Raw genomic sequence first — 367,415 nt, 5'->3', positions numbered from 1 at the left:
TTACCTCACCAACTAGCTAATGCGCCGCGGGCCCATCTCACAGTGTTAGGATAAATCCCAACTTTTACAAGAAGATCATGTGACCTTCTTGATTATCCGGTATTAGCCCCGGTTTCCCGGGGTTATCCCAGTCTGTAAGGCAGGTTGCCCACGTGTTACTCACCCGTCCGCCGCTCATTCCACAAGCTTTGCCCCGAAGGGCACAGCTTGTTTCCTGCGCTCGACTTGCATGTATTAGGCACGCCGCCAGCGTTCGTCCTGAGCCAGGATCAAACTCTCCGATAAAATGAAGATGTTTGAAACTAACTTAACTTACTTTAATAGAAATTAACTGACGTTTGACTTTCATTCGATTTTCAAAGGACAACTTGTCCGCCGTTTTTTTGGCGACTTACTCATGATAACATATCGCTAATACCAAGTCAACAAGTTTTTTTAATTCGTTTTTGGTGACTCGCTGTTCTTAAGCGACAATTAACAATTTATCATGCGCTCACTTAGCTGTCAATACCCTTTTGTAAAAGGATTTTCCTGACTTGCTTGCTTTTAAGCGCGGATTAACAATGTAACATGCTGTCACGAAACAGTCAACAAGTTTTTTTATTATTTTTAGAAAAGAAATCGCCGCTGCGAATCAGCGACGTTTAATAATATATCACCTATGTAACCTAGCGTCAATCATAAATTGTTATCTTTCTTGCAAATGATAGTTTAAGTAAGAGACACCCGGTGTGCTGGAATCTTTCTCAAACTTCTCAATCACCCCCTGGTCAGCCAGGTAAGCAATCACCACTTCCAAATCGATAATATACTCCTGTACTTCTCTTTGCCCGGCTAATTCTTCAAAAGTCCATGAACCTGTCCGCTTTTCCATAACAGTCAACAAATGTACGCTTCCTATTTTCAGGTTAGATCGTATCGCAAACTCAATAGCAATCATTAATAATTCCAGTCTTTTTTCAAGAGGCTCTTCACCCAGCACTAATTCCTGATACAATTTATACGTTTCCGGCTCAATATCCCTCACCTGTTCCCAGACAGTAATTTCCGGATATCTCCCTTGTTCTATAATATTCAGACGAGCTAAATGCTGGAGAGCTCGCATGAAATGATGAAAAGCATCAAGGAAATTCAAACCGTTATATAGAGATTTCCCATCCTCGAAGTATCGGATAAGCTTAGCAAATTCCACACCTATTTTCTGCTCCTGATCAACAGCATGGAAATTATTTAACCTTTCTCTTAAGGAAGTAACTGCTTCATTTCTATTGAAAAGTATTCTTCCTTTAAAAACCCATTCAATGACTTTTCTATTTGCTCCGGTAATCATCCAATGAAAGATTTCCTTTTCCGTAACGAGATGAAGTGCGACTGATCGGCCGTCACAATCATAGTGCTTTACATTCGTCTGGGTTTCCATTTTCACAATGACAACCACTATTACATCAAAGAAGTCTGTAAAAGATTCTTGTGTTTCTTTTTTTCTTACTGACAAGATCCCGAGGGTATCCGGGCTGTTTTCGAATTCTTTATATATATGTTGAAACTTCTCTTTCATCTTTTGCTCCCTCCCTTTTCCCCTCTCCTTCTTTCTTCTGCCATCACTTTGTACATAATTCTCTTCATGTACTTCTAAAACAAAAGTTCGACACCAATTCACTAATCCCTTTTTCGTTGTAAAGGAATGTTTTCTGATCTGTCATGTTCTTGTCATTTCTCCCTTTCCCTGATTATGGTATACTAACTTTTCAGGAGGGTATAAATATGGCAGCAAAAACAACCAGTAAGATTAATAAGATAAGGACATTCGCTCTTGTTCTTGTCTTTGTAGGTATACTCGTGATGTATATTGGCATCTTCTTTCGTACCTCACCCGTTATTATGTCTGTAACAATGATCCTTGGTTTTATATTTATCCTTGCAAGCAGCGGGGTGTATTTCTGGATTGGCATGATGTCCACCAAAACTGTAACAGTCCAATGCCCTAATTGCGGAAAGACCACAAAAATTCTAGGGCGCGTAGATGCCTGTATGGCTTGTAACGAACCATTAACTCTTGACGCAGAGCTTGAAGGCAAAGAATTCGATTTAAAATATAACAGAAAAAAAAGCTGAGCGCTTACTTCAAGCGCCCAGCTTTTTTTAATGCTTCTTTTTCTCCAAACATTCATCACATGTACCATAGATCTCCATTCTATGGCTTTCAATCTGGAATCCTGTTACATGCTCAGCCAGAGTTTCCACTTCATCTAGCCCTGGATAATGAAAATCAACTATTTTTTCGCACTCTTCACAAATAACATGGTAATGTTCAGTGGTTACACAGTCAAACCTGCTGGAAGAGTCTCCATAAGTTAATTCCTTTACGATTCCTACATCTTTAAAGACACGAAGGTTATTATACACTGTAGCTACGCTCATATTTGGAAATTTACCTTCAAGAGCTTTATATATTTCGTCAGCTGTTGGGTGACTCATAGATTCAAATAAATATTCCAATATGGCATGACGTTGCGGGGTCATGCGAACCCTGGTAGTCTTTAATGCATTAACCGCTTGTTGAATGCGTTCAGTTGCCATCGTCATGCACCTCACTTCCATAAAGCAATTCTTTCTTAATAATGGTTATAATTTATTGTATAAGAGATAGACATTTATTGTCAACAAGTACGCTCCCCTTTTCTTCTATTTCCCATGCAATGAAGCAAGGAAATGTGCGCCTTCTGAAGCATCGAGCAAAAAGGAGGTAAAGCGGTGTGAATCCGGAGAACACTTGCCTTTTTTCTGTTCATAAGCTGTGCATATATCCTTCAAGGAAGATTTCAGCTCTACAACTCCGCTGTCTCTAACTCCAAAGAGAAAGGTTGTGTTCCCACGTTTTAAAAATCCCCCGCTGCTTGATAATTCTGTCATTCGGTATCCTTTTTCCTTCATTTTTGTTTCAATCTCATCCCGGTAAAAACTTTCCACAATACAAATAAACAGTTTCAACAAGCATCCCCCCTAAAGCTTACACTCCTCATTTCACAATCTCTCCGTCTACATTATAACATTTCTAATTAGATGTTTTCCTACATTATTATAATTATTATATAAGGAAGAGGCGCTGTTCGTAAGGCCGTTTAATACCCTTTAGACGTATCTACACTGTTAATATATTCTTCTCCCCCGGCAAGAAAGACTTCAAGATTCCTTTTAAAAATTTCCAGAGCCCGGGGGTGGTATTGTGGTGAAATTCCCGAAAGATGCGGCGTCACTGTAACCTTTTCCATCTCCCAGAACGGATGATCTTCAGGAAGGGGCTCTTCTTTAAAAACATCAAGGATTGCATGTGCAAGCTCTCCATTATCAAGCGCATGAATTAATTCCTCTTCCTTCACCGTACTGCCTCGTCCAATATTAATAAAAACGCCTGATGAATTCATCTTTTGAAAGAATGAACGGTCTGCCATGTTATGTGTTTCCTCTGTAGCCGGCAGAACAGAAACAACGTAATCCGACACACTTAAAAGCTGGTCCAACTGGTGATCTGAATAGATATGATCCACATGTTCTACAGGACGTCCGCTGCGGTTATATCCCATAGTTTTCATACCAAACGCTTTCGCAAGCCTGGCTATTTCTCCGCCGATTGCTCCGGGACCCAGGATACCAATAGACTGCTGATTGATCTCGGTCATTGTAACTTTTCGATCCCATCTTCTTCTCTCTTCATTTTTTCTTACAATAGAGGCTTGTCGTGCGTATTGAAGAATCATAGCCATCGTGTATTCTGCCATAGGCTTTTTATGTATCCCCCTGGCATTTGTAACCATAATACCTTTATCCTCAATCGCTTCAAAAGGCATGAGGTCCATCCCTGCTGAAATTACCATAATCCATTTAAGATTCTTTGCTTCTTTAATCTCTCTGTCAGTAAGATCCTCTCCATAGGTTAGGAGTACATCTGCTTCCGGCAAAGAAGACCTGGCTTCATCTATATCACCGAAAAAACGAAATTCTGCATGTTGAAAGGACTCTTCAAGATCCTCCTGCAATGCTGTTTTTATCTTTGCTGAAGAAACGATTCTCACGATGAAAATCCTCCTTACCGATTTTTATCTTAAACGAGATGAGAGTTTTTCATTCAATCTCACGCCAGATTTTCTTTAACGTAATTCATCACTTCCTCAACATGCTCCTTGACTCTTACCTTTCGCCATTCTTTCACGATTTTCCCTTGTTTATCAATCACAAAGGTTGAACGTTCAATTCCCATGTATTCTTTACCAAAATTCTTTTTTAACTTCCAGACTTCATATGCTTCCGCGGCCTTTTTGTCTTCGTCAGCTAAAAGTAAAAAGGATAGCCCGTGCTTTTCAATAAATTTCTTGTGTCTCTCCATAGGATCCGGACTAATTCCAATGACTACAGTATCTGTCTTTTCAAATTCTTCACTGAAGTCTCTAAAGTCACAGGCTTGTGTGGTGCAGCCCGGTGTCATGTCTTTAGGGTAAAAATATAACACTACATTCTTCCCTTTAAATTCTGAAAGAGAAACGGTTTCTCCATTACTTGCCGGAAGAGAAAAATCCGGTGCCTGCTGCCCTTCTTTTACAGTCATGATCACATTCCCCCTGTTTCATTTTCTTACGTATTAGAGTAACCAAAGCAAGGAAATTTCACAACTTAAAAGGCCCCCTGCCTTTTATGCTAGAATGTACAAAGAGTATACATAAGGAGTGACATAAATGAATTTCACTAACTCAGAAAAGCTATATAAAGAAGCCTGCGAACATATTGTCGGCGGGGTAAACAGCCCCTCTCGCTCTTTTAAAGGTGTAGGCGGCGGGATACCTGTATTTATGGAAAAAGGAAAAGGAGCTTATTTTTATGATGTTGACGGAAACCGGTACATAGATTATTTAGGCGCCTACGGACCTATTATTACCGGACACGCTCACCCCCACATCACACAAGCCATCACAAAAGCTGCCGAAAACGGGACTTTATACGGGACACCTACGAAGCTTGAAAACCAGTTTGCCAAAATGCTTAAAGAGGCGGTTCCTTCTCTTGAAAAAGTACGTTTTGTAAACTCGGGAACAGAGGCAGTCATGACCACGATAAGGGTTGCCAGAGCCTATACAGGCAGAGATAAGATTATTAAGTTTGCAGGATGCTACCACGGTCATTCTGACCTGGTGCTTGTTGCTGCGGGCTCCGGTCCTTCTACTCTAGGTTCACCTGATTCGGCGGGTGTGACAAAGAACATTGCAGAAGAAGTGATCACGGTTCCTTTTAATGATATCGAAGCTTATAAAGAGGCTTTACAGCATTGGGGAGACGAGATCGCGGCTGTGCTTGTAGAGCCAATCGTCGGCAACTTTGGAATTGTTGAACCGAAAGAAGGCTTTCTTCAACAGGTAAATGACCTCACCCACGAAGCAGGGGGTCTCGTTATCTATGATGAAGTTATAACCGCCTTCCGCTTCATGTATGGCGGAGCGCAAAATTATCTTGGAATAGAACCGGATATGACAGCTATGGGCAAAATTATCGGCGGCGGGCTCCCTATAGGGGCATACGGCGGCCGTGTTGATATTATGGAGGAAGTAGCACCACTTGGACCGGCTTATCAGGCTGGGACCATGTCGGGAAACCCGGCTTCTATGAGCGCTGGTATTGCCTGCTTAGAGGTACTCCGCGAGGAGGGAATTTACGAGCGGCTCGACAAGCTTGGCTCCCTGTTGGAAGAAGGGATTCTAAATGCGGCTGAAAAGCACAATATATGTATACAAATTAACCGGTTAAAGGGCGCCTTAACGGTGTATTTCACAGACAAAAAAGTAACAAACTATGAAGGCGCAGAAAACAGCGACGGGGAATTGTTTGCTTCCTTCTTCAAAGCATTACTCAACCAGGGCATAAACCTTGCACCATCAAAGTATGAAGCATGGTTCCTGACAACAGAACACACAAAAGAAGATATAGAAGAAACAATAGCAGCAGTAGATCAAGCTTTTGAAAAACTCTCTGCTCTATGAGAGCAATCTATTCATTAATCTTTGCTGCTCTGCCCTCCTAAGCAGAGCAGTTTTTTTGTAACGTAAATGAAAGTCTTTTAAAAATGCTTTCAAGTATCCTTTTAGGGGTGGCTTCCCCTCATCCTCTTTTTTCCTAATAGAAAAATACATATTTCTTACCTAAAAAGGGAAAGGGTAAGGAGCATTCTAAAAAGGAGGAGAAATATGCCCTCTATTGAAAGAGAAAATTTAGAACAGCCTATTGAGCTGATTAAAGAAAAATTAATGCCCAGGCTTCCCGGGCCTTTACGTAATAAAGTAGACGAAGAAGTATATCGGCTGGAAGAGCTTTTTCTGCGATCCCGCCCTCCCAGGTTTGCAGTTGTAGGCCGGAGAGGGTCAGGAAAATCGACGCTGCTAAATGCGGTATTCAGTTCCCCAGTAGCAGAGATAGGATCCGTTAAAGCTCAGACAGGCCAAGGAAGCTGGCATATGTACCATCATGAAGAGAAGGATTCAGAAATGGAGGTCCTCGATACAAGAGGGCTTGGGGAAGGATCTGCCCCTGTGGAAGATGTGCAGGAGGAAGATGCGTTAGAAGAAGTCAAATACTCTCTTTTAGAAAAATATCCAGATGCCTTTCTCTTTTTAGTAAAAGCAAAAGAAGTAGATGCAAGGATACAAGAGGATATTGCCCAGCTGGAAGAGCTAAGAAACTTTGTCCATGCTCATCATGATTACTCTCCCCCTATTATTGGGATTGTAACTCAGGTCGATGAATTAGACCCTATATATGATGCTGAACCTCCTTTCGGTGAGGAAAAAGAAGAACATATCCAAGAAGCTGTAACTCATTTAGACACTCATTTAAAAAACTCCCTTCCACAGATTGCGGGCACCATTCCCGTATGCGCCTATCTTGCCTTTAAGGATGAAGAAATAGTATATGACCGACGATGGAATATAGATCTGCTGCTTGATTTTTTATTAGATCATTTGCCTGACAGCACTTGGATGTCCTGGGCAAAAATTACCCAGGCAGCTGAAATCCAAAAAAAAATTGCTCGTTCTATAGGCAAAAGTGCCTCTGCACTGACTGGTGGAATAGGAGCCCAGCCTATCCCCTGGGGGGACCTTCCTATCATTACCAGCATTCAGATATCTATGATTTCTGCAATCGCCTATGTTTCTGGAAGGGATTTAAGCAGAAAAACAATTGTTGAATTCCTGACAGCAATCGGTGTAAATATCGGTTCAGCTTTAGCACTCCGGCAAATGGCCCGTTCCCTGAGTAAATACGTCTTTCCTGCTGTAGGACATGCTATTTCTGGAACCATTGCAGCTACCGCAACGTGGGGTCTTTGCCAGGCTTCAATAGCTTACTTTATTGAAAACAAAAGCGCAGAAGAAGCCAAAGAAATATACGAACAAGGAAATGCAGACGCTGTAAAGGCACAAATCGATGAAAACATTGAAAACGAAATGGCCGAGGAAGAAATTGATTATCATAGACTTGAGGAAGACAATGAGCAAGATATAGCTGAAGAACAATAAATGTAAAAGGAGGGTTTCGTTAATAATATTAGCGGAGCCCTTTGTTAGTGGCTCTTTGTCTTCTTTCCCTCCTTTTTTGTTCTTGATGAAACCTTCCAAAAGGTGTATAGTACCGAATTGGACATAACTGCTGCAAGAAATCTTAATCTACAATAAGGTTTTTAAACCATCAAGAAAGGACTCGTTACACTAGATGAAACTAGGGGCAAGAATTTTCAAGACAGGCCTGGCCATTGTTCTCGCTCTATATACAGCCTCCTGGCTGGGGCTCGAACCGGCAATGTATGGAGCACTTGCTGCCACATTTGCGATTCAGCCTTCTATTTACCGGACGTATCAAACAATTCTCGATCAGGTGCAAGGAAATATAATTGGGGCCGTTCTTGCTGTGGCTTTTGCCATGACCTTTGGCCATGAACCAGTCATTATCGGTGTCACTGTTGTTGTTGCGATTGCTATCCTGATTAAGCTAAAGCTGGATGAATCAACTATTCCTCTTGCACTTGTCACGATTATTATCATTATGGGCAATCCGACAGATGATTTTATTGCCTTTGCCGCTTCTAGATTCTTCCTTATTATGGTGGGGGTTTTTGCTGCCTTTATAGTAAATTTATTGTTTATTCCGCCTAAGTATGAAACGCGCCTTTATCGAAAGCTTGTGTATAACACAGAAGAAGTTATTCGCTGGATCCGTCTGGTTACCAGACATGAAACCAACCAGCAGTCGTTAAAGAAAGACATCCCAAGAATTAACGAAAATATCATTAAAATGGATAACCTCTATCTTTTATACAAAGAAGAAAGAACTTATTTCACCAAAAGCAAGCTTGGAAAAGCAAGAAAGATTGTGCTTTTTAAACACATGCTTTTCACCTTGAAAAAATCGTTTATGATCCTTCGTACACTCGATAAATATGGAAATGACCTTCAACACATGCCCGACCGGCTCCAAAAGCTGGTAAGAGACCAGCTCGACCACTTAACGAATTATCACGACCGGATTCTTTTGCGGTATGTTGGCAAAGTCAATACAAAGCTCACTGATGAGATGGCTGAGGAAGTAGACGAAGGAAAAGAGTCTCTTACTGATTTATTTATGGATTTATATGATCACCATGAGATTAATCGTGATGAATGGCTGCACATTCTCCCTATCGTCTCGCACATTGTTGAATACAACGAGCAGCTGGAGCATTTAGATCGCCTTGTCGAAAGCTTCTTTAACTATCACACCAATGTGAACCAAGTCGAAATAAGGGATGAAGATTGATAGTAAGACAGGGGGCAACTGGCTGTCTAGTCAGGCATGGATTCTCCTTGTCCTTACTGCAACTTTTAAGGATAAATCTGTCTCCATAACAAAAGAACCTCGCTCGACAGAGCAAGGTTCTTTTTATTCATTCAGGAAAGCTGTTGCACATTAAACAGTTTTTGATAAGCGCCCTTCTTTTGGATGAGCTCATGATGGCTCCCGCTTTCAATTACTTTTCCATTTTCTATAACTATAATCCGATCAGAGTGAGTGATAGTAGAAAGACGATGCGCCACTATAAAAGTAGTGCGGTCCTTGGCCAGTTCTTGCATCGCTTCTTGAATTAAATGCTCACTTTCTAAATCCAATGCTGACGTAGCCTCATCAAAAATAAGCAAAGGAGGGTTCTTTAAAAAGACTCTTGCAATTGCAATACGCTGCTTTTGTCCTCCTGAAAGCTTCACTCCTCTTTCTCCTACCTCTGTATCATACCCATCCGGCAGGTTCAGGATAAAATCATGAGCATTTGCTGCTTTAGCAGCTCGAATGACTTCCTCTTCACTAGCTTCAGGATTTCCCATCAAGATGTTCAACCGAACCGAATCACTAAACAAAATATTATCCTGCAAAACCATGCCAATATTATCACGCAGACTTCTGACCTGATATTCTCTAATATCTCTTCCGTCGAGCAATATTCTGCCATGAGTCACGTCATAAAATCTTGGGATTAAGCTTACAAGTGTACTTTTCCCCCCGCCGCTCATCCCCACAAGTGCTACCGTTTCTCCCGGTCGTACATCAAGGTTAATATCATTCAGGACCCATTCATTCTCGTCAGAATATTGAAAGCTGACATGGTCAAAGTAAACAGAGCCTTGAGCATTTTTTACAGGGACTGCTCCCTTTTGATCCTCAATATCATATTTCTCATCTACAAATTCAAACACCCTGTCCATAGAAGCAATAGACTGAGTTAAAGTGGTTGAAGAATTAATTAACCGCCGTAAAGGATTATATAGCCGTTCCATGTATGCAACAAAGGCTACCATTTCCCCAACCTGCAGCCCTGCCGTCAAAACAAAATATCCAGCGGCTAATATCACTATTAAAGGAGCTATATCAGTAATGGTGTTAACAACTGCAAATGTTTTGGCATTCCATTTCGTATGGTCAATTGCTTTATCTAAAAAATGGCTGTTTCTTCTGTCAAACTGCTTCTGTTCATATTCCTCCAAAGCAAAACTTCGAATAACGCTCATTCCCTGAACCCTTTCATGAAGGTGACCCTGTACTTCTGCGAGTGCTTGCGACCGCACACGAGTAAGCATACGAAGCCTGCTGTAAAAGTACTTAATTGATATAACATAAAGAGGGAATAACGCAATAGCCACTAAAGTCAGCCAGGCATTCATGGTGAGCATAATAACAAGAACAATAAGTATCGTAAACATATCCAGCCATATATTCATCAATCCAGTGATCACAAAATTCTTTGTCTGTTCAACATCATGAATAACCCGGGATATAATCTCCCCTGCTTTTCTATTTGAATAAAAACGCAGACTCAGCTTTTGGATGTGGCTAAACAATTGGTCGCGGATGTCATACAATACTTTGCTTCCCGTCCACTGGGCAAAATATTGTCTATAATACTCCACGGGCGGCCTGATAACAAGAAATACAGCAATCGCGATTCCTAACAGCCAAAATAACGTGCTCACTCTCTCAGAAGTGGGAATTCCTTCAGCCAATATAATATCGTCAATTACATAAGCCAGAATGAGCGGTGTAAGCAATGGTATTCCGAATTTGAGCAATCCTATTAAAATTGTAAAGAAAATTATTTTTTTGTATGGCATTACAAATTTCAGGTATCTCTTTATACTGTCCAGATTTCTCCCCCCTTTTTCAATACATATTTTGTTTATGTTCAAACAAGAAGCCGTTATTTATGTTTTATATGAATGTCAGGAGTACCACCCTGCGAGATCTTCTTCCATGCGATTACCAAAATCGCACGTTTATCATACAACCGAAAGACTTTTATAAAACAATATTACCCTTTAACAGAAACCAGAAGCCAAAAAGAAAAAGACAAGGACCTATAAGGTAACCACCCTCCAGGTCCTTCTCACTGACTTTTTTTGAACTTGGGAAACTCCATAGCCACCATCATCAGGACATGTTGTTTCTCCCTTAATTTCTAACACGAAGTCATTATCGATATGATAAATACCTCTCATACCACTGTTCAACGAATTGCGGGGCAAAAGGCCCTTTTCGTTGATGAATCCAGCTCTGCAGTTCTTTGACCCCGTGCCTTATTTTCCGGTCAACTTTTCTGGGATATTCCATTTCCCTTTTGTGCTGGAGATATTCATCCTCATCTAACAGTGTATAGGTCATATCAGGAAAGATCTTAATATCCAAGTCGTAGTCAATATATTTCAATGCTTCTTCATCCCATAGAAAAGGAGTGCCAAGGTTACAATAATAATAGATCCCGTCTGCTCTTACCATGCCAATAACATTGAACCACTTATCACCGTGAAAATAGCAAATGGCGGGTTCTCTCGTTCTCCATTTTCTTCCGTCTGCTTCTTGAACAAGAATACGGTCATTTCCACCGATAATTTCTTTAGATGTGCCTTTTAAAACTAGTGTTTCTTCCCAAACTCGATGAAGTGTTCCGTTGTGCTTATAACTTTGCACTTCAATCGTGCTGCCTGTCTGCGGAAATTCCATAACTGACTCCTTCCTACTTTTCACCATTTGGCTCTAACATTACCAGGTGATCCTTTTCATCAAGGTATAAATCAAAGGATGGTTTCACCCGCAGGTAATCTTTAATGAGAAAGTAGGAGACTTTGTGGGTTGGATCTCCCTGAACCACAGGCAACTCTCCATTTGCCTTAATATATTGGTCCACTGCCAGTTGTACTTGATCCATTGTCTTTGGTGTTTCAGCATCCTCAAATACTTCAAATGTTTCTTTGGACATGTAGAACTTTCTGTCTGGAACAGCCTTTAATACTGGCTTTAACAACTCAAAGTCAACAGAATGATCATGTTTAATAAAGGATCGGATACTGACTCCCATTGGAAGACTGTTTGCCAGGTTCTGTATTCCCCGGCGGACTTCCTCTACAGACACAGGCCGAACTGGATATTCCTCCTCCACTTTATTCTCCTTGTTTCCCTTAAAAAGCTTCTGCAACTTCCCTGAGAGGTTGTCCATAATGATCAACCTTTCTTATTCCTTTTTATCTTCTCTCTTCCATTATACAACTTGTGTGTTTATTTTGAAACGAAGGAGAATGGACTTTCGGATAAACATACACAAGGGTATGGAAATATGTACATAGGTGAAAAAATCCTGACGGTTGACCTTTACCATACGCATGCTTCATAAGGACTGTCTTTAAACTGAGAAATACACCTTCCCCTTTACAATCATAAAAGAGTCATTTGCATTTAAAGGTACAAGTTCTTCACCCATTCTTGCTTCATTACAGTCGCATTCACGGTGCTTTTTTCAGTCTGTGTCTTACCTTACGCCATGCCAATTACGAATGGCGTCTCCCACGTTTATCTACAATCTAAATCATCATTGGGAGCTCATAGAAAAAGAGGAACCTCTGACTGGAGAGGTTCCTCTGTGAAGGGCTGTTATTGCTGTTGGTTTTGCTGCTTACGCTGCTGAGACTGCTGGTTTTGCTGACGTACTTCTTGAGCGTTTGTTTCACTCGCAAATTCAGTTTTAAAACCTTGGTTTTGGGCAGCTTGAGCATTTTGTTTTCTTACTTGCTGAGCGTTAGTTTTAGACGCTTGGTTTTGTTGTTGGTTTTTCATCTTATTTCACCTCCACATGGCTTAAGATGCCCGTGAAGGGTAGAGGTTATTCGACAGTTACACTGCCTAATTTTGTTAGGTTAGAAGGGAAATACCACCATCAATAATTAACGTTTGTCCCCTGACCATATACGCTTCTTCTGACAATAAAAACATCACGCCATTTGCAAGGTCTTCTGTTTCCACCATTCTTCCAGCCGGAGTTCTGTTTGCTGCATCCTCCAGTAATTCCTCCCTGTTAGGGAAATGGGTCAGTGCATCCGTGTCTACTGCTCCTCCTGAAACAGCGTTAACCACAATATTCTTAGAGGCCAATTCAACAGCTAAATAACGAGTAAGCGCCTCAACGGCGGCTTTTGAAACCCCGACGGCTGTATAGTTTGGAAGAACACGCTGGGAGCCAAGTGAGCTCAAACTGACTATTTTTCCTCCATCGTTCTTCTCCATGAGCTTTGCTGCTTCTTGAGCACAAAATAACAAGGCCTTGCTGTTGATGTCCATCGTCCAGTTCCAATGGCTTTCTTCAAGTTCCATGGCTGGACGCAGGACGCCTGAAGCGGCGTTGTTCACAAAAACATCCAGGCGTCCAAATGTGTCATTAATTTCCTGGAACATTTCTTTGATTTTTTCAGGCTTTCCAACATTAGCCTTAATGGTAAGAGCCTTAACCCCTCTTTCTTCTATCTCCGCAGCTGTTTGTTCTGCAGCTTTTTTGCTCCGAGCATAATTAATGACTACATGATAACCTTGATCAGCTAATTTAAGGGCAATATTTTTGCCGATCCCTCTGCTGCTTCCAGTGACCAGAGCAACCTTTTCATTCATATGTATTCCCTCCATCGTAATACGTCTCGTCTCATTATAACGTATAGAAAGTCTCCTTCACAGAAAAACTAAAGGTGAGGTGAGAGCATGTATGTAGGCAGAGATTTCACTGAACTTTCCATGACTCCTAAAACAAAGTGGAGTAACAAAGAACTTCTTCACTTTCATCACAGCTTCCAGCAAATCATGCCTTACTTAAATCCGGAAGGCGCAACTATTTACCGCGAAATATTAGAGGAAATAGGTAACAGGGATGATATCAAAAGGAATGAAGCGAGCTGGGAGCACGGAACACGAATTAACTATGATTAAACTAGGATGGCGGCTGTCCCCCACTGGGACGGCCGCTTTCTTCTTTACCTCTCTTTATGGATAGTGATAAGGTAAAAGAAAGATTGCCTTTGTTATAATACATACCCATTATTTTCTGAGAAAGGATGAACCTACTTGATACAGCCTGCAACCAGGATGAATGACCTTACTGCCAGTGTATTTAGTGAATTAGCAGCCAAGAAGGCTGAAAAAGCGACCCAGGGTCATGACATTATTGACTTAAGTATAGGAAGCCCGGATCTTCCTCCTCCCCAGGAAATTCGTGACAGCCTTGCAGAAAACGCCAGGGAGGAAGGCCAGTACGGCTATACCTTAAAAGGAACATCTGATTTCCAAGAAGCAGTCTGCCACTATTACAAAGAGAGATTCGGCGTGTCTATTCTCCCTGATGAAGTGCTTCAGTTAATGGGGTCCCAGGATGGATTGGCTCACTTGGCACTGGCTTATTTAGACCCTGGTGACATTATTATTGCTCCTGATCCTGGGTATCCAATCTATTCAGCATGTGCCCGACTCGCCGGTGCTGACTTATACACTGTGCCTGTCAATGAAGATAATAATTTTATGCCTGATTTATCCTTGATACCTCTTGATATATTGCGAAGAGCTAAAATGATGATTTTTAACTACCCTGGTAACCCTACAGCAGCCTTAGCTACTAAAGAATATTTTAAAGAAATGATTTCCTTCGGCTTAAAGCACAACATACTAATTGTCCATGACTTTGCTTACTCTGAACTTATCTTTGACAACAATGAACCCATCAGTATCTTTCACATCCCTGATGCCAAGAAAATAGCAGTGGAGTTTAATTCTCTTTCTAAGAGCTTTAACATGGCGGGAGCAAGAATTGGCTACCTCATTGGCTATCCATCACTACTTAAGCCATTGGCTTCATTGAAATCTCACATAGATTACGGAGTGTTCCTTCCGATCCAAAACGCTGCTATAAAAGCTTTAACAAGTGACTACTCTTTTTTGCAAGCACACAAAGAAACATACCAGGCAAGAAGAGATGTATTGTTTGACTCACTCACTGAAAATGGCTGGAATGTACGAAAGCCTGATGGCGGCATGTTTATCTGGGCAATGATCCCACCTCATTATACCTCTTTGTCCTTTTCATTAGAGGCTATTGAGCAGGGGGTAGTAGTTACGCCAGGAAATGCTTTTGGAATGGGAGGAGAAGGATATGTCCGCATCGCTCTAGTACAATCAGATGAACGTTTACGAGAGGCAGGCTTGCGCTTAACTTCTCTTATATAAAATTCGCTTTTTCACTAAACATTCTAAGGAGGAATAACCATGAAAGCAGCAGCTTTTAGAGAATACGGAGGACCTGAAGTATTAAAGCTGGAAGATCTGAACCGCCCTGAAATAAAGGAAGATAACGAAATACTGATTAAAGTAGAAGCAAGTGGCGTAAATCCTGTGGACACCTATTTTAGAGCAGGCATTCGCGAAGTCCCACAGTTTCCTCACATTCCTCATTTTGATCTGGCCGGAACCATTGAGGAAACAGGAGAAGGGGTTTCTTCTTTTAAGAAAGGAGACCGTGTGTGGGGTACAAATGTATCTGGGACGGCTGCAGAATATGCTGTTGCCAGTGAGGACCACATTTTCCCACTTCCTGATAACATCAGTTTTGAAGAAGGGGCATCACTAGGTATCCCGGTGTTAACAGCACATCTGTCCTTGTTTCACCGTGCCGGGCTTAAAGAGGGAGAAACCGTGCTGATTTACGGAGCTTCCGGAGCCGTAGGGCACGCGGCTGTCCAAATGGCCCGCTTAAAAAAAGCAAAGGTCATTGCTACAGCCGGAAATGAAGAAAAGGAACAATTCGTGAGGCAGCTCGGCGCAGACCATGTAGTGAATTATAAAGATTCAGCTTTTCCAGAAAAGATTAAAGAAATAACAGGTAATCAGGGTGTCGATGTGATTCTGGATGTTTCCTTAAGTGAAAACATTGAAAATGATTTAGAGATCATAAAAGTTGGGGGCAGAATTGTAACGATCGGTTCACCCAAAAACAATTCACCTGAGCTTCCCTGGCGTCTCCTAAATCAAAAACAGGCATCTCTTCTTGGCATTCTTCTCTTTACAACGCCTGTTGAGTCCATACAAAAAGCCGGACAGGAAGTCACTAAAATGCTTAGAGAAGAAACGTTAGTTCCACACTTAGGAAAGACTTTTCCTCTTTCAGAAGCGAGCAAAGCCCATCTGGAGCTCGAAGGAAATAAAGTCATGGGGAACATTGTTCTTACTCTTTAACTCCCTCTTCTTTTTTATATGTGTGAAGATCTTCTCCTAAGGGTATATCACTCAATAAAAGAAGCCAGTCAAAGGAGAGGATCTCATGGAAAAAGAAACTTATTACGTTGCACTTGATCAGGCCATGCTCGGCCTTTACAACATTAGAACCGATGAAAATACAATTCAATATGAGGTAAGGGTGACTCCTGATGAAAGAAAAGAACTTGAAGACCTTCTTTCTACGTTAAAAGACCATGATGTCGAGCCTCACCAAATCGGTCAGCCCTTTCATGAAACAAAAGCAGACAATGAGAAAAAGGAATTTCAAGAAAGAGACGCCAAGCTTTATCAAAAGATTTACGATTATGGTACCGAGGAAACCAAACAAGTTATCGGAGAACTTCGAGAAGATATTATTAAAAAGTAAAGAGCATAAAATTGCTCTTTACTTTTTTTGTATACACTCTTCTCTTCATACACAAGCTATGGCTAGGACGTATTACAGTATGGAGTTGAGAAATGTGGAAAAGCAAAAGTATTATGTAAACCTAAACCCTATCAGTATGGATGATATCAGCCCTGTTAAGATTGAGGACTCGGATTTAATACAATATGAAGTGGAATGTACGCCTGATGAATTACAAGATTTGCAAAAGCTGTTGTCAGAAACCCAGTCTCATGATTTTGACACGAAGAATTTAATGCCTAACCGCAGCTTAAACGAAAAGATACCTGAAAGTGACCGGAAGGAATTTCAACATGACCTGGATAAAGTATTTGAAGTGATTTATCAATACGGATCACCAATTACGAGGCAGCAGATTGAGGAAATCCACCTTGTAAACGATGAGCCTAAACGAAACATGCGCCATGGAACCAAGACTCAATTTCAACAAAAATAACAGCCCAGAATGATGGGCTGTTATTTTTTGTATTTTTACCAGGCGGCAACAGAGCCGTCAGTTCTTGCTTCGGTTCCCGCTGCGTATACTCCTGTTTCCTGGTTTCTCCATATAATCTGTCCTCTTCCAAATACACCAGGATGAGAAGCGACTTGCACCTCATGACCTCTTCTTGCAAGCGCCTGAACCAAATGGTTAGGAAAAGAGTGTTCTAACACTATTTTTTTCCCGGACATCCACTGCCACCTAGGAGCATCCAGAGCCGCCTGTGGATTTAAGCCGAGATCTATTGTGTTTAAGACTACCTGCAAATGACCTTGAGGCTGCATAAATGCTCCCATCACACCAAATGGTCCCACTGCTTGTCCATCCTTGGTCATGAACCCTGGAATAATGGTATGGAACGTTCTTTTTCCTCCTGCAAGTGAATTATCATGAGCTGGATCCATTGAGAAGTTATGACCTCTGTTTTGAAGAGCAATTCCTGTTTCAGGAACAACCAGTCCAGAGCCAAATCCCATATAATTACTTTGAATGAAAGACACCATATTTCCCTCTTCATCGGCGGCAGCCAAATAAACGGTTCCTCCTTTTGGAGGCTCCCCTGCTGCCGGCGTAAGAGCTTTCTCTCCTATCAATTGACTTCTTTCCTTTGCGTATTTCTCACTTAATAAGTCCTTAGCAGATGCTTTCATCTCACTCTCTTCTGTAATATACTGAAGCCCGTCTGAAAAAGCGAGCTTCATTGCTTCAATCTGGTTATGAAGCCCTTTTTCTTCCTCCCGATGAACGGAAGGTAAATTCTTGGCGATATTCAGGGCTTCAAGAGCAATCAATCCTTGTCCATTGGGTGGTATTTCCCATATGTCGTAGCCTTTATAGTTGACACTTATAGGATCTACCCACTCTGGTGTAAAGTCTTGTAAATCCTCTTTTCGAAGAAAGCCTCCATACTTTTTGGAGAAGGCATCCATTTTATCTGCCAGTTCTCCTTCATAAAAATCCTTTGATTTCGTTTCAGCAATTCTTCTGAGAGTATCTGCATGGTTCTGTGACTTCCATACATCGCCTGCCTTTGGCACACGGCCTCCAGGGGTAAACGTGTCAAACCATGCGGTAAATTCCTCACCCTTTAATGAACTTTGATAGACAGACGCCCCTCGTTCCCAAAAGTAAGCAAGCACTGGAGAAAGAGGGTAGCCCTCTTCTGCATACTTGATTGCTGGTTCCATTAATTCTTTAAAAGGAAGCTTTCCAAACCTTTCAGATAATTCCGCCCATGCTGCCGGAACGCCGGGAACGGTAACAGGAATAAAACCAAACTTTGGGATCTCCTCATGGCCTTGCTCCTTTACCTTTTCAATAGAAATAGAAGCCGGTGAAGGACCGCTAGCGTTTAAGCCATGGAGCTTATCCTTTATCCATACAAGGGCAAAAGCGTCACCGCCAATGCCATTTGAAGTAGGCTCTACCACAGTCAGACACGCAGCCGTTGCAATCGCTGCATCAACTGCATTCCCCCCTTTTTTCAACATCTCAAGGCCAGCTTGTGCAGCCAGAGGCTGAGAGGTTGCAACTACTCCTTTTTTCGCGTATGTTGTCATCCTTTGGGATTGGTAAGGGTAAAAATGAGGGTCAAATGATAACATAATAAAAATCCTCCAATGTCGTTTTCAAAGTTTTAATAAAAGACGTACTTAAATGTTTTCACTTACATATACTACATATTCATTCTCGATTGTCCGCCATCTACATTTAAACTGGCTCCTACCACCCATGATGCTTTGTCACTGGCTAAAAAGACAACCACATTAGCTACTTCCTCCACATTTCCAAAGCGACCTCCTGGAATTTCATCCTTTATAAACTTGTTGATTTTATCCGGGTTTTCTTCAAGTCTTTTTTGCCAGTTTCCTGTAGGATGTAAAATGGACCCCGGGGCTACACTGTTTACACGTATACCATCTTTAATGGCCTCGTTGGCAAAGGATTTTGTAAAAGAGATCATGGCCGCCTTAGCATTGTTATATGTAACCTTACCCCCACTTTCCCGGCCAAAGATGGAAGAAATATTAATAATACTGCCTGAGTAATTTTTTTTCATTTCTGCATGGGCAAGCTTGGATAAATGGACCGCTGAAAAATGGTTCAGCTGCATTGCCTGCTCAAATTCGGCCATTTCAGTTTCAGCAGTGGTTGAACCTTGGGAGCCTCCTGCATTATTAACTAATACGTCTATTCGTTTATGGTCACTAATAAATTCCTGGAATATTCTTCTTCTGTCTTCTGCCTTTGACACATCACCCTGGTAAATAAACACATTCCCCAGCTCTCTTTTGGCCTGTTCTAACGCCTCTATGCCTCTTCCAACAATCCCTACTTCTGCACCTTCTTCAAGAAAAGCTTTGGCAATCCCTTTTCCAATCCCTTTGGAGCCGCCTGTTATTAACACTTTATTATTTTCAAGCTCAAGGTTCATGCCTCTTCCTCCTCTATTGTTTTTAGTATTTTTTGATGTGATACAGGAAAAGCCAGGTTTCTTGCTTCCTCCATACTAACCCACTTGCAGTTACCCTTTATTTCATCTGCATTTTTTAATGTGCCTTCGTATACTGTAATATCCCAGACGAGGTGGGAAAAGACATGCTGTACGTTTTGAACAGAATCTCCTGCTGCAGCTTCCACGCCATATTCTTCCTTTAAGAAAGTTTCTAAATCAACCTTCTGGCTGGAAGTCGCTTCAGCTTCTGTATTTGGAAACTCCCATAACCTGGCCAGCAGACCTTTGCTGCCCCGTTGGTTTATGAGAAATTTCCCCTTTGAATCTTTAATAATAATAGCTGCCATTTCTTTTAAAGCGGGAGCCTTCTTTTTACCTTTAACCGGAAGTTCCTGCTGCACTCCCTGTTTTCTCGCCTCACATTGACTTTGGACCGGACACAACAAACACCCCGGGGATTTGGGCGTACAGACAAGGGCTCCTAATTCCATCAAAGCTTGATTAAATTCCGAAGGGGGAGTGCCTCCCATTAAAGTAGGTATCACTTCCTCAAACTGCTTTCGTGTCTTTCCTTTAGAAATGTCATCTGTCACAAGCAGCACTCGAGAAAGGACTCTCATTACGTTTCCATCAACAGCTGGCTCCGGCTGTTCATAAGCTATGCTGAGTACTGCACCAGCTGTATAGGGTCCTACTCCTTTTAATGAAGAAAAATCTTTTTTGTTATCTGGCACCTTTCCGCCATATCTTTCTACTACTTCTTTTACTGCAGTATGTAAATTTCTTACACGAGAATAATACCCAAGACCTTCCCATGCTTTCATCACTTTTTCTTCTTCTGCCTTTGCAAAATCCTCCGGTGTAGGAAACCATTCCATAAAGCGCTCATAGTAGGGAATGACCGTTTCTACTCTTGTTTGCTGTAGCATGACCTCTGAAACCCAAACCCGGTAAGGGTCCTGGTTTATCCGCCAAGGCAGCTCTCTTTGATTTTCCCTATACCAGGTAAGCAGGTTGTCTTGAAATGCATTCACATCAACGCCCTCACGGTAATAACTCACACCTGCACCTCCTTTCTTCTCAAGTAAAACGCTTATTCCTTCAGCTCATCTGTACGTGCTTGAAAGGCCCAGCAATTAAGCTTTTCCAGCCCCCCATCAATGACAGGATCCAACTTTCCAAACAAAGGGTGCTCTTTAGATTTCCGCCATTTTTTTAATGTGTGGTAATGAGATTTAGTTGGCACTTTAAAAAGCTCTACATATAAATTAGGCTGGTCTTCAGCAGCATACCACTGAAACTTCTCAGCTCCATATTCTGATAGGGAAGCGGCAATATTTTCAATTAAAGCTTCATATTCTTTAACGTGCTCCTCTTTAATCCGATATTCAATAAAAATATGAAGAGTTGCTTCCATATTATTTTCCCCCTTTTTAATCTTTCCTTTATCGGGTATAACTAAAATATACATACAGGACTTTGTCTGTGAAAAACAGTCTTTTCCTTATTATAAAAGGCTCCCTCTATAACAGGTGAGCTGGATGAAAACACCAGGCAGACCTATCGTTTGAAGGAGGACAAGCAGTATGGATACCGGTACCCACGTAGTAATGGGAGTCGGTCTTGGCGGTTTAGCCACATTGGACCCAAATGTCACACAGGACCCTGTCATGATGCAGGCAGTGATGATAGCTACTATCGTTGGCTCCCAGGCTCCAGACTTTGATACAGTCCTAAAATTCAAAAATAACGCCGTTTATATCCGGAACCACCGGGGACCCACACATTCCATACCAGCAGTGTTAATGTGGCCTATTTTAATTTCAGCTGTCATATACGGATTTGTACCGGATATTAACTTACTCCACCTTTGGCTGTGGACTTTTTTGGCAGTTTTTCTCCATGTGTTTGTCGATATATTTAACGCTTATGGGACCCAGGCGCTTTCACCTTTTAACAAACGGTGGATTGCTCTGGGGGTTATTAACATATTTGACCCGCTAATTTTCCTAAGCCATATCGCTGCATTTATTCTATGGAGATACGGAGCTCACCCAGGATGGACCTTCTTGATTCTTTATATCCTTTTGATCTTTTACTATGTGTGGAGGATTAGAGCGAGAAACAAAGTAGTAAATCATGCCCGAAGGCTGCATCCTTCAACAACGCACGTTTTTATTTCTCCGACCTTCCAATGGAACAAATGGCACCTGGTTATCCGGACCCCAGAAATGCTTCACGTAGCTGAGTCCAAAGATCACCATATTCGTTATTTTGAAAGCTACGAATTTGAACCTATACCAGGCGACGAGATTACTCAGGCTGCCATAAAAGACGATAATTTATCGGCTTTTCTATCCTTCTCTCCTACCTATCGGTGGATTATGAGGAAAACGGAGGACGGATACGAAGTGAAATTCATTGATTTAAGATACCGAACAAAAGGTTATTATCCTTTTGTGGCTGTGGTACGACTGAATCAGGACTTAGAAATTCTTACCTCGTATACTGGCTGGATATACAGCGATGAAACCTTGGAAAAAAAATTAAAACAAGGAAGGGTTTCCACCTAAAAGTGGGAACCCTTTTAGTGTTTTAGATGATCATCTTCTGTTAAATGATTAAATTTCTGATTTGTCGCTTCGTATTTATGAAGATAGGCTCCGTATTGCTCAAGCCATTTCATAACAATCTGCTCTGTCATTTCTTTTCCCTGGTATTTCCGACCCGCTCTTGCTCTAGTCGTTTCAAAATCCTCCCACAAGTGTTCCACCCATGTTCTTGCCTGTGCAGAAGAAATATTATCGTTTTTTTCAAGCAAATAATTTGTTAATCGTTCATATGTCTCCTTCATAATCCTTTCCTCCTTTACCACTTTTATCTCAGCATATTGACGCTTCTTTAACACAAAATAGTAAAGAGCTGGACTGACATTTCATTCAGTTTCCGGCCTCGTCTCTTTCATTGTTAATAAAGGGGCGGCTTTGCTTTCCGGAAGGAGTGCTTTTTCATGAGAAATAAAGAAAAAGGTTTCCCGCCGCGGATATCCTTAGACGGAGAACCAAGAGCAAAACCGGAGTATTCCTCCAAGAGAGCTGACGGCACAATTAAAGACCACCCACAAGAAAGAATGTTTAAAAGCAACCAGGATCGAGACCGCTAGAAAGGAGCCAGTGAGAATGAAGCATAAAAACATGCAGACTCATTATCAAAGCCCATTTCAATCTCCACGGTCAAATCCAAAGCACGCTTTTAACCAGGTTAATGGAGAAACTGAACAAAGTCTTCATAACAAAGTATTAGAAATACAGGCTCGGAAGAGAGCTTAACTGCAGAAGAAGAGAAGTGATCCGCTTCTCTTCTTCTTTCCAATCTCAAGACTATTTGTTAGCTGTTTTTAATAAAGAGATAGGCAGCGCTTCCAACTCGTCATTGCCATCTCTGTATCCCCAGGCAAAGACTCCATTCATATATGAGATGACAAAAACACCGCCTTCACCTTTGATATTGTAGCTTTCTTCAGGCTTATAGTCCTGTGGATTTAATAAATAGGCCTCTGCCATAACCTTCTTTCTTTCATACACTGCAAACTCACTGACCATCCCCATTTGTTCTGCCTTTTTTGCTTTTTCATTTAAATTTGCAATCTCTTGTCTAATCTCATGTTCGCTCATTTCACTGAATCGTCGTTCCATATTTGTCCCACCCTGTCTGGTAATAGTTAGACTACTATTTCTCTTCTTCCGTATTCTTTATATACTGGTCAATTAAAGAAAGAGAAAATCCCTTTCGATATAAGTTTTCCTTCAGCTTCACCCGAAAAGTACTGCCTTCATACTTTTTATTCAGCTTCCTCCTTACCTTTTCACCCTGGCTGCATAATGCCAGCCATTCATCTTCCTCATTGTGGCTCAGGTCAGCTTCTTTCAAAGCTGTGTCGATGATAGACAGAGAGTAGCCTTTGCGAAGAAGTCCCTCTGTCAGTCTTTTTTTCAATAAAGAAGCAGATTCATTTTTCTTTCTTTTTCCCTTCTTTTCAATAATACGTATAGCCTGAGCCAGCTGTTTATCCTCGCTATACTGCTGAAGAGCTAGATCGGCTACAGAAAGCTGAACCCCTTTATTTTTCAATTCCTCTTTAATGATTGCCGGGCCTTTGTCGGAGGTGTTCATTTTAGTTCTTACAAAGGCATCCGCAAACTCTTTATCATTAATGTATCCAAACGACCTGATTTTTTCTACAGCATCATTAATTGCATCTTCTGGAAATTCCTTTTGAAATAAATAGTCTTTAATCTGGTACTCTGTCTTCATTCCATGTGCTAAGTACTGAAGTCCCTTATTTAAAGCGTCCTTTTTAAAATCACTAGCTTTAATTTCTTCTTCCTGCTCCTGAGTAAGAAACATCCCTTTTTTTAGCTGCCATTCTATTAGAACCCCTTCATCTACACTAAAGGCATATTCTTCCCCATTCCCTCGATCGAGAAAAATGTTATATCTATCTTTTCTTTTTTTCTGTACAGTTATCTTAGTTATTTTCATAGGGTTCACCATAATTTATTTATTTGCCATTCAAGGCGTGATTATTTCCCTCTCTTACAGGGTAAAGCGGAATAACACTACTTTTGGTTTCGTTTTTATCTATTAGGAACATGAGTAATCATGTAACAAAAACTATAATAAGCTTCCACCCTTCAAAAGCTAGAAAGGAGCGATAGATGTGAATATAGCCATTACTGGCGGTACTGGTTTTTTAGGATCATTATTAACAGAGCATTTATTGAGTAAAGGGCATTATGTATATATTTTAACAAGAAATAGTGAAGGCAGACAGAATAAAGATCGGCTTGAGCATGTTGAATGGCTGACGGAAAATGCTCATCCTGAAAAAGAACTTCAAAATATAGACGCATTTATAAACTTAGCCGGTGCTTCGATCAACCAAAGGTGGACGCCCTCTGCTAAAAGAAAGATTCTTCAAAGCAGAATTGAGGCTACTCAGGAAACTTACCGTATAATGAATGCCCTGGATCCAACGCCTTCTGTCTTGATAAATGCATCAGCCGTTGGCTATTATGGCACCTCAAAAACGGAGGTTTTCACAGAAGAGAATGGTCCTGCAGAGCAAAATTTTTTACAGAAAGTATGTGACCGCTGGGAACAAGAAGCAATAAAAGCAGAGAATTTAGGAGTTAGAACCGTCAGAGCTCGATTCGGGATTATTCTATCAACAGAAGAAGGAGCTCTTCCTCGGATGATGCTTCCCTATAAACTTTTTGCCGGTGGTCCCGTTGGTTCAGGAAAACAATGGTTCTCCTGGATACACGTAAAGGATGTAATTAACATGATTGAGTTTGCTCTTGAAAACAATCATGCGTCAGGTCCTATGAACGTGACAGCCCCCCATCCTTATCGCATGAAAGATTTCGGAAAAGAGCTTGGCAAAGTAATGAACCGGCCCCACTGGGCCCCGGCTCCTGCTTTTGCCTTAAAGACTGCATTAGGAGAAATGAGTGTCTTGATTTTAGAAGGGCAAAAGGTACTCCCAAAGCAAGCTGAAGCCTGGGGCTATTCCTTTTCGTACCCTGAACTTCGCCCTGCCCTTGAGGATATAGTAGGAAAATAACTGAATCTAAATATAGATCCCCTCATTCTCACATTAGAGCCCCCTCCGGTACCAAGAACGGAGGGGGCTCTATTAGAAGAATCAATTTTAATCATCTTAAAATAGTTTTCCATGCCTGTATAAAAGTAAAGTCATTCTTTGTACAGCAAGCATATAACAGGCAAAACGCATTGTATTTTGCTCTGAGGTGAAATATGTGTCATACACTTTTTTGAAGGTTTGTTTCATTTGTCCGGCCATCTCTGCCAGTATCTCTTCCTTCGTAAACACTTCTGTAATTTGGCTTTGCTTCCATTCAAGGTAAGACACAAGAACCCCGCCCGCATTAGCCAGGATATCCGGGATAATTATGACTCCTTTATCCTGAAGAAAATAATCAGCTTCCGCTGTTACTGGAGCATTTGCCCCTTCGACGAGTACATCCGCTTTCACTTTCTTCATATTTTCCTTTGTAATCTGATTGCCTATCGCCGCAAAAACTAATACATTTGTTTCATATTGTAAAATGTCTTCTGGAGGATGAATAGCGGCTTCAACTTTTAAGTCTTTCAATTCTTTTTCTTTTTGAGGAAGCTCTTTGTGCTTTTTTACATATTCAATGAGCTTATCAATATTTAGGCCGTGTTTGTTTTCCAGCATGACATGCTGATCAGAGACAGCAGTTACAATATGCTTCATATCTCTTTGATTATATGCTTCTAATGCTGCCACCCCGCCTACATTTCCAAAGCCTTGTACACTTACTTCAATGGGATCCGCATTCTTGTGTTTTTCATATAACTTCTGCAATGTCTTCCACTGAGCACCTCTCGTTAATACTTCCCCTTTTTCCTGTCGATTATCTTCGGCCGGATACCATTCATCCAGCAAGTAATAATAGCTCAGAAAAGTCCCCACACCTGTTGACTCTCTCCTGCCTTCTGCTCCTCCGTTTTCCTTGCTTTTTCCAGTGAAAGAACCAAGGTAGGACTTTCCAGGGTTAATCGTTTTGTATTCCCCTACCATCCAATCTATGATACGTGCATCTGTTCCTAGGTCAGGAGCCGGTACATCATGGGTTGGACCTAAATCAGGTGAAAACCTTTGAACATACTTTTTACTGATTAAATTGAGTTCCCTGTCCGTGAAGTCTTTAGGGTTAATGTGAACTCCGCCCTTCGCCCCTCCAAAAGGGAGCTCGTGAAGCGCATTTTTAATACTCATTAATATTGCCAGATTCTCCACTTCTTCTTCACTAACATCTTCACTAAATCTAATCCCGCCCTTATAGACACCACTGATGTTATTATGTTGAATTCTATATGCTGGAATTCTTTTAATACCATTTCGTTCAGTGGATACTCGGATATAGCTTTTAATAATCTTATCAGTTGTTTTTAGAATTTCCTCTGAGGATTGAAGGATTTTTGTCCGTTCTTTTTGTTCATCAGGCAGGAACGTGTTGTCTTTAACCAGCTCTTGAAAAACTTCTGCTATCAATTGTTTTGTATGCTTACTGCCCATAGTAGCCTCCTTTATCAGTTCCATAGTCTTTTTATTATAGGATCTATTCTGCCTGTTCCCTGCTTCCTTAACGTTTAGGCATATTATTTAGTAAATCCTGCTTTTTAATTGAATTTAATGCCTTGCTTTTCTACGGCTATGCTATCGTTTCTTCACGTTTTACAAATGAAAAGACTAATTATCTTTTGTTGTTTGATTTCCTTTAAAAGGTGATCGGTATCACCTGAAGGTGCTGGCGCGCCATCCATTCATTCTTCACTTTTGTTCGCATTTACGAGGTCTTCTATGTCATTGCCTGTCCTCAGCTTCCTTTGGAGCTTCCTTTGGAGCTTCCTTTGGAGCTTCCTTTGGAGCTTCCCTGCTGTTTTCCCTTTGCTTCGGGTGATTCTCCAGCACGTCAATCAACTGACTAAAAAAAATCAGCATTCCCCTTAGGCAAAAAAAAAGCACCTATCGGCGCCCGGGTACTGTTACGGAATATTCCTAAAATTAAATCACCCTTTTTTCTCTTCCTGCCTCTTTTTTTCTTCACCTTACAAAAACCTTGTCATTAAGCAGTTTATCAGACTTTTTAGTCTATTTAGTTTTCACTGTTTTTTTCAAATCCTTTGCATTCGTCACTATTTGGAAGCATTCTGTAAGTGGGGCGTTCGTTAGTGGAGACTATCCTTATTAAGAACTATTAACTGGAATTAATCAGTAAAAAGCACATTTGATCTTTATACAGGCGCACCGTATGATAATCTTATGATCATCTGGTAACAACTTCAGGAGAGCAGAAATTTATTTAAAATGTGGTTTAAGTTTGGAAATGGGGAGGAATAGGTTATTAAGACCCTTACTAAAAAAAATGAAGGTGATGTAAGCATGAACCCTGACACTACGGCAACAAAGGCGCAATCAGTCGACACTTTAACGTTCGAGAAGCCAGCAGTTGAAGATGGCGCAGCTATGTATGAGCTAGTAAAAAACTCAACCTTGGATTTGAATTCATCTTACAAATATATAATGATGTGCGAGTTTTTTGCGGAGACATGTATTGTAGTTAAAGAAGATGAGAAAGTCGTCGGATTTGTCACTGCGTTCATTCCGCCGGAAAAACAGGACACTGTTTTCGTGTGGCAAATTGGAGTGGATCCATCCCAACGCGGGAAAGGTCTTGCTTCCAGAATATTAAACAACCTAATGGAAAGAGAAGCTTGTAAAGATGTACATTATTTGGAGGCTACAGTTACCCCTTCAAATGAAGCATCCCAGGCACTATTCCGCAAACTTGCACGTTCACATGATACTGAGTGCACTGTGTCTGAGTGTTTTGCTGAAGATCTCTTCCCTGGTGAAGGGCATGAAGCTGAACTTACTTTCCGAATTGGACCATTTAAAAAATAATAATTTAAAAGCGTAGTTTATTAATTTTAAAATTAAAAAGGATTGTTACTTAAGGAGGAGCTATTTAAAGCATGCAAAACGACTTAAAGGTATTTGACCAACATGAATCAGAAGTTCGGAGTTATGTCCGGGGCTTCCCTACCGTTTTTCATAAAGCAAAAGGCCATAAGATCTGGGATCTCGATGGTAAGGAATATATCGACTTCTTTGCAGGCGCCGGTGCTTTGAACTATGGTCACAATGATGAAAAAATGAAGCAAAAGCTTATTGATTATATAACTGAAGATGGGATTACCCACTCTCTAGATAAAGCAACTAAAGCTAAAGGCGAATTTCTTGAAAAGTTTCATGAAGTTATTTTAAAACCACGAAACCTTGACTACAAAGTGATGTTCCCAGGACCGACTGGAACAAACACAGTAGAAAGTGCCCTGAAACTTGCCCGTAAAGTAACTGGAAGAACAAACGTTGTAAGCTTTACAAATGGCTTTCATGGTATGACAATTGGTGCTCTAGCCGTAACGGGGAACGCATTTAAACGTAAAGGGGCCGGTATGCCACTGACAAATACCGTTACTATGCCATTTGATAACTTCCTTGATAAAGATACTTCAAGTGACCTTGAATACATTGAGCGTTTCCTTGACAATAACGGAAGCGGAGTCGATACTCCAGCTGCCTTTATTCTTGAAACAGTTCAAGGTGAGGGCGGATTGAATGCTGCCCGTATGGAATGGCTAAAAGGCATTGAAAAAATCTGTCGTGACCGTGGAATCCTGCTTATCGTTGATGACGTTCAAGCTGGTGTGGGTCGTACTGGCACATTCTTTAGCTTTGAACCGGCTGGTATTAAACCAGATATCGTTTGTCTTTCTAAATCAATTGGCGGATACGGTTCTCCATTAGCACTTACATTGATCGCTCCTAAGTACGACACCTTTGCTCCTGGGGAACATAATGGTACATTCCGTGGAAATAACCATGCATTTATCACTGCTACTGAAGCATTAAATTATTGGACAGACGACGCTCTTGAGAAGAGTGTACAAGAAAAATCTAAAAAAATCACTAGTTTTCTTGAAGATTTATTAAAAAAGTTTCCTGAACTTAAAGGAAGCCTGCGAGGCCGCGGCTTCATGCAAGGTATTTCTTCAGAAGTCGAAGGCTTAGCTGATGAAATTGCCGGAAAATGTTTTGAAAATGGCTTAATTATGGAAACAGCAGGTCCAGACGATGAAGTATTTAAGCTCTTCCCTCCTATTACTATTGATGACGAGGGATTAGAGAAAGGACTTTCCATTATTGAGAAATCAGTAACACAAGTTCTTGAAGCAAAAGAATTAGTTACTTCCTAAATAATATCCTTTGGGGTGTCCCAAACTAATGGTGACCGACACCAATTGGGACACCTCTTTTCTTTATAAAATACTACAACATACTGATATGGAGGATTACTACTATGAAAGTTGTGAAACTTGAAGACATCATTGGGACAGAACAAGAGGTTGATAACGGGAACTGGGTTAGCCGCCGCCTTGTTTTAAAGAAAGACAATATGGGTTATTCTGTGCATGATACAATTATTCGTGCTGGTACAGAAACTCATATCCACTATAAAAATCACCTTGAAACTGTTTATTGTATTGAAGGAAAAGGTGAAGTGGAAACATTAGCTGATAATAAGATCTGGCCAATAGAAGCAGGCAGTGTATATGTTCTTGACAAGCACGATGAGCACCTTCTTCGTGCCGAGCAGGACATGAGAATGGTTTGCGTGTTCAATCCACCAATCAGCGGCAGAGAAGTACACGACGAAAATGGTGTATACCCTGCTGATATTGATACTGTAGATTACGCAGATTAATAAACCAAATAAAAAAGCTTTCACATTTATAAAATGTGGAAGCTTTTTTATGCGAAACTCTATACAGTGATCTTCCTATAGAATAATATAGATAATAAAGTTTCAATGATATAAAAAAGGAGAACACTTACTATGGAAATTATAGGTGCTTTCAGTGCTGTCTTTCTAGTATTCTTGTTTTTTACTGTCGGCGTTTTTTTACTTAATATTTTAACAAGCGTATGGGCATATCGTGATGCTGTCCGGAAAGGAAACAGCAAGGAATATGCTTTGCTTGTTCTAATAGGAACGCTTTTCTTCCCTGTCATTGGCCTTCTCGTTTATCTGCTTATACGAAATGCATAATGCCGTCCTACTCAGACCTGAAAATTTCATGTTCCCAGAAATAATCAGCTATGTCCTCGAAATCTTCTACTTCAAATTCTTCCCAGTTTACTGAAGCTGCTGTTTCTTCATCCATGATAATGTGATAGACCTGCTCGAAATCTTCTTCAACAGCATCTTCTTCTATGGGAAAATACCAATGCATGTTTACTTCTCTGATTTCATCACCTTTTAAAAGTTCATTGAATAATTTAGCTGAATCAGTAAGAATACCTGTTTGGATTAAATTTGTAGTAATGTTATCACTTGCATTTAAGCTTGTCTCCAAGGTGCCGTCTTCTATACAGAGCTCTCTTATCACTTCATCATAAAAAGAGCTTCTTTCCCCTGCCACAGTATGGATGATCCATTCAGCCTCTTCCTCTGCTGTCGCAAATGTTGGACGATCCGCTGTTTCTAAATCACTCCCTGCCGGCTCTCCTACTGCTAGAAAAAACAGGAATGAGCAAACAGTAACTATTATGGCTGCTCCTGTAACTTTAGCCTGTTTGTAGCCGTTTTCTTTCTGCTGTCGCCATGTGATCAGGAGTAAAAAAGTCGAAATAACTGACAACACACCAGCTACAAAAAATATGGATAGGGCGATCATAGCCATAACTGTCCGCTCCTCCTTTCTGTATAAGTTTCTCTTCACCATATTACAGTTTACACTATTTCTTTTCTAAACCATAGTGTTTGCTTAGTGACGGCTTTTTTACGTTTTTCAGGCAAATAAAAACCGCTGCAGAAAGACAGCGGTTTGTGATATTTAAATGGATTCTAATACTTTTTGGACCGATACATAATCGTAACCGAGATCTCTTGCTACAGCTTCATAGGTAACTTTCCCCCCCGCAGCGTTTAACCCCTTTTGTAATGCCATGTTTTCGCTAAGGGCTGTTTTCACACCCTTATTTGCAATTTGCAGAGCAAATGGGATCGTCACATTTGTTAAAGCAATCGTTGATGTCCGAGGGACTGCGCCTGGCATGTTCGCAACTGCATAGTGAACGACATCATGCTTAATATACGTCGGCTGGTCGTGAGTGGTAATCCTATCAGCCGTAGCAATAATACCGCCTTGGTCAACCGCTACATCAACTACTACCGAACCAGGTGACATCCCTTCGATCATTTCTTCTGTGACAAGCTTAGGAGCTCTTGCGCCCGGTATAAGAACAGCCCCTATCACAAGGTCTGACTCTTTTACGGCTTCAGATATATTCATCGGGTTTGACATGAGAGTATTTATCTCACTCCCAAAGATATCATCTAACTGTCTTAGCCTGTCTGGGCTTAAATCAATAATAGTGACATCTGCGCCGAGTCCAATAGCTATTTTTGCAGCATTGGTCCCAACTACGCCGCCTCCTATAATTGTTACTTTTCCGCGCTTAACCCCTGGAACCCCTGAGAGGAGAATTCCTTTCCCTTCCTTCGGTTTTTCAAGGAACTGTGCACCAATCTGAGAAGCCATTCTGCCTGCTACCTCGCTCATTGGTGTCAACAAAGGAAGAGCCCCATTAACTTCTACTGTTTCATACGCAAGCGCTGTTACACCTTTCTCAGTCAAAGCCTTAGCCAGCTCAGGCTCGGCAGCCAAATGAAGATACGTAAATAAAATTAACCCTTCCCGAAAGTATTCATATTCACTTTCCAGTGGCTCTTTTACTTTCATTACCATTTCAGCCGAGTTCCACACTTCTTTCGCACTAGGAAAAATTTTGGCCCCGGCTTCTCTATAGGCTTCATCTTCAAATCCGCTTCCTACTCCAGCATTACTTTCCACAATCACTTCATGTCCTGCTTTTGTTAAGGAAAGGACGCCAGCTGGAGTGATGGCTACACGATTCTCATTATTTTTCACTTCTGTCGGGATTCCAATTTTCATGTTTTTTCCCTCCTGCGCTCTTTTATAAGGTATTTTCATTATAAATCAGCAATCATAATGAAAGCTTCGTGGAAGAAAAACAAATGACCAGCAGTGATTTGTGGAATTTCACAAGTTATGCTTTGCGTCCAGTTTCTCAAGTTTGATTTCCAGATATAAAGAAAGCTTATAATGAGGATTTTTCACATCAATTTGGGCTATCTCACAAATTCGTTTCACCCTATAGTTTAAGGTATTCACGTGAACATGAAGGTCCTTGGCTGCCTCATTTATATTTCCATCTCTATTTAAATACTTTTCTAACGTATCGTAGAGTTCAGTATTGTTTTTAGAATCATATTCCCTCAGTTTTCTTAAACCGGGATGCGTATGGTTTTCATCTATTCTTTGTTCTAAAAGACCATTTAAATACCTAAATACCCCTAAATCGTGGTAAAAAACTATATCATTAGTTTCTTCTGGAAATTGCTGTTTTATACTTAATGCGGAAAGAGCTTCCTGATAGGCAAAAGCGGTTTTCGTCAAGTCTCCTTCTTGTATGGAACTACAGGCAGCTCTCACGTTCTCTATCCTAAATCGTTCTTTGAGCTGCTCTAAAAATAGTAAGGCAAAGTTATTTATTGAAGAGAGGGAATTGCTTTCCTCAGAAGTCGATGCCAAAAGAAGGAGCAAGCGGTCATCTAGTGTGTGGAGCAGTACCTTTACTTGCTGCTGAGTATTTATTAAATACGTAATTTTTTTATGTATAGAGTCATCCAGCTTTCCTTGTATTTGAAAAGCCATCACCGAAAAACATGGAGGTATACTGGGGGTTATGCTGCTGAGCCTGTCAACTGCTTCATCATGAGAATGAATATTTCCAGTAAGGAGTTCCCAAAAGAGTTCTTGGTAATCCTTTTCCCGTTTTACTTTTTGCCTGCTCACATGAAGTAGGAGTTTCTTAGCTTTTTCAGCGGCCAAAGTAATCAAGTTACGATCGACCTGATTCACCTTGTGTGCTGCTTCCACAATCCAAATGTATCCAAGGACTTCTGACCCTTTGCGTATGGCCACAGCTACTCTGTCTCCCAATCCAATATCGTCGATTTCAGGTATTATAACCGGCTCATCCTGCTTATTTAACGCAGGGATGACTCCATCTTTCCAAAGTCTGTTAATCACTTTCTCCGGAACTCTTCTGCCAATGATGGTAGCTACACGTGCAGCGTCTGTTTTATTATCATGGGAGCTGTACGCAAGCAGACGATGATTTGCATCCTCTATTGTTACCGGACAGTGAATAATCTCACTCAAAAAATCAGCAAACTGTTCTAAGTTATCAAACTTTCTTTGAAAAGGGTTCGCTTTATTTAATGAATTCATCCCTATCGCCCCTTCCTTTTACACATTCTACCAATGTAGCGGCCACCTGCTTTTTAATATATTTTATCATTGTTATTATATTGCCTGTACCTTCACTCTGCTTCCCCCTAACAAAAAAGCAGCAGGGTTTATTTATCAACTGCTGCCAAGTTTATCGTGTACTAAAAAATGTAATATAGGGACTGCACATTTGCTTTAACTCTTCTTTCATCTTCAAGGCAAAGGATATTATTACACAGGTAGCGGGGCCTGCTGACGAAAACTGGTCAAATGGGCTGTCAGAAACTGATAAAGGCTTCAAAGAGTTCATTTGACATAAGATGTCTAGTTCAAATTGAATTCCCTTTGAACCTACAGGTATTATTTCATAAACCCCAGGGTGGTCGACTAGAGAACGAAAAAGAGAAAGAGGAAGAACTTTATCCTTTTGCGCTAACACGCTGTCCCCCCATAGTGGTGTACCTACGACGGCAAAGCCGGCATTTTTGGGAGTTTTTTCTGTCTTCTTTGCTTCAGGTGAAACGGTACCGATTGCGGTAACGCCAAAGGCAGACTGAACCATATTCATGTTGCTCTCAGTACTTCCTGTTAGAGGAAGGTGAGGATACCCTGCCTCAGTCAAAACTTCTTGTACGCCCTTTACCAGCCTCGGCCATTCCTCTTGCCCGCAAAAATTCTGAAGAGAGATCCCTGTTAGAGAAGCTCCGACACTTAACGCTTCCATAACTGCTACTCTGGCGCTGTACTTCCCTACGAGTTCATAAGACGCCTCTACCTCATCAGATGCTTTCTCACCAACTCCTCCGCTGCAATCAGCTGCTATGACCAGTTCTTTGTCCTCGCTTAAAGGGTAATAAGCCACATCTCTCATTTAGAACCCCTCTGCTTTTTCACAAAGCTTACGACTGCCTCTACCTGGGCTGTTTGAGGAAACATATCAACCGGCTGTACATATTCAATGTCATAGCCGTTTCTCAAAAGAAAGGATGAATCCTTGGCCAAAGTAGAAGGGTTGCAGGAAACATATACGAATCTGCTGGGAGAGGTTTTCTTTATTGTATGAAGGAGAGCCTGATCACATCCGCTTCTCGGCGGGTCCACTATGATCACATCCGGTCCCCATCCCTCTTTTACCCACCGGGGAAGAACTTCTTCTGCTTTTCCTGTTTCAAAACTTGCATGACTGTATCCATGATCAGCTGCATTTTGGTTTGCATCCTCTACACTTGCCTTGATTGTATCCATGCCTCGAACCTCTTTGGCATGATCAGCCATCCAAAGTCCAATCGTTCCTGTCCCGCAATAAGCATCTACTACTTTTTCTTTCCCTGTTAAATGTGCTGCCTTTTTTGCTTCATCATAAAGAACAGCTGCCTGAATAGGATTAAGCTGAAAAAAAGCTTGCGGTGATAAATGAAACGACTTTCCTTGAAGCTCTTCAAGCAGTGTTTCTTTCCCCCATAAGTGGATAGTTTTTTTTCCAAAAACGGCTGAAGAAGAGGTTGGCTGGATATTTTGGTATACAGAATTCACTTCTGGGAGCCTTCTATTTATCTCATTTATTATAATTTTTTCTCTAGGAAGCTCAGCCTTTGCTGTAATAAGCGTTACTTGCACCTCACCGCTTGAAAAACCTGTGCGAACAACGATAGTACGTACCACGCCGGTTTTCTTTTTCTCATTGTAAATTGGTATGTTAAAGTCTCTGAAGATACGTGTTATTTCAATGCTGACTTTATTTAACACAGGATGCTGTACCATGCATCCAGGCTTTGTTAAATCGATCAAACGATGGGAATCCATAGCGTATAGTCCTGCAATAACCTCGCCCTTTTCAGTGCCCAGCTGCCATTGGCTTTTATTTCGGTAATGCCAGGGGTCATCCATGCCCAACGTATCTTTCACCTTGATGTCCAGTCCTTTATTATATTTTTCGAATGCTTGAACAACAAGGTCCTTCTTCTCTGTTAACTGCCTTTCATAGGTAAGGTGCTGTACTTGGCATCCCCCACATTTTTCGAAAACAGGACAGGGTGCGTCCGTTCGGTGTGGAGAGGGCTTGCGGATTGAACGGACAACCGCTTCTGCGTGATTACGGTGTACTTTTTTCACTTCGCATACTACCTCTTCACCAGGCAGTGCTCCTTCAACAAATACTACTTGTCTTTTAAAAAAACCGACACCCTCTCCGTTTATCCCTAACCGTTTTATAGTAAGTGGAAAACGCTGGCCTTTTTTAATGCTGATTTGAGAGGCTGATTTTTGTTTATTCATTGATTTTCACTCTACTTTCATTTTCAATGCTTAACCACAGGTATAATGCCGCGTAGCTTTTATATGGAGACCATGCTGTACTCCATTCAATCACTTCTTCTTTGGATGGCTTTTTAGGAAGCTCCAGCAATTTTTTTATCGCATTTTGAATTCCGATGTCTGCAGCAGGGAGATGGTCCGCTCTGCCTAAACCGAAAAGGAGAAAGCACTCAGCTGTCCAGGTCCCTACTCCCCGAATGGCGGTTAATATACTAATGATCTCGTTATCTTCTTTTGCGCGCAAACCTTCTAAGTCAAGCTTTCCATCCGCTATTAACCGTGAGGTATCAATTACATACTCTGCTTTTCTTCTGCTAAACTGGAGGCATGTTAAGTCCTCTGTTTCTAGTTCTGCAATCATCTCCGGAGAAGGATAAAACCAGGCCCCATTCACTTTCTCACCGAACTGGAAAACAAATCGGGATGAAAGCTGATAGGCAAATGTCATATTTAATTGCTGGTGAATAATGGTTTTCATTAAACAGCCATATAAATCAAAATCACACACAAGTGGGACACCTTTGAAGCGATCTATAATTGGAGCAAGCGTTGTTGATTTCAGAAAAGCTGATATTTCCCCAGCATCCCTATGCCATAAAAATATATCGTTAAGATATGGCAGCGCAACTTCTTTTTCTATCTGGCTCCCTTTAACAGCAACTTTGTGATCGCTGACAAATTGAACGAGAAGACTCTCTTTAGCATGATTTTTTTCTATGGGGACCCTTACTGTTCTTTTGTCTTCATCAACTGAATGGACAGGATCTATGTGCAGCCGTTTAAGCATTACAGGTACACTAATAGGAGCAGGAAGCATGATTTCTTCTTTCCACATGGTTTCTCCTCTCTTTCCAGAAAAGGGAATTCTATAACAACTTATCTTACCATGTTTTCTTCCACTTCCTAAACTTTCTAGAACAGTTACGGCTTGTCCTTTGCTAAAATGGATGTGACTAAACAAAAAGCAGCTATGGCTTTTTTTGTTTTATTTATTCAGCTCTGGCAATACTCTTACAGCACAGCTGGCCCTTTGAAGGTGAAACGAATGCCGGCTGCATGTGAAGATAAATAAAAAAAATTAACAGAGCTGCCAATTTAAAAGGGGGATCATTGATTTGTCAATTGCCACGGATGTTGCTTCCATACATATTATGGCGGCTGTGTACAAAAAAGACAAACCGGCCGAAATCTTTAAAGAAACCGTTGAACGTCTCGTAGAACATGTGCCTTACATTGACTGGTGCGGGGTTTATGTAGGAGAGAACGAACAATGGCGGCTGATGGCCAGTGCTTCAGAGGAAAATAATAACAGCTGGGAGCATAACGGACAGCTCAGCTTTTCGCTTAAAGATCTGAACGGAAAAGAAGTAGGTATACTTGTAGTAAAAAGCAAAGAACCAATCGCCTTTGATGTGACTGACGTTTCTACCCTGGAGACGGTGGCGGACGCTTTAAGCCAGCAAATCACTATGAATTAACAGAGGAGCTCATTCTGGTTATCCAATAACCAGAGTGAGCTCCTTTTTTCACTTTACATTTCGAAACACATTAATGACAAACAACACGACCCCTATGGCTAATGTAATTCCCCCAATACCTATAATCGGGCCAAATGCTTCATATCCGCGGATGACCATAAATAAAGAACCAAGCATAATAGGGAGGGAAATATTATGCAGCCAGAAATGCCATTTTCCCAGATTACTCTTTTCTGCCCGCGGAAAAAGGTGGTAAATAAGACCGGCAAGCGTCATTGAAGTCCATCCCAGCAGCGCTAAATGGGCATGAACTCCGGTGTACTGAAATTCATAAGTCATTGACATAAATAGACCAAACAATACCGCGGCAAAGAAATAAATAACAGATATTTTAATCAGCTTAACCCCTATAACAACCCACTCCCTTCTCTTCATTGCATATTTATGCTCATTCTCTTTCCTATATGTAGAAATAGTAAAAAAGCTGTCTCAGCAGCCCAAAGGGAGGCAGAAACAGCTTTATCATGGATTAGGGGTGAAACTTCCTCATTGTTTTTTTCATCATTAAATCGTCCAGACTCTTAAATTCATAGCCCTGCTTTCTGCATTCATCAATGACACGTCCTAAGGCTTCCGCATTGTCTTTGGAAACGGAATGAAGCAGCATAATAGCCCCTGGGTGGATACGATTCATAATTTGTTCATAGGCATAATCTGCCCCTTTTTGGTTATCTGTTTCCCAATCTTTATAAGCAAGTGACCAGAACACGTTTATATATCCTAAGTCCCTGCTTAACGAAAGGCTCTCTTCACTGAACTTACCTTGCGGGGGACGCAAGTAAGGCATGTATTCCTCACCAGTTATTTCTTTGTATTCTTCTTTTAGTTTCGTCAGCTCTCTCTTTACTCTTTCTTCACTTACTTCCGGCAAACTGGGATGATGGTATGAATGATTGCCAACAATATGCCCTTCTTTAATCATTCTATTAATTAAGTCTGTTTCTGTCGTTAAGTAATGTCCCGTAATAAAAAAGGCTGCAGGCACTTCTTTCTCTTTGAGTACGTCTAACACCTGCTTTGTATACCCATTTTCATACCCGTTATCAAAAGTAAGGTACAAGCTTTTATCCTGGGGACACCCCATAAATACCCCATCGTATTCCTTTAATAATTCTTTATAATGAGGATCAGCATCAGCTGGCTGCTGATCCTTTGCCGGTTTGAAATTCCAGTTTAATACTTCACTGCTGATTTGTTTTGCATCTGTCACTGAGTGTTGAATAAAAAACAATCCTGTTCCTAGCAGCACTACTGCCATAACCCATACTGCCCAATGCCTCATAAGCCCATGGCCCCTTTTTTTACCTTAGTGTGGCTCAGTACGTATAAATTATCCCGCCTCCACAAAAAGGAAATGATTAGGAATTCAGTTTTGTCAAAACCATGAAAGCAGAGCTTGAGGAGTTTAACGTACAGGTGGCAACAATAAACCCAGGACCTTTTGAAACAGGCTTTAATGACCGCATGTTTGAAGAAAAATGGAAATGGTATGATCAAAATGAAGGTTTCACCAGCAGAGATTCTATCGCAGAAACGGAAAAAGTACTTGAAGAGCAGTACGATCCGGAAGATATGATTGCAAAAATGGTTGAAGTCATAGAGGCAGATTCTCACCACTTCCGTACTGCCTTCCCACAAGAAACGGAAAATAATATGAAAAGCTTTGAACAGGAAACGTGGGAAGAAAAAGTATAACAGAAATGAGGGTATCCCAAGTCTGCAATTGGGATACCCTCATTTTACATTTATTAAATCTATTTTAGCTGAACACAGGTTCTTTAAATTGGCCAAGTTTTTCAAGAGAAGACTTGTCCACATCGGCATGAAGACTGTTTCCATGAGAGTCCATCGTAACAATTGCAGCAAAGCCTTCCACTTCCAAATGCCACATTGCTTCAGGTATGCCGAATTCCATTAAATCTACTCCTTTTACATCTTTAATACAGTCAGCATAGTACTGAGCAGCACCTCCGATGGCGTTGAGGTACACACCTCCATGTTCTTCAAGAGCTTTCAACGTTTTTGGTCCCATGCCACCTTTACCAATTACTGCACGAATACCGAATTTCTTCATAATGTCACCTTGGTATGGTTCTTCCCGGATACTCGTGGTCGGGCCCGCTGCTTTGACCTGCCAGCCCTTTTCTTTATCGTTTAGCATAACCGGGCCGCAATGATAGATGATTTGGCCATTAAGGTCTATTGGAGCATCATGGCTCATCAAATGGTGGTGAATAGCATCTCTTCCGGTATGAAGATCTCCGTTAATAACGACAACGTCTCCTACCTTAAGCTCGCGAATTTGTTCTTCAGTTACAGGAGCTTGCAATACTACTTGCTTTACTTCCTCTTCTCCAGTAGCTTCCTGTGCTTCTTTTTTCGCCTCTTCGGCGAAATCAATTTTTTCACCCTCCTGGTAGTACCAGTCAGTAATTTCACCATTTTGAGGATCAATGGCTACTCCAAGACGGCGGAAAGCCCAGCAGTTATAGGCTACAGAAACGAAAAAGCTTGCAGGTAAACGGTTCATAGTACCCACTTTACAGCCAAGAAGAGTGGCTTCCCCTCCAAATCCCATTGTTCCAATCCCAAGCTTGTTCGCATTTTCAAGGACATACTCTTCAAGCTTCTTTAATTCCTGATTTGGATTTACATCGTCTACTGAACGAAACAGCTGATCTTTTGCCAATGAATAACTGGACGTACGGTCACCGCCGATGCCGACACCAATAAAACCTGCACTGCAGCCTTGTCCTTGCGCTTGGTAGACTGAATGCATAATACACTTTCTTATGCCGTCCAAATCACGTCCCGCTCTTCCCAGTCCTTCAAGCTCAGCGGGCAGACTGTATTGAATATTTTTGTTTTCACAGCCGCCGCCTTTTAAGACTAACCTTACATCTATGTAATCTTTTTCCCACTGTTCAAAGTACATGGCAGGAGTACCAGGGCCAAGATTATCTCCACTGTTTTTTCCAGTCAATGAATCAACGGAGTTAGGACGAAGCTTACCATCTTCCGTGGCCTGTACAAGAGCCTCTTCAATTTCCCTTTTTATTTCAATTTGGTTTGCTCCTATAGGAACTTTAATCTTAAATGTCGGCATGCCGGTATCCTGACAGATTGGAGAAACTTCTTCATCAGCCATTGATATGTTTTCCGTAATCGTTGACAATGACAAAGCTGCTCTGGTTCCTGCATTTTCCTGTGCCTTTGCCTGCTTTATCGCTTTCCGCACATCATACGGCAGGTTCGTAGAAGTTTCTACAATTAACTGGTACATACTTTCTTTGAAATTGTTCACAATCTCCCTCTCCTTTATTATCTTTTCCCTTTCATTATAAGCGTTTTCACAACATTTAGAAAGAAGCACATAAAAAGGTGTTTAACTAACAGATCCAAGGGGTATAATCATTTGTTTGATTTATTGATATTTTACCAAGATTAAGACTTTGCCTAAAACTCTTTTAAAAATCTTATCCTATACTTATAATGTTACTTTGTTCGAATTGATGTCTGCCGTAAAAGCCTGTGGTATAAATTTTTACATTATTTAGAAAGGAGTCTACTTATGGCTAAAAACAGAAAATTTACACAAGCAGCTCTCGACCGGGTTGAGGTTGTTGGGAACAAGCTCCCTCATCCTATAACACTCTTCGCTATTTTAGCTGTTGTCGTTATCTTCGTATCAGCCATTCTTTCTGCTGTAGGTATTACTGTAGATGATCCTGCTGAGCCGGGTGAGACAGTAGAAGTCACTAACCTGTTATCAGCTGACGGTATCGAGTATTTATTTACCAGCATGGTTGATAACTTTATTGGGTTTGCTCCTCTCGGCGTAGTACTTGCCACGATGATCGGGATTGGGGTTGCTGAAAGGTCCGGACTAATCAGTGCGGCTCTTAGGGGCTTCGTACTTTCAGTTCCAAAAAGTCTGATCACTTTCGGCCTTGTGTTTGCCGGTATTATGTCCAGCGTAGCATCAGATGCTGGATATGTAGTTCTTCCTCCGTTAGGAGCAGTAATATTTGCAGCATTAGGACGTCACCCATTAGCTGGGCTGGCTGCTGCATTTGCGGGGGTTTCTGCAGGGTTCAGTGCGAATTTATTCTTGTCTGCAACAGATCCAATGCTCGGTGAATTAACTATTCAGGCTGCTGCAACCATAGACCCTGCTTACGCAGAGACTATGAATATCGCAATGAACTACTACTTTATTTTTGCCTCAGTATTTGTTCTTTCTATTGTAGGAAGTATAGTTACTGAAAAAGTCGTAGAACCACGTTTAGGAGAATACAAAGGGGAATACAGAGAATCACTTAATGGCCTTGAAACTTCAGAAAAAAAAGGACTAATATGGGCTGTCATTTCCTTTGTCATCACTAGTATCCTAATGGCACTTCTAATTGTACCTGAGTGGGGACCTATGCGCGGAGAAGACCCTCAGCCTATTATCCAGTCGCCATTTATGCAGTCGTTAGTACCTGTTATTCTTATTCTGTTCCTTGTTCCAGGTCTTGTGTATGGCATGGTAACAAGAACCATTAAAAATGATAAAGACGTAGCAAATCAAATGTCTGACACAATGGCTGCAATGGGAATGTTCATTGTTCTTGCCTTTACAGCCGGTCAATTTGTTGCTTACTTTAATGAAACAAACATGGGACTAGTCCTAGGAGTGTATGGTGCTGAGTTCCTTCAAAGTGTAAACTTTACGGGAATACCACTAGTAATAGCCTTCATTATTGTAGCGGGCTTTATCAACTTATTTATAGGAAGCGCCTCTGCAAAATGGGCAATTATGGCTCCCGTCTTTGTCCCAATCATGATGCAGCTAGGCTACTCTCCAGAGCTTACACAAATGGCCTATCGTATTGCTGACTCAACAACTAACATCATTACGCCATTGATGACGTACTTTGCGATTATTATTGCGTTTGCTCAAAAATATGATAAGAAAATGGGAATTGGAACCCTTGTTTCAGTTATGCTTCCATATTCCATCATATTTACGATTGTTTGGACCATTATGCTGATCGTATGGATGCTCTTTGGAATTGACCTTGGACCAGGATCTCCTATCGAGTATGCACCAGCGGACTAATAACTAAAAGACTGAAACCAATCAGTCCTAAAAAAACACCCTACATGTTAGAGCAAAATTCTAACATGTGGGGTGTTTGTCTTTTGTGGAATATAGTCCCTCTGGAATCAGTATTTAGAAGCCAGATGCGTATCCCGATTAATATAATGAATCACTGGATTCCCTTCATGTTTTACTGTGATCTTTGTTACACCAGTGTTTCCAAGACGAAAAGGTCTGTGGAATTGGTACCAGTCATCACCAAGCATCAGAAACATTAAAAAGATGGAAAGAAACCCTCCGTGAGAAACAAGTGCAATTGTTTTCTCCTGGTGCTTCTCACTCAGCCCGTTTAAAAGCTGCTGACATCTTTCAGTTATTACCCCTACCTGTTCTGTTCCTTCTATTCCTGATGTCAGAAGGTTTTTGTTTCTCATGTCAGGAAATTCCTTATAAATTTCTTCTCTTGTTTTTCCTTCAAAAGGTCCCAGGTGAATTTCCCGGTAGGCTTCTGAAGCTATAATCGGTACATCCTGATACTTTTCAATTGCTTTTGCTGTTTCATAAGCCCTTGACAGGTCACTGCTATATAAAGCATCAAGTTTTGTTGACTTAAGAAACTGTCCAAGCAGCAAAGCCTGCTTTTTCCCTTCAACCGAAAGGGGGAAGTCCTGGCATCCTTGTAATTTCCCCGCTCTGTTCCCTTCTGATTCTCCGTGTCGTATTAGAAATAAATCCATTGTCTCTCTACTCCCAGTTCTTTTGAAATTGGTTGGTCTTAATTTTAACCTGATCAAGCATTTCTTGAAACCTGTTTAAGTCATTTATATCAGCTTCAGATGGATCCAGCGCCTCAAGCATATGACTCATTAGCTCAACTCTTTTCTGCAAATATTCCAATTGTCTTACTTTGTCGTAAACAGGACTTCCCATACACAACAATCCTTCTTTTTGAAGTTACCATATCAAAGGCCGCACGAAAGAACAAGAGAGGAGCCTTATTACGTCTTTCTCTTTTTCTTGTTTTAAGGTAAGATAAGGATTGTCTTTATTCAGGCAATTAACATTTGGAAAGAACGGAACTATGAAGAAAAGGAGCATCTTTGATGCGAATAAATACTTATGAACCACAGGCCCCAGCAACGGATGCATGGGAAGCCTATAAGGATATAGAAGAGTTTGGTTCTCTTCAGCTATCTAATATAGAATTTACGACAACCACTTTATGTAACATGCGATGTGAACATTGTGCCGTAGGCTACATGCTCCAGCCCAAAGACCCTGAGCCCCTGCCGCTGGATTTACTGATCAAACGCCTGGACGAAATTCCAAATTTGAGAGCTTTCAGCATTACAGGTGGAGAGCCTATGCTCTCTATGAAATCTGTAAAAAACTATGTAGTGCCTTTGCTGAAATATGCCCATGAGCGAGGGGCCAAGACACAGATAAATTCAAATCTCACGCTTGATATTAATCGTTATGAACTAATTGTTCCTTATTTAGATGTCCTTCATATTTCACATAATTATGGAAGTAAAGAGGACTTTGTTGACATCGGATTTTCCATGATGAACAAAAAACCATCTCAAAAGCAAGCTGAAGCTTATTTTGACCGAATGGTTGAAAATGCTAAAATTCTCTCATCTCAAGGTGTGATGGTATCTGCTGAAACCATGCTCAATAAACGAACTCTTCCACATCTCGAGGACATTCATGATCAAATTATTTCGATGGGATGCGGACGTCATGAAGTTCACCCAATGTACCCAAGTGATTTTGCGAGCTCCCTCAAGCCTGCTTCCTTGCAAGAGATTCGAGAAGGAATTCATCGTTTGCTTGACCACCGAAATAAGGATACATGGATGCTTTTTGGGACGCTTCCATTTTACGCCTGCAGCTCTAGTGATGAAGATTTAGCATTACTTACACGTTTATACAATGAAGAAGGTGTCACGGTAAGAAACGACCCTGACGGACGGTCACGCTTAAACGTTAACATATTTGACGGGGAGATTATTGTTACTGACTTTGGTGATGAACCTTCTTTAGGCAATATAAAGCATACCACCTTACCTGATGCTTATAATTCCTGGTTAGATAGTAACCTTGCTCGCTCTTTAAATTGTCATTGTCCTGCAGTGAAATGCCTTGGCCCAAATGTTCTTGTGAAAAACGCCTATTACAAAAACAAAGATTTCACAAAGCTATCCTCTAATATTACCTTGTAAAAAAAGGTGCCTCCAACACCGTGCTGCTCTCTTACGCTGATGGGGGCACCTTTTTTAATTTCCTGGGATAAACTTTAATGAAAGATGGTTTTGGACAGGGAGCCAGGCCTGCACATCCTGTTGCGTCACATTTTTAACTTCAATCATTTGCTTTCCGCCTTTCAGGACTAAATACACTTCCCCATAGGTGACGCTTCCTTTTTCTTTGACAGCTGGAACATACCCATGCAAAGACCCTGACTGCCCCCCGTTTACACGGTAAGCATGATCAAGCTCTGTTCCATTCCAAATTGTTGTCTCCATTGCGACGGGAAGCTTTGTTTCTTTAGCCGCATGCAGGACCATCATTTTTTTTACTTCATCTCCATCAGGAATGTCCGCTGTTATTTCCCCTTTTACTCGGTTTGACTGATTTTGTTTATACTTTAAAGCAAAGGTTTCGTTCCCGCCCCGATTATCAAAGGAATTTGTGTTTACCTTTTCATACTCCCAATTTGCTTCAGAGCTTTCCCCTTCGTAGCATAACGCCCACTCGCCAAGGAATATGGAGGCTTTGAAGCCAAAAGCAAACTTTGAACCATCAATGGTTGTTTCATTTAAAATTCGTATTAACTCTGGGTTCATTACAGGAACATTTGATGTTTCAATTAACTCCTTCGAAAGAGAGCTTGGATACAGAAATGGCTCATCTTTAGTACTGCTTGAAAATGTATTCTCTTTTGAAATATCAAAGACATAATCTGGTTTATCGTCTGCTTTTTCACTTTCTTCAGCTAATGCTGCTCCAGAAACCGGAAGTATTAGTATTAGCAAAACGACGATTAATCGCAGCATCCATATTTTCATCGGAGATATCCTCCTTCTTTGTTTTTTTCTATTGTTTTCAGGGAGCAGGAAAAATATCCGACAATTAGAGAAATATTCTAGAAATGAATCTTCCATAAGAAAAGAGCCCCTCCTTATGTCATATCAGGCTTACTTGCCGCCTTAAGACTTTTGGAAGGGCTCTTTTTTTCACTAATTATGATCTTTGTTCAAAGAGATCTATTTTTCTCCATTTGCCAAATCTGTAATAACCAACAGCGAAGAGGCTGCTTATAATAAAGCTCACACCTATTCCTAACGCAATCCCTTCTGCTCCAAGCCAGGATGAAAAAAACCAGGCCAGGGGAAAACGCAGGATCCAAAAGGAAAGGATATTTAACACTAGTACTTGAAACATTGCTCCAGCCGCTCTCACAATACCGTTCAGAACAAAATTTATGCCGAGAAATGGATAGAAAAAAGCAACCCACTGTAAATAAACCGTTCCAAATTCTATGGTTGCCTGATCATCCACAAACATTCTCATTAAGTATTCTGCCGAAAGAAAGACAAACAAGCTTATCGTGATGGTTACTACAAGAATGAGAATCATTCCGCTTTTTGCAATGTCTCCTACACGCTCCCACTTCCTTGCTCCAATGTTCTGTCCTGCCATGCTGTTAATGGCCGATCCGAGTGTTAAAGCTGGGAGCATAATAAGGCTGTCTATTCGCTGGGCTGCACCATATCCCGCTACAACGGTATCACCAAATGCTGTCACTACCGTCATAATTGCAAGAACCCCTGCGGAAATGGCCATCATAGAAAGGCCTGATGGAAGGCCGAGCTTGAAGACTCGTTTAAACTCTTCCAAAGGGGGCAAGAAGGGTATTGAAAAGGGCACTCCTCTTTTAAGAATGGAATACAGGAGGCCAAATATGAATGCAGATCCCTGAGAAACAATCGTTGCATACGCAGCACCATTGATCCCTAAATCCAGGACATAAATAAACAAGGGATCCAACACAGCATTTAAAGCAACAGCCATCATGATAAAACGAAGGGGAGTTTTACTATCGCCCAGAGCTCTTAAAACCGTCCCGATAAAATTGTATCCAAACAGTAAAACAATGCCAATCAAATTGATTTGCAAATAAGATAGAGCCATCGGCATAATGGTGTCTGGGGTACCCATAAAACGTAAAATATAGGGTGCTAAGAAAAAACCAACAACACCCATAATTATCGCGAGGCTTCCTAATACAAAGACAAAGGTGTTTAATGAAGCCTTAAGTCCTTCTTCGTCTTTTTGACCTTTTCGCTGAGAAAGCACTGTTAACGTAGCGCCATTAATTCCAATAATAAAAGAAAGGACCGTAAAAATTACGGTACTGGATATGGCGATGGCTCCAAGTGCTTCAGCACCAAGCAAGTTTCCTACCCATAAGCTATCTATGATCTGATACGAGCTTTGTAGTAGATTACCGAAGAAAATAGGCCATGAGAAAAAAATCATTTTCTTCATAATGCTTCCTTCGGTAAAATCCAGTTCATGTATTTTTTGCTTCTCCTTCAACCTCTTCACCCTCATTTCTTGCCAGAGCCCGCTCTCTCATATCCTATGTTGGAAGGTAATCGTTATTATACTTTTCCTTAATTGACTTCTCATAAGTTCTTACAGTCACATTTATTAAAGAGGAGCTAATCCACTGGGTAAGCAAAGCTACGACAAACACCCAAACATCGATCACAATAGCTAATAGTAAAAATATAGACATATTCATCCAGAACAATGGACGTCCCGGCAGCACTCCGCTAAAACGATAAATGATATGAGCCAGTATTGCGAACCCACCAGAAGAAGCTCCTTTGCAATACAATAAGCCTACACCTAAACCAAAAAGGAAAGCTCCAGCCGGAATAGAGATCATTCCCGGGAAAGAGTCAAACCTTATAAAGGAAGATAAAAGAAATATAGAGAAGGAAGCAGCTGATACCGTATATAAAGTTTTGAGAGCACTTTTTACACCTATCCAGCGACAAGCACCAGCCAGCATAACCGCATTCATTCCCCATAACGTATATTCATGAGGAAAAGAAAACCAGTGGTGAAATAATATTGTCACGCCCGCTGCTCCTCCTGACGGTATATCATAGGGAAACAAAAATAAAGCCATGGCTGTCCCCTGCAGAACTGCCCCTCCTGTCAGCCATAAAGCTGTTACAAGGAGAATTTTCATACTAGTTCAAATGATTCTGTAATATGTATACTTTCTTGAACAGATTGAACCATAGAACAATTCTTTCTTGTCACTTCCAAGCTTTTCTTTATTTGCTCATTGTTTGCATTAGGAGCATTAATGACGAAATGCAGGTGGACTTTTTGAATCTCTTGAGCCCCTTCATTATTACGCGTAACGGCAGCATCAACTGTAATATCTCTTACTTCTATTCGTTTTTTTTCAAGCACCTTTCTTAGTACGCCTCCGCTGCAGACTGCAATCGAAGAAACGAGCAGTTGATACGGACGGAAACCAAATTTTTCGTTGCCTGAAATTTGTAAAGAACCAAACTCAGTCTCTGTGCTAAAACCCTGCTCCTGCATAATAAATTTCAATCTTGCCCTCTCCTTTTTTGACTGTATTTCTTACTTATTGTAAAGCGTGATATAAGGAAAGTCGAATGGTTGGATTCTTCCTTCACTTATGGCAGTAGCTGGCAGGGAGAGGGGGTTTTTACAGGGAGGATGCAAATGTCTGAGTCTCTAAAAAGAAAACAATGGAAAGATTCCTTGAACCAGAAAAAACGATGAAACAAGCTCCCAACAGATTGGGAGCTTGTCCATATATTTATCGAACTGATTCGCCGTACACCTCATTTAAAATCTCATGTGCTGGCTTAGAGTACAGGTTTTTTGGAATTACATCTAATATTTCTTTATTCAAGTGTTGTTCTAGGTCTTTAACGTATTCTTTATTTCCTATTAAATAAACCCCTTTTAAATTTCTATTTTTCACTTGCTTATCAATGATTGGTCCAAGCTGTTTATACCACCGTAGACGGTTTTCCTCAAATCTGTGCTGGAACTCATCCACCTGGGTTGAGCCAGATGCCAGCCTGTCACTTGATGCATTCCCTTTATATTCTCTCCAGTCTTCTGTCTCAAATTCCCAGCTGTATTTCACTTCATCTCTTATCTCACCCATTGCAGAGTCGATTAAGATAACATCTCTTTGCTGGATAAGAAGAAGCCCTGCTGGAGGATAGGTAGACTCCAGTTTTTCTAAAGGCTCGACTACCGGGGATTTCTCCCAATGAAACTCACTCTCAAGGGATACCTGCACCTTTGTTTCTTCCCAAAAACCGCCATCAGCAGAAGCGAAAACAACAATGCCTTTTTGCATATCTGTCTGCTGTGACAGGATGTGCTCGTGAACCTTTTTGCTGATATTTTTAAATGCTTTTAGTTCTTCGTCAGAACCGCTTTTTTCCACATATTCCTGAAGCCTCTTCAACCCGTTTTTCAGACGGATTTTCCACTCTCCATTGTGCTGTGTCCCTTCACCAAAATCGGTATTCAGGTAAACTGAAAGAACTCCATGATCATCTTTCTTTTCTTTATATTTTAGTAATTCTTCTGCTAGTGCCATGTGTAATTCTCCTTTCTAAGTGACGATAACCTAACTGTTTCGTTATAGGATATATTGCCTTTACGCTTTAGCAGTAAACATAGAAAATCCTCCACTGTAACAGAACAGGAATCAACATCGTTTTTGAGAAGTAAAAAAAAGAGCTCTCACCGATTGGTGAGGGCTCTTCTCAATAGCCGGGTTTTGTACCAGCCTCTTTACTATTGTCTGAATTAATGTGTTCGATCCAGTGGTTCTTCTCCTTCTTCAGGAAGCTTTTCTACCGCTTCCACGTCTCCAGGAATTGTGCCTGCTATTTTGTTTTGTTCAAATTCTTTTTCCACTTCACTTTTGAGCTCGCGGATTTCTTGGGCTGATTCCTTTGTTACTTCTTTAAATTCAACTGTTGTTTCTTTTAAATCCAACGCCTTATCAGAAATATACTGTAAATCTTCACTGGCCTTTTTCAGTAACTCTGAAAATCTCTGGGATGTATTTTTCAACTGCTGCATAATATCATCTCGATTTTGAGAGACAAAACGTGTAGCCTCGTTTACAGTACTAACGGTTTGTTTAGTTGCATTAAACACATTTTCTCTGGTTTTTTTATTTGCCACTACGAGTCCAATACCAATGATTCCACCAAGAGCCATACCAATTTGAAGACCCGATTTCCCCTTCTTTTCTTGAGGTTCCATAATTATCCGCCTTCCTTTCAGAGTATAGACAGTTTGCTTGTTATCATCTTACCATAACGTCTGCACTGTAATGTACTCTATACCCATCTAAAGAGGTTTTTTTAACCTGAAAATATTCTTCAGCAAGGCTCCTCTACTATGAGTGAATACTCATTCATAATTAGAGTAAGTAACTTGATCTCCAAAACAATCTTCTTTGATTCTTCCATGTATAAGAAGCAGGTCCAGATGTCCAATAACCTCAGATAGCGTAAGGTCAGGCTGCTTTTGGTATACCTTTGGAAAAAGCTCTTTTGAAACAGCAAAAGCAGTTTTTCCGGGGTTTTCCTTGATCATTTGGTATATATACTCGGCTCTGTTGTTTTGTTCGTTTAGTCGTTTCTCTATCAAGGAATGTGGTTTATCAAAAAAGTCCCCGTGACCAGGATATACCATCGAAACGGTTAGTTCAGTACAAAGCAATAAAGACTCCCGGTACTGAAGTAAGGTTCTTGGTCTTGACTCTTTATTATAGGGCGCCTCTATAATAGCATTTGAAGAGATGTGAGCCAACAAATGATCCCCACCAATTATTATACCAGTCTGTTCTTCATACAGAATAATATGACTCTGAGCATGTCCTGGAACTTCATAGGATCTCCACCCTGGCAATCCAGGAACAATGTCTCCATTTTTTAGACGGTAAGTAAGAGATGCCGTGCTTATATATTTTTGGTAAGCTGCCTGATTTTGAATGATCTTTTCAGTCAATACATCCGGCACTCCAGCTGTCCGAGATAAAGATTGAAAGAAACTTCTCACCTCTGCCAAAAAATGCTGATCTTTTTGCAGCCAGGGTTCATTTTTCCAATGACCGAGAATTCTAGCCTTCCGAAAGAATTTGTGGACCATTCCAGTATGATCAGGGTGGTGATGAGTTATGATTACCTGTTCGATATCTTCCGGGTCTAAACCAAGGCTGGTTAGCTCTTTTTTCAGGACGGCCCAGGCTTCATCAGTGCCCGGGCCCGTATCCACCAAAGTCAGTGTGTCGCCTTTAATAATATACACGTTAACAGGGCCGACAAGAAATGGGGTTGGTAATGTGATCCTGTAGATCCCTTTTTCAGAAGCAAGTTTAACCATACCAATCTCCCCTCTTTTATAAAGAGTCGCATTGCTGTCTGAGCACTTGTTCACTTTTGAGAAAAAAAATAAAACCTTTCTTCATTACCGATTATTTTATCTGGAATTTCAAAGAAAACAAACGAATGTATATTAGTTATATACTTCAGTTAAAAAGCTGTCAGTATCTAGATTCTCAAAATCATTTCTGTTGTGATACTTCAGCTCTCTTAACTCTACAGTTAATTCTTCAATTTTTCTTTGCATATCTTCCATAGCTTTCTTTTCTGATACAGTCATTCCTCTCTCCTCCTAATAAAAATATTTATATATAAATATATTCACTAACTCTTTAACTTTATCAATTTAAAGTTGTAAATATTCTATCAATTTACTGTACCTTTGTAAATGTTTTTTTCATTATAAAATAATTTGACAATATTCAAAAAAAATTAACATTTTTCTTATACTTTATTGCATTTATGCGGTAAAATAAGGGTACATAACTGTATATACATGTTCCTGTCATTGACAATTTTAAATAAAGGAATGATTATCTGTGAGAAAACCTCTTAGACACACATTCGAAGAACTTGTTGCTGAAAACAAGCGTGAACTGTTGGAAGATATGTCTGCATTAGACAAAATTGAAGAGCGTTTGGAAGAACGCCAGTCTAGAGAAGTACAAGTAAAAGTTAAGCCTCGGGAGAAGCAAGTACAGAATTAATAAAAAGGGAAAAAGAACGTTACCCAGGACTCCCATATTTTTCAAAAACATGGGAGTCTCTTTCTTATATTCTTTTTGATGCTTCCGTTAAAGAAAATCGCCCCCTCCACCATATGGCGAGGGAGGCGATTTTCTTTATACTCTGTTCAATGTATTGCCTTTTATGCCCCTTGTACAACAGCAAAACATGTTGACAGTTTCATTTGCAAACTACACACAGCCAGCCACTATTTCGCTCATTGTTAGATAACCTAGCCAAAGCTGTGTATCTCTTAAGAAGGCAGACTTAATGAATGAGTAATCATTCAATTGTACGCCCCAAGAATTTTTTGCAGCTTCAGTGCATTTCCCATACCGCCCTCAATCTTCAACTTCCCTGTCATAAATGCTGTCGTAGGATTTAACTCTCCCTGAACCAGTTTCAGAAAATTATTGTCTTTCATTTTTAGCGTGCAATCTGGGGTCTCAAGCTTTCCCTTTTGATAATAGACCTGCCCATCCGTAAATTGAATCTGAAAAACCCCTTCTTCTTCCCCCGTTAAATCAAATTGATATGTTTTTTCTACCCCTTCAATTTCTTTCGGGTCTTCATTCATTTTTCTGGACAGGCTTTCCAATGTTTCCATCACTCTCATAACTGTCTTCTCCTTTGTATCTTTTTTACCTGTAAAGAGGTATACAACCCTGCTGCTCTCCCTTTATTTATTTGACATGTTGTTTGTTAATTCCTCTGCTTTGCTGATTATTTTTTTTGTTATGAGTGAAAAAACCATATGCTTAATGCTGTCTCTTTCATTTAGCAAGTGGTGTCCTCCTTGGTCCACTAAGTAAAAGAAAGCATTAGGAAATTTTTTTTCTAAAAACCTAAGGTTGTATTTCCAATCCACAGTTTTGTCCATATTACCCTGGATAATATGAACAGGAAATTGACTTGGCTCAAGAGCCCTCATTTCTTTTTCCCACTCAAACATTGCTTCGAGCCAGCATAGAGGAATGGCAGGGCCATGCAAAGGGTCCTCTTTAATCCTTTCAGATAGCTCTGGATTTTCTTTATCGGTCCGTATTTTCCTTGGCACCTCTTTGACTAAAGGGGATATTAACGAATGCCCTGCTTTCGATAAATGCCATTTACTGGACCGCGCCAGAGGAGCAATAAGAGTAAGACTTTCAAACTGATGATCTGGTTTGGTGAGTACATGCTGGACACTGATCCCGCCTCCCGTACTGTGGCCGATAACATGATATTTTCCTGCCCCGTATTGTTTCATTTGCTCATCCATCGCATACAGGACCTTTTGGTAATATGTAAAATCCTCAATCACATATTGCTCACCGGTTGACAACCCGTGTCCCGGCAGGTCAATAATAAATACGCGTCCTTTACTTTCTGTCAGGTAACGAATAAATTCTGAAAGCATTCCTGCATGGTCGAAATATCCATGCAAAATCAGTATATTATATTGGTAAGATTCAGGAGTAAAGCATTGAAAAAAAAGAAAATCATTGTTTACAGGCAAGAATTCGTAATCTGCTTTTACCCGTTCTTTTTCTCCAGGAAAGTTATATATCTCATGGTACTTTTTAATATTAGCTTTTAGTTTATCTTTGCGAAACTTTCCCATGTCCTATGTCCTCCAGTCCTTGAAAACGCTTATTCTAAAGGCTTTTTATGTAAGTTTATGACTTCTTCTGTCAAAAGGGTAGAGAAAAATCCAATTGTTGTTATACTTTTTGATAACTATATTATAAGAAGGGAAAACTATGTCCTTATTAGAAAATATTGAGGAAAAGCGTACAGAAATGTTAGAGACTGCTGAAAAATTTGGGCTTAGTTCTGAAGAAACTCTCTCCTGTAGTCAAGAGCTGGATCATTTAATTTCCGAAGTCCAGCATTGGCAAACCTGATCAAGTCATAATCCATAGCTCATTCGTTATCTGCTTTAGGAATAGTCTTAAAAGCTCCCTGTCACATTGACAGGGAGCTTTTTGTGGTTTTGCTACTGTTATTGAAGCCGAGGATCGTCTAACAGCCGATCCAATTCTTCCATGTGTCCTGTTTCATCAGCAATTAAATCTTCCAGTTTAATTTGAAGTTCCACAAAACCAAGCTCTTCTGCCAGCTTAACTCTTTTCTTATATCTTTCAATCGTATCAATCTCAGACTGGCGTGCATTTTGGAGCATTTCATAAACGTCACTTGTTTGTTTTACCTCTGCAGCTCTCGTAGTTGGAGTACCGCCTAGAGTTTTGATTTTTTCTGCCAGATAAAGAGCATGACCTTGTTCATCTGATATTTCACTTTCAAAAAACGGCTTCAACACTTGGCGGTATAAACCTGAAACCACTGCTGCATAGTTAGAGTACATAATAGAAGCTGCATACTCGTTAGCCAAATCCTCATTCAAACCGTCAATTAATTCTTGTAGCTTCGGATCCATATAATCTCCTCCTTAAACGATCAACATGATTTTTAGCTATTTCTGTTAGGGATCTTGTTGTAGTGTCATCATTATTTTACCCATTCTTCTGCTCCACTTAAACTTTTCCCTTTTCTCCATCAATTAAACAGATTCTTATATTCTTCATAGCCATGCTCTTCCAATTGATCCTTTGGAATAAAATTAATTGCCGCAGAATTAATACAATAACGAAGCCCTGTCGGCTTTGGACCGTCAGTAAAAACGTGACCCAAATGAGAATCGGCGTCTTTGCTTCTTACCTCCACTCTTCTCATACCAAAACTAAAATCCGCTTTTTCTACTATCTGTTCCTCATTTAGAGGTTTTGTAAAACTAGGCCAGCCACAATTAGAATCGAATTTATCATGAGAGCTAAAAAGCGGCGTTCCTGAAACAATGTCAACATATAAACCCTCTTCTTTATGGTCCCAATATTCATTTTCAAATGGCCGCTCTGTTCCATTGTTTTGTGTCACTTCAAATTGTATAGGAGTGAGCTTTTTCTTTAACTCTTCTTTATTTTTCATTTCCGTCCCCCCAGTGTGCTTTAATAAAACCTTCTCTTCCTGATCCTTTTTTATATAAAAGATAGTGAAAACGATTCTTTTCATGATAGTCCTGATGATGCTCTTCAGCTTTATAGAATGGCTTTGCCCGTAGAATCTTTGTGACAATAGGAGCGTTAAACGGTCCGTGAGCGTTCAGGTCCCTCCTTGATTCTTTTGCTACTTCAAGCTGGTAATCATTATGCACAAAGATTGCAGTTTGATAAGACTCCCCCCGGTCATTAAACTGTCCTCCCGGATCAGTGGGATCAATTTGCCTCCAAAAAATATCCAGTAGTTCTTTATAGGAGATTATTTCAGAGTCGTACTCTATTTGAACGGCTTCTACGTGGCCTGTTGTATTGGAGCACACCTCTTCATAGCTAGGATTTTCTGTTTCACCGCCTGTATAGCCAGATGTCACAGTGATTACGCCTTCTTTTTCTGCAAATGGTCCGACCATACACCAAAAGCATCCTCCCGCAAAAGTTGCTAGTGCCATTCTATTCTCTCCTTTTTCTTCGATTCTCATAAAGTATCTTTATATAATATGTACCATGAATAATAACTTTTTTCATTGATTTTGCTTATTGTTAAGTGAAGATATAGAAAAGGCTCCCGAAATCGGGAGCACTTTTTTCGTTGTAAACTACGATTGAAGCTGCTTTAAGGATTCTCTATTAAACGCCGGAAGGTCATCTGGTTCCCGGCTTGTTACAAGGTTATGGCAAACAACTACCTCTTCATCATGAACTTTCGCTTTGGCGTATTCAAGGTCTACCTGGATAGATTTAAAACCTGTCACATTGCGGCCTTCTAGTGCTTTAGCGGTTATCAATAACTGAGGCCCATGGCATATAGCAAAAACCGGTTTGTTTTCATCGATAAAGTGTTTTGAAAACGTAACAAACTGTTCGTCAGCACGAAGTAAATCTGGTGAAAATCCTCCTGGGATAAACAAAGCATCGAAATCAGAAGGGCTTACTTCATCAACAGCTGCATCAACGGTTACTTTTGCCTCTCCCTGCTTTCCTTCAAGGGTTTTTCCTTTTTCCTTTTCTATAACTGTGAGTTCGTGACCTTCTTTTTCAAACTCCTTTTTAGGGTCAGTGTACTCCACGTCTTCAAACATACTTGTCATTAGGACAGCAACTTTCTTACTCATAAGAGAAACACTCCTTTAAAGAAATGTAAGTATATTACATCGTATGTGTACCCTTTGAGTTATCATTTTTAAACCTTCTTTCGAATGATCCACTGCCTTATATCAAACTGTCTGATGAGACGCTTGCAGCATTTTTCTTACCTATCCGTCTTAAGATTTCCTTCCATAATCTGCTTTAATCTCGCCCCATTCTTTTGTGTTCCATTTTAAAATAGGGTTTGTATACGTATTTTGTTTCAACCATAATTCTGCTCTTTCAACCAGGGACCACATTTCTTCCGTTTCCTTATCTCTTTTTAAAGTGGATTTTACTTTTTTTTCTTTCACCCACTTCATGGCCGTTTGAGAATCAGAATAAACAGGGATATTGCTTTCTTTATCCTTTAAAAAAGCAAGGGCATGAACAATAGCTAAGAATTCCCCCATGTTGTTTGTTCCTTTCTCAATTCCTTCATGAAAGAAAACTACCTTACCAGTTTTTGTATGTACCCCTTTGTATTCTACTAAACCAGGGTTCCCATGGGACCCGACATCTACTGATATACTATCTTCTATATAGGGATGGGAGGTTTTCCCCTTTTCCAAGATTACAGCTCTATTACCGGTACTGCTTTTTTCTTCTCCAAATGCTTTTTGTGCTTCTCCCTTTGAAGGATAGGACTTAAATCTGGCACCCGAAAACCCTTGTACTTGTTTTTGGCAATCAGCCCAAGACTCATAAATCCCTGGCTTCCGTCCTTCCCAAACTACATAATATTTTTTCTTTGTCACTGGTAAAACTCCTTTCATCCCTTGTCTATCCTGTTACCTTTATAGAGTCTTTTCTTCAGGTAAACAATGTTACTATCTTCACTTTCGATATAAGGTAGCATATATTTTTCAAACATTGGAGCTATCAGCATGTACGTAATAATAAGAAATGGGAGTGGGAACACGTATGCATAGAGAAAAGCAGTTCCCCAGCCATTTTCACTGATCCCTCCCCTGACCACACCGCTTATAGAAAGAGAAATCGTTCCAAATGTCATAAGGGTAAATATAACATTAAACAAGTGAAAAGCAAAAACAGGCTGTTTATTATTTACCTCTCTCTCTAGCATCCATTTCATTTTTAAAGCAATAATCATTGTAATCAAAGCTCCTGAAAATGGCAGTAAAATTAGAAAAAGCAAGTTTCCCATGATCCTAACCACCACCTTATTTTCGTTGCTCTAATAATAGAAGAAGCCACCTGCCATTAAAAAAGTTAGTGTACTCTTATTATATATAATTCTTCTTTACTAAAAAGCATACCTTTGTTTCTTGTTAATACATATTTTCTATTTTCCATATTATTTTCAACGAAAAAGAGCTCTCAGAAATTGAGAGCTCTCATACTACTATTCAAATATTATTCTTCCTCGTCCTCTTCGTCCTCTTCGTCCTCTTCGTCTTCTTCATCTTCATCTAAGCCTTCTTCTGTGCCTTCACCATCTTGATCAACATCAAAACCATCTTCATCTTCATCTAAGCCTTCTTCTGTACCCTCATCTTCCTGGTCAACATCAAAGCCGTCGTCGCCTTCTTCACCATCTAGAAAGTCTTCATCATCTTCTTCGTCCTCTTCATCACCATCTAGAAGGTCATCATCTTCATCTTCTTCATCGTCTAGCTCAGCGTCGTCATCCTCGTCTAGATCAGCATCGTCGTCATCATCTAGACCACCGTCATCCAAACCATTTTCGTCTGCTTCTCCGTTATCTTCTACTCCTGGATCATCTTCCATTCCGCCATTGTCATCTCCATCATCTTCACCACATGCTCCCAGCATACTTACTGCTAACGCACCAGATAAAGCAGAATATAAAACTTTCTTATTCATAATATATTCCTCCTTTTAATAATCTATTTTTTAAATCTCGTAAACAATGATTCTTTCTTTGAACCCTTTATTCATCATCATCTAAAATTTCAGGTTCCTCATCTTCATCTTCTTCGCCTAACCCCGCATCATCACCGTCATGTTCTGCGTCCTCGTCCAAGGCGTCTCCTTCACCTTCGTCTTCTTGCATCCCATGATCGTCAGTTTCTTGCATTCCATCCCCATCTAACCCTTCTTCATCTTCCAAATCTCCATTTTCATCCATACCATTTTCCTCCAGGGTACCTTCGTCCTCTTCCATCCCTGGATCATCATCTATACCGTTGTCAGCCTCTTCTCCTCCATCTTCACCGCATGCTCCTAAAACACCTATCGTTACCATACCAGACAATGCTGAATATAATAATTTTTTATTCATCATGTCCCCTCCTGAGGAGTTTCAAGTTTATGAAAATACAATAAATAAGTTCAAAATCATTATTCGGATAAAAAGAGGGCGATCAATTGATAGCCCTCTTTATTTAAAAATTAAATTGTCATTCTATTAAGCATCATCGTCGTCATCATCGTCATCGTCGTCGCCTAGAACATCATCGTCGTCATCGTCATCATCGTCGCCTAGCATATCATCATCGTCGTCATCGTCATCGTCATCGTCGCCTAGCATATCATCATCATCGTCGTCATCATCGTCGCCTAGCATATCATCATCATCGTCGTCATCATCGTCGCCTAGCATATCATCATCATCGTCGTCATCATCGTCGCCTAGCATATCATCATCGTCGTCATCGTCATCGTCGCCTAGCATATCATCATCGTCGTCATCGTCCATGCCATCGTCATCCATGCCGTCGTCTTCCACTCCGCCATCATCTTCCATGCCTGGATCGTCTTCCATTCCGCCATTGTCACCGCCATCGTCGTCGCCGCATGCTCCTAGCATCCCTACTGCTAACATTCCAGAAAGCGCTGAGTATAATACTTTTTTATTCATTGTTATATTCCTCCTTACAACGTTGTCTAAGGAGTGTTTTTCCACAATGACACGAAATAAAACGAATAAAATAAAATTCACATGTTTTCACAAATTTCTGCCAAACTCACACATATTATTTTTCATCAGGCATAAACTGCTGAAAAATAGTATCTTCTTGAATAGCGTACCTTTCATAACCTGCAATTTTATTTATGATGCGCTGATTTCTATAAACTGATAAAGCGAGATTTGTCGCTCCAGTTCCGTGGGATTGGTCCAAATTAGTAAGAGTAAACAAATGATTAGGCCGCTCTTTTTTAAACAGAAGTTCATAATCTTTTCCAACCACCATGGTGTTTTCATCTTCCCGGTAAATTTTATCATTATACTTTTTTAACCATTTTGGCACATTTGGTTTATATCCTGTTGCGACAATCACTTTGCTTGTTACGTGGGAATAGGACATGTTTTTTTGCCATTGATGCATAGTGAGCTCATAAGTCCCTACAGAAAGCGAGCGAATCCCTCTAAGCTCAGTCATAGGCTGAAGAAGGACGTCAGGATCCTTTCGCTCAATGGAGCGATGATACAGCTCATTATAAATGTTCTCTAACACCCCAGGCTCTATTTGCTTTCTTGCCTGGTCAAGATAGGGAAGAGCACTTGTCCTGCTATCAAAGCTTAAGGACTGAAAATAATCAACAAAATCAGGGGAAAAGATTTCTCTCCCTACTTTCGCATCCTCGGTTTGAAAAAACTGGGGTGATCTCGTAAGCCAGGAAAGCTTATAACCATAATGCTTTTGATCCTGAAGCAAATCATAAAAGACCTCTGCCGCACTTTGACCAGAGCCTATCACCGATACATGGCTTCCTCTTTTAATATTTTTTTCATTATAAAGATAAGAGCTGGTGTGGCAAATATCTTCATTCATTTCATCTTTAATGTCTTCAGGAATCATCGGAGTGCTTCCTGTACCGATGACCACATGCCTGGCCCTGTATGAGTGATTTTCTCCTGTTTCAATATTAAAAACAGTCACTTCATACCAGTCACCAGTGCCATCTTCTACATTTGTGACCTGTCTCCCAAATTTACAATCACCGAGTTGGGAAGCAACCCACTTTGCATAACTGTTATACTCTTTTCTTGGAATGTTAAATTTTTGATAAAAAAAGAATTGGTACATTCGATTATGCTTATGTAAGTAGTTCAGAAATGAATAGGGATTTGTTGGATCTGCAAAAGTAACAAGATCGGATAAAAAGCTTGAATTGAGCACAGATTTGTCTATGAGCATACCAGGGTGCCACTCAAAGGAAGTATTCTGTTCAAAGAACAAGCTGTCTATTTCTTCTATTGGATCCAGAAGGGCTGCTAAACCCAAATTAGAGGGACCTATACCTATTCCAATTACGTCATATAACTTACCAGCATCCATTCTTATGCCACCGCCTTGTATATATTTCATCTTTATTTTTCAAAAGAATATGAACTAAACTTATTCCCTTATAAAACCCTTCATAAGACAGGTTTTCGGATGTTTCAATAAGCTTGCTGCATCGAACCGCTTATCCATCAAACCAGACTAGTTACCGGTTATTATTTTATACAAAAAAGCACTGTTTTCCTAATGAAAAAAACAGTGCTTTTTTGTATCGTTTACGTCTCGTTATCATTTTAGGCTATGTTACAGATGATTTTCGTTAAAAGACGAAGCTCAATCAAATTACTTATAGTATTCAACATTATTCTTTTACAGAGCCAGCTTTTAAAATATCATTACCGCAAGCAGACCAAAAATAAACAAAGGTATGTTGTAATGTAGGAACGTAGGGACACAAGTGTCCCATATATGATGATGGCCGCCGTCAGCATTAAGACCTGAAGTTGGTCCAAGTGTGCTGTCTGAAGCAGGAGAACCAGCATCCCCCATTGCTCCTGCTGTTCCTATTAAGGCAGCAGTCGCCAGAGGAGAAAAACCAATCGTTAAAGCAAATGGCACAAACAGTGCAGCCAGAATAGGTATCGTACCAAAAGAAGTCCCAATCCCCATAGTAATTAACAGGCCTACCAACAGCATGATTGCAGCAGTAAGAAGGTTTGCTTCTCCGCCAGTTGCTATAGCAGAGGTAACGAGAGCATCTACTGCACCTGTTTCTTGCAGGACGGTTGAAAAGCCAGAAGCTATGAGCATAACAAAAGCAATCATACCCATCATTTTAATCCCGTCATTTACCATTTCATCACCTTTGGTGAATGGAATAACTGTCAGCATAAACATGATTATTATTCCTGTTAACGCGCCAAAAATTAAGGATTCTGTTAGCAACTGTACGACCAACGCTATTACAATGGCAAACAAAGTAAAGATATGCTTTCTCCTAAATTGTGCTTCCTCGTTGGGGATAACAGCATTTTCTTGATTTTCTTGATTTGTGACCTTGCTGTCCTTTGGCTTTCGATAAGTAATAAAGACAGCGATAAGCAATCCAACAATCATGCCGATTCCCGGAGCAAGCATAGCTCTCCATATTTCCCCAACCGCAAGCTCCATGCCATTAGCACTCATTTCAGTTGAAATGATGTTATGGAAAATAAATCCGTATCCAAGGGGAAGCATCACATATGGTGCTTTTAACCCGAAGGTCAATGCTGCTGCAACTCCCCTTCTGTCAACCCTCATTCGGTCAAATAACTGAAGGAGAGGAGGAATTAAAATTGGAATAAAAGCAATATGCACGGGCACTGCATTTTGGGACAAACAAGCAATCCCCGCTATTGTCATTAGCAAGAAGCCTCTTTTGCCTTTTAATACTTTAATCAGCCTTTTAACTAGTACCCCTGTAATTCCAGAATAAGCAATCATCATGGCAAATACCCCAAGCAGAATATAGCTAAGTGCTGTTTCTGCCTGGCCGCCCATGCCAGAGATGAGGAGCTCCAAAGTTTCATTTAAATTTAAGCCGGCAACCAGACCGGCTGTTAATCCAGCAAATAAGATGGCCAAAACGACATTTACTTTCAATAGACTCAAAACTATCATCACAAGAACAGAGATAATTACAGCATTCATTTATACTAAACTCCTCTTCATCTATTTAGCTCTCTACCAAAGTAAAGTATACAAGCTGCCTGTAAGGACTTCAATTCAATTTAAAAAGCTTTAATAGTTTGATAATTTTCTAAGTATAAAAATAAAACTGCCTTCAGCAGGGAAGGCAGTAGCACTACAGTCTATAACGGATCTCTTCTTGACAGATCTTTTCCAGCTATTTCATCATTTACGCTATTTTCGCTTTCAAAATATACTTCCTGGTCTCTTAAACCGTCAACTTCCTTCATCGACATTTCATCCTGCTCTTCTACTTCTTTCATTTCACGGATAAGTGTATATACCTCTTCTAATTGATCAGGTGACAGATGATCTATAAGCTGACGGACTTCTTCTTTTGTTACAGCCATTTCCGTTCCCTCCTAATGGTGTTTCCTATTAATTACCTTGTTTTTCACTACCCGGTAGCCAGAAATATTAATCGTAAGTTTTTCTGTTAAAGAAACCATGCCGGACAATATTCACCACTGTAAGGATAAGCAGAACCATGGCAGCGAACCAGGCAGTATACGTAATAGAAATAAATTCATCAATTCTTTCAATTCCTATTCCAAAAAAAGCCCAGACAAACACCAAAGGATACACAGGATTTTGCTTTATTAGGACCATAACAAGTGCAATCCCTAAAGCAAGAACCAAAGCTGTATTTGTCCAAAAGACATCTGAAAACAGCAATTGGTTCGCATCATTTACAGTAAATAAAATACCAACATTCACAATGGTTGCAACAGAAATCCAGCCTAAGTAGAGGGAAAATGGTATCGTGTGTACAGCATTTTCTTTTGTAAAAGAACCTATTTTCGTGTAGATCATAATCAAGCTTATTAACAGCCCGCCCATAGCAGCCATGGTTAAGTTAAAGAAATTATAATGAAAGAATAGAAGCCAGGCCACATTAAACACGCAGCTTAAAACAAACCAGTACCCAATGTTTTCGAATATTTCCTCTTCTTTAGGCTTTGAAAAAAACTGCTTAAAGACCCAAATCGCCAGCAGAATGTAAATTACACTCCAGATAGAAAAGACATAACCTGCAGGGGTGAAAAGAATGTTCAGCGCTTCAGCAATTTCTCCGGTTGTCTGATTATTCAGCGGAAGTGAGTTTGCCAATGCGTTCATAATTACGACGATAAACAAGGCAATAACATTCACCCATTTTATTAAAGAAGGTTGTCTTTTAAACATAATCTACACCCCTAACTGAAAATGCCCTGCCTTCTTCACTGTTACCCTATTAAACAAAAACATATTACCTTGGAACTTTACATTTTGTTTACAAACCTTATAAACTGAGAGACCTTATAGTGAAATCCCTGATAATCCTGGGCAGTTGTTCGAAAGTATAAGGTTTGTAAACCCTCTCTGTTCTTTTGTGAGCATCTTTTCCATAGGTCCCTATGTTTATAGCAGGAATATTTAACGACCGAATGTGATCAATAGGCAAGGGAAATATTTCATCCATAGCAGGAAAATTACTTCTCAGGTGATTTACGTCCTCTGTGTTACCAGGAAATGACAAAAAACTGCTATCTGATAAGAAAGGGAAAAACTTCTTAACAAGAAACCTTTCTCCACTTTTGTTCTCTTCTTCGCTTACGATCTCCAGCAATTGTTTCTTTATCATCTTGCCACTGTTTTCTTGCAAATAATTACATGGAAGAAATGGGGGGGCAAAGAAAATAATTACCTTTGCACGGTCATCCGGGTCTTTCTCAACCAGCATTTCCGTAATTTTAAAACACAGCTCACGCTTATCTAGATCACTATAAGTGTCAACTGTCTTCTTCACGATATCATCAACTGAAATTCCTTTTTGAACCAGGTTCTCTTTGTACTCGTCAAAAGACAATACATCAACTTTCCACTCGAGATGCTGCGAAAAAGGCATTTGGGTTGTGGACAAAAATACATGATGCTGCTTCTCCATCTGCTTCTTCACCACACGGCAAGCTTCCCTTGTTTCTCTTATCAATAGTTTCATCACATCTTTAGGTGTCGTTTCATACATAAAATAATTAAAGTACATCCGGCTTGACGGGGGGGTCTGTACATTATAAGTGTCTTTATTATCTCTTTGATATAAACATGTAGGAGGAAGAACCAATTCCCCTTCAATTTGTTCTGTTAAATCCATGTTACAGCTTATTCGCCTATTAATTTCAGAGGAAATAAACGTTGGGTCAATCCCTCTCAATATTTCTCCAACATGGGCCTCTCTGCCATGAATTGAAAAACAGGGCAAAACCTTTCCGGCTGACCCGGTATATATATACCGGTGACTATCTCCCTCATACAGTGAAGTTGTATAATCATTGTTTACTGCCACCGAGAAATGTAATCCCTCACTTTTCAAACGTGAAAACTCCTTGGATGCTTCAATGATACCGGCATGATCATTTTCCTCAGCCGGATTCAAAAGCAAAAGAATGTTACCATTTAATTTTTCCAGGTGTTCAGTAAAATAAAGAAGGTTAACAAGATGTATCGCTGCCCCGCTTTTCATATCTACTGAACCTCTTCCAAAAAGCCATTTCCCGCTTTGGGCTGCCTCTCTTACCTCTGGATCATAGTGAGCAGAGTAGTATTCTTCCAATCGATCAGGGTCATAAGCGTACTCTTTTAAAGATCCAAAGTCATGAATACCTACTGTGTCGATATGGGCGTGAAAGATCACCGTATTAGGTGATGAACCTGAACCTTGGACAAAAGCAAATATATTCTTTCTGCCTAAATTATCATTACTTAGGGGCTGCTCCCATACTTTATCGGAATTCTCTTTAAAGTAAGGAAATTCTTTTAAAAATTCAAACAGAAAATCAGCAATTTCCCTTTCCCCTTTCGTATCGGTCACACTAGGCAGTCTCATTAACCGTCTTGTTATCAGTTCAATTCTTTCACCAAGCGGCTTATTAGAAATGGAATCTAAAAGCTGCTTTGGATCTTTACAAGTATTCTCTTTGGTATTTCCCATAAACGCCCCGTTCCTTTCTCTACCTTCTATTTAAAAGCCTCTGTTACAGTTACTTACATTATGTTGTGATATGTAAAGTGTGATAAGAATTGCAGGCCACGTACAAAACAAGGATAACACGCCAAAGGCTGTCTCCTGGATAGTTCCTTGAAGACAGCCTCTTGGTATTATTTTTCCTCTTTATTAAGAATCTTTTGCAGCTTGTGTTTCATTCTCTTGGCTAAAGACGGGTCTTTTCCTAACGTAGAAATTGAGATCATACAATCTTCATGTTCAATGGTTGCTGTAAATGCCACATTACCAATAGCAGGATTATCTGCTCCATTGATCAGCTGCCCAGGCTGTGCTGATCGCTGGATAATACTTTGAGCTTCCTTTGATCCAGAAGCAGAAATAATCATGAATGCGTCCACCAAGTATGACGGCCTGCAAATATCATTAACCCACTTAATTTTTCCTTCATTTGATAAATGCTCTAATTGGGCAGTAATCTGTGGAGCTACTACAGTAACCAGTCCTCCGGCATTCAGGACTTTTTCTGTCTTTCTTGCTGCTATGGGGCCCCCTCCCACAACTACGATTGTCTTCTGTGAAATATCAAGTGAAAGAGGCAATAACCGCATGAGATTCCAGCTTCCCTTCTTGAGCTTTTTTACACTCAAGAACCCTTTCCTTTAATATATCTGCCAGTTCGTGGTCATAGCCCAAAAAGGAGCAAAGACGAAATGGAACATTGGTTTCCATTGAGGAGATTTCCTCTTCCATTTCTTGTATTAATACGCCAGTAAATAATAAATAAGGAAGTACATAGACCGTTTTTGCTTTCGTCTTTTTCATGACTTCTAACCCTTCCGGAAAGCTAGGAGAAGCTGCTGCTAAAAATGATGCCTCTACTCGTGAAAGTCCGGCAAATTCTTTGAATTTATGACAGATGGTATGAAAGTCCTCGATAGCCTCCGGGTCACTGCTTCCCCGTCCGACAAGAAGCACGTCAGCCTCGTCTCCCGGCTTCCAGCCTTCACTTCGCAACCGTTCTTCTAATACATTAAAAATCTTTTCTTCAATTCCAAATGGCCGGCCATAGGATACCTCTAGTTCAGGATACGGTACTAAGGCTTTTCTTAGCTCCTCTGGTATATCCTGCTTCGCGTGGCCCGCAGTCAAAAGAAGAACCGGAATGACAAGAAGCTTTGTTACACCTTTCTCTTTACAGCGCTGGACACCTTCAGCAATACCAGGGTCAGCCAGTTCTAAGAAACACGTTTCCTGTACTGGAATATCGATCATTGACATGGTGTCTTTTACAAAGTTTTCAAACTGCCTATTCCCTTCCTGAACACGGCTTCCATGTCCGATATATAATACGCCTTGCATATTTATCACCTGCTAACTGTACGTAATTTGTGTGGCAGCTAAAGAAGCTATTAAATGATCGACATCAGGCTGTTCTAACTCTATACAGTTCTCATAACCTTTTTCTTCTGCCTTCATGCGGCTCTTTGGTCCGTAACATATAAACAGCTTATCTTCTTTCCACTCTGTAAAGGAAATGCCGGCTTCTTCCACTTCCCTTGTTACTGTTTCTACTGATTCAGCACAAGGAAAGACAACGGTTGTCAACCTCTTATCCTGATGCAGCCTTACAAGCGTAATATTGCTTTTTTCATTAGTCACGGCCCTGTGACTGATCCAGCCATCCTCACTAAGAGGAGCTACCTGCTCTTCCTTTCCGATATAAAGTACTCCTTCTTCTTCCTGTATAAACGAGTCTATTTCAGAAAAAATTCCATGTTCCTCTAAATACACAGCTCCCCTTTTTGTCGTTGCAGTGATTTCAGAGGGTAAGCTCCTTACGTCTATTCTTCTTCTTTTAATTTCTTTAAAAAACGGAGTTACGCTTTCAGAAGCAAGGAAAACGATCTTAGAAAAAGATTTTAGATTTTCAGGAAAAGATTCGGATTCCGGAGTCTCTCGAAATGAAGGAAATTCAAACACTTCTGCCCCGTTTTCACGAAGCTTTGCAGCGATGGAGCTTTGTTTACTATTTGTTTGTCCTACAAGAATGGTTTGGTCTGTGAGTTTTTTCTTTTCAAACCAGTGCAGACTTTTTCGAAGTCCTACTACGTCACCAACTAAAGTAAGCGCTGGGTTTTTTATATTTTCTCTTTCTACGACTTCCGTAATATTCTCAAGTGTCCCCTCTACCGTTCTTTGCCTGCTGGTCGTCGCCCATTCTACAAGCATAATAGGAGTATCTTTGCTTTTTCCATGCTTTATTAAGTTTTCAGCGATGAAAGACAAATTCTTCACTCCCATATAAAAAGCGATGGTATCGATGCTAGTTGCAAGACCTTCCCAGTTCGGAGAGGGTTCTCCTGTCTGGGCATGACCTGTCACAATAGCAAAGCTGCTCGCATGCTCTCTATGAGTGACTGGCACTCCTGCATACGCCGGGGCTGCGATGCCAGCTGTTATACCAGGAATGATTTCATAGGGTACCTCGGCTTCTGCCAATGCAGCTGCCTCCTCGCCTACCCTTCCAAAAACACCAGGATCTCCACCTTTTAAACGAATGACATGAAGACCTGCTTTTGCTTTTTCTATCATAACTTCCTGAATGGCTTCTTGCCGCAAGTGATGACGGTCAGGAAGTTTCCCACAATAGATCAGCTCGGCTTTTGGTTTTGCTTCGTCCAAAAGCAGGGGGTTTACCAGACGATCATACAGGACTACATCTGCAGTCCGCAGATATTCAAACCCTCGTACTGTAATTAACTTTGAATCACCAGGCCCTGCACCTACAAGGTAGACCGTTCCAACTCCCATACTTATCTCTCCCTTTCTTCCTGAGTTCGCCATCTTTCCGCTCTTTTCCATGGGCCGCCACTCTTCAATATCGTCTCAGCTGTTTCAATTCCTTCTTCCATGGAGGACGCTTGTTTTACTAAGTATAACCTAAGTGCTGCGTTAAAAAGAACTTGAGCGTAAAGAGGTTCTGTTACATCGTCAATATTGTTTTGCAGAATGTTATTTATCCATCCTGCTTGTTCTTGAACAGACGGGTATTCAGGAAACAATTCTTTAGATCTGTTGAGCCCGTAATCGGCTGGCCGAAACGTTAAGGGTTCAACTGAACCTTTTTGCACATGGTACACAAAGGTTGAATTCCTGAATACAGGTACATCCTCTGATCCTTCAATTCCTTGCACCACAAAAGCTTCTTCATATGGAAGGTTTTGTATCAAAGGAATGATGGTCTCTGCTGCTTTTTTATGAAATACTCCGAAAAAAAGGATGTCTGTTTCAATTAAATGAAGGAGTTTTTCTACTGTATTAATAAATGTTCTGATTCCAATTTCATCACGTATTCGATATAAACGGTCTAAAGCTTCCGAACGTTGGTATGTATCTGAAAAAACAACTCCCCGTTCAACATCTTTTTCACGTACAGCGGAAACTGCTTTGCAAGGGTTCCCGATAAATTGAGAAAATAGCTCTGGCATGCTTGTTCCGTACTTCGGGGGCAGAGACCTTCCGCCGTGTATGTAAGTTTTGATGCCTGCTTCTGCTAAAATAAATGCAACAGGGATAGTAGCCGGAAACGTCTTTCTGCCGTCATAAGGACCTGCAGAATCAATGGATAGTGACTCGCCTTTCATTGACCCGCCCAGTTGTGATTTTTCCCTGATTGCGTCCACAAAAGCCTTCATCTCTTCCCAAGACTCCCCATTCAACCGTTTTGAAGCAAGGAAAGCACCAATTTGTGCATCTGTAGCTTGATTAGAAGTAATTGCTGTTGCCGCTTGATATGCTTCGTCATACGTTAAGTTTCTAGAACCTTTTTCACCTCTTGCTACTTCCTTCAGCCACTCCTTCATCTTTTTTCCTCCTTTGCTGCCCACTTGCATTTCTCTTTTTCCTAAAGGATTGTTTACTTTTTTTAAGACGCCCTCTTACACCTCTATATCCATTCATGTTTCCCTTCAATCACTTTCACGGTATCCATGCCTCGGGCCTTAGTTCAGCTTCCTAGGGAAAACCACCCTGTTGTGAGGGCTCTTTGCCGGTGAGATCTTGCTTTTTATCTACAATCAAATGACTGATTAAAATCAACCTGTATCTTTAACAAAACCTTTCTAAAAAAAGACTTGGCTAATGCCAAGTCTTTTTGCCGGACTCCGCCAAGAATCCCTTTGATCGTGCCGTTTAATAATCGGTGCTCATCCCCTCTTAGATGAGGTCTCTTTTTTTCAACTCACGTAATAGTTGTTCAACAGACTCTTCCACATTCTGTGAGTCACTTTCTACTACAATTTCCGGATTTTCCGGTTCTTCGTATGGAGAATCAATTCCAGTGAAATTAGGAATTTCGCCTTTTCTTGCTTTTTTGTAAAGCCCCTTAGGGTCACGTTGCTCACAAGTATCCAAGTTACACTTTACGTAGACTTCCAGGAACTCACTTTCTCCTAAAAGCTCTCTGACCGTATCACGATCCTCACGAAAAGGAGAAATAAATGCGGTACTTACAACATGGCCTGCATCTACAAATAATTTGGCAACCTCGCCAATTCGGCGGATGTTCTCCTTACGATCATCGTCATTAAAGCCGAGATCTTTATTTAAACCATGACGGATGTTGTCTCCGTCCAACACATAGACCTTTTTATCGTTTTCAAACAGTTTACGTGTAAGAGCATTCGCTAACGTAGATTTCCCTGAACCAGACAATCCTGTAAACCAAAGGACAAAACTCTTATGGCCATTTCTTTCCTGTTGCTCTTCTTTGCTTACTGAGGCGTCATGCCAGACAATATTTCGATCAGAAGCCATGTTTATCCCTCCACTATTTTATACGCGTATCGATTAACGTGTTATATTCCGCTTCCTTCATCATGAAAGCTTCTCTTTTCTTTTTTTATCGTTTGCATTAAATGAATTGAACCTATCGTAGCTAAAAATACACTTACAATAATAATAAATGTATAGATATCTCTGTGAATAAAAAGCATCATAAGGGAATATGAAACGACAAGAGCCACAATCGGCGATAATATCCACACATTAGCAATTTGCTTTAAGATAGATTTCTGCCACAGCCGAAATCCATGCTCAGCTGTTCCAATTCCTACAATGGCAGAGGTAGTAACCTGGGTAAGGGGAACAGGAATCCCTAGTAAGGAAGCTATAATTACAAGTGTTCCTCCTGTTGTAGACACAGCAGTCCCCTGAAGTAAAGACAGTCTCGTAATTTTCTTCCCGTTTGTTTCTAAAACTTTCCCGCCCAATAAAACACAGCCTGCCGCTAAAAAGAATCCGCCAATCAAAACAGCAGATGGGATCGAAATCAACCCGGCGCCTACCAGCGGCCCTACCGCATTTGCTACATTGTTCATACCGGCAGCGAAAGCTTCCATCATCCCGGCTAGAATAAGTAAAATTGCTAATCCTTTACGCCATTTGCCAGTCCCTTTCAAGTGAGGCCATTTCTTCTCTGCCTTGAGAATAAGAACCCCCGCTGCTAAAGCAAGAAAAAACGAGACAAATGGTACAATAATCCAAAAGGATATGATATACAAGAGGTTATTAACAAGCAAAGCCTGAAAAGCAATTCCTACACCGACAATGGCCCCAACGACCACCTCGCTTGTCGACAAAGGGATTCCTATTAGGTTTGCGATAAATAAGGTTAAACATGCTCCGGTTAATATAATAACTGCTATCTCAACATTTATCAGGGATTCGGAGATAATTCCTCCCCCGATGGTCTTCACTACTTCTCCGCCAGCTAAAGCTCCCAAAAAAGCACTGACAGCGACTAACAGCATAGCAGTTTTTTTGCTGCTCACTGCGCCGCTGCCATATGCTGGTCCCATTGCAGCAGCAGTTCCGCTTGCCCCAATATTCATGGCGAAAAAGAAAGCTATAATATAAGCTACAATGGTCCAATCCATTTTTTCACCTTCCTACGCCCTTAAACCGTTTCCTTTACTCCAGCTATAAGGACTTTTACAACTTCCGGCCGGCTGAATTCTGCAGGAGGCATTTCACCGTTCTTAAGCATTTCTCTAACCTTTGTTCCTGAAAGAATTACATGATGTTCCTTATCATGAGGACATGTTTTTGCAGAAGCCATATTTTCACACTTCTTGCAGTAAAAACTATGCTCAAAGAATAGTGGCGTAATTCCCAGCTCATCAATATCAAAATTACGGAATATCAACTGGGCGTCATAAGTGCCGTAATAGTCGCCTACCCCAGCATGGTCACGTCCGACAATAAAATGAGTACAACCGTAGTTCTTTCTTACCATTGCATGGAAAATTGCTTCACGTGGACCTGCGTATCTCATTGCAGCAGGGAAGACGGCCAAGAAGGTCCGGTCTTGAGGGTAGTAATTTTCCAGGATTACCTCATAGCTCTCCATCCGTACATCAGCAGGAATATCTCCGGCTTTGGTTGCTCCAACTAACGGGTTCAAGAATAAACCGTCTACTGTTTCAAGGGCTGTTTTTTGGATATATTCATGAGCACGGTGAACAGGGTTTCTAGTCTGGAAGCCAACAACTGTTTCCCAGCCTCTTCTTTTAAATTCTTCCCTTGTTTCTGCCGGCTCTAAATAATAAGATTCAAAGCGATCGTGTGAAACTGGCTCAGTAAGCGTAATTGGACCCGCTACGTAAACGTCTGGACGATCAAACACTTTCTTTACACCTGGGTGCTCAAGGTCTGTCGTATGATACACCTTCTCCGCTTCCCGAGTTTTATCAGGAGTGTACGTTTCCTCGACAACGATATAGCCGTAGTCCTTTCCTTCAAACGAAAGCCTTGCTTTCTGCCCAATCTGTAATTGCTCTGCAGCTTCCTCAGTCACAGGCAAAGTAATAGGGATACTCCAAATGGCTCCGTTTTTCAGCCTCATGTTTTCTACAACAGATTCATAATCCTCTTTTGATAAAAAGCCTTCAAGAGGACTGAATGCTCCATTTGCAATAAGCTCCACATCAGATAATGCTACGTCGTCAAGTTCAATTGCTGCTTTGATGGATGATACATCTTCACCAAATTGTCTTCTGTCAATTAGAGTACCGCCATGAGGTTTGCTAGCTGTCATTTTTTCCACTCCTTGGATTTAGTATATTCTGCTTACTTATGAAGTCCGCATTCTGTTTTGCCAGATCCGCTCCATCTGCCGCTGCGGGAATCCTGACCGTCTAAAACAGCAGATGTGCAATGAAAACAGCCTATGCTGGGAAAGTTCTGGTCGTGAAGAATGTTATAGGGAAGGTTGTTGCTTTTAATGTGCTCCCACACGTCATCCCAGGTCCAATGAATTAATGGACATATTTTAATGGAATTAAATCGGTTATCGATATTCACATATTGAGTATTTTTCCTTGTAGGTGACTGCTCGCGCCGAAGCCCTGACATCCAGGCTTTGTGTTTAGCCAGTTCATTTTCAAGTGGTTCCAGTTTTCGCAGAGCACAGCATTTATCAGGGTCTGTTTCCCATAGTTTATCTCCGTGCTGTTCGGCTTGTTCTTTTACAGTAAGCTCTGGCTTAACTGCTTTGATCTCTAAATCAGGAAAAAACTCCCGTACCTTTTTTAAGAGGTCATAAGTCTGCTTAAAATGAAAATCCGTATCAAGAAAAATAACTTTCGCACCAGGTTGGACTTTGTTTATTAAATCAAGCAGAACCATTCCTTCAGCCCCAAGACTGCATGCATAAACTAAATCATCACCATAGGTTTTATATCCCCATTCAATTACTTCAGATGCATTTTTACCTGTTAATTCTTTGTTAATATTATCTACTTCTTTCGGAGTAGTTGTTTGATATTCCAAAAGCATCCGGTCACCTCCACTTTCCATTCCCCTAAAAAATGTAAAACTGAGCTGCTTATTTTACAGTCTCATTTTAATCCCTACTATTTTTATATACTTTATATGGTTAGTCGTTAAGTGTATTTTAGAAAGGATAGGAAGAAAAGTCAAACCTTTTTTGGGGAATTCTGATATTTTTACTATGCTTTATATATTAAATGAAGCAGGAAGCTCCGTTGTTCGAAAAATTCCTCTCTCCTTCAGTCTTTCCTGCACCACTTCTCGTAAAATAGCCAGTCCAGCTGCCGATATCTCCGTCCTAGTGGGGATTTCTTTTCGTTTTGCCCCTTTGTTACTGCAGATGACTATTCCTGCATGTGCCGGTTTGCACCAGCCGATGAAACATTGAGAACCTGCCGTGCTGCCGGAAATAAAATGAATCGGATACTTTTCTCCAAAAGGAAAAACAATCATCCAGCCACGAGAAACTCCTTCCGCTCCTTTGATCCCTTTTCTGCTTTTTTCTTTTATGCCATGGGTATCTGCAAAGTAAGCAAATGCCGGGGAAGGGGAAAGGTGCGCTTCAAGATAATATAGTAAATCCGCAGTTGATGAAATCCATCCTCCTGCGCCCTGAAAGGTTGATGGCCTGTCCAAGTGTGTCTTTTTAAGCTGGTATGTGTATGGAGGAGCCATTCTCTTCAATTTTTCAGCGGGAAAGGTCAGGGTGGTATCCTCCAGACCGAGGGGGGCCATGACCAGCTTTTTTGCCAGGATTTCAAAAGGCTCCTCCCATACTCTTTCTAAAAACCTGCCTAAAACCGCATAACCAGTGTGGGAATAATGCAAATCATCGACTTTGCTCTTCTGCTTTGTTCTATATTTGCGTAAGTAAACAATCCAGTCTTCATCATTGTAGTAATGGTGGGGATTCTTATAATTCCTTAACAAGTAACGTTTTATATTCGTAGGCATAAACGGCATTCCTGACGTGTGAGTGACCAGGGTGTAGGGCGTGATTTCATCAGGAAGATTAGTAAATTCCCATCTGAATGAAGAGATAGGTTCATGGTAGGACGCCTTCCCCTCCCTGATCGTCTTTGCAAGTAAGGCTGCAGTTACTGTTTTACCGATATCTCCCGTTTCAAATAAAGTATATAAATCAGGAGGGGTTTTGTTATCATCTGACAACCTGCCAAACCCTTGGTAGGAATGCTTTCCCTCCAGAGTGATTCCGACATGAATACTCTTGCTTTTCTTTGTTAAAGGTGTAATGACGGAATGAATCAGCTCCTGCAATGTTTTAGCCCCCTTTATAACAAGCTGGGTAAAAAAACAAATCTAGGTAAAAAAAGCGATAAAAAAGCTCTCAAAAGAGACGTTTTTTTACCGCTCCACTATACGTGTGGTAAGCTTTGGAGTTTTTAAATTTACGTTGCTCTGCAAGCTGATGAAAACGAAGGGATTTTTGGCTCAGCTTCTCTTTCAGCTCTGTTTGTTCATTCTCATCGGCACAGCAAGAAAGAAGCTCTTCCAGCGTAATCATTTCTTTTTTCAACTGAAGCTCTTCTGGAAGAAATCCAGCATTCTTCATGATTTTGTATCCCATTCTCAGCTCGTCGGGAATCATAGAATCATTTTCAATCACAAGAGGTTTCCCTGCCCCTCGCAAATTACTAAACTCCCCCTTCTCTATGGATGCTTTGATACGCTCCTCCGACAGCCTAGTCGAGAACTCCATAAACTGCCGCCCCCTTTTCCCCTTACTGTTTCTTCTGTGCAAAATACCTTCTCACTCTTGTTACAGCTAGATATATATGAAAATACAAAACTGCTCCGACTGCTCCAAAAACACCATATCCTATAAGGTCAGTAAGAAATGTAAGAACATGCCCACCTGAAATAATGACAACAGCTGCACACATCACTACAAAGCCGGCAGCGCTGTATAATAATAAACGATACACATAAGAAGCCCCTTGCGAAGCCCTGATTTTTCTCACAGTTTTTTCGAGGAGTATGGCTGATGGAATCCCTCCGATAAAATAAACTGGGAACGCATACACAAGTGAAAATAACAGCAACTCTTGAAAGGAAAAATAATATACTTCGTCCACTTGCCGGGAAGCCGGCTCAGAACCGGCTAAGGCAAAACCGGCTGAGTAAATAAAGGCGGAAAAAAACGCAGTTATCACATGTGTCATATAAAAACCTTCCTTTTACGTGTAACTCCTATAACATCTTCTATCATACCATGCAACCGTCATCCTAATTAATGAAAAAACAAAAAATCCAGGTGTAATAAGAAAGAACCGGCCTTGAGAAAAGCACTCAAGGCCGGACCTTTCTTATTATATTTAATTGTGAAAAAAGACGGGGCCTTCACTTCAAACGGAAGCTTTCCCGCGGGATTGCCTTCAGCTGAATTTTTTCTTGCTGCCGTCTTCGCAAAATCGGATCTTCAGACTGCGCTTCATCCTCCGGGAATAGCAAGAGCTGAAGTACCACAGGGCGGTGTTCCCGAAGGTAGCTGAAGCCTTGCCCGCGGAAAGTGTCCGCCTGCAGTGGAACAATCGTCAGATTGTATACTTTCTTATCTTTTTAAACAAGCGTGCAAGCATTAAATCACGCTTCACGCTCTTTTCCTTTAAACATATGCAAAAGTTTATCCACTAAAGAATAAACCGCAAATAATACAATAGTACTTGAAACGAAACCCATGTAAAACCCTACGAAATTGTCTCTGGCAGCAATAATTGTAGTAAAATAAGCTCCTACGGCAGCAGAAATTATTAGTATGAGTAAAACAATGCTGTACTCAACTTTCCGGGCTTTTACGTCAGCGATCCATTTCTTCATTGCTATCACCTGCTTCGTTATATTCCAGGAACAAGTTAACGAACAAACATGTTCTTGTATTAAGGATCTCTTTTTGTTATTTTATTATACCACAGGGCTGGTAAACCAGCATTTCCCACGAAAAAAGCATTCCTCTCTAAAAAGAAGAATGCCCCTTATGTATTCAATTTACTTTTTCTACCACAACTTCTTCATGGACTGAGGGACCCTCTTCAATCATTACTTCTTCCAGCTCTAAGCCGACTGAATTTGCTTTTATAAAGAAGCCAAAATATACAAAGTGGTATGAGAAGCGCTCGCTTCTTTTCTCCAAACTTTCCGAATTATAGTCACATCCGGTAAGTAAGCAACCGCGGTATTCGAGGAATAAATACCTATCCTCATTATGCTTAGGTAAGATATTGCTTTAGGAACCCTTTTTCTTTTTTTCTGCTAGTAAACTCTTCTTTCAGTGCGATTATGAATAGGAGCACAAGCTTCAATTTATAAATAAAACAAAGTCACAGCAATTATTATTGGGAGAGCCAACAAACTAAAAATGACACTTACTATGACTCCAACCACACCTAAATCTTCAGACCCGTTATAACGGCCAAATAAAACACTTGCCAAAAGAAAAGTAGGCATTGCTGCCTGGATTACAATTACCATACCTAATGTATTATCAATGGGTAAAAATAAGAGTCCTGTTAAAGCTGTTAATGGCATTAAAAAAGTCTTGATTAAAGTTGAAGAAGCGATAAAAGATTTATACCCTTTTTTCACCTTGTCCCATCTCTCCTTGGAAATGGTTGGTATAAGAAGTCCGATATAAATCATAGCTAATGGGGCTGCTAAACTAGAAAGCATTGCAGAGAGTTCAAAAATAAAAGGAAAAATACCATAACCAAAAGTAGCAATAGATAAACTTACAACAAGAGTAATAAGAGGCATATTTAACATGGATTTAAATGTGGAGATAGAAAAGCGCCCTCGCTGTAATAGCATGATTCCAATTGTAAAAACCGTGAACATAGTACCTGCGTCATAAATTGCAGCATATGCAGCTGCAGTAGGGCCTAATAGCATATGAGCGAGGGGGATGCCCATAAACCCAGTATTTCCACACCCAGCCATAATAGCCATTTGTCTAGATTCCACTTCTGTGTATTTGCATATTTTACCAGTATAATAACCAACAGCCATTCCTGTTGCGTTTAACACAATAGCACAAATAAATATAATGCTGAAGTTAAACAAAAGACTAGAGGTAATTTCAGATTGAAATATACTCTGTATTACTACACTCGGAAGCGCTACATTAATTACTGTAAAAGAAATAAAATGTCTGACCTGTGACGTAACTTCTACATTTTTTGATATTATATAACCAATAATAACCATTACAGCAAGAATCATTATGGGATTTAATATTCCAATAAAACTCACCTAAACATCCTCCAACAAAACGGTTTAAAGGTCTACTTCAACGTGGAAAACATGAGAAAGCCATTTCTTCTTTTTTATTCTTAAATAACTTTTTATCCTGTTTGTTCGCACTAGCTTATGCCGTCTCCACTTTCACAAAACCTGTCGAAAGTGACAAGGCAGAATATATGGCCAGAAACCTTTACACACCCTCATTACGAGTCATAATAGAACAATGCTTCATAAGCCTCTTCTTTAACACCATCTCTTTGTTTAAAGGATAAGTAAGCACCCTGGTCCATGATACTCTCCAAATTCTCCATATCTTTAAGCTAGTATAATATAAATTTCACATTTATTATTAAGTTACTTAGACTTCATTGCGACTTTTAGGGAACAATGTTTACAGTTCTTAACTTCAATTCAAAGAAATAAAGTAAGATTGAATGGGGGCATTCAAATCTTACTTCTCAGTCAAAAGTATATTAATTATTTTTAAGAAGGTTTTTTAGTATTTTCCCACCCGGGTTCTTAGGTAATTCTTTTACTATTTCTATATACTCTGGGACTTTATAGTCAGCTAAGTAACGAGAAGAATAATCTCTTAGCTCATCTATATCCAATGATTCTTTTAATGGAACAACAAACGCCTTAACTACTTCCCCAAATAACTGATGGGGCACACCTACCACTGCTGCTTCTTCCACAGCTTCATGCCGGTTTAACACATTTTCTATTTCAATAGAATATATATTCTCTCCCCCCCTATTAATCATGTCTTTTTTCCTGTCTTTGATATAAACATAACCATCAATATCTATAGTGCCATAATCCCCAGAGAACCAAAATCCATTTTGAAAGTTCTTTTTATTAGCTTCATCAAAGTTCCAATACTTTTTGATGACCATTGGTCCTTTAATGATTAATTCACCAATTTCTCCCTCAGGAAGTTCTTCTCCGTTTTCACCAATTACTTTCACTTCTGCTTGGGGTATTGGGACCCCGACCGCATCCTGCTTTGAGGAGGGATAGTTTTTTGGCATGATTGTGGTTGGCGAACATGTTTCAGTTGCTCCATAACAATTGTGAAGGCTTGCCTTAGGGAATTGTTGCTCTAACTTCTTTAATAAAGAAGGTGACATAGGAGCCCCTCCAAAGGCAATAGTTTCAACAAAATTAAATGGGGACTCATTCGTTTTATCAAAGGTTGATAACAGCATAGTAAAGATTGTCGGAACATTAAATAAAAAATTAGCCTTTTCATCGAGAAGTTTATCAATATACGGTCTGGTCTGGTAGCGTTTTAATATCACTGATGTCCCGCCTACATAGGCTACGTGTAGTAATTGACCTATTAGACCAGTTACATGAAACATAGGTACCGCGATAATCGTTTTGGTTAAACTTGATGTTTCAAAAAACATTTGATAACTCAAAACTGTGTGAATAACTCCACCATGGTGAAGAAGGGCACCTTTAGGACGTCCAGTAGTTCCTGAAGTATAAATAAGAAAAGCCGGATCATCCTTAGTAACAGTTTCTTCCTCCAAAGGAGGTTTATCATCCTTATAAAAGTTATTTATAAGGATTTCATTACTTAAAAACAAGGGGCACTGATATTCCAACCTCTTAATTTCTTCAAAAAAGCCTTCATCCCCTACACAAACTTTTGGTTGGGCATCTTCTAAAATAAAGTCTATTTCGTCTTTTTGAAGTCTAATGTTTAATGGCAACAATACCGCACCTATTTTCATACAAGCAAAAACCAGGCAGCCATACTCCATAGAATTCATCATAAATGCAGCTACTCGGTCCCCTTTTTTAATGTTGTAGTGAGACCTTAAATAATTAGCCAGTTGAATAGAATAATATTCAACTTCTTTATATGTTAAGTGCCTTTCATCCTGGATTAAAGCAATCCCATCTCTTTTCTTTTTTACTCCTCTGAGAAATAAATCATATAAATGCGAAAGATTGTGTTTTCCAAACTCATTTTCTTCCTTAAAGTTAGAAACCATTGAATTCAAAAATTACACCTTCTCTCTGCTTATTCTTTCCATATCTTTTTTCATCCACCTTATTAACTCTTTATCGCGGTTTTTACTCATACTTAAATGAAAATCCTTATCCCACCTATAGTATCCTTTGCCACTTTTTTGACCATAGGAACCTTCACTTACTAATTTCTGAAGGTTAGGCAAGGATTTCTTATCTTTTGATAAGTCAGGGAAGACATAATCAGAGATTGCTGAAAAAACATCTAATCCCCCCATATCAGCGGTTAAGAACGGGCCTGTTTCTCCTAACCTCCGGCCTATACTTGTGTGTACTGCTGTATCAATGTCCTCAATGGAGGCTACACCTTCTTCGTATAAATATTGCGCTTCTCGAAAAAGTGCATATTGTAGCCTATTCCCAACAAATCCCAAAACTTCTTTTTCTACTCTGATTGCTTTTTTACCGATGTAATCCAGTAAACTCATCGCTCTTTCGACTGTCTGCTCGGTAGTATGTTCTCCTTTTACTACCTCTACCAAAGGAAGTAAGTGAGCTGGATTCCAAAAGTGGACGACAACCATACGATCGGGAAATTCTAACTTTTGTGAAATATCTGTTGGTTTTAAACTTGAAGTATTACTAGCCAAAATCACTTCTTCACTGCATATTATTTCCATATCTCTAAATAAGTCTTGTTTGAATTCTAATTGTTCTGGTGCAGCTTCAATAACAAAGGTGGTATCCTGCAATGCTTCTCTCAACTCGGTGGAAGGGGTGATATTTCTTATAATTTGCTCCCCACCTTCCTCTGAAAGCAGGTCATTTTCTATTAATAAGGTTACCTTTTCTTCAATGCTTTTCATCCCTTTTTCGATATCATCTCTGTTGACTCCATACATAGTTACTGGCATTGAAGCCCAAGCGATGCTCAGTGCAATAGAGTGACCCATCGTTCCTGTCCCAATTACTGTTACACGTTCCTTTATATCTCTATTTACCATGCTGTCCACCCCCCATCTACACGCAATGAGGTACCAGTTACCAGATTTGACATATCTGAAGCTAAGTATAGAATGGCACCCGCCACGTCTTCTGCTTTTCCAATTTTATTTAATGGTATATTCCTTTCTACCTCTTTTTTAAAGCTTTCGTCTTCAAAGTAATCCTTTGTTAAAGGGGTTTCGATGAAAGTGGGAGCCACTGTGTTTACTAACACATGTGGAGCTAATTCGACTGCAAGCACCTTGTTTAAAAGCTCAAGTCCACCTTTACTTGCACAATAAGCGGCCCGCCCATAATATCCAACGTGTCCCATTTGTGATGAAAGATTAATTATTTTGCCTCTTTTTTGTTCAAACATCCTCTTTCCAGCTTCCTGCGAAAGAAAAAAGGCACCCTTTAAATTTATGTCTATTATTTGGTCCCAATCTTCTTCGGTAATTTCTAAAACACTTTTAGGATTATTTATACCCGCGCTATTTACTAGGACATCAATGCCTCTAAACTCCTCATCCATTCGGGACATTATTTTTTTTATATCTGAAATGCTGGATACGTCACCTCTTATGCCTATGGCCTGTCCTTCTCCAGAAGAATTTAATTCCCTTACAGTATCCTCTAAATCTCTTTCATTTCTAGCAACCACTGCAACTTTTGCTCCTAACTCAACAAAGGTTGAAGCGACTGACTTCCCTATTCCTTTAGAGCCTCCCGTAACCATGACTCTCTTGTTTTTAAGTTGCTCTCTATAATTCGTATTCATCTTTTTCATCCTTCCGTTTACATTGTTATCTAAACGACGGCAACCATGTTGATAAAAATGGCAGAAAACTAATCAGTAATACATTTATTAATACAACAGCTACAAAAGGAAGTATGGCTTTAGATAGCCTGGAAATACCAACGTTTGAAATTTGAGAAGCCACAAACAAATTTAACCCTACTGGCGGGGTAAACATTCCCATAGCTAAGTTAACAACCATGATTATTCCAAAATGAACTGGATCCATTCCAAACTCAAGCGCAATAGGTAAGAGAATTGGTACAAAAATTAATATCGCAGCTGCAGCTTCAATAAACATTCCAGAAATCAAGAGAATTACGTTTACCAGCAAAATAAATATAATTGGACTTTCTATTGTTCCAACTACAGCATCTGAAAGCATAGCCGGCACTCTAAGATTTTGCATGATATAGCTATATAATCCTGCAGTCCCAATAATGCTTAGAATTACTGCCGTTGTAACAGCTGACTTTTGTAATATCCCCATGATAGCGGAAAATTTTATTTCTCTGTAAACAACAAAACCAACAATAAAAGAATAAACTACAGCAACCACAGCAGCTTCTGTTGGAGTGAAAATCCCTCCGTAAATACCGCCTAGTACGATCACAGGCATAAAAATAGCAAGAATTGCTTTTCGACCTGCCACAAGTATTTCTTTAGGACTGCTCTTTTCTGTGCCTGTATATCCTTGTTTCTTTGAATAAATATAGGCATATAATATAAGAGAAATCGTGATCACAAGCCCTGGGAGAATCCCTGCAAAGAACATGTCTCCCACTGATACCCCGGCTGCAATACCATATAAGATTAATGGTATACTGGGTGGGATAATTACCCCTAATGCCCCAGCTGCAGCTTGGTTGGAAGCAGCAAACTTAACATCGTATCCCTTCGCCAACATAGCCGGGATCAAAATAGACCCAATGGCAGCAGTTGTAGCAGCTCCTGAACCAGAAATAGCCGCAAAAAACAACGAAGTAAGGATAGCTACTATCGCTAACCCACCTGACATACTACCAACGAGAGTGTTTGAGAAATCAACCAGCCTGTTTGAAATACCCCCTTCTTGCATTAAGTAACCAGCTAACATAAAGAAAGGAATAGCCATTAATGGGAAGGAGTTAATAGAGTTGAAAATTTGTTGTACGACAACAACCATTTGGGTAAGGTCACCTTGCCATACTGTGATAGCTGAAGCCAAACCGAGTGAAAATGCTATAGGAACCCCCAATAGGAAAAAGAGCCCTAATAATATAAATAGTAAAGCTATCATAGACTATTCCTCTCCTTTCTTCATAAACTCATCAATAATTAAGGCAATAGAGTTTAAGAAGATTAATATCCCAGCTACCGGTATAGCTAAGTTAGGCCAAAACATTGATAATCTTGTAGCCGGGGCTGTTTGAGCGGAAACTCTATCAAGCAACTCAAAGCCGTAATATACTAAAATAAGTGAAAATCCAGCACAAAGAAGGAATGCGATAATACTTATTAACTTACTAATCTTCTTGCCCGCATACTCCAGGACAACATCCACTGAGATTAGCGATCCTTTCCTGAATGCATAGGCAGCACCCACCATTGTCAACCAAATCATTGAAAATCTCGCTATTTCCTCTGAAAACCGTAGAGGGCTTCCCATCACAAACCGAGCAAAAACTTGCCAGGAGATTAATACGGTCATGACTAGTAATAAAATTGCTATAAACCAACCACTAATTTTATTGATGTAATGAACAAAAGAGTTATATCCTGTTAAAATATTTCTCATGGAGTCCCCCCCTTTTTTTTCTCTTTATTGTAAAGAGAGCAGCTTTTCACTGCTCTCCCACTAAGTTATTCTTCTACTTAGTAATCAAAATTGATAGCGGCTTCAACAAGGTCTTCCCCAACTGTAGGAGCCCATTCATCGATTACTGGTTGTACAGCTTCTTGGAATGGCTCAAGATCAGGATGTGTAACTTCCATTCCTTCCTCTTCTAGTGCTACAAGGTATTCTTCTTCTAGTTCTTGGCTTGCTTCACGTTGGACAGGGAGTGCAATTTGTGCTGCTTCAAGAATTGCTTCTTGATCCTCTTCCGAGAAAGAATTAAACAAGTCAAGACCCATCATTAGAGGGGCTGGAGAATATACATGTTGTGTCATGTTCAAGTAGTCTTGTACTTCGTAAAAATTCACGTCATAGATGGTTGGAAGGGGGTTCTCTTGGCTATCCATTACCCCTTGTTGTAATGCTGTATAAACTTCATCCCATGCCATTGGGGTAGCATTAGCACCAAGTGCTGACCACGTGTCTACTTGTACTTGACTTTCTTGCGTTCTATGGTCAATTCCTTGCAAATCATCAGGGTGCTCTAACGGACGTACATCATTTGTGTTATGGCGGAATCCATTTTCCATCCAAGCCAATACTTTCACATTTGCATCTTCTTCAATTCTTTCTGCCAAAAAATCTCCATGTTCACTGTCTAGGAAAGCATATGCGTGGTCATGGTTTTCAAAAATGTAGGGGAGGTCAAAGAGCAGAATCTCATCCACAAAACCGCCCATTGGTCCTGTTGAAGAAATACCAGCATCTACTGTACCAACACCCATACCCTCAACGACTTCTCTTTCTGCACCAAGAGCGTTATCATAAGCTGGATCTATCGTCAAGCGACCATCAGTCAATCTTTCCAGTTCTTCTCCAAACTTAAGAACACCAACACCCTGCTGTGAATCTGGTCCTAGTGGCAAGCTGACATCAATGACCATTTCTTCTTGGCCACCGTTACTCTCATCGCCGCCGTCACCTTGTGCTTCTTCTGCCCCGTTACCATTTCCGCATGCAGCAACAATTACCATTGATGAAGCAGCCATAGTAGTGAGCAATGTATTTTTTTTAAACGTTTTCATTTTTAGTCCCCCTAGAGATACTTTAAATTTATTCTTCCGAATATTTGAAAAATTCTTCTTTGAACATCATCTCACCCTCTTGAAAGATAGAAGGATCCATTTGTTTTAAGTTATCACTAACTATAAAATCACAATCCATGTTTGCTCTGATGTCTTTTTCAATGTCTATCCCAGGAGCTACTTCAGCAAGTATAAGCCCTTGTGCCCCAAGTGTGAATACAGCTCTTTCTGTAACATATACCACTTCTTGATTGTTCTCCTGAGCGTATTTCCCACTGAAGGTGATTTGGCCCAGCGTGTTAGTAAACTTCTTAACCTTTCCTTCCTGCTTGATAACAAGTTTCCCTTTTTCTATTTCTGCTTTTAATCCACCTGCGGTAAAAGTAGAACAGAATACTACTTTGTGAGCGTTTTGCGTAATATCTATGAAACCACCACACCCGGTGGTCTTTGTACCAAACCTACTAACGTTTACGTTTCCTTCCCCATCAATTTCTGCTCCACCCATGTATGTAATATCCACCCCTCTTCCGGTGTAATAATCAAATTGGTATGGGTGTTCTATAATCGCATCAGCATTTTTAGTTATCCCAAAGTCTGTCCCTCCCATAGGAATTCCACCTATGGCTCCTGATTCTACTGTTAAGTTGATGTGTTCCAGTATTCCCTCTTCACTAGATACAGGACCTACCATGTCACCAGGAATACCGGTTCCTAAATTCACAACTGCTTCAGGAAATAATTCTCTCACAGCTCTTCTGCCAACAATTTTTCTCACATTTAATGGTAATGGCTCAAAGGCTGAAATTGGGGCTTTGGCTTCACCAGTGTATACTGGATCAAATGGAGTACTTGACGTTTGACGGTGAGTTTTTACGTGGTCTTCGACCACTACCACATGGTCAACACAAGTACCTGGAACTACAACTTGTTTCGAGGACAAAGTCCCTCTCTTAACATAATTTTTAACCTGAACAATCACTGTTCCATTAAACCGTTTAGTTGCTTGGGCTAATGATAAGGCTTCCAGCTTAAGTGCTTCTTCTTCCATTGTTATATTCCCAAATTCATCTGCTGTGGTTCCCCGGATTACGCAGACATCAATAGGAACCTGGTTGTAAAATAAATACTCTTCACCTTTTATTTCAATCAAATCTACAAGGCTATCGTTCTCCTTAGCCTTATCATTAATTCTTCCTCCCTCTAAACGGGGATCAAGAAAGGTTCCTAAGCCAACTTTTGAATAGGTTCCGGGCTTGCCACCTGCCATATCACGGAAGAGATGAGTCAACTGTCCTTGAGATAAACAGTGTGCTTCTACCTTGTTTTCTGTAATTAGGTCTATCCATGAAGGAGACAACCCCCAATGGGATCCAATAATTCTTTTTACTAGCCCTGGGTAAGCCAAGTGTTCAATCCCATTTTCTCTGTCACTATGTCCTGCCGCGTGCAATAAAGTTAAATTTTTTGGGTTTTCTGATTCTAAATATCTGGTCTCAATTTCAGTTAGGACTTCTTCACAAGCCCCCATAAGGGTAAAGCCACATAGCGCTAAAGTATCCCCATTTTTTATAACGTCAACCGCTTCTGAAACAGCAACTTTTTTTCCTTTCACAAAATCACCTCCCTGCTACTTATCGAATAGCTACGTCTTGCTGATTCCCATTTTCATCATACTTATAAAAACCCTGACCAGTCTTGACACCATAATTACCTGATTCCACAACTTTTTTAAGTAGAGGGCAGGGACGATACTTTGAGTCGTTGAAACCTTCATAAAGACCCTCCATAGTGGCAAGAAGAACATCTAGTCCCACGAAATCTGCAAGGGTAATTGGACCCATACGATGATTTGCTCCAAGCTTCATCGCATTGTCCACATCTTTAGGGTCCGCCCCCTCCATAACACAGTAAACCGCTTCATTTACCATAGGGATAAGAAGCCTGTTAACTAAGAAACCAGGGTAGTCTTGACAGCGAACTGGCTGTTTTCCAATGCTTTCAGCAAATTGGTACATTTTATCCACTGTCTCTTGAGAAGTTATAATAGAAGGGATGACCTCTACTAATTTCATTACAGGGACAGGATAAAAGTAGTGAAGTCCAATTACTTTTTCTGGCCTTTTTGTCACGGATCCAATCGCTGCAATGGACAGGCCAGAAGTATTGGAAGCTAGTACTGCTTCTGGATTAGCTGACTCATCAAGTTGTTTAAAGACCTTTTTCTTTATTTCCAATTTCTCTGGCACAGCTTCAATGACAAGTTCTGCATTACTTAAAAATTTATAATCTGTTTTCGTCTGGATTTTATTTAATGTTTCTTCAGCCTGAGTTGCCGTAATTCTCTCTTTTTTCACTTTGTTGTCCAATTGTTTTTTTATTCTCTGAATAGCTTTTTCAGCTTGTTCTTCATCCACTTCTATTAATGTTACTTCTTTGCCAGATTCAGCAGCGTTTTGGGCAATTCCAGCCCCCATGAGCCCGCCTCCGACAACTGCTATTTTATTAAAAGACATAATAACCTCCTAGACTCTGCACAGTTTAATTTACAACACCATTCCTCCGCCTACATTGATAACTTCACCAGTAATGTAACTGGCTTGCTCAGATGCTAAAAATCCAATGCAGTTTGCTACATCCTCAGGCTGGCCAGCTCTTCCCATTGCTACTTTGGAGACCATTAAATCCCATACATGATCAGGAACAGCTCTTGTCATATCAGTTTCAATAAAACCTGGACAAATGGCATTAACTGTCACATTCTTTTTACCAAGCTCCCTGGCAGCTGTTTTAGTTAATCCCACCACTCCTGCCTTAGCAGCTGCATAATTGGCCTGACCTACATTACCAAGCCAGCTGGCAGAAGAAATATTAATAATACGTCCGCTTTCGTTTTCACGCATGTGTACTGCAGCTGGCTGCATGACGTTATACACACCGGTTAAGTTAACATCTAAGACTTGTTGCCAGTCTGTCATATTCATCTTATGGAGCATTTTATCTTTATTAATCCCAGCATTGTTCACTACAATGTCTATTTTCCCATGCTTTTCAATTGTTTCTTGGACTAGTTTTGCGGCTGACTCAGCGTCAGCCACATTACATACTATCGCTTCAGCGCTTCCGCCTTTTTCTTTAATCTTTTTCACCGCGGATTCAGCTCCATCAGTGTTAAGATCACTCACAATTACATGTGCGTTTAATTCTGCTAACTTTTCAGCTATTCCCAGCCCTAAACCACGTGCTGCTCCTGTCACAATTGCAGTTTTCCCTTCTAGATTAATCATGAGTTCACCTATCCTTTTTATTTATTAATTATTAGTTCATTTCAAATAGAGTGGCTATTCCTTGTCCTCCGCCGATACACATTGTAGAAACCCCTCTTTTTAGGCCTCTTCTTTTCATCTCATGGAGCAATTTAACAGTAATTATAGAACCTGATGCTCCAATAGGATGTCCAAGTGCAATAGCACCACCATTAACATTTACTTTATCCTGGCTAATTCCCAGATCTTTGATTACAGCTACTGATTGAGAAGCGAAAGCTTCATTTAGTTCCATTAAGTCGATGTCATTTATAGATAGCTGAGCCTTATCAAGAAGCTTTTGAACTGCGGGTGCAGGAGCATATCCCATGATTTCCGGGTCAACTCCGGCAATTGCTTGTTGTTTTACTGTAGCTAATGGTGTTAGGCCAAGTTCATTAGCTTTTTCTTTAGACATCAAAACTAGTGCAGCGGCGCCATTATTAATCCCTGATGCATTTCCTGGCGTCACTGTTCCGTCCTTTTTGAAAGGTGTCTTTAATTTAGCAAGCTTTTCAGCCGTAACCCCCCGTCGAGGATGTTCATCTGTGTCCACTACTGTTACATTCCCTTTTCTGTCTTTAATCTCAATTGGCGTGATTTCTTCTTGAAATAGACCTTCATCAATAGCATTAATAGCTTTTTGCTGGCTTAATGCAGCAAACTCATCTTGCTCTTCTCTTGTGATGTTATATCTTTCTGCTACATTTTCAGCTGTAACACCCATATGATAATTACCAAAAGGATCGGTAAGGGCAGTTATAAGACCATCTTCCAATTGATCATGCCCCATTCTGTAACCGTATCTAGCTTTTCTGATGTAGTAAGGAAGCATGTCCATATTTTCTGTTCCGCCAGCGACTACTACATCAGCTTCCTGTGTTTGAATTTGTTGTACAGCACTGTTAATAGCTTGAAGACCTGATCCACAAAGACGATTTACTGTAAAAGCTGTAGAATTTGTAGGTAATCCTGCTCTAAGAGAACACATCCTTGCTATAAACGCATTTTCCGCTACTTGACCAACACAGCCCATGATGACTTCTTGGATTAGTTCTTTATCTATATTAGCTCTTTCTACCGCTGCTTCAATTGCTCTAGCTCCAAGATCTGCAGCATGGTAATCTTTTAATGCTCCACCCATAGTTCCAATAGCTGTTCTGGCAGCGCTTACAATTACAACATCTTTCATAATAAAAAACCTCTTTCATTCTTAGTTTTGTTAGTCAACAGAGCAGTACTTTCCCTTACCACTATTTTTGGCTCTAACCAAACCTGTTGTGGCTCAACTTCATTTTTAAATCTTATATTTTTTCTTAAAATCTCAAGCCCTTTCTTACCCATTTGATATGTTTGTACATCTACTGTAGTAAGGGAGACTTTGAAATCTTCGGAAAACTTAACGTTGTCTGAACCTATAATTGAAACATCACCTGGCACCGATAAACCAGCATCCAAACATGCTTTAATGACACCAAAAGCCATAATGTCACTAGCCGCGTATACGCCCGTAGGATTAGAATGCTCTATTAAACTTCTCATTTTTTTATAGGATATACTGCTGTCGTATTCTCCGTTAAGAATAAATTCCTCGCTTACCTCCAGATTGTTCCTTGCCATAGTGTCCCGAAAACCTTTTTCTCGTTCATAACTATTTTGCCTTTCACCTCCAAAGAAAGCTATACTGCTGTGTCCCAAATCAATTAAGTGCTGAGTTGCTACCTGTCCCACTTTATAGGAATCCACACACACTAAATTACCTTTGTATCCCTTAGGAGCCCGATTGATCAGTACTAAAGGGATTTGAGCCTTCACTGCTAAAGCTAAGGGTTTTGAATCAGCTTTATCTACTGTTGATAATATGACCCCATCCACTCCCTGATCTAACATAGACTCTAGTAATTTAATTTCTTTGCTTTCATTATCGCCTGTAGTACTTAGTAAAACGTTATATCCATATTCGTGTGAGGCATCTTCGACTCCCTTAATCATTAACGGGTAGAACGGATTGGTGACTTCTGTTACAGTCACTCCAACTAGGTTTGTTGCCTTCCCTTTCAAACTTCTGGCATTCCTGTTTGGTCGATACCCCACTTCTTCAATAACGTTTTCTATTCGCTCCCTCAGTTCATCACTAACGTATTTTGTCTTGTTTACTACTGCAGAAACAGTGGCTATAGAGACCCCTGCCTTTTCGGCTACCTCTTTCATGCTGGTCAACTTTTGACACCTCTTGTCTAATCCAACTGATAAAAGACCAAATAACCAGGTCTTTTATCTTTTTTCAAATAATTTAATAGAAAATTAGAATAATATTTTGTATATTATTTCTAATTCCATCTCAGTTAAACGATTAGCTAAACGTTTAACTAAAGTATAAAAGCGCTTTCTTCATTTGTCTACCCATTTTTACAAAAAAATTATAATTTTTTAACAATTAATACAATTCATATCTAATTCTAAGGGAGGAGGTATAAATCCCTAAGGGAACACGAACTCCAAGCATATTGTTAACCCATCACCTTCCATCACAAAACTCTTTTAATGTTAAGTGGAGCGACTCTTCTGAACATTTTGCGCAAGGAAGATACCAGCCAATATAAGAATAGACCCAATAGCCAGTTGAAAAGTAAATTCTTCACCTAAGATGATTACAGAGAATAACATACCAAAGACAGGTACGAGCAAAGACGACATGGTAGCTGTGAAAGTAGAAACTACAGTTAATAAGTAAAACCATATAGCAAATGATAGCGCCGATGCTACTACCCCAGTGAAAAACAAAGCATAGATACTTTCTCTATTTATTATTATAATATTATCTCTTTCCAGTATCAGGGCTATTGCACCTAACAACAGAGATCCGAAAAACATTTGAAAACAATTTATAGAAAGTTGATCTCCTCCTGCTAACTGCTTTTTGTAAAATATATTTGAAACCGACCATACTAAAGAAGCTACCAGTATTATTACGATACCTAAGGTAGATTCGAGACTTATTGAGTGAATAAGGTCACTAACAATAATAAACACTAAACCAACTATACCTAGTAACAAACCCTGAATTTTCCTTACATTTAATGATTCTTGTAAAAAGTATACAGCTAAAAAGCTACTCCAAATTGGCATGGTATATAAAAGAATAGAAGATTTCCCGGCCTCTACAAACTGCATTCCATACATTACTAAACCAAAAACTAGTGCAGTTTGCAAAAAACCAAGGATCATTACCTTAGAAAGTGGTTTCTTCTTTTGTTCAACTCCCTTTGCTTTAAGAAAAAATAGAATAATCATTAAAGTGAGGGAACCGATAAAAAAACGTAAACCAGAAAAAGTAAAGGGCTCCATATACTCTAATCCAATTTTCATAAGTACCCATGAATACCCCCAACTCATGGTGAGAACCAGAATTAATAAAGCAATGGTCATTTTTCCTTGAAACATCTTTCTCCTCCAATTAACCTATGTTCTGACATTTGCAGCCGTAAAACAAGTTAGCACTCTTCTATGTTAGCTAAGCTGCAGTGTAAAAGTGGACCTCTCATGTGTAATAGCTATCACATAAGAGGTTTGCATTTCAATCGTTTTATTTCAAACACTTTTTAGGTCGTGTTGCTTTCTCGATAATCAGAATAATGTAGGAAGTAAAGACAATCGTGAGTGTGAGTGATAACCAATTAAATTCTCTATACTCTACTAACTGATAGATAAAGTTTGCTAAATGAAAAAACAACATAAAAATGACTATCCCGTTGATGATAAGCTTTAACACTCAATTTCCCTCTCCTTCTCGGTTCGTACTATGCAGCATTTTTAGAACTTCGTAAATCAGAAACAATCATAAATACCATTAAGAACATTGAGATAACAGCCATGACAGCTATCAAACCAGGGAGAGCAGCCCCCTCCTGCCTTGTGGCAAGGTACGTAGTAATAGCAAGCATCATCAATATATTCATGCTATTCTTCCGCTGAAACCCTATTTCCTCTTCCTTATCCGTAAATTTTTGGATATACTGTTTATATAGAAATAAGACGTTATAAAGAACAATAAGGGCTCCTATTGCATATTCCACTGGATGAAAAGTCCGCAGGCTGAGTGTGAAGATCATAATGATTAACGTCACCCAGACAAGCAGATTTAATATCAAAGAACGATTCATTCTATTCCCACCTTTTTGTTAACACTCTCACAACTTCTAATCCTGATTTTATCAAAGAAAACCTCCCATATATATAATAACTCTTGAAATCTATGTTTCAATTACAACTAAAGAAGTGGAATAAGATATGAATATTTGCCTGCATTTTCTTTTTATTCCGTAGATAACTTGGACAATATGTGCTAAACGCCTCTTTCTATCTAAAACGATAAGCATTAGAATGAGCGCTAAGGTGAGACTAATCTAGTATAAAGGGTGAAGAAATTAATGTTTGCTACCTCCGAAATTGGAATTGACCTTGGTACTGCCAATATTCTGGTATACACCAAAGAAAAAGGAATTATACTTAATGAGCCTTCTGTTGTAGCGATTAATACAGAAACTGGTGATGTACTGGCTGTTGGAACTGACGCTAAAGACATGGTAGGAAAGACTCCTGGGAAGATTATAGCCATGCGTCCGTTAAAGGAAGGAGTTATCGCGGACTACCAAATTACTTCTACTATGCTCAAACATATTATGAAAAGTATTCAGAAAAACATAGGATCCATGAGGAAGCCCAAAGTAGTAGTCTGTACACCATCAGGCTCTACCTCGGTAGAACGAAGAGCAATACGGGATGCGGTGATGAGTTGTGGAGCAAAATACGTAAGCTTAATTGAAGAGCCTATCGCGGCTGCTCTGGGAGCCGGACTGCCAGTTGATGAGCCAGTGGCAAATGTTGTAGTAGATATCGGTGGGGGTACCACAGAGGTAGGAATCATTTCCTACGGAGGTGTCGTTTCTTCTGATTCGATCAGAGTGGGCGGAGATAAAATAGATGAGGATATTATCCAATACGTACGTAAAGAATATAACATGCTTATTGGGGAGCGGACTGCTGAAAATATCAAAATTAATTTAGGCCATGCTTTACCTGACCATGAAGAAGAAACATTGGAAGTTTTTGGGCGTGATCTAGTAACTGGCTTGCCAAAACCATTAACTTTAAACTCTAAAGAGATTCACGAAGCTATTAAAGATACACTTCAAAACATTTTTGAGATTATTCGTAACACACTGGAAAACTGCCCGCCAGAATTAAGCGGGGATGTTGTGGATCATGGAATTACTCTGACAGGCGGCGGATCATTATTAAATGGAATGCAGGCATGGCTTGGTAATGAAATAGATGTCCCTGTCATTCTAGCGGACACACCTTTAGAATGTGTTGCAAAAGGAACCGGAAAGTCCCTGGGTATTATAAGTAAACTTCAAAAAGCGGGTGTTTAATAGCGCTGAAGCATGAATGGCTATCTCATTTGCGCCTTTATATGCAGTTGAGTGTCTTTTACCGAAGATCACAAATCCAATACAAAAGGTGCTGGGGCAAAACTGTCTCACATACGTAAATAAGGCTCCAATTATCAAAAAAAGATAATTGGAGCCTTATTTTTATTCAAAAGTTATCCGCCATCAGGTCAAACTCTATTTCATTTTTCATCTCCGTTTTTGTTGAGGGTGAGGACTCTTCTCTTTTGGTTTTGTCCCAGTCATTGTTTTATTTCCCTTCATAAAATAGTCTTCACGATAGTCTTCACGTTTTAAAGCTTCATGTTTCTTCCATTTCATGGTTTAGATTATCTATTTCTGGGAAGCATACAACAGGGAATAAAATGAATTTTATAATTTTCACCGTTTCTATTGACCAATTTGTATATACAAGTTAATATTATCCCGAAAGATAAGTTGTATATACAAGTAAAAATGTAAGCGGATTAACACCCGTTACTTCTTTACTTCTTTCAATTAAACTAGGGTTTTAAATGAAACCGTTTACCAGGAGGGTGAAAAGATGGCGAAAGTTACAAAGGAAGCAGTCGAAAGGATCATTGAGGCCATCGGCGGGAAAGACAACATTGCTTCTGCCACTCATTGTGTAACCCGCTTACGCTTTGCTTTACATGATGAAAGCAAGGTTGACAAAGAAGCTCTGGAAAATCACGAGCTTGTCCGCGGATCTTTTTCTACCAGCGGCCAATTCCAGGTAATTATTGGTCAAGGTACAGTTGAAAAAGTGTATAAGGAAATGATGGCTATTACAGGTATGGAGGATTCTTCAAAGGAAGAAACGAAAGCTGCCGCTGAGAAAAATTTGAATATCATTCAAAGGCTCGTAAAAACACTTGCCGATATCTTTATTCCGATCATTCCGGCGATTGTTACTGCAGGTTTACTTATGGGTATTAATAACCTTCTTACCGCTCCGGACATTTTCTTTACCGGACAATCTGTTATTGATGTGTATCCCCAGTGGGCAGATCTCGCTGATATTATTCATCTAATAGCTAATACAGCCTTTGTGTTTTTACCCGGATTAATAGGCTGGTCGGCAGTGAAAAAGTTTGGCGGGAGTCCTCTACTCGGTATAGTATTAGGTTTGATGCTCGTACACCCTGATTTATTAAACGCATGGGCATACGGAGAGGCTCAAGAGGCTGGAGAAATTCCAACCTGGAACATTTTTGGGTTAGAAATTCAGCAAATTGGTTATCAGGGACAAGTACTTCCTATACTTTTTGCATCTTATATATTAGCTCAAATCGAAATCTTCTTAAGAAAACGAGTTCATGATTCTATTCAAATGCTCGTAGTTGCTCCTGTTGCGCTGTTGATCACAGGTTTTCTTGCTTTTATTGCGATTGGACCAATTATGTTTACTATTGGTGATGCGGTCACTTCCGTATTTGTAGGAGTATTTGATCAGGCTGCTGCAATTGGCGGTTTACTATATGGGCTTATTTACGCCCCGCTTGTTATTACAGGATTGCACCATACCTTCCTGGCTGTAGACTTACAGTTAATTGGAAGCACAGGTGTTACATTCCTGTGGCCAATCCTTGCATTGTCAAATATTGCACAGGGAGCTGCTTGTCTGGCTATTATGTTTGTTACAAGAAATGAAAACACCAAAGGCTTGTCTGTTTCTTCTTCCATATCAGCGTTCCTGGGTGTCACAGAGCCAGCGATGTTTGGTGTAAACTTGCGTTTCCGCTTCCCATTTATATGTGCAATCATTGGTTCTGGAATTGCGGGAATGTTTATTACTATCAATAACGTAGTGGCTCCGGCAATTGGTGTCGGCGGATTGCCTGGTATCTTTTCAATTCAGGCAGGCGGTTGGCTGGCGTTTGCAATCGGAATGGTTATAGCCCTTGTTGTTCCGTTTGTCTTAACTTATCTTTGGGCTAAATTTAAAAAAGTGGAAGTGTAAACAGAATAAACAACAATACCATTGTTCTTATGGAATCATCCTGCAGACAATGGTATTGTTTCATTTCACATACTTTAACTATTATATGATGGTGGTGTCTTAATGAACGAATGGTGGAGAAATTCAGTCGTTTATCAAATTTATCCAAAAAGCTTTAACGATACAACAGGCAATGGTGTTGGAGACCTCCCTGGTATTATTGAAAAGCTAGACTATTTGAAAAAGCTAGGAGTGGATGTCGTTTGGCTGACTCCTCCGTACAAATCCCCACAAAACGATAATGGGTATGATATTAGTGATTATTATTCAATCCATGAAGAATATGGAACAATGAAAGACTTTGACCGACTGTTAGAAGAAGCACATAAACGAGATATTAAGATCATTATGGACATCGTTGTAAATCATACTTCAACAGATCATGAATGGTTTATTGAATCGAAACAATCAAAGGACAACCCATATCGGGACTTTTATATTTGGAAAGACCCCATTGATGGGACGGAACCAAATAACTGGGAGTCTAAGTTTGGGGGATCTGCCTGGAAGTACGATGAAAATACTGGTCAATACTATCTTCACCTCTTTGATGTCACACAAGCAGATTTAAATTGGGAAAATGATGAAGTTAGAAAAAAAGTTTACGAAATGATGCATTATTGGTTTGAAAAGGGAGTAGACGGCTTCCGCCTGGATGTCATTAACCTTATTTCCAAAGACCAGGATTTCCCAAATGATGATGGCTCAAAAGCGCCGGGAGATGGACGAAAATTTTATACTGACGGTCCTCGCGTCCATGAATTTATGCAGGAGATGAATCACGAAGTCTTTTCTAAATACGATATAATGACTGTTGGGGAAATGTCTTCCACAACGATTGACCACTGTATAAAGTATACTCGCCCAGACAGAAATGAACTAAGTATGACCTTTAATTTTCACCACCTGAAGGTTGATTACCCAAACGGAGAAAAATGGGCGCTGGCTGATTTTGACTTTCATGCGTTGAAAGATATTTTATCAACCTGGCAAGTTCGCATGCATGAGGGCGGCGGATGGAATGCGTTGTTTTGGTGCAACCATGATCAGCCAAGAGTTGTAACTCGTTACGGAAATGACAAGGAATACCATGAAAAATCAGCTAAGATGCTGGCTGCTGCCATTCACATGATGCAAGGTACCCCTTACATCTATCAAGGGGAAGAATTTGGCATGACTGACCCTAAATTTAACCACATTGATGAGTATCGAGACGTAGAAACTCATAATTACTATAAGATCATGAAAGAAAAAGGCATGTCAGAAGAGGCTATCATGGAAATTATTAAGGCTAAATCTCGCGACAACTCAAGGACTCCTGTCCAATGGGATAACAGCAAAAACGCTGGTTTTACAACAGGTACTCCATGGATAAATGTAGCTGACAATTATAAAACCATAAATGCACAAGCTGCCTTGGAAGATGAGAATTCCATCTTTTACTTTTATCAAGCTTTAATTAAACTTAGGAAGGATTATGAGATTATTACAACAGGAGATTATACTCTCCTTACGCCAGATCATGACCAAGTGTTTGCTTATCTTCGTACTTCCGGGGATGAAAAACTGCTTGTTGTAAACAATTTTTATGGGAAAGAAACAACCTATTCGTATAAAGAGGAGCTTTCGAACGAGGAAGTTAATGTACTTCTTTCGAATTACGATGAACCCTCTCGTAATTTATCTGAGCTTTCTCTTCGTCCTTATGAATCGATTGTCTTTCACATTACTGGAAAGTGATTATTTAATCTTTGGTGATGCCTGATGAAAAGAAAATATGATTTAATATACGATGAACTGGCAAAGCAGATACAAGAGGGTGTTATAAAGCCAGGTACTCTCCTCCCTTCTGAAAAAGAATTAACAGAGCAATTCGAGACATCAAGAGAGACTATTCGAAAAGCCTTAAACCTTTTATCTACTCATGGGTATATTCAAAAGGTTCAAGGAAAGGGCTCCATAGTACTTGATATAAACAAATTAAATTTCCCGATATCAGGTCTGGTCAGTTTTAAAGAGCTTTCTGAAAAAATGGGCCAGCGAGCGAAAAGTCATGTAGAAAGCCTTGAACTCCTGGCCCCTGGTCCTCACCTTCAAGAGCAGTTGAAAGTTCATGAGGAAGAGGCTATTTGGGAAGTAATCCGGGTAAGAGAAATTGACAAAGAACACATTATTTTGGATAAAGATTACCTTCTTCAATCTAAAATTCCCGACTTACCCTTGGAGAAATGCAAGAATTCTTTATATGAATATATTGAAGGGGAATTGGGGTTATCGATTGCTTTTGCCAAGAAAGAAATTACCGTTGAAGAGCCAACCGATGAAGACAGAAAATTTCTTGATCTTAACGGCTTTTCAAACGTCGTCGTTGTAAAAAACTTTGTTTATTTAGAAGATGCCTCCCTTTTTCAATACACAGAGTCCAGACACCGTCCAGATAAATTCAGGTTTATTGACTTTGCCAGACGGAATAAATAAACCCGCCATTTTGGCGGGTTTTCACTATATCAAAAGACCTTCCTGTGCTCTCAGCAGAAGAGATGGTCACGCAAAACTTGTATCCTGAATGATGCCCATGAACTGCTTCCTTCCCCAAAAGGTTATAACCCCGCAGCAAAATAAATTATATCAATGACAAGCACTATAAAGGTGCCTGTTACTGGGCACCTTTATAGCTTACAACGCGCGAAACGATTGCAGCCGCTCTGGCAGCAAGCAGACCAATGCTGACGGCTTTTCACCTACCTTTCGCTTTTATTCAATTTTTTTATCTCCTCTTCTATCTCCAACGTTATTTGATCTATTATTTTAAAATCCATTGCCTTTATATATACTTTCTCCAGTTGATCATGTATTTGTTTTGCCTGTTGTAGATAGAAGGTTCCTAGTTTCATGTTTTCCTTATACTTGTTTTCTATTTGTTTAATAGAGTCAGCGTACTTTTCATCAGTGCCTTCTGTAATTGTGTTTACATACATATCCACTACTTCATCTGTTTCCCGTTCTGGGAAATATTCATGAGGAGAGGTACTATCAAAGATAGCGATCCCAATTTCCCTGACAATGACCATGTCAACACTCATCGGGTCAAAGCCGCAGTGGTAAACTTCTGTATCAGCCCCGCTCTCTTGCGCAGCCGCCGCAATTTTCTTTAACATGGTTGATTTTCCCGATCCAGGCCTTCCTTTTATAAAATACCGTTTTTGAACGTCCCCGGTTAAATTTTGTATAAAATCTTTTGGGCCTTCAGGAGTAGCCGCCCCAAGAAACCGGTGAACCACCCTGCTCTCTTTATTAAGTTGAATATGGGAAAACATTGTTTCAATCAACTGACTGGACAGCTTATTAGCTTTAGCAAAATCCATATTATCTATATAAATTTTTTCCCAGTCATCATGGATGGTAAGAGCCTGGGCATATGCCTCATGTGCTTTGAGGTAAAAATCCTTACTTTGCTTGTTTAAAAGCAGGATATCATCTCTACTTCCTGCTAATTTTTTTGAATCCCAGCCCTTCCCCAGGTTTACATATTCTTCAATAGCTCCTGGTGCTTTTGGTTCTATGACATGAGGAGCAGTACCATCAAAAATTCCTGCTTTTAAATGGGGGAAAATCACACCGTCAAGAGAGCCGGGTGCTGAGGCACAGTGAATTAATTCAATATCTTCTCCAGTTTGGTTTAATGAAGATGCCACTTTTTTTAGTAAAGTAGATTTTCCTGTCCCCGGTCCTCCTTTTAGAATAAATACTTTTTCTAAGCCCTCGGTAATGGAATCAAATAAATCATAAAACCCTCTTGCTGTATTGCCTCCTGCATAATAGTTCAAAACCTTCCCCGCCACCCCGAACACTCCCTTCGCTAGTATAGAGCTTCATTGGCATTCACCTCTCATACTTTATGCAAAACATGCCGCCTGGGTGATTACCCACCCTCCGTGCAAAAATTTATCATTTTCTTTCTTCAACTCCACTTCTCTTTTATTCTTTGGTAGGATAATAGAAGAAAGTAGGTGTATCTTAAACTATGTTTGAAATAAAAGATTACCCAGAATTTTCATGGTCTTTGTCCAGGCATAAAACATTAATGGAATGTCCAAGACAATATGCTTATCAATACTACACTTCTCACAATGGCTGGCTGAAAAATGCCGAACCGGTTTCAAGACATGCCTACCGGCTGAAAAAGCTCACGAGTTTGGAAATGCTGTTTGGGAGTGAAGTCCACGATATTATAGAAGAAGTCATCACCTACTACTTAAAGACAGAAAGAGTTCCATCAGAAGAGCAGCTTACTGAGCGAGTAAAAGATAGAATGAACAGAGCTTTTATTCATTCTACAAGACACCTTGATGATTGGCTTAACAAGCCGAAGCACTGGGATATGCTGCACGAAATATACTACGGGGAAAGCAGGCTGCCCTCTGATAAAGTCAGTAAAATGAAAAGCCGCCTTGAGGTTGTTATTGCCCACTTTCTATCAAGCAGAACATTTCAAGATATTTTAAACAAAGAGAAAATGCAATTTATTGAAGCAGAGAATTTCCGACATTTAATGGTGGGTCAATTAAAAGTATTTGTTGTTCTTGATTTAGTTTATAAGGACAAAGAACAAAATAAATGGATCATTATAGATTGGAAAACTGGAAAAAAATCAGAGGAAGACCCTTACCAGCTGGCTCTTTACGCTCTTTACCTTCAAGAAGCTTTTTCTATCAAAGATCTTGATAATATCGTCATTCGTAATGAATATTTGCTTGAAGGAACATATGAAGAACACCAGCTTAGCCCTGTTACCTTGGAAAAAGTCCAAGAACTAATGGGGATGAGCGTTGATCGAATGTTCGATTATCTGGAAGAAGCCGGAATTAACCGTCCTCTTTCAATTGAATCATTTGAACAAACAACGGATACAAGAAAGTGTTCTCGCTGCAACTTTTTGGAGTTTTGTTTTCCTTCAAAAGAACCTCGCTCGTAGGCTTTGTGGGATTTTTGTATCTGGTTAATCAGGGAGATGAAATGGAAAAACCTCGTTCCTTTTGAAAATGCAAGAGAATAAAACCAAAATCCTCCTTGATTGGGAGGTTTTTTGATAGAGGTGAAGTTGTTTTACATACGCAAAATATCTGCAATAAACAAAAAAAGTTTTCCATAATGGAAAACTTTAGATTCATAATTTCTTATAAAACTTCAGCCCCTAACACATTTGAAAAATGGGTTAACGCCCAATCATGTCCTCTCTGGTCAAAGCTTGCTACTCCATTCTTATAAATAACAGTATTAAAACCTTTATTATATGCATCAACAGCTGTATGCAAAATACAGATATCAGTGCACACTCCAACTAAGTGCACCTCATTTATGCTTCTTTCCCTTAGCCGTACTTCCAGATCTGTGCCTGCAAATGCACTATATCTCGTCTTGTCCATCCACTTTACGTTAGTATAATCTTTGTAAAGGTCATAAACCTTGTTTAAGCTTCCATATAATTCTCTTCCTCTTGTTCCTTTAATATTGTGGGGTGGAAAAAGCTTTGTTTCCGGGTGGTAAGCATCTTTTTCATTGTGCAGGTCGATGGCAAAGACTACGTAATCACCTTGTTCAACAAACTGATTGGTGGTTTCCGTAATAAACCCTTCAATTGCCTGCCCAGGCTCCCCACAAGTCAAAGCTCCATCATCAGCAACAAAATCGACTGTGTAATCAATAACCAGCAAAGCTTTCATCTTACGCTGCCCCTCTCTATAATTTCCTCTTACTATGCCAGCTTATAAAAGGGTTGTAAAGGGTCTGGAACATCAGAGGAGTAAGCTTATTTTATTAAGGTCAGATGAAATGCCGGCCGATTTAATCGGAAGATTCAGCACTTACAGATCCCAGCGTGAGCGGTCATTGCTTCCGTTGGAAAATAAAGTGATGCCTGCTGCATAATTATTAATATACAGGTAAACCATGATACAAAAGCGAAAGTATATAAAAAAGACGAGGCTGAGACCTCGTCTTTTCACTCACTCCTCATACATTAAGGAGTTGGACCATTTATATCGTTGTCATTCTTATTCTCAGGTTCAGAATGATTTGTGTCTCTTTCCATTTTTCTCTCAAACTTATCAAGGTTCCGCTTGGCAAATTCTCTTCCGCCGATTCCAAAGGAGATGGCGAATGCAACAGATAAGCCGCCAAGAATAAGCAAGAACCCGATGTTTACTATTGTTGAAGCAAAGCCTAATTGATCCAATGTCATAAAGACAGCAAAGATAATAATGATATATTTTACAATCGCTGCTGAAAATGAACTGTTAGTATATTTTTTCATGACGTTCTGGATTAAGTTTCCGCCAAACAGCCCAAGACCCAGGATAATTAAAGCACTAATAAGCATTGGAAGATACACAATAATGGCATTTCCAATTTGGTTTAATACGTCAAGCTGCAGCACATTAAGGGCTTCAACTGTGAAAAACAGGATAATGATAACCTTTGTAATTTGACCAAGAATAGAAGCTAAGTCAAACTTAGAATCTGCTGCCGGTCTTCTGTCCCAACCTAAATAATCATACACTGAATTAATCCCTGTCCGTTGCAGCAAGCTTGTCAGCAGCTCAGATACAAATTTAGCAAGATAGTACCCGGCAAGCAATAGAATAATAGCAACAAAAATATTCGGGATAATATTAAGCACTGTATTGAGAACAGATACAATAGGTTCTGTAATTGTATCAATATTTAACGTTTCAAGGGCAATTGTAATAATTGGTATTAAAATTACAATAAGAACAATATTGGATAAGATATTGGCAAGGTTCTGTTTATCCTTAGTGCCCGCTTCTTCACTCTGATCAGCTTTTGTTATACGGTTAAACCAGCCATCAATGTTAGCACTCTGTAATAAATTCCTTACTAAATCTCGAACAAATCTCGCAATAAACCAGCCAACAATGATAATGACAGCTGCTGCGAATACGTTGGGCAGAAAAGCAAGGAATACTTCAACCATATTAGATATTGGCTGAGCTACGGTCTGCATATTCAAAGCATCTACTATGCTCGGCAAGAAAAGAATAAATACAAGGAAATACAGGATTTTACCTATAGACTGAAGTACATCCTTTCCTTGTTCCTCTGTTTTTACCAGGCGTGCTTTTGAAAGCCCGCGAGCTGCTCCTAATTTTGTAAGCAGCTTTGTAAAGATTCCTTTTACAACAACCGCGACTACCCAGGCAAGCAATAATAAAAGTAAAGCTCCGATTACATTGGGTATAGCCATGATAATTGCATTAAACATGTCTTGAAGACTATTACCTACGTATTCAAAAGTTATCACTCCTTTGCTAAGAATATTAATCAATAACCAAAATCTAAGTATGTTAAACAAATTTTAAATTTTTTTATAAGTTTTGTTACACCTTTAACCTTCAATAATCAAAGTCCATACCTTTATTACAGGTTTGTTACATTCATTTATGGTGCCAGGCACCAGGTGTAATTGTAACTTCATTAGGGGAAAGGAAAGTTGAGCCTGTTTTTGTGTTAGGAGGGAAAGAATGACAAAAGAACAGGGATGGATGATCTTTAGATTTGCAGGATCAGCACTAACAATCGTTATACTCATATGGCTTATATCGCAAATTTTCTCGCTTACATACCCTTTTTGGATTGCGGCATTTATTACATGGATGCTCATGCCTTTAGTCCGTATTCTCCAGGAAAAATTACGGTTTCCTGCTGGTTTGGCCTCACTAATTGGATTACTAACAGGCATCAGCTTAATAGGCGGTGTTATTACTGGCATTACCTTTCTCATCATTTATGGCGTGAGAAATTTTTCTGAACAGCTTCCTCAATGGTTTGCAACAGCTTCCATTAACATTCAGCAGTTTTTTAATGAAGTAGTGCTCCCTTTTTGGCACCAGCTGACAGGGTTGTTGGATAATATGAACAGCCAGGAGAGACAAACGCTTGAAGAAGGCATTGTCCAATTAGGTGCACAGCTTGGAAATATATTAGGAACACTGGGACAAGGACTAGCTGATTGGCTCACCTCTGTAGCAGTCGCCCTGCCGACTCTACTCGTTGTATTCTTTTTCGTTCTTCTTTCTGTTTTCTTCTTAGGGAAAGATTGGAAAAAGATAACGAAGTGGGTAACAATAAAGGTTCCTGAATCCATAAGAATGAGAGGACTGTCTTTTGGAAGAGCAATGAGAATTAGGGTCTTCGGTTTCCTAAAAGCTCAATTTATATTGATGACAATTACATTTATAATTGTTCTCTTGGGGCTCGCCATTTTAGACATAGAGCATGCCCTTACAATTGCGGTTGTGGTTGGTGTTGCCGAACTTCTCCCTTATCTGGGAACCGGAACCATCCTTATCCCCTGGTTTGTTTATTTATTTATTACCGGCCAAATTGGTCTTGGAATTACTCTGGCCATTTTGTACGGGATCATTGTAATCGTCAGACAGCTTGTTGAACCAAAGGTGCTGTCATCAAGCATGAATCTTCATCCTCTGGCAGTATTGATTTCGCTATTTGCAGGACTGCAGCTATTTGGAGCCATTGGCTTGTTTTTAGGCCCATTGCTTTTAGTTATCATCGTTATCCTCATTGACATAGGAGTAGTAGAAGATATTAAGAATTTTATCCTTTTTGGTTGGGCGCCATCAAAAAAGGAATGAAAATGTAAAAAAGACAGCCTCTTCAAAGATAGGCTGCCTTTTTTACGTGTGTTTTAGTAGACAAGAATCCTAAACCTATTGGTTAGAGAAGCAAATAACCCATGATTACGCCGACTGCACCATAAGTTAGCGCGAATGGCAGGTTTCTCAACGTGATCCGATAGGGGTTTTGCTTAGTGTTCATAGAAGTCATCGTGACGGTAATACCATACGTGCCCGCACAAGCGGTCGCTAAGGCCCCAGTGACGAGGACAATTCCTATGCTCATCGGGTTGATAATTTCATAGAGGGGAGGCAGCACTTCAATCAGTACACCAACTGTAGCTACCGGGTGTACTCCAATCATGCTCATGGCCAAATAAGTGAACTGAATAAGAAACAATATGATTAAAGGGTACTCCGCTGCTCCCAGAAAAGGCTGCTGAATCAGATCAAGGAAAGGTGTTTCATTTAAGCTGCTTGAAAAAAAAGCTAATGATAAAAATAATACTACGAAATTCTGCATTCCGTTTGTCCGTTCTTTCCATGTCACCCAGCCAATAACCTTAAAAGTCTTCCAACGTTTCATTAAAAGCGACCAGCCGATGGCAAATGGCAGAATAACAAGGGTTACCGTTAATATGAAATCAAGCCCGGTTACATTTCCAATTGACACCACTAGAGCCAAAAAGATAGATAATGCTAAGAACAGTTTCATAATTTGAACAGCTACCTGTATAGGATGAAAGAGTTGTTCACTTTCAATCGCAGGCTGATATCCGTGTTTTCGAAAAGCCATATACCCCCATAATAAATCAATGAAGAGTGCAATAAGAGAACATAATAGCAGCCAAGGTAAGTAAGTTAAGTAACTAACACCGGTAGCGTCTACGGTTATAGCAACCATAATTTCCATAGGGCTCCAGGCTAACGCAACAGCAAAAGCCCTTAAGGTTGTCCTGCTGACAAATGAGTCCCGCAGCTGCTTTTTCATAGTAGACAGGTTTTTTAACAACACTCCTTGTGCAAGGGGAAGAGCTGACAAATTGATAAAGGCCACAAGAATATATGATGTAAAAGAGCTTCGTGTATAGAGCTTTCCCAAATCTGAAACATTGGCTTTCATCAATTGATTAATGCGGCGATCAAAACGACCAGCACGAACTACTCCATTCATCCAAGGAAGAATGGTTAAAAAAGCAAGAAGCGGCATTGTAGAAGTCATGTAAAATGGAAGTTCCGCGACTGGCAGCCCCGCATAAATGAACATCCCGGCCCCTGCACTTATGAATAAAAAACCTAAGATACGAAAAAGATTTGCAGCTCCGAGGAACGATATGAAAAGCAGGGGAATCGCAAGGGTACCTACAATGTACGCTAATGCCCGACTTTCAATAAATACATTGCTGATATATAAAAGCAGAACTAAAGAATAAAAAATATATAAATGCCCACTTATTCGTTTCATCGTGTTGCTGCTCCTTTTTTATTGTTAAATGTTTAGTAGCTTCCTTCTCTTTTATACCCATTTACTTTACGCTTATTAATCTACCGTTTCAATTACCCGGCCTTCTCCCCTAAATAAGCAGGGGCCTTACCAACTACAAAAGAAGTTCTTCCAACTCCTTCTAATCTAATGTCTGGTAATTTCCTTTAATTTGCTTTTTTGTTTGCTTATAATATTTCATAGTTTAACTGACTGCTAAAAAGAGAATAGTATTAATTATTATTTTTTTATAATTTACTCTTTCACTATCTTCTTATATCTATTACACTTAATGTATACTAGTAATTTCGACATTTTGTTTTACATGTTCCCCTATATTTCTTCTTTTTTTATCCCTTTTTCAAAGAAAAACCTCGTCCCATACTTTTTGAGATTTTCGATTATTTTCTCATTATCCCTAATATTATTTCCAATTTGTATTAACACAGCATTTCCAATGTTACATAAACATTTCAATTCATTTAAATAGCTTAGAAATCTATTGTCTCTCCTGGAAAGTCTTGATACGATTCAAAGCGTCGAACAAATCATGACTTCTCTATTGGAGGTTTTCACACATGAAGGTAAAAGAATCAACATTAAACAAATTAAAGCCGCAAATGAAATGGATCGGTGCGCCGGCTTTAGCAGCAGCAGTATTTTTAGGATTACCAAATGATGATGCAGCAGGAGCAGAACTTGGATCTAAGCTTCTTTATGAAGGCAAGGATCACGTTCATGTAGAAGAGCTCCAGTCAATGTTAAACGAAAATAACCTTTTAAAAGATAAGCACATAACTGGAACATATGATGCTAAAACTACACAAGCAGTAACAACATATCAGGAAAAAAATGGTCTGATTGTAGATGGCTTAGCAGGCGTTCAAACCATCAGCTCCCTCTCCATTCTTGAACAAGGGGATGAAGGAGCAACAGTAAGCTCTCTGCAAGAAGATTTAAACACTCTTGGCTTTTATGAATATAAAATAGATGGGATCTTTGGTCCTATTACTCACCAGGCAGTAGTAGATTTCCAAAAATCTCAAGGTATTACTGTTGATGGCTTAGCAGGCCCAGAAACATTCTCAGCTCTCCATGAAGCAGTTAACGGAAGCGATGCTTCAACCGTAGGCACTGCAACAGTTGAAGAAACAACTGTTGCAGTAGCTGAGGAGCCTGTAGAAGAGGAAGCTCCAGCTGAAGAACCTGTAGAAGAGGAAGCTCCGGCTGAAGAGCCTGTAGAAGAGGAAGCTCCGGCTGAAGAACCTGTAGAAGAGGAAGCTCCGGCTGAAGAGCCTGCAGAAGAGGAAGCTCCGGCTGAAGAGCCTGCAGAAGAGGAAGCTCCGGCTGAAGAGCCTGCAGAAGAAGAAGCTCCGGCTGAAGAGCCTGCAGAAGAAGAAGCTCCGGCTGAAGAGCCTGCAGAAGAAGAAGCTCCGGCTGAAGAGCCTGTAGAAGAGGAAGCTCCGGCTGAAGAGCCTGTAGAAGAGGAAGCTCCGGCTGAAGAGCCTGCAGAAGAAACTCCAACTGCAACAGAGGAGCCTGCAGCTGAAACTCCAGTTGAAGAAGACACAGCTGACGTAAGCGAAGCTGAAGGACAAACTATGACTATGGAAGCTACTGCATATACTGCTAACTGCGCAGGATGCACTGGTGTAACAGCTACTGGTATTGACCTTAATGCTAATCCGAATCAAAGTGTAGTCGCAGTTGACCCTAACGTTATTCCACTTGGTTCTACTGTATATGTAGAAGGTTACGGTGAAGCTGTGGCCGGAGATACTGGCGGGAACATCCAAGGAAACCGCATCGACCTTTACATGCAAGAGCGTGGAGATGCCGTGAACTTTGGCCGCCAAAATGTACAAGTAACTGTCATTGACTAATAATATAAGAAGATCCCCGGCTATCCTGCTTTAGGAAAAATCCGGGGATCTTTTACTACCAAGGCTTTCTGATACCGTACTGCTGTTGAAAGGATAACGCTGCCTTTTCTCTCTCTTGTTTCGTGAGTTTAGGACAGGTAAAACAATACTCCTTTCGTCTGCCTGTTTTGTACATTAAACAACAGGTAGCCTTTAAAGAGAGTTTTTCGACTGGTTCCCACCAGCTATCTACATATCTGCGCTTAACATCAAATGGATTACGCACAGCTCCAAAGACTTCAGGCGGCAGACGTTTTAATCCCAGTCTACCTTCTTCTACTCTTGCTCGTTCGTGTAGAGTTAATCGAAAAAGAGAAGAAGCACTTAAGAATCCATGATCATATAACGCCCAGCATTGATTAAATGGAAGGCTGCTTAGTACAGAAAGTGTGTGTATTACTCTTTGCTGGCTGTGAAATAACTTTCCTGCAATCTTGAGACTTACTTCTTCTGTTATTTCCACCCTGGAAAACTCTAAATCTTGTAGAAAAACAGATAATGTTAACGGCCTTTCCATACTTTCTCCAATCATAGAATCTCCCCAGATAAACGAGGGAAAGACTTTATTCTTTAATGAAAAATAATAAAGGCCAGCGGTCGCAAGAGCTATATATGTGATGGTATTCGCTGCAGCTGCCTTCCTGTCTTCTCCCTGGATGACTTTTATTCTATGAGCCAGGAAATCAGCAGCAACGCTGTCTCTTTCTAACTCTGCAAAAGAGACAGCTTTTTTCAAATGTGCAGTACTACTTTTTATCCCGCATATTGCTAATTCTCTAGTATTTACCTCAACCACTGTATTACTCTCCTTTTTTCTTTACTCTCATTTGGTACAAGAGACCTAGCTTAGGAAAATTTCCTTCTATAGACTTGTAAGGATATTACAATGTCCTTTTTATCTGAGGTAAGGAAGTCCTACACCTTAACTATGATTACCGTTGAATGATTATAGGGTTGACGCAATAAAAATGAATCCTGAAGGTAGTCTTATACTAAAGGCCATTATAACTTTCACAACATTGTACTCTTTGTATATGTGCTCTTTACTCTTTTATTATTTTTTATACTTATTAAGGTAATTAGTAATAAACTAACAAAACGTCTGTTGTTGATAAGTTTTATTTTATAAGACACTGCTGTAAATGAAAACAAAAAACCTAAAGAAGACCAGCTACTAAAAACGTAGCCATGTTCGGTCTAACTTTAGGTGTAATACGCGTTTATCCTCTATTGAATATTCCTTGGTGCTAATTCTACCCCTTGACGAATAGCTTCTTTAAGGCTTGCCTCATCAGCAATGCCTTTCCCTGAAATATCAAAAGCCGTTCCATGATCTACACTTGTTCTTAAAATTGGCAGTCCCACAGTAATATTAACCCCAGATTCTAAACCTAATACCTTAATAGGGCCGTGTCCCTGATCATGATACATAGCTACTACCACATCAAAGTCTCCTCTAACTGCACGGAAAAAAAGAGTGTCAGCTGGAAGAGGGTTTGTAGCATTAATCCCTTCTTCTTGCGCTTTCTTTACTCCAGGGAGTACTTTCTCTTCTTCTTCACCATAGCCGAATAAACCATTTTCACCTGCATGTGGATTAATCCCACAGACAGCAATCCGTGGTTCATTTATTCCAGCTTTAACTAAGGTATCATTTGCCATCTTTATAACGTTATAAACCCTTTCAGGCTTTATACTATTAACAGCATCTATTAAACCAATATGGGTGGTTACATGAATTACCTTCAGTTTAGGTGAAGAAAGAAACATTGCAAATTCCTTTGTATCTGTTAAATGAGCTAATAACTCGGTGTGTCCTGGATATTTGTGACCACCTTTTTGTAGAGCTTCCTTGTTTAAAGGAGCAGTACAAATGACGTCTATTTCTTTATTCTTAGCTAGTTCAACCGCTTTTTCAATGTAACGATAAGCTGCGTCACCAGCCTTTGAAGAAACTTCTCCAAAAGGAAGATCCTCTGGTAGCAAATCTAAATCTACACAATCAACCTTCCCTACTTCAAATCTAGCCTCATTAACAGAGTGAATTGAATTTATAGGCATATTAGAACCTACTATTTCTCCAGCGCGTTGTAATATTTTAGCATCTCCCACGACAAGAGGATGACACCATTCGTAAACTTCCGAGTCTGTAAGAACCTTCATAATGATTTCCGGTCCGACACCTGCCGCATCTCCCATAGTCATGCAAATTACTGGCTTAGTCATAGGAACCCTCTCTTTCTACAATGCATTCTTTAATAACGTTTTAAAGCTTTCAACTGTTGGTACTCTAGGATTATTTCTGATCAGTCTTTCGATTTTTAGTGCTTTTTCAGCAATGGTATCAATATCTTCATCTTTTACACCAATCTCAGATAGACGAGCCGGTAAATTAATATCAACTAATAACTGTTCGATACGTGAAATAAACGAATCAGCGGCCTCATTCTTATTAAGGTCTGCTTTTGTAGAATCTACCATTCTTTCTGCAAAAGCTAGTTTATCAGTTATTACCGCTTTATTGTGTTTCAATACATGAGGCAGTAATAAACCAGTTAGTTCACCATGGGGAGACTTTACGATTCCTCCAATAGGATATGCAAGTGCATGCGCAGCCGCAGTGCCAGCGTTTGAAAATGCCTGGCCGGCAAGTAGGCTTCCTAGTAACATATAATAACGAGCCTCTTTATTAGTCCCTTGGTTAACGGCTAATGGCAGGTATTCAACAATGTAACGAATAGCCTGCAGTGCAAGCGAATCACTCATAGGATTTGCACCCTGAAATAAAAGCTCTCCTTCAGCGTCAATGTACTGTGACTCTTTTGCTGTATAAGCTTCCACAGCGTGACTTAATGCATCTATTCCAGAACATGCAGTCACATAAGCAGGCAACTTCAGCGTTAATTCCGGATCAAGTAAAGCAGCTTTTGGTCTTAAGTTGTTATCTGAAATGCCAGTTTTTATTTTATTTTCATTATCAGTTAAGACAGTCACTGAAGTAACTTCAGATCCCGTACCTGCAGTAGTAGGAATAGCAATTAATGGGGCTATCGCTCCAGGCACTTGGTTTTCGCCAAAATAGTCCTTAGGCTCGCCTCCGTGTTCTAATAAAAGCGCCACAACTTTTGCTAAATCAATGCTGCTTCCGCCGCCTAAACCAATAATGACATCGACCAGCATTTGTTTCTTCGCTTCTTCCAAACATTCTACGGCACTTTCTACTGGTGGTTCTGGCACAGCTTTATCGTAGACTTCTACATTAAAATCAGATAGTACCTCTAAGATCACCTCGACTAAGCCCGCATTCCTAATGCCTTGGTCAGTCACAATTAATACGTTCTTAGCATCAAATTTTCTGCAAAGCTTCGGTAGTTCCTGAATAGCTCCATTGCCAAAAACCATCGTTTCAGTTGAGTGTACTGTCCATGTATTCCTCATACTATCCCTCCGCTACTTATTATTTAAAACAATAATTTTCTCATCAGTCATTTCTTCGATGGCATATTTAGGCCCTTCTTTTCCCACACCACTATCTTTTATACCGCCATATGGCATGACATCAGCTCTAAATGTGGATACGTCATTTATAATTACTCCACCAAATTGTAAAGTTTTTGCTGCTTCCATTGCTAAGTGGATATTGGAAGTAAATACACCAACTTGAAGCCCGTACCGGGAATCATTAGCTTGTTTTATAGCGTCATTAAAGTCTTTGTAAGGAACAACTACAATAACTGGAGCAAAAACCTCGTCACATACTACTTTCATTTCAGGTTTTACGTCTGTCAATACAGTTGGATAATAGATGGAGCCTTCACGTTTCCCACCTGAAACCACAGTAGCACCTTGTTCTACTGCTTCGTTTACCCAGCTTTCAATTCTTTCAGCAGACTTTTTATCAATCATAGGACCAACTTGAGTTTCATCCTTCATTGGATCGCCTACCACTAAGGATTCAGCTGCATTTTTTGCCTCCTCTAAAAATGCATCAAGAACCTCCTCTTGTACGTAAACTCTTTGGACAGAAATACAAGCCTGGCCATTGTGGATGACACCCTTTTGAACACATGATTGAGCAATTTCCGAAAGGTTTTCTACATCCTTATGTACGATATTAGGAGCATTACTGCCTAGCTCTAATGTTACCTTCCTGATTCCAGTTTCACTTTTAATTAGACGACCAATATCTGGACTTCCAGTAAAGGTATACATATTTACATCTGGATGCTTTAATAAATGCTGTCCAGCTTCATGGCCATAACCATTTACTACATTTAAATATCCCGTCGGAAAGCCTACTTCTCTCAATATTTCAACCATCTTAATAGCACTAAGTGGTGTTTTTTCAGCAGGTTTTAATACAATAGTATTGCCTGCAGCCAACGCAGGGGCAAGCTTATGAGCAGTTAAATTAAAAGGAAAATTAAAAGGAGTAATGGCCGCTACTACGCCTACAGGCTGACGAATTGTAAAAGCCATTCTATTTTCATTTCCACTCTGCCCTTCTACTGGAACAGTGTGGCCGGTAATTCTTTTCCCTTCCTCTGCTGCTGCCAAAAAGGTTTGAATACCTCTATCTACCTCACCCCGGGCATCGTTAATTACTTTTCCAACCTCACGAGCAATCGTTTCAGCAAGTTCCTCCTTACGCTCTTTAAACTTTTGAGCTGCAGCTACCAAAAGATCAGCTCTTTCTGTAGGAGTTAGTTTGATGGTTTCAAACGTTTCTTTTGCCACTTTTACAGCTTTATCAATTTCCGTCTTTGACCCCCTTGAAATCGTGGCTAAAGGGGTATTTTCAAATTTATCCTCAACATTAATAACTTCATTGTTCGTAAGTTTCTCTTCACCAATATAGTGGGGATAATGTACTACTTTTTCACTCATTCTAATCACCTTCCATTTAATAAAAATATTTAAAAGTTAGGGAAGTTACCCTTATCATCAAAAATTATCTCCCTAGGAGGTTCTAGGACTTCAATTGAGTTATCGTCTTTTATCTCTTCAAATACCGTTTCTGAAACATATAACGTAGAAATCTCAAGAGTATTTGGTATTCTTACAAAACGTGTGTCCTCCCCATTAACTCCCCAATTACCACGCATTGCTGCTTCTAATGCCCCTTTATCATTTTTTAAAACAATCGGTATAGAAGCACGTGCCAAAAAGGTGCTCGTAATTACATTTTCATTCATTGCCTGAAAGTTAATTTTATTAAGTAAACGTTCAGTCGTAAGGTCTGCTAATCCAATGCCTAAGGCATTACCATGAGAAGGATCACTCACATCACCAACTATAATATATTTAATTTGGGGATTTTCCGGTTCTTGCACTCCACTAATTCTAATCCTCCCGATAATGTTTGTGTCCATACCCGTCCCGCTGAAATTCTTTCCAATTTCATCAACAAAAAGGATGTCACAATTTTTCACAGGGAGGGAAGGCATAAACTGGCTAGCTTGCTGTAATAGTTCAGCTTCTCTTTCAAAGATATTCTTAGTAGGTATCGCCTCAATAATCGCTGTCTCATCATAAGCGTTTTCGACAATTCCAATCCCAAATAATACTTTCCCGGAATCAAAAATTACTTTTGCAGCCTTAGGCATCACATCCCTAATTCCGTGAATGCCTAATGTATGCAAAGCTAAAGCCTGATCATGTTTCCCCAGTCCAATGGAAGCCATCTTGCAAATCCCGCTCTCAATGGTTGCACGAAAATCAGTATGGGGCTTTATTCTTCCCATAACAATTACTCCATCAGCTTCATAAGCATTTTTATCCATATAAACGGGCAGTTCTTCTTCAGTTGTCCCTATTTGCACTGTTTGCATAGAAGATTTGATAGGGGCTCCGCTATATTCTTCCGTAATACCTAAACTATTAAGCACTTTAACCTGTCCTTCAGCTGTGGCTCCGCCGTGACTTCCCATGGCTGGGACAATAAATGGGTTTGCTCCCTTTTCTTTTAACTGCCTGATCACTTCTTTAATGATTAATGCAATATTTGCAATTCCTCTGCTTCCAGCTGTAATAGCAATACTTGCACCCGGTTTAATTTGGCATTTAATGGCTTCTTTGTCTAATTCCTCAGAAACCACTTGTTCAATGGCCGTGACTTGTGGTCGATCAAAAGATTGACGTATCTTAGCAACTTTGGGATAAGAAGTCATAATAAATCCCTCCTAATTTGAGATTGAAGGCAAGAAAGTAGAAATTTCCGGTATATAGCTGATGATCAGCACATTTATTATGAGTACAATCAAGAAAGGAATGACCGCCCAAGCTATCCGCTCTAAGGTAGTGTTTGCTATTTGGGCTGCTACAAATAGGTTGACACCTACTGGTGGTGTAACCATTCCTACAGCCAAGTTTACAACCATAATAATACCAAAATGAACCGGATCAATTCCCATAGTCATAGCTACAGGCACTAAGATTGGAGCCAAAATAATAATTGCGGCTGAAGTTTCAAACACCATCCCCACAATAAGCAAGAACACATTTACAATCAATAGAAAGACAAGCGGACTTTCTGTGAATTGTGTGAACTGTTCTGCGATTGTTTGAGGCACTCGCTGCCTAGTTAGTATATAAGCAAATACACCGGCATTTGCAATAATAATCATGATAATAGCCGTTGTAATAGAGGACTTTATGAAAATATTCATAAGATTTTTTACAGTAATTTCTCTATACACAAAGAATCCTACAATAAATGCATAGACTACAGCTACACCCGCAGCTTCTGTTGGAGTAAAGATCCCCCCATAGATACCCCCAAGAATAATAACCGGCATCATTAATGCTAATAATGCGTCCTTAAAAGCAACGCCTTTTTCTTTCCAATTTGAACTTTCCCCGCCTTTGTAATCTCTCATTTTAGAAATGATATAAACAGTAATAAGCAATAAAATGCCTAACATTACTCCAGGAAGGATACCTGCCAGAAACAAACTACCAATTGAAACCTGAGCTGTTACTCCATATAAAATCAGAGGGATACTTGGCGGAATAATAACCCCAATTCCCCCAGAAACAGCCTGGACAGAAGCAGCAAAATCCTTGTGATACCCTTTTGCAATCATGGCTGGAATCAAAATAGAACCAATCGCGGCAACTGTTGCTGGACTTGAACCAGAAATAGCTGCAAAGAACATTGAGGTGACAACGACAACTGCTGCTAAGCCACCCTTCATTTCACCAACAATCACATTAGCAAAATTAATCAAACGTCGTGAAATACCTCCTGTTTCCATTAAGCTTCCCGCAAGTATAAAAAACGGTATGGCCAGTAATGGAAAAAGGTCTAACGCATTAAACATCCTTTGCACAATACTCTCTAGTGGCATAGTTCCCGATAACCATATAGCCACTGTTGATGATATTCCTAATGCAAATGCAATGGGAACACTAAACATGAACAACAGGATGAGTGTAATAACTAGGATTGTGACCAATTAACTCATTCCTTTCTAAACATCTCAATAAGTACTGCAACACTATTTAAAAGCATAAAGAAGGCTCCTATAGGCATTGCTGCATAGGCCCATACCATTGAGATCCTCATTGCAGGAGAACGTTGATTGCTTACAGATTCTAAAACGTTTATCCCTTTATACATGATGAAAATAAAGAACACCATACAAACTATGTAAGAAAAAACTTTTAGAATTCTGTGTATTGTTTCTGGAAATCGTTCTACAAACATTTCTATCCCAATTAAGCTTTTTTCCCTTAAAGCTACTGCTGCACCTAAAAAAACCACCCAGACCATCAGGTACCGTAAAAGCTCTTCTGACCAAGAAAGAGAGGTTCCCAGTACGTATCTAGAAAATACCTGGTAGGCAATAATTACTGCCATAGAACCTAGTGTAATTCCTATGACGTATTTAATTACCCAATTTATATAATCAATACCACGAACGATTATACTCACATTCAGTCACTACCTTTCAAAAAGGGGGCCGAGTAAGAAACACTCGCCCCACAATTTCTTCCCTTTTCCTTACTCGTGATTTTGAATTGACTCAATAAGGTCTTCTCCAAACACGTCACTATACTTGTCGTAAACTGGCTGTACTGCATCAATAAACGGCTCTAGCTCAACATCTTCAATAATTTCCATACCTTCATCTTCTAAGCTTTCAATGTACTCTTCTTCCATGCGTTGAACAATCTCTCTCTCTAACTCAGCACCCTCTTGAGCCACTTCACGGAGGATTTCTTGTAAGTCTTCAGGCATGCTGTTGTAGACTTCTTCTGAGATAACTAGAATTGATGGATTGTATACATGGCCTGTAAGGGACAAATAGTCTTGAACTTCATAAAACCTAGAGGTTTGAATTACAGGTATAGGATTTTCTTGTCCGTCAACCACTCCTTGTTGGAGTGCTGTAAACAATTCACCAAAAGCCATAGGTGTTGGGTCAGCGTCCATAGCCCGGAAAGCATCCATATGAATATCATTTTCCATTGTTCTTAGCGAAAGACCGGCTAGGTCTTCAGGTGTTTCTACTGGACCATCGCTATTTGTTACATGACGGAAACCATTTTCCCACCATGCAAGTCCGATTAACCCTGTTGGTTCAAGCTTTTCTAGTAATTCTTGTCCAATTTCCCCATCCAGAACTCCATGTGCGTGATCATGATCACGGAATAGGAATGGCAAGTCAACAACTGTAACTTCTTCAGCAAATCCACTCATAGGACCAGTAGAAGTCAATACCATTTCTTGGTTTCCAAGTTGAACGCTTTCTATCATATCTCTTTCGCCGCCAAGGGCACTGTCAGGAAATAACTCTACTTCAATTCTGCCATCACTACGCTCTTCTATCATATCCTGAAACTCTAATAATGCTTCTTGGTAATGGGAAGTATCGGCTAAAGTGTGCCCTATTGCAAGGGTATAGGTTTCTTCCCCGTTTCCGTTTCCGTTTCCGTCTCCGCTTGCCTCTGTGTTTCCATCATCTCCATTACCTCCACATGCAGACAGAGATACAGCTCCTAGTACTAGTGCACTACCTACTAACCATCTTTTTTTCATCGTACTAATCCTCCTTGGTTGTTTATAATATTAATAGCTTTTAATAATGAATCTTCTTTACCAAAACCTCCGGCCTTAGTGACAACGATCATCCCTTTATATGCTCCTTTTGGAACTATGCATATTGGGATGCCCTCATCTAGACGACCTACAATATTTAATGTATCTATATTTGCAGAACAACATGTTTGATAAGCTATGTCTCCGCCAGTTAGAAAAATACCGTTAATTTTATGTTTTGATAATAAATAACTTCCTAGCGTTCCAAGCCCTTTCGCAATAAGATTTCCAATATATGAGTATTTGCTTAAATATTTTGTCCACTCTTCTGAATTACTGCTTTGAGTTTGGACAGAAAATACCGATATGTCTTTAATTTGTTCTAACTCATGCAAGGAACAAGGTTCTACCTCTTTCAACCCTAGCTTTGTCAAACTTAGAGGGTCTAGAGTTGTGATAGAGGTCCCGCTTCTTTCTGCGTAATTCACTTGTAAGTTACTTGCTTCATTTTGGCTTCCAACAATCCCTAAGAACCTACCATCATCAAGAGCAAGGTCCTTATTATCTTGCGATGAAGGATTATGGAAATTTAATTTGCTTTTTAAGACCCTTGCTAACGAATTAGCCAAGCCAGCTGATCCAACCCAAAAAATTCTCTCTTGGACAGCAAGACTAGCAGCAGCAATGCAATCAAGGTCTTTTTGCTCCCTTGTATCAAAAGATAGTAATTTTACTCCGTCTCTTTTCGCTTGATAAATCTCTTTTTGTATTTCATCTAAAGAGAAACCGCTTTCAAATCCAACATGACGAGTTAATTGTTTAGATTGACTTTCTAATAACTTCTTGACCGATGAGGTTTCTATAGGAAATTGTTTATCTTTTGCAAACTGGGTTTCATGCAGAGGCACTTCTTTTACGTACTGTACTCCCGACCTAATAACCCTTCCATTAACGGGGTACGATGGAGCTATAATAGCTAAATCAAACTTTCCTTTTTCAATTAAGGCATCTATTTCTACTCCAATATGTCCCCTGAAAGTAGAATCTACTTTTTTATAAACGATAGATTCCGAGTCTATTAGTTTCGTTGAGAATTGCTCAAAACATTTTCTTGCCTCTTCCTCACTTTTCGAACGGGTCTCTAAATTTAAAACGTTTACCCAGTTCTCTTTAAGAGTAGCTCTTTCCGAATTAACTACCACTCTGGTTGAAAACCCTTGTTCAAAGAATTGCAACCCTGTATCATTTGCTCCTGTTAAATCATCTGCTAGTACTGTGATACTCTCAATAAGTCGCTCCTCCTTTCTAGGAACATGGTATTGATTGTTGAGTGAATATCTAAATTATAACGCTTACATGTTTAATATTTCAATAGTATTTATTTTTTAAATTGTTTCATTTTTAAACACTTTGGTTCTTTATGTCCATTTCTTTTAATTTCCTCCATAAAGTAGTCCTATTCACTCCTAGTTTTTTTGCCACTCTAGATTGGTTAAAATTTTCAAGTTTCATAACCAATAGGATAGCTTCCTTTTCAATCTCTTCTAACGTTTTACCAGTTATGTTTACTGCTGAATTTGTTGAACTTTTCGCTTTTGTCTCCTTGTGATCCAATTGTTGCAGGATATCCTTAACGTCTGTGTTCTCGATAAATGGCCCGTTACTAACCAAACACATTTGATAAATAATGTTTTTTAATTGCGTTACGTTACCAGGCCAATCGTACTCTAGCAAAAAAGTCTTCACTTCATTACTTAATCCTACAATTTGTTTGCCTAACTTCTTATTGGAAGACGCAATGAACCAGCGAATTAAATCATTTATATCTTCTTCTCTCTCTCTTAAAGAGGGCACAGTTATACTAAATGATTTCAAAGATCTATACAAATTTTCATTTAATAGTCCTTCATTTACTAAAATATCTAAGGGTATAGTGTTGGACACTATTATCCGGAAACTTTCATTAGAAGAGTTATATACTAATTCTTTTCCTGCATGTGTTAGGAACTTCGATTGGAGGCTGCTTGGCATAGAACCAATTTCTTTAATAAATAAAGTGCCACCTTTTGCTCTCTCTACCGCTCCTGAACGAGGATAAGCACCCTTGTCCCTGCCAAATAAAATTTCATCTAGTTCCTCAGCATTGGAACCCCGACAAGATACCGTAACAAATCCTCCTGTCCTAGAGCTTTCATTATGGATGGCTTGCGCTAACACTGTTTTCCCACTGCCGTGTTCTCCATAAATAAGAAGTGGCAGGTTTGATTTGCTTAATTTTTTCGCGGAGCTAATTACATGACTCATTTTTTCAGAGTTAGCAACGACATGATTAAAGTGAGTGTATGGTTGGCTATAATTAACTACTCTTCCTCTTTTTCTTTGTATTCCAAGAGCAGCAGGTGAAGGTTTTACGAACACAAAGACAGCAATGACCACTGACTTCTCTACAACTGGTACCTTTCGTACATGTATCGCCCTTCCATTGTATGGTATTTCTAATTCCTCCGTCTTTTGCTGTAATGATGTCTGGCTAATATCCAGAAAGGAGGATACCTTATTTATATTCTTGTGCAGAAGAGTGTCTGGCTCCACTCCCAAAAGAGTACATGCTTTAGAGTTTGCTTGTATGCATTCTCCTGATCTGCTCGTTAGAAAAACACCTTCCTCTATGTTACTCACAAGAGTTAACAGCTTCCTGACTTCTAATCTTTGATAATAAAATACTTCCTCAGCCTCTTCTATAGCTTCTATACATGCCTCTTTTCCACTATTAATCAAGACACCGTGAAGTCCCATCTTTTCCGCTTCAGTGGTTGATATTACATCACCAATAATTACTTGCACGCCATCCTTCCAAGCTTTATCAAGCTCTTTTTTTATATCACTTTGTGTATTGATAGGTAAAAATGTAAGGTCAATATCTAGCAATTTACTTATTGAATCGGCACCATGAATTACATTAAAATAACTCATGATTCCAATTTTCCCCTGATACCCTTTCATTAGAGCCACTGTTCTCAAAATGTCATATCCTGTAATATTTATGTTGATTACAGGTAAGGAGCAGTTTTCACGAATCATTTTTGCTGTTGCTCCCCTGCTAATAATAATATTGTACCCATTTGATTCTGCTGCTTTTGCTAACTCTACCCCATCCTCTAGATTACCAATTTGAATATCAATGTTTTTGTTATGCTCTTGCTTAACTTCGTTAAATACATCGGCTAACCCAGAGTAGGGAGCTATGACTAGGATTTTTTCCATTTCTTTCACCCTGTTTCATTATTCAACATGTGTTAGTAACATATTACAACACCTTCACAGGATATGAAAGGGCTTTCTTTTATTGACTAAATCTAAAACGGAAAAATCAGTTATTCCGCTTTAGATGTTAGATCCTGTTCCCTGACTACACAGGCCTCTTTTATTGAGCTTTCTTGCTAGGTGTAGACTTTTTCTTTCCTGATTTCTTTTTGGTTTTACTTTCCTTATTCTTATCTACGGATCTTTGGAGAGCTTCCATTAAGTCCGTAACGTTAGAAGGTTCTTCTTTTTCTGTGCGAGTTACTACATCTTTTCCGGCTCTTTTTGCTTCTATTAATTCTTGGAGTTTCTTACGGTAATCGTCCTCATATTTACCTGGCTCAAATGTGGTTGTCAGCTGATCGATTAGTAAACTGGCTGTATCCAGCTCTTTTTTCGTAATATTATCCTCGGCTGGAATGTTAGGAACTTCTTCTGCATTTCTGACTTCATCGGGAAAATGTATCGTTTCCATTAAAAGAGTATTGTTGTACTCGCGGATGACAGCCATCTGCTCTTTAGAGCGAATGATGATTTTGGCCAGGCCTACACGGCCGGATTCCTTAAGGGATTTCCTTAATAAAGAGTATGCTTTAGCCCCTCCATCATTTGGTGACATAAAATAACTTCTATTAAAGTAGACGGGATCGATCTCATCTATATTTATGAAATCCACAATTTCTACTGCTTTTTCTTCATTTGGCTTTCTTATTTCTTTAAGCTCTTTCTCCTCAAACACAACAAATTTCCCATCTGTAATTTCATACCCTTTCACAACTTCTTCCGTATTGACTTCTTCCTCACATACTGGACATACCTTTTCATACTTGATGGGTGTATGACATTTTTTATGAAGAGTCCTTAATGAGATGTCTTTATTTTCTGTTGCTGCATGAAGTTTGATTGGTATGTTAACTAGTCCAAAGCTTATACTTCCCTTCCAGATTGTATGCACAAATACGCCCCCTTCTTTTTTGCGTTATTTTGCACCAGAAGGATATCAATCCATTCATTAATCCATAATAAATATCATATCCTCATCCATCATGATGATTCAGTTACTTTATCGTTGAAGGTGATTAGTAATGAAGATAATGCTTCCTGTCCTTTACAAAGACCTGCCAGAAAGCACTCAGTGGGCTTACGAGGTGAAGTATGACGGCTTTCGAGCTCAGTTACATTGGTCCTCGCATAAGCAGTATTCTTTCATAAGCAGAACCGGTAAAGATTTATCAAAATTATTTCCAGAGATCATTGATTTTTTGTCAGCTAATGACAAAACTTTAACATCCCACTCTCCTTTTTTGTTAGATGGAGAAATTTCCGTTCTAGGAAACGATGGGAAATCACTTTTTTCAGAAGTCCAAAAAAGAGGAAGAATGAGATCAGCGAATTCTATCCAAAAAGCAGTAATACTGCGTCCGGTTTACTTTCTCGCTTTTGACTTATTAATTTACCGAGGCTCTTCGATTACCGATTCTCCTTATGAGAAAAGAAAAAAGAAACTGGAAGATTTTTTTCAAGAAGCAGACTTTCCGACATGCCCTACAATGACCTTTACCAGGCTTCTCCAGTCCATACCTTCCCAGAGCCGAAAAGAAGCTCTGCACCAGGTACTCGAATGCCAAGGCGAAGGAATTGTAGCAAAACACAAAAAAAGCAAGTGGGAGAAGAATCGTTCAAACAACTGGGTGAAATGGAAAAATTGGCGTCTGGTTAAATGCTTTATTACAGGATACAATTCAGAAAATCAGTACTACGATATCGGTGTATTCAAGGGAGAAGAAGTGTATAAAGCTGGTTCTTTTCTTCATGGGTTAGGAAAGAAGGACAAAGAGATTCTAAACCAGATTATTAAGAAAAACGGCTATCATCATAATAAAAATATGTATGCTATTTCTCCCTCTATTTGTGTAGAAGTTAACTACTTAGAGAGAGGAGAACAGGAACTAAGAGAACCATATTTCAACCGTTTTTTACTGGATTCAGAGCCTGAAGAGTGTACGTATGAACAAATGCTGTTAGATGAGATCCAGCTTCCTCAAAACGTCCCAGTTACCAGTATAGACAAGCCCTTGTGGAGCACTCCTCTCATCCTGAAAATGGATTACCTTCGTTATATGAGAGAGATCGCTCCTTTACTGCTTCCCTATTTAAAGGGAAGGCTTCTTACAGTCATTCGTTACCCCCATGGAATGTATGGCGAAAGCTTTTATCAAAAACAATGCCCTGATTATGCCCCTGAGTACGTACAAACATCTAATCATGAAGGAACTTCTTTTATTGTCTGTAACTCTGCAGAAACATTGTTATGGTTAAGCAATCAGCTCGCTATCGAGTATCATGTGCCTTTTCAAACAGTCCACTCAGATTTTGTAAGTGAAATCGTTTTTGACCTGGACCCTCCCTCCCGGGAATTCTTTTCCTTGGCAGTAAAAGCAGCGAAAGAGTTAAAAAGAATCTTTGATACCCTTCAGCTCACAAGCTTTGTGAAGTTTTCAGGAAATAAAGGTCTTCAAGTATATCTTCCTTTAGAAAAGGAATCTTTCACTTGGGAAGACACTGAACAGTTCAATTCGTTTATCGCAGCATTCCTTGTTAAACAATCTCCAGAATTATTTACCATAGAGCGCTTAAAAAAGAATAGGGGTAACAAGCTTTATGTTGATTATATTCAACATCGCAAAGGGAAAACCATTATTGCTCCGTACTCTCTCAGAGGCAATCAATCAGCTCTTGTGGCTGCTCCCCTTTTTTGGGAGGAAGTTGAAGAAGGACTTGATGTAGAAAGCTTTACCATGGAGAAAGTCATACAAAGAATAAAGAGACAAGGGTGCCCCTTTTCTCATTTTTTCGAAACAAATAACAGCTCATTAAAAAAAATCATTACCGATTTGAAGTCAACAGGCCATGTCTTTTAAAATAAGCTTCATCCTTTGTGGTCTTTTGACATATTTCTCGGGAAATAATCTCTCTTTTTTTACCTTGCAATCGTTCAATCTTTTATTGTGAATCTATCCTCCCTATGATAACTTCAAAGGGTATGACAAATATTATAGGGAGGGAAAGTTATATGAGTAGAAAAGAAATTGAAGACAGAATTCAAATGTTGAAGGTAGATTACATAAGGGTGCAAGGAGATATTGAAAAGTTGGAATCCGTAGGACGTGGTGTGGAAAAGGCCGAAAGCCAGCTCACTGAAATTGAACAAGAGCTGACTGACCTAAATCATAAACTGACTGCTCTTATTTAATACAAGTCTATAGTATTGGTGAAAGCAGTCTTGCGATGGACTCTTTAAACTTAATCCAGACTGATCTTTTAGCATAGAGTTCCTTTGTTAATTCCCTGGAGTCTTTAATGTCATTTTCAAAGGCTAAGGCAAGTTCTTTTGACGTTTGAGCATTGTATAAAAAAGCATTTACTTCAAAATTAAGCCGAAAACTTCTCACGTCTATATTTGCCGTGCCAACAGAGCTTACCTTTCCATCCACAACAAGTGTTTTCGCATGAATAAATCCTTTTTCATAAATAAAAACCCTGGCCCCAGCTTTAAGCATCTCAAATATATAGGAGTATGTAGCCCAATATACAAATGGGTGATCAGGTTTATTTGGAATCATAATAGATACATCTTTTCCAGAGAGTGCAGCGATTCTTAAAGTGTCAAGTAAGCTTGCATCGGGGATGAAATACGGTGTCTGAATATATATAGATTTGCGGGCGGAATGAATCATTTTAATATACCCATTTTTTATTTGCTCCCATTCAGAATCCGGTCCGCTAGAAACAATTTGGGCAGCTACATCCCCTGCTGGTTTTTTTGGGGGAAAATACCGATCTTGATAATTAATTGAAGCACTCTTGGATGCCTGGTTCCAATCCAGAATGAACCTGGTTTGAATCGCATTTACAGCCTCACCTTTGAGCTTCAAGTGAGTATCACGCCAATAACCAAATTTCTTACTTAGCCCTAAATATTCATCCCCAACGTTAAACCCTCCGACATAACCAATTTCCCCATCAATAATAACAAGCTTTCGGTGATTTCTATAGTTTAAGCGAAGGTTAATAAACGGGATGCGCGACGGAAAGAAAATCCCCACTTCCCCACCAGCTTGTGTCATCGCTTTAAAATCTTTTTTCGTAAGGAGCCTAGATCCCATGTCATCATATAAAACGCGTACCTTTACCCCTTCTTCTGCCTTTTTTGCTAGGGCATCGATGATCTGTCCTCCCAGTCCATCATTACGAAAGATATAATATTGAAGATGAATGTGGTCTTTTGCCTGTTCAATATCTTTTAAAAGAGAAGCGAACTTTTCTTCTCCATCCAAAAAAATATCAACGCTGTTCCCTTCTGTTAAGACAGCATCATTATTTATCAAATGCATGTAGATAAGGTTTCGATAATCATTAACGTATGATTCTTTAAAGAAGAAATCAGGATTTCGGATGTTAGCTGTTTGATTGTTAATTAGGTCCTCTATCCCTATTTTCTTAATATCATCCCAGTCAAACAATCTTTTTCGGCTTAAGTTCTGGCCGAAGATAAGGTACAAAATAAATCCAGCCACTGGGACAAAGAAAAGAATCAGTACCCAGGCCCAAGTGGCCCCAGCATCTCTTCTTTCTATGAAGATAACCACAGCTGCAAAGATAATATTTAATAAATAGAGAATCCCTAATAAAATTGTTACTATATCCATATACTATCCCTGCCTTTTAATGGTAGGTTTTTTATTCCTCAACCCCCATATTTTATCATTTACAACTATATATATATAGCCATTTGATCATTCCCTTTTTTTCTTTCTTGATAGTATATTCATAGAAAAAGCTAAACATAATAAAATAGCCTTGATATCCAGGTCTCCAGATAAGCAAGGCTTTGAGTTACAGGATTATTCAGTTAGTTCGAATGTCTCTATCTTTGTATCACCGTCTATAGAATAGGAATCAGGTGAATCATTTACATAAATAACAACAAAGACTGCCACAAGTGCGAAAAGAAAACCAACAAGAATGCGTTGAAACAAAGCACTTCTCTCCCTTACTAATACTTTTGCCCTTCATTATTATAGTTGATAAAAGCCCATCGTACTATTCTTTTTTTCCTCACTTTCTAAAATATTCTTCTTGTTATTCCATTGACTTGAGTTCAGTCTCTTTTAAGGTTCGATAAAATACTTTACTAATTCATCTTTCCCCTGGGGATTCTCTGGTTTTCTAATGATTTCAATACCGAATATCCCATATTCATTAAAGTCAACAAGACATTCTTGTTCATGCATTTCCTTTATTGGGGTATCCTTATCGAATTTCAATTCTACATATCGTTCTGCATCTTCCACACTTCCACTGAAAAGTGGATAGTCAATCTTTTTTATCTTTGGAATAGTAATAGACTCATGGTCTCTAACGGTTCTCATGAGCCGGTATCCCAACCATTTATTGTCTTCCGAATAAAGGAGGTAGCCATTTACATCTGGATAAGTACCTATAGGGAGGTCTTTTGAAGCTTTTCCTTGAAAATAAATATAAATAAGTTCATCTTCCATTGTTATTAGCATCTTGTTCCCTCCTTTTTCTATATTCTTTATGGTAAGTATATAACTAACAGAGATAAAACATGAAATATCCTGTATTTATCCTTTACTTTTCTTTTTACTGGTATCATCACGGTTTATAATTGCTGATTGCTAAAGAAAACACTCTATTCACTTGTGAGAAATCCTTTTTTAACAACCAAATATTTTTTGCTGATAATAAAAGGCTCCTGTTATATCCCAGGAGCCTTTGCTTCATTACTTTTCTTCCGTTTTTTCCATAGTTAAACCGGTAAAACCATATATGACGGCTATTATAGGGCAAAGCAAACAAAAGAACGCGTAAGGTAAATAACTCAGCACATCCACCTCAAGAACACTTGCCATAAACACCCCACTTACTCCATAAGGAATTAAAGCATTTATTACAGTCCCTCCGTTTTCTAACGCTCTTGAGAGGTTTTTTCTCTTTAGCCCAAGTTCTTCATACTGTTTTTCATAAGCTTTCCCAGTCAGAATCACTGACATGTATTGCTCCCCAAGAGTTATATTAATTCCCATTCCTGTAACCACGGTTGATAATACGAGACGCCCGGTTGAAGCCACTAAAGCCCGAATGGTTTCAAGAAGCTTTTCAATGATACCGAGTTTATTTAATAAGCCACCCATACTTAATGTTAATACTAATAGTGAAAGAGGCCACATCATGTCTTGAATACCGCCTCTTGTGAGCAAGGCATCAATTTGTTCATTTCCTGATTCAGCTGTGTAGCCATCCTGAATGAATGAAATATAGTTTTCGATCGTATATTGCGGCTGCATAATTAAAGCAATAAGAAAGGCAGCTGCAATCCCTGCTAACATTGTCGGCAAAGCTGGAGTTCTCTTTATAGCCAGAAGAATAATAACTACTGCAGGGAGTAAAGCAATCGGGCTGATAAGGGAAACCTCTGTTAGTTCAGCCATAAGTTCATTTACACCGGCAGTTTCTACCTCTGCTTCGGTTCTCCCAATTAATATGAATAACAACAGGCTGACACCAAAAGCAGGAACTGCAGTCCAGATCATATGTCTAATATGTTCAAACAAATCTACCCTTGTTACAGATGCAGCGAGATTTGTCGTATCTGAGAGCGGAGACATTTTATCTCCTACTAAAGCGCCAGAAACTACAGCGCCGGCCACCATGGCTAGATCAAAGCCAAGGAGGCTTCCCAATGCCATGAAGGAAACACCAATCGTTGAAGCTGTCGTAAAGGAGCTTCCTACGCATGCTCCCACTATGGCTGTAACAATAAATACGCTAGGAAGAAAATAGCTCACAGAGACAACTTGGAAGCTATAGTGAATCAACGTAGGTATAGTGCCAGAACTCATCCATATACTGATAAGCACGCCAATAAACATAAAGATTAACATAGGAATTATACCAGATGATACCCCTTCCACAATCCCTTCCTCTACCCTTTTCCAGGGTGCTTTCTTTATAAAAGCATATACAACCAAAAATACAAACGCTGTAAAAATAGGGACATGTGGAGGCGCCTCAAATACGATAAGAGCCGTTCCTATAAGTGATAGAATAACTAAAATGACCAATAATGCTTCTATTCTTGTAACTGATGGCAATTGTTTTTGATTTTCCATATTTACCTCCATTATCACTGCTTGAACGCTTTTATGCGTTGAAGCACAACGTTAAACATAATAGGAAATTCTTTTTTTGTCAAGACAGGACGGAAAAACAAAGACAAATATTAAAGAATAGGCGCTCCTTACTAATGAAATGTCATACGATAACAATAAGAGGTGAAAAGAAATGAAGTGGTACAAAAAAGCTCAATATTTAATTGGTGAACCTGTAGGGATTGCGTTAAAAAACGGACGAGGAACTTCTGGTATTCTCTGCAGTCTGGGAAACACAAAAATCTTTTTACTTGAATATAATAATGACCGCGAGTTTTCACTAAAGCAGTACTATTTTGATGATATTCATAATATCCATCCCTTCCCGCCAGTGCAGCACTTATCCTTTTCCAGCAAGCTTGTCCACTAATTTTAATATATCCTTTCTTATCACAATTAATTGTCCTTTTCTTTCTGCTTTTCATTCACTGTGTAAAACACTCATTTGTTTTTTGTATAAAATAGCCTGCCTGCCGGGCAGACTCTTACTAGATCCTTTTTTAATGCATTAAGCCTCCTTCGTCCATATAGTAAAGTCATGCAGATGGCTGCATCGGTACAGGTTGTACAATAAATCCCGCATGGATCCAATACATTAAGCCTTTTAATGAAAGACAGTACCTTCCTTACTTTCTATAGATAATTACTTTCCATCATTCCTTTATCGAGGGTTTGCTTTTTATTTATACATTCTGTTCGCTATTACGGGAATTTTGTCCTGTAAATTAGAAAACGTGAAATACGTTAAATTGGTTCATTTGTTCCTAATAATGAACAAATATGTTCTTTATATATTATATTCCTTCAATTTTCTCTGGTTTACTTTTTTCCCAAAAAGGAAATTGTTTTATATAATGAACAAATAACACCCTAACTGGAGGGGGGAAGATGATAGGTGAAAAGATTAAGGTCAGAAGAAAAGAAAAGGGGTTAACCCTTTCTGAGTTGGCAAACCGTACGAAGGTTTCTAAATCCTATTTAAGCTATATAGAAAGAGACCTGAAGAAGAATCCTTCTATTGATGTTCTTAAAAAGCTTTCCAGTGTATTAGACCTCTCTATTGAAGAATTGATAAATGAACAAGAGCTATACAACGAACATAGCGGGGAACACCTGGACGAAGAATGGCTTCAGCTTCTGCAGCAAGCCATTAAGTCAGGCATTACAAAAGAAGAGTTTAAGCAATTTCAGGATTTTGTGAAATACAAAGAATGGAGTAGTGAAAAAGATAAGAGATAATGGTTCATTTTTTTAGTCACAAAGCTACTGGAATCCTGGTTTCAGACTTGTTGTCCTGAAAAATTCTTTTTTTACCTGGGGCTGTTTTCAAAAGTAATCCTTTTGAAAACAGCCTTTTTTGGTTTCAATACACTGAAGACAAATAGAATAGAATAAGACCTGTGCCCGGCAACACCGGACATAGGCCTTATTGATCAGTATAAGAGAGTATTTCATTCTTAATCCAGTTTCGATTTACGTCTGAAAAATGCTCTTATTTCTTCAGGTGTCACTCCTTGAGACAATGCTTCCTGGATCAAAAAGACCCATTCTTTGTCAATTTTTGTATTAGCTTTACTATTCATTTCAGCACCACCTCAAATATAAGAAATATTTGAGTGCTTAGGCAGCCCAGCCATCCTAGTAAACACCTTAGACCTGTGACTTTGCGCACCTGCTTTTCAACAGGGATGCCTTGTCTTCAGCACATCCTGTAACATCTGGATTCTCGTTTTCAAAAGAGCGTATCAGTCAGAAAAACATTGTCCTACGTAAACACTTTTTTCTACTCTATCTTTAGGGTGGCTATCACTTACATCATCATCTTCTTCTCCTCCACCGGAAGTGAGTGTAAAAACTTCCTCACTTCTTCTACGGTATGCCCTTTGTCCCTGGCCTTTACAAGCAGCTCTATCCACTCTCTCCTATCAGGTGTTTGATTTTCCAGGTGATTCTTGCTCATTTTCATGCACCATCCTTACTTCCTAAATATGACCCCTCTTCAAGCAGATAATCTTATACAAACTGTATAAATTAACGAGATATTTAAGCGTTGGATAGAGATCAAAACTTTTGACGCACTCCTATGTTCTTGGATACTTCATACTATACAGTGGTCCTTTATGTAATTTCTGTAGAAAGCTGTCGCCTAAAATGTTTTTTTATTTTCTTTTTCTAACAATATTCCTCTTTATACCAACTTTTTTGCTAGCAATACTTGACAGCTTATCGGTTTTAAAGAAACCCTTTCTCCCCCGCGCCAGGGTAAAAAGCACTGTTACAGGCCCTTAAAGGCCCAACTTTCCTGCAAAGGCCAAAGAACCTCAATTGAAGAACTCTGTGAAAAACTGGTACGTGATTACATATCTACTCTGGGATCCAGACCACCATTTGATGCCTAATGCCTGCACAAATAGGCTGCTGAGAGAACTTTCTCAACAGCATTTATAAAGCTCATTTCCTTATCTTCGGGAGTTTCCTACTAAGAAAGAAAATTGTTTTGATATGACCTTGATTTCCACCGGTGTCTCAGCATAAATTTCACCGTCCATGTCTATCTTTTGAGGAACAGAGGTATCTAAATGCAGCGAAGAAGCCTGAAAATGTACGACCTGTGATTTATCCTGGTTCCATTCAAAGGTTCTTTTTGCAACAAGGAAATCCTTTAATAGCGGGAGTCCTGCCTCATATACAATAAAAACATCAAGTAGACCATCAGCAGGACTTATCGAGCCTCCTGGAATTTCCTGTCCGCCAAGATACTTTCCATTAGCCATCAGTATCATCACAGCTTCGTCTTCAACTACTTTCTCACCATGCTTTAAAACAAAAGAAAAAGTATTTCCCTCTGTTAAATGCTGGAATGCACTTAAGTAATAACCAGCTTTACCAAACATATTTTTTATATTTTCATTAACACTTTCCGAGGTATCTGATACCAGCCCCACCCCTAGAAAATTAGTAAATATCCGATCATCTGCCTGTCCAACATCTATATTTATAGGCTTGCTGTCATTCATTAACGCTTCAGCAGCTTTTTTTATATTTTGAGGAACGTTCAAAGATCTGGAGAAGTCATTAGCCGTCCCGCCTGGCAGCACTCCGATCACAGGAGAAGGGTTAATTTCCTTTAAGCCATTGAGACATTCATGAACAGTGCCATCTCCCCCATAAATCAGTACAAGGTCAACCTCGTTTCCATGCGCCTTGCATATTTCTTCTCCCTCTCCTTCTTCTTCTGTTTTAACAATGACCAGTTCTTTTATATGGAGCATGAAGGTGGAGATCGCTTCGTTAAGCTCATTTCCTATTTCTTTTTCACTTACGTTCCCTTTATACACAAGCAGGGCTTTTTTAAACATAACCTCCACTCACTTTCTAGGAGTATTCTTTATTCATTGGTAATATTATTAAGGTCATACCAGTATATCGTAAATAAACTGGGGATTACTCATTTTCCCCCTTGATATAATAAAAAAACACTTTATACCCAAAACTGGGGTATAAAGTGTTATTGGTTATTGATCTTCCATTTATTGAATTCTAAAAAATCTTTAAATTCTTCTTTAGACACACCAGATTCCATTGCCTCCTGAACAAGCTTCATCCACTCACTATCAAGCTCTTGTTCCATTTCCTCTGTCTCTTCCTTGAGTAAAAAATCTATTGGAATGTTTAATTGTTTAGAAATTTTTTCCAAAAACTGAATGGAAGGGTTAGTTTGGATGTTCCTTTCTATTGCGCTTAAATATGACTTGGCAACGCCTGCTTTTTCAGCAAGCTCTGTTAATGAAAGGTTCCTTTCTAACCGATATTTTTTAACGCGGTCACCAATCATCCTTCTAGTCTCCTTTATATATCTAGTCATGTTTTATATTATACCATCGAAATGATATATGTATGTTATAGTGAACAAAAAAGCCAAGAAAGACCTAGTAAAAAGGGATACCTTACCAATTATTTGTAAGTCTTATTTTTTAATATAGCACAATTATTTCAATATATCTTTACATACACCAAAAAAGCAGAAAACTAGTTTTCTGCTCTCCCCTAACAATAATTACCTGTATGATTTTTTTAAATGTCTGCCAGTGGCTAACATAATTATATTCAGCTTCCATTCTTCTCCATTACACTCTTTTTTCATTACGTTTTCTGCCTTTATCAGGAGAGCTTTAGTTACTTCTCTTTTATCCCCTATAAATAACCACGCTTCTTTTTGAGAAATATTATGGGTATTGTCTTCTATATATAAGGTTACTTCTTCATTTAGCTTTAGTTTTTTTGATATATGAATGGTGTAGAGAATCGGCAAAAAATTCAGCATATTATCAGTGAAGGCAGCTGTGGTAAGGAAGTAGGCTTTATGACTTGAAAAACAAGCAGAAGGGATCTGCTTCCAATAAAAATTAATGGTGTAAAGTACTTTGTTTATCGATGTTTTTTGGTTGTCCAGTATTGTTTCTATTATGCATTCAGCAGCTGTTTGAATAGAGAGTTCCGTAAGATGTGTATCTAAAACCAGATCCGTTCTCCTCATATCCTTTTACCTCCACTTTTGTTATTTCACCGCTTTTCCTTCATCAGGGGGCATTGCTCACAAAAGGAATCACAATGAGAAAGAGCTTTATATATCGAACACCAGGACCGTTTGGCATAACAAACTGGCACAGATTGTTTACTTGCTTTCTCTTTCAGTTTTTTAGATAAGTTGTGGTTAATAAAGTCTGTTAAGACAAGAATTAATTCGACGTGCTCCGGTATTTCTCTTTGCACTTGCTTAACCTTTCTCCCATTAATATGTATGATGTTTTTAACTCCCAGCTTTTGCAAATGGTCAGGGATGGCACCTAATCGATCTGCACCTACAATCATTAAAGCCTCCACGCTTCTCACTCTCCTTCAAATGAAATCTATTCTCAATTACATTCTAATTGATAAAGATTATCAATGTCAATTAATTGTTTGGTTTTATTGCTGCCTATTAGAGGAATTAAATTATTACCTTACTCTTTCTTCCAAGGAGGAATAACATTGGTTTATTCTTTACATGACTTTCAAGTGAAAGCAGTTTTTTTTAACGAGGACGGCAAGATCCCTAACAATCCTAAACTGCCTTTGCTCTATTACCCGATGGTGTTAGACGAAGATGACAGCATTATGGAAATTTTCGAGAGAAATAATTGGAGGAACAGCTGGACAGGCAGTGTTCTCCCTTATCACCATTATCACAGCAATTCACATGAGGTCCTGGGAGTACAAAAAGGCACAGCTGCTATTATGTTTGGTGGAGAACACGGGGAAGAGATGCACGTAAAAAGAGGAGATGTTGTGATTCTCCCTGCTGGATGCGGGCATAAAAAGCTGAAAGCAAGTACGGATTTTGAAGTAGTGGGGGCTTATCCAGATGGAAAAGATTATGATATGAAAACGCAGAAAGATCCTGTAAGTCAGGAAGTGTGGAATAATATAAAAGATGTAAAACTACCGAAGGCAGATCCAGTCTTTGGAAAGGATGGACCTCTAATTGAGCGGTGGCATCAAGATTAAAAAAGGATGTCTTGGTATTCAAGACATCCTCTGCTTTTATTATTTAGATTATACACGAACTACGTTAGCAGCTTGTGGTCCACGTTGTCCTTCAACGATCTCAAATTCAACCTCTTGTCCTTCATCTAAAGTTTTGAATCCTTCAGATTGAATAGCTGAAAAATGGACGAATACATCGTCTCCGCCTTCGCGCTCAATAAATCCAAAACCTTTTTCAGAATTAAACCATTTTACTTTGCCAGTCATGTTAACGGCCTCCTTAGATAATAAAAAAATTGCTTCAGTGAATACCAGGAAAACAAATCTTTTTACGTCCTTACTGAGGCCGATAAAAACTGTTTTACGATGTTACTCACTTTCGCCTTCTTAAATGTATCACACGAAGGAAGCGATTGCAAACTCAACTGGAAAATTTTTAATGTTGATGAACCCTCCTTATGCCAAGGGTTACGGGATTTCGACTTCACTTATTCCCCTGTATTCTACTGAGATGGATTTCCTCGTTTTCTATCGTTCGCTGAAGAAATCTTTAGCAAGAGGGACAACATAGCCGCTTCCACCACGACCTTCTACTTGCTCAAGCATCATGGTTACCATAATGTCTTCATCTTCATAATCAAACCCGACAAACCAGCCTAACTGCTCCCCATCTTCATCGTCGAGGGATTGTTTTAATTCAGCAGTGCCGGTTTTACCTGCCAGAGATATACCCTCTTCATAAATATCATGGGCGGTTCCACCTGAGTCTTCCACCACAGCAATTAAAGAATTCAAAATGGTTTCAGCTGTTGTTGGAGATATAATATCTTCCTTCCAGTATCTCCCGTCATCTCTTTTAAGCAATGTTGGTTCAACCATGCTTCCTTCGTGAAGAAAGGCTGTATAAACAGCTGAAAGGTGCACTGGGTTTGTCAGTACTTCTCCTTGCCCATACCCTGTGTCTGACAATAAGGCTTCGGCATCTATTTCATCATTTGAAAGTCTTGAAGAATATACCGGATACTCGAAAGAAAGAGTTTCTTCAAATGCAAAGTCTTCTATACGGTCTTGAAAAGCCTCTTCACCTATTCTTAATGCTTGCTGAGCAAAATAAATGTTATCAGAGTAAAGCATTGCCCGGCGTAAATCGACTTCCTCTATATCCTCATTCACTCTCGTTACACGATAGCTTCCCCAATCTTCTCTTTCCTGCCAGTGTTCACCTTCAATGGTTATTACTTCATCAGGATGCAAGGTTCCTTCTTCAATGCCTATGGCTGCTGTCACAGGTTTAAATACTGAACCGGGTGAATAACGCTGGCCAAACCGGTTTAAAAAAGGTTCATCTTCATTTTCCTGCCACTCTTCCCACTGCTCGCTGCTAACACCGAGACTCATGAGGTTGGGATCATAGGATGGTGTATTGTACATAGCTAATACTTCTCCCGTTGCAGGATTCATAATAACTCCCGTGCCTGTTTCTCCTTCCAGACTTTCCGATAGCTGCTTTTGCAAAGAAGTATCCACACTCAATTCAAAGGTCTCCCCTGCTTCTGCCTCTTTCTTTAAAACAGCCTCTTTGACTTCGTCATTTTCATTGAGGATTTTAATCCTTGCTCCGACTTCTCCCCGAAGTTCTTCTTCCCATACCGCTTCTAGACCGGATTTACCAATTCTTGAGTTTTCGTGGTATCCTTTCCATTCGCTTTCTTCTAATTCCTCAGCAGTAATTCCTCCAGTATATCCAGTTACATGGGCAGCCATTTCTCCCATTGGATACTCTCTTCCTTCTTCCCTAGTAATTCCAACGCCCGGAATATCTAATAATTCACTTTCACGGTCATCTTCTACAGGTATGTCTTTTATGGGGACACTTAAATGGTCCTCTACCCAGCTTTGATTTAACAGTTCCTCAATTCTTTCCTCTGTAAGGTCAAGAATACCTGCCAGCTCTTGAATTCCTTGGTCTTGATCTTCCATCCGTTCAGGCACGACATACACGCTGGCCACCTCACCATTTACAGCAAGCCCATTTCCATTTCTGTCAAGGATTTCTCCCCTGTCAGGGGTTTCAATCTCAGCTTTCACCCGCTCCTTTTCTGATGCAAGGCCTAAAAACAAATGTTCATAATCCCAGTCAACAAGCCAGGATATACCCTCATCTCCCTCTTCCTTTACAAGGGTCACTTCACTCTCGTAAGAAAGGTCTCCAGCTATTGTCTCCATAGTAATAATTACGGGGTAGGTCAGACTTTCCATTTCTCTCAGCTCATCGTCTTCCAGTTCGTGGCTTTCATAAGTAAAAGATAGATCCTGTTGCTCAATACTCGTATGTATGTTACTTGCATAGGCAGTAAATTCATCTTCTGTTAACACTAATTCATTGCTGCCATTTATTAATTCATAGATTTCCTCATACTCATATGTTTCATGGGCATGAATATAATCATTTAAAAAAGACTCAGGATCAGGTACTTCCTCTGAGCACGCTGCGCATAACACTATTAGAATAGTAAACATCAGAAAACGGCAGACCTTCAACGTAATACCTCCTTTTTTTCCATTTCTCGGCTTATTTTAACATTTTTCTACTATTTGTTGTTAGATAGGTCTCTATTTTATGTACGAGGAAAAGAAAAGAGCATATCTTTCCCTCTTTTTTGCCGATTAAAGAGAAATAGTGTTAAGGAATTCTTTGAAGCCTGGGACTCTCTCAATATCTTCCTTTTGAATCACTTCTATCATTTTTATTACGATCTCCTGGTTTACATCCTCTCTTTGTTGAAAGGGGATAAGCCTTAGTGAACTTTTTATTTTTGGCTCAAAGCGATATATAATTTGTTGTATAGCTTCTTGGTCACTTTTTTGTGCTTTTTCTACTAGACGATAGATTTCAGTCATTTTTCTTATCTCCTTCCTTTCGAATATCAGCTCTCAATTCATACATTGCTGCTTCCCATTTTAATAAACGGTGTTCAAGACGCAACAGCAAGAACAACGATACAATGATGGGAAAGCCGAAGTTGGCGAGTGCATGGATGAGCATAGGAACCTCCTCAACCACCCCAATACTAACAACCCCCTTTAATTGAGACCTTTAATTTTTTTAATATCCTATTTCTCTTTTTTGAGATTGCCTGTTGAGAAACACTCAGCCTTTTTGCAATTTCTTTATCGGTATATCCATATGCATAATAATCTCGCAGCACAAGTTTCTCTTGTTTTTTCAATTTCGACAGTCCTTCTATTAAAGAAGGGGAGGATATTGCGTCATCCAGATTCTTTGAATAATCAAATACACGCTGGTCATCCTCCGCATTTTCATCCTTTACAAAGTCTATGAGCAAAAGCTCACCGTCTTCTTCTTGACCAGCCTTCTGAAGCAAATATAATGCGTTCCTCTCTCGGTGCTGCTTTTCTTTCTTTCCGTGACCCAGAGCTGTCCAATAAATGCATTTGGATAAATATTTAATAAAACGAATCTCACCATAATGAAGCTGAAATTCCTTATTTAAATTACTTTCATTTTCTTTTGTTGGAAAACAGACTGCTTCCCTCAAAAGCTCCCATCTCTCGATGTCATTTATGAAAGATTTAAACACGGGATTTTTAAATGCATTTTGGTATTTGTATTGAAAGGTCAGCCATTTTTCGCATGCTTCTTTGCAGCTTGCACATGATTGTTCTTTCATCTTATCACCACCTCTCTTTACTAATTAAAAGTCATTTCCCAATAAAAATTACAACTTTAAAGGGAACATGTGTTCTTATTTTATTTTAAGGTTTTTTATTTTTCAAAGGGCTAAAGACATGGGAATAGTTTGCCGACGAAGCTGGATGCAAAAAAAGCCCTGTTATTCCGAAGGTATCGAAATAACAGGATCATTGATTAAAAGGGAAAAGTCGAGCAACATTGCCTTTTATCTCCCTTCTCTATTTTTCTCAACATTTTCCTTATTTATAAACTCCAGTATATTATATAAAGTAGTTAAAACGGGCGCTTCTATCCCAAGCTCTTTACTTTTCTCCACAAAGTAACCACAGAGCGGATATACTTCCATCGGCTTTCCTTTTTCAAAGTCCTGTAGCATAGAAGTCTTATGTTTTCTTACTGTTTCCGCACTTTTGAAAACATTTCTGACCGTTTTCTCCGAGACAGGATACCCTTTTTTTTCACTGATTAAGGCAGCTTCTTTCAGGACACTGTCACAAGTGTTTCTTAATAGGGGGTCGTCTAATAGGTCACTAACCTTTCCTCCTGTAATAGCAGATAAAGGATTGAACGTAAGATTCCATAAGCTCTTTTCCCATTTCTTAGCCATAATATCTTCTGACCGTACACAGCTGATCCCTGCCGCTTTCCATTCATCAACAATGTTTTCAAGTAATTGATTGTTATCCTGATCCAAAGCACCAAGATGGAATTTATGAGGCCCATGCTGAGCTACTTTTCCCGGCTCTCTTATACCGGCAGATAAATAGGCCGAGGCTGGAAGGATCTTATCTTTCCCGAATGCTTCAGACAACTGTTCTTCATTGCTGACTCCATTTTGAAGAGTGATAATCCGTGTGTCCTTATTCACATATGGTTTCACCTTTTCAATAATACTGGCCATCTCTGTACCCTTCACGCCCAGTATCCAGGTATCTGCAGAAGAAATGTCGTGCATATCACTGCTAAACTCCCTATCTACCGTAAAGGTCTGCTCATCTCTTTCTACCGTTAGTCCTTCTTCTTTCATGGCTTCTAAATGGCTTCCACGGGCTATAAAGGTTACGCTTCTGCCAGCATGCTTCAGTAATCCACCAATAAAGCTTCCTACTGCACCTGCACCAATGACGGCATAGTTCATTCTTATCCCTCCATTATGTATAATTCCTTCTATATGATTCGTTTATAAAATAACAATATTATACCAGCACCTAACTGTACAGTTTAATGGAACATATATACTGCCCATGATTGATAAAGAGATAATTAGGCTATAACACTAGAAAGAAACATTCTGGGCTCACTGGGGGGACTTACTAAATGTACCTTAAATACACGCGCTCTTTAATGAAACGATTTGCTGACCATGATTTAATAAGTTTAGGTGCCCAGTGCGCTTATTTCCTGCTCTTATCTTTGTTTCCTTTCCTGATTTTCATTGTTACCCTTCTTACTTACCTCCCATTTACGTTTCAAGACGTCTACAATCTTCTGGAGGAAGATTATGTACCTCCTGAAGTGCTCGGTATTGTGGAGAATCAATGGGAAGTATTAACAGCCCACCAAAACACAGGGCTATTATCTTTTAGTATTATTTTTACTATATGGACAGCTTCTCTTGCTTTGAATTCAATTTTGCGAACGTTAAATCTTGCTTATCATGTCACAGAAAGAAGAGGAATGATCAAAGCCCGTGTCGTTTCCATTTCTTTAACCATAAGCATGTTTTTGGTTGTTCTGACCGCCCTGGTAGTTCAAGTAATCGGGAGCAACCTCCTCGAATATATCGAAATAGAGCCAGTCATTTTGGACTACGATGTTCTCCGATGGCTGGTAAGTTCAGTCATTTTGTTCATTGTTTTCTCCATTTTATATCTGGTTGGTCCAAACACCAGGCTAAAGATAAAAGAAGTGTATACAGGAGCCATATTTGCTACAGTAGGGTGGCAGTTAACCTCTTTGGGTTTTTCCTATTACCTCAATAACTTTGCTAATTATACTGCCACCTATGGAAGTATTGGAGCTGTTATCGCTCTTATGGTCTGGTTTCACCTTTCCTCGGTGATCATTTTGTTTGGCGGAGAAATAAATGCTGCAAGAAAAGAAGATTTCACTTAAGCTTTGGCTCGGACAGCTTCGTTTTCACTGCTGCCTGTTTCCGCAGTAAAGAATGACCGGACAGCTGACCAGCTGCTATGAGCGTACAAAACAGCTCCATTTACAACCATGAGGGCATAAAAAAGACAGGTTAAATGGCACCTGTCTTTTTAGCCGGCATTTTCACGCACGCTCACCACTTTGGCTGATATATTCAAAAAATCAGAGAGCCTGTTCATATAGGCAAGCACTATCTCATTAATTTGTTCTTCCTTATGTAGGGTTGTAATTTTCCGTTCAATCCTCTTGGCGATGCTGGCGCATAGAACGAGCTCCTGGGCCGGAGCAGGAAAAGTGACAGAACCATTCATTTGTCTGACTTCCTTTTGATACGTGTCAATTAATGTTTCCAGCTTATCAATCATATCCTTTTTTACCTTGAATACAGCTGCTTCCCTAATATTAGATAAGTCACTTGCACAATCAAATATTTCATGCTGAATGGCAGTCAAATCGTTCCTTATATCTGAATGCTCGGTCTGTGTCAATAGAGAAACAGCACGACCTACAAAGCAATTGAGTTCGTCACAGCTCCCGTAAGCTTCCACGCGCACCGAATCCTTGGCTCTCTTACCGCCTTTTACTCGTGTCATCCCTTCATCTCCAGTACGGGTATACAGTCTCATATCGTCCCTCCTTTACTGGCAGTCTCATTTTTTTTCATCACATTAATCAATTTATCAAGGTCTAGATACTGCTCGATTGCTTCTGCAGCGGCTTCATATTGATCCTCTCTGATTTTGGTGTAAGAAACCTTTTCCTGAACAGGAATGCCTTTTTTGATACGAAGCTGGTTTAGCCACCAGGTACGCCAGTCATCGTTATGGAAGACATGATGAAGGTAAGTACCGATTATTTGACCGTCTTTGGCGTAAACACCGTCGTGATTTCCATTTGCTTCTACCATAAACGGTGGTTCGTTACCACGATCCACTAGGGTGCTTCCTAAATGGATTTCAAACCCGTCTAACGGAAAGGATTGCCCAGAAGCATGCGTGAACAAGCCTGGCTTTCTCCTCGTTGTTTTTGTGCTGATAAATGAAGTAACAAATGGCAAAAAAGATAAACCAGGCTCTTCTTTCCCTATTACTCCTGTTTCTGTCCCCTCTTTGTCTATCAGTTTCTCACCCATTATTTGGTAACCTCCACAGATACCAAATAAGATCCCGCCTTGTTCAACATGCCCTCTAATCAGATCTCCGACTCCAGTTTGAGTAATCGCATGAAGATCAGCAAACGTACTTTTTGTGCCTGGCAGAAGCACCACATCAGGATCTCCCCAATCTTCAGGCTTTCTTATGATTCGCAAAGAAAGATCCTTTTCTGCCAATAGGGGCTCAACGTCTGTATAGTTCGATAAGTAAGGAAAATGAACCACTCCTATATCTAACTGAGCACCAGGCTTATAGCCTCTTTTTTCTATTTCAGGCAAGGATAATGAATCCTCTTTTTCCATGGAAATTTCTAACTTAGGAAAGACATGAACAGCAGATCCCGTTTTCTCCTCAAGCCATTTTTTCCCTTCAATAAAAAGTTCAGGATCCCCTCTAAAACGATTAACAATAAGACACTCTACCCTTTGTTGGTGTTCAGGCGGAAGAAGTTCCATTGTTCCAACAAGACTTGCAAATACTCCGCCTCTCTCTATATCCCCAACAAGTATGGCTGGTACGTCAGCAAGCTCTGCTGCCTTTAAATTCGCAAGGTCTTTGTCCATTAAATTAACCTCAGCCGGGCTTCCCGCTCCTTCCATAATAATATATTCATATTCGTTTTTTAACTCATCTAAGGATTCTGCCATCGCCCCCTCAGCTACGGAAAAAAAATCTCTTCTATAAGACTTGGCAGAAGGATTCCCCATCGAGTTTCCCTGAATCAAAACTTCAGCCCAACGGTCACTTCTCGGCTTCAATAATACCGGGTTCATATGCACGGTTGGTTCCACTCGGCAGGCCTCAGCCTGCATCCCTTGTGACCTTCCAATTTCGTGGCCTGATAACGTAACATAAGAGTTATTGGACATGTTCTGAGCTTTGAAAGGAGCCACTTTATAGCCCCTGTTAGAGAGTGCTCGGCATAAGCCAGTTACGATAAAACTTTTACCAGCATCTGAGGTGGTTCCCCATACAATAATTCCTTTCATTGCATTTCTCCTTTTAAGCGCTAAGCCATATAACTATTCTCTGTAATAAGCATACAAGCAGGTATAATATTGAGCTCTCCTACAGCAAAAGACCACCATTCAAATGTCTACAAACTGTTTAATGTGCTTTTCCATGCTTGACATACTGATACAAAACGGCTTGCTATGGCAGGATTCGAACCAAAATGTATATGGGTATATCCTGCTGTAATATTTGAACGATGGTATCCCTCATTCTGCTCTTTTCGAAATGCTACCGCTCTATAAGCATGAGGATAATCACCCTTAGGATTTAAAGTAGAATAATGAAATTCGTGGCCCCTTGCTGTTTCCCCTGCTTTAAGAATCATCGTGTCTTGCGCTGCTGTAATATCCCGGTATCCAAGAGCAGCTCTTTTCTCTTGCATTTCTATGTCGGCCGGTATTAAACCCACCATAGAATGAACCTTCCTATCAGTAGTGGTGATTGTATCTGCTAAATACATATATCCACCGCATTCTGCAAAAATAGGAAGACCCTTTTCACCCAATTCTTTTATTTGTTCCTTGGTCTTTTTTTGCTCTGCCAGCTCTGCTGCAAATTCTTCAGGGAACCCTCCGCCGATATACAGACCGTCAATCTTCTCTGGTATACTCTCTCCTTGCAGAGGGCTAAATGGTACTATTTCTGCTCCTTCTTCCTCAAGAAGCTCAATATTTTCCGGATAATAAAAATTAAACGCAGCATCGACTGCCACGGCAATTCTCGTATTTTTGCTCTTACCTTTAGAAGAAAACAACAAATTAGAAGGATGAACATTCTCGCACTTACGAGCAAGCTCCATAAGCTTCTCAATATCGACCTGTGCCGATATCACTTGGCTTAATTCCTCGAAGAACCCATCAAGCTCTCCTCTCTCTATGGCGGGGATTAATCCCAGATGCCGTTCAGGAATTGACGGAACATCACCTTTTTTTAAGTAACCCAACACCGGAATCCCACACTCTTTTTCAATAGCAGTTTTACATAGCTTGTAATGGCCTTCACTGCCTGCCTGGTTCACTACAACCCCTGCAATATACACTTGCGGCTCAAGGTTCTGAAACCCTTTGACTATTGCAGCAGCGCTCCTGGCCATACTGCTTATATTTACCATCAGGATGACCGGCGCTTTTAACAGCATGCTGATTTCCGCTGTGCTGCCCGTGTTCTCGTCCGGTCTTTTTCCATCATAAAGTCCCATTACACCTTCGATGATTGAAATATCGGCCCCTTGGCTGCCTTTCACAAACACATCGAGCATTTTCTCCTTATCCAGCATCCAGCTGTCCAGGTTTCTGGAATTCCTGCCTGTGATAGCAGTATGATAGCTTGGATCAATATAATCAGGACCACACTTAAACCCTTGCACGTTATACCCTCTTTGCTTTAAAGCCCCCATTAATCCAATTGAGAATGTAGTTTTTCCTACACCGCTCCCTGTTCCTGCAATGACGAGTCTAGGCTGCATCTTTACACCTTCCTTTGTAATTCTTTCGCATGATGCTGTGAGATACCAATGGAAACTGTAACGTTTCCTGACTTTTTTTTCTCTAAATACAATTCATCCGTACCGGCTGACAGCAGTGCCGCTGGTTCGCTTACCCCGTAGGCCCCTGTATATTTATATACAGTCTCAGAAGGATTCTTCATTGGCTGTTTGTTCAATTGCTCTGGTGTATAATACGTAAACGACCAATTATTATCTTTACATACCTTTTGGAGGCCTTCCTCATCACTCTTTAAATCTATTGTGGAGATTCCATTAACAGAAAGAGAAGAAAGTTCAAGCTCCAGCAATGTTTCATCTATAACTTGCTGTATTTCTTCTGCACTTGTCCCACGGTTACAGCCCACACCCAGATGAATTGTCTTTGGCCGGTAAATAACACTTGCAGACAACAAGTCCTTATAACGGTCTGCATCCAGTACTCGGTGGGTGATAAGTAAAGCTGCATGAAAGGTTTCCCCCAGCGCCTCTTCACATGAATGGACAACCTTCATATGAGAAGGCAAGTTTCTTTTATGCTTCCACCAACCCGTTTCCCCTGATTCCTGAACGATTACAATAGGCTCTTCATTTACTACCGAAGCACTGACAGGGGTGACATGGGTAAAATCCTCTATTATCCACCCGTATTCACGGCCAAATATATCTACTGGTATTGTTTGCTGAACATCTGAGGCTGTTGTAATAACCGGCTGTGCTTGTAATTCTCTTGCCACCATTTTTGTCAGTTCATTTGCCCCACCGATGTGGCCCGATAAAACACTGATCACATACTCGCCTTTGTCATCAATAACTACTACAGCAGGGTCCACTTTTTTATCCTTTAGGTGCGGGGCGATCATTCGTACAACCGCCCCTAGCGAAATCACAAACACAATCCCATCGTACTCTTTAAAAAAATGCTCCATTTGCAGCCGGACAGAACCCTCAAATAAAGTAATTCCAAGCTCTTCTTCGTCCCCTTTGGCATGTTTCTTCATATAATAAACATCTGCATTTGCCATTCTTTTTTTCAGCTGTCTCACATGCTCAATTCCGTGCTTGGTGATGGCCACTAATGCTACCTTATCCATCAGCCTTCACTCCCTTACGATAGCCATGAGTAAATGTTTTGTCATATAACTTAGACTCAAACTTTCCTTCTCTGACTAACTTCCTGTCAGCAGCTCTGCTGACAATTACCATAGCCTGCTTTGTTATTCCTGCACTTCTCATGTTTTCATGAAGGCTGCCAAGTGTAGTCCTTACTATCTTTTCATCAGGCCAGGTTGCTTTGTAGACTACCACAACCGAATCTTCTTCCGTCCATCCTGCCTCAATAAATTCTCGGACGACTTTTTTAATAAGGGTGGCACTAAGAAATAAAGCAATACTGCATTGGTGTGATGCAAGATCGATAAGTTTTTCCTTGTCAGGCATAGGAGTCCGTCCTTCGGCTCTGGTCAAAATAACCGTTTGAGTAAGCTCCGGGACAGTCAGTTCTATGTTTGCGCTTGCTGCAGCTGCAAATACAGAGCTAACCCCCGGCACGATCACCGTATCGATTCCTTTTTCTGCAAGTCGGTTCATTTGTTCTACGATCGCCCCGTAAACGGTAGGATCCCCTGTGTGAACCCTGGCCACACTCTCTCCATTTCGCACAGCTTTGGCCATTACCTCAACCATTTCATCTAAGTCCATTCCGGCACTTTTTAATACTCGTGAACCCTCTTTTACCTCTTCAAAAAGCTTTTCGTTCACAAGGGAATCTGCATATAAGATGAGATCTGCAGAGTCAATGATTTGTTTTCCTTTTACTGTAATTAAGTCAGGATCTCCTGGCCCGGCGCCTATTATATATACTTTAGGATTCATCCTGCTACCACCTTCTCTTTTCTGACCATCATTAGTGTTAAATACTCCAATTCTGCCGTGCGCAGTTCGCGGATATCCTTCCATATATACTCTTCTGAGGAAGTGACCTTTGTAGCCACAAAGGCCTGGTCAATTAAATTCATTTCTTCAAGAATTTCAATCATCATAGGAAGAACCTTTGCCACTTTTATGAAGACCATCCCATCATGCTTCCGTAAAGCTTCTTTCATTTTTTCCCGGTTATCATTGGCTGGAATGACAGCCGTCCATTCATCTCCATCCGCAAGAGGAACCATTACTTGTGAAGCCATGGCATGAATAGAAGAAATACCAGGAATGGAGGTAATGGTTACTTGTGGGTACTCTGCCCTCATTGTGTTTAAGAGATGAATAAAAGTACTGTAGAGCATCGGATCTCCCTCTGTCACAAACGCTACCTTATGCCCTGCTTCTACTTCACTATAGATGGTATCAGTGATTTTTTTCCATTCCCTTTCTAAAATACTTTGATCCTTTGTCATTGGAAAAACGAGTCCCAGTTTCCTGGTCTCTTCCGGAAGAAATGGTTCAACAATTTGGTGAGCATAGCTTTTAGCCCCCTGGCGTTTTTTAGGGTAGGCAATGACGTCTGCTTCTTTCAATGCCCGGTAGGCTTTTATAGTTAACAGTTCCGGATCTCCAGGCCCCACTCCAACTCCAATAACGCTTCCTAATCCATTCATTCTTGTCCCTCCTTGTATTTGGCTGTAATGATGTAAATGGGATTCAGGCTTTCAAACCGGGTCATATGTAAAATAGGTTTACTGCGGGATATCTGAGCCAGCGTAATATCTGTGGTAAAACCATTTTTATTAAAAATAGAAGTTGCATTTCCAAGATTCTCGATAGTCACTGCATTCAAAACGATGGTTCCGCCTGCCTTTAAGCGTTGGCAGCACATACCTAGAAGAGCTTCCATGTCCCCACCTGATCCTCCAATAAAAATGGCATCGGGATCTGGCCATTCATCTATCCCTTCCGGAGCTTTTCCGTGTTGTAAGTGTATATCTGTCCTGAATTTCTTTGTGTTCTCCCGGGCGTTATTGAGATCAGCTTCGTTTTTCTCGATTCCATATACCATTCCATATTTTGCGATCCTGGCCGATTCTATCGCTACAGAAGCCGTACATGTCCCAATATCCCACACTATACTATGTTCATGAAGTTCCAAAGCAGTAATGCTTAGGATCCTCACTTCTTTTTTTGTGATCAGCCCTTTATCAGGCTTTCTTTGAGAAAACTCGTCATCAGGTATCCCTAAAGTCCAGGCTGGTGAAGAATGGGTTTGTTTTAACACAACCACGTTAAGGGGAGAGGCCTCATAAGAAGAGAGCTTTTCTAAGGAAAACCATTCAATTTTCTCTTCCATTCCTCCTAAATTTTCACCTACAAATGCCTTGTACTCGGTCATCTGATAATCCAGCAGATAGTCTGCAATTCTTGAAGGAGTATTCTCTTTATCAGTTAAAAGCAAAATTTTCTTTTTACCATTAATCTTTTGGGCAAGCCCTTTCATCGTACGCCCATGGACACTAATTACTTCGCAGTCCTGCCAGCTTTCTTTCATGCGGGCAAAAGCAAGCTGTATAGAACTTAAAAAGGGATAAATTTCAACATCTCTCAGTTTTTTTGCGAGGTACCCTCCAACTCCAAAAAACATAGGATCCCCCGAAGCAAGAACCACCGTTGATCCTTCCTTCTCTTTCAGTGTTTCTATGACAGCCTTAAGGCCGCCTTCTAAAACCAGTTTTTCCCCTTTGTGTTCCGGAAAGTTTGCAAGCTGTCTTTTTCCTCCCACAAGAATGTCGCAGGAAAGAACCCAGTCTTGATAAACAGGCAGCAGCCCTTCTCTCCCTTCGTCTCCTATTCCAATCACTTTTACAGTCATCCTATATCCTCTCTTTCCATAATTTTTCCTCAATACCAGTCTTCTTCAGCCTTGTTAAAGAAAAAATGGATAATAGGGCGTTGATAGAAGAAGCAATGAGTAAAGCAGGAACCATGCCGGCATAAAAGGCCGGGCTAATCAAAAACCAGAAGGGAAGAGGAGCGAGGATTGCGTTGCCAAGGATAAAAAAAACAACGCTGATCTTATGCCAGCCTTTTTTATAGAGGGAAGAAAATATATACACCAGCACCGCCATTTCGGCAGCTATTACTATATGAAAAGGTCCTAGAGGCAATCCGCCTAAAAAACTTGAAGCAAGATGGCCAAATAACCCTACTGCCGCCCCAATGCCAGGACCCATTATTCCCCCGGCAATCAAAGCTGCTGTACTATCCAGTGATACACTGGTGAGGATAAAAGGGACCTTGACTGCGGCTCCAAGGACTGATAACGCCACAAACATTGCGGTCAAAGTCCAAGTCACCGTACTTTTCTTTAACTCTGACTGTTTTATAACTTTATGGCTCACCCGCGTAAACTTCCCTTCCTAACAATTCGTTTTTCATCGTAATTAAAATGACTTCCACTTCCATATTCCCTCTCACGTGTTTAAACCCGGCTTTGGCAGCATCTTTGCACAAGTAAGAAAAAAACGTCGTCAATTCTTTTTCCTGCATCATCTTGGCCACCTCCGACGCCGTGTTGGCTTGTAAGACGGCATTTTTCAAATCTTCATCTGCCCCTGACTTTCCTGCCATTTCAGCAAGATAACCAAAATCCACTGGGGCGCTTTTGGAATGAACCATCATTATTCCTTGCGCGACCTTGGAAAACTTCCCGATCATACCGACTAATGTTGCTCTTTTCATCTTCTTGGCTTTACATTGTTTTAAAGAGAACCCGACAAAGTCACCCATTTCTATAAACGACTCTTCCGGTCTCTCTGAAAAAATTTCTAATGCGTATTTCTCGCTCCGTCCTCCTGTTGAAAGCACCACATGCTCGCATCCCCCTTCTTTCGCAACGCTCACAGCCTGGGCAATACTTGCCCGGAAAGCAGCAGTAGAAAATGGAACGACCGTTCCTCGTGTTCCCAGGATTGATATGCCTCCTATAATTCCAATACGGCTGTTCATCGTTTTCTCCGCAATCTTTTCACCCTCGGGAACGGAAATAATCACTTCAGCCCCTTTATAGGTAGTCTCTCCAAGCACCTCTTTGGTAATTTCAGTTAGCATTTTCATAGGTACCGGGTTTATTGCAGGTCTTCCCACTTCAACAGGCAAGCCCGTTTTTGTGACACGACCGACACCTATTCCTCCCTCAATAACAATTTCATCAGCCCATTTTACAGTGGAGACAATTTCAGCTTTGTGCGTTACATCCGGGTCATCTCCTGCATCTTTGATCACCACAGCCTGCGCCTCTGTAGGAGAAAACGAGACACTTTCCATGTGAAAAGTGACTCGTTCACCGATCGGCAGCGTAATTTCCACCTCTTTTACTTCAGTTTGTCCTGCTAAACTGAGCAACGCCGCCTTTGTGGCCGCTGTGGCATTAGCACCTGTAGTATATCCATGCCGCATATCTTTAGGATCTTTTTTAGGCTTTGTTGATTTCATTGTTATCCCTGCTGTTCAGCAATGAGCGATAAAGCATTCACTGCTGCAACTGTTACCGGGCTTCCTCCTTTTCTCCCTAAGTTTGTAATAAAGGGAATATCCAATTTGGCCAGCTCTTCCTTTGATTCTTTTGCAGACACAAAGCCCACTGGCATTCCTACAACCAACCCTGGCCTTGCCTCCCCATTTTTAACTAAACGAATAAGTTCAAGAAGGGCAGTCGGAGCGTTTCCGATCGCAAAAATCCCTCCATCTGCTTCTTTTATCGCTTTTCTCATAGAAATAATGGCTCTGGTTGTATTTAACTGTTTTGCTTCTTCGATAACATCAGGATCTGAAATATAGACATCAACTCCGCCGCCAAACTGCTCTAACCTTGGTTTGCTTATTCCAACCTGAACCATCTGCACATCAGCAACAACTTTTTTACCCTGACGGATAGCATGAACTCCTGACCTCACTGCATCCGGATGAAAACGAACGCTTCTTCCCAGCTCAAAGTCAGCTGAAGCGTGTATAATCCGCTGGACAACAGGGTACTGCTCTTCCGTAAAAGAATGCTCTCCTATCTCCTCGGTAATCATTTCAAAGCTTTTTCCTTCTATTTCTTTAGGCTGAACCGTTAACGGTTTAAAATCTGTGGAGAAGTCCATTTTTCTGTTCCCCTTTCATAGGAAGATTCAATTTTATTTAACATTTCTTCAGTGGTGCTCCCTTTGTCGCCATAGTTAATATCAGGTCTTTCTATTAAAATAACTTCAATTCCAAGTTCAAGGGCGGAGGTCACTTTTTCATCGAATGAACCCCTTTTTCCGCTTTCTTTCGTTATCATTGTTGTAATGCCAAACTGCTCATAAAGTGCTTTATTTAAGTCTTGAGTGAAAGGACCCTGCAAAGCGATAATATTCTTTTGTTCCACCCCAAGCTCCTTGCATTTTTCCATGTTTTCTATTCTTGGCAGCATTCTGCACACAAGTCTTACTCCGTCCAAACCTATCAACCGTTTGGCGAATATATCCAGGGTCTTGCTGCCCGTCGTCAGCATGATATTGCCTCCACGCTTTGCTGCAAATTCTGCAGCTTCTTGGTAACTTTCAACTTTAACTACTAAATTATCGTAAGTATTGATAGAAGCACGCTCATATCGTATGTAATGAAGCCCGCTGTTTTTTGCAGCTTCTATCGCATTCTTGGAAGCTTCTTCAGCAAAAGGGTGAGAGGCATCGACAATTAAAGAAATTTCTTCTTCATGAAAAACTTTTTCCATATTTTCAACGTCTAGTCTTCCTGTACGTACTTGAATATCTTCTTTTTCCAATTCCTTTGCTGCTTCTTCTGTAACCACTGAGGCAAGAACCTTATAACCTTCCTTTTTCACTTTCACTGCCAGTTCTCTGGCATCACTTGTTCCGGCTAATAAAAATATCATGAGCTGGCCTCCTTTGTTTAGTGGGAGTGTTCATGATCGTGATCATGGTGATGACTGTGGTCGTGATCATGGCGGATATCCATATGCTCTAAAGCGAATAAACGATATTGACACATGTCACAGTTTAATTTCGCGTTACCACCAACAGCTTCTTCAGCCCGGTCGAGCAATACCTTCTCCAACCGCTTGTGGAGGCCAATTGGGTCTGTCATATAAAATTCCTGCTCTGTATATTTTTCTTTAAAGGTTTTCAGTTTGGCATCCATTCGGTCCATTAAGATACCAGCAAAGAAAAAGTAAGGAACCATCAAAATATTACTTGCGCCCAGACGAATGCATCTCTCCACGCCTTCCTCTACTGTAGGGGTTGTCACTCCAATAAAGGATACTTCTACCGCTGCCATTTCCAGCTTTTCTGAGAGAATTCTAGAAAGCTTGAACAGTTCACTATTTGCATCTACATCACTGCTTCCTCTCCCAACCAATAAGATAGAGGTATCTTTGTGATATAAGATTTCTTTTTCCACTCCAGCGTGAAGCTTTTCTTTTAACAGCTGAAACATTTCTTCGTGAATCCCAATCGGACGCCCGTAATGAAACCGTACTAAAGGATAAAGCTTTCTTGCTTTATCAATCGCTTGGGGAATATGAATCTTAGAATGGCCCGCTGGAAAAAACATAATAGGTACTAGCGCAACCTCAGTCGCCCCTCTTTTCACACATGTCTCAATGCCCAAAGCAAGCTCCGGAGAAGCAAATTCCAAAAAACAAGTCTCCACAATCGGAGCAGGCACCTTATCTTTAAGGTTATCTACAAACTGGATGATCCCTTCATTGCCCTCTTTCTTCTTGCTTCCGTGTCCGATAAACAGCACAGCTTTCATAATTTCTCCCTCCTTATTCACATGGATTATCTACGATAACCGGCACTGGCATCTCTTGATACTTAAACCCTTGGATCTCCTGCACTCTCTTAAAAAACTTATGGAACCTTTCATTAGGCAGTCCTTTTTCCTTGTACTCATCTACAACAGCTGTAATGAGGGGAATTAACTTGTCCACTTCCATCCCCTCAGCCACTGGCTGTGCTACATGCGCATTTCTGCCCGTTGTTTTTGCACCCAAAAACACATCAAAAGCTCCTCTTCTATAAATAATGCCAATATCATCAGTAATTGCACCGTAGCAGGCCATGCCGCACCCATTAAAGCCTATGTTCATAACTTTGGGAACAACCATACCGCCAAGAGCTGATTGAAGTTCTTCAGCATATGGGATTGAATCACGCTTCTCACCGTCACAAAAATCACAGGCCTTTACGTGAATCACATTACCTACCGGAGAAACGAGCCAGCCCGCTTCTTTAAGCTCTTTCACAATTTCCTGTGCACGATCTGTTTCAAGGGATACTTTGAAGTAATGGCTGGGGGTATACTCTACCTCACCGTCTTCCCCGATTACTTCTGTCAGCTGAAGAAGCTGTTTTGAGCTTATTTTCTTGTTTGCTGTTCCCGGAGAAACCGCAAATTCAAAAATCTCTGTTTGCTTAAATGAGATAGAATCTTCTGATACTTGTTTGTTTTCTGAATAAGTGGTGCCCAACTTGCTTAACGCTTCTTCTGCAAGACCTTTAACATTTATACTTTCGGCAGCTTTTACCGTCTCTTCTTTTCCCCCATGCATCGCCCATGGCTCTGCCTCACTTCTTAGTCTCTGGGCAGGTTTTAACTTTTGTTTCTCCTCGCCCAGTGTATATTTACGCTGGTAGCCTCTTGGGGTAATCATTTTGCCGTCATAATAAAATGTAGAATTATTTCCGATTACTACTGTTGTAAGCATGCCAATCTCATGGTCAAGCATGTGCTCCAAATCAGTCATCACTATGTTTTGCCGCTCTCTATATGCGCTTTTTACAAGGCCGACAGGCGTTTCTTTATCTCTATACTTCATTAAAATCCTTTGCGTCTCTTCTATTTGTCTTGTTCTCTTGCCGCTTTTTGGGTTATAAAGTGCAATGACAAAATCAGCCTGGGCGGCCGCTTCTACTCGTTTTACTATTAAATCCCAAGGGGTTAAGTGGTCACTCAAGCTGATCGTACAGGCATCATGCATTACCGGCGCCCCTAAAAGCGAGGCACAAGAATTGATTGCAGATACCCCAGGAATGATTTCTACTTCTACGCCTTCGTCCTCTTTCCATCCCTTTTCAATTAACACTTCATAAACTAATCCCGCCATGCCGTATAGACCAGCATCTCCGCTGGAAATGACAGCCACTGTTTTTCCTTGCTCAGCCTGCTTGACTGCTTCCTGTGCTCTGCTTACTTCTTCAGTCATTCCCGTCCTTACTATGTCCTGATCGGTAAGCAATGGTTTAATTAAATCTATATATGTTTTATAGCCAATAATAGAATCTGACTCAAGAATTGCTTCTTTTGCACGATATGTCATTTGTTCTTCACTTCCTGGGCCGAAACCTACGACAAGAAGTTTTCCTTTTTCATTTGTCACACTATCACTCCTTATATAGAATAAAGACGAACGCACTGCAAAAGGCTCTATTCCATTTGGTCTCTTTCAGACTGCTTATAAAAGCTGCACGCATCCCCCAGCCAGGATATATCGTACAAGCACTCCTTGAACAGAGAATTTACTAAAAGATTTACCTCTCACCTACGCATACACAACTAAACAGCAAAAAAGCGCCCCTAACCTGCATGTGGAGGTTAGAGGCGCTCTTCCGGCATAATATAAACGGCTTTTTAACAGCCCATAATTAATCGGAAACCTGCTCTAACACCCCCCCATGCCCCGTAGGTTACTGGTGTTGTTGAAAAAGGCAGGTCTCCTGGCTCTTGGTTTCCATCTGTTTTTTCCTTCCCATCGATTTGTACCGACAGTGGCAGCAAAACAGACAACCCAATTACAGTGGCGGGACCGCGCCGGCTTCACACCGGTCTTCCCTTTTAAGAAAACTGTTAGAACAGCTTTCACCTTTTCCCTAATATTCTTCTCCTTTAAAGCTATCTGATCCTCCACTCTCTGTCAATCTCTTTTTGGCTTTCAATTTGCAAAGGAATTTATCCTCTTCCATTCTATTTTTGTTTATGTGATTAAAAAAGAAAAATTCAGGAATAGAGTAGGAGAACGAATTAATAAGAGAAAGGGAGGTCACTAATTTGGCACATCAACAAGAAACCGGTATATCATCAGAAACACCTTTAAAAACAAATGGAAAGTCAATTACAGCCCTGGTCCTTGGTGTAGTGGGACTCGTATCTTCTATTCTGATTCCGTTAGCCGGCTTTGCTCTAGGGTTGGTTGGCCTTATTCTTGGAATTTTATCAATAAGGGAGATTAAAAGAAGAGGAGAGTCCGGAAAGGGACTCGCAATTGGCGGTATTGCCTGCAGTGTAGCAGCTCTCGCTCTTACAGTGATACTCATGGCGCTCGCCGCAGCTATGCTAACGCTATAGTCCTCCTTGCTGATACGGTAATTAGTAGTATTTGTGATATAAACGTTTAAATTGCTCAAGGATGGGAATTAGAGGATCATAATTACTTTAAGGAGGAATATAAGATGGCAGATCCAAAGAAACAAGCTGAAGAAAAACTTGACAATATGTCCGAAAGCAAAAAGGAAGACATTTTAGAAAGCTTTAGTGAGTTCCAGCAATACCTTAAAGGAAAAGTAGAAAAAGGTGAATCTCTAGGCCTCAGTGAAGAGCAAATGGCAAAAGGCGCTGAGCGTGTAGCAGAATACCTCAAAAACCATGAATCACCTAAAAATACAGAAGAAAAGCTATTACAAGAGATGTGGCAGGTAGCTGAGGATGACGAAAAGCATAAAATGGCTCACGTCCTGGTAAAACTAGCGAAGAAAGCTGGTTAATGGCAAAGCCACAGCTATAAAAAACAAGCAGCTCTCTGGAGGTACCAGAATGCTGCTTGTTTTTACATATATTATTTCTTTATCTACAGGTAATTTTCAATTCTTTTTTTCAAATTTTTTGCACTTCCCAAGGGGCTTGGTGCAGAAGCAATCGCTGAAATTATTGATATGCCGTCGCTTCCTGATTTCATCACTTCGTCGATATTATCTTCATAAATACCACCAATTCCAACAATTGGTGTCTTGATTCCCATTTTACGAAACAGAGTGATCACTTGAGGACCCGCTTCTTCAGCAGCATCGTCTTTAGAACCTGTCGCATATATAGGTCCTAAACCAAGGTAGTCAGCCCCGTCCTCTGCGGCTTCCAGGCCTTCGTCAATCGTATATGCAGAAACCCCCAGAATTTTATCACCCATCATTTTTCTTGCTTCTTTTGCTCCAATATCTTCTTGTCCAACATGAAGACCGTCTGCATTAAGTTGGACCGCTAAATCAATATCATCATTAACTATAAAAGGAATTCCATTTTGCCGGCAGATCTCTTGCAATTTACGTGCCAGCTCTACCTTTTCAGCACCTGCTTTTGAACCTTCTCCTTTTTCACGGTATTGAAAAAGAGTGATCCCGCCTTCGATTGCTTCCTTTACTACTTGTTCAGGAAGCTGAGTAGTATTTTGACTGCCAAATATAAAATATAATTTTAAGTACTTTATCATCTCAGCTCTTGTTATACGTCCCAAAGTTTTCCCACTTCCTTTTTGGTGCCAGGCACCTTGCAGGATATGTAACAAAAAAACGTGAATGACGCTGTTGCTTAAAGAAAATCACAATTTTCTTGTTACAGCCCGCAGTGCCAGGCACCTTTTGTGAATGTGAATTCTCCTCATACTGATAATTGTTATTTCAATAGATCGGTTAACTTAAAGAGATTGAAGCTAAGGAATCGACTTCCTTTGAAGTTATCTTATAAAGCTGATCTAAAAAAGCAACCTGAAAGCTGCCTGGACCCTCACTTTCCTGAGCAGCCTTTTCTCCTGCTATCCCATATGCAGAAAGAGCCGCCGCTCCCGCAGTTAAAACGTCCTTTTCAACTGCTGCAAACGAACCAATCACTGAACTTAATAAACATCCGGCACCCGTGATTTTCGTAAACATGGCTGTCCCGTTATTTACAATATAAGTTTTTTCCCCATCTGTAATAACATCCTCTTTTCCTGTCACACAAACCACGGTATCGAGCTTTCGCGCAGCCTCTTTGGCTAGTTCAAGTATGTCTCCTTCTCCTTCTTCCGCATCTACTCCTTTTATTTTCCAATCAAGTCCAACCACATTTGCAACCTCTGCTGCATTTCCTCTTAGAAGGGAGAGATTCAGTTCTTTTACAATCCTTTTAGATGCTTCTGTTCGATACGGTGTGGCTCCCGCTCCAACTGGATCAAGTATAATTGGCACCCCCTGCTGGTTTGCTGTGTTACCCGCAAGTATCATAGCCTCGACTTCCTCAGCAGATAATGTACCAATATTTAAAACAAGAGCCCCGGCAATCCTGGCCATATCAGCAACTTCCTCCTTGGCATACGCCATTACTGGAGAAGCTCCTAATGCGAGAAGTCCATTGGCTGTAAAGTTCGTGACTACTACGTTTGTAATGTTGTGAATGAGCGGCTTTTCCTCTCTCATTTTGGAAAGAAACCTTCCCCAACCTGATGGTTCCATATGATCCCTCCTCACGTGAATTCTTGTATTTATTCCCCTACTCTTCTTTCTTTATGCTCAATATTCCCTAATCTTTTCTTTAATCTTTTCGCCCAGGTGACGGCCAGGTTCATCGACCATACAAAGCACACGATCTCCTGAAGCTAACTGCTGAACAGGGACAGAGTTCCCTTCTCCATCGGCAAGCTGCACACTATCAGCATCTTGCAGTGTGGCCGAAATGATCTTGTTCTGCACCATGCATTCCACTCGAAGTAAATCCCTTTGTTCTGCCTTAACTCTACCAAGCGGCACGAATCTCTGCTCTCCTGATAAGGAAAAGACCGGTGTCTGCTCCCCTCCTCTTAGCTCAGATAAATATTTTGTTTTCTCTCCCTCATAAATGTACTGATGGACCGCGCCGCAATTTACACGGAACGCACGGGAGGGGTAAGTTTCTGTTTTTCGGTTTTCCGAAAGCACTAATATGTACCCGTCTCCAGTGTTCCCAACCAGCATTCCTTCTTCAGGAGACAGCTCGTCTGCACAATCTACACATACTCTAGTTCCCTTTCCTACAGCTTTGATACTTATCACTTCGCCATCTATATACTCTAGCTTATTTATTTTGCTATTCAATTCGTTCCCTCCTCATTTTTGCTTTAAATAAAATAGTATAAGGTTACACAAAAGAGAGCAAGAATAGTCATGGGTATGGTAGGTCTATTCACTCACTTTTCAAGGGAAGAAAGCCTATTATATTGCATTCATCTTCAAAGCAGGCTTGCCTATCCCACCCTTCTTTATAGGAGGGGCATTCGCAATGAGAGAGCAAGCTATCCTTCTAAACATTAATTGACAGAACCCTCATGACTAGAGTAAAGAAGTGCACCCTTGTCTACTATGAATCTTAGTTTTCCCCTTATGATATTTCCCCAGTTCTGTAATTTTCTTCGCCATTGTACAAAAAAGCACCCTATAGGTTGACTTATTAAGTCCTACTCTATAGGGTACTTTTTTGTTTTATGGAAGAAGGCCTTTCTTCCTGAAACCTCTAATATTTATCTAATTGACGATATATTTCTGCTAAAACTTTCTTAAGAGGAACTCCATGTTGCAGAGCTGCTTGCTTGATATCCTCAAACTCTGGAGACCTTTGATAAACCTTGTTTTTCTCATAACCATTTTTGATACGAATTTGACCGTAAATGGTATCTATGTGGCTTATACTTCGTGATAATGCTCTTCGCTGCCAAAAAGAGGAACGGACTCCAAAGGTAGAAGTTTCCTGTAACAATAACTCTTCCAGTTGATTTGCTTGCTCTTGTTTGGAAAGTACGGTGATTAGAGTCCCAGGCCGGTTTTTTTTCATTTGGATAGGCGTGTAATACACGTCTAAGGCCCCGGCTTCAAATAAACTCTCCATCACATATCCCAGTACTTCTCCAGGCAAGTCATCAATCTGGCATTCTAAAAGGACAACCCCTTCAGTAACCCTTTCTTCCTGACTCTCCAGCATGATTGCTCGAAGAATGTTAGGGTGTGTATCAAAATCCTTTTTTCCTGCTCCATAGCCTATTGATGATATAACATAGGGAGGCAAGCTTCTAACCTCACTCACTAAAGCATGGATAAAGCCTGCTCCAGTTGGAGTAGTAAGTTCCCCCTTTGCCTCTAAAGGAGAAAGAGGGATTCCTTTTAATAACTCCGCGGTAGCAGGGGCTGGAATAGGATATATCCCATGGTCTATCTTTATCAGACCGGTTCCTGTAGGAACTGGTGAAGAATAAATAGTTTCTATTTCAAGATCTTCCAAAGCTACGCAAACACCGATGATATCAATAATTGAGTCCATTGCTCCTACTTCATGAAAGTGGACCTTTTCAGGGGGTATTCCGTGGATTTTCCCTTCCGCTACAGCAATAGCTTCAAAGACCTTGGTACTTTGTTCTTTTACTCGATCTGAAAGACTGCTTTCTTGTATCATTTCCAAGATATGAGAGGCATGACGGTGACTATGGGCGTGGTGCTCTTTGTGCTCATTATCATGAGCATGATGATGGTCATGTTCTTGAGGAAAGGTGATATCTAAAAGCGAAGAAGAGATCCCGCACTTATTCACTCTTTTAATCGTTAAATCAAATTCCCCAATAGGAAGTTTATTTAGCTCTTGTTTCACATACTGCAAGCTTGCACCAGCGTCTATCAACGCTGATAAGGTCATGTCACCTGATATCCCTGATACACAGTCCAAATACAATGTTTTCATTTTACTTTTCCTCATTTGCTACTTTTAAAATTAAGGCAGCCTGGTATGCTGCTCCAAAGCCATTGTCAATATTGACCACACTCATACCGGAAGCACATGCTGTCAGCATACCTAATAAAGGTGTTAAGCCTTCTAAATGAGCTCCATACCCTACTGAAGTAGGAACAGCGATCACAGGGCGTTTTACCAATCCAGTAACCACACTTGGTAACGCACCTTCCATACCAGCCACTACAACCAGTACACTCGCTGTTTGTAAATATTCACGATAAGAAAGTAATCGGTCAATGCCTGCTACCCCTACGTCATTAATTGCTTCCACTTCACACCCCATCCACTGTGCTGTCAGAAGCGCTTCCTCAGCTACAGGAAGATCAGAGGTACCTGCACTTAGTACCATTACTTTGCCACGATATAATTTTTCTGGCTTTCCTACACTAAAGATACGGGAAACAGAATGGTAAAAAGAATCGGCAAACGCTTTCTTTAAGTCAGCTGCTTTTTCTTCTGAAACCCTTGTTACAAGAACCTTACCATGGCGTTCCACCAACTTCTCAGCGATTAAGGTGATTTGTTCAGCCGTTTTTCCTTCACCATAAATGATTTCAGGATAGCCTGTTCTCTCTTCTCGATCGTAATCTACTTTCGAAAACCCTAAGTCTTCATACATGATGGCAACCACCCTCTAAGTTGTTTTAACGTTTTCCAATACTGCATTCATGCTCCCGCTCTTGTATCCTGCCAGATCTAACGTGACATATTTAAAACCTAATTCTGTTAATTCCCTTTGAAGAGTTCCATGCAATTTTAAAATTAGAGACATGTCCTCTGGCATGACTTCAATCCTGGCCATCTCACCATGCATTCTCACGCGTACTTGCCTGACTCCGTAATCCCGAATTATCTCTTCTGCTTTGTCTACCATTTTAAGCTTTTTGATCGTGATAGTCTCTTGATAACTAATTCGTGAAGCTAAACAAGCATAGGAAGGCTTATCCCAATTTGGCAATCCAATTTCCCGGGATAATTGGCGTATTTCCTGCTTATATAACTCAACTTCCTGTAGAGGTCCGCGCACGCCATGCTCACGAGCTGCAATGATCCCGGGCCGATGCTCACCCATATCGTCCGCAATCAGGCCGAAGACGATATTGCTATAATTTTTTTGTTCTAAAAGAGGCTTTAAATTTTCAAATAGGTTATCCCGGCATAAATAGCAGCGATCGCTTTTGTTCTCTGTATATCCCGGGATAGCGAATTCGGAAGTTGATATTATTTCATGCTTTACATCTAATTTCTTTGCTAATTCCCTGCAATCTTCCAATTCTCTTTGTGGGAATGTTTCTGAGTCCGCTGTCACAGCTAATACGTTTTCTTTCCCGAGGGTATCACGAGCAACATACAAAAGAAATGTACTATCAATACCACCTGAGAAAGCAACTACTACCCTTCCCATCTCTTGTAGAGTTTCTTGTAGTTTTTTAAGTTTAGTGTAGGGCATACCTCTTACTCCTCTCTAATATAGGGGATTGTTAAGGGGCCTTGTGGTAGAACAGCCACGCTCATATCCTCTCCATAAGTTGCTTTAAGGTTTTCTAATGTTGCTTCTATATCATTACAAGGAGTTAACATTGCTTGGTTAATTTGCTCTTTTGTCAATTTAGAATACACGTGAACATCCGACCAAACTTGAATGACTGCTTGCTTTTGAACTTGCCACTGATCAAACATTTTAAATGCAGGGTCATTAATCATATCTAATAACTGTTGCGGGGTCTCAGCTAATGTAAATATCTCTGCAAAATTCCCATGATTGGGGATACCGTCAGAACACTCCGCTGCAACGATAATGGTGCCGCCTTTTTTAACGATTTTTTGTGCTGCGCTCATTCCTTTAACAGCCTGATATAAATTCTGATCCAGCGGATACCCTGAATTCGAGGTAATCACTACGTCAAATCTTTCTTCACAAGGAACCATAGCATGTTCTTTCGTATACTCGCAGCCTTTTTCATGAGCTGGGAAAAGGTCTCCAGCAAAGACTTCAGTAATCTCTTTATTTCCATTTAAGGTGACGTTTAGGAGAAAATGTGGTGGACACATACGGTTGATTTCCCTTGTCATCTCCTGAACTGGATTATTATCCATATTACCCCAGGTTGCCTTTGGATCTCCAATCATTCTTGCATTATGAAAGGTCATGATCGTTTCGATTCCTGCGATTCCTGGCATGTTCCCCTTGGGCCCGCCGGAAAAACCAGCAAAGAAATGAGGTTCTATAAAACCTGTCGTGATCCGAAAATCCGCCTCTACATATTCTTTATTTAAATATACTCCACAACCGAATTCACTCTCTCCGACATACGATAATTCCTCTTTATCATGGCAATGATTATTAACAATGCGAATGTTATTAACCGTCCACTCACCAAGCATTTCGATAAATTCTTCTCTTGTTTGGTCACGGTGAGTACCCGTCCCATTTATCACTACAAATTGCTCCAATGGCACGTGAGGAAGCTCCTCGATTAGGGCAGGAACAAGAATATGATTTGGCGTTGGTCTGGTAATATCACTAATCACTATAGCAACTGAATCAGTTGACTTCACCATTTCTTTTAACGGAGGGGTGCCAATCGGGCTTTGTAAAGCATCAACTACAGCCTGCCTTTGATCTTTCTTTCCTTCTACATGTTTAGGTTCAATAATCTTAGCATGATCTGGAACCTCTACCTGAATTTCTCCTTTTCCATAAAGCAGTGAAACGTCCATTTGTAACCCTCCTATACATCCATTTAGGTGCTTGTATTTTTTGAATCTTTAATTTCACTTGTCACATCTTCTTCTGTACCAATTATACCTCTTTTCCGTTGATAACGATCAACAATTATAACAGCTATTGGACATAATATAGCCGTCACAAGAACGGAAATTGAGATTTGAGCGGTGGCTAGTGGGACAATGTCTTGATAAGCTGCGGCTTGAGATTGACTCATCCCCCCTGCTGCTGCAGCTGTGGCCGCGGCGGCGGCGATAGCTGCTGGCGTACCTACCGCATTTCCGGCCGTTGATGCTTCTGCTACCGGAGCAATGTAACTTCTTTCTTTAAATAGCTTAAAGACGAAGATTCCGGTTAAGCCAGTTAAGACCGTTGTCAAAAGCCCTAAGAGAATGCCTGCCCCTACTACCTCCGGATTGAAAAACAGAGCAAAATTCATACCCGCCCCCAGGGCAAAGGCAAAGAACGGAACCGGCAGAATTTCCCCAGGCTTTAAGAAGGATCGTATATCTTCGTCTAGATTACCTAACAACATGCCTATACCAATTGGCAGCAATACAGCTAAGAACGTAGCAAATGGAAAGGTAGCACCTAATAGCCCCAAAGACATCATCGTAAAAAATGGACCGTCATTTATGGACAAAACTGCTACCCCGCCAACATCAGAGCGATTCCCGTACTGACTTGTCAAGGCGGCGTACATTCCCCCGTTACCATTCGTCATTGCTGCAATGATAGCGACCGTTGATAAACCTAGTAACCCTTCCATTGGGTCAAAAAAGTATCCGAAAGAAATACCTATTACAAGACCAGTAAGATATTTAGAAGTTGTTAGCAAAGAACCTTTTTTTAATGCTTTTCCGCCGAGCTTCAAATTCATTTGACTCCCTGCACAAAACAAGAACAGTGCGATTAAGACAAGAGCCCCATCTTTGAATAACTCCTGAGAGAATCCACCGATTCGTAAAAATTCATATGTACCGTCATCTGTCTGGGGGGCACCGATAAACTGCAAAAATCTCACTATAAAAGGGATTTGCAACTGATCTATGGTGTTTAATAAAGCCCCTAGCATTAACGGAACAATCATTAATCCACCAGGAACCCTTTCTATTGTCTGTTTAATCTTCATAATAAACTCCCCTCTTGAATAATTTTAGAAATCGCTTACAAAAAATCATATTTTCCTAGTTCTTCTACATATTCGTTTCTATCACTATTGACATAATAGTGGAAACTTTTATAATTATTGTGACAAAAACTATTTAAAAAAACAACAATAAATGAGAAAGCGTTTAAATTTTAAACAGTTTGTTACTTTTGGGAGATTGATGATTGATATGCCAATAAAAATAGGGGTACTAGCCCCTTACCCACACTTAGAGAAAGTGATCCAACTGGAAGCTGCCGCTATATCAGACATAGAGGTGGAAGTTGTAGTGTGCGATGTAGTGGATGCCGTACAGCCTGCCAAGAGAATGGAACAAAATGGATTTCTGGTTTTGATCAGCCGGGGGGCTACAGCTGACACCTTACGAAAACACGTAAAAGTACCCATTATAGACATTGAGGTTTCTGCTTACGACATTTTAAGAACTTTATTACTAATCAAGGACTCCGAAGAGAAAATTAAACTAATCGGGTATCCAAGTGTCTGCCGAGGGGTTGTAGAAGTTTCCAAGCTTCTAGATATGCAAATCCCATACACCGAAGTAAGAACATCGGAGGAAGTAAGGAAAGCTGTTAAGGATGCATGGAAGAATGGGTACAACACTGTTCTTGGGGATGCTGTGGCATTGAATTACATAGAAGAATTCACCCTGCAAGGTATAATGATTACTTCTGGTAAAGAAGCTGTCCATCAATCATTAACACGGGCCAAAGAAGTAGCTCAAGCCATAAATGAAACGAGGAAAGAAATTTCTTCTTTCCATGCGCTTATTGATACCCAATCCGAAGGAGTCATTATCTTTGAATTAGATGGCACAGTTAACTTTGCTAACAGAGAATTTTATTCTCTGTTTTCCTTAGACTCAACCATTCACTCTGTTTATGACCTTGAACAAAACTACGAAGGGGTCTTTAGGAGGATTATTGAAGCTCCTTATTCAATTAAAACAGCGGAGGTTAATGGTAAGATGCTCCTTATTGAGGTGCTACTTTTGGAAGAAAGCTCTTCTTATTTTGTGGTAAAATTCACTGAAGAAAATAAGTATTATTTTCACAGCGATGAACTGTCTTTTTCTCATCTTCGTTCTACTATTTTTTCCTTTTCTCAGCTGTGCCAGGTGAACCAAAAGGTACGTGAGGCAATTATACAATTAAAATCCAGTGCTCATAAGCCAGTATTGTTACTTACCGGTGAGGAAGGTACAGGTAAAAAGTCTTTGACCAGTGCCTTTCATTACTATAAAAATGGGTACACTGAAGAGCAGTGGGCAGTTACTATCGGGGAAATGATCAGCGAAGGTGAGTTGAGTAAATTACACGCCACCATACAAAAATTAAAAGGCACTTTTTATATCCGAGGGTGGGAGGAATTATCTCCTTGCCAAATAAAGAAGCTTGTCAAGAGCTTTTCCTGCTGTAAGGACAACACTGCTGTCTTCTCTACAAATAACTGTAACCTCTCTGAGCGCATTACTGAAAATTTTGATACCTCCGTACACCTCCCTCCTTTAAGGGACCAATTAGAAACCTTTGAGGAATATACACGCAAGTTCATTGCCCGATATAATAATTTATACGGAAAACAAGTGGTGGGCCTTTCCGAAGACCTATTATGTACATGGAAACAAAAAGAATGGAAAAGGAACCTGGCAGAATTAAACGAAGGATTAGAAACAGGCGTATATAACGCCGAAGGTCCATATATCCAAAAAAAAGAAGTGTCGCATACAAAAAAGGACATTTCAATACATTCAGTGGACAACATAGATTTCACAAAAACACTGGTTGAAATAGAAGAGGACATTATCCGTAAAGTTGTAGAAGAAGAAAACTATAACCAAACGCGGGCCGCAAAGCGACTGGGAATAAACCGGGCGACTTTATGGAGAAAATTAAAAAATATTTAGGGATCTATGTATTTAAAGAGGCTGGGACAAAACAGTCTCTGAAAAGCAATAAAAGGTGTCAGTTATCGATTTTCGATAGCTGGCACCTTTTTGTTGATCAGAAATGGGATGATGGGGCTTACGGGCGGTGTACTTTCGCAAGTTCACCGCCATTAATGCAAATCCTATTTCGATTTTCACCTGTTTTTTCCTCTTAACGACTTTCGAGTGAAACGTAAATTAGCCTTCAGAAATCCGAAGGTTGGCTCAGATCTTACGCTTCTCGTAGATCTCGCCGGTTTCTTCGTCTGAAAGCATTCTTTGAATATAGGCTTTTTGATTTTCCCACTTCTCATTATAAGGAACATTGCCGGTTATTTCCTTCCTTGACTTTCGTACACTGAGAACGAAGTGGACATTCAAAACAATCTTCACTACCCTTTTTGTGTACATATACGTTGATTGTTAAACGTCACGAGACGCCTGCGGGAAAAGCAAGAGCTAATATCCGCCGGGGGGTTCACCTGGCTAGCTGAAGCCTTGCCCGCGGCCAGCGAGTGTATTTTTGAACAATCAACCAACAGAATTATAATATAAGTAAGGGCCCTCACCGACGGTGAAGGCCCTTCTATTTAGCTGAGTTTTGCCCCAGCCTCTTCTTTGTTTATTGTTGTTTGCCGCTTTCAATCTCTTCTATCATCAGAGAAAGTTCAGTCCAGCGTTCAATGGTTTTCTCAAGCTCAGCTTCCACATCTGCCTGCTTTTTCATTGATTCTTGTATTCTGTCATAATCACTGCCGGCTTCACCTATTTCTGCTTCAAGCTCTTCCTTTTTCATTTCCAATTCCATAATTTTGTCTTCAATCTGGTTCCATTCCTGCTGCTCTTTATAAGAGAGCTTTTTTCTGTACTGCTTGGCTTGTTTCGGGGCGGGCCCTGCCTTTGTCTCTTTTTGCAGGGAAGCTTCCTCCTTTTGGTTATCTATGTAGGCAGAATAACTTCCCTGAAATCGTTCAATTTCTCCGCTGCCACCTTTACAAACTAATAGGCGGTCAACCACCCGGTCTAAAAAATAACGGTCGTGTGAAACAGTAATTACCACACCAGGAAATTGATCTAAGTAATCCTCTAATATGCTTAAGGTCTGAGTATCCAAGTCATTTGTCGGTTCGTCCAAAAAAAGTACGTTGGGCTCTTCCATTAAGACACTGAGTAAATACAAACGGCGTCTTTCACCACCAGAAAGGCGGCGGATATAGGTCCATTGCATCTCTCTGGAAAACAAAAAACGTTCAAGCATCTGTTCTGCTGTGATCACCTGGCCATCAACGGTGTGAACTACCTCTGCCACTTCTCTGATGTACTCAATCAACCGAAGATTTTCATCCATTTCTTCATATTCTTGTGTGTAGTATCCTATTTTAACTGTCTGTCCAAACTCTACTTTGCCCGCTTGGGGCTGCAACCGGTCAGCCAGTATATTTAATAATGTAGATTTCCCGGCTCCATTAGGCCCAATAATCCCCAGTCGTTCTCCAGGCACTACTAAATAACTAAAATCTTTGACTAGCGGCTTCTGGTCAGCTGCATAGGAAAACGTAATATTTTGTGCTTCAATGACCTGCTTTCCCAGGCGAACCGAACCGATGGAAAAATCGACGTCTTTTTTGGCTTCTGGCCCCGTTTGTTCCTTTAGGCCCTCCACTCGTTGCTTACGTGCCTTTTGCTTTGTGGTTCTGGCCTTTGCTCCTCTTTGCAGCCAGGCAAGTTCTCTGCGCAGTAAGTTCTGTCTTTTTTCTTCACTTTTTCGTGCTGCAGCTTCTCTTTCAGCTTTCTTTTCTAAGTAAATCTCATAATTCCCTTCATACGTATACAGACTGCCTTGCTCCAATTCGAAAATTTGATTAGTGACACGATTGAGGAAATAGCGGTCATGGGTAACGACAATTAATGACCCTTTATATGCTGCTAAGTACCCTTCCAGCCACTCTATAGACATATTGTCCAAATGGTTTGTCGGCTCATCCAGTATTAAGAGGTCTGCTGGCTGGATCAACGCTTTAGCTATGGCAACTCTTTTCTTTTGACCCCCAGACAGATATTGCACTTTCTTATCAAAATCTGAAATGCCAAGCTTCGTTAATACCGTCTTTGCTGCTGTGTTCGCATCCCAGGCATCAGCTTCGTCCATTTTTTGCTGCATACTCATTACCAGCTCTTGAGCAATTTGCTTTTCTGGGTTATGTTCCAGCTTTTGTAATGCTTTTTCATACTCTCTCATAACTTTCATCATGACAGAATCACCGTAATATATTTGTTCTAAAACGGTCAATTCAGGATCTAATTCAGGTTGCTGGGGAAGGTATTCTATCTGAAGAGAATTGGCATGAAGCATATCTCCCCGTTCAGCGCTTTCTATGCCTGCAATTACTTTAAGGAGTGTAGACTTTCCAGTCCCATTAACACCTAACAAACCAATTCTTTCGTTCTCCTTTATGGAAAAGGAGATTTCATTAAACAATACTTTTTCTCCATAAGTCTTGTATAAGTTCTCTACATGTAAAACGCTCATCTCTTATCAACCTTTACTATCTGGATTACTTACATTGTAAACTATATTTAGAGAAGGCACATAGCTATCAGCGACTAATCGAAAAATCCCTATATTGCTTCATTACATTTGTATCCTTACTCGATAAAAAAGGGACGCTCACTATCACGTGAGAGTCCCTTTCCCTATGCTCTGTTATCGTCTTGCTTTGCGGTCTCTGCCGCCTTTACGTCCTTGCTTATCAAAGGAAAATTTATTATTTCTCCCTCTACCGCCTTTATTACCTTTGTTATTTCCACTTTTACCTCTAAAAGAGCTTTTCTTCGGCCGCAAGGATGCTTCTTCTGTCAGCTTAATGTTTTTATCGTCCGGTTCCTTCGTTGCCATTTTTAACGCTGCAGCTACGAGTGTTTCAGCCCCGTATTCATCAAGCAGTCCTTTTGCTGCTTCATCCAGGTCCTCATATCCGCCTTTTCGTACAGTTTCTCTTAGTTGTTCGATGGCCTGCTGGTAACGGCCTGCCATTGCTTCTGCATAAGTTGGAAGACTTTGACGCTTCATTTTACTTTTTGTAGTCGCCTCAATGTCTTTTAAATGCTCCATTTCACGAGGGGTAACAAAGGTAAAAGCCACTCCTTTTTCCCCCGCACGGCCTGTCCTGCCAATACGGTGGACATAGCTTTCAGAGTCTTGCGGGAGGTCAAAATTATAAACATGGGTGACGCCAGTCACGTCTAGCCCTCTTGCCGCCACGTCAGTTGCCACCAGTATATTAATGGTGCCTTTTTTAAATTTACGAAGTACTTTATCACGTCTTTCTTGCCTTAAGTCACCATGAATGCCTTCTACAGCGTAGCCAACCTGGCTGAGAGCTTCTGATAACTCATCAACTCTTCTCTTTGTGCGGCCAAAGATAATGGAGAGTTCAGGAGGATCAATATCAAGCAAATACCTGAGCGTATCAAGCTTCTGTTTTTCAGGAACTTCAATATAACGCTGTTCGATACTAGATACAGTGAGTCCCTTGCTTTTAATAGCGACCACTTCAGGGTCTTTCATGAAATTTTTCGTAACGGATTGTAATCTCTTCGGCATGGTTGCTGAAAAAAGAAGTGTCTGCCTTTCTTTTGGAACTTCAGCCAAGATGGTTTCAATATCTTCAATAAAGCCCATGCTCAGCATTTCATCAGCTTCGTCCAATACAATCATTTTCAAGGTCTGTGGCCGAATAGTTTTTCTTCTCATGTGATCCATAAAACGTCCAGGTGTTGCCACAATAATTTGCGGTCTGCGCTTTAAGGCTTTAATCTGTCGGCCAATTTCTTGTCCTCCGTAAATAGGTAAAGCTTCTATTCCTTTAAAACGACCTAGCTTATTTAACTCTTCAGCAACCTGATTGGCAAGTTCCCGGGTAGGAGCCAGCACCAGGCCTTGTGTAACCTTTTCTTCTGTATCAATGTTTTCAAGAAGCGGAATCCCAAACGCTGCTGTTTTCCCTGTACCCGTTTGGGCCTGACCTATAAGATCTTTTCCTTCTTTTACAAAAGGGATAACTTTTTCCTGAATCGGTGTAGCTTCAGTAAACCCCATTTGTTCAACTGCTCGAAGAATTTGTTGATCTAAATTTAACTCTTTAAATAATGTCAATAACATCTATCTCCTTTAATCATTTATATTTCACTATAGGATATCCCCGTTATGATGAACCTTAAAAATACTTCTTCGTGTATTCATATCCTCAACCTAACAAAAGGTATATGTGTGAATTTCTATTTTTTAACGAACCAATCAACTTTACCACATATTGTATTGCAATGCTACTTCTTTCCTTACAAGATGCTTTCTGCGCTTATTATTAGAGTGCCCAAAAACATTCGATATAAGCATATAACGTTGCTTGCTATCTAAAAGGAAAAAAATAAACAGGAAGAAACTCCTGTTTATCACTGGGCTTTCTTTTCATTATCCTTCTGAGCCTTCAAGGATTCAGGTAATGGATCCTTTTCTTGTTTCCTTGGAAGAGCCACCCCATTTAACCCATTTCCTAAAGAACCGTACACCACCGCTTTTTTCGGGTCAATCAGTTCCTCTTTTTCAAAATAAACCCGAGGTGTTTTCCATAGAAGGGCCAATGCTTTTTGCATAGGCATTTCGTGATAACGTTCTGGCCACATTTCCTTAATTTTTGCTTTTACCAGCGGATAATACTTAGGGTTAACACCTGGGAATAAGTGATGTTCTGTATGATAAGAAAAATTAAAGTGAAGAACATCCACCCATTTTGGCACGGTAACCGTTAAGCTGTTCGCCAGCGGATCATTCACAGGTACCAAAGGGTTCAGCCTGTGATTTGTAGAAATGTATGCCATCACAATAGCATTTGCAATGAGAACAGGTATGACAAATGCAAACAGCCACTTCAAAGGTCCTATCCATAACAACAATCCGATCCAGCTCGCCCACGGCAAAATAAACTGAACCCATACTGCTGGCTGTTTGCCAGGCTTGAATTCCTTTATATAAGAAAAAAACATTTTGACGGAATGAGCCGTGAAAGTTACAGCTAGTGATAGCATACTGGAAAAAGCACGTACCACAAATGGAAGACGGTAAATTAAGCGTATTAGCTTACTTTTGTTGTAGGCTTCTACCGTAAACCAGGCATCCGGATCCTTGTGTTCATCCTGAGTATGACGGTGATGCTCAATATTATGCCATTTTTTCCAAAGTCTTGGGCCTGTAGTTAACGGCCAAAAAGCGATAGCACCTAATAAACTGCTAAGCATTTTATTTCTTACAACCGTTCCATGGAGAATTTCGTGTCCCAAAAAACCCATGGCGGCAAAACTTGCGCCTAACACCCCAGAAATCATTAAATAAATCCATAAATTCAAATCATAAAGACTAATGGTCATAATGCCGGCAATGCTGATTAAAAGATATGCCAGGCCTCCAAACAATCTCATGGGAACTGGTTTAAATGCCTTTTTAGGTAAATGCGGAGTCACACGGGCTGCGTACCACCCAAACGTTTTATATTGATTCATTTATTGTCCTTTCCTAAACAAGCTATTGATAAATTGTAGTAGTTTAAACTATTATCCCTTATACCTCCAAAGTATACCACATTAATTAAGATTTACAACCAATTGTTATTACCAGGTACCAATAGAGAAAAAGATGAAAGAAGATTTTCATTCTCAAGAGGGGCAACCGTGGCAGTGTGCCTGTCAAAAAGCAGTATCACTTTTATTAGCCTTGTAAGTAGAAAAAGGGAAAAACTTGTCCTCACCCATCCTTCGTGGTAAATTATAGAAATGCAATTTAAAAATCAAGAAAATAAGGTGAAAAATAAATGATATATATGAAAGATGAAACCCTGTTAGACGCACTTTTCAAAGCTTTAACATTGAATTTAGATTCAAACTTTATCCACTTATTAAAACAGGAGGCTGATCGCAGGGATTTATTGCTTAATCAAAGCTGTAAATTATCTACGGTTCCCTATTTTAAACAAGAGGGAAAGCTTATTTAGAGCTCTCCCCTATATCTACCAGAAAAAACTCCCTCTTCCTTTTTTCATACCTCTTTATTCATCTACGATGTTTCCCTTGTAAAGCTTCTTCCTTACCACTTTAATTTTAAGCCTGCTGCTTATTTTCTTTAAATCCTGTTCTTCTCTTTTCGTTACTAATGATACAACCGTACCACTTGCCCCCGCTCTCCCTGTCCTGCCGGCACGGTGAGAATACTGGTCTGCACTTCGAGGCAGATCAAGCTGAATAACATGTGAAAGTTCCTTGATATCCAGCCCGCGAGCTGCTACATCTGTAGCCAGCAGCAAGGTTGTCTCCCCATTACGAAAGCGTGTAATCGCATTTTTTCGTTCATCCTTGGTTGAATCCCCATGCAAAGCTTCTGTTGAGACTCCTCTGTAAGCGAGCTTATCGCTCACCTCTGTTAACTGTTCTACATTGTTTACAAAGGTTAATGCTCTAATATTTTCCGTTCTTATATAGCGGCGAAGAATATCAACTTTCTCTCTTTGTTCACATACAAAATAGATGTGATTGACCTTTTCAACTTCTTCTTTTCCTTTTGTAATTCTTAGTTCTTCTGCTTCTCCTAACAGCTCCTTAGCCTTTTTGGCTGTATCAGTGGAGATGGTGGCAGAGGTAAACAGAATTTGTGTATCTTTTAGGGAGGCTTTTCTGATCTTTAGCAGCGACTTTTCGTGTTCCTGAGTGATTAATTGATCTCCCTCATCCAATACCAAAGTAGATACTTTATGCATTTTCAGCTTTTTCAGCTCAATCAGTTCCAGCACCCTTCCAGGAGTCCCTACCGCTACATGAACAGTTTTCTTTAATTTTTCAATTTGGCGTTTAATATTAGCTCCGCCTATGAAAGCTGCCCCCTCGATACCGCTCCCTTTTGTCCATTGATTTAGTTCTTCAAGAACTTGCATCACAAGTTCCCGGCTTGGAGCAACAATCACTGCCTGAGTATTTTTCATCTCAGGGTCTATTTTTTGCAGAAGAGGGATAAGATATGCGATGGTTTTTCCTGTTCCGGTTGGCGCTTCAACAACCATATTCCGCCCTTCCAAGAGGGAGGGAACCGCTCGTTCCTGAACTTTTGTCGGAGCATTAAATCCCGCTTCCTTCCATGCATTCTGAATAAAAGGGAGAGTCTTTTCCAATAAAGGCCATGTTATATTTTGTTTGTTATCCATAGTTGTTCCTTTCTTTTCTATACTACTTGTCTTTATTTAAATTAAGCTTAGCTAATGCATCTGCCAAAGCTGGATTTGTAAATTCCTCTTCTTTCTTTTGCTGCTTTTTCAGGTATTTATTAACGTCTCCTTTTGAAGCTTTGCTGGTTTTCTCTTTTTGCTTTCTTTTATTAAAGGCTGACAATTTTTCCTTGTGACCGCATCTGCAGACAAAGATCTGTCCTTCACCTTCTCCTCTCAATTCAAGCTTCTTCCGGCAATTTGGGCACCTTGCGTTTGTCACTTTCGCCACGTTCTTTTTATACCCGCATTCACGGTCTTGGCAGACATGCATTTTTCCTTTCTTGCCCTTCACTTCAAGCAAAAACTTTCCACATTCCGGGCATTTGCTGCCCGTCATATTGTCGTGTTTGAATTTCTTATCGCTTTTTTTTATTTCCTTCACTACGCTGCCAGCATAACTTTTCATTTCATTAATAAAGGTTTCCTTTTGAAGCTTTCCTTTTGTGATATCTTCCAGCTTCAATTCCCATTCAGCAGTCAACGCAGGCGTTCTTAATTCCTCCGGCACTAACTCTAGTAGCTGCCTGCCTTTTGAAGTAAGCACAAGGTCTTTTCCTTTCTTTTCTATTAAAAAACTGTTTAATAGTTTTTCAATTATATCAGCTCTGGTCGCGACAGTTCCGATACCGCCTGTTTTCCCTAATGTTTTAAGCAACTGTTTGTCTTCTCCTGCCATGTAATGTGCCGGGTTTTCCATTGCTGAGAGCAGTGTTCCTTCATTAAATGGAGCAGGGGGTTTTGTTTCCCCCTCTGTTTTTGTGACCTTAAGAAGAGGAAGAAGTTCACCTTTTTTCAGAGAAGATACGTTGTGAGAAGAGATTGTTTCTCCCTTGGTGGTACCGGGCACACCCTCATACACTTTCTTCCATCCCTGAGCTGTCACTTTTGCTTCTTTCCCAACTAAATTTTCGTTATTAATTGTCGCTTTCACAGTTGTAATTTCCTTTTCATGAGGTGGAAAAAATACTGAGATAAACCTTCTTACAACTAAATCATAAATGTTTCTTTCTTTAGCAGTGAACTCATCCACAAAGGGTGGTTCCTCTGTTGGAATAATAGCATGGTGGTCTGAAACCTTAGAGTCATCTACAAAAGATTTACTCGTCTTAATGGGGCTTTGTAAAAGGATATTGACATATTTAGCGTACGGCTTCACACTGCATGCCTTCAACCTCTCCCTTAAGGTTTCCACAATATCTGAAGAAAGATGTCTTGAATCCGTACGAGGATACGTAAGCACTTTGTAGTGTTCATACAGCCTTTGCATAATTGATAAGGTTTCTTTAGCTGAGTATCCGAACACTTTGTTGGCATCTCTTTGAAGCTCTGTTAGGTCGTAGAGCTGTGGAGCATAGCTCTTTTTCTGAGATACCTGAATATCAGTGATCAAAGCTTTCTTTCCCTGGATTTCTTTTATCACTTTCTCTGCTTTCTCTTTATGGAAGATTCTTGTCTCACCATTATTAGGGTCAGACCAGGATAAAGTGAATTGATTGTCTGTTAACGCTGTAATGCCATAATAGCTTTTAGGGGTGAATGCCCGAATCTCCTCTTCCTTTTTAGCAATCATTGCTAATGTAGGGGTTTGGACTCTTCCACAAGAAAGCTGCGCGTTATATTTAGTAGTTAAAGCACGAGTAGCATTCATGCCAACATACCAATCGGCTTCAGACCGGGCAACAGCGGAAGCATATAGATATTCAAACTGCTTTCCATCTTTTAAGCTGTTAAACCCATTTTTGATCGCCTTATCGGTGACAGAAGAAATCCATAAACGCTTTAAAGGCTTTTTCGTTTTGGATTTTTCAATGATCCACCTTGCTACAAGCTCTCCTTCTCTTCCTGCATCTGTAGCGATAATGATCTTGTTTACATCCTTACGGTTCATTTGCGTTTTCACAGTCTGAAATTGCTTTCCGCTCTTATTTATAACCACAAGCTTTAATGAAGGGGGAAGCATTGGCAGGTCTTCAAGATTCCAGTTTCTATACTTTTCTCCATAAGCTTCAGGGTCTGCTAATGTCACCAGGTGTCCTAATGCCCAGGTAACTATATGATCCTTTCCTTCAAAATAGCCATTTCCTTTTTTTTCACAATTTAATACTCTTGCGATATCTCTTCCCACTGAAGGTTTTTCTGCTAATACAAGCGCTTTCGCCATAATTGTTTCCTCATTTCCAATCTTATTAACGTTAAAACTTTTTAAGGTCTTTGTTTTTCATATATGCTCTATGTATCTTACCCCTCGCATCCTTATCATTCAAGGGGCTTCCCATGAAACTTCTTGTCATTGTCCATTGTTTTCAGCATCTTTTTTTATATTCCTTAATACACTGTAAATGCAATCAAAAGGAGGTGCTGGCATGAAGCCTGCTTTCACTAAGCCAGTAAATAAACGGGTCATCACAGTAAACGGAAGTGCAGTCATTACCGCTCCTCCAGACCGGGTCAACATACAGGTGGGAGCGATCACCGAAGATGTGAGCCTTGAGCAAGCCCAAAGGGAGAATGCAGACATTATAGCCGCTGTAACGCAATCTTTTCTTGAACTGGGCATAGCGGAAGAAAATATACAAACGATACAATTAAACGTTTTTCCCATGTACGATTTTGTAGACAACGTACAAGTCTTGCGCGGCTATCAGGTTACCCACTTGCTGGAGGTTAGCTCTGAAGATATAGAGGCAGCTGGTCTGCTTGTTGATACCGCTGTCTCGCAAGGAGCAAATTATATTTCCAGTATTAATTTTTCCTTAGCTGATCAAACACCCTATTATCTTGAAGCACTGTCTCTTGCGATGAGTAACGCTTCAGAAAAGGCCGCGATACTTGCTGACACCATACAAGTTACTCTTTCAAGAATCCCTAATCACGTTCGAGAGCTTCCTCCCGGTATTTCACCTTTCCCTCGGCAAGGAATGTTTATGGCTCAAGAAGAAGTTCCTACTCCTGTACAGCCCGGATTACTGCAGATTTCAGCTTCAATTGAAGCTTCTTACACTTACTTTAACCAGGGGGAACAAAATATTTTGCAAAGAAAACCCCCTCGCGTATAAAAAGGAAGGTACTTTAAAGCTGTGTAAATATTATTTTGTTTCAGTAAATTCCCCCTCCTCTCTCTCTCATTAAAGTATATTTTTTTTAGATGAAAAGGAGGGGCCACTTTGCACAAAAATGAAATACTGCTTACACTTTCATGGCGCGAAAGGGAAGTTTATCTCTATATGCAAGAAGCAAAACTTGCTTTGAAAAAAAGAAGCTTTTGCTATGAGCACTACTTGGAACTCCTATCCCTTACTTCTCCTCCTGTGGAATCCGCTTCCAGGTTTTTTGGAATTCCGAGGGAGGAAATCATAATAATAGAAAAAAACATCTCTCATAAGATACGTTCCTCCCCCTTGCATTCAGAAGAATACAAATGAGGCTAGGACAAAACAGTCTCTGAAAAGAAATAAAAGGTGTCAGTTATCGATTTTAGATAGCTGGCACCTTTTTGGTGATCAGAATTGGGATGATGGGGCTTATGGACGGTGTACTTTCTCAAGTTCACCGCCATTAATGCAAATCCAATTTCGTTTTTCACCTGTTTTTTTCCTCTCACCGACATTCGGGTGAAACGCAAATTAGCCTTCAGAAATCCGAAGGTTGGCTCCACATCGACCTTACGCTTCCCGTAGATCTCGCCGGTTTCTTCGTCTGAAAGCATTTCTTGAATATAGGCTTTTTGATTTTCCCACTTCTCATTATAATAAACCTTGCGGTTACTTCCTTCCTTGGCTTTCGTACACTGAGAACGAAGAGGACATTAAACAATCTTTACTTTCATAAACCTTAAACTTACGTTCAAATCCTGATTTATCTGTTCTTGTCAACCAATACGTAAAGCTAAGTTTCTTATCATTCGGACAGGTAAAAGAATCGGTCTCCTGGTCAAAGATCCAGTTACTTACGTTGAATGGGTTGTTCTTATATGCTTTTTTCTTCTCTTTGCGATACATGCTGTATGTGTTGAGTGGGGTTCGCTGACGATTGTTAAACACGTCTTCATAATTCTGTTCACTTCCATAACCCGCATCAGCCACGATATAAGATGGCAAAGAGAAAAAATCTTCCTCAATTGTGTCCAAAAAAGGGATTCGTATCTGTCGATTCTTCGATTCGCTTATCAAAATCTTCAACGGTTTCCTCAAGCTCTTGTACGACCTCTTCGAGCTCTTCAGAAGATAATTCCTCGAGATTCTCCCGTTCGATGGCAGGAATGATATCCTGGTTTAGCAGCTCCTCATAAAGTTGATTCGACTTTTCCACTAAGCCGGCGCTGTACCTTTCAACGGATTTACGCCAGACAAAAGTAAATTTATTCGCGTTTGCCTCCACCTTTGTGCCATCAATGAAGATTGCCTCATCATCAATCAGCTTTTCTTCAACAAGTTGGCATCTAAATTGAACGAAGCAATGTCGCAATAATTCCTGAGATTCAGGATGAACCCGGAAGCGATTGATCGTACGGTAACTTGGTTCGTATCCTTGAGCCAGCCACATCATACGGACACTGTCTTTCAAAAGCCCTTCTATCTTTCTTCCTGAGAAAGTGGATTGTGTGTAGGCGCACAGGATCAGCTTCATCATCATTCTTGGATGGTAGGCTGGACAGCCGGTTGAACGCAGGAAGCAACTGAATGCTTCATCCGGTATGGTTTCCACGAGATCATTGACGGCAAAAGCAACATCATTTTCCTGGAGTTTATAAGAAAGGTCCATCGGCAAAACGACTTGATTCATGTTATAATCTTTAAACATAAGGATACCTCCGATTCTGTTAGGTTGTGGTGATTTAACTTTATCAGAAGGTATCCTTTTTGTGTACATAGACGTTGATTGTTCAAACATCACGAGACGCCTGCAGGAAAAGCAAGAGCTGAAGATCCGCCGGGGGATTCACCCGGCTAGCTGAAGCCTTGCCTGCGGCAAGCGAGTGTATTTTTAACAATCAACCAACAGAATTATAATATAAGTAAGGGCCCTCACCGACGGTGAAGGCCCTTCTATTTAGCTGAGTTTTGTCCCAGCCTCTATTATATATCTGTAAATTCCACCTTTATTAATACACTGGCTCGTTTTCTGGCGGCTTAGGTTTTCTCACTAGGGCCATTATTCCTGCTATCAGAAATAATATTGCAGGTACAAAAGCAAACCCAAGCGTTCCAATTCCAACAATCACTGCAGTTATCAAAAATAATATCCCAGCAAGAATTCTCCTTTTTCCTCCTCTGATATTAATAACAGCAATGATTCCCAAAACTGCGCCTAAAATACTGGAAATGATTATAGCCCAGCCAAATGTTCCAAGCATACCTATAACCATGTTTACTTCTTCCGTTCCCATAGCTGGATCCTGAGCCATTTCTTGAGACAACTGCTGTTGAAACTCTTGAGAGTCCATAAAGGTAGTTAATGTGAATCCCAGAATGGAAACCAATCCGCTTAAAACCACTCCAATGATTCCTAATGTTACTTCACCTGTTCTTTTCATAATGATCCTCCTTTGCCTATCCATGTAAAACATACGCCGAGAAACCCTATTGGTTTCAACTATACCAATATTTCTATTATCCTTTCCATTTATTTAAATTTATTTTAATAAAATATTTTTTCTGAAAAATGTTGTTTTTATTAGTTTACCGCGTTAAAATATCAATTATCTTTAGCTCGTTACACAACAGGAGGAACAGAACATGCTTACCTTTTTGCTCGCTATCATTTTGCTGATCGTTGGATATATATTTTATTCTAAGTTCGTGGAAAAAGTTTTTGGAATAAATGATAAAAACGAGACTCCAGCATATACAAAAAACGATAATATGGATTACGTCCCTATGAGTTGGTGGAAAGGCAGCTTAATTCAGCTATTGAACATAGCAGGTCTTGGACCTATTTTTGGAGCGGTTACAGGTGCTCTTTATGGTCCAGTTGCTTTTATTTGGATCGTCATTGGATGTATATTCGCCGGAGCTGTGCATGATTACTTTTCCGGAATGCTTTCATTAAGGCACAAAGGGGCTCAATTCCCTGCGCTCGTTGGGCGGTACTTAGGAAAGACAATGCAATCAGCAATAAATATTGTCTCTATTGTCCTGATGATTTTAGTAGCCGCAGCTTTTACAGCCGGGCCGGCCCAATTAATTGCTGAGCTTACTCCTCTTACTTTCTTAACTGCCATTATTGTTATTTTTGCATACTTTCTACTTGCTGCGGTACTTCCGGTTAACCGCATTATCGGGAAGGTGTATCCAGTGTTTGGAGGCATTCTGATCTTTATGGCTGTTTCCATTGCCATCGCATTACTTTTCTCTGAACATCAGATTCCAAACCTTACTGTCAGCAATCTGCATCCTCAGGAGCTGCCAATTTGGCCTTTGTTAATGGTTACTATTTCCTGCGGGGCAATCTCAGGATTCCATAGCACCCAGAGTCCCATTATTGCAAGAACTATAAAAAAAGAGTCAGATGGAAGAAAAGTTTTCTACGGAGCAATGATTGCAGAAGGAATTATTGCTATGATTTGGGCTGCAGCTGCCATGACCTTTTTTGGTAACACAGGAGGCCTTCAAGAAGCCTTTGCTGCAGGAGGACCAGCTGGGATCGTAAATGAAATTTCAACCAGTCTCCTTGGAACACTTGGTGGAATATTAGCTATTCTTGGCGTGATCATTTTGCCAATCACGACCGGAGACACGGCTTTACGTTCTTCGCGTATGATGCTTACCGAGCTTTTTAGTTCTCTCTTTAAAAACTTATCAGGAAAATGGAAAGTGATTCTTGCGACCATCCCTGTCACCATTCCCTGTTTCATGCTGTCTACCATTGATTATACATTTTTATGGAGATATGTCGGGTTTACAAATCAGACAGTAGCAACCATTATGCTTTGGACAGCCACCATGTATCTTCTTACCAATAACAAGCTGCATTGGATTACCGGTATCCCTGCCCTATTCATGACCGGAATGGTCTCCACCTATGTATTTTACGCACCGGAAGGCTTGAATATGGATTATAATGTATCTCTCGCAATGGGTGCAGTCATTACCGTTTTAGTCTGCATATGGTACATCCGCAAAATTAAATCAAACAAAAAAGACCGCTCACAAGATTCGTATACATCAGCGGCATAGAGAAAAAGATCTGCTCCCTTTGAGTTGGGGCAGATCTTTTTATTTAGCAATCTTTAGTATGACCTTCAAAAGGAAGGGAAGGACCATGAACAACACCATCACTCTGATCACGTGAAGACTTGAAACAAGCGTTGGTTCAAGCTGCAGTGCAAAAGCCGTGGAAGCCATCTCAGCAGCCCCTGCTGGAACGGTGCTCAAAAGACTAGTCATATAAGGAAGCGGTGTAAGGAGAAAGAAAATGAGTGCCAGACACAAACTAAACAGAAAAAATAACTGAATGACCCCCACACTTGGAAGGCCAATCAACTTTAGGCGATGAAGCGTAACCTTATCGAATCTAATCCCAATCATGGCCCCAATCAGACCTTGGCCAATGCCTGCTATGTAAGAGGGCGATTCAAGGGGGACCAGAAACTCACTTACTAGAAACCCGATAAATATAGAATACAAAAGAGCTCCCGCGGGGATTTTGACCTTTCGATTCAGGATAATAGAAAGAGAAATGACAACAAATAGAATAGGAAGGAGTAAAGCAAGATTCGTATAAGACCCGTTTACTTGAGCTTCTGTTTCTATTACAGGGTAAAAGATGCCAGCTGCAAATGGTATGACAAGGACAAAGAAGGTAATCCTCGCTGTGTGAAAAGCTGCAACAATACGGTCATCTGCTCCGTACTCCCTGCTGACACTGATCACTTCTGATGCCCCCCCGGGGACACAACAAAAAAAGGCTGTTAATATATCCAAGTCTGTCCATTTATACATCAGCCACCCGAATAAAAGACCTGCAGCCAAGGTCAAGCTAAGCGTTACTAACAATGGAAATAAATAAATATGTAAAGTAATAAACAGTTCTCTTTCCATCATAAAACCTATACTTGTCCCAACCATTGCTAGAGCCATTTGAAAAGGGAGGCCTTCAAATGGAAGCTTTTTATAAATAAGGCCAATTATGATTCCGAAAAGAAGGGATCCAAGCAGCCATCCAGCTGGAATCCCTAAATATGAAAAAAATCCTCCTGCAATAAGTGCAAGGGTTATATATATGATTTGCTGCCAAATCAAGGTGCTCACCCTCTTTACCTGCCAAACACAGTGTTTCCGCGTAAAAAGAGCCACTTTAACAGTGACTCTTACTTGCGGTTCTTCAGATACTTGATAAAACGAATCACAAATGATGTGATGCTAAAAAGAGAAATAGTCATTAATCCAATTGCACTGAGGATGTCTTTATCTCTATTCGAAGGCTTACTAAATCGCTTTTTCCTCCTCGAAGAAGCATACCAAAAACTTCCGCTAAAGCAAATCCCCCTAAAGTGACAATGAAAATGTCAAATACCTTACCCCTTGGCAATTATAACAGAAACCATTTAAGCATAATATTCTGTATAATCACAAAAGCAGATGTAATAATAAGGAAAGGACCATGAGTAACGACTACAGCCCTGGTGGTTTTACTTAATGTCTTTGTTACAATAAAGGCTGGCTAGCAATCAAATAACGTTTCAACGGCTTCTATTTACCTTATCAAACATAAATTTAATTTTTTTCTAAATTAGTTTGCATTCTGGAAAATACCATGATAAGATGTAATTAATTATCTTGACTCGTTGCGATGTAAAGATGAAGTTTTTTCTCTTGAAAGTAATGCAAGATAGTAATAATGCGTGCGGCAATCCGCACATATAGGAGGATTTATTCACATGGAACAAGGTACAGTTAAATGGTTTAATGCAGAAAAAGGTTTTGGTTTTATCGAGCGTGAAGGTGCAGACGACGTATTCGTACACTTCTCTGCTATTCAAGAGGAAGGCTTCAAAACTTTGGAAGAAGGTCAACAAGTTAGCTTTGAAATCGTTGAAGGTAACCGTGGACCACAAGCTGCTAACGTTCAAAAAGCGTAACAGCATATATCAAAAAGGACTCGTCGGAGTCCTTTTTTTATTGGATTTACAGTTTTTTGTCAGAATAAACCGACCGTATTAAAATGAATGAAAAAGCCACCCCTTTCTTGAGCGGTGGCTTTTTTTATAACCCTTAATAAGTAAGGTCAAACATTTGAAATAATCATTGAAGCAAGGTAAGCAGGATCCATAACGATGGTACACTTAAAACGGTAGTCACTAATGTTATGGAAGAAACAAGTTTCGGGTTTGCATCAAATTGCACTGCCAGCATAGCTGTCGTTGCAGCTGAAGGCATAGAAGCAGAGACGATCAGCACAGCAGCAAGCGTTGGACTGGCTGGCATCATCAGCGTAAGTACGTAAGCAATTACTGGAGATAGCACTAAACGCAGTATGGTACCATATCCCACTAGGCCCCACTGAAAGCTTTTCACCGATATTGTCGCCAGCTGCATCCCAAGGATAACCATTACCACCGGGATTGCAGAATCAGCTAATAAATCAATTGCACCTAAATAGGAATCTCCCATTTCAATATTTAAGTATTGCAGAGCTAAACCAAGGAACAAGGCATACATAACTGGCATTTTTAAAGAAATCCGTATAGCTCCCCTTGCATCCATATTACTCCTATTAGCTACATAAACACCAAATGTATTCATAAGCAAAGATTGAACAACCATATAAATAACAGCAAAGGCAAAGGCTTCTTCCCCAAAGGCAAAAAGAATAAGGGGAGCTCCGTAATTTCCTGCATTTGTAAATATCGTCGCAAGGTTCATCCCACTTATCGTTTTACTGTCCCATTTAAATATTTTGGAGACAATGAAGTTACAAAGAAGCATAATGACCAGAAAGACAATTGAAAAAACCACTATAATTAAGTAATTGCGATCAGGCACTGTTGTGTAAAAAGTCCTGAATACTAATGCTGGTGTTAATATGTATAAAGCCACCGCAGAAATAGACCTGATTTCCAGAACCTGCTTTTTCTGCAGCCAATATCCTCCCATAAATATAAGAGCAATGGGAAGCAGCACTTCTATAAATATCTCCAAAACTTCCTCACTCCTTTTACCTAATGAAAAAGGGCTTTCCTAGAAGGCTTTTTTGCTGAAATACTCCCCATCTAGACTTCATTTGTGTCCACGGTAAATTCGTACCTATGGCAGCGCTTTATGCCCAGGCATTGCCATTGCGGCACCTTCAGTTGCAGATTTATAGATAATGAATTAAAAATGCAGCTGACCTGGCTGATGGGCCGGCCTTTTTCACCTTCTTCGTAGTTGCGTGAGACTTCCTATATCTGAGTGACAAATTACTCATTTGCCAAATATTCTATCGTATCTTTTAGTACTGCTATTCCATCCAGGCAGTCACTTAGGTTAGTAAACTCTTCTGGACTATGACTTTTCCCTGCTTTGCTTGGAACAAAGATCATACCTGCCGAAACCTTTTTCCCAATATTCATGGCATCATGCCCTGCTCCGCTTGGAAGCACACGGTAAGCAAGACCATGTCTTTGGGCCGCTTCCTCTGTAATCCTTTGAATATTCTTTGAAAGAGGGACAGGAGGGAGTGTTAGGAGAGTCTTCCATTCCATCTCTAATTGCCTATTTTCAGCAATGTCTTCAGCTGTACTTTTCACTCTTGCAATTACCTCATTACGAGCCTCTTCCTTTATATCTCTAATATCTATAGTCAATTCTGTCTCGCCGGAAATTACATTCGAACCGTTAGGAAGTACATGAACCTTACCCACAGTCGCTACAGCAGAGTCGCTCACTGCTGCTGGCACTTTTTCTATTTCAGTAATCAATTCCCCTGCGGCTGCTACTGTATCTTTTCTTAAATTCATTGGTGTATTTCCAGCGTGGTCTGTTTCTCCATAAAAGGTTACCGTTTGCCAGGAAGGACCAGCGATACCGTTAACGATACCGATTTTTTCCTGGTTATACTCCAGCTGTTTTCCTTGTTCAATGTGGAGTTCGATGAAAGCGTGAATACTGTTTTCCGGGTACTTGCTTTCTTCAACTTTGGCGGGCATAAAGCCCATATCCTCCATCGCCTCATAAATTGTAATTCCTCTGTTGTCTTTTACTTGATGAAGCTCCTCCTTCGAAACTTCTCCAATCATCGCTCGGCTGCCAAGAAGGCCGCTTCCAAAACGAGTTCCTTCCTCATCTGCAAAAACGACAATTTCTATGGGACGGATATGTTTCTTTTCAGAATTTCTAAGTGCTTCTACAGCCATTAGCGAGCTGATGCATCCCAAAGCTCCATCAAATGCTCCACCATCAGGCACGGTATCCAGATGAGACCCCGTCATAACAACAGACATTTCTGGATTCTCCCCTTCAAACCTGGCGATTATATTTCCAACTGAATCTTCCCTAACGAGTCCGCCTATATCTTCAAGCCAGCTCTTAAACAATTCCTTTGCTTCTTTTTCTTCTTCCGTGTAGACATATCTGGAAATTCCCCTATTAGGAAGGCCTCCAATCTGAGCCATTTCAGAAAGCCTGGAAGCAAGTACTTCTGCATTCAGGCCAGGATAACTACTACAATTGTGAAGATCTGTTAGAAGCCTTTCTTTTAAAGAAATCACTTTACTCTCTCCCTAGATAAATATTATGTAAAAAAAGGAGCAGATCCTTCCCATATCAGTCTTAGGGCAACAAGAATGAGGACCAGCCTGAGAAGAAAAACAATGGACTCACTATTTAGTCTCTGATTAAGGTTTGCTCCTACTTTTGCTCCAATCCATGCTCCCGCGGTTAAAAGAAAGACGTATAGCCATTCAACATTCCCCATTGCCACGTGAGTAATTGATCCAGTAATTGCCGAGAGAAAGATCATAAACATGGAGGTTGCGACAGCAACGTGAGGAGGAAAAAGAAAAATCATAATCATTACCGGAACCATAATTGTTCCGCCACCAATACCAAACAACCCTGATACTCCCCCGACAAAAAAAGCAATAGGAATCGCTACTTTTAAGCTGTATCCATATAGAGTTGTTTCTCCTGTATCACTTTCCCATTCCCTTTGGATGGACTGTTTGAGTGGGAAAGGCTTTAAGCGATGACGAAGCATCAGGAGAATGGATATTCCTAAAATAAAAAATCCAAAAATAATAGAAAAGCCTTCAAAATCAAAAAAACTATTCACATACGCCCCAAGAACTGCCCCAGGCCCGCTGCCTATAAAAAAATAAAGGCCGCTTTTGTAATCAACTTTTTTTTGCTTCATATAAGCCAAGGTAGAAGAAAGGCCTGTTGCTAATACAACGACCATTGACGTTCCTACAGCCAGCTGAGGACTTATTTCAGGAATAATCAATGTATATGTACCTAAAAAAAGGAGTGCTGGTACAATAATCAGCCCTCCCCCGATACCTACAAGACTTGCCAACACTCCTGCCAGCAGACCGATAAGTAATAAGATAATTATCATTGCCATCAATCATACACTTCCTGTCTTTATAATGGAAAAGTCACCATTTTTTCGTTTCTTTCTATATTGGATGCATTTTAACTTTTTTGCAAATGATTTAAAGATTTAGATTTCGTTTTGTTTGACATATTGATTCTCAAATACGTACCTCTAATCACTTTAACATAGTTCCACACTGGAATATTTCTCCTTTACGTGCCACCTTTCACTCTAGACTAAAGCCTTGCAGTGCTTCCCGAAAAGCTATTTTTTCTTAGAATATTAAAGTATAACTTAACTGTTTTATGGATTTTTTCTGAATATTTAATTGACATCAAAAATTGAAGTGGTTACAATTAGTCTGTGCTTTTTTGAATGCGCATTCAAAAGTGAGGCTGTGGTTTTAGGTCTAAAACCATTATAAAGAATAAATACAACTGAAATTGTAGAGCTCAAATCTCCCATTTGCCCTTTTGTGAATACGTATGCATTTTTGGGGAAGTACTTTATGCAAAAAGCTTGTTTATACATGGGCAAGAGAAACGCCCTATACTTCGATTGGAACATATGCCTTACGGAGGGGTCAAGGATTCTGGATACGGCCGCGAAGGAGTGAAATACGCAGTGGAGGAAATGACTGAACTGAAAATGATAAGCATTAAATATTAGGGGTGAAAACAATGACAACAAGTGAAGGGAGCCTGTCAAAAACCACAATGAGCAAGTCATCGATCATTATACCTGTTTATAAGGCCCATCACTTACATGCTGAAAAACTTGAGAACAAGAAATGGATAACTGAAAGAATTATCCCCCTTTACTATCCATACAACTTTCAAAAGTGGGAGATTCATTATAAATCTTTTTTTAAAAAGCCAAAGCTTGAAAAAAGAGTTGTTGCTTCTAATTTAATTAAAGGAGATTCTTCATTTGCGGATGAATGGCCTTCCTTCTCACTGGGTGAAGTCAAAGAGAATCAAATTATCCCAAGCAAAGTAGAAAAAAGCACATATCTGGCTAGTTCCCGGGAAATGGTAAGGCGATTCTATGTCCACTATGCGAGAGTTTGGAATGTGCCTAGGCTGGAGTTGATAGAAGAAAAAACAGCCTATCTTCCTTATGAAGTACATCTGCAAAAGCATACAGGAAAGAATCAAACAAGAACAATGCTGTATGAGCCTGTTTCCGGACATGCAGAGAATTTGGATAAATATCCAGAAATTCACTCATTCTTTACTACGATAAGGGAGGATTAAGATCATGACTATGCTCTATTGGATTGTCACTCTCACTCTATCTACCTGGATCTTTATGTTTGTTTTATTATGGAAAACAAACCTGCTCGATGAAGACGAAAAAAAATAAAACACAGCACATCTAAAGGAGGTTCTGCACCATGGACAGTACGATCGTTATGTACTCCTGGATTTTTATGGTTTTCTTTATAGGGGTCATGTTATATTTTGGGTGGGTCGGCATGAAACGGACTGATAACGCTGATGATTTCGCAACAGCCCGTTCAACCTATGGCCCGCTCACCATTGCATTAGTTATAAGCGCAGGTATTTCCAGTGGTTCTACCTTTATGGGAATGCCGGGCCTGGCTTACGATATCGGGGCACCAAGCTTATGGTATCCCCTCTTGTACCCTATCGCCACTATTATAGGTATGGTGTTTGTGGCAAAAACTATTAAACGTTTTGGTGACCAGTTTGGTACAAGAACAATTCCTGAATTTATGGGTGAACGCTTTAACAGTGATTTCTTACGCATTATTTTAACTGTTATTTCAATTTTATTAATCTTTTATGTTGTATCTCAATTTGTTGCCGCAGCAACCATGTTCCAAACCATGATGGGAATTGATTATGGTGTCGGCTTGATATTAACAGGGATCGTTCTTTCTGTTTACGTTTTCTTAGGCGGCTCTCATTCTGATATTTTAACTGATGCCATTCAAGGCTTTTTAATGCTTATTATTGCCATAGTAGTCGTTGTCGTTTTTGTAATGGGTTACGGTGTTGATGGCGGTTTTTCTGGTATGATAGATACAATAAATGAGAGAAAGCCTGAAGGCGGATTTGATACCTTATTTATCCCTGGGCATGATACATATGGCGCTGCATGGCTTGTCATTCTTTTATTCATTGCCCATATACCTTTTAGTATTCTTCCTCATCTAGGAAACAAATTCATGGCTGTTAAATCAGGAAAAGATTTGAAGAAACTAATTATGTACTGTACAGTTATCGCCACTACTCTTCCATTAATGGCATTAGGTGGAATGCTTGGAATCGCTGTGATCGACCCGGGAGCTAACATTAATCCTGACCAGGTCGTTCCAGTCCTGTTTAGTGAATTATTTCCGCCAATTATTGCAGCCTTTTTCGCTATTGCAGTTCTTTCAGCCATTATGTCAACATCTGACGGTTTAATTGTTTCTTTAACACAATTACTTGCCAACGATATTTACAGAAAAACAATTGTCCCAAGAAGCAATATTACAACTGAAAAAGCTGAAAAGGTAGAACTGATGATCAGCCGTTACGGAACCTTCGTAGTCATTGGTGCTGCGATCTGGATGGCATGGACACCGCCGCAATACCTGGCAGTATATCTATGGATAGGGATCGGGGCGATTGTTTCTGCTACTGCAGGACCGCTTGTTATCGGTACTCTTTGGAAAAGAGCAACAAAATCAGCTGCCATTATTTCTATGCTGGTTGGTACTTCTACCTACTGGATCGTCTACCTTGGTGTAGGACTCGACAACCCATTTGCCGCAGCTGGTATCGGGGTGCTTGTCAGCTTGATTCTTATGTTTGTTCTGTCTCTTGTCACTCCAAAACCGGCACAGCACGAGATTGATCGTGTCTTTAACCCGGGCAAAACAGAATCTTTATAGGGAGGAATTTGATTATGCATCAGTTTGTCTCTCCTATTAAAATTTTATCTGGAGAAGGAGTTTTAAAGAATATTCCTCAAGAGCTTCAAAACTTCAACGCAGGTAAAGTTATGATTTTTGCTGATCCTGGAATCATACAGGCAGGCATTTTAAGCAAACTGGAAGACGTGCTGAAAGATGCGAAAGTCTCCTATTCTACTTTCAACGACCTAGTGCCAGAACCGCCACTTGAAACAGGAAGAAAAGCGGTACAAGCATTAAAAGAAAGCAATGCCGATTTTGTGATCGGCATTGGAGGGGGAAGTTCCCTGGACGTTGCCAAAGCCGCCTCTGTCCTCTATGGCAATGAAGGAGAGCCTGGGGACTTCCTGAACCTTACCGGCAGCCGCAAGCTTGAAAACAAAGGGCTGCCTAAAATGCTTATCCCTACTACCTCAGGAACCGGGGCAGAAGTTACCGATATCTCTGTTTTTTCCTTAGAAAAAACAAAAGACGTTATTACTGACCCACTATTGTTAGCCGACGTGGCTGTTTTAGATCCAGAACTCACGTATACAGTTCCGCCAAGAATAACAGCCTCTACAGGTGTTGATGCGTTAACTCATGCTGTAGAAGCCTATATTTCAGTTAATGCCACCCCCTTAACAGATTCGCTGGCTCTTGAGGCGGTTCGGCTGATTTCCAGAAATATTCGGACCGCCGTGTGGCATGGCAGTCACGAAGAGTCCAGAAATAAGATGGCGTGGGGAAGCCTTCTCGCTGGATTAAGCTTTTATAATGCTGGTGTAGCGGGAGTCCACGCGTTGGCTTATCCATTAGGCGGACTGTATAAAATCCCCCACGGGGAATCAAATGCTGTCATGCTTCCTTATGTATTTGATTTTGTCTGGCCATCATGTATGGAAAAAATGACTGACCTTGCAGCTGCATTGGGCGTAGACACTTCACTATTAAGTACCCGAGAGGCCGCTGTGTCAGCTGTTCAGGCTCTGCAGGAGATCGTAAGAGATACAGGAATCCCTCAAACACTTGATAGGTTTGGAGTAAAAGAAGAAGACATACCTTTACTCGCTGAAGAAGGAATCAAGCAAAAACGGCTGCTTCAAAGAAGTCCAAGACCCTACAGCCAGAATGATATTTTTGAAGTATACCAGGCAGCCTACTTTGGTAAACTTTCCCTTGGGAAGTAAAAGCAAAAATTTACGAGAAAGCGGGTTTTCTGCTTTCTCGATTACGTTTCTATCAGTGAAGAACATCGCTTACCATTCTACAATTGACGGAACAAAATATTATGTATATTTCCCCAAGAAGATATTGACATATCTTCTAAACCTATTAAACTATAATAGTATAGGATTTTACATACCCCATTTAGGGAATCTTTGTTCGACGACAAAGTAAAAACCCCTGCCGACAAACTGGCAGGGGTTTTTCTTATCTCTTACACTCCTCTTTTACATTGTTTGCACGTTCCTCCCACTCTATCGTTTTCTTTCCGATAAAAACCATGTGAGTAAAGCTAACATAATCTGACTGCCACTTACTTATTTTTGTCATAATAAACTCACACACCAAATAAGGAGGAATTATGAAACATGAAACTGTCGGACTTGAAAAAGAGTGGACACGCCCCTTCGTTGTTTTCGGCCTTTTTGTACTTTGACATTAGCTTTATGATCTGGGTTTTATTAGGTGCTTTAGGTGCCTACCTGACAGCAGATTTTAACTTAACAGCAGGACAAGTCGGGCTTATTGTTGCGATCCCTATTCTAGCAGGATCGGTGTTCCGAATTATTATGGGGATTCTCACAGACCGCTTCGGTCCTAAAAAAACAGCCATCGGCGGAATGATTGTAACAATGATACCCTTATTCTGGGGATGGCTGTTTGGCTTTACAATTGCTGAATTGTACATGATTGGTATCCTGCTTGGTGTTGCTGGAGCAAGCTTCTCCGCTTCTCTTCCAATGGCAAGTCGCTGGTATCCTCCTCAACTGCAAGGTTTGGCAATGGGGATAGCAGGAGCAGGGAACAGTGGTACCCTTCTTGCTACATTGTTTGGTCCACGTCTTGCAGAGCTGTACGGCTGGAATGCTGTATTTGGTTTAGCACTTATCCCTTTAACTCTGGTTTTGATTTCATATATGTTTATCGCTAAAGAACCTCCTAATCAGCCAAAGCCAAAGCCTGTCTTAGATTATTTTAAAGTACTTAAAGAGAAAGATGCCTGGTATTTTTGTATCCTTTACAGTGTAACGTTTGGCGGGTTTGTCGGGTTGTCCAGTTTTTTAAGCTATTTCTTTGTTTCCCAATACGACTTAGCAGCTGTTCGTGCCGGTGAATTTGTAACGCTGGTCGTTGCTGCAGGAAGCTTCCTGCGTCCAGTTGGCGGATTGATTGCTGATAAAATCGGCGGTGTAAAATTATTAACCTTCCTGTTTGTAGGAGTATCAATCTGTATGCTTGGTGTCAGCTTCCTGCCTCCTTTAGCATTAGTAACATTGTTACTCTTTGTTGGTATGGGCTGTTTGGGAATGGGTAACGGAGCAATCTTCCAGCTTGTTCCACAGCGCTTTCAAAAAGAAATTGGCATGGTAACAGGCATTGTTGGGGCGGCAGGCGGCGTTGGCGGCTTCTTCCTTCCAAATGTTCTTGGTACTTTGAGAGATCTTACCGGGACGTACGCCAGCGGCTTCATTGTTCTATCACTCACAGGTCTGTGTGCCCTTGGACTTCTTTTAATTGCACAGGCTGGCTGGAGAAGAGAATGGAAACTTGAAGGAAAATCTGTACAAATATAATCCTCTCTTCTTATAAAAAAAGGCTGAATGATGGTTCTCCACCATTCAGCCTTTTTTGCTATTACTAGATTAGGTTGGTTTTATTTCCTCTTTAATTCCCTTTCTTCTTCTTAACCTAATCTTTGGCAGTTTGCCGCCGGTAGGTTCTGGTTTCACTTCTCCTTTAAAGGCTTTCAACATGGAAAACGTCATGAAAAATAATATGATAGTTAAAGGAAAAGCGCTGACTATAATCGCAGTCTGTAACCCTTCAAGCCCTCCCGAAGCCATAAGCACTGCTGCTGATGCCGCTAACACAAAACCCCAACTGAACTTTACAACGTTTGGAGGGTTAATCCCTCCATTTGTTGTTTGCATCCCTAGCACAAAAGTAGCTGAATCAGCGGATGTGATAAAGAAGGTACTAATTAAAAATACAGTAATTATGGCCAGGATGGCTCCCAATGGAATTTGCTCATATACAAAAAACAAAGCGGTCTCCAGAGCCTGCTCAGAAACAGGAAGGCCCATTGTGTATTCATAGAAGATTCCTGTCCCCCCAAATACAGCAAACCAAAGAGTACAAACAACAGAAGGAATGATCAGTACCGCCACTACGAATTCTCTTACTGTTCTTCCTTTTGATACCCTTGCAATAAAAGTACCTACAAACGGTGCCCAGGCGATCCACCATGCCCAGTAAAAAATGGTCCACCCTTGAAACCACTCGGCATCCCCTTCATTAAAAGGAGCCAGCCTAAGTCCCATGGCAGGAAGGTTTTGGATATAACTTCCAAATGTGGTTGTAAACAATTCCAGAAGAAATACCGTAGGACCGAGAAATAACAGGGCAAAGAATAGCATCACTGCCAGGACCATATTCGTGTTGCTCAAATATTTAATACCTTTTTTGATGCCAGTCCCGGCGCTAAAAATAAACAACAAAGTAACAACCGCAATAATAATGAGTTGTATCGTAAAGTTATTAGGAATACCTGTAAGGTAGCTCAATCCACCGTTTATTTGAGCAGCTCCTAACCCCAAAGAAGCACATACTCCAAATATGGTGGCAAATACCGCTACAATATCAATCGTGACGCCAATTGGTCCTTTTACTCGGTCCCCAAGTAGTGGATATAGTGTAGCGCTAATTAACCCTGGGTATCCTTTCCTAAATTTAAAATATGCAAGTCCAAGGGCTATCGTGGCGTATATGGCCCATGCATGAAATCCCCAATGCAAATATGTATACTGAAGACTCATGATTGCCGCGTCATCTGTTCCCCCCGCTATCATAGGCGGACTGACAAAGTGTGAAATCGGTTCAGAAACCCCAAAAAATAACAGTCCTATTCCCATTCCTGCACTAAATAGCATAGCGATCCAGGTTGGGCGGCTGAACTCTGGTTTGTCTTCATCTTTTCCAAGCTTAATCTTCCCGTACTTGCTGATGATTAAATAAAGAGCAAATAGTAAAAAGAAAGTTGCTGCTATTTGATAAAACCAGCCAAAGTTCTCCAGGAAAAATGCAAGGGCTGTATCCATGGCGGCTTCTAGCTGACCCGGCAAAATAACACCCCACAACACAAAACCAAGCGCAATAACCATCGATATCCAAAAAACGCTTGTTACTTTAGACATTACAAAGCTCTCCTTTCATCCTCTTCCCTAGCGTTTGATTATTAAGAAGAGCTTATACATATATATATTTTTTTCCATGTAACAAAAATATGATAATTTTATGTGTTGAAGCTGAAAAGAAGAGGAATAGAAAAAAAGCAGTCCATATTATTGGGGTGAGTGGTTTTGAGACAGGAATTTTTAAAACAGTACGGCAAGTACCTTGTGACAATCGGTATTTTGATTCTTTTATTTATGGTGTTAACACAGCTTTTGGCAAGTGAACTAAACCCTAATCTACTTCAGCAATTTGACTTTGCAATCATTACCTGGGTTCAATCATGGATTACACCACTTTTAACAGACTCATTTAACGCGATTACTTATTTGGGATCTGTTCAAGCTTTGATCATTTTGGTGATAATTACGTCACTTATGTTGTTTATTTTTAAGAAGACCTGGGAAGGTATTCTTTACATCTTTACCGTCGCAGCGGGTGGAGGACTCAACTGGCTGCTAAAATGGATTATTCACAGAGAGCGTCCGGACATCAACCCCCTTGTTGTGGAGTCTGGGTACAGTTTTCCGAGCGGGCATTCGATGATGGCTATCATTGCATACGGAATGCTGGCATACTATTTTGTTTTGTTTCTTCAAAGCAAAGCAACCAAGTCAATAACCGTCATTGCTTTCACTATCTTAATATTCCTCATTGGTCTAAGCCGTATCTATTTAGGGGTTCATTACCCCAGTGATGTAATTGCCGGATACGCTGTCGGCGGTGCATGGCTTGGTGCTTCTATCATTGCTTTAGAAGTACTTTTGCGCAGAAGAGAAAGTTCGAGACATTCAACAGAGAAATCAGTCATCCCACCAGGATAATTTTTTAATAAAAAGGATGGGCCGTGGTTTATTCACGACCCATCCTTTTTACTTACCCGCCTGAAAGAAACAATACCCCGTACACGATTGAAATAACAATAACGATAGCAGGATGAACCTTCCATTTCTCTAATAAAAAATAACTTCCGACAAGCAAAATGATAGTATGAAGGATACCGCCGCCTTCTACAGAGCCAGCTAAAAATTGAACAGTCAAAATTCCCAGTAAAACTGCAATGACCGGCCGCACATATTGCGTCAGCCTTTTTACTTTTGGTGAATCCTTATGTTTATATAGCAATCCAACCAAGGCAATCATCATGACAAGAGAAGGGGCAATGGTTGCAAATAAACCAACTCCGGCACCAAGCCAGCCTCCTACCTCATACCCGATGAATGCTGCCATTTTTGTAGCAATAGGACCTGGGAGGGCGTTACCGATGGCAAGAACCTCACTAAACTCCTGTACGGTCATCCACTCATATCGTTCCACTACTTCATATTGAATAAGCGGAATGGAGGCAGGACCGCCGCCGTAACCTAAAATTCCTGGAAGGAAGAAGGCTATAAAAATTTCTACATATATCATTCTTCTTTTCCTCCTTCCCTGCCCTTAATCTTCTTCTCTAAAGGGTCTCGTTTAACCAGAGCAGCAATAATTAAAATGACAATAAGAATAGCTGGATGGAAATCAAACAAGCCAATGACAACTATCCCAATAAGCAACAGTATTCCTGCGAACTTCCATCCTAAATCTGAGTGGGACTTAGTGACAAAGTTTTTAGTCAGCACAGCCATCATCACTGTCACTACAGGGAGTACACCATTTGTTAAGCCTGTTACCCAGGGAGCATCCTGAAAGTTTGCAAGAGCCGCAAAAAAAGCAATCATCATTATTGCAGTAGGCATAACAATGGCAATCACTCCATTTATTGCTCCAATAACACCACCGACAGAATAACCTATGTATCCAGCAAGCTTCGTTACAATCGGACCTGGAAGTGTATTTCCTAACGCTAATATATCTCCAAATTCATCTTCAGACAGCCATTTGTAATGATCCACAACTTCTTTATAAACGAGTGGGATAGAAGCAGGTCCGCCCCCATAGCCAAGGATTCCCACCCGGAAAAAAGCGAGGAATATCTTCATTTGTAGCAACTTTCTCACTCCCCTTTTTCTTGATGTTCTTTTGTACTCATAGTAGCACATTTAACCTAACTTATGTATATTTTTATTTACCAATCCAAACATTATGGTAATTAAATTTATATTTTAATTTCTTTTTGATAATTCTCTTGTTATACTGTTTATACTATTTGTTATTGGAAATTGTTGTTTTGCTGCAGTAACCCCAGCTTAGCTTTGTACTGCTCTTTTACCCTAAAGAGCAACTCACTTCACTTGTTTTCCAAGTGCCGTCAGCTTTGTCAAAACCCTATTACCTTGCAGAAATGTAGGTGAAAATTATGGAATTAGATTCGACTGATAAAAAAATATTAGAATGCCTGATTGAAAATGGTCGTATGTCTTATGTCGATATTGGCAAGCGCTTGAATATATCAAGGGTTTCTGTGCGTGACCGTGTGCAAGTCCTACAGGAAAAAGGAGTGATTGAGAAGTTCAGCGTTGTCATTAACTCTGAGCTTGCCGGCAAAGCTGTTTCTGCTTTTTTTGAAGTAGACTGTGAGCCTTCCCACCTTGTATCGGTCGCCGAAGCTCTTGTTGAAAACCCGAGCGTAGCCAGCTGCTATCAAATGACAGGCCCAAGCACCCTCCATATGCATGTGTTAGTCGAAAACTTCACCCGGCTTGAACAATTTATTAATGAAGAATTATATGAATTAAACGGAATTACAAGGGTCGAGAGCCATATATTATTACGAAGATTTAAAAGCAGGACAGGCCTTAAATTATAAAAACAAGGGATGTAGAGGAAAAATATCTACATCCCTTGTTTTTTTATTCATCCGTAATCCTTTGGATAATATTGTTGATATTGCTTAAAACTACAACTGATATCCTGGCTGGTAGGAGAGGATCACAGTGAAAATTACTTCAGTAAGAAATAAGCTGAAAAAACCAGAAAGCAGTCAACAGTCCTCTGATGATACTAACAATTTGTCTACCTCTCTTGATAAAAATGTTCAAACTATAACTGAAGCTTTAGGATCAAGCGCTGATATCATTTTTAGGCACTTTACCTTTAAAAAAGGCTATCATATGAAGGTTACGGTAATTTATACGGATGGGTTGATAAATGATAACACCGTCCAAAACAACATTTTAGATAATTTAATGGTGGAAACTAAAAAAACTTCTTCCATTCCGCCTCATGTGGACCTGTTTGAATACTTGCATCAATCTTTCCTAAGAAGCGGCGAAATTGAAATTGTTGAAAGTTTTGACGACCTTTATAATAACGTTCTTTCAGGAAACACGCTTATTCTCTTAGACCACTATGCTAAATGCATTGCCATTGATACTCGAGGCTGGCAGGAACGCGGGCTTGAAGAACCGACTACTGAAACAGTGGTTAGAGGACCAAAAGAAGGTTTTAACGAAACGTTAGAAACAAACCTGGCGTTGATTCGGCGTCGTATTAAAGATCCTAATCTTTGGATAGAAAAAAAAATAATCGGAAAAAAATCTCAAACAGATGTAGCCATAGTGTATCTCAATAATGTGGCCAGTGAAAACGTTGTACATGAAGTAAAAACGAGAATAGATGGAATTAACATTGAGGCGATCATAGAAAGCGGACAGCTGGAGGAATTAATACATGATGGCTATTACACACCTTTCCCTACGATCTACAACACTGAAAGGCCCGATACTGCTGTTGCAGGCTTATTAGAAGGCAGGGTTGCTATTGTTGTAGACGGGACTCCATTTGTTCTATTAGTGCCTGCCCTATTCACTCAATTTTTTCAATCACCACAGGATTACTATTTTCAATTCGATATTTCTTCATTTTTACGAATCTTGCGCTATGTATCCTTTTTTCTATCCTTGTTAGTTCCGTCTTTTTACATAGCCTTAACGACCGTTCATCAGGAAATGCTCCCTACCCCGTTGTTAATCACACTGACGGCCCAACGGGAGGGTGTTCCCTTCCCAGCTGTAGTGGAAGCTTTTTTAATGGAATTAACCTTTGAAATATTAAGGGAAGCCGGAGTAAGAATGCCGAGAGCCGTAGGATCAGCCATTTCAATTGTAGGGGCTCTCGTCATTGGACAAGCAGCTGTTGAAGCAGGATTCGTGTCTTCAGCTATGGTGATTGTCGTAGCAATCACAGCAATAGCTAACTTTATCATGCCAAATTACAACATGTCGATTCCTGTTCGCCTATTACGGTTCGCTTTTATGATCATCGCTTCCGTGCTGGGACTTATTGGCATTCTCTTTGGATTAATTGCTTTAATCATTCACTTATGTAAGCTTCGATCCTTTGGTGTTCCTTATATGGCTCCTTTAACTCCTTTACAGGGAAAAGAGCAGAAAGATACAATCCTTCGCCTGCCATGGTGGACATTAAAGACACGTCCAAGCTTTATGACAAAGGAGAATATATTAAGAAATGAAACACCAAAACCCCAGCCTGAATCACCTAATAATTAGGAACGAAGAGGGTGTATTGTGATGGATAGAAGACTAATCTTGCTGTTACTTTGTTGTCTCTTGCTATTACCTCTGGCTGGCTGCTGGAATGCCAAAGAGCTTGATGATCTATCTATCGCTTCAATGATCGCCATTGATAAAACGGACGACACTTATGAAATCTCAGCACAAATTATTAACCCTGCCCAAAACGTGGAGGAAGAGCGGACAGACAGGTCACCCGTTGCCACGCATAGAGTAACGGGTGACTCTGTCTTTGAAGGGTTGCGTCGGTTAACCACTGATATTCCTCGAAAGCTTTATTTAGCTCATATCAGAGTCATCGTCATTAGTGAGAAGATCGCTGAGGAGGACTTTGCTGAAGTATTGGACTTTTTTTTCCGTGATCATCAAGTAAGGACTGATTTTTTTGTCCTTATCAGCAGAGACCAACAAGCAAAGGAAATATTAAAGGTGTTAACTAGGGTGGAAGAAATTCCTGCAGAAAAGGTATTTTCCTCTATCACTTTTTCTGAAGAAAATTGGGCTCCCACCAAAGGAATGCAAATCGATGACATTGTGGAACAGCTGGTACTAGATGGGGATAACCCTGTAGTAACTGGTATAAGGGTTGTTGGCGATAAGGAGATAGGCGGTAGAAGAGAGCATGTGGAAACTATTGAAGCTCAGGCAGTGCTGCAGCTTCAAAACCTGGCTGCCTTTCGGGAGGGAAAACTGGTCGGCTGGATGACGGAGGATCAAAGCAAAGGCTATAACTATACCCTTGGAAATGTGCAAAGTACCTTAGGCGTAATTCCCTGTAACGACGGCACGCTTACCTTTGAAGTGATTCGTTCAGAAAGCAGCATTGAGGCAAAGGTGATTAACGGCAAACCTCAGATAGACGTTAACATTTCCACAGAGGGTAACATCGCTGAAGTCACTTGTGCCATTGATTTATCTGACCCTCACACTATTGAAAAACTTGAAAAGGAGATAGCTGATGATATTAAGACAATATCCATGGATTCGATTGTCCAGGCTCAAACTGAGTTTAGAAGCGACATTTTTGGGTTTGGAGAAGACATCCGCAGAGCTGATCCTTCCTACTGGAAAAGTGTAAAAAATGATTGGAATACTCAATTTGAAGATCTACATGTAAATGTGAACGTCGATTTCTCCATTCACCATACAGGCACATTGACTGAATCCTTTATTTATGAAAAGAAAAAATAATAATCCTGGGGTTTTATCCAAGAGGGAAGGAGAGGAAGGATGCAAAAAGCTCGAATTGGATTAATACAGCTGTTTTTTTTAATGGCCCTTTTTCAGTCCGGAAGCGCTGTCATCGTTGGAGTAGGCATTGATGCTAAACAGGATGCCTGGATTGCAATTCTTTTAGGAATGGTTGCAGGCATGCTTTTATTTTTAATGTATGCCTACTTGTTCACTCAATATCCGGAGCTTCCCCTTTCCAAATATGCAGAAAAAATCCTTGGAACCTTTCTAGGGAAATTTGTAGGTTTTTTGTATGCTCTTTACTTTTGTTATATAGGGGCACGAGTCCTACGGGACTTTGCTGACTTAGTCATCATTGAGCTGATCCCCGAAACACCAATGTTTGTTATCTCTTTACTGATGATCCTCGTTATTATCTATGGATGCTATGCCGGCTTTGAAGTAATAGCCCGGTCCTCTGAAATATTCTTTCCAATCGTTTTTTTAATTGCGTTAGCTTTTGCCGTCTTTGTTTTAGTAGGTGACTTACCTGACGTAAAGCACCTCCAGCCTGTCCTGGAAGATGGGTGGACCAATGTTTTTTCTGTAGTCTTCCCCTTGCTTATCACATTTCCTTTTGGGGAGTTAATCGCTTTTACTGCGCTTCTCCCTTATGTAAGTCAGTACCAGAACAATATTGTTATCAAGGTTGGCTTAGGAGCCATCCTGTTCACCGGTTTATTTCTCTCCCTGCTTATGAGTTTAATCATTGCCGTTATGACCCCTGAACTTACTCAATACTCAGCTTTTCCGTTACTTGATGTGGTAGAAAAAATAAACATCAGGGACTTCATTCAGCGCATCGACCCTGTCGCTGTTGTAATTTTACATGTCGGGGGCTTTTTTAAAATTGTAATTTTCGCTTACGCAGCCATTGTCTGCTTATCTACAGTCTTTAACACCGAAGAGAAAAAAGGATGGGTAACCTATACAGTAGGGGGCATGATTTATATACCATCATTAATCATTGCCGATAATACGATCGAACACTTTCAAATAGGGCTTGAATGGGTCCCTTACTACCTGCATATTCCTTTTCAAATAATCATCCCCCTTTTGTTAGCTGTCATTGTTGTAATGAAGAACTTCTTCAGCAGGAAAAAAAGTAATCAATCAGCCAGCTCCTAGCCCTTTCATTTAACAAAGAACAAACCCGAAAAGCTAGACTCTTCGGGTTTAAATAGTATATATTAGCTTACAGTTGTTTCTAAATCTTCCACAGGCTTTTCAAGGTATTTTGTATCCTTACGTGCATTAAATCGATCTGCCTTTTCCACTTTCACGGCAATATTATAATCTGGCATGCCGGCAAATTTCTCATAGCGGCCTTTCGGAAGGAGGAAGTTTCCTTCTGGGAAATGAACACCCAGGTTTCCTCGCGCAATATCTGCAAACCTTGCACGCCCTTGGAATACACCAAACTGATTGTATGCGACAATGCCCTCGCCTTCTTCTACACTAAGATCTTTGGCATCTTCTCTGTTAATGAGTACGTCATATCTTTCTGCCTGGTTAAAGGGATCTGTTTCTTTATACACCATAGAGTTAAATTGTTTTCCTCGTCTCGTGGTGATATAAAAGTCTCCTGGTTTTTTATTTAAGTTTGGAATATCTACAGTAATTAAGTTACCTTTTCCATCAGGTGTCGGACAGATTCCATCCTCGCATAACCATGCGCCTCCCCATTGGAACACATCCCCTTGCTTTTTCAGATGCTGAATTCCTTCATAGCTTGGGTTTGCCTTGGCAATCTCTTCACGTATTTGCTGAGCATCTTTAAAATCAACCAAATGAGCTGTTTCCGGTTTCACACGTTTTGCTAAATCAACGTAAATTTTCCACTCTGCACGAGCTTCTTCAATTCTATTTTTATTTCCTTCGATTTCAGGCGAGAAATAAACCATTCTTTCTGTTGAGGTAGAGGTTCCTCCCCCCTCCTGCTCATAACGTGTCTTTGCAGGAAGAACGATGACAGCTTCTTTCGCGTCTACAAGCGTGGAGGTATTTAATATAATATCCTGGTGAACCCTGATATCAAGTTCAGATAGTGCCTTTTCTACAAAATCAGGCTCTGGCATTGTCTCGAGGAAATTTCCACCAGATAAATAGTAAAGTTTTATTTTTCTTTCGTGATCTTCTGGAAGAACAATATTCTCAAGGGTAACACCAACAATATCTCCCTGCCATTTTGGAAGGTCAAAGCCCCACAGTTTTTCAATTCTCTCAATGTTATCTCCTTTAAAATCGCCTCCCGGAAGAACGAATGGGTCTGCTCCCATTTCACCGCTTCCTTGAACAGAGGAGTGTCCTCTAAATGGCATTAAGCCATTGTACTTACGACCCAGATATCCACGTAACAAGGCAAGGTTTGCCACTTGAGAGATGTTATCTGTAGCAAAAGAATGCATCGTTAAACCAAGTGCCCATGCGAACACTGCATTTTTGCTGTTGGCAAGAAGCTCTGCCAGTTCGATAATTCTTTCTTTACTCACACCTGAGGACGTTATGATTTCTTCCCAGGACTGTTCTTCTACTTTACCTTTAAGTTCCTCATATCCATTCACATGCTCATTTACAAACTCATGGTTAACCGCGGAACCGTGCTCGGCTTTTTCCATCTCAAACCAATGTTTCATAATGCCGTGCATAAAGGCGATATCTCCGCCTATATTCACTTGGTAAAAGTCATCTGCTACTTTCGTGCCAAACAGAGCTGACTCTGTGACTGAAGGGACCCAGTACTCATCCATAGAAGGCTCCCGGTACGGGTTCACGACGATAATTTTCGTTCCTTTTTTCTTAGCTTCAAGCATGTATTTTGTAGAAACCGGTGAAGCATTTGAAGCCACGCTTCCCCAGAACAAAAGAACATCTGTGCCGATCCAGTCTTGATAATTTGCTGTCGATGCTCCTACACCTACAGAACGCTTTAATGCTGTTTTACTTGGTGAATGACAGATACGAGATGCATTGTCTATGTTATTGGTTCCTAAAAAGCGAGAAACCTTTGCTCCTACATAATAAGATTCATTGGTGATCCCTCTAGATGTTAAATAAAACGCGTACTGCTTGGGATCCAGCTTTTTCATCTTGGAAGCAACCATATCCATTGCTTCATCCCACTCAATTCGAGAGAATGTTCTTTCTCCTGGCCGGCGGATAAGAGGGTAAGGGATACGTCCAAGCTTCCGCAGCTCAGTGCTTGAATACTTTCTTAATTCGTCTATGTCAGAATGAAGGATCTCTTCTTTAATGGCAGGCATCGTATTTAAACGGAGAACGTTAAATCTTGTGGTACACATATGAGGGCCTGTTAACGTTTGGTCATACAGACCAGATACTCCTAAGGCACAGCCGTCGCAGACGCCCTTTGTGATGATGTTTGCTGCATACCCCAGATTATCTTTGTTCTCCCACATTGTTTTAAATGAATCACGGATATGTTTTGGCTTTACTTTTCCAAGTCCAAACGGCACAGGGCTTACCCAGTGCTCCGGTGCTGGCTTTTTTGATTTCTTCATAGGGCCGTTATGCTTCGTATTCCCCATTGATAACACTCCTTTTATCTTTCAGATCCTTACGGTCACTTTATGTTTTCTTATAAAAAAACCACCGTACACTTAGAAAACTAAAATGCTACGGTGGTTAAGTCTTTAACAGGAACGCTGCCAAGTGCCAAACCTCAATATTTAATTAGAGAATTTCTCTTCAAGATTTTCATCAAACACAAAGATTGACATTCCTTTGTCCTGTTCTATATCAATGTCAACAAACAGTTCAACAAACCTGCATCCCAGGAATTCCTCCATTTCACGTGGAGGGTTATTGCGATACATATCCTTTACCATCTCTGTTCGTGCAGCCCGAAGCATTTGTTTTCCTTCATCGGCACTCGCAATAAATCTCTCGATTGGCGATAAATTCCCTTCCATTTCACATATTGCCCAGTTTTTGCAAAAGGTTGTACTAATTTTACTGGGCCCTTTACCCATATGCTTTTTCCGAAACGCCCTGACTAAGTTACTAAATTCAGCCTCATATTTACCCATCATTCTCCAACCTTTTTACAGTTTATTATAGTAAAAGGGTAGATGTCTGACTGTCAATTGTCAACTTGCGAGCTTTTGCTCCTGGTTTTGCTGTCTCAGCTGTTTAATATCAACTCGAATCGCAAGAGAAACGATTAAAGCAAGAATAAACATTCCGCCAAAGATATACAGTGTAGCTGCGTAGCTTTCAGTTGCCTCACGCACGTAGGAAGCAAGAAGGGGACCAACCAGTCCTGCACAAGCCCAGGCTGTTAAAATGTAACCATGAATCGCTCCAAGCTGCTTTGTTCCAAAGATGTCGCCAATATAAGCAGGGATTGAAGCAAAACCGCCGCCGTAGCAAGTCATAATTAAAAATAAGATAAGCTGGAAAGCCAAAGCATGGGTTACTGATGGAAGCATCAAAAATGTCACAATCTGAATGGCAAAGAAAGCAGTATAGACATTCGGGCGTCCAAGATAATCTGAAATAGAGGCCCAACCTAATCGGCCTGCTCCGTTAAAGAAGCCCATGATACCAACCATCGTTGCAGCTGCTGCGGCTGATAGTCCCGCAATTTCCTGGGCCATAGGAGAGGCAATAGCAAGGATGGCAATTCCGCATGTTACATTGATGAAAAGCATGACCCATAAATACCAGAAACGTCTTGTTTTTACTGCTTCATTTGCAGTGAGCTGAGCAAGGTCTGGAGATGCTTTCTTATTGGCATTCCCCACACCCTCCATGTAGCCTTTTGGTGGTCTTTCAAGGTACAAAGCTGAAGCAAGCATAATGACAAAATAAGAAACACCCAGAATATAAAATGTGCTTGCTACTCCGACTGAGTCAATTAACGTGGCCATAATAGGGCTTGCAATCATGGCAGCAAAGCCAAAGCCCATAATCGCTAAGCCCGTTGCCAAACCCCTGCGATCAGGGAACCATTTCACCAGTGTGGAAACTGGAGTAATATAGCCCACTCCAAGACCGATTCCGCCTAATACTCCGTATGTAAGATACAATAGCCAAATAGATTCCACAGTTACTGCAAATCCTGAACCAACAATTCCAATTCCAAAAAATGTCGCTGAAACAAGTCCTGAAGCCCTTGGACCATACTTCTCAACGAAGTGACCCATAAAAGCTGCAGACAGTCCTAAAAATGCAATCGCTATACTAAAGGTTAAAGAAATCGCACTTAAGCTCCATCCGTACTCTTCCGCTAAGGGATTGGTAAATACGCTCCATGCATATACTGAACCAATTGAAATATGAATTCCAACAGCTGCCAGCGCTATGAGCCAGCGATTTTTTGTTTTCCCCATTGTTCCCCACTCCTTCTCCAAATAAAAAACCGCTGCCATCACTTCCCGGGATTAAAAAAACCCCAAAAAGAAACGCAACGGTTAGTTTCACGCAGGTTCGCTGCTCTGAAATACCAACAGTAATCGCTTTATTATATCCGTAGTTGCAACAATTAAAATCGATGACAGGACCGCTATCTCGTATCTTAATTGTTACAATTTCTTGAATTCATATAAATAATACCGCCTTTTGAAAGCAGTTTCAATAGTTTTTACGAAGAAAAGTTCAATTTTTATACACATTATTAAAAAAGGGTGCCTGGCACCTGACAATTTTGTAACAATTTTGTAATATAAAGGAGAAAAAGGATAAGGGTTGTGTCTTCCTGAAGAATCTGTTTATAGTGTAGCCAGGAGATATGGTTCCTTGTCAGGTGCCACATATGGTCTATATAAAGAGGTGAAATACTATGCCCCAGGAAATGAGCTTAAAGAGGTCTATCGTGAAATACCGGGACCAGAATTTTCATAATCTTGAGGATGACATTGTCACGGAGTTTCCCTTAACCATCCACGTCAATAATGAAGAGTTTGCTACCATGGTATGCACACCAGTTAATCTGGAAGAAATGGTGGCAGGTTTCTTAGCTTCTGAAGGAGTTATCCGGTTGAGGGATGATATAAACAAGCTTTCCATTGATGAAGAAAAAGGATTCGCGTATGTAGAGCTTCATCATCAAAATATCATGAACCAGCAAATGTATTCCAAACGTTTTATTGGCTCCTGCTGCGGAAAAAGCCGTCAATTTTATTTTCATAATGATGTAAAAACAGCGAAAACGTCTACAGTGGAGGCAACGATCTCAGCGGAGCAATGCATCAGCCTTATGAGGGAAATGCAGGAGAGCAGCCATGTATTCAAGGGGACAGGCGGAGTGCATAACGCAGCAATCTGTACTCAAGAAGAAATGATTGTGAGCCGTACTGATATCGGCAGGCACAATGCTCTTGATAAATTATACGGTCACTGCCTGTTAAATAAGATACCAGTCCGCGATAAGATTCTTGTTTTCAGCGGCCGCATTTCGTCAGAGGTCTTAACAAAAGCAGCAAAAATAGGCGTTGGTATTGTTTTATCCAAGTCTGCTCCTACTGACCTGGCAATAAAACTGGCGGAAGATTTAAATATCACTGCAGTTGGATTTATCCGCGGCAGCTCGTTTAATGTGTATTCTCATCCATCCCGGATTGTTTTAAAATAGCATGTAAATAGTAAAAAGAAAGGTGATATTTATGGGTTCTTGTAATATCGATCATTCTGTTGAGGATGTTTTTAAAAAGCTTTCAGATCAAAAGGAGTTTCTTCCAGGTGAGTTGTACAAAGGAAGCAAGGATTTCCTTAACAGTCATCCTGATCAGCCTTCCCTCAACGAGCTCTTTCATTTATTGAAAAAATACGATTTGGCTTCAGAAGAAGAAAGACAGGAACGAGATGGCAAGCTTCGTTCCTTGCTAAGAGCATAACATGCAAAACCCCAAGCCTCCTTTAAGGTAAGGCTTGGGGTTTTATTATCCTCCGCTTACTGGAGGTATAAATGCGATGGTATCTCCTTCTTGGACAACTTCATCGTCATAGGCATATTGCTCGTTAATTGCTGTCATTGTATTTTCCAGGGGCCCCACTGCGTATTCTTCTTGAAGCCACTCTTTTAAATGACTGACTGTTGATCCTGCTTTTTCCACCTCTACCTGGTCCTTGCCGATAACCTCCTGCAGTCTTGCAAATAAGAGGATCTTAATCATGATTTTCTCCTTTCTCAGGTGCGCCTTTCGGATATGGGGTCTGCTCAAGCTGATCCCCTACCCACTCTGTACCGTCCTCCCAATACTCCTTTTTCCAGATAGGTACTATTTGCTTGATTCTCTCCATAGCGTACTCATTTGCTTCATAAGCCGCTTTCCGATGGGGAGTGGAAACGGCAATCACCACTGCCACATCTGTGATTTCGAGCATCCCAACTCTATGAGTAATAGCAATGGTTGAACCGGGCCATTTTTCCTGAACCTCTTTCCCAATATCTTCAAGCGTCTTAACTGCCATCGATTCGTACGCTTGATATTTAAGCCGAAGGGTTCGTTTTCCATGGGTAAGCTCGCGCACTGTTCCAATAAAAGTAGCAATTGCTCCGCAGTCTCTCCGGACTACCTTATCGATGACTCCTTCTATGGAAAATGATTTGTCCGTCACTTCAAAAAGCTTGTCTGCCATGTTAATCCCTCATTGTATCTAGAATATATTTGATATATTGCTCTTGTGCTTCAATCGGGAAAGTCTTTACGTTCTCAATACCAACCGGTGTCCATACCACAGCGCATAGAACGTTCGTTACCTTTTCAAGTAATGATAAATCTTCACTGTCTCTTAGTAAGACAACTTTTGGATAATCTTCGGCTTTATACCCTTCAACCAGAATAACATCGGGCTGAAAATACTGGTACAGCTCAATAAGATTTTCAAGGGACCACTTCGAACGAACACCCTCCATCTGAAGAACTCCCTGACCTTCTACTACTGTAAAAGAAGCACCGGCCAGACGGTGCCGACGGCTGTCTTTTGATGTTATTTCAGTGTCAGGCTTTCCTCCATGACCATGGTGCTTTATTGTAGCTATCTCCATCCCGTCAGCCGAAGCAGCTTCTATCAGCTTTTCGACCAGGGTTGTTTTTCCACTATTTTGGTAACCGACTATCTGTAAGACTGGACAATGTTGGTCCACGGCCATTCACTTCCCTGAAAATCTTCTAAAAGCAAAACATCAACGATCATTCCCTGCTCATAACCTCTTGTACCACCAGGGAGAACAATTAGTGCATCTGCTGCAGCAAGCGAAGTAACAACACCCGATTTATCAAGCCCCGAAGGAAAAACAAGGAGCTTATTTTCCTCGTACTCTATCTTAGCTCTAATGAAGCGAGTAAATGGGTTAGGCTTTGGAAAGTCAGCCCCCAGTGCTGCTTTAGTTTTTCGTAAATGAGGCGCTCTGCGGTAAAAAGCGGTATGAAGAACTGGCCGCACAAATAATTCAAACCCTACGTAACAGGCTGAAGGGTTTCCAGAGAGACCATAAATAAATTTACCGTCTGTGTGGGCGACAGTGGTGACACTTCCAGGACGCATCGCTATTTTATTAAACAGCACTTCAGCCCCCAGAGCTTTAAAAATTTCAGGCACATAATCATAATCCCCGACCGAAACTCCTCCGGTGGTAATTAACATATCCACTTTGGATAATGCTTCTTTCGTTACCTGCAAACATGCCTCAAAATCATCTTCAAACTTCCCAAAATATTCAGCTTGTCCTCCCGCTTTTTCAATTTGGGCGAGAACCATATAAGCGTTGCTGTTACGGATCTTCCCTGGAACCAGCTCTTCCTCCACTTCCAGAAGCTCACTTCCTGTGGCAATCACTCCTACAACAGGTTTTGCGGCAACAGGGACTTCTTTATAGCCAAAAGTGGCCAGCAAAGCTGATACTCCGGGATTAATATAGGAGCCTTTTTCAGCTAATACTGTTCCTTTTTTCGTATCTTCGCCTTGAAAAGAGATATTGTCACCCTTTTGAAAAGTACGTTTAATATCGATTAGAGGGTTGTCCTTCTCTCCATGTTCCTTCACTAGCTCCAGCATAACAACAGCATCACAGTCTTTCGGAAGCTGAGCCCCCGTCATAATGCGTACAGCTTGAAAAGGCTTCACCTTATCTTCAAATAAAGAACCTGCACCGATTTCACCGACAACTTCAAAAGTAACAGGATGATCACTGCTTGCATTTATGGTATCTTCAGCACGAATGGCAAAACCATCGTAAGGAGAGCGGTCAAAAGAAGGCACATCATGGTCAGCAATTAAATCCTCTGACAGATAGCGGCCATGGGCTTCCTCGATCAGAACCATTTCTTTTTTCCCTTTCTTCGCTAAGTCCATTACTTTGTTTACAGCATCTTCTACTGGTATGGGTTTCCTTTTTTCTACCACGGTCATTCCCTCCTCTAACTAAAAAAGGGGCAGTGGCTACCCCCCGATATAAGACATTTCTATTTTCTTTCGGTTGTTTACCGTATCTGCTGTCCGCTCTTCAGAATACTTATCAGTTCTCTTCTTCCATATGTCAGTTAAATAATTACTGACTTCCCTATTACTGGCTCCGGAGCGAATATATTCTTTAAGATCATGGCCTTCTTCAGCAAAAAGACAAGTAAAGAGTTTTCCGTCTGCTGAGATTCTGGCTCTTGTACAATTTCCACAAAAAGTATCTGAAACAGAAGAGATAAATCCTACTTCTGCTTTCGAACCTTTATATCTATATCTTGAAGCAACCTCGCCTAAATAATCCCTTTCTAAGATTTCTAAAGGCGCGATCGAAGAAACCTTTTCCATCAGTTCTTTTTTTGTAACTACTTGTGAAAAATCCCAGCCATTTGTTGTGCCGACGTCCATGAATTCTATAAACCTAAGGGTTATACCCTTATCTTTACAATAGGAAGCGAGCTTTACTACTTCGCCATCGTTAACTCCCTTTTTTACCACCATGTTTACTTTTACGTGCAGCCCCGCAGCCAAAGCTGCATCAATGCCTTTTAAAACTGCTGATGGCTTTACTTTTCTTCCATTCATATGCTGAAATATTTCAGTGTCCAATGCATCAAGACTTACATTCACACGCATGAGGCCGGCTTCTTTCAGTGCATGAGCCTGCTTTACTAAATGAACGCCGTTTGTTGTTAATGCTATATCTTCTATTCCTGAAATGGCTGACAACTTTTCAATCAGGGCTGGAACGTTTTTGCGCAGCAAAGGTTCTCCTCCTGTAAGACGGAGCTTTTTCACACCAAGCTTCGTAAATTCCATTGTTAGTCTGACAATTTCATCAAAGGAAAGAAGCTCTTCCTCGGGCAGGAAAGCATAGTCTTCTCCGAATATTTCTGCAGGCATACAATAGGAACAGCGAAAGTTACATTTATCCATTATAGAAATCCGCAAATCTTGCAGCGGACGATAGTACTGATCACTGACTTCTCTGGCTGCCACGCTTATCCCTCCTGCTTAATTAAAAGGATGAAAATCCTGCAATAAATGTTTACTGCTTTATGAATTCTGTTAAAATCACATTAAGATTGGCAATCGTTACTAGCATTATTGACTTATTCTAACACAAAAAGAAAGGTGATTTCACAATATGCACCATTCTAATGGTGTAATCAATGAAATCAGTCTTCACCTTATTACTTACAACTTACAATATGAATAACAAACCAGACCATAGCGGTCAAGCTGTTCACCTTGTTCTTCATATGACAAATCATCATTTCATTGAGTATCAAATAATAAATCAGCAGCTGAAGGCTAGGCAATCCTCTTTCACAATGTGGCCTGAATTAACAACTTTTTGATCGATCTTAACCGTAAATTACATGGGGAATGGAAAAGGTAATACTTCCTCCTCATTTTGCCGAGGAGCTGGTGAAAGAATGAATTTAGCAGGTGTAGTACTTGCAGGTGGAAAGTCTTCCCGTTACGGAAGACCTAAGATGTTTGAAATTTATAATGGGAAGGCATTCTATGAGCATAGTGTGGAAGCTTTTTCAGAAGCGGGCATTTGCGACGTGTTTATTTTAAGTAATGAAAGCCTTGCCCCCGCATTTCAGACGGAAAAGGCCGAAATACTGGTTGAAAAAGAAATGCATAAAGGCCCTCTCTATGCCCTTTATCATGTCCTGGAAGAACAGCTTCGTGGTTATGACTGGGTCTTTCTCTTGGCAGCGGATGTACCTTTTGTTTCGCCAGCTTTTGTCAGAAGTATGAAAACTCGTATCGTGGAACCGTCTCCTATACAGGCCTACATCCCTAAATCAGGAGAGAAATTCCAGCCGCTGCACGGGATCTATCACCGCAGCTGCTTGCCTGTATTAAAAGAAATTATTAATAGAAACAAAAGCTTAAGCATGAAAGAGCTTTTTCAGGATATAAATGTTCACTATGTCACTTTTGCACCTGAAGAAAAAGCTTTTATAAACATTAACAGGCCCGAGGAATGGGAAAACAACAAAGAGGGGAAGTGACATTTTTCCTTTCCCCCTTTGCTACTCTGCCTTTAAGGCTACTGCTCGTACTGGTGACCCATCCAAGCCTGGAAAGGGTAGCGGCAAAGCCATGACGAATGGATTTTCAAAATCTATCAAGTGAAAGTTTGCAAAGTTTTCCCCGATAATACCATTGACCTCAGTAATTAACTCATGGCCCTTAAACGAAGATCCATCCGGAACATCAATGTTAAGAGCATCAATGAAAAATACTCGTATACCTTTTTCAAGCATAAACACCACTGCTTCTTCACTTATATACGGATGTCTGTAGTACTTCTCATCTTCTCGGTATTTATCCCATCCAGTATAAATTAAGGCAATCTTGTTGGGAGCCAGCCTGGCTGAATAAGGGAGAATGTCGTTTAATGTAATAGACTCTCCTTCCCCTTTACCTGTAACATCCAGTACCACTCCTTCCCCTGCAAAAGTAGAAAGGGGAATTTCATCCAGCTTCTTTCCTTCCTTGCGAAAATGGTAAGGCGCATCTATGTGGGTTCCAGTGTGACTTCCCATATGCAGGTGACTGACGTTATAGCCTTCTCCTTCAATGGTTGCCGATGGAGTTACTTCCGGTTTGGGATCGCCAGGGTAAATAGGCGTTTGTGTCGTTACAGGCATGGAAAGATCAATAATGGTTGTATACTTCAAATTTATTTCCCCCTTTCTTCCAAGCTTATAAGGCTTCCACCGTTTCCTCAACTGTAAAATTCAAGATTCTCACTTTACAATCATAACCGGACAAGAAACTCTTTTGGCAACCTTATGGCTTACACTTCCAAGAACCAGGCTTTGCAGATTATTCAGCCCACGGCTTCCTATTACCAGGCAATCATAGGATTGAGTGTTTGCATGTTTTATAATGGCAGGCCCCGGTTCTCCTTGTAAAAAGACAATGTTATAGGATGTCTTTTCTTCTTTCAGCACAAGCTCTACTCTCTTCAACTTTTCTCTTCTTTTTTTTTCGAGGACAAATTGGTGAGCATGATTCAGGTTGTCTGCTTTCCACGTTTCCCCGTCAACCACATAAACCACATCTACTTTCCCTCTACTTGCTTTTGCTAACTGAGCTGCCTGCTTTCCTGCCCGGTAAGCATGGTCTGAACCGTCTGCCGCTAATAATATATGTTTGTACACTAATGCTTTCACCTTCCTTAATTTTATAACTTACTATTAGCTTATGTCTGGAAAGGTGTTAAACACCTCAAGATCTTCATTTATAAAACACTATAAGAATAACCACCTTTTTATGTTTATAGTACTTTGTTTTAATTAGGTATAAAGTCTGTCAATAAACAGGTGCATATAGTCTCATTAACTGGTAAAATTATCATATATTTACGTACATAAAGCTATATAATGTGAGATAAGCAGGCTTTTTTTGGTCTGCAGAGGGGTGAAAAGGTTGTTGCTTAAAAAGAGAAAGAGTAAAGAAGATCCAGCTTTGTTTCGTTTGGAAGAAAATGAGGGGGGAATTGTTCTTTGGAGTGAAAACACAGAGGTTAGCAGGCAACTATCCATGATTGATTTACAAGAGGAAGATCTCCTGATTCTGCAGAAGCTGCGCCCTCTTGTGAAGGAGAATATTGAAAAAATTGTTGCCCAGTTCTACAAAAACTTAGAGAAGGAAAGCTCTCTTACTAAAATTATCAACGACAACAGCTCGATAGACCGGTTAAGCCAAACTCTTACCATTCATATAGAGGAGATGTTTACCGGCGTGATTGATCAAGCTTTTATTGACAAGAGAAGTAAAATTGCTCAAGTTCACTTGCATATTGGCCTCCAGCCAAAATGGTACATGTGTGCTTTTCAGGATTTATTATTATCATTGATTTCCCTGTTTGATGAATACATAGAGAACAGAGAAGATTATAATAAAGCAATCAAAGCTACGACAAAAATACTCAATATTGAACAGCAGCTCGTTTTGGATGCTTATCAGAAACAGCATGATGAAATAAGAGACGAACAAGAAAAAGCGAAAAAAAGTCTTCATGAGGAAATTAGGAAAATGACGGAGTCACTGGCTGCTGTTTCAGAAGAAACAACGGCCTCTCTTGAAGAAATTCTTTCAAAATCACAGTATATTTCTAAGTTATCAGTGAGTGGTGCGAAAGCTGCAGCGGTCGTGGAGGAAAAATCAGTATCCGGAAAAGACGATTTAACAGTCCACCAAAAATCCATGATTAAAATTGACGAAAGTATGACTAGAATCATTGAGGAAATTAACCAACTGAAAGCTGTATCCAAACAAATTGGAAGTATAGTAAGCATGGTTACGCAAATAGCAGATCATACAAATGTCTTAGCATTAAACGCCTCTATAGAATCTGCGAGAGCAGGTGAACACGGAAAAGGCTTTGCTGTCGTAGCAAAGGAAGTGAGAAAGCTGGCTAATGAAACAAAAACAAAAGCTTCCAGTGTAGACAACTTAATTGTTAAAACCGAGGCTCAAATTGATAATGTTTCTACGTTTGTTGCGGAAGTAAATAGCCTTATTACCAACAGTTCAAGTAAAATGACAGATATAAATAACCTCTTTGGAGAGTTTGTTTTCGAAATGAAGCATAGTAAAGAACAGAGTCATCTCATTGACAAAGAACTTCATTCTTTCCTTCAGGGAATAGATGAAGTGGGGAAAGCGATAAACCATCTCTCTTTGTCCGCTGAAGAATTGTCTTTTTTAACAAGCAAACAGCAGTAACAGTGTCATAATTTAAGGTTCTAAGTCAAATGTTGGGGTGGGAGCTTTTTGCTCCTGCCCCTTTATCCTACTTGAATGGTCTTTCCTTTTACCTGATGATGTAATAGGACTCTCATACGCAGACGGTCGTAACGCTTAAAACCAAACGCATTTCGTTTGATTACCTTGGTTTGGTTGTTTAATCCTTCGATTGGCCCGTTGGTATACCCAAACGTAAAACTGTTTAGGATTTCCGTTTGCCAATTTTGGAGGGTTTGAACCACCTTTATAAATTCTTTCATGCCAGAAGCCTTTACCTCACGGTAAAAAGCATAGAGTCCTTCTTTTATGATCCTCCCATTGGAAGAACCAACAGCTTTCGCTTGATCAAACCAGCCCCGAAACATTTCTTTCAGCCGGTAGGCGCTCCGTAACTCCTCGGATAAACCCAAGTATCTCTCCAAATACCAGTGCTGCTTCTCGCTCAGAGCTTCGTACCGTTTGTTAAACACGTGTTTCATTCGTTTACATTTCTTTCGATCATACTCATGAAAGTCTTTCTGCACTCTTCTTCTCACACGATCCAAAGCCCAAAAGACATACCGGCAAAAGTGAAAACGGTCCGCGATGATCACAGGGTTTCCTAAGGCTTTCTGTACGGCAGATTTGAAGGGATAACTCATATCCATCACCACCATTTCCACCTTGTTTCCTTTTCGGCGTAAATACTGTTTCACCGTCTCCACCTTACGGTCAGGAAGAATATCCAAAGGTTCACCGGTCTTCCCATTGGCAATGATGACCTGAAACTTCCCTTGATCGGTATCTCCTTTATATTCATCGATCGCAATGACTCCAGGAAGTTCTGTGACTTCTCGAAACATGGGAGAAGAAATGGCATCAAATCGCCTCATGGCAGTAGAAGCAGACGTTCGAAACTGTTGCGCTGTATCCTTGAAGTTTTTCCCCTGAATGATGCGCAGCCCAAACGCTTGATTCCATTCCACGCTGTGACGCTGATATCGTTGGACAAAGCGAGTGGACTCGGCAAACCGTTTCCCGCAGGAACAGGCGTAACGACGCTTTCGATAAAATACATACGTGTTTCTCTCAAACATCTTCAAGTGCTGTACTTTTTGAGTGCGGTAATCATGAACACGTTTCGTCCGCTTTCCACAATCGGGGCAGCGTTGGGCTTTTCGTTCCATCTCCACGTGGAGATGGAACGAATCCCCTATCGTTTCTGTTTTCTTTATGATCATTTCTTCAAACCCGGGAATATTCATGATAAAATGCATGTACACGCAACTCCTATCCTTATTCTTGTTTCTCGACAATTCAAGTGTAAAGGATATCGGAGCTTGCGTGTTTTTTAATAGCTAATTTTTCTAAAACCCCAACAAATAGTGTAGAGCCTAATTTAAAAAGCCGCAAAGATGATCTCTTTGCGGCTTTTTTCTTCACTATTCCACGTTTTCTATTCTTTCTATATAATCCCCAAATTGGTCTGCGTATTTCTCATACACTGGCTCCACCAGCTCTCTAAATTCCTCAATATCAATATCTTCCATAGGAATGATTTCGACACCGTTTTCAACTAAGTTATCGTGCTGCTCTTCTTCGAGTTCCTGAGATATTTCACGCTGCACTTGGGCATATTCTTTTCCAAGTCCCACGATCGTTTCTCTTATATCTTCCGGAAGCTCCTCATATAACTCATCATTAATAATTAATGTAGCCGAAGCATAATATAATCCCGATTCCGTAAAATATGGCAGCTGTTCATAGGTATTTGTACTCCAAATCACGCCATACGACTGGTCTGTTCCGTCAATTACTCCTTGCTGAAGACCACCGTAGACTTCAGGGAAAGCCATTGGAGTAGGATGAGTGCCTAAACTCTCGTACGTTTCGATTAAAATATCACTTTCAATCGTTCTCATATTTAACCCGTTTAAATCCTCAGGCTCTGTAATAGGTCTTTTGTTATTGGCAAAATGACGCTGGCCATTTTCCCAGAAAGCAATCCCTTTAAATCCGGCACTATCCATACCATCAAGTATTTCTTGTCCAATTTCTCCGTCCAGTGTTTTATAGGCATGATCTAAGTCCCTGAATAAAAACGGAAACTCCAAAGCTGTCACTTCTGGAACAAAATTACTAATTACCCCGGTAGTTACAAGACTCATATCAATATTCCCTATTTGTACACCCTCAGCCAGCTCTCTTTCCCCTCCTAAAGAGCCATCACCAAAAATTTCAAATTCTACTCTTCCATCTGTAGCTTCTTCTACAGCTTCAGCGTAAGCTTCGAATCCTAATGCATATGCCTCTCCCTCAGGGGCAATGTGCCCTACTTTAATAGTAATCACATCTAATTCCTGGTCTGTCCCTTCATTTTGAGCATCTGCCGCTGAGTTGCTATCATCTCCACAAGCTGACAAAAGCAGAGCCGCGGCAGCCATTGAAGATAAGGATAAACCCTTATTAAGTTTCACAGTAATCTCTCCCTTAATTTTTAAAATTTTCTCTTTTTTATTTACAATTATTTTAGCGCTTAAAAGCGACAAAGTAAAGAAGTGTTTTTTTTTCTCTAGATTTATTAGAAGTACTGAAAAAATAAAAAACCGTTTGGCTTTTTAAAAGCAAACGGTTTTTTTAAAAATTATAGATTAACGAACCGGGAGCGATAAGGGAACGCCGTGTTCTGTTTCTTATTATCAGTGGGCGATATTCTTTCATTCAGATAAAATTAAGGGCTTCTTCAAGGTCTTCCCAAATATCTTCCCAGGCTTCAAGACCGATAGACAAACGCAAAAGTCTTGCTGATATAGCCATTTCTTTTCTTTCCTCCTCAGGCACCACTGCATGTGTCATGGAAGCCGGATGCTGAATTAACGTTTCTGCATCCCCAAGGCTGACTGCTATCCGTATCATCTTTAATTGATCTACCATCTTCTTAGTATCTTCAAGTGATCCTTTTATTTCAAAAGAAATGAGGCCTCCTCCCCTTTTCATTTGCTTCTTCATAATAGAGTAATCAGGGTGACCCTGGTCACCAGGGAAATACACTCTTTGAATTTTAGGATGTTTTTTTAGCTCTGTGGCAATTCTTTCTGCATTGTCACAATGTCTATCCATTCTTACTGCCAGGGTTTTGAGCCCCCGCAGGAGCAGCCATGCATCAAATGGCGAAAGGACTCCTCCGATATCCTTTTGTGCTGTTTTTTTTAAATAGGTAACGATCTCTTCATTCCCGGCAAGAAGACCTGCTATGACATCTCCATGTCCTCCAATAAACTTAGTCGCACTGTGAATAACAATGTCACAGCCTTTTTGTAAAGGCTGCTGCAAATAGGGGGTGGAAAACGTATTATCTACAATTACTTTTATCCCTCTTTCTTTAGCTATAGAGACCACTTTCTCCAAATCTATTAATCTCATTGTAGGGTTAATCGGTGTTTCTATATAAATACATGTAGTGTTGCTTCTGATATTAGAGATTATTTCTTCAGGTGTATCTAAGTAGGAAAAAGTATGGTCGATATTGTATTTTTCCTTTAACAGCTGAAGAAGGCCGAAGGTACAGCCGTATACTCCTTTTGAGCACAAGATATGATCTTCTTTCTTTGTTAAACCTATTAAAGCAGCCGATACCGCTGCCATACCCGAACTAAACGCAAGTGCTTTCTCGCCTCCCTCAAGCTCAGCGACTCGCTTTTCCAGTGCAGCTACCGTGGGATTAGAAATCCGTGAATAAATGAAACCTTCTTCTTCACCGGAAAATCTATTTGCACCTTGGTCCAATGAAGGAAAAGTAAACGTAGAGGTTTGATAGATAGGCGGAGTCAAACTATCAAAATGCTGATTCGGTTCGTACCCGCCATGTATGACTTTTGTTTCAAAACGACTCGTTTTCTTTTTCATCAAATCCCCCCTTGATCTTTACTATAAGCATACACAACAACTTTTCTTTTTGTGAGCGCTTTCTGATATTGTATTGTTTTCTCCTGTTAGTAATACTCATATAACGTAGAATGCTTTTTATGTAGGCTCTGTCAAAGCTAATGTTGATTTTCATAAACCATTTGATATATTAACCACAAAATGTAATCAAGCCTTTATTAAAAAAAGCCTCATCGATTTCTCGATGAGGCTCTTCTCACTATTTCCATACGTCATTTGCGATGCTCACTACATGTCGGACCTTGGCCCATTGTTCTTCTTCGGTAAGAAGGTTCCCTTCTTCTGTTGAAGCAAAACCACATTGAGGGCTTAAGCATAACTGCTCTTTTCTTAGATATTTTCCTGCTTCTTCAATTCTGTTCTTTATTATGTCTGGTTCCTCAAGCTCTGGAAATTTAGAGGTGATCAGACCAAGCACAACATAAAGATCTTCGCGCTCTACATGGCTTAACGGTTCAAAGCCACCAGAACGTTCATCATCAAATTCAAGAAACAAAGCATCTACGTTTAATTTCTTAAACATTATTTCAGAAACCGCATCATAACTTCCGCTTGATGCATAGGTGGACTTATAATTGCCTCTGCACACATGCATGGTTATTGTCATATCATTTGGTTTGTCTGCGATCGCTTCATTCACAGTCTCAACGAATAATTCTAGGGTTTCTTGTGGATCAAGGCCTCTGGCCTGAAGCAGTCCCCCCGAAAGGACCAGGTCCTTGTCCTTCTCGGCCTCCAGGAATAATGACCAAGTAGTATCATCAAATTGCAGGTGGCGGCAGCCTGCGTCATATAAAGCACTGATTGTGTCTTTGTATACTTTAACTAGATCAGCGAAGAGTTCAGATTCTGAAGAATAGAATTCTTTTTCTTCATCCGTGACTGTCCTGAAAATAAACATGCTAGGACTCGGTATTGTGATTCTTGCTTCATGGTCTCCCTTAATACTGTGAAGGAATTTGTATTCCTTCACCACAGGATGATCGCCAAAAGACAGCTTGCCCGTCACCTTAGCACCTTCTGCCTTTGTTTCCGTTCCTCCGCTGAATACAAGGCCTTTATCTAGCGTGACAAATTCCATTCCTTCTACTTCTTTCATGAAATCGAGATGGAACCATGCACGTCTGAATTCCCCATCTGTTACAGCTTTTAAGCCAGCTTCTTTTTGATTATCTACCAGTCGTTTTATTTCTTCATTCTCCATTTCCCACAGTTCCTCAGCTGTGATTTCCCCTCTGTTCTTTTGCAGGCGGGCTTTTTTTAATCGTTCCGGTCTTAAGAAACTGCCTACATGATCTGCTCTGAATGGTCCTTTTACTGTATCACTCATTTTTTTCTCTCCTCTTCTATTTTTGAGTTTTTCACTAGTAAGACTGCCAGCGTCACGACACAGACAGCTGATAAAGCATAGTACCCTATACTAATTAACAACACAAAAAAGCAAACAAGCCACAGCGGCCTGAATGCTTCTATCAAACTATGTAGCATAAGGAATGAACCTTAATACAATTAATTCAGCAAACACCCCTCCCTATTTCCCGTAGGTCCATGTGTAATCATACAGGCAGGTCTCCTGACTTATCTTCATTGTTTCCTGCTCCTTCCCGCTTTCCAGCAGTGGACTTTGCAGGTTACTCAGATTTACAGTGGCGGGAACCGTGCCGGACTTTCACCGGCTTCCCTTTTAAGCTGTAATGTATAAAACCAACTTACAACACCTGTTTAATATTATTTAATTATACTTCTGAGTATATAGCTGATTTCTTCCCTTTGTCCATGCTTTTAGTAAAAATTTCTATTAAGGCAGCATATCTTCAATACTCTTGATCAGTTAATACTTTTTTTATTTCCTTCATGTTCGCCATAGCCGTCTCATACCCTAAATCAATACAATGCTTAGCCTTCCGAAAGTCAAAGGCACCGATAGCTCCTACCTCCGGATATAAAGTATAATCGGCTTCCTTATGCTCTGCTTCCATTTGGGTTTTCAATGAAAGGTTGATGACGTTATTGATGACTTTGACCATGCTTGCTGAACCAGACTTTGCATTGATAATAGGTGTAATAGGATCTACAGAAATAACACGTTCTGCTCCCAATGCCCTGCATATTCTGACAGGACAATTTGAGGTAACACCACCATCAATCAACATTCTTTCTTCATAATGATACGGTTTAAAGAGCACTGGAATCGCAAAGCTTGCCCTTACAGCATCTGCTATTGAAGTATTGTTCACATACTCATAATCCTCCACAGGCTTTGATGAAAATACAACGCTTGTCCCCCGCCCGTAATCAGTTGCTACGATTCCGCACGGTATTTTCAAAGAAGACAGAGGCTCATCCCCCGTATTTTGTGCCATAATATTTCGTAATCGTTCTCCTTTCAATATCCCATCTACACGGGGCCGTATAAACAAGGCTCTATAGAGAAGAGATCTCCAGTCAAAATCAAGCAGACGCCTGTTTAACCTAGGAACAATCCTTTTTAAAGTCTCTGCTTTATGTCCGTAGGCGTATAATGCCGCTACCATAGCTCCAGAACTTGATCCGGTTACGTGTGAAACCTTAATTCCAGCTTCTTCAAAAGCGAGCAGCACTCCTACCGCTGCCGACCCCGGTATCCCTCCTCCGGCAAATGCTAACCCGGTTTCCATACATGCACACTCCTGTAATCATGAAATAAATTCTTTGATGCGCAGGTTCAATTCAATGCTTCTTTTTAAAGGAATCTCATGTCCGCATTTTTTTATAAAAATCAATGTACTGTCCGGCAAATAACCTTTCATGGGCAAAGCATACTTACCAGTAATTCTGTCCTTTTCCCCGTATACAAGTAAGACAGGTTTTTTGATAGAAGGAAGACGGTCTGTACAATCGTAATGTAAAAAAGAGTGATAGAACTGTGAGGCATCCAGCCCATTCGTTGGTAAAGATGCTTTGAGCAAACTCCAAAAACTTCGCCAATCATTTGTATTGATGATGGCTCCAAAAATGGCAAGGAACAATGCGGGTTTATCTATAAGAGATAACCGAACTCCATTCTTCACAATAAAATAAAGAAGGCCATTCTCCACCTTAGGGACAGGGCCGAGTTGAATCAGGCCTTTGACAGCCTCAGGGTACTTAAACGTAAATTCAAAGGCAATAGAGCAGCCAGCTGAATAGCCGCAGAGCCATGTTTTTTCAATACCGAGCCTGCCCAAAAGCTCTTTCAGGTCATCTGCTATGTCTGAAAAATCCCATGGATCTGGGGAGTAGGCTGTTCTCCCGTGTCCTCGTATATCCATTGAAATGACATGATAGCCTGAAGATAACTCCTCCAATTCGGGACGGTATACGTCGCTCGGATGAACGGGGCAATGAATAAAAACAATGGCTTCCCCTTTACCTTTTGATTCATAATATGTTTTTAATCCATTTATCTTCATAAATGGCATAGCTCCTGTCCTCCATAATAATGTATGATCCTATTTTCACTGTTACCCGCTCTGTTCCTCTGGTAGTCACTGTTAGATTGTGACAAAAAATAAAATTCATACAATAATCTCCCCCTTGCCATTTATGACAATGAGTTATATTAACTGCCAGGGAGACATGATAAGCTGTATGTACAGAAAAAACTCTGAAAGAAAGGCGGTTTGCTTTATGAATGGCACTCAGCGCAGCAGCATATACCCGGGTTTAAAAGTAGAGATTGTATTAAAAAAGGATCAGCGAAGCGGCAAGTTGACTCAAGGAATTGTAAAAGACCTATTAACCAAATCAACAACTCATCCTCACGGTATTAAAGTCAGACTCGAAGATGGTCAGGTAGGACGAGTGAAAAATATAATTGAGTAGGTACTACACCTGACGTTAACTATTAAAAAAAGCACCGCCTGGGTGCTTTTTACACTTTCTCTTAGTTATCATTATTTAGGATCTGATGGAATTTTAATTGGCTTTTATCATTTATTTAAAATAAGTCCTGTGTTAATCTTCTTGGACAATTAATACATCACATGAGCAGTGTCTGGCAATGTTTTCTGAAACCCTTACATATTTCTCATTAGATTCCTTTCCCACAATCACTAGATCAGTACCAAATTCCAGCGAGCGTTCCTTAGATATTTTCACGACAGGAGATCCAAAATTAAGGGTGGTCTCCACATCTTTCAGTTCAGCGAATCTAGCTTCTCTTTCACATATACCAAGGAGAACATTCCCTTGCCTTTCAGCCAACTTCATAAAAGCGGGGTCTTCTTGCTGCTTTTCAGGAAACGCACTGTAATCAATTACATGAGAAATAATCAGCTTACTGTCATTTTCTTTTGCCATTTCTATCGCTCTTTGTAATGCAATCATAGCTTCCTTTGTCCCATCTACTGCTACCAGAATAGAGGAATACATAGAATTCACCGCTTTACTCCCTCCAACAATTAAAATTACCATTCAAAAAAGAACTTAAAAAACATAGCAGAGCTTGTATAAAGAATTACCCCAAACGCAAAGGTTGGATAATGAGCCTCACGATGTTTAGGGAGCTCATTACTTAAAACATTAAGAATCATCGCTCCTGAGATAAATGCAAAAATAATAGCTTCTAGTAAATAAGAGATAGACAGCCAAATCCCCATCATCCAGCCTATCATTACCCCTGAAGCCATAATATACCTGCCAACAGCGACATATTGGGTTGGATAATACCTCCAAATATCGTGAGCTACAACCAGAAAATGAAGCCCTAGAGCAGACGCATAAAACATAGCCTGCACACCGCTTACCTCAGTAGAAACTAGAGTATAAGAAACTAATATGTTATAAAGGGCAAAGAAGGATACCTGCACCCAAAAGTTTGATATGCTTGAAGCACTTTGTACTTTACTAAAATTCCCCTCTGAGTATTTCTGTACCCCGTAAAAAACGAGTAAACCTACTAAGCATACAAAATATAGTTCAGTTTGAGTGGCTAAACGCCCATATTCTTCTTTGATGGCATGCTGGTGGTCGTGAAGATATGGCAATACATAAATAAATACATAAGAAGCTGCTAACCCGCCAACAAAAGAAATCCACTTTTCACGTCTCACCTTGTTTGAAGGCACCAGTTTATATGCGAAAAGATAAATAAAGGAATAAAAGACTCCAATCATAATAATACCAAAGGTCATGGGTACAGCTCCTTTACATTAATCCAAAAACATCCTTCCATACTGTGATAATAATTCGCGCAATGTCTGGAAGGAAAGAAGGCAGTACAATAAAAGAAATCAACAAGATGGAAGGCGTTTGTGATTTAACTTTTTTCTTATTAAGCTGATTATATTAAATTAACTAGTGTTAATCCGTGAGGTTCTTCACAGTATCACTAACTAAAAAGCTACTATAAATAATCCCACTTCCCTTTCTTTGTTTCTCCGCTAATCAGTATTATAGGAGCTTCACTGCATGGATACCCATTATTTATTCTGCATTCTTTAATTCATAAGCGATTACCCAGAGTATTTTTTTGTTTTTCTTGCAGGATTGTATGTACCCCTAAATCACAAAAAACCAGGAACGCCTCTTTGGTCCCTGGTTTTGCCTTATTTGAACTATGCTTTGTGGAAAAACTCCTTGTCTTTTATCCAGGTCGTAACTTCACTGTAATGCTTTCTTTTTCCTGCTGGCATTTCCTTTTTGGGGTAGCCGAGATAGAGAAAGGCAAGCATTTCACCTTTTTCAGAGAGTCCGAACAGTTCATTAATCCTTGTATTGTAGCACGCCTCGCCTGTTCGCCAGAAGACCCCAAGCCCAAGGCTATGGGCGGCTAAAAGCATGTTTTGAATAGAGGCATAGACAGCGGCGTGTTCTTCTTTCGCCATTACCCTTGACTTTTCACTCGGTTCTACTCCCACTGCAATGATAATAGGAGCCCTAAAGGGGTTTGCCTTTACTCTTTCCAATTTCTTTTTGTTCGTTTCGCTTTCCGGGTCTTCCATTTCTTTAGCAGTAATTTCCGCCAGGACCTCGCCTAACGGTTCTCTGGCAGTTCCCGTTAATACAAAATAACGCCAGGGCTCTGTTCTATGGTGATTTGGAGCCCACGTGCCGGCCTCTAAAACTTTTTCGATCAAGTCTTCTGGAACAGGTTTATCAGAAACTAACCCATTGCTCCTTCTTGTCTCAATTGCCTTTAAAACATCCAAATGAGACACCTCCTGTTTGAGAGTAATAATATCTTTCTCTTATACCTTATACGACAGGGGGACCAAACTTTCCATTATGAAAATCACGATATGCTTCTTTAATTTCATCCATCGTGCTCATCACAAAGGGCCCGTAAGGTACAATCTCTTCCCTGATCGGTGTACCTGAGTAAACGAGAACCTTTGAACGCCTGCTGTTTGCCTTCATAATAAGATCGCTCTCATTATTTTCATTCCCGTTTTCCTTGAAAGTTAAGGTTCCTACACCATGTTTTTTTAAATTTACAGGACTCTCTCCAAATTCGATGTCACCTGAAAGGACATAAACAAACGCATTATGAGTTTCAGGCAATTTATGAGTATAAGAGGCTCCCTCCGTCAGAGTGATTTCAGACATGGTGATCGGAACTGCCGATTGCAAAGGACCAGTTACACCGGCAACATCTCCGGAAAAAACTTTTACTGTTCCTCCTTGAATAGAAACCACGGGAGCATCTTCAGCGTAGACATTTTGATAGGACGTTTCAGAATGACGAAGATCTCTTGGGAGATTTAACCACAGCTGCAGGGTATGAGCAATATCATTGCCCACTGCTTCCTCTGCATGCCTGGCCGCCCAGCCCGCATTCATATACTGCATATCCCCCGGCTCTAAAATATCTCTTCCACCGCCGTTATCAATGTGTTCAAGCCTGCCGTCGATAACATAGGTGACGGTTTGAAACCCTCTGTGCGGGTGGTCTGAAAACGCACCCCTTTTAAACCAATCCTCTGCCATTAAGATAAAAGGATCAAAGTCTGCCCACTTCTCAACTGGCAGCACCCACCCTTTCTGTATAAAGGGAAAACTTGCTTCTTCATATTTCACATACCAGTGATCCTTTATATTTCTTTGAACAGCTTCACTCATAAAGACACTCCTTTGTTTTTATATAGTTTTTATATAGTTTTTATATATAGTTGCTATAGCAACTATATAGGGTATAATAATACTTTCTCAAGACTCCAGGCCTGATAAATAGGTGTTCTTAAACATACAGCTGTGTTTATCTAGATTTCATCATACTTACTAAATAAAAGCAAACCTTTTGTTTCACTCACGTTTTCCGTTATCTTCTGTCGTATAGGCCTTAGTGCTTTGTATTACTCACACGTCTTTCCAGTTATATTTTCCTACGTAAATAAGGATATCCTCCTTCTCTTCCTCGAAAGAATTGACACTTCTAAAATGATCCAATTATTCTGAACTTGAAGATACCCTAGTAATTCTAATGAAGGAGAGATGCAGATGAATCGAACCTTAATAAAAAATGGGCTGGTCTTAAACTCTAAGTACGGAACCTTGGAAGAAAAGGATATTCTCATTGAAGGAAAACGTATTCAAGAAATACGTTCCGCAATTGAAGGTATTGATGTTACGGAAGAAATTGATGCACGGAACATGATTATTGCTCCAGGCTTTGTAGATACACACCGTCATGTATGGGAATCATTGATTCGTCACATTGGCACTGATTGGTCTCTGCAAACCTACTTAGAACGTATTTATTTTAATAACCTGGGTTCCCGCTTAACACCTGAAGACAGCTATCTTGCTAATCTATGGGGTTCCTTGGAGGCCCTTGATGCGGGTGTTACCACTCTTTTAGATTACTCCATGCCGGAAACCCCGGAGCATGCCGATGCGTGCATTAAAGGTCTGCAGGATGCAGGTATTCGCGCAGTATTTGCTCACGGAACTTCGGGTCACAGTGAATATTGGTCAAGAGACAGTGAAAAGAGACATCCTGTTGACAGCAGGCGAATTAAGAAGGAGTATTTCCAGACAAATGACCAGCTTCTTACTATGGCTCTAGGAGTTCGAGGTCCGGAATTCAGCTCCTGGGAAACGGCCGTTGATGACATTCATCTGGCCAGGGAGTTAGACTGCATTTCTTCTATGCATATTGGTTTTGGGACATGGGGTCCTCATGATCGCTCTATAGAAAGACTGTATCACGCTGATTTATTAGGACCCGATATCAATCTTGTTCATGTAAATACTGTCATGCCTCATGAATACAAACTTATTGGTGAAACTGGTGCGTCTGTTTCTGTAACACCTGAAGTGGAAATGATGATGGGACACGGATACCCTGCCACTGGACGCGTTTATGAGAATAACGGCCTCGTGACTCTAGGAGTGGATGTAGTCGTTTCCACTGCCGGCGATATGTTTTCTCAAATGAAATTCGCTCTCCAGGCTGAAAGGGCTCTTCAAAATGAAAAGCTTCTAGAAAGAGGAGAAATGCCGGGAGACCTTCCCCTTTCCACAGCTGACGCTTATACTTTTGCTACAGCTAACGGGGCGAAAGCTCTGGGGTTAGAAGAAAAGACCGGAGCTCTTGAAGAAGGGAAGGAAGCTGACCTTATCTTTATCAACCCCGATTCTTTTAATTTGCATCCCTTAAATAACGAAATTATCGGGGCTATTGTCCAGAGTGCCCGTCCTGAAAATATTGATTCTGTTTTCGTAGCCGGTACCCCTGTAAAAAGAAATGGCAAAATGTTAAAGGGAAATGACCCGACGTTTAAAAGGCAGGTGGAATCAGCCAGCGAGGCAATTTTTAACCGCCAATACAAAATATCACGGTAAATCTCACACATGGCAAATAAAGCAGGAGTTGTGAATAGGATCGTTCCCTTTTCCCACTCCTGCTTATGGCATTCTAAATGGATTACACCTCAATGATAATAGGCAAAATCATCGGCTTTTTCTTCGTTTGCTGAAACAAGTGCTTCCCAGCGGCTTTTCTGACCTGTTGTTTGATTACATTCCATTCACTTCTATCTTCTTCTTTCATATTGCTTACAGTCTTTTCTATCAGCTTATTTACGTCCTTAATAAGCTCGTCAGAATCTTTCATGTAGACGAAGCCTCTGGAAATAGTGTCAGGGTCTGAGACCAGCTTCTTTTCCGTCTTGCTCATTGTTAACACGATAACTAGCATTCCGTCTTCAGAAAGCTGTTTCCGGTCACGAAGGACAATGTCTTCTACGTCGTCAAGACCAATACCGTCTACATACGTATTCCCTGCAGGTATTTTTCTCGTTGAACGGGCTTCCCTATATTGAATATCCACGATCTCACCGTTACCCATGACAAATGTATGGTCTTTTTGAACACCGACAGATTCAGCGAGCAGCCGGTGATGGTGGAGCATCCGATGTTCCCCGTGAATCGGGATAAAATATTTTGGTTTAAGGAGAGTGAGCATTAACTTTAAGTCCTCCTGGTATCCGTGCCCTGACACGTGCATCCCCGAAGAGCTTCCCGTTCCATATATCACATGTGCTCCAAGGGTAAATAAATTATCAACTATCTTGCTTACACCTCGTTCATTCCCCGGAATAGGCCCTGCCGCAAGAATTACTGTATCTCCAGCAAAAATCTCCACATCCCGAAAGTTCCCGGTAGACAGACGCGATAAAGCGGCTAACGGTTCTCCCTGACTTCCAGTACACAAAACAGCAACCTTCTCAGGGGGAAATTCGTGTACTTCCTTCTTATCAATTAACATACCATCGGGCACATCTAAATACCCTCGCTCCATAGCAACATTTACGACGTTTACCATGCTTCGTCCAAGGAGAGCCAGTTTACGATTCGTTTTCCGTGAAGCATCCACAACCTGTTGAACACGGCTTACATTTGAAGCAAAAGTGGAGAGGAAAACTTTTCCTTCTGCTTTCATAAATACCTCTTCCACATTTCCTCCTACAATCTGCTCTGAAGGGGTCGATCCCGGACGCTCTGCGTTTGTGCTTTCAGAAAGCAAAACCAGAACTCCTTCCATGCCGATCTCAGCTATTTTGTGAAATTCGGCGTGTTCGTCCATGGCCGGCGTTAAGTCAAACTTAAAATCCCCGGTATGTACGACGTTTCCTTCTGGAGTTCTAAACACAATACCCAAACAATCAGGAATACTGTGAGTCACTTTGAAAAAGGTTACATTTATTTCACCGATAGTAAGACTTGAATTTGAATCAATTTGATTTAATTCCGTTTCCCGGAGAATTCTATGTTCCTTTAATTTTAATTCAATTAACCCTAGAGTAAAACGCGTCGCAAACACAGGAACATTTATTTTCTTTAAGAAAAATGGGATGCCCCCTATATGGTCTTCATGACCATGGGTTACAATTAACGCTTTGACCTTTTCCTTATTTTCTACTAAATAGGTCATATCCGGAATAATTAAATCAATCCCTAACAAGCTTTCATCGGGAAACTTATTCCCACAGTCAATCACAATAATTTCATCTTTATACTCAATGGCGTACATGTTTTTCCCTACTTCGTTTAACCCGCCTAAAGCAAAAATAGAGATGGCATTTTCATTAGTGCTCACATTTATCCCTCCTGACAGCATTGTTATAAGCTAGTATGCCCGGAAGAAGGATGATCAATTAAAAAAAGCGCCTGCCCTTGAAGTGGACAGACACTACTTTTCGCTATATTTCAATTGTACTTGTAATCTCTATATCCTTAAGCGCTTGCGATGCTAATTGATCAGCTTCCTGGTTCTTTTTTCTTGTAACAAGGGTGAATTCAGGAGTGAGCCCAAGCTCTTTGATCTTTCGTTCTATTCTTTCAGCCCATGTATTTAGCGTCTCTTCCATACAAGGCCACTCTCCCTTAAGCTGATTGACCACTACTTGAGAATCCCCGATAAAAGTCACTGGTAAATGGTGAACGCCCAAAAGCTCTAGTTCCTGTAAACCAAAATAAAGAGCAGCATACTCTGCTTCATTATTTGTATCAAGATCAGCAACCTGTGCGTTTTTGCGCATTCGAAATGACTTGCCGTTTTGTTCATAGTAAATTGCACAGCCAAGACCAGACTTTCGTGAACTGTGGTCAAAACCCCCGTCAAAATACACCGTTATATTATGAGGTTCCGTTTCTACTTCCTCTACATATTTTTTTATCTCTTTAATAGTCCATGTCGTTTGCAGCTGGTCAACAAAGATAACTTCTTTTACTCTGCCTGTTTTTTGCAAATCTTCAGCAATCAGCAGCGCTTTTTCTACCTTCATCTCCTCTGAGGTGAACGAGGTTTCCGTCCCTTTCGGCGTTTTGTACTTCACTTCCAGACTAACCTTCATCTTGACCCCACCTTTTGTCACTTTTACTACTGTTATACCCTTTTACCTTCAGATTTAGTTTTTCTCCTGTCACTAATCAAGTTTAGTAACTTTCGCAGAAAAGATCAGTATCCCTGTGACTTTGTTGATCGTACTTTTTCACGTTTGCCAGAAAACTGTGTAGTTATGATTACACCGGCAATTACGATAAGAGACCCAAGCACCTGCATTCCCGTTATGGTTTCATCAAGCCACAAATATGCTCCTGCCATAGTGAAAACGGGGAGAAAGTTCAAAAATACAGAAGCTTTGGAGGGACTCAAGAGGTCCACTGCACGATTATAAAAGACAAGAGCAATAAAAGAAGGAAAGATTCCTAAGTATAAAAGGCCGCTCACGTGACTGGAAGGATCAAAAGCAGGCACCCCAGTAACAATCCATTCAATTAGGACAATAGGCAAAAGAACAACGACTGAAACTCCTGTCATCACAAACAGAGCAGCATAAGGTGGAAAGAGATGCATGTACTGTTTTACAAAGATTGTGTAGACAGCCCACGTGATAATGGCTCCAATCATAATGACATCACCAATGTTCCAGGCCATGGCTGTTATGCCAAATATCCTGCCATCCAAAACCACCCATACCGCCCCAAAAAAAGATAAGAAAACCCCAAGCCACTGAACACCTGCCAATCGTTCCTTCAGCATAAAGGCGCTTAAAATAACCGTGGTTACCGGTATCACTGTTTCAAGGACAGCAACATTGGTAGCGGTAGTAAATTGCAGGGATCCATATATAAACGTATTAAAAAAAGTAATACCAGTTAATGTCATAATTAAAAAAGGCTTTTTATATTTCCAGAACGTCATCCGGTATTTCCAGGCGGTAAGAAATCCAATCGGAACTAAAACAATAAAAGCCACTAACAAACGAATGAACGCAATTGTGAAAGGCGGCAGATCATTCATTGCTTTCCCAACAAGAATGTTGCCAGCGTAAAAGATGACAACAAGTATCATTAATATGTATGGATAAATTAGAATTCCCCTCCTTTAAGAAAGAATAGACAAGCTCTAAAATAACATGCCTTGTACTTTTCATACACTTCCCTTTTGATATAAAATGAGAGGCACATTGTAAGAAGCAAGAAGTATATAAGGTGGGATGGTGAAGCCACTTTTATCTTTGTCTGTCTGTGCGCCTAAAACGGAAGTCTGAAAACTCTCGTGGTATCAGCTGGCTCTGAGATTTTTGTTCTTTACCTTTATTTGTGCAAAATGCTTCAAGGAAAAGGCATGCAAAGTGTTGAACATATAATGTACGAGATATAAGTTTTGGACTCACTTATTGTCGTTATTAAACAATACAGAACGAATGAAAGAAAGGGTTACTGCCATGGATCAACGTATCCTCTCAAGCTTTCGGATTGGATGGTTATTACTTCGCGCTGTTGCTGTGCTTTCTTCAAGTGTTGCAACAATTGTCTCTACCATGATTCCTTTATTTTTGTACTATACAATTTCAAACGGGTATTTATTATTCATGTTTCTTTTTTTAACATTCTCTGCTTTTTTGATTCATGGGGTTCTTACCCATGCTTTGAACGACTACACTGATTTCCAGTCTGGCACTGATCAGCACAGCCCGGCTATATTGTCGGGGGGAAGCCGCATAGTTCAGAATGAACTGGTGCCGCCTAAAACGCTTTGGCTAGTAGGGAAGTGGCTCGCTATTACTCTTGTCTTGCTGGCTTTACTCCTTGCCATATTTTCTTATTTCAGATTGTCTATTTTATTAGTGATAGGGGTATGGGCAGCAGCTTCCTATTCTCTTCCGCCTCTTCGCTTAAGCTATCGGCCTTTTCTTGGGGAATGGCTTAGCTTATTTATTTCTATCCTTTTTCTTGGCTTTGCCGGTCCGTGGCTGATTCTCGGAGAAATCCCTTTATGGGCCTGGCAGAATGCTGTCATTAATGCCTTGTTTTGCTTAGCCTGGGTAATGGTTCATCATATTCCTGATCTTGAAGCAGACAAAAAAGCTGTCCCGCAAAAAAGAACCAGCGTCGTATGGTTTGCCGAAAAGTTCGGCCTGTACTATGCACGTATTCCTGCCCTGCTTTATCTTTTTGCGTCGGGCCTCAGCATTTTCTGGCTTGGTACCGACCGCATAGGAGCGGCATTGGTTCTCTTCGTTACTGTTTCCATTGCTGCGTTTCTTGTATTGAAAATGAACGTAGAAAATCATCACCAAGTCTCTTATTTTGAAAAGATCATGCTGCTTCTTGCTATGATCACTGCAGCAGGCTTAGGCCTCTTTATTTAAGTACACGCTGTGCTTCAAGTCATCTTACCCACGTATAAAGAAATGTAGAGCCTCAAAGAAAAATGAGAATGAAAGGACCCCCGTCTTTTAATAAAAACGGGGGTTCCTGTTTTGTGTTTTCTTCTAATTACTTTTCCTTACGTACCGCAATAAGTCCGGTAAGGACGTCCTGATGGTTCAGGCAGCGTAGTGTATTCATCCTGTTCCGGGGAATACGCATAAGGATCTGCTAGAACATCAAGAAGCTTTTCCATTACGCTGTAATCTTCATGTGCCACGGCAGCTTCAAGCGCCTCTTCCACCCGATGATTACGCGGGATGACAGATGGGTTGCTTTTTCTCATTACCTCTTGAATAGAGTCTTTTGAAACCTCTTGCCTGCTGACTCTTTCCTGCCACTTTTCATGCCACTTACTAAAGTCTTCAGAATCAAATAGACCTATGCCCTCCAGCTTGCCTAACGTTAAAGCCCTAAATGTATTCGTGAAGTCCGCTTCATGCCTCTGCATGATAGTGAGAAGATTTTCAATGAGAGACTCATCTTCTTCCTCTTTACTCAATAATCCTAACTTTGACCTCATTCCTTTGAGCCAGTTTTGCTTAAAGAGCTCAGGAAAGCGAGAAACCTCATCCTGGGCAAGGCTCACAGCCTGTTCCTGGTCTTTCTCAATCAACGGCAGCAAGGTTTCAGCAAACCGTGCGAGATTCCATCCGGCGATTGGCGGCTGATTGCCATAGGCATACCGGCCTTGAACATCAATTGAACTGAATACCGTTTCCGGATCATAGGCATTCATGAATGCGCATGGGCCGTAATCTATTGTTTCTCCACTTACTGTCATATTGTCTGTATTCATTACTCCGTGTATAAAGCCAATAAGCTGCCACTTTGCTATCAAGTCAGCTTGACGCTCGACTACTCTTCCAAGCAAGGATAAATAAGGACGTTCATGTTCTTTTATTTCTGGGAAATGCCTTTCTATTGCATAATCAGCTAACGACTGCAGATCTTCAACCGACGTCCCCTTGGCTGCATATTGAAAGGTTCCTACTCGGAGATGACTGGATGCTACTCGGGTTAACACTGCTCCTGGCAGGATATTTTCCCGGTACACTGGTTCACCTGTGGTCACAACCGCTAAACTTCGATTCGTAGGTACACCTAGAGCATGCATCGCTTCACTCATAATATATTCTCTCAGCATCGGTCCAAGGCCCGCTCGACCATCACCCCCGCGGGAGTATGGGGTTCTACCTGAACCTTTAAGCTGAATATCATAACGCTCTCCTGATGGAGTCATCTGTTCTCCCAGGAGTAGAGCCCGTCCGTCCCCCAGCATAGTAAAATTCCCAAATTGATGACCAGCATATGCCTGAGCCAGAGGAGTTGAGCCTTCAGGGATTTCATTACCAGCAAACAAGGCTGCTCCATCCTTGCTCTCCAAAGCTTCTGGTTCCAATCCTATTGATTCTGCAAGTGAATGGTTAAAAATGACAAGCTTAGGTGAACGAACAGGGTCAGGTTCAAGGCTGCTAAAAAACAATTTAGGCAGACGGGCATAACTGTTGTCTAAATTCCAACCTGCTTCTGTAATGTCTTTTCTCTGTGTCATCCTATCTCCTTTTCTTTATTTGACTTAGTCGTTCATTTATGTGGATATGTTATTAAAGACATTAACCTTTTTAATGTCTGCTTTTCCCATTTTGATATACCTTCACACCACTTGGATAACATTTCCTGCTTTACATTGTACATTACCTTCAGGACATTTAACATTAATAAAGCTTCTGGCTTTGACTCCCTGTTTTGTTTTTCCGTCACAAAAAAGTGCCAGCTGCATACCTGGCACTTCAATAATTGATTTACTCATTTTTAAGAACCCGTCTCAGCACCTGACAAAGGCAAAGTCAGCTGAACGGTGGTCCCTTTAGATTTTTCACTCTCATAAGTGACTGTTCCTTTCATTTGTTCGATAATGCTGCGTGTCACCATAGTACCAATCCCGCTTCCTGTTTCCTTCGTCGAATAAAAAGATCCAAGCTGGTTTATCTGGTCTCTTGTCATCCCCGCTCCTTCATCCGATATGCTTATGATGACTGTTTCTCCTTCTTTTACAGCTTTTACCTCTAACGTCCCTCCACTTGATTCCATGGCTTCTACCCCGTTTTTTATAATATTGATCAGTGACTGCCTCAACTTCTGTGAATTCCCCTCAATCTTTCCATCAGTGTTAATGTCAGTAATAATATTTACCCCGAATCTCATAGCAAAAGGTTTCATAATTTCTACAGCATAACTGACTTCTTCCTTTACGATAAGGGTTGTTATCTCATCAGTATGTTTTGATAAGCTTAAGTAGTCAGTTATAATGCCTTCCGCTCTTTTTAACTCCTCCAGAACTATCGAGACATACCACTCTTTTTTGGTGGTATCTACTTTTTCATTCCCTAACAATTGAACAAACCCCTGAACTGTCGTGAGTGGGTTTTTTACCTCATGTGCGACAGTACTGGCCATTTCACTTAGTACTTTAGATTTCTCTAATTGGATATAGTCTTGACGCAATTGAGCATTTTTCTTTATTTTTTCCAGAAAGTAAGTAACCAGAAGAAGGAACAACAGCTGCATCGCAGCCAGGTCTGTAATTATAAGAAACTCTAAAGAATCTATCGGTCTGAGCATTCTAATGTTTGCAGTAAAAATAAATAAGTAAAACACATGGATGAACGTAATGAAGAATGCTTTTTGCTTTAACGATCCCTTAACAAAATAAGGGTACACAAACCACAGGAAAAAATAGAGGAGAATATATGGGACAGTAACAAGCGTGATATGTTCATAGGGAAAGAAAACAATTCTCATAAATCCATAAATAAGAAATAAGCTCAGGCCCACTTTCGGTCCTAAAAATAAAAAGCCTATTATCATAGGCAAAAGCCTGAGATCAAAGCGGATTCCGCCATGTATCTCAATGGGAGTATACAACGTAATGAGCAGTAAAACAGAAAGGGCCACTATCAAGAGAGGTTCTGGTATCGTATGCCGCTTAAACGGTTGATCAAAATAGAAAAGCACGTATAAAAATAAAGGCAAAATTAATAAGAGAAGATGTAAGAGAAATAATAGATGAGCGTCTATGACAAGTGGCAATGTCATGGTGTTCACTTCCTTTTTATTCATGCAATGTATATTCAGTATACCGCGTTTAAAAGGAAATTTATTTACTTTTTTCTAATAAATGTCTCCTTATTTTTGTTACACTTAAAATAAAAGAAGAAATGGTTATATTTCACAGAATCCATAAAAAAATATAGCAGGAAGCCGGAAATAGGCATTTCCTGCTTTTTGTTATTAAAGGGGGCTTCACAAAAACTTACTCTCAGGGTTGTTTTTCTCCTTCTCTCCTTATAATGATGTGCCTGATATTTGGGAAGAAACCTTATACCGCTTCATATTTTATAAAATAGTTAAGTTTAGAAGAAAATGAGGGGGAACTTGATTAATTGCAAAATTCTTTTAGCATCACTTAGCTGAACTATCGAAAAGCAAACAGATAGAGTTGTTGATAAAATGAAGGAGCAAAACAAACTACGAGAAAAGATACATAGACAACCTTCTTAATCCTGCTCTCTTGCAAAAGGCGGTAATAGACTTGAGACACAAATTTTTCAGCCCGTTATTGTTATCCTTATTTTTGCTTGTCAGTTGTACCTTGAATAATAGTGAGGAATTTACCGCAACGGGGAATGGAGTACATTGGACCATAGAGATGGAATATTATTTTAGCGAGAATGATGAATTTGCAGAGTACGGGATAGCTACCTATAAGTCTGATGAACCTATTCATTCCCTTTCTTATGAATTTCATTACCCTGCATCTCAAAGCAGGGGTTCTTCAGGAGAACGTAACGAAATAGAGGAGGGAATCTCAGAATTCAGCCTAGGGGGCAGCGGTGGAAGCGGCGGGACTACTGCCCAGAGTTTAAGGTCTTTTCAAGAAGGTATAAATGAAACAAGCGTCACTCTTTCGTGGGAAACCCCCAAAGGAGAGAAGGAAGAAACGATCTCCCTAAAAGTTGATTGATATCAAAGAAGCAGGAACCTGTCTAATTAAAAAAGTCGCCCATTCAATTACTATTAAGGAAATGAGCAACTTATAAGGTTTAACTTTATTTTTCCTCGTTAGTTCAGTAATTTCTTTTCAAGAATGATTTTGTGTAATCCTTTTTCGTCAATATTCATATCAAGTTCATATCCAATCTTATAACCAATTACCTTTGTACCATCCATCGCAGTAATAACTAATAATTTTTGTTTACTTCTCATTTTGGTAATCAAATCATCTGAAGTGCCAAAAATATTTTTATGTAAATCTATTATTCCAACTAATACTTTCTCTTCAGGTAATGAGTTAAAAATAGTAGAGTAATCAATGTTCAATTGTTTCCCCCTTTTTATAATTAAGTAATCATTTAGCTCCATTACGGCACTCTTAAACATAAATGTCTCATTGCTTCAATAAGAGAAAGGCGAAAACCTTATTAAGCTGTCGCACCCCCGTTATCTTAATAACATTTTATTCTTAATTAGAGAGTATTCTCACATACATCCCTCCTGTGGCTTTCTCATAAGCTACATTGCCCATTATCCTTACCCTTTCTGATAATTTTGACGCTGGTATTAATTCTCCATTCCTATATACAGAAGGGTTAATCAGTCGAAGTTTATTTTTTCGGTGTAAATCGTAATTCTCTCTATCTTCTTTTACTTGCACATTCGGATTGAGCTTTCTTAACAAACTAAGTAACTCGTTATCCTCTGATGATTTGATTTTATTTATTAACTCGTCATCTTTGCCAAGGAAGTCATTAGAGTTTAATACATTTTTTTCTAATGAAAGTTTCAGAGTCTTAGCTAAGATATCATATCCATAAATATTTAACGGATCCATAAAGAAGTCAATTACTTCCTTGTAATACGTTTCTACAAACCATTCAGCTACATCAATGCTTTGAAGATACATTTCCCCTTCAATAACAATCAAATCTTTCAAAAAATCATGTACCTCTTCTAGTGAGATATTTCCATATTTATACATGTCACGAAGAGTATAATCTACCCTATCCGCACATAATTCAGGCGCTGCCTGTTCCAACAATGTCCACTTTGAATCGTCAAACAGAATTTCTTCATAGTTGTAATCATATTTAGCTAAAATTACTGGGATATCGGAGTTCTTAACAACATCACTATATATTTTCTCATGATAGTCTTCTTCTTTATTTTCAAAGACAAAATCAATGACATGAGAAAAAGCTGTATGGGAAACATCATGCAATAATCCTGCAATCTGCTCTTCTAATGAACCACCAAGTTTTCTAATTAACAACATGACACCTATTGAGTGGTCAAAGCGTGTTTCATTCCACTTATGATTAACCAAGTAACCTGCTCCACCTTGATGAATTCCCTTCAACCTTTGAACTGGTTCACTATAAATTAATTCTTCTAATACTTTATCTACTTCATATTCACCGTAAATATCGTCATATATAATAATTAATTCTCCCCCCTTAAACTTATTGTCACAAAGCAATCTTCAACTGTTATGTTTGTTAGATAGTACATTTGTAAGGCCTTACTAAACAGCCTCCCCGTTTATTATATAAAAGCAGCCGCTTAAAACCTCTTGACTGCATGAAGAATATCGAGAGGCTGCTGATAAAGCACAAAAATAACTAAAGGGTTTATACGAAAAAAGAGAGAAGCTCAAACAGCAGCTTCTCTCAAGTAATCCATTAAATGAGTACCACACCTTAAAGGAAAGCTTGAATCATTACTTTCCCTTTGATGATTTGACACCTGAAATGCTTCATCATTTTGTGGAAAAGGTGCTGATCGATAAAGATGGTAAGCCAGCTATCCATTATCGCTTTAACCTTTTTACTGAGTATTAATTTCCTTTCCAAATTATCTGCGCCACACACTCCACATGTGTCGTCTGTGGGAACATATCGACGGGCTGTACTTCTTTGGTTTCAAATCCGCCCTCTTCTAATATCTTCAAATCTCTTGCCAGCGTTGCCGGGTTACATGACACATATACCACTCTTTCCGGCTTCATCTTTATAATCGTTTCTAACAGCTTTTCATCGCAGCCTTTCCGCGGCGGGTCTACCACAATCACGTCTGGTGTGATGCCTTGAGCAGTATGCCACCAGGGGATCACTTCCTCTGCTTCTCCGACAGCAAAATCTACATTATCCATGTGATTCAGCTTCGCGTTTCGTTTTGCATCGGAAATCGCCTCGGGCACTATTTCTACTCCGTAGACGTGCTTTGCTTTCTGGGCGAGGAATAAGGAAATGGTTCCGATGCCGCAGTACGCATCAATAACTGTTTCTCTTCCAGTCAGGTTTGCATATTCCAGGGCTTTGTCGTAAAGGACCTTTGTTTGCTTCGGGTTTACCTGGTAAAAGGAGCGGGCCGATATGGCAAACTTAATCTCACCGATCGTGTCATAAATATATTCTTCACCCCAGAGCACGTTTGTCTGTTCTCCAAAGATAACATTTGTCCGTTTGGGATTAATGTTTTGTACGATGGATTTCACATTAGGCAAAGCCTGACGGATTTCTTCTATTATATTCTTTTTGTTAGGCAGCTCAGTTCCTTTGGTGACAAGTACTACCATCAATTGATCTGTATTTAGAGCATGGCGGGCAACAATATGGCGGAGTGTTCCTTTATGAATTTTTTCATCATACGCTTTAATACCATATTGATCGGCGATCTCTTTTACCCTTGATACCGCTTCATCATTCGCCTCATCCTGAATGACACAGCGTTCCATATTAATAATCTGGTGGCTTCGCTGCTGGTAAAAGCCCGCCACAAGCCCCCCTTCCTCCATTCCTACCGGAACTTGAGCCTTGTTGCGGTAGCGCCAGGGATCCTCCATACCTAATGTAGGATGGACAGTCACATTTTCCAGCCCTCCGATCCTTTGCAGGACATTTTTCACTTGGTTCTGCTTATAATCAAGCTGTCCTTCATAGGAAAGATGCTGAAGCTGGCATCCCCCGCACTGCTTATAAATCGGACAGGGAGGTTCAACCCTGTATTCACTTTCTTTTGTATGCTCCAGCAGTTTTCCAAATCCATATCCTTTCTTGGTCTTCACCACTTTAATCTTCGCATGTTCGCCCGGAAGAGCATTGGGAACAAACAAGGCATACCCGTCAACCTTTGCGACTCCTGCCCCTTCGTGAGTTAAATCTTCAAAGGTAACATCAATAATTTCGTTTTTTTGGACAGGGACGTTTCCCTGCTTATTTTGTTTACTCATCTATATCGTTCATCCTTTATGGCTGTTGTGTAAGCTATCGTGATTGTACCACATTCTGCCTGATTTCTTATATTATCTCCTCTGAAGACAGTTGTACACAAAAAGCGTCCAAAATCCCTTACAAACAAAAACCTGACCGGTTCTCCGGACAGGTTTTCTCACTTATTTAAAAGCCTGTGCTGCTTGAATAGCTTTTTTCCATCCACCGTACAATTTCTCTCGTTCCTCTTCTGCGATTTCAGGTTCAAAATACTTTTCCACTTTCCACTGCTTGCTGATTTCTTCTTTATCCTGCCAAAAGCCTACAGCCAGCCCTGCCAAGTATGCTGCTCCTAAGGCAGTGGTTTCCTTCACATTTGGCCTTTCCACTCTTGCGCCTAAGATATCACTTTGAAATTGCATCAGGAAGTTATTAGCAACCGCTCCCCCATCAACGCGCAGGGACTTAAGCTCTGTATCTGCATCGGCTTCCATTGCCTGGAGTACATCCTTTGTCTGATAGGCAAGAGATTCAAGAGTAGCTCTCACAAAATGCTCTTTTTCTGTTCCTCTTGTCAACCCAAATACGGCCCCTCGAACATCTGAATCCCAGTAAGGAGTCCCCAGACCAACGAAAGCAGGCACTACGTAAACTCCGTCAGTAGAAGAGACTCTTTCAGCATACTTCTCACTGTCAGAGGCATTCTTTAGCATACGCAAACCATCGCGAAGCCACTGAATGGCAGATCCCGCAACAAATATACTTCCTTCCAGTGCGTAGTTTACTTTGCCATCAATCCCCCAGGCAAGAGTAGTAAGTAAGCCATGCTCGGAGGCTACTGCTTTTTCTCCTGTATTCATAAGCATAAAGCAGCCTGTTCCATACGTGTTTTTTGCCATGCCTTCTTCAAAGCAAGCCTGGCCGAACAGTGCGGCCTGTTGGTCTCCTGCCGCTCCAGCCACTGGCACTCTTTCACCAAAAAAGTGATAGCTTACGGTTTCCCCATATACTTCTGAAGATGGCTTCACTTCAGGGAGCATTGCTTTTGGGACATCCAAGATTTCTAAAAGCTCATCATCCCATTTCAGCTCGTGGATATTAAACATGAGTGTCCGTGAAGCGTTGGAGTAATCAGTAACATGGGCCTCACCGCCAGTCAGCTTCCAGATTAGCCACGTATCAATTGTCCCAAAGAGAAGCTCACCTTTTTCTGCTCTTTCTCTTGCCCCGTCCACATGGTCTAGAATCCATTTTACTTTCGTTCCGGAAAAATAGGCATCTATTAAAAGGCCTGTTTTATCTCTGAAGGTTTGAGCAAGCCCTTGGTTTGAGAGTTCTTCACATATTTCTCTCGTTTGCCTGGACTGCCAGACAATAGCATTATAGATTGGTCTGCCGGTCTCTTTTTCCCAGATGACTGTCGTCTCTCTTTGATTTGTAATACCTATGCTGGCTATTTCCTTAGGGGAAATACTAGCTTGGGCCAGCGCCCCGGCAATCACTGAAAGAATGGAACTCCATATTTCGTTGGCATCATGCTCTACCCATCCTGGCTTTGGAAAAAGCTGTGTAAATTCTTTTTGGCTGACAGAAATGATTTCTCCTTCTTTATTAAATAGAATGGCCCGTGAGCTTGTCGTTCCTTGATCAAGTGACAGAATATATTTTTTCTCCATTGGTATGCCTCCCTTACTTATGCATCTACTTTTCTGCGATGGATAACATCTTCTTTAAATTCTTCGCTGATATTCTTTCTTCTTTCTAATACTATGGTAAGTCCTTGTACCACGGCAAAGAAAATGATAAACAGCCAAAGGGCTGAGTAAATGACTCCTTCAAAAGCAGCACTGTAAAAAAGGGCTCCAAGTCCTCCGCCAATTACTGGTCCCGCTATGGGAATCCATGCATATGCCCAGTCCGAGGAGCCTTTATTTGCGATCGGCCAAAAGAAATGAGCGAGACGGGGTCCAAGATCCCTTGCCGGATTAATCGCATAACCGGTAGTCCCCCCTAATGATAAACCAATAGCTATAATTAAAGCGCCTACAATTAAAGGGTTTAACCCTTCTGTGAATTCATTTGCCCCAATAAACAGCAGGCCAAGAACCAGTACGAACGTTCCAAGTACTTCACTAAAGAAGTTGGAAGGTGAATGCCGGATAGCAGGTGAGGTAGCAAATACGCCAAGCTTTGCCCCTTCATCCTCTGTTTTCTTAAAATGAGGATAGTATTGAAGCCAAATGAGTGAAGCACCAATAAATGCTCCGAGGACTTGTGCAGTGACATAGCCTGGAACCTCACTCCAGGGGAAATCTCCGATTAACGCAAATCCTATCGTTACTGCCGGATTAAGATGGGCATCGCTTACACTCCCAACAGCATACACACCCATTGTCACTCCAAGCCCCCAGGCCACAGTGATGACGATCCAGCCGGAATTCTCTGCCTTTGTGCCCCTTAATACAACTCCTGCTACGACCCCTGCTCCAAACAGTATTAAGATCATCGTTCCTAGTAATTCTCCTATGAACGGACTCATGAAAAGGACCACCCCTTACCTTTCATATTCTAGCGAAAACAAAAAAGAGACCAGCAAAATCGCTTATACCAAGGAACATACTTTCCCTCGTATAAACGCATTTGCTGGTCTCCATGTCTCCGCCAGATTGATTAACTTACATACTAGTAAATCATAGGCTGAAAGCGGTGTCAATTCATTTTTCTACTTTTATCTTCCCTACCAAGCTTTTATTCTTTTTGTTAAAAAATACAAATTTCAACCAGATTACGAGAGTTAATATTTGTATTTTCTGAAAAAAGTGATAAAATGAAAGCGATCTCAAAACAGGGGGAGGAGAAGATCCGGAACAGTTAATCAGTAAAGAAATCGAATTGTTCTGCTTTATCAAGGTACTGCATATGTCTAGGTAGACTACTTACAGTCTATGAAAACTTTTTATCTACCAGGGAGGATGATTTGCATGCGCTATGATCAGCCGAATACTCCAAACTCACTTGTCCAATTCAGAGACCGCTATGACAATTACATTGGCGGGGAATGGAAGCCCCCTGTAAACAATCAGTATTTTGAAAATGTAACCCCGATTACTGGAGAGGTCTTTTGCGAGCTGGCAAGATCCTCTTCCGAAGATGTAAACCTTGCTCTTGATGCAGCCCATGAGGCGAAGGACAGCTGGGGCAAAACACCGCCCGCAGAAAGAGCAAATATACTTAACAAAATAGCAGATAGAATGGAAGAAAACCTGGAAATGCTCGCTGTTGCAGAAACTTGGGAAAACGGCAAAGCAGTCAGGGAAACCTTAAATGCAGACATCCCTCTTGCGGTTGATCACTTCAGATATTTTGCCGGGGTTATTCGCAGTGAAGAAGGGTCTCTCAGCCAAATTGATGACGATACCGTGGCCTACCACTTTAACGAGCCTCTTGGCGTAGTCGGGCAGATTATTCCATGGAACTTCCCGCTCTTAATGGCCACCTGGAAAATTGCTCCTGCCCTTGCTGCCGGCAATACTATCGTCCTTAAACCTGCCGAACAGACTCCTTCTAGTATTTTTGTTCTGCTTGAATTAATAGAAGATCTCCTGCCGCCAGGTGTGTTAAATATTGTAAGCGGTTTTGGAGTAGAAGCTGGCAAGCCCCTTGCTTCCAGTGACAGAGTAGCCAAAGTTGCCTTTACTGGGGAAACAACAACAGGAAGACTCATCATGCAGTATGCTTCTCAAAATATCATTCCAGTCACATTGGAGCTGGGCGGAAAGTCTCCTAACATTTTCTTTGAAGATGTAATGGAGGAAGACGACAAGTTTCTAAACAAAGCCATTGAAGGATTTGTCATGTTTGCTTTAAACCAGGGTGAGGTCTGTACGTGCCCATCTCGTGCTTTAATACAAGAATCCATTTATGATCAGTTTATGGACCGGGCCTTAAAGAGAGTCAACGAAATTAAAATTGGTGATCCTCTTGATACAGAGACAATGATGGGAGCCCAGGCTTCTCAGGAGCAGCTAGAAAAGATCCTTTCCTATCTTGATATTGGAAAACAAGAAGGAGCAGAAGTTCTCACCGGAGGCTCGAGAAACACACTTGAAGGAAACCTGGCCAATGGTTATTATGTCCAGCCTACTGTGTTTAAAGGAAGAAACGATATGCGTATTTTCCAGGAAGAAATTTTCGGTCCCGTCGTCTCTGTTACAACTTTTAAAGACAAAGAAGAAGCCCTTTCTATTGCCAATGATACTCTTTACGGATTAGGAGCTGGAGTGTGGTCCAGAAACATTAATACCGCTTACCGTTTTGGCCGCGACATCCAGGCTGGGCGCGTCTGGACAAACTGCTATCATGCATATCCAGCTCACGCTGCCTTTGGCGGATACAAAAAATCAGGAATTGGAAGAGAAAATCATAAGATGATGCTTAGTCATTATCAGCAGACGAAAAATCTTCTCGTAAGCTACAGCGAAGATGCTTTAGGTTTCTTTTAAGGAAAAAAACACCCCCGGCAGCATGAGCAGCCGGGGGTCTTTGAAAGGATGAGAGAGTGTGGTTGAAAAAGTAACTGCTACTAATGCAGCACTTGAGCTGATCGAAAAGTTAAAAGCAGTCCATGGGCCTTTGATGTTTCATCAGTCAGGCGGATGTTGTGATGGCAGTTCTCCAATGTGCTTTCCAGAAGGGGATTTTCAGGTAGGTGACAGTGATGTTCTTTTAGGGGAGATCGGTCATTCCCCCTTTTACATTTCCAAGGATCAATATGAGTACTGGAAACACACACAGTTAATCATTGACGTGGTTGATGGACGCGGGGGAATGTTTTCACTTGAAGGACCAGAAGGAAAACGTTTCTTAACAAGATCCCGGGTTTTTACTCAAGAAGAACGTGAAGAACTGGGCCAGATCAAATAATCGAGTAGGAGGAGGTGACTAACCTCCGTCCTCTCACACCACCGTACGTACGGTTCCGTATACGGCGGTTTCATAAAATTCTAACGTTAATTCAATGATTTCAAACCCATACGCTGCCAATAATGGTCATTGAGTGTGCGATGGAGAATAGGGCTGCTGGCTATACGCCAGTAGCCTTTTCTTGTGTTTCCCCATTCCAAGGCTTTCGCCTTTGTCACTCCCAGTGCCATCAGATTCTTCACCTTTGTTTTGGGCAGCTTCCATTCCTTCCATCGAATCATTCGGAGTCTTCTTCTCAACCATTCCATCAGTCTTTTGAAAATGGATGGCGTTTCTGCCAACTGAAAGTAGTTATACCATCCTGTAAGATATGTATTGATTTTCTCAATTCGGTATTTCATATCGGTACTCCATTTTCGACTTGTCAGTTGACGCAGACGTTCCTTAGCCTTATGAACCGAATCATTATGGACACGCACTCTAGCCTTACCTTTCACCGAAGGTGTAAAGCTGAATCCGAGAAACTTACGTTTCCACGGGCGGCTCACCGCACTTTTCTCTCGGTTTACCTTGAGTTTTAACGTCTTTTCGATGAAAGTTGTCATATTCCTGAGGATTCGCTCGGCGGCTCGTTTAGAACCTGCATATATTTGGCAGTCATCGGCAAACCGAACGAAGCGAAGCCCTCTGGATTCCAATTCTTTATCCAGTTCATCGAGCACAATATTAGAAAGGAGTGGGCTTAATGGACTTCCCTGTGGTGTTCCTTTTCGGTTTGGGGTCGTGAGCCCACCTTCCATAATGCCTGCTTGGAGGTATTTTCGGATAAGACGAAGCACCCGGGGGTCTTTAATGCGGAAGCTTAGCGTTCGCATCAACCGGTCATGGTTAACCTGGTCGAAGAATTTCTCGAGGTCGATGTCTATCACCCAGGTGTACCCCTCATTGATATAGGCTTTCGCCTGTCTCACCGCATCATGTGCTCGCTTTCCTGGTCGGAACCCATAGCTTTGCGGAGAAAACTTAGGGTCATACATCGATTGAAGATAGAGGTTGAGCGCTTGTTGGATCGTACGATCCATCACCGTAGGGATACCTAACTTCCGTTTGCCTCCGTTCGTTTTCGGGATTTCGATTCGACGGACGGGAGACGGTTGGTACGTACCCTTCAGAAGTTGGTCGTGGATGGTGTCCCATTCTTCCGAAATCTGAGCTTTCAGTTCGGAAGTGGGAACTCCATCAACGCCGTGACTTCCTTTATTCTTTGTCACCTTGTAGTAGGCGGCATTCAGATTGTTTCGGTGTAGAATGTGTTCCAACATGTTGCTCACCCTCCACGTGACCATTTCGTTCTTTTGTGTGGCGACCATCCTCCACCCTACCTGCGCCCTCGAAGACTTCACTTCTCTTTCGTAGGTAGTTGGTCTATTCTGTGTCAGCGGATGACGCGTACGCCAGGGAAATGGTACTCATTTTATGATTCAGCCCTTCCCTTACCTTCCGGAAGGTAAGGTACTATGGCTTCGGCTGACTTCTGATGGTTCAGCGATTCTTTGAGAATCGGTTACCGCATGTGTGCGGCGTTCCCATCAGACCTCCCCGGGTAAGGGCATAAACTTCCCTTCCATATCCCCGCCTCATTTACTGTCTATCCCTTTGGTCGTTGGGGCTTTGTCTTGTATTGCAGACTCATCCCAGACAGACAGCCTTCTATGAGGTTCGTATTCCTCGGGGCGGAAGTTTGTCTCCGGCTTCCTTCAGATTCCAGGTCACCCTGGACACCCTTGCCTTTGACTAGCGGTTACAACGACCTTCACCGTTCGGGACTTTAACCCTAGAGTTTATACCCATGCCGGGCACACAATACTAAAGCCGCTCCTTTTTTCAGGCAGCGGCTTTTATATAAATAACAGGCCTAGGGCTATAACAATGGTGCCTGTTGCCCCCCAGACTACTCCTGCCACTACGGGCGGATTTTGCTTTTGAACAGATTCACTGCTTTCTTTGGTTGCATTTGCCTGTACACTCTCCTCAATGGTCACATCCTGTTGTCTGTTCCTTCTGGCGTTTTTTGACAAGGGAAGGGCTGCTATTAACAGAATCACGCCTGCCCAGATCCCCCACATTCCTATCATTTCACCATCAATACCAGAAGTGATCAGCAGTGAAAGGATAATAAGCACCGTATAAGCAAGAAGGGTGACGACGACGCTTATTTTTAATTTTTCGGCCATTGTTCCCCTCCTTAGAAAGAGTATGATGTATTGATCTTTTTTCCCGTTTTAAAGAAAGTTCCTACATTTTTCATTGATTTTTTTCCTTAAGAATTATATTCTTTAATAATGAGATGTTAGTTTTTGTCCACGGACTTTATCTGAAACTTAGTAAGAGAGGGGCTGTTGGGAATGCACTGGATGGTAATTTTCACAAGCATAGTTTCCATTGCTGTTGGAATTTGGTCTTTATTTCTCGTTAAAGCTGGAAACTAATAAAGTAACGGCGCTAGCTTCATACTTATTTCTGCATGTTAAGTCCGCAGAACAAAAAAGGTAAGCCTTAACAGGTTTACCTTTTTATTTTGTCTCCGACTTATTTTTTGGACAAAGCATCTCAAAATGCTGATGAAGATTAACAAATTCAGCTGGGAGCATTCCCCCAAATTCACCGTCCAAATTTAATTGCATGTCCCCTTCAACATAAACCTTTATTCGATTTGCCTGGACGTACACAATTTTGTCATGATGAATATGTTCACCGTTAAGCGCTTGTCCCCCAAGACGTACAAATTCAGGAAGATTCATTTTTTTAACGATAATCAGGTCAAACATACCATCATTATAGGAAGCCTGTGGACAAAGCTTCTCGAAACCTCCTACAGAATTCGTATTACAAATAAGAAACATCATAATTTCATCCTCAAAGAGCTTTCCATCATATTCAATTCTTACATGCTGAGGATTAAGTGACCTGAGCTTTTCAAAGCCTTTGACATAATAAGCAAGCTGCCCCATCATCGTCTTTAGTTTACTAGGTGTATCATAGGTTAGTTCAGTCAGCTTGCCAGCAGCAGCAATGTTTACAAAATATTGATTGCCTACCTTTCCTATATCCACGGGTTTTGTGTAATCATCGCACAAAACATCGCACGTTTTTTCAATATCATTCCCATGAATGCCAAGGGCGCGGGCCAAATCATTTGTCGTGCCGGCAGGAATTAGACCAAGCTTGGGACGATAAGGCAATTCAGCCAGCCCGTTGACAACTTCAAATATCGTTCCGTCCCCACCGGCAGCAATAACGACATCATACCCTTTTTCTCCCGCTTTTCTGGCTGCCTCTTTGGCACATCCTTCTCTTTTCGTCATATGAGCTGATGCTTCGAAACCTGCTGTTTCCAGGCGGTCAAGTATATATGCTAATTGCTTTTTTGTTTGTTCCCGTCCTGCTGTCGGATTATAAATGACTCTGGCTGTTTTCATAGGCGTGCGCACTCCTGTTTTCTCAAATATAGAGTTATCCTCAGTAGCATGTCTTTCCTAGGCCACAGAAGAACTCTGAGCTTTTTTGCATGCTTTTTCTGTCAGTATGGCATATCTATAATTAACTTACGCAAATTTACACTTTTGACATCCAGCTCTTACTTTCTACCCTATAACTATATCATTTAATCTTTTCTAAACTCTACTTTTTACTTCCACTTTGCCTAAGAGGTTCTCTACTTAAAAAACAACAGTGTGTCTCCTGAGTGGTCATATCCGACTCTTTAATAAAAGAAACTCCTTAACAGCCAAATAAAACCGTTTCAAGTTGTTTTCTTATTAATCCCTCATGAGAGAAACATTCTGTTCAATCCTGCCCCTTTTGTCTCTTTATATTATATTCTCTGTTTCCCTCTCCATAACTTGTTTTCAAAGATGATAACTATCATGAACTCAGGATTCAAAGGAAATTAACTCCTATTAAAAAATATTCGTATGCCCCGCGACAGGATAATAAAAATCCCCGCCTTGTAGAAAGGCAGGGATGAAAATGCTATCTTTGGTCAATTCCTTCTTTTATCAGCTTGTTAACCATTTGAGGGTTTGCTTTACCCTTGGTCTGCTTCATTGTCTGTCCAACAAGGAATCCAAAAGCTTTATCTTTTCCATTTTTAAAGTCTTCAATAGATTGCTGGTTGTTATCGAGAATTTCGTCTACAATCTTTTTCAACTCTCCTTCGTCGGAGATTTGAACAAGACCTTTCTCTTTTACGATCTCCTCTGGGTCTCCGCCCTTTTCAACCAGGTCAGCAAATACCTTTTTCGCAATCTTGCTTGAAATGGTTCCCTTTTCAATGAGAGCGATTAACTTCGATAATGACTCTGGAGTAAGAGCTAATTCCTCAAGGTCTTTACCGTTTGCGTTCATGTACGCATTTACTTCGCCCATCAGCCAGTTTGCTGCCTGCTTGGCGTCTCCGCCCTTTTCAACCGTCTCTTCAAAGTAATCAGACATTGCCTTTGATTGAGTGATTACACCGGCATCATACGCTGAGAGTCCTAACTCATTAATATAACGATTTTTTCTTTCATCAGGAAGTTCAGGAATGGTTTCTTTGATTTTTTCCTTCCACTCATGATCAATGTGAAGAGCTACCAAGTCTGGTTCCGGGAAGTAACGGTAATCATCAGAGCCTTCCTTCACACGCATGAGGATTGTTTCTTTCTTTGCATCGTCCCAGCGGCGTGTTTCTTGTAGAATTTCTCCACCGGAAAGAAGCTCCTGCTCCTGCCGTTTTTCTTCAAAAGCCAGTCCTTTTTGTACATTTGCAAAAGAGTTAAGGTTTTTCAGCTCTGTTTTTGTTCCAAACTCCACTTGTCCTGCAGGACGCAATGAAATGTTAGCATCACAGCGAAGGGAGCCTTCTTCCATCTTACAATCGGAAACCTCTGTATACTGAAGAATAGCTTTCAATTTTTCAAGATAAGCGTAGGCTTCTTCAGGTGTCTCAATATCCGGCTCAGAAACGATTTCAACGAGTGGTGTTCCTACTCGGTTAAAATCCACCAAGGAATGCTCACCGTATTCATCATGAGTCAGCTTTCCCGCATCTTCCTCCAAGTGGAGACGGGTAATACCGATTCTCTTCTTTTTGCCCTCTACTTCAATTTCAATCCAGCCATTCTCACCAACAGGCTTATCAAATTGGGAAATTTGATAGGCTTTTGGGCTGTCTGGATAGAAATAGTTTTTCCGGTCGAACTTTGTATTTTCAGCAATATCACAATTTAAGGCCATGGCTGCTTTTACTGCATATTCAACCGCCCGTTCATTTAATACAGGAAGCACACCAGGGTGTCCCAGGCATACCGGACAGGTATGGGTGTTTGGAGGTGCTCCGAATTCAGTTGAACATCCGCAGAAAATCTTGGAATTTGTCTTTAATTCTGAATGCACTTCGAGTCCAATGACTGTTTCAAATTTCATTTCCTTATCCCCCCTTACAATTCCGGCTTTTCTTTATAGTATTCTGTAGCTTGTTCATAGGCATGAGCCATTCGGTAGACTTCTCCTTCTTCGAACGGCTTACCAATGATTTGCAGTCCTACCGGCATTCCTTGAGAGAAGCCGCAAGGTACGGAAATGGCAGGGACACCAGCCAGATTAATTGGAATAGTCATCACGTCGTTAGCGTACATGGTAAGCGGATCATCCACCTGCTCACCAATTTTAAATGCTGTTGTTGGCGAGGTCGGCCCTACGATCACATCAAAGTTTTGAAGCACTTCTTCAAAATCTCTTTTAATAAGAGTACGGACCTTTTGTGCTTTTTTATAGTAAGCATCGTAATAACCACTGCTCAATGCGAAGGTTCCAAGCATAATACGCCGCTTTACTTCATCGCCAAATCCCTCGTCACGAGAGCGCTGATACATTTCAAGTAAGTCATTTGCATTATCTGATCTTACACCGTAGCGCACACCATCAAAGCGGGCAAGGTTGGCTGATGCTTCAGAAGAAGCCAGCAGGTAGTAGCAGGAAACCGCATATTTAGAGTGAGGAAGAGATACTTCTTCCCAGCTCGCACCTAGATCTTCCAGCACTTTTAATGCCTCTAGTACCCTGTCTTTAACACCTTGTTCCACACCTTCAGATAAATATTCTTTCGGCACGCCAATCCGCTTGCCTTTGATTTCCCCAGTAATCATGCTTAGAAAATCTGGAACAGGAATATCTGCGGACGTGGAATCCATGTTGGAGTGACCAGCGATTTGCTGAAGAACAAGAGCATTGTCTTCTACTGTACGGGTAATGGGCCCGATTTGGTCAAGAGAGGAAGCAAATGCTACCAGTCCGTAACGCGATACTCGTCCGTATGTAGGCTTTAGCCCCACAACTCCACAATAAGCTGCCGGTTCCCTTATAGATCCACCTGTATCAGAACCAAGAGTAAAAGGAACTTCTCCAGCTGCTACAGCGGCTGCTGATCCCCCGCTCGATCCTCCTGGAACATAATCGGTGTTCCAAGGATTACGGGTCACGAAAAAACCAGAATTTTCATTAGAAGATCCCATAGCAAATTCATCCATATTCAACTTTCCAATTTGAACAGAATTTGCCTTATTTAACCCCTCAATCGCTGTGGCGTTATGAACAGGCTCAAAGTTTGCGAGAATTTTACTAGCGCAGGTTGTGCGAACACCTTTTGTCGTAATGTTATCTTTAATTCCAGCAGGTATCCCAAAAAGGGCGCCATTTACTCCCTCTTTTTCCAAAGCTTCATCGAGATTCTTTGCATGACTGCGTGCTTCTTCTTCATTTAACGTGAGAAACGCCTTAACTTTATCATCTACTTCATTGATACGCTTAAATGAAGCATCAACAAGTTCTGAGACAGTAATTTCTTTATTTTCGAGCCTTTTATGTATCGTAGAAAAACTCTCTTCTAAAATAGACACGGTGAGCTCCCTCCTTTATTCAAGAATAGACGGCACTTTAAATCGGCCATCCTCATGATCTGGTGCATTTTTGAGTACGTCTTCACGATCCAAAGACGGTCTTACTTCATCTTTTCTAAGAACATTGTGAAGATCTAAAACATGGGTCGTTGGTTCTACATTTGTTGTATCTACTTCATTTAACTGTTCTGCTGATCCAATTATATCGTCAAGATCTTTAGTGAACTTTTCTACTTCTTCTTCTGTCAAAGACATGCGCGCGAGATATGCAACGTGTAAGACCTGCTCTTTCGTAATTCTGCTCACTGCCTGTCACCTCCGTTAAAATCGTCCTTTTTCACAATACATTGATGATACCAAATCCAACATGTACAATCAACAAAAGGCAAGAAAGACAAACATTGAAGAAAGTTTCCCTGACATCTGCTTTCTTGCCGTGCTTTTAATGAATATGGATATATGGTTCCTCGTCGGGCTCTCTTACAATTAAGGCTTCCTCTTCTCCTGAAGCAGTCACACGAATCTGGACTTCAATTTCAGGAGAAAAATGCTGTTCCACCCGGTCAGTCACATGCTGGGTAAATGCTATTACTTCTGTTTTACTGTAAAAACGGATCGGAATCTCAATCTCCATCCTTTGCATCTGGTCATTTTGATAATAACCATTTCCAACAACACCCACGTAGTTTTCAAAGAATCTGTTTATATCATTACTAAATTGATTAAACCTCTCCGCATCTGTTCTTTGCTCATTTTCAGCTGTCCCGGAAGGAAACAAATAATGAGCTTCGTTTAAGGTTTGCCACCCGCCTACGTCCTGGCCGGGATCAGCCACTGCTGTTGCAATAAACTCACCTGGCACAGAAGACTGACGAGGTGCTTCTCTAAAGAGTGCAAAAACAATTGGAACGTCTTCCAATATTCCGTCTTCCCTGTCTTCACTTCTTAGGCGTTCCAGTACCTCCTGGGCAATCCTCTGGCCCTCTTCCAGACTAACCTCTTCATCGATTTCTTCATTAAACCAGGGACCGTAACTTCCATCATCGTGCCGTTCTCTAAAATAATAGGCACTGTTTAAGGAAATTCCTATGGCCAGTCCGCCAATCTCCAAATTGCCATTTTCATTTTCTGTTACATAATTATGCTCTAGAATATGAGACAAATAGCGTGGAGAATTTCTTTCTCTTTCTTCAAAAGAGCTTCCTTCTCCAAGGGGCGGGTTCAATCCAAGGAGATTCCCTTCGTCGTCTTCATCTTCCGGTTCTTCATAACGACGTAACCAGTTGTTCAAGTCACTTCTCGTAATAAACTGGCCTTCACTAAAAAAATAAGAAGAAGGATCAAATTGATCAGACGCCAGTTCCGTAAGGCCTACCTCCAGCCTTTCTAAGTCCATACGGTTATAAACCACCGATGTACTGAACCCTCTGGTCGCTCCATGCCGATACTGTCCGTCCTGTAAAATGCTTCTGTAATAACTGTCCAAACTTGGAATTTCCGGACTCACTTCAACAACCGTGTCTGCTCCATCTTCATCACTTTCTTCCACGTCTGCCGTTTCATCTGTTTCTAACCCGGGCAGGCAGCCTGAAAGTAAAACGAGGGCCGCAAAAACAAAGCAACCCGCTTTCTTAACCATTATTCCCATCTCCTCATTCCCTGATCTCAATCTTATTTATTAGGCACCACTTATAAAGCTGGCTTCTTTTACAGGTAAAACAGCCATGATTTGGATGTCTTGTTTTATCATAGGCTTTTCCATCCAAGCGCTCAAGAGAAAAATAACTCAATTCTCGAAAAGAAGGAGAAGGAACCTTCTCCTTCTCCTTTCCCTTATCATTCCACTCCATCTGTTTCCTCGATAAAACGGGTTTCATCCCACACTTCAACTTCCAGTTTTTTTGCCTTTTCCAGCTTTGAACCAGCATCTTCACCTGCCACTAATAGATCTGTACTCTTGCTTACACTCCCTGTAACTTTACCGCCTAAGGCTTCTATTTTCTCTTTTGCTTCATTTCTGGTCAGGAGAGAAAGCTTTCCGGTTAACACAACAGTTTTTCCGTTAAAAACAGCATCCGCTTGTGATTCTTTGTCGGCTGCTTTTAGTCCCGTATAAGTCATGTTAACTCCCAGGCTTTTTAGTTCTGTTAACAGTTCGTCTACTTCCGGCTGGTCAAAGAAGCTCACAATGGAGTCTGCCATTTTGTCACCAATTTCATATACAGCAAACAAATCCTCGTAAGTGGCTTTCTGGAGATTTTCCATCGTTTCAAATTCCTGAGCCAATGTCTTAGCTGCTTTGGAGCCGACAAACCGAATTCCCAGACCGAATATGAGCTTTTCCAAGGAATTTGTCTTGGAGGTTTCGATGGCATTCAGGAGGTTTTCTACTGATTTTTCACCCATTCTTTCTAACTTTAACAACTCTTCCCGCTCCAGCTTGTATAAATCTGCTACATCGGTTACGAGTTCGTGAGCAAAGAGCTGAGAAATCACCTTTTCCCCCAGGCCGTCAATATTCATTGCATTTCTTGACACAAAGTGAATCAAGCCCTCACGAATTTGTGCAGGGCATTTGGGGTTAAGACAGCGCAGGGCTACTTCTTCTTCCAGCCTGACCAGCTCACTTTCGCAAGCCGGACACTCTTTCGGCATAGAAAAGTCTCTTTCCTCCCCTGTCCTAAGCTCCGTAAGCACTCTTACAACTTTAGGGATAATATCCCCTGCTTTTTTGATCACTACTTGATCGCCTATTTTAAGATCCTTGTCCCGGATTAAATCCTCATTATGAAGTGTTGCCCTCTGTACGGTCGTTCCCGCCACTCTAACTGGTGATAAATGAGCATTAGGTGTGACAACTCCAGTCCTTCCAACAGTCAGGGTAATACCTTCAAGGGTGGTAACCACCTCTTCAGCCGGAAATTTATAAGCTATGGCCCAGCGCGGACTTTTCGCGGTAAAGCCAAGCTCCTGCTGCTGTTTTATGCTGTCTACCTTAATAACAATACCGTCAATTTCGTAAGAAAGATCATCCCTGCGGTCAAGCCAACCGTTTACGTACTCAATAACTTCATCTATAGACTCACAAAATTCAGTTTCAGGATTCACCTTAAAACCTGCTTCTTTCATAAAAGACAACGCTTCATAATGAGAAGCCAGACCCATTCCTTTATCGTTGCCAATCGAGTACAGAAAGATATCAAGGTTACGTTTTGCTGCTACCTTTGGATCCAGCTGTCTGAGGGATCCAGCAGCAGCATTTCTTGGATTCGCAAATAGAACTTCGCCATTTTCTTCTTTTGCTGCATTCAGTGCTTCAAACGATTGCTTTGGCATAAACACTTCTCCGCGAACTTCTATATCTGTGTCCTGCTTAATACGCAAAGGGATAGACTTAACGGTGCGCAGGTTGCTTGTAATATCCTCACCTGTTGTTCCGTCCCCTCGAGTAGCTCCGCGGACAAAAACCCCATTTTCATAGGTTAAAGATACTGCCAATCCATCTATTTTCAATTCACATATATAAGCTGGACTTTCTCCGATTCCCTGCCTTACTCTTCGGTCAAAATCTCGCAGTTCCTGTTCGTTAAAGGCGTTAGCAAGGCTTAACATAGGAATTTCATGCTGGACTTTCTCAAAGTGAGATAAGGGCTCTCCGCCGACACGGACAGTCGGCGAATCATTCGTGATGAGATCCGGATTTTCCTCTTCAAGCTTCAATAGCTCCTGCATGAGCTGGTCATACTCTGCATCGGAAACAAGAGGCTGATCCAAAACATAATAATGATAGCCGTATTTATCCAGAAGCTCACGGAGTTTCTTCACCTGCTCTTCAATCTGCTTCTCATCCATGGCTTCCAATCCTTTCTGCTTTGTTTGTCACGATGATAATTCAGGATGTTTCATCATTTGTTACGGTATTTTAGCCTTTTTTTATTGGAGCGAATTTAGCAAACAGCCTCTTAATTCCTTCTTTTGGAAAAGCAATATCAAGTTCAAGATTCTCCCCTTCACCCTTTTTGCTTACCACGGTGCCTGTTCCCCATTTTTTATGTTCCGCCTTATCGCCAACTTGCCAGTCAAATTGGTTTCCGCCTGTCGTCATCGTTGCAGAACGTGAAGGGGCAGTTCGGCCTCCCTGTGGACTGCTTTCTCTGCGGTTTCGTCCCATCAGCTCCTGGCCGGCACCTCTGCTTGTTTTCATCCAGGCAGGTGTCTCCTTTTTCTCCAATCCGTCCAGCAGTTCTTCAGGAAGCTCCTTAATAAAGCGTGACATTGGATTAGCCTGTGTCCGTCCGTATAATTGGCGCATGTTTGCCCGCGTTAAATGCAGTTCCTGCTCTGCACGGGTAATTCCCACGTAGGCAAGACGTCTTTCCTCCTCCATCTCTTCTGCCTCAAACAGTGAGCGGTTATGGGGGAAAATTCCTTCTTCCATTCCTACAAGAAAGACAAGAGGAAACTCCAGACCTTTGGCAGAGTGAAGGGTCATCATTACAACTGCTTCATCTTCCTCTTCTTCATCCATTTGGTCAATGTCTGCTATTAATGCAAGATCGGTTAAAAAAGAAATAAGGGATTTGTCATCATTATTCTTTTCAAAATCCTTTGTAACAGACATAAATTCTTCAATATTTTCTAAGCGGCTCTGAGATTCCAGACTTTTATCTTCTTTTAACATATCCCTGTAGCCTGTTTTTTCTATTAGTTCTTCAACCAATTCTGTCACTGATAAATAATCCTGCTGCTGGATCCAGTTACCGACCTTATCAGCAAAATCTTTCAGCTTACTTGTCGTACGGGCATTAAGACCGATCTGCTCTGCCTCCTGCAAAGCAGAGAACATAGAAAGATCGTGAGCCATTGCATAAGCTGCAACCTTGTCTACAGTCGTCGCACCGATCCCGCGTTTTGGCACATTAATGATTCTTGCCAGACTGATATCATCATCAGGATTAGCAACCAGGCGGAGATAGGCAAGAACGTCCTTAATCTCTTTACGGTCGTAGAACTTTGTTCCGCCAATCATATTATAGTTAATGTTTGACTTTAAAAACATTTCCTCAATCACACGGGACTGGGCATTTGTCCGGTACAGTATGGCTACATCGGAATACTTAAGGCCTTTCTTTTGAACCGCTTGCTTGATCTGATCGATAATATAGACAGCTTCATCACGCTCGTCTGCTGCTTCAAAAAAGTAAAGGTTTTGCCCCTCATCATTATCTGTCCAGAGATTTTTGGGTTTGCGTCCGGTGTTGTTTTTGATCACTTCGTTCGCTGCCTGTAAAATCTTTTTCGTTGAACGGTAGTTTTGTTCAAGAAGAATCGTAACAGCTTCTTCATAATCCTCTTCAAAAGAAAGGATGTTTTGAATATCTGCTCCTCGCCAGCGGTAAATAGACTGGTCAGAATCCCCTACAACACAAATATTCCGGTAGCGTTCAGCAATCATGTTCACTAATACATATTGGGCATTGTTTGTATCCTGGTACTCGTCTACGTGAATGTATTGAAATTTCCTCTGGTAAAATTCCAAAACTTCCGGCACCTGTTTAAACAGCTTAATTGTTGTCATAATCAAATCATCAAAGTCCAAAGAATGATTTTTCTTCAGGCGCTTTTGATACTCTTTGTACACATCAGCTGCAATTTCCTCAAAAGGGCCATCGGCCTTTTCCGCAAATTTCTCAGGAGAATCCAGAATATTCTTTGCTGAAGAAATAGCCCCAAGGAGGGATCGAGGTTCAAATTTCTTGGAATCAATATTTTGATCCTTTAAGATCTGTTTAATGACAGACAGCTGGTCTGAGCTGTCAAGAATGGAGAAGTTTCGATTGATTCCTATACGATCTGCATCTCTACGCAAAATCCTTACACACATAGAGTGAAACGTAGACATCCATATATCTTCTGCTGTGCCTCCAACAAGCTTAGCTACTCTGTCTTTCATTTCTCTGGCAGCTTTATTCGTAAATGTCAGCGCCAGAATATTATAAGGAGCTACCCCTTTTTCCCTTATGATGTAAGCAATGCGGTGAGTCAGAACTCTTGTCTTTCCGCTGCCCGCTCCTGCCATTATAAGTAACGGCCCATCTGTGTGCTTAACAGCACGTTTTTGTTCTGGATTCAATCCAGAAAGCATTTTTTCAATAATTTGCTGTTGCACAGTATCACCACCTCAAAACGTATGTTCGTATAATTTTATTATACCTTCCCTCTTGGCATCCTTCAATTTTCTTTTACTTCTTTAACGGCTTTGACCGTTTTCAATGCCTGTCTGCTATTTTCATATATAATATTACCCACAACGACAGTGTCTGCATAGGCAGCCATTTCCCTTGCCTGCTCAGAAGTTTTGATCCCGCCGCCATAAAACAAGCGGGCATGCTGCAGCGACTGCTTTGCTTTTTTAACGACTTCAGGATCCCCGTATTCCCCGCTGTATTCTACATAGAATACAGGGAGATGAAACATCTTATCAGCCATTAAGGCGTAGGCTTCAACATCATCAGCGCTTAATTCTGTATCTGCTTGGGTAAGCTGAGCAGCTTTTGAACTCTTGTTTAAAATACAATAGCCTTCTGTAATAATCTCCTCCCAATTCATTAAATGGCCGAACTCCTTTAAGGCCTGACGATGTAAACCTGTCACCCATTTAGTTTGGCCGGCATTTAATACTGACGGGATGAGAAAATAATCGAACCCTGGGGTCAACGCATCCAGGGCAGAGACCTCCAGTGCACAGGCGACGGAATACCTTCGTACTCTTGATAGAAGTGCAAGCGTGTTATCAAACGTAACATTATCACTGCCTCCGATAATAATGGCATCCGTGCCAGATTCACAAATTTTTTCTAACAGATCATCAGCTATTTCCTTGGCTGGATCAAGTTTAAATACATGTTTCCATTCATTATAGGAAAGCATTTATATCCTCCGACTTGTTATTGTTCTGTTCTTCAAACTCTGATTATATCAGAAAACAAAATGATCTCGAAATGGGATCACCCATAAGATATGTGTCAAATTCTTTCCTTTTTTCATCTTAGCTCCAGCCTTCTTCGAACTTACTGTATTCCATCCACATATCATCCATAAGGCGGTAAGAATCATTTCTTAAACAGGAGCTTTCTTACCCGTGTTTTAAAACGCTCATCCTTACCTTCCTTCTTGTTTTCATGTTCACTGCAAAGACTTTCCATGACATGAAATTTAGGTTCATTTACAAGCTGTGGAAAGGCCTGGCGAACATTGTGAAAAGGTGATTCTCTGCCCAAAGCTTGACACCATACATGCACAGCCCATTTTGCCGTAACAGGCCTTATGTTTTCAGTCATAAGTTTTTCGGCTAAGACCATAGCTTCACCGTAAGTAATCCCATTCTCTTGTTGGAGAATCCTCTCTGGAACCTCACGATTCAGTGCCATTATCAACGCATAAATGTCCGTTCTATTTTCCCCATATAACTCGGATAGAGCCTTTTTAAGATGATCTTCTTCTATACACCATGGAAGACCAAAACGATTCACAAATTGACAAACAGATTCTTTCATATAATCCTTCATTTTCGTCTCCTCATTTATTGTACTCAGCAGATGATACGGAAAGATAAAACCTGCAGCTGTGTTACATTTGTTTTCCTTTATGCAGACTCAAAGAGTCAAAATCATTCGATTTATTGGAATAGGATAAATATGAGAGAAGATTTATCAATCCTCTTTCATATGCATCTTCATTTCTGTAGGATAGAAGAAAACTTAAAGGGTGAGTGCATGGTGGAGGAACATATATTACAAGAACATTTAAATGCAGCCACTGGACGTAAAAAAGCAGAAATTGTTTTTAAAAATGTAAAAGTGGCTGATGTATTTAACAAAGAATGGAAAGAAACAGATGTAGCGGTGGAAAAAGGCAAAATTGTCGGGCTGGGTACGTATGAAGGTGAAACCGTGATAGATGGTAAAGGAAGGTACTTAAGTCCGGGATTTATTGACGGCCATGTTCATATGGAATCTTCTATGGTTGCTCCAGCAGAGCTGAGTAAAGTTCTACTCAGTCATGGTGTTACCTCTATTGTGACAGACCCCCATGAAATTGCCAATGTTTCGGGGACAGAAGGAATACAGTACATGCTCGACGCCACGGCATCCCTGCCTCTGCATGTCTTTTTTATGCTTCCTTCCTGCGTTCCTTCCACTGAATTTGAAAATTCCGGAGCTGTTCTAAAGGCTGAAGACCTCTCTCCTTTTTACAATCATAAAAGAGTGCTGGGCTTGGCTGAAGTTATGGATTTCCCCGCTGTCAGGAAGGGAAGGCCTGATATGATCGAAAAGCTTCTTGATGCCAGTAAAGGAAATAAGCCTATCGACGGTCATGCAGCAGGGCTGCAGCCGGAAGATATAAACACGTATCGCACGGCAGGCATTTCCACCGATCACGAAGCAGTTACAGAGGAAGAAGCAAAGGCCAGGCTTGAACGAGGCATGTGGCTTATGATTAGAGAAGGTTCAGCGGCTAAAGACCTCACCTCACTGATAGGGGTTGTGACAGAAAAAAATGCAAGCAGGTGTTTATTTGTAACAGATGATAAGCACTTAGACGACCTGAAAAAAACCGGTAGCATAAATTACAACGTCCGGCTTGCAATAAAGGAGGGCATTGACCCTGTAACTGCTATTTCCATGGGGAGTTTTCATACTGCTCAATGTTTCGGCTTAAAGGAAAAAGGTGCTGTAGCACCTGGATTTGACGCAGACCTTGTTTTGCTAAATGATCCTTACAAGCTCGACATCCATGAGGTGTACAGCTCAGGAAAACTGGTAGCAAAAGAAGGTGAGTACTGTGGACCCGATTCAGTACCGCATCCAGTTCCAAAAAATCTTACTGAAAGTGTTTCTCTTAAGCCTATCACAGTGGAAGATTTAACAATCAGGTTTAAAGAAAAGGAAGCAAAGGCTCATGTTATTGAAGTGAGACCCAATGCTATTCATACAAGACATGTAGTAGAAAAAGTGCCAGTAAACAATGGAGCTTTCGTCTCAGATCACACGTATTTAAAGCTTGCTGTCATCGAAAGACACAATGCAACTGGAAACATAGGCAAAAGCATTGTAAAGGGAATGACTTTTACCGATGGAGCTATTGCATCCACTGTTGCTCATGATTCCCACAACCTTATGGTTTGCGGAGCAAATGATGAGGATATGCTTGCAGCAATCGAACAAGTACTGCAGCAAAAAGGCGGCATAGCAGTAGTAAAAGACAAAGTAAGTATTGCTTCTATTCCTCTTTCTATATCAGGCCTGATTTCTGACCAGCCTTCTCATGTGGTAATGAGACAAATTGAAGAAGTTAACGATGCATTAAGGCAAATTGGATTTACCGGTCATTTTGACCCTCTGCTGACTCTTTCGTTTTTAGCACTTCCAGTTATTCCAGAGTTGAAAGTAACAGATAAAGGGTTGTTTGATGTAAAACAGTTTGACTTTCTAAATATTGAAGCTATTGAATAGCTCTCCCCCAGGCAGTGATAGAGATGTAACCTCTCTTCACTGTCTTTTTCCTCCTTTCATATTTCTCCACTTTTTCAAAACATTTACATCGCATGGAATGTATATTAACTTCCTTTGTGAAGTTTTTATGTTAGATAACCTCACATGTATGAACCATCTGCTTCTTTCCCGTGTTAGTGTAAGTACATAGAAATCAAAGGAGGCAGTAAAGCAATGAGACTACATAAGCTCAAAAACTTACCACCTCTGTTGTGGAAAACGGGCTAACCAACATCCAGACGGACCTGAAATCAAAATCAACAAAACACCATGAAGCTAATTATTAAAAAAATTAATTTATATTCAACAAATGGAGGAAGATTATGTTAACACCAAGTACAGGATACTTAATTTTGCTAATATTCGGATTGTTTTTCACAACTCTAACCCTCATCATGCATAAACGCAGAGGAAAGGAAATGACCGCAGAACAATTTAGTACTGCCGGCAGAAGTGTAGGTGTCGGCCTGGCAAGTGCTTCGATCATTGCGGCGTGGACATGGGCAGCTACACTGATGATGTCGTCATCTACCGGCTTTCAATACGGAATCAGCGGCCCATACTGGTACGCTGCCGGCGCTTGTATCCAGGTCCTATTATTTGCTGTGGTAGCTCTTCACTTGAAACGAAAGGCACCAAAAGCTCACACGTTCTTGGAATTTATCGGAAAACGATTTGATAGGAAAAATCATAAACTCATGATGGTGTTTGCCCTCATGACAAATATTATCGTAACTGCCATGGTTATACTTGGCGGAGCGATTGCTTTAAATTCACTAACCGGGATGAATATTTATGCTGCTGCTTTCTTGATTCCGCTGACTTTCACAATTTATACAATGATCGGCGGTTTAAAAGCTTCTTTTATAGCAGACTACTTAAATACTGTAATGATATTTGTTATCTTAACGATTTTTGCAACTGTTGTTTATCTGAATTTTGGCGTATCTACTGTATACGAAGGACTCAGCTCACTTCCTGAGTCACAGCAGATGCTTACGATGGCATCTATCCCTGGATTGTTTTTCGGGATGATCAATATTATCGGAAACTTTGGTGCGGTATTTGTTGACCAGTCTTACTGGCAGCGTGCTATAGCAAGTAAAGACAGCGCTGCTTCCAGAGCTTATATTTATGGCGGGATTGCATGGTTTTCCATCCCATTTGCGATTGCTACCTTCTTAGGGGTAAGTGCAGCAGGTCTGGGGTTAAGCATAACTGATCCAGATGCCTCCGCTCCCCTCATGGCAGCTCATTTATTAGGTTCTGTCGGGTCAATTTTATTCTTAGTAATGTTGTTTATGGCTGTGATGTCTACTGGTGCAGCCGAACTTACAGCCATTACAAATATTGTCGTAACTGATATTTATCGTAAATCCATTAACCCAACGGCAAGCAGTAAACAAACATTAAAAGTATCACGTATCGTTACTCTTAGCTTCGGACTCTCTATGGGATTCCTGTCTATCTTACTTTTCAACATAGGAATAGGTTTAGGCTTTGTTTACATGGCTATGGGTATCTTTGTAAGTGGTGCCGTTATTCCATTAACGTTAGGACTGCTTTGGAAACGCGCAACCAACACAGGATGTTTTTACGGAGCATTGTTAGGGATGATTTCTGGTGTAACCGTGTGGGTGACGACTGCTTATGTTTCTTATGGACAAGTCAGTGTTGCATCCTTGGGAGAACTTAATTCTATGCTGGCCGGTAATGTTACTGTATTTGCCGTAAGCGGAGCCATTTCTATAGGACATGCCTTGCTCTCTAAAGAAGAATTCGACTTTGAAGCGTTAAAAGATCAGTTTAAAAGCTTTGATGATGAAGTAGAAGAAAAAGGTGCACTTGAATCCGGTGCAAGGAAGGAAGTAGTCTAAGAATGGAAGAAGATAAGCAGTTAATAAGAGATGCTAAAATGTGTACAAGATGGGTATTCGGACTGACATTTGTGTTGATCATTCTTTTCCCAGGAATCATGTTTATTACAGGATATAATTACAGCCTGCAATTTTTCAAATGGTGGACATACCTTGCATTTGGCTGGCTGGTGATCGCAGGTCTTTATATAGCCATCCGGCCATGGGTAGAGTACTTCAAGGAAAACAAAAAAGCCTCTTAATAAAATGAAATAAAAGGGCCAGTCTCAAGCAGGAAAGCTTTTGAAACTGACCCTTTTATCGGTTACCGAGGTACATTTCATAAAACGAGCTCAGAGCAATGGCTGCTCTGAGCTCGTTTTGTTATCTTTGATACTCATTAATAATTTCTTTGACCTTCCCCTGCACGTGATTCATTTCTTTTTTCAGCTCAATCAGATCATTACTTAACCACCGAAAGTGCCATGCTCCCTCTTCCACTTCTGTCACTGCTCCCCTGGTTTTTGCAGCAGTTCCTAAAAAACTTTGAAATTCAGCCAGTGAGTTTCTATGTAGTGAAGGAGAAACCGCCCAAATCGTTGCATAATAAACAAATGTATCAAAACCACCTAAGCCCAGCTGCCTCTCATTCTCAGAGGGCGAATAAGCAAAACGGTCAAAACAAAGGAGCTCCTCATCTTTTGTAATTTCAAAAAGGGTATCTACTGCTTTGTATTGGAAGGACTCATCTTTATCCTTTCGCCCTGGTGCAAGGATATCTCCCCAAACCAGGTGAGCACTGTTGTTCATATGTACTCTGGTCTCACTCAGAAATCTTGCATCCTGAAATGGAATAACAGACTCTGGAGCGTATTCTAAAAATGCATTCTCCCCTACCTCTACATGAAACCTCTGAGTACTCCACAAGCCCTCTTTTTCAGGATAGACCTTTGTGGCTGACTGAGGGATCATGCGGACATGAGCATTCTCCCCTAAACGAAAACCAAAGTCGTTTTCATCTCCTGCTACCATTCCCCCAGAGGTTTCTACTAAATAAACCACAGCTTCTTCCTCGCTCTCTGGATAAAGAACTCTGCTGACTCTTAGGGGGGGATGCTGGTACACTTTGTTAAGGACAGTTTTGTTATTCTTTTGAATGAAGGACAAGGTGAGCTGTCCTTTTAGATTTAACCTCTCTTTAAGAGCCACTCTTTATTTCTCCACTCTTTTCAACATCTTCAAAGAGCAGGGAATGCTTAATCCAAGAAATTACTTCCTCAATTCCCTCGGAGGTCTTTTGGTTCGTGAAAGTAAATGGACGCTCCCCTCTCGCTTCTTTTGCATCCTTTTCCATCTGCTCCAGGTCAACTCCAACATAAGGAGCAAGATCAATTTTATTAATGACTAGAAAATCAGAACGAGTAACACCCGGACCGCCTTTTCTAGGAATGTCCTGACCTTCGGCTGTATCGATTACATAAATAAAGCCGTCTACAAGCTCAGGGCTGAACGTAGCAGACAAATTATCTCCGCCGCTTTCCACAAAGATCATATCTAAATTGTTGAATCTGCTCTTTAAAGAATCAATGGCTTCAAAGTTCATAGAAGCATCTTCTCTAATGGCAGTGTGCGGGCAGCCCCCTGTTTCAACACCGAGGATTCGATCTTCTGACAACACCCCATGCTTGGCTAAGTACTGAGCATCCTCTTTTGTATATATATCGTTTGTAATAACCGCAAGTTCATAGTCCTCATGAAGAGCTCTTGTCAGTGTCTGAACTAAAGCCGTTTTCCCGGAACCTACCGGCCCTCCAATACCAATTCTAACTGGTTTCATATTTCTACCTCCATATTATGAAATGAATAATCTTGTTCGTAATGTTTCATGTTCCATTGAAGCCAGCTCCAATCCAATGGCTTGGTTTCCTAGTTTCTCTAATGTAAAAGATTGAATTTCTCTGGCTGCTTCCGTGAAGATAGGGAGCAATTCATGAATGAGTTCAACTCCTGTACTTTGCCCTAAGGGTACTGACCTGACCGCATTATGAATGAGGCCGCTGACTGAGGAGTAAAGGAATGCCCCAAGTGCTTCCTCCTTACTAAATCCCATAGTGGCTGCGTACGCCCCGTACACGATGGGGTAATGCCCTTTTCCTTCCTTATCTTTCCACAAGGTTTCTAACTGAGCTAATTCTCCGTTTGGGTGTAACAGGCTGACAGCTTTAAAGAATTGCTTTCCCATCATCAGGCTGCCATCTCTGGCTTCCTTTGCCAGCTTCATGCCATGACAAAGCTTTTCCAGCACCTCAACCTGCTCCCACTCCTTATGAAGAGTCTTTTCGTATGCTTCCTTTACTAACAATCCATCCCCAGTCAGAAGGTTACCGTGAAGGTAAGAAAGGCAAAATTCCTTTAACGTCTTTTTATCTTTGACCAGGTCTCTTTGAATATAGGTTTCCATTCCGAAAGACTGAGTGTACGAGCCAATAGGAAAAGCTGAATCATGTATTTGCATTAAATGAAGAAATTGATAAGTCATCTTAATGAGAGTGCCCTTTGTATTTAAATGGCTTTTGAAATCTTCTTTCTTCTTCCCGGTAATTTACACCGGCATCTTCAAATAGGACAGGCAGAGTGGAATCATAGCGGACAACAATTTCATTATCCTCTATGATGCACGGTGTATGTCTGTTCCCTAATTCAAAAGCAGCCTTCCCCATTTCAATCATGGTTTGAGGAGTAACTACATACACCTTTTCAAGAGAGGTACGGACAACAACCTGCACCTGTTCGTCTTCATACAAAATGTCACCAACCTGCAGGTTTTCCCCTTCTTCTAAGGCAATGGCTATATCTCTTCCTTCGGAGGTCTTTTTTCTTATAATTCGTTTGCTAAGCTCTTCCCAGTCCAGCTCCAGCCACTCCTGGCTTTTTCCGCCGCTATCCTTTTCAGAAATATTTCCCAGTGTTTTTTGTACATACATAGCTGTCACCCTTCACCTTTTAAAATAAGAAATAACGCTGTGCCATTGAAACTTCTTTTAACGGCTCACATTCTATTTTTTCGTTGTTGACAAGAACTTCATAGGTTTCTGGATTAATAGAAAGTTCCGGGGTCTCTGTGTTGTTTTTCATGTCTTTCTTACCGATATCCCTGCATCCTTTTACTACCCCGATTTTCTTACTAAGTCCCAGCTTTTCATGAACACCCTTGTCATAAGCACTTTGGGAGAGAAACGTAAATGTGGAGCTGCTTAACGCTTTTCCATAGCTTGCGAACATCGGGCGCTGAAAAACAGGCTGAGGAGTTGGGATAGAGGCATTCGGATCTCCCATTTGCGCATGAGCAATATGACCGCCTTTTATGATAATTTCGGGTTTCACCCCAAAAAAGGCAGGGTTCCACAACACAAGGTCAGCCCACTTTCCATTCTCTATTGACCCCACTTCGTGGCTGATTCCATGGGTAATCGCAGGATTAATTGTGTATTTGGCAATGTATCTTTTTGCACGTTCGTTGTCATTAGTTTGTCCCTCTGTAAGCAAACCCCTTTGCTTCTTCATTTTATCGGCTGTCTGCCATGTACGTATGATTACTTCACCAACTCTGCCCATTGCTTGAGAATCGGAAGAAATCATACTAAGAACACCAAGGTCGTGAAGGATGTCTTCTGCTGCAATGGTTTCGGGACGAATTCTTGAGTCTGCAAAAGCTACATCCTCCGGAACATTATGATCAAGATGGTGGCAAACCATTAACATATCCAGATGTTCATCGATCGTGTTATGAGTAAAGGGACGAGTCGGGTTAGTGGAAGAAGGCAGAACATTCGGATAGGCTGCGATTTTCATGATATCAGGGGCATGTCCCCCTCCTGCTCCTTCCGTGTGATATGTATGGATCACTCTGTCCCCAATAGCATTAATCGTATCTTCTACAAATCCTGCCTCGTTAAGAGTATCCGTGTGAATCGCCACTTGGACATCAAGTTCATCAGCCACTGACAAGCAGGTATCAATGGCGGCGGGCGTAGTTCCCCAATCTTCATGAAGCTTCAAGCCTATGGCCCCTGCCTCCACTTGCTCTCGAAGCGAATCCTTGCCAGAACCATTCCCTTTCCCTAAGAACCCTAAGTTAACTGGAAAGGTCTCAGCTGCTTCAAGCATTCTGTGGATGTTCCACTCACCCGGTGTGCATGTTGTAGCATTCGTTCCAGTTGCCGGACCGGTTCCCCCGCCTATCATTGTGGTCACTCCAGAAGAAATCGCTACCTCAATTTGCTGAGGGCTGATGAAATGAATGTGGGCGTCAATACCTCCTGCTGTTAAAATCTGGCCTTCGCCGGCAATGACTTCGGTAGAGGGACCAACAATCATATTAACGTCCACTCCATCCATAATGTCCGGATTTCCACCTTTGCCGATTCCTTCAATTCGCCCATTCTTTATGCCGACATCAGCTTTGTAAACCCCTGTGTAATCAAGAATTAAAGCATTTGTAATAATGAGGTCAAGGACCCCTTCTTCTCTTGTTCTCACACCATTTTGACCCATGCCGTCACGGAGAACTTTCCCGCCGCCGAATTTAGCTTCGTCTCCGTAGGTAGTGTAGTCCTTTTCAACTTCAATCCATAAATTTGTATCAGCCAGGCGGACCTGGTCACCTGTCGTCGGCCCATAGGTCCCGGCATATTGTTTTCTGGATATTTTCATTATTACACTCCTTTGAACCCTTTTTCTTTCGCTTTCTGCACCGCCTCTTTAGACTTATCCAGGTCTCCCTCTGTTAAGGCATTTAACCCGAAAAACCTCTTATTACCTCCGCATTCCACTAATTCAACTTCTTTTTCTTCCCCAGGCTCAAACCTGACGGCTGTCCCTGATGCTACATTTAAACGCATCCCAAACGCTTCATCTCTTGGAAAAGATAAAAATCTATTCGCTTCGAAAAAATGATAATGAGAGCCCACTTGAATCGGGCGGTCTCCCGTATTGCTAACCCTTATGGTTTTTACCTTCCTGCCTTGGTTAATTTCAATAAAACCTTCCTCTGTACGAATTTCACCAGGTTTCATACCACCATTCTCCTTTTTTATATGATTGGATTATGAACGGTTACTAATTTCACGCCGTCAGGGAAGGTCGCTTCAACTTGAACATTATCTATCATTTCTGGCACGCCTTCCATAACATCTTCGCTTGTAAGAACCTCTTTTCCGGTACTCATTAGCTCTGCGACTGTTCTCCCATCCCTGGCCCCTTCTAAGATGAAAGAACTAATCATGGCTACAGCCTCAGGATAATTTAGCTTTACCCCTCTATCCTTTCTTTTTTGAGCCAGCTCTCCAGCCATGAAAATCATCAGCTTCTCTTGTTCTATTGGTGACAACTTCATTTCCTTCACCCTCTCTTTTCATGAATTTATAGTTTCGAACCTTTATGTAAGGAAACTTATCTTAATTGTGTTAAGTATATTCACTTCCCTACTATAAAGTTTACTGTATTTTGAAATAACAAGTAAACCTATATATTAAATATTTTGATAAATAATCTAACCTACATACACTTTTCTTCAATAACCCATGGTAATTTAAAAATGTGTTAATTTTCAAACTATTTTACATATGGATGGAGGCGTGTTAGTTGAAGAAAGCAATCAAACCTTTAGTCATGCTTTGCCTTGCATTACTCCTTGCTGTTTTCTTAACAGCGTGTGCAGAGAATACCGATTCTTCTGCTGACGAAGCGGAAGGTGCAGATCCGGTACCAGAAGCAGGTGATGTTGAAGATTCAGGTACAGAGGACATTCCTGAAGCCGGAGAAGAAGTAGTCGTTGAGGACGATCAAATTCCCGTCGGCATCCTGCATTCCCTCAGCGGGACAATGGCTATGAGCGAAACATCATTAAGGGATGCAGAACTCCTTGCTATTGAAGAAATAAATGAAGCAGGCGGCGTCCTGGGTAAAGAGCTTGTTCCTATTATTGAAGATGGAGCCTCAGACTGGCCAACCTTCTCGGAACGGACAGCTAAACTCTTACAGCAAGATGAGGTTCCTATTATCTTTGGAGGCTGGACTTCCGCCAGCCGCAAGGCAATGCTTCCTGTAGTTGAAGAAAATGACGGGTTATTGTTTTACCCTGTGCAATATGAGGGCATGGAAGCTTCACCTAACATTTTCTACTCCGGTGCAGCCCCTAACCAGCAGATCGTTCCTGCAGTAGAATGGCTCCTTGAAAACGAAGGGACAGAATTCTTTCTTTTAGGTTCTGATTATGTCTTTCCTCGCTTGGCAAACCAAATTATTACGCTTCAATTAGAAGCACAGGGAGGAACTGTTCTTGATGAACAGTACACCCCGCTCGGTCACACCGATTACAACACGATCATCTCCAGAATCCGCGACGAACAGCCGGAAGTCATCTTTAACACACTGAACGGTGACAGCAATGTAGCCTTCTTTAACCAGCTTGCCGATGCAGGCATTACCCCAGATGATGTAACTATCATGTCTGTAAGTGTTGCGGAAGAAGAAATCCGTGGAATTGGGGCAGATGTCCTTGAAGGTCACTATGCAAGCTGGAACTATTACCAAACGACGGATACCCCGGAAAATGAAGCATTCGTCGAGAAGTTCAAAGAAGCTTACGGAGAGGACAGAGTAACTGGAGATCCTATTGAGGCTGCTTACTTCATGGTTCATTTATGGGCCGCAGCAGTAGAAGAAGCTGGCACGACAGACGTGGACGCTGTCCGTGAAGCCGCTGCCGGAATTGAAATCAATGCTCCGGGAGGTCCGATACAGTTTGATGGAGATAATCAGCACGTTTATAAAACTGTTCGAATCGGCGAAATTCAAGCGGACGGTCAATTTGAGGAAATCTGGAATTCAGGAGAGCCTGTAAAGCCTGACCCATTCTTGGAAAGTTATGATTGGGCAGAGGGATTAAGTGATTTCGTGCCGGAAGAAGAATAAGCAGACGAAAAAAGATAGCCTTGGTGAAAGCCAGGGCTACTTACCTTCTATTTACCCTAAGAAGGAGGTTTTACTATTGGAAAGCTACTTAATACAAATATTTAACGGCCTGAGTCTCGGTTCTATCCTTCTTCTTATCGCCCTTGGCCTGGCAATTACGTTTGGTTTGATGAACGTTATTAACATGGCACATGGAGAGTTAATTATGGTAGGAGCCTATTCAGCCTATATGGTTCAAATGTTTTTTATCACATACGTCCCTGCTCATCTCTTTGACTGGTATTTCATCCTGGCCATTCCTTTTGCATTTCTTCTTGCTGCAGGAATAGGCTTGCTTCTGGAACTCACTGTTATAAGGCACTTGTACGGAAGGCCTTTAGACAGTCTCCTCGCCACGTTTGGTGCCGGCCTTATTTTGCAGCAGGCAGCCAGAACGATATTTGGAGCTCCCAACGTAGGGGTGGAAAATCCAAGCTTCCTCACTGGCGGTTTCCAAATACTGTCTGTCACCTTACCCTATACGCGGTTATTTATTATTTTATTGGTGGCTTCCTGCACTGTTCTTCTTTACCTCTATTTTTACAAGACTTCAAATGGCCGCCGCATTCGGGCAGTGATGCAAAATAGAGACATGGCTAAATGCGTAGGAGTCTCCTCTCGCAGAATTGACGCCACGACCTTTGCCTTAGGAGCAGGGTTTGCCGGTGTGGCAGGTACGGCTCTTTCATTAATTGGGCCTGTTGGTCCCACAATAGGTACCTATTATATTATTGATGCTTTTATGGTGGTAGTTGTAGGCGGTGTCGGTATGCTTGCCGGAACCATCGCAGGAGCTTTCGGGATCGGGATTTTCAACACACTATTTGAATACTGGACAAATGCTTCACTAGGAAAAGTACTAATTTTTGCTCTTATCATTGCCTTTCTTCAATGGAAACCGGCCGGAATTTTTTCACTTCGTACGAGATCCGTCGACTAATACCAAAAAAGGAGAAGTTTCCTATGCAACAATCACTTGTGAAGTTGCTCGTCAGCAAACAAGGCATATTCATACTCCTCGTTCTTGCCCTGCTGCTTGCGCCCCTTTTCTTATCCGACTTCCGCCTGAATCTCCTTGGCCGCTTTTTAGCATTAGCTATATTGGTAATTGGCCTGGATCTTCTCTGGGGCTACACCGGTATCTTAAGCTTAGGTCATGGTATCTTCTTTGGGCTCGGAGCCTATATTATGGCGATGTATCTCTTGCTGGAATCAGCTTCTTCGAGCGTCCCTGATTTCATGATGTGGAGCGGTATTCAGGAGCTCCCCTGGTTCTGGTCGATTATGGAAAACCCTTTTATTGCTGTCCCGCTGGCCATAATAGCGCCTATGCTCTTAGCTGGAGCCCTGGGTCTATTTACCTTTCGTAATAGAATTAGAGGAGTTTATTTCACAATTCTTACTCAAGCTCTTGTGCTGGTGACAACTACGTTAATTGTCAGTCAGCAAAACTATACAGGAGGCACTAACGGGCTTACAGGCTTTCAAACCGTATTTGGATTTTCCTTAAACCAGGCATCCACTCAGCAAGCCATTTACTTCATTACAATCGCCTGTCTGGTCGTTGTCTTTTTCCTTTGTTCCAAACTGGTAAACAGTCGTAGTGGAAAAGTTTTAATAGCTATCCGTGATGGCGAAAATCGCCTTCGCTACTCAGGCTACGACGCCTCTGTGTTTAAGATTTTTGTCTTCTCTCTCTCTGCCGGGATTGCCGGCCTGGCAGGAATGTTATTTGTTCTTCAAGTTGGTATTATTTCACCAACCATGATCGGAATTGTACCATCTATTGAAATGATTCTTTGGGTCGCTCTTGGGGGCAGAGGAACGCTTATCGGTCCTGTGATAGGTGCTATCATTACTAACTCTGCAAGTACTTTTTTCAGTGAATCCTATCCTGATTTCTGGCTGTTCTTTATCGGCGCTGTTTTTGTCTTAATTGTTGTATTTTTGCCAGGAGGATTAATGTCATTAGGTGCTAAATTCAAAAAAGGAAGAGGAGATCAGTATGAAAAAGAAAGAACTGAGCCGACAACAGAGCAAAAAAATACTGCAGTGTGAGAACGTTTCTGTAAAATTTGATGACTTCTTAGCTCTTAATTCTTTTTCTTTCCAGTTAAAAGAACATGAGCTTCACTTTCTAATCGGCCCAAATGGCGCTGGAAAAACAACTTTCCTGGATGTTCTTTGCGGCAAGACCAAAAGCAGTGCCGGAAAGCTGTTATTCAAGAAGGAGTACGACTTAACGAAAATGAAAGATTATCAGATTGCCCGTCACGGGATTGGCAGAAAGTTTCAAGCGCCGTCCATCTTCCCCCATCTTACTGTCTTTGAAAATTTAGAAGTCTCAATGAAACAAAAGAAAGGTTTATTCTCTATTCTAACTGCTTCTCTGTCCGACAATGAAAACGAACGTATTACACATCAATTACGTACGATAGGGTTAACAAATGAAAAAGATAAAAAAGCAATAAATTTGTCACACGGACAGAAGCAATGGTTAGAAATAGGGATGGTAATGATGCAGGAACCTGACCTTCTTCTGCTTGATGAGCCAATTGCCGGCATGACTGAAGAGGAAGAAGAAACCACCGGCCACCTTCTACGTGAACTAAAGAAGGAATGCTCTATCATTGTGGTTGAACACGACATGGAATTTGTAGAAAAATATTCAGAAAGAGTAACTGTTATGCACGAAGGCTCACTCCTTTGTGAAGGAAGCATGAGGGAAGTTCAGCAGAATGAACAGGTAATGGAAGTATACTTAGGGCGCAAGGAGGTACCATCTTATGCTGCACCTTCGGGAACTTGAGGTCGCTTACGAGGAAAGCACCGTCATAAGAGATATTTCTCTAAAGGTAAAAAAGGGGCAGATTGTATGTATTATGGGAAGAAACGGTGTAGGAAAGTCTACCCTTATCAAAACGGTAATCGGCCTGTTAAAGGCTAAAAAAGGCTCCATTCATTTTCAAGATAAAAACGTTACTAAGACCTCACCAGACAAAAGAGCGAAGAGCGGCATGGGGTACGTACCCCAGGGGAGAGATATTTTCCCATATCTTACGGTCTATGAAAACCTATTAATGGGCCTTGAAGGACGTAAGAATGCAAACAAGAAAATCGATAGTATTATTTATGAATACTTCCCTGTCTTACTTGAAATGAAGAACAGGAAAGGCGGGGATCTCAGCGGAGGCCAGCAGCAACAGCTCGCTATTGCCCGTGCTTTGGTTGCCGAACCAGACTTTCTCTTGCTTGATGAGCCTGCTGAAGGAATTCAACCCAACATTGTTCAGGCCATTCAAAAAGTCATTATTGACCTTAAAAAAGAAGGCAGCACCTCTATGCTCCTCGTTGAACAAAATTTCGACTTCGCCCAGACTGTAGGTGATTATTTTTATGTCGTAAACAAAGGTACCATCGTGTATGAAGGAGAGTCACTCATAGAAACAGAAGTAAGCAGATATTTAAGTGTGTAAGAAACTTGGTTGAATTTATAAAAACAGATTTCCGTGTGGTCACCCAGTCATTCTTCCCTCCCTTACCTTGTAGGAGGAAGCTCCAACAAAATACCTCCAATAAAAGAGAAGCCTCATAACAAAAGGCTTCTCTTTCTAATTACAATCTTTATACAATCCTACTTCTTTACATCCTTTACCGGATTTACCAAGGGCTCAAACCCTTCAATATGACACTCTACTATGTCTCCCTCCTTAATACGAACAGCACCAGGAGTTCCTGTTGAAATAATGTCTCCAGGCTTCAACGTCATCACTTGAGAATGAAAAGATACCAGGTTCCAGGGAGTAAAAGTCATATTCGAAACGACATTCTCACGGTGCACCTCTCCATTAATGATGGTCGCTACTTTTAAACCGTTTACCTCTTCTACCTCGTCAGGAGTAACGAGAAAAGGTCCAAAGCTGAAGAAAGTGTCAAAGCTCTTTGACCTGGTTAAATACCGTGGGTTTTTTTCAAGGATATCTTCAGCGGTCATATCTATGATTGTAGTAAAACCTGCTATGTATGCAGGCGCTTCTTCTTCAGAAACATCTTTGCATTCTTTACCAATAATAACTCCCAGCTCCGCTTCCGCTGTGGTTCGAGACGATTGTCTTGGTATGTTAATCGTATCACGGGGTCCAATGATTGTAGTGTCAGGCTTCATAAAGCTGGCCGGCTCTGTACTAGGTGCTTTTTCACTTAAATCCGCAGCATGGTCTACGTAATTTAATCCAATCCCCCAGATTTTGCTTGGATGACGGTATAAAGGCTTGAACGTATAGTTTTCCGCTGAGACTTCTTTCCCTTGCAGCTTCTCGCTGTTTTCTTTAAACCAATATCTTATTTCATCCAGCTGCCCTTTCTGGATAATCGAAAACAAATCCGTCTCCCATTTTCCACCGCTCAACTCACTTACATCTTTCATAAGGATAGGCCCATTCTCTGTCATGACTGCTGCCTGTTCCTCGCCGTTATGTAGAATTGTTGCCAATCTCATACTTGCTCCTCCTTTTGCTGCTCTTTGGTTATGATCAGCCATACATAATAGCTAGCCCTATAATTACTTCTCCCTTCCCTCCCTTACACCTTCTTGCCCTTCTTCCAATTTCTAATCCCCAGGCTCTTTCATTCCCAAAAATGCAGAAAAGCACACCAGTTGTCTAGTGTGCCAATTGTTTACCAAACAGCAATATGACCATCTGCCCGGGAATCTGTCCCTCCTATAAGTACTCCTGTTGCTGAATCCCTCCAAATAACCTGTCCTCGCCCAAATCCGGTTTCATCTACTGCTTTTTTAATCTGGTGACCTTTTCGCTCAAGAGACTGAGCAATATGGTCCGGAAAGTGGGGTTCGACCTCTATCGTCTTCTCTTCAAGCCATCGCCATCTCGGTGCATCTAATGCTGCTTGAGGATTTAAATGAAAGTTGATCGTACTGGTAAGAACCTGCAGATGACCTTGCGGCTGCATGAATGCCCCCATTACTCCAAAAGGTCCCACTGGCTGATTCTCTTTTGTTAAGAAACCAGGGATAATCGTGTGGTATGTTTTCTTTCTCGGCGATAGAGCATTCACGTGTCCTTTATGCATACTGAACCCATGCCCTCTATTTTGCAGGTTAATCCCTGTACCAGGCACTACAATACCTGAACCAAAGTCCATATAACTGCTTTGAATAAAAGAAACCATGTTTCCTTCATTATCAGCTGCGGCTATATACACTGTTCCTCCTTTTGGAGGCTCCCCCGCTTCAGGTATCATTGCCTTATCACTTATTTTCTTTCTCCTATCCTTCGCATATTCTTTAGAAAGCAAATCTTTTACCCTTACAGACATTTCTCGTGGGTCGGTAATATAATGAAGACCATCTGCAAATCCTAGTTTCATAGCTTCAATTAATAAGTGATATGTATCGACTGTTTCTTTTTGAGAAAGGTTCATATCTTCTAGAATATTTAAAGCAAGAAGTGTATTTAATCCCTGACCGTTAGGAGGAATTTCCCATACATCAAACCCTTTATAAGAGATAGAAATAGGCTCTACCCACTCCGGCGTAAAATCCTCAAGGTCTTCTTTTCTAATAAAGCCGCCGTGCTTTCTGGAATAGCTGTCTATCTGGTCTGCAAGTTCCCCTTTGTAAAATGCATCCCCATTCGAGTCCCCAATCTTTCGCAAGGTTTCCGCATGATCTGGCGCTTTCCATATCTCACCTGCTTCCGGACATTTTCCAGATAGTGAAAACGTATCAAACCAATTTGAAAACTCTTCCCCTGTTAATACCTCTTTAAATAACTCATAAGACCTTTTCCAATACTTTGAAACTACCGGAGAAACGGGAAACCCTTCTTCTGCCAAGGAAATGGCAGGAGCCAATACTTCCTTAAACGGCAGCCGACCAAACTTTTCCGAAAGCTCGGCCCATGAACCTGGAACACCAGGCACAGTGACCGGAATCAACCCATGTTCAGGTATCTCCTTATACCCGGCTTCCTTTACCGCCTCTATGGACATTTTTCCAGGGGATTTTCCACTGGCATTTAAGCCGTGGAGCCTTCCATCTATCCACACTAACGCAAAGGAATCACCGCCCATGCTATTGGATGTAGGTTCTACTACGGTTAAAGCTACAGCTGTAGCAATCGCCGCATCTACCGCACTTCCTCCCTTCATTAACATTTCTTTTCCTGCTTCTGCTGCTAGAGGATGAGAGGTAGCCACCATCCCCTTTTTTGCGAAGACTGGATTTCTTTTTGAAACGTAAGGCTGATAAAGAACGTCGCTATTCATACACTCACCCTCTCTTTTTAATACCTGCTGCCAAGGATAGATCATTTTCAGCTGGCTTGAGCCACTTACCACCAGGCCTGGTCGAAATCAGACCCTTGTTTTTTTCATATACCATTTCTCCGCTTGAAAACACTGCCTCAACACTGCAAGGAAAGGTCCGTCCTTCGTACACACTGAATTTGTGCTTGTCATACATATTGTCCTTGACTGCTGTAAATGCACCACTGGTATGAACAACTGCCAGATCTGCCTGCAAGCCAACCTTCAGTTCCCCTTTTACTTTCTCTAGACCAAATCTCCTTGCAGGTGCCGAAGCTGTCCACTGGGCTACCTCGTGAAAAGGCAGATCATATGTAAGAGCAAGCTCAATCATTGAAAGCAAAGTAAACTGCCCTCCATTAATGCCGCCCCAGGCTGTAAACATATTATCCTGGTCTTTTAAATCAGGGGTACAAGGTGAATGGTCAGAAGAAACCATATCTATATGTCCTTTCACCAGCGCTTCAACCAGTCTCTCTTGCTCATGTTTCTTTCTAAGAGGCGGTGCGCATTTGGCCATTGCTCCTTTTTGAGCGAGGTCCTCATGTGTAAACAGCAGATAGTGCGGGCAGGTTTCCAAGGTAATATCTAATCCCTCCTGCTTTGCTTTCTGGATCTCCTCGACAGCCGCTGCACTGCTGATATGGACAAAGTGCAGGGGACAGCCGGTTATCCTGGCAAATGAAATGGCCCGCTGCACTGCTTCAACTTCAGCTTCAATCGGACGAGAAGAAGCATACGCATCTGCGTCACTCAGCCCTTGGAATTCTTTTTCTTTCTGCAGTAATTCTACAATTGGTGTGCTTTCAGCATGAAGAGCTAAAACCTTCCCAAGCTGTGCAATTCTTCTCATACCTTTTAAGAGAGTATCATCATCTGCTCGTTCAAATTCTTCATTACCGCTTGGAGACATAAACGCTTTGAACCCGACTACTCCGCTCTCTGAAAGAGCTGATAATTCTTCTTCATTTCCAGGAACCAGCCCGCCCCACAACCCAAAATCTACAAGGGACTTTGAACCAGCTATGCTCTTTTTTTCCTCAATCGCTTCCTTTGTCACCGTAGAGGGGATGCCATTCAAAGGCATGTCAAAAAATGTGGTCACGCCGCCTGCCGCAAGCATGGCAGAGCCAGTGGAAAAGCCTTCCCAGTTCTCTCTTCCCGGTTCGTTAAAGTGCACATGAACATCAATGGCACCAGGGAAAATGTATTGTCCTTGTGCATTCCAAATCTGCTCTGTACTTCCTTTCACTTCCTGTTCCAGAGCAGATATCAGGCCATCCTTGATTCCAATCTCGTAGTCTTTCACCCCGTTTGGAGTAACCACTTTTCCGTTTTTAATGACAAGATGATAATCATACATCTTTTTTCTCTCCTTTCGCGATAGAATTTTCTTTCTTACATGGAAAGGGAGATTTCATTTCTTTCTTTCGTATAATAGGCCAGGGCTGCCTGAAGTGCTTTTCCTGGTTTTACTTCTGCCCCGTGGTAAAGCAAAACAGCTTCAAGCGCAGCAAGCACAAGGAGAACGTTTTCTTTCCGGCAGCTGTATCCCATTGTTCCAATACGCCAAATCTTACCATGAAGAGGACCAAAAGAAGTGGCTATTTCCACGCCAAATTGCTCCAATAGCATGGTTCGTACAGAATCTCCATCAATTCCTTCCGGGATTTTTATGCATGTTACCATTGGAAGCTTCCATTCTTCTTCCACAAACAATGAGAGCCCCATGGCCTTCACACCTGCTCCTAACGCTTGTTCATGAGTAAGATGACGATTAAACCGGTTTTCCAGACCTTCTTCTAAAACCAGGCGGAGCCCTTCATGAAGAGCATAAAGCATGGAAGTTGCTTCTGTATGATGGTTCAGCCTGCGCGGACTCCAATAGTCCTGAAGCTGACTTAAATCAAAATAATTACTTGTAATCCGAGGCCCATCAGACTGGTTTTGTTCATCTAAGGGAGTTGCAATTCCCTTTTCAACTTTCTTTCTAGCCAGGACTACTTTTTCAATTCTTTCATTATATGTTACCGGGGCCATGCCCGATGGCACAGACAAACACTTCTGGGTCCCGCCAACAGCTGCATCAATGCACCATTCATCTACCTTTACCTCAGTGCCGCCAATGGTCGCAACCGCATCTACAACAAACAGTATATCTTGTTCTCGACAGGCTCTCCCGATTTCTTTTAAAGGCTGCATGCATCCAGTGGATGTTTCACCATGTACCATTGCCACAATATCCGGCTGAACATTTTTCATTTCCTGAATAACCACCTGGGGATCAAAGACGTTTCCCCATTCACACTCTATGGTCGAAATTTCTCCCCCGTATCGTTCACAAATTTCCATAAGAAGGTGACCAAACCTTCCAAATACCGGGATAAATACTTTGTCTCCCGGTTTAATCACACTCGCAAGCACTGCCTCAATCCCTGAGCGGGAAGTCCCGTCAACAGGAAAAGCCCACTTGTTTGTGGTTTGAAACACCTCTCTTAGCATGTCCATTGTCTTGTTCATAATAGAGGTAAATGCAGGATCAAACTGGCCTAGAATAGGAGTACTCATCGCTCGTAACACCCGGGGGTCCACTTCCACAGGCCCGGGGGTCATGATTGTACGCTGTGGCGTTTGCAGTTCAGAATATGTCATTTTTCTTCGCCTCCATTATCATATGCCATCTCGTATAATAACTCAGTCAACATCTGGACTCCTTGTGTTAAATCCTCTGCCTTTGTGTATTCTTCAGGAGAGTGGCTGACCCCATTTACGCTTGGAACAAAAATTAAAGATGTGGGGCAATGAGTACCAAACAGCTGAGCATCGTGCCCTGCTCCACTAAGCATCTTTTGAAATGACAGCTGTTGCCTTGTTGAAACTCCGATGGCCTTTTCTTGTAAGGAAGCATCCATTTCCACTGGCTTCACGTCTGTCCATTGGGAAAAAGATATGTTGACCTTCTTTTCCTGAGAAACGACCTCAAAATGGTGAAATATTTCTGCACAGACTTTTCCTAACATTCCCTCATCATAATGGCGAATATCCAGGGTGAACGACACTTCTCCCGCAATGACATTTGGAACATTGGGAGTAGCGTCAAGTTTACCGACCGTAGCCACCAAATGAGGATCAGTTTTCTGGACTTTGGCCGTAATATACGTAATCAGTTCCGCTGCAGTGGTCATCGCATCATGACGATCCTGCATTGGAGTGGTCCCCGCATGATTGCTTTTCCCTTTTATTGAAACAGTATAGCGGCGTTGACCGACAATATGAGTCACTACTCCAAGAGAATTACCGCTTTTTTCGAGAACACTGCCTTGCTCGATATGAAGCTCAATGAAAGCTTCTATATTTTCTCTGTAAGGCAAGCGGTGAATTCCTCTCCCAAACCCTGCCTTGTTCATGGCTTCCTTTAAAGAAACACCTGATTTGTCAGCTATATGCGTTATGTCCTTGTCCTTATAAATTCCCGTAATGTTTCCAGACCCCCAGAAAGTAAGAGGAAAACGGCTGCCCTCTTCTTCACAAAGAGACACTACCTCGATTGTTTTTGAAGGACGGCCGTATTTTCTGTAAAGGTATTCCACAGCAAGGAAACTGGCAATGATGCCGTATGCGCCGTCGTACTTTCCTCCATTGACAACCGAATCTATATGAGACCCTGTTAATACGGTCGAATCAGCATCTTTCGTGCCTTCAAGCCTGCCGAATAAGTTTCCTGTATCATCATAATAAGTGTCAAGGCCGCCTTCTTCCATTTTTCTTTTTAATGCTTCCTGTGCTTCTAACCACTCTTCGGAATATAACAATCTGGTGACTCCACTGCCTTTGTTTTCAGTAAAACCAGAGAGCCACTCGACCATTGCGTTCAACTGCTCGACTGGAAGAGGAAACGAGGTCCTTGAGTACACCTTCATAAAATCTCTCCTTTTTTATGTTAACTTTCTTTACAACACCTTTGTATGTATTTCATTTTACTGCTAATATAAAAAATATTCATCGGCAAAAATAGCAGTTTTTTCGATTTTATTTATACAAAATAACCAAAAGCAATTTTACAAACGTAACCTTTACTCACATGAAAGAAGGGATAAAGATGGATATAAAGGGTGTTATGGACCTGCCTTTGTTTAGAGAAGCACAAATGCTAGCAGGCCAAAGCGGAAATCACCGGGAGGTTTGCCACGTTAATATGATGGACGCTCCCGACATTAATGATTATTTAAAAAACGGAGATTTACTGGTTACCACCGCCTACCACTTTAAAGATGAACCTTCTCGATTACTGGACTTAATCAGGCATATGGCAAGCTGCGAATGTGCGGGGCTGGGGATTAAAACACAAAGATTTCTCCATGAGATCCCTAAAGAGGTGCTCTCCTTAGCTGATGAGCTCTCATTTCCTATCATTGACCTCCCCATTGATGTCAGCTTAGGAAGCATTGTCAATCAAATCCTGAGTACTATTTTGAATTACCGCACAACAGAACTGAACGATGCTATTGAAGCCCAACACCAATTTACTGCACACATTATGGGGGGAAAGGATTTAAAAAGCCTGCTTGGAAGAGTGTCCTCTATTATTAAACAGCCTATTATTCTATTAGATCAGCATTCAAAGCTTATTAGTTCGTCTCATGAGCCTTCTACTCTTATAGAAACTATTAAAACTATGTATATACAGAACTTTGATTTTTTACTTCCCGCGAATTCTTTTTCCTGCTTTTCTATGATTTCAGAGGAGCACCACACTGAGATGGTATCAGTGTTCCCAGTTTATACACATGCAAGGAAATGCGGATACCTTCTTATTCTCGGCGAGGAGCTTCTCAACAATCAAGGAATGGCTTTAACAATTGAGCAGGCGGCCAATGTTATTTCCTTTGAGCTAATGAAGGAAAATGCATTAAAGCAATATGAACAAAGGGCGAGGAATGAGTTTTTCAGCAACTTCGTGGAAGGTGTGTTTTCTTCCAAAGAGGAGATCATCAACCGTTCAAAAGAATTTCACCTTCAAAATGCAAAGAAATATATTTGTATTGTAGGAAAATTGGATCGTGATGAAAAAGCAATTAGTTTCACCCAGTATCAAATGGAAACAGATACAGCCTATGAATACTTGGAAGGAGAACTTGCAGCTTTTTCTTTTCAAACTCATTTTTTTATTAAAGGAAACACCTGCGTCATCCTCCTTGAAGTGAATGATTACTCTCAGGAGACCAGTGCATCGGCTTTATCTACCCTTCAAACCATCCAACAGGGTGTCCAAAAACAGTTCCAGCGTACTCTTTCATTTGGAGTGAGCAATATTTCTCATCAGTTTATCGAAGTGAAAGAGGCCTATGATGAAGCAGCTGATGCTCTGCAAACCGGCCAGCTGTCCGGAAAGGCAAATTTCATCCAAACCTACCAAACAAAAGATATAACAGAGCTCCTTAGAATGATCCCAACAGACGATTTGAGAAAGTTTTATGATTACACTCTTCAGAAGCTTTCTGAACCAGAATATAAGGATCAGGGACTTTTACACACTCTATCTGTCTATCTGGAGACACACTGTCAAATCTCTGAAACTGCCAAACGTTTGTACATCCACCGAAATACAGTTATTTACAGATTGGAAAAGTGCGAGGAGCTTTTAGGAAAAAGTTTAAAAGATCCCGATACCTCCCTGCGATTAAGACTGGCTTTAAGAATACAAACTTCTTTGAACCTTTGAAGGAATAATACGTAAGGAAAAGTAACATTGTATGTGCTTTTTCCTGTCCAATTTGTAGTATGTATACAATCTTTTAAGTAACTTCAGTTAACTTACATAATGACATCCCCCTCTCCCTCCTATATCATGTTACTAAAGTTAACACGACATTTGCAGGCAAGTACAAGGAGGTAAAGCAAAGTCTGGAAAAGTGGAGGTGCCTGTGGAACAACCAAAAATGAGCGCGTAATTACATCATGCAAGAAAGGAGCATTTTTATGATTACCATTGGACAGTTGAACAAACTTACCGTAGAAGAGTTTACTAAAGAGCTTGGTGAGGTCTTTGAGCATTCTCCCTGGATTGCCCGCAAGGCGGCTGAAGGAAGGCCCTATTCTTCAATAGAGGATCTTCACCAAGGAATGGTTGAGGTCGTTAAAGAGGCAGACAAAGAGGATAAGTTGGATTTAATTCGCGCTCATCCAAAGCTAGGAGACAAAAAGAAGATGAGCACCACCTCCACTAAAGAACAACAAGGAGCTGGCCTGCAAGACTTATCCTTTAAAGAGTCTGAAGAATTTTACAACTTAAATATGGACTATGAAAAGAAATTTAACTTCCCCTTTATCTTTGCGGTAAAAGGAAAAACAAAAAGAGATATTTATGATTCTCTGCAAGAAAGGGTGACGAACAGCCAAACAGAAGAATACGAGAAAGCTTTAACTGAAATATACAAAATAGCTTTTTTCCGTTTGACGGAAACTTACAAAGGAGATGAGCATATGACTTCAGAATCCAGATTGATGACTTATGGAAAAGGAGACGTATTTGCTTACCGAACTTTTATGCAACCCCTCACTGGACTAAAGCAGATTCCTGAATCAACCTTTGAAGGAAAAAGCAATACCGTGTTTGGAGTAAATGCTTCCATTGAAATAGGAGGAAAAGCGTTCCTTTCGTCCTTTGAAGAAGGTGATAACAGTCTGGTTGTTGCCACAGACTCTATGAAAAACTTCATCCAAAGACATTTAGCTGATTACGAAGGTTCTACCCTGGAAGGTTTTCTCGATTACACTGCTCGCCGTTTTCTTGAAAAATACCCTCATGTGGACACCATTACATTAAGTGGAGAAGAAGTTCCATTTGAATCTGCTGCGAGCCTCAAAAGCGGAAAATCCGTTTCTAGTGACCTTGTCTTTAAGAGATCTCGCAATGAACAAGCACGCTCCACAGTTTCGCTAGAAAGAATAGAAGAAAAGGTTGAATTGGCCGGCCATTCAAGTGAAATTACTGACCTTCAGCTAGTAAAGGTGAAAGGGAACTCCTTTGTCGGTTTTATCAGAGACGAGTACACCACTCTTCCTGAAGACAGCAATCGTCCTCTCTTTATTTACTTAAACATCGGCTGGACATACGAGAACCAACAAGATTCATTAGGAGGGAACCCATTGAATTACGTTGCAGCCGAGCAGATTAAAGATTTCGCTAGCACTGTGTTCGATGACATTGAATCGCCTTCCATACAATACCTGATTTACCTTATAGGCTGCAGGGTCCTTGAACGCTTTCCACAGCTCAAAGAAGTTACCTTTGAATCTCAAAATCGCACGTGGGATTTGGTTGTCGAAGATATTCCAGATTCAGAAGGAAGAGTGTATACAGAACCTCGCCTTCCCTATGGGTTCCAGCGGTTTTGCGTTACAAAGGACGATCTGAACACTTCATCTAAAAAAGCTGTAACTACTGACACTTATAAGTAAGGAGGGAGAAAAGTCATGAGCTCACTTACCACCCATATCCTGGATTTAACTCATGGCACACCCGCTCATAACGTAGAAATTCACCTTAGCCAGGTTAACAACAACCATTTAACCCTGCTGTCATCAGCAGTGACTAATGAGGACGGAAGGCTACCCGAACCTCTTCTATCAGAAGAAGAAATGAAAGCAGGAGAATATGAACTGCTGTTTCATATTGGCGATTACTTCCGAAACAAAGAAGTACAGGACGATGACCCTCGCTTCTTAGACAAAGTATCCGTTCGTTTTGGTATCTCTGATCCTTCCTCTCACTATCATGTTCCCTTGCTGGTCTCTCCGTGGGGGTATCAAGTGTACAGAGGAAGCTGAACACATTCGCACCTTTAGAAAACACTCAAAGCCAATTGGGTGTTTTCTGTATTTCCTCTTTGAAAAAATCGCTTCCTACAAAAAATTGAATCAATGATAAACAGTCAGCTCTTTCCTATAAAAAAATGATCCACCATAAAAACAGGAGGTTACTTATGAAGCGATATTTTCAATTTGATAAGCACCAGACAAATTTTCGCCAGGAATCCTTAGCCGGACTTACAACCTTTTTAGCGATGGCTTACATTTTGTTTGTTAATCCATTGATATTGGCGGATGCTGGTATGGATGAAGGGGCGGTTTTTACCGCTACAGCCTTAGCCGCCGCGGTAGGAACTCTCATTATGGGGCTGGTTGCTAACTATCCGATAGCTCTTGCACCTGGAATGGGATTAAACGCATTTTTTGCTTATACAGTCGTGCTTGGAATGGGAATTGAATGGCAGCTTGCTTTGTTTGGAGTTTTGGTATCGGGGATTATTTTCATCATTATTACCCTGTTTGGGATAAGGGAAGCCATTATCAATGCCATTCCTGCAGAACTGAAATATGCAGCGGCCTCCGGTATTGGACTCTTTATCGCATTTATTGGACTGAAAAATGCCGGAATTGTTGTTCCTGATGAAGCCACAGCCGTAACACTGGGAGATATGAGCCAGGCAACCACTCTTCTCGCGGCCTTCGGTCTGGTGGTTACTGTTATTTTAATGGTTCGAGGATTTAGGGGCGGGATCTTTTATGGAATGGTTCTTACGTCTGTCGCTGGTATTATTGTCGGGTTAATTGATATGCCTTCACAAATTGTCGGTGCCATACCAAGCCTTGCCCCTACCTTTGGAGTCGCCGTTACAAGTTTATTTCAAGTGGAATGGACGACCGCCTTAATGGTGCAGCTGCTTATTGTGGTGTTGACCTTTCTCTTTGTTGACTTCTTCGACACTGCCGGCACCCTTTATGCAGTCGCAAATCAGGCGGGATTTGTGAAGAATAATAAACTTCCGCGTGCAGGGAAGGCTCTGCTTTCCGATTCCTCTGCTACCTCTATTGGAGCGTTATTAGGAACTTCCACAACGACCGCTTATATTGAATCTTCGAGCGGGGTAGCTGCTGGAGGAAGAACAGGGTTTGCTTCTGTCATCACGGCCCTTTTATTCTTGGTCTCTATGTTTTTTTCTCCTCTATTAGCTGTTGTCACCGATCAAGTGACCGCTGCAGCGCTGATTGTGGTAGGAGTGCTCATGGCTGCTTCTCTTGGGTTGATCGACTGGAAAAAGCTTGAGATTGCTGTTCCTGCTTTCTTGACTGTAGTAGCCATGCCTTTAACGTACAGCATTGCAAACGGAATTGCTCTTGGTTTTATCTTTTATCCTATAACCATGGTGCTAAAGGGAAGATCAAAAGAGGTTCATCCAATCATGTATGTTTTATTCTTTGTCTTTATTGCTTACTTTGCTTTTCTAGGAGAATAAAAAGAAAAGAGTCTCACAAAAGTCTAACTTTTGATGAGACCTTTTTTTCAGCAGGCTCTGTAAAAGCAAATATTTATATTTATAAGTAATTTGATTGTTAATCCACTAGACGCTTTCGCCAATACATGAGCGATGATCAACAAACAAGTGATGCTTCACTCCATACCCCTTCCATGTGCAAACGAGCGTCTTTTAACGCAAACCAACAACAAAATGTAATAAAACATTGTTATATGAAAATACAGCCTGACCCTTACTTGGTTTTGACGTTCCGATACTTGCGAGAGGGGTAAAAAATCACCCCAAAATGCGAGCAGCTACACTCATTTCAGCTAATGCACCCATTATTTGTAGAGCATGTTGTCTTCTAAATTATTCAAGCTCATACTTATAAAATTTTTTATCTACTTGTAACACTGGAAAACCCTTTGGTAAATCACCTAGAAGAATGCTTATAAATCCATTTTTTTCATAAAACTTGTGAGCAGCCAAAAATTGAGGTGTAGTTCCAAGATAGACTGCTTTGATTTTATGTTCTTTAGCCCATTTTATTGCTGTATTTAATAACAAGCTTGCCGTTTTATATTTTTCTCCACGGTAATCTTTATTTACAAACATTTTTCTTAAAGCAGCTTCATTATTTCCTATATCTAAAAGACTAATGGTCCCAACTACAACCTCATTGTAAAGAGCTACCCAAAAGTTCCCTTTTCCCGACTGATAATATTCTTCTATAATAAACAAATCAGGCTGGTCATGCTTTGTTATTGGTACATTGTATTCTTTTTGTTGAATTTGAAGAATCAAGTCTACTACTTGAGCTTGATTATCAAAAGAATATTCTTGAACAATAGGGGATTTTTCCATAAAACACCGCCAAATAAACGTTTCTCAGTATAACTAATCGTATAACTTAATGTATTTTCATTCGTTCGTTGAAGAGATCATCCCCATCAAATGCTACCATAATCTAGTAAATAAATCTCTTTTATATTACAACAATCATTGCCAAGACAACCTGCCTAAGGGGTTCTAGATAAGAAAAGAAAAAGAAAGGAGAGTGATCCAGGTCACTCTCCTTTCTTCCGGGTGTTTTCAACAGCCCTGTAAACAGCACGTATAATTCCGGCATACCCTGTACAGCGGCAAATGTTTCCTGATAATGCTTCTTTAATGTCTGCTTCTGAAGGTACATCAATTTCTTTGAGTAATGCTTTCACCGCCATGATCATACCCGGGGTGCAATACCCGCATTGAAACCCTCCTTCATTTAAAAAGGCTTCTTGAACTGGATCCAGCTCTCCTTCTTCTCCTACCCCTTCTATAGTTGTAATAGTACCTCCATTGACTTGGTAAGCAAGTACGAGACAAGCATTTACAAGCTCCCCGTTCAGAATGACCGAACACGCTCCGCAGCGGCCGATGCTGCAAGAAATTTTGGTGCCAGTAAAGTTTAATTCCTTCCTTAACATATCAATGAGTCTATAGGCAGGCGGAACTGTAAGATATACAGGCTTGTTATTAATTGTTAGAAAGATGTTTACCATCTGTTGTTCTGCTGGCGGATCTTGCATTGCTAATTTTTTATCCATGACAGGACCCCCTTCTCATTGGAAACAGCTTGCAGCAATTCCTCTGATGACACTGGCAGCTTAGATACCCAGCATCCAACGGCATTCTTAATCGCAGCTGTAACAGCTGGTGATACTGCTACTGTTCCGATTTCCCCTACTCCCCTGGGCCCATATATATCTCCCTCAGTCAGTATTTCTACCGCCTTTACTTCCATGTCAAAAGGAACATCACTAATACTTGGCATCATATAAGAATCAAGATTGTCGGTTACATATTTGCTGTCAACCATTAAAGCCTCTTCAAACAATGTGTAGCCAAGTGCCATCACGCTTCCGCCTTCTATTTGCCCCTTGTATCCCAAATGACTTACAACAGGTCCTGCTGATACAGCCTGGTCAAGATGGGTAACTTTTACCTTTCCAGATAATAGATCCACTTCCACTTCGGCAAATACACCGCTAAAGGTATATAAAAAATGACCTGAATCTATTTCATCTGGTGTAGTCGGAAAATCAAAATTTGTGTTTACCACGACAGGTTTACCGTTACCCTGTTGCATAATATCTTTATAGGTCATCAGCAGTTTTTTTGAATCCTCCTTCGTTACATAAACTCCGCCTTTTCCCAGGCTCAGTTGATTCTTAGGAATAGTTGTCACCTTTTCCGCCCGCTTCAGTACGTCTTTTATAAAAGTACCTTTCAACCTCTGAACAGCATGCCAGACCATGCTGGTTCCTCTTGAAGCCGTGGTAGAGCCCGAGGCTGGAACCGTATTGGTGTCTCCAATAACAATGTCTATATCTTCTGATGAGCAGCCTAGTTCCTCTGTAATAATCGTATCAATAACAGACAAAATCCCTTGTCCCACTTCTTCAAAACCAAAAGAAATTTCGATTTTCCCATCTTCACGTAAGGAAAGCCTTCCTCCAGCAGGGTCAAGACGGCCGTACCCCAGGCCTCCGCCATGCATTGTAATAGCAATACCTGTTCCTTTTTTCTTCCAGGGTTCCTTGATCGCCTTTGGCTTTGAGACTCTTTTGTCTGCCACCTTCTTAATCTCTTCTAATACATAAGCTGCTCCCCCTGTAGGAGCTATTCTTTGACCTAAAGGTCCTAAGTCCTTCTCTCCTCTGATATTAGCTTTTCGAAACTCTACCGGGTCAATGTTCAGTTTCTCTGCTAAACGTTCAACTTGACCTTCCAGTGCAAACGTTACCTGATTGCCCCCAAAGCCTCTAAACTCACCTGCCACTCCATTGTTTGTAAACACCGAAATGCCATTTACTTCAACGTTTGGAATAATGTAAGGTCCCACCGCATGCTCGACAGCAAAATCTAATATCGCAGGACCAAGGGTAGAATAAGCTCCAGTATCGGCAACAATGTCCACATTGTGTGCAAGAATTTTGCCTTCTTCATTGGCCCCTGTCTTCATTGTAATTCTCATCGGATGCCTCTTAATACTAGAGATAAATGATTCCTTTCTTGTTTGGTGAATTTTTACAGGCTGCTTTGTAAGGAGCGCTAATATTGCAGCGTAAGGCTGGATATTCAACTCGTCTTTCCCGCCAAAAGATCCGCCCATTGGACTTGATACGACCCTGATCTTTTCTTCGGGAAGAGCAAGAATTCTTGATAATTGAAAACGATCTTTAAAGCCGTGCTGAGTCCCAATATATACTGTAATTCCTCCATCTGCTTCAGGAAAAATAACTCCCCCCTCCGTTTCCATGTAACCATGGAGCTGTCGGGGGAGCTGATACGTCTCTTCTACTACTTGAGTGCATTGTCCAAAGCTGTCCATTACCGCCCCCTTTGAATACCCAGCGCTATGAAGGAGATTTCCGTCTGGATGAAGCTTAGGGGCATCTCTATTTAAGGCTTTTTTGGGATCATCAATAACGTCCAACTCTTCATATTCTATCTCTATCAGATTCATGGCATAGGCTGCTGCTTCTTCTGTCTCCGCAGCCACAGCCGCCACGGCGTCTCCTACGTACCTTACCCGGTCCTGACAAAATACTGGCTGGTCCGGCTGGACAATTCCGTATCCATTTAGTCCAGGAACATCTTTATACGTAGCTACCGCTTTTACACCGGGCACTCTCTCAGCTTTTTCAGTGGAAATAGATAGGATTGCTGCGTGAGGGTGCTCACTCCTTAGTATTTTTCCAAAAAGCATATTTGGAAATGTGAGGTCACTCAAGTATTTCAGGTCTCCCGTTATTTTTGAAACTCCGTCAGGCCGCACTTTGTTTCGACTGATATGTGGTTCGTTTGCCGGCTCCATACTATTTCTCCTTTCTTTTTTGCTCAATCAGTCTGTGAAACTCTGAAACCATAATATTTGCCGCTACTTTCTTCTTATAAGATGCCGATGAAAAAGGGTCTGACATTGGGCTGAATTCTTCCATCACGCCATCATAGAGATCTTTCATGAGTAACGGGTGATAGACAGTACCTTCGAGCATTTGTTCACAGCCAGTCAGCCTTTCAGGATGGTGGTCCCCTCCGCCACAGGCAAGTCGAATATTCTTTAGGGTCCCAGTGCCGCCCTTTGAATCAAGCTCTCCAGAACAAGCCACAGTGAGCATGGAAGCAGTAAATGCCTCTCGGCGTCCTACTTTTTTATAGAATCTAAATGGTTTGTTCTGGACCTCCTCAAAAGGAAGACTAATACTTAGTAAAAGACGAGAAGTTGGGTCTTGAGCCTTATCATATAAAGCTTCCATGTACTCCTCAATTGGTTCGGTAATATATTCCGCCTCACTAAAATATGTCACTTTAGCCTGTAATACGAGTAATGCAGGTATAATATCTCCTTTTCCATATGAGATATTCCCCCCAATGGTGCCGCGGTTGCGCACAGCTGGAGCAGCAACATTCTTTACGGCTTCGATCAAGAAAGGGTAATGCTCCTTAAGGTCATCATCACGAAGGAATCCAGCTAAAGAGGTCAAAGCTCCTATTTTTAAAAATGTGCCTTCTTCACTTTCTTCCTTTGTAATTCCTTTCATTTCTTTTATTTGTTCTAAACTGATCACATGCTTTGGCAGTGGAGTACCCTTCTCTCTTTGAAGCTGAATAAAGGTTCCTCCCGCTATAAATAATGCATCTTCCTTATATTGGATCTTTTTTTCCCACGCTTCTGCCACCTTTACAGGGGTCCAGACGATTGTGTAAAAAGGGTCTGTTTGATGTTCTGTTAATGGCTCTTCACTTCTTTTATCCATTGGTACTCTTCCTTGGTATCAATATCATAAAAATTTTCCCATTTGTCATTTTCTATCACCACTCCTTTAATTAAGGGATCATGACGCAAGACAGCCCGTGCGCCTTGATCTCCTTGAAGCTTCATCAGCTTTGGAAAAAGATCTCTAGATAAAAAGATCGGAGGCTGAATTCTATTCTTAAAGCATGCAGCTGCATATTGATTAGCGCTTCCCACCGCCTCTCTGCTTTGAATGATCACTTCTTCTAAAAGCGATAAAGATAGAAAGGGCTGGTCTCCAAGTAATACGACTGCTCCATGCACTTCCTCTCTTTTTGCCTTGTTAAGTCCTGCTCGTAAGGAATACGCCTGCCCCAAGTCAGTCTGTTTTGCTTTTACCTGACTCCATCGACTTCGGTAAAAAGGGGAAAAAAGCAGAGGGTCTACCCATTCCAGCTGGTCCTTTTCATCTGTAACAACTAAAATATGATCCAGGCTAGAATCTAACGCTGTTTTTAAGGCGAGACTGCCTATCGATAACTGACCTAAGAAAAGAGCCAGCTTATTTTCACCCATTCGGCGGCTTTTGCCACCCGCAAGCAAAATACCTATGACCTTGCGTTTCATTAGGTAGAAACCTTCTCAGGCACTGGCCTTTTCTTAACAACTTTTACTAGCTCAGCCACAACACTGAGAGCAATTTGCTCCGGCCCTTCTGCGCCTATATCAAGCCCTATAGGGCTGTGAATAAAAGAGGGAACATCCTTTTTCTCAAGCAAACGGGAAGTTCTTGATTGGGATCCAAGCACCCCTAAATAACGCAGCGGCTTATCTTTCACGTGAGATAAAATTTCCTTATCTTTATGAAAATTATGCGTCATAAGAATCACACTATCTTTGGGAGTTAAGGTCATCTGTTGCATAAGCTCTTCAGGAAACCCAGTCATAAGGTTGACTGCCTCTGGAAACCTTTCTTTTGTACATAAAGCCGGCCTCCAATCAGCTACAGTAACCGTAAAGCCCGATTGGTCTGCAAAGGATGCCAGTGGAACAGCATCAGGCCCTGCACCAAAAATAAATAGTTTTGGTTTAGGCTGAAAATAATGAAAATAAACTTCAATCAACGGATCCAAGCTCAGCTGCTTTCCGCATGTAAGCCCTTCTTTTGCTGCTTTGTTCCTCAGTTCCTTGATAGAATCCATATGGTCTCCAATTTCCCAATCTCCAAATACATCGTTATCCTCAGTTAAAAAGAAGCATTCTGCCCGTTGTTCCTCAACATCTATCTTTTTTCCCATGAGCACTTCTTTTCCCTTAGCCAACTGGGACCGTAACATTTTCAGCTGTTGTAAAAAAATATCATCGAGGGGTTCTAGAAGAACTTCAATCTTTCCATTACAGCCAGAGCCTTCCCCCCATGAAATTTCATCACTGTTTCTCATGTCATAGACAATCTTTGTGGACCCTCGAGCCAGAACACTGTCTTTGCGAGCAAGGATGTCCTCTTCAAGACACCCCGCACTCAAAACACCAATTTGAGCTCCGTCTCTCTTGACAAGCATCGATGTTCCTTCTTTTCGATATGCTGACCCTTCAACATGAACAATGGTTGCAAGCATTGCTCTTTGAGAAGAGGAATCAATTTCTTCCAAAATCTCGTAAATTGTATCCATCCTTTGCTCCTCCTTTACGTGTCCTGACGTGTCCTGACCTCTTCTTTTGCTCCCTATGCTCTTCTAGGCAAGACTGGGCATTTTTGCAAGCAATCGTTTTATTGACTCATTTGATTTTGATAACACTTCTTCTTCATCAATGTGTATAAGCTTTCGCTCCTCCATGACGATGTCACCGTTAATCATTGTCATTTCCACATCTTGGGCACTAGCAGAATATACAATCCTGGAGATAGGATCAACCGTCTCTGAAGGATAAGAATGAAACTTCTTTAGGTTAACCATAAAGAGATCTGCTTTCTTTCCTTCTTCTAAGCTTCCAATTTCATCTTCCAAACCCACTGCTTTCGCCCCGCCAATAGTGGCCATTTTCAATACTTTCTCTGCTGGCATCGCTGTCGGCCCGTGGTAAGGTTTGGGGAGAAGAGCGGCAAGCTTCATCTCCTGAAACATGTTGAGGGTGTTATTACAAGGAGCTCCGTCTCCTCCTAGGCTGACCTGAATTCCTTCTTCTGTCATGCCATATACATCCGCTACGCCAGATGCCAGTTTTAAGTTCGAACCAGGGCAGTGAGTGACCTTTACTTTTCTTTCCTTGATAATCTGCTTTTCTCTTTCATTCAGCCATATGCAATGAGCCAGAACCAAGCGTTCATTTGCTAATCCAATATGGTCAAGGTACTCTACATTTCTCATCCCGCGCTGTTCTTCCACAATTCTGATTTCGTCCTTGTTTTCCGAGGCGTGAGTATGAACAAGAACATTATAAAAGTGTGATAAGTCTCTTACCTCAGTGAGCAAATCCTCTGTACAGGAGACGACAAAGCGCGGACAAAAAGCATATTGTAGACGTCCCCCATCATGACCATGCCATTTTTCAAGCAGCTGTACACTTTGTTCAACTGAATGCTTCGTGTTCTCTAATAGCTGAGGCGGCAATTTATCTCCTAAGTCCATCATCACTTTTCCGGATAAGGCCCTGATTCCCGACTTTGCCATAGCTTGAAATGCAGCTTCAGTGTGGTTTACAGTTTCCATATCCACGACTGTTGTTGTGCCCCCCTGAATTAATTCTCCTAGTCCCAGCATGGCAGAATAATAAAGTGATTCACTGTCATGTGCTGCTTCTAGAGGCCACAGCTTGTTTTGCAGCCAATCCATCAGTTCCATATCATCAGCTTGACCGCGAAACAAGGTTTGGCATAAGTGAATGTGGGTCTGAACAAAACCGGGAAGAATGGTTTTCCCTTGGGCATCTATAACTTTCGTATCCGGCCTTGTTACTTCTGTTAAGTCCTCCCCAATCTTTTTTATTTGCTTTCCTTCTATGAACAAATCACCATAAATAATGTCCATGGATTCATTCATCGTAATAATTTCTGCATTCTTTATTAAAGTGCTTTTCATGCAAGTTCCTCCTTTTTCGCTCTTTAAGCGGCTGTTAACTTATCTTGGTTTTCTCTGATGGCAGGGTATCTAATGTTTCTCGCTGTACTGCTTTTTCCTGCCGAAGGTAGTAGAAACTAAAAAGCCCTGCCAGGAGCAGGTAACCTGCCATAAAATCAGGTGCAGCAGCCACCTGCAGTTCAGATGCATGCATAAATCCTAAAAAGGATAACAAAGCACCTATTAAAGAAAAAATTGCTGCTTTTCCAAAATGCTTGTCGGTTATAAAAGCTGTCACTGCCCCTAAAACGATTCCGGTGAACATTGCTCCTTCACCTAAAGGAATAATTCCAGCAGAAAGCTCCTGCACAACATCGCCTGCATCACCTTGAAAGTTAGTCATTATATAATTTGCAAAATAAGGGAGCATGGCAATAGCCACAGCTGGGTAATATTTTGTATGGTTATTCTGAAACGCTGTTGATACCATGGAAATGCCTACGAATACTAGGATTGGAGCGATAACAGCCACGGGGATGATCTCAGCCATCGCAGCAATTAGACCAAACATGGCTGCTGCGGCATAAACGATCCCATTTAAGATGCTGTATCCACGCCCAGCTCCCATCCATTTTGAGCCCACAGATGCTATATAAACGGTTGTTGGAAAGATCCCTCCAAACAAGGCACCAATCATTGTTCCTGCTCCATCAACCGCCTGGCATTCACGCACATCATACTCATCGCCCTCTACTGCCATGGCCTCTACATTATTCATGGTCTCTATTGCGTTATAAATCGTAATCGGGACAAGAACTGCTAATAACCCAACCAATCCAGTAAAAAGGTAAACCATACCATCAAACGCAGCTAAGGTAGGAAGAAGGGGGTAAAACCCCACGTTGCTAAGGCCTTCGGTAATATTTCCTGCACTGTGCTGGCCAAGAAGAAAAGCTAAAAATGTCCCAATGACAATAGCGAACAAGGAAGAAGGAATATTAAAAGGCATTGATACTTTTCCAATGAATCCTATAAGAATAATTCCAAGTACAAGTATTCCTATCATAGGCATTTCAAGGGTGGCAAAAAGCATTTCGCCAGCCACAAAGGTAAGAGCTACCCCTGCCAGAGCTCCAAGCATCGCCGGTCTTGGTATGTTTTTTCTAACCCATTTTCCAGTGAAGCTCACAAGACACTCAATCAACCCGCTTATAAAAGCAGCCGCCACTGCTATTCTCCAAGCCAATTCCGGATCATTGGTTAGGGTGAAAGCCGGCAGAGTGACCCCAAATAAAAAAACGAACATCACGGGCGTGCTAATTCCATAAGAAAGAGCTGTAACATCGGTCCTGCCTTCTTTATGTGCCAGCCTTTTTGCCGAATGTGCATAATATAAATTTCCTGCTAACACGGCAACAGCAGCTCCAGGAATCACTTGACCAAAAACAATGCTTGCTGGAAATCCCATCCCTAAAAGTGTGACTGCAATGATGACAAAGTTAGCCAGGTTATTTTGAAATAATGCAAAGAAAGCATCAATGTCTTGTTTCTTAAATAAGGGGTAATGGATTGCCTTTCCTTCCATTTCTTATATCCTCCTCACCAGTAGATGTTGTTTTTTGGACAAAAAAACCGGAGAAATGCATAGCCAAATACGCTATCGTCATTCCCCCGGTTTCTTCACCTCTCCGGCAAGCAGAGAGGAAGCTCCCGATCAATCTGTGGATAAGAAAACAAACCGTTACAACAGCTCGTTTCCCTATATGTAATCGCGCTTATCTACTTATGTTACCTTTATTGTAAAAAAAAGTTTGTTGGTTGTGTGATTTTACGTAAGAAATGTTTACACCCTTTTTATTGTTTTTCCGTTAAGTAAATGACAGCCACTGCTTCTTCACTGTCAGGGTCAAAATCTTTAAGGATTGTTTTTACTTTTAGATGTAATTGGCTCTCAACTTCCTTTTTTAAGCGTTCTTTAAATTCTTGAATCAGAGTGTAATCAACTGATAAAGTAAGCTCTGGATGCTTCTGTCCGATCGCATGCAAAGCCTGTACTCTCTTGTGCAAGCCAAAAATAATAATTTTATCCTCTAAAACCTCAATTTTTTGCTTTCTAACTCCCAACCCGTACATATCCTGGTTAACCTTATTATAAATTTGAGCAATGGTTTTCTTCATGGACTTCTCTTGTGCAGTTGAATGTGGCAATGTAAATCATCTCCCTGCTCATACTGTCTACATTATAGGTGGAGGCCTCTATTCCAGTAATATCTTTGTAAGGTTTTCTCCTATAATTTCTCTTGTCTTCCAAGTTCAAAAAAAAAAGACATGCCCTGTCAGAGGCATGCCCAATTCCTTACTCTACTTTTTCTTCCTGTTCCTTTACACGATCCAAGGTCATTTGATAGCTGTCGTTTCCATAATTCAAACAGCGTTTCACCCGGGAAATCGTTGCTGTACTAGCTCCGGTTTCTGTTTCAATTTTATGATACGTATATCCTTGCTGAAGCATACGTGCTACTTCCAAACGCTGGGCAAGAGATTGAATTTCATTTACAGTGCAAAGATCGTCAAAAAACTGGTAACATTCTTCGAGATCACGAAGGGATAAAATGGCGTTAAACAGTTGGTCGAGCTCTTTTCCCCTTAACTTATCAATTTGCAATGAAGGACACCTCTTTCATCCTGATTCTCATGTAATCTTTCTGTCTTATGGGCTTAGTTCTACTGCGTGATCTACTCCTGGAGATGAAGGAACAATGTTAATCCAGGTATTTCCCGGTACAAGCGGAACTGTCTTGCCATTTTTCCCAGGCAAAAGACGCCCGTCTATATTTTTCCATTCCACATCATAAGCTTGTCCCTTTTGAAGTAGGATTCCCTTTCCTCCAGTTGACAGCTCTATACTTCTTCTTCCTTGTTCGTCCACTTCTTTATGAAAGGCTTCCAAAATAAGAATGTTAGATATGGTAATAGGCTCCTGTGTCTCAAAGTCGATATCTTTCTCATTATCCGTTGCCCGTAAATATAACCCTGATTGCTGGTCATAAGTATAGGTAACATCATATTGGTTCAAGTAATTGATTTCAGCTTTGGAAGCCTCAGCAGCCTGCTCCATTATTTCTTCCTCAGCAAATGGAAGGGGCCTAACCTCGTACTCTGTTTCATAACCCTTACTCGTAAGCCCGGCTAGTGCATCGCCATAAGAAATATAAGAATTATGCGGCGCAGACCGATCCGCTGATCTTTGAAACAGCGTTCCGTCATGATGAAGTCCGCTTAGATAGGGAGCTGCGTTGTTTTCGAGCATCCTTTCTGCCTCCGGGCTCCAGCCATGAGTAACAAAGAATGCATCAAAACCGTTAGCAAGGTCAATGTGGTATCCGCGAGCACTGCGTACCGGACCTATTCTAACTGGCTGCTGGCTTTGATAAATAGCAACAAACCTAGTGACCGCACCTTCACTTAACACTTCGTATACAACATCCGCATGTTGCAGTCCGGACTGAGGCCGCGCTTCCGGATGGTTATTAATGATAACTGCAAGAGGACGGTTAACAATGTGAGAATCTGCTTGTTCCCCGGTTAAAGGGTAAATAACACTGTCGTCACCCTTTTCTTGGGAACGAGCTTCTTTGCTGCTGGAAAAAGGATCATAAGGGTCTTCACTATTGCTTCCTGTTAATCCAGCCCACAATACGATCGCCGCTCCAAGGAACGTGACACTAATAAAAATGATGATCCACTTTGTCATCTCGTTCCAACCTTTTCCGAGTTTCAAACTTACTTTTACAGTTTAACGCATAATCGAAGGAAAGAGTACACTTTTCTTATGAACATCGTAGATTCCTTTTTGAGTGACCCGGATATATGGCAAATGTGTGGAAGAAAAGAAGAGAACACTGTAAATAGGATCGTCATGAGGGTATCCTCGTTCCTTTAATGCTTGTTCCAACTGCTCATGCTGCTCCATGACATTTTCCATACATTCCAGTGACATAGCGCCAAACAGGGTCAAAGGCATACTCATAACTACCTCATCATTTTCAACCAGAAACATGCCGCCATTATGAGTTTTAAGCTCTTTAAAGGCACGGAGCATATCTTTTTTGCTTTTCCCTATAAGAACTACATCTCCAGTATTGGAATAAGTGGTAGCAAACCCCTGAACATTTGTTGCAAACCCTTTGATTACCGTGTTAATTCTCCACTTTCCATGACGGTCAATCATAATAAAATAACTTTCATCATGTTCTGAAGAAAGGACATCTTGCGTGGCATCCACAGTAACCTGATAAGGCTTCAAAATCACTGAGTTCACCAGTTCAAGGCCCATGGGCATGGAGAAAGTCAAGTCTTCCTCTGTTAGTGTCCAGTCCACTAAAAATGGATACACTCCATGCTCCTCCCAGGAGAAATGTTTATCTGGATATCTGCACTCTCCCTCGTAAAGGACCCACTTGCCTTTTGCTAAAACTGAGCTCGGCAGGGGATTTTCCATATCATCCAAAATATTCAAGTGAGCTATTCTTCCAGGCGCAATCATCCCAATTTGGTCGTCTATGGAGTAGTGCCTGGCGACATTGTAAGAAGCCATTTCATACGCATCAATTACAGGTACACCTTTTTCAATTGCAATCGCAATCATATTATCAATAACCCCGTTTTTGTAAAACGCCGGGGTAGATCCATCAGTGGTGAACAAAAAACGACTGTAATCTTTTACTTCACTCTCCTTAAGATCCTCCAAGATCTTTGGCAAATCAGGGCGGATGGACGAGTAACGCAATGAAGTAATCAGTCCCAGATCCAGCCTGCGAAGAACCTCTTCTCCCGTCATTGCTTCATGGTCGCTATTTACTCCAAGAACAGACAACTGTGTTAATGTCCTCTCAGAAGCTCCCGGAAGATGCCCTTCAATAGGCTTATTGAGCTCCTTTGTGTACTGCATCCAATGTAATATCGTATCATCACCGTTCATCACTTTCGGCCACCCTGTGAGTTCCCCTCCCTGCAGGACAAGAGGATGATCCAGCCATGCCTTCATGTTAGAAGGTGAAAATAAGGAATCTTCTTCCTCCATTTCAGTCTGTGCATCGTATCTGCACCACCAGAACATGCTCGTTGGCAGCTGGTCAAGCTCCTCTATCAAAGTAAGCGCTTTCTTTTTTTCAATATTCAAAAAGAAAAACATGTTGTCGTTAATAAGGGTCGTCGTTCCCCGTTTAGATGCATACTCAGCAAGGGTATGGGGATTATATAATTGAAACGGGTGAGCGTGGGGTTCTATATAGCCTGGTACTATGTATTTATCAGTACAGTCTACAATTTCGGTGTTCTTTGTATTAGCGGGAAAATCTTTCCCCACATAAACAATCCGGTCATCATAAATCCAAATGTTCCCCTTTAACCAATCCTTACGAGGACTGCTTAAATACGTAGCATTTTTCAAAACCTTTGTGGGAGGTTTCTCTTCTCTTATAACAGAAAGCTGCTCACGCAGCATTGGTTTCGTCCATCGAAAAAGCTGTGCTGCCATGTCCACCACCTGCTTTCAATTGTGTAAAATATCAAATTAGTTTTATGGGAATGTATGGTAGCATTATACCACATTTTCGTCCATTACCTTACGAAAGTGTGCCCTCATCTTATCATGTTCCCATATAGAAAGGAAGGTCTTTGTCATGAAATCCAACATAGGAATTTTGAATGCATTATGCAGAATCACTTGCGGATTAACAATACTGGCTTGGGCAACAGCTAAATTAACAAAGCGTTCGTCCAGTTCAATGTATTTGTTAGCTGCCATGATGGGAGCTATGAAGGTAGGAGAAGGGATTACTCGTTTTTGCCCGATTACAAAAATGGTTCAGGATACTGTACAGGAAGCTGACAGCCAAAGCGAAGGACAGACTGAAACCGGCCCTTCCATGAACCAGCTTTAATTAAAAAAGGGACCCGTTGCCGGGGCCCTTTTTTTGTTAAGAATGTTTGCCGGCTTCATGAGGAATCCTGATAGCAAGGAGTGATAATATGTTTAATGCTTACTGGGAATATGTCACCCATACATTATTTGTTTACTCAATGCTCATTGGTTCTCTTATGGCCGTTGGAGCTGTATTTGTTAAAAAGAAATACGTGAAATAGCTTTCTCTCCAATATCTTTTCGATAAAAAAGGTGTTGTTCTTCAAGTGTGCTAAGTTTTTTATACGTTCTTTGTTGGGCTTCTTTTAACGTTGGCGCTTTTTCTGCATGCAACAGCACACGGCCGCCTGAGGTAACCAGGCGGTCCTTTTCTTTTTTAACCCCTGCATAAAAAGTGTACTCACCTTCCTGAAGACCAGTGATCTCGTGTCCCTTTTCGTACGAACCTGGGTAGCCTTTCGCTGCCGCCACTACCCCCACAACAGCATCTTCCGTCCACTTGATATCCGGCTTATTCCCATCAAGTATGGAAAAGATGATTTCACATAAATCAGACTCCATTCTCGGTAAGACGACTTGTGTCTCAGGGTCCCCAAACCGTGCATTAAACTCAATTACCTTAGGCCCGCTGGTTGTCATCATTAAGCCTGCATATAGAATTCCTGTAAAAAACCGGTTTTCTTCGACAAGAGCATCTGCCATTGGCTGAAGAACTTCCTCAACTGCACGCTGAACCTCCGTTTCGTTAAACTGGGGTACCGGACTATAAGCGCCCATGCCGCCAGTATTAGGTCCCTTGTCTCCATCATAAGCACGCTTGTGATCCTGAGAACCAACCATTGGAACTACCGTATGGCCGTGAACAAATGCCATTAACGAAAGCTCCTCACCATCAAGGTATTCCTCAATGACCACCTGGGCGCCGGCTTCTCCAAATTTATCATCTAGAAGGATATCCCTAAGACTTGCGACAGCTTCTTCTTCTGTCATTGCCACAGTCACGCCTTTTCCTGCTGCCAGTCCATCGGCTTTAATAACAATAGGCGCTCCTTGCTTCTTCACATAAGCGACTGCAGCCGCATACTCTGAGAAAACCTCATAATATCCTGTCGGGATCTGGTACTTTTCCATTAATTCCTTAGCAAATGACTTGCTTCCTTCAATAAGAGCAGCTTCTTGAGTCGGGCCAAAAACAAGAACATTCTCCTGCTGAAGACGATTAACCAGCCCATCAAGAAGTGGAACCTCAGGACCAACAAAGGTCAATCCTATCTCGTTCTGTTTAGCAAACTCCACAATTTGATCCTGCTCATTTTCTTTAATAGGGACGATATCAGCTACATTGCTCATCCCTTCATTTCCAGGCGCCACGTATACTTTGGTTACTGTTTTACTTTGCGAAAATTTCCATGCAAGAGCGTGTTCACGTCCGCCGCTGCCAACCACTAAAACGTTCATTGCACTCACCCTCCTCGTTATCCCCTTACTAACCTCTTACTGCTCCACTACCTAATGCCTTCTTAATGTTTGAAATGACGCACTCCTGTAAAGACCATCGTTATGCCCAGCTCATTAGCTTTCTCGATGGATTCTTCGTCTCGAATAGAGCCTCCTGGTTGAATAATCGCAGTGACGCCTGATTTTCCTGCTTCTTCCACTGTATCCTTCATTGGAAAGAAGGCATCAGAGCCCATGGCACTTCCTTGAGCATTCTCCGCGGCTTGTTCAAGGGCAATTTTCGCAGAGCCTACCCGGTTCATTTGTCCCGCTCCTACTCCTACGGTTTTCTGGTCTTTTGCTAACACAATGGCATTAGACTTTACGTGCTTGACGACTTTCCAGGCGAGCTTTAGATCTTTCCATTCTTCCTCGGATGGCTCTCTGTTTGTTACAACTTTTATCTCTGCGTCTTCAAAGCCTTTTACATCTTCTTCTTGGACAAGGGCTCCCCCGTGCACTGTTGTAACTTTTCTTTGGGCTTCACTGCCTGGATCTTTCAGGTTAATCGTCAATAGGCGAAGATTTTTCTTTCCCGTTAGAATTTCCTTAGCCTTCTCTGAGAAAGAAGGTGCAATGATGATTTCAAGAAATATCTCTTTCATCTGCAAAGCAGTGTCTTCGTCCACTTCCTCATTCACAGCAATAATCCCGCCAAATATGGAAACAGGGTCTGCTTCATAAGCTCTTTCAAATGCCTCCTTAATAGTTTGGCCCACACCTACCCCGCAAGGGTTCATGTGCTTAATGGCAACAGCCGCCGGCTCATTAAATTCCTTTACAATGGACAATGCCGCATCTGCGTCATTGATATTGTTATATGAAAGCTCTTTTCCGTGAAGCTGTTCGGCATTGGCAATAGAGCTTTCCGGCCCTAGAGGCTGTTTATAAAAAGCTGCCTGCTGATGAGGGTTTTCTCCATAACGTAAATCTTGTTTCTTTTCGTATGTAACGGTATAGGATTCAGGGTACAGCTCTCCTGTTTCTTTTGTTAAATATGTGGAAATCATAGCATCATAAGAAGCGGTATGACGGAACACTTTTGCTGCCAGGCGCTGCTTTGTTTTGCTGCTGACTTCTCCAGTTTCTTTGATTTCTTCAAGAACGATCTCGTAATCCTCCGGGTCTGTTACAACTGTAACGTGGCGATGATTTTTGGCTGCTGCCCGAAGCATTCCAGGTCCGCCGATATCGATATTTTCAATGGCTTCTTCAAAAGTGGTTCCTTCTTTGGCGATCGTCTCTTTAAAAGGATATAAATTCACAATAACCAGATCAATAGGTGTAATATTATGCTCTCTTAATTGATCTAGATGTTCTTCTTTTTCACGCATAGCCAAGAGTCCGCCATGGATCGCAGGATGAAGGGTCTTCACTCTTCCATCTAATATTTCAGGAAAACCTGTGACTTCAGAAATCCCCGTAACCGGTACATTTGCTTCTTCCAATACACGTTTGGTTCCGCCAGTAGAGACTACTTCTACACCTTCCTGAACCAGCTTTTTAACAAAGGGTACAATCCCCTCTTTGTTCGAAACACTTACCAATGCTCTTTTTAAACTCATGTTGATGTCTAGCTCCCTTCATGACTTTTGAATAATACAAGTGAAAATGTTGTAAAAAAGAAAGCCCGAGTTGGGCTGAAAGATAAAAATATTTTTTAGTGATATTTACTTACATTTTGGCGTTCTAAAATGTTCTTCAAAGTTTGCGGATAGAGCCAGTGCTCTACAGTCTGAATAGCTTTCGTTACTGTCTCTCTATTGTCATCTTTCCCTATGACAATTGCTTCCTGGGCTATAATCGGGCCCGTGTCCATGCCATCATCAACAAGATGGATGGTGACTCCCGTAACCTTAACTGATGCTTGAAGTGCTTGCCCTATCGCGTCTTTTCCTGGAAAAGAAGGCAGCAACGAAGGATGGATGTTAACGATTTTCCCTGGATACTCACGCAAAAGTGTATCTCCAACTAAACGCATATACCCTGCCAAAACAAGAAATTCAACATCACGACTTTCTAGTTCCTCTAAAATAACCTTTTCATATGACGCTTTACTTGGAAAGTCTGAAGCCTGAAAAACAAATGTATCAATTCCAAGCTTCTCTGCCCTTTGCAGCACGATAGCATCCTTTTTATCGCAAACAACAAGCGCTATTGAAGCGTCCAGTTTTCCAGCATGAATGGCTTCTGCTATGGATTGAAAATTTGTGCCGCTACCTGAAGCAAACACGGCTAACGTTGTCACGAGGACACCCCCTGAATCTCTAAACCCTCTTTGTCTGTGACATTTCCAATCACATAAGCTTCTTCTCCCTGTTCTCTTACATGCTTCAAAGCTTTCTCAGCTTCCGCTTCACTGACACAAACAACATAACCGATTCCCATATTAAACGTTCCAAACATATCCTTTTCACTTAATTCGCCCTTTTCCTGAATAAAGGAAAAGATCTCCGGCCTTTTCCAGGAAGAAGGGTCAACTAATGCACCGCAGCCATTGGTAAGCATGCGGGGAATGTTTTCATAAAAGCCGCCGCCTGTCACATGGGCCATCCCTTTTATGTCCACCTTGTTCATCAAGCTTAATACAGGAGATACATAAATTTTTGTCGGCTCAAGAAGCTCCTCACCTAAAGAACGCTGAAAAGGGGCATACGTTTCATGCAGGGAGAGGCCTGAATTCTCAAGCAATACCTTCCGTACAAGGGAAAACCCGTTACTGTGAACGCCAGAAGAAGAAAGTCCGATCAGAACATCACCTGTTTGAATCTTCTCCCCTGTAATTAATTTTGACTTCTCGGCTACCCCTACTGAGAATCCAGCAATGTCGTACTCTTCTTCTTCATACATACCTGGCATTTCAGCTGTTTCGCCGCCAATAAGAGCTGAGTTTGCCTCTTTGCACCCTTCAGCCACACCTTTTACAATCGCTTCAATCTTTTCAGGATAGGCTTTTCCGCAGGCAATGTAATCAAGGAAATAAAGGGGTTCAGCTCCCTGAACCACGATATCATTTACGCACATAGCTACTGCATCTTTTCCGATGGTATCATGCTTGTCCATCATAAAAGCAAGCATGAGCTTTGTACCGACTCCATCTGTTCCCGAAATAAGGACAGGCTCCTTGTACGGTAAGGAAGAAAGATCAAACATACCGCCAAAAGCCCCTAAACCTCCCATGACCTCCGGACGCATTGTCATGTTGACATGTTTTTTCATTCGATTGACTGCTTCGTATCCAGCTTCAACGTCTACACCGGCCTGTTTATAAGCTTCAGACATTGTATAGGCCTCCTTGTCATTACAATCTTAACTGTTCAATACTTTATCATGAGGGTGAAGAGTATCCGGGTAAATTTCGGTCGGATAGTTTCCAGTAAAACATGCAAGACACTGGCCACAGCTTGAACTTTCCTGCTTGCGTCCAATTCCTTTTAACATCCCATCGACGCTCAAGAAGGACAAACTGTCAGCCCCCATCATTTCTCTCATCTCTTCAACCGAGTGGCTTGATGCAATGAGCTCCGACTTTGTAGATGTATCAATACCGTAAAAACAAGGGTGTGTAATTGGCGGTGAACTGATGCGCACGTGTACTTCTTTCGCTCCTGCATCCTTTAATAGCTTTACAATACGTCTGCTTGTTGTCCCGCGCACAATCGAGTCATCTACCATGACCACTCTCTTTCCTTCTACAATGCCGCGGACAGCAGAAAGCTTCATTTTCACTCCCTGTTCCCTAAGCTCCTGAGAAGGCTGGATAAATGTTCTGCCCACATAGCGGTTTTTTATGAGGCCAAGCTCATATGGAATGCCAGCTTCCTCAGCATAACCAATCGCTGCAGAAATGGACGAATCAGGTACGCCGGTTACAACGTCAGCTTCAACAGGCAGTTCTTGTGCCAATTGTCTTCCAAGGTTTTTCCTGGCACTATGGACATTAATCTCATCTACATTAGAATCCGGTCTGGCAAAGTAAATATACTCCATGCTGCAAATGCTCCGAGCAGAAGAGGAAGAGAAAATTTCTGAGTGCATGCCATCAGCATCAAAGGTTATAAGTTCTCCAGGCTGTACTTCACGTAAATATTCAGCACCCACAACATCAAAAGCACAGGTCTCAGAAGAAATGACAAAGCCTTCCCCAATTTTACCAATGGACAATGGGCGCAGGCCATTTGGATCTAAAGCAACCATCAGCTTGTTCTCTGTCATGACCGCAAAGGCATATGCTCCTTTAATCATGGATAAGGCATTGGTAACTTTGTCCTCCAGCCTTGGATACACGCTTCTTTTGACCAGGTGAGCGAGGACCTCCGTATCTGAAGTAGATTGAAAAATGCTCCCCTGTCCTTCAAGCTGATGCTTTAGCCCATTGGCGTTCACTAAATTCCCATTATGAGCAACAGCAAGACCGCCTGTTTGAGATTGAAATAGTAATGGCTGACAGTTTACAAGACCGCCGCCGCCCGCTGTAGCATAGCGGACGTGGCCGATAGAAGCGTGCCCCTCCAGTCTTTCGAGGTCTCCTTCTTTAAATGCTTCCGTTACTAGTCCTAACCCTTTGTGGATTGACAGCTTGTCCCCATCACTGACAACGATCCCTGCACCTTCCTGTCCACGATGTTGCAGACTGTGAAGTCCATAATAGGTAATCTGGGCTGCATCCTTATGATTCCAAACTGCAAAAACACCGCACTCTTCATTTAACCCTTTGATTTCACCAAGCATGGAATAGCTCCTTTCCAGGCCTCCTCCACTTTTTTCGTGGAAGCCTGCAGCACTACTTCTCCAGAATGTTGTTGTACCTTTAACATTGACTGACCGGTCACTTCACCAATTTGTGTACTGTTTCTAACAATTTCTTCGAATTTAGCTTTATCTTCAGGCTTCACACTTACAATAAATCTGGATTGACTTTCAGCAAACAACTGGATCACAGTATTTCCTTCGATTGTAACCTCAGCTCCTACTTCTGTGTTAATCACACTTTCCGCTAAAGCAATTGCCAATCCGCCTTCTGCCACATCATGGGCTGAAGCGATTACTCCAGAGCGAATCGCTTGTAACAGCTGTTCCTGTTGAAGCTTCTCTGTTTCCAAATCAATGTGAGGAGCTTTCCCGGAAATGGATCCATCAAGCATTTGCTGAAGTTCACTGCCTCCAAATTCTGCTTTTGTTTCACCAATTAAATAAATAAGATCTCCTTTATTTTTAAAGGTCTGGGTGGTGATATGAGAAAGATCCTCTATTAAACCAACCATTCCTACTACCGGAGTTGGGTAGACTGCACCTTTTTTCGTTTCATTGTAAAGGGAGACGTTTCCTCCAATTACAGGCGCATGCAGTTCACGACAAGCTTCACTCATCCCATCCGTGGATTTTTCAAGCTGCCAGAAAATCTCCGGGTTTTCAGGACTTCCATAATTTAAGCAATCAGTGACTCCAAGGGGCTCTCCCCCTGAACAAACAATATTTCTTGCCGCTTCTGCCACAGCTATTTTTCCGCCAGCTTCCGGATCAAGGTAAATATAGCGGGAATTACAATCAGTTGTCATGGCTAGAGCCTTGTTTGTATCTCTTACACGAATGACTGCTGCATCAGACCCCGGGTGAACAACGGTATTGGTCTGCACCATGTAATCGTACTGATCATACACCCACTCTTTACTGGCGATTGTAGGCCGCTTCAGCAATTGATAAAACGTATCTTCAATACTCTCAACAGCTGGAACGCTGAATTCTTTTTTCTGGAATCCCTTAAAATAAGAAGGTTCTTTAGATGGCTGATGGTACACTGGAGCATCTTCTGCTAATGCATCTACAGGCACGTCCGCCACTGTTTCGCCCTTATGAATTAAGCGAAGGTTTTTATCCTCTGTCACCGTACCGATTTCAGCTGCAAGAAGATTCCACTTTGTACAAATATCTTTCACTTCTTGTTCGTGTCCTTTTTTGACAACGAGAAGCATTCGTTCTTGAGATTCTGAAAGCATCATTTCGTATGGCGTCATATACAGTTCACGCTGTGGAACAAGGTCAAGGTTCATTTCAATCCCTGATCCGCCTTTGCTCGCCATTTCTGCTGAAGAAGATGTTAAGCCTGCAGCACCCATGTCTTGAATCCCGATCAAAGAATCCAGCTGAACAAGCTCTAAACAAGCCTCAAGCAAGAGCTTTTCCATAAAAGGATCTCCCACTTGAACTGCGGGTCTTTTGCTTTCCGATTCTTCACTTAACTCTTCAGAAGCAAACGTCGCTCCGTGGATGCCGTCTTTTCCTGTGCTTGCACCTACGTACATGACTGTATTCCCAGCACCCGCTGCTCGTCCTTTTTGAATATCCTTGTGGTCAATGAGGCCGACACACATGGCATTTACCAGCGGATTTCCTTCATAACACGGATCAAACTGAACTTCTCCTCCGACAGTTGGAACTCCCATACAGTTGCCATAGCCAGCAATCCCGGCCACTACTTCTTCAAATAAATATCGAACACGAGGAGAAGTAAGTTCCCCAAAACGAAGTGAATTTAACAAGGCAACCGGACGGGCTCCCATGGAAAACACATCCCGAAGAATTCCGCCGACGCCAGTAGCCGCTCCTTGATAGGGTTCAATTGCAGAAGGGTGATTATGGCTTTCGATTTTAAAAACTACCGCCTGCTCATCGCCAATATCAATGATTCCGGCCCCTTCTCCAGGTCCTTGCAATACTTTTTCACCACTGACCGGGAATTTTTTAAGGAGGACTTTGGAATTTTTGTAGCTGCAATGCTCGGACCACATGACGGAAAAAAGTCCCGTTTCTGTATAGTTAGGCAGACGACCGAGAATCTTTTCCACCATGGCAAATTCTTTATCTGTTAATCCCATCTCCTGGTAGACTTTATCTGCTTTAATTTGCTCTGGTGACGGCTCAAGAAGTAAGGACATGTGATTCCCTCCAGTTTTTTAACAAAGATTGAAACAGCGTTAATCCATCAGCGCTTCCTAATATTTCATTAACTGCTCGCTCTGGATGAGGCATCATGCCAAGTACATTTCCTTTTTCATTAGAAATGCCTGCAATCTGCTCTCTTGATCCATTGATATCACCCTTATAGGTAAATACAATTTGCTTGTTCTCTTTTAAACTTTCTAGTGTTTGCTCATCACACTCATAGTTTCCTTCACCATGAGCAACCGGAATGGAAACCACTTCTTTGTCCTTATACATCGAGGTAAACCACGTGCGGTTATTTTCAACAACTAGATCAGCCGGCCTGCAAATAAATTTAAGGTCTTTGTTTCTTTTCATTGCTCCTGGGAGGAGACCCGCTTCAAGAAGCACTTGAAACCCGTTGCATACACCTAGAACTGGTTTACCTGCTTCAGCTTCCTTAATAACACTCTCCATAATCGGCGCAAAACGGGCAATCGCTCCTGAGCGAAGGTAATCACCGTATGAAAAGCCTCCTGGAATTAAAATGGCATCATAATCTGCCACGCTCTTCTCGGTATACCAAACAAATTCAGCCTCTTCTTTTAATTCATCTTTAATGGCATGGTACATGTCTGAATCACAGTTTGACCCTGGAAAAACAATGACTGCAAACTTCATGAAGAGACAACCTCCTCAATTTCAAAGGAATAATCTTCAATGACCGGATTGGAGAGAAGTTTCTCACACATTTCCTTTACTCTTTCTTCAAGGTTTTCGCCGTTTTCTACAGTAAGCTCCATGAACTTCCCGACCTTAACTTCCTGCACTTCGTTGTACCCTAACGTATGAAGAGAGTTCTTTACAGCACTTCCTTGAGGGTCTAATACTCCGGACTTTAATGTAACGTAGACATGCACTTTAACCATGTTTTGCGCCTCCCAGTCTTTTTAATATCTCGCTGTAACCATCTTGAAGGTTCCCGATTCCAAAGCGGTATAGATCTTTATCAAATTTCTCTTTTGTATCTTTGTCCCATAAACGGCATGTGTCAGGTGAAATCTCATCAGCCAAAAGAACTGTTCCTTCTTGGGCCACTCCAAATTCCAGCTTGAAATCAACAAGCAGGAGATCATTTTCCAAAAAGTATGATTTCAAAGTTTCATTGATTTCAAGAGCCTGCTTTTTCAGTTCCTGTACTTGTTCCCCAGTAGCAGCCTGCAGCGCTCTGATGTGATCTTCATTAATGAGCGGATCTCCCAGGTCATCATCCTTGTAGTAAAATTCAACAATTGCAGGAGCCAGCTCTTCTCCTTCAGACATTCCGGTTCTTTTCTTCAAGCTTCCGGCAACAATGTTACGGACCACTACTTCAAGTGGAATAATGTCTGTCTTTTTCACTAGCTGTTCTGTTTCAGATAACCTTTGAACAAAGTGAGTCGCTATTCCGCTGGCATGCAGTGAATCAAATAAAATGCTTGAGATCTCATTATTCAACCGTCCTTTGCCTGTCATGTTGTCCTTTTTCTCACCATTGAACGCTGTTGCTTCATCTTTGTACTCTACCCATAAGAGAGAAGGATCGTCGGTTACGAAAAGCTTTTTTGCTTTCCCTTCATAAAGAAGACCTCTTTTTTCCACTGATGAACGCCCCTTTTTCCAAATTTCAAAATAAAAAGTCTATTTTTGCTGAAGGAAGCCTGGAACACTCCCTTCAGTCATAATATTTTCTATTCCAGGCCTACTCTTTTAAACAGCGTGTCTACCTGGCTTAAATGGTGGTTATAGTCAAAGCAGTCATCAATCTCTTTTTCAGTAAGAGCAGAGGTAATCTTTTCCTCTTGCTCCACGAGGGTGCGGAAAGGAACTCCTTTTTCCCACGCCTCCATTGCCTTAGGCTGAACTAAATCATAGGCTTCTTCACGGACCATCCCTTTGTTAATAAGAGTCAAAAGTACACGCTGAGAATAAATCAGTCCGAAGGTCTTTTCCATGTTTGCCTTCATATTTTCAGGGAATACAGTAAGATTTTTTACAATATTTCCGAAACGATTCAGCATATAGTTTAGGGCAATCGTGGAATCGGGCAATATGATTCGTTCTGCAGATGAATGAGAGATGTCTCTTTCATGCCATAAAGGTACATTTTCGTAAGCTGTCACCATGTGACCCCGGATGACACGAGCAAGGCCGGTCATATTTTCAGAACCAATAGGGTTACGCTTATGAGGCATAGCAGAGGAGCCTTTTTGACCTTTAGCAAAGAACTCTTCTACCTCACGGGTTTCACTCTTTTGCAGCCCACGGATTTCTACGGCCATCTTTTCAATAGAAGCGGCGATTAAAGCAAGCGTTCCGACGTAATGAGCGTGACGATCACGCTGCAGGGTTTGGGTTGAAATCGGTGCAGCCTCAAGGCCAAGCTTGTCACAAACAAACTCTTCTATAAATGGCGGAATGTTTGCAAAGGTTCCAACAGCACCTGAAAGCTTTCCAAACCGGACTCCCTCGGATGCGTGCTTAAAACGTTCAAGGTTTCTTTTCATTTCTTCATACCAAAGAGCAAGCTTGAGTCCAAAGGTTGTTGGTTCTGCATGCACACCATGTGTTCTTCCCATCATGACAGTGTACTTGTGCTCTTGAGCTTTATTTTTAAGTATATCGATGAAATTCTCCAGATCTTTTTGGATGATTTCATTAGCCTGCTTTAACAAATAAGAAAGTGCCGTATCAACAACATCTGTTGAGGTTAACCCGTAATGAACCCATTTACGTTCATCTCCGAGAGTTTCAGAAACCGCTCTTGTGAAAGCAACGACATCGTGGCGCGTTTCAGCCTCAATTTCGTGAATTCTGTTTACATTAAATCCTGCGTTCTCTCTAATTTTCTTTACATCTTCTTTTGGGATTTCACCAAGCTCTGCCCACGCTTCACAGGCTACAATCTCAACCTCTAGCCAGGCATTATATCGATTTTCTTCTGTCCAAATTGAGCCCATTTCCGGGCGTGTATAACGTTCAATCATGTGACTTCCTCCACTCTATCTCTCTTTTTACATGGTTTATAGAAAGATGACCATTCAGGTATCCTGGGTTGATCAGCTTTCCTTACTACTTTTCTCTATAATAAGCATACGCTCTTTTTCACTTATTCCAAAGCCCAAGGTTGCTGGTCCGGCCTAATGCCTCTTCCACACTCTCACCCATTACAGTAATGTGCCCCATTTTCCTCTGGGGACGAGCTTCTTCTTTTCCGTAAAGGTGAAGATGCACATCTCGAATGTCTTGAACGTGGTCTAATACCTTTGGAAGATCTTCACCTAAAATATTTGTCATAACCACTGGTTTTAAAAGATCTGTTTTCCCAAGCGGCAGACCGCAGATGGCACGGATGTGCTGGGCAAACTGTGACGTTTCACAAGCATTAATCGTGTAATGTCCTGAATTATGAGGTCTGGGAGCCAGCTCATTCACATAAATGGTATCTTCTTCTGTTAAAAACATTTCTACTGCCAGTGTACCGACGAGTTTTATATGCTCTGCGAGCTGAAGAGCTATTGTTTCTGCTTTGTCCTTAACCTGGGCTTCCACTCTTGCCGGTACAATCGTTTGGTGGAGAATATTATGTACATGAATGTTTTCTCCCAGAGGGAATGTTGCTGTTTCGCCGTTCGTACTCCGTGTAACGATCACAGAAATCTCTTTCTTAAATGGAATCCAGGCTTCAAGCACAAGCTCTCCTGATTCCTTTAAAGAGCTATAAGCCTTTTCAGCTTCTTCAGCCTGTTGAATGACCACTTGTCCCTTTCCATCATAACCGCCTCGGCAGGTTTTAAGGACTGCAGGAAGTCCTAATTCCTGGATGGATGCCTCCAGGTCCTCTAAAGAAGTAATCTCCTTATAAGGAGCGACTTCCACCCCTGCTTCTTGAATAGCTTTTTTTTCACGTATTCTATGCTGGGTGATAAAAAGAAGGTCCTTTCCTTGCGGAAGGTAGAGATGACTTTCTAAAAAACCTGCAGTGTCCGCTTCAATATTTTCAAATTCATAGGTGAAGACATCACAATGCTCTGCCATTTCCCTGGCACCCGACTGATCATCGTAGGAAGCAATAATCTCTACGTCTGCAATCTGCCCTGTTGGCGAATTCTTTTTCGGTTCCATTACAGCAATTTTGTATCCCATTTCCCTGGCAGATAGAGCCATCATTCTGCCGAGCTGTCCGCCGCCAAGTATCCCAATTGTTTGACCAGGTATAATCACTTTACTCATAGCGTGTCACTCGTTTCCAACACTGTATTCTTTATCTCTTCTCTTCGCTGCTCCAATCTTTCACTTACTCCCTCGTCAAATGCTCCAATCATTTCGGCCGCAAGAAGGCCTGCGTTCGTGGCTCCCGCTTTTCCAATGGCTACAGTTGCCACCGGCACGCCACCTGGCATTTGTACAATTGATAATAACGAGTCCAGACCATTTAGTGCTTTAGATTGAACAGGAACTCCTATGACTGGGAGAGAGGTCTTTGCAGCGACCATTCCTGGAAGGTGGGCTGCTCCGCCAGCCCCAGCAATGATTACTTTCAATCCTCTGCCTTTAGCGTGTTCTGCATACTCAAACATTAAATCAGGTGTTCTATGTGCGGAGACTACTTTTTTTTCAAACGGTATGTGTAATTCCTCGAGTATGGTACAGGTATGCTCCATTGTCTCCCAATCTGACGTACTTCCCATAATTACCCCGACTAAAGGTGCCACGAAGGTTCCTCCTTCATTTTTCACAATTAATTTTCCTTTTTTTTACATAACAATACCCCGAAAAATAAGTCCCTTTCTTACGAGAGAAAGCAGACCGGGTTCCCGGGGCTTTTTTAACGAAAGATTTGCAGTAGTCATTTATTTGATCGGCAAAAGCCGGCCTCGCTGCCTGTAATCCAACGTGCTTCCCCCCATAGTCCAGTGATTTACGGTCACCGGGTAGAAACTTTTGGGCCTTATTCCCAATGATATATGAGGATATATGAAATTTCTTTTTTATGAATTCAGTCATTTTCTTCAGCTTTATAGTAACAAGATGGAAGAAGATCTGTCAACAAAAATCGAACATTTTTTCTTATGTTTTTATAAATGTTCGCCTTTTACTTCTTTTTCCCTTCAAAAATAACTAACTGCCTCACAGGTACAACTTCTGTCGTACCGTTTTCTTCCTTTTCTTCAAAGATCGGTTCTTCCATTCTTCTCACCGGCCTGTATCCTTCGTTGTCCATCCTTTGAAGGCATTGCGCTATGCTTTCAGTTTCCAGCACTTCAAACTTTTTTTTGTCGGGCTGCTTGTTCTGCTGTTTTTGCTGCTTCTTTTTTGCCATTTTCTATGCCACTCCCTTGAATATTCTTTGCTGATCTTTTTTTAAAAAGGCTCTGTTAACATTTTATAAGTCACTTGATTATAGATAAACGCCAGATGTCTTTGGAAATATCATGAGCCGTCGCAGAGTGGTTTTCCCGAAGGTGCAGGCAATAATCGGCATAAAAGAACCGTGAAATTGCGAATGATGTAAAGCATGAATGGAGGTCGCACGTGTACCTTTAGCTCCATGAGAGCATCGTATCGAACATCTGCAACAACATGTAACAAAGCCAATTATTAGAGAATGGTGACTGTCACGCTTACTTTCTAACACCCTTAACCCAAAAACCTCCAAAGAAAGCTTTCGGTTCATGAGAGATAATAAAAGCTTTTGGATCCAGCTGCTTAACTGTTTGATACAATGCCGCTTCCGCTTTCCGAGACGTTAAGATCTGCATCATCAGGCGTTCGCCCTCTCTTCCGTATGCTACCCAGTTTGTAACTCCGTACCCCTTGTCTCTTAATGCGTTCGGGATATCCGGCTCGTATTCTTTCGTAATTACATTTACGGTTATATACCCAAGTGCAAGCTTTTCTTCAATTTTCATTCCAACGATTACTCCTGTGCCATATCCTATCGCATATGCAATCAGGTTGGCAATCTGGTCCAGGTTGTCCAAAACAAGCCCCAGTCCAATGACGTAAATAATAATTTCTATTATACTTACACCAGCTGCAAAGTACCTCTGACCTTTTAAGGTAAAAATCATTCGAATCGTAAAAAGGGTTACATATACAATGTTAATAATTAGAATGATTATTATCATTGTGACTGCGTTATTAAGCAGCATATCCAGCAATCACAACACCCCGCCTTCTCATTATTTCAAAAAAATATATCATGAAAAATAAAGTGCAGGGAAGCCATAATCCTTCGTCAATTATCGTCTTTATTTTCACTATCTATCATAATATCCTGCAGCAAATCCTCCACTTCTTCCGACGAGGCTTTTCCAGCCCACCCAATATTTAAGGTTCCCTTTAATTCCTTTACGTGAAGCTCCTGAATTTTATAGTTAACATTTTCAATTGTCGTTTTGTCCATTGCCTCTATTTGCTTGCGTAATTCCTCATTCTCTTCCTCCAGCTTTTTGATTCGCTTTTCCATATTTTGAGCCCAGCTGTAAAAGTCTATATACATCAGGATCCTCCAAACTGCTTTGAGCGGGAATTGATCATCCAATCTTTCTCTTCTATATAACTATATGAACGCCTTACCCTTTCACGACATAAAATGTTAGACCATAGGTGACTGCGGAGTATATTATTAGGAGGAGACAGTTATGAATGCTTTTGAAAAAATGATGCAATGGCAAAAGTATGCCGAAAAGGTTCTTGATGAAGACTTTTGGACCGACTTCTCAGAAGTCATGCAGCACAAGGGTCCTTATTTAAATGTATACGAGGCGGAAAAGGAAGCGATGATTATTATGGGGCTTCCCGGCCTTCAAAGTGAAAAAGACGTTAGACTGTCAGTGGATCCTCATAAACTTTATATTAAAGGAACGTTACGTTGGAAAGAACCTGAGCAAAGCCGCCCTATCCAGACGGAACTGAATCACGGAAACTTCCACCGTACTGTTGACCTTCCTTTTCCAGTAGAAGCGGACGACATCAAAGCAGCCTATGAAAACGGACTGCTCACCATACGTTTGACAAGAAAACCGAATGAAGAAAAATATCAAGACCATGTTCCTGTTCAATACCGAAGAAGGCCATCCCGTTAAGGATGGCCTTCTTGAATTAGACAGTGGGAGGTGCTGGAGGAGGGGGGCCCGGCGGCGGCGGGGATACGTCGTCAACAGCCTCAGGCTCCTCAACATCATTTTCTTCTGGAGGCTTTTGCACAATGAGCGTCTTCCCAATATTGAGAGATGCATTGGTTGAAATGCTATCCACCTTTAAATTTAAGATAGAGACTTTTACCACCCTTGGTTATTCCTCCTTAAATAGATTTAGCTGAATTGACACTTTTAGTAAGGAATTCCGGCTCGTTTGTCACCATATCATTCACATCTGGATCAAGAAGCTGGTTTTTGTTCCAGGCAGACAGAGGAGAAAGATCTCCGATCGCAGTATTTGTTCCCTGTGATTTATCATTTACGTTATGACCTTCATGAACAGCATTCCCAAAGTTTACCGATGCATTTGAAGAGATGTTGTTTATTTTTATATTAAAAATGTTATTGATCACTGGCATACACATACACCCTTTTCAGCCAAGTTATGGTCAGTATATGTTATTGCCCAGTTTATGTGAAATACAAAAAAGGCTCCCAGCTAAAGAGAAGAGTTCTTCCCATTAGTGAGAGCTCATGTTTTGTGTGCAGTATTCAATTGGTTTTGACCAGAAGAGTGACGTGCTTTCATGGAGTCCAATTATCAAAAGATGATAATTGGAGAATTGCTTAGATGAGACAGCTTTATCCCAGCCCCTACTCTCTGGAAAGCGAAACCTTACGTTCAGCCTGTTCTTGCTTCAGTGCAGTTAACGCCTTCTCTTCTGCAGGTATTCTAACAAACAAAAGCAAGAGAGCATTTAATATCGTAAAAACGATTGCTGTAAAATATGCACCAAATATAAGAGGCAGTGCTGCAATTTCAGTTGCCACCACGATATAGTTGGGATGCTTCACCCACCGGTAAGGCCCCTTAGCCACTTTGTTTTCCCCAGGGAGAACAATAATCTTAGTGTTCCAAAACTTCCCCAGAGAAGCCAAAGCCCACACCCTCATCACTTGAGCGGCAATAAATAAAAGGAAAAAGAGAAACCAGCCTGGTCCTGTCTGTCCTTCATTAATAGTTCCTTCAATAAGTATAGATACAAAAAACAAAACATGAAGCAGAACAATGAACGGATAATGCTTGTTTCCGTATTCCACCGCCCCCTCTGCTTTCATCCATTTCTCATTTCTTTTGGCATACAGCAGTTCAATCAAGCGCTGAATAATTACAATTGCTATAAGTATACTGAAGAACACCATTTGCGCTTCCTCACTTCCATTCAAGCCATACAAGCTCAGAGCTAAATCCCGGACCCAACGCAGTCAGCAGTCCTTCTTCTCCGGCAACCGGCTGTTTATTCATGGTTTCCTTTAGTACATACAATACAGTCGGAGAAGACATGTTTCCGTAATGGGCTAATACTTTTCTTGAATCCTCAGTTTTTGCCTCTGTAAAGGACATTGCCTTTTCGTAAGCAGTGAGCACCTTCTTCCCTCCAGGATGGGCGACAAAGTAGGAAATCTCTTCAATCGTTTTGCTGATTGTTAACAGGAATTCTTCTACATTAGGCTTAAGCCAAGATTCTATTATGCTTGGAATATCCCTTGAGAAGATAACATTTAAACCGTTATCCTTTACGTCCCATCCCATCACATCTTCGGAATCTCTCATCAATGTAGATTGGACTGCCTTAGTGTTGGGGTAAGCCTTCTCCTTCTTTTCGTTTGTTTCAATTTGATCCCCTTCTATTAACGCGCAGGCCACTCCATCAGAAAAAAGAGACGTGCCAATCAGGTTGCTTTTGGTAGTATCTTCTCTTTGGAAGGTCAGGCTGCATAATTCAACACATAAAACCAGCACACGTGCCCCAGGGTAAGCCAGGCAATATTCATGAGCTCTGCTGATTCCTGCAGCGCCTCCGGCACACCCGAGGCCCCATAGCGGAATACGTTTTGTATGAGCTGAAAACTTCAGCATATTCATGATTCTGGCTTCGATGGAGGGTGTGGCAAGTCCTGAACTTGAGACATATATAATAGCGTCGATCTGATTAGCAGTAAGGTCGTTTTCTTTCAGACAACAGGCGACCGCCTTACTTCCTAGACTGACTGCTTCTTTAATATATATATCATTTCTCTCTTGAAAGCTGTGATCACCTGTAAACCACTCTAACGGTTTTACCAGATTTCGATTTTCTATTTGTCCATTCCCAAACACCGTTAATAACCTGTCGATGTCATAGAAATGATCCTTAAACATTTCTCTTACTACCCTCATGGTGTCTTGCTGAGATACCTGGCAGGGCAAGTCCACTGTGCTGACCGATCGGATAACCGGCATGACCTCACATCCTCTGCTTTTCACCTCTGTTGCTTCATTCTTTCCCATGCGTGCTAAAGGATAAACTCGTAAGAATCTTTTAATAAGCAACTAAGAAATTCCACGTTTGCTGAAAGAGAGAACGGGAAGTAAAATATAAGCAGGTTTTTTCCTATATAAAAGAGATCACTCTCTCGGTTTAAGCGACAATGATTCCCCTTATGCATAATCCCGAGAAACTTCACTAACCAATCTAAAAGGAGTTCTGGTATATGGACAGCACGGGTCTTGTTCTAGAAGGGGGCGGCATGCGAAGCGCCTATACAGCAGGTGTCCTGGAATTCTTCCTGGATTCAAATATACGATTCCCCTATGTCATAGGAGTTTCCGCCGGCGCTTCTAACGCTTGCTCCTACCTTTCAGGACAAAAAGGCAGAAATAGAAAAGTGGGAATTGACCATGTTAGAGACCCTCGTTTTTTAAGCTTCCGAAACCTTTTTAAAGAAGGAAGCCTCTTTGGCATGAATTTTATCTATAAAGAAGTACCTACCAACATTGAGCCCTTAGATGTAACCAGCATTTCAACTTGCCCGGAACGGTTTGTTATTGTAACGACTGACTGCCAAACAGGCGAACCATATTACATTGATCACTCTGATGACATAGAGCTATTGGATGCTGTTCGTGCTTCAAGCAGCCTTCCTTTTATCGCTCCTATGGTACAATTTAAGGGAAAAGAGCTTCTTGATGGCGGAATCGCTGATCCCATTCCTCTCCGTAAAGCATTTAACGACGGGTTTGAGCAGAACCTTGTTGTTCTTACTCAACCCAAAGGCTATCGCAAAAAGCCTTACAAATTAAAAAAGCTGGCGGAAAAGCTATATCCTCAGCACGAAAAATTGATTCAGTCAATCTTCTCCCGTCACCTTCGCTATAATCAGGCAATGGAAGAGGTTGAGAAGCTAGAAGAAAAAGGAAGAATCAAAGTCCTTCGCCCGTCCAGGGAAGCCTGTATCACTTTTATAGAAAAAGATGAAACAAAATTGACCTCCTTATATGAAGCGGGTTATAAGGATGCCAAAAGCTCCTATGAAGACATCATGCCATGGCTTGAGCGTAAAGCAGTGGCTATTGCAAAATAAACACAGAGAAACCGTTTAGGCCGGGCAGCATATAGTGCCCGGCTTTTATTGTGAACAGAAATACATTTTAATTACCTTCCTTTGGACTGCTTTGACCACCTTTTCCTTACACTCTTTCCATGCTTTTGATACAATTCATTACAGGAATCGAAGTAACCGGGAGGAGAAAGCGTATGAAAGATACAGGTCTTGTTTTAGAAGGAGGAGGCATGCGGGGCCTATATACAGCCGGTGCCCTGGAATATTTTTTAACCCATAATATTCATTTTCCTTACATTGTAGGTGTCTCAGCAGGAGCATCTATGGCCTGCTCCTATTTATCCCGCCAGCATGGAAGAAACAAGCAAGTTAACATTGGGCTTGTAAAAGATCCAAGGTTTCTGGGCTTTCGGAACCTCCTTAGTGAAAGAAGTTTGTTTGGCATGAACTTTCTCTTTGATGAAATCCCTACCAAAATTGTTCCGCTGGATTTTAAGGAAATTGCAGAAAGCGATCAGGAGCTGGTTATAGGAACGACAGACTGCAGAACCGGCAAGCCTTATTACATTAAAAGCAGCCAATGTCACGATCTGCTCAATGCTGTGCGTGCTTCCAGCAGCATTCCCCTTCTCTCACCTGTTGTAAATTATGAGGGAAGAGAGCTTGTTGATGGCGGAGTTGCAGACCCCATACCAATAAAAAAAGCAGAAGAAGCAGGATACAAAAGAAACATTGTAATCCTTACTCGTGAAAAAGGGTACAGAAAGAAAGGATCACGAATGCAGCGAGTGACAAACAAACTGCTGCGCAAGTATCCTAATCTAATTGAAACGATAGAAACCAGGCATCAGCTCTATAACCGCACCCTCGATTACATTGACGAACTTGAAGAAACAGGTACGATCTTTGTGCTAAGACCTTCTAGAGAGGTGTCAATCAGCCGTACAGAGAAAAGCCAGGAGAAGCTCACTGCTTTATACGAAGCCGGGTACTCGGACGCTAAAGCCTTGTTTTCCCGTCTGCCTCAATTTAATTCCTGCCTGCCTTCATAACACTAAGAGAGTGTCCCCAAAAGTCTTAGTTTTGGGGACACTCTCTTTCTGGTTAATGATGATTTATTTTTAGGTAAAGAATATTAAACTCTATTGCCACAAGCTAAGTCCTTTTTTACTTTCCCATTTCAATCACTATATTTTTTTAGCAACAAAACGTTTTGACACTATATCGTGAAAGAGGAGCTATATTCACTTATATACTTAAAGTACTAAATCTCCGAAATAAGAAAAGGTGTCTGCATGTTTCATTTCTTTTGCTATCAACCATATCATTAATCGGCTAAACTTGGTATAAAGGTTGATAGTTCTGGGACATAAGTGATAACTAACAATGCAATAATCATTACTAGAAAAATAGGAATAATTGCTTTAGAGATACTTTCAAAAGGTACCTTTCCTACTCCTGACGCTACGAAAAGATTTACGCCAAGAGGCGGTGTAATAAATCCAATTGCAAGGTTTGTCACTAAAATCACTCCAAAATGGACAGGATCAATCCCGATATTAGTAACAACAGGTAAAAGGATAGGCGTCAATATAACCAATGCTGAAATGGTATCTATAAACATTCCTACTATAAGAAGAAAAACGTTAATCACTAACATAATAATAATAGGGCTCTCTGAAATCCCTACAATAAAGTCAGCAATTGTGTTCGGGATTCTTTCCATTGTCATTAAATAAGCAAAAGATATAGAGAAGCCAATGATTATAACGGTTGTAGAATTAGTAATAGCTGCTTGCGCTATGCTTTGGTATAAGCTTTTAATATTCAACTCTTTATATACAAACACTCCAATAAATAAAGCATATACAGCCGCCACTGCTGCGGATTCAGTAGCGGAGAATATTCCAGCATAAATGCCGCCCAGGATAATAACCGGAATGAGAAGAGCATATTTTGCTTCGTTTAACGCTTTTAGTACATCCATAAATGTTGGCGGTTTACCTGTACCTACATACTTATTTTTCTTCGAGATGGCATATGCTACTATTAGTAAACAAAAACCTAAAATAATACCTGGAAGGATACCTGCCAAAAACATAGAGCCAATTGAGACACTCCCTACCACCCCATACATTACAAAAGGAATAGAAGGGGGGATCAGGACGCCTATTGAACCAGAAGCTGCAGTAATTGCCGCTGCAAACCCTTCACCATAATTCCTTTGTTTCATTGAGGGAATCATAAAAGAACCTATTGCTGCTACAGTAGCAGGGCCTGAACCTGAAATCGCAGAGAAAAACATGCTCGCTACTACAGTAACCATGGCAAGGCCACCAACTAAGTAGCCAACTAGAACACTGGCCAGGTCAAGCAGTCTTCTGGAGATTCCTCCGCTGCTCATGAGTGCCCCAGCTAAAATAAAAAACGGTATAGCCATTAACGGAAAGGAGTCCAAAGAAGTAAAAGCATTTTGGATGATTGTATTCGTGGGCATATTTGTTGTTAACACAATAGTTAAGAGAGAAGCAGCTCCTAATGAAAGAGCAATAGGAAGCCCGATTAAAACCAGGAAGAAAAATGACCCAAATAAAATTGCTATGGTCACACTACATCTCCCCCTTTCCCTGCACTTCATAAGGAGCTCTTACTCTTTTTATAATTTGCTGCACAAGGCGTACTCCCATAAGCAGACCTGCAAGTGGAATTGCTAAATAAGGAACCCACATAGGAACTTCTAATGAGGGGCTTCGTTGACCGCTCTCAAATATACCATTTATATAGATTGTCCCCTGTATAGCAAGGAACATTGCAAAACCAAACCAAACAAGCAATGCAGTTATATCCATAACCACCCGCGCCATCGGAGGAAACTTATTAACAAACACGTCTATTCGCACATGTTCTTGGCGCCGAATGCCTAAACTTGCTCCCATCCATACCTGCCATATGTGCATGTACCGGGCCAGCTCTGCTCCCCAGCTAAACGAACTGCCTAAAACAAATCGGGAAGATACTTGAGCAAATATTGTGAAAACCATGATTACCATTGTTGTTACAAGGATTATCTCTTCAAATCTTTCATCTAATATCCTCCACATTACCTTTCCCCCTTTCCTAGCTCCCCTCCATCTAACAGGCAATCTTTTTTACTTCTTAAAAGGCTCTGCAAAAGAATATATAGTGATTTTTAACAACTATCATCCAGCCAAGTCCAGTTTTCTCTTCCATTCTATTGAAGAATCAGTCGGTGCTACTGACTCTGCCTGATGGAAACCTGCTCCTATTTTCTCCCCGCCCAATAGTTATAAAAAGCTTTTGCACCACTCCATCTCTGGCTAGGGCACAGTTACAACAAACCTCCTTGTGGATGCTTGGTAGCTTCAAAACTTTGGATGTAAACAGGTATCCAGTTCTGCAGTACCACTAATGGGCTCAGCGTCCATACAATGGATTCAGAAGGGAGCAAGGAGAAGCTGACAGCAAACACCACAATTCTTTGATGAAAAAATTAATAAGAAGGTTTTTAAAAACAAATAAAACAAAGCAATGACATGGCAAAGGATAGGGAACAATATTACTGGCTGAAGGAACGTGCCTGCTCTAGGAGGTCTTCACCAATATCATCCTGGAACATTTCATATACAGGCTCTGAAGCTTCAATAAAGGAGTTGATTTGTTCTTCTGTGAGTTCATTGATTTCCATATGATCCTGAATGACTTCTAGGCCCTCTTCATCCTGCTCTCTTGCAAGTCCTCTTTGATAATCAAGAGCTTTTCTAGCGGAATCTTGTACAATTCCTTGATACTCCTCGGGCATGTCCATAAAAAAGTCATCATTAATAAATGCTACCGTTGCCGTGTATGCATGATTGGTGATTGAAAGGTATTCTTGTACTTCATAAAAATTCATTTGATCAATCAAATTAATAGGGTTTTCCATAGAATCATAAATATTTTGCTGCAAAGCGCTATAAAGTTCGCCAAAAGCAAACGGTGAGGCATCGGCTCCATAGGCATTAAACGTTTCAATGTGCACCTGGTTTTCCATTGTTCGTATACTTAATCCATTTAAATCATCTGGCGATTCAATGGGATGGCTGTTATTGGTAATTTGACGCATACCTGTTTCCCCATAAGCCAACCCTCTTAATCCAACGTCTGGAAGACGGTCAAGCAGTTCTTGTCCAAAATCTCCATCTAGAGCTTCATAGGCGGTCTCATGATCCGGAAATAAGAATGGTAAATCCAGAACTAAGAATTTACTGTCAAATCCAGCCACAGGAGCAGAAGCTGTAACAGTCATTTCAATGTTTCTTGACTGGACTGCCTCAATTGCTTCTCTTTCTGACGCATAAAGCTGGCCGTTCGGATAAACTTCCACTGTAACTTGCCCGTTTGTATTCTCTTCAACAAGTTCCTTAAAACGCTCCATGCCTAGATGGGTAGATCCTGTTTCAGGAACCGTATGAGTAACGCCAATAGTGAATTCTTCATCACTCCCGCCATTTCCACCTGTAGAACCCTCTGCCGCTTCCTGGTCCACTTCCTCCCCGCCGTTCCCACAACCTGCAACCGTTAGTAAAGTTCCTGCCCCTATACACGCTATCCACTTTTTCATCGGCTCATCACTTCCTTATTTTTATTTATTCTCTTCCGCGTATAAACCTTTTAAGGGAACTCTCTTATTACAACCCTAAGAAAAACATACTGTGTTTCTAAAATATTTTTTATTCCTTGCTGGTCTCTCTCTTCCAATGCCACTTTCTTTTATGCCTCCAAACGGTGCTTGAGGAACAGATGGAGTGCCATCATTCCAATCTACGATACCGTAATCCAGCTTTTCGTTGAGTCTAAAAACTTTCGGTAAAAACATAAGCTGCCAGGCCCATATGGAGAGTTATTAGCAAGTCTTATTCCTTAACAGGAGCTACAGGTCCAAAGGTTTACTCATTCATGACAAGCATCATTTATTAACATCCTTTAATACGGTTGGAGCGGAATATCCGCTTCCTGATTTTCTTTCACCTCCTGTAACTAATAGGCAATACTCCCTACCGCCTCTTGGGTTGCCGGGTTTATGACCTCTTTTCTTCTCAACTGCGAGCCTGTCTATTTGCCATTAATAAAATGTAATGCTTGCATTTTTTCTGACCCTTTCCTTTTACTGCTCTGTGTGACCACACCATTGGAGAATAGCAAGCGCCATGATCTCTGCCACTTCAAAAATATGTTCAATTTCAATGTATTCGTTTGGATAATGACATACCTTTGTTGTTCCTGGACCAAAAATGATAGAGGGGATGTTCCCCACTTGTGTTAGAAGGCCGCCATCAGTTCCCCAGGTTGAACCAGCTACAACAGCTTCTTTCCCTTTAGTCTCTTTATAGCTCTTCTGTAAAATATCCATCATTGGGTGATCAAGATCGCAATTTCCTGGCGGCAATCTTAAACCAAACCACTTAACGTCCACAGGGTTGTCTTTGAACCAGTCATCTTTGGAGGAAAGCCCGTCAAGCCACTCCTCAAACTCCTTTTTAGCCTCCTCTATGGTTTCCCCTGGTTCTATCCCCATTCTTCCTTCTATCGTGGCACGGTCGGGTACTGAAGAAGGGAAGTAACCTCCTTGAAATTTTCCCATGTTTATTGGAATTGGAATAGGATTGTCTTCATACAAAGGATCTGTTATTCGGTCATTTCTTTTCTTTTCAAGCTCCGCTATATGTTGATAAACAATTATGCCTTTCTCAACTGCACTTACTCCCTCATACCTTGTTCCTCCGTGAGCAGAGATCCCTTTGATTGAAACCTCAAACCACATAGACCCTTGTTGTTTTGGAAAAATTCTTAACTCACTTGGTTCAGGAATAAGCGCAACATCTGCTTTATACCCTTTTTGAATGGCTGCCAGGGTGCCTGATCCTCCGCTCTCTTCCTCAACTACACTTTCAAAGATTACGTCTCCTTTTAGCTTGTACCCATTATGCAGAAGGGACTCCAACGCTATTAGAGCAGAAAGGTTCCCTCCCTTCATGTCTGTCGTCCCCCTTCCATATATCCTTCCGTTCTCTTCTTTTGCTGAAAAAGGGTCATCATTCCACTGGGCTATTTCCCCTTCAGGAACCACGTCGACGTGTCCATTTAAGATAACCGACCTGCCACCACCGATCCCTTTCCACACACCTACTACATTAGGACTTCCATTAAAATCTGTTCTTTCAGAGTTAAAAAAGGGACTTTGCGATAGTTCCTTATAATCCAGTTCCCACATCTCTACTTCCAGTCCATTTTCTTTTAAACGCTCGGCAACAAGAGACTGTACTCCCTCTTCGGCTCCTGCAACACTGGGCTCTTTTATCATTTTTTTGAAAAATGTAATATAATTTTCTCTTTCCTTATGGATATAACTATGTATCTTTTGTTTTGATTTCAAGACTATTCCTCCTTATTTAAATATTCTGCAAATTCAACGGGAAGAAAACTTTATTGTTTACAGATGCATTCTTTAAAGCTAATGCTCGAAAGAAAAATCCCCTGCATCCAAAATGTGCGCCGATGCTACTGCTTCAACTCTTTTTTTATCCCTTGATTTTACCGCTTCTAAAAGTTCCTTATGCTCTTCAATAAATTGATTTACATTTTTACTGTAGTACTTACCTAACTGGGAGAGAAATGTTCGAATCTGCATTTGAATAATGTTATACATTTTTTTAATTCTTGAGTTATCGCAACAATTTATAAGGTATAAATGGAAACTTATATCTAAATTAAACATAAGTTGCCAGTCATCTTTTTGACTCTCCTCTTCCATGTGTCGTATGAGAAGTTCCAGATACTGAATGTCCTTTTCTATAATATTTTCTGCAGCCTTCACAATTGCCGGAACCTCCAGATGTAATCTTATTTCATTAATTTCACGAAGATCATCATCAGTAAAACTACTTACAAATGTGCCTTTGCGGGCTTTATTGATGACTAAGCCTTCATACTCAAGGGTTTGCAAGGCCTCTCGCAAGGAGCTTCTGCTGATATCAAGTTCGGAAGCAAGGTTAGCCTCCAACAGCCTTTGCCCAAAAGATATTTCACCGCTCCATATTCTGCGTCTCAATTCCTCTGCTGCCACTTGACTTAATGGCTTTTGTTTTATGGGATTTGATGGCAATGATTTTTTAACCATAATTTTCTCTCTTTTCTGTAATTTTATTTTTGTGGACTATCCTGTCCTGATCCATTCTAGTTGATTATAGAGAACTACCTTCTGGCCCACACCTAGCAGTCACTTTGCCAAAAAAGCAATGTTTTCTAACGATTGTCGACAATCAATTGTTGTTTTTTATCTTATCGGTACTAATTTTATATGTCAAATTATTTTTTGAATATTTTATCAATTTTAATAACTTAATCCACTTTTTTATTTCAGAATTTTCTAAATAGTGTTTGACAAATCATTGATCTTGTGTCAACTTAACATTAACCTGTCTTGTCGTTTGTCGACATTATAGCCTTGTGAAAGGAGTGAAGACATGTGAGCAATAGACCTTATGTCCTCGCTTATAATCGAATATCCTCTCCTGTTATAAATGACTTAGAAAAGGATTTCAATCTTTCCTATTTTACTGATTTGGAAGGTTTGGACAATCCTGACTTCAAAGAAGCATTAGAAAAAGCTGAAGGAATTATTAATGTAGAACTGGAAGTAAACGAAAAGCTATTGAGCCATGCTCCTAACTTAAAAGTTGTATGTAATGTCTCAGTTGGCTACGACAACCTGGATATAGAGGCTCTTACAAAGCGTAACATTACGGCAACAAATACCCCAGGTGTGCTGACTGACACAACCGCTGATGCGATTTTCTCTATATTACTGGGCACAGCCCGCCGCATCCCCGAGCTAGATCAATACGTAAAGAATGGAGAATGGACAAAGGTTCTTCCGGAGGAAAAATTCGGAACCGATGTTCACCATAAAACGCTTGGCATTATAGGTATGGGGAGAATCGGACAAGCCATTGCCAAACGTGCCAGATTCGGCTTTGATATGAACATCCTCTACTATAACCGTTCTCAAAAACCCGAAGCCGAGGATCAATATGAGGCTGAGTTTGTCTCCTTTGATGAGCTTTTAGGGCGCAGTGATTTTGTCTGCTTAATGACTCCTCTGACCAACGAGACAAGACATTTGATGAACCGTGAGGCTTTCCAAAAAATGAAGAAGGAAGGAATTTTTATTAACGGTTCACGAGGCGAAACAGTCGATGAAAAAGCGCTTATTGAAGCTCTGGAAGCCGGGGAAATAAAGGCTGCCGGTCTGGATGTTTTCCAGCAAGAGCCCGTTGAGAAAGATAACCCGTTGCTGCATATGGAAAATGTGGTAACCACTCCTCACCTTGGCTCTTCCACTCATGAGAATGAACTAAATATGTCTCGACTGGCTGAAAAAAATCTGCGTGCTGCCCTTCAAGGAAAGCAGCCAAAACATTTAATCAATGAAGAAACTGCGCCTTCATAAGCATGTGTAGCAGGAACAAATTACTTATTTAAAAACTGGAGGTTTTTTTATGTCTGATCATAAAAGTGTTACAAACGTCGAGGATTTTCAAAAGAAAGACCAGGAGCATATCTGGCATGGCATGCGTCCCCACAGCCCTGACCCATCAATGATTGTCGGCCATGCTATAGGCTCATGGGTTACTGACATTGAAGGTAATCGCTATCTGGATGGAATGTCTGGCTTGTGGTGTGTAAACGCTGGGTACGGAAGAAAAGAGATTGCAGAGGCTGCCTATGAACAAATGCTGGATATGCCTTATTATCCGTTAACCCAAAGTCACGTCCCTGCTATTATGCTTGCAGAAAAGCTTAACGAATGGCTTGGTGATGAGTATGTGTTCTTTTTCTCCAACAGCGGCTCTGAGGCCAATGAAACAGCGTTTAAGCTTGTGCGTCAATACTTCCACCAAACAGGACGCCCCGGAAAACATAAGTTTATTTCCCGTTACCGTTCCTATCACGGAAATACGCTAGCAACATTAGCTGCAACCGGTCAGGCCCAAAGACGCTACAAGTACGAACCGCTAGCCCAAGGCTTTCTTCAAGTGACACCACCTGACTGCTACCGCTGCCCTTTTGGGAAGGAATCTGAAACCTGCAGTTTGGAGTGTGCGAGTGAAATTGACCGGACGATGACCTGGGAATTAAGTGATACAGTAGCCGGGGTTATAATGGAGCCAATCATTACAGGAGGGGGCATCCTTGTTCCGCATGATAATTACATGAAAAGAGTGAGAGAAATTTGCGATAAACACGATGCCCTTCTTATAGCTGATGAAGTAATCTGCGGCTTTGGGAGAACTGGAAAACCGTTTGGTTTCATGCATTACGATGTGAAACCGGACATTATAAGCATGGCAAAAGGGATTACAAGCGGCTATCTCCCGCTCTCAGCCACTGCTGTGCGCAAGGATATATACGAAGCATTTAAAGGAGACGACAAGCATGACCACTTCCGTCATGTAAACACATTTGGCGGCAATCCAGCGGCCTGTGCTGCAGCCCTGAAAAATCTGGAGATTATGGAAAATGAAAAGTTAGTTGAAAACTCTGCAACCCTGGGCAAAAAACTTCTCGAAGACCTAAAGACGCTTGAATCCTTGCCAAATGTGGGAAGCATACGAGGGAAGGGTCTCCTTGCCGGGGTAGAGCTTGTACAGGATAAAGAGACCAAGGAACCACTAGATGAAAAGATTCTCGCCAAAATTGTTGGCTCTTGCAAGAAGAAAGGACTTATTATTGGAAAAACGTCAGATACAGTTGCCGGCTATAATAATATTCTCGCACTTTCCCCTCCTTTGAATTTAAACGACGAAGACTATAAATTCATGCTTGAAACCTTTACTGAGACGGTAAAAGAAGTGTTAGCATCTGCTTAAATTTTAATCGTTTACATTTGAATTCGCTTTTATGATAGAGTTTAAAGTAAAATAAGACTAGGTTCTGTCCGCCTGGTCTTATTTTCGTTCCACGGACATTTCGCTTTATAATCTATACATAGCAGGAGTTGATTGTATGACATACCGTATTGCAGTGATACCAGGGGATGGTATTGGACCAGAAGTGACCACTGAAGGGCTTAAGGTGTTAAAAACGATTGAAGAGTTAGATCCTTCCCTGTCATTTTCGTTTGAAAGCTTCCCATGGGGTTGTGAATATTACACGGAAAACGGAAAAATGATGGATGAGGACGGCATTGAAAAATTAAAGGACTTTGATGCGATCTATTTAGGAGCTGTTGGATTTCCAGGTGTTCCTGATCATATTTCTTTATGGGATCTTTTGTTGAAAATAAGAAAAGGCTTTGATCAGTATGTGAACCTCCGCCCTATAAAACTATTAAATGGCTCATCCACTCCGTTAAAGGACGATCCAAAGCTCAGAAACATCGATATGCTCGTTGTACGTGAAAATAGTGAAGGCGAGTATGCCGGTGCCGGCGACTGGCTTTTTAAAGGAAAGCCTGAAGAAGTGGTTCTGCAAACTGGGGTCTTTTCCCGAAAAGGAACGGAAAGAATTATCCGTCATGCTTTTGAAATTGCGAAAGAATCCGGTAAGTCATTAACAAGCATAAGCAAAGGGAATGCCCTCAATTACTCGATGGTATTCTGGGATGAAGTGTTTGAAGAAGTAAGTCAGGATTATCCGGAAGTCACCACCTATTCTTATTTGGTTGATGCAGCCGCCATGTTCTTTGTCACTGATCCCGGAAGATTTGAAATCGTTGTCACTTCCAACCTGTTTGGAGATATCGTAACAGATTTAGGGGCAGGCTTAGCCGGAGGGCTTGGTCTGGCTGCCGGTGCAAATATTAACCCGGAACGAAATTACCCATCCATGTTTGAGCCTGTTCACGGTTCTGCTCCTGACATTGCCGGAAAAGGAATTGCAAATCCTCTGGCTGCCGTTTGGTCAGTCAGTCAGATTTTAGACCACTTTGGTCACGAAGACTGGGGTGCACGCGTTTTGGAAGCAATCGAAACTGTACTAACTGAGAAAAAAGCAAATACTCCTGATTTAGGGGGCGAGGCTTCGACTAGCGCCGTTGGAACCGAGCTTTGCCGTGTCCTTGAAGAAAAATTCAAAAATGAGTAATGATTGAAAAAAGGACTTCGCTCGTCGCGAAGTCCTTTTTGACATTACTCCTGTGCCAGGTTTTCCAAGGCATCCACTGCAAGCTGGGCCATGATTTCTGTCCCTGGTACTAACGTATCCTCGTTAAATTCAAATTCCTCATCATGAAGAGGCTTCTGTCTTTCCCTTCCAGGAATGGCTGTGCCAATCCAATAAAAGAAGCCAGGATATTCTTCTAAAAACCGACCAAAGTCCTCTCCACCAAGGCTCGGCTTTACTTCTGGCATTGATTTTTGCCCTACAATTTTTTCTACGGAAGAACGCAATGTCTCTTCCCATTCTTTGGAGTTGACCACTGCAGGATATCCATCTAGATATTCCAGCTGAATTGTCACCCCCATTGCTTCTTCAAGGCCTGAGAGAATGTCTTCCATTCGGCTTCTTGCTGTTTCTTTTACATCATCTTTATACGTGCGAAGTGTTCCTTCTATGGTTACTTCACCAGGAAGAACGTTATAGCGTTTCCCACCGTGAATTTCTCCAAGAGTCAGCACAGCAGACTCTAAAGGGTCCACGCTGCGGCTGATAATGGTTTGCAGGTCACTAATCACTTGTCCTGCAACCACAATTGCATCCTTTCCTTGATGAGGCTTGCTGGCATGCCCTCCTTCGCCTTTAATAGTTATCTTAAAGCGGTCAGAGTTCGCTTGAACGGGTCCAGAAAGCACCCCTACCTCTCCCACTTCCAATTCCGGCTGAGCGTGTTGGGCAAAGATGGCATCAGGCTTGTGTTTAGAAAACACCCCGTCTTTCATCATATCTTCAGCGCCTCCGATAGGGGAAAGCTCCTCCGCTGGCTGAAAGACAAGGAGAACCTTGCCGGGCAGCTTATCCTGCTTCTTTTTTAAGATAAGCGCAACCCCCATCAACATCGCAGTATGAGCATCATGCCCACACGCATGCATGACCCCCTCCTTCTTTGAAGCGTAAGGGAGTCCGGTTTTTTCATCGATAGGCAATGCATCCATATCCCCTCGAAGAGCGATCGTTTTCCCTTCCTTTTCTCCCTCAATAATCGCCAGGATACCATGGGTGGCAAACCCAGTTTCATACGGGATGTCATGCTCGTCTAAAAATTCCTGAATCGTTTTTGAGGTATGCTCTTCCTCTTGGCTTAATTCTGGGTTTTCGTGAAAGTAACGTCTGTATTCTATGAGTTTGTCTTCTATTTCTTTCCCAAGCCCTTTGATTTCCAGACTCATGCTTTTTCCTCCTTACACGCTGTAATACTCGAGTTGGTAAATACTCTTACTGTCCTATACCCGATTTTCATCCTGCAAACATGTTTTTCAGGATGTATATGGCTTTTATTCAATGTAGGTTTTGACAGTTTGTTTATCAGCAAAGTGGTATAAATAATGGGCATTCGTAGCAGCTGGAGATACCATTTACGTCGTATTTGTAAGAGAATGTTCTTATTGTGGACATTAAGCTTAGAACGCTAAAATGAAACAACAGAAGCAAGGACAAATAATCCGATTCAGACTACCAATAAATAAGCTCAAATAAAAAAAGTCACCTGGCAATATGCCTGGATAAACATCTATTATGAACGAGTGTAATGGTTTTATTGTTTGTAAAGAGCAGTATCATAATAGACTTCACAGCAATCCTGCAGAAATGTGCACCAATAGTCGGGGTCCATTGAACCATAATTGTTATTCTATTGTTGAAAGGGAGGTCATGATGATGGATTCACTGGAAAATATGAATGGAGCAATAAGCTATATTGAAGATAATTTGATGCATGAAATCGATTTTCAAGAAGTGTCAAGAATTGCACAATGTTCGGAATACCACTTTAAAAGAATGTTTTCGTTCCTGGCTGGCGTGTCACTTTCAGAATATATCAGACGACGTCGACTGACACATGCTGCTTTTGATTTGAAGAATAGCAATGAAAAGGTGATAGATATAGCAATGAAATATGGCTATCATTCACCAGATGCCTTTACAAGAGCCTTTCAAAGCCTTCATGGAGTTACTCCGACAGAGGCGCGCCTCCATGCCCATTCACTCAAAGCTTTTCCACAAATGACCTTCCAACTAACAATAAAAGGAGGAACAGAATTGAATTACAGAGTTGAGGAGAAAGGTGCATTTCGAGTGGCAGGTTGGAAAAATAGGATTACACTGGTGCCTGCAGGTACAAACCCTGAAATATCGGGGATGTGGGAGTCTATTAGTGATAAAACATATTCACAAATTGAAAGCTTATCTGAATTAGAACCTAGAGGGATCATCAATGTATGTGCGAATTTTTCTGAGGAACGAAGTCAACATGGCGAACTGGATTACTACATTGCAGCTGCTACAACGAAACAATGCCCAGAAAATTTGGAAGAGCTTGAGATTCAGAAGAATACTTGGGCGGTGTTTGAGGTGGAGGGCGATTGGGATAAAGTGCAAGATGCCTGGGGAAGAATCTATTCGGAATGGTTTCCTTCCTCTGGATACGAGCATGTAGAGGGGCCGGAAATACTTGCGAGTAAAGAGAATAAAAGTGAGATATGGATGACAGTAAGGAAAAAATAGAGTAGTTAAAATAAAAGGTAGAGACCCGAGAACCAACAGATGTCTTTGTTGTTGATTTCGGTTTTCAAAGATTTGTCTGGCTTAAGGAACAGCAAAAAAATATGTAAAATCAAATGCTAAATACAATCAAATTTATATCAAAACCCGAGCTTCTTATCCTCCAGCTCCCGGTCTCCCTTCTTCACGCTCTCTACTAAGGCACAAGCACCCATAAAAAAACTGCAGCCACTCTCTATGGCTGCAGCCCTGCTCTTAGATTATAGCTCTACCACTTTTCTTCCTCTTACCTTTGCTTGTAAAATCTCTGATAACGTGTCAGGCAGTTCTTCAAGAGTAATTGTATCCTCTATGGTTTCAAGCAAATCTTCTACCTTAAGGTCGCCTGCCAGACGTTCCCATACGTTCTTACGACGTTCCATTGGACAATGCACCGAATCTATTCCAACTAGATTTACGCCTCGCAAAATGAAAGGAAACACACTCGTCGGTACCTTTGTGCCTCCAGTCAATCCACTTACCGCGACTGCCCCACCATACTTTACGGTGCTTAAAATATAAGACAATGTCTCCCCGCCAACAGGGTCGACAGCTCCTGCCCATCTTTGTTTATCAAGGGGCCTGATTTTTTCAGGGTTGAGCTCTTCACGAGATACAATTTCAGATGCTCCCAGTTCTTTTAAATAATTATGTTCTGATTCTTTGCCTGTGCTTGCTACCACCTCATATCCAAGCTTAGCAAGCATAGCGACAGCCATGCTTCCGACTCCTCCGGTAGCTCCTGATACTAGAACCGGCCCATCTTCAGGAGTAACACCTTCCTCTTGAAGCCTAATGACAGACAGCCCTGCAGTAAATCCAGCTGTGCCAAAAATCATTGCTTCTTTTAAGGATAGACCTTGAGGCAGCGGCACTACCCATTCCGATGGAACTCTTGCGTACTCACTGTATCCGCCGAAATGATCCACGCCAAGATCGTAGCTTGTTACAATGACCTTATCACCTTTAGAAAATGAGCTGCTATCCGATGACTCTACGACTCCGGCAAGATCAATGCCGGGCACCATCGGATAACTGGATACGATGTTTCCATTTTTGGTTGCAGCAAGTCCGTCTTTAAAGTTCACACTGGAATAATGGACTTTAATAAGTACATCACCTGCAGGAAGGTCATCTTGTTGGAGCTCTTTTACGTTGACACTTACCTCTTCATCTCCGCTTTTATCCACAACTAATGCTTTGAAAGAATTCATCATACGCCTCCAGTTTTCCTCGTATTTGTATGCATTTCTCTCTTTTTCCACTCCTTACAGACTCACCTATATTGTAAGGCCTCTTAAGGGCATCTATCAATGAATAAGGGAAGCGCTTTATTTATACTGAACTAAAATTATTAAACTACAAAAAAATACAGGTGCAGAATGGCCACACCCGTATCCATAATAAAACGCAGCCCCCCGATTGGAGAACTGCGTGGTTTCATAAATTCAACTTGCTGTATTCAAGAATGTTCATTAGTATTGGTGGAGCATAGCGGGCTCGAACCGCTGACCTCCACACTGCCAGTGTGGCGCTCTCCCAGCTGAGCTAATGCCCCATTTTTCTCATTATATGATGAGATTCAGATCATTTGCGTTCTCTGTTATATTATCTCGCAAGAAGAATGTTTCTAAAATATAACAAGGTTTTCGACATAAGTCAACATTTATTCTACCCTTCTTTTTATTTTTTAAAACTTTTTATTTTCTCTTCACTTCTAGCATTAGTAAAAAAATAAATATATGGATTTTAAAAAGAGAAACAGCGCTTTTTTATTCCTTTTATTTCTTTTTTATCTATTTTTTTCTTGTTACACTGGTTGAAGATTATTCTACGAGATGATGGAGAGGGAAAATTGTTTATGTATGGCACGGATCTATTATTTTGGGTAAATTTGATTATTCTTTTAAGTGGTATTAGCCTGCTGTTTCTAACCTTTAATGCAGGTATGAGAAAATGGCTTAACCTGAAGAAGAAACCGTGGTTTACCAATGACTATGTCAACGAAACTCATAAGAAGATCGACTCTTTTCTCCAATTCACCTTTCTTGGTCTGTTAGCATTGAGTGTGCTTGTCACGGCTTATAACGGACGAGAACCAACAAAGCAGCCTGCAGAGCTCACCTGGCTGCACTCACCTTTGATTATACCTTTGGGCTACTACTTTCTGGTTGAAAGTGTTCGAGCGGTGATGGAGTGGAAATACGCGTCTCATCCAAAAGCCTGCCTTTACACAGTAAGTCAAATGTTCTTTTTTGCTGCCATTTTATTTCTTATGTTTATGACTGACTTTTTCGGTCTGCTGTGAAGCATTCCTTTGTACATAGTGAGATGCTCAAATTTCAAGGTTGTCCTCCCCTTCTTCCCCTCACCTGAATTGAACATTTTATCAAGATACAAAAAGGCCTGCTTCCTCAATAAGGGAAAGCAGGCAGGCATTTCATTTATTCTCCAAGAAAGATAAAGTAAGCAAGGAAAACAAAGAACAGTAAAAACATGATAGGGTGAACTTCCTTTGTACGTCCTTTCATTACCATCGTAATTGGGTAGAAAAGAAAACCAAGGGCAATTCCGTTTGCAATGCTGTAGGTTAATGGCATGGCGACAACCGTTAGAAAAGCCGGAACAGCAATTTCAAGCTTCTTCCAATCGATAAGGCCAAGGGAAGCTGCCATTAACACTCCTACAATAATTAATGCAGCAGATGTTACTTCCTCTGTTACCACAGCTAATAGCGGTGAAAAGAACATAGCAATCAAGAATAATCCAGCTGTCACGACTGATGCGAACCCGGTTTTCCCTCCGGCAGCCACACCTGCCGATGATTCAATATAAGCTGTTGTTGTTGATGTTCCAAGCAGTGCTCCAATAGATGAAGCAGAAGAGTCAGACAGCAAAGCTTTACCAGCTCTAGGAAGCTTATTATTTTTTACAAAACCGGCTTGGTTTGCTACCGCATATAGTGTTCCAGCGGTGTCAAAAAAGTCCACAAACAAGAAAGTTAATATTACGATTAACAGCTGGACCATTAAGGTAGTGGTCCATTCGACTTCAAACAAGCTGGTAATCGCGACACCAAAGGTTGGTGCCAGGCTTGGTACAGAACCTACTATTTGGCTTGGCATATCAATTAAGCCAACAATGATTCCAGCAATTGACGTGATAATCATCCCGTAGAAAATTCCTCCACGAAATCCTCTAACCATTAAAATGACAGTTACCACAAGACCAAAGGCTGCCAGCAGTGTTGTTGCCTCGCTCATGTCTCCAAGCGTAACTGCGGTTGCTTCATAGGGCACAACGATTCCAGCATTTTTCAAGCCGATAAAAGCGATGAAAAGACCAATACCAGCTGCAGCAGCATACTTCAGCTCAGCAGGGATTGCATTAATGATAGCTTCCCTGATTCCTAATAATGAAATGATAATGAAGATAATACCTGAAACAAATACTCCGAACAAAGCAAGCTGCCATTCAATCCCCATTCCAAGCACGACAGTATATGCAAAAAATGCGTTTAGACCCATTCCAGGTGCAAGAGCTATTGGATATTTAGCAATAAGTCCCATAATAAGAGTTCCTAAAGCCGCAGCTAACGCTGTTGCCGTAAAAACCGCCCCTTCATCCATGCCTGCGTCCGCCAATATCAGTGGATTGACAAACAATATATAGGCCATGGCCAAAAATGTCGTTAACCCGCCAACCGCTTCCTGGCGGTAGCTGGTGTTATGTTCTTTAAAATTAAAGTACCGATCCATGCTTTTCCCCTACTTTCTTTTCTCCAGTGCTTTTATAATATATTGTTCCTTACAGAACTTTTTTTATTGCCTGCAGCCGTTGAAAGTATGTTCAATCGAGCACCATGGTCTCCTGGGAGCAATAAAAAATGCTTCAGGTATCTACCTGAAGCATCAACAACAAAAAATCCTTACAGAAAATAGTCCGTTTGTTTTTCTGCAGCAGATTCTTCGTAGTCAAGCCATTTACGGCAGCTTGGTAGAGACTCGCAGGCCATATTCCCGCGATTATACGAACACATTTACATGACGACTTTCGACATTTTTTACTTTATCAGCAATCACATCATGAGTCAACAGAAAAAGCGAACAATATTTATATTTCTCTTGTAATTATTCGGTAATTTATTCCCACTCAATTGTCGCAGGCGGTTTTGAAGTAATATCGTACACTACCCGATTTACATGCTTTACTTCATTTACGATTCGAGTTGATATTTTCTCAAGCACGTCATACGGGATACGAGCCCAGTCAGAAGTCATTCCATCAATGGAAGTCACAGCACGGATACCTACTGTATAGTCATACGTACGAGCATCTCCCATTACCCCTACACTGCGCATATCAGGAAGGGCCGTAAAGTACTGCCAAATCTCACGGTCCAAGCCGGCTTTTTTGATCTCGTCTCTAAGAATGGCATCGGATTCGCGGACAATCTCCAATTTTTCTTCTGTGACTTCCCCAAGAACACGGATACCAAGGCCTGGCCCAGGGAATGGCTGACGCCATACGATTTCATCGGGCACCCCAAGCTCGGTTCCAAGCTTACGTACTTCATCCTTAAAGAGAGTGTTTAAAGGCTCAATTAAATCAAACTTCATGTCTTCAGGAAGGCCGCCTACATTGTGATGAGACTTAATTGTTTGAGCCGTATCTGTTCCACTTTCAATAATGTCAGTATAGAGAGTTCCTTGTGCTAAATAATCCATATCTGTCAGCTTGCCGGCCTCTTCTTCAAACAAGTAAATAAATTCATTACCAATGATTTTACGCTTTTCTTCCGGATCGGAAACCCCTTTTAGCTTAGAGAGAAAACGTTCCTGCGCGTCGATTTTAATCATATTCATATCAAAATCACCGCTGAAGGTTTCCATTACACCTTCAGCTTCATCTTTGCGAAGAAGACCATGATCAATAAACATACACGTAAGCTGATCGCCAATGGCTCTATGGATTAAAGCAGCTACAACTGAGGAGTCTACTCCACCGCTCAAGGCGCACAGTACTTTCTTTTCGCCTACAAGTTCTCTGATCAGCTCAACCTGCTCGTCAACAAAATTGGCCATGGACCAATCGCCATTACAGCCGCAGATTTCAAATGCAAAGTTTTTTAGCAGGTCGTCTCCAAATTGTGTATGTCTTACCTCTGGATGGTACTGAACGCCATAAAAATTCCGGCTTTCATCACTCATTCCCGCTACCGGGCAGGATGGATTGGTTGCATCAACCGTAAATCCTTCTGGAGGAGCTTTAATTAAATCACCATGACTCATCCATACAGATTGCTCTTCTGGAAGATCTTTGTAAAGAAGGGAGTTGTTTTCGACAGTAATAAGAGCTTTTCCATATTCACGGTGAGAGGCTTCTTCTACTTTCCCGCCAAAATGGTGAGTCATAAGCTGCATGCCGTAGCAAATACCAAGGATAGGGATGCCTAGTTCAAAGATTTCCGCATCACAGCCTGGTGCTCCTTCCACGTAAGCACTATTTGGCCCGCCGGAGAAGATAATTCCAGTCGGCTTCATTTCCTTTACCTTTTCAGCAGATATAGAATTGGGATGAAGCTCACTGTAGACTCCCAAATCCCGAATCCTTCTTGTAATGAGCTGATTGTACTGACCGCCAAAATCTAACACAATGATTTTCTCATGGATGTTTTCCATTTTCTCTCCACCTTTATCTGTATTTCTTTGATATGAATAAGCTCTGTATAAACCGACATATGTTCTTATTATTCTCCACTATCCTAACGAAAAGTGAAGAAAAAGAAAAGTTTTCTTCGAAATTCAGGATACTATTTTCAAAAATAACTCCCCTAAATAGAAAGAAGCCAGAATTACCTAATAAAACAAAGGCAGATTCTAGCTTCTCATGCTTATTCTTCAGCTATTATATCTCTGCCTCCGTAGTCTGGTTATTTACGGTAACCAGGTAGAAACTCTGGGCCCTATCCCCAGGATATACGAAGGTGTATGACGTTGACTTCTCTGCATTAAAACACGAGTTATATTCTATCAACCGCTTTTATTGCGGTCAAGGCTCGATTCGCTTTACCAGGCCTGCCCAGACATCTTTTTCACTGCTCCAATCTGCAGGGCCTGTGGTTTTATTTCCATAATACATTTTTTCATAATAGCTTGTCAGTAAGCTCATTTCCTTTGTCCCATAGGCCTCATCGACTCTGCCAGCAAATTCTCGGAGTGTTTCTCCGTTTTCCCTTTTCATCCCATTAAACCCTAAAAGCCAGAGGAGGGATTCAAAGGCTTTCATGAAAGAGGCCGCCTCGCTTGTTTCAACTTTTTTATATCGAAGGAGAGTCACTTGTTTCATTACCGAATGCCTAAACATAAACGCTGTTAAAGCTAAAACAGCCAGAAGTGCAAAGACCCACCAGGGAATACTCCCCTCTACGGAAGCCGCTCCTGCTTCCTCTTCCTCCTCTTCTTCTGCAGCTCCCTCTTCTTGTTCTTCCTCAACGTCTGCCTCAGATGGATCCGTTTGTTCTGCTTCCCAATCCTCATCCTGGAAGCCTGTTTCTTCAAAAATATAATCAAAGGAAGATGAAAATCCCCGAGTCGGTTCAAAAGGAACCCATCCTACATCCGGAAAATAAACTTCTACCCAGGAATGAGCGTTTGCATTTGTAATCTCATAGAGAGAACCTTCTGCTGTATATTCTACTTCTTCTCCCCTCGTAAACCCTTTGACCCAGCGCGTCGGAATATCAACTGAACGAAGGAGGACAGCCATAGAGGTAGAGAAGTTGTCACAATAACCCTCTTGGGTTTCAAATAAAAATTGATCAACATAATCCTGTCCTTCTTCAGGCACAGCAATATCTTCTGTCTCATAAGTGAACTCTGAACTGTTTAAATAACTTTCTACTGCCCGGGCTTTGTCATATCGATTATCGTGCCCGGAAGTCAATTCTTCAGCTAAATCTGCCACCCGTTCTGGAAGCTCGTCTGGCAATTGTAAATAATAGTGTTCAATATCATCAGGATCACTTGAAGCATTCTCCCTCATTCTCTCGATAGGAAATTGAGGGTAAGAATAAGATACTTCATAGGGGGAAGATTCAAGATGCGATCCTTCTGAGTGGACTTCCGCCTGGCCTGTATGCCGGTCAACTGATGGAGTGACGTCAGCACCGGGAACGTTCACATCTCTAAGCTCCCCTGGATAGAATAGCAAGCCGTAGGATCTTCCTTCCGCAAATTCTATCGTTGTGTCCAGCTCCTCTACAGATATGCCTTCCTCATAGTGCATGCTTTGAGGAACTCTTTTTTCCGGAGTATCAGCATCCCAGCCGTGACCTGTGTAGACATTCTTTGACTCTCCGCGCCAATAGTGGCCTCGTTCTGCCCAGGCTCGAAAGACAGGGGACTCATCCATCTCAAATCCTCCGCCCAACCTTTCATCATTATCTCCGTAGCCAATGCGCTGTGTGCCTTCTACCGTCTCTCCACTCCCTCCTGGGTTCACCCCAGACTGGTTTTGTAAAAACGGCATCGGATCCTCCCATTGAGGTTTCTCTTTAGGAGCAGCGATTCCCACGCTTCCTGCTACGAACAATAGAACCAAAGCCAGAGATGTCCACTTAACCCACAGGCCGGACTTTACCCTGCCAGGAAATTCCCCTGTCACACGGTCCCACTGGAGGACAGCAAGTAAAAGAAACCCTATGAAAAATACTCTTAATATACTAAACGTTCCGTCGTATGGAAGGAAAGTATCCATAACCGCAATATACGTTACTGTCACTACAAAAAAGAAAAAAATACGCCGGACGTAAATCACCCAGAAATAAATCAAATAACTCATAATAGCCATTAAAATAAAAAAGAGAAAACTCCTGAACATTTCCGTTAGGAAAAACCATTCTCCACCTGCTATTAATGAAAGGTTCGCTCCTATATCAGAAAAGAAGAACTGCCACCAGGGACCACTCATAAATGTATACGGAAAAAATATAAGATGGAGCCCGTACATAATAATGATCCCCATTAAAGGGATGAGAGCCCACCAGGGAATTCTAAAAAAAGTCAGCATAAAAAAGAGCGCTGTTGCCCCTACATACAAAGAGATGAAACCTGTATCCGATACAGCAGGAAGAGGCATCAGCCACTCAGTTAACAGTAAAAAACCAAGCATATAAACAAAAAAGTGACGGGGTGTACGCAAGGACCCTACTAATCTCCTCATATTTTCCCACCTGTCCTTACCTAGCATCTATATTAAATTGATAATCTTTCACATGAAACACCTGTGCACCCTGAAGCTTTATATTATCCAGTATCTTTAATTCACCGCTCTTATCATCGAAGGACCGTGTATTTACAAAGATTACGATAACCTCTCTTCTCTGGTATAAAAGCTGCTGTATATGATCTTTTACTTTCTCATTTACATCAGTAACTACATATACAACTCCATCTTTCTTCTCGAGGCTGGGCGGGGAATGGAGCACGGATGAATGTAACTGGGGAGAGGCTTTGGAGAGCTCTTCAAAAACCTCTTTAAAATGAGCTTTACTGCTTGCCTTTTCCAGTTTCTCTTTATCAACCTGCATCAATAAGAAGCCCAATGGTATTCCTTTCTTTAAACAAAAGTCAGCTAATGAAGCTGCAAACTCTATGGCAAGTTCAAATGACGTATGGTCCTTTGTTTTTTGAAATGGATCGAAAAACAACGTGTAGCCTTTTCCCTCTTGAGCCTCAAATTCCTTTGTTACCAGCTTTCCAGCCCGGGCAGAAATTTTCCAGTCAATACTTGTCATTCTGTCCCCAGGTACGTAATCTCTGACCCCTGCTACGGATAAGGCTTCTTCTAAAACTTTTGTTGAAATAGCCTCAGTCTCAGCATCCTTCTCCATGTGAGTCTTCCAACTACGCAAAGGGTGAATAGAAGGATAAACGAGGAGTGTTGTCTTTTCTTCTGCTCTTCTTTGCCTTTTAAAGAAGCCGAACATGTCTCCTGCCTGAAGATCAATTGAAGAGAAAACATATTCACCTCGTTGTACACCCTTTACCTCATAGGAATAGGTGAACGTCTTTCCGATGGGGAAAAAAAAGACCATGCCTGCAGGTTTCCCAGTCCCCTGCAATCCTTCAGGCACATTGTCTTTAACGGCGAAATAAAGAAGGGGAAACGGAGCTTTTTTTGTAACAGTTAAGGTAACCTCACAAATTTCTTCGCTAGGAAGCGTCGTTGTCTCAATACTTCTCTTGACCTCTACCATCCTCCACGGAAATAGAACAAATAGAAGATTTATCCCAATTAAAGAAACAGCACTGTAAAACAAAAACCAGCTTACAAAACCGCCTTGAAACATGGCATAGGCATATAAGCCAGCCAGAAGCAAAAGGAGAAAAAAGATTTTCATGGCCTTTATAGCCTGACGGCCCTTTTCCTCCATTAGCGAACAGCTTCTTTCCGGGTGGCAGGCACCTTTAATTGTGAAAGAATTTCCCTTACGACATCTTCACCAGTCCGATTCGTCATTTGGAGATCTGACCGCAGGATCATACGATGACTCAAAGTATAAGGAGCTAATTCCTTAACATCGTCTGGAATTACATATTCTCTTCCATGAATGTAAGCAAAAGCCTGTGCAGATTTCATTAATGCAATTGATCCCCGTGGGCTCACTCCAAGGTAGACTTCTTTATGTTCTCTTGTTTCATTCACAAGTGAAATAATATAGTGCTTAACAACCTGGTCCACGTATACTTCTTTTACTTCATTCTGCATATCTATGATTTCTTCTATGGTTAACACTGGTTCAATTTCTTCAATGGGATGCCCTTGTTCGATCCTGTTTAACACTTCCAGCTCTTCCTCATAGTCTGGATAACCCATTTTTAATTTGAATAAGAAGCGGTCAAGCTGTGCCTCAGGAAGTGGATAGGTGCCGCCATACTCAATAGGGTTCTGGGTGGCCATCACAAAAAACAATTCCTGAAGCTTTCTCGTTTCTCCATCAACCGTTACACTGCTCTCTTCTAACGCTTCGAGTAAAGCGGCTTGAGTCTTAGGGGATGTTCGGTTGATTTCATCTGCCAGAACCACATTGCCCATTACCGGTCCCGGGCGATATTCAAAGCTCATAGACTTTTGGTTGTATACAGAAACCCCTGTAACATCCGATGGAAGAAGGTCAGGGGTAAATTGAATCCTCTTAAATTCAGAGCCTATTGAACGGGCAATGGCCCGAACCATCATTGTTTTCCCCACCCCAGGAACATCCTCTAGCAGTACATGTCCTTTAGCCAAAAGAGCGGTGAGACTTAATTCTATTTCTTTCCGCTTACCTACAACCACACGCTCTATATTCTCTATCACTGTCTGAAGTGCGGAACGATCTATTTTCACATCTATTCCTCCATTTTTCACTTTACCTGCGAGCACAACTGCTCCACCTTATCATAACATTCTACTCGTTTCTTTGGCTTCTTTTTTACATCCAAAAATTGATAGAATTAAGAAAAACTCCTATTCAATTTCACCCTTGAAGCAGGTTCATAACCTGGAGGAACACTAGTCTACGGAACCGTTTTGGTAAGATTCAGGTAAGATAAACTCTGCTATCAGGTTCTAAGTTTTACTTGGTAGAGAAGCTGATATGGGATGAAAGCAGAACAACTTCAAAGAACGGTAAAAAAGTTCTATAGAAGAAAATATTCCTGAAAAAATATTTGAACATCCTACATTTCGACAGAATTTTTATTCGGCAGCATGTATGATGAGCTATGTGCTTTTGAACAGCTGAGTTTTTTTCAGATATGCCTAGACCAAAAGCAACTACTAGCTGGAGGAAAAGGAAATGAATGAAAGGAAATATTTATTACAGCTTTTGATCAAACTAAAAAGAAAAGAAATGCTCTATACAGCGAAACGTTTCGGTCTGACTCACACCAAAACAGTAACCTGTAGTCAAAAACTTGATGTTCTCTTAAATGAATATCAAGGAATAGACCAAACAAAAGAAAGCTTCAGACCTGTACTTAAAGATTATTAGAGCTTCTCTTATAGAAAGCTCTTATTTTTTTATGTAAAAAAAGCCAATTCCATATAGGAATTGACCTTTGCAGATAAAGTTTGGCCGCTATGCCGCTTAATAATAGAGTTCCAAACCACCACTTCAGAAAGTGGGTGTTTGCAGAAATATTTCCGTCTTCCTTCTTACTTTCATGAAGGCTTGACTTCCATACCTCAATGTAAAACTCCCTATTTTAGCTTAAAGGTTGAAACATATATTAGTCACGCACAAAGCAGCTTGTGAAAATATAATACACCACCTTCATGAGATAATCAATACCATTTTGAATGAAATTTAAAAGCAAAATTGAAGCAGTATCAACGGCTTTTAACTCTTTTCTTATACAACCATTTTGTCTGATTTTTCTTCTTCTTCCCATGCTTCCGTATTTTCAATCCCTAGTTTAGAAGGAGAAAATACAGGATCAAGTCCTTCTCTACGCTGTTCTTCGTAATCCCTTAGAACCTTGAATGCAATGTTACCTAACAGCACAATCCCGACTAAATTGATAATTGTCATCAAGGCCATAAATACATCTGCTAAGTCCCAAACCAGTCCTAGACTGGCTGTGGAACCAAACATTACCAACGCCATAGTTAATAAACGGTAAATGTTCACAAATGCTTTGTTCTTTCTTATAAATTCAATATTTGTTTCACCATAGTAGTAACTTCCAATAATGGAGCTAAACGCAAAGGTAAATATCGCAAAAGCAACAAAGTAACTGGCCCAGCCGCCTATTTGAAGGCTCAGGGAATCTTGCAAAAGGCCAATCCCTTCGGCTCCTGTTCCAGCAAAGTCAGCATTAAGCAAGATAATAAAGGCAGTAGCTGAGCAGACAATCAGCGTATCAACAAATACACCTAAGGTTTGAATAAACCCTTGCTTAGCCGGGTGAGTAACGTTTGCTGTAGCAGCTGCGTTCGGGGCACTTCCCATCCCCGCTTCGTTGGAAAAAAGTCCCCGCCGGACACCCATCATAATTGCTGCGCCAATGCCTCCACCCAATGCCTGCTCAAGGCCGAAAGCACTGCGGACAATCAACCCAAGTACAGCTGGAATCTCACTAAAGTTCATCGCAACAACCACCATAGCAATGGCTACGTATACTACAGCCATGATTGGCACAATAATACTCGAAAACTTTGCAATTCGGTGGACACCGCCAAAGATAATAGCGGCTGTCAGAACTGTCATGACGATCCCCATCACAACAGGTGGGATACCAAACGCATTATCAAAAGCGCCTGCTATGGTATTACTTTGTACAGAGTTAAAGATAAGACCAAACGTAATAGCAATTAATATAGCAAACAAAATACCAAGCCAGCGCATATTTAACCCTTTCTGAATGTAGTACGCAGGCCCTCCGCGATAAGCATCCTTATCCCGAACTTTAAATACCTGGGCAAGAGTACTTTCAATGAAACCTGTTGCCCCGCCGACTAAAGCCACCAGCCACATCCAAAAAATCGCCCCGGGTCCTCCAAGCGTGATCGCCACCGCCACCCCGGCAAGGTTTCCTGTTCCAATTCTCGTTGCTGCTCCTATACAGAAAGACCGGAAGGAGCTGATACTCTTCATCCCTTCAACATCCCTTGTTTTGTCAAACAATACTCTAAACATTTCGCCAAGGTAGCGAAACTGCATAAAGCGGGTACGTACAGTGAACCAAACCCCAGCGCCAAGTAAGCCTGCAATCAGCACATACGTCCATAAAAAATCGTTTAACATATCAATTATTGTCTGCAAAACAAATCCCCTCTCTTTGTGGAATGTGTGAAAAGATACTTTATACTTTACATGGCTGTTGTAAACTTGTACCGTTTATTGTCAGGTAATTTATCGGTTTTTTACAAATTTTACATTTCGACTGTCCCTTTTCACCATAAAAAAATCCCTGAATCACAGGATTCAGGGATTTTTGTGTTTACTCTTTTCCTTTAGGGAGAAGGGTCCGATAGGGTACTGGTGAAGTTAAAACTACAGAGGTATTAATATTGCCATAAGGAATCAGCCGGTCAATCAGAATCCTCATACTGTCCATATCTGTTAACGCCGCTTTAAGAAAATAGCCTACGGTTCCGGTCACACGATGACATTCTATAATATCGGTTTCTTCCTTAATCATTTCCTCAAAATCCTTAGGAGTTATTTTGAGATCACTCACCTGAATAAAGACCATAACTCCTCGTCCAATTGCTGCTGGAGAAACCTTAGCCCCGTACCATTCTATGACACCGTTTTCTTCTAAACGATGCAGCCTTTCTGTCACACTCGGCCTGCTTAACGCTAAACGTTTTGAAAGGTCGCTGATCTTTATACGGCCATCCAATTGCAGAATTTCTAACAATCTAGTATCAATTTCATCCATATGGGACACCCACTTTCCATAATGAAGGATTTTAAAGTTATATTATATTAAATTGAAGACTTTGGGAATGAAATACATTCTTTTTTGTATGTAATTTACCCAAAATATATTCTAACATTAATATATGAGAAAAAACCCAAGGAGGAGAACACAACACATGGTAAGAATAATAAATATTTTGTTTGGTTGTTTACTTACAAGTGTGGGCGTTGTTATTCTTAACCATGCTGAAATTGTGACCGGCGGTACTGCTGGACTTTCCTTAAACGTATCCTACCTTACCTCATTACAGTTTGCTTTGGTTTTCTTTTTAATTAATATTCCCTTTTATGTGTTTTCCGTTCTTCGAATGGGATGGCACTTTACCCTGTCTACAATCTTTGCAGTCACTGTTTTATCAGTAATGACTGGCGGCTCAGCTTTTATTCTCCCGGACTTTTCAATTGAACCCTTCGTAGGGGCAGTTGTAGGCGGAATGAGTATTGGGCTTGGTATTTCCATACTATTTATAAATGGCGCCTCTCTTGGCGGTGCTAACATTCTTGCTCTGTTCCTTCATAAGAAATTTAATTGGAACCCTGGAAAAGTAAATTTTCTTTTTGACTTCTTTGTAGTCCTGACTGGCATGTACGCAATAGGATTAGTAAGCGGATTCGCTTCTGTATTATCAATCATTGTTACGTCGTGTATTATCAGCTACTTTAAAACAAAAATTGCCGAGAAAAACGAAGCAGAAGAGAAAGCTAAGAGCTTTGGAGATAAATCAAAAGAGCTTTCTTACAATAATTGATCAGATCCCACGCCCCCGCTTGTATGGGGGCTTTTTTCATGTTACCTGTTTAGAAAACGTTATGATTGGGAAAATACATGATAATGTGAAACCCCTCTTCTTCGGCTGGAAAACCAGCCGTTTTTTTAATTTATACAATTCAAGAATAGGAGGGAAAAAGAGTGAACAATAGAGCTGATTTAGAAGCCATGTACAAAAGAAGCGACCTTACAGAAAAGGAAGTGACATCCTTTTTTAAAAGGCTGGAATGTGTGGATCGTACTTTTATGCATGGAACCTGGAAAGGAAGGGAACTGAAAACAAATCACCCTCTGAACGGCTCACTGGAAGCAGTTCCCTGGTACGGAAAACGATTTATCAACAATGAAGACGTTCATCCCCTCGTGTTTCAAAAGAAATCCGGCATGCTCTACAATGTGAATCCCGGTCTGCTGCCTTTACAGCTCCCTCTAGAGAAAGTCCCTGAAAAAGTAATGAGGAAATCTTTTCCTTTTTTCTCCCCTCTTCTCCACACCGCAGAAAGCAAAGCAAGACTACGAATGATTGAAAACCATGGGAAGCTGACAGCCGCCATGATTTATGATCAGCATCCTATTCAGGACCTTTTTAAAAAAGTAGATGACAACACCGTCCTGGGAATGATGGACTTTAAAAAAGAACAGAAGCCCTTCTTTTTTATTCTAGAGAGAGTTTCCCATTATTAAAAACGGGACCCACAGTGAGTCCCGTTTAGTTAGTCAGCTGGATAATGTGTAAAATTGTTACCTTCTCCCATTTCTTTATTCCTGACCCTAGCATCACCGATCCTATCGTAAGCAGACAACTGTCTACATTCTCTATTTCCTTCATCAACGCACCCCATCTGGTTACCTATACTCTTTACCATGCATGAAGAGAGAATTGGAGGTCTGCCTTCAAGTGGTCTTTCATTAGAATCTCAGCTTTGTCAGGATCTCTCTTTTTTATTGCATAGTACATCTCTTCATGTTCCTCAATGAGGTTTGGGCGATTATGATAAACAACAGTTTTTCTAAATAAAAAGATTATTGATTGCATTCTCTCAATCGTATCAATTAATATTTGGTTTCTGCTCGATTGTACAATAAGATCATGGAAGCGCTTGTTGGCCGCCATTATCTCATCATTTATACCCTCTCTTGCAACTTTAATACAGTTATATAATTCATCCATTTCAGAAGGCGTCATAAAGGAAGCCGCACTTCTTGCCGCGTAGCTCTCAAGGAGTATCCTTACTTCAAACGTATTTATCAAATCTTTCTCAGTAGGATTAATCACTCGTTTTTTTTGAATCAATCCCTCTTCTTCAAGTTTCCGAATGGCCTCTCTTATCGGAGTGCGGCTGATACCCAGCTCCTTTGCAAGCATTACTTCAGTTAATTTCGTCCCTCGGGGAAATGATCCATTTAAAATTTGATCTCTGATATATACATAAGCAATTGACGAAGCAGATTGTTTTTTTTCCATATCATTCTAGCCACAAGATACCTACCTTGCGCTACCCTCCGATCTATAAAACTGGTTTCTATATTATACCGTTGAAAGTATAAAGTTAAAAGCTTCTTTTGTATACTATTATTTTCAAAATGTATACATTATTAATTAAATAGTATACAATATTACATATCCTTGAAAGCCTTATCATTTGAAAGGGGTAAGAACTATGAAATTAGGATTTATCGGATTAGGAATTATGGGTAAACCTATGACTGAAAACTTATTAAAAGCCGGTTACCAAGTGACTGTTTTTGATATAAACCGGGATGCGGTAGATTATCTACAAAATAAAGGAGCACTACCTGCTAAAAATCCAGGAGACGTGGCAGCTAAAAGTGATGTTATTTTTACTATGCTGCCCAACTCCACTCATGTCGAAGAAGTAGTTACCGGAACCGACGGATTAATTCACAGGCTTCATTCTGACCATATTGTGGTTGACTTAAGCTCAATTTCTCCTGTCATGTCTCGTAAATTGCATGCACGACTTCTGCAAATAGATGCCCAATTTATTGATGCACCCGTAAGCGGCGGAGAACCAAAAGCCATTGACGGAACACTCTCAATCATGGCCGGCGGAGAAGAAGCTGCATTCAATAAAGTTAAGCCTATCTTAGATAGAGTTGCTGGCAGTGTCATTTTAGTAGGCGAAACCGGTGCCGGGACGACAACAAAGCTGGCTAATCAAATTATTGTAAACGCAAACATCGCAGCGATGTCTGAGGCTGTAAATTTAGCATCAGAAGCTGGTATAGATATTGAGAAGATGTTTCAAGCAATTCGAGGCGGGCTAGCAGGAAGTGCAGTATTAGAAGCTAAGATCCCATTAATACTAGAGGAAAATTTTAAAGCTGGTGGCCGCATTGATATTAACGCCAAAGACCTCACTAACGTAGTTGAAACGGGAGAAACACTAAATGTTCCCCTGCCTGTTACGAATCAAGTATTAGATATGTTTAAGGAATTAGTAAATGATGGCAAAGCAGAACTAGACCATGCCGGTCTCCTAAAATATTACGAAAAGCACACCCCTTTACAGAAAGGATAATTCAAATGTCTTCAAAACTAGATGCAACGAAAACACTAGAAGCATTACCCCAACAGCAAAGCAAATCAATTCAACAAGAATGGGATGAACTTTACCGGCAATTCAAACATAAAATTATCGTACTGGATGATGATCCAACTGGCGTACAGACGGTGCACGGAGTCTCTGTTTATACCAACTGGGATCTAACGTCAATAGAGGATGGTTTCAATGAAGAAAACCAAATGTTTTTCATTTTAACTAACTCCCGGTCATTTTCTGTGAAAGAAACAGAAGATGTACATCAAACGATAGCAAAAAGAATTAATCATGTATCTCAAAAACTAGGTATTCCTTTTCTTATTATAAGTCGCGGTGATTCGACTATGAGAGGTCACTATCCTTTAGAGACGGAAACCTTGAGACAATCCTTGGAAGCTTGTTCAAAAGAAACTGCCTTTGATGGTGAAATTATTATACCCTTTTTTGAACAAGGCGGACGCTGGACAATCGATAACGTTCACTATGTAAAGCAGGAAAACACCTTGATACCTGTTGGTGAAACGGAATTTGCCAAGGATCCTTCTTTCGGCTTCTCATCAAGCGATTTAGCGGAATATATTGAAGAAAAAACAAATGGATTATTCAGCAAAGAAGAGGCTATTTCGATTGACCTGCCGCTCATACGAAGCGGTAACACAGAAGCAGTTAAAGAAAAGTTAATGGAAGCGACTTCTTTTCAAAAAATAATAGTGAATGCAGTTAATGAGGAAGACATTCGAGTTTTCAGCATTGGCTTGCTAAAAGCTCTTTTTAAACAAAAACAGTTCTTATTCAGAACTGGGGCTACTTTCACAAAAATCATCGGGAACATCTCTTCGAGACCTCTTTTGAGCAGCCAAGAGCTTAGAGACAGTTCTTCAAAAAACGGGGGATTAGTGGTTGTTGGTTCTCATGTTAGGAAGACAACCGAACAGCTTGAGCAAGTAAAACAGCTAACAAGCCTGGCATTTATTGAGTTCGACTGCCACTTAGTTTTTAATAAAGAGGCATTTTCGGAAGAACAAAACAGAATTAGGAATGAAGCAGAGAAAGCGGTAGAACAAGGCCAAACCGCTGTAATTTATACAAGAAGAGAACTTGTTAATCTTGAACATTCTTCTGCAGATGAAATACTTGCCGTTTCCGTAAGAATTGCAGATGCCCTCACTGATGTAGTAAAGTCATTTGCTGTTCGCCCTTCCTTTATCATTGCTAAGGGTGGAATCACATCCAGTGATATCGGTACAAATGGGTTAGGAGTTACAAAAGCGATTGTAGCCGGTCAAATTTCTCCTGGGGTGCCAGTATGGACAACCGATGAGGGAAGTAAATTTCCTGGCCTGCCATATATTATTTTCCCAGGAAATGTCGGTACAAAGGACACGTTGAAAGATATTATAGAGCACTTAGATATCAATGATAAAAACAGTAAGTGATCCAAATCCTATGAGTGAAGTGGAAGGCCAATAACTACAGTAGGCCCCTTTTCTACTACATGGCATTAAAAAATCTTAACGCACTATCAAAGGTGCAGTCAGTAGTTGAAGCTATACTCTAGTGTTTTACTGGGGCTAACTAGAGGGCATAGGTATATTGGTTAGGCCGCAGGCAAAACCTTGGGCGATTTTGGGTTGCGGGCATTAATTGATGTATTTCTTAACAAGTAATAGGCTTGAAAAAAAGGAATTAATAGAAGCTATTCAGCAAGTTGTTAAATCCTGCAAAAGAGAAAACATTCTAATAGTCCTTTAATAGTCTTTATAGACCCCTATTCTCCCAGGGGTCTTTCCTTATACCTAAAATACTCCATCCATGCGAAGGATCACTATTCAACTCAGTGGCATGTAAATTTGTAAGGTTTTTCAAGAGGGTGGTATTTTGCTTTACTAACGTTTCACTGTACATATGGAAATGTCATTATCTCAGTCCCTTACCAAAGAAAGTAAAGAAAAATACTTCTTATAGAAAATTAGTATTCGTCTGAATGAAGATATCAATGGTTTCAATGTCTTTAATGGAAAATAAAAGCTTCCCACAAGTTCAGTGAACTCATGAGAAGCTTAAATAAAATCTTCCTCAATGTGACCAAAATGTGACCATACGCCTCATTTTGACCTCTCTTAGCAAGAGAATCCCTTGTTACATAAGGGGATGGGAAGCCACATTACATCATGCCGCCCATGCCGCCCATGCCGCCCATGTCAGGCATTCCGCCGCCGCCGGCGCCTTCTTCTTCAGGCTTGTCGGCAATAACAGCTTCAGTAGTCAGGAACATTGCAGATACGGAAGCTGCATGTTGAAGTGCAGAACGAGTAACCTTGGTTGGGTCAACGATACCAGCGTCAATCATGTTTACCCACTCGCCAGTAGCTGCGTTAAATCCAACGCCAACTTTTTCGTTTTTCATGCGCTCAACAATGACAGATCCTTCAAGACCCGCATTTTGAGAGATTTGACGAAGCGGCTCTTCAAGAGCGCGAAGCACGATGTTGATACCTGTAGCCTCATCGCCTTCTGCATCAATAGCTGCTACCGCTTTATAAACGTTCATAAGAGCTGTACCACCACCGGATACAATTCCTTCTTCTACTGCAGCACGAGTAGAGTTCAAGGCATCCTCGATGCGAAGCTTACGCTCTTTCATTTCAGTTTCGGAAGCTGCACCAACTTTAACTACGGCTACGCCGCCTGCAAGCTTAGCAAGACGCTCTTGCAGCTTTTCACGGTCAAAGTCGGAAGTAGTTTCTTCGATTTGAGCCTTCAATTGATTCACGCGAGCAGAAATTTCACTTGGATCTCCTGCACCTTCAACGATGGTTGTGTCGTCTTTTGTGATAACGACTCTTCCAGCGCGTCCAAGCTGAGAAATATCAGCAGATTTAAGGTCAAGGCCAAGGTCCTCAGTGATCACTTCTCCGCCAGTAAGCGCAGCAAGGTCTTCAAGCATTGCTTTACGACGGTCACCAAAGCCAGGAGCTTTGACTGCTACAGCGTTAAATGTACCGCGCAGTTTGTTCACAACAAGTGTAGCAAGAGCTTCGCCTTCTACGTCTTCAGCAACGATAAGGATTGGCTTGTTTTGCTGAACCACTTGCTCAAGTACTGGAAGAACCTCTTGAATGTTAGAGATCTTCTTGTCAGTGATAAGAATGTAAGGGTTATCTAGCTCAGCAACCATTTTGTCTGAGTCAGTAACCATATAAGGAGAAGCGTATCCACGGTCGAACTGCATACCTTCTACTACTTCAAGCTCTGTAGAGAAACCTTTGGATTCTTCTACTGTGATCACTCCATCGTTTCCTACGCGCTCCATTGCTTCAGCAATGATTTGGCCGACTTCTTCGTCAGCTGCAGAAATTGAAGCTACTTGTGCAATAGACTCGCGGCTTTCAATTGGCTTGGAAACTTTAGCAAGCTCAGCTACAGCAAGCTCAGTTGCTTTTTCAATCCCTTTGCGGATTCCCATTGGGTTCGCACCGGAAGTAACGTTTTTCAGTCCTTCTTGAATCATTGCTTGCGCAAGTACGGTTGCAGTTGTCGTACCGTCACCGGCAATGTCGTTTGTTTTGCTGGCTACTTCAGCAACAAGCTGTGCACCCATGTTTTCAAACGCATCTTCAAGTTCTACTTCTTTAGCGATCGTGACACCATCGTTAGTGATAAGGGGAGAACCAAATTTCTTTTCAAGTACTACGTTACGTCCTTTTGGTCCTAGAGTAACTTTTACAGCATTCGCAAGTTCATCTACACCACGAAGCATCGCACGACGAGCATCTTCACGGAACTTAATGTCTTTTGCCATAATAAAGACCTCCTATTAGTAAATTATGTAGGGTAAGCAGTGTTCAAGTCTTACCCAATAACAGCCAATACGTCACTTTCACGAAGGATAAGGTATTCTTTACCTTCATACTTCACTTCTGTCCCAGCGTACTTAGAGAAAATAACAGAGTTGCCTTCACTTACTTCCAGCGCTACTCTTTCACCATTCTCTGTTACACGGCCGCTCCCTACAGCTACAACTTTTCCTTCTTGCGGCTTTTCTTTTGCAGAATCAGGAAGTACGATTCCGCTGGCTGTTTTTTCTTCAGACTCGATTTGTTCAATGATAATGCGGTCACCAAGAGGCTTTAACAAGATAAACACCCTCCTTTAATATTTGTTGCATGAAGGCTGGAAGCCATCACGCATCACTAACATTTTTAATTATTAGCACTCTGGTTTGTCGAGTGCTAATTCCAATTATAATAATAATCACTTGTAAGTTTTTTTGCAAGTACTGAAACTAATTTTTTCACAAATTTCCCTTAAACGTATTATTCATGGTAAAAAAACACACCCCTATATTATTCCTCAAATACATACCATTAAACCTTTAAATGTACTCAAAAATCTTTAGACATTTTCCTCGTCTCCATGACACGGTCAGTTATAAGGTGCTCATTTCTCAAATGCTTTTCTCCCTTTTACGTAGGTTGCTTCTACTTCAAACTCATCATTTAAAACGGTAAAATCAGCATCTTTTCCTTCTTTTATACTGCCTTTGTAACTGTCTGCACCTGCCTGCTTAGCAGGGTTGAGTGATGCCATTTGAATGGCTTCCTCTATGCTGCATCCGCTGAATTCAATCATATTCCGTATTGCTTCATTCATGGGAAGGATACTACCAGCCAGTGTCCCGTCCTCCAGTCTTGCTTCCTTTTCCACGTATACATCTTGCCCGCCTAGCTCATAAATTCCCTTATTCATCCCTTTTGCACGGATGGCATCAGTAATTAAAATAAGCTCATCAGCTTTTTTGACCTGGTAAATAAGTCGAAGCATATAAGGATCAATATGGACACCGTCAGCAATAATTTCAGCGAAAACGCTGGGCTCCAACAGCACAGCACCGGCAGCCCCGATATCTCTGTGATGGATCCCTCTCATTCCATTAAACAAATGGGTCGCATGGCTGATCCCTTTCCCAAAAGAACGTAACGCTTCTTCCCCAGTTGCATTGGAATGGCCGATAGATGCAATCACTCCATTCTTATATAAGTGTTTTGTAAGCTCATCTCTCTTCTCTTCCTCAGGTGCTAATGTGACAATGCTGATCTTTCCGCCAGCTGCCTCTTGGAACTCTTCAAATATTTCTATACTTGGGACAACAATTTTCTGAATAGGCTGAGCTCCTGCTTTTTTCCGAGAAATAAAGGGCCCCTCTAAATGAACGCCCAGCAGCTCTGCTCCGGCAGCTGTTTCAGAGGAAAGATTTATTTGTTGTAATGCTGAGATGACCTTTTCCTTTCTCTGGGTCATGGTGGCCGCAAGAAATGAAGTAGTTCCTTCTGCAGGCAAGTATTCCTGGATCGTTCGTATGGCCTCCTCCGTCCCGTCCATGAAATCAGAGCCGGCTGCACCGTGAACATGAATATCAATAAAACCAGGAACCACTTTTACCGGCTTCTGAAAATGGAGAAGCTCTATGTTGTCCTTAGTAGAGAGATACTCCCTATTCCTTACTATTTCACTAATTCTTCCGTCTCTTACTGTTAAAAGCGGATTCTCAATCTTCTCTTCTTCTGCATATAAAACAGCATTTTGAAATAAGATGTTCTTGTCCATGTTTTTTCTCCCCTCTATTTAGCCATTGCTGATGATTTAGTGACGAACGGGCCGTTTTACTCCTTTTATAAGAGCCATTATGATACAATATTCACTGTATTCATCGAGAAACATCATTTGTATGAAGGGATGACACAAATTTGAATAAACGCTACTGGTGGATTGTTATTACTTATATCCTCATTCATTTGTCAGGTATTATTGGTATCCCTCTTTTAATGGGATTAGGGTTTACAGATATAAACCAAATGGTCGCATGGTGGACGATCATCAGCTTTGTCATCGGGTTACTCATTATTTTATTGCTTCTTCTGCCAGAAAGAGGCTCCTCACCACACCCTAATATGAGAGTAACAAGTAAAGGACATGCGACAAAATGGGCTATCATTGGTGTGTTTCTCGCCTTTATCGCTCAATATATAGCCATTTTAATTGAAACATACGCTTTGGGAATTGACCCGGGTTCAGAAAACACGCAAGAAATTCTTGAGATCGTTCGGATGATGCCTTTCTTTGCCATTATTGTTGCTTTGATTGGTCCGATCCTTGAAGAAATTGTTTTTCGAAAAGTCATTTTTGGGGCACTCTATAAGCGAATGAATTTCTTTTTCTCTGCTTTAATAAGCGCGCTTATTTTCGCTGTTGTACATCTGGACTTTGAACACCTTCTTGTTTATATGGCTGTTGGGTTTGTATTTTCTTACCTTTATGTAAAAACAGGGAGGATTATCGTTCCTATCTTAGCCCACGTCGCAATGAATGCTTATGCGGTGCTGATGCAGGTAGTGCTTGGAGACAGGCTTGAAGATATGCAAAGGCAGTTAGAGCAGATGCAAGGATTTATTGGAGGCTTATTTTTATGAGATTTTCCCCAAGATTTATGGGAACCATGTATATAGTGATTGGCATTATGTTTATCGTGTTAGCTGTGCAAAATGTCCGGGAAAATTCCTGGAATGTGTGGACATGGTTTTTTGCCGCTATTGCGGCTGTAGATATATTAGTGGGACTTCGTTTCTTCGGATTAAAACGTGCCGATAGCAAGGAATGATACAAAAAGCATAGCTCTGTACAGAGCTATGCTTTTTTTCTTTCTTCTTCTTTTTCTATTTCCATTTCTGCTTCTCTTGACTTCTTCCCAAGCATAAAAGCTGCCGGCACCGTCAAAAGAGTAAGAATGCCAATAATCAAAAACCCTTCATTAATCGCCTGCAGGCTTGCTTCTTCAATGGAAAAGCCATTTTCAGCAAAAAGCTGGGATCTCCTCACTTCAAAATAAATGGAGACAAAGACAATTCCGAGGGCATTGCTCATTTGTCTGAATACATTGTTCATCGCCGATCCCCTTGAAACAACCTTTTCCGGGATAGCATTCATTCCGGCTGTAGTCGCAGGAATGCTGGAAAAACCCATTCCAACCCCTCTTACAGCCATCCAAAAGAAAATCCAGAACAAAGCTGTTTCCATAGACATAAATGAAAGAGCAATCGTGCCGCCACCAAGAATGAGGACTCCGGAAGTAACAATCCCCGTCGCTCCCCTGCGATCAAGTATTCTTCCCCCAATACTCATGAAGATTCCACTCAGCAGAGCTGCCGGTAAAAAGACTAAACCAGTGATGATCGCACTTAAACCATATACCTGCTGGATCAGTAAAGGAATTAAAAATATTCCTGCAAACAGACCAACGCTTGTAACCCCTGTTACCCAGATGCTGAGGGAATATGCTTTAATACGCAAAATAGACAGGTCAAGCAATGGAAATTCCGCCCTTTTCTCCACCCTGACGAAAAAATAAATAGAAACCAGGCCCAGGAGAATCAAGGTCACGTTTAACGGATCCTGCAAATGTTCAAGAGAAGAGGTGTTTCCTAACGCAAACAAAATAGCTCCCACACCGAGAGTAACAAAAAGAAATCCCCAGCGGTCAAAGCGAATACCAGGATTAGTCGGAACTTCTTTTAAGTACATAGTTGCTACCACTAAGGCAAGCAAACCAAAGGGAACGTTGACTAAAAAGAGAAAATGCCAGGTTGCCATTTCAACAATTACTCCACCCAGAGTAGGACCTATCGTTGGCGCCATCATTGCAGCTACGCCCCATACTCCTGTAGCCATTCCTCTCTCTTTACGAGGAAATGCCTCAAAGATTAAAGCCATGGACAAGGGCATCATAATTCCGCCGGCAATACCTTGAATAGCACGAAAGAAAATAAGAACCTCCAGGGTCCACGAAAAGCTGCCCAGCAAAGAACCTAGAACAAATAACGAAAGCCCCATTAGATATACTTTTTTCTTCCCGAATTTATCTCCTAAATAGCCAGTAACCGGCATGGTCATTCCCATAGAAACCATAAAGATCGTAATGATCCACCCTGCAGCTACTGCATCTACTTCAAATACTTCCATGAAAAGAGGAATGGCAGGATTCAGCATGCTGTTATTTAAAATCATCGTAAACGTTCCAAACAGCAAGGATACAACAACCATCCATTTTCCAGATAATCTGTTCATAACTATTCCACCGCTTCGCTTCCCTAAATATCAATATTACTATACCACAGTTTCCACCATGTAAGCCTCGAACTTTCTCTCATCCACCATAACCCTGGCAGGTACACTCAATAAAAAAACCACACTCTATACGAGTGTGGTTTCTTATTTTGCTTGTCTTTCTTCATCCTCTTTTGCCCACTGCTCCATTTTTTCCTGTTCTGCTTTCAAGACTTTCTTATAAGAAATTCTGGAAATAATAATGCTTATTTCATAAAGCAAAAACAGCGGCAGTGTCACCATGACGTGTGACAGCAGCTCCGGTGGAGTAATAAAGCCTGCAATGACCAACAGGACAAAGTAAGCAATTTTCCTTATCTTTCTTAGGTAAGCTGGAGTAACAATCCCAAGCCTTGTTAAAAACATGACCACGACTGGCAGCTGAAACAAAAAACCAAATGGGATCGTCAGCTTAAACAAGAAAGTGAAATATTCATTGATCCCATATTGCTCAGTAATATTCAACGTAGTAGCCAGCCTGCTTACAAAATCTATGACAAAAGGAAACAAAATAAAGTAAGCAAATGCAAGTCCGCCAAAAAACAATAAGGTTGAAATCGGTATATAAGAAAGTGTGGCTTTACGCTCTTTTTCTAATAAACCTGGACTGACAAACGCCCATAATTGGTATAAGAGAAATGGAAATATTAGGATGAGTCCTGTTAAGAATGCAAAGTTTACGTAAACCATAATCGGATCCGTCAGCTTAAAAGCATTCATTGGAAAATCTTGGGCCTGAGGGGTGCTCTGCAAATACCCGATTAACACCGGAGCTAGAACAAATCCTCCAATCATCGCCACGAGTAGCAAAACCACAATCATGATCACACGTTTGCGAAGCTCTCCAATGTGATCATAAATGGACATATCGTTCTGTGACATTACTTTCCCATCCTATCTATTACTTTTCCTGATTAGCTTCTTCCTTCTTCTTGCTGTTATCATCATCGTCAACTAACCCTTTTGTAGCGCTCTTAAATTCTCTTAATGTATTACCTGCCGCTCTTCCAAGCTCAGGCAGCTTTTTCGGACCAAAAATCAACAATGCTACTAATACGATTAATGCAATACTTCCCGGACCCAATGGCATAGGGGTCACCTCCGCTTATAGTTGTTCCTCTTTTTCTTCAAGAGGATAGTTTTTTAAAAAATAAATCAAGGACTGTAGTTCTACCGACAAATCAATATGATGAACCCTTATGTGCGGCGGCACAGTTAACCTTGCAGGAGTAAAATTCATGATACCTTTGATGCCCGCTTCCACAATTCTATCGGCTGTTTTTTGAGCGACAGCCACCGGCACAGTTAGAATAGCAACTGTGGCATCCAGCTCCTGAATGGAAGCGATATCTTTCATATCGTCAATTTTCACTCCACTGATTTCATGTCCTATAATATCATCATTTACATCAAATGCGCGAATAATTTTCGTGCTGTCATTCTTAGAAAAGTTGTATCTTAATAGTGCAGTGCCTAAATTTCCCACGCCAATCAAAACGACATTCGTCTGCTCGTCCTGTTCGAGTGTTTTTCGAAAAAATGATAAAAGATAGCTTACATTATAGCCATACCCTTTTTTCCCGAGAGCGCCAAAGTAAGAAAAATCCCTGCGAATCGTAGCAGAATCAACCTTCACTGCCTCACTTAATTCTGTAGATGATACACGCTGCTTTCCTGAAGTATGGAGGTTCTCCAAAAACCGGTAATATAAAGGCAGGCGCTTTGCTGTTGCTTGCGGTATTTTATGTTGATCTATGTTCATAGCAGCCTCCAACGTATCTTTCATTCTTACGAGAGTAAGTAACTCTTGCACCGCCGCTACTTATAAACTGCTAGGCTGGGTTGGACCTGCCGTTCACCTCCCTTATTGTACAACATTTCATTCTTGAATGTAATGGGAACAGAACTCCCAGGCGACATAATTCACGAATATGTAAAAAAGATTGAGCCAGCTCAGGGCCTTTGAATGTATCTCTCTCTTTTTGCAGGGACCTAAATAAGATACACTAAAGAGAAGTGAAACATGATTGCCAATTCTATAGCAAGGATGAAGAGACATGATATTGTTGCAATGCGTGAACCTTACCAAATCGTTTGGAGCGGAAACGCTCCTTGATAACATAAAGCTTGAAGTAAAATCAGGCGAAAGAGTTGCTCTCGTTGGAAGAAACGGAGCCGGAAAGTCGACCCTTTTAAAAATTATCTCAGGACAGACTTCTTATGACACTGGGGAGATTATTACCCCAAAAGGAATTAGAATGGGCTATCTTGCCCAACATACAGGCCTTGAATCACATCGGTCTATCTGGGATGAAATGCTCTCCATTTATACGGAGGTCATTCAAATGGAGAAACAAATCCGCCGCCTGGAAGAAAAGATGGCCAACCCGGCTGTGTACGAAAACAATGCCCAGTATGAAAAGATACTAAAAGAATACGACGAACTCCAGGTAGAGTTCAAAGAAAGAGGCGGGTACCAATACGAAGCCGACATCCGCAGCATTTTGTCAGGTTTAAATTTTGCCTCCTTTGACTACAGCACCCCGATTTCAAGCTTAAGCGGCGGGCAAAAGACCCGCTTAGCATTGGGCAAACTCCTTCTTTCCAAGCCAGAGCTTCTTATTCTTGACGAGCCCACAAACCACCTGGATATCGAAACCCTGACGTGGCTCGAACAATACTTAACCGGCTACAAAGGGGCGATTTTGATTGTCTCCCATGACCGCTACTTTTTGGACAAAATCGTTCATAAGGTATATGAGGTAGCATGGAAGGAAGTCACACTTTTTCAAGGAAATTATAGCTTTTACCTTGATGAAAAAGCAAAACGCTATGAGCTTGAACAAAAGGCTTTTGAAAAAAACCAGGAGGAAAGAGCCCGCTTAGTGGATTTTGTCCAGCGTAATCTTGCCAGAGCCTCCACCTCCAAAAGAGCACAAAGCAAGCGAAAACAGCTTGAAAAAATGGAAAGCCTCAGCCGCCCGCCGGGAGATGAGAAATCAGCCAAATTTTCCTTTGATATCGACAGGCAAAGCGGGAATGAAGTAGTAAAGGTAAATAATTTAACTGTATCCTATGAAGACTGCAAGCCTCTTTTCACTAACCTGAATCTGCAATTAAACCGCAAGGAAAGCGTTGCCCTCATTGGTCCTAACGGTGTGGGAAAAACTACTTTATTAAAAGCAATTATCGATAAAATCAAACCTTCAGATGGTACGATTTCTTTTGGGAGCAAAGTTACAGTCGGCTATTACGACCAGGAGCAGACCCAGCTTACTTCGAATAAAACCGTCTTACAGGAATTATGGGATGAATACCCGTTAACAAATGAAAAAGACATCCGCACTGTTTTGGGTAATTTTTTATTTAGCGGAGATGATGTGCTTAAGCACGTCTCTGAACTAAGCGGCGGTGAGAAAGCTCGTCTTGCCCTTGCAAAGCTGATGATGAAAAAGGCTAACTTTCTTATTTTTGATGAGCCTACAAACCATTTAGACTTAGATAGCAAGGAAGTGTTAGAATCCGCGCTTCTTGACTACCCGGGTACTCTTTTATTTGTGTCTCACGACCGCTACTTCCTGAATCGGATGTCTACGCGAATAGTTGAAATGACAAGCGAAGGGTTAAAAGACTATCTCGGTGATTACGATTACTACCTGATGAAAAAAGAAGAAGAGCGCCAGCGAGAGGAACTGCGCAGTCAAAGAGAAGCATCTTCCTCTTCTCAAGAGGAGCAGAATGGTTCGGATAAAGAATCTTATTTTCTTGATAAAGAAGTAAAGAAACGAGCTAGAAAACGAAAAAGAGACATTGAAACAATCGAAAAAGAAATTGAGGACTTGGAGCAGGAAATTGAAGAGATGGAGAATAAGCTCCTTGACCCTGAAATCTATGAAAGTCATCAAAAAGCACAGGAACTTCAGGAAAAAATAGATACATCCCGACTGAAAGCCGAAGAACTTATGGAAAAATGGGAAGAACTTCAGCTGGAAGAGGACCAATAAAACACTTAATCAAAAAGAAGCGCAGAAGGATCTACGCTTCTTTTTGCAGTTTCCAAATTAATGCTCCGCATATGAGAAAAAACATAGAGGTGGCTGCGGCTGTAACACCAGAATCATTTAACAGCAAAAGAAATATAGAACCAGCAGCTCCCCCTTTAATGACCACTTTGTCTCTGTCATCCCAAAGCTTGAATTTCCCTTTGATTAAGAGCAGCGCGGCTACAACATAACTCGTGACAAACAATGTGGTCCAATTTGAATAACGAAGTATTTTTATATTCATCTCTGCTTTTCTTATCATGATCTCCAGTATATAAGAAAAGTTTCCTGCTTCAAGCTGTTTAAAAGCATCTCCTATGTGAGTGACAGGACCTGCAAGCTGCATAACCTTTAAAAAAGAAAGAGCACCGATCAGCGCTCCTCCTGTCAGGGCCAGCTTCTTTAGCTTTCCTGCTGAAGGAAATAACAGCTGAAAGAAAAGATAGCTAAACATTAATCCAGCTGATAATGTGGCACCTGCGTTTGAGCCAAGAAAGGAAGCTCCCAGGAAAAACAGTGTCAGAATTGCCAGGAAACCTCCTGACTTCCAAAGCTTTTTACGCAGACAATAATGAATGATAAACAAGGCAGAGATGACGTAAAAACCAGCATATTCATTGCCAATTCCGTAATACCTTGCCCCTATTAACGGATCATAACCAAGATAAGATCGTTGCATGAGAGGCGAACCAAGCAGCAAATCAAACGAAACCATGATAAAGAGCAATAAAGATGACAGCCAGACTCCCTTCTCAGACCTCACAGCTAAAAGAAGACCCGTTAAGAAAGAAAGCAGGAATATAAGGCCCACATACCAATAGAAAGAAATGGACTTAAGAAGGACAGGGGTAACTAAAAACCAAAAGGGTGAACTCATTCCTCCAAGTAAAACCCCTGGCAGCAAATACCTTGCTTTAGATGAATCCTCTCTTTTTTTCCACACGTAAAGAAACGAACTAAACAAAAGAAAAGCCAGCAGAATTATATAGGATAAGAGGACTTCAGGCCTTGTTGAATAAATAACAGCCAGCCAGTCAAAATGAGCAAACATGGCTTCCCGGCCATCCTCTTCCCCTTCTATTTTCTTCCTTGTCAAAGGACTGCCTGTAAGCTCTCCTGGAACTTCAATTTGAAAATAAGATAGAATAGTCGGCACAATATCTACATTGGAAGAGATAAAAGCCTGCCTTGTTGTATGAGAATACAATGGCAAGCCATGCTGCTGGCCCTTTTCCCACAAAGCTACCGGTGCTATCCGGTACCCTTTATCATTTAATTCCTTAGGCACGGTAACACCTAGCACCATAAAATTTTGCTCGTTATTCCTTAAGGCAACAAGAAAGGTTTGCAGCTCTTTTCTAAGCTGCTGTTGATAACTTCTTTGCCAGGAGGGATCCATGTTTTCTTTATCCTTATGGAAACGGTAGAATTCTCCCCATTCTATTACGCTAAATGACTTTTCGTTTTCTTGGCGTGCCTTCTCCAGCCACTCGGTTAAAGCCTCACGATCAACCTTCCAGCCTCCAGGAGCGTGAGGGACCTTTACCATTCCTTCATTAAGCTGGCCCCTTGCCTCACCTTTTTCATTCATTGTAAATAAAGAACCATATCTTACTTTTTCCTCTTCATAGTCACTCGTCCCCGCTACATTTGTCTTTATTCCGTTCTCTTCTAAGAGACCTCCTAACAAACCAGGTTTAGAACCAAATGATTCAAGGGTATTCTTGTCAGAAAGACTGTGGATAAGTGGATGAATAATAGGGGAAACAGGGTCAGTCCCTTGAAGCTTTCTATATTGTCCTTCTGCCGAAAGGCTTCCTGTGGATAAAACCTTTTCCCCTCGATTATATGCATTCCACTCAGCCACACCTGTTCCTCTGGATCCAGTACTTAATGTGACAGCTTCATTTATGTATGAAGAAGGTCCGGCTGCTTTTACATTTATACCTGTCATTGAAACTTCGTCCCAAAAACTTTCATTATCAGCTGAAAGAAACTCTATGTCTTCAAGAGACAGTTCCGGAACAACTACGAGAGTGAGATGGTCCCCTGAGATACTTTTGGCAGAAATTGTTGTCGATATAAGGCAGGTGCTCAACCATAGGCACAGAACACTTATGTGGACAAATTTAACTCTCATATTTACAAACAACCTTATCTTTGTTAATTTTCTAACATATCCACACTATCCACACACTTATCAACAACAGTATACCCACATAGCAAGGGTTTTTTTCATTTATACACAAACTTCTCCACTTATCCACAGTTTAATCCGTGCACATCCAAAAGTCCCGTATATAAAGTTATTCACCGATTTATCCACACTATCCACATTTGTTTTTTCAACAGCTTTTGACAAAAAATGACCCTCCCTATGATAAGGGAAGGCCAGGCTCTCCATTCAAATCCAGTGTTGCAAACTTGTTGTTTCTCCATCCTGTATTCGCAGCTGCACCAATCATGGCTGCATTGTCAGTGCATAGCTTTAAAGATGGAATCCTTAACTCTGCCTCACTGTTTTCTAATGCTTTTTCCAATGAATCTCTTAACCCTTTATTAGCAGCCACGCCGCCAGCTACAACAAGCTGCTTTACATTATACTCTTCTGCAGCTCGTTTCGCTTTTGTAACAAGAACTTCCACGACACTGGCCTGAAAACTAGCGGCCAGGTCCTCAGGCCTTACCTCTTCCCCCCGTTGTGATGCGTTATGAAGAACGTTAATCACTGCTGACTTTAACCCGCTGAAACTAAAGTCATATGACCCTGTTTCCAGCCATGCACGGGGCAGGTCAATATTGGCTTCCCCTTTTGATGCAAGCTTGTCTATTTCCGGTCCCCCTGGGTATGGCAGTTTCAAAGTGCGAGCGACCTTATCATATGCCTCTCCCACTGCATCATCCCGAGTTTCTCCAATCACTTCAAAATGCCCGTCTTCTTTCATGTATATAAGTTCTGTGTGCCCTCCCGAAACCACAAGAGAGATAAGCGGAAACTCCAGAGGTTTCTCAAGCTGGTTTGCATAAATATGACCGGCTATGTGATGTACCGGGATTAAAGGCAGACCATGAGCAAAAGCAATCGCTTTTGCAGCATTAACCCCAATGAGCAATGCGCCAACCAACCCTGGTCCTGAAGTCACAGCCAAGGCATCCAAATCACTAAATGTGAGATTGGCTTCACTCAAGGCTTCCTCCACTATAAATGTAATTTGTTCCACATGATGTCTTGATGCAATCTCCGGGACCACTCCTCCAAAGCGCTTATGGCTCTCGATCTGAGAAGACACTACGTTTGAAAGCACCTCTTTGCCTCCCTTAATCACAGCAGCAGCCGTTTCGTCACAGCTGGTTTCAATGGCCAGTATGATTGGAGCATCATTTTTCGCTAATTGATTGTTCATGTAAATTCACCCACATCACTAAAGCATCCTCGAGATTGTCCGTATAATAATTTTTACGGATGCCTCCCGGCTGAAAACCATATTTTTTATATAAAGACTGAGCAACATGGTTTGTTACTCTTACTTCAAGACTCATACGCAGCGCTCCATAGGTCTTTGCCATTTCTAACGCATTAGCTAAGAGGAGTTCCCCGATACTCTTTCCTCTATGGTTGGAATGGACTGCAATATTTGTGATATGAGCATCATCCATTACCACCCAGACACCACAATAACCAACAATCTCATCTTCATTTTCTGCTACAAGATAATGAGCAAATTGATTAGATGTCAGCTCACTTTCAAATGCAGCCCTGCTCCACGGAAGAGTAAATGAATCCTGTTCCACCTCCAGGACCCCATCTATATCCTCTACCGTCATAAACCGCACGGATACCTTCTCACCCATTCGACTTTCCTTTCTGATCAGCAAGCCACTTCTTCTCAGCTTCCGCAAGCTGAATATACTCAGGGACAAATTCATGAACAGATTGACCCGGCTCAGCTTTTTCACCCAACGCTAACAGTTCACCAGGACGGACGGAATTTTCCTGCATGGTACCAAACAGAGCTTTATCCCCAAGAGTGTACTCAATTAATTCACGATGCTTTTCTATATCCTGACTTAAAAACAATACGTCCTTTTCTATCTTTTTGAGTCCCTGCAGCCAATCCTCCATTAAAGTAATCCGGTCTTTTTCCACCATTCTGCACTCTCCATGGCTGCCCTGGTAAAGCCCGGTGTATACCTGTTCCCGGCGAGCATCAATAAATGGGCAGACCACTCCTTGAAAATGCTTCCCATTTTGAGCCAGTATTTTCAAGCTTGATACCCCTACGACCGGGATATGTAAAGCCCAAGCCATCGACTTGGCAGTGGTCACTCCTATACGAACCCCCGTATAGGAACCAGGTCCTTTTGCTACAGCAATTCGGTCCAGTTCGTTTGTCTTTATGGAGGCTTCTTTTAAAAGATAATCTATAGCTGGCATCAGCCTGATAGAATGATTCTTCTTAAGATTCGTTATTACCTCTCCTTTGATTTCTCCCTCAGCAGAAACCCCTACCCCCAAGGTATATGTTGTTGTATCTATAGACAGGATCTTCATTTCCCCTGCAGCTCCTTGCTTAGTTGAATATATCTCTCCCCATAAGGAGTAAAAGTAAACGTCCTTTGTGTATCGCTGTCTCTTCTTATTATAATATCCAGAAAGTGATCAGGGAGCTGTTCTTTAATAATTTCTGCCCATTCAACTACCGTTAGGCCCTCACCTTCAAAATATTCCTCAAAGCCCAAGTCTTCTCCCCCTTGTTCTTCTAAACGATATACGTCCATATGATACAAGGGGAGCCTGCCCTTATACTCCTTAATTATGGTAAAAGTCGGACTGTTTACCACCTTTTTCACTTCCAGCCCTTCAGCAATTCCTTTTGTAAAGTGTGTTTTTCCCGCTCCTAAATCTCCTGACAGGGTAATGAGATCACTTGGCTGTGCAGCACGGCCCAGGCGTTCCCCTAATGAAATGGTTTCCTCAGGCGATCTAGTAATAAACGTAAAGCTTTCAGCCATTACCCTCACCAACTTCCCTTACCTTTATGATTTAAAATGATTGTAGCCTTTTTTATTAAGACGAACCAGTCCGTTCTTCTCTTTTTTAAGCCACACTTCCCCACGGCCTTCTTTCACGGTCCCAATCTTATATAAAGAGAGGCCTTCTTTTTTCATCGCTTCCGATAGCAGCTCCCAATCGTTTTCCCTAACCGTTCCTACAAGCTCAAAATCTTCACCGCCAAACAGCATCCATTCAAGCCGCTTGGCCGTATCTACACTCTGCAGTTCCTGGGCAATAGGGAGACTGCTTTCATCCAGCTCTATGGAAACATTACTCGCTTCAGCAATTTCATGAGCTTCGCTGCCAATTCCATCACTTATGTCATTCAATGCTCCCCTAGTATTCAAAGAATTGATCACCCTTGCTTCTTCCACTTTAGGCCGCGGACGTTGGTGAGCAATCGTCAGCCGTTTTTCTCTTGCTGTAAAGTGCGCGTTTCTTGACCTCTTGAGCAAAAGAGCAAGTCCGGCCGCGGACTTCCCAAGAGAACCTGTGACAAACACTATATCTCCAGGCAGAGCATTTTTTCTTAATAGGCGTTTTCCAGCTTCCACACGGCCGGTAACCGTGACAGAGATCACCAGTTTATCGGTAGTGGAGACCGTATCACCGCCAATTAAGTCCATTTTGTACCCCTCTGCCAAGGATGACATCCCTTTATAAAGCTCTTCCATTTCTTCCTCCGACCAGTCCGAAGGAATAGCAACAGAGACTAAATAAAAGACCGGCCACCCTCCCATCGCAGCTACATCACTGATATTTACGGCCAGTGCCTTGTGCCCTATATCAAACGGAGAGAGAGTAGTCTTCTTGAAATGCACATCCTCTACCAGAGTATCAACACATATAATTTCATCATAAGACGCATCGGTTTTATAAACAGAAGCATCATCGCCGATACCTTCAAGCAAATGGCTTTGATAATGTGATTTTGGCTTAATTTTGTTTATCCAATCAAATTCATCATGAATCATAAGGTCACACTCACTATTTCTTAAGGTTAGATGTCCGCATAACAATCCTAATCTCATTCTTTCCAATATTAGAAGTGTCAACGATAATATTGTTGAATTCATCCATTTTCTTTCTACAGTGTAACGTATTCTTTTGGAAAATTCACTTCTCGATAGCCGTCTGCACAAAAAAAGCAAAACAATACTTTGATTGCTTTGCCGGCTTTGGAATATATGTACCTCATTTTGAAACCAATTAAAAAAAGCCTCTTTCAGCTTATTAATAAATGATTATTTGGTTGTACTCTGACGAGTACTACTGATGTTTTTTACTCAGATGTTGATTCGACGTAGGAGCAAAAACTTATTTTGGTTGCGGGGGGAGGATTTGAACCTCCGACCTCCGGGTTATGAGCCCGACGAGCTACCAGACTGCTCTACCCCGCGATATTATAAAATTAGATAAGGCCTGGCAACGTCCTACTTTCACAGGGAGTTGCCCCCCAATTATCATCGGCGCTGAAGAGCTTAACTTCCGTGTTCGGCATGGGAACGGGTGTGACCTCTTCGCTGTCGCCACCAGACCTTTTATGACGTTCTCAACGTCACGTATATAAATATACCACGGTTCTTAATGCAATGCAAGCACTTATTTATATTTTCATTACAAGTTTGTTTTTTTGCAAAAAGTTACTTGTTTTGATATTATATTAATAAGAATATTTAGAATATTATTATAAAGGAGGGTTTTATCATGGATCTTATCCAATGTGTAAAAGCTGCGATCGGAGCTAACATGGCGTTACTTGCGACCTTTCTTTTCCTGCCTATATTAATATTCAGTGACAATATTTCTGTCTACCAAAATTTTCAGGACTGGATGAATACAAAAGACAGCCGTTTTTAGACGGCTGTCTGTTTTTATTTTTTAGCAGCTTGTAAGGCTCTGTTAAATGCTTCAATAATATCCTTGGACTCTTCTATTCCAACCGAAATTCGTACAATTCCTGCTGTGATACCTAACGACTTTCTTATTTCCTCTGGCACTGTCCGATGTGAGGTTCCAAGTGGATAGGACACAGTTGTTTCCACGCCAGCTAATGTAGGAACAATTTTCACCCAATCTAATGAGGAAAAGAAGGTATGCAAATCAATGTACTCTTCCAGCTCAATACTAACCATTGCCCCGTTCCCTCTTTCAGAGACTGCTTCCGGATAGTAAACTTTCTTAATATCCTCTTGCTCCCTAAACCAGACAGCAAGCTCATTAGCATTGGCGCATTGTCTCTCCATTCTTACACTTAAAGTTTTTAACCCTCTACAGGCAAGCCAAGCTTCAAAGGGGCTCAAACTTCCCCCTAAGTTAATTATCTTTTTCTTTGCTTTTGCTATCAGCTCTTCATTGCCCACTACCACTCCAGCCGTTACATCACTATGACCGCCTATGTATTTTGTAGCACTATGTACCACTATGTCTGCGCCCTGTTTGTATGGCTGTATTAAATAAGGTGTAGCAAACGTGTTATCAATCATTACGGTTAAATTATGAGTTTTACCGAGCGAGACCAGCTCTTGCAAATTTTCGGCTCTAAGCAGGGGGTTGGCAATGGACTCAGAGTAAAGAAGAACAGTATTATCTTTAATCTTCTCTTCAACATTCTTAATACTTGTAAAATCGATAACTGAAATTTCATATCCAAATTCTTTTAATTCCTGTTCAAATAATTGGTACGTCCCTCCGTATAAGTCTTCTGGCACTATAATATGCTCACCCGGATTTGCAGCTGCCATAACGCCTGCAAGAATTGCAGACATCCCTGAAGAACTGGCTGCGCCTGCGGGAGCTCCTTCTAATTGAGCAACGCCTGCACCTAAGTCATCAGGGTTGGGATTGCTGTAACGAGTATAAAGATATTCCTTCTCTCCGCTAAAATAGCTTTCCATGTCTTCTAAGCTCTCAAATGTGAAAGCTGAAGTTTGGTAAATAGGCTTTGTTTTACTTACGTTCTTCTCCCCATCCCCCTTTTGAAAATGTACAGTTTGTGTATTAAAATGCTTAGTCATAACGTTCTCTCCATTCGCCTATGTTTGGTCGTTCTTTTTCATCATGATTCCGAGTTGAGAAATTCAATTTGTGTAAGAGTTTTTTCTTGTTTTTTCATCAAAGAATGGGCAGTCTCTACGCTCACTTTTTCAAATGAGATTTTTTTACCAGGGAGAAGCTGCGCTAATCGAGGAAGGTCCGTGCTTATTACATTGGCAATACGGGTGTATCCGCCTGTAGTCTGTCTGTCAGCCATTAAAATCATAGGCTGTCCGTTCTTAGGCACCTGAATGGTACCGTATGCTACGGCATCCGATAAGATATCAGCTTTGTCTAGATGCTTTATCGGTGTCCCTTCAAGTCTCATACCCATACGGTCGGCTTCCTGAGTGACAATATACTCAGTGTTATAAAAAGCATGAAGTCCATCCTTGGTAAAGTCTTCTTCCTCTGGACCTGGAACGACTCTCAGAGGGGAAAGGTCATCATAGTCAGGAATAAAAGAGTAATGAAGTCCTTTGCCCGGCTTTTCGGTTCTATCCTCCACGTTTTTATAGATCGTATCTCCCTTTACTGCAGACCTTCCTTCAATACCTCCCATTCTTGCTTTCATATAAGTTGACTGACTTCCAAGTGTTTTCTCGCCTGCTATGCCACCCGAAATACATAGATAAGCTCTTACTCCCTTTTTCGCTCCATGAAATATCAGCTCATCTCCTTCTTTTATAGAAAAAGATATCCACCGGGAAACCGGCTGGCCATTTAATTGAGGTTGAAGGTCAGCACCTGTAATGACTGCCACAGCATCACTTTGGGCAAGTAAATGCGGGCCAGCCATGGTTATTTCCAGTGCAGCATCTCCGCGGTTGTTACCAACTAATAAGTTTCCTGCTTGATAAGAAAATTGATCCATCGCCCCAGAAGCCACTACACCAAACTGCTGATAACCCGTTCTCCCTTTATCCTGTATAGTTGTTTGCATTCCTGGCTTTTTCACAAGGAATAGAGGTTTACTCATTTCCATTCACCTATTGGCTGGACAGTAATATTGTTCTCTGAAAAAACCTTTCTGACATGTTTAACAAATTCCAAAGCTTCCGGCTTATCTCCATGAACGCAGATTGTGTCAGCGTCTAAGTCAATAACCGTACCATCTAATGCTTCCGTCTGCTTTTTTGTAATCATTTTAATCACTCGTTCGACTGCCTCTTCAGTGCTATGGATTAATGCCTCAGGATTGCTTCTTGGAGTTAATGTCCCATCAGGCAAGTACGTACGATCAGCAAACACCTCATTTGCGCATCTGAGTCCCAATCGCTTTCCTGCCGTAATTAATTCTCCCCCCGCTAAACCAAATAGTATAAGTGATGGATTTACATCGTACACTGCTTCTGCAATCGCCTCTGCCGTTTTTGTATCCACCGATGCAATGTTAAACAAGGCTCCATGAGGCTTCACGTGCTGAAGAGAAACCTGGTGAACTCGGCAGAAAGCCTCTATAGCTCCAATCTGGTAAGTCACAAGACGATGGACCTCACCAGGTGTCATCTCCATCTTTCTTCGTCCAAATCCCGCAAGATCAGGAAATCCGGGGTGCGCTCCTATACCTGCTCCTTTCTCTTTAGCTAATTTAACCGTCTTGTCCATAACGTTATAATCTCCTGCATGGTATCCACAGGCCACATTTGCTGAGCTTACAAACTCCAGAACCTGTTCATCTTGCCCTATGGTGTAAGCACCAAAGCTCTCTCCTAAATCACTGTTTAAATCCACTTGATAATTCATGTGTCCCCTCCATGACCCTTGTGGTTAACTGGTATACTCTTCTATCGACCTCTATTTTTATTTTTTCATATTCCTCATTTTCTACCGGAACAAAGCGAATATAATTACCACTTTCCACTAAAAAAGGGTGCTCTCTATGTTGATCAAATAATTTTATTGGTGTTCTGCCAATAATGTTCCATCCTCCAGGACTCTCTAATGAATAAATACCAGTTTGCTCTCCTGCTATTCCAACGGATCCCTCTGCTACTTTTCCCCTTGGCTTACTTAAACGAGGAGCAGCTATTTTTTCAGACATCCCCCCTAAGTAGGGAAAACCAGGTGTAAAGCCAATCATGTAAATAAGATAACTTTCACTTGAGTGAATACTGACTACTTCCTCAGGAGATAAGTTGTTTATTTCTGCTACCCTTTTTAAATCAGGGCCACTTTCTCCTCCGTAATAAGTAGGGATATCATAAATAACAGGAGGAGGCAGTTTTACTTTCTGCAAATGAGCAGACAGCTCATATAACCATTCTGCTGCTTTTTCATAGCTTATTAAAAAAGGATCGTAAAAGAAGGTTATCGCTGTGTAACTTGGTACCCATTCATTAATTCCAACCATTTTTGTTTCTTTTAATAAGTATAAGTAGGCTCTAATAAGACTGTTTGTTTCTTTGGATATTGTCTTACCTACTTCCATTCTTATTGCACTGTCCCCTAACGGAAGCATTCTAACTTGGTGTGACACCTCGTTTTCCTCCTTTCTGAACTCTGATTTTCCCTGCCTTCTCTTTCTGTTAATTATATTGTACCAATAACATGTTAAATAGGTTCTAAGTCAAATGTTGGGGTGGGAGCTTTTTGCTCCTGCCCCTTTATCCTACTTGAATGGTCTTTCCTTTTACCTGATGATGTAATAGGACTCTCATACGCAGACGGTCGTAACGCTTAAAACCAAACGCATTTCGTTTGATTACCTTGGTTTGGTTGTTTAATCCTTCGATTGGCCCGTTGGTATACCCAAACGTAAAACTGTTTAGGATTTCCGTTTGCCAATTTTGGAGGGTTTGAACCACCTTTATAAATTCTTTCATGCCAGACGCCTTTACCTCACGGTAAAAAGCATAGAGTCCTTCTTTTATGATCCTCCCATTGGAAGAACCAACAGCTTTCGCTTGATCAAACCAGCCCCGAGACATTTCTTTCAGCCGGTAGGCGCTCCGTAACTCCTCGGATAAACCCAAGTATCTCTCCAAATACCAGTGCTGCTTCTCGCTCAGAGCTTCGTACCGTTTGTTAAACACGTGTTTCATTCGTTTACATTTCTTTCGATCATACTCATGAAAGTCTTTCTGCACTCTTCTTCTCACACGATCCAAAGCCCAAAAGACATACCGGCGAAAGTGAAAACGGTCCGCGATGATCACAGGGTTTCCTAAGGCTTTCTGTACGGCAGATTTGAAGGGATAACTCATATCCATCACCACCATTTCCACCTTGTTTCCTTTTTGGCGTAAATACTATTTCACCGTCTCCACCTTACGGTCAGGAAGAATATCCAAAGGTTCAGCGGTCTTCCCATTGGCAATGATGACCTGAAACTTCCCTTGATCGGTATCTCCTTTATATTCATCGATCGCAATGACTTCAGGAAGTTCTGTGACTTCTCGAAACATGGGAGAAGAAATGGCATCAAATCGCCTCATGGCAGTAGAAGCAGACGTTCGAAACTGTTGCGCTGTATCCTTGAAGTTTTTCCCCTGAATGATGCGCAGCCCAAACGCTTGATTCCATTCCACGCTGTGACGCTGATATCGTTGGACAAAGCGAGTGGACTCGGCAAACCGTTTCCCGCAGGAACAGGCGTAACGACGCTTTCGATAAAATACATACGTGTTTCTCTCAAACATCTTCAAGTGCTGTACTTTTTGAGTGCGGTAAGCATGAACACGTTTCGTCCGCGTTCCACGATCGGGGCAGCGTTGGGCTTTTCGTTCCATCTCTACGTGGAGATGGAACGAATCCCCTATCGTTTCTGTTTTCTTTATGACCATTTCTTCAAACCCGGGCATATTCATGATAAAATGCATGTACACGCAACTCCTATCCTTATTCTTGTTTCTCGACAATTCAAGTGTAAAGGATATCGGAGCTTGCGTGTTTTTTAATAGCTAATTTTTCTAAAACCCCAACAAATAGTGTAGAGCCGTTAAATAGAGGTGCTCTCTTTTTATTCTTTTAGACTTGGTAAAAGATTCAAACAAAAGAAAAGGTAGTTCATTTTACTATTTTAGCTAAGGTATGACTCTAAATAAGATAATTTAATACAAAAAAAGCACCCGTCTTGTGGGTGCTTTCATGATTGGCCTGGCAGCGTCCTACTTTCACAGGGAGTTGCCCCCCAATTATCATCGGCGCTGAAGAGCTTAACTTCCGTGTTCGGCATGGGAACGGGTGTGACCTCTTCGCTATCGCCACCAGACATAGAGAACATCGTTCTCTCAAAACTGAATAACAGAGAAGAAATAGAGTATATCACCGAGGCGCCCACCTATTTGTGTTAGGATAAGCCCTCGACCGATTAGTATCTGTCAGCTTCACGTGTCGCCACGCGTCCACCTCAGACCTATCAACCTTGTCATCTTCAAGGGGTCTTACTAGCTTGGCGCTATGGGAAATCTCATCTTGAGG

357 protein-coding genes, 2 tRNA genes, 2 rRNA genes, 1 other RNA gene, 8 pseudogenes, 6 riboswitches and 1 other annotated feature (1 of these 377 cut by a window edge) are annotated in these 367,415 nt (G+C 41.0%); of the genes and pseudogenes, 98 read left to right on the top strand and 272 right to left on the bottom strand.

Annotated features, from left to right (window positions below; translation table 11 throughout):
- Positions 1-285, bottom strand: a sequence feature (mutual gap in cmsearch alignment for this rRNA model is longer than 100); it reaches 997 nt to the left of the window's first position.
- 403 nt (positions 286-688) lie between these two features.
- Complete coding sequence (locus CEF17_RS01820) at positions 689-1,558, bottom strand: nucleotidyltransferase-like protein (RefSeq protein ID WP_100398052.1); 870 nt, start codon at positions 1,556-1,558, stop codon at positions 689-691.
- A gap of 206 nt (positions 1,559-1,764) precedes the next feature.
- On the opposite strand from CEF17_RS01820, the gene CEF17_RS01815 reads away from it, so the two are divergent.
- Positions 1,765-2,115, top strand: a complete 351-nt coding sequence (locus CEF17_RS01815) for a YgzB family protein (protein WP_100398051.1) — start codon at positions 1,765-1,767, stop codon at positions 2,113-2,115.
- Between the two features lie 27 nt (positions 2,116-2,142).
- On the opposite strand, the gene perR is transcribed toward CEF17_RS01815, so the two are convergent.
- The 4 genes from perR to bcp form a co-directional block, all read right to left on the bottom strand.
- The gene (gene perR, locus CEF17_RS01810; RefSeq protein ID WP_054636803.1) at positions 2,143-2,580 is read right to left on the bottom strand and encodes a peroxide-responsive transcriptional repressor PerR; all 438 of its coding nucleotides are present in this window, start codon (positions 2,578-2,580) and stop codon (positions 2,143-2,145) included.
- Between the two features lie 105 nt (positions 2,581-2,685).
- Complete coding sequence (locus CEF17_RS01805) at positions 2,686-2,991, bottom strand: cyclic-di-AMP receptor (protein WP_100398050.1); 306 nt, start codon at positions 2,989-2,991, stop codon at positions 2,686-2,688.
- A 131-nt stretch (positions 2,992-3,122) separates the two neighbouring features.
- Entirely contained in the window at positions 3,123-4,073 is a 951-nt protein-coding gene (locus CEF17_RS01800) for a D-2-hydroxyacid dehydrogenase (protein ID WP_100398049.1), read from the bottom strand.
- Positions 4,074-4,132: 59 nt separating this feature from the next.
- Entirely contained in the window at positions 4,133-4,603 is a 471-nt protein-coding gene (gene bcp, locus CEF17_RS01795; RefSeq protein WP_100398048.1) for a thioredoxin-dependent thiol peroxidase, read from the bottom strand.
- 127 nt (positions 4,604-4,730) lie between these two features.
- Here bcp and CEF17_RS01790 point away from each other — a divergent pair, with 127 nt between their 5' ends.
- From CEF17_RS01790 to CEF17_RS01780, 3 genes are all read left to right on the top strand, one after another.
- A complete protein-coding gene (locus CEF17_RS01790) occupies positions 4,731-6,026 on the top strand; it encodes a glutamate-1-semialdehyde 2,1-aminomutase (protein ID WP_100398047.1) in 1,296 nt (431 codons plus the stop codon).
- Positions 6,027-6,230: 204 nt separating this feature from the next.
- Positions 6,231-7,559, top strand: a complete 1,329-nt coding sequence (locus CEF17_RS01785; protein WP_100398046.1) for a GTPase — start codon at positions 6,231-6,233, stop codon at positions 7,557-7,559.
- Positions 7,560-7,752: 193 nt separating this feature from the next.
- Positions 7,753-8,832, top strand: coding sequence for an FUSC family protein (locus tag CEF17_RS01780; protein WP_100398045.1), 1,080 nt, complete (start codon positions 7,753-7,755; stop codon positions 8,830-8,832).
- Between the two features lie 131 nt (positions 8,833-8,963).
- On the opposite strand, the gene CEF17_RS01775 is transcribed toward CEF17_RS01780, so the two are convergent.
- The 5 genes and pseudogenes from CEF17_RS01775 to fabL form a co-directional block, all read right to left on the bottom strand.
- A complete protein-coding gene (locus CEF17_RS01775) occupies positions 8,964-10,709 on the bottom strand; it encodes an ABC transporter ATP-binding protein (RefSeq protein ID WP_100400750.1) in 1,746 nt (581 codons plus the stop codon).
- Between the two features lie 325 nt (positions 10,710-11,034).
- Positions 11,035-11,562 (bottom strand): nucleoside tri-diphosphate phosphatase, encoded by a 528-nt coding sequence (gene ntdP / locus CEF17_RS01770; protein WP_054636790.1) that lies wholly within the window; start codon positions 11,560-11,562, stop codon positions 11,035-11,037.
- Between the two features lie 13 nt (positions 11,563-11,575).
- Positions 11,576-12,055: a DUF3939 domain-containing protein gene (locus CEF17_RS01765; RefSeq protein WP_100398044.1), complete on the bottom strand. Its 480-nt coding sequence runs from the start codon at positions 12,053-12,055 to the stop codon at positions 11,576-11,578.
- 431 nt (positions 12,056-12,486) lie between these two features.
- A pseudogene (locus CEF17_RS01760) lies at positions 12,487-12,645 on the bottom strand (gamma-type small acid-soluble spore protein); the annotation flags it as partial.
- Positions 12,646-12,744: 99 nt separating this feature from the next.
- Positions 12,745-13,494: an enoyl-[acyl-carrier-protein] reductase FabL gene (gene fabL / locus CEF17_RS01755; RefSeq protein ID WP_054636787.1), complete on the bottom strand. Its 750-nt coding sequence runs from the start codon at positions 13,492-13,494 to the stop codon at positions 12,745-12,747.
- A gap of 87 nt (positions 13,495-13,581) precedes the next feature.
- Here fabL and CEF17_RS01750 point away from each other — a divergent pair, with 87 nt between their 5' ends.
- The 5 genes from CEF17_RS01750 (at position 13,582) to CEF17_RS01730 (ending at position 16,982) form a co-directional block, all read left to right on the top strand.
- Positions 13,582-13,806: a hypothetical protein gene (locus tag CEF17_RS01750; protein WP_054636786.1), complete on the top strand. Its 225-nt coding sequence runs from the start codon at positions 13,582-13,584 to the stop codon at positions 13,804-13,806.
- A gap of 135 nt (positions 13,807-13,941) precedes the next feature.
- Positions 13,942-15,093, top strand: coding sequence for an LL-diaminopimelate aminotransferase (locus tag CEF17_RS01745; RefSeq protein WP_100398043.1), 1,152 nt, complete (start codon positions 13,942-13,944; stop codon positions 15,091-15,093).
- A 39-nt stretch (positions 15,094-15,132) separates the two neighbouring features.
- Positions 15,133-16,098, top strand: coding sequence for an NADPH:quinone reductase (locus tag CEF17_RS01740; protein WP_100398042.1), 966 nt, complete (start codon positions 15,133-15,135; stop codon positions 16,096-16,098).
- Between the two features lie 85 nt (positions 16,099-16,183).
- The gene (locus tag CEF17_RS01735) at positions 16,184-16,507 is read left to right on the top strand and encodes a hypothetical protein (protein WP_100398041.1); all 324 of its coding nucleotides are present in this window, start codon (positions 16,184-16,186) and stop codon (positions 16,505-16,507) included.
- A gap of 79 nt (positions 16,508-16,586) precedes the next feature.
- Positions 16,587-16,982: a hypothetical protein gene (locus tag CEF17_RS01730; RefSeq protein ID WP_232725388.1), complete on the top strand. Its 396-nt coding sequence runs from the start codon at positions 16,587-16,589 to the stop codon at positions 16,980-16,982.
- A gap of 35 nt (positions 16,983-17,017) precedes the next feature.
- On the opposite strand, the gene CEF17_RS01725 is transcribed toward CEF17_RS01730, so the two are convergent.
- The 4 genes from CEF17_RS01725 to CEF17_RS01710 form a co-directional block, all read right to left on the bottom strand.
- Positions 17,018-18,631, bottom strand: coding sequence for a gamma-glutamyltransferase family protein (locus CEF17_RS01725; protein ID WP_100398040.1), 1,614 nt, complete (start codon positions 18,629-18,631; stop codon positions 17,018-17,020).
- A 71-nt stretch (positions 18,632-18,702) separates the two neighbouring features.
- A complete protein-coding gene (locus CEF17_RS01720; protein WP_100398039.1) occupies positions 18,703-19,461 on the bottom strand; it encodes an SDR family NAD(P)-dependent oxidoreductase in 759 nt (252 codons plus the stop codon).
- The gene (mutY, locus tag CEF17_RS01715) at positions 19,458-20,543 is read right to left on the bottom strand and encodes an A/G-specific adenine glycosylase (protein WP_100398038.1); all 1,086 of its coding nucleotides are present in this window, start codon (positions 20,541-20,543) and stop codon (positions 19,458-19,460) included. The genes CEF17_RS01720 and mutY overlap by 4 nt, the downstream gene beginning before the upstream one ends.
- Before the next feature lie 32 nt (positions 20,544-20,575).
- Positions 20,576-20,899 carry an MFS transporter gene (locus CEF17_RS01710; protein ID WP_100398037.1) on the bottom strand — a complete coding sequence of 108 codons (324 nt, stop codon included), beginning with the start codon at positions 20,897-20,899 and terminating at the stop codon, positions 20,576-20,578.
- 169 nt (positions 20,900-21,068) lie between these two features.
- Between CEF17_RS01710 and CEF17_RS01705 the strand changes: the two genes are divergently transcribed.
- On the top strand, positions 21,069-22,055 hold the full coding sequence (locus tag CEF17_RS01705; protein ID WP_100398036.1) for a metal-dependent hydrolase: 987 nt from the start codon (positions 21,069-21,071) through the stop codon (positions 22,053-22,055).
- A gap of 14 nt (positions 22,056-22,069) precedes the next feature.
- On the opposite strand, the gene CEF17_RS01700 is transcribed toward CEF17_RS01705, so the two are convergent.
- The gene (locus CEF17_RS01700) at positions 22,070-22,336 is read right to left on the bottom strand and encodes a YfhJ family protein (RefSeq protein ID WP_198508856.1); all 267 of its coding nucleotides are present in this window, start codon (positions 22,334-22,336) and stop codon (positions 22,070-22,072) included.
- 156 nt (positions 22,337-22,492) lie between these two features.
- Here CEF17_RS01700 and sspK point away from each other — a divergent pair, with 156 nt between their 5' ends.
- On the top strand, positions 22,493-22,645 hold the full coding sequence (sspK, locus tag CEF17_RS01695; protein WP_083465471.1) for a small, acid-soluble spore protein K: 153 nt from the start codon (positions 22,493-22,495) through the stop codon (positions 22,643-22,645).
- 16 nt (positions 22,646-22,661) lie between these two features.
- Positions 22,662-22,811, top strand: a complete 150-nt coding sequence (locus CEF17_RS01690) for a YpzG family protein (protein WP_083465470.1) — start codon at positions 22,662-22,664, stop codon at positions 22,809-22,811.
- A 51-nt stretch (positions 22,812-22,862) separates the two neighbouring features.
- Here the strand turns inward: CEF17_RS01690 and CEF17_RS01685 are convergent, their stop codons facing one another.
- Together CEF17_RS01685 and recX are read right to left on the bottom strand one after the other, a co-directional pair.
- A complete protein-coding gene (locus tag CEF17_RS01685) occupies positions 22,863-23,177 on the bottom strand; it encodes a YfhH family protein (protein ID WP_100398035.1) in 315 nt (104 codons plus the stop codon).
- 34 nt (positions 23,178-23,211) lie between these two features.
- Entirely contained in the window at positions 23,212-24,024 is an 813-nt protein-coding gene (recX, locus tag CEF17_RS01680) for a recombination regulator RecX (RefSeq protein WP_157842892.1), read from the bottom strand.
- A gap of 178 nt (positions 24,025-24,202) precedes the next feature.
- On the opposite strand from recX, the gene CEF17_RS01675 reads away from it, so the two are divergent.
- Positions 24,203-25,108: a TIGR01777 family oxidoreductase gene (locus tag CEF17_RS01675; protein ID WP_100398033.1), complete on the top strand. Its 906-nt coding sequence runs from the start codon at positions 24,203-24,205 to the stop codon at positions 25,106-25,108.
- A 96-nt stretch (positions 25,109-25,204) separates the two neighbouring features.
- Here CEF17_RS01675 and CEF17_RS01670 read toward each other — a convergent pair whose 3' ends face one another.
- Entirely contained in the window at positions 25,205-26,611 is a 1,407-nt protein-coding gene (locus CEF17_RS01670) for a Glu/Leu/Phe/Val family dehydrogenase (RefSeq protein ID WP_100398032.1), read from the bottom strand.
- 288 nt (positions 26,612-26,899) lie between these two features.
- Positions 26,900-27,037 carry a hypothetical protein gene (locus CEF17_RS19795; protein WP_157842891.1) on the bottom strand — a complete coding sequence of 46 codons (138 nt, stop codon included), beginning with the start codon at positions 27,035-27,037 and terminating at the stop codon, positions 26,900-26,902.
- A gap of 441 nt (positions 27,038-27,478) precedes the next feature.
- Here CEF17_RS19795 and ectA point away from each other — a divergent pair, with 441 nt between their 5' ends.
- The 4 genes from ectA to CEF17_RS01650 all read left to right on the top strand — a co-directional run bounded on the left by ectA (position 27,479) and on the right by CEF17_RS01650 (position 30,209).
- Complete coding sequence (gene ectA, locus CEF17_RS01665) at positions 27,479-28,000, top strand: diaminobutyrate acetyltransferase (RefSeq protein WP_100398031.1); 522 nt, start codon at positions 27,479-27,481, stop codon at positions 27,998-28,000.
- 71 nt (positions 28,001-28,071) lie between these two features.
- Positions 28,072-29,355, top strand: coding sequence for a diaminobutyrate--2-oxoglutarate transaminase (gene ectB / locus CEF17_RS01660; RefSeq protein ID WP_100398030.1), 1,284 nt, complete (start codon positions 28,072-28,074; stop codon positions 29,353-29,355).
- 104 nt (positions 29,356-29,459) lie between these two features.
- Complete coding sequence (locus CEF17_RS01655) at positions 29,460-29,864, top strand: ectoine synthase (protein WP_054636774.1); 405 nt, start codon at positions 29,460-29,462, stop codon at positions 29,862-29,864.
- A gap of 132 nt (positions 29,865-29,996) precedes the next feature.
- The gene (locus tag CEF17_RS01650) at positions 29,997-30,209 is read left to right on the top strand and encodes a PLDc N-terminal domain-containing protein (protein WP_054636773.1); all 213 of its coding nucleotides are present in this window, start codon (positions 29,997-29,999) and stop codon (positions 30,207-30,209) included.
- A gap of 7 nt (positions 30,210-30,216) precedes the next feature.
- Here CEF17_RS01650 and CEF17_RS01645 read toward each other — a convergent pair whose 3' ends face one another.
- The 6 genes from CEF17_RS01645 to CEF17_RS01620 form a co-directional block, all read right to left on the bottom strand.
- Complete coding sequence (locus CEF17_RS01645; RefSeq protein ID WP_100398029.1) at positions 30,217-30,843, bottom strand: hypothetical protein; 627 nt, start codon at positions 30,841-30,843, stop codon at positions 30,217-30,219.
- Positions 30,844-30,996: 153 nt separating this feature from the next.
- Positions 30,997-32,118, bottom strand: a complete 1,122-nt coding sequence (gene ald, locus CEF17_RS01640) for an alanine dehydrogenase (protein ID WP_100398028.1) — start codon at positions 32,116-32,118, stop codon at positions 30,997-30,999.
- Between the two features lie 108 nt (positions 32,119-32,226).
- The gene (locus CEF17_RS01635) at positions 32,227-33,480 is read right to left on the bottom strand and encodes a PucR family transcriptional regulator (protein WP_100398027.1); all 1,254 of its coding nucleotides are present in this window, start codon (positions 33,478-33,480) and stop codon (positions 32,227-32,229) included.
- 151 nt (positions 33,481-33,631) lie between these two features.
- Positions 33,632-34,351 (bottom strand): ATPase, encoded by a 720-nt coding sequence (locus CEF17_RS01630; RefSeq protein WP_100398026.1) that lies wholly within the window; start codon positions 34,349-34,351, stop codon positions 33,632-33,634.
- Positions 34,348-35,754 (bottom strand): 23S rRNA (uracil(1939)-C(5))-methyltransferase RlmD, encoded by a 1,407-nt coding sequence (rlmD, locus tag CEF17_RS01625; RefSeq protein ID WP_100398025.1) that lies wholly within the window; start codon positions 35,752-35,754, stop codon positions 34,348-34,350. The genes CEF17_RS01630 and rlmD (CEF17_RS01625) overlap by 4 nt, the downstream gene beginning before the upstream one ends.
- On the bottom strand, positions 35,747-36,628 hold the full coding sequence (locus tag CEF17_RS01620) for a DNA-3-methyladenine glycosylase family protein (protein ID WP_100398024.1): 882 nt from the start codon (positions 36,626-36,628) through the stop codon (positions 35,747-35,749). The genes rlmD (CEF17_RS01625) and CEF17_RS01620 overlap by 8 nt, the downstream gene beginning before the upstream one ends.
- 108 nt (positions 36,629-36,736) lie before the next feature.
- Here CEF17_RS01620 and CEF17_RS20800 point away from each other — a divergent pair, with 108 nt between their 5' ends.
- On the top strand, positions 36,737-36,865 hold the full coding sequence (locus CEF17_RS20800) for a hypothetical protein (RefSeq protein WP_269799434.1): 129 nt from the start codon (positions 36,737-36,739) through the stop codon (positions 36,863-36,865).
- A gap of 43 nt (positions 36,866-36,908) precedes the next feature.
- Positions 36,909-37,271 carry a GAF domain-containing protein gene (locus CEF17_RS01615; RefSeq protein WP_054636768.1) on the top strand — a complete coding sequence of 121 codons (363 nt, stop codon included), beginning with the start codon at positions 36,909-36,911 and terminating at the stop codon, positions 37,269-37,271.
- Positions 37,272-37,319: 48 nt separating this feature from the next.
- Here the strand turns inward: CEF17_RS01615 and CEF17_RS01610 are convergent, their stop codons facing one another.
- A complete protein-coding gene (locus CEF17_RS01610) occupies positions 37,320-37,706 on the bottom strand; it encodes a cbb3-type cytochrome c oxidase subunit I (protein WP_232725387.1) in 387 nt (128 codons plus the stop codon).
- Between the two features lie 94 nt (positions 37,707-37,800).
- Entirely contained in the window at positions 37,801-38,613 is an 813-nt protein-coding gene (gene pdaA, locus CEF17_RS01605; RefSeq protein ID WP_100398023.1) for a delta-lactam-biosynthetic de-N-acetylase, read from the bottom strand.
- Positions 38,614-38,714: 101 nt separating this feature from the next.
- On the opposite strand from pdaA, the gene CEF17_RS01600 reads away from it, so the two are divergent.
- Positions 38,715-39,026 (top strand): hypothetical protein, encoded by a 312-nt coding sequence (locus CEF17_RS01600; protein ID WP_198508855.1) that lies wholly within the window; start codon positions 38,715-38,717, stop codon positions 39,024-39,026.
- A gap of 64 nt (positions 39,027-39,090) precedes the next feature.
- On the opposite strand, the gene CEF17_RS01595 is transcribed toward CEF17_RS01600, so the two are convergent.
- Positions 39,091-40,614: a fumarate hydratase gene (locus CEF17_RS01595; protein ID WP_100400747.1), complete on the bottom strand. Its 1,524-nt coding sequence runs from the start codon at positions 40,612-40,614 to the stop codon at positions 39,091-39,093.
- 288 nt (positions 40,615-40,902) lie between these two features.
- Here CEF17_RS01595 and CEF17_RS01590 point away from each other — a divergent pair, with 288 nt between their 5' ends.
- Positions 40,903-42,435, top strand: coding sequence for an AbgT family transporter (locus tag CEF17_RS01590; protein ID WP_100398022.1), 1,533 nt, complete (start codon positions 40,903-40,905; stop codon positions 42,433-42,435).
- A gap of 107 nt (positions 42,436-42,542) precedes the next feature.
- Here CEF17_RS01590 and CEF17_RS01585 read toward each other — a convergent pair whose 3' ends face one another.
- On the bottom strand, positions 42,543-43,154 hold the full coding sequence (locus tag CEF17_RS01585) for a histidine phosphatase family protein (RefSeq protein WP_100398021.1): 612 nt from the start codon (positions 43,152-43,154) through the stop codon (positions 42,543-42,545).
- A 7-nt stretch (positions 43,155-43,161) separates the two neighbouring features.
- Positions 43,162-43,347 carry an SE1561 family protein gene (locus CEF17_RS01580; RefSeq protein WP_100398020.1) on the bottom strand — a complete coding sequence of 62 codons (186 nt, stop codon included), beginning with the start codon at positions 43,345-43,347 and terminating at the stop codon, positions 43,162-43,164.
- 173 nt (positions 43,348-43,520) lie between these two features.
- On the opposite strand from CEF17_RS01580, the gene yfkAB reads away from it, so the two are divergent.
- A complete protein-coding gene (yfkAB, locus tag CEF17_RS01575) occupies positions 43,521-44,642 on the top strand; it encodes a radical SAM/CxCxxxxC motif protein YfkAB (RefSeq protein WP_100398019.1) in 1,122 nt (373 codons plus the stop codon).
- 54 nt (positions 44,643-44,696) lie between these two features.
- Here yfkAB and CEF17_RS01570 read toward each other — a convergent pair whose 3' ends face one another.
- The 8 genes from CEF17_RS01570 to CEF17_RS20245 all read right to left on the bottom strand — a co-directional run bounded on the left by CEF17_RS01570 (position 44,697) and on the right by CEF17_RS20245 (position 51,177).
- Positions 44,697-45,488 (bottom strand): YfkD family protein, encoded by a 792-nt coding sequence (locus tag CEF17_RS01570; protein ID WP_232725386.1) that lies wholly within the window; start codon positions 45,486-45,488, stop codon positions 44,697-44,699.
- Between the two features lie 175 nt (positions 45,489-45,663).
- Positions 45,664-46,971, bottom strand: a complete 1,308-nt coding sequence (locus tag CEF17_RS01565) for an MATE family efflux transporter (protein ID WP_232725553.1) — start codon at positions 46,969-46,971, stop codon at positions 45,664-45,666.
- Between the two features lie 94 nt (positions 46,972-47,065).
- Complete coding sequence (locus tag CEF17_RS01560) at positions 47,066-47,686, bottom strand: YitT family protein (RefSeq protein WP_100398017.1); 621 nt, start codon at positions 47,684-47,686, stop codon at positions 47,066-47,068.
- A complete protein-coding gene (locus CEF17_RS01555) occupies positions 47,683-48,063 on the bottom strand; it encodes an OsmC family protein (protein WP_100398016.1) in 381 nt (126 codons plus the stop codon). The genes CEF17_RS01560 and CEF17_RS01555 overlap by 4 nt, the downstream gene beginning before the upstream one ends.
- A 232-nt stretch (positions 48,064-48,295) precedes the next feature.
- Positions 48,296-49,096 carry a VLRF1 family aeRF1-type release factor gene (locus tag CEF17_RS01550; protein WP_100398015.1) on the bottom strand — a complete coding sequence of 267 codons (801 nt, stop codon included), beginning with the start codon at positions 49,094-49,096 and terminating at the stop codon, positions 48,296-48,298.
- Between the two features lie 212 nt (positions 49,097-49,308).
- Complete coding sequence (locus CEF17_RS01545) at positions 49,309-49,773, bottom strand: hypothetical protein (RefSeq protein ID WP_100398014.1); 465 nt, start codon at positions 49,771-49,773, stop codon at positions 49,309-49,311.
- 150 nt (positions 49,774-49,923) lie between these two features.
- Complete coding sequence (locus tag CEF17_RS01540; protein WP_100398013.1) at positions 49,924-50,898, bottom strand: MBL fold metallo-hydrolase; 975 nt, start codon at positions 50,896-50,898, stop codon at positions 49,924-49,926.
- A 132-nt stretch (positions 50,899-51,030) separates the two neighbouring features.
- Positions 51,031-51,177 carry a hypothetical protein gene (locus tag CEF17_RS20245; protein ID WP_198153516.1) on the bottom strand — a complete coding sequence of 49 codons (147 nt, stop codon included), beginning with the start codon at positions 51,175-51,177 and terminating at the stop codon, positions 51,031-51,033.
- Positions 51,178-51,436: 259 nt separating this feature from the next.
- On the opposite strand from CEF17_RS20245, the gene CEF17_RS01535 reads away from it, so the two are divergent.
- Positions 51,437-51,604: an FbpB family small basic protein gene (locus CEF17_RS01535; RefSeq protein ID WP_100398012.1), complete on the top strand. Its 168-nt coding sequence runs from the start codon at positions 51,437-51,439 to the stop codon at positions 51,602-51,604.
- 305 nt (positions 51,605-51,909) lie between these two features.
- On the opposite strand, the gene CEF17_RS01530 is transcribed toward CEF17_RS01535, so the two are convergent.
- Both CEF17_RS01530 and CEF17_RS01525 read right to left on the bottom strand, forming a co-directional pair.
- Positions 51,910-52,239, bottom strand: coding sequence for an SCP2 sterol-binding domain-containing protein (locus CEF17_RS01530; RefSeq protein WP_100398011.1), 330 nt, complete (start codon positions 52,237-52,239; stop codon positions 51,910-51,912).
- A gap of 63 nt (positions 52,240-52,302) precedes the next feature.
- Positions 52,303-53,226 carry an alpha/beta hydrolase gene (locus CEF17_RS01525; RefSeq protein WP_100398010.1) on the bottom strand — a complete coding sequence of 308 codons (924 nt, stop codon included), beginning with the start codon at positions 53,224-53,226 and terminating at the stop codon, positions 52,303-52,305.
- Between the two features lie 139 nt (positions 53,227-53,365).
- On the opposite strand from CEF17_RS01525, the gene CEF17_RS01520 reads away from it, so the two are divergent.
- Positions 53,366-53,509 (top strand): aspartyl-phosphate phosphatase Spo0E family protein, encoded by a 144-nt coding sequence (locus CEF17_RS01520; RefSeq protein ID WP_100398009.1) that lies wholly within the window; start codon positions 53,366-53,368, stop codon positions 53,507-53,509.
- A 98-nt stretch (positions 53,510-53,607) separates the two neighbouring features.
- On the opposite strand, the gene CEF17_RS01515 is transcribed toward CEF17_RS01520, so the two are convergent.
- The 25 genes from CEF17_RS01515 to CEF17_RS01390 all read right to left on the bottom strand — a co-directional run bounded on the left by CEF17_RS01515 (position 53,608) and on the right by CEF17_RS01390 (position 74,727).
- Positions 53,608-54,042 (bottom strand): ferritin-like domain-containing protein, encoded by a 435-nt coding sequence (locus CEF17_RS01515; protein ID WP_100398008.1) that lies wholly within the window; start codon positions 54,040-54,042, stop codon positions 53,608-53,610.
- Positions 54,043-54,161: 119 nt separating this feature from the next.
- Positions 54,162-54,590, bottom strand: a complete 429-nt coding sequence (gene msrB / locus CEF17_RS20940) for a peptide-methionine (R)-S-oxide reductase MsrB (RefSeq protein WP_100398007.1) — start codon at positions 54,588-54,590, stop codon at positions 54,162-54,164.
- On the bottom strand, positions 54,580-55,110 hold the full coding sequence (msrA, locus tag CEF17_RS20935) for a peptide-methionine (S)-S-oxide reductase MsrA (protein ID WP_332835273.1): 531 nt from the start codon (positions 55,108-55,110) through the stop codon (positions 54,580-54,582). Before msrA ends, msrB begins: the two co-directional genes overlap by 11 nt.
- A gap of 147 nt (positions 55,111-55,257) precedes the next feature.
- Positions 55,258-55,773 (bottom strand): type 1 glutamine amidotransferase domain-containing protein, encoded by a 516-nt coding sequence (locus tag CEF17_RS01500; protein ID WP_100398005.1) that lies wholly within the window; start codon positions 55,771-55,773, stop codon positions 55,258-55,260.
- Positions 55,774-55,923: 150 nt separating this feature from the next.
- On the bottom strand, positions 55,924-56,544 hold the full coding sequence (gene rnhA / locus CEF17_RS01495) for a ribonuclease H (RefSeq protein ID WP_100400745.1): 621 nt from the start codon (positions 56,542-56,544) through the stop codon (positions 55,924-55,926).
- A gap of 14 nt (positions 56,545-56,558) precedes the next feature.
- Positions 56,559-56,954: a hypothetical protein gene (locus CEF17_RS01490; RefSeq protein ID WP_100398004.1), complete on the bottom strand. Its 396-nt coding sequence runs from the start codon at positions 56,952-56,954 to the stop codon at positions 56,559-56,561.
- Between the two features lie 209 nt (positions 56,955-57,163).
- Positions 57,164-57,634 (bottom strand): hypothetical protein, encoded by a 471-nt coding sequence (locus CEF17_RS20240; RefSeq protein ID WP_100398002.1) that lies wholly within the window; start codon positions 57,632-57,634, stop codon positions 57,164-57,166.
- 67 nt (positions 57,635-57,701) lie between these two features.
- The gene (locus CEF17_RS01475) at positions 57,702-58,052 is read right to left on the bottom strand and encodes a hypothetical protein (RefSeq protein ID WP_100398001.1); all 351 of its coding nucleotides are present in this window, start codon (positions 58,050-58,052) and stop codon (positions 57,702-57,704) included.
- Positions 58,053-58,178: 126 nt separating this feature from the next.
- A complete protein-coding gene (locus CEF17_RS01470) occupies positions 58,179-58,631 on the bottom strand; it encodes a hypothetical protein (protein ID WP_100398000.1) in 453 nt (150 codons plus the stop codon).
- 115 nt (positions 58,632-58,746) lie between these two features.
- Positions 58,747-60,084 carry a lysine N(6)-hydroxylase/L-ornithine N(5)-oxygenase family protein gene (locus CEF17_RS01465; protein WP_232725385.1) on the bottom strand — a complete coding sequence of 446 codons (1,338 nt, stop codon included), beginning with the start codon at positions 60,082-60,084 and terminating at the stop codon, positions 58,747-58,749.
- Between the two features lie 300 nt (positions 60,085-60,384).
- Positions 60,385-61,689 (bottom strand): Na+/H+ antiporter family protein, encoded by a 1,305-nt coding sequence (locus CEF17_RS01460; RefSeq protein WP_100397998.1) that lies wholly within the window; start codon positions 61,687-61,689, stop codon positions 60,385-60,387.
- Positions 61,690-61,850: 161 nt separating this feature from the next.
- Complete coding sequence (locus CEF17_RS01455; protein WP_100397997.1) at positions 61,851-62,078, bottom strand: hypothetical protein; 228 nt, start codon at positions 62,076-62,078, stop codon at positions 61,851-61,853.
- Positions 62,079-62,145: 67 nt separating this feature from the next.
- Positions 62,146-62,913 (bottom strand): TspO/MBR family protein, encoded by a 768-nt coding sequence (locus CEF17_RS01450; RefSeq protein ID WP_100397996.1) that lies wholly within the window; start codon positions 62,911-62,913, stop codon positions 62,146-62,148.
- Positions 62,914-63,010: 97 nt separating this feature from the next.
- Positions 63,011-64,699 carry a M20/M25/M40 family metallo-hydrolase gene (locus tag CEF17_RS01445; RefSeq protein WP_100397995.1) on the bottom strand — a complete coding sequence of 563 codons (1,689 nt, stop codon included), beginning with the start codon at positions 64,697-64,699 and terminating at the stop codon, positions 63,011-63,013.
- A 167-nt stretch (positions 64,700-64,866) separates the two neighbouring features.
- Positions 64,867-65,322 (bottom strand): precorrin-2 dehydrogenase/sirohydrochlorin ferrochelatase family protein, encoded by a 456-nt coding sequence (locus CEF17_RS01440; protein ID WP_100397994.1) that lies wholly within the window; start codon positions 65,320-65,322, stop codon positions 64,867-64,869.
- Positions 65,297-66,073, bottom strand: a complete 777-nt coding sequence (locus CEF17_RS01435) for a sirohydrochlorin chelatase (RefSeq protein ID WP_100397993.1) — start codon at positions 66,071-66,073, stop codon at positions 65,297-65,299. The genes CEF17_RS01440 and CEF17_RS01435 overlap by 26 nt, the downstream gene beginning before the upstream one ends.
- A gap of 12 nt (positions 66,074-66,085) precedes the next feature.
- Positions 66,086-67,525, bottom strand: a complete 1,440-nt coding sequence (gene cobA / locus CEF17_RS01430) for a uroporphyrinogen-III C-methyltransferase (RefSeq protein WP_198508854.1) — start codon at positions 67,523-67,525, stop codon at positions 66,086-66,088.
- Positions 67,526-67,527: 2 nt separating this feature from the next.
- On the bottom strand, positions 67,528-68,577 hold the full coding sequence (locus tag CEF17_RS01425) for an anthranilate phosphoribosyltransferase (protein WP_198508853.1): 1,050 nt from the start codon (positions 68,575-68,577) through the stop codon (positions 67,528-67,530).
- Positions 68,578-68,929: 352 nt separating this feature from the next.
- Positions 68,930-69,529: an adenylyl-sulfate kinase gene (gene cysC, locus CEF17_RS01420; protein WP_100397990.1), complete on the bottom strand. Its 600-nt coding sequence runs from the start codon at positions 69,527-69,529 to the stop codon at positions 68,930-68,932.
- Between the two features lie 41 nt (positions 69,530-69,570).
- Positions 69,571-70,650, bottom strand: a complete 1,080-nt coding sequence (locus CEF17_RS01415; RefSeq protein WP_100397989.1) for an inorganic phosphate transporter — start codon at positions 70,648-70,650, stop codon at positions 69,571-69,573.
- Between the two features lie 20 nt (positions 70,651-70,670).
- A complete protein-coding gene (gene sat, locus CEF17_RS01410; RefSeq protein WP_100397988.1) occupies positions 70,671-71,810 on the bottom strand; it encodes a sulfate adenylyltransferase in 1,140 nt (379 codons plus the stop codon).
- 32 nt (positions 71,811-71,842) lie between these two features.
- Positions 71,843-72,550: a phosphoadenylyl-sulfate reductase gene (locus CEF17_RS01405; protein ID WP_100397987.1), complete on the bottom strand. Its 708-nt coding sequence runs from the start codon at positions 72,548-72,550 to the stop codon at positions 71,843-71,845.
- Positions 72,551-72,730: 180 nt separating this feature from the next.
- Entirely contained in the window at positions 72,731-73,822 is a 1,092-nt protein-coding gene (locus CEF17_RS01400; protein WP_157842888.1) for a serine hydrolase domain-containing protein, read from the bottom strand.
- 70 nt (positions 73,823-73,892) lie between these two features.
- Positions 73,893-74,264 (bottom strand): DnaJ family domain-containing protein, encoded by a 372-nt coding sequence (locus tag CEF17_RS01395; RefSeq protein ID WP_100397985.1) that lies wholly within the window; start codon positions 74,262-74,264, stop codon positions 73,893-73,895.
- Between the two features lie 22 nt (positions 74,265-74,286).
- Positions 74,287-74,727 (bottom strand): hypothetical protein, encoded by a 441-nt coding sequence (locus CEF17_RS01390; RefSeq protein ID WP_100397984.1) that lies wholly within the window; start codon positions 74,725-74,727, stop codon positions 74,287-74,289.
- Positions 74,728-74,841: 114 nt separating this feature from the next.
- Here CEF17_RS01390 and CEF17_RS20235 point away from each other — a divergent pair, with 114 nt between their 5' ends.
- Positions 74,842-75,057: a hypothetical protein gene (locus CEF17_RS20235; RefSeq protein ID WP_100397983.1), complete on the top strand. Its 216-nt coding sequence runs from the start codon at positions 74,842-74,844 to the stop codon at positions 75,055-75,057.
- A gap of 91 nt (positions 75,058-75,148) precedes the next feature.
- On the opposite strand, the gene CEF17_RS01380 is transcribed toward CEF17_RS20235, so the two are convergent.
- The 16 genes from CEF17_RS01380 to CEF17_RS01305 all read right to left on the bottom strand — a co-directional run bounded on the left by CEF17_RS01380 (position 75,149) and on the right by CEF17_RS01305 (position 90,936).
- Entirely contained in the window at positions 75,149-75,382 is a 234-nt protein-coding gene (locus CEF17_RS01380; protein ID WP_100397982.1) for a hypothetical protein, read from the bottom strand.
- A gap of 163 nt (positions 75,383-75,545) precedes the next feature.
- Positions 75,546-75,695, bottom strand: a complete 150-nt coding sequence (locus tag CEF17_RS20230) for a hypothetical protein (protein WP_198508852.1) — start codon at positions 75,693-75,695, stop codon at positions 75,546-75,548.
- 170 nt (positions 75,696-75,865) lie between these two features.
- Positions 75,866-76,810 carry an AEC family transporter gene (locus tag CEF17_RS01375; protein ID WP_100397981.1) on the bottom strand — a complete coding sequence of 315 codons (945 nt, stop codon included), beginning with the start codon at positions 76,808-76,810 and terminating at the stop codon, positions 75,866-75,868.
- Positions 76,811-77,274: 464 nt separating this feature from the next.
- A complete protein-coding gene (locus tag CEF17_RS01370) occupies positions 77,275-78,807 on the bottom strand; it encodes a class I adenylate-forming enzyme family protein (protein ID WP_100397980.1) in 1,533 nt (510 codons plus the stop codon).
- Positions 78,808-78,819: 12 nt separating this feature from the next.
- On the bottom strand, positions 78,820-79,788 hold the full coding sequence (locus CEF17_RS01365) for a 3-hydroxyacyl-CoA dehydrogenase family protein (RefSeq protein WP_100397979.1): 969 nt from the start codon (positions 79,786-79,788) through the stop codon (positions 78,820-78,822).
- Positions 79,782-80,558: an SDR family NAD(P)-dependent oxidoreductase gene (locus CEF17_RS01360; RefSeq protein WP_332835272.1), complete on the bottom strand. Its 777-nt coding sequence runs from the start codon at positions 80,556-80,558 to the stop codon at positions 79,782-79,784. Before CEF17_RS01360 ends, CEF17_RS01365 begins: the two co-directional genes overlap by 7 nt.
- 16 nt (positions 80,559-80,574) lie before the next feature.
- A complete protein-coding gene (locus CEF17_RS01355) occupies positions 80,575-81,846 on the bottom strand; it encodes a TRAP transporter large permease (RefSeq protein WP_100397977.1) in 1,272 nt (423 codons plus the stop codon).
- 3 nt (positions 81,847-81,849) lie between these two features.
- On the bottom strand, positions 81,850-82,344 hold the full coding sequence (locus tag CEF17_RS01350) for a TRAP transporter small permease (protein ID WP_100397976.1): 495 nt from the start codon (positions 82,342-82,344) through the stop codon (positions 81,850-81,852).
- A 77-nt stretch (positions 82,345-82,421) separates the two neighbouring features.
- Positions 82,422-83,468, bottom strand: a complete 1,047-nt coding sequence (locus tag CEF17_RS01345) for a DctP family TRAP transporter solute-binding subunit (protein WP_198508851.1) — start codon at positions 83,466-83,468, stop codon at positions 82,422-82,424.
- Between the two features lie 28 nt (positions 83,469-83,496).
- The gene (locus CEF17_RS01340) at positions 83,497-85,083 is read right to left on the bottom strand and encodes an acyl CoA:acetate/3-ketoacid CoA transferase (RefSeq protein ID WP_100397975.1); all 1,587 of its coding nucleotides are present in this window, start codon (positions 85,081-85,083) and stop codon (positions 83,497-83,499) included.
- A gap of 19 nt (positions 85,084-85,102) precedes the next feature.
- Complete coding sequence (locus CEF17_RS01335; protein ID WP_100397974.1) at positions 85,103-85,984, bottom strand: 3-hydroxyacyl-CoA dehydrogenase family protein; 882 nt, start codon at positions 85,982-85,984, stop codon at positions 85,103-85,105.
- Between the two features lie 30 nt (positions 85,985-86,014).
- A complete protein-coding gene (fabG, locus tag CEF17_RS01330; protein ID WP_100397973.1) occupies positions 86,015-86,755 on the bottom strand; it encodes a 3-oxoacyl-ACP reductase FabG in 741 nt (246 codons plus the stop codon).
- Between the two features lie 31 nt (positions 86,756-86,786).
- Positions 86,787-87,965, bottom strand: coding sequence for a thiolase family protein (locus CEF17_RS01325; RefSeq protein ID WP_100397972.1), 1,179 nt, complete (start codon positions 87,963-87,965; stop codon positions 86,787-86,789).
- Positions 87,962-88,984 (bottom strand): LacI family DNA-binding transcriptional regulator, encoded by a 1,023-nt coding sequence (locus tag CEF17_RS01320; RefSeq protein WP_100400743.1) that lies wholly within the window; start codon positions 88,982-88,984, stop codon positions 87,962-87,964. The genes CEF17_RS01325 and CEF17_RS01320 overlap by 4 nt, the downstream gene beginning before the upstream one ends.
- A 336-nt stretch (positions 88,985-89,320) precedes the next feature.
- On the bottom strand, positions 89,321-90,217 hold the full coding sequence (locus CEF17_RS01315) for a DMT family transporter (protein WP_100397971.1): 897 nt from the start codon (positions 90,215-90,217) through the stop codon (positions 89,321-89,323).
- A gap of 356 nt (positions 90,218-90,573) precedes the next feature.
- The gene (locus CEF17_RS01305) at positions 90,574-90,936 is read right to left on the bottom strand and encodes a hypothetical protein (RefSeq protein ID WP_100397969.1); all 363 of its coding nucleotides are present in this window, start codon (positions 90,934-90,936) and stop codon (positions 90,574-90,576) included.
- 267 nt (positions 90,937-91,203) lie between these two features.
- Here CEF17_RS01305 and mreBH point away from each other — a divergent pair, with 267 nt between their 5' ends.
- The 4 genes from mreBH to treR all read left to right on the top strand — a co-directional run bounded on the left by mreBH (position 91,204) and on the right by treR (position 96,706).
- Entirely contained in the window at positions 91,204-92,208 is a 1,005-nt protein-coding gene (gene mreBH / locus CEF17_RS01300; protein WP_054636732.1) for a rod-share determining protein MreBH, read from the top strand.
- A gap of 562 nt (positions 92,209-92,770) precedes the next feature.
- Positions 92,771-94,189 carry a PTS system trehalose-specific EIIBC component gene (gene treP / locus CEF17_RS01295; RefSeq protein WP_100397968.1) on the top strand — a complete coding sequence of 473 codons (1,419 nt, stop codon included), beginning with the start codon at positions 92,771-92,773 and terminating at the stop codon, positions 94,187-94,189.
- Between the two features lie 102 nt (positions 94,190-94,291).
- Entirely contained in the window at positions 94,292-95,968 is a 1,677-nt protein-coding gene (treC, locus tag CEF17_RS01290; RefSeq protein WP_100397967.1) for an alpha,alpha-phosphotrehalase, read from the top strand.
- Between the two features lie 24 nt (positions 95,969-95,992).
- Complete coding sequence (gene treR / locus CEF17_RS01285) at positions 95,993-96,706, top strand: trehalose operon repressor (protein WP_100397966.1); 714 nt, start codon at positions 95,993-95,995, stop codon at positions 96,704-96,706.
- Positions 96,707-96,969: 263 nt separating this feature from the next.
- Here treR and CEF17_RS01280 read toward each other — a convergent pair whose 3' ends face one another.
- Complete coding sequence (locus CEF17_RS01280; RefSeq protein ID WP_100397965.1) at positions 96,970-98,070, bottom strand: PRK06851 family protein; 1,101 nt, start codon at positions 98,068-98,070, stop codon at positions 96,970-96,972.
- 182 nt (positions 98,071-98,252) lie between these two features.
- On the opposite strand from CEF17_RS01280, the gene CEF17_RS01275 reads away from it, so the two are divergent.
- Entirely contained in the window at positions 98,253-99,203 is a 951-nt protein-coding gene (locus CEF17_RS01275; protein WP_100397964.1) for a PD-(D/E)XK nuclease family protein, read from the top strand.
- Between the two features lie 202 nt (positions 99,204-99,405).
- On the opposite strand, the gene CEF17_RS01270 is transcribed toward CEF17_RS01275, so the two are convergent.
- Both CEF17_RS01270 and CEF17_RS01265 read right to left on the bottom strand, forming a co-directional pair.
- Positions 99,406-99,951: a cysteine hydrolase family protein gene (locus CEF17_RS01270; protein WP_100397963.1), complete on the bottom strand. Its 546-nt coding sequence runs from the start codon at positions 99,949-99,951 to the stop codon at positions 99,406-99,408.
- 296 nt (positions 99,952-100,247) lie between these two features.
- Complete coding sequence (locus tag CEF17_RS01265; RefSeq protein WP_100397962.1) at positions 100,248-101,510, bottom strand: mechanosensitive ion channel; 1,263 nt, start codon at positions 101,508-101,510, stop codon at positions 100,248-100,250.
- 259 nt (positions 101,511-101,769) lie between these two features.
- On the opposite strand from CEF17_RS01265, the gene ytvI reads away from it, so the two are divergent.
- Positions 101,770-102,900 (top strand): sporulation integral membrane protein YtvI, encoded by a 1,131-nt coding sequence (ytvI, locus tag CEF17_RS01260; protein ID WP_100397961.1) that lies wholly within the window; start codon positions 101,770-101,772, stop codon positions 102,898-102,900.
- An 82-nt stretch (positions 102,901-102,982) separates the two neighbouring features.
- Here the strand turns inward: ytvI and CEF17_RS01255 are convergent, their stop codons facing one another.
- Positions 102,983-104,347, bottom strand: coding sequence for a hypothetical protein (locus CEF17_RS01255; RefSeq protein ID WP_100397960.1), 1,365 nt, complete (start codon positions 104,345-104,347; stop codon positions 102,983-102,985).
- A 596-nt stretch (positions 104,348-104,943) separates the two neighbouring features.
- Here CEF17_RS01255 and CEF17_RS01250 point away from each other — a divergent pair.
- Positions 104,944-106,248 (top strand): peptidoglycan-binding protein, encoded by a 1,305-nt coding sequence (locus CEF17_RS01250; protein ID WP_100397959.1) that lies wholly within the window; start codon positions 104,944-104,946, stop codon positions 106,246-106,248.
- A 55-nt stretch (positions 106,249-106,303) separates the two neighbouring features.
- Here the strand turns inward: CEF17_RS01250 and CEF17_RS01245 are convergent, their stop codons facing one another.
- From CEF17_RS01245 to ku, 11 genes are all read right to left on the bottom strand, one after another.
- The gene (locus tag CEF17_RS01245; protein ID WP_100397958.1) at positions 106,304-107,083 is read right to left on the bottom strand and encodes a hypothetical protein; all 780 of its coding nucleotides are present in this window, start codon (positions 107,081-107,083) and stop codon (positions 106,304-106,306) included.
- 431 nt (positions 107,084-107,514) lie between these two features.
- Positions 107,515-108,513: a 4-hydroxythreonine-4-phosphate dehydrogenase PdxA gene (pdxA, locus tag CEF17_RS01240; protein ID WP_100397957.1), complete on the bottom strand. Its 999-nt coding sequence runs from the start codon at positions 108,511-108,513 to the stop codon at positions 107,515-107,517.
- Between the two features lie 15 nt (positions 108,514-108,528).
- Positions 108,529-109,689, bottom strand: coding sequence for an iron-containing alcohol dehydrogenase family protein (locus CEF17_RS01235; RefSeq protein ID WP_232725552.1), 1,161 nt, complete (start codon positions 109,687-109,689; stop codon positions 108,529-108,531).
- Between the two features lie 48 nt (positions 109,690-109,737).
- Positions 109,738-111,174, bottom strand: a complete 1,437-nt coding sequence (locus CEF17_RS01230) for an aldehyde dehydrogenase family protein (RefSeq protein ID WP_100397955.1) — start codon at positions 111,172-111,174, stop codon at positions 109,738-109,740.
- Between the two features lie 29 nt (positions 111,175-111,203).
- A complete protein-coding gene (locus CEF17_RS01225; protein WP_100397954.1) occupies positions 111,204-112,457 on the bottom strand; it encodes a nickel pincer cofactor-dependent isomerase, group 22 in 1,254 nt (417 codons plus the stop codon).
- A 12-nt stretch (positions 112,458-112,469) separates the two neighbouring features.
- Positions 112,470-113,744: a TRAP transporter large permease gene (locus CEF17_RS01220; protein ID WP_083465550.1), complete on the bottom strand. Its 1,275-nt coding sequence runs from the start codon at positions 113,742-113,744 to the stop codon at positions 112,470-112,472.
- Between the two features lie 5 nt (positions 113,745-113,749).
- A complete protein-coding gene (locus CEF17_RS01215) occupies positions 113,750-114,223 on the bottom strand; it encodes a TRAP transporter small permease (protein WP_232725383.1) in 474 nt (157 codons plus the stop codon).
- Positions 114,224-114,292: 69 nt separating this feature from the next.
- A complete protein-coding gene (locus tag CEF17_RS01210) occupies positions 114,293-115,330 on the bottom strand; it encodes a TRAP transporter substrate-binding protein (RefSeq protein ID WP_100397952.1) in 1,038 nt (345 codons plus the stop codon).
- Positions 115,327-116,610: a four-carbon acid sugar kinase family protein gene (locus tag CEF17_RS01205; RefSeq protein WP_269799469.1), complete on the bottom strand. Its 1,284-nt coding sequence runs from the start codon at positions 116,608-116,610 to the stop codon at positions 115,327-115,329. The genes CEF17_RS01210 and CEF17_RS01205 overlap by 4 nt, the downstream gene beginning before the upstream one ends.
- A gap of 121 nt (positions 116,611-116,731) precedes the next feature.
- Complete coding sequence (locus CEF17_RS01200; RefSeq protein WP_100397950.1) at positions 116,732-118,594, bottom strand: sigma-54-dependent Fis family transcriptional regulator; 1,863 nt, start codon at positions 118,592-118,594, stop codon at positions 116,732-116,734.
- A gap of 160 nt (positions 118,595-118,754) precedes the next feature.
- A complete protein-coding gene (gene ku, locus CEF17_RS01195; protein WP_100397949.1) occupies positions 118,755-119,588 on the bottom strand; it encodes a non-homologous end joining protein Ku in 834 nt (277 codons plus the stop codon).
- A gap of 130 nt (positions 119,589-119,718) precedes the next feature.
- On the opposite strand from ku, the gene CEF17_RS01190 reads away from it, so the two are divergent.
- Together CEF17_RS01190 and CEF17_RS01185 are read left to right on the top strand one after the other, a co-directional pair.
- Positions 119,719-121,554, top strand: coding sequence for a DNA ligase D (locus tag CEF17_RS01190; RefSeq protein ID WP_100397948.1), 1,836 nt, complete (start codon positions 119,719-119,721; stop codon positions 121,552-121,554).
- A gap of 152 nt (positions 121,555-121,706) precedes the next feature.
- The gene (locus CEF17_RS01185; protein WP_054637259.1) at positions 121,707-121,886 is read left to right on the top strand and encodes an SE1832 family protein; all 180 of its coding nucleotides are present in this window, start codon (positions 121,707-121,709) and stop codon (positions 121,884-121,886) included.
- Between the two features lie 7 nt (positions 121,887-121,893).
- Here the strand turns inward: CEF17_RS01185 and cls are convergent, their stop codons facing one another.
- From cls to nhaC, 4 genes are all read right to left on the bottom strand, one after another.
- On the bottom strand, positions 121,894-123,342 hold the full coding sequence (cls, locus tag CEF17_RS01180) for a cardiolipin synthase (protein ID WP_100397947.1): 1,449 nt from the start codon (positions 123,340-123,342) through the stop codon (positions 121,894-121,896).
- 195 nt (positions 123,343-123,537) lie between these two features.
- On the bottom strand, positions 123,538-123,672 hold the full coding sequence (locus CEF17_RS20795) for a hypothetical protein (RefSeq protein WP_269799433.1): 135 nt from the start codon (positions 123,670-123,672) through the stop codon (positions 123,538-123,540).
- A 132-nt stretch (positions 123,673-123,804) separates the two neighbouring features.
- Complete coding sequence (locus CEF17_RS01175; protein WP_100397946.1) at positions 123,805-124,206, bottom strand: hypothetical protein; 402 nt, start codon at positions 124,204-124,206, stop codon at positions 123,805-123,807.
- Positions 124,207-124,440: 234 nt separating this feature from the next.
- Entirely contained in the window at positions 124,441-125,829 is a 1,389-nt protein-coding gene (gene nhaC, locus CEF17_RS01170) for a Na+/H+ antiporter NhaC (protein WP_100397945.1), read from the bottom strand.
- A gap of 172 nt (positions 125,830-126,001) precedes the next feature.
- Between nhaC and CEF17_RS01165 the strand changes: the two genes are divergently transcribed.
- Positions 126,002-126,238, top strand: coding sequence for a hypothetical protein (locus tag CEF17_RS01165; protein ID WP_100397944.1), 237 nt, complete (start codon positions 126,002-126,004; stop codon positions 126,236-126,238).
- Positions 126,239-126,756: 518 nt separating this feature from the next.
- Entirely contained in the window at positions 126,757-127,107 is a 351-nt protein-coding gene (locus tag CEF17_RS01160) for a helix-turn-helix domain-containing protein (protein ID WP_100397943.1), read from the top strand.
- 218 nt (positions 127,108-127,325) lie between these two features.
- Here CEF17_RS01160 and CEF17_RS01155 read toward each other — a convergent pair whose 3' ends face one another.
- The 6 genes from CEF17_RS01155 to CEF17_RS01135 form a co-directional block, all read right to left on the bottom strand.
- Positions 127,326-127,451, bottom strand: coding sequence for an anti-repressor SinI family protein (locus tag CEF17_RS01155; RefSeq protein ID WP_100397942.1), 126 nt, complete (start codon positions 127,449-127,451; stop codon positions 127,326-127,328).
- 37 nt (positions 127,452-127,488) lie between these two features.
- Positions 127,489-127,571, bottom strand: a riboswitch (cyclic di-GMP riboswitch).
- 107 nt (positions 127,572-127,678) lie between these two features.
- On the bottom strand, positions 127,679-127,828 hold the full coding sequence (locus CEF17_RS20225) for a hypothetical protein (RefSeq protein ID WP_198509028.1): 150 nt from the start codon (positions 127,826-127,828) through the stop codon (positions 127,679-127,681).
- Between the two features lie 499 nt (positions 127,829-128,327).
- Positions 128,328-129,227: a diacylglycerol/lipid kinase family protein gene (locus CEF17_RS01150; protein ID WP_100397941.1), complete on the bottom strand. Its 900-nt coding sequence runs from the start codon at positions 129,225-129,227 to the stop codon at positions 128,328-128,330.
- Positions 129,228-129,376: 149 nt separating this feature from the next.
- Positions 129,377-129,703, bottom strand: coding sequence for a helix-turn-helix domain-containing protein (locus tag CEF17_RS01145; RefSeq protein WP_100397940.1), 327 nt, complete (start codon positions 129,701-129,703; stop codon positions 129,377-129,379).
- 222 nt (positions 129,704-129,925) lie between these two features.
- The gene (locus tag CEF17_RS01140) at positions 129,926-130,405 is read right to left on the bottom strand and encodes a hypothetical protein (RefSeq protein ID WP_100397939.1); all 480 of its coding nucleotides are present in this window, start codon (positions 130,403-130,405) and stop codon (positions 129,926-129,928) included.
- A gap of 26 nt (positions 130,406-130,431) precedes the next feature.
- The gene (locus CEF17_RS01135; RefSeq protein WP_100397938.1) at positions 130,432-130,752 is read right to left on the bottom strand and encodes a DUF2325 domain-containing protein; all 321 of its coding nucleotides are present in this window, start codon (positions 130,750-130,752) and stop codon (positions 130,432-130,434) included.
- A gap of 147 nt (positions 130,753-130,899) precedes the next feature.
- Between CEF17_RS01135 and CEF17_RS01130 the strand changes: the two genes are divergently transcribed.
- On the top strand, positions 130,900-131,415 hold the full coding sequence (locus CEF17_RS01130; RefSeq protein ID WP_232725382.1) for a cupin domain-containing protein: 516 nt from the start codon (positions 130,900-130,902) through the stop codon (positions 131,413-131,415).
- A 48-nt stretch (positions 131,416-131,463) separates the two neighbouring features.
- On the opposite strand, the gene CEF17_RS01125 is transcribed toward CEF17_RS01130, so the two are convergent.
- The 6 genes from CEF17_RS01125 to CEF17_RS01100 all read right to left on the bottom strand — a co-directional run bounded on the left by CEF17_RS01125 (position 131,464) and on the right by CEF17_RS01100 (position 136,247).
- Positions 131,464-131,661 (bottom strand): cold shock domain-containing protein, encoded by a 198-nt coding sequence (locus CEF17_RS01125; protein WP_054637248.1) that lies wholly within the window; start codon positions 131,659-131,661, stop codon positions 131,464-131,466.
- Between the two features lie 261 nt (positions 131,662-131,922).
- A complete protein-coding gene (locus CEF17_RS01120; RefSeq protein WP_232725381.1) occupies positions 131,923-133,914 on the bottom strand; it encodes a peptidoglycan D,D-transpeptidase FtsI family protein in 1,992 nt (663 codons plus the stop codon).
- Positions 133,915-134,061: 147 nt separating this feature from the next.
- Positions 134,062-134,295 carry a helix-turn-helix domain-containing protein gene (locus CEF17_RS01115; protein WP_100397935.1) on the bottom strand — a complete coding sequence of 78 codons (234 nt, stop codon included), beginning with the start codon at positions 134,293-134,295 and terminating at the stop codon, positions 134,062-134,064.
- Positions 134,288-134,440, bottom strand: coding sequence for a YvrJ family protein (locus CEF17_RS01110; RefSeq protein ID WP_100397934.1), 153 nt, complete (start codon positions 134,438-134,440; stop codon positions 134,288-134,290). The genes CEF17_RS01115 and CEF17_RS01110 overlap by 8 nt, the downstream gene beginning before the upstream one ends.
- Before the next feature lie 25 nt (positions 134,441-134,465).
- Positions 134,466-135,086 (bottom strand): helix-turn-helix transcriptional regulator, encoded by a 621-nt coding sequence (locus tag CEF17_RS01105; protein ID WP_100397933.1) that lies wholly within the window; start codon positions 135,084-135,086, stop codon positions 134,466-134,468.
- A 228-nt stretch (positions 135,087-135,314) separates the two neighbouring features.
- Positions 135,315-136,247: a ketopantoate reductase family protein gene (locus CEF17_RS01100; protein ID WP_100397932.1), complete on the bottom strand. Its 933-nt coding sequence runs from the start codon at positions 136,245-136,247 to the stop codon at positions 135,315-135,317.
- Between the two features lie 179 nt (positions 136,248-136,426).
- On the opposite strand from CEF17_RS01100, the gene CEF17_RS01095 reads away from it, so the two are divergent.
- The gene (locus CEF17_RS01095) at positions 136,427-137,224 is read left to right on the top strand and encodes a YihY/virulence factor BrkB family protein (protein WP_100397931.1); all 798 of its coding nucleotides are present in this window, start codon (positions 136,427-136,429) and stop codon (positions 137,222-137,224) included.
- Positions 137,225-137,373: 149 nt separating this feature from the next.
- On the opposite strand, the gene CEF17_RS01090 is transcribed toward CEF17_RS01095, so the two are convergent.
- The 13 genes from CEF17_RS01090 to cobJ all read right to left on the bottom strand — a co-directional run bounded on the left by CEF17_RS01090 (position 137,374) and on the right by cobJ (position 150,278).
- A complete protein-coding gene (locus tag CEF17_RS01090) occupies positions 137,374-137,889 on the bottom strand; it encodes a cob(I)yrinic acid a,c-diamide adenosyltransferase (protein WP_100397930.1) in 516 nt (171 codons plus the stop codon).
- Positions 137,886-139,406, bottom strand: coding sequence for a cobyric acid synthase (locus CEF17_RS01085; RefSeq protein ID WP_100397929.1), 1,521 nt, complete (start codon positions 139,404-139,406; stop codon positions 137,886-137,888). Before CEF17_RS01085 ends, CEF17_RS01090 begins: the two co-directional genes overlap by 4 nt.
- A 107-nt stretch (positions 139,407-139,513) precedes the next feature.
- Entirely contained in the window at positions 139,514-140,896 is a 1,383-nt protein-coding gene (locus tag CEF17_RS01080) for a cobyrinate a,c-diamide synthase (protein ID WP_100397928.1), read from the bottom strand.
- A 2-nt stretch (positions 140,897-140,898) separates the two neighbouring features.
- A complete protein-coding gene (locus CEF17_RS01075; protein WP_100397927.1) occupies positions 140,899-142,008 on the bottom strand; it encodes a cobalt-precorrin 5A hydrolase in 1,110 nt (369 codons plus the stop codon).
- Positions 142,001-142,789 carry a precorrin-4 C(11)-methyltransferase gene (cobM, locus tag CEF17_RS01070; RefSeq protein WP_100397926.1) on the bottom strand — a complete coding sequence of 263 codons (789 nt, stop codon included), beginning with the start codon at positions 142,787-142,789 and terminating at the stop codon, positions 142,001-142,003. Before cobM ends, CEF17_RS01075 begins: the two co-directional genes overlap by 8 nt.
- On the bottom strand, positions 142,786-143,511 hold the full coding sequence (cobI, locus tag CEF17_RS01065; protein ID WP_100397925.1) for a precorrin-2 C(20)-methyltransferase: 726 nt from the start codon (positions 143,509-143,511) through the stop codon (positions 142,786-142,788). The genes cobM and cobI overlap by 4 nt, the downstream gene beginning before the upstream one ends.
- A complete protein-coding gene (gene cbiE, locus CEF17_RS01060; RefSeq protein WP_100397924.1) occupies positions 143,508-144,716 on the bottom strand; it encodes a precorrin-6y C5,15-methyltransferase (decarboxylating) subunit CbiE in 1,209 nt (402 codons plus the stop codon). The genes cobI and cbiE overlap by 4 nt, the downstream gene beginning before the upstream one ends.
- A gap of 1 nt (position 144,717) precedes the next feature.
- Positions 144,718-145,200, bottom strand: coding sequence for an ECF transporter S component (locus tag CEF17_RS01055; RefSeq protein ID WP_232725380.1), 483 nt, complete (start codon positions 145,198-145,200; stop codon positions 144,718-144,720).
- A 34-nt stretch (positions 145,201-145,234) separates the two neighbouring features.
- Positions 145,235-146,338, bottom strand: coding sequence for a cobalt-precorrin-5B (C(1))-methyltransferase (locus CEF17_RS01050; RefSeq protein WP_100397923.1), 1,104 nt, complete (start codon positions 146,336-146,338; stop codon positions 145,235-145,237).
- A 2-nt stretch (positions 146,339-146,340) separates the two neighbouring features.
- Positions 146,341-146,991: a precorrin-8X methylmutase gene (locus CEF17_RS01045; RefSeq protein WP_100397922.1), complete on the bottom strand. Its 651-nt coding sequence runs from the start codon at positions 146,989-146,991 to the stop codon at positions 146,341-146,343.
- Entirely contained in the window at positions 146,961-147,767 is an 807-nt protein-coding gene (gene cobK / locus CEF17_RS01040; RefSeq protein ID WP_100397921.1) for a precorrin-6A reductase, read from the bottom strand. The genes CEF17_RS01045 and cobK overlap by 31 nt, the downstream gene beginning before the upstream one ends.
- Positions 147,768-147,784: 17 nt before the next feature.
- Positions 147,785-148,651, bottom strand: coding sequence for a sirohydrochlorin chelatase (locus CEF17_RS01035; RefSeq protein WP_100397920.1), 867 nt, complete (start codon positions 148,649-148,651; stop codon positions 147,785-147,787).
- A gap of 13 nt (positions 148,652-148,664) precedes the next feature.
- Positions 148,665-150,278 carry a precorrin-3B C(17)-methyltransferase gene (gene cobJ, locus CEF17_RS01030; RefSeq protein ID WP_269799432.1) on the bottom strand — a complete coding sequence of 538 codons (1,614 nt, stop codon included), beginning with the start codon at positions 150,276-150,278 and terminating at the stop codon, positions 148,665-148,667.
- Between the two features lie 310 nt (positions 150,279-150,588).
- Positions 150,589-150,780, bottom strand: a riboswitch (cobalamin riboswitch).
- A gap of 166 nt (positions 150,781-150,946) precedes the next feature.
- On the opposite strand from cobJ, the gene CEF17_RS01025 reads away from it, so the two are divergent.
- Positions 150,947-151,243: a DUF4190 domain-containing protein gene (locus CEF17_RS01025; protein WP_232725379.1), complete on the top strand. Its 297-nt coding sequence runs from the start codon at positions 150,947-150,949 to the stop codon at positions 151,241-151,243.
- A 104-nt stretch (positions 151,244-151,347) separates the two neighbouring features.
- Complete coding sequence (locus tag CEF17_RS01020) at positions 151,348-151,659, top strand: DUF3243 family protein (protein ID WP_100397918.1); 312 nt, start codon at positions 151,348-151,350, stop codon at positions 151,657-151,659.
- Positions 151,660-151,742: 83 nt separating this feature from the next.
- On the opposite strand, the gene thiE is transcribed toward CEF17_RS01020, so the two are convergent.
- From thiE to CEF17_RS00980, 8 genes are all read right to left on the bottom strand, one after another.
- On the bottom strand, positions 151,743-152,402 hold the full coding sequence (gene thiE / locus CEF17_RS01015; RefSeq protein ID WP_100397917.1) for a thiamine phosphate synthase: 660 nt from the start codon (positions 152,400-152,402) through the stop codon (positions 151,743-151,745).
- 175 nt (positions 152,403-152,577) lie between these two features.
- The gene (gene thiM / locus CEF17_RS01010) at positions 152,578-153,378 is read right to left on the bottom strand and encodes a hydroxyethylthiazole kinase (protein ID WP_100397916.1); all 801 of its coding nucleotides are present in this window, start codon (positions 153,376-153,378) and stop codon (positions 152,578-152,580) included.
- Between the two features lie 57 nt (positions 153,379-153,435).
- Positions 153,436-153,996, bottom strand: a complete 561-nt coding sequence (locus CEF17_RS01005) for a 3-dehydroquinate synthase II (RefSeq protein WP_232725378.1) — start codon at positions 153,994-153,996, stop codon at positions 153,436-153,438.
- 415 nt (positions 153,997-154,411) lie between these two features.
- On the bottom strand, positions 154,412-155,626 hold the full coding sequence (gene larC, locus CEF17_RS01000) for a nickel pincer cofactor biosynthesis protein LarC (RefSeq protein ID WP_100397915.1): 1,215 nt from the start codon (positions 155,624-155,626) through the stop codon (positions 154,412-154,414).
- A gap of 1 nt (position 155,627) precedes the next feature.
- On the bottom strand, positions 155,628-156,296 hold the full coding sequence (larB, locus tag CEF17_RS20220; protein WP_054637234.1) for a nickel pincer cofactor biosynthesis protein LarB: 669 nt from the start codon (positions 156,294-156,296) through the stop codon (positions 155,628-155,630).
- Between the two features lie 15 nt (positions 156,297-156,311).
- Complete coding sequence (gene larE, locus CEF17_RS20215) at positions 156,312-157,127, bottom strand: ATP-dependent sacrificial sulfur transferase LarE (RefSeq protein ID WP_100397914.1); 816 nt, start codon at positions 157,125-157,127, stop codon at positions 156,312-156,314.
- A gap of 5 nt (positions 157,128-157,132) precedes the next feature.
- On the bottom strand, positions 157,133-158,398 hold the full coding sequence (larA, locus tag CEF17_RS00985; protein WP_054637232.1) for a nickel-dependent lactate racemase: 1,266 nt from the start codon (positions 158,396-158,398) through the stop codon (positions 157,133-157,135).
- A gap of 23 nt (positions 158,399-158,421) precedes the next feature.
- Entirely contained in the window at positions 158,422-159,537 is a 1,116-nt protein-coding gene (locus CEF17_RS00980; RefSeq protein WP_100397913.1) for a 2-keto-3-deoxygluconate permease, read from the bottom strand.
- 151 nt (positions 159,538-159,688) lie between these two features.
- Here CEF17_RS00980 and CEF17_RS00975 point away from each other — a divergent pair, with 151 nt between their 5' ends.
- Positions 159,689-161,482, top strand: a complete 1,794-nt coding sequence (locus tag CEF17_RS00975) for a PrpR N-terminal domain-containing protein (RefSeq protein ID WP_100397912.1) — start codon at positions 159,689-159,691, stop codon at positions 161,480-161,482.
- A 12-nt stretch (positions 161,483-161,494) separates the two neighbouring features.
- Here the strand turns inward: CEF17_RS00975 and CEF17_RS00970 are convergent.
- The 4 genes and pseudogenes from CEF17_RS00970 to CEF17_RS00955 form a co-directional block, all read right to left on the bottom strand.
- A pseudogene (locus tag CEF17_RS00970) lies at positions 161,495-161,897 on the bottom strand (transposase); the annotation flags it as partial.
- Between the two features lie 228 nt (positions 161,898-162,125).
- On the bottom strand, positions 162,126-164,033 hold the full coding sequence (locus CEF17_RS00965; protein ID WP_100397911.1) for an ABC-F family ATP-binding cassette domain-containing protein: 1,908 nt from the start codon (positions 164,031-164,033) through the stop codon (positions 162,126-162,128).
- Between the two features lie 174 nt (positions 164,034-164,207).
- Positions 164,208-165,659 (bottom strand): degradosome RNA helicase CshA, encoded by a 1,452-nt coding sequence (locus CEF17_RS00960; protein ID WP_269799431.1) that lies wholly within the window; start codon positions 165,657-165,659, stop codon positions 164,208-164,210.
- Between the two features lie 296 nt (positions 165,660-165,955).
- Positions 165,956-167,059 carry a Delta(10) desaturase DesB gene (locus tag CEF17_RS00955; protein WP_100397909.1) on the bottom strand — a complete coding sequence of 368 codons (1,104 nt, stop codon included), beginning with the start codon at positions 167,057-167,059 and terminating at the stop codon, positions 165,956-165,958.
- 308 nt (positions 167,060-167,367) lie between these two features.
- On the opposite strand from CEF17_RS00955, the gene sda reads away from it, so the two are divergent.
- Positions 167,368-167,547 (top strand): sporulation histidine kinase inhibitor Sda, encoded by a 180-nt coding sequence (sda, locus tag CEF17_RS00950; RefSeq protein WP_100397908.1) that lies wholly within the window; start codon positions 167,368-167,370, stop codon positions 167,545-167,547.
- Positions 167,548-167,601: 54 nt separating this feature from the next.
- Here the strand turns inward: sda and CEF17_RS00945 are convergent, their stop codons facing one another.
- On the bottom strand, positions 167,602-168,747 hold the full coding sequence (locus CEF17_RS00945; RefSeq protein ID WP_100397907.1) for a DEAD/DEAH box helicase: 1,146 nt from the start codon (positions 168,745-168,747) through the stop codon (positions 167,602-167,604).
- A 22-nt stretch (positions 168,748-168,769) separates the two neighbouring features.
- Entirely contained in the window at positions 168,770-170,971 is a 2,202-nt protein-coding gene (locus CEF17_RS00940; RefSeq protein WP_100397906.1) for a DNA topoisomerase III, read from the bottom strand.
- Between the two features lie 202 nt (positions 170,972-171,173).
- Between CEF17_RS00940 and CEF17_RS00935 the strand changes: the two genes are divergently transcribed.
- Positions 171,174-171,866: an SIMPL domain-containing protein gene (locus CEF17_RS00935; protein WP_157842886.1), complete on the top strand. Its 693-nt coding sequence runs from the start codon at positions 171,174-171,176 to the stop codon at positions 171,864-171,866.
- A 368-nt stretch (positions 171,867-172,234) separates the two neighbouring features.
- On the opposite strand, the pseudogene CEF17_RS00925 reads toward CEF17_RS00935, so the two are convergent.
- A pseudogene (locus CEF17_RS00925) lies at positions 172,235-173,610 on the bottom strand (transposase).
- Positions 173,611-173,911: 301 nt separating this feature from the next.
- Positions 173,912-174,343: a DUF4064 domain-containing protein gene (locus CEF17_RS00920; protein WP_157842885.1), complete on the bottom strand. Its 432-nt coding sequence runs from the start codon at positions 174,341-174,343 to the stop codon at positions 173,912-173,914.
- Between the two features lie 202 nt (positions 174,344-174,545).
- Here CEF17_RS00920 and CEF17_RS00915 point away from each other — a divergent pair, with 202 nt between their 5' ends.
- The gene (locus tag CEF17_RS00915) at positions 174,546-175,985 is read left to right on the top strand and encodes a carbon starvation CstA family protein (protein ID WP_100397902.1); all 1,440 of its coding nucleotides are present in this window, start codon (positions 174,546-174,548) and stop codon (positions 175,983-175,985) included.
- Between the two features lie 39 nt (positions 175,986-176,024).
- On the opposite strand, the gene CEF17_RS00910 is transcribed toward CEF17_RS00915, so the two are convergent.
- On the bottom strand, positions 176,025-177,050 hold the full coding sequence (locus CEF17_RS00910) for an AbrB family transcriptional regulator (RefSeq protein ID WP_157842884.1): 1,026 nt from the start codon (positions 177,048-177,050) through the stop codon (positions 176,025-176,027).
- Between the two features lie 638 nt (positions 177,051-177,688).
- Between CEF17_RS00910 and CEF17_RS00905 the strand changes: the two genes are divergently transcribed.
- On the top strand, positions 177,689-177,889 hold the full coding sequence (locus CEF17_RS00905; protein ID WP_054637484.1) for a cold-shock protein: 201 nt from the start codon (positions 177,689-177,691) through the stop codon (positions 177,887-177,889).
- A gap of 163 nt (positions 177,890-178,052) precedes the next feature.
- Here CEF17_RS00905 and CEF17_RS00900 read toward each other — a convergent pair whose 3' ends face one another.
- From CEF17_RS00900 to CEF17_RS00890, 3 genes are all read right to left on the bottom strand, one after another.
- A complete protein-coding gene (locus CEF17_RS00900; RefSeq protein WP_100397900.1) occupies positions 178,053-178,949 on the bottom strand; it encodes an AEC family transporter in 897 nt (298 codons plus the stop codon).
- Positions 178,950-179,209: 260 nt separating this feature from the next.
- Complete coding sequence (locus CEF17_RS00895; RefSeq protein ID WP_100397899.1) at positions 179,210-180,499, bottom strand: Zn-dependent hydrolase; 1,290 nt, start codon at positions 180,497-180,499, stop codon at positions 179,210-179,212.
- A 23-nt stretch (positions 180,500-180,522) separates the two neighbouring features.
- Positions 180,523-181,353, bottom strand: coding sequence for a sulfite exporter TauE/SafE family protein (locus tag CEF17_RS00890; protein WP_232725377.1), 831 nt, complete (start codon positions 181,351-181,353; stop codon positions 180,523-180,525).
- Between the two features lie 534 nt (positions 181,354-181,887).
- Here CEF17_RS00890 and CEF17_RS19780 point away from each other — a divergent pair.
- From CEF17_RS19780 to CEF17_RS00865, 5 genes and pseudogenes are all read left to right on the top strand, one after another.
- A pseudogene (locus tag CEF17_RS19780) lies at positions 181,888-181,995 on the top strand (aldehyde dehydrogenase family protein); the annotation flags it as partial.
- 11 nt (positions 181,996-182,006) lie between these two features.
- The gene (locus CEF17_RS00880; protein WP_100397897.1) at positions 182,007-182,582 is read left to right on the top strand and encodes a hypothetical protein; all 576 of its coding nucleotides are present in this window, start codon (positions 182,007-182,009) and stop codon (positions 182,580-182,582) included.
- A 140-nt stretch (positions 182,583-182,722) separates the two neighbouring features.
- The gene (locus CEF17_RS00875; protein WP_100397896.1) at positions 182,723-184,231 is read left to right on the top strand and encodes a sodium:solute symporter family protein; all 1,509 of its coding nucleotides are present in this window, start codon (positions 182,723-182,725) and stop codon (positions 184,229-184,231) included.
- Positions 184,232-184,245: 14 nt separating this feature from the next.
- The gene (locus CEF17_RS00870) at positions 184,246-185,421 is read left to right on the top strand and encodes an iron-containing alcohol dehydrogenase (RefSeq protein WP_100397895.1); all 1,176 of its coding nucleotides are present in this window, start codon (positions 184,246-184,248) and stop codon (positions 185,419-185,421) included.
- A gap of 405 nt (positions 185,422-185,826) precedes the next feature.
- Positions 185,827-187,032: a nitrate/nitrite transporter gene (locus tag CEF17_RS00865; RefSeq protein ID WP_100397894.1), complete on the top strand. Its 1,206-nt coding sequence runs from the start codon at positions 185,827-185,829 to the stop codon at positions 187,030-187,032.
- A 69-nt stretch (positions 187,033-187,101) separates the two neighbouring features.
- Here CEF17_RS00865 and CEF17_RS00860 read toward each other — a convergent pair whose 3' ends face one another.
- Positions 187,102-188,652 carry a glycine betaine uptake BCCT transporter gene (locus CEF17_RS00860; RefSeq protein WP_100397893.1) on the bottom strand — a complete coding sequence of 517 codons (1,551 nt, stop codon included), beginning with the start codon at positions 188,650-188,652 and terminating at the stop codon, positions 187,102-187,104.
- Between the two features lie 165 nt (positions 188,653-188,817).
- On the opposite strand from CEF17_RS00860, the gene CEF17_RS00855 reads away from it, so the two are divergent.
- Positions 188,818-189,513 (top strand): phosphatase PAP2 family protein, encoded by a 696-nt coding sequence (locus CEF17_RS00855; RefSeq protein ID WP_100397892.1) that lies wholly within the window; start codon positions 188,818-188,820, stop codon positions 189,511-189,513.
- Positions 189,514-189,565: 52 nt separating this feature from the next.
- On the opposite strand, the gene CEF17_RS00850 is transcribed toward CEF17_RS00855, so the two are convergent.
- Positions 189,566-190,102, bottom strand: coding sequence for a chromate transporter (locus CEF17_RS00850; protein WP_100397891.1), 537 nt, complete (start codon positions 190,100-190,102; stop codon positions 189,566-189,568).
- The gene (locus tag CEF17_RS00845; RefSeq protein WP_100397890.1) at positions 190,099-190,674 is read right to left on the bottom strand and encodes a chromate transporter; all 576 of its coding nucleotides are present in this window, start codon (positions 190,672-190,674) and stop codon (positions 190,099-190,101) included. Before CEF17_RS00845 ends, CEF17_RS00850 begins: the two co-directional genes overlap by 4 nt.
- A 308-nt stretch (positions 190,675-190,982) precedes the next feature.
- Between CEF17_RS00845 and CEF17_RS00840 the strand changes: the two genes are divergently transcribed.
- From CEF17_RS00840 to CEF17_RS00825, 4 genes are all read left to right on the top strand, one after another.
- Complete coding sequence (locus tag CEF17_RS00840) at positions 190,983-191,432, top strand: Lrp/AsnC family transcriptional regulator (RefSeq protein WP_100397889.1); 450 nt, start codon at positions 190,983-190,985, stop codon at positions 191,430-191,432.
- 127 nt (positions 191,433-191,559) lie between these two features.
- Positions 191,560-193,134, top strand: a complete 1,575-nt coding sequence (locus CEF17_RS00835) for a spore germination protein (RefSeq protein ID WP_232725376.1) — start codon at positions 191,560-191,562, stop codon at positions 193,132-193,134.
- 21 nt (positions 193,135-193,155) lie between these two features.
- Positions 193,156-194,349, top strand: a complete 1,194-nt coding sequence (locus CEF17_RS00830) for a Ger(x)C family spore germination protein (RefSeq protein ID WP_100397887.1) — start codon at positions 193,156-193,158, stop codon at positions 194,347-194,349.
- A 39-nt stretch (positions 194,350-194,388) separates the two neighbouring features.
- Positions 194,389-195,519, top strand: a complete 1,131-nt coding sequence (locus tag CEF17_RS00825) for a GerAB/ArcD/ProY family transporter (protein ID WP_100397886.1) — start codon at positions 194,389-194,391, stop codon at positions 195,517-195,519.
- 62 nt (positions 195,520-195,581) lie between these two features.
- Here CEF17_RS00825 and CEF17_RS00820 read toward each other — a convergent pair whose 3' ends face one another.
- From CEF17_RS00820 to CEF17_RS00810, 3 genes are all read right to left on the bottom strand, one after another.
- On the bottom strand, positions 195,582-197,939 hold the full coding sequence (locus tag CEF17_RS00820; RefSeq protein WP_100397885.1) for an FdhF/YdeP family oxidoreductase: 2,358 nt from the start codon (positions 197,937-197,939) through the stop codon (positions 195,582-195,584).
- 141 nt (positions 197,940-198,080) lie between these two features.
- A complete protein-coding gene (locus CEF17_RS00815) occupies positions 198,081-198,440 on the bottom strand; it encodes a Na-translocating system protein MpsC family protein (protein ID WP_100397884.1) in 360 nt (119 codons plus the stop codon).
- A gap of 60 nt (positions 198,441-198,500) precedes the next feature.
- The gene (locus CEF17_RS00810) at positions 198,501-199,745 is read right to left on the bottom strand and encodes an L-lactate MFS transporter (protein WP_100397883.1); all 1,245 of its coding nucleotides are present in this window, start codon (positions 199,743-199,745) and stop codon (positions 198,501-198,503) included.
- A 449-nt stretch (positions 199,746-200,194) separates the two neighbouring features.
- Between CEF17_RS00810 and fdhD the strand changes: the two genes are divergently transcribed.
- Positions 200,195-200,986 (top strand): formate dehydrogenase accessory sulfurtransferase FdhD, encoded by a 792-nt coding sequence (fdhD, locus tag CEF17_RS00805; RefSeq protein WP_100397882.1) that lies wholly within the window; start codon positions 200,195-200,197, stop codon positions 200,984-200,986.
- Positions 200,987-201,017: 31 nt separating this feature from the next.
- Positions 201,018-201,248, top strand: a complete 231-nt coding sequence (locus CEF17_RS00800; RefSeq protein ID WP_054637497.1) for a hypothetical protein — start codon at positions 201,018-201,020, stop codon at positions 201,246-201,248.
- Positions 201,249-201,293: 45 nt separating this feature from the next.
- Here CEF17_RS00800 and moaD read toward each other — a convergent pair whose 3' ends face one another.
- The 5 genes from moaD to moaA are packed head-to-tail and all read right to left on the bottom strand — an operon-like array spanning position 201,294 to position 204,750.
- Complete coding sequence (gene moaD / locus CEF17_RS00795; protein WP_100397881.1) at positions 201,294-201,527, bottom strand: molybdopterin converting factor subunit 1; 234 nt, start codon at positions 201,525-201,527, stop codon at positions 201,294-201,296.
- Positions 201,520-201,993, bottom strand: a complete 474-nt coding sequence (locus tag CEF17_RS00790; RefSeq protein WP_054637503.1) for a molybdenum cofactor biosynthesis protein MoaE — start codon at positions 201,991-201,993, stop codon at positions 201,520-201,522. The genes moaD and CEF17_RS00790 overlap by 8 nt, the downstream gene beginning before the upstream one ends.
- Position 201,994: 1 nt before the next feature.
- Positions 201,995-202,507 carry a molybdopterin-guanine dinucleotide biosynthesis protein B gene (mobB, locus tag CEF17_RS00785; RefSeq protein WP_100397880.1) on the bottom strand — a complete coding sequence of 171 codons (513 nt, stop codon included), beginning with the start codon at positions 202,505-202,507 and terminating at the stop codon, positions 201,995-201,997.
- Positions 202,471-203,766, bottom strand: coding sequence for a molybdopterin molybdotransferase MoeA (locus CEF17_RS00780; RefSeq protein ID WP_100397879.1), 1,296 nt, complete (start codon positions 203,764-203,766; stop codon positions 202,471-202,473). The genes mobB and CEF17_RS00780 overlap by 37 nt, the downstream gene beginning before the upstream one ends.
- A 30-nt stretch (positions 203,767-203,796) precedes the next feature.
- The gene (moaA, locus tag CEF17_RS00775; RefSeq protein WP_232725551.1) at positions 203,797-204,750 is read right to left on the bottom strand and encodes a GTP 3',8-cyclase MoaA; all 954 of its coding nucleotides are present in this window, start codon (positions 204,748-204,750) and stop codon (positions 203,797-203,799) included.
- A gap of 503 nt (positions 204,751-205,253) precedes the next feature.
- Between moaA and CEF17_RS00770 the strand changes: the two genes are divergently transcribed.
- Complete coding sequence (locus CEF17_RS00770) at positions 205,254-205,844, top strand: molybdenum cofactor guanylyltransferase (RefSeq protein WP_157842883.1); 591 nt, start codon at positions 205,254-205,256, stop codon at positions 205,842-205,844.
- A 21-nt stretch (positions 205,845-205,865) separates the two neighbouring features.
- On the opposite strand, the gene CEF17_RS00765 is transcribed toward CEF17_RS00770, so the two are convergent.
- Both CEF17_RS00765 and CEF17_RS00760 read right to left on the bottom strand, forming a co-directional pair.
- Positions 205,866-206,516 (bottom strand): cyclase family protein, encoded by a 651-nt coding sequence (locus CEF17_RS00765; protein WP_442857423.1) that lies wholly within the window; start codon positions 206,514-206,516, stop codon positions 205,866-205,868.
- Positions 206,517-206,585: 69 nt separating this feature from the next.
- Entirely contained in the window at positions 206,586-207,002 is a 417-nt protein-coding gene (locus tag CEF17_RS00760; protein WP_100397876.1) for a universal stress protein, read from the bottom strand.
- Between the two features lie 259 nt (positions 207,003-207,261).
- On the opposite strand from CEF17_RS00760, the pseudogene CEF17_RS20985 reads away from it, so the two are divergent.
- A pseudogene (locus CEF17_RS20985) lies at positions 207,262-207,810 on the top strand (protoglobin domain-containing protein); the annotation flags it as partial.
- A gap of 276 nt (positions 207,811-208,086) precedes the next feature.
- Positions 208,087-208,572, top strand: a pseudogene (locus CEF17_RS20980) (methyl-accepting chemotaxis protein); the annotation flags it as partial.
- Between the two features lie 62 nt (positions 208,573-208,634).
- Here the strand turns inward: CEF17_RS20980 and CEF17_RS00750 are convergent.
- The 6 genes from CEF17_RS00750 to CEF17_RS00725 all read right to left on the bottom strand — a co-directional run bounded on the left by CEF17_RS00750 (position 208,635) and on the right by CEF17_RS00725 (position 215,957).
- Entirely contained in the window at positions 208,635-209,855 is a 1,221-nt protein-coding gene (locus tag CEF17_RS00750) for an ISL3 family transposase (RefSeq protein WP_100397874.1), read from the bottom strand.
- Positions 209,856-210,014: 159 nt separating this feature from the next.
- Positions 210,015-211,049 (bottom strand): TRAP transporter substrate-binding protein DctP, encoded by a 1,035-nt coding sequence (gene dctP / locus CEF17_RS00745; protein ID WP_232725374.1) that lies wholly within the window; start codon positions 211,047-211,049, stop codon positions 210,015-210,017.
- Between the two features lie 244 nt (positions 211,050-211,293).
- Positions 211,294-212,478, bottom strand: a complete 1,185-nt coding sequence (megL, locus tag CEF17_RS00740; RefSeq protein WP_198508847.1) for a methionine gamma-lyase — start codon at positions 212,476-212,478, stop codon at positions 211,294-211,296.
- A 238-nt stretch (positions 212,479-212,716) separates the two neighbouring features.
- Positions 212,717-213,847, bottom strand: coding sequence for a 5-methyltetrahydropteroyltriglutamate--homocysteine S-methyltransferase (locus tag CEF17_RS00735; RefSeq protein WP_100397872.1), 1,131 nt, complete (start codon positions 213,845-213,847; stop codon positions 212,717-212,719).
- Between the two features lie 216 nt (positions 213,848-214,063).
- A riboswitch (cobalamin riboswitch) is annotated at positions 214,064-214,254 on the bottom strand.
- A gap of 77 nt (positions 214,255-214,331) precedes the next feature.
- Positions 214,332-215,174 (bottom strand): patatin-like phospholipase family protein, encoded by an 843-nt coding sequence (locus tag CEF17_RS00730; protein WP_100397871.1) that lies wholly within the window; start codon positions 215,172-215,174, stop codon positions 214,332-214,334.
- Positions 215,175-215,192: 18 nt separating this feature from the next.
- Positions 215,193-215,957, bottom strand: coding sequence for an alpha/beta fold hydrolase (locus tag CEF17_RS00725; RefSeq protein WP_100397870.1), 765 nt, complete (start codon positions 215,955-215,957; stop codon positions 215,193-215,195).
- 208 nt (positions 215,958-216,165) lie between these two features.
- Between CEF17_RS00725 and CEF17_RS00720 the strand changes: the two genes are divergently transcribed.
- Complete coding sequence (locus CEF17_RS00720; protein WP_100400736.1) at positions 216,166-216,360, top strand: YwbE family protein; 195 nt, start codon at positions 216,166-216,168, stop codon at positions 216,358-216,360.
- A gap of 132 nt (positions 216,361-216,492) precedes the next feature.
- On the opposite strand, the gene CEF17_RS00715 is transcribed toward CEF17_RS00720, so the two are convergent.
- The 4 genes from CEF17_RS00715 to CEF17_RS00700 form a co-directional block, all read right to left on the bottom strand.
- Positions 216,493-216,909 (bottom strand): universal stress protein, encoded by a 417-nt coding sequence (locus CEF17_RS00715; protein WP_232725550.1) that lies wholly within the window; start codon positions 216,907-216,909, stop codon positions 216,493-216,495.
- Positions 216,910-216,944: 35 nt separating this feature from the next.
- Positions 216,945-217,670: a hypothetical protein gene (locus CEF17_RS00710; RefSeq protein ID WP_100397868.1), complete on the bottom strand. Its 726-nt coding sequence runs from the start codon at positions 217,668-217,670 to the stop codon at positions 216,945-216,947.
- A 423-nt stretch (positions 217,671-218,093) separates the two neighbouring features.
- Positions 218,094-218,687, bottom strand: a complete 594-nt coding sequence (locus CEF17_RS00705; RefSeq protein ID WP_100397867.1) for a nitroreductase family protein — start codon at positions 218,685-218,687, stop codon at positions 218,094-218,096.
- Positions 218,688-218,733: 46 nt separating this feature from the next.
- Complete coding sequence (locus CEF17_RS00700; protein ID WP_100397866.1) at positions 218,734-219,597, bottom strand: pirin family protein; 864 nt, start codon at positions 219,595-219,597, stop codon at positions 218,734-218,736.
- Positions 219,598-219,975: 378 nt separating this feature from the next.
- Here CEF17_RS00700 and CEF17_RS00695 point away from each other — a divergent pair, with 378 nt between their 5' ends.
- Positions 219,976-221,322, top strand: a complete 1,347-nt coding sequence (locus tag CEF17_RS00695; protein WP_100397865.1) for an amidohydrolase family protein — start codon at positions 219,976-219,978, stop codon at positions 221,320-221,322.
- Between the two features lie 82 nt (positions 221,323-221,404).
- Here the strand turns inward: CEF17_RS00695 and CEF17_RS00690 are convergent, their stop codons facing one another.
- The 3 genes from CEF17_RS00690 to CEF17_RS00680 form a co-directional block, all read right to left on the bottom strand.
- On the bottom strand, positions 221,405-223,078 hold the full coding sequence (locus tag CEF17_RS00690; RefSeq protein ID WP_198508846.1) for a ribonuclease J: 1,674 nt from the start codon (positions 223,076-223,078) through the stop codon (positions 221,405-221,407).
- Positions 223,079-223,181: 103 nt separating this feature from the next.
- Entirely contained in the window at positions 223,182-223,835 is a 654-nt protein-coding gene (locus tag CEF17_RS00685) for a ribonuclease H family protein (protein WP_100397863.1), read from the bottom strand.
- 104 nt (positions 223,836-223,939) lie between these two features.
- Entirely contained in the window at positions 223,940-224,836 is an 897-nt protein-coding gene (locus tag CEF17_RS00680; RefSeq protein ID WP_100397862.1) for a DMT family transporter, read from the bottom strand.
- Positions 224,837-225,164: 328 nt separating this feature from the next.
- Between CEF17_RS00680 and CEF17_RS00675 the strand changes: the two genes are divergently transcribed.
- Complete coding sequence (locus CEF17_RS00675) at positions 225,165-226,139, top strand: prenyltransferase (RefSeq protein WP_232725373.1); 975 nt, start codon at positions 225,165-225,167, stop codon at positions 226,137-226,139.
- Between the two features lie 137 nt (positions 226,140-226,276).
- Here CEF17_RS00675 and CEF17_RS00670 read toward each other — a convergent pair whose 3' ends face one another.
- From CEF17_RS00670 to CEF17_RS00665, 3 genes are all read right to left on the bottom strand, one after another.
- Positions 226,277-227,752: a protein adenylyltransferase SelO gene (locus CEF17_RS00670; protein WP_100397860.1), complete on the bottom strand. Its 1,476-nt coding sequence runs from the start codon at positions 227,750-227,752 to the stop codon at positions 226,277-226,279.
- Between the two features lie 102 nt (positions 227,753-227,854).
- Entirely contained in the window at positions 227,855-228,010 is a 156-nt protein-coding gene (locus tag CEF17_RS19775) for a hypothetical protein (protein WP_157842881.1), read from the bottom strand.
- Between the two features lie 2 nt (positions 228,011-228,012).
- Complete coding sequence (locus tag CEF17_RS00665) at positions 228,013-229,296, bottom strand: ATP-binding protein (RefSeq protein ID WP_198508845.1); 1,284 nt, start codon at positions 229,294-229,296, stop codon at positions 228,013-228,015.
- A gap of 496 nt (positions 229,297-229,792) precedes the next feature.
- Here CEF17_RS00665 and CEF17_RS00660 point away from each other — a divergent pair, with 496 nt between their 5' ends.
- Positions 229,793-230,224, top strand: a complete 432-nt coding sequence (locus tag CEF17_RS00660) for a hypothetical protein (protein ID WP_100397858.1) — start codon at positions 229,793-229,795, stop codon at positions 230,222-230,224.
- Positions 230,225-230,322: 98 nt separating this feature from the next.
- Here the strand turns inward: CEF17_RS00660 and CEF17_RS00655 are convergent, their stop codons facing one another.
- Both CEF17_RS00655 and CEF17_RS00650 read right to left on the bottom strand, forming a co-directional pair.
- Positions 230,323-230,580, bottom strand: a complete 258-nt coding sequence (locus tag CEF17_RS00655) for a hypothetical protein (RefSeq protein ID WP_100400735.1) — start codon at positions 230,578-230,580, stop codon at positions 230,323-230,325.
- A gap of 142 nt (positions 230,581-230,722) precedes the next feature.
- Entirely contained in the window at positions 230,723-231,700 is a 978-nt protein-coding gene (locus tag CEF17_RS00650) for an HD domain-containing protein (RefSeq protein ID WP_100400734.1), read from the bottom strand.
- A gap of 268 nt (positions 231,701-231,968) precedes the next feature.
- On the opposite strand from CEF17_RS00650, the gene CEF17_RS20790 reads away from it, so the two are divergent.
- Positions 231,969-232,097: a hypothetical protein gene (locus CEF17_RS20790; protein WP_269799430.1), complete on the top strand. Its 129-nt coding sequence runs from the start codon at positions 231,969-231,971 to the stop codon at positions 232,095-232,097.
- Here the strand turns inward: CEF17_RS20790 and rlmD (CEF17_RS00645) are convergent.
- The 3 genes from rlmD (CEF17_RS00645) to CEF17_RS00635 all read right to left on the bottom strand — a co-directional run bounded on the left by rlmD (CEF17_RS00645) (position 232,094) and on the right by CEF17_RS00635 (position 236,007).
- Positions 232,094-233,488: a 23S rRNA (uracil(1939)-C(5))-methyltransferase RlmD gene (rlmD, locus tag CEF17_RS00645; RefSeq protein WP_100397857.1), complete on the bottom strand. Its 1,395-nt coding sequence runs from the start codon at positions 233,486-233,488 to the stop codon at positions 232,094-232,096. The two genes, CEF17_RS20790 and rlmD (CEF17_RS00645), sit on opposite strands and share 4 nt — an antisense overlap.
- A gap of 162 nt (positions 233,489-233,650) precedes the next feature.
- A complete protein-coding gene (gene glpK, locus CEF17_RS00640) occupies positions 233,651-235,144 on the bottom strand; it encodes a glycerol kinase GlpK (RefSeq protein WP_100397856.1) in 1,494 nt (497 codons plus the stop codon).
- Positions 235,145-235,161: 17 nt separating this feature from the next.
- Entirely contained in the window at positions 235,162-236,007 is an 846-nt protein-coding gene (locus tag CEF17_RS00635) for an MIP/aquaporin family protein (protein ID WP_100397855.1), read from the bottom strand.
- A 442-nt stretch (positions 236,008-236,449) separates the two neighbouring features.
- Here CEF17_RS00635 and adh point away from each other — a divergent pair, with 442 nt between their 5' ends.
- Together adh and CEF17_RS00625 are read left to right on the top strand one after the other, a co-directional pair.
- The gene (gene adh / locus CEF17_RS00630; RefSeq protein WP_100397854.1) at positions 236,450-237,970 is read left to right on the top strand and encodes an aldehyde dehydrogenase; all 1,521 of its coding nucleotides are present in this window, start codon (positions 236,450-236,452) and stop codon (positions 237,968-237,970) included.
- A gap of 58 nt (positions 237,971-238,028) precedes the next feature.
- A complete protein-coding gene (locus tag CEF17_RS00625) occupies positions 238,029-238,391 on the top strand; it encodes a DUF779 domain-containing protein (RefSeq protein ID WP_100397853.1) in 363 nt (120 codons plus the stop codon).
- 86 nt (positions 238,392-238,477) lie between these two features.
- Here the strand turns inward: CEF17_RS00625 and ltrA are convergent, their stop codons facing one another.
- From ltrA to CEF17_RS00565, 11 genes are all read right to left on the bottom strand, one after another.
- The gene (gene ltrA, locus CEF17_RS00620) at positions 238,478-239,713 is read right to left on the bottom strand and encodes a group II intron reverse transcriptase/maturase (protein ID WP_100400733.1); all 1,236 of its coding nucleotides are present in this window, start codon (positions 239,711-239,713) and stop codon (positions 238,478-238,480) included.
- Positions 239,714-240,289: 576 nt separating this feature from the next.
- Complete coding sequence (locus CEF17_RS00615) at positions 240,290-240,625, bottom strand: hypothetical protein (RefSeq protein WP_100397852.1); 336 nt, start codon at positions 240,623-240,625, stop codon at positions 240,290-240,292.
- 339 nt (positions 240,626-240,964) lie between these two features.
- A complete protein-coding gene (locus CEF17_RS00610) occupies positions 240,965-241,870 on the bottom strand; it encodes a diacylglycerol kinase (RefSeq protein WP_054635972.1) in 906 nt (301 codons plus the stop codon).
- Between the two features lie 553 nt (positions 241,871-242,423).
- A complete protein-coding gene (gene gatB, locus CEF17_RS00605) occupies positions 242,424-243,857 on the bottom strand; it encodes an Asp-tRNA(Asn)/Glu-tRNA(Gln) amidotransferase subunit GatB (RefSeq protein ID WP_100397851.1) in 1,434 nt (477 codons plus the stop codon).
- 14 nt (positions 243,858-243,871) lie between these two features.
- The gene (gatA, locus tag CEF17_RS00600) at positions 243,872-245,329 is read right to left on the bottom strand and encodes an Asp-tRNA(Asn)/Glu-tRNA(Gln) amidotransferase subunit GatA (protein WP_100397850.1); all 1,458 of its coding nucleotides are present in this window, start codon (positions 245,327-245,329) and stop codon (positions 243,872-243,874) included.
- Between the two features lie 15 nt (positions 245,330-245,344).
- Positions 245,345-245,635, bottom strand: a complete 291-nt coding sequence (gatC, locus tag CEF17_RS00595; protein ID WP_100397849.1) for an Asp-tRNA(Asn)/Glu-tRNA(Gln) amidotransferase subunit GatC — start codon at positions 245,633-245,635, stop codon at positions 245,345-245,347.
- Between the two features lie 136 nt (positions 245,636-245,771).
- Positions 245,772-246,968, bottom strand: a complete 1,197-nt coding sequence (locus CEF17_RS00590) for a CamS family sex pheromone protein (protein WP_100397848.1) — start codon at positions 246,966-246,968, stop codon at positions 245,772-245,774.
- Between the two features lie 197 nt (positions 246,969-247,165).
- The gene (gene ligA / locus CEF17_RS00580; protein WP_100397846.1) at positions 247,166-249,181 is read right to left on the bottom strand and encodes an NAD-dependent DNA ligase LigA; all 2,016 of its coding nucleotides are present in this window, start codon (positions 249,179-249,181) and stop codon (positions 247,166-247,168) included.
- Between the two features lie 70 nt (positions 249,182-249,251).
- Positions 249,252-251,474 carry a DNA helicase PcrA gene (gene pcrA, locus CEF17_RS00575; RefSeq protein WP_100400732.1) on the bottom strand — a complete coding sequence of 741 codons (2,223 nt, stop codon included), beginning with the start codon at positions 251,472-251,474 and terminating at the stop codon, positions 249,252-249,254.
- Positions 251,475-251,560: 86 nt separating this feature from the next.
- Positions 251,561-252,259, bottom strand: a complete 699-nt coding sequence (locus CEF17_RS00570; protein ID WP_100397845.1) for a heptaprenylglyceryl phosphate synthase — start codon at positions 252,257-252,259, stop codon at positions 251,561-251,563.
- Positions 252,260-252,441: 182 nt separating this feature from the next.
- Positions 252,442-252,897, bottom strand: coding sequence for a hypothetical protein (locus CEF17_RS00565; RefSeq protein WP_100397844.1), 456 nt, complete (start codon positions 252,895-252,897; stop codon positions 252,442-252,444).
- A gap of 207 nt (positions 252,898-253,104) precedes the next feature.
- On the opposite strand from CEF17_RS00565, the gene ade reads away from it, so the two are divergent.
- The 3 genes from ade (at position 253,105) to CEF17_RS00550 (ending at position 257,002) form a co-directional block, all read left to right on the top strand.
- Positions 253,105-254,844: an adenine deaminase gene (gene ade / locus CEF17_RS00560; RefSeq protein ID WP_100397843.1), complete on the top strand. Its 1,740-nt coding sequence runs from the start codon at positions 253,105-253,107 to the stop codon at positions 254,842-254,844.
- 362 nt (positions 254,845-255,206) lie between these two features.
- Entirely contained in the window at positions 255,207-256,760 is a 1,554-nt protein-coding gene (locus CEF17_RS00555; RefSeq protein WP_100397842.1) for a sodium:solute symporter family protein, read from the top strand.
- Between the two features lie 2 nt (positions 256,761-256,762).
- Positions 256,763-257,002 carry a hypothetical protein gene (locus CEF17_RS00550; protein WP_100397841.1) on the top strand — a complete coding sequence of 80 codons (240 nt, stop codon included), beginning with the start codon at positions 256,763-256,765 and terminating at the stop codon, positions 257,000-257,002.
- Between the two features lie 121 nt (positions 257,003-257,123).
- Here the strand turns inward: CEF17_RS00550 and CEF17_RS00545 are convergent, their stop codons facing one another.
- The 7 genes from CEF17_RS00545 to ureA are packed head-to-tail and all read right to left on the bottom strand — an operon-like array spanning position 257,124 to position 262,134.
- Positions 257,124-257,948: an urease accessory protein UreD gene (locus CEF17_RS00545; RefSeq protein WP_100397840.1), complete on the bottom strand. Its 825-nt coding sequence runs from the start codon at positions 257,946-257,948 to the stop codon at positions 257,124-257,126.
- Positions 257,938-258,576, bottom strand: a complete 639-nt coding sequence (gene ureG / locus CEF17_RS00540) for an urease accessory protein UreG (protein WP_100397839.1) — start codon at positions 258,574-258,576, stop codon at positions 257,938-257,940. Before ureG ends, CEF17_RS00545 begins: the two co-directional genes overlap by 11 nt.
- 15 nt (positions 258,577-258,591) lie before the next feature.
- On the bottom strand, positions 258,592-259,278 hold the full coding sequence (locus CEF17_RS00535; RefSeq protein ID WP_100397838.1) for an urease accessory protein UreF: 687 nt from the start codon (positions 259,276-259,278) through the stop codon (positions 258,592-258,594).
- Between the two features lies 1 nt (position 259,279).
- Positions 259,280-259,723, bottom strand: coding sequence for an urease accessory protein UreE (locus CEF17_RS00530; RefSeq protein ID WP_100397837.1), 444 nt, complete (start codon positions 259,721-259,723; stop codon positions 259,280-259,282).
- A 19-nt stretch (positions 259,724-259,742) separates the two neighbouring features.
- On the bottom strand, positions 259,743-261,452 hold the full coding sequence (gene ureC, locus CEF17_RS00525) for an urease subunit alpha (protein WP_100397836.1): 1,710 nt from the start codon (positions 261,450-261,452) through the stop codon (positions 259,743-259,745).
- 2 nt (positions 261,453-261,454) lie between these two features.
- Complete coding sequence (ureB, locus tag CEF17_RS00520) at positions 261,455-261,814, bottom strand: urease subunit beta (protein WP_100397835.1); 360 nt, start codon at positions 261,812-261,814, stop codon at positions 261,455-261,457.
- 17 nt (positions 261,815-261,831) lie between these two features.
- The gene (gene ureA, locus CEF17_RS00515; RefSeq protein WP_054635962.1) at positions 261,832-262,134 is read right to left on the bottom strand and encodes an urease subunit gamma; all 303 of its coding nucleotides are present in this window, start codon (positions 262,132-262,134) and stop codon (positions 261,832-261,834) included.
- A gap of 275 nt (positions 262,135-262,409) precedes the next feature.
- On the opposite strand from ureA, the gene urtA reads away from it, so the two are divergent.
- The 5 genes from urtA to urtE all read left to right on the top strand — a co-directional run bounded on the left by urtA (position 262,410) and on the right by urtE (position 267,229).
- The gene (gene urtA / locus CEF17_RS00510) at positions 262,410-263,714 is read left to right on the top strand and encodes an urea ABC transporter substrate-binding protein (RefSeq protein WP_198509006.1); all 1,305 of its coding nucleotides are present in this window, start codon (positions 262,410-262,412) and stop codon (positions 263,712-263,714) included.
- A 76-nt stretch (positions 263,715-263,790) separates the two neighbouring features.
- The gene (gene urtB / locus CEF17_RS00505) at positions 263,791-264,693 is read left to right on the top strand and encodes an urea ABC transporter permease subunit UrtB (RefSeq protein WP_100397834.1); all 903 of its coding nucleotides are present in this window, start codon (positions 263,791-263,793) and stop codon (positions 264,691-264,693) included.
- A gap of 23 nt (positions 264,694-264,716) precedes the next feature.
- Positions 264,717-265,811 (top strand): urea ABC transporter permease subunit UrtC, encoded by a 1,095-nt coding sequence (gene urtC / locus CEF17_RS00500; protein WP_100397833.1) that lies wholly within the window; start codon positions 264,717-264,719, stop codon positions 265,809-265,811.
- Positions 265,759-266,562 carry an urea ABC transporter ATP-binding protein UrtD gene (gene urtD, locus CEF17_RS00495; RefSeq protein ID WP_100397832.1) on the top strand — a complete coding sequence of 268 codons (804 nt, stop codon included), beginning with the start codon at positions 265,759-265,761 and terminating at the stop codon, positions 266,560-266,562. Before urtC ends, urtD begins: the two co-directional genes overlap by 53 nt.
- Entirely contained in the window at positions 266,540-267,229 is a 690-nt protein-coding gene (gene urtE, locus CEF17_RS00490) for an urea ABC transporter ATP-binding subunit UrtE (protein WP_100397831.1), read from the top strand. Before urtD ends, urtE begins: the two co-directional genes overlap by 23 nt.
- Before the next feature lie 158 nt (positions 267,230-267,387).
- Here urtE and CEF17_RS00485 read toward each other — a convergent pair whose 3' ends face one another.
- The 5 genes from CEF17_RS00485 to allC all read right to left on the bottom strand — a co-directional run bounded on the left by CEF17_RS00485 (position 267,388) and on the right by allC (position 274,000).
- Positions 267,388-268,251 carry a fumarylacetoacetate hydrolase family protein gene (locus CEF17_RS00485; RefSeq protein WP_100397830.1) on the bottom strand — a complete coding sequence of 288 codons (864 nt, stop codon included), beginning with the start codon at positions 268,249-268,251 and terminating at the stop codon, positions 267,388-267,390.
- Between the two features lie 179 nt (positions 268,252-268,430).
- Positions 268,431-270,041, bottom strand: a complete 1,611-nt coding sequence (locus CEF17_RS00480) for a gamma-glutamyltransferase family protein (RefSeq protein WP_100397829.1) — start codon at positions 270,039-270,041, stop codon at positions 268,431-268,433.
- A gap of 4 nt (positions 270,042-270,045) precedes the next feature.
- Positions 270,046-271,443, bottom strand: a complete 1,398-nt coding sequence (locus CEF17_RS00475) for an allantoinase (RefSeq protein WP_100397828.1) — start codon at positions 271,441-271,443, stop codon at positions 270,046-270,048.
- A 35-nt stretch (positions 271,444-271,478) separates the two neighbouring features.
- Complete coding sequence (locus CEF17_RS00470; protein ID WP_100397827.1) at positions 271,479-272,732, bottom strand: pyridoxal-phosphate-dependent aminotransferase family protein; 1,254 nt, start codon at positions 272,730-272,732, stop codon at positions 271,479-271,481.
- Positions 272,729-274,000, bottom strand: coding sequence for an allantoate deiminase (allC, locus tag CEF17_RS00465; protein WP_100397826.1), 1,272 nt, complete (start codon positions 273,998-274,000; stop codon positions 272,729-272,731). The genes CEF17_RS00470 and allC overlap by 4 nt, the downstream gene beginning before the upstream one ends.
- Positions 274,001-274,179: 179 nt before the next feature.
- On the opposite strand from allC, the gene CEF17_RS00460 reads away from it, so the two are divergent.
- The 4 genes from CEF17_RS00460 (at position 274,180) to CEF17_RS00445 (ending at position 279,379) form a co-directional block, all read left to right on the top strand.
- On the top strand, positions 274,180-275,802 hold the full coding sequence (locus tag CEF17_RS00460) for a PucR family transcriptional regulator (RefSeq protein WP_100397825.1): 1,623 nt from the start codon (positions 274,180-274,182) through the stop codon (positions 275,800-275,802).
- A 257-nt stretch (positions 275,803-276,059) separates the two neighbouring features.
- On the top strand, positions 276,060-277,541 hold the full coding sequence (gene pucL / locus CEF17_RS00455) for a factor-independent urate hydroxylase (protein WP_100397824.1): 1,482 nt from the start codon (positions 276,060-276,062) through the stop codon (positions 277,539-277,541).
- A 15-nt stretch (positions 277,542-277,556) separates the two neighbouring features.
- Complete coding sequence (gene uraH, locus CEF17_RS00450; protein ID WP_100397823.1) at positions 277,557-277,910, top strand: hydroxyisourate hydrolase; 354 nt, start codon at positions 277,557-277,559, stop codon at positions 277,908-277,910.
- A 155-nt stretch (positions 277,911-278,065) separates the two neighbouring features.
- Positions 278,066-279,379 (top strand): NCS2 family permease, encoded by a 1,314-nt coding sequence (locus tag CEF17_RS00445; protein ID WP_100397822.1) that lies wholly within the window; start codon positions 278,066-278,068, stop codon positions 279,377-279,379.
- A 372-nt stretch (positions 279,380-279,751) separates the two neighbouring features.
- On the opposite strand, the gene CEF17_RS00440 is transcribed toward CEF17_RS00445, so the two are convergent.
- From CEF17_RS00440 to CEF17_RS00385, 12 genes are all read right to left on the bottom strand, one after another.
- A complete protein-coding gene (locus CEF17_RS00440; protein WP_100397821.1) occupies positions 279,752-280,246 on the bottom strand; it encodes a GNAT family N-acetyltransferase in 495 nt (164 codons plus the stop codon).
- 203 nt (positions 280,247-280,449) lie between these two features.
- Entirely contained in the window at positions 280,450-280,971 is a 522-nt protein-coding gene (locus CEF17_RS00435) for a (2Fe-2S)-binding protein (protein ID WP_232725371.1), read from the bottom strand.
- A complete protein-coding gene (pucD, locus tag CEF17_RS00430) occupies positions 280,956-283,244 on the bottom strand; it encodes a xanthine dehydrogenase subunit D (RefSeq protein ID WP_100397819.1) in 2,289 nt (762 codons plus the stop codon). Before pucD ends, CEF17_RS00435 begins: the two co-directional genes overlap by 16 nt.
- Position 283,245: 1 nt before the next feature.
- Entirely contained in the window at positions 283,246-284,187 is a 942-nt protein-coding gene (locus CEF17_RS00425) for an FAD binding domain-containing protein (protein WP_100397818.1), read from the bottom strand.
- Entirely contained in the window at positions 284,160-284,792 is a 633-nt protein-coding gene (locus CEF17_RS00420; protein ID WP_100397817.1) for a nucleotidyltransferase family protein, read from the bottom strand. The genes CEF17_RS00425 and CEF17_RS00420 overlap by 28 nt, the downstream gene beginning before the upstream one ends.
- Positions 284,792-285,838, bottom strand: coding sequence for an XdhC family protein (locus CEF17_RS00415; protein WP_100397816.1), 1,047 nt, complete (start codon positions 285,836-285,838; stop codon positions 284,792-284,794). The genes CEF17_RS00420 and CEF17_RS00415 overlap by 1 nt, the downstream gene beginning before the upstream one ends.
- 63 nt (positions 285,839-285,901) lie before the next feature.
- The gene (locus tag CEF17_RS00410) at positions 285,902-287,245 is read right to left on the bottom strand and encodes a 5'-deoxyadenosine deaminase (protein WP_100397815.1); all 1,344 of its coding nucleotides are present in this window, start codon (positions 287,243-287,245) and stop codon (positions 285,902-285,904) included.
- A gap of 34 nt (positions 287,246-287,279) precedes the next feature.
- The gene (locus tag CEF17_RS00405; RefSeq protein ID WP_100397814.1) at positions 287,280-288,809 is read right to left on the bottom strand and encodes a SulP family inorganic anion transporter; all 1,530 of its coding nucleotides are present in this window, start codon (positions 288,807-288,809) and stop codon (positions 287,280-287,282) included.
- Between the two features lie 269 nt (positions 288,810-289,078).
- Positions 289,079-289,432 (bottom strand): Na-translocating system protein MpsC family protein, encoded by a 354-nt coding sequence (locus tag CEF17_RS00400; RefSeq protein ID WP_100397813.1) that lies wholly within the window; start codon positions 289,430-289,432, stop codon positions 289,079-289,081.
- A 148-nt stretch (positions 289,433-289,580) separates the two neighbouring features.
- Positions 289,581-289,889 carry a YerC/YecD family TrpR-related protein gene (locus tag CEF17_RS00395; RefSeq protein ID WP_054635947.1) on the bottom strand — a complete coding sequence of 103 codons (309 nt, stop codon included), beginning with the start codon at positions 289,887-289,889 and terminating at the stop codon, positions 289,581-289,583.
- A gap of 45 nt (positions 289,890-289,934) precedes the next feature.
- Positions 289,935-290,978 (bottom strand): DUF3048 domain-containing protein, encoded by a 1,044-nt coding sequence (locus tag CEF17_RS00390; protein WP_100397812.1) that lies wholly within the window; start codon positions 290,976-290,978, stop codon positions 289,935-289,937.
- 42 nt (positions 290,979-291,020) lie between these two features.
- A complete protein-coding gene (locus CEF17_RS00385; RefSeq protein ID WP_100397811.1) occupies positions 291,021-292,763 on the bottom strand; it encodes an adenine deaminase C-terminal domain-containing protein in 1,743 nt (580 codons plus the stop codon).
- A 145-nt stretch (positions 292,764-292,908) separates the two neighbouring features.
- Between CEF17_RS00385 and CEF17_RS00380 the strand changes: the two genes are divergently transcribed.
- Positions 292,909-293,169: a YgaP family membrane protein gene (locus CEF17_RS00380; protein WP_100397810.1), complete on the top strand. Its 261-nt coding sequence runs from the start codon at positions 292,909-292,911 to the stop codon at positions 293,167-293,169.
- A gap of 88 nt (positions 293,170-293,257) precedes the next feature.
- Positions 293,258-293,371, top strand: coding sequence for an EYxxD motif small membrane protein (locus CEF17_RS20930; protein ID WP_332835271.1), 114 nt, complete (start codon positions 293,258-293,260; stop codon positions 293,369-293,371).
- On the opposite strand, the gene purD is transcribed toward CEF17_RS20930, so the two are convergent.
- The 15 genes from purD to gerPC form a co-directional block, all read right to left on the bottom strand.
- A complete protein-coding gene (purD, locus tag CEF17_RS00375) occupies positions 293,349-294,608 on the bottom strand; it encodes a phosphoribosylamine--glycine ligase (protein ID WP_100397809.1) in 1,260 nt (419 codons plus the stop codon). The genes CEF17_RS20930 and purD overlap by 23 nt on opposite strands.
- Before the next feature lie 62 nt (positions 294,609-294,670).
- A complete protein-coding gene (purH, locus tag CEF17_RS00370; RefSeq protein ID WP_100397808.1) occupies positions 294,671-296,212 on the bottom strand; it encodes a bifunctional phosphoribosylaminoimidazolecarboxamide formyltransferase/IMP cyclohydrolase in 1,542 nt (513 codons plus the stop codon).
- Between the two features lie 95 nt (positions 296,213-296,307).
- Entirely contained in the window at positions 296,308-296,895 is a 588-nt protein-coding gene (gene purN / locus CEF17_RS00365; protein ID WP_100397807.1) for a phosphoribosylglycinamide formyltransferase, read from the bottom strand.
- The gene (purM, locus tag CEF17_RS00360; protein ID WP_100397806.1) at positions 296,892-297,929 is read right to left on the bottom strand and encodes a phosphoribosylformylglycinamidine cyclo-ligase; all 1,038 of its coding nucleotides are present in this window, start codon (positions 297,927-297,929) and stop codon (positions 296,892-296,894) included. Before purM ends, purN begins: the two co-directional genes overlap by 4 nt.
- A 27-nt stretch (positions 297,930-297,956) precedes the next feature.
- Positions 297,957-299,378 carry an amidophosphoribosyltransferase gene (gene purF, locus CEF17_RS00355; RefSeq protein WP_100397805.1) on the bottom strand — a complete coding sequence of 474 codons (1,422 nt, stop codon included), beginning with the start codon at positions 299,376-299,378 and terminating at the stop codon, positions 297,957-297,959.
- Complete coding sequence (gene purL, locus CEF17_RS00350; RefSeq protein ID WP_100397804.1) at positions 299,354-301,582, bottom strand: phosphoribosylformylglycinamidine synthase subunit PurL; 2,229 nt, start codon at positions 301,580-301,582, stop codon at positions 299,354-299,356. Before purL ends, purF begins: the two co-directional genes overlap by 25 nt.
- The gene (gene purQ / locus CEF17_RS00345; protein ID WP_100397803.1) at positions 301,566-302,249 is read right to left on the bottom strand and encodes a phosphoribosylformylglycinamidine synthase subunit PurQ; all 684 of its coding nucleotides are present in this window, start codon (positions 302,247-302,249) and stop codon (positions 301,566-301,568) included. Before purQ ends, purL begins: the two co-directional genes overlap by 17 nt.
- Positions 302,246-302,497 carry a phosphoribosylformylglycinamidine synthase subunit PurS gene (gene purS / locus CEF17_RS00340; protein WP_054635940.1) on the bottom strand — a complete coding sequence of 84 codons (252 nt, stop codon included), beginning with the start codon at positions 302,495-302,497 and terminating at the stop codon, positions 302,246-302,248. The genes purQ and purS overlap by 4 nt, the downstream gene beginning before the upstream one ends.
- On the bottom strand, positions 302,490-303,209 hold the full coding sequence (gene purC, locus CEF17_RS00335) for a phosphoribosylaminoimidazolesuccinocarboxamide synthase (RefSeq protein WP_100397802.1): 720 nt from the start codon (positions 303,207-303,209) through the stop codon (positions 302,490-302,492). The genes purS and purC overlap by 8 nt, the downstream gene beginning before the upstream one ends.
- A gap of 89 nt (positions 303,210-303,298) precedes the next feature.
- Entirely contained in the window at positions 303,299-304,594 is a 1,296-nt protein-coding gene (gene purB / locus CEF17_RS00330; RefSeq protein WP_100397801.1) for an adenylosuccinate lyase, read from the bottom strand.
- A gap of 118 nt (positions 304,595-304,712) precedes the next feature.
- Positions 304,713-305,840 (bottom strand): 5-(carboxyamino)imidazole ribonucleotide synthase, encoded by a 1,128-nt coding sequence (purK, locus tag CEF17_RS00325; protein WP_100397800.1) that lies wholly within the window; start codon positions 305,838-305,840, stop codon positions 304,713-304,715.
- Positions 305,837-306,322, bottom strand: coding sequence for a 5-(carboxyamino)imidazole ribonucleotide mutase (purE, locus tag CEF17_RS00320; RefSeq protein ID WP_100397799.1), 486 nt, complete (start codon positions 306,320-306,322; stop codon positions 305,837-305,839). The genes purK and purE overlap by 4 nt, the downstream gene beginning before the upstream one ends.
- A gap of 174 nt (positions 306,323-306,496) precedes the next feature.
- Positions 306,497-306,598: riboswitch (purine riboswitch) on the bottom strand.
- A 104-nt stretch (positions 306,599-306,702) separates the two neighbouring features.
- Positions 306,703-306,930 carry an NETI motif-containing protein gene (locus tag CEF17_RS00315; protein ID WP_100397798.1) on the bottom strand — a complete coding sequence of 76 codons (228 nt, stop codon included), beginning with the start codon at positions 306,928-306,930 and terminating at the stop codon, positions 306,703-306,705.
- A gap of 301 nt (positions 306,931-307,231) precedes the next feature.
- The gene (locus CEF17_RS00310; RefSeq protein ID WP_198508844.1) at positions 307,232-307,762 is read right to left on the bottom strand and encodes a DUF2179 domain-containing protein; all 531 of its coding nucleotides are present in this window, start codon (positions 307,760-307,762) and stop codon (positions 307,232-307,234) included.
- Positions 307,763-307,848: 86 nt separating this feature from the next.
- A complete protein-coding gene (gene gerPC / locus CEF17_RS00305; RefSeq protein ID WP_232725370.1) occupies positions 307,849-308,154 on the bottom strand; it encodes a spore germination protein GerPC in 306 nt (101 codons plus the stop codon).
- A gap of 100 nt (positions 308,155-308,254) precedes the next feature.
- On the opposite strand from gerPC, the gene CEF17_RS00300 reads away from it, so the two are divergent.
- Positions 308,255-308,698, top strand: coding sequence for an Hsp20/alpha crystallin family protein (locus CEF17_RS00300; protein ID WP_100397796.1), 444 nt, complete (start codon positions 308,255-308,257; stop codon positions 308,696-308,698).
- A 16-nt stretch (positions 308,699-308,714) separates the two neighbouring features.
- Here CEF17_RS00300 and CEF17_RS00295 read toward each other — a convergent pair whose 3' ends face one another.
- The 4 genes from CEF17_RS00295 to CEF17_RS00280 form a co-directional block, all read right to left on the bottom strand.
- The gene (locus CEF17_RS00295) at positions 308,715-308,900 is read right to left on the bottom strand and encodes a hypothetical protein (protein WP_100397795.1); all 186 of its coding nucleotides are present in this window, start codon (positions 308,898-308,900) and stop codon (positions 308,715-308,717) included.
- Positions 308,901-308,916: 16 nt separating this feature from the next.
- On the bottom strand, positions 308,917-309,171 hold the full coding sequence (locus CEF17_RS00290) for a spore germination protein (RefSeq protein ID WP_100397794.1): 255 nt from the start codon (positions 309,169-309,171) through the stop codon (positions 308,917-308,919).
- Positions 309,172-309,406: 235 nt separating this feature from the next.
- Complete coding sequence (locus CEF17_RS00285; protein WP_100397793.1) at positions 309,407-309,955, bottom strand: isoprenylcysteine carboxyl methyltransferase family protein; 549 nt, start codon at positions 309,953-309,955, stop codon at positions 309,407-309,409.
- 10 nt (positions 309,956-309,965) lie between these two features.
- Positions 309,966-311,036, bottom strand: coding sequence for a type III polyketide synthase (locus tag CEF17_RS00280; protein WP_100400729.1), 1,071 nt, complete (start codon positions 311,034-311,036; stop codon positions 309,966-309,968).
- Positions 311,037-311,287: 251 nt separating this feature from the next.
- On the opposite strand from CEF17_RS00280, the gene CEF17_RS00275 reads away from it, so the two are divergent.
- Together CEF17_RS00275 and CEF17_RS00270 are read left to right on the top strand one after the other, a co-directional pair.
- Entirely contained in the window at positions 311,288-312,157 is an 870-nt protein-coding gene (locus CEF17_RS00275; RefSeq protein WP_100397792.1) for a patatin-like phospholipase family protein, read from the top strand.
- A gap of 173 nt (positions 312,158-312,330) precedes the next feature.
- Positions 312,331-313,188 carry a patatin-like phospholipase family protein gene (locus CEF17_RS00270; protein ID WP_100397791.1) on the top strand — a complete coding sequence of 286 codons (858 nt, stop codon included), beginning with the start codon at positions 312,331-312,333 and terminating at the stop codon, positions 313,186-313,188.
- A gap of 275 nt (positions 313,189-313,463) precedes the next feature.
- On the opposite strand, the gene CEF17_RS00265 is transcribed toward CEF17_RS00270, so the two are convergent.
- The 6 genes and pseudogenes from CEF17_RS00265 to CEF17_RS00245 form a co-directional block, all read right to left on the bottom strand.
- Positions 313,464-314,744 (bottom strand): TRAP transporter large permease, encoded by a 1,281-nt coding sequence (locus CEF17_RS00265; protein WP_100397790.1) that lies wholly within the window; start codon positions 314,742-314,744, stop codon positions 313,464-313,466.
- A gap of 1 nt (position 314,745) precedes the next feature.
- Complete coding sequence (locus CEF17_RS00260; protein ID WP_100397789.1) at positions 314,746-315,237, bottom strand: TRAP transporter small permease; 492 nt, start codon at positions 315,235-315,237, stop codon at positions 314,746-314,748.
- A 476-nt stretch (positions 315,238-315,713) separates the two neighbouring features.
- Entirely contained in the window at positions 315,714-316,757 is a 1,044-nt protein-coding gene (locus tag CEF17_RS00255; RefSeq protein WP_100397788.1) for a DctP family TRAP transporter solute-binding subunit, read from the bottom strand.
- Between the two features lie 50 nt (positions 316,758-316,807).
- Positions 316,808-317,082 (bottom strand): annotated as a pseudogene (locus CEF17_RS19770) (aldehyde dehydrogenase family protein); the annotation flags it as partial.
- Between the two features lie 218 nt (positions 317,083-317,300).
- Complete coding sequence (locus tag CEF17_RS00250) at positions 317,301-318,569, bottom strand: peptidase (RefSeq protein ID WP_100397787.1); 1,269 nt, start codon at positions 318,567-318,569, stop codon at positions 317,301-317,303.
- Positions 318,570-318,647: 78 nt separating this feature from the next.
- Positions 318,648-319,313, bottom strand: a complete 666-nt coding sequence (locus CEF17_RS00245; protein ID WP_100397786.1) for a GntR family transcriptional regulator — start codon at positions 319,311-319,313, stop codon at positions 318,648-318,650.
- A gap of 348 nt (positions 319,314-319,661) precedes the next feature.
- Between CEF17_RS00245 and CEF17_RS00240 the strand changes: the two genes are divergently transcribed.
- The 3 genes from CEF17_RS00240 to CEF17_RS00230 all read left to right on the top strand — a co-directional run bounded on the left by CEF17_RS00240 (position 319,662) and on the right by CEF17_RS00230 (position 323,281).
- On the top strand, positions 319,662-320,645 hold the full coding sequence (locus tag CEF17_RS00240) for a 2-hydroxyacid dehydrogenase (RefSeq protein WP_100397785.1): 984 nt from the start codon (positions 319,662-319,664) through the stop codon (positions 320,643-320,645).
- Between the two features lie 49 nt (positions 320,646-320,694).
- Positions 320,695-322,065 (top strand): aspartate aminotransferase family protein, encoded by a 1,371-nt coding sequence (locus CEF17_RS00235; RefSeq protein WP_100397784.1) that lies wholly within the window; start codon positions 320,695-320,697, stop codon positions 322,063-322,065.
- A 136-nt stretch (positions 322,066-322,201) separates the two neighbouring features.
- Entirely contained in the window at positions 322,202-323,281 is a 1,080-nt protein-coding gene (locus CEF17_RS00230; RefSeq protein ID WP_100397783.1) for a tartrate dehydrogenase, read from the top strand.
- A 44-nt stretch (positions 323,282-323,325) separates the two neighbouring features.
- Here CEF17_RS00230 and CEF17_RS00225 read toward each other — a convergent pair whose 3' ends face one another.
- Complete coding sequence (locus CEF17_RS00225) at positions 323,326-324,522, bottom strand: M20 metallopeptidase family protein (protein WP_100397782.1); 1,197 nt, start codon at positions 324,520-324,522, stop codon at positions 323,326-323,328.
- Positions 324,523-325,009: 487 nt separating this feature from the next.
- Between CEF17_RS00225 and CEF17_RS00220 the strand changes: the two genes are divergently transcribed.
- Entirely contained in the window at positions 325,010-325,855 is an 846-nt protein-coding gene (locus CEF17_RS00220) for an AraC family transcriptional regulator (protein ID WP_100397781.1), read from the top strand.
- Positions 325,856-326,112: 257 nt separating this feature from the next.
- Here the strand turns inward: CEF17_RS00220 and CEF17_RS00215 are convergent, their stop codons facing one another.
- The gene (locus tag CEF17_RS00215) at positions 326,113-327,105 is read right to left on the bottom strand and encodes an NADPH:quinone oxidoreductase family protein (RefSeq protein WP_100397780.1); all 993 of its coding nucleotides are present in this window, start codon (positions 327,103-327,105) and stop codon (positions 326,113-326,115) included.
- A gap of 268 nt (positions 327,106-327,373) precedes the next feature.
- Positions 327,374-327,449, bottom strand: a tRNA-Ala gene (locus CEF17_RS00210).
- Positions 327,450-327,752: 303 nt separating this feature from the next.
- On the opposite strand from CEF17_RS00210, the gene CEF17_RS00205 reads away from it, so the two are divergent.
- The gene (locus CEF17_RS00205; RefSeq protein WP_232725549.1) at positions 327,753-328,199 is read left to right on the top strand and encodes a DUF4181 domain-containing protein; all 447 of its coding nucleotides are present in this window, start codon (positions 327,753-327,755) and stop codon (positions 328,197-328,199) included.
- 136 nt (positions 328,200-328,335) lie between these two features.
- Here the strand turns inward: CEF17_RS00205 and CEF17_RS00200 are convergent, their stop codons facing one another.
- The 5 genes from CEF17_RS00200 to CEF17_RS00180 form a co-directional block, all read right to left on the bottom strand.
- Positions 328,336-329,649: an NCS2 family permease gene (locus CEF17_RS00200; protein WP_100397778.1), complete on the bottom strand. Its 1,314-nt coding sequence runs from the start codon at positions 329,647-329,649 to the stop codon at positions 328,336-328,338.
- Between the two features lie 193 nt (positions 329,650-329,842).
- A riboswitch (purine riboswitch) is annotated at positions 329,843-329,944 on the bottom strand.
- Positions 329,945-330,033: 89 nt separating this feature from the next.
- Positions 330,034-331,572, bottom strand: a complete 1,539-nt coding sequence (gene guaA / locus CEF17_RS00195) for a glutamine-hydrolyzing GMP synthase (RefSeq protein WP_100397777.1) — start codon at positions 331,570-331,572, stop codon at positions 330,034-330,036.
- Positions 331,573-331,795: 223 nt separating this feature from the next.
- A riboswitch (purine riboswitch) is annotated at positions 331,796-331,895 on the bottom strand.
- A gap of 47 nt (positions 331,896-331,942) precedes the next feature.
- Positions 331,943-334,114 carry a transglutaminase TgpA family protein gene (locus tag CEF17_RS00190; RefSeq protein WP_157842880.1) on the bottom strand — a complete coding sequence of 724 codons (2,172 nt, stop codon included), beginning with the start codon at positions 334,112-334,114 and terminating at the stop codon, positions 331,943-331,945.
- A gap of 16 nt (positions 334,115-334,130) precedes the next feature.
- Positions 334,131-335,294: a DUF58 domain-containing protein gene (locus CEF17_RS00185; RefSeq protein WP_157842879.1), complete on the bottom strand. Its 1,164-nt coding sequence runs from the start codon at positions 335,292-335,294 to the stop codon at positions 334,131-334,133.
- A 32-nt stretch (positions 335,295-335,326) separates the two neighbouring features.
- On the bottom strand, positions 335,327-336,319 hold the full coding sequence (locus tag CEF17_RS00180) for an AAA family ATPase (RefSeq protein ID WP_442857422.1): 993 nt from the start codon (positions 336,317-336,319) through the stop codon (positions 335,327-335,329).
- Between the two features lie 415 nt (positions 336,320-336,734).
- Between CEF17_RS00180 and CEF17_RS00175 the strand changes: the two genes are divergently transcribed.
- Positions 336,735-336,929, top strand: a complete 195-nt coding sequence (locus CEF17_RS00175) for an aspartyl-phosphate phosphatase Spo0E family protein (RefSeq protein ID WP_054635917.1) — start codon at positions 336,735-336,737, stop codon at positions 336,927-336,929.
- 77 nt (positions 336,930-337,006) lie between these two features.
- On the opposite strand, the gene ssrS is transcribed toward CEF17_RS00175, so the two are convergent.
- The 3 genes from ssrS to CEF17_RS00160 form a co-directional block, all read right to left on the bottom strand.
- Positions 337,007-337,192: non-coding RNA, 6S RNA (gene ssrS, locus CEF17_RS00170), on the bottom strand.
- 97 nt (positions 337,193-337,289) lie between these two features.
- The gene (locus CEF17_RS00165; RefSeq protein ID WP_054636008.1) at positions 337,290-338,684 is read right to left on the bottom strand and encodes an alanine/glycine:cation symporter family protein; all 1,395 of its coding nucleotides are present in this window, start codon (positions 338,682-338,684) and stop codon (positions 337,290-337,292) included.
- Between the two features lie 196 nt (positions 338,685-338,880).
- Positions 338,881-339,324, bottom strand: coding sequence for an Lrp/AsnC family transcriptional regulator (locus tag CEF17_RS00160; RefSeq protein ID WP_100397774.1), 444 nt, complete (start codon positions 339,322-339,324; stop codon positions 338,881-338,883).
- 157 nt (positions 339,325-339,481) lie between these two features.
- Between CEF17_RS00160 and CEF17_RS00155 the strand changes: the two genes are divergently transcribed.
- Positions 339,482-340,114, top strand: a complete 633-nt coding sequence (locus CEF17_RS00155) for a YitT family protein (protein WP_100397773.1) — start codon at positions 339,482-339,484, stop codon at positions 340,112-340,114.
- 161 nt (positions 340,115-340,275) lie between these two features.
- A complete protein-coding gene (locus CEF17_RS00150; protein WP_232725369.1) occupies positions 340,276-340,818 on the top strand; it encodes a DUF4334 domain-containing protein in 543 nt (180 codons plus the stop codon).
- A gap of 175 nt (positions 340,819-340,993) precedes the next feature.
- Here CEF17_RS00150 and CEF17_RS00145 read toward each other — a convergent pair whose 3' ends face one another.
- Positions 340,994-341,599, bottom strand: a complete 606-nt coding sequence (locus CEF17_RS00145) for a GntR family transcriptional regulator (protein WP_100397772.1) — start codon at positions 341,597-341,599, stop codon at positions 340,994-340,996.
- Positions 341,600-341,777: 178 nt separating this feature from the next.
- On the opposite strand from CEF17_RS00145, the gene garR reads away from it, so the two are divergent.
- The gene (garR, locus tag CEF17_RS00140; protein ID WP_332835270.1) at positions 341,778-342,677 is read left to right on the top strand and encodes a 2-hydroxy-3-oxopropionate reductase; all 900 of its coding nucleotides are present in this window, start codon (positions 341,778-341,780) and stop codon (positions 342,675-342,677) included.
- A gap of 5 nt (positions 342,678-342,682) precedes the next feature.
- Positions 342,683-344,134: a four-carbon acid sugar kinase family protein gene (locus CEF17_RS00135; RefSeq protein WP_100397770.1), complete on the top strand. Its 1,452-nt coding sequence runs from the start codon at positions 342,683-342,685 to the stop codon at positions 344,132-344,134.
- A gap of 728 nt (positions 344,135-344,862) precedes the next feature.
- On the opposite strand, the gene groL is transcribed toward CEF17_RS00135, so the two are convergent.
- The 3 genes from groL to nagA all read right to left on the bottom strand — a co-directional run bounded on the left by groL (position 344,863) and on the right by nagA (position 348,305).
- Positions 344,863-346,500: a chaperonin GroEL gene (groL, locus tag CEF17_RS00130; protein WP_054635912.1), complete on the bottom strand. Its 1,638-nt coding sequence runs from the start codon at positions 346,498-346,500 to the stop codon at positions 344,863-344,865.
- 50 nt (positions 346,501-346,550) lie between these two features.
- Positions 346,551-346,835 (bottom strand): co-chaperone GroES, encoded by a 285-nt coding sequence (groES, locus tag CEF17_RS00125; protein WP_054635911.1) that lies wholly within the window; start codon positions 346,833-346,835, stop codon positions 346,551-346,553.
- A gap of 303 nt (positions 346,836-347,138) precedes the next feature.
- Positions 347,139-348,305: an N-acetylglucosamine-6-phosphate deacetylase gene (gene nagA, locus CEF17_RS00120; protein ID WP_100397769.1), complete on the bottom strand. Its 1,167-nt coding sequence runs from the start codon at positions 348,303-348,305 to the stop codon at positions 347,139-347,141.
- A gap of 140 nt (positions 348,306-348,445) precedes the next feature.
- Between nagA and CEF17_RS00115 the strand changes: the two genes are divergently transcribed.
- On the top strand, positions 348,446-349,168 hold the full coding sequence (locus CEF17_RS00115) for a CPBP family intramembrane glutamic endopeptidase (protein WP_054635910.1): 723 nt from the start codon (positions 348,446-348,448) through the stop codon (positions 349,166-349,168).
- A complete protein-coding gene (locus CEF17_RS00110; protein ID WP_054635909.1) occupies positions 349,165-349,356 on the top strand; it encodes a YdiK family protein in 192 nt (63 codons plus the stop codon). The genes CEF17_RS00115 and CEF17_RS00110 overlap by 4 nt, the downstream gene beginning before the upstream one ends.
- A gap of 26 nt (positions 349,357-349,382) precedes the next feature.
- On the opposite strand, the gene CEF17_RS00105 is transcribed toward CEF17_RS00110, so the two are convergent.
- The 4 genes from CEF17_RS00105 to CEF17_RS00090 all read right to left on the bottom strand — a co-directional run bounded on the left by CEF17_RS00105 (position 349,383) and on the right by CEF17_RS00090 (position 352,620).
- Complete coding sequence (locus CEF17_RS00105; RefSeq protein ID WP_100397768.1) at positions 349,383-350,819, bottom strand: MDR family MFS transporter; 1,437 nt, start codon at positions 350,817-350,819, stop codon at positions 349,383-349,385.
- A 144-nt stretch (positions 350,820-350,963) separates the two neighbouring features.
- On the bottom strand, positions 350,964-351,740 hold the full coding sequence (tatC, locus tag CEF17_RS00100) for a twin-arginine translocase subunit TatC (protein WP_100397767.1): 777 nt from the start codon (positions 351,738-351,740) through the stop codon (positions 350,964-350,966).
- 19 nt (positions 351,741-351,759) lie between these two features.
- Entirely contained in the window at positions 351,760-351,948 is a 189-nt protein-coding gene (locus CEF17_RS00095) for a twin-arginine translocase TatA/TatE family subunit (protein ID WP_054635907.1), read from the bottom strand.
- Between the two features lie 15 nt (positions 351,949-351,963).
- Complete coding sequence (locus tag CEF17_RS00090; protein WP_100397766.1) at positions 351,964-352,620, bottom strand: redox-sensing transcriptional repressor Rex; 657 nt, start codon at positions 352,618-352,620, stop codon at positions 351,964-351,966.
- Between the two features lie 295 nt (positions 352,621-352,915).
- Here CEF17_RS00090 and CEF17_RS00085 point away from each other — a divergent pair, with 295 nt between their 5' ends.
- Entirely contained in the window at positions 352,916-354,862 is a 1,947-nt protein-coding gene (locus CEF17_RS00085) for an ABC-F family ATP-binding cassette domain-containing protein (protein WP_100397765.1), read from the top strand.
- A 31-nt stretch (positions 354,863-354,893) separates the two neighbouring features.
- Here the strand turns inward: CEF17_RS00085 and CEF17_RS00080 are convergent, their stop codons facing one another.
- The 8 genes from CEF17_RS00080 to rrf (CEF17_RS00045) all read right to left on the bottom strand — a co-directional run bounded on the left by CEF17_RS00080 (position 354,894) and on the right by rrf (CEF17_RS00045) (position 361,494).
- Positions 354,894-356,855, bottom strand: coding sequence for an alkaline phosphatase family protein (locus CEF17_RS00080; RefSeq protein ID WP_157842878.1), 1,962 nt, complete (start codon positions 356,853-356,855; stop codon positions 354,894-354,896).
- 421 nt (positions 356,856-357,276) lie between these two features.
- Positions 357,277-358,305 carry a tRNA (adenosine(37)-N6)-threonylcarbamoyltransferase complex transferase subunit TsaD gene (tsaD, locus tag CEF17_RS00075; RefSeq protein WP_100397763.1) on the bottom strand — a complete coding sequence of 343 codons (1,029 nt, stop codon included), beginning with the start codon at positions 358,303-358,305 and terminating at the stop codon, positions 357,277-357,279.
- Positions 358,280-358,753 carry a ribosomal protein S18-alanine N-acetyltransferase gene (gene rimI, locus CEF17_RS00070; RefSeq protein WP_100397762.1) on the bottom strand — a complete coding sequence of 158 codons (474 nt, stop codon included), beginning with the start codon at positions 358,751-358,753 and terminating at the stop codon, positions 358,280-358,282. Before rimI ends, tsaD begins: the two co-directional genes overlap by 26 nt.
- Positions 358,746-359,453, bottom strand: a complete 708-nt coding sequence (gene tsaB, locus CEF17_RS00065) for a tRNA (adenosine(37)-N6)-threonylcarbamoyltransferase complex dimerization subunit type 1 TsaB (RefSeq protein ID WP_100397761.1) — start codon at positions 359,451-359,453, stop codon at positions 358,746-358,748. The genes rimI and tsaB overlap by 8 nt, the downstream gene beginning before the upstream one ends.
- Entirely contained in the window at positions 359,450-359,914 is a 465-nt protein-coding gene (tsaE, locus tag CEF17_RS00060) for a tRNA (adenosine(37)-N6)-threonylcarbamoyltransferase complex ATPase subunit type 1 TsaE (RefSeq protein ID WP_100397760.1), read from the bottom strand. Before tsaE ends, tsaB begins: the two co-directional genes overlap by 4 nt.
- A 24-nt stretch (positions 359,915-359,938) precedes the next feature.
- The gene (thiL, locus tag CEF17_RS00055; protein ID WP_232725368.1) at positions 359,939-361,033 is read right to left on the bottom strand and encodes a thiamine-phosphate kinase; all 1,095 of its coding nucleotides are present in this window, start codon (positions 361,031-361,033) and stop codon (positions 359,939-359,941) included.
- 247 nt (positions 361,034-361,280) lie between these two features.
- Positions 361,281-361,357 (bottom strand) — tRNA-Met (locus tag CEF17_RS00050).
- A gap of 20 nt (positions 361,358-361,377) precedes the next feature.
- Positions 361,378-361,494 (bottom strand): 5S ribosomal RNA (gene rrf / locus CEF17_RS00045).
- A gap of 170 nt (positions 361,495-361,664) precedes the next feature.
- Between rrf (CEF17_RS00045) and CEF17_RS19765 the strand changes: the two genes are divergently transcribed.
- Positions 361,665-361,817 (top strand): hypothetical protein, encoded by a 153-nt coding sequence (locus tag CEF17_RS19765; protein WP_157049793.1) that lies wholly within the window; start codon positions 361,665-361,667, stop codon positions 361,815-361,817.
- Positions 361,818-361,831: 14 nt separating this feature from the next.
- Here CEF17_RS19765 and CEF17_RS00040 read toward each other — a convergent pair whose 3' ends face one another.
- From CEF17_RS00040 to rrf (CEF17_RS00015), 6 genes and pseudogenes are all read right to left on the bottom strand, one after another.
- A complete protein-coding gene (locus CEF17_RS00040) occupies positions 361,832-362,974 on the bottom strand; it encodes a trans-sulfuration enzyme family protein (protein ID WP_100397758.1) in 1,143 nt (380 codons plus the stop codon).
- A 41-nt stretch (positions 362,975-363,015) separates the two neighbouring features.
- Positions 363,016-363,972 (bottom strand): 5-oxoprolinase subunit C family protein, encoded by a 957-nt coding sequence (locus CEF17_RS00035; RefSeq protein WP_100397757.1) that lies wholly within the window; start codon positions 363,970-363,972, stop codon positions 363,016-363,018.
- Positions 363,969-364,739: a LamB/YcsF family protein gene (locus CEF17_RS00030; protein ID WP_054635901.1), complete on the bottom strand. Its 771-nt coding sequence runs from the start codon at positions 364,737-364,739 to the stop codon at positions 363,969-363,971. Before CEF17_RS00030 ends, CEF17_RS00035 begins: the two co-directional genes overlap by 4 nt.
- Positions 364,711-365,472: a 5-oxoprolinase subunit PxpB gene (pxpB, locus tag CEF17_RS00025; protein ID WP_232725367.1), complete on the bottom strand. Its 762-nt coding sequence runs from the start codon at positions 365,470-365,472 to the stop codon at positions 364,711-364,713. Before pxpB ends, CEF17_RS00030 begins: the two co-directional genes overlap by 29 nt.
- A gap of 127 nt (positions 365,473-365,599) precedes the next feature.
- Positions 365,600-366,820, bottom strand: a pseudogene (locus CEF17_RS00020) (ISL3 family transposase).
- 269 nt (positions 366,821-367,089) lie between these two features.
- A 5S ribosomal RNA gene (gene rrf / locus CEF17_RS00015) occupies positions 367,090-367,206 on the bottom strand.
- Positions 367,207-367,415: the final 209 nt, after the last annotated feature.

The sequence above is a fragment of the Bacillus sp. FJAT-44742 genome, from assembly GCF_002797315.1.
Classification (GTDB): domain Bacteria; phylum Bacillota; class Bacilli; order Bacillales; family Marinococcaceae; genus Thalassorhabdus; species Thalassorhabdus alkalitolerans.
The sequence above is the reverse complement of the archived record's forward strand: the minus strand, read 5'-3'. Positions and strand labels throughout refer to the sequence as shown.

What these genes read in the sequence shown, in the direction of transcription:
- CEF17_RS00830 (WP_100397887.1), top strand. Translation starts at nt 193,156, where the DNA reads ATGGATAGAAGACTAATCTTGCTGTTACTTTGTTGTCTCTTGCTATTA.
- CEF17_RS00940 (WP_100397906.1), bottom strand. Translation starts at nt 170,971, where the DNA reads ATGGCGAAAGCGCTTGTATTAGCAGAAAAACCTTCAGTGGGAAGAGAT.
- CEF17_RS00710 (WP_100397868.1), bottom strand. Translation starts at nt 217,670, where the DNA reads ATGACCTTTGGTATTATTATGATTGGAGTCTTTTATTCCTTTATTTAT.
- CEF17_RS00965 (WP_100397911.1), bottom strand. Translation starts at nt 164,033, where the DNA reads ATGAGCGTTTTACATGTAGAGAACTTATACAAGACTTATGGAGAAAAA.
- glpK (WP_100397856.1), bottom strand. Translation starts at nt 235,144, where the DNA reads ATGGAGAAAAAATATATTCTGTCACTTGATCAAGGAACGACAAGCTCA.
- CEF17_RS01115 (WP_100397935.1), bottom strand. Translation starts at nt 134,295, where the DNA reads ATGACTGAAATCTATCGTCTAGTAGAAAAAGCACAAAAAAGTGACCAA.
- CEF17_RS01530 (WP_100398011.1), bottom strand. Translation starts at nt 52,239, where the DNA reads ATGAGAGTGATGGAAACATTGGAAAGCCTGTCCAGAAAAATGAATGAA.
- CEF17_RS00260 (WP_100397789.1), bottom strand. Translation starts at nt 315,237, where the DNA reads ATGTGGAGGATATTAGATGAAAGATTTGAAGAGATAATCCTTGTAACA.
- yfkAB (WP_100398019.1), top strand. Translation starts at nt 43,521, where the DNA reads ATGCGAATAAATACTTATGAACCACAGGCCCCAGCAACGGATGCATGG.
- CEF17_RS00420 (WP_100397817.1), bottom strand. Translation starts at nt 284,792, where the DNA reads ATGAAACGCAAGGTCATAGGTATTTTGCTTGCGGGTGGCAAAAGCCGC.
- CEF17_RS00590 (WP_100397848.1), bottom strand. Translation starts at nt 246,968, where the DNA reads ATGGTTAAGAAAGCGGGTTGCTTTGTTTTTGCGGCCCTCGTTTTACTT.
- CEF17_RS01095 (WP_100397931.1), top strand. Translation starts at nt 136,427, where the DNA reads ATGTACCTTAAATACACGCGCTCTTTAATGAAACGATTTGCTGACCAT.
- purM (WP_100397806.1), bottom strand. Translation starts at nt 297,929, where the DNA reads ATGTCTGAAGCTTATAAACAGGCCGGTGTAGACGTTGAAGCTGGATAC.
- CEF17_RS00535 (WP_100397838.1), bottom strand. Translation starts at nt 259,278, where the DNA reads ATGACTTATCAATTTCTTCATTTAATGCAAATACATGATTCAGCTTTT.
- CEF17_RS01365 (WP_100397979.1), bottom strand. Translation starts at nt 79,788, where the DNA reads ATGGTAAATAGAGATATAAAGGAACGTGTAACAGTAATTGGGACAGGA.
- CEF17_RS00220 (WP_100397781.1), top strand. Translation starts at nt 325,010, where the DNA reads ATGGATTCACTGGAAAATATGAATGGAGCAATAAGCTATATTGAAGAT.
- CEF17_RS01345 (WP_198508851.1), bottom strand. Translation starts at nt 83,468, where the DNA reads ATGAAAACGTTTAAAAAAAATACATTGCTCACTACTATGGCTGCTTCA.
- CEF17_RS00040 (WP_100397758.1), bottom strand. Translation starts at nt 362,974, where the DNA reads ATGACTAAGCATTTTAATACACAAACTGTACATTTTCAAAAGGGGGAT.
- tsaE (WP_100397760.1), bottom strand. Translation starts at nt 359,914, where the DNA reads ATGGCTGAAAGCTTTACGTTTATTACTAGATCGCCTGAGGAAACCATT.
- CEF17_RS01255 (WP_100397960.1), bottom strand. Translation starts at nt 104,347, where the DNA reads ATGAAACGAATAAGTGGGCATTTATATATTTTTTATTCTTTAGTTCTG.
- CEF17_RS00225 (WP_100397782.1), bottom strand. Translation starts at nt 324,522, where the DNA reads ATGAGTCTGGAAATCAAAGGGCTTGGGAAAGAAATAGAAGACAAACTC.
- CEF17_RS01210 (WP_100397952.1), bottom strand. Translation starts at nt 115,330, where the DNA reads ATGAAAAAAAGATGGTTAGTAGGTAGTGCACTAGTACTAGGAGCTGTA.
- CEF17_RS01670 (WP_100398032.1), bottom strand. Translation starts at nt 26,611, where the DNA reads ATGGGCAGTAAGCATACAAAACAATTGATAGCAGAAGTTTTTCAAGAG.
- purQ (WP_100397803.1), bottom strand. Translation starts at nt 302,249, where the DNA reads ATGAAGTTTGCAGTCATTGTTTTTCCAGGGTCAAACTGTGATTCAGAC.
- CEF17_RS00190 (WP_157842880.1), bottom strand. Translation starts at nt 334,114, where the DNA reads ATGAGGAGATTAGTAGGGTCCTTGCGTACACCCCGTCACTTTTTTGTT.
- CEF17_RS00615 (WP_100397852.1), bottom strand. Translation starts at nt 240,625, where the DNA reads ATGGCCGAAAAATTAAAAATAAGCGTCGTCGTCACCCTTCTTGCTTAT.
- CEF17_RS01250 (WP_100397959.1), top strand. Translation starts at nt 104,944, where the DNA reads ATGAAGGTAAAAGAATCAACATTAAACAAATTAAAGCCGCAAATGAAA.
- CEF17_RS01415 (WP_100397989.1), bottom strand. Translation starts at nt 70,650, where the DNA reads ATGGATTGGACCATTGTAGCTTATATTATAGCTTTCTTTTTCGCCATG.
- CEF17_RS01470 (WP_100398000.1), bottom strand. Translation starts at nt 58,631, where the DNA reads ATGAATAAAAAAGTATTATACTCAGCGCTTTCTGGAATGTTAGCAGTA.
- CEF17_RS00095 (WP_054635907.1), bottom strand. Translation starts at nt 351,948, where the DNA reads ATGCCATTGGGTCCGGGAAGTATTGCATTAATCGTATTAGTAGCATTG.
- CEF17_RS01235 (WP_232725552.1), bottom strand. Translation starts at nt 109,689, where the DNA reads ATGGTTTTTGGCAATGGAGCTATTCAGGAACTACCGAAGCTTTGCAGA.
- CEF17_RS01765 (WP_100398044.1), bottom strand. Translation starts at nt 12,055, where the DNA reads ATGGACAACCTCTCAGGGAAGTTGCAGAAGCTTTTTAAGGGAAACAAG.
- cbiE (WP_100397924.1), bottom strand. Translation starts at nt 144,716, where the DNA reads ATGACTGTAAAAGTGATTGGAATAGGAGACGAAGGGAGAGAAGGGCTG.
- ntdP (WP_054636790.1), bottom strand. Translation starts at nt 11,562, where the DNA reads ATGGAATTTCCGCAGACAGGCAGCACGATTGAAGTGCAAAGTTATAAG.
- CEF17_RS00725 (WP_100397870.1), bottom strand. Translation starts at nt 215,957, where the DNA reads ATGCCATTTATGAAGATAAATGGATTAAAAACATATTATGAATCAAAA.
- CEF17_RS01475 (WP_100398001.1), bottom strand. Translation starts at nt 58,052, where the DNA reads ATGAATAAAAAATTATTATATTCAGCATTGTCTGGTATGGTAACGATA.
- CEF17_RS00275 (WP_100397792.1), top strand. Translation starts at nt 311,288, where the DNA reads ATGGACAGCACGGGTCTTGTTCTAGAAGGGGGCGGCATGCGAAGCGCC.
- ureG (WP_100397839.1), bottom strand. Translation starts at nt 258,576, where the DNA reads ATGAAACCAGTTAGAATTGGTATTGGAGGGCCGGTAGGTTCCGGGAAA.
- CEF17_RS00185 (WP_157842879.1), bottom strand. Translation starts at nt 335,294, where the DNA reads ATGAAAATCTTTTTTCTCCTTTTGCTTCTGGCTGGCTTATATGCCTAT.
- nagA (WP_100397769.1), bottom strand. Translation starts at nt 348,305, where the DNA reads ATGGACAAGAACATCTTATTTCAAAATGCTGTTTTATATGCAGAAGAA.
- CEF17_RS19765 (WP_157049793.1), top strand. Translation starts at nt 361,665, where the DNA reads ATGGATCTTATCCAATGTGTAAAAGCTGCGATCGGAGCTAACATGGCG.
- thiL (WP_232725368.1), bottom strand. Translation starts at nt 361,033, where the DNA reads ATGAATTCAACAATATTATCGTTGACACTTCTAATATTGGAAAGAATG.
- CEF17_RS00030 (WP_054635901.1), bottom strand. Translation starts at nt 364,739, where the DNA reads ATGAATTATCAAGTGGATTTAAACAGTGATTTAGGAGAGAGCTTTGGT.
- fdhD (WP_100397882.1), top strand. Translation starts at nt 200,195, where the DNA reads ATGCCCCAGGAAATGAGCTTAAAGAGGTCTATCGTGAAATACCGGGAC.
- purS (WP_054635940.1), bottom strand. Translation starts at nt 302,497, where the DNA reads ATGGTTAAAGTGCATGTCTACGTTACATTAAAGTCCGGAGTATTAGAC.
- CEF17_RS01265 (WP_100397962.1), bottom strand. Translation starts at nt 101,510, where the DNA reads ATGTTTAATGCAATTATCATGGCTATACCCAATGTAATCGGAGCTTTA.
- CEF17_RS00860 (WP_100397893.1), bottom strand. Translation starts at nt 188,652, where the DNA reads ATGTCTAAAGTAACAAGCGTTTTTTGGATATCGATGGTTATTGCGCTT.
- CEF17_RS01455 (WP_100397997.1), bottom strand. Translation starts at nt 62,078, where the DNA reads ATGGCTGTAACAAAAGAAGAAGTCCGTCAGCTTATAGATCATCTGTCA.
- rimI (WP_100397762.1), bottom strand. Translation starts at nt 358,753, where the DNA reads ATGGGTGAGAAGGTATCCGTGCGGTTTATGACGGTAGAGGATATAGAT.
- CEF17_RS01785 (WP_100398046.1), top strand. Translation starts at nt 6,231, where the DNA reads ATGCCCTCTATTGAAAGAGAAAATTTAGAACAGCCTATTGAGCTGATT.
- CEF17_RS00435 (WP_232725371.1), bottom strand. Translation starts at nt 280,971, where the DNA reads ATGGATAAAAAATTAGCAATGCAAGATCCGCCAGCAGAACAACAGATG.
- CEF17_RS01120 (WP_232725381.1), bottom strand. Translation starts at nt 133,914, where the DNA reads ATGTTTACTATTCTAATAGTGTTATGCGCAGCGTGCTCAGAGGAAGTA.
- urtE (WP_100397831.1), top strand. Translation starts at nt 266,540, where the DNA reads ATGCTGCACCTTCGGGAACTTGAGGTCGCTTACGAGGAAAGCACCGTC.
- CEF17_RS00215 (WP_100397780.1), bottom strand. Translation starts at nt 327,105, where the DNA reads ATGAATTCTTTCAAAGCATTAGTTGTGGATAAAAGCGGAGATGAAGAG.
- CEF17_RS01225 (WP_100397954.1), bottom strand. Translation starts at nt 112,457, where the DNA reads ATGACTTCTTATCCCAAAGTTGCTAAGATACGTCAATCTTTTGATCGA.
- CEF17_RS20800 (WP_269799434.1), top strand. Translation starts at nt 36,737, where the DNA reads ATGGATGTGACTAAACAAAAAGCAGCTATGGCTTTTTTTGTTTTATTT.
- CEF17_RS00850 (WP_100397891.1), bottom strand. Translation starts at nt 190,102, where the DNA reads ATGATATATGTAGAAATTTTTATAGCCTTCTTCCTTCCAGGAATTTTA.
- CEF17_RS01630 (WP_100398026.1), bottom strand. Translation starts at nt 34,351, where the DNA reads ATGAGAGATGTGGCTTATTACCCTTTAAGCGAGGACAAAGAACTGGTC.
- perR (WP_054636803.1), bottom strand. Translation starts at nt 2,580, where the DNA reads ATGGCAACTGAACGCATTCAACAAGCGGTTAATGCATTAAAGACTACC.
- CEF17_RS01540 (WP_100398013.1), bottom strand. Translation starts at nt 50,898, where the DNA reads ATGGTTAAACTTGCTTCTGAAAAAGGGATCTACAGGATCACATTACCA.
- CEF17_RS00145 (WP_100397772.1), bottom strand. Translation starts at nt 341,599, where the DNA reads ATGGAAAAAAAACAATCTGCTTCGTCAATTGCTTATGTATATATCAGA.
- CEF17_RS01460 (WP_100397998.1), bottom strand. Translation starts at nt 61,689, where the DNA reads ATGAATGCTGTAATTATCTCTGTTCTTGTGATGATAGTTTTGAGTCTA.
- CEF17_RS00280 (WP_100400729.1), bottom strand. Translation starts at nt 311,036, where the DNA reads ATGCCGGTTATCCGATCGGTCAGCACAGTGGACTTGCCCTGCCAGGTA.
- CEF17_RS01780 (WP_100398045.1), top strand. Translation starts at nt 7,753, where the DNA reads ATGAAACTAGGGGCAAGAATTTTCAAGACAGGCCTGGCCATTGTTCTC.
- ectA (WP_100398031.1), top strand. Translation starts at nt 27,479, where the DNA reads ATGAACCCTGACACTACGGCAACAAAGGCGCAATCAGTCGACACTTTA.
- CEF17_RS01335 (WP_100397974.1), bottom strand. Translation starts at nt 85,984, where the DNA reads ATGTCTTTTAATAAAATAGCAGTTGTCGGAGGCGGGCTCATGGGGGCT.
- CEF17_RS01585 (WP_100398021.1), bottom strand. Translation starts at nt 43,154, where the DNA reads ATGGATTTATTTCTAATACGACACGGAGAATCAGAAGGGAACAGAGCG.
- CEF17_RS01035 (WP_100397920.1), bottom strand. Translation starts at nt 148,651, where the DNA reads ATGAAAGCTGTGCTGTTTATCGGACACGGAAGCAAGAAGAAAGAGGGC.
- CEF17_RS01275 (WP_100397964.1), top strand. Translation starts at nt 98,253, where the DNA reads ATGTTTGAAATAAAAGATTACCCAGAATTTTCATGGTCTTTGTCCAGG.
- CEF17_RS01600 (WP_198508855.1), top strand. Translation starts at nt 38,715, where the DNA reads ATGAAAGCAGAGCTTGAGGAGTTTAACGTACAGGTGGCAACAATAAAC.
- CEF17_RS00235 (WP_100397784.1), top strand. Translation starts at nt 320,695, where the DNA reads ATGTCTGATCATAAAAGTGTTACAAACGTCGAGGATTTTCAAAAGAAA.
- CEF17_RS00285 (WP_100397793.1), bottom strand. Translation starts at nt 309,955, where the DNA reads ATGGTGTTCTTCAGTATACTTATAGCAATTGTAATTATTCAGCGCTTG.
- CEF17_RS01650 (WP_054636773.1), top strand. Translation starts at nt 29,997, where the DNA reads ATGGAAATTATAGGTGCTTTCAGTGCTGTCTTTCTAGTATTCTTGTTT.
- ytvI (WP_100397961.1), top strand. Translation starts at nt 101,770, where the DNA reads ATGACAAAAGAACAGGGATGGATGATCTTTAGATTTGCAGGATCAGCA.
- ectB (WP_100398030.1), top strand. Translation starts at nt 28,072, where the DNA reads ATGCAAAACGACTTAAAGGTATTTGACCAACATGAATCAGAAGTTCGG.
- CEF17_RS00460 (WP_100397825.1), top strand. Translation starts at nt 274,180, where the DNA reads ATGGATATAAAGGGTGTTATGGACCTGCCTTTGTTTAGAGAAGCACAA.
- CEF17_RS00815 (WP_100397884.1), bottom strand. Translation starts at nt 198,440, where the DNA reads ATGGGTAAATATGAGGCTGAATTTAGTAACTTAGTCAGGGCGTTTCGG.
- ald (WP_100398028.1), bottom strand. Translation starts at nt 32,118, where the DNA reads ATGAAAATTGGAATCCCGACAGAAGTGAAAAATAATGAGAATCGTGTA.
- CEF17_RS01820 (WP_100398052.1), bottom strand. Translation starts at nt 1,558, where the DNA reads ATGAAAGAGAAGTTTCAACATATATATAAAGAATTCGAAAACAGCCCG.
- uraH (WP_100397823.1), top strand. Translation starts at nt 277,557, where the DNA reads ATGAGCTCACTTACCACCCATATCCTGGATTTAACTCATGGCACACCC.
- CEF17_RS01325 (WP_100397972.1), bottom strand. Translation starts at nt 87,965, where the DNA reads ATGAAAGATGTTGTAATTGTAAGCGCTGCCAGAACAGCTATTGGAACT.
- CEF17_RS00270 (WP_100397791.1), top strand. Translation starts at nt 312,331, where the DNA reads ATGAAAGATACAGGTCTTGTTTTAGAAGGAGGAGGCATGCGGGGCCTA.
- CEF17_RS20245 (WP_198153516.1), bottom strand. Translation starts at nt 51,177, where the DNA reads ATGACTGTATCAGAAAAGAAAGCTATGGAAGATATGCAAAGAAAAATT.
- CEF17_RS01550 (WP_100398015.1), bottom strand. Translation starts at nt 49,096, where the DNA reads ATGGCACTAGCAGAAGAATTACTAAAATATAAAGAAAAGAAAGATGAT.
- CEF17_RS00470 (WP_100397827.1), bottom strand. Translation starts at nt 272,732, where the DNA reads ATGACATATTCTGAACTGCAAACGCCACAGCGTACAATCATGACCCCC.
- CEF17_RS01085 (WP_100397929.1), bottom strand. Translation starts at nt 139,406, where the DNA reads ATGAAAGGAATTATTGTATGGGGAACCACCTCAGATGCTGGTAAAAGT.
- CEF17_RS01580 (WP_100398020.1), bottom strand. Translation starts at nt 43,347, where the DNA reads ATGGGAAGTCCTGTTTACGACAAAGTAAGACAATTGGAATATTTGCAG.
- ureB (WP_100397835.1), bottom strand. Translation starts at nt 261,814, where the DNA reads ATGAAACCTGGTGAAATTCGTACAGAGGAAGGTTTTATTGAAATTAAC.
- CEF17_RS00530 (WP_100397837.1), bottom strand. Translation starts at nt 259,723, where the DNA reads ATGTATGTACAAAAAACACTGGGAAATATTTCTGAAAAGGATAGCGGC.
- CEF17_RS00955 (WP_100397909.1), bottom strand. Translation starts at nt 167,059, where the DNA reads ATGAATCAATATAAAACGTTTGGGTGGTACGCAGCCCGTGTGACTCCG.
- CEF17_RS01440 (WP_100397994.1), bottom strand. Translation starts at nt 65,322, where the DNA reads ATGCGGTTATTGCCTCTTTCACTTGATATTTCACAGAAGACAATCGTA.
- CEF17_RS00090 (WP_100397766.1), bottom strand. Translation starts at nt 352,620, where the DNA reads ATGAACATAGATCAACATAAAATACCGCAAGCAACAGCAAAGCGCCTG.
- CEF17_RS01730 (WP_232725388.1), top strand. Translation starts at nt 16,587, where the DNA reads ATGGAGTTGAGAAATGTGGAAAAGCAAAAGTATTATGTAAACCTAAAC.
- CEF17_RS01520 (WP_100398009.1), top strand. Translation starts at nt 53,366, where the DNA reads ATGTCCTTATTAGAAAATATTGAGGAAAAGCGTACAGAAATGTTAGAG.
- CEF17_RS01425 (WP_198508853.1), bottom strand. Translation starts at nt 68,577, where the DNA reads ATGAAGGAGTGGCTGAAGGAAGTAGCAAGAGGTGAAAAAGGTTCTAGA.
- CEF17_RS01655 (WP_054636774.1), top strand. Translation starts at nt 29,460, where the DNA reads ATGAAAGTTGTGAAACTTGAAGACATCATTGGGACAGAACAAGAGGTT.
- treP (WP_100397968.1), top strand. Translation starts at nt 92,771, where the DNA reads ATGGCGAAAGTTACAAAGGAAGCAGTCGAAAGGATCATTGAGGCCATC.
- CEF17_RS00780 (WP_100397879.1), bottom strand. Translation starts at nt 203,766, where the DNA reads ATGACCGTGGTAGAAAAAAGGAAACCCATACCAGTAGAAGATGCTGTA.
- pdaA (WP_100398023.1), bottom strand. Translation starts at nt 38,613, where the DNA reads ATGAGGCATTGGGCAGTATGGGTTATGGCAGTAGTGCTGCTAGGAACA.
- CEF17_RS00160 (WP_100397774.1), bottom strand. Translation starts at nt 339,324, where the DNA reads ATGGATGAAATTGATACTAGATTGTTAGAAATTCTGCAATTGGATGGC.
- tsaB (WP_100397761.1), bottom strand. Translation starts at nt 359,453, where the DNA reads ATGAAGATCCTGTCTATAGATACAACAACATATACCTTGGGGGTAGGG.
- CEF17_RS00695 (WP_100397865.1), top strand. Translation starts at nt 219,976, where the DNA reads ATGAATCGAACCTTAATAAAAAATGGGCTGGTCTTAAACTCTAAGTAC.
- CEF17_RS00310 (WP_198508844.1), bottom strand. Translation starts at nt 307,762, where the DNA reads ATGCTGCTTAATAACGCAGTCACAATGATAATAATCATTCTAATTATT.
- CEF17_RS01465 (WP_232725385.1), bottom strand. Translation starts at nt 60,084, where the DNA reads ATGAAATATATACAAGGCGGTGGCATAAGAATGGATGCTGGTAAGTTA.
- pucL (WP_100397824.1), top strand. Translation starts at nt 276,060, where the DNA reads ATGATTACCATTGGACAGTTGAACAAACTTACCGTAGAAGAGTTTACT.
- sat (WP_100397988.1), bottom strand. Translation starts at nt 71,810, where the DNA reads ATGACAGCTAGCAAACCTCATGGCGGTACTCTAATTGACAGAAGACAA.
- msrB (WP_100398007.1), bottom strand. Translation starts at nt 54,590, where the DNA reads ATGAAAAATAAAGAAGAGTTAAAGAAAAAGCTCACTCCTATACAATTT.
- CEF17_RS00155 (WP_100397773.1), top strand. Translation starts at nt 339,482, where the DNA reads ATGGTAAGAATAATAAATATTTTGTTTGGTTGTTTACTTACAAGTGTG.
- CEF17_RS01320 (WP_100400743.1), bottom strand. Translation starts at nt 88,984, where the DNA reads ATGAAAGAGGTAGCCGAAAAGGCAGGGGTCTCTATAGCCACTGTTTCT.
- CEF17_RS01635 (WP_100398027.1), bottom strand. Translation starts at nt 33,480, where the DNA reads ATGAATTCATTAAATAAAGCGAACCCTTTTCAAAGAAAGTTTGATAAC.
- CEF17_RS01155 (WP_100397942.1), bottom strand. Translation starts at nt 127,451, where the DNA reads ATGAATAGTAAAGCTAATACAAAAATTGACAAAGAATGGGTCTTTTTG.
- msrA (WP_332835273.1), bottom strand. Translation starts at nt 55,110, where the DNA reads ATGGCACTAGCAACTTTTGCGGGAGGATGCTTTTGGTGTATGGTCGGA.
- CEF17_RS01165 (WP_100397944.1), top strand. Translation starts at nt 126,002, where the DNA reads ATGAAGTGGTACAAAAAAGCTCAATATTTAATTGGTGAACCTGTAGGG.
- CEF17_RS00880 (WP_100397897.1), top strand. Translation starts at nt 182,007, where the DNA reads ATGACAACAAGTGAAGGGAGCCTGTCAAAAACCACAATGAGCAAGTCA.
- CEF17_RS00810 (WP_100397883.1), bottom strand. Translation starts at nt 199,745, where the DNA reads ATGGGGAAAACAAAAAATCGCTGGCTCATAGCGCTGGCAGCTGTTGGA.
- CEF17_RS00720 (WP_100400736.1), top strand. Translation starts at nt 216,166, where the DNA reads ATGAATGGCACTCAGCGCAGCAGCATATACCCGGGTTTAAAAGTAGAG.
- CEF17_RS00445 (WP_100397822.1), top strand. Translation starts at nt 278,066, where the DNA reads ATGAAGCGATATTTTCAATTTGATAAGCACCAGACAAATTTTCGCCAG.
- moaA (WP_232725551.1), bottom strand. Translation starts at nt 204,750, where the DNA reads ATGGATAAATGTAACTTTCGCTGTTCCTATTGTATGCCTGCAGAAATA.
- CEF17_RS01710 (WP_100398037.1), bottom strand. Translation starts at nt 20,899, where the DNA reads ATGGAAGCAACTCTTCATATTTTTATTGAATATCGGATTAAAGAGGAG.
- CEF17_RS00980 (WP_100397913.1), bottom strand. Translation starts at nt 159,537, where the DNA reads ATGAAGATTAAACAGACAATAGAAAGGGTTCCTGGTGGATTAATGATT.
- CEF17_RS01150 (WP_100397941.1), bottom strand. Translation starts at nt 129,227, where the DNA reads ATGTTTAAAAAAGCCCTGCTTGTGTATAAAGGGAACGTAAGTGAAAAA.
- urtC (WP_100397833.1), top strand. Translation starts at nt 264,717, where the DNA reads ATGCAACAATCACTTGTGAAGTTGCTCGTCAGCAAACAAGGCATATTC.
- CEF17_RS00945 (WP_100397907.1), bottom strand. Translation starts at nt 168,747, where the DNA reads ATGGATAACAAACAAAATATAACATGGCCTTTATTGGAAAAGACTCTC.
- CEF17_RS01380 (WP_100397982.1), bottom strand. Translation starts at nt 75,382, where the DNA reads ATGAAGAAATGGATCGCTGACGTAAAAGCCCGGAAAGTTGAGTACAGC.
- CEF17_RS01725 (WP_100398040.1), bottom strand. Translation starts at nt 18,631, where the DNA reads ATGTTATCATTTGACCCTCATTTTTACCCTTACCAATCCCAAAGGATG.
- purD (WP_100397809.1), bottom strand. Translation starts at nt 294,608, where the DNA reads ATGAACGTTTTAGTGGTTGGCAGCGGCGGACGTGAACACGCTCTTGCA.
- purK (WP_100397800.1), bottom strand. Translation starts at nt 305,840, where the DNA reads ATGAGTAAAGTGATTATACCTGGTCAAACAATTGGGATACTTGGCGGC.
- CEF17_RS01705 (WP_100398036.1), top strand. Translation starts at nt 21,069, where the DNA reads ATGGATACCGGTACCCACGTAGTAATGGGAGTCGGTCTTGGCGGTTTA.
- CEF17_RS00935 (WP_157842886.1), top strand. Translation starts at nt 171,174, where the DNA reads ATGAAGCCTGCTTTCACTAAGCCAGTAAATAAACGGGTCATCACAGTA.
- bcp (WP_100398048.1), bottom strand. Translation starts at nt 4,603, where the DNA reads ATGACTGTAAAAGAAGGGCAGCAGGCACCGGATTTTTCTCTTCCGGCA.
- CEF17_RS00315 (WP_100397798.1), bottom strand. Translation starts at nt 306,930, where the DNA reads ATGGCAAAAAAGAAGCAGCAAAAACAGCAGAACAAGCAGCCCGACAAA.
- CEF17_RS00730 (WP_100397871.1), bottom strand. Translation starts at nt 215,174, where the DNA reads ATGGAAACCGGGTTAGCATTTGCCGGAGGAGGGATACCGGGGTCGGCA.
- mreBH (WP_054636732.1), top strand. Translation starts at nt 91,204, where the DNA reads ATGTTTGCTACCTCCGAAATTGGAATTGACCTTGGTACTGCCAATATT.
- CEF17_RS00405 (WP_100397814.1), bottom strand. Translation starts at nt 288,809, where the DNA reads ATGGAAGGAAAGGCAATCCATTACCCCTTATTTAAGAAACAAGACATT.
- groL (WP_054635912.1), bottom strand. Translation starts at nt 346,500, where the DNA reads ATGGCAAAAGACATTAAGTTCCGTGAAGATGCTCGTCGTGCGATGCTT.
- purB (WP_100397801.1), bottom strand. Translation starts at nt 304,594, where the DNA reads ATGATTGAACGTTATACACGCCCGGAAATGGGCTCAATTTGGACAGAA.
- CEF17_RS01350 (WP_100397976.1), bottom strand. Translation starts at nt 82,344, where the DNA reads ATGAGAAATATTTTAACAGGATATAACTCTTTTGTTCATTACATCAAT.
- CEF17_RS01390 (WP_100397984.1), bottom strand. Translation starts at nt 74,727, where the DNA reads ATGACACATGTGATAACTGCGTTTTTTTCCGCCTTTATTTACTCAGCC.
- CEF17_RS00890 (WP_232725377.1), bottom strand. Translation starts at nt 181,353, where the DNA reads ATGGCAATGATAATTATCTTATTACTTATCGGTCTGCTGGCAGGAGTG.
- CEF17_RS00920 (WP_157842885.1), bottom strand. Translation starts at nt 174,343, where the DNA reads ATGAAAAGAACAGGTGAAGTAACATTAGGAATCATTGGAGTGGTTTTA.
- treC (WP_100397967.1), top strand. Translation starts at nt 94,292, where the DNA reads ATGAACGAATGGTGGAGAAATTCAGTCGTTTATCAAATTTATCCAAAA.
- CEF17_RS01720 (WP_100398039.1), bottom strand. Translation starts at nt 19,461, where the DNA reads ATGAACCTTGAGCTTGAAAATAATAAAGTGTTAATAACAGGCGGCTCC.
- CEF17_RS00915 (WP_100397902.1), top strand. Translation starts at nt 174,546, where the DNA reads ATGCTTACCTTTTTGCTCGCTATCATTTTGCTGATCGTTGGATATATA.
- CEF17_RS01545 (WP_100398014.1), bottom strand. Translation starts at nt 49,773, where the DNA reads ATGGAACCTCAAGAAAAGAAGGGGAAATCGGGTCTTCAAATTGGTATG.
- adh (WP_100397854.1), top strand. Translation starts at nt 236,450, where the DNA reads ATGCGCTATGATCAGCCGAATACTCCAAACTCACTTGTCCAATTCAGA.
- CEF17_RS00715 (WP_232725550.1), bottom strand. Translation starts at nt 216,909, where the DNA reads ATGTATTCCTCTATTCTGGTAGCAGTAGATGGGACAAAGGAAGCTATG.
- ligA (WP_100397846.1), bottom strand. Translation starts at nt 249,181, where the DNA reads ATGGATGAGAAGCAGATTGAAGAGCAGGTGAAGAAACTCCGTGAGCTT.
- CEF17_RS00685 (WP_100397863.1), bottom strand. Translation starts at nt 223,835, where the DNA reads ATGAAGGTTAGTCTGGAAGTGAAGTACAAAACGCCGAAAGGGACGGAA.
- moaD (WP_100397881.1), bottom strand. Translation starts at nt 201,527, where the DNA reads ATGATTAAGATCCTCTTATTTGCAAGACTGCAGGAGGTTATCGGCAAG.
- mobB (WP_100397880.1), bottom strand. Translation starts at nt 202,507, where the DNA reads ATGGCCGTGGACCAACATTGTCCAGTCTTACAGATAGTCGGTTACCAA.
- tatC (WP_100397767.1), bottom strand. Translation starts at nt 351,740, where the DNA reads ATGTCACAGAACGATATGTCCATTTATGATCACATTGGAGAGCTTCGC.
- CEF17_RS00410 (WP_100397815.1), bottom strand. Translation starts at nt 287,245, where the DNA reads ATGAAAAGCACTTTAATAAAGAATGCAGAAATTATTACGATGAATGAA.
- CEF17_RS00800 (WP_054637497.1), top strand. Translation starts at nt 201,018, where the DNA reads ATGGGTTCTTGTAATATCGATCATTCTGTTGAGGATGTTTTTAAAAAG.
- CEF17_RS01620 (WP_100398024.1), bottom strand. Translation starts at nt 36,628, where the DNA reads ATGTGGAAAGAAGAAATCATGCTTCCTGCTCCTATTAGTGTACCTGTA.
- CEF17_RS00425 (WP_100397818.1), bottom strand. Translation starts at nt 284,187, where the DNA reads ATGGATAAAAGAAGTGAAGAGCCATTAACAGAACATCAAACAGACCCT.
- CEF17_RS01230 (WP_100397955.1), bottom strand. Translation starts at nt 111,174, where the DNA reads ATGAGTGAAAAAGTAGTACATTATCCCCACTATATTGGTGAAGAGAAA.
- CEF17_RS00840 (WP_100397889.1), top strand. Translation starts at nt 190,983, where the DNA reads ATGGAATTAGATTCGACTGATAAAAAAATATTAGAATGCCTGATTGAA.
- CEF17_RS01140 (WP_100397939.1), bottom strand. Translation starts at nt 130,405, where the DNA reads ATGAGGAGAACGGATCTGGTTTTAGATACACATCTTACGGAACTCTCT.
- CEF17_RS00700 (WP_100397866.1), bottom strand. Translation starts at nt 219,597, where the DNA reads ATGAGTGAAGCTGTTCAAAGAAATATAAAGGATCACTGGTATGTGAAA.
- CEF17_RS00485 (WP_100397830.1), bottom strand. Translation starts at nt 268,251, where the DNA reads ATGAGATTGGCAACAATTCTACATAACGGCGAGGAACAGGCAGCAGTC.
- CEF17_RS01200 (WP_100397950.1), bottom strand. Translation starts at nt 118,594, where the DNA reads ATGGAAAAAATCCTAGTCATAGCTCCCTACTCTGGGTTAGCCGATGTA.
- sda (WP_100397908.1), top strand. Translation starts at nt 167,368, where the DNA reads ATGATATATATGAAAGATGAAACCCTGTTAGACGCACTTTTCAAAGCT.
- CEF17_RS01105 (WP_100397933.1), bottom strand. Translation starts at nt 135,086, where the DNA reads ATGAAAGAACAATCATGTGCAAGCTGCAAAGAAGCATGCGAAAAATGG.
- CEF17_RS01315 (WP_100397971.1), bottom strand. Translation starts at nt 90,217, where the DNA reads ATGTTTCAAGGAAAAATGACCATTGCTTTATTAATTCTGGTTCTCACC.
- CEF17_RS00080 (WP_157842878.1), bottom strand. Translation starts at nt 356,855, where the DNA reads ATGACAGGTATAAATGTAAAAGCAGCCGGACCTTCTTCATACATAAAT.
- CEF17_RS00905 (WP_054637484.1), top strand. Translation starts at nt 177,689, where the DNA reads ATGGAACAAGGTACAGTTAAATGGTTTAATGCAGAAAAAGGTTTTGGT.
- guaA (WP_100397777.1), bottom strand. Translation starts at nt 331,572, where the DNA reads ATGGAAAACATCCATGAGAAAATCATTGTGTTAGATTTTGGCGGTCAG.
- CEF17_RS01075 (WP_100397927.1), bottom strand. Translation starts at nt 142,008, where the DNA reads ATGGATAAGGTAGCATTAGTGGCCATCACCAAGCACGGAATTGAGCAT.
- CEF17_RS01685 (WP_100398035.1), bottom strand. Translation starts at nt 23,177, where the DNA reads ATGGAACGACGATTCAGTGAAATGAGCGAACATGAGATTAGACAAGAG.
- CEF17_RS01160 (WP_100397943.1), top strand. Translation starts at nt 126,757, where the DNA reads ATGATAGGTGAAAAGATTAAGGTCAGAAGAAAAGAAAAGGGGTTAACC.
- cobK (WP_100397921.1), bottom strand. Translation starts at nt 147,767, where the DNA reads ATGATATTTTTATTAGCCGGAACAAGTGATGCCAGAGAACTGGCAGTG.
- CEF17_RS00875 (WP_100397896.1), top strand. Translation starts at nt 182,723, where the DNA reads ATGGACAGTACGATCGTTATGTACTCCTGGATTTTTATGGTTTTCTTT.
- CEF17_RS00165 (WP_054636008.1), bottom strand. Translation starts at nt 338,684, where the DNA reads ATGTTAAACGATTTTTTATGGACGTATGTGCTGATTGCAGGCTTACTT.
- CEF17_RS01690 (WP_083465470.1), top strand. Translation starts at nt 22,662, where the DNA reads ATGAAGCATAAAAACATGCAGACTCATTATCAAAGCCCATTTCAATCT.
- gatB (WP_100397851.1), bottom strand. Translation starts at nt 243,857, where the DNA reads ATGAAATTTGAAACAGTCATTGGACTCGAAGTGCATTCAGAATTAAAG.
- CEF17_RS19775 (WP_157842881.1), bottom strand. Translation starts at nt 228,010, where the DNA reads ATGAGTAAATCAATTATTGAAGTGCCAGGTATGCAGCTGGCACTTTTT.
- CEF17_RS01175 (WP_100397946.1), bottom strand. Translation starts at nt 124,206, where the DNA reads ATGCTAATAACAATGGAAGATGAACTTATTTATATTTATTTTCAAGGA.
- CEF17_RS01020 (WP_100397918.1), top strand. Translation starts at nt 151,348, where the DNA reads ATGGCAGATCCAAAGAAACAAGCTGAAGAAAAACTTGACAATATGTCC.
- CEF17_RS01145 (WP_100397940.1), bottom strand. Translation starts at nt 129,703, where the DNA reads ATGATTGGTGACCGCGTTAAAAAATATCGGTTAGAAAGGAACCTTTCA.
- megL (WP_198508847.1), bottom strand. Translation starts at nt 212,478, where the DNA reads ATGAAAAAGAAAACGAGTCGTTTTGAAACAAAAGTCATACATGGCGGG.
- CEF17_RS00820 (WP_100397885.1), bottom strand. Translation starts at nt 197,939, where the DNA reads ATGGGGAATACGAAGCATAACGGCCCTATGAAGAAATCAAAAAAGCCA.
- purF (WP_100397805.1), bottom strand. Translation starts at nt 299,378, where the DNA reads ATGCTTGGTGAAATCAAAGGGTTAAATGAAGAGTGCGGTGTTTTTGCA.
- rlmD (WP_100397857.1), bottom strand. Translation starts at nt 233,488, where the DNA reads ATGAGTAAACAAAATAAGCAGGGAAACGTCCCTGTCCAAAAAAACGAA.
- CEF17_RS00035 (WP_100397757.1), bottom strand. Translation starts at nt 363,972, where the DNA reads ATGAGTAAACCTCTATTCCTTGTGAAAAAGCCAGGAATGCAAACAACT.
- CEF17_RS00475 (WP_100397828.1), bottom strand. Translation starts at nt 271,443, where the DNA reads ATGTATGATTATCATCTTGTCATTAAAAACGGAAAAGTGGTTACTCCA.
- ade (WP_100397843.1), top strand. Translation starts at nt 253,105, where the DNA reads ATGGTGGAGGAACATATATTACAAGAACATTTAAATGCAGCCACTGGA.
- CEF17_RS01050 (WP_100397923.1), bottom strand. Translation starts at nt 146,338, where the DNA reads ATGAAATCAACAAAGCCTAAAAAAGATCCTAAAGATATGCGGCATGGA.
- CEF17_RS00135 (WP_100397770.1), top strand. Translation starts at nt 342,683, where the DNA reads ATGTCTTCAAAACTAGATGCAACGAAAACACTAGAAGCATTACCCCAA.
- CEF17_RS00975 (WP_100397912.1), top strand. Translation starts at nt 159,689, where the DNA reads ATGAGAAAGCGTTTAAATTTTAAACAGTTTGTTACTTTTGGGAGATTG.
- CEF17_RS00480 (WP_100397829.1), bottom strand. Translation starts at nt 270,041, where the DNA reads ATGAATAGCGACGTTCTTTATCAGCCTTACGTTTCAAAAAGAAATCCA.
- CEF17_RS00230 (WP_100397783.1), top strand. Translation starts at nt 322,202, where the DNA reads ATGACATACCGTATTGCAGTGATACCAGGGGATGGTATTGGACCAGAA.
- pucD (WP_100397819.1), bottom strand. Translation starts at nt 283,244, where the DNA reads ATGGAGCCGGCAAACGAACCACATATCAGTCGAAACAAAGTGCGGCCT.
- CEF17_RS01125 (WP_054637248.1), bottom strand. Translation starts at nt 131,661, where the DNA reads ATGACTGGCAAAGTAAAATGGTTTAATTCTGAAAAAGGTTTTGGATTT.
- ureC (WP_100397836.1), bottom strand. Translation starts at nt 261,452, where the DNA reads ATGAAAATATCCAGAAAACAATATGCCGGGACCTATGGGCCGACGACA.
- pcrA (WP_100400732.1), bottom strand. Translation starts at nt 251,474, where the DNA reads ATGCTTTCTGGATTGAATCCAGAACAAAAACGTGCTGTTAAGCACACA.
- CEF17_RS00735 (WP_100397872.1), bottom strand. Translation starts at nt 213,847, where the DNA reads ATGAGTGATACAGTAAAAGGACCATTCAGAGCAGATCATGTAGGCAGT.
- CEF17_RS00635 (WP_100397855.1), bottom strand. Translation starts at nt 236,007, where the DNA reads ATGAGTCCGTTCATAGGAGAATTACTAGGAACGATGATCTTAATACTG.
- CEF17_RS00245 (WP_100397786.1), bottom strand. Translation starts at nt 319,313, where the DNA reads ATGGTTAAAAAATCATTGCCATCAAATCCCATAAAACAAAAGCCATTA.
- CEF17_RS01560 (WP_100398017.1), bottom strand. Translation starts at nt 47,686, where the DNA reads ATGAAAATTCTCCTTGTAACAGCTTTATGGCTGACAGGAGGGGCAGTT.
- larE (WP_100397914.1), bottom strand. Translation starts at nt 157,127, where the DNA reads ATGCCCTACACTAAACTTAAAAAACTACAAGAAACTCTACAAGAGATG.
- allC (WP_100397826.1), bottom strand. Translation starts at nt 274,000, where the DNA reads ATGAAGGTGTACTCAAGGACCTCGTTTCCTCTTCCAGTCGAGCAGTTG.
- CEF17_RS01525 (WP_100398010.1), bottom strand. Translation starts at nt 53,226, where the DNA reads ATGGGAAAGTTTCGCAAAGATAAACTAAAAGCTAATATTAAAAAGTAC.
- CEF17_RS01090 (WP_100397930.1), bottom strand. Translation starts at nt 137,889, where the DNA reads ATGAGACTGTATACCCGTACTGGAGATGAAGGGATGACACGAGTAAAA.
- CEF17_RS01790 (WP_100398047.1), top strand. Translation starts at nt 4,731, where the DNA reads ATGAATTTCACTAACTCAGAAAAGCTATATAAAGAAGCCTGCGAACAT.
- CEF17_RS00565 (WP_100397844.1), bottom strand. Translation starts at nt 252,897, where the DNA reads ATGAAGGATTATATGAAAGAATCTGTTTGTCAATTTGTGAATCGTTTT.
- thiM (WP_100397916.1), bottom strand. Translation starts at nt 153,378, where the DNA reads ATGGAACCATCAGGTTGGGGAAGGTTTCTTTCCAAAATGAGAGAGGAA.
- fabG (WP_100397973.1), bottom strand. Translation starts at nt 86,755, where the DNA reads ATGATTAATCTAGAAGGGAAAACTGCAATTGTGACAGGAGCAGCACGT.
- cobA (WP_198508854.1), bottom strand. Translation starts at nt 67,525, where the DNA reads ATGGGAGTTGGAACGGTCTACCTTGTAGGTGCAGGGCCTGGTGATTCA.
- CEF17_RS01735 (WP_100398041.1), top strand. Translation starts at nt 16,184, where the DNA reads ATGGAAAAAGAAACTTATTACGTTGCACTTGATCAGGCCATGCTCGGC.
- CEF17_RS00680 (WP_100397862.1), bottom strand. Translation starts at nt 224,836, where the DNA reads ATGATACTTGTTGTCATCTTTTACGCTGGCAACATTCTTGTTGGGAAA.
- recX (WP_157842892.1), bottom strand. Translation starts at nt 24,024, where the DNA reads ATGAAAATAACTAAGATAACTGTACAGAAAAAAAGAAAAGATAGATAT.
- CEF17_RS01565 (WP_232725553.1), bottom strand. Translation starts at nt 46,971, where the DNA reads ATGAAGAAAATGATTTTTTTCTCATGGCCTATTTTCTTCGGTAATCTA.
- CEF17_RS00770 (WP_157842883.1), top strand. Translation starts at nt 205,254, where the DNA reads ATGAATTTAGCAGGTGTAGTACTTGCAGGTGGAAAGTCTTCCCGTTAC.
- cysC (WP_100397990.1), bottom strand. Translation starts at nt 69,529, where the DNA reads ATGGCTTCTGATCGAAATATTGTCTGGCATGACGCCTCAGTAAGCAAA.
- CEF17_RS00550 (WP_100397841.1), top strand. Translation starts at nt 256,763, where the DNA reads ATGGAAGAAGATAAGCAGTTAATAAGAGATGCTAAAATGTGTACAAGA.
- larA (WP_054637232.1), bottom strand. Translation starts at nt 158,398, where the DNA reads ATGGACGTTTCACTGCTTTATGGAAAAGGAGAAATTCAGGTAGAGGTT.
- sspK (WP_083465471.1), top strand. Translation starts at nt 22,493, where the DNA reads ATGAGAAATAAAGAAAAAGGTTTCCCGCCGCGGATATCCTTAGACGGA.
- CEF17_RS01405 (WP_100397987.1), bottom strand. Translation starts at nt 72,550, where the DNA reads ATGCTTTTGGAATATCAAACAACTACTCCGAAAGAAGTAGATAATATT.
- CEF17_RS01750 (WP_054636786.1), top strand. Translation starts at nt 13,582, where the DNA reads ATGTATGTAGGCAGAGATTTCACTGAACTTTCCATGACTCCTAAAACA.
- CEF17_RS01450 (WP_100397996.1), bottom strand. Translation starts at nt 62,913, where the DNA reads ATGTTTAAAAGACAACCTTCTTTAATAAAATGGGTGAATGTTATTGCC.
- CEF17_RS01110 (WP_100397934.1), bottom strand. Translation starts at nt 134,440, where the DNA reads ATGCTCATCCATGCACTCGCCAACTTCGGCTTTCCCATCATTGTATCG.
- CEF17_RS00440 (WP_100397821.1), bottom strand. Translation starts at nt 280,246, where the DNA reads ATGGAAAAATCCCCTATTGTTCAAGAATATTCTTTTGATAATCAAGCT.
- CEF17_RS01570 (WP_232725386.1), bottom strand. Translation starts at nt 45,488, where the DNA reads ATGAAAATATGGATGCTGCGATTAATCGTCGTTTTGCTAATACTAATA.
- CEF17_RS01590 (WP_100398022.1), top strand. Translation starts at nt 40,903, where the DNA reads ATGGCTAAAAACAGAAAATTTACACAAGCAGCTCTCGACCGGGTTGAG.
- CEF17_RS01305 (WP_100397969.1), bottom strand. Translation starts at nt 90,936, where the DNA reads ATGAATCGTTCTTTGATATTAAATCTGCTTGTCTGGGTGACGTTAATC.
- pdxA (WP_100397957.1), bottom strand. Translation starts at nt 108,513, where the DNA reads ATGACTAAGCCAGTAATTTGCATGACTATGGGAGATGCGGCAGGTGTC.
- rlmD (WP_100398025.1), bottom strand. Translation starts at nt 35,754, where the DNA reads ATGAATAAACAAAAATCAGCCTCTCAAATCAGCATTAAAAAAGGCCAG.
- CEF17_RS20225 (WP_198509028.1), bottom strand. Translation starts at nt 127,828, where the DNA reads ATGAGCAAGAATCACCTGGAAAATCAAACACCTGATAGGAGAGAGTGG.
- CEF17_RS01370 (WP_100397980.1), bottom strand. Translation starts at nt 78,807, where the DNA reads ATGGTTTCTAACTTTAAGGAAGAAAATGAGTTTGGAAAACACAATCTT.
- CEF17_RS01610 (WP_232725387.1), bottom strand. Translation starts at nt 37,706, where the DNA reads ATGAAGAGAAGGGAGTGGGTTGTTATAGGGGTTAAGCTGATTAAAATA.
- CEF17_RS00380 (WP_100397810.1), top strand. Translation starts at nt 292,909, where the DNA reads ATGAAATCCAACATAGGAATTTTGAATGCATTATGCAGAATCACTTGC.
- CEF17_RS01100 (WP_100397932.1), bottom strand. Translation starts at nt 136,247, where the DNA reads ATGAACTATGCCGTCATTGGTGCAGGTGCAGTAGGAAGCTTTATTGGT.
- CEF17_RS00085 (WP_100397765.1), top strand. Translation starts at nt 352,916, where the DNA reads ATGATATTGTTGCAATGCGTGAACCTTACCAAATCGTTTGGAGCGGAA.
- CEF17_RS00390 (WP_100397812.1), bottom strand. Translation starts at nt 290,978, where the DNA reads ATGACAAAGTGGATCATCATTTTTATTAGTGTCACGTTCCTTGGAGCG.
- CEF17_RS01355 (WP_100397977.1), bottom strand. Translation starts at nt 81,846, where the DNA reads ATGATAGCTTTACTATTTATATTATTAGGGCTCTTTTTCCTATTGGGG.
- CEF17_RS00110 (WP_054635909.1), top strand. Translation starts at nt 349,165, where the DNA reads ATGAGATTTTCCCCAAGATTTATGGGAACCATGTATATAGTGATTGGC.
- CEF17_RS01815 (WP_100398051.1), top strand. Translation starts at nt 1,765, where the DNA reads ATGGCAGCAAAAACAACCAGTAAGATTAATAAGATAAGGACATTCGCT.
- CEF17_RS00825 (WP_100397886.1), top strand. Translation starts at nt 194,389, where the DNA reads ATGCAAAAAGCTCGAATTGGATTAATACAGCTGTTTTTTTTAATGGCC.
- CEF17_RS00300 (WP_100397796.1), top strand. Translation starts at nt 308,255, where the DNA reads ATGAATGCTTTTGAAAAAATGATGCAATGGCAAAAGTATGCCGAAAAG.
- CEF17_RS01645 (WP_100398029.1), bottom strand. Translation starts at nt 30,843, where the DNA reads ATGGCTATGATCGCCCTATCCATATTTTTTGTAGCTGGTGTGTTGTCA.
- purL (WP_100397804.1), bottom strand. Translation starts at nt 301,582, where the DNA reads ATGTCCTTACTTCTTGAGCCGTCACCAGAGCAAATTAAAGCAGATAAA.
- CEF17_RS00200 (WP_100397778.1), bottom strand. Translation starts at nt 329,649, where the DNA reads ATGGATCGGTACTTTAATTTTAAAGAACATAACACCAGCTACCGCCAG.
- CEF17_RS00255 (WP_100397788.1), bottom strand. Translation starts at nt 316,757, where the DNA reads ATGAAAAAGTGGATAGCGTGTATAGGGGCAGGAACTTTACTAACGGTT.
- CEF17_RS00290 (WP_100397794.1), bottom strand. Translation starts at nt 309,171, where the DNA reads ATGCCAGTGATCAATAACATTTTTAATATAAAAATAAACAACATCTCT.
- CEF17_RS00570 (WP_100397845.1), bottom strand. Translation starts at nt 252,259, where the DNA reads ATGCTTTCCTATAATGAATGGAAACATGTATTTAAACTTGATCCAGCC.
- CEF17_RS01270 (WP_100397963.1), bottom strand. Translation starts at nt 99,951, where the DNA reads ATGAAAGCTTTGCTGGTTATTGATTACACAGTCGATTTTGTTGCTGAT.
- CEF17_RS00610 (WP_054635972.1), bottom strand. Translation starts at nt 241,870, where the DNA reads ATGAAAACAGCCAGAGTCATTTATAATCCGACAGCAGGACGGGAACAA.
- purH (WP_100397808.1), bottom strand. Translation starts at nt 296,212, where the DNA reads ATGAGTTTAAAAAGAGCATTGGTAAGTGTTTCGAACAAAGAGGGGATT.
- ltrA (WP_100400733.1), bottom strand. Translation starts at nt 239,713, where the DNA reads ATGTTGGAACACATTCTACACCGAAACAATCTGAATGCCGCCTACTAC.
- CEF17_RS01700 (WP_198508856.1), bottom strand. Translation starts at nt 22,336, where the DNA reads ATGAAGGAGACATATGAACGATTAACAAATTATTTGCTTGAAAAAAAC.
- larC (WP_100397915.1), bottom strand. Translation starts at nt 155,626, where the DNA reads ATGAAAACATTGTATTTGGACTGTGTATCAGGGATATCAGGTGACATG.
- tsaD (WP_100397763.1), bottom strand. Translation starts at nt 358,305, where the DNA reads ATGAACAATCAATTAGCGAAAAATGATGCTCCAATCATACTGGCCATT.
- CEF17_RS01595 (WP_100400747.1), bottom strand. Translation starts at nt 40,614, where the DNA reads ATGTACCAGTTAATTGTAGAAACTTCTACGAACCTGCCGTATGATGTG.
- CEF17_RS00865 (WP_100397894.1), top strand. Translation starts at nt 185,827, where the DNA reads ATGAAACTGTCGGACTTGAAAAAGAGTGGACACGCCCCTTCGTTGTTT.
- CEF17_RS01185 (WP_054637259.1), top strand. Translation starts at nt 121,707, where the DNA reads ATGAGTAGAAAAGAAATTGAAGACAGAATTCAAATGTTGAAGGTAGAT.
- nhaC (WP_100397945.1), bottom strand. Translation starts at nt 125,829, where the DNA reads ATGGAAAATCAAAAACAATTGCCATCAGTTACAAGAATAGAAGCATTA.
- CEF17_RS01045 (WP_100397922.1), bottom strand. Translation starts at nt 146,991, where the DNA reads ATGGACTTCTCCACAGATTTTAAACCGTTAACGGTTCAGCCTAAAGAA.
- CEF17_RS01740 (WP_100398042.1), top strand. Translation starts at nt 15,133, where the DNA reads ATGAAAGCAGCAGCTTTTAGAGAATACGGAGGACCTGAAGTATTAAAG.
- CEF17_RS00870 (WP_100397895.1), top strand. Translation starts at nt 184,246, where the DNA reads ATGCATCAGTTTGTCTCTCCTATTAAAATTTTATCTGGAGAAGGAGTT.
- cobI (WP_100397925.1), bottom strand. Translation starts at nt 143,511, where the DNA reads ATGAATGGATTAGGAAGCGTTATTGGAGTTGGAGTGGGGCCTGGAGAT.
- CEF17_RS01515 (WP_100398008.1), bottom strand. Translation starts at nt 54,042, where the DNA reads ATGGATCCGAAGCTACAAGAATTAATTGACGGTTTGAATGAGGATTTG.
- CEF17_RS19795 (WP_157842891.1), bottom strand. Translation starts at nt 27,037, where the DNA reads ATGCTGATTTTTTTTAGTCAGTTGATTGACGTGCTGGAGAATCACCCG.
- CEF17_RS00205 (WP_232725549.1), top strand. Translation starts at nt 327,753, where the DNA reads ATGTATGGCACGGATCTATTATTTTGGGTAAATTTGATTATTCTTTTA.
- CEF17_RS00385 (WP_100397811.1), bottom strand. Translation starts at nt 292,763, where the DNA reads ATGGCAGCACAGCTTTTTCGATGGACGAAACCAATGCTGCGTGAGCAG.
- CEF17_RS20240 (WP_100398002.1), bottom strand. Translation starts at nt 57,634, where the DNA reads ATGAATAAGAAAGTTTTATATTCTGCTTTATCTGGTGCGTTAGCAGTA.
- CEF17_RS01435 (WP_100397993.1), bottom strand. Translation starts at nt 66,073, where the DNA reads ATGCAAGGCGTATTATATATCGGACATGGAAGCCGTGTTCAGGAAGGG.
- cobM (WP_100397926.1), bottom strand. Translation starts at nt 142,789, where the DNA reads ATGAATCCTAAAGTATATATAATAGGCGCCGGGCCAGGAGATCCTGAC.
- CEF17_RS00415 (WP_100397816.1), bottom strand. Translation starts at nt 285,838, where the DNA reads ATGGATACAATTTACGAGATTTTGGAAGAAATTGATTCCTCTTCTCAA.
- urtA (WP_198509006.1), top strand. Translation starts at nt 262,410, where the DNA reads ATGCTTTGCCTTGCATTACTCCTTGCTGTTTTCTTAACAGCGTGTGCA.
- CEF17_RS01490 (WP_100398004.1), bottom strand. Translation starts at nt 56,954, where the DNA reads ATGGGAAACTTGCTTTTTCTAATTTTACTGCCATTTTCAGGAGCTTTG.
- CEF17_RS01190 (WP_100397948.1), top strand. Translation starts at nt 119,719, where the DNA reads ATGAAGATAATGCTTCCTGTCCTTTACAAAGACCTGCCAGAAAGCACT.
- CEF17_RS01395 (WP_100397985.1), bottom strand. Translation starts at nt 74,264, where the DNA reads ATGGAGTTCTCGACTAGGCTGTCGGAGGAGCGTATCAAAGCATCCATA.
- cls (WP_100397947.1), bottom strand. Translation starts at nt 123,342, where the DNA reads ATGGATATAGTAACAATTTTATTAGGGATTCTCTATTTATTAAATATT.
- CEF17_RS01360 (WP_332835272.1), bottom strand. Translation starts at nt 80,558, where the DNA reads ATGAAAAAGATGAATACGAATTATAGAGAGCAACTTAAAAACAAGAGA.
- CEF17_RS00665 (WP_198508845.1), bottom strand. Translation starts at nt 229,296, where the DNA reads ATGACATTGCCACTTGTCATAGACGCTCATCTATTATTTCTCTTACAT.
- CEF17_RS00105 (WP_100397768.1), bottom strand. Translation starts at nt 350,819, where the DNA reads ATGAACAGATTATCTGGAAAATGGATGGTTGTTGTATCCTTGCTGTTT.
- fabL (WP_054636787.1), bottom strand. Translation starts at nt 13,494, where the DNA reads ATGAATGAAAAGGTTGCTCTGGTCACTGGAAGCAGCAGAGGGATCGGC.
- CEF17_RS01080 (WP_100397928.1), bottom strand. Translation starts at nt 140,896, where the DNA reads ATGCAGCCTAGACTCGTCATTGCAGGAACAGGGAGCGGTGTAGGAAAA.
- CEF17_RS01500 (WP_100398005.1), bottom strand. Translation starts at nt 55,773, where the DNA reads ATGAGTAAGAAAGTTGCTGTCCTAATGACAAGTATGTTTGAAGACGTG.
- CEF17_RS00555 (WP_100397842.1), top strand. Translation starts at nt 255,207, where the DNA reads ATGTTAACACCAAGTACAGGATACTTAATTTTGCTAATATTCGGATTG.
- treR (WP_100397966.1), top strand. Translation starts at nt 95,993, where the DNA reads ATGAAAAGAAAATATGATTTAATATACGATGAACTGGCAAAGCAGATA.
- urtD (WP_100397832.1), top strand. Translation starts at nt 265,759, where the DNA reads ATGAAAAAGAAAGAACTGAGCCGACAACAGAGCAAAAAAATACTGCAG.
- CEF17_RS00670 (WP_100397860.1), bottom strand. Translation starts at nt 227,752, where the DNA reads ATGACACAGAGAAAAGACATTACAGAAGCAGGTTGGAATTTAGACAAC.
- ureA (WP_054635962.1), bottom strand. Translation starts at nt 262,134, where the DNA reads ATGAAGTTGTCACCAATAGAACAAGAGAAGCTGATGATTTTCATGGCT.
- CEF17_RS00175 (WP_054635917.1), top strand. Translation starts at nt 336,735, where the DNA reads ATGAATGAAAGGAAATATTTATTACAGCTTTTGATCAAACTAAAAAGA.
- CEF17_RS00790 (WP_054637503.1), bottom strand. Translation starts at nt 201,993, where the DNA reads ATGGCAGACAAGCTTTTTGAAGTGACGGACAAATCATTTTCCATAGAA.
- CEF17_RS01445 (WP_100397995.1), bottom strand. Translation starts at nt 64,699, where the DNA reads ATGGGAAATACCAAAGAGAATACTTGTAAAGATCCAAAGCAGCTTTTA.
- larB (WP_054637234.1), bottom strand. Translation starts at nt 156,296, where the DNA reads ATGTATGAAGACTTAGGGTTTTCGAAAGTAGATTACGATCGAGAAGAG.
- CEF17_RS20930 (WP_332835271.1), top strand. Translation starts at nt 293,258, where the DNA reads ATGTTTAATGCTTACTGGGAATATGTCACCCATACATTATTTGTTTAC.